Genomic DNA, 338,974 nt, shown 5'->3' with positions numbered 1-338,974 from the left:
GGCGGGGGCGGCGTCAGCGGCGCGGGCGCGACCTGCTCATTGGTGGGCGCCCACAGCTCGGCTTCGACCGAGGGCTGGTCGCTGTCGCGCGGGTTGCGCACGGTCCACAGCAGGGCGACGACCACCAGCAAGTGGGCCGCAGCCGCCACGGTCCAGGACTTGGTCCGTGACGGAGGTTTGGGAGGGGCAAGCTGATCGCGCTCTTGACGAGGAGACATGGGCACTCTTCTTATTGGCTGCCACCAGCCACTTGCAGGGCGACACGTTTGACACCGGCCTTCTGCAAGGTCGACATGGCATCGATCACCTTCTGGTAGGCCAGGTCCTTGTCCGCCACGATGAGCATGGCGCTGTCCTCAGGCGGGTTGTCCGCTTGCCAGGCCTTGGCCCGGTCGGCCAGGTCGCCCGCGGCCACGGCCTGCGTGACATTGCCGGTCTTGAGCTGGATCGAGCCGTCCTTGTCCAGCAGCACATGGGCAATGTTCTTGGTGGGCGGACGCTCGCTCTTGCCTGCCTTGGGCAGATTGATGGCGCCCGGCGTGAGCATGGGGGCGGTGACCATGAAGATGATCAGCAGCACCAGCATCACGTCGATGAAGGGCACCATGTTGATCTCGTTGACGGTGCGGCGGTTGCGTTTTCCGCGAGAGGCGACGGCCGGCATGGCTGTTTCCTTTGTATTTAGTGCGCAGCGTGCAGCGGCTGGGCACCCAGGTTGCGCTGCAAGATGTTGGAGAACTCTTCAATGAAGGTTTCTTGCTGGCTGGCGATGCGGTCAATGCCGCTGGAGAAGCGGTTGTAGGCAGTCACGGCGGGAATCGCCGCGAACAGGCCCATGGCCGTGGCCACCAGCGCTTCGGCGATGCCGGGCGCGACGGTGGCCAAGGTGATCTGCTCCATGCTGGCAAAGCCGGTGAAGGCGTGCATCACGCCCCAGACCGTGCCGAACAGACCGACATACGGGGAGACCGAGCCGATGGTGCCCAGCAGCGACAGGCCCGATTCGATCTCGTCCATCTCGCGCTGGAAGCTCGCACGCATCGCGCGGCGGGTGCCGTCGAGCAGGGTGTCGGGGTTGGTGATGTGGCGCTCGCGCAGTTTCTGGTACTCGCGCATGCCGCTGGCAAAGATGCGTTCCATCGGGCCGCAGGCTTTGACGTTGTGCATCGCGTTCTGGTAGAGCTCGTTGAGGCTGGAGCCGGACCAGAAGTCGCTCTCGAAGCTCTCATTCTTGTTCTTGATGGCTTTGAGCATGCCGACCTTGCGCAGGATCGTGGCCCAGCAGGCGACCGAGGCGGCCACCAGGATCAGCATCACGAGTTGCACCACCCAGCTGGCGTGCAAGACCAGGCTGGCAATGGACATTTCTTGGGAATTCATGAGATGGTTTGGATCAGGGATTGAGGAATTCTTGCCGGGCGCATGCTGAGGGCATCGACCCAGCCGATACGGATTGTGCCCTCACACAGCAGTTGAGGTGTATCTGTTGGTTGCTTCTGTTTTAAGAGCACGCGCTGCGCGATCTGCATCGAAGCGCGCCCCGCTTCTTGGAGCGCTGCCGTCACGATGAGTTCATCGTCCAGACGTGCAGGTTGTAAATATTTGATATGGGCTTCGCTGACCACAAACATGCCGCCCACCTGCTCGCGCAGGCGCTGCTGCTCCAGTCCCAGTGAGCGCAGCCATTCGGTGCGGCCCCGCTCCATGAACTTGAGGTAGTTCGCGTAGAACACGATGCCGCCGGCATCGGTGTCCTCCCAGTACATGCGGATCGGAAACTCAAAGGCCATGGCTATCGCCTTTCAAAGGGGCTTTATAGCGTGGCTGAAAGGTGGCGCTGCGCCGCACCCCTTGCGGGGCGACTGGCAGTGGGCAAGGCGCAGCGGTCTGCATCATCAGGCCAGCAGCTTGCGCAGCCGGGCAATGGCCTCTTGCAGCTGCTCCATCGAGTTGGCGGTCGAAAAGCGCACGAAGCGGCCGGTGTCATGGCTGCCAAAGTCGCGCCCCGGCGTGATGGCCAGGTGGGCCCGCTCCATCACCGCATAGGCAAAGTCCCAGGAGCCTTCCACGCCCAGCTTCTTGGCCGCCTGCGTGCAATCGGCCCAGGCGTAGAAAGCGCCATCGGGTGCGACCGGCACCGGCAGGCCCAGCGCTTCGAGCGCGGGGATGAAGTAATCGCGCCGGGCCTTGAACTCGGCGCGGCGGCGCTCGTACTCGGCAATGCTCTCGGGCGCAAAACAGGCCAGCGCTGCGTGTTGCGCAATCGTGCTGGCGCAGATGAACAGGTTCTGCGCCACGCGCTCGATCACCGGCACCAGGGCCTCGGGCACCACGGCCCAGCCCAGGCGCCAGCCGGTCATGTTGAAGTACTTGCTGAAGCTGTTGATCGAGATGATGTTGTCATCGATCGCGAGCGCAGTCTGGCCAAAGGCCTCGTCATAGGACAGGCCCAAGTAGATTTCGTCGATGATGGTCAGGCCGTCGCGGGCCTTGACCACCTCGTGGATGCGGCGCAGCTCCTGCGGCGCAATCGAGCTGCCCGTGGGGTTGGAGGGCGAGGCCAGCAGCACGCCACGGGTCTTGTCGCCCCAGGCGGCCTGCACCTTGTCGGCGCTCAGCTGAAAGCGCTCCTCGGCCGTCGTGGGCAGCAGCACCGCCTGGCCTTCTGCTGCGCTGACAAAGTGGCGGTTGCAGGGGTAGCTGGGGTCGGGCATCAGGATCTCGTCGCCGGCATCGATCAGCGACAGGCACACGAGCTGCAAGGCAGCCGATGCGCCGGCGGTGATGACGATGCGGCGCGCCGGCACATCGATGCCAAAGCGCTGCTTGTACCAGTCGGACAGCGCCTGGCGCAAGGGCTCGATGCCCAGCGCCGGGGTGTACTGCGTGCGGCCTTCGCCAATGGCGCGCTCGGCGGCCTGCTGCACCAGCTGCGGTGCGGTGAAGTCCGGCTCGCCGATGTTCAGGAAGATCATCGGCTCCGCGCTGCCCGCCACCTGGGCCGCCAGTGCCTGGGCGGCCTTGGCGACCTCCATCACATAAAACGGCTCAATGCGCTCGGCTCGGGTGGCGATTTTCATGGTCTTCAGCTTGGATCAGAGGGCTCCCACAGCGTTGGCGGCATATGGGCAAGCACGGAGTGTGCTATCAAAAGTATAACTGGCAGCGGCTAAGCCCTTAGAAAAACCGATGCCAGCGCGCAGGCATGGGCATCGGTGGTCAGGGCGATCAGGCCGCGTTGTTGCGGTCAGCAGTCACTTCGGCGGCGCGCAAGCTTGGGGCCAGCGCGTTGAGCACGGCGTTCACATACTTGTAGCCGTCGGTGCCGCCAAATTCCTTGGCCAGCTCGATACTTTCGTTGATGACCACGCGCCATGGCACATCCAGGCAGTGCTGGAATTCATAGACGCCAATCCACATGCAGGCATGCTCGATGGGCGAGATCTCTTCCATCTTGCGGTCCAGATGGGGCAGGATCTGCGCATTGAGCTGCTCGGCCGCCTCGATGCATCCGTGCAGCAGTGCGTCGTAGTGGGCAGCATCGGCCTTGTGAAAGCCCGCCAGATCGCGCGTGAACAGGTCGATCTCGGTGGCGCTGTTGCCGCTCAGGATGTACTGGTAGAGCGCCTGCAGCGCGAACTCACGCGAGCGGCTGCGGGTGGACTTGGAGGCGGCCTTGCGCGCGCCGGTGGAGGTCAGACCCTTGCGGGCCTGGCGCGGAGGGCGCTGGCTGGAGGAAGAGTCGCTCTGGTCGTTTTCGTTCATAGTGTTTTCAGCAGATTGGCCATCTCGACAGCGACGATGGCGGCATCGCGCCCCTTGTCGATCTGGCGGGCGATGGCCTGGGCTTCGTTTTCAGTGGTGAGGATGGCGTTGGCCACGGGGATCTGGAAATCCAGGCCGATGCGGGTGACGCCAGCGCCCGATTCGTTGGCCACCAGTTCAAAGTGGTAGGTTTCGCCGCGGATGATGCAGCCCAGCGCAATCAGCGCGTCGAATTCTTCGGATTCGGCCATGGCCTGCAGTGCCACGGGCACTTCGAGTGCGCCGGGCACTTTGACATGGCGGATGTTCTCGGCTTGCACGCCCATGGCGTCCAGCTCCTGCAGGCAGGCCTGGGCCAGGCTGTCGGTGATGCTTTCGTTGAACCGGGCCTGCACAATGCCGATGGCAAGCGCGCTGCCATCCAGGTTGATGGCACTGCCTTTTTCTGCTCCAAACATGCTGCTTATTCCTTGTTGATGTGTCCGGTGATCTCAAGCCCGTAGCCGGCCATGCTGGGCAGGCGGCGGGGCGCGCCCAGCAGGCGCATCTTCTGCACGCCACAGTCGCGCAGGATCTGGGCACCGATGCCATAGGTGCGCAGGTCCATGCGGCCGCGCTCGGGCGCTTGCGCAGCGCGTGCCTTGCCGTCGAACTGGCGGATCAGCTGGGAGGCGCTTTCATTGCAGTTGAGCAGCACGGCCACGCCGCAGTTTTGCTGCTGCAAATAGGCCAGGCTCGCGTCCAGGGTCCAGCTGTGCATCGCGCGGCCGCTCTCGAGCAGGTCCATCACCGACAGCGGCTCGTGCACGCGCACGGGTACATCGCTGACCGTCTGCACGCTGCCCTTGACCAGGGCCATGTGCACCGCGTGGCTGGCATGGTCCTGGTAGAGGTGGGCGGTGAATTCGCCATGCGCCGTCTGCAGCGGGCGGCTGCTGATGCGCTCGACCAGCGATTCGTGGCGGCTGCGGTATTCGATCAGGTCGGCAATAGTGCCGATCTTGATGCCGTGCTCGGCGCAGAACAGCTGCAGATCGGGCAGGCGGGCCATGGTACCGTCGTCCTTCATCACTTCGCAGATGACGGAAGAGGGCGAGCAGCCCGCCAGGCGCGCCAGGTCGCAACCGGCTTCGGTGTGACCCGCGCGCATCAGCACGCCGCCATCCACCGCCTGCAGCGGGAAGATATGGCCGGGCTGCACCAGGTCGCTGGCCTGGGCATTGGCGGCCACCGCGGCCTGCACGGTGCGGGCGCGGTCTGCGGCAGAGATGCCGGTGGTCACGCCTTCGGCCGCCTCGATCGAGACGGTGAAAGCGGTGGACAGCGGGGCGCCATTGTTGGCGGTCATCTGGCGCAGCTGCAGGCGCTCGCAGCGCTCGCGGGTCAGGGTCAGGCAGATGAGGCCCCGGCCCCACTTGGCCATGAAGTTGATGGCTTCCGGTGTGACATGGTCGGAGGCCAGCACCAGATCACCTTCGTTCTCGCGGTCGGCTTCATCGACCAGAACGACCATGCGGCCAGCGCGCATCTCGGCAACAATGTCCTCCACCGCAGAGATCGGCGCAGGGGTCAGGGGGCTGCTCATGGAATGCCTTTAAAGAACTTGTGTCGTGTCTGCGCGCAGATCTGCGGCGCGTGAGACAGTAAAAACCCCAATTTTAGACCAGCTGCTCCCCGGCTGGGCGGCTTTGGCGCTTCTGGGGACTGGCGCAGCGGGTCAATACTCGCCACGCATCAGCACCACATTGCCATCCGGATAGGCCACGCAGGGCAGGATGCAGCCCGCTTCCTTGTCCTCGGCGCTGAGCCCGGGCCATTCGATCTCGTAGTGCACACTGCCCGATTTCAATCGACCCACACAGGTGCGGCAGGTGCCATTGCGGCAGGAGCTGGGCCAGTCCACACCGCCTTCTTCCAGCGACTGCAGCAGCGGCGTGTCTGCCCAGGCATCGACCTGGATATCTTCGTTGTCGATCTGGGCGTTGTAGAGCTCGGGGGTGATGGGCATGGGGTGTGGATCCTAAAGGCCATATCAAAACCATAGCTGCCCAGCTAAGTGTGGTAAGCACTGATGCTGGATAGCAAGGATGAGGCCAGTTTTGCTGAAATTGCGGGCAATGTAACACGCGGCTAATAAAAACATGGGCTTAGCGGGTTAAATGGCCCGCGATGCGCAGTTATCCACATGGTTGTTCAGCCATTTTCGGGATAACCCTAGCGCACCGCTGGCCGCTGGCCTGCATTGTCGCCCCCGCGTCTGTCGCCCAAGCGGCGCGCAAAGCAAATGTGAACACGTACAGTGCGAATGCATCCGGGGCTGCAAGCCTCTTCCAACATTGGGCGGCACAAGCGCCCGCATGGTGTAAAGGTGCGAACGTATGGGTTTGGATTTCAGCGACAAGGTAGCAATTGTGACGGGGGCCGGCGGCGGGCTGGGGCGTGAACATGCGTTGGCGCTGGCACGGCGCGGGGCCAAGGTGCTGGTCAATGACCCGGGCGGCGCTGTGGACGGGCAGGGCAACTCGTCAGCGGCCGAGAAGGTGGTGCGCGAGATCGAGGCGCTGGGCGGCGTTGCCATGGCCAGCCATGCCTCGGTGACCGACTGGCCGGCGGTGCAGGCCATGGTGGCCCAGGTGGTCGAGCGCTGGGGCCAGGTCGATGTGCTGGTCAACAATGCCGGTACCTTGCGCGACAAGAGCTTTGCCAAGATGGAGATGGACGACTTCCGCGCCGTGCTGGAAGTGCATCTGATGGGCAGCGTGCACTGCTGCAAGGCCGTGTGGCCCTTTATGCAGGCGGCCCACTACGGCCGCATTCTGGTGACGACCTCGTCATCGGGCCTGTTTGGCAACTTTGGCCAGAGCAACTATGCCGCCGCCAAGATGGCGCTGGTGGGCCTGATGCAGACCCTGGCGCTGGAAGGGGCCAAGTACAACATCCATGTGAATGCGCTCGCCCCGACGGCCGCCACGCGCATGACCGATGGCCTGCTGGCGCCCGAGATGCTGCGCGCACTGCGGCCCGAGCTGGTGAGCCCGGCCATGCTGGCGCTGGTGCACGAGAGCGCGCCGACGCGGGCCATCGTCTGCGCCGGGGCCGGCAGCTTCGAGGCTGCGCACATCACAATGACGCGCGGGCTGCACCTGAGTGCTGACAGCGTACCGGTGGACGAGATGGATGCCCACCTGGCCCAGCAATGGGCCGAGCTGACCGACCGCCGGGGCGATATCGTGCCGGACAACGGTTTTGTGCAGGGCGACCTGGAAATCCGCAAGGCGCAGCAAAAGCTGCACTAAGGCGCCGGCCCGCGTTGGGTGGTTGGTCTGATCCCCCGGTGCCCCGGGGCCGGGCTTTGCAGTACAGAAAACAACAGCGCGGGCGATCGCTACACGTTCTTACCAAGGTGTGCTGCGGCTATCGGGCTAAATCCCGAAGCCCGGTCAGGCTGAGCGTGCAATACTCTGCCAGTCGCCGGGCAACCTGCTATCGTGCAGCCCGGCTTAGACAAGAACAACGCAGATGAACCATATCCAAGAACGCATTGATGCCATTGGCACCCAGCGCCTGCTGGGCATTGGGCGAGGCATCGAGAAAGAAGGCCTGCGCGTGAACGACGAGGGTGCGCTGGCCTTGACGCCGCATCCGGCCGCTTTGGGCTCGGCGCTGACGCACAGCAGTATCACGACCGATTTCAGCGAGTCGCAGATCGAGATCATCACCGGCGTGCACCAGGGCGTGCAGGCCTGCCTCGATGAACTTTCCGAGGTGCACCAGTACGTCTACCAGGTCCTGCAGGCCAATGACGAGCGGCTGTGGATCTCGAGCATGCCTTGCTCGCTGCCTTCGGACGAGACCATTCCGCTGGGGCGCTATGGCACCTCGCACATTGGCCGCTCCAAAAGCATCTACCGCATGGGCCTGGGCCACCGCTATGGCCGGCGCATGCAGACCATCTCGGGCATCCACTACAACTGGTCGATGCCAGGGGTGAGCAGCGAGGCCTATTTTGGTCTGATCCGCAATTTCCGCCGCGAAGCCTTCTTGCTGCTTTATCTCTTTGGCGCATCGCCCGTGCTCTGTCCTTGCTTTGTGCAGGGCCGCCCGCACCAGCTGCAGCCGCTGGGTGATGGCCAGGGCGCCCTGCACCTGCCCCACGCAACCTCGCTGCGCATGGGGCGCCTGGGCTACCAAAGCGATGCCCAGGCCTCGATCAGCGTCAGCTACAACGACCTCAAGGGCTATGCCGATTCGCTCTATGGCGCCTTGACCCAGCCGTATCCAGCCTATGAAAAAGTGGGTGTGATCAACCCGGGCGGCGAGTACAACCAGCTGGGCACGAGCCTGCTGCAGATCGAAAACGAGTTCTACGGCACCATCCGCCCCAAGCGCACGGTGCAGCGTGGCGAGCGCCCGCTGCATGCGCTGCGCGAGCGCGGCGTCGAGTATGTTGAAGTGCGCTTGATGGACATCAATCCGTTTGACAGCATGGGCATCTCGGCCCCGACGATGCGCTTGCTCGATGTCTTCTTGCTGCACTGCCTGCTGAGCGACAGCCCGCCCGATTCGCCCGCTGAAATCGCCGAGATGAAGCACAACCAGCACATGGTGGCCGAGCGCGGCCGCGAGCCGGGCCTGACCCTGCAGCGCCAGGGCCAGGAAGTGCTGCTGACCGACTGGGCCCAAGAGGTGCTGCAAGCCTGCCAGCCCATTGCGGCGGCGCTGGACCAGGCCCATGGCACGCAGGACTACAGCCAGGCGCTCCAGCAATCCCAGCATCTGCTGGCCCACCCGGAGCAAACTCCATCGGCCCAGGTGCTGGCGGCGGTCAGCGGGCAGTTTGGCACCTCGTTCAAGGCCTTTGGCGCCGCCCAGTCGCAATGGGCCCGCGAGCAGACCCTCGCCCGCCCCTGGAGCGATGCGCTGACGGCCAAGTACCAGCAGCGTGCGGCCGAGTCGATCAAGGCGCAAAAGGACATGGAAGCGGCGGACACGGTGCCGTTCGAAGAATGGCGCCAGTGCTATATGTCTCCCGAACACCTGGTCGTGTCTTGATAGACCTCGTGCCCTAGAGCCCGCTGCTGCGGGCTTTTTTGTTGCTGGCACGCCGCAGCGGTCGGGGGCAGAATGCAAGCGTTTGCAAGAAGCTTTGCGCTTCTGTTTTGATAGCTGTCCACGTTGGCTATCATTTGTCCGACATCTTTGGGTGTTGATTTCTCGTATTGTTCTGCCATGGCGCACTTCTCTTCCGACCGCAGCTGGCGCACGTTCAAGCGTGGCCTGCTCAACCACTATGTGCTCAACGGGCTGGAAGTGGCGCTGGGCCTCTTTCTCGTAACCACGCTGGTGCAGCTGATCTGGGGCACGCAGCATGCGGCGGCGGCCTCGGTCGGGGTCATCGTCACCATCGTGGTCGACAACCCTGCGCCGCGCCGGGGCAAGTTCTGGCGCATGCTGCCTGCCCCCTTGCTGGGGGCGCCGCTGTTTTTCATGGTGCAGCTGATGCACCAGCACCTGGTGCTGCTGGGCCTGGTGGCCGTGTTGTCCACTTTTCTGGGCTTTTTGTGGATGGCCTGGGGCAAGCGCGGCGCGCCCATTGCCATTGCGGTGGTGCTGGCCATGGTGCTGGGCATGTCGGTGCCCAAGCCGGCCGAGGGGCAGCTGCTGGCCGCAGCGGCCGAATCGACGATGTTCTTCAGCATTGGCGCGGGCATGTTCCTGGTGTATGCGGTCATCGCCAACACCTTGCTCAATTTCCGCTACCGCGTGCAGTTCATCGCCGATACCGTGCTGTCGCTCGCTGCCCTCATGCTGGAGCAGGCGCGCATGGTGCTGCCCGAGGCGGCCCGCCATGTCGGGCTGGAAGGGGAGTCGGTCGATGGCGAGGCCTATGGCGACAACCTGGCCGACCGCAATTTTGGCAAATTCTCGCGTTCAGGCCAGCCCCAGCAGCACATGGGCCAGCTGATGGCCCGGCACGCAGCCTTTGCCGACCAGCTGCAGGCGGCCCGCGACATTGTGCTGGAGAGCCCGCGCACGCCGCGCCGCCAACGCCTGGCCGGCATGCTGATGCAGATGCTGGAGATCCGCGACCACCTGCTCGCCTGCGAGCTGGACCTGGAGCATTTGCGCAAGTCTCCCGAGCAGGCGCCGATGCTGCTGGCCCAGCAGGCCATGCTGCGTGCCCTGGCGATGGAGGTGGTGCACCTGGCCGACAGCCTGCTGCTGGGCCGCAAGCCCCGCGCGATGAGCAATCTTGACGCCTTGCTGCGCCCCATGCAGATGGCCAGCAAGCTGCCCGCGCAGCGGCTCGAAGAATCGCTGCCTGACCACTACGACGCCGATGTCTCGCCCCAGGCACTGTCACGCGAGCTGAGCGAGCGCATTGTGCGCATCCATGAAGAGGTCAACCGCTTGATCGGCCTGGGCCGCGACGAGGTCGAGCCCGATCTGGCCGTGGTGCGCGCGAGCTGGCAGATGTTTGTCAGCCCGACGGCCTGGTCCTGGACGCCATTCAAGGGCCTGATGAGCTGGGATGCGCCTCCGCTGCGCCATGCGATCCGCGCGGCGCTGGCCATTGCGGTGGGCTACCTGGTGGTGCAGGTCCTTCCCTGGAATGCCCATGCCTACTGGGTGCTGCTGACGATTGTGGTGGTGCTGCGCGGCAGCCTGGCGCAGACCCTGGAGCGGCGCACGGTGCGGGTGCTGGGCACCTTGCTGGGCTGCGTGGCGGCGCTGGCCATCTTGTCGGCGCATCTGTCGCCGCTGGGTTTGATTCTGTGCCTGACGCTGGCCCAGGGCGTCGCGCACGGCTTTGCGCTGCGCCGCTACCTGTTCACCGCGATGGGCGCGACGGTGTTGGGCCTGGTGCAGGCGCATATGCTGCATGCCGGGGGCAGCACCACCTTCCATATGTTCGAGCGCGTGGTCGATACCTTGATCGGCACCGGCATTGCCTGGGCCTTTGCCTATGTGCTCCCGTCCTGGGAGCGCTCGCAGCTGCCGGCGCTGGTGCAGCGGGTGCTCAAGGCCCAGGCCGCGCATGCCAGCACGTCGCTGGCGGTGGACCAATTGCAGGCCGTGGACAACGCCCCCGAGCTGGCCTGGCGCCTGGCGCGGCGCGAAGCCTATGACAGCCTGTCCGCGCTGATCCAGGCCGTTGACCGCTCACTGAAAGAGCCGCGTGCCGTGCAGCCGCCGCTGCAGGCGCTCGAGCTGTTCCAGGCCCATTGCTACCAGCTGCTGGGCCAGATGTCTTCGGTCAAGATCATGCTGATGATGCGCCGGGGCCAGACGCCGTCGCCGTTTGCGGTGCAGCAGCTCCAGGACACCGCTGCCACCATCGATGCCTGCCTGCTGCAGGCGCCGCCGTTGCCGGCTGCTGGCGATGCCGAGGCCCAGCGCCCCGCCAAGATGCCCGCTCCCGAGCGCGTGCCCGGCCCGGAAGACCGCGACCAGCTCATTCCCTGGCTGATGCGGCGCCTAGCCACGGCACGCATTCTGGCCGGCCAGCTGCAGCAGGATGCCGTGCAGATCCGCCAGTTGCTGGCGCGCGAGGAGACCTTGCCGCCGGTGCAAGCAGAACCGGTTCAGGCGCAGTCCACTTGAGCGTGAAAAAAGATGGAGGGGTTAGGACTGCAGCGCCTCGAGTGCGCATTCCTGCCAGTACATTGCCGCGGCAAAAAAACCTTCCCAGACGCAGCCATTGCAGCCCCGGCCGCAGCAGGTGGTGGGCGCGGCTGGGGGCTCGCGCAGGCTGATCTGGCGGGCGCTGGCGCTGGCCTGCAGCGCGGCAAAGCACTGGCGCGCCTCGCGCAGGCTGGCCAGCGGCTGGAGGCGGAGGACGGCAGGGTTCACTGCTCGGGCCGGGGTGGCACGGCCTTGCGGCGCAGGCCAAAGCGCAGCACAAAAGCCGCGCCCAGTACCAGGGAAAACCAACCCACTGCCGGGGCCTTGGCAAAAACTCCCTGCACAATATCGCCCTGAGCGACATAGGGCGAGACCACAATCACCAGCCCTATCAAGACCAAGATGATGCCTTTGATGAGCAGGTCCTGATCGGATTTGCGCTGCGCATCCCACTGGCGTTGAGATAAAGAAGACATGGCAGCATTATCCGGCACAGCGCGCCTGCGTGCGTATCGCCTGCCTGCCATTCCCCCCGAAAGCAAGAGTATGAGTATCCAATGGTTCCCCGGGCATATGCACCTGACGCGCAAGCTGATTGCCGAGCGCATCAAAGACATCGATGTGGTCATCGAGGTGCTCGATGCACGCATGCCTGGATCGAGTGCCAACCCGGCGCTGACGGAGCTGACCGGCCACAAGCCCACGCTCAAGATCATCAACAAGCAGGACATGGCCGATGCCAGCCGCACGGCGCTGTGGGTGGCCTGGTATGAGGCCCAGCACGAGACCAAGGCCCTGCCGCTCGATGCCAGCGAGCCGGCCCCGGCCAAGCGCCTGGTGGAGGCATGCCGCCAGTTGGCACCCGGGCGCGGCGGTCTGGCCAAGCCCATGCGGGTGCTGATCTGCGGCGTGCCCAATGTGGGCAAGTCCACCCTGATCAACAGCATGAGCGGCAAAGGCCAGGCCAAGGCCGGCGACGAGGCCGGTGTGACCAAGGACGAGCAGCGCATTGTGCTGGCCGATGATTTCTACCTCTGGGACACACCCGGCATGCTCTGGCCCAAGATCATCGTGCCCGAGTCGGGCTACAACCTGGCGGCCTGCGGATCGGTGGGGCGCAATGCCTATGACGACGAGCTGGTGGCGCTGGAGCTGCTGCTGTACCTGCAAAAGCACTACCCGCGCCAGCTGGACGAGCGCTACAAGCTGGGGCTCGAAGATGCGGACATCGCTGCGCTGAGCGATGACGAGCTGCTGACCTTGATTGGCAAGAAGCGCGGCGCAGTGATGGGCGGCGGGCGCATCAACATGCAAAAGGCCGCTGAGCTGCTGATCACCGACTTTCGCACCCAGATGCTGGGCCGCATCACCGTCGAGACGCCGGCAGAGTTTGAGCAATGGCGGGCGGCTGGCGAGGCGGCCGAGGCCTTGCAGCAAGCCAAGAAGGCAGAACACGCCAAACACCGCAAGGCAGGGCGCAAGCGCTACTGATCTGCGCGGCAGGCTCGCGCTGGCTGGGGCGCTGCTGGCAGGTTGCTGCCTTTTATGCGCACAAAGCCGCTCAAAAGCGGCCAAAGCCAGCGGTTGCTGTGGGCTTTTATGCAACAAGCGGTATATGGTCCTTGCATTCTTGAGAAATAACCGCTATAGTTCACCCTTCGTCTTCTTATCGCTGCAGCAACGAATGACCTTCTGCAGCGCACCATTGGGAGTTTTTGCTATGTCCTGTTTCATGTTCAACCCTCTCCACTGAACACGGTTTCTGCCCCGGCTAAACCATGTTCATATGGTTTAGCCTTGGCCCAGATCGCCGCCTGCACCACTGCAGCCGGGATCGACAAAAGCCCTGGCTACTTCGCCGGGGCTTTTTGTTTTGGGGTTTTGCTGCGCCCGCCGTCAGGCCATAGGCGCGCCAGGCCCCTGAGGAACCGCACAGATGAGTGCAAAAACGGTTTCCCGTGCCTTTGAAGAGGGCCGGGTCAAGGCTTTGCGCCGCATGAAACAACCTATTGCGTTGCTGATCGTGGCCGATGCCACTCCTTTCAACCCTGTTGCCAAAGCCATGGCCCAGCGGCGTCTGTCCGGCGCTGCGGGCAAGCACATTCGCAGCCAAGGCGCCCAGCGCCGTGCCGACCGGATGGCCTTGCAACAGATGACCCGCAAAGCCGACCATGGGGATTGAGCGGCTGCGCTGGATGAAAAGACAGCACAACATGAAAGAAATGAAAACCTCCCCGGAGCTATTGCTTCGCGTACAGATGCATGAGCGTCAGCAAAACCTGCAGGCCATTGCGGCCCAGCTGAAAACCGAATTGATCGGTATTGATGACGTGATTGACCGTGTGATGGGCGCCGTGCGCGCCTGGTACGTGATGCCCCAGCTCATTACCCGCCCTGTGATTGTGTGCCTGTGGGGATTGACAGGCACGGGCAAGACCCAGCTGACGCGCCGCCTGGCGCAGCTGCTGGGTTTTTATGATCGCTTTGTCGAAGTCCAGATGGACGGCTTCAGCCAAAACGGTGAGAGCTATGGCGCATCGACCATCTCCGGCACGCTCGAGAGTGCGGGGCTGGTGGAAGGCGCGCCCGGCATCCTGGTGCTCGATGAGTTCCAGCGTTACCGCACCGTGAGCAGCCGGGGCGATGACAGCAAGGTCGAGCGCTACCAGGATGTCTGGGCCTTGTTGTCGGATGGCAAGCTGCCGCCCGCTTTGTCGGAGCTGCACAGCATCGAGCGCAAGCTGGCGGATGCGCTCTATGACGCCGAGCGGGCCGAAGAAGACGACGCGCAGGAGCGGCGCAAAAAGCAGCAGATGCGCTACAAGATCGATGCCTGGGACGCGCAGGCGCTCAAGCGCAGCTTGAAGCTCGATGCGCCCTTGCTGGACATCATGCAGTGGAGCAATGACTACATTCACCAGCTGCTGGTCCAGTTTCGCAGCTCCCAGCAATCCTGGGAGACCGATTACAGCCGGCTGCTGGTCTTTGTCTGTGGCAATCTCGACGAGATGTACACGGAGACGGCCAGCCGCGTCGAGGACTGCGACACCGATGCCGACATTTTCCACCGGCTCACAAGCCGCCTGTCGCTGATCGATGTCAAGCGCGCCTTGGCCGAGCGCTTCAAGCCCGAGCAGATTGCCCGGCTGGGCAACCAGCATGTGATCTACCCGTCGTTCAGCCGCTCGGCCTACGAGCAGCTGATTGCGACGACGGTGCAGCACTATGTGCAGGGGCTTGAAGCCAATTGCGGTCTGCGCTTTGTCATCGGCAGCGATGTGCTCGCGCAGATCTACCAGAACGCGGTGTTCCCCACTCAGGGCACGCGGCCGCTGTTCTCGTCGGTGCACACGATCTTGTCGAGTGCGTTGGTCGATGCAGCGCTGTGGGCGCTGGAGCAGGGCGCGCAGGCCGGCCAGCCATTGCAGGTGCAGATGGCCGCTGGCGCGGCGCAGCTGCAGGTGCAACTGCCACTGCCAGGTGCGCCAGAGGTGCTGCAGCAGTGCTTTGCGGTGCCGCTGGATCTGAACAAGGTCAAGCAGCGCACCAGCGCGGATTTTCGCGCGCTGCTGGCGGTGCATGAGGCCGGGCACGGCCTGGTCTATGCGCTGCTGTTTGGCCGCACGCCGCAGGAGCTCAAGATCAATATTGCGACTTTCGAAGGCGGCTACAACAGCTTTACCGAGCTGCAGGCGACATCGCGGCGCAATATGCTGGACATGGTCTGCGTGGGCCTGGCCGGCCGCGCGGCCGAGCGCCATGTGTTTGGCCAGGAAGCCTGTACCACCGGCGCCGAGCAGGATATCCGGCAGGCCACGGCGGATGCGGCGCGCTACCTGCGCCACCTGGGTTTTGGTGCGCGCCTGTCGCGCACCGATGTGGCCCAGGAGCCTGGCGACAACACCAATACCGAGGTGGGGCCCAGCAATGCCGGTATCGAAGCCTTGCTGCAAGCGCAGATGCTGCGGGCGCAGGACCTGCTGGTGCAGCACAACGCCTTGCTGATGGCGATGACCGCCTTGCTGCTGCGCGAGGGCCTGATCAGCCCGGCCGCAATGGCGCAGCTGTGTGCCGAGCATGGCCAGGTGGTGCAGGCCAGTGCGGCGCAGATCCCGGATGCGGCTGAACAAAAATGGGTGCTGGAGCCCTATGCCGACATGCTGGCCAAGCACGACCAGCGCCCGCGCATGGCCTGAGTGCGCGAGCTGTTCCGCTACTTTTTACGCCGCCTGTTGCAAAACAGGCGGCGTTTTTTATGGGAGCTTTTATGTGCGCTTATTGGGCCTTGGCGGGCGTGCTTGCAGGCACTGCGCTGCTGGCAGCGGCTGCAGCCTCTGCGCCCTTGCCGGTCAGCTGCCGCACCGTAAAGCCCTGCTTTTGCAGCAATTGCAGCAGGTTGTTGTCGCCCACCATGTGCAGCAGGCCCACGGCGATGAAAAGCTGCGGTTGGGCCGCCATCATGGCCGGCAGCCGCTCGGCCATGCGCTGGTTGCGCGTATCGAGCAGGGCCGCTTGCATGCCCACATCGCCCAGGCATTGGCAGGTCTGCATCAGCTGCTCCAGCGCAGCCAGGTCACCGCTTTCCCAATACTCGGCCAACTTCTGGGCGACCTGGCGGTTCTTGCCGCTGTCGATGTCGTCGAGCGCCTTGCGGATGTCGTCGGGTGTGGCCAGCTGCGCGGGCACACCATCGCCACCCAGGCCCATGGCCAGCAGCTGCTCCTGCGCCGTCTCGATGGCCTGCACCGGTTTGCCCACCGCATGGGCCATGGCCGCCAGGTTCAGGTCGATGCCGTAGGCCGGGTGGTAGCCGCTGCGTGCCATGTCCTGCATACCGAGCGCGATCAGGCGGGCCAGGGTGGCGGCATTGGTTTGCCAGGTGCTCTGGTCCACACAGGATTCAAAGGCCATGCGACCCATGCGTGTCTGCAGCTCGGGGTTTTGGCGCATGACCAGCTTTTGCCGGTCATTGTCTTCGCGCATCGCCTGGGTCAAGGCCTGCAAGGTGGCGGGGTCCACCGGGTCGAGCTCCAGCGCAATGGCGGGGGCAGCGCGCAGCGCCTGCGCGGTGCGCGGGCCTGGAAAGATCCAGGGCAGCTGGCCCACATGGATGCTGCCCCAGAGATAGGCGACCGTATCGCCTTTGCGCAGTTGCCACAGCACGCCCCGGTCCGGATGCGGCTTGCGCGATTCCGCCTGGTAGACCGCCGGATCTTTGACGGCTGGGGCCGGGCAGGAGGGGTTATCCGCTGGTGCCAGCTGCGGTGCTGGCGCGGCTGCAGGCGTGCGTGCCTGGGCCGCATGGCCGCCAGCGAGCAAGGCCAGGCCCAGCAGCAGCTGTGGCAGCAGGCGCAGGCCGCGTGCGGGGTGGTGGGGGAGAAGCGAGAGGGGTGCTGAATGCTGCAAAACGGGCTCCAGATCATGGCCGCAAGGCTTGCGGTGATGCGAGCCCTTGCGGCGATTAACGCTTAGCGCTGTGCCTGGGTCGCAAACCAGCGGCGTGCCAGGCGATCCCAGAACTTGGCGCCCAGGGCGATATTGTTGTCGTTGAAATCATAGCCCGGGTTGTGCAAGCCAACGCCGGGCTGGCCATCGGAGCCGTTGCCGATCCAGCCATAGGCACCGGGTACTTCTTCGAGCATGAAGCCAAAGTCCTCGGCTGTCATCGCCGGCAGCACATCGGTGTGGGCGTTGGTGTTGCCAACCATCTCGCGCATCACCTCGCCCATGAACAGCGCCTCCTTGCGGTGGTTGGTCGTGTTGGGGTAACCGGGCTTGATGATCACTTCGGCGCTGGCAAAATGCGCCTCGGCGATGTGGCCGGAGACCCGGTGCAGGCCGTCGATCAGGAACTGCTGCGAGGCCAGCGTCAGGTTGCGGCAGGTGCCGTAGATACGGGCCTCATCCGGGATGATGTTCTCCACCGTGCCCGACTCGATCTTGCCCACGGTCAGCACCGCAGCATCCAAGGGATCAGTGCCGCGCGAGACCAGGGTCTGCAACTGGCCGACGATGGAGCAGGCCACCGGGATCGGGTCCACTGTCGTATGGGGCAGTGCCGCATGGCCGCCCCGGCCACGCACCACAATCTCAAAGCGCAGCGCAGCTGCCATGATGGGCCCCACGCGCACCCCCATCTGGCCCTGCGGCAGCGCGGGCCAGTTGTGCAATGCAAACACGGCCTGGCAGGGGAACTGGGTAAACAGCCCGTCCTGCATCATCGCGCGCGCGCCTGCGCCGCCTTCTTCACCGGGTTGAAAGATCAGGTGCACCGTGCCATCGAAATCACGCCGGCCAGCGAGCAGCTCAGCGGCCCCCATCACCATCGTCGTGTGGCCGTCGTGGCCGCAGGCATGCATGCGGCCCGGGTACTGGCTGATGTGGCCAAACTGGTTGGTTTCCTGCACCGGCAGCGCATCCATGTCGGCGCGGATACCGATGGCAGGCCCGGGGTTGGCGGCATCGCGCCCCTGGCCGTAAATGCTGGCCACAATGCCGGTGGTGCCCAGGCCCCGCACCATGGGGATGCCCAGCGCCGTCAGATAGGCCGCGATCTTGTCGGCGGTGCGGTTTTCTTCGTACTTCAGCTCCGGGTGCATGTGCAGATCGCGGCGAAATGCAGTGAGCTGGTTGATGTTGGGGGCGTTGTCTTGGTCGAGGTACATGGTTTCTCTCTCGTGTCGGTGCAGGCGGCCACTGACCGCCATGCCGGAACTGCAAGCCTACCATTGTCCTCCTGTCTGCCCGGAGTGTCTGCGCGACAGTGTCTGGCGGGAAGCTCTGGGCGGGAAGCTTCGGGCCGCCCCTTTATGCCGCGTCGGTGGCAGAGGCCACGGCGCCCGGATGCGACAATCTGCGGTCCGCCAGCAGGGCCGCCACATTGAGCAGGGCCAGCACCGTGCCAGCGATGCAGGCACCCGTCCAGCCGCCGTGGTGCCAGGCCCAGGCGCCGATGGCCGAGCCAGCCGATGCGCCGATAAAGTAGCCCGTCATATAGCAGGCGTTGATGCGCGAGCGCGCCTCGGGTGCCAGGCGGTAGATGACGTTCTGGTTGCAGATGTGGGTGCCTTGCAGCGCCAGCTCGATCACCAGCATGCCGATGATGAACAGGAACACCGAGTGCTGGCTGTACCACAGCAGCGCCCAGTTGACGACCAGCAGCAGCACGGAGAAGGCGGTGGTCGGGCGCTCCAGGCCCTTGTCGACCAGGCGACCCGCGGCATTGGCCATCAAGGCGCCGGCTACACCCGACAGGCCAATGAGGCCGATCGACGAATCGCTCAGGCCGTGCTCGGGGCCGCCGAGCATCAGGGCCATCGTCGAGAACAGCACGCTGACCGATGCAAAGGCCAGGCCCCCCAGCAAGGTGCGGGTGCGCAGGCGGGGCTGGGTGCGTATCAAGGTGGCCATGCTGCCCAGCACCTGGCCATAAGGCAGGCGTGGGCCGCTGTGTGCCACCTTGGGCAGCACCCGGTAGAGGGCCAGCGCCACCAGCACCATCGCGATGCCGCCCGCCTTGTAGACCAGGCTCCATCCGCCCACGGCCGACAGGAGTCCGGCGACTGTGCGCGAGAGCAAAATGCCGGTGAGCAGGCCGCTCATCACCAGGCCGACGGCGCGGCCACTTGACTCACGCGGGGCCAGGCTGGCGGCCATCGGCACCAGCACCTGGGCCGCGACCGAGAAGAGACCCGTCACCAAGGTGCCCAGCACCAAGGCTGTGAACGGTGAGGGCATCAGGCCAGCAAAGCCGCTGACCAGCAGGCCGATCGCCGCGAGCAGCATCAGGCCCACGGTCAGTTTGCGGCGCTCGAGCATATCGCCCAGCGGCACCAGAAACAGCAGGCCAATCGCATACGACACCTGCGCGCAGGTGACCAGAATGCCGGCCGTGCTCTCGCTCACCTGCAGCGCATGGGCGATGGAGTTGAGCAGCGGTTGGTTGAAGTAATTGGCGCCGGCGCAGAGGCCGCAGGCTGTGGCCATCAGCAGCAAGACGGCAGGGCTGAGCGTTGCAGCAGGCGCTGCCGAGGAGGGGGCGGCGGCAGAGGTTGTTGTTTGTTTATTTTTCACGGGGCGAGTGTGCGCGCATCCGAAAAACAATGTGCACCCTTGGTCTTGGCGCAGCTGCTAGGCTTGCCGCGACCAGGCCGGGTTGCGCAGCAGCGCCTGCCATTGCTGCAGGCTGGGGTGCGATTGCGGCACGGACATGCCCGCTGTGGGTTCTGTGTGCCGGAACTGCAGCCCACTTTCAATATGCAAGGGTGCCTGCGTATAGGGGTGCTGCAGCGACAGCGACCAGGCATGCAGCCACAGCCGCTGCAGGCCCAGACGCTCGGCCCACCAACGGTTCAATGGGCCCTTGCCATGCGTGGCATCGCCAATGATGGGGTGGGCGATGTGCTTGAGGTGGCGGCGGATCTGGTGGCGGCGCCCGGTGTGGGGTGTCGCCTGGACCAAGGACAGCCGCGTGCCGGCAAAGCGGCTGTCATAGGCCTCGGCGTGTTCCAGCGTCGCCAGGCGCGCAAAGCGGGTCCGGGCCGGCTGGGCGGGCGCGTCCTCAGGCGCATCATCGGGGCGCAGCGCGTGGTCGACCTCCGCTTGCGGCGGCGCCCAGCCGCGCACCATCGCCAGGTAGCGCTTGTCGATCTGGTGGTTCTCAAACTGGCTGCGCGTGCGGCTGGCGGCCTCGGCATGCAGCGCCAGCAGCAGCACACCGCAGGTGCCCTTGTCGAGCCGGTGCAGCGGAAAGACATGCTGGCCGATCTGGTCGCGCAAGGTCTGCACGATAAAGCGCGTCTCGCCTGCATCCAGGCCTGTGCGGTGCACCAGCCAGCCGGCGGGTTTGTAGATAGCCACCAGGTGCTCGTCGCGCCACAGCAGGGGCAGGGGGCAGCCCTGGGCGTGGGCATGCGCAGCAGCGGGGTCGATGGCGAAAGACATGGGTGGGCGGGCTGGTGAAACAATGTTGCAGGCGTGATCAGCTATGGATTTTATAGTGGCCGTGCCTCAAGACCTCTTGGACCACAGCCCAAACAACAGCATGCCTGCCAGCATCGCCGCGCTGAAGATCGCCGCCGAGCCCATGCCCGCCGCCGTGCCCAGCAGTGCCGGGCCTGGGCAGTAGCCGGCCAGGCCCCAGCCGATGCCAAATAGCGCCGAGCCGATCAGCAGCGGTGCATCAGCCGCTTGGCGTGCAGGCAGCTGCATGGGCTCGCCCAGCAGGCTGCGGTTGCGCCGGCGCGCCAGCGCAAAACCGGGCAGACCCAGCGCTATCGCGCCGCCCATCACCAGCGCCAGCGACGGGTCCCAGGGGCCTGCCAGATCGAGAAAAGCCAGCACCTTCTGCGGATCGGCCATGCCGGACACCAGCAGGCCCAGGCCAAAGACCAGGCCTGCAAGGGCTGCTATCAGGATAGTCATCGTTCTCTCCTTACAACACGTGGCGCAGCACAAACACGGTTGCAAAACCGCTGGCCATAAAGACCAGGGTGGCCACCAGGGAGCGCAGCGACAGGTGCGAGAGCCCGCAGACCCCATGTCCACTGGTGCAGCCAGAACCCAGGCGCGTGCCTATGCCCACAAGCAGGCCGGCCAGCACCAACAGCGGCCAGGCTGCAGGGCTGCTGGCCGCTGGCAAGGGCGCAAACCACTGGTAAATCCATGGGGCTGCCAGCAAGCCAGCCACAAAGGTCAGCCGCCAGGCGCCGGGTTGTGGGCGTGGCGGCAGCAGTGCGGCCACGATGCCGCTGATGCCCGCAATACGGCCATTGAACAGCACCAGTAGCACGGCAGCCAGACCAATCAAGGCACCGCCTGCGAGGGCGGCCAGGGGCGTAAAGGCAGACAGATCGAGCGACATGGGCGACTTCCTTGACGTGAACGATGCGGTGGGGTTTCAGGCTGCCGGGCAGTACTGGGCGTACAGCGTCTGCAACAGCGCCAGCAGGCGCGCATCGGCCACCTGGTAGAAGATGTTCTTGCCCTCGCGCCGGGTGCTGACCGCGTTTTCGCGCCGCAACACGGCGAGCTGCTGCGACAAGGTGGGCTGCGCAATGCCCAGCTGCGCCTCCATATCGCTGACGCAGCATTCGCCTTGGCTCAGGAGGCAGAGCAGCAGCAAGCGGTCCTCATTGCCCAGCAGCTTGAGGGCAGAGACGGCATGGTGCGCTGCCTCGCGCATGGCGTCGGGCGAAGGGGAGGCCTTGGTTTTTGCAGACATGGGAAGAAGGCTTGGACGCAGCAGGCTTGCCGAAAAGGAGGATTTTTATTATATTAAAAGATATATTGTTTTGTGTGAATGTGTTTTGACCATGCGCTCTGCCCCTTCTTTTGGCGTTCAGGCATTTTTTGACGAGGTGACCGGCACCGTCAGCTATGTGCTGCACGATGTGGCCAGCCGCGAGGCGGCAGTCATCGACCCGGTCTGGGACTTTGATGCCAAGAGCGGCCGCACCAGTACCGCATCGGCCCAGCGCATAGCTGATTACCTGGATGCCGAGCAGCTGACGCTGCGCTGGGTGCTGGAGACCCATGCCCATGCAGACCACCTGTCTGCGGCCCAGTGGCTGCGCAGGCAGATGCCCGCAGGCGCGGTGCGCATTGCCGCGCCGGTGGTGATTGGCCAGCAGATCACGCAGGTACAAAAAGTGTTTGGCGGCATCTACGGCATGGAGGGCTGCATCGCACCGCAAGGCGCAGACTTTGACTGCCTGCTGCGCGATGGCGATGTGCTGGCGCTGGGGGCCACTCGCATCCGCGCGCTGGGTGTGCCCGGCCACACGCCGGCGGACCTGGCCTATGCGGTGGAAGAGGGCGGTGCTGCGGCAGGCGCAGTGGCCGCCATTTTTGTCGGCGACACCTTGTTCATGCCCGATGTGGGCACAGCGCGCTGTGATTTCCCTGGCGGCGATGCCCATGCGCTCTACCGCTCGATTGGCCGGCTACTGGCGCACCCGCCAGAGACGCTGCTCTATGTCTGTCACGATTACCCGCCAGCCGGCCGCGCTGCCGCTTGGTGCAGCACGGTGGCCGAGCAGCGTGCGCACAATATCCATGTGCACGAGGGTGTGGACGAGGCCGCTTTTGTCGCGATGCGCGAGGCGCGCGATGCAACGCTGGCGATGCCGCAGCTGATGCTGCCCTCGGTGCAGGTCAATATCCGCGCCGGGCGCCTGCCCGATGCCGATGCGCAGGGCCGGCGTTTTCTCAAGCTGCCAGTCGATGCGCTCTGAGGGAGCGTTGAGGTTTGGTCTTAGAGCCGGTAACACGACCCAGCGAACCGAAGGTTTGCGGTTGAGACTAGGCGTCAAGCCGCAGGCAGTACAGGCGTACGACAAGGCTTGGCGCGGCCGGCGAGGCTACGACGTATCAAGGGTTGTGTTGGCGGCTCTTAGCGGCCCGCAGACTGGTGCTGCGCGTCTTCGAAGCGGTTCACTTTCCACAGGCTGGGGAAGAGCCGCGTCCACAGCCCCACCACCAGGAGCGAGCACAGGCCGCCCGCCACCGCTGCGGGAACTGCGCCCAGCAGGGCAGCGCTGCTGCCAGCGCGGAATTCACCCAGCTCATTGGACGAGCCGATAAACAGCATGTTGACGGCATTGACGCGGCCGCGCATGTTGTCGGGCGTGGCAAATTGCAGCAGCGATCCGCGTACATAGACGCTGACCATGTCGGCCGCGCCAGCGACGGCCAGCGCCAGGCAGGACAGCCACAGCCAGTGCGACAGCGAGAACACCAGGTTGGCAATGCCAAACACGGCCACGGCCAGCATCATGCGCCGGCCCACCTGGGTGCCAAAGGGGCGGCTGCTGAGGTAGAGGCCGGCGCAGACTTCGCCCATCGCCATGGCGCTGCGCAGCAGGCCCAGGCCTTCGGGCCCGGTGTGCAGCACCTCATGGGCGTAGATGGGCAGCAGCGCCACCACGCCGCCCAGCAGCACGGCAAACAGATCGAGCGAGATGGTGCCCAGCACCATGGGGCGGCCAAAGATAAAGCGGATGCCCGCGCCAAAGCGCTGCCAGATCGTGTCGCGCGCGGCGCCTGGCTCGGCAGCGGCCTTGGGCGCCGCATACAGCACCTGGACGCGCAGCAGTAGCGCGGTGCCAATTGCAAAGGCCAGCATGCAGACCGCATAGGTCCACACGGCCCCGCCAGCGGCGTACAAAAAGCCGCCCAGCATCGGCGCGCCAATGGCCGAGCAGCGCATTACCACGCTGTTGGTGGCAATGGCCTTGGGCAGCAGCGCCATCGGCACCAGCTGCGGCAGCAGGCTTTGCAGCGATGGGCCCGAGAAGGCGCGCGTGGCGCCATACAGCACCAGCACCGCATAGATGCCTGCGACCCCGGCATGGCCATGGCCCGACAGCCACAGCAGCAGCGCGCTGCAGACACTGCCCAGCGCCCAGCTGGTGGCCAGCACCTTCTTGCGTGGCAGCCGGTCGATCAGCTCGCCGGCAGGCAGCAGCAGCAGGAGCATCGGGATGAACTGCGCCAGGCCGACAAAGGCCAGCGCCATGGGGTTGCGCGTCAAGTCATAGACCTGCCAGGCGACGACCACGGCCTGGATCTGGGTGGCACCCACGGCAAAGACGCGCGCGATCAGAAAAACGAGAAAGCCGCTGTGCTGGTCGCGCAGCAGCGGCGGAGGGGCGGAGTGGGTGGTCGCTGGCATGGGGTGGGGCGCAGCCTGCGCTGGTGCAGCTGCTGCAACCGCAATATGGTTGTAGGTGTTTGTGGCGCCATTCTGCCATGCCTGCTCAACTCTTATATAAGAGTTGGGCTTATCCATGCGGCAAGCAGGGCATGCCCAAAAGCGGGGCATGTGCGCAACGGCGCTGCGATGCGCGCATTGCGCCAATGCGGGCTGCAAAAACCAAACCCCCTGTCACCGCTGTGGGGCGACTGGGGGTTGGTGATGTGGATGTAGCTTGAGGCCTCTAACTGGCAATAGCTGCGAGCTGCCAGACCTCAATGTCAGCTGAGTAAGCGGGCGCTGTCAGCAGCACCGCCGGGGCCATCAAGGGGCCTTGGCGGTCTCGACCGTCAAGTCCAGTACATAGGCGTAGCGCGACGCGTCCGCTGGCGGATTGGCAATGGTGTAGCGCTTCACGCGCAGCACATTGCTGTAGCCGGGTTCGTGCTGGTAGCCTTCGATATTGCCGTAGAAATGCTGCCAGTCGCCGGCCACGGTCTTGCGGCCGTTGCTGTCATAGCGCAGCTCACGCACCTGCAGGCATTGCACGCCCTTGGCCACGCCGTGGCTGCAAGGCTTGGTCTGGGGGGCCACTTCATAGAACATGGTCTCCCCGGCGCTGCCGTACTTGGTGGCGTTGGTGGGCACCGACTTCAGCAGCCAGCGGCTGCCATCGTTGAACTGCAAGGTCAGGCGCGGGGCGTTGCTGTCCTGCGTGATGCGCAGGCTCTCGGCGCGCGTGATCTGTGCGCTCACTGCCTGCTCGAGCTGCATCAGTGGGGGATCACACGCCATCATCGTGCCAATCGGGTTGGTGATGCTGATCTTGTCGCCATCGAGCTGGTAGCCCGCGCCCATCACATTGCAGAGGTTGCCGATGCTCACGCGGTGTGCTGTCTTGGCATCGCCGCTGAAGCCCAGGCGCAGCACCTTCTTGGGGGCCAGTGCGGTGAAGGCGGGCAGCGGACGGCCGGACTGGTCTTCGGCGCGCTCCAGGTCCCAGTGGTAGGACTGCAAGGTCTTGTCGGTGGCAGATACGTTCATGGCGGGTGCGGTGCTGCCTGCAGCTGGTGCTGCAGGGGTGGACGATGGGGTGCTGCTGCAGGCGGCCAAGGCCATCGCAGCGGCTGCGCTGAGGCTCATCAGTTTCCAACGTTGCATATGAAGTTTTTCCTTGTTCGAGGCAGCGCACAGGCGCGCGCTGCGGTGGGTGAAAGCAAACTTAGCTTGCCATCCTAGGGGCTGCCGGCCGGCGCTGGTGTAGGCCAAGCTTGGTGCTTGGCAGCCCGCTCCATGGCCGCTGCCGCAGCAGCGTTTGCCTAAAACTTAGGCGCATGAAAATTGTTGAAGCAAGTCAAAGGCTTGCCATCTTGTCCAGAGCCTTGTCCACATGCTGACCCACAGATATCTGGGATAACCACAGGCGCGCTATCAGGCGGTGAGGAAGAGGGCCGGGTCGACCATGCTGCGGTTGAGCATCACGCCCCAATGCAGGTGCGGGCCTGTGACCCGGCCGGTCGCGCCGACCTTGCCGATCACTTCGCCAGCGCGCACGCTCTGGCCCACCGTGACCTGGGTCGCGCTCAGGTGGCAGTACATCGTCAGAAAGCCGCCACCATGGTCCATCCAGATGGTGTGGCCGTTGAAGAAGTAGTCACCCACATCGATGATCTTGCCATCGACCGGTGCCTTGACGGGCGTGCCGGTGGCTGCGGCGATGTCCATGCCGCTGTGCGGATTGCGCGACTGGCCATTGAAGACGCGGCGCAACCCGAAGGAGCTCGAGCGCCGGCCGGGCACCGGCACGGGCAGCTGCATCTGCGCGGGCAGCGGCGTGCTGAAGGTGGCCATCACTGTTTGTTGGTGGTCACGTTCGCGTTCATAGCGGGCATTGTCGGCGGCAGACAGATCGACCGTCTTGGGGGCGACCTTGAGGCGCTGCTCGCTGTACTTCTTGTCGCGCACCGTGTAGGGGATACTGCGTGGGCCGCTGGCCGTATGCAGCCGGATCTCTGCGGCGCCGGTGGGGGCCGACAGCGGTATGCCGACCAGCGCTGTCCATTCGATGGCGTCACCCAGCACCAGCAGCGGTATATCGCCCGCAAAGGCGTGGGGCCGCTCGGCCGCCGGGCCCAGCGACAGGCGCGCTACGCCACCGGGAACGCGCGCGTCAGCGGGCCAGCCATCGGTGGCCGCTGCCTGCGCGCCGTGCAGCCAGGGCAGCAGCAAAAGGCCGCTGCCAGCTTGCAGCAAAAGGCGGCGCTGCAGGCCTGGGGAGTCGGTTGGGCGGGCAGGGTCTGGCATGGGCATGGGGTTGGTCAGGAAGGTTGAATGTGCTTTTAAAAGCATAGCGCGTTGTGCTTTTCCATCCTGGGTAAATGCCGCGCATAATATGCAAAATTTGGTAAACCAGTGCAGCGCTGCTGGTGCTGGGGAACGCGGCTGGTAGCATGCCTCTTTGCCCCCTGTGCCGGGCGTGCTATACAGGCGTTGGCTGACATGCTGCGCCGGCCATATCCATTACAGTGGTGCGGCTGGGCCTGCATCTCTGTCATCCAGGTCATCATGTTGTTTCGGGAGTTCGTTTCGTTCATGTTGGGCAAGCATTCAGATCTATTTTTACTGGCTGCATCCACCCGCTGCACACCGCATCGCTCATGGGCGGGTTGGTCCTTGGTGGCGGCCTTGGCGCTGTCTGTATCGGGTTGCGGCAGCCTGGACCGCGAGGCCGACAGCCACCGCTACAACGTTGTGGCCCATGAGACCTTTGGATCGTCTGCCACCTATTCACGCCTGTTTGATGCGCCGCCGGAGCGCGCTTGCGAGGCCGCACGCCGCGCGCTGTTGAGCCAGGGTTATCTGATCAACGTCTCCAAGGGCAAAGAGGTCGAAGGCCAAAAGAGCTTCCAGCCAGCGACGGACAACCACCAGATCATCACCATCCGCGTGGTCTGCGCTGCCGACAGCAAGGACGGCAAGGTGACCCTGGGCTTTGTGTCCGCACTCAAGGACACCTACAACCTCAAGAAGAGCAGCAACTCGGCCAGTGTCGGTGTGGGCGCTTTGGGCTCGCTGTCGCTGCCGTTTTCTGCCGGCAATGATTCCATGGTCAAGGTGGGCAGCGAGACGGTGAGCTCGGCCACCTTCTACGACAGTTTCTTTGACCTGATCAAGTCCTACCTGCGCCAGGACGATGAACTGCGCCAGCAAAGCCTGACCGGCGACGAAGAGTTCGTCGAGTAAAGCGGCGCCGCAGCTTGCCGCTGCATGTTGGCCACCTGCAAAAAAGCCCGCCATCGGGCAGATGGCGGGCTTGGTTTTTGGGGGAGGGGCCCAGGCCCCGGTTCAAGGCATCGCGGACAACAGACCCATCATCCCGTTCTGGTCCAGTGGCTTGCCATTGGCTTGCAGCTTGCCGTCAGCCCATTGCAGCTGAGACGTCATGCGGTCGCTGTTTTCGACCAGCAAGCCGGCCTGCACCAGACCGCTTAGGCGGGCATTGACATCTTCTTGCACGACGCTGGCGAGTTGCTTTTCATCAAGCTCGGCGTCCTCGTTCTCCAGCAGGTAGGTCTCGCGCACCTTGCCGGCATACAGGGACTGCAGCACGGGCTTGGGCATGTCCAGGCGCAGCATGGCCTTGAAGTCCATCATTGGGTTCAGGGGCTTGCTGGAGTCACCCTGGTAGGCCAGCGAGGCCGCCACCTCGGCCGTGCCTTCGGCGGTGCGCCAGCTGATGCGCTTGACTTCCAGCTCGGGCTTGCGCGCCAGCAGCTGCTGCATGCCCTGCATCAGCAGCATCTGCATGGCCTGCGGATCGCCCTGGATCTTCTGCGACTCTTTGGTGAACTGGTTCAGCCAGCCCGCGTCCAGGTTGTGCAGACCCAGGTCGACGGCGATGTCGTCGATCTTGTGGTCCTTTTGTACAAAGGATTTGACCGAGGTATTGATGGTGGTGTTGACCACCTCGGCTGCCAGCTGCGTGTCGGCCACCATCTTCAGCCCCGCCAGCTCTGCCGGGGCATCGCCGTTCTTGGGCGTGACCTTGAGGCTGGCCAGGTCCCACTGGAGGCTGCCCACCATGAACTCCTGGCCCGTGGGCTGGTGCATGTCAAAGCGCATGATGTTGCCGCTCATCAGCATCTCGGAGGCCTGGCCGTCGTCTTCTTCGCCGGGCTTGCTTTGCACCAGCAGGCTGGGCATCGATGCATCGCCCTTGATGCGGCTGAAATCGGAGGACATCTCGAAGTCTGACTTGAAGCCGCCAAAGGCGAGCTTGTCCGCACCAAATTCGCCATTGAATGCCGGCGATGTCACCTCGTTCTGGGTGTTCTTGGACCAGCCCACCTTGCTCTTCCAGACCAGAGGCGCCTTGTCCTTGAAGGCCACCACCCACTCGGGCGGGGCATCGGGATTGATGGCAAAGGTGGAGACGATTTCTGCCAGGTGCGCAATCGGCAGCGGGCCGTGGCTGATGGCGTGCTGGGCGGTGAACTGCAGCTTTTCTTCACCGGTGTCCACCGTCCACAGCGTTTGCGCGGTCGACGAGAAAATGCCCTTCTGGTAGTCCTGCACCTGCACCAGCAGCGGCGGCTTGCTCCACTCCTTGGCGGCGGTCGCAAAACCTTGCTCGATGTTGTTGCCGACCAGGTAGCCTGTGGTGGCGCCGCCTGCGGCCAGCACGGCCACGGCTGCGGCAATGCCGATGCCTAGTTTTTTCATGTGTTTTCCCCTCTGTGGTTTGAAACCGGATGGACGCAGCTTGTGGTGTGCTTGGATGCTGCGCCTTGCGTGGAGCCCGCATTGTAGAGGGCGGGCTGCAAAATCAGCAATGCGGTGCCCAGGCGCTATGTGACCAGGTGTAGCGGCGCGCAGATATTAAACGAGCCGCAAGCGGCCCGTGTGTTGGCAAGCAGAGGGGCGCTTACTGGCCCATGACAATGCCTTCGCGGCGCGGATCGGCGCCACCAAACCACCAGGATTTGCCATGCGCCTCGCCGCGCGAGATCGCCTGCAGGCCGCTGGTGAGGTTTTGCTCCTTGACCTCGGCGCCACGCGCCTGCAAGGACTGCACGGTGGCAGCGGGGAAGCGCTTTTCCTCCAGCACCGTGGGGCCATTGAGGCTGCCAAAGTTGGGCAGGTTGATGGCCTGCTGCGGCATCAGGCCCCAGTTGAGCATGCCGTACAAGGTCTTGGTGGTGTAGTGGATGATCCAGGCGCCGCCGGGGCTGCCGGCACTGATCACGAGGCGGTCCGTGGCCTTGTCGAACACCAGGGTGGGCGCCATCGACGAGCGCGGCCGCTTGCCGGGCTCGACCCGGTTGGCGATGGGCTGGCCCTGCGCATCACGCGGCGCCAGGCTGAAATCGGTCAGCTCGTTGTTGAGCAGGAAGCCGCCGGCCAGCCCGCGACCGGTGTTGACCATCTGGCGCGAGCCGAACTGGTCTTCGATCGTCGTGGTCATCGCAATCGCATTGCCGTAGCGGTCCACGATGCTGATGTGGCTGGTGCCGTATTCCTGCTGGTAGGGCTGGCTGGCGTAGGCCATCTGCACGCTGCCTGGCCGCCCGGGTTGGGCTTGCTGCATGCTGCGCGCGCCGATCAGGCGGGCGCGCTGGGCCAGGTAGTCGGGCCGCAGCATGCTTGACCAATCCCCTGCCGGCGCCCCGACAAAGGCCGGGTCGGCCACATACTGGTTGCGGTCGGCAAAGGCCAGGCGCGAGGCCTCGGCATAAAGGTGCAGCCAGTCGGCGCTGGGCAGGCCGTCGGCGCCCAGGCCCATTTGCCCCGCCGGAGTGTTGGCCAGGATGCCCAGGATTTGCGCCACCGCAATGCCGCCCGAGCTGGGTGGTGGAAAGCCGCAGAGCCGGTAGCTGCGGGTCGACGCCGGTTGGCTGGCGGGGGCGCCCGCAGCGCTGGGCGAATAATCGCTGCACAACGCCTGGCGCTTGAGCGGCTGGTAGGCGGCCAGATCGGCCAGGCTGAGCTTGCCGGGGTTGCTGGCATGGCCCTGTACCTTGCGCACGATGGCCTCGGCCACCGGGCCTTCGAGCAGGGCCTTGGAGCCGTGCTGGGCAATGCCCTGCAACACGGCGGCGTAATCGGGGTTCTTCAGCAGATGGCCAACGGGCCAGGGCTTGCCATTGGCATCGAGAAAGTAGCCGCTGGCAACCGGATCCTGGCCCAGAAATTTCTCCTGCGCAGTCAGGGCGTTCAAACGCGCACTGACCTTGAAGCCATCGGTGGCCAGGCGAATGGCCGGCTCGAACAAGCTGGCCCAGGGCAGTTTGCCGTGCTCCTTGTGCGCCATCTCCAGCATGCGGATGGCGCCGGGCACGCCCACCGAGCGTCCGCCCACCACCGCATCATGGAAGGCCATGGGCTTGCCGTCACGCATGAACAGGTTCTCGTCAGCGGCCATCGGCGCGACCTCGCGGCCGTCATAGGCCTCGACCTGGCTGCCTTGGGCATGCAACAAAAAGGCGCCGCCACCGATGCCGCTTGATTGCGGCTCGACCAGGCCCAGCACCAGTTGCACGGCAATGGCCGCATCGATGGCCGAGCCGCCCGCTTGCAGCACCTGGTAGCCGGCATCGGTGGCCAAGGGGTTGGCAGCGGCTACCGCGTATTGCTCGGTGGCCCAGCCGGGCTTGTCGGTCCAGCCGGAGCTGCCTTCGGGCTGGTCAGACGCAGCGGGGGGGTGGTATTGCAGCTTGGGCTGGCTGCTGCAGGCGGCCAGCAAGGCAGCCGTGGCGACGGCTGCCAGAGACAGCGACCAGCGGCTGGCCGTGGCGCGGGAAGGCGGCAGATGCGGGTGGCGGGTGTGGGACCCCGGGGACAGTCGTGGCATGGCGATCTCCTGGTTGTGGCGGCAATGTCTGGCATGCTAACCGCTTTGCCGCGACAGGCGTAGCGGACAGCACCGCTAGAGGGGCCACAGAGCGTTGCTGAATGTAGGCTGCCCAGGGCTAAGGGATCGGCGGCAAGATCAGGCCAGGATCAGGCCCATTGCGGCCCGGCGACCTGGTCCTCCACCACAAAGCGGGCCAAGGTGTGGGCGGCACTGTCCGCATACTGCGGCTGGTTGACCACGCGCAGCTGGGTGGTCCAAAGCTTGGGGGTGATGTCGCACAGCCCATAGCCGCGTTCATCGCAGCGGGCGAGCAGCACATGGGGATTGCGGGCCACGATGGCGTCGACCCGGGCCTGGGTGGTGCCCGAGTGCGAGCTGATCGAGGTGCCGCAGAATTCGCTGGCTAGCACCCGTTCGGGGCTGGCGCCCTCCAGGTACTGGATGCGGCAGACATAGTTCTGGTGGATGTCGCCGCCCAGCAGCACGGTGTTGCGCAGCTGCGCCTCAGCCATCGCGCGCAGCAGCCGCTGGCGTGCGGCGGGGTAGCCATCCCAGGTGTCGGCACTGCTGCGGCCGTTGGGAAAGTGGCGAGGCGCAAACAGCGTTTGCTGGCAGATGATGCTCCAGCGCCGGCTCTCAGGATTGGCCGCGCTGTTGCCTGCCAGCTGGGCGGCCAACCAGCGCTCTTGGCTCCAGCCCAGAAAGCTGCGGCTGTTGCGCGCCAGATCGGCGCAGTCTGCGGCCTTGACGGAGGCTGGGCTTTTGCCGGTCACTGCACGGCAGGCCTGGGCATCTCGGTACTGGCGCGCATCGAGCACCCACATCGCGGCCAAGGCGCCCCAGCTTTGCTGGTGGTACAGCGGCGTGTGGGCCGGGGGCAGGGCCAGCCCGGCCTGTTTGCAGGCGACCGAGGCGCGCAGCGGCATGTTCTCGTAAAACGCCTGGTAGGCCGCCATGCGCTTGGCAATAAAGGCCTGGACTTTGCCCACGCCATCGTCGCCGACATAGTTGTCTTCAACCTCATGGTCGTCCCAGGTCACCAGCCAGGGGCAGTGCGCATGCATGGCCTGCAGGTCCGGGTCGCTCTTGTGCAGCGCATAGCGGTCGCGATAGTCCTGCAGCGTAACGGCATGGGCGAGCGGCTGCAGGCGCGCGAGCTGGCTGCGCTGTTGCTTGGCAGCGGATGCGGGCGAGGCATATTCGTAGATGTAGTCGCCCAGAAAGACGACCAGGTCGGGATCGTCCTCACGCGCATGGTGCCAGGCCGCGTAGTAGCCATGCTCCCAGCGCTGGCAGGAGGCATAGACCAGGCGCAACCGGGCCACCGCAGCACCCGCGGCGGGCGCGGTGCGGGTGCGGCCTGTCGCGCTGGTCTGGCCCTGGCAGTGAAAGCGGTAGTGGTACCAGCGGTCGGCCTCCAGGCCCTGGGCCAGCACATGCACGCTGTGGCCGCCGTCTGGGCTGGCCAAGGCCTCGCCCTGGCGCAGAATCTGGCGGAACTGCGCATCCTGGGCCAGCTCCCAGTGCACCGCCACCGGGCGCAGCAAGGGCGCGCTGGCGCTGGGCAGCAGCCGTGTCCACAGCACCACGCTGCTGGCATCGGGCTCTCCACTGGCAACGCCCAGGCCAAACAGCTGCTCCGATACCGGCCAGGGGGCCATGGCCAGCGGGGTGTTGCTATCTGCCCGCGCGATGGCCGGCAACTGGGCGGCCAGGCCCAAGGCACCCAGGCCTTGCAGCCATTGGCGTCGGTTGAGGAGCTGGGCCAGGTCTTGATCCAAATCTTGGTTCTGGCGGCCGGGTAGGACTTGCTGCGGCATAGGTCGACGGTGTAATAGCGCAGCATAGCGCTGGCGCCGATCCGCAGCAGGTTGCACAGGTACCTCGGTGACATCAGTGCAGCGTGGGGAATGGCGGGCATAAAAAACGCTCCTTAAGGAGCGTTCGTTGGTTTGGCTTCTAACTGCCTGGGGCAGATGGGCCATCCGGGTGGTTCAGCCGGCGCTTTATTCGTCGTTGTTCTTGGGGCTGGCGGTCGAGGTCAGGATATTGCTGGGGTCGTCCACCGATTCGCGCAAGGCCTTGCCTGGCTTGAAGTGGGTGACGCGCTTGGCGGGCACCTGCACGGCTTCGCCGCTGCGTGGGTTGCGGCCCAGGCGGGGTTGGCGGTGGGTGATGGTGAAGCTGCCAAAGCCACGGATCTCGATGCGTTGTCCGCGTACCAGCGAGTCTTCGATGGCCTCCAGAATCGTTTTGACGGCCTGCTCCGCATCCCGCTGCGTCAGCTGGTGGAATCGAGCGGCAAGCTCTTCAATCAGATCGGATCGGGTCATACGAATGTGGAATCTTCGTGAATCAAATAGTCAAAGCGTTGGTGGGCGCACTGGGCGCCCACCTTGTCTGCAAGCTACCGACTATACCAAGACGGGCAAGGCATGGGCCGGCAGCGGAGCCGTCAATTACTTGTCGGCGTCCAGCTTGGCGCGCAGCAGTGCGCCCAGGCTGGTGGTACCAGCATTTTCCTTGGACGATTGCTGCGACAGCGACGCCATGGTTTCTTGCTGCTCAGCGTGGTCCTTCTGCTTGATGGACAGGGAGATGCTGCGGCTCTTGCGATCCACATTGGTCACCACGGCGGTAACTTCATCACCTTCCTTGAGCACCGAACGTGCGTCTTCCACGCGGTCCACCGAGATTTCGGAAGCACGCAGGTAGCCGACGATGTCGTCGCCCAGGTCGATTTCAGCGCCCTTGGCGTCCACGGTCTTGACCTTGCCGGTCACGATCTGGCCCTTGTCGTTCACGGTAGCGAACGTGGTGAATGCATCGCTGTCGAGCTGCTTGATGCCCAACGAGATACGCTCACGGTCCACGTCCACGGCCAGCACGATGGCTTCCACTTCCTGGCCCTTCTTGTAGTTACGAACCGCGGCTTCGCCGGTTTCGTTCCACGACAGGTCAGACAGGTGAACCAGACCGTCGATGCCCGAGGCCAGGCCCACGAACACGCCGAAGTCTGTGATCGACTTGATCGGGCCCTTGACGCGGTCACCGCGCTTGGTGTTTTGCGCGAATTCCTGCCATGGGTTGGCCTTGCACTGCTTCATGCCCAGGGAGATACGACGCTTGTCTTCGTCGATTTCCAGAACCATGACTTCGACTTCGTCGCCCAGGGTCACGAGCTTGGAAGGCGCAACGTTCTTGTTGGTCCAGTCCATTTCGGACACGTGCACCAGACCTTCGATGCCTGGTTCCAGTTCCACGAACGCGCCGTAGTCGGCAATGTTGGTGACCTTGCCGAACAGACGGGTGCTCGATGGATAACGGCGCGACACGCCCATCCATGGATCGTCGCCCATTTGCTTCAGACCCAGCGAGACACGGTTCTTTTCGGTGTCGAACTTCAGGATCTTGGCGGTGATTTCCTGGCCAGCGGTCACCACTTCGGATGGGTGACGCACGCGGCGCCATGCCATGTCGGTGATGTGCAGCAGGCCGTCGATACCGCCCAGGTCCACGAACGCACCGTATTCGGTGATGTTCTTGACCACGCCTTGAACGATGGAGCCTTCCTTGAGGGTTTCCATCAGCTTGGCGCGCTCTTCGCCCATCGAGGCTTCCACCACAGCGCGGCGGCTCAGCACCACGTTGTTGCGCTTGCGATCGAGCTTGATGACCTTGAATTCCAGGGTCTTGTTTTCGTAAGGGGTCAGGTCCTTGATCGGACGGGTGTCGATCAGCGAGCCTGGCAGGAAGGCACGGATGCCGTTGACCAGAACGGTCAGGCCGCCCTTGACCTTGCCGGAGGTGGTACCGGTCACGAATTCGCCCGATTCCAGCGCCTTTTCCAGGGCCAGCCAGGAAGCCAGACGCTTGGCGGTGTCGCGCGACAGAATGGTGTCGCCGTAGCCGTTTTCGATGGAACCGATGGCCACGGACACGAAGTCACCCACTTGGACTTCGATTTCGCCCTGGTCGTTCTTGAATTCGTCGATTGGCACATAGGCTTCGGACTTCAGGCCGGCGTTCACCACCACGAAGTTGTGCTCAACGCGCACGACTTCAGCAGTGATCACTTCGCCAGGACGCATTTCGGTGCGTGTCAACGACTCTTCAAAAAGGGCGGCAAAAGATTCAGACATGTATTTCCTTAGACACGGGCAGGTTTCCGGCAGCACTATTGCTGACGTTTTTATGGCTGGCCGTGCAGGTTGTGTGGTTGTGACACCACGGGGTTCAAAGTTAAACAACCCGGCAACCCATGGCGGTTAGATCCACCAGTAGAAGGTTGCAGGGGCGGGTAACACCGCCGCCAAAGGCAGGAGAAAGGGCGCGCTGGGCGCCTCAGGCCGGCTCTTTGCCAAACGGCTGTCGCTTTTCCCACCAGGACAGCACCTGAGCGACCGCGTTGTCCACGCTCATCTCGGAGTTGTCCAGCAAGAATGCATCCTGCGCTGCATGCAAGGGGGCGGTGGCGCGGTTCATGTCGCGCGTGTCCCGCGCCTCAAGGTCAGCACGAAGGTCGGCTATTGTAGCCGGTATTCCTTTTTCAATCAACTGTTTATGGCGGCGCTCGGCGCGCTTGGCGGCGCTGGCCGTCAGATAGACCTTCAAAGGGGCGAGCGGGAAAATCACCGTGCCCATGTCGCGCCCGTCGGCCACCAGGCCCGGCAGCTGGCGAAAATCATGCTGGGCCTGCACCAGCGCCTGGCGCACGGCGGGCAGCGCTGAGACCAAGGAGGCGTTGGTGCCCGCTTCTTCGCTGCGGATGGCCAGGCTGATGTCCTCGCCATCGAGGCGCACGCGCTGGTCGGCGCCAAACTGGATGTCCATCTGCGAAATCAACGCGGCAATCTGGCTGGCATGCTCGGCATCGATCGGGATGCCAGCGCGGGTGGCGGCCAGGCCGGTGATGCGGTAGAGCGCGCCTGAGTCGAGCAGGTGGTAGCCCAGCTGCTCGGCCACGGCCGAGGCCACGGTGCCCTTGCCCGAGGCGCTGGGCCCGTCGATGCAGATCACCGGGATCGAGCCGGGCACCGCGCGCACGGCCGAGAACATGGCCTCGAAGTAGCCGGGGAAGGTCTTGGCCACACACTTGGGGTCTTCAATACGCACCGGCAGGCCGGCGGGGTTGAAGGCGGCCAGCGAGAAGCACATCGCTACGCGGTGGTCGTCATAGGTGTGGATGCTGGCGGGCTTCCAGGCCTCGCGGTTCGCGGGCGGGGTGATGGTCAGGTAGTCCGCGCCTTCCACCACGACAGCGCCGAGCTTGCGTAGCTCGATGGCCATCGCCGCCAGGCGGTCGGTTTCCTTGACACGCCAGCTGGCGATATTGCGCAAGGTGGTGGTGCCATTGGCGTAGAGCGCCATCGCAGCCAAGGTCATGGCTGCGTCGGGGATATGGTTGCAGTCCATGTCGATGGCCTGCAGCGGCCAGGCGCCCCGGCGGATCTCCAGCCAGTTGGGGCCGCTGGTGATGGCCGCACCCATCGCGCGGGCGGCATCGACAAAGCGGATATCGCCCTGGATGGACTGCGCGCCCACGCCCATCACCTTGACGACGCGGTCCACGCTGGAGGTGCCGCCCTGCGCATTGGGCCGGCTGCCCTTGCTGGCGGCAATGGCGCCCAGCGCGATGAAGTAGCTGGCCGATGAGGCATCGGCCTCGACATGGATCTCGTGCGGCGACTGGTAGCGGCTGCCGGCCAGCACGGTAAAGCGCTGCCACTGATCGTTCTTGATCTGGATGCCAAAGCGTTTGAGCAGCTCCAGCGTGATGTGGATATAGGGCTTGGAGATCAGCTCGCCAGCGACTTCGATGATGATGTCCTGGCGCGTGGCCACCAAGGGCAGCGCCATCAGCAGCGCGGTCAGGAACTGGCTGGAGACATCGCCGCGCACCGTGATGGGCGTGTTCAGCTGCAGCTGCGCGGCCGTCACGGGCTGGATGCGCAGTGGCGGAAAGCCCTCGTTGCCCAGGTAGTCGATCTGGCAGCCCAGCTGGCGCAGCGCATCGACCAGGTCGCCGATGGGGCGTTCGTGCATGCGCGGCACGCCGCTCATCTCGAACTGGCCGCCGAGCAAAGCCAGCGCAGCGGTCAGCGGCCGCATGGCCGTGCCGGCATTGCCCAGGAACAGCGCGGTGCTGCGGGCGGCCAGCGCGGGCGCCAACTGGCCGGCGATGCCGGTGATGTGGTAGCTGTTGAGGTGGGCCGGATCGGTGCTGCGCACCACGGCGCAGCCCAGTTGCTCGAGCGCGCGCAGCATCACCTGGGTATCGTCGGAGTCGAGCAGGTCATGGATGGTGGTGGTGCCCGCGCTCAACGCGGCCAGCAGCAGCACGCGGTTGGAGATGCTCTTGGAGCCGGGCAGCTGCACTTCACCATGGGCGCTTTGCAAGGCGGGGATATCGAGAAATGCAGTGGAGAACATGGCGGGCTCTGCTGTGGGGTAGTTGCGCCAGGCCTGCTGCGCAGGCGGCGCGGTGGTCGCAAACGAAGGTGGCGCTGCCCGGTATCAGGCAGCGCCACTGGCTATTATCGGTCCACCGGCTGGGCCAGTGCCTGCGCTGGGCCGATCAAGCGGTGGTTTTGTGCTTGGACAGCGACTCTGGCGTGTAGAGCTTGCCCTGCTTCCACTGCGCGCGGGTGCTGCTGGCCTCGCGCAGCAGATGCTCGAGCGCGGGCTGGTCGTCGCTCAGCAACGCGGCCTCGTAGCTGCCCAGTATGTGCTGCAGCGACTGGATCTGCTTGAGGATCTCGCTGCGGTTGGCCAGGAAGATATCGCGCCACATCTGCGGCTCGGCGGCGGCGATGCGGGTGAAATCACGAAAGCCGGGGCCGGCGAGCGACAGCATGCGGTGCGCGCCGTCTTGCGACAGCAGCGAGTTCATATAGGCCATGGCCACCAAGTGTGGTGCGTGGCTGCTGGCGGCCAGCGCGGCATCGTGCTGCTCGGGCGCCATGCTGGTCACATGGGTGCCAATGGCCTTCCAGATGGCCTCGGCCTGGCGCAGCTGGGCGACCTTGGTCAGCTCAGTCGGGGTAAGCACCACCTGGGCATCGCGGTAGAGGTTGACGTCGGCATGGTCCACACCAAAGACTTCCTTGCCGGTGATCGGGTGGGCCGGCACAAAGCAGCCAAAGCGGTCGCGCAGCGCACGGCGCGCGGCAGCCACCACATCCATCTTGGTCGAGCCCACATCCATCACCAGGGTGTCGGGGTTGATCAGGTGCTTGATGTTGGCCAGGGTCGACTCGGTCGAAGCGACCGGGATGGCCAGCAGCACCAGATCGGCGCCCGAGACGGCCTGCAGGGCCGAGCTGGCTTCCTCGTCGATGACGCCCATCTGGCGCGCGCGGCTGGTGGTGGATGGCGACTTGCTGTAGCCGACAATGCGTTTGACCAGCCCCGCCCGTTTGGCTGCAAGGGCAAATGAGCCGCCCATCAGCCCGCAGCCGATCAGCGCCATATGTTCAAACTTTTTCACCGATTCAACTCCCGACAGGGTAGGCGCCGAGCACCTTGTAGAACGCACACAGCGCGCGCAGCTCATCCAGCGCCTTGGCCACATGGGGCTGCGACGGGTGGCCGTCCAGATCAATATAGAAATAGTATTCCCACTGGCCGGTGCGGGCCGGGCGGGATTCGAAGCGCGTCATCGACACGCCATGCTTGCTCAGCGGCATCAGCAGCTCATGCACGGCACCGGGCCGGTTGGGCACCGAGACGACCAGGCTGGTGCAGTCCTTGCCACTGGGCTCGGGCGTGGCCAGCGTGTGGGGCAGGCAGATGATGGCAAAGCGCGTGCGGTTGTAGGCATCGTCCTGGATGGCGTGGCTGATGATGTGCAGGCCGTACTGCTGGGCCGCACGCTCGCCGGCGATGCCGGCCATGTTCGGGTGTAGCGCGGCCAGGCGCGCGCCTTCGGCATTGCTCTCGACCGGGCGGCGCTCGGCATGGGGCAGGTGCTTGGACAGCCAGCCCTGGCACTGGGCCAGCGCCTGGGGATGCGCGGCCACGACCTCGATGCCTTCGAGCGAGTTGGTCGTGCGCATCAGGTTGTGGCGGATCAGCAGGCTCACTTCGCCCACCACGTGGCAGGGCGTGTGCAGGAACATGTCCAGCGAACGCGTGACCACGCCTTCGTTCGAGTTCTCCACGCCGACCACGCCAAACTGGGCACTGCCCGCAGCAGTGGAGTGGAAAACCTCTTCAAAACTGTTGCAGTACTTGATGTCGGCAGCGCCGCCAAAGTACTGGATGGCTGCCTCTTCGCAGAAGGTGCCGGCCGGGCCCAGGATGGCGACGCGCTGGGGCGATTCCAGCGCCAGGCAGGCGGACATGATCTCGCGCCAGATGGCCGAGACATGGGCGGCCTTCAAGGGGCCAGGGTTGGCGTTTTCGATCTTCTGGATGACCTGGGCGACCCGGTCCGGGCGGAAGAAGGGCGTGCCTTCGCGTTTTTTCAGCTCGCCCACCCGTTCGGCAACCAGGGCGCGCTGGTTCAGCAAGGTCAGCAGCTGCGTGTCGAGATTGTCAATCTGGACACGCAGTGCGGCGAGTTCGGGGGACGCTTGGGGTGAAGTGCTCATGGTGGCCTGGGTGTGCGATGCGGGCAGCTCCCGGGGAGGCTGCCAACCAGTAAGAATAACGTAAGAGTGTTTCCCGGGCAAAACCGGGGCGTTGCTGATCAGCCCTGTTTTTCAAAACTTTGCATATAGTCCACCAGCGCCTGCACGCCTGCCAGTGGCATGGCGTTGTAGATGCTGGCACGCATGCCGCCCACCGACTTGTGGCCCTTGAGCTGCAGCAGACCGCGCGCCTTGGCGCCATCCAGAAATGCCTGGTTGCGCGATTCGTCCTTGAGGAAGAAGGGCACATTCATGCGCGAGCGGCAGTCGCGCGCCACGCGGTTCTCATAGAGCTGCGAGCCATCGATGGCCTGGTAGAGCAGCTCGGCCTTGGCGCTGTTGCGTGCTTCGAGCGCGGCAACGCCGCTGGCAGCGCCTTCTTGCTGGCGCAAGATCCATTCAAAGGTCAGCCCGGCGATGTAGATGCCCCAGGTGGGGGGCGTGTTGTACATCGACTGGTTGTCGGCGACCAGGCGGTAGTTGAAAGCGCTGGGGCACATAGCCATCGCGTGGCCGAGCAGGTCCTCGCGCACGACGACCAGGGTCAGGCCGGCGGGGCCCAGGTTCTTTTGTGCGCCGCCAAAGGCCAGGCCCACGCGGCTCCAGTCCACGCTGCGCGATGCCACATGCGACGAGAAATCGATCACCAGCGGCGCCTGGCAGCCCAGGCTAGCCAGATCGGGCAGCTGCTGGAACTCCACGCCATTGATGGTCTCGTTGCTGCAGATATGCACATAGCGCGCATCGCTGCGCAGCTTCCAACTGGCGGGATCGGGGATATGGGTAAAGCCCTGGGCTTCGTCGGTGGCGGCGACTGCGGCGTTGCAGAACTTGGCCGCTTCCTTGGTCGACTTCTGGCTCCAGCTGCCGGTGACGACAAAATCGACGGCGCCGCCTTGCGACAGGTTGAGCGGCACGATGGCGTTCTCGGCCAGGCCACCGCCTTGCATGAACAGGATGTGGAAGTTCTGCGGCACGGCCAGCAGCTGGCGGAAATCGGCTTCGGCCTTCTCGCAGATCGAGATGAACTCCTTGCCGCGGTGGCTCATCTCCATCACGCTCATGCCGCTGCCGCGCCAGTCCAGCATCTCGCTGGCTGCTTGCTGCAGCACGTCTTCAGGGATGGCGGCCGGACCGGCCGAGAAGTTATAGGGGCGTTGCATGGAAGGCCTTGTTGGCTCGCACAGCGAGCGGTGATAGCTATGAAAAAGAGAGCATAAGAGTGCAGGAAAAAGCCATGTCGCAACATGGCTTTTTCTGTGCAGGCTTAGGAGCCGTCTGCCGGGCTTGGGGCGTCGTCGCCGTCTGCCGCCTCGGCGCCATCGGCCGCATCGGCGAGCTCGTCTGCCTGCGCATCGTTCTCGACAATGCGCTGCAGGCCGCTCAGCTTGGCGCCTGCATCCAGGCTGATCAAGGTCACGCCCTGTGTGGCGCGGCCCATCTCGCGGATCTCGGCCACCCGGGTGCGCACCAGCACGCCGGTGTCGGTGATCAGCATGATCTGGTCATCCGGGCTCACCAGGGTGGCGGCCACGACCTTGCCGTTGCGCTCCGACTGCTGGATCGCGATCATGCCCTTGGTGCCACGGCCGTGGCGGGTGTACTCGACGATCGAGGTACGCTTGCCGTAGCCGTTTTCGGTGGCGGTCAGCACGCTGTGCAGCGTCTCGCGTGGCAGCTCGCCCAGCGCCGCAATGGCGGCCAGGTCGGCCGCTTCCAGCGCGGCGCGGGCCTCGTCGATCTGCTTGCGCACCGCGTCAATATCAGCCGCCGGTGCCTGGGCGTCCTGCAGCTCCTTGTCGCGGATCTGCAGGTTGTCCAGCGCGTCCTTGGCCTTGCGCGCTTCGACTTCGGCCGGGTGCTGCTCGGCCACCAACATGGCGATCAGGTTCTGGCTGTCGTCGATGTTCATGCCGCGCACGCCGCGCGCATTGCGGCCCATGGGGCGCACATCGTTTTCATCGAAGCGCACGGCCTTGCCGCCATCGCTGAACAGCATCACATCGTGGCGGCCTTCGGTCAGTGCCGCGCCAATCAGCACGTCGCCATCGTCCAGGCCCACGGCGATGATGCCGGCCTTGCGCGGGTTGCTGAATTCGTCCAGCGAGGTCTTCTTGACGGTGCCCATGCGGGTGGCCATGAAGACGTAGTGATCGGCCGGGAAGCTGCGGTATTCGCCGGTGAGCGGCAGCACCACGTTGATCTTCTCATCGTCCTGCAGCGGGAACATGTTGACGATGGGGCGGCCACGCGAGCCGCGCGAGCCGGCAGGCACTTCCCAGACCTTGAGCCAGTACAGGCGGCCCCGGTTGGAGAAGCACAGCAGGTAGTCGTGCGTGTTCGCAATGAAGAGCTGGTCGATCCAGTCGTCTTCCTTGGTGGCTGTCGCCTGCTTGCCGCGCCCGCCGCGCTTTTGAGAGCGGTATTCGCTCAGCGGCTGGCTCTTGATATAGCCGGTGTGCGACAGGGTCACCACCATGTCGGTCGGGGTGATCAGGTCTTCGGTGGACAGGTCCTGCGCGCTGTACTCGACCTGGCTGCGGCGTGCGCCCAGCTTGGTCTGGCCGAACTCGGTCTTCAGGGCCACCAGCTCTTCGCCGATGATGGTCGAGACGCGCTCGGGCTTGGCCAGGATGTCCAGCAGGTCTTCGATGACTGCCATGATGTCCTTGTACTCGGCAACGATCTTGTCCTGTTCCAGGCCGGTCAGGCGCTGCAGACGCATCTGCAGGATTTCCTGTGCTTGCGTTTCGGACAGGCGGTAGAGGCCGTCCTGCTGCATGCCGAATTCCACTTCCAGACCTTCGGGGCGGTAGTCGTCGGCATTGATGACGCCGCCATCGGTGCGCGTGCGGGTGAGCATCTCGCGCACCAGCTTGCTGTCCCAGCTCTTGGCCATCAGCTCGGCCTTGGCCACCGGCGGGGTGGGGGCGTTGCGGATGATGGCGATGAAGTCATCGATGTTGGCCAGCGCCACGGCCAGGCCTTCGAGCACATGGCCGCGGTCGCGTGCCTTGCGCAGCTCATACACGGTGCGGCGCGTGACTACTTCGCGGCGGTGCTCCAGGAAGACCTTGATCAGGTCCTTCAGGTTGCACAGCTTGGGCTGGCCATTGATCAGGGCCACCATGTTCATGCCAAAGGTGTCCTGCAACTGGGTCTGCTTGTACAGGTTGTTGAGCACCACCTCGGGCACTTCGCCGCGCTTGAGCTCGATCACCAGGCGCATGCCGGACTTGTCCGATTCATCCTGGATGTGGCTGATGCCTTCGATCTTCTTCTCGTGCACCAGCTCGGCCATGCGCTCCTGCAAGGTCTTCTTGTTGACCTGATAGGGCAGCTCGTCGACGATGATCGACTGGCGCTGGCCCTTGTCGATGTCTTCGAAGTGCACCCTGGCGCGCATCACCACCTTGCCGCGGCCGGTGCGGTAGCCTTCCTTGACGCCATTGATGCCGTAGATGATGCCGGCGGTGGGGAAATCGGGCGCAGGCACGATCTCCATCAGGTCATCGACCGTCGCGTCGGGATGGTGCAGCAGGTGCAGGCAGGCATCCACCACTTCATTCAAGTTGTGCGGAGGAATATTGGTGGCCATACCCACCGCAATACCGGCCGATCCATTGATCAGCAGATTGGGAACGCGCGCGGGCAGCACCAGCGGCTCGCTTTCGGAGCCGTCGTAGTTGGGGCCGAAGTCCACGGTTTCCTTGTCGATATCGGCCAGCATTTCGTGGGCGATCTTGGACAGGCGGATTTCGGTATAACGCATGGCCGCAGCACTGTCGCCGTCCACCGAGCCGAAGTTGCCCTGGCCATCGACCAGCATATGGCGCAGGGAAAAATCCTGGGCCATGCGCACGATAGTGTCGTAGACGGCGCTGTCACCGTGCGGGTGGTACTTACCAATCACGTCACCCACGATACGCGCACTCTTCTTATAAGGGCGGTTCCAATCATTGTTCAGCTCATGCATCGCATACAGAACCCGGCGGTGCACCGGTTTCATGCCGTCGCGGGCATCTGGGAGGGCGCGGCCGACGATCACGCTCATCGCGTAATCGAGGTAGCTGCGGCGCATTTCCTCTTCCAGGCTGATCGGCAATGTTTCTTTAGCAAACTGGGTCATAGTGCTGGCATAGGTGGCGAAGTACAAGAGGCATTTTAGGCGCAAGCTGATGTTGCATGTGGGCAACATTCTAGGCCCAATGCGCTTTTGTCTTACCGTTGGCGCTACAGATAACTATGGCGATCCGGTACGCCTATGGCACAATAAGTAAGAACGTTTTTGGTGATGGTCACTGACGACGTCTTGATTCGCAGCGCGGCTGCGGCTTTTTCCCCAAGAGGAGAACCATGAAGAAACTGAACAAAGTGGCGATGTTGTTTGCCTCTGCAGCGCTTGCAACCGCCGCTGGAGCACAAATTAAGGCTGCTGATGGCGGCAAAGTAGTTGACAACTGGCAAAACGGCAGCGGTGAGTTGGTCTGGAAGAACGGTACCAACGAACTGTGCTGGCGCGATGCTAACTGGACCCCTGCTACCGCTGCTGAAGGCTGCGACGGTGCCCTGGTGAAGGCTGCTGAAACGCCTGCTCCAGCACCTGCTGCTGCTCCAGCTACCCCAGCACCCGCTCCAGTGGCTCCTCCAGTGGCCCAGACCCAAAAGGTCACCTACGCTGCTGACGCATTCTTCGACTTCGACAAGTCGGTGCTGAAGCCAGAAGGCAAGGCTAAGCTGGACGATGTGGCTTCCAAGGTGAAGAACATCAACCTGGAAGTGATCATCGCTGTGGGTCACACCGACTCCATCGGCTCCGATGCTTACAACCAAAAGCTGTCCGTGCGTCGCGCTGAAGCTGTGAAGGCTTACCTGGTGTCCAAGGGCATCGACAAGAGCCGCGTGTACACCGAAGGCAAGGGCGAAAAGCAACCAGTGGCAGACAACAAGACTGCAGCTGGCCGCGCCAAGAACCGTCGCGTGGAAATCGAAGTGGTGGGCACCCAGAAGTAATTCTTCTGCCCCCGCGCAAAAAAGCCCCATTCGTGGGGCTTTTTTTATGCCTGAATGCGCCTGCAGATGGTGGACAATCAGGCCATGAACCAGACTGTGAATGCCGATCCGGCCGAATTGGCCAAGTTTTCCGAGCTCGCCATGCACTGGTGGGATCCGGACAGTGACTTCAAACCCTTGCACCAGATCAATCCACTGCGATTGGACTGGATCAATGCCCTCAGTCCCTTGAATGGCCAGAAGGTGCTGGATGTGGGCTGCGGCGGTGGCATTTTGAGCGACTCAATGGCGCGCAAGGGCGCCACCGTGACCGGCATCGATCTGGCCACCAAGGCGCTGCGTGTGGCCCAGCTCCATGCGCTGGAGGCGCAAACCCCCAGTATCACCTACCAGGAAATCGCTGTCGAGACACTGGCACAGCTGCAGCCCCAGAGCTTTGATACCGTCACCTGCATGGAGATGCTCGAGCACGTGCCCGACCCCGCATCGGTGGTCCAGGCCTGCCATGACCTGGTCAAGCCCGGCGGCTGGGTGTTTTTCTCGACGATTAACCGCAATGCCAAGGCCTTTGCGCTGGCGATTGTGGGTGCGGAATATATCTTGCAGATGCTGCCCAAGGGCACGCATGAGTTTGCCAAGTTCATCCGTCCCTCGGAGCTGGCCCACTACTGCCGCAGCGCCGGCCTGGTGCATGCGCACAGCAAGGGCCTGCAGTTCAATCCCTTGACGCAGCGCTACTGGCTCAACGAAGACACCAGCGTCAACTACATGATCGCAACCCGAAAGCCCGGCTGATGCAAAGATCGATACGCGCCATTCTGTTCGACCTGGACGGAACCCTGATTGACAGCGCCCCGGATCTGGGCGCGGCTGCAGACCAGATGCGGGTGGCACGGGGCATGCCATCCTTGCCGATGGCCGATTACCGGCCGTATGCCGGATCGGGCGCGCGCGGCATGCTGCGCGTGGCCTTTGGCATGCAGCCCGAGGATGCCGAGTTCCCCACCATGCGCGAGGAGTTCTTCCAGAACTACGAGCGCCGCATGACGCAGGACACCACCGTGTTCGATGGCGTGTCCGATATGCTGGCCAGCATTGTGGCGCGCCAGCTGCACTGGGGCGTAGTGACCAACAAGTCCAAGCGCTTTACCGAGCCGTTGTCGCGCCAGATGGCCTTGTTCGCCAGCGCCGGTGCCGTCGTGAGTGGCGATACCACACCGCATGCCAAGCCCCACCCCGAGCCGCTCTTTGAAGCAGCACGCCGCATCGGCGTCGATCCGCAGGACTGCGTCTATGTGGGCGATGACGAGCGTGACATCATCGCCGGCAAGGCCGCTGGCATGCACACGGTCGCCGCTGTCTACGGCTACCTGGGTGAAAAGCAGTCGGTCGCGCACTGGGAAGCCGATGATGTCATCAATTCTCCACACGAGCTCTTGAAACGGCTGAATCTGGCCTAAAATAGATGCTATGGGGCTGTCCTGGTTTCGACGTGGGTTCGGGATCGGTGTGGTGCATGTCGAGCTTGAATGACGCTCGTAAATCTCCGTTCAAAAAACTAACTGCAAACGACGAACGTTTCGCACTCGCCGCTTAAATCCGGTGAGCCTTGCAACAGTATGTTGATGGGCTGGGCAAGGGGGTAGCAATACCTCCCGGCTGCAAGGGAATTTACATCAGCTGGCCGTCTACCGGGTACCTTGGTAGATGGCAAGATCTAAGGGTACTGGCTTGCAATGCAGCGTGTGTCTGCGCGGCTTTGCAGGCGAGATTCAAACCAGAACACTAAACATGTAGATCTGCTCGACGAAGGCTGACGGACGCGGGTTCAATTCCCGCCAGCTCCACCATACAGCACAACGCCACACAAGAGGAACGCCTCTGTGTGGCGTTATTTTTTGCCAATTCGATTGTCTGTGATTGTCCAGAAAATCACACCGAAATCACACCGAAATCACACCGAAATCACACGGGCCTACTGAACGGCTTTCAGGCTGGCCTTTGGCTTCTGGAAGTCTTCCCTGATGAACTTGCCATAGGTGCGGAAAACCATTTCCACATCCTCATGCCCCAGTTGCTGGGCGACGTACCAAGGGTTGCCTCCAGCGGTCAGCAGGGTCGAGGCGTAGGTGTGGCGGATTTGATACGGGTTGCGGTAGGGAATGCCAGACCGCTTCATGATCGGCAGCCAGGCATTCTTTCTCACCTGAGCATCGGTGGCCCATGGGTCCAGGGTCGCAGGGTTTAGCCAGACCCGAGATCCGCGCAGCTGGCTTATTGAGCGCTGAACACGCAGCGCCTCCATGGCCTCAGCATTCAAATCGACATCCCGAATACCTGCGGCGGTTTTCGGCGCTTTAATCACGCCGGCCACCTGGTTCTGAATAATCCGAGCTGTGGCTTTATCCCAATCTATATGCTCCCATTGCAGGGCTTGGAGTTCTCCAGGCCGCAGGCCGGTGTTAAACCAAAACTGGAATGTCGGTCTTTCATCCAGCCGGCAGGCGGCCAGGATGGCTACCCGCTCAGCATGAGTGAACGGGTTGATCACATAGTCACTTGCCCTGCTGGTCTGGCGAATGAGCTTCACCAGCGCGATGCGATCAAATGGGTTGGCATCTATCAACCCATCATTCAGTGCATCCTCCATGACTGACCGTAGGGGGATCAACATATTGCGGATCGCCTTGCTGGTGCAGTCCATTCCGCTGATCCAGTCGCGGAGTGCAGAGGGCGTGACCTCGGCCAGCTTGTGGCCGTGCCACTCTCTCATCCTCTCGCCGGTGATGCTCTTGGCGTAGCCCCGGAAGGTCGCCGGGGACATTTTCCCGTTGGCCACTTGCTTCTCGTAGAGTTCCAGCTGCTTTTGCAGCATTTCCTCCATTAGCGAGGATTCTCGGGTTGGCTTCTTGGCTTTGGGGCTTTCAGGGAAGTAGTCAGCATAAACGAAAGTCCCGTCTGCTACCTTGCGCTTAATCTCTGCCCGGAGGTTGCTGGCATATTGAATGCTGGCTTTATTTACCGGGCAGGCTGGAAGTAGCTCCCGGCACTGTTGAGCGTTCCAGATGAATGAGACTTGAATGCGTGGGCCGGAAACCAAATCCCGAATCAGCACGCCCGGCGGGGTAGCTGGTTTTTTATCCATTGATCAGCCTCTTTTATGTTCACGTAAAGACGGCGGGCGATAACTGCGCAGTGCGTTCCATCCAGCCACACACCATTGCGACGGCGGCAGTGCACAGCCATTGGCGTGACACCTGTGAGTTCTTCAAACTTCTCTGCCAGCACCCACTCAGGCGTCACTGTCGGCTCAGCTGGATTGGATGGTGTATCTTTATGTTTCACGATTCCTCCAGTAATTGGGCAAAAAAGAACCCCGCTCATTGGCGGGGCTCGGGTTCGTCTTGTTCGCGGAATCTGTCGCGCCTCTCTCGTAGGGCGCGGGCTCGTTTTGACAGGTTCATGTGCTTCCTTCAATCTTCCGGCGTCCTGGCTTGAACGCGCGGACGTGTGGCATGCCGACAAAGATGCTGCGGCCTACAGGTTTCCATGTGGTTGTGTCGTCGCTCAGATACTCGTCGTCCGGCCTGATGATGTCCACATCGGGGATAAGCATCCGATATGCTTGGTTGGGCAGCACCGCAGATCCAGCATCCATGCGGGTTTGCTCAGATTCAGGTCTGTTTTGAGCAGCGCCCTTGTGGGCCATGGCTGCTTGCCAGCCCGCCAGTGCGCTGGGGTCATCAAGTGCGCCCACCTCGTCCTCGTGGGTTCTCAGCCATGCGTAAAAAGCCTCACGGCTTGGGTCAGGGGTTGTCATTGGTGGCTCCTAAATCAGGAAATGCTTCGTTCAGGTGCGCGTTGATGTTGGCTAGCTCGTAGAGCGCCTCATCCAGCAGGGCGTTGATGTCTGCGCGATTCTTTGGCGCGACCATGGCGAACGGGTCGAACTTGGTCAGCACTTCGATGGTCATCCCTCACCTCCAGTGCCGCGAGCGCGGATGGCTTCTGCAATCTTGAACATGCCACTGGCCGGGGCTCCGCTCCAGTGATGACCTTCGCTTTCTGCAATGCGGGCACATTCTTCCCGCTCATACTCAGCTGCCATCTGCGAGATCTCGCTCACAAAGGAGATCAGCTCATCGTGCAAGAACTCTTTGTGTTGCGAACTGGTGCAGGTGGCATGCTTCCCGGCCAGGTAGATCACAGTGTCTCGGTCAATCATTGGTGGCTCCTTGTACGCGACTCATGATCCATTCCTGGATCACAGCATCTTTCTGTTCCTGGGTCAGCGGCTCCCGCTCAGGTGGGGGAGGGGCGGCTGAGAGCATGGCGGCCTTGGCAAGCTTCAGGCTGATAGCTATCTGCTCATGCTGTCCGGTCATTGGCACAAACGCTAGGCACATGAAGTCGTAAAGGTTCACAACTTCCACCGGCACCAGGCGCCACCCATCCGGCGCAGCCTGCCGCGCTGATAGCTGGGCCTCCGCCTTGAACTGTTTTGTCAACTCGAAGCCTGTAGCTGTTTTAAGCAACTCCAAACCACTTCGCTTGATTGTCAGAACGATTGCGGCATTCTCGGCCTCAAGCTCCGCGATGCGCAGCTCCATACCTCCTGCATTTGCACGAGCCAAGTCACCCTTAGCAGCGGCATCGTTTGCAAGCGCCAACTCGTTGCGCGCATCGGTGTTCAGCCGATTGGCCATGTCCAGGCGCTGGGTGAGGGCGGTGACTTGCTGCTCGGCTGCTGAGGCGCGGTTGGCCTGGGCGACTAGCTGGGCTTCTAGGCTGGCCAGCCGGTCATCGGCAGTGTTTTCCATCTTGCGGCCTGAGTAGTCGCCTTCCGCCAAGTCGCCGCGTTGCAGAGCCAGCTCAAGCAAGCGCTCAGTCTCCTGATAGCCCAGTCCTGTCTTTCGGGCGACGTAGGCGAGGCTTGCCTTTACGTTGGCATGGTGCACAACTTCAGAGTAGCGCTTTGCTTCGGCCAACCGCAGCGCTTCGGGCTGTGCTTCTGTCTTGTCGGTCATGGTGCTTCCTTGGGGGCTGGCTTGATAAGTTCGGCATAGATCTCGGGATGCACATACAGCGTATGGTCCAGGCGGATAATTCCAGGGGCCATATACGTTTCCCGTCTGACCGTCCATCGCCGCCTTCGCTTCGGAGTTGGGTGCATCCGAACTGCCCACTCTTCTTTCATCACAATGGCCATGGCGCTTTTCACAACGCGCAGGCCTGCAAAAGAGGAGTTCATCTCAATCCTCCTTCTTGGCCTGGGCTGCGTGATACATCCTCAGAGCTTTGCCGATGGTTGGCCAGCCGACCACATCGCGGTAAAGGCGCCAGGCCAGAAATTGCACTGCGTGTCCCAGCAGAACAACCAGAAGTAAAGCGCCAAGCAGCCAAATCAGCGCATTCGTGTAGAACATTGCGAGTTCGATCATTTGCTGTCCTTCTGTGGTTGGGCCTGGGCTGATGCATCACGCTTGGCTGCACGCTGCATGCGACGGCGCATTTCCCGATTCGGCTTCTCTGGAGCCCAAAATCCTCCAGCGGCCTCTATTTCACGGCTCTGCTTATGGGCGGCCATGCCTGCCACTAGGCCGGCAGTGTTGGAAATTGCTCTGCGCATCACTGTCCCTCCCTCTGTTGGGCCTGGGCCGATCTTTGCCCCGCGCGATGCGCAGATTGAAGGCCGTCCATCAGTTCCTTGTGTGTGAGCACATAGCAGCCGCCAGCCTGTTCGCACCTCGCAGCGACTGCGCCAGGTACGACGCGGCCAGTGAAGTGGTAAAACTGCTGCATGGTGATCGGCTGGCTGTATGCCGCGCCTGCGATAGCGATAAGGGCTAGAGTTCGCATCACTGGCCCGCCCTCTGGTGGGCGCGCTGGGCGGCCCGGTACGCCTTTAGCGCTTGCTTGTAACTGGCCTTCGCTTCCTTTTTGGTGCTGGCCCACTGACCTTCTACGTCACGCCAAGCGTTGTAGCCGTACCCAGACATACGGTACATGCGGTATTCCAGCGTGTTGCGTGGCCCATAGTCGCGATAGCCGCGAGTCTCGAACCTTGGCAGACGGCCTCCGCAAAGCCACTCTCCGAACGAAAAGCCTGAATCGGCATCGAGCCATTGGTGGTGCTGGCTTTGGATCTTGGGCGGCACTGGAGCTGGCAGCTGCTCAATCGCAAGTGCGCGACCCGCCTCAGAAGCCCGAAAAACGATGTCTTCGGGGTCGCAGAAAGCTGGCGTGCGTGTGCGGATCATCAGTCCCATGCTTTCAAGCGCCTCCAAATCCGGCATGTCAAAATGCCCGGGGCCAGCCACGAAGTGGTTGCGGTGTCCCTCGCGCTGCTCTGGTCTCATGCCGAGGGTGTGATGCAGCAATGCCACTTGCTGTGCAGTTGCTTGCGCCATCACGCCTCCTTTGCGGCATGGCCGCCTTCCTGGGCTGCAGCCAGCAAATCATCGTGCGATGGCCCGATCAGTTTTTCAGCGTCTCCGCCAAGGTAGGTGATGACTTGCCGCCAGGTGTTATCCAGGCTGCGGCGGTGAATGTTCACCAATGGGCGATTGCGCACCTCGTCATTCCAGCGCTGCACAGCCCAATCCAGCGCACCAGCGGGCTGGGCCTGGGGTGCTGTGCGGATCGAAACTGGCTCGACTTCATAGTCGTCGTCGTTTTCGTCTGGCACCTTGGTAACCCGGAACACTTCAGGCCATGAACGGATTGACGCCTGCAATTCAAATTCTTCGCCCAGCTTGCGGCCCTGTACAAAGTCGATATCGCTTGGCAAATCGCGCCAAGTATCGCCGTCATCGTCTGAGTAGCAATCTGCCACCGGCTCGGCCTGCACCTCTGCCTGGGCAATTGGCAAGTGAATGTACTGTCCGCGCCACACAATGCGGTCGCAGTGGTCTGGAACAGGTTGCACATAGGTGGATGCATGCACCACCGCTGCCTGGTCACCTGCCGAGGAATCCTCGGTTGCTGGAAGGGCTGGGGTGGCGGCGAGTGCGGCGCGCAATCCGTTACGGCACGCGTCACGCACGGTGTTGGTGTGCAGTCCTCCGATGTTCGAGCGGCCAAAGCGATCAGCCTCCTCGACAGAGCGGCGCTGCTCAGCAAGGTACGCATCTACCATCGCATCAGTGATTTCAGGCACAGCCACTGCTGCGGGCGCTGCCTGTGCTGCCACTGCCTGGGCCGCGTCGTTGATGGCATCGAGGATGATGTTACGCAGCTCATCAGGTGTGACCAGCATGGCCTCAGGCCAATCTGCTGGGCTGTCTCGGTCTGGGAGTTCTGCCACACGCTGACAGATTTGATCCGCCATGCATTCACCAAGGGCGACAAACGGTTCGCCGGCAGTCTTGAGGGGAGCGGAAGAGTTGTTTTCAGCCACGGGTGGCCTCCAATGTCAAAAGTTGGGTATGGATCCGGCGGCCTATCCAGCGCGCCACGGGAACGGCCCAGCTATTGCCCAGCGCTTTGTAGCGGGGGCCATCTGGGCATTGGTCGGCGGGTTTGCCGCGCCAGGGGATAGCGGTGTAGCCATCGGGAAAGCCTTGGAGGCGTTCGCACTCGACGGGGGTGAGGCGACGGACTTGGCTTGCGGTGCAGGCAATGAGTTGCTGATCGGCTTGATGCCCGGGGCTGTTTGTCTGGCCTGCTCCCCGGCTTGATCGGGCAACAAGAGTTCCAGCAATTCCCGGTGTGTAGACGGGGATCACATACTCATCTTTGGTGTCTCCTGACACCGCGCCATGGCTTGCCTTGCTGCCACCTCCGCTTCGGAGGGTGGGCATGATGTCCACATGGGGCACGCACACTGCTTGGCCCTGGGCCTGGTCGAGGGTGTGTGTTACCTCGACGGCAATGCCATGGCCGTTAGCGCTGGTCTGCGCGGTGCGGACTGCGTAAACCGCGTTCTCCTGTCCCTGGTTTCTGCCAAGGGTGTGCGCCATGTCGCGCAGCGTGTCCGGGTCTTGCGATCCGTGCACCACGAATGTTTCGGATTCAAAATCTTGTCTGCCAGAGGCGGTGCCAGAGGCGTTGAGCGCTGTGCTCACATCAAGCGGGCCAGAGGTGCGGTTTCCTCCGAAGCAAGCTACTACTGGGTCTTGGCCCCTGGTGTCGCCTATTCTTCCGACGCCTCGACCGCTGCCAGTAAGGCATGGTGCAACCGAGTGGGCAGTTTCTTCCCCCGCTTCTCTGCTCGGCGCAGAATCCCGGCGCATGCCGTCCCACTCAAAAAGAACCTGGGCGGGATCAAACCCTGGTCGAGCACTTGAGACAACAAACACACGGCGGCGTCGTTGGGCCACTCCGAAGTATTGGGCGTCCAGGGTCCGCCATGCGACTGCGCGCGTGGGTCCATAGACACAACCAGCGTTCGACCATTTGCCCCCTGGTGGCTGCAATGGGTCATCTTCTCCGGCAAGGCCAGCCAGAAAGCACCCGAATGCGTTGTCCTTGGTGTTGAGGACGCCGGGGACGTTTTCCCACTTGATGACACAGGCTGACTTTCCAGCACGGGATCGAGAAAGGTCAATTGCATTTGCGAGCTCCACAAATTTCAGCGTGAGATTGCCTCGGGCGTCGTCCAGCGAATTGCGCAAACCTGCCACGCTGAAAGCTTGGCAAGGTGTGCCGCCCGCCAGCACATCAGGCGCTGAGACTTCGCCGATAAGGACGCGGCGGGCAATGGTGGTCATGTCGCCCAGGTTGGGGACGGTGGGATAGTGGTGAGCCAGCGCGGCCGCAGGGAAAGGCTCAATCTCGGCCAGCCAGGCTGCGCGCCATCCCAACGGGTGCCACGCAACACTTGCCGCCTCGATGCCGCTGCAGACTGAGCCAAATTCGATGGTGTCCATGGCGTAGGAATAGAAGAGCCCGCCTCGATTGCTCAGGGCGGGCTGTGAATAGGGGACCACTGGGGGCAGTGGTTAGCCAGGAAGTTGGCCGGCGTCGAGCTTGTCCTTGATGGCGTCGGATTGCTTGTTGTACTCAAGCTGTCCCATCATGTCGGTCATTGCGTCGCGCAGCTCGCGGCGGGTGCACATCTTCTGCATCTGATTCGCCAAGGTCAGGGCGGTCATGACAACACCGTGCTGCTCATTTGTCATCGACCATGAGCCGGTGGCGTCTCCATGCGCTTTCACAGCCCTCATGACCAACCGAGCCGCCTGCAGAGAATTGGCCCCTTCGTTGCCTGGAGACCAAAAGTGGTTATCGCCGAGGATGATGGCGAAGTTGATGCGGCCCATGACTGAATGCCAGACATCGCGGTCAGCAGTCCCGTCCAGGAACTGGTTTGCTCCCTGGGTAGGGATCAGCATCATCCAGGTCTCTTCCTCTGCGCTGAAGCGCATGTTGACGGGCATCTGGATGTGCCCAGCACCACGGCGCGGAGGCTTGGCCCGCCTGGCAGCGCGGCGCTGCTCTCGGTTCATCATCACTTCCATGGCTATCTCCGGTATGCCAGCTCTTTGCCTTCGTAAGGCAGACCGCGCACTGTGGCATTGCAGATTGGCGCCTTTTCATGAGGAACACTGATGTGGCGCTGGATCTTGATTCCTGCCGGCATGACGATCTTGGCTTCGGCTGGCAGTGAGAACACCTCTCGTCGCAGCTTGACCTGCAACTGCTGATGGGCGCCTGGGGCACGCGGGAGGCGGGCCATGCGTTTGCTGGCCGTCTTGTCAGAGATACCCAGCTCCTTGGCTACCTGCTTTGCGGTGAAGCCCTTGGAGCGCATGGTGATAAGGCGCTGCTCCATCTCGGGAGTGAAGACTATTCGCTGTTTCTTCATAGAAAAACCGCCTCTTGGGCGGTCCTGGGTTAGATCACTGAATACAGACGGAGGCTGCGGCGCATAGGGTCGATGAATGGGATGCTGTCATCTTCCATGTCATCGAATCCACCGCCGCCCTGTCGTGGCGCTGGAGCTGGTCGCGGAGCCGGTGCAGCGCGCTGGCTGCCTTGGCTATCGCCGCCAGATTGCTTGCCGCCTTGCAGGGCAACGTCATTGACGCGAATGTCGTAGTACTTCTTTCCCTCGTACTCGCGCTCAGTCACATTCCCGGTCACTGTGACGCTATTGCCTTTGGTGAGGTACTGCGCGAGTTTCTCGCCGCGCTCACCCCACAGTTGGCAGTTCCACCAGATGGTGCCCTTGTCGCGTCCTTGGTCGTCTGCCACGCTGAACGATGCGACAGACTTGCCTCCGCTGGTGTGGCGGATTTCGGCATCTTTGCCGATTCGGCCTGCGATTGTGATTACGTTCATTTCGTCCTTTCGTCCCTCCGGCCTTCCCGGAGGGTGTTGGTTATGCCGCGTTCTTGTAGTTGCGGATCAGGTCGACTGTTCGATGCACCTCTTGGGAAAACTCCTCAATGGCGCGTTGAAGCTTCTCAATGAACGCTTCATCCCTTAGGATGCGTCGAACAATCAACCGTGCGTTCTCTGGGAAGTCGGGGTGGTAGCTGACAAAGTCCCACCATTGGCGACCCGTGACCCACATGCACCCCTGAATCTGGGCTGTGTAGGCTGAGGGCTCGCGGGTCAGCTCTAGGTACTCGGCGTGGGTCTTGGCCTTCGGACACTTGATTTCCACACCGCCGTCCTCGTCAATCAGGCCATCAGGCGAGACACCAGCGGGAAGGGTGTCGTGCAGGCAGAAGCCCACTTCCTCCACGAAGTTGCCTGTCAGGGCCTCGTACTCGGCGCGGGCGATGGGCTCGCGCTCAGTGCCGATCTCCATGTCCTGGCTGGTGTACGTCTCGGTCGCCTTCCCTGAGATGATTTCTAGTGCTAGCTGGGTGGCGTAGGCCTTTCTGGTCAGGCCCTTGCCCCCGGCCAGGACATCAGCAAATCGGCTGCCGGTGGCTTTGCCAAGCCGGGCCTCGTACCATTCAGGCGTTTTCTGTGCCGCTGTTATCGTCAGCATCGGTCACCTCCTTGGCTTGCACATCGGTCACCGTGCGCTCACGGTCCACTGACTCAGCAATCTTCTTGTACGCCGCGTGGTGCTTGGCTAAAAGCTTGCGCTCATCGGGCGTTGCTGTGGATTGCCAGTAGACCTTGTAGGCTTCAGTTCCAGCATTCGCCGCTTCTTCTGCCTGGTCCAGCAAATGCTGCGGGGCCTCCGGGGCCGGGGTAGTGGGCGCTGGCACTTCATTGATGCGCTCAGCCTCGTCCTGGTCATAGATGCCTGTGTAGCCAAAGGCCAGGCGGGCGCACTGGATCATCGCCTTGTGGCGCAGCATGCGCTTCGGATGTGATTGCCACGGGCCTTGGCCGGAACGCTTGCACTCGCTCAGCCACTCAGTGACCTTGATGGGGTGGGAGCGGTCCTTGCGGTAGATGATGCAAGTGCAGGATTCATCATCCTGCGCAAAGTCCATCCCATCAAACTGCGGGTTGCTATTGATGATCCGGCTCCAGCCGTCCACGCCGACCACTGGCACGATGCCGTTGTTTCGGTCCGGGAAGGCGTAGATTTCCTTGGTCCAGGGATTGAGGCCGTACTGGTTGGCTACCACCAAGAGGGCAGCCATCTGCGCGTCAGATACTTGGCCTTTAAAGGCTGTTGCCTTGAGGGTGGCTACCAGCTCTTGCGGGTCACCTTGAATGCTCAGCGCTTGCGCCAGGGTCTGGGCGTTGCTTACGACGATGTTGCTCATATGCCTCCTCAGCTAGCCACAGCGCCCAGGCAGAGCGCGAGCAAAAGAAAAGCCGCTACAAAGAGCGGCTTGGGGGCGTGGTGGATGTACTTGATGGGTGGCACTATTTCTTCTCCTGCAGCGCTTGTAGTCGCCGGTACTTAGTAAAGGTCTTGCGGATGTCGGTCTTTAGGGCCGGCACGTAGCGGATTTCCTTCTGGCCTCGCTCGGGGCACAGTGCTCGGGTTGGCATGGTCAGCATGGGGGTGATGGTCATAGCTGCAAAACCCTCACTTTCATTGGACTGCCGTCGTCTTGGGAGAGAACGAAGCTCCAGGCCTGCCAGTCGTCGGCGAACAGTCCTTCGTGCTTGGTGTCGTTGATGGAGATGGAGTAGCGCTTCATTTGGCCTCCCGGGCTTTGAGCATCTCATCTGCGGCTTGGTAAGCCTCACGAGCAATCACCTCGTATGGCGCCTCTGCGTAGGCCTTGCTTCCACAAAGGCCCTGCAGTGCTTTGCTGGCAAAGTAGTCACGCATGGTCATTCCGCCTTCTGCCAATGCTGGCTCGTATTCTTCGGCGCCGCATGGGTCAACTCGCACGCATCGCAATTCGACAACCTGGCCGAAAGCTGGGCCGCCTGTGTTGATTTCTTCCATCTCACACCTCCTTGTGTTTGGCGAGAGTGGAATCCAGGTCATCCCTGTAATAGTTGCGGCGCCTCATGAGCGTGTCGTGTGGCTCCGCATTGATGCCGTGATACTCGCGGTTGTCTAGGGCGTCTTGGGCTCTCAGGTAGACAGCGACCGCGGTTTGAAAATCGCGCACCGCCTCCAGAAGCTCCCGAGGGCTCAGGCCGCACTCAGCCATGACTGCTTGAGCTTCTTCATTCACGCGCAGGTATTCAGCGACGGCCTCATTTGCAAAGGCGGCGCTCACATTACCTTGTGCATCTCCGTATTGGAAGTACCCGTGCTTTTCGTTGAGTTGTTGCACCTGCGGTTTTCCCAGGTGTGGCGGCTTCTCACTCGTCATCTTCAATCCCCTCGATCTCGTTGCAAAGGCGCAGCAGGCGATCACCTGAGCAGCACCGGATGCGGTTTAGCGTTTCTCCGCCGTCGCGGGCTTCTTCAAGCAACTGGGCCAGTTGGTCGCGCACCTTGAAGAACTTGTCGACCAGCTCCATGTGCACTGCCATGGAAACGGGTGGATCGTCGTAGTCCGGCTCCATCGCATCCCAAGCGGCCTGCCCGCGAGCTAGGCGCCTCATGTTGGACAAGTCACTCATGGTTGCTCCAATAAAAAACCGCCCGAAGGCGGCAAATCCAGCGTGTTAGTGCTGGAGTGTGTTTGTGAATAGATTGGCCAGGGTTGGCTACATCTATGAATAGGGGATGGTGGTCGGGCTACTTTCGCTTCTCGTGATTGAGCGCAATCTCGATACCGGCTCGTCCGGGGTGTTGTCACTTCTTCCGGGCTGGGTTCTAGCCAGCCAGCTACGGTCATGCGGCCACCATCAAGAAAAAGAGCGGATCACGCAACTCGCGTACCGCCTGCAAGCAGGTCGTGTCGGGGGTCTGTCGGATGACCCTGGTCCGCGTTCCGTTACAGTTTTTCTCTACCGCGCTCTTTCTTGATGGCCCTCTTTCGAGGAGCACCCAAAGCATCAAATCATCTGAAATGATGCTCTTGGGGTGCTTATGTGGTTGCCTTGGCGGGGTCTGGATACTGGGCAAGTAGATCGTCCAGGGTTGGAGGCTCTTCGCCCCCATAGCAGCCTTGAAGCCCCCGCCACAACCTGGCGATTAGTTCTTCGTCCACCTCGGCGCAGGCAACGCAATCGAGTATTTCAACGAAAAGGTTGATGATTTGTTCATGACTAAGCTGTGCAGCGATGTCGTCTGCGGCCACTTTTGCATGGACTCTGACGTTAAGTATGGTTGGCTGATCCATCTTCATCCTTCCGCGCCTGTGCGCATATATTGAAAACGCCCTGAGTAGGGCGCTTGGGGGTTAGGACAAAATCTATGCCCCGTCCAGAAGGGCCTTCACGCGCGCCAACTCGTTTTTGCTGTGAACTGTTCCGCCGCTGTTGAGGTCCAGATAAAACTGCAGGAGATCGCGGCGGGTGTTGAATTCGTAAATGGCGATGTTGAACATGTTGCCCGTGCGCCGGGGATCGAATGACGTGCCATTCAGTAACGAGGCGGTGATTCCGCCGAAGACCTGCACCTCGTCACGCATGAACAATCGCATGGTGGTCAGGCGCTGCAGCCCGTCGATGCACTGCATGTGGCTCTGCTTGATATCGCCGCCTTTGGTGTGGTTGCTGATCCAGCCTGGGCAGTTGAACAAGATGCGTTTGGGGGCGCGGCCACGCAGAAACGATTCCATGTAGGCGGTGCGCTGCTCAGGTGTCCAGACGTGGCCGCGTTGAAAGTCGGGCTCCAACTCCAACTGACCGCCAGCAGATTCCAAGTCGTCGCTCCAGCACTTCAACATGGGGTCAACGCGTGACAACTCTTGGTCAACGGTGTAGGCGGCAGAGGGGATGGGGCGGATGATGTGGTACAGCTCGCGGTCCTTGTCGGAAAGGCTATTCCAGTATTCGTCCCTGAGATTGAACTTGTTCATAGTGGCATGTCCTGCACCTTTTAAAAAGCAAAAGGCGACTCGGTTGAAGCGCCTTGTGATTTCCCTCTGATGTCGCCCAGAGGGGAGCGCCGGCGGTTAGATACCGCGCCGCAGAAATGCATCGGGCTTCGTTCTTGCGATGGACTTGAGCACCTCATCAAGCTCCTTGCAGGTCAGCTTGTGCTTCGTCATTAACTCCTTGGCGCGCTCGTCAGATAGCTCGGCAATCAGGGCCAAAGCCTTGGTCTTTTTGGCGTCGAATTCAGCCTTCCGAGCGTCGAGTTCGTTGCGCTTCGCGATTGCTTGCTCACGCTTGTAGCGGTCAATCTGGTTGTCGATGTTCCCGCGCTTGGAGAGAGGAACATTCAGTACTCCGTGATCTAGCATTGCTACTCCTTAGAAAAACGAAACGCTCCCTATGGAGCGCTTTGGTTTTCTCCCCCGGCCTAACCGGGGTTGGCTGATCTATACCCGCCGAAGCGGTCCCAGCACTTGGCCTATTGCGGTAGCCAATCCTCCACCCTTCGCACTCGCCGGAACGTGGGCCGTCCTCGGGTCATAGCGGTTAGCTCCGCGCTGTCTAACACTGCACTTCACTATCGCTGCACGCTGCGCTCCACTGGAGCTAGACCTTCCTCTTGCATCGAGTCGGTTCAGGGGCCGGATCGCTACCCCTTCGGTCGTTTCGCGTTCGTTGCTGCGATGGGTGAATATTAGCGTTACGCAAAATGTCTGTCAATAGCGTAACGCGAAATTCCCGCAAAAGTGCAGCTTGTTTTGTTGATCGTGACTAGGATCTGCGTGCAGGCTGGTGTTACATAACACCTGAGGAGGAACGCTTCAGGGGCGCAAGATGTAACGAGTTATGATTGGCCGATCTATCCCAAGGAGGTCCCGTGTCAACTCGTTTCATCTCTATGCTCGCCGCAGTTGTTTTGGTTGTGGGTTGCAGCAAGCCCACAGACACAGTGATCCCAAGCGACATGAGCAAATGGGACGCGGAACTTGCCCCTGCTGCTAAAAAGCTACCGGAGGAAGATCGCAAACTTCTGACTGCCTTTGTGATGAGGGCCAAAGTAGGGCAGGCCTTCGGCAAAGGGGAGGGCATCCCGTTTGGAATGACGGTTGGCGAAGCAATTGCAGAACAGAAGAAGTGGGCTGAAGAACAGCGCCAGAAAGCGGCAGAGGAGCAGGCCCTTAAGGAGAGGCTTGCCAAGGAAGCGCTGGATGCGCAGAAGCGCATAAATGAGGCTGTGACGGTAGCTCTGCTGTCCAAAAAGCAATTGCTAAGTGACTACAGAGTTGGACGCTACCAAGAAGAGCAAGTCTTTGTGGTCGGAATAGAAAACAAGTCCGCCAAGAAAATCATTGGTGTTTCCGGCGAAATCGACTTCATTGATGTGTTCGATAAGACAGTTGCCTCCACTAACTTCGCAGCCAGCGAGTCGATAGCTCCAGGAGCTTCCATCAAGTGGACGGGTAGTCGGAAATACAACGAGTTCATCAGCGAACAACGCGCTATGTGGAACCTCGAAGAAGGAAAGTACACAACCAAATTCACACCTTGGGAAGTAATCTTCGAGGGGGGTGAAAAGCTGTCTGCACCTCGTTAAGAGCGTCAAGCTCACGCAACAAAAAACCGCCCTGAGGCGGTTGGTTGTCACCCTGTCACTAGTCACTGCTTGCGGCGTCTAGAGAAGCCTGCAATGCCAGCCAAGCCAATAATCGGCGTCAGAGCTAGCAGCCCGATGGCGCCTAAGCCTGGAACTGGGGTAGGTGCAGACGGCGCAATCGCTTGCGGAGTCAGCGTCACAGTGGCAATGGCGCAGACGGAAGCTGCGTTGCATGCTTGATACTGGAAGGTCGCAGGTGCTGTGAAGGCGCTTGTCGGAGTGAACTGAATCTGACCACCCGAGTAGGCGAGGGCGCCTGCCGCAGCATTTGAGAGCGTCAGCGCATATGAAGTGTCAAGCGTCACACCTGCTTCGTCATTTGGCAGAACGTCCAAAGAAGTAGGAGTACTGCGGGAGACGGTGAAGCTGTCGTCCGCGAGCACAGGAGGGCTCACATCTGCATCGTCGAAGCAAACTCGGATGAAAGTTCCGGCTCCTTGACTTGCGTGGTTTATGGTGAGAGACGTTGTGGTTTCCGGAGGCGAGTTCGTGAATCGGAAAGTACCTGATCCAAACCCTCTTGTGACAATCAAGTTGCCAGATACTTCCAGCGGATCCGGGGCGGTGGTACTGGTTGGCAACGGAGTCGGATTGAGGTCAGCAGCAACAGGTGTGTAAAGGCCCGAGCTAGTTGAAAACGATGTGTCATCACCAGGGTTATGTCCATTCATATCAATAGAAATGGACGAGGTACGAATTGGATGATCGAAACCGATGGTACATACAACACCTGAGGTGTTAGCCGTATTTGTTCCCAGACCAAACCCGTCCATTCCTTCGTAGGTAAACGGGTTAAAACCGGGTTCAGAACAACCCGCCGACTCAGTAACGGTGACGGCTCCGTACGTTCCTGCAGTCGTTATGCATTGGTTTGCAGCAATGGCGTGTGCAGCAGTAAGTGCTGCGGATAGGCCCACTAAGAAGCGCAAGCATTTCACTTTCATCATTGACTCCTTTTGGTTTCTTTGGATATCTTTGTTATTTTGCTCTATAGATACAACAATTAACAATATCTACCCGAAAGATTTGGCCAAGGTTAACCCTTAGAACATCTAGCAATGCCTTGCTCTACAAGCCCGCTTTTCGTCGCAGACCCTCTCGGTACAGTTGGCCACCGATCTCAGCCAGAGAGAACATCTCTTCTTCTGAGATGCTTCCCTCAATCTCGCCCATGAACTGAGCGAGGAGCATCATTGCTGTATCTGGGTCGCAAGGGATGCCCAGCTCGTCCATGCGCTCGGCCTGCTGGCGGAAGGTCTCGATGTAGGGGTCTACTGGTTTGGTCATGGCTGCCTCCTGTGCGGATGCTAACGCGCAGGCAAAAGAAAAGCCACCCGGAGGTGGCTTGGCGTCATTGCTACTCGGCAAACAAGTTGGCAATGATTAAAGGATAAGTTGGTCGAAACAGTAGTTGCACATACAATTTTGGAATAGATAGCGCGAGGGCTACTCCAAAGTCGTCAATTTGCCCCTTGTGCCATTTAGCTTCAAATTCAAGACGGCTGTGCTCAGGACACAGGCAAGCAAGTGTCATCCAAATAGCGCGAATGTCAGATACCTGTTGCTCTTCTCGACTCCCAACAGACTGTACCCAATCGATTAGTAGTTGCTCGAACTTGTCTTTAGTATCCGTCAGCTCTTCAGCTGAATCCAATAGATGCATCGCCTCTTTGACATTGACAAATCTTTCCCAGCAATCATTTAAACCCCTAGCTAGGACGATTACATTAAATCCGTGCTCCCTCACCAAACTATGTTCCGTATTGGCAGCACTTAAAAAATACCCTCGTACTATTTCAGTATCGAGGGTGGTTTTTACACAGCGCACCTTTTGATTGGTCAGCTCTTTAATCTTGTCGATTACAGAATTTCGCTTTACCTTAGGTGACAGCGTTTGACAATAATCATAAAGCTCTTTGAATTTCTCTTTTTGCATCGGAAACTGTTTGAGCTGTATTAGTATTCTGAATCTACCAGATCGAAGTCACCATTTTCGATTTGCGAGAGAGATTTATTAATCTGCTCTGCAAATAGCTCAGGGGAAGCATCCCTGTTAGTCCCAGGAAACAGCTTTAGATTAGTGACTCCAAGAGAGTCAATGTCAAAAAGACGGCCTTTCGCAATTTCAAGTTGTTGCATATCACACTCCAGCGGTTATTTTCTACTACCAAAAAAGACTAAAAGCGCAAAATGAATAGACTGCAATTTTTCATAGCTACCTCCAAAAGCAAAAAATGCACCTCTAAGGCGCAAAGAACGGGAGACAACAATGTCAAGATTGACACTATTTTTTTGGCAAACCTGCAATCATAGCAGATATTTTTAGCAAGTGGGCTCTTGCATCAACCACTTGTTTACTCTAGGGTAAACGCTTTTGCTACTAGTGTCAATAGCGTTTGGTGAATTTCATTTTATGTGATATGCACATGGGTGAAATTCTTAAAAATCTTTGTTTATCAATGGCTTGCGATGTTGTGTGTTGTCCTGCGATCACTGGATTGTTGTTCAGTTGAGACTCTGTAAACCATGCGGCTCGATGACCTCTACTCTCTTTGCTGACGGAGAGTGAATTAGATTGAGGGCGAGTTGTTCAATTCCCTGACTCCGCAGCTTGAGCCGTCCCGCGCCTAGATGACATTGTGAAAAAAACTCTTCCACTTAGAAGCTTACCTGATACGCTCTTATGAGCACGACCCAGTCAAGGTTCAGGCAGCGTCGTCCACTGCCGCCTGCTTCCTGACGCGCGGCAACTCATAGTGTTGGCCTGGAAAGAAAGCTCTCTCGATCTCCCTCAGCCTGTTCACACCGATGCCTGTGATCTTGAGTAGCTCTGCCGGCTCCACCGCCTTCAGCTGCTCAGGAGTGGTGATTCCAGCCCTCAGCAAGGCCATGACTGTGGAAGGGTCGAGGGCGCCATTAAGAGATGAGCCGCGGATGTGCCGCACTGGTGAATAGATCCGTGCCGGTGTGAACGACTTATCTGGGAAGAACGCTCTCTCAATCTGACGGAAGCGGTACATGCCCAGGCCCCACATCTTTACGAGTTGATGCGGATAGGCCATGCGCAGCGCTTCCACCGTATGAATCCCATTCCTTTCTAGAATACGCTTCACTCGGGGCTGAAGTACGTCGCCCAGGGGTGTTTCGGGTTGCGGCGTGTTTGTGTCTTCTTGCATATTGCACGCATCATAAATTTGAACGAGGCGTTATCCTAGCTCCTGGACCCAGCTTGTGCCGACTCCCTATCTTCCCTCTGCAGTTCCATGAGCGCGCGCCATAGAGCAGGGCGATACTTTGATTTCCCATCGATGGCATCGTTCTTCAGATCGTCGCGGAAGTGAGGCACGTAGTACTGACCAGGGAAAAGAAGGGCTTCGATCTTTCTGAATGTTCGGGGGCCTATATCGGGCATTTGCAGCAGTTCTTCCGGGTAGAGCCGTCGTACCTCTTTCATGGTCGTAATGCCGTTTCTTGCCAGGGCCCTCCAAAGTCTTGGGGGCAAAATTTCCTTCAGCAATGCGCTTTCTTGATCGTGTGTTTCGTCGGTCATCCAATTCATGAATAAGATCATACAAATCAGAACTGACGAACACTTACAAGCCCATGTTTTTAGTTGTTTGCGCGACAGAATTGGAAAGAAGATGTAACGGATGCCCATGAAAAAGCCCTCCGAAGAGGGCTCTTGATCAGTTCGACTTGCGTCGGCGCATGAGGCCCATGGATCCGGCTACAGCCCCAGAGAGCAGCAGCAGGCCGACACCACCTATAGTAGGGACTGTCTGAGGGGCAGTCGGTGGAGGAGGCGCTGTCACCGTAAAGTCTTGTGTTTGAGTGCTACTTGTACCGGTGAGTGTTGCGGTCACAGAGTACTGACCAGCAGGCAAACCTGCACCTTGAATACTGTAGGTATTGTCGGGATTCAGAGTAGCCTGAATGTTTTCGACGTACCCATTAGGACCAGTAACAACTAGGTCGACAGTGGTTGATGTGCCGGGGTTTGCAACTGATCCAGCGTACACAGGCTTGGTAAAGGCTGGCAATGTTCCGGGATTCGTCAAAGCCAAGCTTGAGGGTAGCTGGCCAGCAACCAGAAGTCCGTCAACCGCCAAACCGGATTGCTGACCATTATCAGACCAATTGACCACTCCGATTTCAAGTCGGTAGGATCCTGCCGCAGGAACATTGTATGTAGCTTCAACCCAGCCCGAGTAGCCACATCCTGCGTCGTAGCATGAACCCGTGCCGCCTCCAGCAGTCCCCAATGGAGACCAAGTCGGAGCGCCCGCAATGATCGGCACACTTGGCGGAGTGAGTGTTGCTTGGGGCGGAGGCATTCCGTTACCTGGCACTACCGATTCCACTGGATCTGTACGCGCTGTGAAAAGTAGCGCAACTTCATTACCAGATCCGTCTAGGAGCCTTGCCCAAGCGAAATCAGAAAAACCTGCCCCATCACTAGTGACATAGTTGAATTGAAAGCTAATGGGTGCACCGGCTGCAGGAACTGCAAAGAGTGGCGAAGTATATGTAGATCCGTTCTTGACTTCTGTGTTCGGTACGCCGGTGGGCAACTTGGTCAAGTCAAAATCATCAGGGCTAGAGCCATCGGCATTTATTTGAGTACTCACCCATGCGTAGCCAGTAGTACCTGCTACAGGAGCATCAGTGACTACACCGTCTGCCGTTGAAGTCCCACATCCAATCAGATTGCTGCATGTCCAGCCGGTGGTGTCGATTGCCCAAGATTGGACTGAGAAAACCAATCCGGCTGTAGCCAAAAGAGTCTTAACTTTCATTTTTTCTCCTGAGAGTTGAGCTCCAAATTGAAGCGAATGAACACACCCTTCAAAGTGGTGATTCAAGGCTTTGAACTGTTTGAAGGCAAGGCCCCTTGGACAGACCAGGCGACGAGGTTCACAATTTTCTATAAAGCAATAAATGTAAACGGATTGTTGCGAATTGTCTATCACTGAAACTAGTGACAGGGATATCCCGGAATCACAAACACAAAGCGGAAAAAAGCCCGCGTCTGCGGGCTACTGGGTGGACGGTGCCCTCGCTGGCATCACAGCGGGGGGCTAGCACTAGGCGTTAAGTTTTCTTGGCCTGGCCTTGAGCCGTTTGATGATTCTGTCAGTGCCGCCAAGCTTCAACACAAACACGCTCCAGTCTGGCTTGCCCAACTCCGCACGGAGAATCGACTCCTGGACCGGCGCTGGCTCCGCAGTTTCTTTGATGTTTCGGATAGCAATCAAAAACTTTAAAAAATCACCCCCATCGCTTGGCACCTGGCCGATTTCTGAGGCGCATGTTTGATTGGTCAAGACCAAATCCGGCAGTCCGATCCCAAGCTCCGCATTGGTTTTGGTCTCAGTGACCCATATGCCATGCATGATCGGATGCTCTGGAGGCTCCCCCTTTGCAAGGGGATGGAATACTCCATGGAGTAGCAGAAATTGAAGCGGCGTGCGCAGCTGCAGCGTAGCCGAGAACCGCCATCCTGCGACGATGTCTTGATTCGCGAGTCCTTGAGCAACGTAAGGGCGCATAGCCTGTGTTTCCAAATTTCAGCCTGGTGATGCAGAGGATCTTGTCAACCATCACTCCATGGCGATTTCTAGCTTGGTGGTGGCGCGCTCAGCTTTCTGCTTGGCTTCTGCGACACGCTGCAGGTAGACACGCTCAATGTCGCTATCCAAGGGCACAGAGGCATCAAAGGCAGAGGACCACTCCAGCCGCCACTCCACCAGTTCAGGCGGTGGTGTTTGCTTGCCATATGCGGCCTTTGCTTCGTCGTACGCCGCTTTTAGTTGAGCCTTGCCATCTTCCGCGCATTCCTGGGGCATCGGGCCTTCAAGCGGCAGCTTCGCGCGAATTCGCACGAAGATCGTCCGCACACGAATGGTGCAGGTCTCCAGCTGAATGGAGAGCATTTTGGACTTTTGCTGAATGGGCGCAAATTCGGGCTTAATTTCCGGTTCCGATTTCACCGCTTGAGCCTTTGCGGGCTTTTTGGTTTCAGCGTGGGCAACAGAACCCAGCATAGACAAAGCGACCATAGTGGCCAGTGCAATTTTCTTCATAACCCCTCGCGTTTAAATCTTAGAACTGTTCACTTCGCCAGACTGTCAGCACCTTCCCAATCACCTGGAAGTGCTGATTTTTGGCGGAGATGTCATAAGGTGGATAGTCTGGATTCTTGGAAATGATTCGATAGACGAATCCAGGGCCCTCGAATTCCGGAACCCGCTGAACAATTTTGATAAAGCCTTCGTCACCCACTCGGAAGAAGTAGATGCCTTCATGGTTGACCGTGCGCACACCGCGATCCACGAGAAGCGGATCCCCAGGATTGAACATCGGCCTCATGCTTGGGCCGAAGCCCGTGACGATGCAAAGATTCTTTAGAGAACTGTACGAAGGCACGTTCAAATGGAGCCAATCAGCGCTGACGTTCCAGCTGCGAATCACGCCAGGCTGATCCTCCAGAAGGAGGCGCCCATTGGTCCCCATCCCACCACCGGCATCAAACTCGGTGATCACCAGGTCTCCGTTCCCGGACGGGTCTTCATGCGGTGCAGGAGCGACAATTTGCAGTTCAGTACCGTCCGAATGATCTTGATCTAGCCACCCCATCGGCTTGCCAAAAGCCGCCTCGATACGTCGGGCGGTCTCCTTCCGCATTCCACGGGGCTTCCCGGTCTTTGAGTCCTTGGCGCCCACCCTGAGGTTGGTGAACTGTGCAGGGGACATCTCAAGTAACTTGGCTGCGGCGGACGCTCCGTTGGACTCTTCCTCAAGAGTCGTCAGGTTGTCTCGCCGGATTTGGTCAATATCACGCATTTTTTCATTTCATAGCAGAACGCTAAATGCGTCTATGCGCGTAACGCTATTGCTATTTGTTTTGCGTTACGCTAAACTGGTTCGCATGACGCTATCAGACTACATCAAGGAACAAGGACGGGGCGGGCTGACTGCGCTGGCTCGGAAGATCGGCGCGCATGCCCCAGATCTGTCCCGCTGGGCTGCCGGTGATCGTCCAGTGCCAGTTGAGCGCTGTGTCGCAATCGAGGCCGCCACTGGTGGCGCGGTTTCTCGCATTGACCTCAAACCTGTTGACTGGCAACAGATTTGGCCTGAGCTGAAGAACAAAAAGGAGGCTGCATGACCGCATCACGCCTCCCACTGCCGATGGCATACGCAGACCCTGCATTTGAGGCCTGCATCGCAGTGGCCCTGGGCACCCCCGAACTCATCACTGAATTCGACCGCCTCTATGGCGCAGACCTGATGAGCGGCAAGGCTGCCGAGGGCGATATGCGCGTTTTCGTGAACTTCGTCCACCGCTGCCTGTATCTGGCATTGCCCGACGAGTCGATCCATTCCATGCGCAGGGCGGCTATCGCTCTTGCTGCCTAACTGATTTCCAACCCCGTGTTTTTGTAGAGAGAGGAAGAACACACCATGTATGCAGACCCTGTCCATATTCGTTCCAAGCGCGTGAACCTGTCGCTGAACAGCACCGAGATGCGTGTTGTGGAAGCGATGGCTGAGCTGCACGGAGTACAGCCGTCCGTCTTCATCCGTGAATTGGCCATGGAGGCTTTGAAGCATTTGCATGGCTCCAAGTCTGCAACTGGTGCCGAGGAAAAGCGACACGCTTATGCGTAACCGTTCAGGAACTCCCCAGTGCAACCAACCCATGACACCACATTTGCAGGCAATGACCTCTCCGCACTAGAAGCCGAAGCAGTTGAACAGGGCGTCACTGTTGACGAGCTAGTAACCGAACTGATCTCAGCAGAGATCCAGCGCAGATACCTGATCCCCAAGCTTTCTGCCGCTCCCGTTGTGCCGTTCCCAAAGCGGCGCACCCTCCCAAACACTTTTGCGTAACGGATTCGGTATGAATGCCTTCACCAAGCGTAACGAATCCCTCGCGGCTAAGTGGGCCAAGCCCCGAATCCTCAAGACAGTAGACCGCAACCCTCGCTACCACGGCTACTACATCGAAAGCGGGGCTCAGGCCCAGGCATCAACCCTCAAGACCCAACGAATTCTGAAAGGAGCCCTGCGATGAACAACGCCCGAGCAAGCGACCCAATTACCAGCGTCATCGCAGGCGAGCGCGCAGCCCTGTTTGCTGGCAACCACTACGACCGCATCCTGGCCGCGCTGGACGATGAGAAGACCCTGACGGCCGGCGAGATGGCCCAAGCCACCGGCATGTCGGTAGAGCAGGTCTGCCGCCGTTTGCCTGAGCTGCAGGCACGCGGCCAGGTGCAAGTTGTGCAGTTTGAAGGCGAAGACCTGCTGCGCAATGGCTATCGCGTCTGGGAGGCTGTATGAGCCCCAAAGAGAAAACCCGCATCGGCGGCAACCGAGCGGGTTTGTTTAGCAAACCCCTGAAAGGAAATGCTTTGAACGAAATGTACCAGAAGCAAAACCGCAGCACAAGGCAGATTGCGGATCGGAAGACGGAATGACAGAAAGCCAATTCTCAGTAGTGCCGATGGAGGTGGTGATGGACAGGCGATTGACGCTTGAACAGACCCGCGTCCTGATTGCGCTCTTCTCATTCCGCAACAAGGTGACCAACACCGTGTGGCCATCCCGTGCATCCATTGCAGCTCGAACGGGCATGCACCCATCCAACATCAGCAGCGCAACGACAGCGTTGGTAGGCCTTGGCTGGGTCACGAAAGAGGGCGCTGGCGGCCACTCCAAGGCAACCCGCTACACCCTCAATGTGCCTGAGTTCTTTGAAGAGGAAAAAGTAGCCGATCAGGCAACGGTAGCCGAATCGGCAACGGTAGCCCAACAGGCTACTCAAACGGTAGCCGAACGGGCTACTACCCCCGTAGCCGATCAGGCTACACGCAAAGAACAATCCATTGAACAGTCCATTGAACAAACCAAGAAGACGCGCAAGCGCGCCTCGAACTTTGTTGTGCCGGACTGGATTGACCAGGCTCATTGGGATGCATGGCACTCCTGTGCCAAACGAAAAAACGCCACCGATGCGCAAAAGCAGATGGCCGTCGAAAAGCTGGCTCGCTGGAAGGCGGACGGCATCGATTACGCCCTGGCTTTGGAAAACGCAGCCATCGCTGGGTGGCAGGGTCTTTTCGAGCCGAAGACCGGCGGTAATGCCCTGATCCAGCCCGCCCGTCGTTCTACCGCTGGCAAGCCTGCCGAAAACTTTGATGCCAAGAACTACGGTTCTGGCGTGGAGACGATCTGATGCAAGCAATTCAATCTTTGATGAACCGTGTCGAGCGTGTGGCAACGAGCGCAAACCCTCTGAGTCCTGCTGCTCCAATTGAAACGCGGACATGCCCCACGCATGGCGACTATGAAGCCAAGCACATCATTCGCAGCATCTGGACTCGCTGCCCGACCTGCAAGCAAGAAGCAGAGGATTCAGAGCGCCGCCAGCGTGAAGAGGCTGCCGCTGCTTCTCGCCGCGCTAGCTGGATCGCCGCCTTGGGTCGGGCTGGCATTCCTGAGCGCTTCCACGACCGCACGCTGGAGAACTTCATTGCGGAGAACTCAGGCCAGCGCGAAGCATTGGACTTTGCGCTGAACTACACGGCGAATGTCGCGGAAACCTTGAAGTCTGGCCGGTGCGCTCTGTTCACCGGCAAGCCCGGCACTGGCAAAACCCATTTGGCCATCGGCATCGGCCGCAAGGTCATGCAACTCCCCAATGCTGATGTGCTGTTCATCACCGTGATGCGCGCCATCCGCTCAATCAAGGACACCTGGGCCAAGGGCAGCGAGCAGAGCGAATCACAGGCCATTGAGGCGCTGGTGGCTCCTGATCTGCTGATCCTTGATGAGGTAGGTGTCCAGTACGGCTCCGACTTCGAGAAAAACATGCTGTTCGACGTGCTGAACGACCGCTACGAGAAGCGCCGGCCGACCTTCTTCCTGTCCAACCTGACCAAGGATGAAGTCGCTGCATACCTGGGCGAGCGTGTGATGGATCGGCTGCGCGAAGACGGCGGGGCAGTGATCCCGTTCGCCTGGAACAGCTATCGCGGACGCAACAAGGAGGCCCAGTGACATGTGCAACCTGCAAACACTGGCAGCTAAAGGACTCGTCCGGCCAAACAACACCGATGGCAAAGCACCACATGGCGCCATGCGAGTTTGGCCCATCGTGGCGGTTCCTGCCACCACACCAAACATGCAACAGCCACCAGGCTGCACCGGTAAATGTGATCAAGGTCAGGGATGCCTGGCTCAACAGGAAGGGGTGAGGGGATGAAGCCAAAACTGATCAAGAGCAACGGCCTCTGGCACTGCGCCCTGGTGTCGGCACTGCGCGGCTTCGTGGGCCTGGGCTACACGCCGGCTGATGCGTACAAGGACTGGGAGCAGGGGGCTGGCCGTGACTGAGCCGATCGACCCACACGCAGCAGTTGACTACATGCTGAAAACAGCGCCGCGCTTCGCTAAGGCACGGGCCGAGCGACTGCACCTCGAAGAATTCCGCAAGTCCAAGAAAGCGCTGCTGATGAAGGATTCGGACGGCAAGACCGTCTCTGAGCGAGAGGCCGATGCCTACGCACACCCTGAGTACCAAGAAGTGCTGGACGGCTACAAGGTGGCCGTGGAGGCCGAAGAAACCCTGCGCTGGAAGCTTAAGGCAGCCGAGTTGCAGGTAGAAATCTGGCGCAGCCAAGAGGCCAGCAACCGGGCAGAGGGGAGAGCGGTGCGATGAGTGCATATCAGCGAAACAAAGGTCGGCGTGGCCAGCAAGAGCTAGCAAACCTGCTTCGGTCTCGTGATTGGAATGTGATCGAGGCCAACTCCGGCACTGCAGTGGAGGACTTCGTGGTCTTTGATGCCGATGGTAAGGCGTGGTCTGTGGAGGTGAAAAACACAGTCTGCATAACCGAGGCGCACCGCAAGCAAGCGATGGAGCAAGCCAAGAAGCGCAAGCTGCCTTGGATGCTGGCCAGCAAGATCACAGGCACGCCGTTTTGGCTGGTGCAGCGACAGGGCCACAAGGCAGCTGTGTGGGAGGCCGGATGCTCAACAAGTTAAACGCCAAAGAGCGCTCCTATATCGCCAGGGTCAAGGAGCTGCCTTGCTCGGTCTGCGATGCCGGAGGCCCAAGTGAGGCGCACCACGTAAAGCAACACAGCCAATACACATGCGTCGCGCTGTGTGAGGACTGCCACAGGGGCAGCTTCAACGGCTGGCACGGCCAGAAGCGCATGTGGTCGGTAATGAAGATGGATGAATTGGACGCTTTGAACATCACCATCAAGCGATTAATAGGCAACTGAAAGGTAGACCATGAGCATCACAGCAGAGCGTTACACAGCAGCAATGCATTCCAGCGACCTTTCGGACGAAGCCCACAAGATCGGCCAGGTGGACCTGATCAAGGCAAGCGGCATGAGCAAGGCCAGTGTGGCATCCCACTACCTGCGGATCATCACCAAGCCCAGCCGGTCGGACATCGAGCGCATGCACGCTGAGCTGGTTCACGAGGGCAAGGTCAAGAAGGTGGCATCGCCCCACGATTCCGCCACTGAGGCCATGGCATGGTTGATCGACCAGAAGTGCAAGCCCTGCAATGGAACCGGCCTCAAGGTAAAGGAAGCCAAGACCTACACCTGCTCCAAGTGCAAGGGAACCATGCTTGCCCGCGAGCCCAGCAGCAAGGATGCCCAGCTGCTGATAGACCACGTCATGGACTGCAAGCGGACACACAGCAACAACATGAATAAACTGTTGCGCCCAAGGTGAAATTCTGGTATTCTCGGCAGCGTTGAGAGGTTGTTTTATTCACCACGCTGGCAACGTTAGTTGTTGGCCCTCAACCATGAATCACTTGCCGGGCTGTTGTGGCTCGGCAAGGCCTTAGATGGCGGAGCGTTTCCGCTTCTAGGGCCATCACACATGCTGATTGAGAACCGAAGTGCTGCGAGAGCGAAAGCGACCACAAGCAATTCATACGTCATGCAGTCAGCTGGACGGTTGGGCTCCTGAATTGAACAGGCCTTTAGGGTGCTTTTGGTTTGGAGTAAGGGGTTCAAGCGGATGCAGGTGCAAGCCCTGACAACCAGTCCGAGGGGAAGGGCCTCGGCACCAACACCCAGCCTCGCCTAGTGCGGGGCTTTGCTTTTTTGCAAATACCTTTGGTTTCCAGCTGCAGCAAGCGCGGCCCGCACCCGAGCGGTATGAAGGTGCGGCATCTCCTACTGAGAGCTTCCCAGTGCTTGAAGAAGCGAACAGCAACCCCAGCCCATGAGGGTTGTCTGATGGGGTACGAATACCAAGGCCAGCCAAGTGCTGGCTTTTCTTTTGGAGCAAGCCATGAGCCTAAGACGAAAGATAGCCCTGTGGCTGTGCCCTGAGTTGGCTGGGCCTGTGGGCGAGCCCGCTTTGCCTTTCCCGCATGTTCAGGCAACTGTTGGGACTCAAGCCTGGGGCGAAAGCGTGAAGGCAATAGCTAGCCAGAGCATGGAGAACGCCATCCATGCAGGCGAGCGCATCATTCCCCCGGCCGACAACAAAGCCCTGATCCAGAGTCTCAAGGCAAGCCAGCATGCGCACGACGAAGTGTGGAAGGCTGAGGTCCTTGACCTGCTTCGGCTGCTGAATGCCACGCTCACCAGCGTCACAGAGGGCGGCAACGCCATGAGGGTGACCAACCTCAAATAACCAGTTACCGCAGGGCAGGCTCTCCGCACACGCGACCTACACACTTGGAGCCTAGCCTCTGCGACCCGATAGGAGATGTGATGCGAAATGTGGCAATGAGGCTGGGCATGAAGCCTCGATAAAGCTCATGCATCCACTAAGAGCGGCATCCCAAAAAGCTTGTACCTGAGAGAGTGGTTAGATCTTGTTGACAAACTGTTATTGACTGTACAAATAGTTTCATTCACCATCTCCGGATTGCATCATCAGGATGTAGTTCAATATTTTTTGTCCGGGGTCTCTGCTGGTTGTGCCTGCAGAATCCCTGAAAGGAGAAGTGCATGGTGCGCGAAATTTTTTCTTCACTCTTTCTGGCTTTCGGCCTTTGTGCTGCAGCTTCTTCTTCAGCTGCCTTGATCACTGGTACTTCTGCTTGGTCGGGAGACTTCGCGGAGTCGGCCATCTCGACCGATCTGAAATACGCAGATGGCAAACCCTATAGCGATCTTCCAGTTTTCATGATCTGTGTTGATGTGACGTTGTCATATCCAGAGGGAGCCGTCGGCTACACAACTGAGGCTGGTGGTAGTGCTTTGAAGGGTGGGTCTGGTGCAGCAGGTGTTGCCGCCATCAACTGGCTATTTGATCAGTATTACGCGACCTACTTCAAAAGTGGTTCAGATGCACAGAAGTGGGCATTTCAATATGCAGTCTGGGAGATCGGCAACGACTACAACGGCAGTGCCGGCAGCATCAGCGCGACGAGTGGTTTGTCTCATCCGTTTGACGATGGATACAAGAGCGCTGAACCGGAGTTTATTGCTGCCTATCAGGCTATGTACCAGGCAATGACAACGACGTTGCCTACATTGAGTGGCGCATATCGTTCGAAGACATACACGATCGATCTGTTTAATAGTGCAGACCCCACGTACCAGAGCATGGTGGCTTTAGTCGAAAAAGCTCCATCCTCCCCCGTGGTGACAACGCCGACTCCCGTTCCAAGCTTAGGTGTGGCTGGCATGGTTGGATTGACTGGGATGCTGTCATTGTTTGCAGTGGGCGGGCTATCCCGCAAACGCCAGTTAAAGAAGATGTCTTGAAACATCCAGGACAGAGCTAGCTTCTGAGATCGAACCGCCCTCGGGCGGTTTTCTTTTTATGGTGGGACTAATCTCCAATCTTCGTTAGGATGCCCTGCCGGCTGCTCGCGATGATCTTCTTGGCTTGCTCTGCTGAGACGACTTCATACGGCCAGCGAAATGACGTGTAGAGAAAATCCGGGCCGCCCTCGCGGTCTGTAATTTTCGCGTGAATGTGAAATAGCGTCCCAGCGGGCTGAGAGTCACGCATCTTTGAAGAGCACTCTACCTTCATGCCTGTGTCTACACCTTGACCTGGGAGCGGCCTAGCGCGGAGTGATTTAGAGGATTGCTCGCCAATGGCTTGGTAGGTTTCCACCACGAAAGAAGAGTAAGTCACTTGGATCCGAACTTGAAGAGATGAAAGGCCCGCCATGGCAACAAAACCGGCGCAAGGCAAGCCGGTTGCCAAGCAGGCAGGCGGACGACCTAGCAAATATAAGCCAGAGTATGCAGACCAAGCAAAGAAGCTCTGCATGCTCGGTATGACAGACAAGGAAATGGCCTCGTTCTTTGGCGTGGCCGAGAGCACATTCAACCTATGGAAGACCGCCCATCCCGAGTTTTCGGAGTCCCTAAAAGGCGGCAAGGACCTGGTCGATGCTGAGGTGGCGGCGAAGCTGTATCACCGAGCAATGGGGTATGAGCATGAGGATGTGCACGTCAGCAATTACCAGGGGGTGATCACAGTCACTCCATTGGTCAAGCACTACCCACCAGACACGACGGCTGCGATCTTCTGGTTGAAGAACCGCCAGCCTCAGAGGTGGCGCGACAAGCCAGACGAGGGCGGCGAGGGCGAGAACGCCCAGCCCGTGCCAGTCAAGATTCAAGTGACAGTAAAGGACGCAAGAAAGCATGCCGAGCCTGAACATTCCGCAGGCTCGGTTCCTGGAGCTGCCTCATAAATACCGCGCTTATGTCGCTGGGTTTGGCTCGGGTAAGACCTGGGCCGGCTGCGCGTCAACGTGCCGCAATGCCTGGGAGTGGCCAAAGGTCAACCAAGGCTATTTTGCGCCGACCTATCCGCAGATTCGGGACATCTTCTTCCCGACGATTGACGAAGTGGCATTTGACTGGGGCCTGAAAGCTGACATCAAAGAGGCGAACAAGGAAGTTCACCTGTTCAGTGGCTCGCAGTACCGGACGACCATCATCTGCCGGTCGATGGAGAAGCCTTCCAACATTGTGGGCTTCAAGATCGGCCATGCGCTGGTCGATGAGCTGGATGTGATGCAGGCGGTCAAGGCTGAGCAGGCCTGGAACAAGATCATTGCCCGAATGCGATACAAGGTGGACGGGCTGAAAAACGGCATCGATGTGACGACGACGCCTGAGGGCTTCAAGTTCGTATATCAGCGGTTCCACAAGCAGCCGCAAGAGCGTGCAGCACTGGGCAAGCTGTATGGGATGGTTCAGGCCAGCACGTTCGACAACGCCGCCAACCTTCCGGATGACTACATTCAGTCGCTCTATGAGAGCTACCCCAAGCAACTGATCGACGCGTATCTGCGGGGTCAGTTCACCAATTTGACGGCGGGCAGTGTCTACCCAGACTTTGACCGCCGGCTGAACCACTCCAATGCATCGCTCCAAGCGAGCGAGCCCGTCCTGATCGGGATGGACTTCAACCGCCTGGCGATGGCTGCGGTGGTCTATGTGCTGCGCGATGGCTGGCCTGTGGCGGTGGATGAGATAACGGATGGCCGCGATACGCCGTACATGGCGAAGCTCTTCAACGAGCGGTACAAGGCCAAGGGCCATGCGGTGCAGGTTTTCCCGGACGCCTCAGGGCAAAACGCGAGCAGCAAGAACGCGACCGAGTCGGACCTGAGCATCCTAAAGGCGCACGACCTGACGGTGAGGGTGAACTCAACCAATCCCGCTGTTGCGGACCGCGTGAATGCAGTGAATGCCCTGATCCTGAATGGAGAAGGCGAGCGGCGCTACCTGGTCAACACCGACCGGTGCCCGAAGCTGACCGATGCGCTGGAGCAGCAGGCCTACGACAAGAACGGTGTGCCGGACAAATCAAGCGGCGTGGATCACGTTATCGACGCGGCCGGGTATGTGATCGCCAACAAGTGGCCGATTGTGAAGCGCACCGCCAAGGTAGAGACATTCCGCTGGTGATCAGTACTAAGTCGGTTTAGCAAGACCGCTGGTTACGAGACGCTGGAACTCGGGTGGATACAGCAGCGGGACTCTGCCATCGTCCAAATGAATGCCAACCATATCTAGCACCTGCACACTGTAAGTGCCTGGGGGGATATCAAACTTCTCGTTGCTCGTGGTGGTGACGGTGCAACTTGTAAATGTGTAGCAGCTCATTTGACTGGCGAGTAGTGGTGATCCGCCAAATATAGAGCACTAAAAGGGCGGCCAAAAAAACATGACAGCTATCAACCAACAAAACGACACGGTCAAGCGGATGGCTGAAGCATGGGCGGTGATTGATCCTCTTATGGGGGGCACTCAGGCTATGCGGAAGGCGGGCAAGAAGTTGCTGCCGCAGCAGCCGCGTGAAGATGACGAAGATTATGAGTACCGTCTGAAAACGTCGACCTTGTTCCCTGCGTTTGGTCGCACAGTCGGCGTGATGACGGGCAAGCCTTTTGCGAAGGAACTGACTCTTGGTGAGGATGTTCCTCAGCGCATCAAAGACTTGTCCCAGGACATCGATGGCGAGGGCCGTAGCCTTCATGCATTTAGCGCGGACTTGATGAACGAAGCGGTGGCGTTTGGGTTTGGCGGCATTCTCGTTGACTACACCCGTACAGAGGGACAAGCGCGCACACAAGCAGATGAAAAGGCGCTCGGCGCTCGGCCGTATTGGGTGCACGTGAAGCATCACCAGCTTCTGGGCTGGAAAACCGGTGTGGTGGACGGGAAACCCGGATTGCTTCAGCTTCGAATTCTTGAAACCGCCGAGGTTGATGACGGCCCCTATGAGGTGAAGGTTGTAAACCGTGTCCGTGTTTTGACGCCAGGGCAATGGGAGATCTGGCAGGAGGGCTCGGGCGGATGGGCACTGCTAGAAAATGGCACAACGACTATCAGGCGCATTCCTTTTGTGCCGATCTATGGCATCCGCAAGGGCTTCATGTGGGGCACTCCGCCGCTACTGGACCTGGCGCACCTAAACGTCAAACACTGGCAACAACAGTCTGATCAAGACGACTCTGCCCGGTTTGCGCGCAAGCGGCTGCTGGTGTTTTCGGGCGTCACGGATGGCGAGCTATCCGAGCCAACTGCGGGCTCAGCTTATGCACTCAGATTTGCAGATAAGGATGCCAAAGCCGAAGTGATCCAAGGCTCTGCCGAGTCGGTGACCGTTGGACGCTCAGAGCTTGACTCGCTTGAATCGCAGATGGTCCAAACTGGGGCTGAACTCCTAACGGCAAAGCCTGGCCAGCGCACTGCGACTGAAGCTGCTAATGATGCCGAGGCAAACAAGAGTGACCTCCAGCGCATCGTTGAATCGTTTGAGGACTCATTAGACCAAGCCTTGCAGTTCACCGCTGAATGGCTCGGCCTCCCACAAGGGGGTCATGTGTCACTGTTCAAGGACTTCGCAGCCGGCTCACTGTCCGAGGCCACCGCTCAGCTCATCTTGAGCTTCCAGCAAGGTGGACTCATTACGAAGCGGCAGGCTCTGTTGGAGGCCCAACGCATTGGCGTTGTGTCGCCAAACTTGGATCCGGAGGCGGAGATTGCTGCGGTTGAGGCTGAAGGGCCAAGCCTGGGGAACATGAATGGCGACGGTGAATGAACTGATTCGCGATGAGATGATCCGGCATGCGACTGCGTTGGATGGATACTCTAACAACGTCGTTGCCAGGATCATGGCAATCCTGAACCGCTCTAATGCGCGGATGACCGCTGAGTTAGCGGAGATCCTTGCCAGCGTCGATGCGCCAACCCTTAAGGCTGAGCGCTTGTCTTCGATGCTTGCTAGCGTGCGATTGATGATCGCTGGCGGCAATGCTGAGATGGGTGAAAAGCTGTTGAACGAGTTAAAGGTGTTCGTTGACTACGAGACAGCCTATCTGAATCAGATGCTGCTCAGTTTCACGCCCGCATCGGTTCACATTGCATCGGTGTCGACGGCCGCTGTCTATTCAGCAGCCATGTCCCGGCCATTCCGAGGCCTGCTGCTCAAGGAAGTGTGGAAGGACCTGGCGGCCCAGCAGTTCAAATCGGTGCGCCAGGTCATCGCACAAGGCTACTTGGAGGGCAAGACGACAGACGCGATCATTAGCGAGCTGCGCGGCACCAAGGCAAAGGGCTTTACTGATGGGCTGCTAGAGAAGTCGCGGCGCGATGTTGAGGCGGTAGTAAGAACCGCCATTGCTCACACGGCCGGGAATGCTCACGACGCCTTCTACGCGAAGAACTCCGATGTGCTCAAGGGCTTGAAGTGGTCTGCGACCCTGGACCTGCGGACAACGCCGCAATGCCGGATCCGTGACGGGAAGCTGTACACGCCAGAGACGCACAAGCCGATAGGTCACGAGGTTCCCTGGGGGGCTGGGCCTGGTCGGCTGCACTGGCGCTGCCGGTCTGCTTCCATCCCAGTGGTGAAATCCAACAAGGAGTTAGGGATTGACCTGCCGGACCTGGAGCTGCGCAATAAAAGCAGGGCGAGTATGGACGGGCAGGTGCCACCAGATACAACCTATGGCGACTGGCTCAAGAAGCAGTCTGCTGCGCGCCAGAATGAGGTGCTAGGCCCAACCAGAGCGCAACTTATGCGTGACGGAAAGCTTGATCTGGCAGACATGTACTCTCACAAGGGCGTGTTTCTTACCTTGGACGAGCTTCGGCAACGGGACAAGCGGGCTTTTGAATTGGCTGGTCTTTGAGTAGACTTGGCCGGTGACCAAACTATCCATCGTTCCACCCCGAGAGCAGACACCGGCGGAGAAGCTGCAGCAAGTGATCAAAAACTTGCCTTTGCCTGACGGGGTGCTCCAGTGCAAGAAGTGCGGCGGGACAACCACGATGACAACCACTGTAGGCGCAAAGTTGGATGAGAAAGGCCACTACAAGCGTGGGACTGTTTGGCATGACCGCGTTTGCTACCAATGCCATATGCAGGGGGTCCACTCCTTCATGTTGCCTGACGAGCCGCGCATAGTGAAGGAGCGGAAGCCGAGAACGCCGAAACCGAAGGCAGTCCACGCGAAGTAACTGAGCTTATCAAGGCTCAGTTGAGGGTCAAGCCTTCTTCACGAACGCGGATTTGAGCTGCATGCTGCCGATGCCGTCTATGCGGCAGTCAATATCATGATCGCCTCCGATCAGTTTGATGTTGCGAACTTTGGTTCCAACCTTGACGACCTGCGAGGAGCCCTTGATTTTCAGGTCTTTGACGACTGTCACGGAGTCTCCGTCTTGCAACACATTGCCGACAGCGTCCTTAATAACAATAGCGGATTCTTCTGCTTCTTCATTGGCCTCGGATGACCACTCATGGGCGCAATCTGGGCAGATCAACAAAGCGCCATCAGCGTAGACAAACTCTGACTTGCATTTGGGGCAAGGCGGCAATGTGGACGACATAGTTACTCCCGGAAAAACTTGTAGTCCAGCATTCTAGTTGCGACCCATCTGGATCCTTTAGTCACCATTCGGACCAAATAGGTCGATCACTTTTATTCAGCCGCCATGGAGCAATCCAAGGCGGCATTTTCATGCCCAAAACAAGGAAGTGGAGTAGGGCGTCCAGCCGAGGAATCGGCAACCGTACTGAGGCTGGAAAGCCAAGGAAACAGCAAAAATGAAACTGAAACTGAACGATCAAGGCAATGTAGTTGTGCAAGACGGCAAGCCCGTTTATCTGCACGACGATGGCAAGGAGGTTGCATTCGATGCGCCGGCTGCAGTGAGCAAGATCACTTCACTAAACGCTGAGGCGAAAGCCCATCGCGAGGCCAAGGAGGCCGCGGAGGGCAAGCTGAAGGCGTTCGAGGGGATCGAGGACGGCGAGGCCGCGCGCAAAGCTCTGGAAACCATCAAGAACATTGATGAGGGCAAGCTGATGGCAGCAGGCAAGGTCGAAGAGATCAAGTCCGCCGCTCAGAAGGCTGCTCAGGAGCAGGTTGCAGCTGCAAGCAAGGCGCATGCCGAGGAATTGGCTCGCACCAAGCAATCGCTGGACAAGATCACAGGCGACCTCTACGCAGAAAAGATCGGCGGCAGTTTCAACCGTTCCAAGCTCATCTCTGAGCGCTTCGCAATTCCCGCTGACTTGGTGCAAGCCCGGTTTGGCCAAGCCTTCAAGGTTGAGGAAGGAAAGATCGTTGCCTACGACCAAGCCGGCAACAAGATCTTCAGCCGCTCTCGACCTGGGGAACTAGCCGAGTTTGACGAAGCGCTTGAGACCCTGGTGGACCAGTACCCATACAAGGAGCAAATCCTCAAGGGCACAGGTGCATCTGGGGGCGGAGCAGGTAGCAGTAACAACGCTGGCGGGCAAAACCAAGCAAAAGGTAATTTCGGCGGATCTCGCACAGAGCGGGCAGCTGCTATTGCCAACCGTTTCCCTGAACTCTCGAAAGGCTAACTATGTCTCTCTCCCAAATGCAGGTGTTTAACCAATACATCATGCCTGCCACCATCGAAACTCTCGCTCAGATGGTCCAGCAATTCAACCAGGCCAGTGCTGGTTCTATTCGCCTGACCACTGAAGGTTTCGATGGCGACTTTCTGCAAGAATCCTTCTTCGCAGCTATCCACAGTGCCCAGCGCCGTGTCGACCGCTATGCTTCCAACGGCAACGCTACGCCTACTGATCTGACCCAACTCAAGCACAGCTCGGTGAAGGTGGCTGGTGGCTTCGGTCCTATCCGCTTCGAGCCTTCGCAGCTGACCTGGCTCAACAAGCCAACAGCGGAGGGAATCGAGGTAGCCTCGCGCAACTTCGCTGAGGCACTGATGGCAGACCAGCTCAATACCGCCATCGCTGCTCTGGTAGCCGCGATCAGCAACAACACTGCGGTGAGGAACGATGTCTCTGCAACCGCTGGCATCAGCTATGTCGCGATCAACGAGGCCCATGGCAAGTTCGGTGATCACAGCGGCAACCTGGTCGCTCAGATCATGAACGGCGTCACCTATCACAAGCTGATTGGGGCCAACCTGACCAACACGCAGCAGCTGTTCCAGTCGCAGAACGTGCGCGTGGTGGACATCTTGGGCAAGGCGGTGGTGGTGACTGATGCTCCGGCACTTTCTGTTGCTGCTGCATCCCCGGCTCCCGCCAAACTGAACGTGCTCTCGCTAACCGAGGGTGCTGCGACGGTCTCCGATGGCGGCGACCTGATCTCGAACATCGAGACAAGCAACGGCAAGGAGCGCATCGAGACCACCATGCAGGTTGACTACACGTTTGGCCTGGGCCTCAAGGGCTACACCTGGGATGAGGTGAACGGCGGCAAATCGCCAAGCGATGTTGAGATCGGCACAGGTTCCAACTGGGTCAAGAACGCCACCAGCAACAAGCACACCGCTGGCGTTATCACCATCGGCGACGCAGCCAAGTAATTGAAGGGGGCTCCGGCCCCTTTCACTTTGGAGAAACCATGACCGAAAAGATCGCATACGAGAAACATCCCGTGTCGCCCGAGCGCAAGGCCGAGCTGCGCGCCCAGGGCTTCAAGATCATCGACGCGCAGTTCAAGCCTGCCCCGGCGCAGGAACAAGCCACCGAGGCTGAGGGCGAGCAATCCGCTGCAAAGAGTGGCCGAAAGCCTGCCCAGGCGCAGGAGTGACGAGTCGCTAGCTGTCCAATTCCACAGTCAGCTGCGGGAGATTTTCCCAGTAATACCTATTCTTGAATGCCAGCTCTTCGTTGAGATAGGCGAGTTCACTAAGCGAAACCTTGACTAACTTGGCGACGTTGACTCGGCTTTTTTCATCAAGTTCTGGCGCGTTGCTCAGGCCTTCGATAAGCAGGGTGAGATCTGAAAAAGTTTGCTCTCGCAAAGTTTTCCTGTCTCCATGGAGAAAATCATTGATGCTGTTAATTCTTGCTTCAATCGATTCTTTTGACCCTGCTGCATTTTTCAATTCTACGCAGCGGATACGGAGCGCTGCATGAATTGGGGTCGCTAAGTGCCCATATAGGGCGTGCGCTGTGTTGACGAGCCAAGGAGTCATTGCTGTGCGCATAGCATCTTGGCTACTTCCAGTCGCAGCCATCATTTCTTTTGTTCTTTGCACTTTATCGTACGCGCTCGCAACTCTGTACTGAACACCTCCTCCTGTAGGTTGGTTGCTTTCAGCAACATGAAACTCTATGAGACTGCTAGCAGTGGATGCCGCGAGACTCTTCATCTGAGCGAGGATCTTTTCCGCTTCATTAACCTTTTGATCTATTCGAGTCTTCGCTTCCACGCCAAGGCCCTTGAGCATCTCAAACTGATCAATCGTCGCACCGAACAGAAGCACCAGTCCTGCGCCTAGACCGGCTAATCCTGCGCTTGTATTCGCTTCGAACAACCAATAGCTTCCGAACGCGAGGGATGCCATGCCGGCTGCTGTTAGCGCTAGGCTGACAACGCCGCGATGGATTTTTGCAATGTCGCACATATTTTTCTCCTTACATCGGAGCTTACTTTATGCCGATGATTACCGCTCCTTTGGCAGGCTATGACAGCCTAGTGTCCTTGGCAGAAGCGAAGAGCTACATGGAGCGCATGGGCTACGACTGGCCGGCTGATGAAGACAAGCAAGAGATTGCTCTGCGGCGCGGCACGCAGTATGTCCTGACCATGTACAGCATCCGACCTGAGTTTCTGGACCCTGTTGCTGATGCCTTGAAACACGCCACATGTGAGGCCGCGCTACGGGCAGCCGATGGCTCTCTGTTCTCCGATGTGGACGCCCAGGCTGTCACCGAGGAATCGGTGGGGCCGATCACTACCAAGTACGCACAGCCCGCAAACGGCGGTCAGAAGCGCTTCGGCGTGATTGATGCCTTGATGCGCGGCATGACGACTGGTGGAGTGGGGCAGGTCAAGTTTGTGAGGGCTTAGATGGCAAAACCACCCAAAGTGAACTTTCGCAAGCACGATCCCTTGCAAGACTACTACTGCGATGGACAAGGTGGCTGGTATTCGGTAGCCAAGCTTCTGGATGACGCGAAGGAACTGCCCGTCTTTGACTGCCCGCTGGCAGCGCTGGAGCTTTCGCATGTGATCTGGCAAGGCGCTGATATGTTTGCCCTCGCGGTTCATGTCCGGCGTGCAATGGATGCAGACCTAGAAGTGCCGATCTTGCTCGACTGGAACGGATCAATCGCAGATGGGCGCCACCGTGTCCTGAAGGCGCTCGCCAGGGGTAAGCGCACCATCAAGGCCCGGCGGATGACCTGGAAGCCTGATCCATGCAAGCGAGAGGATCCAGCATGACCAAATTCGACTACTCCCGCCCAGCGGCTACTGCCAAGCGGCTATTGGATCGATTCGGCCAGGCGGGGGCAATCTCTCGCTCTATGCCTGGCGGCTATGACCCAGAAACAGGCCCGACTGCTCCGGTAGAGCTGCAGTCACCCTGCACGGTCGCGCTTCTGGAGTTCGACAACAGGCAAATCGACGGTGAGTTGGTCAAGATCGGCGACCGCCGTGCTTTGATCGCTCCAGATGCCACGTTTGAACCTGATGCAGGTGATGTGCTTACTGTCGGCGCTGAGGTGGTGCAAGTGGTCCGAAACAGGCCGCTGAAACCTGCCGGCGTCATCATCCTGCATGACTGCATAGTGAGGGACTCATGAGCTTCTCAGACCATTTGAAGCAGCTGTGCCTGCAAGCCGGCGAGAAATGCGAGGAGGTTGCCCGCAAGACCGCAATCGAGCTGCAGGCAAGCATGATTGAGAAGTCACCGGTCGGCAACCCAGATCTTTGGCAAGCCAATAAAGGTACTGTGTACATGCGAGAAACCCACAACCTTTGGGTAGAGGCAATCAACGCAGACGCGGGGAAGAGTGGCAAGCGAATACGCAAGATGGGGCAGAAAAATCTGAAAGCGACCTACAAGAACAAGGTCGGGCAGGACTATACAGGTGGGCGATTCAAGTCCAACTGGCAAGTCGGGCTGGGCTCAATGAATGAGTCCGTGGATAGCGAGCCGCGTAGCGATGCCTTGGGTAGATCTAAGGTGGTGCTTGAGGGGTTCAAGCCTGGTCAAACTATCTACCTCACCAACAACCTGCCGTATGCCAAGAAATTGGAGTACGGGCACTCTAAACAAGCGCCTGGTGGCATGGTGCGTCTAACCGTGCAAGACTTCGCCCAAGCAGTGAAGCGCGCAGTGGAATCTGTCAAATGACCCTCTCACAAATCAAAGCACTGCTGGAGTCCAAGCTGATCGCCATGCCTGGCGTGCTGCCTACGGCCTTCGAGAACGTGCCATTCAAGCCGCCAGATGGTCCATACCAAGCCTGCTATCACCTGGTTAATAGCCCGGTGGACCTAGGCATAGAGGGCACGCTGACGGAGGAGCGTGGCATCTTACAGATCACGCTGCGCTATCCAGAAGGGAAGGGCCGGCAGGTGACTGATGCCATGGCCGACCAGATCAAGCAGCACTTCAAGGCCGCCCAGATCATCCCGGGTCCGGGCTTTCGCATCGAACTGAACAAGACCCCATCGGTGTCCTCTGGAATGCCAGATGAGGGCCGCTGGACCGTTCCTGTGTCCATCTCCTGGGAGGCGTACCCGACATAGGGTGCGTCGCCAAAACCCAATGCCACCGAGAGGTGGTTTTTTTGTGCCCGATGAGGGCGAAACCTAGCCGCGAAGCATGTGCCGAGCGGCTTTTTTCATTTCTGAAAGGCTCAAAATGGCCCGTACTCCAACAGGTACTATTACCTCCGTCGCCACCGCGCTCTCCACCTCGAAAACGATCAGTGGCATCACCAATGCCGTAGAAGCTGTCGTCAGCTCCGTGGGCCATGGCTTTGCCAATGGCGACATCATCCTGATCCTCTCGTCCTGGGGTCGCCTGAACTTCCGTGCATTCCGCCTCAAAGGTGTGACTGCTGACAGCTACACACTGGAAGGTGGCAACACCACGAACACCGAGTTCTTTACCCCTGGTCAGGGCTCTGGTTCGGCTCGCAAGGTGAGCACCTGGGTGGATCTGGACCGCACCATGAACCACGCGACCAGCGGCGGCGATGCCAAGACCGTGAACGTGAAGTTCATCGAGTCGGACAACGAAATTGTGCTGAACGACGGCTTCAACGCCGTGCAGCGTACCTTCGACATGGATGCCGACATGATCGGCTCGCCTGCTTACGAAGCGCTGCGCATGCTGTCCGAGACCAACGCGGACACCGTGGTTCGCCAGCGTGCCAAGACCGGCGCTCTGTCGCTGATCCCTGCCAAGGTGTCGTTCAATGAAGAAGAAACCCTGACCGAAGGCCAAGCGGTCGTGGTCAAGGGCACCTTCAACGCTCAGAACAAGTCCACGCGCTACGCCGCGTAAACCAGGCATTCCGCCCACAACCATTGCACCGACGCAGCCGCTTCGCTCCTTCAGCGGGGCGGGCGGTTGCGCACGGGCTTAACTTCTCCCGCTGAAAGACAAGACTATGGCAAAGCAAAAAACTGTTCCCGTGACCAGCCTGAAGATGATGGCTGGCAAGTCGCCGACCTTCCCACTGACCGTGACCGTCAAGAACCTCGATGGCGACGAGTTCGATGTGGTGTTCACCGCCAAGGCTCAGAAAAAGAGCGAGTGGGCCGCTATCCGTGATGCACACCGCAAGACTGCAGACGGTGTCGAGCAGCCGGCCGAGAAGGCTGAATTCTCGTTCGAGGACTTGGTGAAGGACGGCATGCGGCAAGCGGCCGAGATCGTGGCCGGCGCCATTACGGGCTGGAACCTGGAAGATGAGTTCAGCGTTGACAGCCTGATCGTGCTGGAGGACCAGTGCGGCGGTTCGCTGGCCAAGGTGCTGGGTAAGTACGACGCAGCTCTGTTCACCGGCCAACTGGGAAACTAAAGCAGATAGCTCGATCCCTGTTTGAGCCTCCTGTCACTGAGGCAGAGGCTCAAGCTGCAGGGTTCGAGCTAGAGGACTACCCAGAGCCTGAGATCATCGAAGTCTGGCCCGACAACGAAGCCGCGCTAGACATCGCGATGATGATAGGAACCCGGTGGGTCTACCCGGCAATGGGTGGGGTGCCTCTGGGAGTGCGATGGGAGGCGATTTACCCACTGATGGACCGCAAGGCCACAGGAGAGGCCTGGGATGAGCTACATGAATACATGATGGTCATCGAGGCAGAGGCGCTGGCGACACTGCGTGAGTTCGCACCGAAGGCGACACAGAAATGACCTCATCAAACATGAATTCTCCCCGAGGGGGCTACATGCGGCACAATCAGGCCATCATGAGTGAAGTCCTATCACCTCCGGAAATCCGCAATGCCCAGCTATTGGCAGTTGCATCCATTGGCACTGATGGAGGTGGTAGTTCAGGCTTATCTTTAGAGCTTGAAACCGCACTCGCAGCGTTGAGGAGTGCTGAGGATAAGCAGGAGATTGAGCGCTTGGGGCAATATGCTCGCTATCTGCTTAGCGTGGAATTGCCGCGTTTTCATCGGGATTGGGTGTACTCGCTTGCTGATCTGAAAGACCTCTTGGCGGCCATCGACTTCTTGCAGGCAGGTCTGCAGGACTCCGTAAAGCCTTCTCTTACTGGGAACCCGGCAGTCCTAGAAATTGCGAGAGAGGTAAAGTCTGCAGCCACAAAGCTATTCGATTATTCTGAAGAAATGCGATGGGCTGTAATGAGCGCTCAGGCCGAAATGGAGATCGAAGCTGGCAAGTCTAGGAGCTTTGGTAGCCTCGATGCGGCTATTAACTTTCTGAAGAGGAAAGTTTAGCAATGGTTGTGCGTGGCGGGTTATCGGTGAAGATGTCAGAGCGGTTCATAAGGGACTTTGAGTCCTTGTCGCCAGACTTGAAGCTCTGCGCTATCGAATGCTTAGAGGATTTTGGGCGAGAGTTTTTGCCTAATGCACGCAGACCGCATTCCGTATCTCCCAAGGGTGTTAAACCTCCCATTTTCACTATGGACGTTACTCGCAACAAGTCTCATAAGCTGAGCTACTTGATCAAGGGGAATGTGGCTTTTCTACTTCGGCTGGATACTCATCGGTCAATTGACAGGGACCCCGGCTATGCCGACGCACGAAGTGCAGAGATAGCTGGTTAAGACAGCCGCCGCGCTTCATAGATCGTCAATACAACATAAACAGGCTCGCTTCGGCGGGCCTTTTTCATCGGCTCACGCATTTGCGTGGGTCTTTTTTATTGGGCACGCCATATGACCGATGTAGCAGCCGTAGGCATTGCCGTTGGAGGGCTACTTGGAGCTCCTTTTCAACCGTTTGGATGGCGGCACTCGTGCAATTTCGTTTCCGTCTTCATCTGAGATTGTGAAGCCATCCGCGAGTCCCTTCAGGAGCCCTGCCAAAGCGGACACCTCTTGAGCGTTCTTGGCAAGACTTGAAAAAACCTCTTGTATTTGCTGAGGGCTGAATGATCCATCTTCCGGTAGGGATGAGGACTGCTTCACAGCAGCGAGGGGCTGGAGTTCTGAGCGGAATGAATTCTCTAGTCTGGCCACCAGCTCCGCTGTCAATGTGCGCTTGTTGCCTACAGCCGCAGCTTCAAGACGCTCCTTGAGCTCAGCAGGGATTCGGAAGTTAAGTTGGGGGTCGGTACGTGCCATGAGTGAATTATTGCATCACGGTGCTTGTTAACTGGCTAGTACCGTGCTACATTAGCACCGTGCTATACGAAAGGAACCAAGGATGTCGCGCAAAGATGAGCAAACAAATGTCCGTATTCCGCTGGAGTTGAAAGAGTGGCTGAAGACGCAGGCACAAGCAGCTCGTCGCAGTGTTACGGCTGAGTTGGTGACCAGGCTTGAAGAGAGCAGAAAGGCTCAGGAGGGGCGCGGCCTCTCTGGGCAAGAGCTGCAGGTGAAGGGGGCATGACCCCAAAAAGGCGAAAGCCCCGGCGAGTAGTGATCGCAAGGGCTTTCTGGTGAATCAATCGATAGAACTCAAAGGATTCGGCATGAATGCTACCCCAAAAACCCTTAAGACGGCAATCCCTGGATTTTCAATTCCCGCCGGCGCTCGTGCGGTGATGGTGACAGACGAGTTTGATGGAACGTATTCGGTGAAGCCAGTAGAGCATGGCAAATCCGTCCTGAATGTTCAGACTGAACTCTTTGACCATCTGAGCGCGTTCCCAGTTAGCGACGAATTTCTGCAGGAAATCATGGACTATTGCGCTGGCCGCTTGGCGGCGCGTTCTGAAGCCAAGCGAACGGGGGGTACGGCCATCGCTCGCAGGCACGGCTTGTGGGAGGTAGCCCATGTTCAGATGTTCCAACCTGTGAAGAGCTAGGACATCGAAATGACCTCGAAGGCTATTTCATTGGGTGACACGCTCACCAATCGAGACGGCACCCTCTGCCGAGGTACTCAGCTCACCTTCAAGGCTCCTTATTGGATCTATGAGGATGGCGTCGCCGTGAAGAACTACGGCGATGACAAGGAGGCAGCATTCGCTCACTTTGACCGTCGCGTGAAAGATCGCTGGGGTGACCAGTGCCGATACGCGTGCTGCTAACAGGATGGAGAAGGTATGGAACAACTAAAAATCCGCATCACCGGCACTTCGCCATTGATGATGCATGCTGACACGCTGGCCAATCCTTTGAATCCAGCTACCAAGCTGCACAAAGAACTGACGGGGAAGCGAAAGAAAACTGAGGATGACCATCTAGCTATCGCGAAGAGCGAGTTCATCAGTGGCTGTTACTGGAGTCCTGACGCAGGCTTCTACGTCCCCGGTGCGAACCTCAATGCGACATTTCTCGGAGGCGCAAAGCTGCAGAAGTTGGGCGTTCATTGGAAGCGTGGCGCCTTGGTGCTGGAGAACCATGTGAAGCTCTTGCATGACGGGCCAGGAACTCCGGAGGCGCTGTGGGAAAGTCCCGGGAATGTGGATTGCAGAGGGGTGAAGGTAGGCAGTTCAAAGATCATGAGATATCGCCCTGTGTTCATGAGTTGGGCCGCTGAGCTGACCGTCGCGATCAATGTTGATGTGCTAGACATACAAGAAGCACGTAAGGCGATTGAAGATGGAGGCGCGCTCATCGGAACATGCGAGTACCGCCCGCGCTTTGGCCGCTTTGAGGTGCGCTATGTCTGAAGTCAAGATCAGTCCCTCTTGGAGGCAGGCAGTCCACGACTTCCTAGCTGAATTCAAGTACGGCGACATCGTCTCGCATAGCTGGTTGGTAGCTCGGTTCGGACTGCCTTTGCCAGATGAGCAGATGTCTGCAGTTGCATTCCAGGCAAGACAGTTCGAATGGCTGGCCAGCATCGAAGGGTTTAAAGCTGCACTGCTGCATGACCATCAAGTATTGCTGCAGTCGGTGCGAGGCGAAGGCTACCGCTGGTGCCCGCCCGCTGACCAAACGCACGCTACCTTGCGGGAATTTGAGCGTGATGCTGGAAGAGTATTCAGACAGGCTGGGTCCCGCCTAAAGAATGTTCGACATACAGAGCTGACCTACGACCAGCGTCGCGTCAACTTGGATGCTCAGGCAAAGCTTTCATTGCTACGGGGAACAGTCCGAAAACAGCTCCGCTAACGTAGCTGCAAGCCTATTGCAAAGTGGGCTTGCGGATGCGAAAGCATCGTTTCCCTCGGCGAGGTCTGGTGAGGCGCGCTCTGGCGAGCTGAGCTCAGGTATGACATGGTCAGGTAGGGTATGGGCTGTCAACAGCGGAAAGCACTTTTAGTAAAGAGTGTTTTTCGATGCGATCAGCATCACTTGGTGCGTCGAGCTATGGAATGGCAAGGCAAGGTGGGCCAAGGCTCGGTATGGGCCGAAAACGGCGGCAAGCGGCTTCACAAGAGGATGCTTGCCGAGGAGGTTGGCAAAAAATTGATCGAGCGTATACTGTATAAAAAAACAGTGTTTTGTGTGAAAATTAACACCGCTCACGCCAGATGTAACTCAAGATCTCAGGATTAGGGTAGGCTATGGATATCTTTGAACCAAGCAGCCTTCGCGGTCCAAGCGACAGGGCTAGTCGTTTTTATAGAGATGATCTGAGCATGAGCAGACTTCACATCCAGCGCGCGGTAGATAACATAAGCTCCCATACGACAACGGTTTTTACGCCAATCGTTGAGGTCGTAGTTAATGCCATTGAGGCGATAGAGGAAGCTAACGTTAGCGATGGGGTCATAAAAATATACCTTAAGCGGGAAGCTCAGAAAGAGCTGGATATAGAAGAAAATGAGTCCTCTGTCATTGACGTTTCAATTTCAGATAATGGCATAGGATTCAATCAAGTACATCGCGATTCATTCGACACTCTATATAGTGATCAGAAAGTAGAGCGTGGAGGTAAGGGCTTTGGCCGTCTAACCTGCTTAAGATATTTTTCAGATGTAAGCGTTGAAAGTACATACCAAGAAGACAATAGATTCATGACTCGTACTTTTGTTATGGGGAAGAGGCATGATTTTATTGAGCATGAAAATGTAATTGAAGCAGAAAAGTCGCAAACCGGAACCGTGGTATGCCTCAAAGGCGAAAAAGATAGAAGGTTGCCAAAAAAACTTCCGACAATCGCGAGAAATTTGGTGGGGCTACTTTTGCCTTACTTCACTACATCTGGCTATACGTGCCCCCGCATTGAATTGCTGGATTTAGACGGGGGAAGTCCTGTTGTACTAAATGACTATCTTGGAAGTGCTCAAGCTATTATTGAAGAAGTGCAATTGCCAGAGTCAACGTTCTCTATTGAAGGGAACTTTCAGACGTACGATTTTGTGGTCAGGGTTTTTCGCTTTTTTTCTCCTCAAAGTAAAATAAGCAAAATAAGTCTTGTGGCGCACAAGAGAGAAGTTACAGAGTCATCGCTGGCTAGTTATATTCCGGAATTTGCAGATGAATTTTACGATGCTGTTGATGGGGACTTGGCCAGAGGTAGGAACTATATTCTAAAGGCCTATGTTTTTGGTCGGTATTTGGATGAAAATGTTCAATTAGAGCGTGGTTCATTTTCTTTTAAAAAGGAAAATGATATAGTATTTGGTATCTCGCAGACTGATATCGAAAAGCACGCAGCCGAACTCACAAAAGCTGCAGTGGCAGATCAAGTCAGCACTCGTCAAACCAGAAAAGCTGAGAATTTGCGTTACTATGTAGAGTCACAGGCTCCTTGGTACAAGCAAATCCTTTCCTCGGTGGATATTAAATCATTGCAGCATGCAGCAACAGATGCTGAAATGGACACCTTTCTTCATAAAGCAAAATTTCAAGAAGAGCGGAAAATTCGAAACGAGGTTGCTCAGGTATTAAGTTCAGACGCGTCAAGTGATTTGATTGATCGAGCGAGTGATTTGGCATCCAAAGTTTCAGATAGTAGTAAAGATGAGCTGGTTCACTACGTTGCCTTGAGAAAACAAGTTCTCAAGTTATTTGAGCGTAGCTTGGAGTTAACAATAGAAGGGAAGTACCCGTCTGAAGAAGCCGTTCATAAAGTTATTTTCCCCGTTAAAACGGATGATGACTCTGTAGCTTACAAATCCCATAATTTATGGATTTTAGATGAAAGACTTACTTTTTCATCTTACTTGGCCTCGGAGCTACCCTTGAATGGAGGAAATACACAAAGGCCAGATATTGTGGCTTATGGAAGGCCAGTGGCATTTAGGGCTGAAAACGAAGCTAGCAATCCAGTCACAATATTCGAATTTAAGAAGCCAGGCAGAGATGACTTTTGTAATGTATCTGCAGCTGAAGATCCTATAGAGCAGATTGTTCGATATGTGAATGCCATTCGACGCGGAGATTATAAAACTCCATCGGGGAGAGATATATCAGTTGCGCAAGGGACGCCATATTATGGGTATGTGGTGTGTGATTTCACCTCAAAGGTTAAGACTTGGTTGCATGAAGTGAAAAATTTCAAGCCAATGCCTGATGGTCAAGGATTTTTTGGCTGGCGTGAGAATATTAATTTGTATATTGAAGTAATAAGCTGGGACAAATTATTGAAGGATGCAAATATGCGTAATCGCGTATTCTTTCATCAGTTGGGAATTGAGGGGGTATAACTAAATAGTGATGAAGATTCTGAAAACGAGGAGCGGCTTGAGTTGGTTGATAGCAGGGGTGTTGACGGCAACATGTGCGTTCAGTGCGCTTGCTCAGCAAAGTGTGACGTTCACATCACCCGACGACGCCTTCAAACTCAATAACACCGCAACTGGTACGGTCTCAAGGACCGGCCCGTTTCTCACAGTACGCCTTGATCAACATGTGATGTGGCATGGCGACAAGTACGTTGAGCCAACGGACGTTATTGGCTTCAAAGTTTCTGTGGCGGGACATAACGAGAAAGGGCGATGGGAGCCAGGTAGATCATCTGGGTTGGTTCCCAGTGCATACAGGATCCGACGCGGCGAGAGCAAGCAGTTGCCCCCTTCCACTTTTCTCATCCCCATCGATGGCCTCAGTTCGCTTAGCGATAAGTGGCTTGTCCTAACCATGGTGATCAAGCATGGCGCAGGCGAGGGTTTCACGTATGCGCACTCTGACAAGCTCAAGGTCGAAATGCTTCGCTAACCTTTGCTAACATGCACTCTTCATTCTGGAGGGCACATGGCAGATGTAAAGATACACGCTGGCGATTTTCCGACGGGTAGCGCAAAGCTCATGTTTTCAACGCTAACTTTCCCGTGGACGCCCGGCGACGGATTTCTTGGTAAGTCGATTCAACTGACAGAGTTAGCGGAGGTCGCGATGGCAAGCGAAGAGTCGGTGAAAAAGATAGGCGGCACTGTCGGTTGGGGTGTTGTGGGTGCGGCAGTGTTAGGCCCCGTGGGGCTGCTTGCTGGACTCCTTGCTGGGGGACGAGGTAAAGAGGTCACGTTTGTGGCCAAAACTCACGATGGGAAGAAATTTCTTGCGACCACAGACGCTAAAACCTTCACAAAACTGCAAGCCGCCGTTTTTTGAAACTGCCCACATGATGTTTTGAAGCAGCCATATCAGATGCTTCGCAGTTAAGACTTCTCGGTCAAACGGGAGGTCTTTTTTTATGAGCCCATGCTTTGCGTGGGCTTTTCTATTTGAGGCCCCAGCATGGAAGAAGTCACAGCAATTGGCGTGAAGATGGCGACGGACGACATCGAGCGCGGCATCAAAAAACTCGATGAGTTGTCCAAACAAGGGCCCAAGGTCGAGGAATCGATGGCGGGGATCTCTGCCGAGAGCAAGAGGGTCGCAAAGTCCCTGTCGGATATGGGATCAGGTGCGGGTGCAAGCGGCGGTTTGAGGAAGGCTGGAGAGGCTGCGAAGCAGACCGCCGAAAGCTTGAAGCAGGCCAGCAATGCCACGCGTGAAGCCGTTACAGATAGCGCGAGCCTCGCTAGAGCAATGAATGGTCTCACGGTTGCCGAAGAGAGTTTTCTCAAATCGCTACGCGATCAAGCGGCAGCAACGAAACTCACCCGGGGTGATTTTGCTGCCTACCAGGCAGCCCAGCAAGGCATGGGCATAGGCGCGCAGGAGACGGCTCGGGCCATTGGCAATCGCATTGACGCATTGAAGGCGGAGCAAAAGGAGCTAGCTCAAGCCTCCCGTGAGGCCGATAAGTACGCCAAGGACATGCTGCGCGCCTCGGCGTCCAACAGTGCAGCTGAGAAGTCGTTTCGAGCGCTGAACACTGCGGCGAACGCTGTTAGCGCAGCTCTGTCCATCATTGGAGTTGGCTTCGGCGCACGCGAGATCGTCACGCAGATCGATGGCTACACAAAATTCACTGCGCAACTGAAGCTGGCAACTAAGGGCGCGTCGGACTATTCCGCCGCCATGGCCTCTGTTCAGCGCATCTCTACCGATGCTCAACAAGGAATTGGTGAGCTGGGGACGCTGTATGCACGCATTGCGAATGGTACGGCGTCTCTGAATCTGAGCCAGCAGAAGCTGTCCGACATCACCGAGACGGTGGCGCTGTCCCTGAAGGTATCAGGTGCCACCGCCACTGAGGCATCGTCCGCAATGCTGCAGCTCTCGCAGGCGTTTGGGTCCGGTGTTCTGCGCGGAGAAGAGTTCAATTCGGTAAACGAGGCAGCTCCGCGTCTGATGAAAGCCTTGGCTGATGGCCTGGGCGTGCCCGTGGGCGCTCTGCGCAAAATGGCTGAGGCTGGGCAACTTACCTCTGCAGTCTTGGCTGAGTCGCTTCCAAAGGCGCTGGGCAAGCTGCGAGAAGAAGCAGAGTCTGTTCAGACCATCTCCGGCGCCTTCACCGTGCTGAAGAACAACATCATGCTGATGGTAGGCGCCCAAGCAAATGCAAGCGGCGCCACTAAGAGCTTCGCCAGTGGCGTCAACCTGCTGGCCAACAACCTGGATGTTCTCGCCACCGTGGGCGGTGCAGTTGCGCTTGTTCTCGGGGCACGGTTCACTGCATCCATTGCATCGACAGGCATCGCCTTCGCGGCCTCAACTGTGCAAGCGGCACGCTATCAGTTGGCCCTGGCCAGTATGGCTGGCGTGAGCACTACAGCAGCGACCGGCCTTGTCGCTATGGGTGGTGCAGCACGCGGCGCGTCGGCAGCAATGGCATTTCTGGGCGGACCTCTGGGATTGATCTTGACCGTCGCAGGCGCAGCCACTGCTGCTTTCTACACGTTTCGGGATAGCTCTGATAGCTTGATCAAGAGCATTGGTGGACTGAATCAGCCGCTCGATGAGTTGAAGAAGAAGCTTGATGGGTTGTCTGAGGAAAAGAAAATCTCGATCCGCATTGAGGTCCAGGATCAGCAGCAAGTAGCTATAAAAAGCGCACAGAAGGAGATGGACAACCTGCTCCATGCGGTGGCGGGAGTTGCTAGCATCCGAATGCCGTCTGATCAGTTTGATGCCTTGGTGCGCGACCTGCAAGAAGCTGGAAAAGCGGGGGGGAACCTCGCCCCTATTCTTCAAAGCGCGGCCACATCCGCACAGATCCCCCCTCACATTTTGAAGGGGTGGCTGGACATTGTTGCTCGCATGCGTGAATTCCAAGTGGTTGCACAGAATGCCGCGTCCTTGGGCCAGGCTGCTGCGAGCAGCACAGGAATTCCACTCCTTGCTGCTGAGAACAACTTGTTCCTGCAGCGCGCCAAAGCATCACTAGAGGCGTCGAAGGGCTACAAATCCCAGGCTGAGCGGATGGCCGAGGTCCGGGACGTGGCCAAGAAGCTCTCTGGTGATTTGAAGACGCTGCAGGGCGCCCAACTGGGCAACTCCAAGGAGGCAAAGGATCTGGAGGAGCGCATCAAGGGTGTCAATGAGCAGCTGGAATCCATGTCCAAGAAAGGCCGCGATACCTCTGGCGCAGCAGCGGTCAAGAAGGAGCAATCGGAATACGAGAAGCTAATTAGCTCTATTCAGCTGAAAATCGCCGAGAACGCGGAGGAGTTGAAATACGGGCACAAGCTGACCGAGGCAGAAAAGCTGCGTTTTCTGATTTCTGAGCAGGGAACCAAGAAGCTGACTGAGGGGCATAAGGCGCGAGCAGAGGCGCGCCTGAAAGAGCTAGAGGATGGCGAGAAACTGCTAAAGCAAAAGAAAGCCCAGGCCGAGGCAGAAGATGGGTATCGCAAGTTCCTGGATGGCATCTACAAGTCCGCTGAGGCTATTGGCAATATGACCGAGCAGCAGGATGCGGCAAACGCGTCCTTCGGCAAGTCGAAGGTCGCTATAGCGGAGATGGCAGCGGAACAAGCCAAGCTGGCATTTCTCAATGCCAAAGACATGGGCCCTTGGACACCCGAGCATATCGCTGCATTGAAGGCGCTGACTGATCAGCATGAGCAGTATGTGGAATCGCTGAGAAAAGGCGAGTACATAGCCGCCAACCGAAAGTACGACGATGGCATCCGCGCTGCTCGGGACGAGCTCCAAATCCAGCAGTACAGCATGTCGCTGCTGGGTGAGCAGGAGCTGAAGCGCAACAAGATGATCGCCGTGCGCAAGTCGGAGATCAAGTTGGCGCGAGAGCTGGCAGAAATCGAGAAGACCTACATGGGCCGGACCGACGAGACTTCGATCAAACAGCGCACTGACTTGGAGCGCAAGGCAAGAATCCAAGCTGAAGAAGAGCTGCAGGGTGAACTGGGGCAGATCCAGAACCAATATGTCAATGAGCAAGTGCAGAAGTACGACCAAATCTTCTCGCAGGGCTTCGCAGACATGCTCAACGGAAATGAAGGCAGCTGGAAGAGCTTCACCAAGAGCCTGACCACGACGTTCAAGACCCAAGTTGCGGACCAGATCTACCAGATGTTTGCGCGACCTATCGTTGTTCAGCTGGTTGGTTCGCTGCTCGGGATGACCGGCGGCGCTGGCGGCCTGTTGGGTAGCTTGCTTGGTGGTGGCTCAGGCGGCGGCGGTGGCGTTATGGGTCTGCTCAGCAATGGATCGAGCGCATACAGCCTTTACTCTGGCGAAGGGTTGCTGGGTCAAGGATCTCGCTACGTGGCCAACATGTTCGGCTTCGGTGGAGCTGCACCATGGCAGGCTGCCGGGGCTCAAGCCTCTGGCGCAGTGACCATGCCAGTGACCGGGGGCTTAGGTGGGGCGGCACCTGGAAGCACCAGCTTCATGGGTCTCAATGGCGGCTATGCCGCAGCTGGCGTCATGATGATCCCCCTGATAGCCGCCTACCTTGGCGGCATGTTCAAGGAGGAAAGGCAGGTTGGTGCTGGTATCACCGGCGAGCTGGGCGGCGACCTCTATGGCTACCAGCTGATGCGCGAAAGCGGCAGCCTTTTCGGCGGGCCGAAGTACCGTTACTTGGTGGCGGAGAAGGAGATCGAGAAGTCCAAGGCCGAGATCGAGCGCTTGAAGAAGGAGATTGCTGACAACCCCAATGACGCTCGCAACGGCTACCGTGAACGGCAGCTCCAGCAGCAGTACAGCCGCCTGGAGATGCTCTCGCAGTACGATGGCGCTATCGAGGCTTCCAAGGGCCCCATCAAGATCCTGCAGGATGCTTTTACGGCCATGCGTGAGGACACAGCAGCCCGGGCGGATAGCTTGAAGCTGGATGGTGACTCAATCCGCGCCATGAAAGTGACGTTGGGCCTGGATGAGATCCACCCGGACACGGGCGGCAAAGGGCTGGAGCTGACTGGACTGAGCCAAGAAGAGGCAGCAGCGAAGATCCAGGCTGCGTTGGCGCAAGCCAATGAGGAAATGGCTCGCTCTGTACTGGGAACCTGGCAGGAGCAGACCCGCGAAGTGACCCGCATGGTGTGGGACAACGTGGAATTGCCCTCTGATGGAGACACCCAGCAGTATGGCCGTGTGGGCCGCGAGGTCACTGAAACGGTGACTGAGCAGGTGTTCGTGATGAGTGAGTACGTGCGGGCAGGTGAAACTGCGGTACAGGCTCTCACTCGCCTGTCCGATTCGCTGTACAGCGTGAACACTGTCTTTGACATGCTGGGCGTAACGCTGATGGATGCCTCGCTGGCAGGCGCAGATATGGCCTCGGAAATCATCGACGCCTTCGGGGGGGCGGATAAGTTCTCGGCTGCGACAAGCAGCTACTACGACAAGTTCTACACCGACCAAGAGAAGGTAAAGAACCAGACGCGCTTGCTCAATGAGCAGCTCAAAAAGCTGGGGATCGAGACCATGCCCGCCAGCCGTGAGGCACTGCGGGAATACATCAACGGCATTGACCTGTCGAGCGAGGAGGGGCGCAAGCTCTACGCCAGCTTGCTGGGTCTTGTGGATGTGTTCGACCTCATCTACACCTCTGCCGAGAACATCGCCAGCCTCAAGCAGGACTTGAATGTGCAGCTGCTGCGCGCCCAAGGCAATGACGCGGAAGCGTTGCGCCTGGAGCGTGAAAAGCAGATCAAAGAGCTGGAGAAGTACAACGATCCAGAACTTGTGCGCATGCAGCGCGACGTTTGGGCGGCCGAGGACAAGACCAAGACGGATGAAGAAGCCAAGCGGGCTGCGGAAACTGCCAAAGACCTGGCGATGAAGAACCTGGAAGCCGCTGTCTCCCGTGAAAAGGAGTACTGGAACCAGTTCTCTGCTGACGCCAAGGACTCGCTGACCAAGGCTTCGAGCTACTTCGACCTGGTGACCAATGCGGCTAAATCGCTGCGGGATTCGGTCGAGGACAGTGCAAGCTGGACGGCTGCGGCTGGCATGGTGTACATCGAGCAGGCCCTGGACCGCGCCCGCAAGGGTGGGGGACTGTCGGACCTTGACGCCACCAAGTCGGCCATTGAAGCGGCTACCGGTGGTCTGGTCATGGACAACTACGCCACCCAGGCGGAGCTGGACTATGACAAGAAGGTGCTTGCGGGTCAGCTGGACGAGTTGGGCGGGTATGCGGAGCTGGCAAAGTCGGATGCCCAAAAGCAAATCGACTTGGCCAACGCGCAGATCAAGCGCCTGGACGACACGCTCACGTTCTGGAAGGAATACGGCGAGACGCAGGTAGATGCAACGCTCAGCGTTACCGACGCTGTCAACGCACTCTACAAGCTGCTGGACCCCAAGGAACAGGAGCGCATCCGCAAGGAAGAAGCGGCCAAGGCTGGTATTGGTGGTGGTTCTGCTCCCGGCTACACCCCCACGGGTGGTGGCAGTCTGGGCGGCACAGTCGCTGGATCGAACCGGGTCACGGTGGTTGGGCTCACGGCAGACGGTCGGGCCATCTTCAGCAATGGAGAGGTTGGCAAGTACGCAGCAGGTGAGTACGCCTACAACAGCACCGGGTCGATGGTCAGCAATGGCTATTCACTGGCTGAGTTCGAGCGCTTCAAGACCAGCGGGGAGTTTGAGTGGGACCCCGAGAAGAACCAGTGGCGTAAGCGGGCATCGTTTGCCATCGGCACGAACTACGTGCCGCGTGACATGACCGCGAACATCCACCAGGGCGAACGAATCATCCCTGCGGCTGACAACCGGGCGCTGATGGCTGCATTGAACACCCAGGGGGGTGGCAATGCTGAGTTGGTGCAGGAGGTCAAGGCTTTGCGCGCCGAGCTTCAAGCCATCAACCACAACACGGGTGATATCGCCATCTCCAACCGGCGCCTGGACGCGAACATCGAACAGGTGTCGGAAGGCGGCAACGGCCTGCGCACGGTCGCCATGAACTAAAGGGTTCCTTATGTACGTGTTAGTCCCCAAGCAGATTGGGGACAGCTCGATGCTGGCCGGGTCCATTCCCGCTGTCGATACGGCAGCCGGGGAGGTGGCCTGGACGGCAGGCGTAGCTGTCGCCGTCGGCAATGAACGGGTATACGGCCAACGCGTCTATCGATGCGCGGTCGTGCCGCCCAATCTCACCCTTCCACCAGACCAGGACACCAACAGTTGGCAGGATATCCGGCCCTCCAACCGGTGGGCACCCTTTGACTCCTATGTCCAGACGACCCAGGTCAACCGCAAGGGATCGCTGACCTATGTCCTAAAGGTGCCGTTCATCACCGGTTTGGCACTGCATGGTTTGACGGGCAAGCGCCTGCAGATCACGGTGACCGACGGCGTGGGCGGGCCAAACCTGATCACTCCGGTCGATACCGGGTTGAACCTACCTCGGGTGGGCTGGTGGAACTACTTCTTCGGAGAGCGGACGGCCATCAAGTCGTTCCGTATCGAGAGCATCCCCAGCAAGTCGTCCACCGTCATCACAGTGACCGTGACGGCTGACCCGACCCAACCGGTGGGGATTGGCTGGATGTCGATTGGCACCTGGACGGCTTTCGGCATGACCAGCGTGGGGATGCCCTCGGGCACCCAGTACGGGGCCAATGCCGAGATCCAGAACTACAGCTACCGCAAGGACTTCGATGACGGCACCTTCCGCGTTGTGCCTCGTGGTTCAGCGGTGAATCTTTCTTTGCCCGTAATCATCGATGCGGAAGACGCCAACCGGCTGTTCTCGCTCATTGAACGGCTCAAGGACACACCTGTCTCGGTCTACGCCAGCTCCATTGGCAAGTACCGCTATCTCGCAACGGTGGGCTTTATCAGCATCGGATGGCAGCCGCACACCACGGTCAGCACATCCATAACAGTGAATGTAAAGGGGGTTGTCTAATGCCAATCGTCGCAGTACCACCAATCCGGGACCTTGGCACCGTCCCGAACAACAACATGGACGAGGCCACGTTCAACGTGACCGCAGAAAACTTCACGACGCAGATGGCGCCGTGGGGTGGTGATGTGAAAGCGGTGGCTGAGTCGGCCAAGACCAACGCAGAGTATTCCAACCAGCGTGCAAACGACTCCAACACCTCCGCAGAGACAGCAGCCGCTCGCCTTGTCGATGTGCAAACGGCAGCAAATGGCGCCTTTGCTGCAGCGAATTACAAAGGGGAGTGGTCCACGCTCACCGGAGCGCTGAACGTGCCTGCCACGGTGACCCACCTAGGCCGCCTGTGGTATCTCAAGCTGAACCTGGCTAACGTGACAACGCAGGCCCCGGCCTTGGGGTCTACCTACTGGGGTGAGGTGAGCCGAAACGACTTCACGGTTTACGCATGTCCTGCAGGTACGACCATCGCGGCGGATCGCGGCATGTACCGCATGAGTTCTGCCAGCTCGGTGCTGCAACTACCGGCCAGTCCGTTCCATGGAATGGTGGTCGCTGCAGTGAACGTGTCTGGCACCTTGACTCCATACATCCAGCGCAACGGAAAGACCATCTGCGGGGATGCCGAAGACTACGTGATGAACGTGCTGAACTGGCAGATCGCACTGCAGTTCGATTCTGCGTCGAATGACTGGGTGCGTATCAACGGGGTCACGGCATACACCGCCGCCCAGCCGGCCATCGCCTCAGCCAACACTTGGACCGCCTCCCAGAACTTCACTGGTGGGCTGAACATGAACGGATCTCCCGTAGTGGAGAGCGGCAGTAATGCCAACGGGACTTACACCCGGTGGGCGGACGGGACTCAGGAATGCACCAAAGTCCTAACAACGTCGGCGGGATCGACAACGGCAAAGGGGGCTCTCTTCGCTGGACCGGTCACTGTTGGCGGGGCGTTTCTGGTTCCCTTTATCGCAACGCCTTCTGTGGCAGCGAGCGGGACTGATAGCGCGGGTGGCGGCTGGGTGGCCATGGATATCTTCCCTGATGCGGGTAATTGGGGCTCTTACAGTACGCGCAACACCTCAGCTGTTGGCGCCGCTGGGACGATTTATTTGACGGCAAGAGGAAGGTGGAAATAAATGTCAAATGCAGCACAACAAGCGCAAGCGCCGCTGTCCCTTGCGGTAACAGGGGGCGTGTGTGACCTATCCAAGCGGACTTACTTCCATGCAACTGTAGCCGGGGCCACAGCGTTCACTTTTACCAACCGGCCTGCCGACTGCATGCTGTTTGAGCTGGAGGTGAATCTGAGCGCTGGCACCATGTCCTGGCCGGCAAACGTCCGCTGGGTTGGCGGCCTGGCCCCGCAGAATCTGCAGACGGGCAAGATTCATATGTTCCAGTTCCGTCGGCCGCAGTCCACGGGTGCGGACCAGTGGCTGGGCTCCTACCTCCCAAACTACTGATATGGCGTACCGACCACCACTCATCAAAGGCCCGGTGTACATCACCATTGCGGCCAGCGTCAGGAGCCCTGATATCCAGGCTCTTGCTATTTCTGCGGGCTGGGTTGGCTACGAGCCGCTGTACTGCACAGTGAATGTGGGTGTGGACGTGGCTACCCTCACCGTGGCAAACATCCCGGATTACCTGCTCACTGTTGTCAATCGTGGTCGCATTGGCGGCATCTACAACAGCGGAACAGGCCTGGTGGCCACCGCCAAGTTCAACCTGGACAACGCCGGCGGCATAGTCTTCGGCGGCGGTGGCGAAGGCGGCACTGGGCAAACGGTGACTATCTTCCGAGGCACAGGCTATTCAGGCACCGGCAACGGGGGCTCTGGCGGGATTGGAGCGGGGTTCAATACTGCGAACCCTCCCGTGATGCTGAATGCATCCTCGGGAAATTCTGGCACGTCGCAAACCGTTGGTGGCCCAGCTATCGGCGGTTCTACCCAAGGCGTTGCATATGGCGGCACTGGCGGTTCTGGGGGCTCGATTGGCGTGCAAGGTGCAACAGGTAGCGACGGTAGTACAAGTGGCTCCTTTGAATCGCAGTATCGGACCGGGCCTGGTTCTGGCTCACTCGCAGGTTACGCCATCGACGGCATTGCGAACGTCAACATTCTGGCCGCAGGTTCGATACTCGGCCGAACCCGATAAGGAGGGTGCATGTACTTCGACAAAGAAACCCGAGAGTTCGGGCTGAGCCCAGCAGACATCATCGGCCGGCACGCGCACAACATGTCGTTTCCCGTGCCATTTGAGGCGCCGGAGCGCTACGTGCTCATCACGCCAGCTGATCCGCCAGAGTTTGATGCGTCCACCCATAAAGCGTTGCCAGTCGAGCCATTGGAGACAGAGGACGGCTACCTGCAGCAATGGGAAGTTGTGCCGCTCAGCGACGAGGAGCTGGCCCAGCTGGAGGGCGAGCGCTTGGCAGCCGAGCAGGCCGCCCGGGATGCTGCGCGCGTCACGGTAACTAAGCGCCAGGCCTTGCTTGCGCTGTTCGACATGAAGGGCATCAAGAACGAGGACATTGAGGCGCAGATCAACCTGATCCCCGATGAGTTCGACCGCTACCGGGCCTTGGTGGACTGGCAGGGCTCGGCGGCTATCGAGTCGGACAGCCCCACGGTGCTCAAGCTGGCAGCCAGCCTGAACCTGACTGAGGCTGATCTCTTTGAGCTGTTTGGCTACGCTGAGACCTTGTAACCCTCCGCCAACAACACACAACACAACCCGCTTCGGCGGGTTTTCTTATTTCTGAGGGAGTCTCTCGATGCAGAGCACAGACATCAGCATGCCGATCGCAAAGGCAACCAGTGCGGTGACGTTGGCCACGGCCGCGCAAGCCGATGTGGCAGATAAGATCGCCCAAGCGGCCACGGTTAATTCCAGCTTTGAGACTTGGTTCTGGGTGAACTCCATCCCGTGGGGAACCATCGCTTCTATCGTGGCGGCGCTCTACACGGTGCTGCTCATCTGTGAGTGGTTCTGGAAGAAGCTGTGGCGGCCGGCGTTTGAGCGCTGGGGCTGGATCAAGCCACGGCTGGGCCCGCGCATCATCACGCTGGACGAGTACCGTCAGATGACCGAAACGCAGAGGGCGGACCTGTCATGAGCAACAAACAACGGGTCGCAGTGGCGGCCCTTACTGTTTCAGCTGCGGCGATCCTGAGCTTGTTCGGCGCGGAGGGCTTCCGCTCTGCGCCCTACATCCCCACGCAGGGTGATGTGCCGACCATCGGCTATGGATCCACAGTCTACCAAGACGGCACCCGCGTGACTCTGGCAGACCCGCCCATCAGCAAGGAAAGGGCCCTGCAGATCGTGCGCGACCACAAGAGCAAGGACGAAGCCATGTTCCGGGCCAGCCTGCCAGGGGTGAAACTCACCCAGGGCGAATATGACCTGTACATGGACTTCACCTACCAGTTTGGCATCACCAACTGGCGGGCCAGCTCCATGCGCCGGCACCTGCTCAATGGTGAATACCTGCAGGCCTGCAACGCGCTGCCAGCCTGGCGGAAGCAAGCGGGCCGGGATTGCTCGCTGCCTCAGAACTGGGGGCCCAAGGGCTGCAAGGGTGTGTGGACCCGGCAGCTTGAAAGGCAAGCCAAATGCTTAGCAGAACAGGGGTAAACATGGTCTACACACATGCTGCTGCGCTCTTGCTTGGGATGGCCCTGGCCGCCATTGGCACCTGGAATGTGCAGGCCTGGCGTCTGGGGGCGCAGATTGAATCAATCCGTGCCGAGCACGCCAAAGACGAATCCACCAGATCGAATGCGGCGCTGGTGGAAAACACCAAAACCGCGATCAAGGAAAGCAAGCATGCCCAAGAGACGATCTACAACGCCGACCGCTTGGCGAACCTCAAGACTGGCATTGATGTGGATGTGCGCGCTGAGCTTGCCCGTGCTGAGCGCCTGCACCGTGACACCGACAGCCGAGCCGCCACTTATCGCGCGCAAGCCCAAGCCGACGCCGCTGCCCGCAGCGATCTTGCAGATAAAGCCGCAGCCCTCGACCGCCAGCTTGCACAAGGCCTCGGAGTGGTCGCAAGCCTCGGAGGCGACCTTAGGCGGCGAGACGCCGAAGTAGCCGCACTGTGCGACCAGGTGAACATCGAGCGCCGGCTGAGCGGTGACGACAGCGATCAGGCCTGCAGCCACAAATAGAAAAAGCCTTCCCGGCGCCACTACGGCACTGGGGAGGCTCTTTTTTCGTTTGTGCAGTGCTACCTACGGTTGCGGCTTGGCAGCGCCTGCAGCACAGCTTTGTTAACTTCTTGGGGGGTTAGGCTGGCCAAGGCATACACCGAGTGAGACGGCTCATCACCTTTGGGCGCAGCCAGCTTGTAGCGGCGATAGAGCACATACTCGCCAGCCTCAGCGTCAAACGCTTTCACCGTGTCCAGGTCTGCTACTCGCATGCTTTTGCCTGCGTGAGGGCCGCCAACAAAGGTGGCGTTGGTCAAGTTTGCATCGGCGTCTAAGGTCAGGTCGCCAACCTCAGCGCCTATGTCGCGCATCTTGGCGGCCACCTTGGCCAACTCATTCGGCGACAGAGCCAACCTCGCCGCCATGAAAAAGCACATGTGCAGGCCCAGGCTGCGCGGGTCAGCGCCGCCCGTGTACTTGCGCCACTGCTGGCCACCGGCCACACTGGCCAGCTCGGCCATCTGCTCGCCGGTCATCCCCAGCTGCTCTTTTAGCTTAGCCAAGTCATTTGTGGAGGGCGGGGTGTAGTCGATCATGAGCAACTTTCAGTGCTGAAATAGCAAAGGCCCTTGCGGGCCTTGGTTTAGGAGAGGAGGAGCTTTGCAATTGCTGCCCCGGCTCCCAGGGCTGTGGCGATTGCGATGGCTGGATACCAAGCTCTTTCGCGGATCATCTTGGCTGCTTCCGCATTCAGCTTCATCGTCTCTGCCATCAGCTTACCAATCTCGGCTTCGGTCTTGAGTACGTCCACTGTCTTTTCCATTTTGGTTCTTCCTTTCGGGTTGCCGGGCTGCGCGGTATGCGCTACCCATGTGCATTAATATAGCCCCTTTGGTGCTAATTGACAAGCACTTTCGGAAAATCTCTATACTGTTCTTTTATCCAGTGTAGAGGATGACCCCATGCAGATTGATCAGATTGCCATCGCGGTGCTGGGTGCAGCTGCCGCCTGGCTGTCGCAGGCCCGCTCTGAGAGCTTCAGGCGCTGGGCGTGTATCTTCGGAATGCTGGGCCAGCCGTTCTGGTTTTACGCCTCTTGGAAGGCCGAGCAATGGGGAATCTTTGCCGTCAGCGTGCTGTATGCGCTGGCCTGGATGAAGGGGCTGTGGATCCATTGGATTCGGCCTGCGGCCGGCACAGAGTCTGGCACGAGCCGCTAATTAATAGTCGTGATGGGAAGCCTCCAATGCATTTCGCTGGGGGGCAGTCAGGTGTAATCACCATGCATGCCTCTATAATTGACTGAAATGACGCAAAAGTAAAATTACAAATGAAAAATTCATCAAAGATAGATTTCGCGAATACATTGCGAGGTTTTGCAGCTTTGGCCGTCATCATCTCCCATTATTTTGGAGTTTTTTGGAGTAGTAGAGACGCGGTGGCAGATCTTACTAACTCGGCGATTTTGCCTTTGGAAGCTTACCCCGTGCCTGAATTTTTTAAATGGGTTCATCCCATCATTATTTTCAACTGGGGTGCATTCGGAGTTGCGCTGTTTTTTCTAATTAGTGGATTTGTAATTCCTTTCTCGCTGAAAAAATCTACTTGGTATGGTTTCGTGGGAGGGAGGATTTTCAGAATTCTCCCAACTTACTTTGTTGGCTTCACGGTTACCCTTACTGCCATATTCTTTTCATCTTGGTATTTTGGAAGAGAGTGGCCATTCCAGCTAAATGAGATAATTATTCATTACATTCCAGGCGTGCGCGATATTTTTTGGTCTCGATCCATAGATGGGATAATATGGACGCTTGAGATTGAAATGAAATTTTATTTCGTTTGCTTACTACTTATAGCTTTATTTAAGAGAAATTCTTGGTTGGTTTTTTTGGCGCCGTTAATACTTTTTGGTTTATCGATTGTGATAAATAATAGCCTTTTGGTTTGGAGTAGTAGTAATCCTCGCGCGTGGCAGTTGGGTATGAGCTACATGATGGCATCTCAATATTGTATATTCATGTTTGTCGGTGTTGTATTTAATTATCAGTTCTCAGGATTAATTGACTCCAATAAGGCCTTTTTGATCATTTCTGTAATTTTTTGTTTGTTTTGCATACATTGGTATATTGGTCCGTATAAAGATGGATTTGTTATTGCTTGGAGCTATGCATTTGCTTTGATAGCTTTTATTTTCGCATATAGCTTCCAAAGCTTTTTTAAATCAAATGCCTTTTTTGATTTTTTTGCAAATATTAGCTATCCGTTATATGTTGTGCATGGGGTTGCTGGATATGTGAGTTTGCGAATTTTGATTGATAAAGGGTTTGGTAATATTTATGCTCTTGTTATAGTTACGTTATCAATTATTTTTATTTCTTGGTTAATGCATCGATATATAGAGTTACCATCCCAACAGCTCAGTAAAAAAATCTCTAGACTGAAATTAAATTCTCTGAGGCTCGGCCGTGTTGACGAGAGTAAGCAGGAGAGTCCATCTCATCTACATCTCTAAAATTTACTCTGGGTGTTTCTCACACGAGACTCTTGCAGAGAATTAATTGCCTTAGTTGAGAGTCCCCAGGGTACTTTTCAGGGAACTAGATGGGGATTCGGGTCGCTTGCTGTCGCGTGCTCCAGAGTGCGGAAGCGACAGGATAAGACTCGGTTCCCCTGGATTTATGGTTCGAGTCCAATCGCGCCTACCAAATTTTCCCGTTCAATTTACTCCTCGATAAGATTTCTATGAAGTCGGCATGAGATGACAGAGGAACTGGGATAGAACTTGTATCTTTGGGCCAGGAGGCCCTAATGTGCAATCGATACCACAGCCCAGACGAAGGCTACATCCAGCAGTACTGGCGGCTGAACCCCAGGCAGCTGGGCCTGGGTGCCCGCGATGTGTTCCCGCGATCACCTGGGGGATTCATCCGGCGCGCCGTGGACGACCCGGGCTACAGCAAAGAGCTTGCCGTGGGGAGATGGGGCCTGATCCCTTGGTTCAGCAAGACGCCTGACATCAAGTACAGCACCAACAATGCCCGCGCCGAAGAGGTAGCGGACAAGGCCAGCTTCAAAGACCCGTGGAAGCGCGGCCAGCGTTGCATCATCCCAGCCACAACCTTTGACGAGCCGAACTGGGAGAGTGGGAAGAACGTTTGGTGGAGATTTGCCAGAGCCAACGGCGACCCGTGGGGCCTGGCGGGGCTGTGGAATACCTGGAAGGACCCGGCAACCGGCGAGCTGATCGAGAGTTACACAATGCTCACGCTCAACGCCGATGAGCACCCGCTGATGAACCGCATGCACAAGCCAGACCCGAAGCTCGCTGCTGACAAGCAGGACAAGCGAAGCGTGATCCCGATTGAGTTGGCCGATGTGGATCAGTGGCTGGAAGGCTCGATCAAGGACGCGCAGGCGCTGCTGAGGCTGGCACCGGTCGAAGTGTTCGCGGCCGGGCCAGCCTAAAACGGAATATCGGGGGCGAGGCTGTCGTACAGATCCTTGTCCACCGCAACCGTAACGGTGTGCAGCACCATAGTGCCCAGGACCGGCATGGCCTCTGGCCGATCCAGCTTAATGCCATCCCAGCGTTCGTGCTCTTTGGTCTCGGACCAATCATCCCCATCCTTGATGTGCCACCGCCAGTATCTTGATTGAAACATAGACACCTCCAAAAGACTGTATATTTATACAGTAACTGGAGCGAGCAATGGAAGCAGTCAGGAAATTTGAGCCGGAGGACCTGCCGGGCTGGTACAGGAGCGCTGTCAGTCCTGGCAGCCCCTCCGATCTGGAGGCGCGTCAACGGGTTGGCGTGGACCTGTACGTGCTGCAACTGCAGTTTTGCGGCGCGTACCTTTGCTCTCCTTTTCTGATCGGCAGGGCGCCAATACTGGGCATGGTCATCTCATCGACTACGCCATTCAACGGCAACCAAGCCGGGATTTACCGGCGTGCCGAGCCCATGAAGCTCATGACCTACCCGCTGGAGCAAGTCGAGGTTTGGAAGAAGCGAGAGGACGGAACCATGCTGCTGCGGGGGGAGCAGTGGGATGAGGGGGAGTTCAGCCGCTGGCCGCAGACTTGGATTTGCGGGCGCAATCCATCTGCAGTTGCTGCAGCACTTCGTGGGATGTCAGCCTGGCTGGATAGGGAGTACGCGAAGGTGAAGCAGCCTCCATATGCGAATGACCGGCCGAGGTAGGGCTACCGCTTTGACTTGCGCCAGTCCCAGGGCGGAACTGGGTTGGGCTCGCTCCACACCCCAAGCTCAGAGATACGGGCACTTTCCTCAATGGATTGCAGCCACTCATACCCCTTGCCGTACTTCACGTAGTACCAAGCCATGCCCGTTGCGACCTGGTGCTGGCCAGCATCGAGACCGCCGCAGCGCACATCAGCGATAGTACGGCCGTAGCGATCCTTGGACTTTGGGGTGATCTCAGCCTGCGCCTGGAAGCAAAGATCTGACAGGTTCTGCTTGGACTTCTGCCCAAACGGCTGGCGGCTCTCTGGCGCATCAATCCCGCCCAGGCGGATCTTGATCTGCTCATAAGCGCCCGGCGCGCCGCAGCGGGCAGTGAGGGTGTCGCCGTCGGAGATGCCGACGATCAGGCATATGGCTATAGCTGAGAGCATTAGGTATTGTGCTTTAGAGGTCGCGTGTCAATTCAATAGAGGTGGTTGCAAAATGAAACATATAAGGGGTGTAATGTTGCCGGTTAGGCACGGAGCAGCCGACAGAGCATCACTCTTGCTGAGCCCGGTGCGGAGGCGCTTAAATCACACCGAAATCACACCGATCTCTCGCAGACCGCATGGATGCTGGTACGGACGCGGGTTCAATTCCCGCCAGCTCCACCATACAAGCCAAAAAAAGCGCTCACTGATAATTCAGTGATCGCTTTTTCTTTTGGGTATCGGCATTGCGGCGAACACCGATGCTGCAGCAGAGGCTTGAGCCCCATGGCCGCGTTTCCATTCTCTGTCTGTTGGGCCTTCATCCAGGCCGGGACTGCCGGACAAATGCGCCTGGGGCTGCCTTGGTCAACGGATGATAAAAGTGCCAAAGTTTCCTCAGTATTCGTAGCGCCTCAAGCCCTCAATATCTTTCAACCGCACCGTACGGTAGCCCACTTCCAGCAAATCTTGCTTTTCCAGCTCCAGCAAGGCTTCATTGAAGCGCGCACGCGAGACCTGGCAAAAATCGGCCAGCTCGCTTTGGGTGATATTGAGCAGGCCGGCATCGGGGAAGGGAAAGTTCAGCGGCGTGATGAGGGAGCCCAGGCTTTGCGCGACCCGGCCGGTGACGCTCAGGCATTGCTTGGCGGTCAGCAGGCGCATCAATTGGTGGCTGCGCTCGGCCATCAGCTCCAGCAAAAACTGGCTGAACGTGGCAGATTGCTGGCGCAGCGCGTGGAAGGCGTGGGCAGGCAATGTCAGCATGGTCAGGTCATGCAAGGCGATGGCATCGCAGTCCATGGCCATGTGCGGGCGTAGCAAATAGGTTTCGCCAAACCAGCTGCCGGCGTAGCCGCACAAGGTGATGGAGCGGCCATCGGGCGTGGGCACGCAGATCTTGGCTGCGCCGCGCGTGACACCGGTCCAGCCCGTGGGGACGTCGCCCGCATTCCACAGGTACTGGCCCGCATGCACATGGCGTACCTGCAGATGGGCGTGCACCAGCTCTTGCGCCTGTGCTTCGCTCACCGTGTGTGCCCACATGCAGTGCTGCCACTGGCCGAGCACCTGGTCCTTGCTGAGAAATGCGGCCTTGGGTTTCATTTAAATGAGAATTGTTCTCAAGAGAAAAGACTTCCCATTCTCTTCCAATTAAGCTTTTCCGCTGTCGTTGTAAGAGAACAAAAGGCGTAGCTATGCAAAATCAGGGGCGGTCGGTCGCAGCTCAGCGGAACAAATGGGGTGGTGGATGGGCGATGGCGCCCATCAGTCTGGCCATCGCGGTATTGGCCAGCAGCGTGCAGGCGCAAACGGTGGCTGCGGCCGCAGAGTCTGATGGCGCCGAGGCAGACACCCCTTTGGCGGTGCAGCATGTGGTGGCATCGGCTGCGCCCAGCATACGCAGCGAGCTGGCGCAGACCACCCAGGTCATCGACAGCGAGCAATTGCGCCAGCAGGTGACGGCCGGCAAAAGTGTGGCCGAGGCCCTGGGGCAGCTGGTGCCGGGGATTGACCTGGGCGGTCAGTCGCGTAGCAATTTTGGCCAAAACCTGCGCGGCCGCACGATGCTGGTGATGGTCGATGGCGTCTCGCTCAACAGCTCGCGCGGCACGGCCCGGCAGCTCGATGCGATCGACCCGTTCAATATCGACCGCATCGAGGTGCTGTCAGGCGCCAGCGCCTTGTACGGGGGCGGTGCCACCGGCGGTATCGTCAACATCATCACCAAAAAAGGCAGCGCCGCTGGCCTGCAGCTGGGTAGTGAAGTGGGGGTCACTTCCGGCTTGCAGGGCTCGCGCGACCACCAGTACCGGTTGGCGCAATCCATTGCCGGCGGCAATGAGCAGGTGCAGGCGCGCCTGGGCATTGCGCTGCAAAACAATGGCAGTTTTTATGACGGCAAGGGCAATCCGGTGCGCACCGACATTGCCCAGACCGATGCCCAGAACACCAAGGGGGTGGATGTGCTGGGCAATGTGCAGATCAAGATCAGCCCCGAGCAAACCCTGGGCCTGACCGCGCAGTACTACCGCAACCGGTTTGATGGTTCCTCCTACCTGTATGGCGGCCCCAACCTGGCAGGCATCATGGGTGGCAAGCCGGAGCTCTTGGAGCAGCGCGGCGGCTTTGTCAGCGATGTGATGCCGCAGACCGAGCGGGCCATGTTCAATGCCGACTACCATGCCGCCAAGGTCTGGGGCGACCAGGACCTTTATCTGCAAGCCTTCTGGCGGCAGGAGAAGCTGGACTTTGCGCCTTTCCCCAGCTCCGTTGTGACCGCCTCCCACCAAAATACCGACACCTGGGGCCTGAAGGCCGCGCTGGCCAAGTCCTGGGGTGACCTGAGTGTGCGCTATGGCCTGGATTGGGACCGCGAGAGCTTTGATGGCAGTGCCACCGTGTTCGATACCGCGCAGGCGCTGGCCAGCGGCGGCATGGTCAACCGGCAAATCGGCAGCACCGGCCGCTACCCGGGCTACCGCGTCAATACCGCTGCGGCCTTTGCCCAGGCTGAGTGGAAGCTGAACCCGCAGTGGACTTTGAACGGCGGCCTGCGCTACCAAAGTACCGACTTGCAGGTGGACGATTTTGTGGGCTACACCCAGCAGCTCTACATGCTGCTGGGCCGTGGCACCTCGGCTGACGCGATCCCTGGCGGCAAGAACAGCTACAACGTGAGCCTGTTCAACCTGGGCGCCCGCTACCAGATCGATGCTGCGCGCAGCACCTGGCTCAACTACGCCGAAGGCTTTGAGTTGCCGGACCCGGGCAAGTACTATGGCCTGGGCAACTACCAGGCCAATGGCACGCATTGGCAACTGGTCAGCGGCATTGATCCGAAAAGCTCTCCGCTGCAAGGCATCAAGACGCGGCAGGTGGAATGGGGCTTCAAGCAGGCCAGCGGTGCCGTCAAGCTGCAGTCCGCGCTGTTCTACGCTTGGTCTGACCAGACCTTGCAGCTCAACAACGCTAACAACAATGTCACGATCAATGTGCTCGATGAAAAGCGGCGCAACTACGGCTGGGAAGGCAGCCTGGACGTTGCCGTCGCCAAGAACTGGGCGCTGGGTGGCAATGCGCTGTGGATCCGCTCGGAGACGCGGCAAAACGGCAGCTGGGCCAAGCAGTCCATCATGACGGCGAGCCCCTCCAAGCTGTCGACCTATGTGCAGTGGAGCCCGAACCCCTGGCAGCTGCGCCTGCAGGCCTCCCACATGTTCACGCTCAAGGATGACAGCGCCGGCAAGATCGATGGCTTCACGGTGCTGGACCTGATGGGTGGCGTCAAGCTGCCGGTGGGCCGCCTCAACGTCGGTATCCAGAACCTGCTGGACAAGCAGTACCTGACGACCTGGTCGCAGCGCGCGATGGCCTTGTACGGCGTGGGTGCGGTGTCGCCGCAAACCTTTGCGTTCTACGGCCGTGGGCGCACCTTCTCGCTGAACTACAGCGTTGAATACTGATGGCGGCAGGTGTGCATAACCCGGGGGTGCTTGTTAAAGGCGCGCAGCGCCCCCGGCAGTTCTGGGCAGTACTGGTAGCGCTATATATTGCGCAGGGCGTGCCGTCGTATCTGATGATCATGACGGTGCCTGCCGCACTGCGCGCTTCCGGCATGCCTTTGCAGCAGGTGGGTATGTTGTCCATCTTGATGCTGCCGCTGGTGCTGAAGTTTTTGTGGGCGCCCTGGGTGGACCGCTTGCGCCCACTGCGCTGGGGCCACCGCCGGGGCTGGATTGTCTGCACCCAGCTGGCGTCGGTGCTGGCGATTGGCGCACTGGCCTGGGTGGGGCCGCAGGCCTCCATCACCACCATTGTCTGCATCGGCATGTTTCTGGCGCTCAGCATCGCCACGCAGGATATCGCCACCGACGGCTATGCCACGCAGCAGCTGCGCAGCGATGAGCTGGGCCGGGGCAATGCGATCCAGGCCGCATCGGTGGCCGGTGGTGTGCTGCTGGGCGGCACCTTGGCCATGGCGCTGGTTGATCAGTGGGGGTGGCAAGCCACCATGCTATTGATGGGCGGACTGTCTTTGCTGCCCCTGCTGGCGCTGCCGTGGATGGACGAGGGCATGCCTGCTGCCGCCGACGAGGATGCGCAAGACGGCGCTGCCGCAGTGCCTGTGCGCCCCAGCATCAAGCAGTTCTTTGCGCGCCCCAGTGTCTGGGCGATTCTGGGCTTGGCCGCCGTTTATCGGCTCAGCGAAGGTATGCTGCGCTCCATGGAAAGCAGCTACCTGCTGCACAGCGGTCTGAGCTTGAGCGAAGCGGGGGTGATTGCCGGCAGTGGCGCTGCGCTGGCCGGCTTGCTGGGCAGTTGGCTGGCGGCCCAGTGGTTGCGGCAGCGCAGCCGCAGCCAGGTGCTGCTGGGCTTGAGTGCCTTGCGTGTGCTGGCCTTTGCGTTGTTCCTGGCGCATTCGCTGCACTGGCTGGGCGGCACCACATCGTTGGCAGTCCTCGCCGTGGGTTTGAGCGTGCATCGTTATATGGAGATGGTGGCGCTGTATGCGCTGTTCATGGCCTCGTCCAGCCGCCAGCAGCCGGGTACGGATTTTTCGATCTTTGTCTGCGCCGAGTTGCTGAGCTATATGCTGAGCGCGATGGCGGGCGGCTTCATTGCCAAGCACTTCGAGTTCTCTGGACTGTTTGCGATTGCGACGGCGATTGCGGTGGGCTGCTGGCTGGCCACCGCTGCGTTGCTGCGGCGCCATGCGCAAGTGGTTGCCGGTACCGGGAGACGCATATGACGGTGCCGCAGACGCTCGTACGCAAGGCCCATATCCATCTGCCGCAAGCCGGCGCGTTTGTGGACTGGCTGCTGCAGCATTGGCGCGATGAAGGCATAGACGTGAGCCAGCCCCAAGCGGGCACCTTGTTGCTGGCCTTGGCCGATGTGGGCACGGCCAGGCTGCAGCAAACCAGCGCCAGCGGCATCGATTGCCTGCTGCAACCGGTGGCGCCGCGCATGGGGGAATTGATGCAGCTGTCTTTGGCCGAGCACCTGGCCGAGTTCGCCGACCAGATGGACTGGGTGGAGGGCAGTTGGGAGCTGGTCTGGGAAGGTGATGCCCCGCTTGCCACCTCCAGGCTGCAAGTGATGCATGTCCTCAGCAACCAGGCGCTGTCGCCGCGCATGCGCCGCATCCGCCTGGCGGCGGGCGATATCAGCGCCTTTGCCGCCGGTGGCTTGCATGTGCGCATGCTCTTGCCCGAGCCCGGCCAGGCACCCGCTTGGCCGACTCTGGCCGATGGCAACCGCCTGCATTGGCCTGCTGGAAAGCCGGCATTGGCACGTCGCACCTACACGATCAGCGCGATGGATCCTGAAGCGGCGTGGCTCGAAGTCGATGCCTTGCTCCACCATGGCACGGGCCATGCCGATCCGCACATGGCCGGGCCTGGTGCCGTCTGGGCCGCCAGCGCCGAGCCGGGCTCCGAGGTGGGCGTGCTGAGCCCGGCCGGCGGCATGGTGCCGCAAGCACCGCATTGCGTGTTGGTGGCAGATGCTTGCGCCTTGCCCGCAGCGGCACGCATTGCGCAGGCGCGGCGAGCGTACCCGTCCACCACCGTGCTGCTGTGGGTCTCCGATGCCCAGGAGCAGGCCGCCTTGTCGCCGGCGTTTGCAGGCATGCACGTCACTTGGCTGCGTGGCGGCGTGCCCGGTGCGTCACAGCTGGAGATTGCGCAAGTGCTGCAATGGCTGGCGCAGCAGGATTGGCACCAGCACGATACGGTGCTGTGGGTTGCGGGCGGCCTGCCGTTGACGCAGGCAGTGCGCCGCAGTGTGGCGCGGCTACCGTCCTTGGTGCAGATCAAGTCGCTGGTGCATACCTATTGGCGTTGATGCGTGAAGGGAGACAGGCCCTTGTGGCATCCATCGCCTAAAAGCCAGCCTGTGCCTGCGCGCGCAGCGTTGCCCAACTGGCTCTGTGGCATTTGCATGAAAAGGCCTGTAAAGGCTGTGTAAACATGGCATAGTTGCGCTTGTCGCGCTGAGTGGCTTACGCCGATGGCGCTTACCAAAGCTGGCCCGTGGAATATCCCTAGGCCGGCTTTGCGCATGCTGAGCTGCAAATAAACAACCCATGCCAACGCATTTTGGCCGCACTATAAAAACCTATGAGATACAGCATCGGACATTACCTGGAGATAGCCGGCGGCGCAGAGGGGCGCAAGGATAATTTTCTGCTGATTCGGTTGGTGGCTGCAACGCTCGTCATCTACGGGCATGGCTTTGCGCTTGCGGCATTGGGCAGTGGCCAGCGCGACTTTTTTACCCAGTACATCGGCTACCGCTATTCGGGTGATGTTGCAGTGGCGGTATTTTTTCTGATCAGTGGCTTTCTGGTCGCGGGCAGCTTGGAGCGCAGCAAGTCCATCGTTCGGTTTGCACTCGCGCGCGCAATGCGCTTGTTCCCGGGGTTGTGGGTTTGCGTGCTGGTTTGTGCGCTGGTGATGGGCCCGTTGATTACCGTGCAATCGCAGGCCGATTACTGGTCATCTCCGCTGACGTGGACCTATGTGTGGTCCAACGCATCACTGGCAGAAATACAATGGCTGCTGCCTGGTGTTTTTGAGGGGAATCGCTATAGCCCCGCCGTCAATGGCTCTCTTTGGACTTTGCCGATTGAAGGCAGCATGTACCTCTATATGGGCGTGCTTGGGCTATTGGGTATTTTTTCCTGGCGCTGGCTGACCACGGCCTTGATAGCGGGCTTTGCCATCTGGACCTACCAGTCTGCGCAGCTCCAATCCGTGCCCTTGCAAGAGGCCGCCCGGCTGACCTTGTTCTTCGCCTGTGGCGCGCTGTTCTACATCCATAAAGCGCGCATACCCTTGCATATGTCCATCGTGGCAGTATTGACGGTGGTGGCATGGGCCTGTCGGCATACGGTGCACTATGAGCTGGCGTGTTCCGCCGCGCTTATGTATTTTGTTTTCTGGCTGGCCTATGTTCCACGCCTGCCATCCCCGCGCTGGTTGTTGGACATCTCCTATGGAACCTATTTGTATGGCTGGCCGATACAGCAGCTGATCGCCAAGTTTTATCCTGCTGCCACGCCGTTGCAGATGACAGCGATCGCCATACCCCTGACCTGGGTGGTGGCGTTGGTGTCTTGGAAGCTTGTCGAGGAGCCGGCATTGGCGCTGTTCAAGACATGGAGCAAGAAGGAGTTCTTGCTGGGATTCAGACGCAATTCAATCCCTGGCGTGTCTTGAATAGGGCTGGGCAATGCGCACCTAAAAGCCGCTGGAGGAGCTACACCTCTGAATGTGGACAACAGGTCAACCCATAGGGTGTTCTTCATGGCGAAATACCATGAATGCGCCACCCTTAGAACATGCAAGTCGGAGTTCTTGCAGCTTGGCAGGTTTGAGTGCAACGAGCAGCTGCAGCAAGGCTGCTCGAAGACATTCACGACTGTAGCCACCGTTTGAAGCACAAACTAAAAGGCCTGAGTCCTATTGAGTACCGAACTCAGGCCTTGAGCCTCCCACTTCCAACTCTCCAATGTCTTGGGGTAGTTCAACGGCAGTGGAGTGGTGTTTGCGTGTCCTGCGCTGTCGCTTATTCCACTTGCGCTGCCACGCTCTCGATCGCCAGGCGCAGTTGATCTGGGCTGACCGCTGGTGCATCCGCTGCATCACTGGACTCGGATTTCAGGAAAATCCCTGTGCCGGTGTCTGTGCGGTTTGCCAAACGGCGCATGGCGGCAATCGACGTAGCCTGGCCAAGGCTATTGAGCAAATTGCCTTCTCCGTCATTCACGCTATAGATGAATTGGTAGCCGCGCAGAACTTTACCTGCCGAGTTCACCTTGACACAGAGTACGGTTCCGGCGGCATTACCGGTGACTTGGTGTTCGCAGCCAAAGCTGCCATCTGAGCTGGCCATGAGGCCATTGCCATACTGAGTCGCTGGTTGCGCCTTTTCGAGCCTGAAAAAGTCTGCCGTTGGCGTCAGTGAATTGAGGGGACTGAACAGCCATATGCCTTTGAGGCCTTGGGGATCATTGCCGTAGGCAAAGTTAAAACGCGAAATCTCTTTCTCTGCCTCGCCAGGAAGCGTTATGTAGCCTTTGGTACCCGAGACAAAGCGCATCGACACAGTGCCTGCACTGCCATCTTCCTTGCCGGACAGCTCGCCGCTACCGAGATAACGACCGCCACGGTATTTGTTGAGGGGTGCTGCGTAATTGTCATTGGCCAAGGTGCCGCTGGTCATATAGAACGTAGCGTTACCACTGGCATCGTATGCATACATTTGCATGACCAAGGTATTGTCCTGCACATCAATCGCCAAGCCACGGCCTGGCTTGCCATTGACTTCGCTGGTCACAATCCAGGTGCCTGTCTGAGGCGCAAACGCCTGTGCCAAACCGGTGCCGAGCAAGGCGCCAACCAATGTAATTTTCTTGAAAATCATCATATCCCCGTTGTTAATCTTTACATTCTATCAACCTATCCTTACATATTGCTTGCCTGAATGTCAGGGACTGTCTTGAGGCACCCGTGGAGGCTTACTCGCAGGCTGGGCTGGGTAAAGGATCAGTGCAGAACGCTTGGTATCCGGGGAATAAGGGACGATCCTATATCAGGATGCGCAGCGGCGATACAGCAAGGCCCATGCAGCCAATAGCATGCTGAGTCCGGCCAGGCTCCATTGGTTCAGCGTCGGAACGCTGGTGGGTGCAGCAGGTGGAGCGATATAAGGTACCCCAACGAGCTGGCCACTGAAGAACGCGCGCAAGCCGGGGCCATTGGTGGAGCAGGCTGCATTGCCGCAGGTGGTGGACATGCCAAACGCCAGCTCGACGGTACCCGGTGTATTGGAGAGGGGTGCCGACGGTTCAATGTCGAGGTAGGTCACATTGGTCAAGTCGCTCTGGTTGCTGGAGGCGACAAAGATAAGCTCCGGCAGGGCGTTGATGCAGTGGGGCGTGACACATTTGCTGCGAAAGTCTGAGGCGCCTCCGACACTGCCTGCCGTGGTGCTCAGCTGCACGTTGCTGTAGGTGTCGCTGTCGGCGTCATAGACAAAAGAGCCGGTGGCCGTGCCGCCATCGTCAAAGGTCACGTCCTTCAAGGTCCACTGCAGCGGCGCGGCTTGGGCGGCGGCAGTGAACGCCAGAGAACTGAGCGCCAGCGCGGCGGATGCCAAAAGTTTGTTCATGGTGTCTCCCTCGGTGTAAAAGGAGACGAAATTAACAACATGTAACTTTAATAGCAATCCATATATTTGCTGGTTTTCAGAAAATTCTTTGTTTCGTTGTCTAAATCTCAGTTTATTGAGAAAAGGCCATTCGCTAGCTGTCATCCCTCCCCAAGCACCTCTGTGCTTGTGCTTGTGGAGTAGCAGGTGCCCCCTCCGAAAATAAATGGATATGCAGCTAATTGTTGTCATGATTCATTTGATAAATAAATCAAGCCGCCTGAAGGCGGCCTTGGATCGGCTCAGCCTGTACGGCGGCGCAGGCGCTGCCTGCCCAGCAGTGCAAGCAGCGCTCCCAGGCCGATGGTGGCCCAGGGCACCAGCGCTGGCACAGCCTGTGGCGTGAGGGGCGGTGGTGGTGGAGGGGGCGGCACGACCACCGCTTGCACGGTAAAGCTGCCCACGCTCGATTGAACGCCTGGCTGGTCGCTGAGGTGGGCAATGACCTCGTAGTGGCCGGGCGCCAGGCCAGCCGGCCAAGTCAGTGAATATGCGCCACCACTGCCGATGACGGTGGTGGTCTGGCTGGTGCTAAATGGTGCTAAATCCATCAGGGCCGGAGAGTTGCAAGGTGATGGTGGTGCCCGGAGGCAAGGGCGTGGATGCGCTGCCGCCTGGTGCCGCCGACGTTGCGATGCCGCTCAGGTCCTGCGTCTGCGCGGTGGTGATGCGCGGTGCCTGCACGGCCAGCGTCACGGCCAGGGTTTGCAGAATGCAGGCAGGCTCGGTGGCGCCGCCCACGACCCATATTGGATCTCTTCAGCCAGGAGCTCCTTGCAAAACACCTTGGTTTTGTCTAAACATCGACTTCGGGAGTTCTCCGTGACTGCGCCCTGCTGCGGAAGAAATTCTGTAGCGCCGCTTGCCATGAGGCGCACAAAAAAGGGAGCTAGGCTCCCTTTTGGACGCGGTGGTCTGGATGGCCGGTGCCTAGCCCTGGTGCCGCTTGCGTGCAAAGAGCGCGCCTTCAGCTGCCAGCAGCATGCCCATCAAAGCCAGTGCCCATGCGCTCAAAGTAGGCACACGCTTGGCATCGCCGACATCGATAGGCAGGTCGTCGTCGTTGACTTGCACGCTGGCCTGGCTGTCGGGCCCGAGCGTATAACCGGGCCCGGCCAACAGCTGCAACAACGCGCTGACGCTGCCATCGCCTATGACGGTATTGGGCGTTGCGGTGATCGTGCAGTTGCTCTGCGTCGCCCCTGCTGCGACGAGCACGGGAGAGGTGCAACTGCTGGTGTAGCGGCTGCTGCCGGGTGGCGGGCTGAGGCTGATGCTGCTACCGCCGGCGGGTGCGGGCTCGCTCAGATTGATGATGCAGGTAGAGACCTGGCCTGCAGCGTCCACCAAGCTGCTGGGTGTGCAGCTGAGGTTGACCACGGGCGTAATGGGGATGTCAACGTCGTCGTTGCGGATGCGGACCTCGGCCGCTGACGGGGTGCCCAGCACATAGTCATCTGTTGCGGCAGGTGTGGCCAACGCCAGCGCTGCGGTCACATCGCCATCACCGGGCGTGGTGTTGGGCGTGGCGGTGATCGAGCAACTGGCCGTTGTCTGCCCGGCTGCTACCACGATGGAGCTGCCGCAGCTGCTGGTGTAGCGTGGGTTGGCTGCTGGTGGGGTCAGGGCAATGGCCATGCCGCCCGCCGGCGCAGCCTGGTCCAAGGTGACTGTGCAGTTGGAGATATTGCCCGCCGCATCGACCAGCGCATCGGGGGTGCAGACCAGGGTCGCGGTCAGCTTGGGCAGGCAGGCGGCGGCATCGCCACTGGTGGCGCCAGCGGTGCTCTGGCTGGGTCCTACGGTGCCTGCAGGGATGCTCATGATGCGTGTGCCCAGGCCATAAAAGGCCAGCTTGTCAGTTGCATTGGGCAGCCGTGCTGCTGCACCATACGGGCTGTTGAACGGGGCTGGTGATACAGCTGCCAACGTCTCAACGGCACCGGAAGACAGGTTGAATCGGTAACTCACCGATGTTCCCGTGATCACATTCCCCGTCGTTGCGATGCCATAGGCCCATTGCCCGCTGGCGTCAATCGCAAAGTCGCCCGATTGCGCGCCGGGAATATTGCTGGCCAGGTTCAAGGTGCCCACATAGAGCGGCGGGGTCTGCGTCACATCGATCTTGAAGACGCGGTTGAGTGCGCCGCCGGTCTGGAAGTTCGCCAGGTACATGATGCCGGTGACCGGGTCAATATCGGCGGCGTTGAAATTGGGCCCCAGGCGCAGGTCAATCGCACCGCTGACCAAGGTGCTGGGATCGGTGGGGTCGGTCTGGTAGGTTCCCAGTCCGCTCACGATGCCCAGGTTGTCCACGCCATTGCGGCCATAGCGCAGCATCTCGTAATAACGAGTATGGCTGCGCCATCCACCGCCCGCTGCACTGCCCCAACCCGCTGCCGGGCTGGTATCCCAGTTGTTGTCCCCGTCGACGGCGCGCATCGTATAGATATAGCCATCCTTGCCCATGCCGCCGGCGACGGAGGCGCCCGCCGGCAATGGCGGATTGGGCGGCGTCAGTCCAATTTCGCGCGCGGACACGGTGGGCGCTGCGGCACCACTCCAGATGGGAGCAATGGCAACCGCGCCGGTGGCGGGGGCGGTCGCCAGATCCAGGATCGCCGTGGGCGGTGTTCCGGTGGCGGCCGGGCCGGTGTAGCGGGTCAGATAGAACGATTGCCCGCTGGCATCGCAGCGCGGAAGCGGAGCGCCCGATGCTGCCATGGCCACCGGGGCCAGAGAGGCCGCAGCTATTGTGACTAATCCTGTTTTGAGTATTTTTATTTTGTTATTTAACAACATGGACAATCTCCTTTTTCAAGGATTACATCGTAAACAGCCTTTCTGTGAATGCCAGTGGCGTATTGTCAATGAATGTTTAAACACCCTTGCTGGTGATTTTTATTAATATTAAAGTAATCTATTCTGATAGTTGTCTGGTAAATCTCTGAATAGAGTTTGTAGTATACCTATTGATTTGCAAGCCTGCGATGCTATGTTTTTTATGGCTTTAAATGTCAAATGCAATCTATAAATAATAAACATTTGTTCAAAACTATTGAATTTATTTGCAATTGTTTAAATTAGGAGCATCGTGCCCCGGAAAAATGCTTACCCTTGCATGAAAATAAACACTGAAAATCACTAGATGCTTACATGGTCATAAACCCTGGGCAGAAATGAAACGACCCGATGGACCAGGTCGGGTCCATCGGGTTGGAGGGTCCAGATCGGCTGAGTGGCGGGCTCAGGACTTGACCAGGGGACACTTGCCCTCGGACAGCGGCCGGAAGGCCTGGTCGCCCGGGATGGTGGCGATGATCTTGTAGTAGTCCCAGGGTGCCTTGGATTCCTCGGGCTTCTTGACCTGCACCAGGTACATGTCATGCACCATGCGGCCGTCCTCGCGGATCTTGCCGTCGTCGCTGAAAAAGTCCTTGATTGGCATCTTCTTCATCGCGGTCATCACTGCGGCGGTCTCGTCGGTGCCGGCCGCTTCGACTGCCTTGAGGTAGTGCATCACTGCCGAGTAGGTGCCGGCCTGGGCCATGGTCGGCATCTTGTTCATGACCTTGAAGTACTTTTGCGACCAGGCGCGGCTCTCGGGCGTGCGGTCCCAGTAGAAGGCGGTCGTCGCATACATGCCTTGGGCGGTCTTCAGGCCCAGCGCATGCACGTCCGAGATGAACATCAGCGCAGCGGCCACCTTTTGCTTGTCGGTGATGCCGAACTGGCGGGCGCTCTTGATGGAGTTGATGGTGTCGTTCACGCCATTGGCCAGCGCAATCACATCGGACTTGGAGGCCTGCGCCGTCAGCATGTAGGACGAGAAATCGGGCGCATTGAGCGGGTGCTTGACCGTGCCGATCACCTTGCCGCCGTTCTTGTCGACGGCGGCCGTGATGTCGTTCGACAGCGCCTGGCCAAAGGCATAGTCCACCGCCACGATGTACCAGCTCTTGGCGCCGCCTTCGGTTACCGCTTTGACGGTGCTGTTGGCCGTGGCATAGGTGTCGTAGGTGTAGTGCACGATGTTGGCCGCGCAGTTCTCGCCGGTGATCGAGCTCGAGCCCGCCTCGGTGTTGATCAGCACCTTGTTCTTTTCCTTGGCCACGGTGGCGACTGCGTTGTGCACGGCGGTGTTGCCCAGGCCGATGACCATGTCCACGTTCTCGCGGTCAAACCATTCGCGGGCGCGGGTGGCGCCAATGTCGGCCTTGTTCTGATGGTCCACCGACAGCAGCTCGATGGGCTTGCCCAGCACCGCGCCGCCAAAATCCTTGATCGCCATCGTGGCCGCCGCGACCGTGCCCTTGCCGCCAATATCGGCGTAGGCGCTGGAGGTATCGCTGATCACGCCAATGCGCACGGCGTTGTCGGATATGCCCTGCGCCCATGCGCCAGAGGCCAGGCCAACAGATGCAAGCAAGGTCGTCAAACAAGTGGTTCTGAACTTCATGGAAATGGTCTCCTGGTATTTTTATCGTTGGCCACGGCCAGGTGGGTTTGCCCCGCAGTCAAAGGGTTCAGGGCAAGGGGTTGGGCCTGGTGGGCACGGCGTAGCGGGTCGCACAAAGAGGGGGCAAAGGGGTTGGCGCAAAGCCAGGTGGGGCAGGGCGGAGGTGTCAGGTCATGCGGCGCTCCTTGGTGGGTGGTGTCTCGTTGGCATGCTGGCCCTGCAGCTCGGCCAGGATCATCGCCTTGAGCTTGAACTTCTCGATCTTTTGCGTCAGCGTGCGCGGGAACTGCTCGACCACGCGGATATGGCGCGGGCGCATGAACTTGGGCATCTTGCGCTCGCACCAGTCGTGCAGCGCCTGGCGGTCGATCAGCTGCTGCTCGCGCGCCACGACATAGACGACGACATCGTCCTCATCGCCCTCGTGCGCGGGGATCGCAAAGGCGGCCGTCATTTCGACGGCCGGGTACTGGTTGACCATGTCCTCGATATGGAAGGATGAGATGTTCTCGCCCCGCACCCGGATGCGGTCACCCATGCGGTCGACAAAGCTCAGGCTGCCATCGGCATGGCGCAGCGCCGAGTCGCCGGTGTGGAACCAGAGATTGCGAAAGGCCTTGGCGGTGGCCTGGGGCTTGCCCAGGTATTCGACCAGCAGGTAATAGGGAAGCTTGGACCGAAAAGCCAGCTGCCCGGCCACGCCCACGGCGCATTCACCATCGCGCTCGTCCAGCACCGCTGCCTCTACAAAGAGGCTCGGATGGCCCAGGTAGCCCTTGCCCACCTGGCCGGCCTGCGCCGGGCCCTGCAGCTCCAGGCCCAGGGCGGCCGCCTGCGCGCGGATGGCCTCGCGCGTCTGCCCGCGCCGGTAGGCGGGCGGGGATTCGCAGCTGGCGTCTGTCTCTTCGATGATGGTGAAGCAGGACATGCCCGACTCCGTCTGGCCAAAGCCGGCGGTCACAAAGTCAAAGCCAAAGCGGCGCGCAATCTCCGCATGGCGCTGGGGCAGTGGCTGCATGTAGACCTTGTTGAGGCTGTTGTGGTGGTCGGTGGCCGCTGGCGGCGCCTTGGCCAGCCAGGAGATCATCGTGTCCACCAGCACCGCGCTGGTGGCGCCACTGAGCGCAATGCGGCGCCAGAAGTCATTGGGGCTGAAGCGGTCCCAGCAGGCCAGGCCACTGCCGGCCCACACCGCCCGCACCACATTGAACACCGCGCCGCCCACGTGGTACATCGGCAGGTCGTTGTAGACCACGTCGTGGCCGTTGAGCATCTGGCGGAACAAATAGGTGTACTGGTTCATCCAGCGGTGGCTTTGCACCACGCCTTTCGATGGCCCGGTCGTGCCCGAGGTGTAGATGATGTTGCACAGGTCGTCATAGGCCAGGGCCACATCCGGTTTGGCAGCGGGCTGCAGCAGCGCGGCCCAGTCCGTCTCCAACTGCGGGCCGCGGTAGACCACGCCGACTGTCACCGCATCATGGCTGCCGGCGGGCGGCTCGTAGACCACCACATGGGCCAAGGGCGCGACCTGGCTGAGCTCTTCGCTAATGGCATTGAGGGCCGGCACCAGCGCGCGTTCGGCCAGCAGCATCACCGGCTGGGTGTCGCCAATCTGGTAGGCCAGCAGGCGCTCGGTCAGCCCAAAGTTGATCGGTGCAAAGATGGCGCCGGCCTTCCAGATGCCAAACATCGCCAAGGCACTGATGAGCTGGTTGCGCATGAACACCGACACCGGCATGCCCCGGCCGATGCCGGCAGCGGCCAGGTTGCCGGCGATGGCATCGGTGATGCGGTCAAACTCGGCATAGCTCAGGCGCACATCGTCTTCGCCATACAGGTAGAAGAGCTGCTCGCCCTTGGTACGCGCCCAGTGCGCCAGGCGCTCGGTGACCAGTTCGCCATCGCGCTGCAAGAGTTCCAAAAGCGCCTGGTTATCCAGCGCCGCAACGGGGTGGGCTTGCGCGTTCATGCGGCGCTCGCTTTCTGCGGGTCCTTCAACAGGCGCCGCAGCACCTTGCCGGTACCCGTCGTCGGCAGCGCCTCCCGAAACTCGATCTCGCGCGGTGCCTTGTAGACCGACATCTGCTCGCGGCACCAGTCGATCAGCTGCTGCGCGCTCACCGCCGGCGCGCCCTTGCGGGCAATCACCACCGCCTTGACAGCCTGGCCTTTGCTTGGGTCATCGATGCCGATCACTGCCACCTGCGCGACCGAGGGGTGCTTGATCATGATGGACTCGACCTCCTCGGGGAAGACGCTGTATCCCGAGACCTTGATCATTTCCTTGAAGCGGCCGGCAAAGGTCAGGTAGCCATCGCTGTCGATCTTGGCCATGTCGCCCGTGTGCACCCAACCGTCCTTCAAGGTGCTGGCCGTCGCCTCGGGCTTGTTCCAGTAGCCCTTGAAGTTGCCCGGGCTGCGCAACACCAGCTCACCGACCTGGCCGGCGGGCAGGTCCTGGCCGGTGCCTGCATCGATCACGCGGCATTCCACCCCTGCGATGGGAATGCCGTGCGCGCCCCATTTGATGGCATCGACGGGCATCGAGGTGTCCCAGGTGTGGGTTTCGGACATGCCATAGGTCACCTCGAACAGCTGGCAGTTGGGCGCAAAGCCTCGCCACTGCTCGGCCAGCGCCTGGTTGATGGTGATGCCAAAGCTGGTGCTGGGGTTGATGCGCAGCGCGCTGAGGTCGTAGCTATGCGCAGCCTCGACCTGCATCACCGCTGCATTCATGCTCGCCACGCTGTACCACCAGGTCACCCGGTAGCGCGCCAGCGCCTGCAGCACCTGCACGGGGTCAAAGCGGTACAGCAGCACGCAGCTGATGCCGGTGTAGAGCGTGACATTGAGGCCGATCAGCATGCCCGCAATGTGGTTCAGCGGCGCGACGGCCAGCATGGTGTCGTCATCGCGGATCGGGTTGTTGTCGGCCGCGGCATGCGCCTTGAACAGGGCGTTGCGGTAGCTCAGCATCGCGCCCTTGGGCAGGCCGGTCGTTCCCGAGGTATAGGTCATCAGCGCCACATCGTCCATGTCCAGCGGGCCCACATCGGGCGCGGGCAGGGGCTCGCGCAGGCAGTCCACAAAGTCGGTCGTGCCATCGACATGGCGCTTGGGCGTGTTGATCTCCGCGGGCACGTCGATCGTTGGCTGGGCCGGCAGCAGATCGGCGTAGTGGGTCAGGAACACATGTTCAATCGCCGTCTTGGGGCGCGCCGCCTGCACGATCTCGTAGAGCACATCGGCCGCGACGATCACCTTGGCGCCCAAGTCGGAGAGCTGGTACTCCAGCTCATGGCCCTTGAACAGCGGGCTGCAGGGCCCCACCACCGCGCCCAGCTTTTGGATGCCGACATGCGCAATCACATACTGCGGACAGTTCTGCATGAACAGGGCCACCCGGTCCCCCTTGACCACACCGCGCTGCTGCAGCTGGCGCGCAAAGGTGTCGCTCATCTGGTTCAGCTGCGCCCAGCTGATGGCGGCTCCGTACCAGATAAAGGCGGGCTTGTCGGGCTGGGTGCGCGCGTGCTGGCGCAGGTACTCATGCAAGGGCTTTTCTTGTTGCCGGTAAGCGATAGGGGCCATGGTGTCTCCTACGGTCCTGGTGTTTTTGGGGATCTCGGTCGCAGTGTTTGGGTGAGGCGGGGGCGGGTTGGCTACCAGGGCGATACACCCGATGCCGCCCGCCCCGGGCTGGCCGCTGGCAGGCTGGCGAGCATGCTGGCCAGCCAGTTGCGGGTCTGCGCCGGGTCGATCACATCGTCGATCTCGTTGTAGCTGGCGACATTCAGCGCCTTGCCCTGGGCATAGATCTCATCGGTCTTGGCCTGGAAATAGGCGGCCTTCTCGGCGGCGTCCTCCAGTGCTTCCAACTCGCGCCGGTAGGCCAGGCGTACCGAGCCTTCAATGCCCATGGGCCCCAGCTCGCCGGTGGGCCAGGCCACGGTGGCCACCGGCACAAACAGGTTGCCGCCCAGCATGGCCTGCGCGCCCAGCCCATAGGCCTTGCGCAGCACAATGGCCAGCACGGGTACCTTGATATGGCTGGCCGTCACAAAGATGCGGGCAAAGTGCCGCACGGCTGCAGCCTTCTCGCTCTCTGGCCCCACCATAAAGCCCGGCGTATCGCACAGCGACACGACCGGCAACCCGTAGTTGTCGCACAGCTCCAGAAAGCGCGATATTTTGTCTGCGCTGTTGGCATCGAGCGCGCCGCCCAGGTGGCTGCCATCGTTGGCCAGCACGCCCACGGCCTGGCCTTCCAGCCGGGCAAAGCCGGTGACGACGCTGCGGCCAAAGTGCTCGCGCAATTCCAGAAAACTGCCGCTGTCAAACAAGGTCTGCACCACCGCGCGGATGTCGTAGCCCTTGACCCGGTTCTCGGGCACCAGCGCGCGCAGCAGGCGCTGGTCGGCACATGCGCCTGGTGGCAGCTTGCCCTGCACAAAGCCCAGGTAGGTCTGGGCCAGCGTCACCGCCTCGGTCTCGTCGCGTGCCAGCAGGTCGATCACGCCGTTGCGGGTCTGCACGCTCACTGGCCCAACGTCATCGGCCGCCACCACGCCCAAGCCGCCGCCCTCGATCATCGCCGGCCCCGCCATGCCGATGCTGGCATCCTGCGTCGCGATGATCACATCGCAGCAGCCCAGCAGGGCGGCATTGCCGGCAAAGCAGCGGCCCGAGACCACGCCAATGGTGGGGACCTTGCCCGACAGCCGCGCCATGTGCGTGAAGGTCGTGAACTCCAGCCCCGACACGCCCACATAGTCGGTGTCGCCGGGCCTCCCGCCGCCGCCTTCGGCAAACAGCACAAAGGGCAGGCCCAGGCGTTCGCTGGTGTGCACGATGCGGTCCATCTTGCGGTGGGCCATAAAGCCCTGGGTGCCGGCAAACACCGTGTAGTCATAGGCCATCACCGCGCAGCGCGCCTGCTCGGGTCCAAACTGCTGGCCGTTGATACGGCCCAGGCCGGTGATGGTGCCGTCGGCGGGGCTGACGCGAATCAGCTCTTCCTCGCTGCGACGGCCGCGTTGCATGGCCAAGGTCAGGCCGCCGTATTCCACAAAGCTGCCGGCATCGAGCAATTGGTCGAGGTTCTCGCGTGCGGTGTTCTTGCCGTGGCGCCGGCGCTTGGCCACCGCTTCAGGGCGGGCCGCATCCATCAGGCCCTGCTGGCGCTGCAGCACCTTGGCCAGGTCGGGGCGTATCGCATCGAGGTCGGCCTGTTGCTGCTCTGCGGCCATCGCATTGGCCGATGCATCGGGCAGCACCCAGCCGAGCAGGGTGCCCGCCGCCACCACCTCGCCCAGCAGCGCCGCGCGCGCCACAAAGCGGCCGCCTTGGGCCAGGTACACGCTGTGCTCGAGCTTCATCGCCTCCAGCACTGCCACCGAGGCACCCCTGGCCTGCACGGTATCGGCATCCCGCTCTAGCGCAATCAGCCGCCCGCGCATCGCAGCGCGCACCGCATGGGCGCCTTCTGGCAAAGCGGGCTCGTCGTTGGTGCCGGTCTGCGCGGCGTTCTCGCTGGTGCGCTGCGGATCAGGCTGGCGCTGTGCTGCCAGCACCGTGGCAGCCGCATGCAACGCCGGGCCTTGGCGTTCCACATAGGTGGTATCGATCTCGCCGCGTAGCACCTGCGCATCGCGCAGCAGCGCACGCAGGTAGTCCAGGTTGGTCTCCAGGCCCTGGATATGGAACTCGGCCAGCGCCCGGTCGGCCTTGGCGCAGAGCACCTCAAACTGGCTGGGACCGCTGACGATCACCTTGGCGAGCAGGGAGTCATAGTTGCCCGAGGTCTCGTAGCCGGTATAGCCAAAGCTGTCCACGCGCACGCCCGGGCCGGTGGGCGGTTCAAAGCGCGCCAGGGTGCCGCCCGTGGGCAGGGCCTGGGCATCGGGCTGCATGCTTTCCATGTTCACACGCGCCTGCAGCGCAAACTGGCAGGGCAGCGGCCGTGCCTGGTCCAGGCCCAGGTCTTGCAGGCTGGCGCCATCGGCCAGCGCAAACTGCAGCGCCACCAGGTCCAGGCCGGTGATGGCCTCGGTGATGGTGTGCTCCACCTGCAGGCGCGGATTGCATTCGATAAAGATGTACTGGCCGCTGCGGCTGTCGACGAGGAACTCCACCGTGCCCAGGCCTTGGTAGTGCATCGCGGCGCCCAGGCGGCAGGCATGCTGCAGCAGCTGCGCGCGCACCGCGGCGCTGATGAAGGGGCTGGGTGCAATCTCCAGCAGCTTCTGGTGGCGGCGCTGTAAAGTGCAATCGCGCTCAAACAGGTGCTGCACCGCGCCGCTGCCGTCGCCCACGATCTGCACCTCGATATGGCGGGCGCCGCCGATGAGCTGCTCCACATAAAGATCGCTGCGGCCAAAGGCGCTGAGCGCTTCGGAGCTGCAGCGGTCAAAGGCTGCGCCCAGGTCTTCCACGGCCATCACCGCGCGCATGCCCCGCCCGCCGCCGCCTGCCAGCGCCTTGAGCATCACCGGCCCGCCCAGCTGCTGCATGAAGGCCTGGGCCTGCGCCAGGCTGGTGGCGCTGTGCGTGCCTTGCGCCACCGGCACCTGTTCGCGCTCTGCCAGCGCGCGCGCCTGGGCCTTGTCGCCAAAGGTCTCCAGCGCCTGGACCGAGGGGCCGATAAAGCGCAGGCCCGCTGCCCTGCAGGCTTGCGCAAAGGCCGCGTTCTCGCTCAAAAATCCATAGCCGGGGTGGATGGCATCGCAGCCTTCCTGGCGGGCAATCTCAATCAGATGCGCGCCATTCAAATAGGCGGCTGCGCCCTGGGCGCCCAATGCGCGGGCATGGTCGGCCGCGCGCCGGTGCAGGCTGGCTGCATCGTCGCTGGCATAGACTGCAACGCTTGCGATGCCCCGGTCTGCGGCCGTGCGCGCAATGCGCACCGCAATCTCCCCCCGGTTGGCGATCAATACCTTGTGCATGGAACTCCTTTGTCTCTTCAATCGCGGTGCACCGCGCAAGGGGCCCGCAGGCTGCGGGCCCGCGCGCTCAGATGGTCTGGCTGACAAACTTGCTGCTGAGGTAGAAGGCCAGCGCATCGGCGCCGCCTTCGCTGGCATAGCCCGAATCCTTGACGCCGCCAAACGGCTGCTCGGGGTAGCCCAGCGCGATCGAGTTGATGCCGACCAGGCCGCTTTCGATCTCGTTCTTGAACCACTCGCCGCGTGTAGCCGAGCCGGTGAACACATAGGCGGCCAGGCCCCAGGGCAGGCGGTTGGCCTCTTGCAGTGCCTGGGCATCGCTGTCAAAGCGGGCAAAGGCGGCAATCGGGCCAAAGGGCTCTTCGTTGAAGATGCGCGCATCCTGCGGCACATCGGCCAGCACGGTGGGCGCAAAAAAGTAGCCTTGGCCGTCCGGCGCCTTGCCGCCCGTCACCACACGGGCGCCCTTGGCCACCGCGTCATCCACCAGCGCCTGCATGGCAGCCACACGGCGCGGGTTGGCCAGCGGGCCCATGCGAGTGGCCTTGTCCAGGCCATTGCCCAGCACATAGCCCTCGGCAATGCGCTGAAAGCCGGCAATGGCCTCGTCATACAAGGGTGCCTGCACCAGAAAGCGCGACGGCGAGATGCAGGCCTGGCCGGCGTTCCAGAACTTCTGCACACCCAGGAGCTTCAGGCTGCGCGCCAGGTCGGCGTCGTCGCAAATGATGGCGGGCGCATGGCCGCCCAGCTCCATCGACACACGCTTCATCGCTGCGCCCGCTTGCGCGCTCAAGAGTTTGCCCACCGAGGTGGAGCCGGTGAACGAGATCTTGCGCACCACGGGTGAGGCAATCAGGTGCTCGGAGATATCACCGGGCACGCCATAGACCAGGCCCAGCACGCCTGCGGGCAGGCCGGCCTGCTCCGACACCTGGACAAAGCGGGCGAGGGCCACCGGCGTCTCTTCCGAGCCCTTGACGATGATCGAGCAGCCGGCAGCCAGCGCGGCGGCAATCTTGCGCACGGCCTGGTTGATCGGGAAGTTCCAGGGCGTGAACGCTGCCACCGGGCCCACCGGCTCATGCTGCACATACTGGCGCAGCTCGGGCGAGCGCGGCGGGATCATGCTGCCGTAGCAGCGGCGCGTCTCTTCGGCAAACCATTCCAGCACCTCGCTGGCGCCTGAGAGCTCGATGCGCGCCTCGGTCAGGCGCTTGCCTTGCTCGTGCACCAGCATCAGCGCCATTTCCTCGGCATGCTCGCGCACCAGCGCGGCGGCCTTGCGCAGATAGGTCGAGCGCTCCATCACCGAGGTTGTGCGCCAGGCGGCAAAGCCGGTCTGGGCGGCGGCCAGCGCGGCATCCAGGTCGGCGCGGCTGGCCTTGGCCACGCGGCCAATCGTGCTTTCATCAGCGGGGTTGGTGATGTCCAGCCATTCCTGGCTGCTGCTGTCGCGCCACTGGCCGTCGATCAGCAATTGGACTTGGTAGTTCATGCGGTGCTCCTGGTTCTTTCTGGCTTCAGCTTTGCAAAATGGCGCGGCCGGTGACCTTGCCGGCACGCAGCTCGTCCAGCACGGTCTGCACATCGCCCAGCGGGCGGCTGCTGAGCGGCAGGGACGGCAGTACCCCTTGCTGGGCCAGCGCCACCAACTCGCGCAGCTCGGCCAGCGATCCCACATAGGAGCCGCCGATGGAGATGGCGCGCATGGGGATCAGCGGCAGCTGGATGCTGGCGCTGCCGCCAAACAGGCCCACGATCAGGATCTTGCCGCCCTTGCCGACGACGGCATTGGCAAACTCGAACGTGCGCGTGGAGCCGACAAAATCGAGCACAGCCGACACGCCTTCGGCGCTGGAGCGCGCCAGGGTCTTGGCGGCATCCGCCTCGGCTGGGTCCACCACACGGCTGGCGCCGGCATCCAGCGCAGCCTGGCGCTTGGCCAGGTCGATATCGACAACGATGGGCCCCAGGCCATGCAAGGCCTTGGCCAGCGCCACGGCCGCCAGGCCCACGCCGCCCGCGCCGATGATGACCAGTGGTGCCTGCTCGGTCGCTGGTGCCACTTTTTTCAGGGCCGAGTAGGCCGTCAGTCCCGAGCAGGCCAAGGTGGCGGCAAAGGCGGCATCAATGCCGGCATGGTCGATCAGGTAGCGCGGATGGGGCACGCGCACATGGGTGCTAAAGCCCCCATCGCGCGTGGTGCCCAGGCTCTCGGGGCGGGCGCACATGTGTTCATCGCCCCGGGCGCACAGCGCGCACTGGCCGCAGCCAATCCAGGGGAAGACGATGACCGAGCGGCCCAGCGTGCCTTGGGCATCAGGCCCGTTGGCGGCCACGCTGCCGACGATTTCGTGGCCCAGGGTGCGCGGCGGCTTGAGCACTTTTTCCAGCCCGAAGTGGCGGCCATCGCCCAGGTCAAAAAAGCCCTCGGCCATGTGCAGATCGCTGTGGCAGACGCCGCAGGCGCTGATGCGCACCAGCACCTCGCTGCGCTGGAGCGGGGCAATGGTGCGGCGCGCCAGTTGCAGCGGTTGGCCAAAATCGACGACCTGGTAACTCAGCTGTTCGCCAGGGCTGGCGGTTGCGTTCGACATGCGCTTGTCTCCTGTATTCAAAGGGCTCGGTGGCTGCAGGCGCGGCGCGTCGGCAGGGGCCTGGCGCGAGCTCAGCGTTGGAAAAGTCCAAAGATACTGATCAGTATCGTTTGGTACTATTGGGGATTTCACGCATGGATGCTGCTTGGCATCTTGTGCAAAACCGCCCGCCTTTCCACTATGCTGGGGCCATGCGTACAGCGTGCCGGCGCGCGTCACCACCGCAGCCCCCACGCCCACCAGGAGATATTCAGCAGTGCAGCTTCAACCCACCGACACCAACGCAGGCGATGCCAAAAACCAGATCCAGGAATACAAGGACACCTTGATCATCAATGCCGCCGCCGAGCTGTTCTACAAACGCGGCTTCAAGAGCGCGACGCTCGACGAGATAGCGGCCTCGATCGGCGTGACCAAGCCCTTTATCTACAAGCGCTTCAAGTCCAAGCACGAGCTGCTCGAGCGCCTGTTTGACAAGGTGTTTGCTGGCCTTTACGAGGCGGTGAGCCAGTGCGAGCAATTGGAGGACAAGGACCCGGTGCGGCGCTTCGAGTTTTTTATCGACACCTACACGCGCCGCAAGATCGAACTGAGCACCTTCTCGGTCATCCTGCTCGAAGAGGAAAAAAGCCTGAGCCCGGAAAAAATCAGCGATATCCGCAGCAAGTACCACGGTTTTGATGCGCTGGTGACGCGGCTCATCGTCAACGGCGTGGAGGCCGGTGTTTTCCAGGTCGGCAACCCCAAGGTGACCGCCTTTGCGATCAGCGGCATGGTGCAGTGGACGCACCGCTGGTACCAGCCCAATGGCAAGCTGTCCATCGAGGCGCTGTGCCAGGAGATGACGCAGATGGCGCTGCGCCTGGTCGGCTGGACGGGGCAGTATGTGCTGCCGGTGCCGCCTATTGCGCAGCGCTGATCTACCCGCGCCACTGGCGCGCCAGGCAGCCGCCAATGTCCTGCGTAAAGACGGTCTTTACATTTGAATATAATTGAGATTCATTCTCAACTATTCACTGTGGCACCAGGGCGCGGACATCGCATGGCATCTCCCGGATACTCGGCTTCGCCCATCGAAGCGCTCTACAAGAACCACCATGCCTGGCTGCAGTCCTGGCTGCGGCGCCGTCTGGGCAATGCAGGCGATGCGGCAGACCTGGCCCATGACACCTTTTTGCGGCTGATGCTCTCGCCCCGCCACCTGGGCGCTGCTGACGAGCCGCGCGCCTTCCTGACCCATGTGGCCAAGGGCCTGGTCGTCGATCTGTGGCGCCGGCGCGAGATCGAGCGCGCCTACCTGGAGACCTTGCAGGCCTTGCCCGAGCCGCATGCGCCATCGCCCGAGACCCAGCTGCAGGTCATCGAAGCCTTGGTGCAGATCGACCGGCTGCTGGCAGGCCTGGCGCCCAAGACGCGCCAGGTTTTTTTGCTGGCGCAGCTCGAAGGCCTGAGCCTGCAGCAGATCTCCGACCAGGTCGCGATGCCGGTGATCACCGTGCGCCGCCATATCCACAAGGCCTTGCTGCTGTGCCTGGAGGCCGCGTGATGGCCGGTGTTGCCGCACAAAATACCTTGCTGAGCGAAGCGGCCGACTGGCTCATCGTGCTGCGCTACGAAACGCCCACGGCCAAGGAGCAGGCGCGTTTTGAGCAATGGCGCCGCCAAAGCCCCGCGCATGAGGCCGCCTGGCACAAGGCCGAAGCCATGCTGGGCATGTTTGCCCAAGTGCCAGCCGAGGTCTGCCAGCAAACCTTGCACGCCGTGCAACGGCCCGACCGGCGCAAAAGCCTGGCCTGGCTGGGTGGCTTGCTGGTGGCGGCCCCGGCCGGCTGGCTGGCCTGGCGCGAGCTGTCCTGGCGGGACTGGATGGCCGACCAGGCCACCGCCGTGGGGCAATCGCGCTCCATGCTGCTGCCCGATGGCTCCACCTTGACGCTCAACACCGCCAGCGCGGTGGCGATCCATTTCAACGCGAAGGAGCGCCTGGTGCGGCTGCTCGGAGGCGAGATTTTGGTGACCACGCAGGCCGACCCTTCGCCTAGCTACCGCCCCTTTGTCGTGGAGACACGGCAAGGCACCGTGCGGGCGCTGGGCACACGCTTTAGCGTGCGCCGTGTGGATGCGGGCACCAGCCGCGTGGCGGTCTTTAGCCACGCCGTCGCCATTACCAACCAGCAGGGCGCCACCCAAGTGCTGCAAGAAGGGCACACCGCCGATTTCAGCACCAGCCATATCGGCCCACAATCCGATGTGCAAGCCAGCGCCGCGCTGTGGGAGCAGGGCATGCTGCTGGCCAAGAATATGCCGTTGGCCGACGTCGTTGCCGAGATCGCCCGCTACCGTGCGGGACCGCTGCAGTGTGATCCTGCGGTTGCCCAGCTGCGGCTATCGGGCGCCTTGTCGCTCAAAGATACGGACGCCAGCCTGGCGCTGCTGGCGCAGTCGCTGCCGGTGCGGATCGAGCGGTTGGCGCATGGGGTGGTGAGGGTGGTGAGGCGTTAATCGGGGTGCTGGGTGCGCCATCCATCGCTTTGAATCGGCGCACCCACCAGGGCCGCCAAACGTCGGTATCGCTTATCTGCAACCGGCGATTTGTGCTGGTCTTTGTGTGCTTGCGAAGGCATCAGCGCTGTTTGATGGGGTCCTGAATCACCGGGTTTTGCAGCGGCTCATAACCATTGCCTTTACCGCTGAGCCAGCTCAGCTCGGTTTTCCCCGCCTGCCTTAAATAGGCCTGTGCTTCCAGGAAAAGTGGTGCGCCTGAATCCTTGGTCGTCAATGGTCGTGATCGACCGGCTTTTTCCGCGTTGAGAAAGTGCGCCCTATGGGGCTCATCGGTATAGCTGCGCGCAAAGAAACTTTCTTCGCCTTCAGAGAATTGGAAGATGTAATACTCATAATGGTATTCATGGAATCCAGCTTCGTCCGCATCGCTGGCATCCAGGTGATAAGTACAAATGACGTGCATCTGAAAATGATTCAATCCAGGGAGAAAAAGTGGCACACCAAACGCGTATTCCAAAGCTGGCATCCATTCTCGCAGTATCTGCACTGGGTCTGTCCCTATCTCCCAGCTGGGCAGCACGCAGTTTTACGCCACAGGCCGGCACCTGGGTCATCAGCGATGAAGTAGATGGCAAACCAGGCCGAGGTTTTGCCATTGATGTGCAGGGCAATACTTTCTTTATGCAGGTATTTGGCTACGAGAAAAATGGCGATGCTACTTTCTACGCTGCCACGGGACAGATGGAGGGCGACACCGTCACAGCCCCGCTGCTGCGCTACCAAGGAGGCCGCAGTTTTGGCAGCGAGCCGCGCGATGCGCAAGAAGACAAAAGCATTGGCGATGTGAAGCTCAGCTTTCGCAATGGCTTGCAGGGAACCATGCAGCTGCCTGGCGAACCAGCAAAGGACATCGAGCGCTTTATTTTTACCGCGCCAGATGCCGCCTATTACCAGACTGAGCAGTGGAAGACTTCTTCAAGGATGGCGCGTTGGTTTGGATTGAATGCGCAGGGCCAGGTCGAGAAAAGCTGGTTTGCGATGCTCAAGACCAGTCCCACCGAACCCATGCGTCTGACGCTATCCGATGGCCAAACGAGCGAGACGCTGGAGTGCAGCCTCACTACGCCAAGCGACAGCATCCGCTGCGTTGCTGCAAATGCTGCAGATGCTGGGCAAGCACCCGTGGTGAAAGAGGCGCAGTTCCGCCTCTTGGGCGCTCAAGTTGCTGGCGCCGTCAGCCTGCAAGCCGAAGGTGCTGCGCCATTGCAGTTATTGGGCATCAATACGCGCGCGGATTATCCATACAGCGGGGGTGTCATCGTCGGCTGCTGCGCCAATGGGCTTGAATCGTTTATGCCAGGCACTTTTGGCTATGCGCAGCGGCCTGCCTACCAGCCCAGCAATGGCACCTGGGTGATGGACGATGAGCTGACGGGCAAGCCTGGGCGTGGCGTGAGCCTGGATGTGCAGGGCGGAAAAATGGTCATGCAGGTATTTGCTTACCGGGCCGATGGACAGCCGACTTTCGCTATGGGGGTGGGCGACTTCGCACCCGATCCAGAATTGAGAGATGTCAGCAGCGCCCGATTTAGCTTGCAACAGTACCGGGGTGGCCGCAGCGTAGGCGGTGCCGCGTCCAGTGGCGAGCTGGTACGGGACGAAGGCGAGGTCATGGTACAGGTTTCCGGCCGCACGGGTGGGTATGGCATGCCGGCTGGCAGCTTGGCAGAGGCGATGGTGCAATTCCCGGGAGAGTCCGCCAAACGGATGCGCCGCTTGCCTCTGCAGCCCTGGCAGACACTGGAAGACCAGTTGTTTGGTGAGTGGTATTTTCCGGGCTTGTCGTATGCCGGAAGGCCTTTGACCGTCACCCTCAATCGCAGAGAGGGTGAGTTTGTGACCAATGACGATGGCTCCGTGCGGTGCCAGTTCAACACGCAGATGCTGCGAGGCGAATGCCAGTGGCCCACTGCCACGGGTACATCGGGTTCCTCGGGTCCGATCGAGCTGCAAGATGCGTTTGCCCTTTCCAACTCTTACGTCCGTCTGCGTGACCGCTATGGCAATCTACTGGGCCTGGGCCAGGTGCCGCTTAATTAGCGCCGTGCGGCTTCAAGAGACAAAAAGGCTGCGTCGTTGAAACCACCGAAACGCAAATTCCGCTGGTGGCGATAAACCATTCGTGAACATCTAAAAGGGCCGCGGCCGATGTCAGTAAACCTGGCATGGCCTGCTCCCGCGAGAGCAGGCCGCCCGCTGCAATTTCAAAGACGATGCCGCCTTTGAATTGCCCGCTGCACCAGTAGGCGCTGTGGTTGCCTTCATCGGTCTCCAGCAGCACTTCGTAATGTGGGATCGAAATGTGCAGAGCGACGGTGTTGTCCACCAGACTTTTCACGACGATTTCCAGCGATGCGGCGTGGCGACGGTTGTCAAAAACATCGGTCTCGCCAACTGGGAGTCGAATGTCCGGAAATACCTTTCGCGCTACCACCCTCATCGCAGATCCAAGCACTCGCTGAAATCGGCCATTCTACGGAGGCTCGGTATTGGCCTATGCGGCCGCCGCCCCAAACCGCACCACCGTGCGCCCACTCGTCGCCCCCTCCAGCTGCCGCGCCGCATGCGCCAGCAAGTCGCCCAGCTCGATAAAGCGAACATCGGGCTGCAGCGCGGCAAAGTCCGGCTTCCAGTCGCTCGCCAGCCTATCCCACAGCCTGCGCCGCTGCGGCCAGGGGGCGTTGGCGACGATGCCGAACATCTGCGCGCGGCGCATGATAAAGGGCAGCACGCTGCCATCAAAGCTGTTGCCCGAGGCATTGCCCACGCTGGCCAGCAGGCCGCCATCGGCCAGAGACCGCAGCATCCATGACAGCACTGGGCCGCCCACGTTGTCGATGCCGGCCGCGAACTGCGGCTTTTCGATGGGGCGCTTGGAATCCACCACCTGGCTGATGTCGATCACTTGGCTGGCGCCCAGCGCGCACAGCGCCGCTTCGTGGCTGAGGTTGCGGGTGAGCGCGGCGGTGCGGTAGCCGGCCCGGTGCAGCATATGGATGGCCAGCCGGCCCACGGCGCCGCCGGCGCCGGAGATGGCGACCAGGCCGCTGTCGGGCTGGAGGCCCAGCTCTTCAAAGCGCTCCAGCGCCATTGCGGCAGTAAAGCCGGGCACACCAAGGATGGCGACCTGCTCAGCGCTCAGGCCTGCGGGCAGCGCTTGCATGTGCTCGGCGGGCGCCTGCACCAGTTCGGCAAAGCCACCGTCCACATCCATGCCGCGCTGGAAACCATGGCTGAGCACCATGTCCCCGGGCCGGAACTGGTCGCTGCGCGATTCAAGCACTTCGCCCACCACCTCGATCCCCGCCACCCGAGGGAACTGCGTGATGATCCTGGCGGCCCCATGCAGCGACAAACAGTCCTTGTAGTTGACGCCCGCATAGTGGGCCTGGACCAGCACTTCGCCGGGCGCGAGTTCGCCGCGTTGCAGGGTCTCTATCTGGGAGTGGATGGCTTGGTCCGCGCTGCGCGTGACCATGGCCTGGTAGCGGTTCATGCAGTTCTCCTGAAGAGTCGCTAACACAACCCTTGATACGTCGTTGCCGAACCTTGTCGTACTACTGTACTGCCTGCGGCTCGACGCCTAGTCTCAATCGCAAACCTTCGGTTTGCTGGGTCGTGTTAGCGACTCTAATGAGGTATACGGTCAGACCACGCCTTGCGCGCGCAGCTGTGCCAGTTCATCGGCCGAGATGCCGAAGGCGGCATAGACCTCGGCGTTGTGCTCGCCCAGTGCCGGGCCGCTTCGGGGCACCGGCATGTCGCGGCCGATGATGCGCGGAACAATGCAGGGCGCAGGCAGGCTGCCATGGTCGGCATCGGCCAGGCGGATGATGGCCTCGCGCGCCTGAAAATGCGGGTCCGCCTCGATATCGGCGATGTCATAGACCTTGCTGAACGGAATCTCGCAGGCCTCCAGCTTCTGGCTGATCTGCACAAAGCCATGCTCGGCAAACCAGCCGCTGACGATGGCATCGAGCGCATGCACATGGGCCACGCGCTGGGGCAGGCTGCCAAAGCGCGGGTCGTCTGCCAGCTGGGGCTTGTCCATGGCCTTGCACAGCCGCAGCCAGACGGCCTGCGATGACGCCACCATCGAGAAGAACACGCCATCGGCACTGCGGTACATGTTGGACGGCGCCGTGTAGGTGGCCAGATTGCCTTCGCCGCGCCGGGCCAGGCCCAGCTGTTCATGCTCGACGGGCAGCGGGTCCAGAATGCGGAACAGCGCCTCGGTGGCTGACAGGTCCACCTCCACGCCCAGCGCCTCGGGGTCGGCACGCAGGCGGGCCATTTCTGCGGCGATCGAGAACGCGCAAAAGATGCCGGCGACCGAATCGCCGATCGGGTAGTTGCTGTGCATCGGCGCGCCACCTGCAGGGGCGGTCAGGTTGGTGAAGCCGCTCATCGCCTCAAACACCCGCGCAAAGCCGGCGCGGGCGCTGTAGGGCCCCGTCTGGCCAAAGCCGGTCAGGCGCACCACGATAAGGCGCGGATTGGCGCGGTGCAGGGTGGCAATGTCCAGGCCCCAGCGGTCCAGGCTGCCGGTGCGAAAGTTCTCCACCAGCACATCGAACTGCGCCAGCATGGCCAGCAGCAGCTCGCGCCCCTGCGGCTTGCGCACATCCAGCGTGATGCCGCGCTTGCCCCGGTTCGCCACCTTCCACCACAGCGGCGATCCATCCTTGATGGGCTGCATGTGGCGCAGCGCATCGTTGCCATCGGGCAGCTCGAGCTTGACGACATCGGCGCCATGGTCGGCGCACATCGTCGCGCCGCTGGGCGCAGCCAGCACCGTGGCCATGTCCAGGATGCGTACGCCGGCCAGTGAGCCTGGATTGGTCTCGGTCTTGTGGTGGGTCATGAAAACTCTTCGTGCAGTAAGCGCAATAGCCGCTTTGTCCCACAGCGGATGGGCAGCTGCAATAGCATGTTTCGCTTAGCGAAACACTCGGCTCAAACGATTGACCTGGAACGGCCGCAGCCCAATCATGACCACACGAACCACCGCCAAACCTGCCGTGCACACCATCCCTCTGCCCGGGCTTGTCAGCCCCCATGACCTCACGCAAGACCGCCAGTTCTCGATGAACCTGGCGCGCGGTCTGGAGGTGCTGCGCGCGTTCACGCCGGCCAGCCCGGTGCTGGGCAACCGGGAGATTGCCGACCGCACCGGCCTGCCCAAGCCCACCGTCTCACGGCTGACCTATACGCTCACCTTGCTGGGCTATCTGAGCCGAGATGGCCAGCTGCAAAAGTACCGGCTGGGCCCGGGCGTGCTGTCGCTGGGCCACCCGCTGCTGGCCAGCATGGCCGTGCGCCAGGCGGCCAAGCCGCTGATGGAGTCGCTGGCGCGCAGCACTGGCTGCACCGTCAACATGGGGGTGCGCGACCGCGATCAGGTGGTCTACATCGACTCGGTGCGGGCCGATTCCACCAACCAGCATCTGCCCGATATCGGCTCCACCCGCCCGCTGCTGTCCAGCGCCATCGGCCGGGCGCTGATCCTGGCCTGCCCGGCGGCCGAGCAGCGCGCCATCGTCAATTACCTCCGGGTCAAGGACCGTGCCGAGTACGAGGCCCAACTGCCCCACTGGCAGGCCGATGTAGTGCGCTTCCAAGAAGAGGGCTACTGCCATTCCAAGGGCGACTGGCGCAAGGAGATCCATGCGATTGCCGTGCCGGTGCGCACCCACCTGGGCGGCTTGCCCGTCGCGCTGAACTGCACCTTGTCCACCCACCGGGCGTCCAGGAACCTGCTTAGCCGCGAGGTGGCGCCGCTGCTGAAAGATGCCGTTTTTCAACTGGAGCTGGCGCTGGGTATGCGCTAGGGCGCTAACGCCCCAAGCCCTGCAGCCAGCGCCGGTTCCACCCCTCCCCAAGAAAGAAGCGTGATGATCCGAGACCCCCAGACGTTTGAAGCCATGCTGGCCGAGCTGCGTGTTTTTTTGCGCACCGAATGCCAGCCGATCGAGGAACAGGTCGATGCGCAGGACCTGATCCCCGAGCCGGTGGTGCAGCGCATGCGCGAGCTGGGCCTGTTTGGCCACAGCATCCCCGAGGCCTATGGCGGCGCTGGCCTGACGACCGAGGAATTGGCCCTGGTCAATATCGAGGTCTCGCAGGTAGCGACCACCTTCCGCGCGCGCTTTGGCGGCAATACCGGTATTGCATCGGAGTCGCTGGTGGTCGATGGCACCGAGGCGCAGAAGCGCCAGTACCTGCCGCTGCTGGCCAGCGGCGAAGTGACGGGCTGCTTTGCGCTGACCGAGCCCGAGGCCGGCTCGGATGCCACCGCACTGCGGACCACGGCCGTGCGCGATGGTGCGCATTTTGTGATCAGCGGGCGCAAGTGCTTTATCACCAACGCACCGATTGCCAACCTGTTCACCGTGTTTGCCCGGTCCGAGCCCGGCAGCAAGGGCGCCAACGGCATCAGCGCCTTTCTGATCGAGCGCGGCACGCCCGGGCTGTCCACACCACCTGCGATGCGCAAGATGGGCCAGCATGGCTCGCCCGTCGGTGAGGTGGTGCTGGACCAGGTGCGCGTGCATGAAAGCGCCATCGTTGGTGGTCTGGAGGGCAAGGGCTTTCGCACGGCGATGCGCGCGCTCAACAAGCAGCGCATCAACCTGGCCGGTCTCTGCGTGGGGCCGGCCATCCGCCTGGTGCAGGAGATGGCCCTGCAAGCGCAGCGCCGCCAGCAGTTTGGCCAGCCGATTGGCGAGTTCCAGCTGGTGCAGCAGTTGATTGCCGAGAGCAACACCGAGGTGCATGCCGCCCGCGCACTGGTGCTGGAGACCGCGCGCAAGCGCGACGATGGCCAGGACGTGACCATGGAAGCCTCCATGTGCAAGCTCTTTGCCTCCGAGACCTGCGGCCGTGTGGCCGACCGGGCCGTGCAGATCTTTGGCGGCAGCGGCTATGTGGCCGGCAATGTGGCCGAGCGCTTCTACCGCGATGTGCGCCTGTTCCGCCTCTATGAAGGCACGAGCCAGGTCCACATCACCAATATCGCCAAACGCACGATGGCGGCGCTGAACACCTAGCCGCCCATTACCGCGACGCGTATCGAGACAAGAACAAGCGCAGGCCAACAAAAGCGCAATCCACCCTTCTCAGGAGACAAAGCCATGCAGACCATCCCATCCCTCGCCCAAGCGGCACGCGCCTTGCTGGCGTGCAGTCTGGCCGCCACTGCGCTTGCGCAGGCGCAGCCCCAGGCGGAAGGCTATCCCACCAAGCCGGTCAAGGTCATCGTTCCGTTCTCGGCGGGTGGGGTGGTCGATTCGGTCGCGCGCATCATCAGCGACAAGCTCTCAACCCAGTACGGCAAGCCCTTTATCGTCGAGAACAAGACGGGCGCGGGCGGGTCGATTGGCACCGACTATGTCGCCAAATCAGCGCCTGATGGCTACACCCTGCTGGCGGTCAGCCCCAGCCATGCGGTGTCGCCCGCACTGCAAAAGAGCATCAGCTGGAGCCCCGTGCGCGACTTCAAGGCGATTGCTGGCTTTGGCTATGTGCCCAATATCATCGTCGTGCACCCCAGCCTGCCGGCCAAGACCATGGCCGAGTTCGTCGCGCTGGCCAAGAAGAGCGATCCGCCTTTGACCTATGCCACTGCCGGCCTCGGCACCTCCAACCACCTGTCGGGCGAGCTGCTGGCGCAAGAGGCCCAAATCTCGCTCGCGCATGTGCCCTACAAAGGCCAGTCGGAGGCCTTGAACGATTTGCTGTCCGGCAGGGTCAACATGATGCCGCTGACCTCGGCACTCGCGATCCCGCATGTCAAAAGCGGCAAGCTGCGCGCGCTGGCCGTCACCACCGCCAAGCGCTCCAGCGCTTCGCCCGATCTGCCGACTGTGGCCGAAGCGGCGCAACTGCCCCACTACAACGTGGGCACCTGGTTTGGCTTGGTGGCGCCGGCCAAGACGCCGGCGCCTGTGCGGCACAAGCTGTCGGCCGATATTGCGCAGATCCTCGCGCAGCCCGATGTCAAGACCAAGCTCGAATCGCTGGGCATGGAGCTGGCACCACAGAGCGCCGAGCAGTTCGATAGCTTTATCGCGCAGGAGAGCGAGAAGTGGGGCAACGTCATCAAGCAGGCCGGCATTGAGCCCAACTGAACATGCCGCAGTTTCAAACACCTCTTTGCCAGCGCCTGGGCATCCAGCATCCCATCTTTGGCTTCTCGCATGAGCCCGATGTCGTGGTCGCCATTGCCCAGGCCGGCGGCTTTCCCGTGCTGGGGCTGGCGCGTGATGCGCCGCAGGATATTCCGGCCATCGTGCGCGATGTGGAGCAGCGCCTGGCGGGCCTGCCCTATGGCATTGACCTGATGCTGCCCGCCCATGTGCCTGAGCAGGCCGATCCGCAAAGCCTGCAGGCGGCGCTGCCACCCGCGCATGTGGCCTTTGTCGCCGGGCTGCGCGAGCGCTTTGCAATCCAGCCGCCCAGCCAGCCCAGCTTTTTCACCGCCCATGCGCGCTCCGAAGCCCTGTTTCAGGCGCAGATCGATGCGGTGCTGAACTCTCAGGCTTGCGCGGTGGCAACGGCCATCGGCCTGCGTGCCGAGCTGATTGCCGAGGCCAAGCGCAGAGGCAAGCTCACGTTCTCGCTGATCGGATCGCTGCGCCATGCGCGCAAGGCGCTGGACATGGGCGTGGATGTGCTCGTCGCCCAGGGCTATGACGCGGGGGGCCACACCGGCACCGTGGGCACCATGTCGCTGCTGCCGCAGGTAGTGGAGCTGGCACAGAACACGCCCGTGCTGGCCGCTGGCGGCATCGCCACCGGTGCGCAGGTGCTGGGCAGCATCTGCAGCGGCGCGCAGGGCGCCTGGCTGGGCACCTTGTGGATGGCCGCGCAAGAGAACCACACGCCCGCTGCGTTGCTGGACCGGCTGATCGCCAGCAGCAGCGAAGACACCGTCATCTCGCGCGCCCACAGCGGCAAGCCTTGCCGCGTGGTGCGCAGTGCCTGGATCGATGCCTGGGACGAGGCCGATGCCCCCGCGCCGCTCGGAATGCCCCAGCAGCAGGCGCTGACCGGTGATGTGTTCGCCTCCATCCACGAGCACAACAATGCCCAGCTGATCTACGAAGCAGCCGGGCAGAGTGTGTTTGGCATCAAGGCGCCCACGACGGTCGCCGCGCAGATGACCCTGCTGGTGGCCGAGATGAACCAGGCCTGGGGGCGGGTGAGCGGGTTTGTGCAGTAGCTGAAAGTAGCTGACCCAGTCAGGGCGACCCGGTTGTTTGGACCGGGTTAGGTTGGTGCATAAGCCTGGCGTATCAAGCAGGCGTATCAAGCAGCAGCCAGCAGCTCCTTGGCCAGCTGGGTGCCCGCTGCCAGTGCCTTGAGCTTGCCCCAGGCCACATCGCGCGACATCGGTGCCAGGCCGCAGTTGGTGCAGGGGAAGAGGCGGTCTGCGGGCACAAACTCCAGCGCGCGGGCAATGGTGTCGGCCACTTCCTCGGGCGTCTCGATGGTGTCGCTCGCCACATCGATCACCCCCACCATGACATCCTTGCCGGCCAGCAGCTTCATCAGGTCAGGCGGCACATGGGAGTGGATGCACTCCAGGCTCACCTGGTCGATGCTGCTGCGCGCGAGCGCCGGGAACACCGTCTCGTACTGGCGCCATTCGTCGCCCAGCGTGCTCTTCCAGTCGGTATTGGCCTTGATGCCGTAGCCGTAGCAGATGTGCACGGCGGTGGTGCAGCTGAGGCCCTGCGCTGCGCGCTCGAGCGCCTGCACGCCCCAGTCCGCTGCGTCCTTCATGTAGACGTTAAAGGCCGGTTCATCGAACTGGATGATGTCCACGCCATCGGCCTGCAGGGCCAGCGCTTCCTGGTTCAGCAGCTCGGCAAAGGCCATGGCCATCTTTACCTTGTCGCCATAGAAGCGGTCCGCGACGGTGTCCACAATCGTCATCGGGCCGGGCAGGGTGAACTTGAGCTTTTTCTTCGTGTGGGCGCGCGTCAGCTGCGCTTCAAACGCATGCACACGGCCCTTGAGGCGCAGGGCGGCTACCACCTGCGGCACCATCGCGTCGTAGCGGTTGTCGCGGATGCCCATCTTCACCTTGTTGTCGAAGTCGATGCCTTCGACCTGCTCCAGAAAGCCATGCACAAAGTGCTGGCGCGCCTGCTCGCCGTCGCCCACGATGTCCAGACCGGCGTCCTCCTGGGCCTTGATCCACAGCAAGGTCGCATCGGCCTTGGCTTGGCGCAGTGCATCGCCTTCTGCCATCCACTGGGGCCAGAGCTTGTTGGTTTCGGCCAGCCAGGCGGGTTTGGGCAGACTGCCGGCAATGGAGGTTTCAAACATCAGAGATTTCCTTTTTCAAATATGGGGGGGCAGGTTGGCGTGCAAGGCATTGTGCGCACGCCGCTGCACAAGGGGGTTGCGTAGGTGACATGCGCGCAAGCAGCAATGCCAGTCTGGAAGTGGTCAAACGCTGGCCTGGGCCGCCCAGGCTTGCAGAACACCCTGGTAGGGCTTGATGAAATGCTCCTCGGCAAACCGGCCTTGTTGGATGGCCAGCTGGCTGCGCTCTTCGCGGTCGTAGACGATCTGCGTCAGCGAGTAATCCTCGTGCTTCAGGCTCGGCTGGTAACGCGCGCCGGCGGCGGCATTGGCGTTGTAGATCTCCGGGCGGTAGATCTTCTGGAAGGTCTCCATCGTGCTGATGGTGGCAATCAGCTCCAGGCTGCTGTAGTCGCCCAGCAGGTCGCCATCAAAGTAAAAGGCCAGCGGCGCAACGCTGTTGGCGGGCATGAAAAAGCGCACCTGCATCCCCATCTTGGCAAAGTACTGGTCGGTCGACGACAGCTCGTTTTGCTGGTACTCGATGCCCAGCACCGGGTGCTGGTTGCCGCTGCGCTGGTAGACCTTGCTGGTCGATGCGCTGATGCAGATCACCGGCGGCTTGCTGAAGTTGTCGCGGTAGGTGCTGGAGCCCGCAAAAGCCTTGAACAGCTTGCCATGCAGCTCACCAAAATGCGCCGGGGTGCTGAAGCCGGCCCGGTCCAGGTTGTGCGCCGGCAGCAGCACGCTGAAGTCGTAGTCGCGCACATAGGACGAGAAGTTGTTGCCCACAATGCCGGCCGTGCGCTGGCCCGTCTGCTTGTCCAGGATATGGGTCTGCAGCATCTCGATCAGCGGAAAGGTTTCCTGGCTGCGCTGCGCGCCCAGCTGCATTTCCACCGTGACGATGTCCAGCTCCACCGCATAGCGGTCAGCGCTGGGGTTGTCCCAATGGGCCAGCTCGTTGAAGCGGTTGTCGATCATCCGCAAGGTGTTGCGCAGGTTCTGCTGCCGGCTCTGGCCCCGGGCCAGATTGGCAAAGTTGGTGGTGATTCGCGTGCTGTCGGAGGGCTGGTAGTGTTCGTCAAAGCGCAGGCGCTGGATGGTGAAGCTGATGTCGCTGCTCATGGGGGTCCGATCATTGAATGCAGGGGACCTGAGCTGCCTTGGGCATAGCACGCTGCTCAGGTCGATGGGCCGGATGTTAGAGCGGGTTATTCATGAAGTAAAATGGTTTTATCTCATAAATCCATGAATGTGGTTCATTTGAATGTTGGAACGTATCCACCTCAGCATCGTCCAGCAGGTCGAAAAGCAAGGCTCGCTCACCGCCGCTGCCAGCGTGCTCCATCTCAGCCAATCGGCGCTGAGCCACAGCATGAAAAAGCTGGAGCACCAGCTGGGCACGGAGGTATGGCTGCGCGAAGGCCGCAGCCTGCGGCTGACGCAGGCCGGCCAGTACCTGCTGGCGGTGGCCAACCGCGTGCTGCCGCAGCTGGACCTGGCCGAAGAGCGCCTGGGCCAGTTTGCCCAGGGCGAGCGCGGCGCGCTGCGCATCGGCATGGAATGCCACCCCTGCTACCAGTGGCTGCTCAAGGTCGTCTCGCCCTACCTGGCCGCCTGGCCCGATGTGGAGGTGGATGTGAAGCAGAAATTCCAGTTCGGCGGTATCGGCGCGCTGTTTGGCTATGAGATCGACCTGCTGGTCACGCCCGACCCGCTGTTCAAACCCGGGCTGCAGTTTGAGCCGGTGTTTGACTACGAGCAGGTGCTGGTCGTGCCCCGGGGCCATGCGCTGGCATCTGCCGCCTATGTGAAGCCCCAGCAGCTCGCGCAAGAGGTGCTGATCAGCTACCCGGTCGATATCGAGCGGCTCGACATCTACAACCAGTTCCTGCTGCCCGCCGGCATCACGCCCCGGCGCCACAAGACCATCGAGACCACCGACATCATGGTGCAGATGGTCGCCAGCGGCCGGGGCGTGGCGGCGCTGCCGCGCTGGCTGGTGGAGGAGTACGCTGCCAAGATGGACGTGGTGCCCGTGCGGCTGGGCCCGCGCGGCATTGCCAAGCAGATCTTTCTGGGGGCGCGCGAATCGGATACGGCCATCGACTATGTGCGCGCCTTTATCGCGCTGGCGCGCCAGCCTGGTGCTGCCACACCGGCCGCCACACTCGTCACGACACCTCTCCTGGCTTAGTCCTGGCCTGCCGTTCGCGCAAAACGCACGCTGATGCGCAGGCCCGGGCCAAAGGGTGGCGTATAGCGCTGCTGGGCATCGGCCAGTTGCAGGTGGGCGCCCGTTGCGCGTGTCACCTCCTGCACAATCGCCAGCCCCAGGCCGGTGCCAGGCGTGTCGTTGGTCAGGCGGTAAAAACGCTCCAGCACCCGATCGCGGCTTTGCGCGGGTATGCCCGGGCCATTGTCTTGCACCCACAGCAGCAGGCTGTCGGCGCTGGCCTCCAGGCCCAAGGTCACCTGGCCTTGCGGCGGCGTGTAGCGGATCGCGTTGTCCACCAGGTTGGCAATCAGCTCGGGCAGCAGACGGCTGCTGGTGTACAGCGAAAACGCATGTGCATCGGCTGAGGGCTTGGCAGCATCTGCTGCTGCAGCAGCAGGCGCTTCGCTTTCCTCCCAGCCCAGGTCGATCTGCTTGAGGTCGGCCGCTGGCGCCAAGGCTTCCAGGCACTGCAGGCACAGTGCGCGCAGGTCCAGCCACTGCGGCGCTTGGGCGGCATGCGCGGCGCTGCCGGCCTCGGCCTGCGCCAGGGTCAGCAGCTGGTTGGCCACATTGAGCAACTGCTGGTTGCTGCGCTGCAGCCGCTGCAGCACAGCCAGGCGCTGCGCGACCGAGAGGGCGGCCAACTCGGCAGGGGTCTGGCCCAGCGCCTGCTCCAAGGTATGGGCCTGGATGGCCAGCGGCGTGCGCAGCTGGTGCGCCGCATCCGAGATGAACTGGCGCTGGCGCGCCACCTGGGCGCGGATGGTGCGGGCAAACTGGTTGACGGTATCGGTCAGCGGCCGCAGCTCCTGGTGGATCTGGCGCGAGTCGAGGTGAAAATCCAGATCCCGGGCCGGGCGCTCGGCCAGCTGGCGCGCCATGCGCAGCAGCGCGCGCAGCTCCAGGGTCAAGGCGGTGGCGCTCACCAGCACGGCCACGGCCAGTGCCCAGAGCAGGTATTCCATCGTCGGCCACCACAAGGTCTGCACCATGTTGTCGCGGCTGTGCGTGGTTTTGCCAACCAGGATGGTGATCTCGCGCGCGCCCGCCACGTCGTACATAGCCCGGCGCGTGATGACGGCGCGGATCGGCTGGCCTTGCCAGACGGCGTCATACCACTGGGCGTTGTCGCTGCCGCTCAGCTGCAGCTTTGGCGGCTGCGGAAAATTCTGCTGGCCCGCCAGCAACTGGCCTTGCGCATCCATCACGCTCAGGTAGATATGGTCGCGCGCGGGCGACATGAACAGGCTGAGCGCCGACGGCGGCACGCTGGCGTGCACATCGCCGTCTTCCCAGATCAGGCGGTCAGCCAGGATCTTGGCCGAGGACAGCAGGTCATGGTCCTGCACATAGTCGGCCGCATCCTCGGCATGCTCATGGGCAAACCAGCCGCACAGGCCCACCAGCACCGCCAGCGGCAGCAGCAGCCACAGGGCCAGGCGTGCGCGCAGGCTGTGCAGCATTCAGTCCCCGCCGGCCAGTTTTTGCTTGAGCAGGTAGCCCACGCCGCGCAAGGTCATGATGGTGGTGTCGCTGGCCTGCAGCTTCTTGCGCAGGCGGTGCACATACAGGTCCACCGCATCGGCACTGGCCTCTTCGTCCATGCCGTAGATCACATCCATCAGCCGCTGCTTGGGCAGGGCGCTGCCGTTTTGCAGCATCAGCGCTTCGAGCACGCTGCGCTCGCGCGGGGGCAGGGCCAGCTCTTCGCCCGCTACGCTGAACAGGCGCGTGCGCAAGTCCAGCTGCAGGTTGCCGCAGCGCACCTGGTTCTCGCGCCCGGGTATCTGGCGCCGCGCAATGGCCTGCATGCGCGCGAGCAACTCGCGCACCTCCACCGGTTTGACCAGGTAGTCATCTGCGCCAATTTCCAGGCACAGCACCTTCTGGTCGAGCGAATCGCTGGCCGTCAGCACAATCACCGGCAGGCTGTCCCCCCGCTCACGCAGGCGGCGCAGCAAGGCCTTGCCGCTCAGTTGGGGCAGGTTCAGGTCCAGCAGCAGCAAGTCGTAGTGCGATTGGCTCAGCAGCTGGTCAGCCGCATCGCCACGGTCCACATGGTCCACCACAAAAGCATGCTGGCGCAGCAGCTCGGCCAGGGACTGGGCCAGTTCCAGGTTGTCTTCGACCAGAAGGATCTTCATCGGAGGAGGTGGGACGCCGGGCGCCCGCAAATAGATCAGGGATAACCACTAAAAATGCTGCAGTGCAGCGAAAGCGCACTGAAAGGGTGCAGTTTCTAGACTCTGTTCCTATCCGGTGCATTATGCGGTCGCCCAGCTCGGGGAGCCACCACTGCAGATGCCAGGACCACAACTTCAAGGAGACACTGCATGACCAAGTTCCACGCTACCCGCCGCCATGCCCTGGCTGCCATCGCCGCAGCTGCTGTCTGCTGCATGGCCAGCACGGCTGCCCAGGCGGCAGACGACACCGTCACCATCATGGTGGGCGGTATCAACAAGATCATCTACCTGCCCGCCAAGCTGGCCGAGTCGCTGGGCTACTTCAAGGAAGAGGGCCTGAAGGTCGAGCTGCAATCGCAGCCCGCCGGCGTGGATGCAGAAAACCAGCTGATTGCCGGTGCCGTGCAAGGCGTGGTGGGTTTCTACGACCACACCATCGATCTGCAGGCCAAGGGCAAGGAGATCCAGGCCATTGCGGTGTTCTGCAAGGTGCCCGGTGAGGTCGAGCTGGTGTCCACCAAGGCAGCGGCAGGCGGCTTCAAGTCGATGGCCGATGCCAAGGGCAAGACCCTGGGCGTCACCGGCCTGGGCTCGTCCACCGAGTTCCTGACCCGCTACCTGGTCGACAAGCAGGGCGTGGCCAGCAAGGACTACTCGCTGCTGCCCGTGGGCGCAGGCAACTCCTTTATCGCCGGCATGAAGCAGGACCGCATCCAGGCGGGCATGACCACCGAGCCGACCGTCTCGCAAATGCTCAAGACGGGGGATGCCAAGGTGCTCGTCGACATGCGCAGCGAAGAGGGCACCCAGGCGGCGCTCGGCGGCCTCTACCCTGCCGCCAGCCTGTATGTGCGCAACGAATGGGCCGCCAGCCACAAGGACCAGGCGGCCAAGCTGGCGCGCGCCTTTGGCAAGACCATGCAGTACATCAGCAGCCACAGCGCCGAAGAGATTGCCGAGAAGATGCCCAAGGACTACTACGGCAACGACAAGGAGCTGTATGTGGCGGCGCTGAAGGCTTCGCTGCCGATGTACACCAAGGACGGCAAGATGCCCGAAGGCGGCCCCGAGACCGTGCTCAAGGTTTTGTCGGCCTACAAGCCCAATGTGAAGAGCGCGCACATTGACCTGGCCAAGACCTATTCCAACGCCTACTTGAGCGCCAAGTAAAAGCAGCGCAACCCGGCCAGCAGCGCGGCCAGGCCGTGCTGCCCGCAATTCACACCCACAGGGAAGACCACCATGTCCTATGCCACCCAGGCGGTTGCCAGCCAGGCGCCGTCCAGTTCTCTGCAGCCCAAAAATGCTGCAACCTCTGCACCCCCAGCCGATGCGGCCATTGAATTCGACAAGGTGTCGCTGCGCTTTATTGCGCCAGATGGCACAGCGACCCTCGCGCTGCGCAATTTTTCGATGTCGGTGGCCAGGGGCGAATTCATCGCCATCGTCGGCCCCACCGGCAGCGGCAAATCCACCACCTTGAACCTGATCACCAGCCTGCTGCAGCCGACAGTGGGTGAGGTGCGCGTGATGGGCAAGAAGGTAGAGCAGATCGATCCGCGCATCGGCTTTGTGTTCCAGGCCGATGCCGTCTTCCCCTGGAAATCGGTGCGCGACAACGTGGCCGCCGGCCCCATCTTTCGCGGCACGCCGCGTGCGCAGGCGCTCAAGCTCGCCGATGAGTGGATCCACCGCGTGGGCCTGGCCAACTTTGGCAACCACTACCCGCACCAGCTCTCGGGCGGCATGCGCAAGCGCGTGGCGCTGGCGCAGACCTTTATCAACCAGCCAGAAATCCTGCTGATGGACGAGCCCTTCTCGGCGCTGGACATGCAGACCCGCACCCTGATGCAGGACGAGCTGCTGCGCCTGTGGTCGGCGTCCGGCGGCTCGGTGGTGTTTGTGACCCATGATTTGGAGGAAGCCATTGCGCTGGCCGACCGCGTGTTTGTGCTGACAGCCCGCCCTGCCACCTTGAAGCGCGTCTACGAGATCGACCTGCCGCGCCCCCGCGTGATGAGCGAGGTGCGCTACGACCCGCAGTTCATCGACCTGTCCAAGCGCATCTGGGATGACCTGCGCGAAGAAGTCCATATCCAGTAAACCAAGGCAAGGAACACACCATGTCTGAACTCACCCTGAACCCCAACGCCGCGCGCAGTTCGGTACCCGCATCGGCCGCAGCAGACCACACCCCCGCTGCCGTAAGCGATGCTGCGCTCGCGCAGGAATCAGTCGCCGCGCAGGCGGCCATCAAGCGCCGCAAGGCCGTCATCATCGGCCTGCGCCTCTTGGTGCTGGTGCTGGTCCTCGGCGGCTGGGAAGTCTCGGCCCGTATGCAGTGGATCGACCCCTTCTTCTACTCGATGCCTTCGATGATCTGGAACCAGATTGTCGAATGGATGCGCGATGGCACATCGCAAGGCCCGCTGTGGCAGCAGGTGCTGGTCACCTTGGAAGAAACGGTCATCGGCTTTCTGATCGGCTCGATTGCCGGTGTGATCTGCGGCATTGTGCTGGGCCGCAACAAGCTGCTGTCCGATGTGTTCTCCCTCTACATCCAGATCGCCAACTCCATCCCCCGCGTGGTGCTGGGCTCGGTGTTCGTGATTGCGCTGGGCCTGGGCATGGCGTCCAAGGTGGCGCTGGCCGTCGTGATGGTCTTCTTTGTGGTGTTTGCCAATGCCTTCCAGGGCGTGCGTGAAGCCGACAAGTACATGATCGCCAATGCGCAGATTCTGGGTGCATCGCCGCGCCAGGTCACCCTGTCGGTGGTCATCCCATCGGCTATGTCCTGGATTCTGGCCAGCCTGCATGTGAGCTTTGGTTTTGCGCTGGTCGGCGCCGTGGTGGGCGAGTTCCTTGGCGCCAAGGAAGGCATCGGCCTGCTGATCTCCACCGCGCAGGGCGCGTTCAACGCCAGTGGCGTGTTCGCCGCAATGATCGTGCTGGCGGTGGTGGCCCTGGGCGCCGACTTCTTGCTGACCCGCCTGGAAAAACGCCTGCTCAAATGGCGCCCTGCTGCCTTCTGATGCCCTGACCTTTGATCCATACGCAAGCGAGCCCCGTGCCCGCTTGCCTGTCTCCTCGCCGGTGGACCAAGCGCTCTCTCGCTTACCGGCCTTCAGCCAGCTCCGCCAACCGAGCTGGCATTTTTTTGTCTGGGCGTGGATTCGTCAGCTTGCCTCAAACCTGCGCCATCCCCCCATCGACAAACAGCTCGGTGCCGGCGATGAACTTGGCCTGTGGCGAAGACAGGAACAGCACCGCATCCGCGATTTCATCGACTTCGCCGACGCGGCCGATCGGCACCTGGCTGGCCATATAGTCCAGCAGGCCTTGTTGCTGCGCGGCATCGTTGCCAGCCAGCTCGACCAGGCCAGGGGTGCGGATGGGGCCGGGGCTGACGACATTGACGCGGATGCCGCGCTCCTTCAGATCCAGGGTCCAGCTGCGGGCGAGATTGCGCACGGCGGCCTTGGAGGCGCTGTAGATGCTGAAGGCGGCGGTGCCGGTGGAGCCGACGACCGAGCCGGTCAGCACGACGGAGGCGCCATCGCGCAGCAGCGGCAAAGCCTTTTGCACGGTAAACACGAGGCCCTTCACATTCGTGCCAAAGGTGGCATCAAAGTGCTCCTCGGTGATGGCGCCCAGGGGCAGCATCGAGCCACCGCCGGCATTGGCGTAGAGCACATCGATTTGCGCATGGCTTTGCTGCACGGCGTCGTAGAGGCGGTCAATGTCGGCCAGTTGGGACATGTCGGCCCGCACACCGGTGGCGCGGGGGCCAATCGCCTGGACGGCCTTGTCCAGCTCTTGCTGGCGGCGGCCGGTGACAAACACATAGGCGCCTTCGCTGGCAAATTTCTTGGCGGTGGCCAGGCCAATACCGCTGGTGCCACCGGTGACTACGACGACCTTGTTGTCAAACTTGCGTTCCATTTTTCCTACTCATTGAGGTGTGCGCCGAACCGTTCGTCGCAGTGATGTAATGATGCAGGTGGAACAAAGTTTTCGGTAGACGGGTAAAGTGGATATCATTGTTCCAATATTGAGACAAAGCGGGGATAAGGCCCATGCGAGATATCAACGACTACGCGCTGTTTGCCGAGGTGGTGCTGCACAGCGGCTTTGCCGCAGCAGGCCGCGCGCTGGGCATGCCCAAGTCCACCTTGAGCCGGCGCATTGCGGCGTTGGAGTCGCGCTTGGGTGTGCGGCTGATCGAGCGCTCCACCCGGCGCTTTCGGGTGACCGAGGTGGGCCAGGCGTTTTACGAGCGCTGCCGCACCATCGTGCTTGATGTGCAGCAGGCCGATGCCGTCGTGTCCGATGCGCTGGGCGAACCCCATGGTGTCGTGCGCTGCAGCTGTCCCTTGGGGCTGATGGAAATCCTCTCGCCCACCCTGACCGATTTTTTGCAGACCTACCCCAAGGCACAGCTGCAGATGGTGGCCGCCGATCGGCCCGTCAACCTGATCGATGAGCGCATCGATGTGGCCATCCGCGTGCGCACCAGCTTGACGACCGATGCCGCCCTGGTGATGCGCACCCTGGGCCATTCAAGCCGCATTCTGGTGGCTGCGCCCAGCCTGGCCCAGCAGTGCAAAAAGGGCGATCTGCAGCTGCTGGCTGAGCTGCCCACCTTGGCCAGCACCGAGCAGACCGGCACCATCAGCTGGGAGTTCTGGGATGGCGATGGCCAGCCCAGTGCCATCAGCCACACGCCCCGCATGACTTGCGCCGATTTTGGCGCGCTGCGCTCAGCGGCCTTGGCCGGTTTGGGTATTGCGCTGTTGCCCGAGCACTTTTGCAGCAAGGAGCTCGAGCGCGGCAGCCTCGTCCATGTGTTTCCGCAATGGCGCACGGAGACCGGCATTGTGCATATCGTGTTCACCACCAGACGGGGCTTGCCGCCGGTGGTGCGGGCGTTTATCGAGCATTTGGCGGGGCGCTTCAAAGGCGAACTGGCCGATACCGCGACGGCCAACTAGCGGCGCTGCTGCGGCCCAGCCTTTCAGCGCTTTTGTGCAGAAGGCGCAAACTCCCCCAGCCGCGCGCGCAGCTGCTCAGCCAAATGCTCAACCAGCGTCGACACCCGCGCCGTGCCATGGTGCTTGCTCGGGTAGACCAGTGACAGCGGGCGAGGCGCGGGTGCGTGGCCTGGCAGGATGCGGACCAGCTCGCCGCGCGCAATCGCATCCATCACCTGGTAGTGCAGAAAACGGCCAAAGCCCTGGCCGGCGATGCAGCCGGCGATATTGCCGCCAACGGTATTGCAGCGCATGCGGCCCTTTATCTTGACGCGCTCGGGCCGGCCCTTGCTGACAAACTCCCAGAGGTTGGCATCGCCCACACCGCCAAACTCGATGCAGGGCAGCGCAGCCAGATCTTGCGGCTGCTGGGGCATGCCGCAGGCGGCGACCAGGGCGGGGCTGGCGGCGATCACCTGGTGGATGTCCACAACATGGCGCGCCACCAGGCTGGAATCGGGCAGCGGCGCAATGCGCACGGCCAGGTCCAGGCCTTCTTCCACCAGATTGACCACGCGGTCCAGCAGCAAGAGCTGCACCTCCACCTGCGGGTAGCGCTGCAGGTAGCTGGCCACCAGCGGGGCCACATGCAGCTCGCCAAATTTGACGGATGCCGTCAGGCTGATGCTGCCCGAGGGCTCGGCCTGCGCCCGGCTCATCGCCTGTTCTGAATCGGCAACTGCAGCGCGGATGGCCAGCGCATGCACGCGGTAGGCCCGGCCCTCATCGGTGATGGCCTGGCGCCGCGTGTTGCGGTTGAAAAGGCGCACGCCCAGGTGCTTCTCCAGCGCAGCCAGCGTGCGCACCACACTGGGCAGGGACAGCTCCAGCGCCTCGGCGGCACGGGTCAGGCTGCCTTGCTCGGCAATTGCCAGAAAGACATCAATGGCGTGGAGGCGGTCCATGGTGGGGGTAATTGCTGCAAAAAATGGAAGAATCAAATCAATTCTCTGGCATTTATCACGTTTGAGTAAATAGATAAATTTGCTTCCGAGACGGCAACTCCAGTTTTGTCACACGCCGTCCTCGAAAGGACTATTTATGAAAACCGTCATCGTTGTTTTTTCCGATCCCCAATCCGGCACGCAAGAAGCGCTGGGCCGTGTCGTGAACGCGCTGTTCCTGGCCTATGAGCTCAAGGAAAAGAACCGGGACTTTGACCTGGTGTTCCAAGGCACGGGCGTGCGCTGGCCTGCCGAGCTGGTCAAGCCAGAACACCCCGGCCATGCACTGTATGAAGCGGTGCTGGACCACATCGTTGCCTGCGGCGGCTGCGCCGATGTGTTTGGTGCGGGCGCAGGCCTGGCACCTACCGGTATCGAACTGGTGCGCGACAAGACCATCCCTGGCACCACGGGCGTGCTGGATCTGTCGCGCCACCTGGATGCAGGCCACACCTTGGTGACTTTTTAAGCCGCTTGACTGACAGCTGTTGCGACCCCGCCGCCACCAAGGAGCCCCTATGGACGACCACATCTTTCACCCTGGCGAACGCCTGGTGCAGGAGCGCACGGGCGAGCGCGGCACCGCGCTCATCAACAGCCGCAGCATCAGCCCCGGCATTCCGGCGGCAGCGCGCAACTTTGTCGGCCAGCAGCGCTGGTGCGTGCTGGGTGCTGCCGATGCGGCAGGCGCCATGTGGGCTTGCATGCTGAGTGGCGAGCCCGGCTTTGTGCAGGCCAGCGATGACCTGCGCAGCCTGCATGTGGCCAGCAGCGACCCGCAGGGCGTGCTGGCAAGCATGGCCCCGATAGCAGATCTGCAGCCCGCGCAATCCATAGCCGTGCTGCTGATCGAGCTGCAGACCCGCAGGCGCCTGCGCATCAATGGCCATGTCAGTCAGGTAACAGCGCAGGCATTGGCGCAGGCACTGGCGGTGGCGGTGGGCCAGGCCTTTCCGGTCTGCCCCCGCTATATCCAAAAGCGCGAGCTGCTGCCGCTGGAGGCAGAAGCGGCAGCCGAGCACCGCACCAGTACCGCTGTCACCTCGGGCACGCTGCTGGACGAGGCCACCTCGGCCTGGATCGCGGGCGCCGACACCTTGTTCATCGCCAGCCTGGGCCCCAGCGGCGAGGCCGATGTATCGCACCGGGGAGGCCGGCCCGGCTTTGTGCAACAACAGGGCCGGGTGCTGCGCATCCCCGATTTCAACGGCAACAGCATGTTCAACACCTTGGGCAATCTGGAGCTGGAGTCGCGCTGCGGCCTGGTCTTTCCAGATTTTGAAGGCGCGCGCCAGTTGCAGCTGACCGGCCATGCGCGCGCCCATTTTGGGGTCGATGCCGACATCGATCAGACAGGAGGAACCGGGCGCTGGATCGAGTTCCAGGTGGACAGCTGGCGCAGCACGCCGCTGAACCTGCCCCAGCGCTGGCGCCTGCTGGAAGCCTCGCCCTACAACCCTTGAGAATGCCCATGGAACCGCTGACAAGCATGGATTTGGTGGTCGCTGACAAGCAGGCCATCGCCACCGACATCGTGCGTCTGGTGCTGCGCCACGCCGCAGGCCAGATGCTGCCCGGCGCGGAACCCGGCGCGCATATCGCCCTGGATCTGGACGGCCGCGTGCGGCGCTACTCCTTGCTGCACACCGGCCCGGCACTGGACCACTACAGCATCGCCGTGCTGCGCACCGCGCAGAGCCAGGGCGGATCGCAGTTCATCCACGACCAGCTGGCCGTAGGGGACCCGGTGCGTGTGCTGGAGCTGGCCCATGAATTCGCGCTGCAGCCCGATGCACCGTACACGCTTTTGATCGGCGGCGGCATCGGCATCACGCCGTTGCTCAGCATGGCCGAGCATCTGCAGCAAGCAGGGCAGCGCTTTGCCTTGCACCAGATCGTGCACGACGCCACCCGGCAGTATCCGCTGGCACCCGGCCTGCCTGGCCAGACCCATATCGGCCGCAGCAGCCTGGACCTGCCCGGCTTGCTGGCCGCGCAAGTGCCCGGCAGCCAGGTCTATGTCTGCGGTCCTGCCGGTTTGGTGGGCGCCGTGCGCGCCGCTGCAGCGCAACTGGGCTGGGCGCCCGAGCGCATCCACAGCGAGAGCTTTGGTGCGGCTGCCGATGCCAGCGACGGTCCATTGCGGGTCACGCTGGTGCAGTCGGGCCAGCGCATCGATGTGGCGCCCGGCCAATCGCTGCTCGATGCCTTGCTGGCCGCAGGTGCCTGGACGGGCTATGAGTGCCGGCGCGGTGTCTGCGGCGCTTGTTTGACCGAGGTGGTCAGTGGCACCCCCATCCACCGCGACAGCATTGCGCCTGCCTTGCGCGGCCATGCGATGTGTACCTGTGTCTCCTGGGCAGAGGGGCCGGAGTTGGCGTTGAATCTCTAAGCACCTTCGGCAAAACTGCCTGCCGTGGTCTGAACACGGGCTCGGGAGATCCGCGTTCATTCCATGGGGCAAGGATTCTGCAGCGTATCCCTGGTGCAGCATGCGCAGGGGGCATCCATATTCTCTGCAAACTTGCTGGCGGTATTAATGCAGGCTAGGCCGATCAATGGCGCGCTGGTTCGGAGCGACCAATCGCCGGCACGGTTGTGATGGCGGTCACTTTGCGTGCGGAATTTTTAGTTGCTCGCCTATACTGATTCGATAATCAAATAGGAGAGAGAGTGCGCCTTCCCATCCGTATTCAAGCCTTACGCACGGCAGTGCTTGCAGCAGGCCTTGCTTTTTCCTATGTCTCCAGCTGGGCTGCGCGCGATTTCACGCCGCAAGCGGGTACCTGGATCATTAGTGAAGAGCTCGATGGCAAACCAGGGCGCGGCCTTGCCATTGATGTGCAGGGCAATACCCTTTTCATGCAGGTCTTTGGCTATGAGAAAAATGGTGATGCCACTTTCTACATGGCCACTGGCCAGATGGATGGCAATACCATCACTGCGCCGCTGAACCGCTACAGCGGTGGGCGCAGTTTTGGCAGTGCCGCAAGGGATGCCGTGGAGGATGGATCGCCCGGCAATGTCACTGTCAGCTTTGCCAATGGCCTGCAAGGCACGGTGCAGTTTCCCGGCGAGGAGGAGGTCGCCATACAGCGCTTTCATATGCAAAGTGCTGAATTTAAAGACCGCTATTGGGTCAAGAGACGGTCCCGCAAATTCATCGTTTCGGCGGTAGATGCCGATCGCCAGATGGCGTTTTTTGCGAATATGTCCCTGAGTGCTTCTGCCACCCCTGGTCGTGGAATGCTGATGACCTTGCGCGACATACCCGGTGATTTGCGGCAGCGAATGGATTGCGAGCGGCTGGACGGTCGGGATGTATACACCTGCAAACCCATCGATGGTGGACTCCCCACGGAGCAGGCAAATATACAGTCGCTGCGTCTGCATATTGCGGGCATCGATGTCTACGGCACGGTTGATATTCTGAGCAACGGCGTCAGTCAACAACTGCCGCTTCAGGGCATCACGGTGGCTGGTGGCGGAGAGGTGTCCATCACTGGCTGCGGCTCCTTTATCGACGCATATGTTGGCTATCCGCGCAACTGCAACCCGGTGACCAGCCCCAGCAGCGGAACCTGGGTGGTAGAGGAGGAGCTGCTTGGTAAACCGGGGCGGGGTTTTGCCATCGATGTGCAAAACGGTATGGTGCTGGCCCAGGTATTCAATTACCTGCCTGATGGTGCACCGACCTTCCATATGGGAAGCGGTCTGTACCAAGGCATCAATGCCAGTTTTCCGCTCAACCGATACGCCGGCGGCCGCGCTTTGGGCGGACCGGCAGCGAGCGGACATTTGGTGGATTCCGCAGGTGATCTGTCGATTCGCTTTTCTGAGAATGCGATACGACAAGGCTACGATGACAACCGGTTGGCGGGCATTGCCTCCATCCCCGGTGAGGCGCCCAAGCGCATTGTGCGCATGTCGCTGGAGCCGGATGCTGCAAGCTTGCAAGGCCTGCTGGGCCAGTGGTGGATCGGCTTCTACGGTCAAGGCCTTCCGGCATTCAAGCTGGTGAAACTGACGACCTTGGAGGGTGACTACCTGACCAGCGAAGACGGGCAGGTCGTGTGCAACCGTATCGACGCCGAGTTTCCGTCGCTGAGGTGCCTGTGGACTCGCGATGGGTGGCTGATGACCGGCTATTTGAGTAGCGAACCCAACAATCGCTTTGGTGGACAGCTCCAAGTCAAGGATCGCCACGGCCATGGAATGGGCTTGGGGAATGTTCCCTTGGATTGACACAAGCCAGCGCTGGCATTTGGCAAGCGCTGGCCTCTGCTTTGCCGTTTAAAAAGACAAGTTAGCGGCTAGCAGTTCAAATCATTGAAGCGCTTGCGTGCCTTGTACAGATCGACCTCGGCCTGGGCCAGGTCATGGGCTGCTGCTGCTTGCACAGACTTATTGAGCGCTGGCAGGCGGTTGTCCAGCCTTGCGCACTCCAGCTTGTCGGCGGGGCTGAGCTTGAAACGGCGCTGGTGCACCCGGTACTCATCGGCGTTCATCCCTGTCAGGGGCTGGATGGCTTCTGCAAAGGCAGCATTGTGTTCGGCACGCTGCACGTCCTGGCCTTTGCGGCTCTTGCCCGTCATCTTGTCCATGCCCTGGGTGGGAGTGGCGTCGATTTCCTGGGCACCTACACAGGGCGCATCCGAGTAGCTCACGCGGCCGGCCGTTTCGCAGCGGTAGACCGGCTTTTGCGCAAAGGCAGGCGCGGCGCAGCAGACCAGGGCCAGCAACAGCAGCGACTGCGTTAATTGGCAACGGCTTGCATGGCGAGGGGCGGACAACAAGCGCATGGAAAAACCTTCAAGCAGCCATCACGCCGCCGCAAGCGTGCCCCGGCAACCCGGGAAGGTCGAGCAGCCCCAAAAGGACTTGCCGGCATGGGCGCCCTGGCATGCGGTGCGCAGCTCCATCGCGGCGCTGCAGCGCGGGCAGCTGGGTTGGGCAGGGGCAGGGCTGGCTGCAACGGGGGCGGCAGCCGAGGCCGTCGCAACGTTGGTGCGCGCGGTTGATGCAGCCGAGGTGCCGCTGGCTTGCGTAGCCTTGGGGCCATTCACCAGCGATTGCCGCGCCCGCTGCACCATCGCCAACAGCTGGGGGCCATCGACCAAGGTGATATTGCGACCCCGTGCAAAGGCCTGGGCGTCGTTGCTGAAGCGGCCGGAGGTGACCACAAAGCCGCCCGTCGCGCCCCTGGCGGCCATCACGCCATAGAGTTCACGCACAGTGGCAACGCCCACACGCTGGGCCTTCCACTGCTTGCACTGCACGAGGAATTTTTCGCCGCCCTTGAGCAGCACCAGGTCCACGCCGCCATCGGGCCCGTTGCCGCCCAGCTCGATGATGCGAAAGCCCTGCAGCCGGTAGGCCTCGCCCACCAGAAGTTCAAACTCGCGCCAGCTGATGTCGCCCAGCACAGCCACATCCTGCGCCTGCACCACGCCTTTGACGAGGGCCTGGCGCTGCTTTCGGCGCCAGGCCGACATGGCAGCGGCCACCAAGCACATCAAGGGCAGCAGGTATTGGCCGATGGACGCCAGCCCAAAGATGAGCCCCTTCTGGACCACGGCTGCCATCATGTCGGCGGGGCGGCCTGCCAGGTCAGCCGTTGGCGGCACGACCGCCAGCCGGTGCAGGAACACATAGCTCGCTCCCGCCAGTGCCACACAGATCCACCAGGGGAGCAGCGCCAAGAGGTCCAGCATGTCTTCCAATCCACTGCTTTTCTTGCGTCTTGCCATGGTCTCCCCCTGTCCTGGTTTGCTGATGGATGCCTGTCTTTGTGCGGCTGGCTGATGGCGGCGCAGTGCTGCTGGAAGCGCCACGCACAGACCGTTTGCTGCTTTGTATTACAAAATCTATCTGCGTGATCTTACGCTTTGCTGACGGGCGTATTGGGGGCATCACCAGAGCGACAGGGGCGTTGCTGGGGTGTGCATGGCTGGCCACCACAGCCGCAGGTTCTGCAGCCACCGCTGCTTGTCTTGCGGCCACCGCTGCTTGTTTTGCAGCCCGCTGCAGCCGGATTTTGCCACCGCGAAAATTTTCCCCACTATTTTTCGCTTCAGGTGATCACTTTTTGGATCTCGTTCGGTGTACAGGGCAATGGCGCTATGCAGTGCCGCTCTTTTCTTTCCAGATCACCAGGACGACGAACCATGACTCTCTCTTCCCATCGCCGCAGCCGGCACCGCGAGCGCTTTGCCCTGGCTTTGCTGCATGGCGCCATCCGTGCCACCTTGGTTGGCGGCAGTGCCGCAGGCCTGGCGCTGGCAGCACCTTGGGCCCTGGCGGCAGAGCCGGCCGCCGGCGCCAAAAGCTATGCGATTGCAGCGGGCCCGCTGTCGGATGTGCTGGCGCAGTACGCGGCAACGGCAGGAGTGCAGCTGGTGTTTGAGCAGTCCACCTTGGCGGGGCTGCGCAGCGGTGGCTTGCAAGGCAGCTATGGCGAGGCGGAGGGCTTTGCCCAGCTGCTGCGCGGCAGCGGCTTTGAGGTGGTCAAGCAAGGGGGCGCCACCTATGTGCTGCGCAAGCTGCCGGCGGCCAACCCTGCGGCAGCGGGCAGTGCGGCTGGGGCATCGGACATGACCTTGAACACGGTCACCGTGACGGCCGCGGTCCAGCGCAGTGGCACCACCGAGGGCAGTGGCAGCTATGCGGCGGCGCATTCGAGCACCAGCTCCAAGCTGAACCTGAGCCAGCGCGAAACACCGCAGACCTTGACGGTCATCACCCGCCAGCAGATGGACGACGCCGGCATGACCTCGGTCGATGATGCGCTGCGCGCAGTGAGTGGCGTGTTTGCGGTCGATGGCGGCAGCATTGGCGCCAACTACTACAGCCGGGGCTTTAGCATGCAGGCCCAGGTCGATGGCATGGCCACGCCTTCGGGCATCGACAGCGGCAACCGCTCGCCCAAGTTCGACAGCGCCTTTGTCGACCGGGTCGAGGTGCTGCAAGGCGCGGCCGGCCTGATGGCCGGTGCTGGCAGCCCGGGCGGCACGGTCAACATGGTGCTCAAGCGCCCGACCGACACTTTCCAGGCCCAGGGCGAGGTGCAGCTGGGCTCCTGGAAAGAGCGGCGCCTGGTGGGCGATGTGTCGGGCCCGCTGATCGACTCGGGCGTGATCCGGGGCCGCCTGGTGGCCGTGGCCGATAACAGCGAGTCGTTTACCGACTATGTCTACCGCGACCGCTATGCGGGCTACGGCATTGTCGAGGCCGACCTGGGCCCCACGACCACCTTGAGCGCCAGCGTGCAGCTGCAAAAGGACACGAGCCGGGGCCATTTTGGCGTGCCGCTGGCGGCCGATGGCAGCGATGCCGGGCTGCCCCGCTCGTCCTTCTGGGGCGATGCCGACCACCGCTCGGTGCGCGACTACAACATCTACACCGTGGGCCTGGCCCAGCAGCTGGCCGGCGCCTGGAGCCTGAAGGCCAACTACGCCTGGCAAAAGACCAACAACGATATCGAGAACTTCAGCAGTCTCTCGGGCAACCTGAACCCTGTGACCGGCGATGGCCTCTTCATCGGCAGCCGCCAGCGCAACTACACCTCGGTGATGCACGCCAATGTGGTCGATGTCTATGCGACGGGGCCGTTTGATTTTCTGGGCCGCCGCCATGAGCTGACCTTGGGCGTCAACGGCACCAGCTACCGTGATGAGAATGCCGGCACCGGCTACTCGTCCACCACCCCAATCAATGTCTACACCTTTGATCCCGAAGGCCTGGGCCCCATCCCCGATGGCCTGCGCGCATCGACCAGCAAGACCAAGACCAGCAATATGGGTGTCTATGGCGTCGCGCGCTGGAGCCTGACCGACGCGCTCAAGCTGATCACCGGCACCCGCATCAGCAACTACGAGCGCAAGAACAGCTTGACCGGTGTTGTGGCGCCCAAGGAGAAGGGCGTGGTCACGCCCTATGCGGGGCTGGTGTATGACATCAACGCCCAGTACTCGGCCTATGCCAGCTACTCGGACATCTTCAACCCCCAGACCAACCGCAGCCAGGATGGCAATGTGCTCGACCCGGTGGTGGGCGCCAACTACGAAGTGGGTATCAAGGGCGAGCTGCTGAACAAGCGCCTCAATGTCTCGGCCGCCGTGTTCCGCCTGGCGCAGTCCAACCTGGCGGTGCTCGATTCCTCCGTGCCCAACAACCCCAGCAATGTCTGCGGCGGCGCCTGCTACACGGCAGCGGGCAAGGTCGTCAGCCAGGGCTTTGACCTGGGCGTAAACGGCCAGGTGAGCCGCGAGCTGAACCTGGCTGCGGGCTACACCTATACCAGTGCCGAGTATGTGGCCGGCCCGCAAAAGGACCAGCGCTTCCGCACCGAGCAGCCGCGCCACAGCATGCGCCTGGCCGCCAACTACCAGCTGCCGGGCACGCAGTGGTCGCTGGGTGGCAATGTGGCTGCCACCAACAAGGCCTATAAAAACGGCGGCTCGGGTGCCAATGCCTGGACCATCGAGCAGGGCGCGCTGGTGCTGGTGGGCCTGAACGCCAAATACCGTATTACCCCCAAGACCCAGCTGAACCTGGTCGTCAGCAACCTGACCGACCGCAGCTACCGCCACCTGTATGGCCGCGAGTACGCGCCGTTTGGCGAGCCGCGCAAGTTCAGTGCTAACCTGCGCCATGATTTCTAAGCCACCCATGCGCTTGTCCACCCTCTACCCAAGCGCCTGCGCGGCGCTGCTGGCCGGCTTGCTGGCCACGGCACCGCAGGCGGGGGCCCAAACCGCCCCGCAGGGCGCTGCAGACGATGCACCTGCTACGGCCACGCCCAGCACCGCAGCCACCCCCGCCAGCCCCTATGTGATGCCGGCCACCCAGGTCTGGGACATGGCATCGGACGGTGGCGAGATCTACCGCATCTTTGTCTCCGCACCCGACAAGGGCGAGCCCCCCAAGGGCGGATACCCGGTGCTCTATGTGCTCGATGGCAATGCCTACTTTGGCTCCTTCGCGCAGGCGCGCTGGGTGCAGGACTACCTGCCCGTGGGCAAGGCGATCATTGTGGGCGTCGGCTACCCGGGTGACAAGCCCTGGGATGTGCGCCGCATGGCCGACTACACGGCCCAGCTGCGCGAGCCGCAGTCGCCCGAGGTGCGGGCCTTTGCCAAGTACAAGAGCGGTGCGCGCGCGCCGTTTCTGGATTTTCTGACCGGCAAGCTGCGCGGCGAGATCGCCCAGCGCTACCCCGTCAACCTGGAGCGCCAGTCGCTGTTTGGCCATTCCTTTGGCGGGCTGTTTGCGCTTTACGCGCTGTACGAGCGCCCCCAGGCCTTTGAGGCGATTGTGGCCGCCAGCCCCTCGATGGAGTGGAACGGCCAGCATATTCTGGAGGAGGAGCGCGTGTTCCGCGACAAGGTGCAGGCCGGCAAGGTGGGCGCCACCAGCCGCCTGATGGTAGTCGTGGGCGACCGCGACGCCGATGGCGATCCGGAATCGGCCCGCATGCTGGCCGAGCGGCTGGAAGCGCTCTCCGGCTGGGGCCTGCGCGTGCGGCTGCAGCGCTACCCGAATGAGGTGCATGCCAGCGTGCCGGCGCAGGCGGCCAATGACACGCTGCGCTTTGCGTTTACGCTGCGCTAGGTACGCTCTGCCAAAGCTGTGCCTAATGGGATGGGCGCGGATCGGGATGAGACGCAAGGCGTCTTTTGCAGTCCATAGCAAGCTATGGACAAGAAAGACAACACAGCGGATCGCCCGAGACCGCGTTCAGACCCCTTGGTGAATTGGCATGCCTGGCGTGGCCATGCTGGTCGTCAAAATGCGGCCATAGGTCGAATCGGTGACAAACAGCTGCTTTCGCTCTGCGCCGCCAAAGGCCAGGTTGGTGGTGGAGCTGCCCTTGATGCCGCACAGCACCTGCACCGGCTCGGCCAGGTGGTTCAGCACCCAGACATAGCCCAAGCCCGGGTTGGCCACCAGCACATGGCCCTGGGCATCGACAGCCAGGCCATCGGGGCCGCTGGGCCCGTACGAGGTGAAGAACTGGCTCACCTTGGCGACGCTGCCATCGGGCAGCAGGGGCACGCGCCAGACGCAGTTGCCACGCGTCACTGCCAAATACAGCACGCGGCCATCGGGTGACAGCGCCACGCCATTGGGGCTGGGCACATTGCTGAGCAGCAGATCAAGCTGGCCATGGGGCCGCAGGCGGTAGAGGCGCCCGCTCGGGTCATGCAGGCCGCTTTGGCCCTGGTCGGTAAAGTACAGGTTGCCTTCCGCATCAAAAATCAGGTCGTTCACGCCCTTGAAGCTCTCGCTGTTGCGGCGCTCCAGGTAAGGGCTTACCGCGCCGCTGGCCGTATCCAGCTGCATCAGGCCGTTCTTGTAGTCGGTGACCAAGAGCTTGCCGGGGGCCAGAAACTTCAGGCCATTGGGCTCGCCGTCGTACTCTGCGACCAGGCTCCACTGGCCCTGCGCATCAATGCGGAAAATGCGGCCCCAGGGGATATCGCTGACATAGAGGTTACCGGCCTCGTCAAACACCGGGCCTTCCAAAAACGAATCTGTTATCGCGCCGCCCCGGTTGGCATCAGCCCAGGCGCTGCGCTCACGGCGGCGAAAGGACTCGGGCATGGCGCTGAAGGTGTCCAGGGTGCGGACTTCAGGGGATTGCAGCAAAAACATGGGGCGGCCTTTTTGGCATCAAAAACGGTAGGGGTGTGCAGGATCTTGCCAGGGTTTAGCAAGACCGAAAGCCATAAAGCTGGGCGGGGTTGTCCACCAGAATGCGGTCCATCACCGCATCGCTCACCGACCAGGCCTGCAGCAGATGGACCAGGTCGGTATCGTTGACGGTGCCCGGCCGCTCGGTGGTGTGCGGCCAGTCAGAGCCCCACACCAGACGCTCGGGCGCGGCCTGCACAAGCGCGCGGCCCAGCGGCACGGTATCGGCATAGCTGGGGCCATGCACCTGGGAGCGCATATAGGCGCCCGAGAGCTTGACCCAGCAATGGCCGCCATCAAGCAGACGGCGCAGCACGCCATAGGCCTTGGCCGATGCGCCTTCGGCCGGGTCCATGCGGCCCAGATGGTCGATCACCAAGGGCACCGGCAACTGCTGCAGCACTGGCTGCAGTGCGATGATCTGCGCGGGCTCGGCAAACACCTGGATATGCCAGCCAGCGCAGTCCGGGTGGCGTGCCAGCTTCTGCGCCAGGGTCTGCAGCATCTCGGGCGTGGTCGTGCCCCAGGACTGGGGCGAGACAAAGTTCACCCGCAGCCCGCACACGCGCCGCGCCGCCAGGCGCGCCAGCTCGGCATCGCTCACCGCCGCATCCACCACCGCCACGCCGCGCGCGCTGTCCCCCAGTTGGTCAAGCGCATCCAGGGTGCAGGCATTGTCGGTGCCGTAGGTCGATGGCGTGACCACCACCGTGCGCGAGGTGCCCAGGCGCTGCTGCAGCTGCCGGTAGGCTGCCACCGGCGCATGGGGTGGCGTGCGTGGCCAGTGTGCCGACGGCGCAAAGCGCGAGTCGAAGATATGCATATGGCTGTCGCAGGCCAGCGCAGGCAAGGTGCGCGTGGGCCGGTTCAGGCCGATCGAATGCGGCACGGGGGTGGAGAGATCAGGCAAGGTCATCGCAGTGTGGGCGTTTCAGGATGGCGGGGCTGGCCGCTGCAGCAGCGGCGGCCAGCGGGAAGGGATCAGTCCAGTTTGATATTGCCTTTTTTCACCACCTCGCCCCATTTGGCATCTTCCTTTTTCAGAAAGGCGCTGAACTCTGCCGGTGTCGAGCCCACGGGCTGCGCGCCCAGATCGGACAGGCGCTGCTGCACTTCAGGCTCCTTCAGCACCTCGGCAATCGCCTGGTGCAGTTGCTGGGAGATAGCGTCTGGCGTACCAGCGGGCAGCAGCACGCCATTCCATTCATAGGCTTCGTAGCCGGGGATGACGGTCTCGGCCACCGTGGGCACCTCCGGCAGGCGCGCCGAGCGCTGGGGCGACGAGACGGCCAGCGCACGCAGCTTGCCACCGCTCACCAGCGGGTAGGAGGCAGCCACGGTGGCGAACATGAAGTCCACCTGCCCGCCCATCACATCGGCAATCGCCGGGCCACCGCTCTTGTAGGGCACATGCACCATGTCCAGGCCCAGCTTCTGGCGGAACAGCTCGGCCGCCAGGCGCTGCACCGTGCCACTGCCGCCCGAGGCGAAGTTGATCTTGCCCGGTTCGGCCTTGGCCTTGGTGATCAGGTCGTTCACGTTTTTCAGCGGCGACTCGGCCTTGACCACCAGCGCATTGGGGGCCAGCAGCACCAGCGACAGCGGTTGCAGCGCATTGGCTGCATAGGGCATCTTGGCAAACAGATGCGGGTTGATCGAGTAGGGTGTCGCGTCGTAGAGCATGGTGTAGCCATCGGCCTTGGCCTTGGCCACAAAGCTTGCGCCAATGGTGCCGCTGGCGCCAGCCTTGTTCTCCACGATCACGCTGGTGCCCAGCTTGGCGCCCATGCGCGTGGCCAGCACACGGGCCACCGCATCGGCCGCGCCGCCCGGGGCGTAGGGCACGACGATGGTGATGGGGCGCTCGGGGAAGGCGGCATGCGCGATGCTGGCGGCCAGCGCGCAAGCGGCGATCAGGGGTTGGATAAAGCGGGGCATGGTGTCTCCTGAAGATAGGTATAGGTATGGGGTTGGATGCAGTGTCCGGATCAATCGGCTTTGAGATCCAGCTCGCGCGCAATCTGGGTATAGGTCATCACCTCGCGCGCCACCTGGCTGCCAAAGGCCGGGCCGCAGGTCGAGTCGGCGTCCAGCCCCAGGCTGTGCAGCTTGTCCACGGTAGCGGCGTTGCCGGCAAAGTCGCGGGCGGCTTTCTCCAGCTGCTGCGCAATTGCGGCGGGCAGGCCGGCGGGCGCCATCACGCCATACCAGGCATCGGCCGAGTACTTGCCGCCACCAGCCTCGGCAAAGGTGGGCACCTCGGGCAGCAGCGACGAGCGCTTGGGCGAGGCGACAGCCAGGGCTGTGAGCTTGCCGCTCTTGATCTGCGGCAGCACCGAGCCCAAGGTGGCGAACGAGCTGTCGAGCTGACCGCCCATCAGATCAGTGACCACCGGGGCCGCGCCTTTGTATGGCACATGGTTCAGCTGCAGGCCATTGGCGCGCGCAAACATCTCGGTCGCAAAGTGGCCGGAGCTGCCCATGCCGGCGGTGCCGGCCGTTGTGCGCCCGGGCTCCTTGCGGGCACGCGCCATGTAATCGGCCAGGCTCTTGACCGGCAGGCCCGGCTGCACCACCAGTACCGTGGGGCTGGTCGCGACCGTGCACAGCGGCTGGAAGGACTTGAGCGCATCAAACTTGACCCGGCCGCTGTAGAGGCCCGGAATCATCGTGTGGTTGGTGGCGGCAAACAGCAAGGTATAGCCATCGGCCGGTGCACTGGCCACCGCTTGCGCAGCCAGGATGGTGTTGGCGCCGGGCTTGTTGTCGACCACAAAAGGCTGGCCCAGGGTGCGGCCTGCGTAGTCGGCAAAGGCGCGTGCCACCACATCGGTGGGGCCGCCTGCGGCAAAGCCCACAATCAACCGCACCGGTTTGGCGGGGTAGGCGGGAGCCTGTGCAAAGCTGGCGCTGGCCGCCAGCGCTGCTGCTGCCACCAGCGTTTGCACGGCGAGTGCTGGCAGATTTTTCTTCTTGAACATGTGCTTGTCTCTTTCTCAATCCATGCGAATGCCGCTGGCGCGGATCACGCCGGCCCATTTGGCGGTTTCGGCCTGCACAAAGCTCGAGAAGGCCTGCGCGCTGGAGCCTACGCCTTGTACACCCAGTTCGGCAAAGCGTTTCTGCATCTCGGGGCTGGCCACGATGGCGCGGGTTTCGGCCTCCAGCCGCTGCAGCACGGGCTGCGGTGTGCCCGCCGGGGCAAAGAGGCCATTCCACTCGTTCACCTCAAAACCGGCCAGGCCCGATTCGGCCATCGTCGGCAGCTGCTCCCAGCCATCGCTGCGCTGGGCGGAGGTGATCGCCAGCGCGCGCAGCTTGCCGCCTTTGACAAAGGGGCCACTGGCCGTGGTGGCGCTGAACATCACATCCACCTGGCCGCCGATCAGATCGGTCAGCGCCGGCGCGCCACCGCGATAGGGGATATGCGTCATCTCCAGCTTGGCGCCTTGCTTGTACAGCTCCGCCGCCAGATGCTGCGCGCCGCCGTTGCCGGCCGAGGCATAGCTGAGCTTGCCCGGCGCGGCCTGCGCGGCACGGCTCAGGTCGGCCACCGTATGCAGTGCCGAGCTGGCGGGCACCACCAGCAGCAAGGGCACCTGGTTGATCAGCGAGATCGGCGCGAAATCCTTGGCCGGCTGGTAGGGCAGTTTGGCAAACAGGCTGGGGTTGACGGTAAAGGCCGTCGCATCGAGCAGCAGCGTATAGCCGTCGGGCGCAGCCTTGGCCACCGCCGCCGCGCCAATCGTGCCGCTGCCGCCGGGGCGGTTGTCTACGATCACTTGCTGGCCTAGCCGGCTGCCCAGCTGGGTGGCCAAAAGTCGCGCGGTGTTGTCGGCATTGCCGCCGGGCGGGTAGGGCACGACGAGCTTGATGGGCTTGTCGGGCCAGGGGCTTTGCGCCTGGGCGGGCAGCGCGCCTGCCATGCCTGCTGCCAAGGCGATGCTGCCCAGCGCTTGGGCCGCAAGCGCCATCGGCCAGCGGCGGTTAAAAACCTGCTTCATCTTTGTCTCCTGTCTTTCAGGCGTTCCTTAACGGGTCGCATGCTTGCAGCCTCTTAGTGTTTGCTGGGGCCGGGTGCATGCCCGGCCCGTTGTTAGGCAAGGGCAAGCAACGCTGGCTTGCCCGTGATCCAGCCAGTGCCTCAGGCCGTGGCTGGCGCCTTGGCCAGCACGGCCAGCAGGTTCTGGGCTGCGCCCACGCCCATGTTCACGTAGGCATCGCTGGTCACGCCGCCGATGTGGGGGCTGAGGACAAAGTGCGGCTCGCGCTGGAAGGGGTGGCCGGCGGCCATCGGCTCCACGGCAAAGCTGTCCAGGCCCGCAGCCATCACCTGGCGCGCGCGCACGGCATCGAGCAAGGCGGCCTCGTCGATCAACCCGCCGCGCGCGGTGTTGACAACGATGACGCCGCGCTTGCACTGCGCCAGGCTGCTGGCATTGAGCATGCCCCGGTTCTCTTCCGTCAGCGGGCAGTGCAGCGAGATCGCATCGGCCTCGCGCCAGAGGGTGTCCAGGTCCACGCTCTGCACATAGGCTGGCAGGTTCTTGGCAAAGGGGTCAAAGCCGATCACGCGCATGCCCAGCGCATCGGCCATCTTGGCAAAGCGCAGGCCGATGGCGCCCAGCCCTACCAGGCCAATGGTGCGGCCGCCCAGCTCCAGGCTCTTGTGCGTGGCCTTGTCCCAGTGGCCGGCATGCATGCGTGCATCGAGCGCCACGACGGACTTGGCGCAGGCCAGCAGCAGCGCCAAGGCCTGCTCGGCCACGGCCGCAGCATTGGCGCCCACGGCGGCCACGACCTCGATGCCACGTGCCTTGGCGGCCACCTTGTCGATGGTGTCGGTACCGCTGCCGTGCTTGGAGATGACCTTGAGCGACGGGGCCGCATCCATGACCGTTGCGCCGACCTTGCCGTAGCGCACGATGATGGCCACCGGGTCATATTGCCTCGCCAGCGCGACCAGGTCGTCTTCGGTCGGTGTCTTGCCGGCGTAGATGACTTCGTAGCCGCCAAGCAGGTTCAGTGCTTGCTGCGCCAGATCGGCGCCGGTGACGATGATGGCGGGTTTCACAGCGATTCTCCTTCCTGGAGCACGCCGGCCGCGCGCAGCGCAGCGGGCAGCCATTTCGATGCCGTGTCGCCACGGGCAATCGCGTCGATGCGGGCGGCTTCATCGGCCACTTTCTTGTCGGCCAGGGCTAGCATCGCAGGCGCCTTGGCGCACTCGATCACGACCACGCCATCGGCGTCGCCCACGACCAGGTCACCCGGGTTGACCGTGGTGCCGCCGGCCGAGATCGGGTGGTTGATGCGGCCGGGCACAAACTTGGTGGGGCCAGCGGGGTTGAAGCCGGCGCTGAACACGGGGAAGTCCAGCTCCAGGATTTCGAGCTTGTCGCGGATCGCGCCATCGACGATGACCCCTGCCAGGCCCCGCTTCTTGCAGGCGCTGAGCATCAAGGTGCCCATCAGCGCGGCCGTCTGGTCGCCCTTGCCATCGATCACCAGCACATCGCCGGGCTTGGCCAGCGCGATGGCGGCATGGATCATCAGGTTGTCGCCGGGGCGCACCTCGACCGTGAAGGCCGGGCCTGCGACCTGCATGTTTTGGTGGACGGGTGCCACCCGTGCATGCATGGTGCCGCGGCGGCCGGCCACGTCGGCCAGAATGGCGGCCTGGAAGCTGCTGGCCTTGGCAACGACGTCGGCGCTGACGCGCTCGATGTCACGGATGATGTCGGGAAGTTGGCTCATGGTGTTGGTCCGTTGGGAGGGATAAAAAAAATGGGGTGTCGGGAATGGCTGGCGCCTTATCGGCTTTGGTTACTCGGCCTTGATGTTTCCGTCTTTGATGACCTGGGCCCACTTGGCCGAATCGGCCTTTTGCAGCGCGCCCAGCTGCTGGGGTGTGCCACCCACCAGGCTGATGCCCAGCTTGTCGGCCAGTGCCACGACGGCGGGGTCTTTCAATGCCTGGTTGATGTCCTGGTTCAGGCGCTGCACAACGGCCTGGGGCGTCTTGGCCGGCGCAAACACGGCCTGCCATTGCTCGACGACAAAGTCCTTCATGCCCACTTCGCCCATCGTCGGCACATCAGGTAGCGCAGGCAGGCGCTTGGCAGAGGTAACGGCCAGCGCACGCAGCTTGCCGGCCTGCACATGGGGCAGTGCAGCGGCTACGGGCGCGAACATGAACTGCACCTGCTCGCCCAGGGTGTCCTGCAAGGCCGGGGTGTCGCCCTTGTAGGGGATGTGGATAAAGCGGGCGCCGGTCTGCTGCTGCAGCAGCTCGCCCTGCATCTGCAAGATGGTGCCGTTGCCGCCCGAGGCATAGGCCAGCTTGCCGGGCTGGGCCTTGCCGGCAGCGACCAGATCGGCCACCGTTTTGAAGGGCTGCTTGGCGCCCACGACCAGCATGTGCGGGATGGTGCCGAGGATGGCCACGGGCTCGAAGGCCGCAATGTGGTCATAGGGTAGCTTGCCCATCAGGTGCGGCGCAATCGCCTGCGGGCCGATCGAGGTGCCCAGTAAGGTGTAGCCATCGGGCGCGGCCTTGGCGACCCAGGCCGCACCGATGGTGCCGGTGGCGCCCGCCTTGTTTTCCACAATCACGTTGGTGCCCAGCGCCGTGCCAATGCGCTGCGCCACATTGCGGCCCAGCACATCGGTGCTGCCACCGGGCGGGTAGGGCACGACCCAGGTGATGACCTTGTCGGCAGGCCAGTCGCCTTGGGCCAACGCGGGCGTGGCGCCCAGGCTGGCCAGCAGCGCTGCGCCTGCAGCGGCAAGCAGGCCGCGGCGTGCGCGCTGTAGGAAGGGGGTAGTTGCTAGGAATGTGGTCATGTCAGTCTCCGAAGTGTTTTATGAATCGGCCAAGGGCCAAAGCCGTAGAGCGCGGCCGGGTTGTCGACCAGCACGCGCTGCAGGGTGCCGCTGCCTGCGCTGTGCTGCGCCCAGTCGGCCAGGCGGTCGATCTGGCGCGCGTCATCGGGCATGGCTTGCACACCGGCCGACGCGGTGGCATGGGGCCAGTCACTGCCCCATAGCACACGCTGGGGCGCTGCGCGCAGGTAGCTGGCGGCCAGCGCATCCAGCGCCGGGTCTTCCACGCTGTGCTGGTCGCTGACGATGTAGCCGCCCGACAGCTTGATCCAGGCCTGGCCGCGCTGCAGCAGCTCCAGCAGCAGACCGTGCGCAGCGCTGCCCGCCATGGCCGGCGCGATGCGGCCAAAGTGGTCAAACACTAACGGCACCGGCAGCTCGCGCAGCACGGCCGCCTGGCCCAGCAGCAGATCGGGCGCCATCAACAGCTGCAGGTGCCAGCCCAGCGGAGCAATGCGCTGGGCCAGCGGCCTGAGCGCCGCCACCGTGCCCGCCACGCCCAGCGACAGGTTGAGCCGCACGCCGCGCACGCCCAGGCGGTGCAGGCGCTGCAGCTGGGCATCGCTCTCCGTGCCGTCGATCACCGCCACACCCCGGGCCTGGCTGCCCAGCGCTGCCAGGCCTTCGAGCATGCAGCGGTTGTCCGTGCCATAGGTGGAGGGGGTGACCAGCACGGCACGCGTGGTGCCGATGCGCTGCTGCAGCGCGCGGTAGTCCTGCGCCGAGGCGTCGGGTGGCAGCAGCCTGGCGCCCGCTGCGCTGGGATAACGGCTGTCATACACATGGATATGGCAGTCGCAGGCGCCGCCGGGCAGCGGGGTGGAGGGTACGGCGGTACCTGCCGAGAAACGGACGGGCACAGCCAAGCTATCGCGGTGCATGGCGCGGGCTCTGGGTGAACGGGGTGGTGTTGGGGGAGGGGGGCTGGGCGCGGGCCGGTGTGCTTGCGGCCTTAGTTCAGGCTGGCGCCTGAGTCCTTGACGATCTTGGCCCAGCGGGGCACTTCGGCATGCATCAGCTTGCCAAAATCTTGCGCGCTGCCGCCCAGGATATCGCCGCCTTCGGAGCGCAGCTTCTCGACCACATCGGGCTCGGCCAGCGCGGCATTGATGGCCAGGTTGAGCTTTTGCACGATCGCATCTGGCGTGCCGGCCGGGGCCAGGATGCCAAACCAGGTAATGGCCTCAAAGTCCTTGCTGCCGGACTCGGCCATCGTTGGCGTGGAGGGCAACTCGCCCGAGCGCTGCTTGGAGGTCACCACCAGCGGCTGGAGCTTGTCATTGCGCACCTGGCCGATCAGGGAGGGGATCGATCCAACAAAGAGGTCGATCTGGCCGCCGGACAGGTCGGTGATCGCTTGCGCAATGCCTTTGTAGGGCACATGGCGCAGCTTGACGCCAGTGGCTTGCTCGATCTGGGTGACGGCCAGGTGGGCGACGGTGCCATTGCCGGCATAGCCCACGGTGACGGTATCGGGCTTGGCTTTCGCAGACTTCAAAACTTCGGCGATCGAGTGCAGCGGGGTGCCTGCGCCACTCACCATCAGGATTGGCGACGAGGAGACGAGCGCGACCGGGGTCAGGTTCTTGAGCGGGTCGTAGGGCAGCTTTTTGTACAGCGCCGGGTTGATGGCCAGGTTGCTGGTCTGGCCCATCACCAGTGTGTAGCCATCGGGCGCGGCCTTGGCGGCGGCGTCCACCCCCAGGTTGCCACCGGCGCCGGGGCGGTTGTCCACGACGATATTCCAGCCATTCTTCTCGGTAACCTTTTGCGCCACGGCGCGGGCAATCATGTCGGTGCCGCCGCCGGGCGGAAAGGGCACCAACAAACGGATGGGCTTGGCCGGGTAATTGCTTTGGGCGTAGGCGCCGGTGGCTGCTGCGGCGAGTACCGCTGTGCCCAGCGCCAGGCGGCACAGGCGCGCCGAGATCGAAATCGCTCGTGTCGTGATCGTCATACGTTGTCTCCGTATCGTTGTGTTGGTGTGGCCTTTTGGTCTGCTGCCAATCGGTGCGCTACTTTAAAAAAAAGTTTCAAGGGGTACAATGCCGTTTCAACCAATGAAACACATTGCACCATGGGCAACCCGTATCAGCGCAAACCCGCAGCCCGATCCAAGGCGAAACCCGGCCCCGTTGTCACGCAGCTGGTGGAGGACGACCTAGTCGGTGCCGAGGCCGTTGCAAATGCGGGGCAAGAGGAGGGCGCATCGTCGACCAGCACCGTCACTGCGGTGTTGCGTGCCATGCAATTGATCGATGCCTTTGCGTTGGGCGAATCGCATCTGCCGCTGGCCGAGCTGAGCCGGCGCTGCGGCCTGCACAAGACCACGGCGCTGCGCATTGCGCGCACCCTGGCGCAGTCGGGCTACCTGGTGCAGCGGGAAGATGGCGATTGGCGCCTGGGCCCGGCAGCGGGCTGGCTGGGCGCGCGTTACCAAGCCGGTTTTGATGTGCAAAACGTGCTGGAGCCGGCGCTGCGCGCGCTGACGGTGGCCAGCGGCGAGAGCGCCGCCTTTTATGTGCGCGAAGGCCATGTGCGCACCTGCCTGGTGCGGGTGGAAGGCCCGCAGGCCTTGCGCCACCATGCGCGCATGGGCGAGGGGCTGCCGCTGGACAAGGGCTCGCCAGGGCGGGTGATTCTGGCGTTTTCGGGCGAGCCGGGCGACTTGTACGAAGCCATCCGCCAGCGCGGTTTTCACTGGTCGATTGGCGAGCGCGAGCAGGGCGTGGCCACCATCTCCGCGCCGGTGTTTGGCAAGCACTGGCGGCTTCTGGGCTCCGTCTGCGTCTCCGGCCCCGCCTCGCGCCTGCCACAGCAAAAGCTCGAAGAGATGTCCACGACGGTCATCGCAGCTGCCAACCAGCTGTCCTATGCGTTGGCGGGCAATACGGGGCCGTCTGCGACCCTGGTGCGGGCCAGCCACTGGCACCCCTGAGTCCTGCGCGGATGTGGCTGCGGCGTCCCTCGCGCGGCACGTCGAACGGGGGACTGCTGCAGCGGCTTAGCGCACCATGCAAGGGCGCTTGTTGTCAAAGCGCCAGCCCGGAACCAGGTACTGCATGGCAATCGCATCATCGCGGGCACCCAGGCCGTGCTGCAGGTAGAGCTGGTGCGCGCGCTCGACGGCGTCCATGTCCAGCTCGATGCCCAGGCCGCCCTGTTGCGGCAGCTCGATATAGCCGCCCTTGATCTGCAGCGGCTGCTTGGTGAGGCCCTGGCCGTCTTGCCAGATCCAGTGCGTGTCGATGGCGGTGACCTTGCCGGGCGCGGCAGCGCCCACATGGGTGAACATGGCCAGCGACACATCGAAATGGTTGTTCGAGTGCGAGCCCCAGGTCAGGCCAAAGGCCTGGCAGAGCTGGGCCACGCGCACCGAGCCTGACAGCGTCCAGAAGTGCGGATCGGCCAGCGGAATATCGACCGATTGCAGCGACAGCGAATGCGCCATCTGGCGCCAGTCGGTGGCGACCATATTGGTGGCCGTGGGCAGTCCGGTCGCGCGGCGGAACTCGGCCATCACTTCACGGCCGGAGAAGCCCTCTTCTGCGCCGCAAGGGTCTTCGGCATAGGCGAGGATGCCGTGCAGATCGCGGGTGATGCGCACCGCATCCTTGAGCAACCAGCCGCCATTGGGGTCCAGGGTGATGCGGGCCTTCGGAAAGCGCTCATGCAATGCGCGGATGGCTTCGACCTCGTCCTCACCGCGCAGCACGCCACCCTTGAGCTTGAAATCCTCAAAGCCATAGCGCGCATAGGCGGCCTCGGCCAGGCGCACGATGGCCTGCGGGTCCATGGCTTTTTCATGGCGCAGGCGCTTCCAGTCATCGGCCTCGTCGGGAAAGCTTTGGTAGGGCAGGTCGGTCAGTTCGCGGTCGCCCACATAGAAGAGATAGCCCAGCATCTGCACCGAGGTGCGCTGCACGCCTTCGCCCAGCAGCGCAGCGACTGGCACGCCCAGGTGCTGGCCCAGCAGATCGAGCAGTGCCGATTCTGCTGCCGTCACCGCATGGATGGTGGTGCGCAGGTCAAAGGTCTGCAGCCCACGGCCTGCGCTGTCGCGGCCCGCAAAGTTGCTGCGCATCGCGTTGAGCATGGCGTTGTAGTTGCCCACCGGCTGGCCGAGGATCAGCTCGCGCGCGTCTTCCAGGGTATTGCGAATGCTCTCGCCACCCGGCACCTCGCCCACCCCTGTGCGGCCTGCGCTGTCGGTCAGGATCAGCAGGTTGCGGGTGAAGAACGGCGCATGGGCGCCGCTCAGGTTGAGCAGCATGCTGTCATGCCCGGCCACGGGCACCACGCGGTAGCCGGTGATGCGGGGGGTGGAAGAGGGCGACGCGGATGTGGTGGCTTGCATGGTGGGCTAAGGGTCAATGTTGGAGGTTGTGCAGCGGGCGTGTTGGGCTCGGGGGGCTGTTGCTTTGAGCCGCTAACACGGCCCAGCAAACCGCAGGTTTGCGGTTGAGACGAGGCGCCAAGTCGCAGACAGTACGGTAGTACGGCAAGGCTTGGCGCGGCCGGCCAGGCAACGACGTATCAAGGGTTGTGTTAGTGGCTCTTATTGTGCGGTGATGTTGCCGGTGGTGATGACCTGCTTCCAACGCGCAAACTCCTTGCGCTGGAACTCGGTAAAGGCCTCGGGGCTGTTGCCGACAATCTCCAGCCCCATGTCGGTGAACTGCTTGCTCACAGCTGGGTCGTGCAGCGCTTTGACAATGCCGTCGTGCAGCTTGGTTCGGACATCGGCGGGCAGGTTCTTCGGTGCGGCAAAGGCTTGCCAGGCATAGACGTCCATGCCATCGATGCCGGCTTCTGCCATCGTCGGCACATCGGGCAGCACGGCAGAGCGCTTGTTGCCCGTGACCGCAATGGCCTTGAGCTTGCCCGACTTGATATGGGGGAAGACGCTGTTGACGTTCTGGAAGGACATGTCCACCTGGCTGCCCAGCAGATCAGCGGTGGCCGGCGCGCCGCCCTTGTAGGGCACATGCAGGCCCTTGGTGCCCGTCTTCTGCCAGAACAGCTCGGCAGTCAGGTGGTCCGACGATCCCGCGCCCGAGGTCGCAAAGCTGACCGTATCGGGCTTGGCCTTGAGCATGGCGATGACATCCTGCACGTTGTTGACCTTGGGGGCGAGGCTGGGGTTGACCACCAGCACATTGGCCGTTTGTACCGCCACGGTGATGTAGCTGAAATCGCGCGTCGGGTCATAGGGCAGGCCCTTGATCAGATGGGGTGCCACCACGAGCGGTGCCAAGGACGAGACCAGCAAGGTATAGCCATCGGCCGGGGCGCGCGCCACCTGGGCGGCGCCAATGCTGCCCGTCGCGCCGGCCTTGTTTTCCACCACCACCGACTGGCCCCACTGCTGGCCCAGGTTGTTGCCAATCGCACGCGCCACCGTGTCGGTCGCGCCGCCCGCGGGGAAGGGCACGATGATGGTGACTGGCTTGTCCGGCCAGGCCCAGGCACTGGGGCTGGCGGCCAAGGCCGCAGCGCTGGCGCAGACGAGGGCCGCTATTTTTTTCCATCCTGGTTTTGGGGTGGTGCTCATGTTTGTCTCCTGCTTTTAAGGCGTTGCTGAAATCTGGCTGAGCGATGTGTCGCTTCGAATGGTTAACGTTAACATTTGAATTTGTCGTATTGTTAACGTTAACTTTGGCTGAGAAATCGGTAATTACCCGATATTGTCAGTGCGGAAGGGCTGGGAGTTTTGCGGGGGTGGCTGTTTAGCCGCTGCTGCGCTGGGTGATGGAAAAGCCTATATCGACACGCTGCGCATCGACTGCCTGGTCCAGGGTGCGGGCCACAATCATGTCGGCCGCCAGCTGGCCAATGCGGGTGCCATCCAGCCGCACGGTGGTGAGGGGTGGGGCGGTGTCCTTGGCAAACTCCTGGTCGCCCAGGCCGACAACGGCCAACTGCTGCGGCACCTGCAAGCCCTGGTGCTGCGCCTCGACCAAGGCACCCAATGCCAAGGTATCGGAGCTGCAGAAAACGGCGGTGACCTCGGGCCGCTGGGCCAGGATCTCGGCCAGACCGCGCCGCCCACCACCCAGGGTGCTGGGCGCCGGCGTGTAGGCCACCGTCACCTCGGGCAGGCCTGCCGCCTGCGCCGCCTGCGCATAGGCCGCCACGCGCACCCGGGCCCGCGCATCGTCGCCGCTGACCATGCCCAGCTGCCGGTGCCCCTTGGCGATGAAATGCGCCGCTACCGCCTGGCCAATCGCGCTGTGCGAAAAGCCCACCAGCATGTCGATCGCCGTGTCCGTCAGATCCCAGGTCTCCACCACCGGAATGCGCGAGGCCTGCAACAGCGCCCGGCCTTCTTCGGAGGCGGCCATGCCGATCATCACAATGCCATCGGGCCGGCGCTGGATGATGGCGCGGATCAGGTCCGCTTCCTGCGCGGCGTCATAACCGGTGCGGCCAATCATCAGCTGGTAGCCGTGCTGGTTGAGCGCATGGTCGAGCGACTGGATCAGCTCCTGGAACACGGGCCCCACCAAGGTCGGCAGCAAGGCCGCCACCAGCCGCGCCCGCGACAGCCGCAACCCGCTGGCCAGCGCATTGGGTACATAGCGCATGCTGGCGATGGCATCGCGCACGCGCTGCAAGGTTTTGGGGTTGAGCCGCTCAGGGTGGTTGATCGCCCGCGACACCGTCATCGCAGACACGCCCGCAGCGCGGGCTACATCTTGGATCTTGGACGGTCGGTCAGTGGGTTGCACGGGCAGGGATGATGGCGGCTGAAAGTGCCGCTATCGTAGTCCATGCTGGTGCTGCGGGGCGGTGCAGTGGGATTGGGATGGTATTTGAGCCAGCTTTGGCGGGCGGTAGTCGCCCCCTGCCAACCATACGCACTCAGAGGTTTAATGGCCGAGGATCCATTCACTTGCACTCCAGGATCTACCTATGAAGACTGCCACCATCCCATCCATCTGCGTCGAGCCCGCTTTCATGGACGAGGTGGCGCGTGCCTTGGCGCAGAACGAAAGCCTGGCGTCTTTTGTCGAGACCGCTGTCCGCCGCGAGATCCAGCAGCGGCAAGCACAGGCGGGATTGCTGCAGCGGGGATTGGCCGCCACGCGGCACAACAGTGCTGCTCCTGGCATCCCTGCACAGGTCGTGATTGCCCGCCTGGAGGCCAAGCTGGCCGCAGCCAGGCAGCGCAAATGAACCTCTCAATGTCAGACAGCTGGATCTCAACCCACCCGCCTTACCTCCAGCGCTGATACTGGCGCACGCGCAGGCCACAGCGCGACCAGCACCAGCAGCACCGCCACCAGCAGATAAGGCGCGCCCGGGTGCAGGTCATAGACCAGGGTGCCCACCAGGGGCCCCAGGATCATGCCCAGGCCATGGGCTGCGGCAACGGTACCGGCAGTGGCGCCTTGCTCATGCGCGCCCACGGCATTGGCGGCCAGTGCCATGACGGAGGGGAAGACCCAGCCCATGCCGGCGGCGCCTAAAAGGTAGCCGGCCCACAGCGCCCAGGGCGTGCTGGCCAGCAGCAGCGACGCAAAGCCCAGCGCAGACAGGGCGCAGCCGGCGCGGATCAGGCGCTGCGGGGTCCAGCCCAGTTTGCGCACGGCCAGCTGGGCGAGGATCAGGCCCACACCGACAACGGCCAGCGCTATGCCGGCGGCGCGGGCAGCGGCGCTGGCGTCCAGCTGCAGCCGGTCCAGCGCAAAAAAACCCACAACGACCTGGGCAATGGTCACGCTGAACATCGCGCAAAAGGCCACGGCCATCGGGCGGCGCAGGCGCGGGTCGCTGATCTTGAGGGGGCCGGTGGGCGGGTTGGCGTGCTGCTCGCTGCGCGGCAGCCAGCGCCACAGTACCAACAAGGCCAGGGCGGGCAGCACGGCGGTGATCAGCAGCGGCAGCTCCAGGCTGTGCGCGACCAACAGGCCGGTGACGCCGGGGCCCGCCACCATGCCGATGCCGCTGGCGGCGCCCAAGGTGGCCATGGCCGCCGCACGCTGCGGGCCGGGCACATGGTCGGCCACTAGCGCTGCACCGGTGGCGGGCACGGCGGCATAAAAGCCCCCGGCCATGCCGCGCAGCAGCACCAGCCCGGCAAAGGCCAGCCACACGGGCGGCTGGCTGCGCAAGGCAAACACGATAAAGCTGCACAGCAATGCATAGCAGACCACAAAGCCGCCCAGGCCCCGCAGCAGGATGGGGCGCCGGCCCCAGCGGTCACTGGCCGCCCCCCAGCGCCGTGCCAGCAGTACCCAGGCCAGGCCCCCCACGGTCACCGCCATGCCGGCCTGCCAGGGCGCCAGCCCCAGCAGCCTGGCGATGGGGCCGATCAGCGCCACAAAGGACATCATCGACAAGGTGCAGACAAAGTTCTCGAACATCAGCGGCCGCATGCTGAAGCTGCGCACGGGCGCCGTGGACGGGGCCGCATCGGATGGGCGGGCGGGGCTCGCCGAGGTAGACGGGACGGGCATCAGACTCCTTCAATAACATGGTCTTTAAATGATAATCAATCTCATTTAATGATAAACTCGGTTCCTGTGATTTGCCCCTCTTGTGATGAACGTCATCCCGCCATGCGCGCCGTTTGCGGCGCTGCCAACGCCCTGGCGTTGTGGGGGCCAACGGGCAGCGGTGCCGCGTGCTTCTGCTGCTTTTCTTCCCTCCTTCGGGTGCAGCTGTCTGCATCTGCCTGACCATCCACCAACCCGCCATGAGCGCCACCATGACCACTTTGCATGCCGCGACCAGCGCCCGCCGTACCTTGCAACTCCGCCGCCCAGCTGTGCCACAGCCGCAGGACGCAGCCGATACGCCCGCTGCCTGCGAGGCCGAGTCCCATGCTGGCGAGCCACTCACCATTGCGCTGCAGCCCCGGCCGCTGAACGATGCCAACCTGCAGGTGCGCAGCGTGGACAGCGCCAGCCTGCTGGCCGGCCACAAGACCGTGCAGATCGCCCATAACGGCTCCGTCTACACCTTGCAGGCCACCAAGCTGGGCAAGCTGATCCTGACGAAGTAAAGCGCTCCACACCGCTGATAAAACACAGCCCGCTGGCATGCAATGGCCAGCGGGCTGTGGTGTTTGTGGGCTCTGGCAATGGCCAGAGCCTTTGTGGTGATCAGAACGACACGGTGGCCGACAAGCGGTAGGTGCGCGGCGCGCCCGGCATCACAAAGCCATCGTTGAACATGCCGATCCAGTAGTTCTTGTTGGTCAGGTTCTCCACGCTGGCGTTAAAGCGCACAGGCGTCGATCCGAACTTGGTGGCGTAGCGGGCCATCGCGTCAATGCGGTTCCAGGATGGCACCTTCAGGCGGTTGCCCGAGTCCGCCCATTGCGAGCCGGTATGGAACAGGCGCCCGCCCACCGACAGGCCTTGCACGGGGGTGTCCCAATCGAGGCCAATGCGGGTGCGCAGCTTGGGCACGCCATAGTTCTCCAGCCCGGTGTTGGTCTGCTTGGATTGGATGTACTCCACACCGCCCAGCAGCGCCGCGCTCTCGCTCAGCTTGCCAAACGCGCTCCACTCCAGCCCGCGCAGGCGCTGCTCGCCATCGAGCACCTGGAAGTTCGCGCTGTTGGTGACGATGGAGGGCTTCTTGATCTGGAAGGCGCTGATGGTGTGCGTGGTCTGACCGGCCTGCAGTTTCACACCCACTTCGCCTTGCTTGGTCTGCATCGGCGCGAGCGTGTCGCCCTGGTTGGCAAAGCCGGTGCCCACGGTGCGGCCGGGCTCCAGGCCTTCGGTGTAGTTGGCAAACAGCGCGATGTTCTCACCCCAGGGGCGTAGCACGCCGGCAACCATTGGCGAGGTGCGGCTTTCGCTGTAGTTGGAGGCCACGCCATTGACCAGCGGCGTCTTCACCGTCTGGTGGCGCAGGCCCAGGGTCAGCAACAGCTTTTCATCCCAAAAGCCCATGGTGTTGGCAATCGCCACCGAGCGGAATTCGTTCTCCGTCGTGTAGTCCTTGAAGGTGGGTGCTGCGGGGAAGGCGGGCTCCGTCGGCCGGTACATATTGGTCGTGTAGCAGTAGTTGCAGGCCGTGTTGACCGTGCCTTCCTTGTGCTTGAGGATGTTGAACGACAGCTGCAGGCGGTGCTGCACGCTGCCGGTGTCGAACTTGCCGATGACGCCCGCCTCGGCCGTGCGGCGCTCGGACTTGGTGTGCACGTTGTAGATCGCGCCGCGCGTGGTGCCGTCTGCGCCGGTCACAATGGCGCGCGTGCCAAACAGCAGGCCCTGGCCTTCGGCCTCCGACCCGCCCGCTGCCACATAGCCCTGCCAGTTTTTGCTGAAGTCAAACTCGGCCCGGGCCAGCAAGCCGCTGTTGTCGTACTTGCCATGCGTACCCTTGAACAGGTTCACATCCCCATCTGGCGGTGAGAGCAGGGTGCCCACACCGGGGATGGCTGCGCTGCCCAAAAAGCTGAACATGCCGGGGCTGCCGCCATCGATCTTGTTGACGCTGTTGTACAGATCCAGGTAGAGGCGGAAGTTGTCGCCCAGGTAATCGAGGCCCAGCGCGCCCACATTGCGCTTTTGCTTTTCGTCCTCGGCGCCCATATCGCCCGATCCATAGACGCCATTGAAGCGCAGGCCCAGGCGCTGCTCGGGCCCAAAGCGCTTGCCCACGTCGGCATGCAGCTGGTAGTACGAGTCCGACACATAGGTGGCGGTCAGGTCGGCAATCGGCTGGGCCAGCGCGCGCTTGGTCACCATATTGACCGAGCCGGCCACGCTGGCGAGCGGCGGCATGCCCGAGAGCAGCACATTGGGGCCGCGCATCACCTCGACCCGCTCGAACATCTCGATCGGCACCGAGTTGGCCGGCGCAATGCCGTAGAGGCCATTGGTCGCTATGTCCATCGCCGTCACATCGAGCCCGCGCAGGTTGAAGTTCTGCAGCAAATGGCCCTTGTTGGTGGTAAAGACCACCGCCGCATCGTTTTCCAGCACATCCTGCAGCGACAGCGCCGACCAGTCCTCGGCCAGCTCGCGTGTGTAGGCATTGACGTGCACGGGCGCCTCCATGATCGAGGTCGCCCCCAGAATGCCCAGCCGTGCCCCCTTGGCTGCCTTGCGCCCGGGCGCGAGCGCAGGGAGGTCTTCACGCTCATAGCGGTCGCGCACGGTGACCTGGGGCAGGTTGACGGGTGCGCTGGCCTCTGTGCTGGCGCCCGCCTCCTGCGCGGGTGCTGCTGATTGCGCTGGCTGGGCCTGCTGGGCCGATGCCCCAGCGCTGGCGGCAGCGGCCATCAAGGCCAGGACGATCAGGTTAGGTTGGTGTCTGAGTTGGGTTGTATGTGACATGAGAATGACGTTGCTATGACTTTAATGAACAAGAATCATTCTCAATCGTATTCATCAGATGTCATGTTTGCAACTTTTTGTTGTATTTATGGGATCACCCGCCGCTGAATTTGGTGCGAGCCCTGCGTCTGGAGACTCAGGTTCCGCTGTAAGCACGGGGCGAGGAAAGGTCCATATACTGATATGAATATCAGGAGATAAATTTGAATAAAGCCATGGGTATCCGTTCTACCGTTGTTGCTAGCGTGCTGGCGCTCGCAAGCAGCATGGGTTGGGCTGCTCGCAGTTTTACCCCCCAGGCCGGCACCTGGGCCATTACCGAAGAATTGGATGGAAAACCGGGCCGGGGCCTGGCGATTGATGTGCAAGGCAATACCTTCTTTATGCAGGTATTTGGCTATGAGACGAATGGCGACGCCACTTTCTACACGGCTACCGGGCAGATGGATGGCGACACCGTTACTGCACCGCTGATGCAGTACCAAGGGGGGCGCAGCTTTGGCAGTGATGCAAGGGATGCGCAAGAACTGGGATCGTCAGGCAATGTGACAGTCAGTTTTAGCAATGGGCTGCAGGGAACGGTGCAGTTTCCAGGGGAGCCCGCACGGGCGATTCAGCGCTTTGAGATGCGAAGCGAGGACTACCTATCCCGCTATTGGGAAAAGGGAAAGACACGTTATTTTCAGAGCACGATGCTGGATGCCAGCCAGAATCCACAGTGGTTTGCAGGCATCAGTGTGGGCAAGCTGACTCAGGATAAGCAGTGGAAAGTCTGGGTTTCCGAGCTCAGAGACTATCCCGGGCAAACGCTCGATTGCACGCAGGTGACCGGCAAGGATGAATACCTCTGCACAAGTACTGAGACGCAGGCCCCATATGATCCGCATCCCTTTGTTCAATCAATGAGATTGCGCATTGCCAATGTGGATTTGGTGGGTGTGGCGGAGGTGATCAGTCAGGGCGTAAAGCAGACCTATTCTCTCAACGGGGCTGCAGTCGGGGGGGATGATCGCGGGGGTATTGCAGCCTGCCCGGGCTGGCAGGATATATATGTTGGAGATATCTCCGGCTGCAGCGCAAAGCAGACCCCCAGCAGCGGCACCTGGCTGGTTCGGGACGAAGTGACGTTTAAGCCTGGGCGCGGTATTGCTATTGATGTTCAAAACGGGATGGCGCTTGCCCAGGTGTTCAACTACCTGCCCAACGGCGACGCCACTTTCCATATGGGAAGCGGTGAATTCCAGGGGAGAGAAACAAGCTTTGGCCTGAACCGATACCGGGGTGGCCGCCCATTGGGTGGGCCATCGGCCAGTGCCGAATTGGCGCAGGCCGTTGGCGATCTCACGCTGGATTTTGTGGTTCTGGAACCGACTGCTCAGTCGTCATCTCGGATTGAGGGCGGTATAGCGTTTCCAGACGAGGTGCGCAAGCCAATGTTGCGCATGGCCATGGAGCCAGGTGTACTGGATGCGCGAAGTCTGTTGGGTCAATGGTGGCTGCGATTCGACGCAGAAAGCGGCAAACAGCGGGTGAATGAAGCAATCACCTTGTCGCGTGTAGAAGGAAAGTACACCCTCAGTGCAGATGGGGCAGTGCGCTGCTGGCGGTCTAACCCACAGTTTCTCCCCCAAGGCGTTTGCGTGTGGAACCGTGACGGCAAGGTCTACCGCGCGTCATTGTTCCAGCAAGCAGGCAATCGAGGGTCTTATGCGCTGCAGGTCCGCGACCGCCATGGCAACCTGATGGGGCTGGGGGACGTTCCCTTGGAGTAATGCCTGCGATGAGGGGCTGGGCAACCAGCCCCTTGCAGCAGATGCCGGGCGCTCATCAAGACCTTATGTGCGCTTCTTCCGCGTATCCGGCAAGAACGCGGTCGCCAGCCCCAGCAGCGGCAGGAACGAGGTCAGGCCATACACCCAGACGATGCCATGCACATCGGCCAGCTCTCCCAGGCCCGCGGCACCGACGCCGCCGATGCCGAACATCAATCCAAACATCAAACCCGAGACTAGGCCCACGCGGCCGGGCACGGCCTCTTGCGCATACACCACCAGTGCGGCAAAGGCGGACGACATCACCAGGCCGATGGCGATGGCGAGCACGGCGGTCCACACCAGGCCCACATAGGGCAGAGCCAGCGCAAACGGCGCCACGCCCAAAAACGAGATCCAGATAACGGCCTTGCGGCCGATGCGGTCACCGACCGGGCCGCCGGCAAAGGTGCCCGCTGCCACAGCGGCCAGGAACATGAAGAGAAACAGCTGGCTGCTTTGCACGCTCAGGTTAAAGCGCTCGATCAGGTAGAAGGTGAAGTAGTTCGTGAACGATGCGATATAGACAAACTTGGCGAACATCAAAATGCAGATCACCATGACGGCGCGGATGACGCCCGCGCGGTTGAGGCCTTCACCCGCATGGTTCTTGGCCAGGCTCTGGGCCTTGGCGCTGCCGTTGTGGCGCACCCAGATGGTCAGGCGGTACAGCACAAAGATGGCGACCAGGGCGACCACCATGAACCAGGCCACCGCTGGCTGGCCATGGGGGATGACGATGGCCGCCGTCAGCAGCGGCCCAATGGCAGAGCCAGTATTGCCGCCCACCTGGAAGCTGGACTGCGCCGTGCCAAAGCGGCCGCCCGATGCCAGGCGCGCAATGCGCGAGGCCTCGGGATGGAAGGTGGCCGAGCCCACGCCCACCACGGCGGCGGCCACCAGCAGCATCTCGTAGCTCTGCGCGGTGGCCAACAGGCCAATGCCGATCAAGGTCATGCCCATGCCGGAGGGCAGCAGGTAGGGCTTGGGGTGCTTGTCGGTGTACATGCCAATCCATGGCTGCAACAGCGATGCGGTGACCTGGTAGACCAGCGCAATCACGCCAATCTGCCCAAAGCTGAGCGAAAAGCTCGCCTTGAGCATCGGAAAGATCGACGGCAGCATCGCCTGGATCATGTCGTTGAGCAGGTGGGCGAGCGCGGCGCCGCCCACAATCGGCAATAAAAAGCCGTGCTGCTGAGTATCTGCAGGTGCTGCAGCCAGTGCAGGCGAGGGGTTGAGGGTGGCGGTATCAGCGGTCATGGCGTCGGGCGGGCAAACCTGGGCAGGCAAAAAAATCAGGCAAGCGGCAAGCCTACGGGAAGATGCGCTGGCGCAATCGCGCAAGCAGGACAAGAAATATCGAATTTGTGCCAGTTGAGCGAATGACAGTCATTCGCGGGCAGGGTAGATGCGTGGCCGGCCGCCGCTTATGATGGCCATTCACTTCAACGCAAGGACGGCCCCCATGACACAGATTGCCCATCTTCGTGACGCGATAGCCGCGAGCCAGCTTTTGAACGACGTGCAAGCCGACGACGGCTTTGTGGTGGGCAGCGTGCGGTTCCATGCCGCAGGGGCCGATATCCATGTCAATGTCGACCCGGAGCTGGCCGACAACCCGGACATGGATGTCGATGCCCTTATCGCCAATACCCAGCGCTTTTTGGCGATGCCAGCCGATCAGTGGACGGCGCTGGTCCACGACATTGCGCTGGAGGTAGAAGAAGCCGTTGAAGACGATGAGGTGCAAGAGCCCACCGATCTGCGCAATGACCTGCGCCTGCATTCGGTGGCCGTTTTTGCCGATGCCGTGCTGCTGTCATTTGTCGCACCCAAGCAGTTTCCGCAGTGCTGGGTGCGGGCCCAGCTGTGCGAGGAGCTGCTGCTGGAAGACATCTCCATTGACGAGAACGATGGTGTGGAGACCATCGAATTCAAGTCGCTCGATGATCTGCTGGACAACCTGAGCGCCAACAACGACAAGTAGCGCACCAGCGCACTGCAGCCCTCGTCCCAGGGCTGCGTGTGGGTTGCGCATCGCGCATCAGGCGGCCGAAGGCGCCGGCCCAAAATATTGCGGCACCCGCTGGACCAGTTCCTCGGCCGCTTCCCAGAACTGCTCGTCCAGTTCTTCAATCTGCTCAGACAAGTCACCGGCCACTGCGCGGTACACATCATCAATGGTGTTGACCTCGTCCGACTGGGCAATGGGGCCCACCAGGCGCCAGAACGCGGTGACTACCGCGAGCGTGGCGCTGGCCCGGATCTGGGCAAGCGCAGCCAGGGCCGCATCCATCTCGGCCATGCCCCAGTTGCCCAGAAACTGCAGCAGGCCGCCGTTGTAGCCATCGGCCACCAGGCGCCACAAGGCCACCAGCGCCCGGCTGCGGTGATTGAGCTGGTCCGCCTTCCAGTCCAAGGCCTTTAGCTCGGCCAACGCCGCTTCAAACAGCGCATCCTGCTCCAGTGTCCAGACATTGAGTGCGCCGTCAGCCGAGGTCTGACCGGCGCTGGGCCAGTTGACGCCGCGCCCGTCCGCGGTAGCCACCCATTGCGATCGCTCTTGCGCGTTCATCGCAAGCACCTTGGGCCCCACCCAGGACAGCGGAGCGGCCAGCTGGCGGCCGTCATCGAGCAGCAGCAAAACGCGCTTTTCTTCAAAGATGACGTCGGTGATCGGAGATCCGACGACGGCATGCCCGTCGTGCTTCATGCATGGCCTTTCCGGGGCGCAAACCTGCCCCCAACAGCGGATGAGTTTAAGGGAGATCCCGTTTCGGCGAGGGTGCTGCCCGCGCCTTATCTTGAGCGCCCTCCTACCCGTAAAGGCCCAACTGTAAACAACATGTAAACCTGGTGGTTTCAAATCATTGTTGCGTAACAGGTAAATCAAATTTTGATATTTGTTTTAATCCAAACTTCTTTGCTTAATGCAGAAATGAATATCATTTTTCATTTATATATTTCATTATTACAAGTCGCTGATTGTAATTTTTAAAAGAGAATGTTTGGAGTGTCTCTCGTACTATATTTGCCGTAAATTTCTGCATCCACGCCACCTTGCTTGCCGCCCACCCTTGCTGCCATTGGCGCAGGTGCGCGCTGCTGGCTGGGCTGGCCACGCCAGGCCGCTTTCAAGATCCCCGTGCATTTGCAAGCGCAGAAAAATCCACGGAAACCTGGCGTCCGATATGGAAAGGGATTTGTGCGCAATATATGATTAATAGTGAGATTAAAGTCCCACATGTAATGATCGTCGATCGCGATCTACAGCAACTTCGTCTTCTGGTCACCGCACTGCGCAGCCGCTCTTACACCGTCAGCGTCATTGAGAATGAGAGCCAGGTCTACACCCGCATTCTTTTAAAGCCTCCTGATCTGGTATTGATGGATGTGCGCTTGCCCGATCGCAGTAATATCAAGGTGGCCAGATTGCTTCAAGAGAATGCATCCACCCGCTATATACCCATCCTATTTATCTCTGCGCTGTCTGATAAAGAAGACCGGCTGCTTGGGCTTCGTGCTGGGGCTGTCGACTATATATTGAAGCCCTATTATGTGGATGAGGTGCTGGAGAGGGTTCGCATTCACATTGCGCTGGCGCGTAAAAGAGCCGGATGGGAGCAGCATACAGCGGATGCGGTGAGGGCATGGAATATACCTTCGGGAATCCTGTCGGCCAATATGAGCATCAAGCAGGTAGCGACCGAATTCATAATCCATCACCTCAGTGACTCGACGCTAAAAGGCGGTGATGTGGCTGCCAGCCTGGGTTTGTCCACCCACCGCCTAAATATGGTATTTGAGGCCACCGTGGGCATGACGGTCTTTGAATATATTCGCAAAGAGCGGATGTCCAGGGCCGCAATGATGCTGGAGACCGGCTCACTGGGGGTCGCGGACATTGCGACCGAAGTCGGCTATGCCAACTCCGGCAACTTTTCCACCGAGTTCAAGAAGTTCTGGAAAAGGTCGCCCAAGCAGTACCGCATGGCATTCCAGGCGCAGGGGGCACCGGTGCCAAGCCAGCCGTCAGAAGATAAACCGGAGTAGCAACCGGGGTGCCGCACGTCTTGACGTTCAAGTGCTCAATCTGCGGATGAATCGCGAGATAAACCTATGCGGATCACCGCACTCCACCGAGCCCCTCTTCGCCGCGTGACTCCGCATACGAAAGTCTGGACAAGCACTACCGACACGACCAAAAAAATGCCAGTCAGCATGTCACTGACTGGCACCGGTTTGAAGGCCGATCAGCGATCAGGCACTGTGCTTGCGTGCACGCCCCATGCCGAGCATGGCCAGGCCTGTGGCAAGTACCAGCAGTGCCCAGGTGGACAGCGACGGAACCGCAGTGGGCACGGGGACCGCGCGAATCGTGATCTCGTGGCTCAGCTTGCTGTCAACGCCCGAAGCGCTGACGGCAGACGATCCCACTTCCGTTGGCTTGCCCTCGACCACACAGGTGACCACAGCCCCTTCTGGGATGGTGGAGGGCGATGTCCAGCCGGTGGCAGCCGGGGCAGCGGGCGTGACGATGGTGCAAGCGCCAGGCCCTTGGGTGATGCCGGCAGGCATGCCGGAGACGGCGCAGTTGGCCCCCGCCTGGTCTGCACTGCCCCGGTTGCTGCAGCTGTAGCTGCCTTGGTAGGGAGTGCCGACCGTTCCCGTCGACGGCAATCCGCTCAGATCGACCACGACATCCGCAGCGCCCACGACGGTGATGTCCTGGGTCGCCGTGTTGTTGCTCAGGTCGCGGTCTCCCGTCGTGCCGGTGGTGCCCGTCGTTGTCGTCGTTTTCTTCACATTGGCGGGTGTGCCGCCCACCTCACAAGTGACGACCGCGCCTTGCGCGATGAGGTTCCCTGCGGTCCAGGCTGCGCTGTCGGGGCTTACCGTGCAAGCCTGGATGCTGAGCCCATCTGGCAGCGGGCCGGTGGTGCAAGCCGTCGCAGACAATGCATCGGCATCGCCCAGGTTGCTGCAGCGCAATTGCCCTTGGTAAGGCACGCCGACCGTCGCGGTGGCCGGCAGTCCGGACAGGTCGATGGCCAGATCGGGTGCCGTGACCGTCATCGTGACCTCAGCCGTTGCGCACTTGGTCTGGTTGGGCGCTGGCAAGCAAACGTCGTAGCTAAAGGTATCGACGCCCACGAAACCAATGGCAGGCGTGTAAATAAACTTCCCAGGATTTGCCGGATCGGCCGCAATCGTTCCGCCGTTGGCCGACGTGGTCTGCGCGGTGACCGAGCTGCCCTCCGGCACATGGGGATCGTTGTCCGTCAGATCCAATGAGCCCGAGGGCGTGTTGATCCGCGTAGTACCCGAATCGTTGACCGTAGCCGGCGGATCCTCAAAAGTATTGGTGATCTTGGTGGGCACCCAGGTTTGGGGCAACTCCGTTTCTGCAGGCAGTCCTGGCAGCTTCTCTTCGCGCACTGCGATGTTGTCCAGCTCAAAGCCGGCACCCCAAAAGCGTATCTTCTTGATGGTGGTGGAGCCGAAAGCGGTAGTGTCCTTGAGCACATAGTTCAGATACACATAGGGCTCAGCGTTGTTCCCCTCGATAAAGGGATTGCCGTTGTATTGCGCTCTGCTGTAGGTGATGTTCTGGTCCAAGGCCTTCATCGTGAGGTTGGAGGGCGAATTCAAAAACGCCATCAGATCGTCGGTGGTCATCGCCGTCAGCACGTTGTCGTTCTCATCGAGCAACTCCACGTTGTTGCCGTTGGAGCCTGCGGACCACCAGAAGCCGACATAGCGCGCAGGGTTGGTCAAGGTCACCGTGACGCCTACCGGTGTGCCGGTTGTCCCTGCATTGAGAAAGTTGGAACCACCACTGCCCATTACCGTGCCGGTGCCTGCGCCGCCATACACATTGGCAGCGGCCACATTGGTATTGCCGCCGGCGCCCACCTGGTACGTTCCGATAGCCCAGTTGCCGGATGTTTTAGTGCCCAGGGTCTCGCCGTTGAATGTTTCGATGGTGTACGACTGCTTGTAAGCGTCGGACCAAGGCAGAGCGCCTTCGGGCACCGCTGCGTTGAGAGCCGCATTGCGGACGGGTTCAGAGATATAAAGCGTCAGCTCACTGGCCTGGGCATTCCAGGCGCTCATTCCAGCCAGGCAGGCAAGGGCCAAAGCCGCAGAAGTTTTTGTCATAGACCTTGTGAATAATTTAGAAAACAAAATCTTCGATATGAATCGCCTTTGTCTTTTTTCGGGACGATTCATTTCCCTCGCACATCAAAAGGCGAGTCGCGGTGGTTCGGGCTTTAGATCCGTGGATACGCCCAGCTGGCAGAGAGCAGGGGGCGGTTGAGGAGATCCATGGCCTGGGTTGGGCTTGCCGTCAGCGGACGCTGCTGTGCAGCGCGAGGGAGATTCGAAGCGATGGATTGTAGAACAAAAGGAACATTTACTGACAAAATTTACAATTGGGCGAAATGCTGCAGAAGGTGCTGCCCAGCGGCCATCTGCCTTGCGCCACGGTTGCGCAGGGCGCAAACGCCGCCCACCGCAGGCCCCATCAACTGGGCGCCGATGCCTGGGGATTGCCTTGCATCCACACCACAAAGGCCCCCAAGCGCGCATCGAACCCTGCCGCAGATGCGTTGGGCGCTTAGAACAGGTTCTTTGGCCTGCTGCACAAAGAAATGGGCTTGGCTGGCCATATCTGGAAAGCGCTCCGAGAAATACCGCGCATAGTCATCCAGCGACCGGGGCTAGTACCCGCCTGGACTGCCCATAGCCACGGGGCAGTCCATAGATAGGCTGATTTCGGCTACCTGGCCAAGGGCAGTCCAAGCAAAAGGCCCATGCAGGCCATGAAGCAGTGGCATCCAACGCATCCTGAACGGTTCAATAGGCGGCCCTATGAGCGTCCGGGATGCACCAGCTAGCACGAATAGGTGGGCCGATGGCATTGCATTCCTGAGGCAGGCGAATGGCAAAAAGGCGCGCGTTTCAGCCATCCGTACACCGGCAAGAGATCAAAACTCGTCACCGCTTGATACGCATACCACGCTAACAAGGGATGACGTTCTATCTATGACCTAAGCGTGCGAGCAGGGAAGTTGCAAATTCAGCTAACTGAAGCCAGATGGCAGTTATGTTTTGAGAGTATCTATCGCGATTTTTGGCTAGTTCGTGGTGTTAGTAAATGCTGGAATCAGTAAATCTTCAATTCTAAAGTCGCTCTTAATTATTACCAGATGTAGCTGATCTTGCGCGTATATGCCCACTGCGACTCAGTATGCATCAGGGCAATGAGAATTTGTGCAACAGCATAAATTTATCTCAGAATTCATTTGAGTCGATCACCTGATTAATTGTTTACAAATCCATATTGAGAATTCAATGTCGGTATTTAAGTTTTTAATCGACTAATACTCATAGTTAATAATTATTGAGTGTTTGACGTTGGTTAAAAATAGGTTTAAATTTTTGGTCAGAGGGTTGATAAAAAACCATAAAAGTTCTCGCCAGAATGTACGTCAAACAACCCATTGGGCTTGGGGCGCCACCACTTGCAGCCGTTGCGCACATGAGCAAAGGATGTGGTACGCAATGCTTAAAGTAACTGCGGATAGATAAAAAAGAGATTTGATGGCTGGAAAATGATATCGCCATAGCGTGTTTGCATTGATAGTGGCATACGCCCACATCGGCTTTTCTCAAGAAGTCATGCTTGATTTGTTCGAAGATCCCAGATCTGTATCTCAGTCGTGATTATATTGATAAAAACGGCAGTCGAAATATTGATCCATTTAATGGATTTCTGCAATGCCAATACGGGGAGCTCCATCGTCCCAGAAATGATGGTTTTGATCTTCAGGTGAGAAGGACTGCCGACGGTTCTTCTATTGAGTCGCTGAAACCTGCAGCCTGCGACTAATCATCAGGTGCGGGCATCGGGTGGAGTATTTATTTCGATCGCGTTTTAAAAAAGAACAAGCCGTTAGTTAAACACACATACACAGGCAGTGGCAGATAATCCCATTTTGGCACTGGCTGGCGGTAGTCAACAATACTTTGTATTTGCTGGCAGCTCTTAGCCTTTCGTGTTGATGAACCAGCAGTGTAGAGACGACCGTATAAATAGCTGCGGGTTGAAAGTATTTTCTCCTGATGGCGGCCACTGGAGCTCTCATTGTGCACCTGGCAGCCGCAACACCTATGAGGGCTGCCAAAAGGGAAGCCGCAGTCAGCCGATATTCAGGCTGCAAGCGCGTGTGTCGTGAGGTTATCTGTGCAAGTCGGCTGGGGCTCAGGTGTTGCACTTCAAATTTGAGGTGGCGAGGATAAATGCCTATGAATTCATATGATTACTTTATTTAAAAATGCCATCTTCCATCAGGAGTATTTCTTTGTGCTTTAGCAGGCGTTCTATAGGCTGCGCTAAATGAGCTTTATATTTTTTGAAAATATGAGAGGATTAAATGATGAAAAATCACATTAAATTTATTATCTCGCCTCTTTTTATGTCGATTGGCTGTATTTGTAATCTTCCCGCTGTGGCCGCACCAGGCGTGCCAGCCGATCCGTTAGTGGTATGGAGCGAGGATTTTCAAAATTTACCAACCCCGACTCTAACGTCGGATGTCACTGATTTGCTTGGCTATACAGGCTTGAATCCTGTCAACCAAGCTTACACGGCTGACCCGCCTTGGACAAGTCCGTCGAAAATGTGCAATGGAATTTTGGCTGCATACAATCAAAATCCTAACTCAACAGTAGGAATAGCTGCCTGTACAGGTCACAAAGGCAGTTGGAACTTCTCACAGCAGCTGAGTCAAGCACTAGGGATTTTGAGAGGCCAAGACATAAATACAACTTCTCGCAACAATTATGCAGTAACTGCATTTACGACTGGAGATCCCGGTTCTGACTTAATAATTCTCAGAACAGAAGGTAATATCCCCTTGGTTGCGAGTAAACGATTTCTATTGACTTCAATAGATGCGGCTGCACTCAACTGTCAATCAGGGCGTCCATTATTGCGCTTTTCATTTGTTGATCAGGATGGTATAGAGGAGAATATTTCACCTGATGCTGTGGATGTCTGTGCTAATGGTTCTAGAGTGCCAGTGAGTGCACTAGAAAGTAATCTTGCCGGTACTGCAGTCGCCGGAATTTTAAATTCTCCCGCAGCATTTAAATTTGCTGGAAGATCAGTTGGATATATTATTCGTAATGCCCAGGGGTCTGGAAATGGCAATGATTTCGCATTCGATAATCCAAAAATTTTGGATGCCACTCCTCAACTTGACAATGCATTCGATCCGCCGTTGGTAGCGATGGGTAATTCGACCAATATAGTCTTCACGATCACGAATACCAGTGATTTGCTGGCAAAGGAAGGTTGGGGTTTCACGGATACACTCTCCCCGGGTCTCACTGTTTCAGGAGTTCCGATCACTACCTGCCCCACAGCTTCGACAGATGTTTTAGCGCCAATAGGAGCTAATTCCATCTCGATTACCAGCAGCTTGTCTAATGGGATGGCATCATGCACAATAACAGTGCCCGTGATGGCCTCTACTGCTGGCATTTATCAGAATAACGAGAATAATATTAGCCTGCACGAATTTATTAACCCCCCACTTCCAAATACATCGAATCATCTAGAAGTCACGCCCGCTGCCGACATGCAAGCAAGTTCTTCGCTGCCTGCGAATGTCATTGCTGGGCAAACAGTTGCTGGCACCATTGCTTGCCTGAATGCAGGACCCAGTGCAGCGGACTCTGCAACATGTGATATTTCTGGGCTTCCAGCGGGTGCAACGACGAGCTGTACACCCGCCGTCCCCACGGCGAAGCCACTCACTGTATCCGGCGCGATCTCTTGCGACGTGAGCTTTGTAGCTCCTGCTACGGGCTCTATAACAGCAACGATCACTGCGGGCAGCGCAACTGCAGATCCACTTACCTCAAATAATGCAGTCTCCTATAACGCAGTGATCACGCCCGCTGCCGATATGCAGGCAAGTTCTTTGCTGCCTGCTAATGTCACTGCCGGGCAAACAGTTACTGGCACCATTGCTTGCCTGAATGCCGGACCCAGTGCAGCGGACTCTGCAACATGTGATATTTCTGGGCTTCCAGCAGGTGCAACGACGAGCTGTACACCCGTCGTCCCCACGGCGACGCCACTCACCGCATCCAGCGCGATCTCTTGCGACGTGAGCTTTGTAGCTCCTGCTACGGGCTCTATGACAGCAACGATCACTGCGGGCAGTGCAACTGCAGATCCACTTCCTGCCAACAATGCAGTCTCCTATAACGCAGTGATCACGCCCGCTGCCGATATGCAGGCAAGTTCTTTGCTGCCTGCGAATGTCACTGCTGGGCAAACAGTTGCTGGCACCATTGCTTGCCTGAATGCAGGACCCAGTGCAGCGGACTCTGCAACATGTGGAATTTCCGGACTTCCAGCAGGTGCAACGACGAGCTGTACACCCGCCGTCCCCACTGCGACGCCACTCACTGTATCCGGCGCAATCTCTTGCGACGTGAGCTTTGTAGCTCCTGCTACGGGCTCTATGACAGCAACGATCACTGCGGGTAGCGCAACTGCAGATCCACTTACCTCAAATAATGCAGTCTCCTATAACGCAGTGATCACGCCCGCTGCCGACATGCAGGCAAGTTCTTCGCTGCCTGCGAATGTCACTGCTGGGCAAACAGTTGCTGGCATCATGACTTGCCTGAATGCAGGACCCAGTGCAGCTGACTCTGCAACATGTGGAATTTCTGGACTTCCAGCGGGTGCAACGACTAGCTGTACACCAACCGTCCCCACTGCTACTCCACTACCTGCATCCAGCGCGATCTCTTGCAACGTGAGCTTTGTAGCTCCTGCTACGGGCTCTATGACAGCAACGATCACTGCAGGCAGCGCAACTCCAGATCCGGAATCAGCAAATAATGCCATTTCTTATGAGGCTTCAATTAATACACAACCTATTATAAAACGCGTGCCTGCATTGAATCATTGGATGATTTTTACACTTCCGTTCATCCTTGGTGTAGCTATTTTGGTTGGATTCAGGAAAAAAATGAAGTGTTGAATACTAAGTCTAAGCATATTGTCGCGCTAGGGAAACTCTGCAAGCTTCCAGTCGGCAAGTGAGGTGGTACATTGCCGTGGGCAAAGGCCTGCGTAAGAAGCTCGATGTAAGCACCCCGCTGGTATTGTTGAAAGAGAAATACGAGCAAACCAAACCCAGCATGTGAGCCAAAGTGGGGTACCCGTTCCGTGTGATCAAGCAGCAGTTTGGATTCAACAAGCTGCGCTACCCGGTCATCGCCAAGAACGACAACAAGCTGCAGACGATGTTGGCGCTGGCCAATCTGTGGTTGGTGCGAAGGAAGTTGAAGGGGGTGCCGGCATGGGTGCGCCTGCAGGTGCTCCACACGGGTTAAAAGCCGTCAATGCGGTTTGAAATCTGGCGACAAAGCTGCGTCATGGCAGGCAAATCGGCATCGAGCTGACAGGCCGATCTGAATGCCGTGGTTTTGCAGACCTTCCCCAGCGGTGGATCTGCTGATCCCATGGCTTGTCAGCCGCGCCCAGCAAGCATGGCCTCAGTCACCGCCTATCAGCTCGCAAACTCGGCGCTCCACTGGGCGAGCTGGCGCGCGGTAATGCCGACGCCGCCGCAGAGAATGACCACCACGGACTGGGCTTGCTGCAGCAGGGGCGACGCGCTGTGCAGCGCCGCCACCGATGCGCCGCAGGCGGGCTCGACCAGCATGCGGTGCTCCAGCAGCACCTCTTCGCAGGCGGCTACGGCGGCAGCATCTGGTACGACCACGCTCTCGATGCGGTGCTCCCGGGTCAGCGCCAATGCGCGGTCGCAGACCTGGCGTGCGCCAAGCGAGGTGGCAATGGAGGTGATGCCGGGCAGCAAGGTGGGCGCGCCGGCTTCCATCGCCTTGGCCAATGACTCAGCGCCTGCTGTCTCGGCGGCAAGGACTGGCACGGCGCCCCAGCCATTGCGCTGCAGTCCCTCCACCACACCGCATAGCAGTCCGCCGCCGCCCACCGAACAGATCACCAGGTCCGGGCGCTCGCCTTGCCGTGCCAGCTCGTCGATCATCGTAGCGTGGCCGGTCCAGAGAAAGGGGTCATCAAAGGGGTGCAAAAAGGCATCGCTGGCCGTCATCAGCTGCTGGGCATGGGCATGGGCCTCCATCCACGATGCGCCGTGCACGATGACCTCGGCCCCTTCGGAGCGGATCAGGTCCTGGGCGCGCTGCGATGTGGAGGCAGGTACCACCACGGTCACCGGGGTCTGCAGCATGCGGCCGGCATAGGCCACGGCATACCCGGCATTGCCGCCCGATGAGGATATGAAGCGCTTGGCACCGCGCGATCGGTAGATCTCACAGGCGTGGCCGATGCCACGCGTCTTGAACGAGCCGCTGGGCTGCAAGGTCTCCAGTTTCAGGCGCACGTCTTTGCCTGTGCGCAACGACAGTGCCCGCGATGCGATAACGGGGGTTTCAATATGGATGGCCATAGTGTATTTCCTTGTGTTCTGAACGGTGCCGCCTGGCTGCCTGCCGATGAAGGTGAGCCACGCGGCCGCTGCAACTCAGCTGTTGGTGGCCAGAACTTTGCAGTCGTGCCGATCCGCGAACCGGCGATAGGCGATAACGGGCAAAGCCGCCCACAACGGCCTGGGCGCAGGCTGGCCATGGAGATGCTGGTACGCGGCGTGCAGCGGGCAAGTCATGCCACCAGGCCGCAATGGCCCAGTAGCAGGCCCTCAGTGTAGGGCGCAATCAGCGCACGCTGACCAAAAGTCCCGGAGCTTGGGCGACAAGGCGGTGATGCGGCGACCTGGTGAAAAAAGGCAGCAGGCCGCACTGCTGGCTCGGGAGGGTGGGCGCGCCACACCAGGCTGCGCTGCCGCTGGCGCCTTGCCGCTACTGCGCAGACGATGTACCCGCGCTGCATACGCGCCCACAAAAGCCAACGCCACCCGAAGGTGGCGTGCAGAGGCGGCTGTGACGCGCGAAGGACAGGCGATCAGCTGATCAGACCATTCTTTAACGCGTAGTAGGTCAGATCGCTGTTGGAGTTCAGGGTCATCTTCTCCATCAAGCGGGTGCGATAGGTACTCACGGTCTTGACGCTCAGCGACAGCTGCTCGGCCACATTGCTCGCGGTCTCGCCCTGGGCGAGTTTGAGGAAGACCTGGAACTCGCGCTCGGACAGGTGCTCATGCGGCGGGGCATCGTCCTTGCGGCCCAGCTGCTGGGCCAGCAGATTGGCAACCATCGGGGTCAGGTAGCGCTTGCCCAGCGAGATGGTGCGAATCGCCTCAACAATCTCACTCGGGTCGCACTCCTTGTTCAGGTAGCCGTTGACCCCTTGGCGGATCAGGTTGATCGCATAGTGCTCAGCCGGGTAGCCGCTCAGGATCAGGATGCCCATGTCGGGCTCCTTGGCGCGCAGCATGGTCAGCGCGTCGATACCGCTTTGGCCGGGCATGGACAGATCCATCACCAGCACGTCCACGGATTCATTGCGCACCAGGTCAATGGCTTCACGGCCATTGGATGCTTCTCCCACGACGCGGATATCTACGAAATCCGCGAGAAATTGCTTCAGGCCGGAGCGAACGATGGCGTGGTCATCGACAAGTCCTACGTTGATCATTGGTCTTCCTTGGTAGCGGCAGCGCAGCTTTGGCTGACTGGCTCGCGGTCTTTTTTGAAACTGCGCAACCGGATCGGATAACCACAGGTGACAGCACAAGCGGCCGTGATTATCAAAAAATGCAGATAATAACTATATTATTCACTGCGAGAATATCCAGAGCCGTATCGCTAAATTATAAATTTGATACCGGGTATTGACCTGCCTCAATGGTCGGGTAAATACCTTTTTCAAAAACCTCAATGGCTAGAGCCTTAGTTTAACCATGGTTTGCAAACGCGTTGTGGGTGCGTGCAAACGGACGCTGTCAGTGTAGGACTACAAGTACTGAGACCGATTTTTCAGGGCCTTGTTCTAGCATGGAAATTTTGCTGATTCAGCCAATGTGGTATATTGCAGCGGCATTAAAAGAAAATGTCCTACAAGGATAAATTCCTTGGTTCAAAACACCGTCTGCAATAGTTTTATTGCAATAATCTTTTGTTATTGGATTTGCAATGAAAATAGTCTATATCGAAGACAATGAGGAACTGCGCGAGACGATCGGCTGCCTCATGGAAGGGCCGGGCCGCAGCATCACCTGTTGCGCCAATGCGGAAGAAGCGCTGCAGCTCGACGCGCAGGCGCCGTTTGACCTGGTGGTGACCGATGTCAGCCTGCCCGGCCAATCGGGCACTGAGCTGGCCCAGTCGTTGCTCAAGCAAGCGCCGCTGCGCTGGATCGTGCTGTGCACCGGCTACGACCTGGGCCACTACCCCGCGCAGTGGGGCCCGAACGTGCGCACCTTGCTCAAGCCTTTTGAGATTGAAGAGCTCGAAGCGCTGCTCGGTCAGATCGAGGCCCAGCGCCCCAATGCCATGCTGCAGTAAGCGCTGAACCCAGGCGCTGCAATGCCAAGAAGGACGGCTGTGCCGTCCTTCTGCTTTTGGGGGATGGACGCAGCAGGCCGCCACTTTGATCCATAAAACCTATAGCGTGCGGCCGGTCCGTGGGCCTTCACAGCACCGCCTGGCGGTTCGGCGCCAGTGGCTGGCGCGGCAGCCGGATCTCAAAGCGGGTCTGGCCTTCGGCCGATTGCACGTGGATGGCGCCACCATGCGCCTGGGCAATCTGCTGGGCAATGTAGAGCCCCAGGCCCAGTCCTTCGCTTTGTCCGGGTTGGCGCTCGCCACCCCGAAACGGCTTGAACAGATCGGGCAGCAAAGCCGCGGGAATGCTTCCCCCGTTCTCGATCACCAGCAATACCTCTGCGGGCTGGCTGCCATCCAGGCGCACGCGGATCGGCGCATCAGCCGCGCCGTGCTTTAAGGCATTGCCCAGAATATTGCTCACCACCTGGGCCAAGCGCTCGCTGTCCCAGCGGCCCTGGGTGTCGCCCTGGGCCTGGTAGTGCAACTGGCGCTCTGCGCTGCACTGGCGCGCATCTTCCACCGCGGCCTCGCACAGGCGGGCCAGGTCCATGTCGGCCAGGCTCAGGCGCAGGCCGCCGGCCTGGCGGATGCGCGTCACATCGAGCAAATCGTCCACCATGCGGGCCATGCGCTGGCTGTTGCCCAGCAGGCGCTCGGCCAGCTCTTCGTTCTTGCTCGCATCGGCCTGGCGCTTGAGCAGGCTCGCCGTCATCTTGATGGTCTGCAAGGGGTTGCGCAGGTCGTGGCTCAGCACCGCCATGAACATCTCGTTGACGCGCAGCGCCTCGGTGCGCTCTTGCAATTGCTGGGCCAGCTCCTGCTTGCGGCGGTGCAGCTCAAAGAAGATGTTCACCTTGGCGCTGAGCATGTCCGGGTCGATGGGCTTGTACAGGAAATCCACCGCGCCGCTCTCATAGCCCTGGAACTGCCAGTTCTGCTCGTGCGTGCCCGCGGTCATGAAGATCAGCGGAATATGGCGCGTGCGCTCGCTGCCCCGGATCAGCGCGGCCAGGTCAAAGCCGTTCATCTCCGGCATCTGCACATCCAAGAGGGCCAGCGCCACATCGTTGTGCTGCAGCAGCAGCTCAAGCGCCTCGCGCGCCGAATGGGCTTTGAGAAACTGCACACCCTCGCGCTGGAGCAGCGCTTCGAGGGCCACCAGGTTCTGCGGGATGTCATCAACAATCAGGCATTTGATGCCGTCTATGGTCTTCATGGCGCTACAAGTCAAAAGCTAGGGCCCATGGTGTGCGACTGCATCACCATCTGCTGGGCGGGTATTTTTAAACTAATCAATGCTGGGTTTCTTCTGGTATATCTTCTCAACCACCGCCACATCTTCAAATGCCGGCGCCTGGTTGGAAAATCGCAGCGATTCTTTCATACCCAAACCCAAAAAGCCGCGATGGCATAATGACTGCCGGAAAAGATCCAGCGCGCGGTTTTGCAAGTCGGTATCAAAGTAAATCAGTACATTGCGGCACGATATCAAATGCATCTCGGCAAATACGCTGTCGGTCGCCAGGCTGTGGTCGGCAAATACCACGTTCTTGCGCAGCTCTTTGTCCAGCACGATATGGCCGTAATGCGCGGTGTAATAATCGGCGAGCGATCGTTTGCCACCGGATTTCAAATAATTGGCGGAGAACGACTCGGCCCGCTCAATGCCAAAAATGCCTTGTTCGGCCACACGCAGCGCCTGCGAGTTGATGTCGGTCGCATAGATCAGGCTGCGCTCGAGCAGGCCTTCTTCGTGCAGCAAGATGGCCAGCGAGTACACCTCTTCGCCGGTGCTGCAGCCGGCCACCCAGATCTTGAGCGAGGGGTAGGTGCGCAACAGCGGCACCACCTCGCGGCGCAGCGCCGCAAAATAGGCTGGGTCGCGGAACATATCGCTGACCTGTACCGTCAGGTACCCCAACAGCGCGGTAAACGCCGAGGGGTCATGCATGATCCGGTCCTGTAACTGCGACAGGGTTTTGCAGCCAAAGGCGGCGAGTGCCGCCTCCAGCCCGCGTTTGATCGATCCCTGCGCATAACCGCGAAAATCATAGTGGTAACGGTAATAAATACCGTCGAGCAGCAAGCGCTGCTCAATCTCGGCAATCTCGGCCTTTTTGCGTAACGGCATGGGGCTTTATTTGGGCATCCAGACGCGCACCAGAGACAGCAGTTTCTCCACGTCCAGTGGTTTGGCGATGTAATCGTTGGCACCGGCGGCCAGGCATTTTTCCTGGTCGTCCTTCATGGCCTTGGCGGTCAGCGCAATGATGGGCAGGCGCCTCAAATGCGCGCGGCTGCGAATCTCGCGCATGGCGGTATAGCCATCCATCTCGGGCATCATGATGTCCATCAAGACCAGGTCCACCGCACTGTCCTCGCGGTCCAGCACCTCGAGCGCCTCGCGGCCATTGCGGGCAATGTCCACGGCAATGCCGGTGGGCTCCAGAATGCTGGTCAGCGCAAACACATTGCGCACATCGTCCTCCACCACCAGCACCTTGCGCCCTTCCAGCGCGGCCTCGCGGCTGCGGGCCTGGGCCAGCATCTGCTGGTGCTCGGGCGACAGGCGAGACTCCACCTGGTGCAGGAACAAGGTGACCTCATCGAGCAGGCGCTCGGGCGAGCGCGCATCCTTGATGATGATCGAGTGCGAGAAGCGGCGCAGCTGCAACTCTTCATCGCGCGACAGCGCCCGGCCCGTGTAGACGATCACCGGCGGGAAGGACACGCCGTCCTGCTCGGACATGCGCTCGAGCAGCGCAAACCCGCTCATGTCGGGCAGGTTCAGGTCCATGATCATGCAGTCATAGGTGCCCTGGGCCAGGTACTCCAGCGCCTGGGTGGCGGTGGCGGCGCAGACCACATCGACCTCGCTGTTGCCCAGCAGGCTGTGCACGCTGTCGCGCTGGCGCTCGTCGTCTTCGACCAGCAGCACGCGGTGAATGTTCTGGGTGAACTTGGCCTCCAGCCGCTTCAAGGCCTGGGCCAGCTCCTCGCGCTGCACCGGCTTCAACGCGTAGCCCAGCGCGCCGCGCACCAGCGCCTCTTGCGAGTAATCGGCCACCGAGACGATGTGCACCGGAATATGGCGCGTGCTGGGGTTGCGCTTGAGCTGGTCCAATACGCCCAGACCGGAGAAGTCGGGCAGGTTGATGTCCAGCACAATCGCGTTGGGCAAAAACTGCAGCGCTGCGGCCAGGCCATCGGACGCATTGCGCGCCACCTGGCAGCTAAAGCCCATCTCGCGCGCCAGCTCTTGCAGAATGTCGGCAAAGCGCGGGTCGTCCTCCACCACCAGCAGATGGCGGCCCTGGATGATGGTGGGCAGGGCCAGCTCGGCCGCCGTAGCAGAGGCAGCCGTTGTTGCGCTGGGGGCGACAACGGCCGTGGCGGCATTGGCCGTGGCGACGGCCGTGTTGGACGGCATTGGCGCCATGGCGCGGGGCGCAGCAGCCGGTGCGATCGTCTTGACCGGTGCGCTCAGCGGCGGCTGCACAGCGCGCAGCGCATCGGCAGCCTTGGGCGGCACTGGCACCTCGGCGGCGGGCGCAGCCGCTGCCACCAGCGGCATATGAAAGCTGAACACGCTGCCTTGCCCCGGCGTGCTTTGCACGGTCACCTGGCCGCCCAGCAGCTGCGCCAGGTCACGGGCAATTGACAGACCCAGGCCCGTGCCGCCGTACTTGCGGTGGGTGCTGCCATCGGCCTGCTGGAATGCCTCAAAAATCAGCTGCTGCTGGTGCTCGGGGATGCCGATGCCCGTGTCCTGCACCGCAAAGCTCAAGGTGCCCGGCTGGCTTTGCGACAGCTGCAGGCTCACGCTGCCCCGGTCGGTGAACTTGATCGCGTTGGACAGCAGGTTTTTCAGAATCTGGCCCAGGCGCAGGCTGTCGGTCTGCGCATAGGCAGGCACACCCGGGGCAATATGGCAGCTCAGCGCCAGCCCCTTTTGCTGGGCCAGCGGACGCAGCGGCTCGATGAGCGACTGCATCGCGGTGCCCAGGTTCACGGGCTCGAGCACCACATTGGCCTGGCCAGCTTCAATCTTGGCCAGGTCCAGAATATCGTTGATCAGCGCCAGCAAATCATTGCCGGCCGCATAGATGGTCTGTGCGTACTTGACTTGCTCGCCGGTCAGGTTGCCCAGCTTGTTGTCGCCCAGCAGTTTGGCCAGGATCAGGGTCGAGTTCAGCGGCGTGCGCAGCTCATGGCTCATATTGGCCAAAAACTCGCTCTTGTACTGGCTGGCCACTTCGAGCTCGCGCGCCTTGTCGGTCAGCGCATCCTTGGCGCGCAGCAGCTGCTCGCGCTGGTGCTCGAGCTTTTGCGTCTGCTCTTCCAGGTATACATTGGTCTGCTCGAGCTCTGACTGCTGCTGCTCCATCTGCGCCTGCGAGCGCTGCAGCGCCTGGCTTTGCTGCTCCAGCTCCTCGTTGCTGGCGCGCATCTCCTCTTGCTGCACCAGCAGCTCTTCGGCCTGCTGGCGGGTTTCTTCCAGCAGGTTCTCCAGGCGCGAGCGGTCGATGGCCGAGCGCACTGCCACCGCCAGGATGGACGATGCGCCTGCCAGCAGGTCCAGCTCCGCCTGTTGCACTGGGCGGGCAAAGCCCAGCTCGATCAAGGCATGGACCTTGCCATTCTCCACCGCAGGGGCCAGCACCAGTTCCAAAGGCTGCGACTGGCCCAGGCTCGAGGTGATCTTGAGGTGGCTCTGGTCCAGACCCCCCACCTTCAGCAGTTTGCCGCTGCGCAGCACCTGGCCTGCCAGGCCTTCGCCGGCCAGCAAGTGGGCCTGCAGTACATCGGGGGGCAGCGCGTAGCCGCCAAACAGCTGGTAGCGGTCGTCCATGCCGTGGCGGGCATAGCCAGCGCCCACGCGTGCGCCCAGGTAGCTGGCCAAAAACTCCAGCGCGCGTGCGCCCACTTCTTCGAGCCGGTGGTCGCCTTGCAGGCTCTGGTTCAGGCCTGCCAGGCCATCGGCCACCCAGGCCTGGCGCGCCTTGGTGCGGAACTCCCGCATCGACACCGCAGCGGACGCCAGCACCAGCAGCAGCATCACCACCGATCCACCCCAGGAGATGTAGGTGGAGGTGATGGCCGCCTGCTCCCAGGCGCGGCGGCGCAGATCGAGCTCGTTGTTCTGCAGCAGGTACAGGCTGCTGACCTCGTTGTTGAGGCTGTCCATCACCAGCTTGCCCTTGTCGGTGCGCACCATCGCCAGCGCCTCATCGCCCCGGCCCGCCTGCTTGAGCTCGATCGTGGTCTCCAGCTCGGCCAGCTTTTGGTGGGCCAGCGCATCAATGGCCTGCACCCGTTCCTGGCGCAGCGGCGCGCTGTTATTGCTGGCCGCCAGGCCCTTGAGCTGCGCCTCCAGCGCATCTTGCGCGCGCTGGTAGGGCTGCAGGTAGGCCGGGTCGCCGGTCAGCAAAAAGCCGCGCTGCCCCGTTTCCGCATCCTTGAGCGACGCCGAGAATTCATTGAGCTGGCGCATCGCCGCTGTCATGCGGTCAATGCTGGTGACAGCCCGGGCGCGCACATCGGCTGAGTAGACATTGACGATGGCGATAACCAGCGCAGCGATGGCTGCAGCGGCAAACCCCAGCAGCCTGGGCAGCGGCAGAGGGAACAGGCTGCGCGGCTGTGAGGAAGGAGATTGGGGCATGGAGGGGGCAGAGGTGGGGTGCGGCAACTGGCGCAAAAATCAGCCACAAATTGTACTTGTACCTTTGTTAACAAATCTGTAGGCATGTTCCTACGGGCCGGCCTGGCTGGCCGTGGCACGCCAGATCCATTTTCGTCCACCCTGGGCGGCCTCGCGCAAACCCCGAGGCTCACAGGTGTTACCGGTCGTTTGTGCAGCGCCGGGCGCAAAAAAAGGGCCCGCACAAGGCGGGCCCAAGGGTCGTCTTCCTGAGAAGCGCTTTTCCTCCCTCCAGAGGAATGCTGATCATAAATTAAAGGTATTAAAAAACTGGTGTGATAGCTATGTATTATGTAAGTTTTTTGTAAGTCTTGGCCGGGGGCGCGCTGGGTGGCTGCTTCGTACGGGCTCGCCTTATGCCTGGCGGCGTTCCTCTGCCTCCATGCTTTTCAATCGGCCCCAGCCGGCAACCAAAAGGCCGGCAGCCACCCGGCGGGGTTGGCTGCCGGCCTATTGAGAGATTGACTGCGCGCCGCTGCCCGGGATGCCAGGGGGCACGCAGAATGTGCCCCTGGGGTGGGTCGCGCTCAGCGGCGGTGATCCCGTGGGTTGCGCACCGTGGGCTGTGGCCTGCAGCGAGGGCCTTGCAGCGCCATCAGCCTAGCCACGCTTTCCTGCCTCTATATAGAGAGGGCCGCCTAACGCCCCACCCATGGCCATTGCGCCCAGGCTGGCAGTTCGGGCATGCGCAGGGCTCCCTCGGGCCAGTCGCTGTCCTTGTCGCTGCCCATGTCGCGGTCAGTGCCTTGATGGGCTATCGCTGTCACTGCCATGCGCACCACCGGTGTCACCGTGCCGTCCTTGCTCCAATTGGTGCCGCCATCGAGGGTTCGCAGATAGCCAGTGGCTGCGCCCGAGAAGCCGCCCCCAAAGCGATAGGCGTTGGCGGGTCCTCGGTTGTCATACAGCTCCAGCGGGCAACCGTCCTTGCTGGCAAGCACCAACGCGTATTTTTTAAACGCCTGAAGCGGGGTGCGGGCAACGCTGCCCAGCTGCACCGCCGTGTAGGTGTTGAGGCGCGCGTCATTGGGCGCGAAGACGGCAACATCGATGGTCGTGCTGGCCAGCGCCGCACCCTGGGGCAGCTCCGTGCTGTCATCGAGCTGGTAGAGCCGCAATACCGCCGCCATGGTCTGCGTGCCCCAGGCCCAAGACACTGCACGTGGATGGGCGCGTGCTGGCATACATCTTTTAAAGCCCATTGTTGTGGTCACGACCGATGACGATGCCGCCACAGCAGATGGCCAGCGGTCACGCTCCGACCTGGGCCACCAGTGTTGCAAGGGGTGTGGCATCCACTCCGGTCGCTGCATGCCCAGCGAAAGTTCGCTGATCTGTGTCGCTACCGCCCCGGTATGGAATGCCGGGCCCATCCATTGCTGGGTATCGACGGTATGGCCTTGTTGGCGGCTGAGGGCCGTGCTGTCCATCACCACCACGGGCAGCGTCACATTCTGGGCGCTGGCAGGCGCCCCGCAGAATGCGGCGCCTAGCACGCCGGCGGCTGCGCCAGCGCAACAGGTTTTGAGGTGTTTTTTCATGCTGTTTTTAGGTGGAACCGCAGCGCCTGCCAAGCCGATGGTCACAAGGCCATGCAGGCGGGTAGGCTGCGTAGGGCGTAGCTCTGGCAATGGATATGGCGAGGGCAGCCTGTATGGCACCGTCGGGCAGCAGTCGCCTTGCCGGTCGGCAGCGCACCATGTGGCGCCTCATGCGCGGCGGCGGCATCTGTGCAGCGCTGGCAGGCTGCGGCCATCTACTGCCCATCAGCCAGCACCAAGCACTGCCGGGCAAAAAGCGCCTGGTGCCATCCGCCGGTTGCTCAGTGGGCTTGGGCAAAAGCCGTTGGCCGCCACCGCTTACACGCACTGCGCGCCAGCCGCCAGAGCCCTGCGCCAGCAGGGCAGCGCCACCTCATGGGCGGGTGCTGCGTCAATATGGAAAGGGCTGCTTTGCGCCTGTGCCATGCCGGGCAGCCGGCCGCTAGCGCGCAAGATGTGGGCGAGGGAGGGAGGTATTGCTTTTGCATAGTGGTTATTAATTATATGTTTGAGAAAAGCTATTTGTAAAGCGAGGTAAATGGCTGAGCCAACACAGCACCAGCGTCCCCGCTCCCGCCCCCGTACCCAACGGTTGGCTGCTGCCAGCGCCCGCTGTGTCCTGCGCCGTTTACAGTGTTCTGCGGTGGCGGCGCAGGCCCACAGCCGCCATCAGCGTGGCCATCACGGCCATGCCCAGCGCGCCCAGCGTGGGCACTGGCGTAGGCGCTGTGGTTGGCTTGGGGGTCTGGTCAGGGTCGGGGCCGGCTGTTTCCGCCTGCTGGTCCGACTGCAAATACCAGTGCTTGCCCACCTTGGCCAGCGTGTAGCGCCATCCACCTGCCTCCATATAACCAGGTGCGGGCAGGCTGAACGTGCCGTTGGAGGCACCATCGACCTGCACCACCAAAATGCCGTTAACGGTGGTTTGTGCACCAGTGCCGCTCAGGTTGGTGATGTTCAGCGTGGTATTACCGATCGTATCGCCTTGCACCACCAGCTTTGGGGTGGCCGAGCGGCTGTCACCCAGCGCCGTATTCTGCGCCACACTGCTGCGATTGCCGCTGTAGTTCTGGGCCACCGTCAGCACGCTGCTGCTGCCGCCTGCCGCCAGGGTGACCACCCCGCCGCTGTCCAGGCTCAGGACCGTGGGGCTGTAGGTGCTGGCGTCGAGCGTGTCGCCTGCGGCCACCACAAAATCGGAACTGGGGCTCAGGCCGGTGTCAGCGCCCGCACGTAGCGTGCCCGCGTTGATGCTGGTGATCCCAAAGTAGCTATTGTTGCCTGGCAGCGTTGTGGTGCCGGAACCATTGACATTGACCAACCCGACACTGTCCATGGCGGGCGAGAGTTGGTAATTGCCAGAGGCGTCTGTGTGGTTCAGGTTCAACACACTCAGATTTTGCTCAATAAATATTATTCTTTGAGCGATGATTGCCCCCGGGTTGGCCAACCTTCAATATTGAGCACAGGAGAGCAAACAATGCCAGGTGCGGACTCCACCAAAAAGACGGCGTCGCTTGCCTCTTTTGCCGTACCTTCATTGACGGTGACCGAAGCAGGGTTTTGCTGCGGCCCATTTCCGATGGAGATACTGTTACCTGAAAGCCATTTGGAACCCGTGCCACTCAGCGACAACTCGCCCGCGTCCAGGATCGCGCTTTGTTTGCAATTAATCAAACCTCCATTGCTAATCCGAATGGTCGAGACACCAACCCTATCAAAAAAACAGCTTTGGCCTCTCAAGGTTGAATGAGCACCATCGACTTCCACCAGCGCACTGGAGCCTTGGCGTTGCGAAGATTGCACCAAACTGTTGGTGGAGACGGTGCCGCCGTTGCGCATCTGAAGAGTCGCTGATCCGGCATATCCCACCATCAGAACATCTATCTGGCCGATGAGAGCGTCCATGAAGAGTTGGGCCATCCACCACCACGGTGCCCGTGCTTCCAGCTTGTTGGCCGATTGCACCGCTTTGGGTTGACAACTGTCCGCCATTTTGGATTGTCAGTGTCCCCGAGCCGCTATTGTCCACGAAGACCGTCTGAGCGCTGTAGCTGGCGCCCATATTGCCGATGGGGGTGGAGTTGCCGGTAAATTCGTTGCTCTACGCCTGGGCCAGGCCGGCGAACATGCAGGACGCGAGCAGCGCATATCTACAAGGAGGAGGTATTGCTTATTCATGATGGACTTTAAATTTTTACGTTGTAAGAAGCTATCAAGTAGCTCATCTACAAGGCACTGCCAGGGCGGTGCCGTGGTGGGCGCTAAGGCTGTCCCGCACTAACTACCCTGTCGCAATCCTTGTCGGTGCCGGGCCGGCTGCGCAGCCATGCTGTCGCTACGCCTTTTTGCGCGTGCGGCGCAGGCCGATGACACCTATCGCAGACACCAGGGACACCAGGCCCAGGGCGCCCAGATCGTGCACCGGTGCTGGCTCTGCGACATCGGCCGCTGCCACAACCCCCTTTAAAACCTGGGTGGCAGATCTGGGTGTCCCACGGCTGTCGCTGACCGTTACCAGCGTGCTGTAAGCCCCCGCGTTCGTTGGCATGCCACTGAGGACACCATCAGGCGACAGTTGCAATCCCATGGGCAGGGGCTGGCCCACATCCATGGCTGTCCATACGTATGGCGGCAGTCCGCCCGATGCCAGCAGTTGCAGATGGAAGGCATCACCCACCCGCAAATGGCCAAAACTCTGGTTGGTTATCGCCAATGCAGCAATCGGTGTCACCTCGACGGTGGGCGATGCAGCGCCGACGCCGATCTCATTCCTGGCTGTTGCGGTGCAGCGATAGGTTGTGCCATTGAACAAACCTGTCACGATAAGGGGGCTGGTGCTGCCGGTATTTTCCAAGGTGGCACCGCCGTCGAGGGGGGCGCAGGCCACCGTGTAGTCTTCAATGGGTCTGCCGCCATCCTGGCGCGGTGGGCTTATCGCGAAGCTTGCTTGCCCGTCGCCCGCTGTTGGCGTGATGCCCGGTGCAGCAGGGGCCAGTGCGCCATATACCCAGGTGGGGGGCACACTCACCTGCTGGCGTGTTCGAAATTGAAAATCGGGATACCCATAGTGGACGTTAAGCAAGGCTCTGGTAGGAAAGGTATCCGGTGTGCAGTTGTTGCAGACGCGCGTGTCCTGGTAATACAGCTTTGGGTTTATCTGAGTCGATACGCCGTAGTAGTGCCTGTCTCCGGCGCCCTGGAAAATGTTCAACTGGTATTGGACTCCCTGGCTGAGCCACAGGGGATGCGACAGGTCCTGGTAAGAATAGGTCGCGGCAGGCCCATTGATCTGCATTTGCGCAAGCTTGCTTTGGCTGCTGACGTCAAACAATGTGACATAGCGCGTGGTGCCATTGGGTTCGCGTTTGCCGAGGCTGACTAGCAAAATGTCTTCTTTGGGTGTAAAGCGAAATCCCACTTGAGAGCCGACCCCTCCCCCTGCTGTGCCACTGGCCACCTGCAGCGTGGCTGAGTTGTTGACGGGGCTGTCATAGTCAAAAACATCGACGAGCGAGCTGGTATCAACCGCTGCTGGGTTGCCGCTGAACTGGTAGACCAGGCTTTGCGCAGACGCTGCCAGGGAAGCGAGTCTGACCCAGACCACCGTGTTCGGCGTGCCTGCGCCGCTTTCCACCCAATGCGCCAAGGGGTTGCCGCCTGCTGCATCAGTAGCAAAACGAAGGTCGGCGGCGCCTGGAGCCATGGCGCTGGTGTCGATTACCATCCTGAGCTGGTAGCCAGACAACGCGGTGCCGCTGTGCTCCGTTACTACGATGGACTGGGCTTGGCTCCAGCCTGTTGGCTGTGCATGGACTTGCGCAGCACCTAGCCCAAGGACCGACAACCAGAGCAAGATACCGCCAAGCCTAGCTGTCGCGTGCACCGTTGGTCGACGGTGTACGACTTCAACGTGCCATGCTGGACTGTGCTGCGGGAAGGAGCTAATGAAGTGGAGTACCCGTTGCACGTTCCAACGTGAGATCTTGCGCAACATCAATACGCTCCTTTTGTACTATCTTCTGATGTAGTAAACGCACCGTGATCCGGGTATCGTAAGTGGCCGCCCACATTTCTTTGTTTCGCAGCACGAGCGATAAATGGTGATTTCATTAAATGAGTAATAAAGATCATTGTTTTAGGAAATACAGGAGGATCGTGGTGACTGTTCGCTGCGCTTGAGCACATTCCTGCCCCCACCTGCCGCATCGGATACGGCCTTCAGCACGCCATGTCTTATCAGCAGTTCACCAAGCACGCTTTGGAAGTCCCGCGTTTAACCGTCGGGCGTTGATCGTTGTGGTCGATGTTGTGACTGCTTGCACGTAAGGCAGTAGCTTGTCCCAGAGTGCTGTGCGTCTGCAGCGGTGTGCGATACGAGTTCAGTTTTATCGGCATGCCTGGGTACGTAGAGGTGCCCAGAGGCGCCAGTTAACGGTAGAAACAAAGGCGGTGCAGGTGCTGAGGGCCTGGAGCGAATGTGAGGCTTTACCCACTGGCCGAGCTACAGCGCGTGCCGGTGCAGCACCACGCATGGCGGTGGCGTGCCCAAGTGGTGGTGCCAGGCTTGGTAAATTAATGCTGTTAAACCTTTTTGCGGCTGCGACGCAGGCCCAGCAACCCCAGTGCGGATGCCAGGGATACCAAGCCCAGGATGCCCAGGGAGGGCACGGGGGTGGGCGCGGCGGGGGGGAGCACAGGATCCACGATCACCGGAGGTACGGATTCCGGCACAACGGTCAGGCGAAAGCCGGGAGTGACCAATCCGAGCTTCTCCCAGGTGCTGCCGCCGTCGGGGGTGTGCAGATAGCCGTCGGCTGCAATCGAAAAACCTCCGGCAAAGGTATAGCTGGTGTCGCTCAGGCCGTTGTAGTCCGACAGGGCCAGGGTGCCGCCGGAGGTGTTGGAGACGATCAGCGCATATTTCTTGTGAGGCTGCAGCAGCGTGCCCGCGATGCTGCCCAACTGGGCTGCGGTGTAGGTATTGGGGTTGAGGTTGGCATCATCATTGGGGACGACCACTGGCAGGCTGGCAGTGCCCAATGCTGCGCCTGTGGGCAGTTCAGTCGTGTCGTCCAGCAGGTACAACTGCACGATGGCTTGCACGGAAGGGTCGCCATTGGACAGCCCCAGCGTGATTTCTGAGATATACACGGGCTCCGCCCCGGTGGTAAAGGCCGGGCCACGCCACTCGGTGGCGCTGACGTCGTACGTGGAGTAGTAATCCCATCCGGTGCTGTCGACCACCACGATGGGGGTGGGGGAGGTTTGTGCCGAGGCCAGGGGACTCCAGGCAGCGGTGCAGGCCAACAAGGCGATAGCGGCGAGTTGTCGGCGAGGGAGGAGAGGCATTTTCATATTTCTACTCTTCAGTGAATGGGTGGGTTGCTTTCTTGCATTCAAAGGTGGTATGCAATAAAGCACGTTCCAATAGCATAAAACAAATATAAATTTGTGATTCATAACAAATGTCTAAATAGACATCAGTGGCCACAGGTGTGGCGGAGGGCTTTAGCCTCTCAATGCGAATGAGATGTATGAATGGTGATGACCTCCTAACAGGGCGTTGGCATGCGCCTTCTGAGAGTTCACAGAATGTGTGCAAGAAATGTATGCAAGATTGATCTAACACATAGCCTAGCACAGTCAATTCATATGAACTATAAAAACTAACCTATCAATAGGTTTTTGCCATATCATTGGGGCTGCCTGGCCCAGGGCTTATAGCTGCCAGCAATGGCGTTATTGCGGAGGCGTTTTGCACTGCAGCAGCGCACATGCAGCGCCGCTGCGCATAGGGGCGCTGCCAGAGGGGCCAACTGGGCGTGGCTGCACGGCGAGCGGCCGTGAAAAATGGTCATGCCGCGCGACTAAGCCCGCATCTGTGTGAGCCTCTCTATGTCATTGTTATGACAAAAGAAAAGGCATGTAAAAGCGGGAACGCTGGCTGGCAGTCGCATGGGTGAGACAGGGTGGCGCATGTCTGCAGCCGCTGCAGCGGCTTGGCACTGCCCCTGTCGGGTGGGGGGACGGAGCCAAGGCTATCGCCGTGCAGGGCCGATGCCAATTGCCTTGTGCCGGGCTGCACAGACGGCGCCGATGGTGGCGGTGGGCCATCACCCCATCTGTTGTCCATCTCTAGCCGAATGAACCGTTGCCCCGGCTGATCCCGTGGCGCGGTCGCGCCCCGCGCCCTGTCCATTGCGGCAAATAAGGGGCAGCGCCGGCCGGGCGCCGCCCCGGGTGCCGATTTAGACGGCGGACTTGCGGCTGCGGCGCAGGCCCACCCAGCCCACCACGGAGACCAGCGAGACCAGGCCCACGGCGCCCAGCGTGGGCACCGGGGTGGGGGCAGCCGGGGGCACCACAATCGGGTCGTCGACGGGCACCACGGTCAGTTTGATCGCAGGGGTGACCTGGTTGTTCTGGGTCCAGGTGGTCCCGCTGTCCAGCGTCTCCACATAGCCCGCAGCTGATGTCGAAAAACCGCCCGCATACGTATAAGCATTGCTAGGCCCGTCGTTATCGGACAAACCGACATAGCCGCCGGACGGGCTTGACAAAATCAAGGCGTATTTTTTGCCTGCCAGCAGCGTGGTGCTGGGGATGCTGCCCAACTGTGCCGCGGTATAGGTGTTGGCGTTGAGGTTGGCGCCGTCATTGGGCGTCACGATGGGCAACGTGGCGGTGGCCAGCGCGGCGCCGGTGGGCAATTCGCTGCTTTCATCGAGCTGGAATAGGCGCAGTTGGGCTGTGGTTGTCGGGTCCCCACTCGACAAACCGAAGGTGATCTCCGTGATCCGGGTTGGAACCGCACCGGTGGTAAAGGTCGGGCCACGCCATTCGTTCGCGCCCACGGTGTAGGCCGAGTAGAAATCAAAGCCTGTGCTGTCGATGACCACCACCGGTGGCTGGCTCTGTGCGGATGCCAACGGCCCCCAGGATGCGGCATAGGCCAAGAGCCCGATGGCTGCATAGCGGCGTAAAACATGGCGGCGGATCGTTGGCATGGAGCTTCCTTTGTAAAAAGTTAAAAAACTATCCGAGGACGAAAACAGCTTTGCTATTGCAATGCGCAGGGGGCACTAAACGCGTTGGTTATTGAATGGATGCGTTGACATTAATTAATGATTAATGACCAATGTAATTTTCAATGCCAATTCTGTGAAAAAAGAAATTAATGAATGTTTGCAATTCCATAGCGATGTTTGGTTTTTCGTTTATGAGGCGTGCGCTGATCAGCCGCGGAGTTTGAACGCTGCAGCTGGCTCGGACTTGCCGGATTGGCGCTCGCAGCAAGCCACCCAGGCCTAGGCGCTGGGTCAAGCAACAGCGCACCCCGCGCAGCTATCGGCATGGATTGAGGGGCATGCCGCCCGCCGATGTTTGGCGGTGGTTGGCGGGCGAGTGGGTGCGTGCGTTAACGCCCAATTGGCAATGCTGCCAATGGCTGGCGCAACCCGTGCACAGCCACGCCCGGCCGTTGCAGTCAGGCGACAGCAGCAGGTGTTAGCAGTGACCCGCCAAGCCGCAGGGGTTTAGGTGCTGCGCACTAGCAGCGTCATTCGTGACGGACGTCAGCCCGGCGCATCCAGGCAGCCCATAAGTGCTCTGGGCCAGTGCTGTGCATTACGGTGCGGTGGGCGCGTTGCACTGCCAATTGCCGCCCATGCTTTGGCAGCGGATGCCATTGGGTCCCACCAGGTGCTGGGGGCCTGAGCGGGTGAGAAAGTGGCCCTGGTTGTCAGTACAGCCGCTGGCATTGCAGCTGATGATAAAGACCGGCTGCTGGGGGGCAGATGGCGTTGTTTCCGCACTGGCGGGCGGAGAGGAGAGCGGGCGCCGGGGCTTTTGGTCTCCATCGGGGCGCTCATCAGAATCACTGTCACGGTCGCTGCTGCTGCCGATGTCGCTGGCACGGACATTGGCGGTGGGTTTAGATGTATTGGCGGTGGCGGTCGCTGGTGGGTGCTCGCTGCGTGCGGCCTGGGGCACGGCTACCGCAGTGCCCGCCGCTGCCCATGCCGGTGCCAGGCCCAGCAGCACCATTGCCAAAGTCATCGAACCACGCATTCTGTTTTCCTCTATCCCAACGTAGGGCCCATCTTTTGCTACCGACAAGCCCCGCGACTCAGCGCTGACCTGCTTTCTGTCCTTTGTCCGACGCGCGCGCGCCAGGCCAATGGATAGATTGTGAGCTATGAACCCACCTGACCCCAAACCTACCAAGCCCACCAATCCCAACACCCGCGCTGGGCGATTCGCCAACAAGCGTTTTGCCATCATCGGCGGGATTGTTTTGGTGTTTCTGCTGATCGCGATCTTTGTGCCCCATTGACGGCACGACCGCACCCCTACACCTTGAACCGGGCAGCCCATAGGGCTGCCCGTGTTGTTTGCGGCGTTTGGGGCGGGGCACGCAGCGGTGGTGCTCATATATAGGCGCATCTCGATCTGTGCCGGTTTGAGGGCGCGGCCGATTTGCAGCGCTGCCTGCTGCGTTGGCAATGTTGACCGATGGGAGGGCGTGCGCGATACCTTCCCTCTGCGCTTGGCCGCCTTGGATGAGGCGTGTTGGCACGCGGCGTGGGTGCAGGCCCTGCAGACTAGGGTGAGCGTGAGGACCAAGACGATGGCGACAAGGATTCGCAGCTGCGATGGAGCACGGCGCGACGCCGCAGCTTACTGCCGTTTTACGATGGGGATGTGGTAGATGTTGCCATCGTAGGAGCTGGCCAGAAATTGGGCGTTGTCGCTGTCAAAGCACAGCGATGAGATGCCCGCAGAGGTTGGGCGCACGGAGGGCTGCCATTGCCCTGTAGCAGGGTCATAGACGGCCACGTAGCCATGGTAGGAGCCCGTGGCAATCCATTGGCCATCAGGGCTGGCGGCAACACATTTGATGGAATGCCGGTGAGGGCTGTCCAAGTCGGTGGATGCAAAATTCTCCCAGATACGCAGCTTGCGATCCCGGCTGACGCTGACAAAGCGCTCGTTGGGCAAGGCGGCGCAACCGTTGGCAATCCGGCTGTGGGCATCGCGTTTGGTGAACAGCTCGCGCAAGGTCGCAATCGACCACCAGGCGGCGCTGCCATCTGCGCATACGGAAAACAGCATATGGCTGGAGGCGGCGATCGATTTGACGGCGTTGTCATGCAGCTGCAGCGTTGCGACATGGTGTACAGCCCCATCTTGCGCAAGGGCAAACACCAGGCCTTCACCCGTGTAGCTGCCAATGACCATATGGTCAATGCCGTTGCGCAGGAATGCAGCGCCGCAGTTCAAGGGTGATCGGTGTTGGTAAAGGGGCTCGCCCGTCGTGGCATCGAACAGCGTCCCTGTTTGGCCGCCAGTACATATCTTGTTGCCGATGGGAGTGAGGAAGTTGCACAGGCTGCGCAGGTCACGGAGGGCTTGGCCATTGGTTTTGAGAATTCCGGCGTCCCCTATCGATACCACGCCAGAGAAGTGGTGCAGGGCTGCGTTGATGCCGTCTGTGGCGCAGACCTTGTCGAGATTCCATTCGCCTGTTGGGATATGGAAGACCGCATAGGAGGAGCCAAAGGTGGCAAACACCAAGGTGTTCTCGTCTAAGAAGGCGCAGGACCTTGGCCATACCTCCGGTGGAATGGTGGATTGCGCGATGGGTGTGAGGGCGCTGGATGCCACCTTCCAGACACGCAGCAGCCGGTCGTAGCTCAAGCTCACCAGCAATTGCTCGCTGTCCTGGTAAACCAATCGCTTGATGCCAGCCTGGTGCGCAGCTGTTGCCTGGCGATGGCCGCCGTCGATGGTCAAAATCATGCCGGCATCATTGCCAGCATAGACGGTGCCATTGTTGGCGATGGCAATGGTGTCGGTCTCTACGCCGCCGAGGTCGATGTCCTGGAGCAGGTCCCCTGTTGCCAATGACCATTGTTTGAGCGTGCCGTCGTCGCTGGACGATAGCAGCGTCTGGCCGTTGGCGGACCAGGCGATAGAGATCACATCGGCCCTATGGCCTTTGAAGCATTGCCTGAGACAGCCTTTGAAGTCGTATACCCTGACGTGGTGGTCACGTGAGGCAGTGGCAATAAGCGCCTCGGCCGGGTGGAACTGGGCCATTTCTACATCGTCCCCATGGTCGGACAGCACGGAGATGAGCTTCATGCTGGGCACGGACCACAACCTGGCCGTGTGGTCGCTGGAGGCACTGATTAAATAGTTTCCGTCGCTGCTGAAGGACAGCTGGTTGGCCAAGTGGTCATGCCAGGTACGGGCCAGTGCGATTTTTTGGTGGGCATCCCACAAGATCACCTGGTTGTCGTATCCGGCGCTTGCAATGTAGCGACCGCCATGGGTGGCAACGCCGCTGATGGGCGATAGATGGGCAATCATGGGATTTCCTTCTGGACGGGCGGGACGTCTATTAAATGGCGTGAATGTTTGACCTTGGTTTCTAGGTAGTGGCGATTATCGGCATCGACAAACACCCCGGTAGGGATGCGTGACTCCACGGTAATGCCGGCCATGGTGAGCTGTTTTTGTTTGTCGGGGTTATTGCTGAGCAAGCGGATGGTTTGAATGCCCAGCGCTTCGAGCATGTCAGCGGCGACCTGGTAACTGCGCTCGTCGTCTTTATGGCCCAAGGCCCGATTGGCGGCATAGGTATCCAAGCCTTGATCTTGTAATAGGTAGGCTTCGAGTTTTCGATAAAGGCCAATGCCTCGGCCTTCTTGGCGTAAATACAAGAGCAGGCCACCTTCCCTATGCAGGTGTTGCAGTGCTTCCTGGAGCTGGGGGCCGCAGTCGCAGCGTGCGGAGGCCAGCGCGTCGCCCGTGATGCACTCTGAATGCAGGCGCACCAGCGGCGCTTTGGTGTCTGAGCCCTCAAACCGTACCGCGAAGTGCTCGCCGTGATCGCTCAGGTTGCCAAAGCTGATGATTTCGGACCTGGCCTTGTGTCCATTTCCCAGAATGATGGGCACCCGCACAATGCTGCGAACCCGGGGGTTGGCTAAGGCATTTTCTCTGTCTTTTGAAGCGCCGTTTATGCACTGATCTGAGTCCATGGTGAATCCCCGTTGGCATCGTATTTGTATACAAGATTAAAGTGAATTTTTAACCGCCGAGGAAGAAAGATACTACGTGCTTATGCCGTAGTCACGGCTTCAGTTGTTTCTGCGGAGAGACAATATTGATAATTTGCTTTTTATTTTATTTTTAAATTATTTAATTGAAGTTATTAATGTTTTTAATTTTATGCGATAAGGCCAAATCTGCGAGTGACGGGTTTTCGTTGATTACTGGAAATTTTGAAGTATCTAGCGGGTTATAGGGTTCTGGCGGATATATTGGGGAGATTTTTGGGCTTGGTGGTGTTACATCCCCAGGCTGGGTTGTTTGCAGGCGTTGCTGCAATGGCTGGCGCTAACGCTGGGGCCGCGATGCATGCCGGCGCCACCCGCCGCCTGGTCCACCGCAGGCAGGGCGACGCGTGGCGGTTGTGGCGCAGCCTTGCCCATGCGGTGCGGCAGCTGCTCACCCATCCAAGACGGCGTGCAGGAGCTTCTGAGGTGGGCGAGCCCACGTGCGCAGGGGCTTACGGGAGGAGATACGCCCCGCAGAAATGGGCGCTTTTTCCAGTCCTGCACAACCGGTGCGGCCCGTCCTACGGCTATCGGACGGCGATGACTACCCGGCTGGACCGCGCCGCTGTTTAGCATTGAATCCAAGGCCGAGACATCACGGAAGCGCTCTTACCGGCACCCCGCATCGGCCCCTTTGCAATCCCGCTTTCCAACACAGGAGAACCCTATGAATACGATCAACACAGCATCGAGCGTGATCTCTTCGGACAAGGTGCAAGGCACCAAGGTGTACAACCCCAATGGCGACAAGCTGGGCTCGGTGGAAAGCCTGCTGCTGGACAAGCTCACGGGCAAGGTCCGCTACGCGGTGATGGAATTTGGCGGCTTTCTGGGCATGGGCACCGACGTGTACCCGCTCCCTTGGGAAACGCTGAAGTACGACACGGGCCTGGGCGGCTATGTCGTGTCGCTCACCAAGGAGCAGCTGGAAGGCGCGCCGCGCTATGCGCGTGAGACGACGCAGGACTATAACGATGAGTACGGCCGAAAGGTCAACGAATACTACGGCGTCCCTTGGATCTAACGTGGCGGGGCTAATACAGGCCCTGATACTTCGTTGCGCAACCTTGCCGTACTTTTGCAGTACTGTCTGCGGTTGCGCGCCTCGTCGGGGACGCCTCGTCTCAGAACCTGTCTTAGCCCCTTGAATGGGTCGGCTGTTGATTTAAGCCTCCAAGAAAGCAGTCCGCTGGTTCAGCGGGCTGCTTTTTTAATGGCTAATCGTTGGGGTTGTTCTATCAGCACTTCGAATGCATATGCGCATGGTTGGTGACGCCTGATTCGGGGCTGTCTTAGTCTCATTTTCGGTTTGCTGGTGCGTGTTACCGGCTCATCGACCTCGTGCTGTATCCAGCGTCCGGTTTATTTTTTCCGCTTACAGAACCACAGGCAGCCTCACAGTGAATGTGGTGCCGGAATCTGAACAAGATAGCACTGTCAGGCTTCCATGGTGGGCTGCGACGATCTGCTTGCAGATGCTCAGGCCCAGCCCCATGCTGGTAGCGGCAGACTTGGGGCCCTGGAAGTAGGGATCGAACATCTGGGCCATCACGTCGTCCGGCACCAGAGGTCCTTGGTTGTTGACCAGAATGACGATGTCTTTTCCTTCCACGCTGCCTGTGATCCGTATCGGCAAGTCCGGTGCACCGTAGGCAACAGCGTTTCCTAGCAGGTTGGACAGGAGCTGCTGAATGCGTGGGGTGTCGACACGTACCGCCACTGGTAGCTGAAGCGATGCAATGATGTCATGGCGGGGATGCGCTTCTACGAACTCATTGATCACTGTTTGCAAAGCCGCCGAGAGGCTTTCCGTGGGTTCAGTGGCAATGGATATTTCGTGGCCAGCGCGGCCTTTGGCGTAATCGACCAGATCATCTATGAGCTTGCTCATGCGGCGAGCGCTGGTAGCGATGCGCTCTCCGAGCTTCGCCGCTTTGGGCTCGTCGCCCCGTGAGAGCATCTTCGCCCCCATCGTGATCGCCTGCAAAGGGTTGCGTAGATCGTGGGCGACAACCGCCAGGAACACCTCGCGGGCGTTGCCCGTCTCTTTAAAGCTCTGAATCTCGTTGCTCAGCTGCTGGGATATCAGCTGGTCTTGAAGAAGCTTGCCGAGAATACCGGCGCACGCGGTAAAAATCGCTCGGTTTTTCTCGCTCGTGATGGGCCTGGGCTCTGCGTCCAAGGCAAACAAATTGCCGAAATAGCTGCCATCTGTGAGCAGAATCGGTTCGCTGATGTAGGCGCGAAATCCGTAGAGCTTGGGCGTTCTATGGTCGCGAAAAACAGGGTGGTCCAGGGCATCATCAAATGCAATCCCGAGCTGGGATTGCATGACGTCCTTGCACAGGGTGCTGTCCACATCCAGTTCATCACCGGCCTTCATGCCGAGCCCCATGTCGTCCACCACAGCGCATGCACGCCACATGTTGGAGCGAACCCAGGCCATGCCGACCAGACCCATGCCAGTCTGGGCTTTCACGATTTCAAGAATGTAGTGTGCGGCCCTGGAATTCGTCGCAGTGAGGACGCTCTGGTCGATGTCAGCTGGGGTGTTGATGGCGTCTCTCCTGCCTGTGCGCGGCAGTATAGCAAAAGGCCTGGGCCCGCGAGAGCCCGATATCGAATGACCGCAATGGGGTGAATTCACTGTCGCGAGCTGCCATCGCAGCCATGGCGGCTCCTCTGTTCAGGTCTTGGCGATCTTTTCAAGGGCCTGGCAATGTTGCGATGCACTGCGCTCACTGATGCTGCCGATGCCATCGGTCTTCCAGGGCGCCAATTTGCCAGATCCATGACACGAAGGAAGGGGTAGCGCAGATGTTCTCAGACCCCCTCGACAAAGCAGCCCGCTGGTTATCCAGCAGGCTTTGTGGTTGTGCGCTTAGAAATCGTACTTGGCGGTCAGCGTGAACTTGCGCGGCGCGCCGTAGTAGATCTGGCTGCCGGCAAAGTCGAAGTAGGTTTTGTCGAACAGGTTGTTGATGTTGAGCTGCAGCGACAGCTGGCGCGAGATGTCGTAGCTGGCCATCAGGCTGGCGACGGTGATGGAGCCCTGGTCGCGGCGTGCCTCCACGTCCGTCGAAGTGGTGGTGGTGGCGTAGGTGGCGTCGCGCCAGGTCAGGCCCCCGCCGACCTTGAGGGCGCTCCAGTTGCCCGGCAGGCGGTAGCTGGTGTAGAGGTGTGCCATGTTGTTGGGGCGCTGCGACTGCAGGCGCGCGTCATCGGCCGCGCGGGCATCGGCCCGGGCAAAGCCGGCGATCAGCTGCCAGCCCCGGGCCAGCTCGCCGGAGACCTCGGCCTCAAAGCCCTTGCTGGTGACACCTTTCTCGCCCCGGTAGGCGGGGTTGCCGGTGCCGCCAATCATGTTGTCGCCGTCTTGCACGGCAACATTGTCCTGGGCGATGCGGAACACGGCCAGGGACGCATTAACCTTGCCATCGAGAAACGCGGCCTTGATGCCGGCCTCGTAGGCTTTGCCAGTCACAGGGTCCAGGTAGCGGCCCTGCGTGTCCTGGTAGTTTTGCGCCTGGAAGATATCGGTATAGCTGGCGTAGACGGTGTAGGTAGCGTTCAGGTCATACAGCAACCCAGCGTAGGGCGTGAAGACCTTGTGCTTGCGCGTTTCCGTCAGGCTCTGGCTTTCCCAGCGGGATTCGCGCCCGCCTACGATGAGCTTGAGGTCATCGGCCAGCGACAGGCGCAGCGCGCCATAGACCGCGGTCTGGCGCGTGCGGTCATCGCCCAGCGGGCGGAAGGCGCCCCATACCGGCTCGGGGTAGGAGCCATCCCAGTCAAAGATATTGCCCACGGGGGTGGCGGTGTAGGCATGGTTGCCGTAGGCGTAGTTGGACTGGCTGCCGGTCAAGCCCAGCACCGCCTCATGCTTGCGGCCGAGCAGATCAAAAGGCCCGGTGGCCTGCAGGCTGCCGCTGTTTTGCGCAAAGCTCTGGCGCGAGTAATTGGGGTAGGGGCCCAGGCCCAGGCCGGTGTTCCTGTCGGGCTCGCTCAGCAGGTAAAAGAGCTTGGAGGTGTAGTCGGCATCGAGGCGGCTGGCGTTGGCCTTGATGGACCAGCCATTGTCAAAGCGGTGCTCGAGCCCGGCGTAGGTGGTGCGGCTGGTAGTGTTCCACTCGGTCCAATCGGCGCCAATGCTGAACGAGCGCGGCCAGTGCGTGGCGCTGCCATCCTGGTAGACCATGGGCAGGCCGCCCCAGGTGACGCCGGTGGGGCGCTTGGCCTGGTGCTCCAGGCCGATCCAGGCGGTGGTGTTAGGCGTCAAATCGGCCTCGGCGGTGGCGAGCAACGCGCGGTTGCGCGTGTGGTAGCGGTCCAGGTGCGAGTCGCGCTCATCGGCCATTGCGGCCACACGGGCGCGGATGCGGCCGTCGTCGGTCAGCGGCGTGCTCAGGTCCAGGGTGGCGCGGCGCTCGTTCCAGGAGCCCAGGCTGGCGCTGGCCGAGCCAGTGAAGGTCTTGCTGCTGGCGCGTTTGCGCACCAGGTTGACGGAAGCACCGGGGTTGCCAGCGCCGGTCATCAGGCCCGTTGCTCCACGCACCACCTCGATGCGGTCGTACAGAAGCGGGTCGAGCATCGAGGCGCCAAAAAAATCATTGGCGACATAGGTGGGCACGCCGTCGTACTGGTAGTTGTCGATGTAGAAGCCCCGGGCGTCCAAATCGGTGCGGTCGCTGTCCGAGCTGATCGCCGAGATGCCGGTGATATGGCGCGCGGCCTCGCCAATGCTGGTGATGCCCTGGTCCTCGATCTGCTGGCGCGTGAGCACGCTGACCGATTGCGGCGTCTCGCGCGGCGACAGCTGCAGGCCGGTGGCGGCTGCCGTGCTGCGGATGGTGTAGCTGCCGGTGCCTTCGGTGGTGGCACTGCGCTCGGCTTGGGCGGTCACGCGCAGCTCCGGCAAGGTGATGCTGGGCGCGACTTGTGCAGCGGCAGCCGGAGCTGCGGCAGCCGCTGCTGCGGTGGGTGCCACACGGCGCACCACATAGCTGCCACTGGCATCGCGCTGGGCCTGCAGCGGCAAGCCCGCCAGCAGGCTGCCCAGCGCCTGGCCCACATCGGCGGCGCGCTGCACGCCGGGGCTGCGCAGGCCGGCAACGGTATCGGGCGCGAACGAGATCAAGGTGCCCGATTCCTGCCCCAGGCGGTTGAGCGCCGCAGCCAGCGGGCCGGCGGGGATGGAGTAGCTGCGCGCTGCGGGGGGGCTGGCCGGCTGCTGCGCCTGCGCATGCGCAGAGCTGGGTGCCAGCGCGGCAAGGCTGGTGCAGGCGGCCAGGCCCAGGCACAGCAGATGGGCGCAAAGCGCGGTGCCACGGGGCGTGGCGGGGGCAGAGAAGCGAGTGCGGTACATGCGAATAGGTCCCGAGTTTGACAAGCTGGTGGCAGCGCGCCGCCATGGTTTATGCGGCGCTTGTGCAGGGCTTGACACGCGGGCTGGGCCAATTGGCCACCTTTTTTTGGAATGCGTTGCGGGGGGGCCTGGCAGATCAGCTTTTATCCACCGTGACCCACCAGCGCGTGCGGGTGGTAATGCGCAGCGGCAAGCTGCGGCTGAGCGCGGCCAACACGCGGTCCGTATCCAGCAGCGGGTAGCTGCCCGATATGCGCAGCGCGGCGGCCTCTTGGGTGCAGTGCAAGCGGCCGGGGCGGTAGCGGGCCAGCTCGGCGATAAAGTCGCCCAGGCGCATATCGTTGGCCACCAGCATGCCCTGGGTCCAGGCCAGGTCGGCAGCGGTGGCGGCGGCCTCGCGCCGCAATTGGTGGGCGGCGATGCGGCCTTGCTCGCCTGCAGCCAGGCGCAGGGTCTGGCTCGTATCGTTGCGCAATTGCAGCTCTACCTGGCCTTCTTGCACCTGCACCAGCGTGTCGTCCGCGTACTGGCGCACGCTAAAGCGCGTGCCAATGGCACGGGCCCAGCCCTGGCTGCTGCGCACACGCAAGGGGCGGGCCTGGCCGGTCGCAGGGTCGGGGCTGGGGTCGGCAGCGCTCTCGATCTGGATCTCCCCGGCGCGCAGCACAATCAGCCGCTCGCTGCTGCTGTAGCGCAAGTCCACGGCCGTAGCGGTATTGAGCAGCAGTCGCGTGCCATCGGCCAAAACCGTGCGCTGCTGCTCACCGGTGGCGGTTGAAAGATCGGCGCTGGCGCTGAGCCAGGCCTGTTCACCCAGCGGGCTGTGGCCCAGGGCCAGCAGGCCGCCGGCACCGGCGCCCAGCATCACCGCCAGGCGCACCGCGTGGCGGCGCGACAGCGCGGGGGAGGCGAGGGTCTGCACTGCCACTGCCGTGGGCACGCCACGCAACTGGCCATCGATCTGCGCCATGCGCTGCCAGGCCTGGGCATGGAGCGGGTCGGCATCGAGCCAGCTTTGCCACTGCTGGCGCTTGCGGCGGGCAGCGGCGCTGTCGCCGGGCTCCAGATCGAGCAGCCAGCGCACGGCGGCTTGGGCAACGGCGGGGGGGATGGCAGCGGGCAGCGCGCCTGGCATGGCCTGCGCGCCTAGCGGCAGGCCGCTGGGCAGGGGATCGGGCGCGGCCATCTCAGGGCTGGTCCGCAAAATAGCAGCGCTCGGCCGCTGCGGCCAGGTGGCGGCGCACGCTGGTGCGCGATATGCCCAGCTGCTGGGCAATCTCTTCTTGTGTCAGGTCCTCCAGCCGCCACAGCAAAAAGGCCTTGCGGGCGACCACGGGCAGGCCGCCGAGCAGGCGGTCAATGGCGACCAGGGTCTCGAGCACCATCAGCTGTGCGTCGGGCGGCGGGGCCACCGGCTCGGGCAGCAGCGCAAGCGCATCGAGGTAGGCGCGCTCGATCTGGCGGCGGCGCAGGTGGTTGGACAGCAGGCGCTGCGCAATGGTGGTGAGGTAGGCGCGCGGCTCCAGCAGTGCCTGGAGTTGCGGGCGCTGGGTGCCCAGCACCCGCACAAAGGTGTTTTGCGCTAGATCGGCCGCATCCCAGGCGCAGCCGAGCTTGCGCCGCAGCCGGGCGACCAGCCAGCTGTGGTGCGCCTCGTACAGGGCATGCACCGGGTCGACAGAGGGTGAGGGCGGAATGCCGGGGCCTGGGTGCATGGTGTGGGAAGTGAGGCGATGAGAATGGTTCTTATTATATGTAAACAGTAGTCAAATATGGATAATGCGATTCATTCGCGTTATTGCATTGCGCCATTGCTGCACCATCGCTGCGATCCCTGTCTGGCCGCTGCCGTGCTGGCGCTGGTGGGCGGCGGTTGGCTGGGCTGGTCGCACTGGCGCAGCCAGCCGCTGTTTAGCGAGCACTACGCCACCGTGCGTGGCCAAGCGCTGCAGGTGCGGCTGCCCGATGGCTCGCAGATGCTGCTCGACGCCGCATCGCAGGCGCAGGTGCAACTGTTCCGGGGCCGGCGCGAAGTGCGCTTGCTCGAGGGCCAGGCGCTGTTCCATGCCAGTGCCGATGCGCAGCGCCCGTTTGAGGTGCGGGCGGGGCACACGCTGGTAACGGTGCTGGGCACGCGGTTTTCGGTACGCCATACCCGCGCCGTGTGCGACCCGGCCGTCGCTTCGATGCGCATGGGCGGCAGCTTTAAGCTGCGCGAGGCGACCAGCTTTGCCCAGGCGCTGCCGCTGCTGCTGCCGGTGCGGCTCAAGACCGAGGGCGGGGTGACGGAGATTGTGAAGGCGCGTTGAGGTGGGAGCGCAGGGCTAGCTTGCAAGGCCATGGGCTGGTTCCGCGGCAACAGAACAAGCGGTACCGTGGTTTTCTCAAGCATGGCCAACATGCGATCGGCACCGCCCCCCAAGGCGCCTCACTTCAGTTCGACCGTGCGGGCGTCCGGTGGGCCGCCACCCGGTGGGCCGCCACCCGGTGGACCCCCACCCGATGGACCGCCACCTGGCGGGCTTCCCCCATCGCATGTTGGCGATCCAGGTCGCAGGCGCTGCCAACCATTGTCTCGGCCTTCCCGCGCGGCATGCAGCGCGCGCGAAGCGTTGAAAAATTCGCCATAGGTGACGGCAAGGTGCGCTGCGCAGACATGGAAAAAGCCCACCGAGGTGGGCTTTGAGCGCGATCTACATCGCAGCTGGGGTTGCTGCAACCGTGGTCACTTGGGCTGGGTGTTGGGTTGCTTGCTGTCCTGCTGCTTCTGGCCAGGATTTTGTTGTTCCTGCTGACCAGGTTTTTTCTGGTCTTGGCCCGGTTGCTTCTGGCCCGAGTTGGGTTGTTGCTGAGACATGGTGATTCCTTCAATCAAATGGTTGACAAGGTGCTTCTGTCGCTAGCGGGAGCGCCTCTCGTTTTCAGTGTTTTGACGATGCATTGCACTGGTCATCAGTGTGTGTGGTCCAGTTCTCTCCAGACGTAGGACGGTGAGGCTCTTACATCGTGATTTGTACACGCCACATCTGTCACAACAAAAGGGGGGTGAGCGATGTTATTTCCTGCGGCGTGCTGTTTAAGGCCATTAAAAGGAGTAGCTTGTTTACAGGCGACTCAACCTGAATTGCCCTTATGAGACCGGAGGTCTATATGTTTTCACTTGTCCGTCACCAGCGAAACATGGAATTTTGGCGTGATATGCGCAACTTCTTTCTGTTGCCGCAGGACCCATTTTCCTCGTTGTCGGTGGAAGTAAAAAGCCCACAAAAACAGCAGCCAAAAGACGAGCGCGCTCGGAGCAAAAAACGCAAGTAGGCCTGCTTGTCGTTTCAGAAATCGCCATTGAGGCGGTTTTGATGTCCGAGCAATCGGCGAGCACCCTGGCGAAAACGGGGTAAATCAAAGCACCGCTAGTCGGTGCTTTGTTTTTTGCGGCAATCCCCGCCCCGGCGGGCGGGGGCACTGCCGGCAAAGACCTGAGCTGTGTCGCAGATACCGGGACGGCCCCTTCGCTTCAAACGTAAGTGTTTGCTGTTTGCGGTTTAAGGTCTTTAAAAGCGGTAGTGTGGCAATAGGCGATCCATCCTGATTAGCCACCATAGACCGGAGGTCTATATGTCTTTTATAGATAAAACCATTTTCAATATACGCGCAAGAACGCAAGTGCCTGTAGCCGACGTAGATAGCCGTGATGTCTCTGATGACGACTACATTTTCCACCAGCCCTTTCGCACCATGGCTGAGCCGCCAGAGCCATTGACCAAAAAAATCTATATCACCAAAGTCGTGCGCCTTTTGCAGCAGGCGGCTGTCAATAAGCCAGCGGCCTGATCACTGAAGGAGATCACTATGTTTGTATTTCCACTGTGGGTTAAGGGGCCATTTTGGTCCAGCTTGAAAAGCTGGGCTTTTCCATGGATACCCATTCCGCTGCCGATCGAGAAAGCAGAAACGCCTCTGCATGCGCAAAATATGCAAGAGCAGGAGCAAGAACAAAAAATTAACCGAGATGCTTAAGCTTTCAGAAATGGTGTTCGCGAGCCATGAATGGCAAGCCATTTGAACCTCACCCCATAGGTTGGCCCGCTCTGGCTTGATGGGGTGCTTCTTTTGCGCGAAGTATGACTTTTAGCATCGCTTGCATACATCAAAAGCCGTTGAAGGCGGGGCCAGAATGCATCCACGGTGCTGCCTGACCTACTGCTCGCTTCGGCCAATCCGCCTGCCCGCCAGCCTGCGCAGCCACACACTCCTGGGCTTTGAGCGTGCATACCGTGCGCATATCTGCAAGGTCGATGAGAACCTGCAGACCTCAAGGCGCTGCCGCCCCACAAAAAATAATCCAAATTTTTTCCCGAGCGACCTGAGGGTTCTGCCCACCCGTGCGACTCCATGGGTAGTGCTGGCTATTTCCAGGCAGTTGGAGACCTTGTTTATGCGGCAGTCGCGCAGTGTTTTTGCACCCCGGGCCTTGGCCCTGTCTTTGTTCGTGGCGGGGGCCATTCCCGCTGGGGCGCAGGCCCAGGCCGATGCCCCGGCCCAGGTGGCCATTGCCGCCCAGCCTTTGGGGCAGGCGCTCCATACCTTGGCCCAGCAAACGGGGCTGCAGCTGTTGTATGCCCCGGCCGTGGTGGCGGGCAAGCAGGGGCCGGCGGTATCGGGCAGCATGGCGCCGCGCCAGGCGCTGGCGCAATTGCTGGCAGGCAGTGGCTTGGTGGTGGTGCCCCAGGGGCGGGCCCTGGTGATCAAACCGGCCGAGGCGGCCGTGCCGCAGAGCGGGGCCGAGACCACGTTGGCGCCGGTGACAGTGCAGGCCGATGCGCTGCGCGAGAGCGCCTCGGGCCCCGTGGGCGGTTTGGTGGCGCGGCGCAGTGCGACGGCCACCAAGACCGATACGCCGCAGTCGGAGACGCCCATGTCGGTGACGGTGGTGCCGCGCGAGCAGATCGTGGCCCAGGGCGCTGATTCGCTGGACCAGGCGCTGGAGTACTCGGCGGGCATCATGCCGCTGCAGGGCGGGGCGATGCGCCATATCGGCACGGGCTTTACCGTGCGCGGCTTCAATGTGACCGGGGCGGCGCCGCTGTACCTGAACGGCGCGCGCTTTCCCATCAACTCGCTGAGCGGGGCGGTGGAGCCCTATGCCTATGAGCGGGTGGAGGTGCTCAAGGGCCCGGCCTCGATCCTCTATGGGCAGGCAGCGCCGGGCGGCGTCTTCAACCTGGTGAGCAAGCGCCCCACCGATGCGCCGCTGCGCGAGGTGGAGCTGGAGCTGGGCAGCTGGAACAAGAAGCAGATCGCGGCCGATGTGAGCGACCAACTGACCGAGGACGGGCGCATGCGCTACCGTCTGACCGCGCTGGCGCGCGATGCGGACGGCATGATCGACGAGATGCGCAATGACCGCCTGTCGCTGCCGGGCCTGAGCCTGGGCGCCGGTGTGCGCCATGTCGGCTGGCAAGAGATAGACCGCATGCGCATGCCCACCTACACCTTGCTGGATGCTGCTGTGCGCTACCAGTACCAGCAGTGGCAGTTGGCGTTGAATGTGAAGAACCTGGCCAACAAGACCTACCTGTCGGCCTGCACCGGCGTCTGCCTGTACGGCGATGCGCGCAATGTGACGTTGACGGCGCGGGTGAATTGGTAAATGGGAGGAGGGCAGCGGCGCGGGCATGGCGCTGCTGCAGCTGCCGACTGCTGTAGCCCCAGCCCAAAGACAAAAGGCGTGGACCCGAGGGTACCACGCCTTTTTTATCGCTGCCACCGCCCATCTGCTGCGGCATCTGCTTCAGTACACATCGCGCCGGTACCGCCCCTCGTCGATCAAGGCGTTCAGCCCTTCTTCGCCGAGCAGCTCGGTCAGCGCGTCATCCACACCGGTGGCCATGCCGTCATAGCTGCCGCAGACGTAGATGACGGCGCCCCGGGCCAGCCAGGCCTGGAGCGGCTCGGCGGCGGCACGCAAAGCATCTTGCACATAGCGGTGCGGGCCTTGGCCGGGGGCCAGGTTGCTGGCATCGCGGGCGTCGCGCGAGTAGGCGTAGTCGGCGCGTGCGATCTGGCCATGGGCCTGCCAGACGCAGACCTCGTCTTCGGCATAGGAGTCGTGCGCGCGGCGGCGTTCACCAAAGATCAGCCAGTTGTCAAACTGGCCCTGGGCGATGCGCTGGCGCAGATGGCCGCGCAGGCCGGCGTAACCCGAACCATTGCCCATAAAGATGGCGGGCCGCGCATCACCGACCAGCGGCGCAAAGCCGGGGTTGTCGACCAGGCGCAGTGCAATGCTGCTGCCCAGCGCCGCATGTGCGGTGAGCCAGCCCGAGGCCAAGCCCAGCTGCGGAGCGGCGCCTGGCTGCTCGCGCAGCGTTTGGCGTACATAGAGGCGGATGCGGCCATCGGCGGGCAACGAGGCCAGCGAGTAGCTGCGCGGGGCGAGCGGGTGGAGCTGGTCGGCCACGGCCTGGGCCGATGTGGCGGGGGCCGAGAGCGTGGGCAGCTCGCAGGCGCTCAGTGCATCGCGCAAGCTGCTGGCGCTGCCGCGCCACTGCACGGCGGCGCTGCCATCGAGCTGATGCGCCTGCAGCCAGGCATCGACCTGGGCGGGCGCCTGCTGGGCCTTGACCTCGACCAGGCCACCGGCCTGCCACTGCAGCGCTTGCTCAGGCGCAAAGCCCAGCTCCACCTGGTAGAGCGGCTGGCCGCTGCTGCCGGGGTTGAGGTGGTGGCGGCTGAGCAACTGAGCGGGTGCAAAGACGGCGTCGGGTGCGTCGGAATCGGCCACGCTGGCAGCGGTGTTGACTGCCACAGTGGCGGGTTCCGCGTTCACGCCCCAGTGCGCAGCCAGTGCCTGCAGCCAGGCTTGCCATGCGGCGTCGTCCTCGGCATCCATGGTGATGGGGGCAAACACGGGCTGGGCCCCCAGGCGCTCGAGCTGCGCGGCCAGCGCCAGGCCAAAGCCGCAGAACTGGCCGTACTGGCGGTCACCCAGCGCCAGCATGCCAAAGCGCTGGTGGGCCAGCGGCGTGCCTTGCGTTTGCTGCAACAGGCGCGCCAGGCGGCGGGCGCTGTCGGGCGGCTGGCCTTCGCCAAAGGTGCTGGCCACCCACAGCAGCTGCCTATGCGGCTGCAGCTGGACCATATCCAGGCTGGCGGCGGGCAGCAGCTGTGCGGCCAGGCCCGCGCTGCGCAGGCGCGCGACGGTGCGCACCGCCAGCTGCTGGGCATGGCCGGCCTGGCTGGCGTAGACCACGGCCATGCTGGCGCCGGTGTTGGCGCCCCTAGTTGGTCCTGCCTGCGGGCCATCGCCCGCCAGCAGCGCGCGCTGGGCCTTGGCGGCGGCGCGGGAGCTGCGGCGCCGTTCCAGATAGAGCAGCCAGCCGGTAATCGCAAACAGCGGCATCATCAGTGCCGCGACGGTGACGATGATGCGGCCCGTCAGCCCAAAATAGGTGCCGGTGTGCAGCGGGTAGATGGCAGCCAGCGCGCGGCGGCCGGCGGGCAGATCGGCAAAGCGGTCGTCGCGCTGCACGCTGCCATCGAGGCTCAGGCTGAGCTGGTTGCGCGCGCGGTCATGCGGGGCGCCGGCGCCCCACCAGCTGAACTGCACAGGCTGGTCGGCGCGCTGGGGCAGGCGCATTTGCGCAAACTGCCAGCCGCTGGCCAGCTGTGTAAAGCTTTGCCAGGCGGGCTCAAGGCTAGCGGGCTCGATCTGCAGCGGCGGCGCCTTGCGGGCGGCTTCTTGCGCGGCCGATTGCTCGGCCCGGGCGGCTGCGCGGGAGGGCGCGCCCATCCAGCGGTCCACGGGCGCGCGCACCGCATCAAAGGCCCAGTACATGCCGGTCAGGGTCAGCATCACATAGACGACCAGCACCCAGGTGCCAGCCACCGAGTGCAGGCCCCACAAAAACGGCCGGCCCTTGCGCCGCACATTGAAGGTGAGCCAGCTGCGCCAGGACAGCGGCTTGGCTGGCCAGCGCAGGTACAAGCCCGAGAGCGACAGCAGCAGCAGGCACAGCGAGAGGCTGCCCGTTATCGGCTTGCCATCGTCGCGCGGCAGCAGCAGCCAGCGGTGCAGGCGCTCGTTCCATTCAAAGAACTCGCGGCCGCTTTGCGCTGGCAGCTGGGCGCCGGTGTAGGGGTGGAGGTAGACGCTCTGGCCCCGGCGCTCACCTTTTTCGGGCGCAAAGGCCAACTGGGCGCTGCGCCCGGGCTCGGCATACAAGGTGATGCGGTCGATACGGCGCTGCTCACCGCTGGCCCGCACTGCCGCCAGCAACTGGGGCGGTGTCAGCGCCGGGCTTGGCTGCACCGGCACGCTGGCGGTCCCCGGGTTGGCCCAGTCCAGCACCTCGTCCTGGAAGGAATAGGTGGCGCCGGTGAGGCCAATGACGATCAGCACGGTGCCCGCAGTAATGCCGATCAGCCAATGGATCTGGAACCAGATATTTTTAAAACTCCACATGCTTGTCTTTGTTGTCTTTTGATACTGTCGGACTGCTCAAGCTTAAAAATCCACGACCGCGCGCAGCACGGCCTGGCGGCGCTCACCCAGCGACACATAGACGGGGCTGCCCGAGGAGCTGACATAGTTCTTGTCGAACAGGTTCTTGATGTTGAGCTGCAGCTTGACCATGCGGCCGCTCCAGGGGCGCTCCCAGCTGACAAAGCTGTCGGCGACGGTGTAGCCGGCGTTATTGAAGCTGTTGGCGGCATCACCCGCGCGGCGGCCCACATGGCGCAGGCCGGCGCCGACACGCCAGCGGTCACTGCTGCTGGCTGCAAAATCATAGGCGGCAAAGAGCGAGGCGGTGTGGCGCGCCACATTGGCCAGGCGGTTGTCCTGGTATTGCGGGTCGTCGGTCACCGCGGCATCGGTGTAGGCATAGGTGCCAATCAGCTGCCACTGCTTGCCCAGGCGGCCAGCGGCATCGAGCTCCAGGCCGCGCGAGCGGGCACCGCCCACGGCGCGGGCATAGCTTTGGCCGTCGATGGTCTCGTTCACCACCACATTGCGCTTGCGGATGTCGTAGAGCGCAGCGGTGGCGGTGATGCCGGCCGGCGACTCCCACTTGGTGCCCAGCTCCCAGGCCTTGGCGGTCTCGGGTGGCAGGGTGCCGATGACGCTGCCAATGCTGCTTTGCGGCTTGAAGGATTCGCTGTAGCTGCCGTAGATGGACCATTCGGTACTGGGCTGCCAGACCAGGCCAGCGCGCGGCACGAACTTGCTGCCATCCGATTCGCTGCCCACCACAAAGGGCCGGCCCTTGCCCGCGATCTGGTCGTAGTGCTGCCAGCGCCCGGCCAGCTGCAGCAGCCACTGGGGCGAGAGGCGGATCGAATCCTGCGCAAACAGCGCCTGCTGGCGGATCTTGTCGCTCTGGGCGCTTTGCGCCTCGTCGATCGTGGTGGCATTGGGCAGGTTGCCGTAAACCGGGTCGTAGACATTGAAGCCGCCGCTGTTGCTGCCCCGAATGATGTCGCGGCGGAAGATATTGCTGTCTTCGGCGTCGAACCCGGCCAGGATCTCATGCGTCATGCCGCCCGCCTGCAGCTTGCCTTCCAGGTTGATCTGGCCGACATGCTGCTGGCTCAATGCCCCGCGCGTGCCATCGGGCCGGCGCGTGAGGATGCCGGTTGTGGGGTTGAGCGACACCGGCCGGGCCTGGTAGTCGTCATAGCGGTTGCGGTTGTAGCTGTAGGCGGCGTTGAGCTTCAACTGGCTATTGAGGCTGTGCTGGGCCTGCACGGTGAAAAAATCCGAATCGCCCAAGGTGCGGTTGTAGGCCTCGTCCAGGCGCTCGCGGCGGTCGATGGTCACAGGCCGGCCGGTGCGGCTGTCGATCACGGTGCCCCGGTCAAAGGGCTGCTCGTAGTCGGTGTGCTCGTAGGACATGCGCACATAGGTGTCGCGCCCATACCAGGCCAGCGACGGGGCGATGACGGTCTGGCGGTTCTTGCCAAAGTTGCGCCAGTAGTCGACATCGCTGGTATCGGCGATGAAGCGGTAGGCCAGGCCCTGCTCGCCGATGGGGCCTGTCAGATCGAGCGAGGCACCGCCGCCGCCATAGCTCGACAGCGAGGCGCCCACCTGGCCGGCAAAGCTGAGCTGGGGCTTCTTGGTGACCATATTGATCACGCCGCCCGGGTCCATTGTGCCGTAGAGCACCGAGCTGGGGCCCTTGAGCACCTCGACCCGCTCGGTCGTGAAGGTGAGGTTGCGCGCCAGCACGGTGCGGATGCCATCGCGCAGGATGGAGCCATCGCGGTTGAAGCCAAAGCCGCGCTTGATCACCGCATCCTGCGTGCCGCCCAGGGTATTGGCCTGGGTGATGCCGCTGACGTTGTAGAGCGCCTCGTCGATGGAGCGCACCTGCTGGTCCTGCAGCACCTGGGCGGGCACCACGGCAATGGCCTGGGGCACATCGCGCAGCGCGGCATCGCTGCGGGTGGCGGTGGTGGCGCGCTTGGGCTGGTAGCCCACTTCCTGCGCTTTTTCTTGCACGATGACCTGGGGCAGCACGGCTTCAGCGGCCGGAGCGGTGGTGGCGCTGGTGGCGCTGGTGGCCGTATCCGACGCGGTTTGTGCCACGGCGGGCCAGGCGGCAATCGCCAGCGCGATGCTGCTCAGGCAGGTCAGCGGGTGGAAGGGGGCGGAGCGGGCGGTGGTGCGAGAAGGGGTCATCAGAGGGTCACAAAACAGGCGAAGCCATCGGCAAAAAAGACCCGCATCAGGTGTTGCGGGTCTTGTGTTACGAAGGCGGGTAATAGGTGGATCAGAACGCGTAGCGGCCCTGGACGTAGAAGGTGCGCGGCGCGCCCACCATGCGGCCGGGGTTGCCGTCGACATTGCGCGTGTAGTAGCGGTGGTCGGCGATATTGTTCACGCCGACCATGATTTCGCTGCCCTTGTACTGCGGCACCTTCCAGCTGACCTGGGCGTTCCACAGGCGAAAGCCCGGGATGCGGCCCACATTGGCATTGGCCGATTCGGCCTCGGTGTTGGCCAGGTCCGAGTACTGCTTGCTCTGGTGCGTGCTCGACAGGTTAAAGCCCCAGGCATTGCGCTCATAGCGCACACCCACGGTGTCGGTGTTGCGCGCGTAGAAAGGCACATCGAGCCCGGCGGTGGTGCCGGATTTCTGGATCGCCTTGGTGTAGGTGTAGTTGCCATACACCGTGGTGCCTGCCAGAGCGCTGGCCTTGTCAAAGCTGTACTCCAGCGCCAGCTCCAGGCCCTGGTGCTTGGTGGCACCAATATTGGCAAAGGTGACGGGCACGACGCCGGGCGTCTGCAGAATCTGGTTGTCAAAGCGCAGGTCAAACACCGTGGCCTCGGCGCGCCACTGCTTGTCTTGCCAGCGGGCACCGAGCTCCTTGGTCTTGGCCACTTCGGGGCGCAGTGGGTTGGCCGCCGTTTGCGAGTTCAGCTGGATGTTCTGCACCGGGCCGAACGAGGTGGTGTAGTTGGCAAACAGCGTGAGGGCCGGGTTGACCAGGTAGGACACGCTGACCGAGGGCAGCCACTTGTTGTTGCGCGTGTCAAAGCTTTGGCCGCTGCTCCGGTCATCGCGCTCGGATTGGATGTGCTCAAAGCGCACGCCGGGGGTGATGCGCCAGGCGCCGATGGCGATGCGGTCGTCGATATAACCGGCATGGGCATCGGTGGCATTGTCGAACGAGGTGGTGGCGCCCATCACGTTGGTGGACAGGTTCAGCAGGCTGCTGTTGTCGTCACCGCGCTCGCGGATGTAGCGGTAGCCCACGGTCACATCGTGGGTGCTGCTGCCCAGCGCAAAACGCTGGGTGTAGCGCGGCTCGATGCCCAGGGTCTGGTAGTTGCGCGGCTGGTAGTTGATCTGGGTCTGCGCGGCATTGATCAGGCGGCTCGAGCGCGCGCTGTCGTTGTAGTAGGCGCGGATCTCGAACTCCTGCGTGTCCGAGATGGTGTTGATATAGCCCAGGTCCAGGCCCTTGCGCTCGCCGTCCCAGCTATCGGTGGGGCGGGTGTTCTGGAAGGGGTTGGCGTTGTACTGGGCGACCGTGAGGCCCCCGGGCGTGTTGGAGCGCACATCGTAGTATGACAGCTTGCCGTAGACCTCGGAGCTGCCCGACAGCGCGTAGCGGAACTTCAGCGCCACGTCGTTCAAACGCTCATCGCTGTCCTTGCGCCATTCGGAGCCCGTCATGCCCGAGTACAGCAGCGCCCAGCCCAGGCCGTTGTCCAGCTGCGAGCCCAGGAAAGTGCTGTAGAGCGTGTTGTTCTCTCCGCCCTTGCCAAAGCCGTTGTAGCGCAGGGTCACGTCGCCGGTGATGTCCTTGCTGGTGGGGATGGCGCGGGTGTTGAAGTTGATGATGCCGCCGACGTTTTGCGGGCCGTAGCGCACCGCGCCGCCGCTGCGCACCACATCGATGGATTCGATATTGGCCAGGCTCACCGGCGCAAACGACAGCTGGGGCTGGCCGTAGGGCGCCACGGCCAGCGGCACGCCATCGAGCAGCACGGTCGAGCGCGGCGAGTAGCGGCCGGTCAGACCGCGCACCCCGATATTGAGCGACACCGCGCTGCCGGCGGTGCCGGAGTTGTCGCTGCTTTGCACGCCGGGGATGCGGCGCATCACATCGCCAATGCTCGACGCACCGCTGTTCTCGATCACGTCCTTGTCGACGATGGTGCGAGCCCCGGCAAAGGTCTTGAGCTGGTTTTGCAGGCCGCTGCCCAGCAGATCGCCCGAGACCTGGATGGTCTCCAGGGTGCTCTCTGCGACCGGCTCGTCATCGGCAGCAGGCGCGGCCGCCGCCTGGGCCAGCGCGCTGGCCGCTGGTGCCAGGCTGATCAGGACGGCTGCTGTGATCTGGCTCAGGGCCGGGCGGGGGCCCGATGGCTTGCGCGAAGTGCGGGTGGATGCGGACATGGTGAAGGCAGCAAAAAACGAGGCGGGCACAGCACAACGGCGCCAGTCAGGGGCGCCGCAGCGTGGTTGGCCAGGGGATGAGTGTTAGGAATGAGAATGAATTGTATTTAAAAGCGTGGCGGCTCCTGCAGCTATCGCAGCGCCTGCGGCCTAAAAAGCGGTGATCCAGTGTGAATACCTACTTGTGGGGTGTGTATGTATGTTGCTTTGGGGCAACTACGCGGGGCATCTCCCTACTCGTAGCAGGGTGCCGGGCAGCGCTGGGATGGGGAAACCGCACTGCATCAAACTTGCGTTTAAGCCCGCCATCAGATGGCGGCGGCAGCTGGCTTATGCGGGCATCCAATCGGCCTGCCAGCGCGCTGCCAGGCGCTGGCTCAGTTGCAAGGGCAGGCCGACCCGGTCAAAACCGACGACGGTGATCTGCTCGGCGCAGCGGGGGCGCTCGGGCAGTTGCGCAAAGCGGCCATCGGTCAGCAGCCAGACACAGGCATGCACGGGGCCCTGGCGGCGGGCGCGCTGCAGCAGGCGCTCGAGCAAGGCAATGGCGCTGGCCAAAGGGCTGCCGCCGCCGCCGCCAATGGGCCGGATCCAGCCCTCGTTCCAGGCCTGGGCCTTGGCCTCTGCCTGGATCACATAGGCGCTGTCGCCGCTAAAGCCCAGCACGCAGAGCCGGTCGCGCTGGCGGTAGGCCTGGTCGGCCAAGGCCTGCAGGTAGCCCTTGGCTCGGGCGAGTTGCTGGCTGCGCAGCATGGAGGCCGAGGTATCAAGCAGCACGCAGTGCATGAGCTGCGCGCCGGCGGGCTGCTTGCGGTAGCGCAGGTGCGGGCGCGCCAAGGGGGCCTGGCCTTTGGCGGCCAGGCTGCGGGGCCAGTCAATGCGCTGGCTGGCCGTTGCCAGCAGGCGCCCGGCACGCTGCGTGCTCTGCGCGCGCCCCAGCTTGGCCTTGCCGGCCAGGCTGGGGCGCGTCAGGCTTTTTTTGCGGTAAAGGGCCGCAGGGCCTTGACGGGCTCGATACCGGTATGGCGCGGCGCGGCCATGCCGCCCCAGCCATCGGGCTGGTTGCGCTCGGCGTTGGGGCTGCTGCTGGCGGTGTCGGCATGGCCGTTTTGGGGCTTGGTCTGTGCCTGGTTTGGCTGTTGCCGCTGCGGTTGTTGATGTAGGTCTTGTTGATCGTTGGCCTGGCCACTGGGCGATGGTGGCTGCGCGGCATCGGCATTGCGGCGGTGGGCCAGCGCCAGCTCGGCCACGGCCTGCACATCGGCCAGGCTGACCTCGGCATGGCCCGCCAGCGCGGCCTGGGCGCGCGCGGCGCGCAGCATCACCAGGTCGGCGCGCACGCCTTCGGCGCCCGATTGCTGGCACAGCTGCGCCACGGCATCCAAGATGGCCTCGGGCCAGGGCACCTGGGCCAGGTGCTCGCGCGCGGCGGCAATCTGTTGGCGCAGCTGGGCTTGGGCCTGTTCATAGCGGGCGCAGAACTGGGCCGGGTCCGCATCAAAGGCCATGCGGGCGCGCACAATGCGCTTGCGCGTGTCCACATCAGGCACATTGGGCAGGCGCACAAACAGGCCAAAGCGGTCGAGCAGCTGCGGGCGCAGCTGGCCTTCTTCGGGGTTCATCGTGCCGATCAGTGCAATGCGCGCGGCATGCTGGTGCGAGACGCCATCGCGCTCGATGCGGTTGGTGCCGCTGGCGCTGACATCGAGCAGCAAGTCCACCAAGCCATCGGGCAACAGGTTGACCTCGTCCACATACAGGATGCCCTGGTGCGCCTGGGCTAGCAGGCCGGGGCGGAACTGCACCGCAGAGGACTGCAGCGCAGCTTCCAGATCGAGCGCGCCTTGCAGTTGCTCCTCGGTGGTGCCCAGCGGCAGATTGACAAAATGGCCGCTGGGCAGCAGCGCAGCCAGCGCGCGGGCACTGGTGGATTTAGCGGTGCCGCGCGGGCCTTCCACCAGCACGCCGCCCAGCTGCGGATCGACGGCCAAGAGCAGCAAAGCCTGCTGCAGCGCAGCCTGGCCCTCAATGGCGCTAAACGGAAAATGCAGATCGGTGGCGGTGCTCATCGCATCTCCAGCAGGTGTTCGGTCTCGAGCAAATGGGTCTCCAGCAATTGGGGGTAGTCGCCAGGCGCTTGCCACAGGCCGCGCTGTATGGCTTCGAGCAGGCGCTCACACATGCCGTGGAAGGCCTGCGGATTGTGCTGCTGCATAAAGGCACGCGTGGTGGCATCGGCGACAAAGGCATCGGTCACGCGGGCGTATTGGTCGTCGCGCACCACACGGGCCGTGGCATCAAAGGCAAAGAGGTAGTCCACCGTCGCGGCAATCTCGAACGCGCCCTTGTAGCCATGGCGCTGCACGCCCTCGATCCACTTGGGGTTGGTGGCGCGCGCGCGCACCACGCGGCTGATCTCTTCTTGCAGGCTGCGCATGCGCGGCGAATCAGGGTTGCTGTGGTCGCCAAAGTACAGGGCCGGTTGCTGGCCGCTGTAGTGGCGCACGGCAGCGGCCATGCCGCCCTGGAACTGGTAGTAGTCGCCCGAGTCGAGCACATCGTGCTCGCGGTTGTCCTGGTTGTGCAGCACCAGCTGCATCTCTGAGAGGCGCCGCACAAAGGTCTCGGGCACCTGGCTGCCATCGTCGTGCTGGCCGTAGGCATAGGCGCCCCAGTTGCGGTAGGCCGTTGCCAGGTCTTCGTCGCTTTGCCACTGGCCGCTGTCGATCAGGCCCTGCAGGCCAGCGCCGTAGCTGCCGGGCTTGGCGCCAAACACGCGCAGGCCCGCTTGGTGGCGCGCCTCCTTGGCGTCCAGCCCTTGCTGCAGCAGCAGCGCGGCCTCGGCCAGCACGCGGGCGCGGATCGGGTTTTGCGCAGCGTCTTCGTCTTCCAAGGCCGCCACTTTTTGCACGGCGGCATCAAACAAACGGATCACATTGCTGAACGCATCCCGGAAAAAGCCCGAGACGCGCAAGGTCACATCGACCCGGGGCCGCCCCAGCACATGCAGCGGCAGCACCTCAAAATCGCTGACGCGCCAGCTGCCATCGGCCCAGGTGGGGCGCACGCCCATCAGCGCAAAGGCCTGCGAGATATCGTCGCCACCAGTGCGCATCGTCGCCGTGCCCCACACAGACAGGCCAATGGTGACTGGGTACTCGCCATGCTCTTGCGTGTAGCGCTCGACCAGCAACTGGGCAGATTTGAATCCCATGCCCCAGCTGGTTTGCGTGGGGATGGCGCGCGTATCGACCGAGAAGAAATTGCGGCCGGTGGGCAGCACATCGGGCCGGCCGCGCGTGGGCGCGCCGCTCGGGCCCGCTGGCACAAAGCGGCCCGCCAGGCCGCGCAGCAGCTGCAGCAGCTCTTGCGGGCCACAGGCGGCCAGGCGCGGTCGCAGATCCTGCTGCACGCGGGCCAGCACGGTCTGGGTGTGGCCGGCCGCCAGGTCGGCCAGCGCTTGCGGTAGGGTAGCGCCGGGTACCAGGATTTGCAAGGCCAGCAGCTCCAGCCGCTCGCGCGTGTCGCCGTGGTGGCGCCAGGGCTGCTCGTGCAGATCTTGCAGCAATGCGGGGCGCGGGCCGGTCCAGGGCTCGGCCCAGTCGGCATCGAGTGGGTCAAAGTCCAGGCCCAGATCACGGGCGATGGCGCGCACCAGGCTTTGGTTGGCGCCCTTGCCACCACCGACGGGGTGGCGCGCCAAGGCGAGCAGGGTGTCCATCTCCAGCCGGCCGGCGGGCGAGACGCCGAAGATATGCAGGCCGTCGCGGATCTGGCTTTCCTTGAGCTCACACAGGTAGGCATCGGTGCGGTTGAGCAGCTGCTGCTCTTCCTCGTCGCTGGCGGGGGCCTGCAGGCCCAGGTCCTGGTGCAGGTCGTGCTGCACGATGTGGGCAAGGATCTGCTGGCGCAGGATTTGCGCGCGCTTGTGGTCCAGGGTGGCGGCCTCGTAGTACTCGTCCACCATGCGCTCCAGATCGCGCGTGGGCCCATAGCTCTCGGCGCGGGTGAGCGGGGGCATCAGGTGGTCAATGATCACGGCCTGGGCGCGGCGCTTGGCCTGCGTGCCTTCGCCGGGGTCATTGACGATAAAGGGGTAGAGGTGGGGCAGGGGGCCCAGCACCAGATCGGGCCAGCAGTTGGCCGACAGCGCGACGCTCTTGCCGGGCAGCCATTCGAGGTTGCCGTGCTTGCCCACATGCACCATCGCATCGGCCTGCCACTGGCTGCGCAGCCAGTGGTAGAAGGCTAGGTAGTAGTGCGGCGGCACGAGATCCGGGTCATGGTAGGCGGCCAGTGCATCGAGCTGGTAGCCGCGTGCCGGCTGCACGCCGACAAAGATCTGGCCCAGGCGCAGCCCTGCCACCATAAAGCGGCCGTCGCGCAGCATCGGGTCTTGTGCGGGCGCGCCCCAGCGCGCGGTGATGGCCTGCTGGTTTTCGGCGGGCAGGCTGTCAAAGTACTGCAGGTAGTCGGCCAGGCTCAGGCTTTGCCAAGCGGCGCGTGTGGCCCAGGAGTCGGGCGCATTGGTGATGCCTTGCTGCAAAAGATCCATCAGCGCCTGGCTGTCTGCGGGCATGGCATCGACGGCATAGCCGTCTGCCGCCAGCGCGCGCAGGATCTCGATGACCGACGCTGGTGTATCGAGCCCCACGCCATTGCCGATGCGGCCTTCGCTGCTGGGGTAGTTGGCCAGCACCAGCGCCAGGCGCTTGTCGGCATTGGGCTTGCGGCGCAGCCGGCACCAGCGCTGGGCGAGTTCGACCACAAAGCCCATGCGCTCGGGGTGGGCCTGGTACTGCACCACATCGGACTGGGTCAGATCGCTGCGGTGTGACAGGCCCTTGAAGCTGATCGCCCGCGTGATGATGCGGCCATCGACCTCAGGCATCGCCACATGCATCGCAATATCGCGCGGCTGCAGGCCGTGGGTGCTGTCCAGCCAGGTCTGCTCGTTGCTACCCGACAGGATCAGCTGTAGCACGGGGATGTCGCCGGCCAGTGCATGGTCGCCGGGCGTATCGAGCGAGGCCTGCGAGAACGCGGTGGTGTTGAGGATCAGGGCCACGTCTTCGCTGGCGCACAGTGCCTGCAAGGCCGCCAGGCACCCGGCGTCCTTGAGCGACTGCAAGGCCAGCGGCAGCGGGTTCATGCCCTTGGCGAGCAGGGCCTGGCACAGGTCGGCAAACACCTGGGTGTTGCCCGACTGCAGATGCGCTTTGTAGAACAGCAGCATGACCACCGGCGCGCCGGGCTGCCACTGCAGCGGGCCGGGTTGCTGCCAGGTGGCGACCGTAGCCTCGTCGCTCGCTGGGTGGTAGACGGCCACCGCCGGCAAGGGGCGCGGGGGCAGCGCCGCATGCGGGCCGTCCAAGAGGCCGTGCCAGACAAAGCGGAACAGCTCGCGCGCATTGGCCAGGCCGCCTTCGCGCAGGTAGCGCCACAAGCTGCGGCAGTCTTGCTGCGCCACCGTGCTTTTTTGCAGCAGGTTCAGGTCTTCACTGCTGTCGCCCGAGAACATGGCCAGCGCAATCTTGTGGGCACGGCACAGCGACATGACGCGCTCGGTGCCATAGGGCCAGTAGCTCTCGCCGCCCAGGTGGTCGATGATGATGACTTTGGCATGCTGCAGCACCTCATCGGCATACAGATCGACCGATGCGGGCTGGCGCAGGTACATCAGATTGGCCAGCCGGACGCTGGGCAGTTGCTCGCCATCCATGCCGGCCCGCAGCTGCTCATAGGCTTGCGCCAGCAGGGCCAAGGTGGTGTCTGCGGCGCTCAGGATCACGATGTCGGCCGGGCTTTGGCCCAGGCTGGAGACAAAGGCCTCGTCGTCGACAAAACCACCGGGCTGGACCGCGAGCAAATGCATCAGAGCGCTCCGACTGGGCTGGCAGCGAGCTGGGCGCGGATGGCGGCCTCGTCCAGGTCATGCCCGATAAAGACCAGGTGGCTGCCGCGCTTTTCATCGGCGCGCCATGGGCGGTCAAAGTAGCTGTCAAAGCGCTTGCCCACGCCATGCACCACCAGGCGCATCGGCTTGCCGGGCAGGGCCACAAAGCCCTTGATGCGGTAGACGGTTTGCTGCGCGACTACCTCGGCCAGCTGGGCCAGCAGCGCTTCGCGTTCCACCTCGCCCAGTTGCACGACGACCGAGTCGAAATCGTCATGGTCGTGCTCGTCATGCACATGGCCGGCTTCGTGCTCGTGGTGGCCCTTGCGCGATTCGATGCTCTCTTCAGACGCGCTGGACAGGCCCAGCACCACATCCAGGTCGATGCGGCCATGGTCGGCAGCGACGATCTTGACGGCGGGTGGAATGTCTTCGCGCACCAGGGCCTCGACGGCCGCGCGGTCGGCGGCGCTGGCCTGGTCAAGCTTGCTCAGCACCACCAGGTCGGCGGAGATGAGCTGGTCTTCAAACAGCTCATGCAGCGGCGACTCGTGGTCGAGGTTGGGGTCCTGCTTGCGCTGCAGATCGACGGCGGCGGGGTTGGCGGCAAACTGGCCGGCCGCAGCGGCGGGCACATCGACCACGGTGATCACCGCATCGACCGTACAGGCGTTCTTGATCTCGGGCCAGTTGAAGGCCTGCACCAGGGGCTTGGGCAGGGCCAGGCCGCTGGTCTCGATAAGGATATGGTCGATATCGTCCCGGCGCTCGATGAGCTTGCGCATCACGGGGTAGAACTCTTCCTGCACGGTGCAGCACATGCAGCCATTGGCCAGTTCATAGAGCTGGCCGGCCTGCTCGCCGTTCTCGTCATCGCAGCCAATGCCGCAGCCGCGCAGGATCTCGCCATCGATGCCCAGCTCGCCAAACTCATTGACGATCACCGCAATGCGGCGGCCGTTGGCGTTGGACAGGATATGGCGCAGCAAGGTGGTCTTGCCGCTGCCCAGAAAGCCGGTGACGATGGTGGCTGGAATCTTCTGGCTGGTGCGCATGGGGGATGTCTCCAAATAAAAAGGGGAGGGCTGCCGGGCAAGCCTGCGGCGGGGCCGGTGGGCGCAGTGCGCGGGGCAGTCTGAAACAAAAAGGGGGGAGGCGGGGCGGGGGCAGGGGCCGGCGCTGGACGAGTGCTGGCCGCCTAGCGGCCGCATCCCGCCAACGGCCAGGCCAGGCCTGTGCGCCACAGCGCAGGGTGCAAGGGCAGCGCCAAGCGGCGGCTGGGGGCAGGTGTCTGCATGGGAACTCCAGGAAAAGCGCGTCCTAGGCAAACCAGCGGGCTTGATGCCGGTGAGAGCTGGTTCGGGGGTGGCTTGGCACAAAGGTCTGACTTGGCAGCGCAAGGCGCGGGGCGAGCCCGGGGCCTGCGGCAGCGATACAGTGGCGCGACCGTGCCGGATTGTCACCGGCTTCTTTGCGAACAAGTGCGGGCCATTCTACTGCGTCCGCGGGCTTGGCTGGGGGCGCCGGCATGGTGGGTGGCATGGCTTCTCGCTGATCTGGGACACCGATTGGCGCGAGTCTTCAGCAAGCCCTTGTTGATGGCTATCAAAGAGGCTTGTCCTGTTGCAAAGCCTGCCAGCGCAGTCTGCGATGATGCGTTGGCACCGCTGCCCGCCCTTTGCAGGGGCCTTGTTTGTCCACCATTGAGCTGTTCGCCCATGTCCACACGTCTGCACGCCGTCCAATCCGATATCACCCAACTCCATGTGGGAGCGATCGTGAACGCCGCCAACTCGTTGCTGCTGGGCGGTGGTGGTGTGGATGGTGCCATCCACCGTGCAGCAGGCCCGGACCTGGTACATGAATGCAGGCTGTTGGGTGGTTGCAAAACAGGGGATGCCAAGCTGACCCAGGCCTACCGGCTGCATGCGGACTACATCATCCACACCGTGGGGCCCGTGTGGCGAGGCGGGAACAAGGGCGAGCCGGAGCTGCTGGCTGCTTGCTACCGGCGCTGTATGGCGCTGGCTGAGGAGAAGTCGGTGGCATCCATCGCTTTTCCCAGCATCAGCACGGGCATCTTTGGCTATCCCATGGCGTTGGCTGTGCAGTTGGCAGTGCGCACGGTTCGAGAGAGCTTGTCTGCACACACCCCCATTGAAGAGGTGGTCTTCTGCTGCTTTTCCCAAGCGGATCTGCTTGCGTATGAAGCGGTCTTGAACGCACCCACGGCCTGATTCATGGGCCAGCCGGCTCTATCTGCTCGATACCCCGTGACCCAACCTCGCTACCGGCTGCCAGGGCTCCATGGGCTTTTCGGGCGCGTTGCTGGCAAACACTAATTTTTTCGGTGCTTTATTTCAATATTTCAAGTATCATTGAAATATGAATGAAGACCATGTCATCAAATCCCTGGCCGCACTGGCCCACCAGGTCCGCTTGCAGGTGTTTCGTGCGCTGGTGGTGGCCGGGGCTGACGGGCTCACGCCCTCGGTGTTGGCGGAGGCGCTGGGCGTTGCGGCCACGGCGCTGTCTTTTCACCTCAAGGAGCTGGTCCATGCGGGCCTGGTCACGCAGGAGCGCGTGAGCCGCAACCTGGTCTACCGCGCAGACTTTGCGCGCATGGATGGCGTTCTGCGCTATTTGACCGAGAACTGCTGCGCGGGCGCCCGCTGCGAGGTGACCGCTCCCCAGTGCTGCCCTGCCAGCGACAAAGGCTGCTGACGATGACCACCCATGTTTTGGTGCTGTGCACCCACAATTCGGCCCGCAGCGTGCTGGCCGAGGCCATGTTCAACCACTGGGCGCAGACACTGGGCATCGATGCCAAAGCCTTCAGCGCCGGCGCTGCACCCAGTGGCCGTGTCCACCCGCAGGCGCTGGCGGCGTTGCGTGCTGCAGGCGTGGACACATCGGCGCTGTCGAGCAAGAGCATGGACCGGTTTGCGCAGCCCGGCGTGCCAGAGATGCGCGTGGTCATCACCGTTTGCGACAGCGCCGCTGCCCAGCCTTGTCCCTTGTGGCCGGGCGCGCCGGTGCGTGCCCATTGGAGCTACCCGGACCCTTCCGAGGCTCCCAGCGTGGAGCAAGCCCAGCGTTTTGAGCTCACCCGCCAGGCGCTGGCCTACCGCATGCTGCAGCTGTTGCAATTGCCGTTTGACAAGCTCGGCAACCAGGCGCTGCAAGCGGCAGTGCAACGGATTGCGGAGTCTTGAACATGCCCGTGACTGAGACCAAGCCGGTGATCGGTGGGTTTGAGCGCTACCTCACGCTCTGGGTGCTGCTGTGCATCTGCGCTGGCGTGGGCCTGGGTTATGCCGTGCCGGGCCTGACCGAGGCCGTGGCTGCGATGGAGGTGGCCAAGGTGAACCTGCCGGTGGGCGTGCTCATCTGGGTGATGGTCATACCCATGCTGCTCAAGATTGACTTTTCTGCGCTGTCGCAGCTGCGCCGCCATGCTCGTGGCATAGGGGTGACCTTGTTCATCAACTGGGGCCTCAAGCCGTTTTCGATGGCCTTGCTGGCCTGGCTGTTTTTGCGCCATGTGTTTGTGCAGTGGCTCGATCCTGCGCAGATCGACAGCTATGTCGCCGGTTTGATTTTGCTCGCCGCAGCGCCGTGCACGGCGATGGTCTTTGTCTGGAGCCAGCTGTGCAAGGGGGACCCGTACTTCACGCTGTCGCAGGTGGCCTTGAATGACGCCATCATGCTGGTGGCCTTTGCGCCGATCGTGGCCTTGCTGCTGGGCATCTCCTCGATCACGGTGCCCTGGGACACCTTGCTGGTCTCGGTCGTGCTCTACATCCTGGTGCCGGTGGCGCTGGCCCAGATGCTGCGCAAATACCTGCTCAGGCGCGGCAGCCAGGCACTGGCCCGGGCGGCCGAGTTGATGGGGCCGGTGTCCATCCTGGCCTTGCTCGCCACGCTGGTGCTGCTGTTTGCGTTCCAGGGCCAGTCGATCCTGGCGCAGCCCTTGGTGATTGCGCTCTTGGCCGTGCCAATCCTGGTGCAGGTGGTGCTCAATGCCGGGCTGGCGTACTGGCTCAACAAGCGGCTGGGGGTGGCCCATTGCGTGGCCGGGCCCTCGGCGCTGATTGGCGCCAGCAACTTCTTTGAACTGGCCGTCGCCACCGCGATCAGCCTGTTTGGCCTGAACTCGGGCGCAGCACTGGCCACCGTGGTCGGTGTGCTGATCGAGGTGCCGGTGATGCTGGCCGTCGTGGCCGTTGTCAACCGATCCAAGCGCTGGTATGAAAATGCCCTGCCAGCTGCATCCACCCAAGGACGCTGATGTCTGCTGATGCCATCTCCGGCCCTATCGACGCCCGCAGCTTCCAGGCCCCTGGCCTGCAGCAGCTGCAGCCTCGCCAGCTGTCTGCCCATGCTCCCCGCATCCTGATGCTGTATGGCTCGCTGCGTGAGCGCTCCTACAGCCGGCTCCTGACCCAGGAGGCAGCCCGGCTGCTGGAAGGCATGGGGGCCGAGGTCCGTATCTACGACCCCGACGGCTTGCCGCAGCCCGATACCGTGCCGGAAGACCACCCCAAGGTGGCGGAGCTGCGCGCGCTGGTGCGGTGGTGCGAAGGCATGGTCTGGACGTCACCGGAGCGCCACGGCGCGATGACCGGCATCATGAAGACCCAGGTGGACTGGATACCGCTGTCCGAAGGCGCTGTGCGGCCCACGCAAGGAAAGACGCTGGCGGTTATGCAGGTGAGCGGCGGCTCGCAGTCCTTCAATGCCGTGAACCAGCTGCGCATTCTGGGCCGCTGGATGCGCCTGTTGACCATTCCCAACCAAAGCTCGGTCGCCAAGGCCTACCAGGAGTTTGATGACGAGGGGCGCATGAAGCCATCGCCTTTTTATGACCGTGTGGTGGATGTGATGGAGGAGCTGCTGAAGTTCACCCTGCTGACCAGGGATATCGCGCCCTATCTGGTGGACCGCTACAGCGAGCGCAAGGAGGAGCGCGCAAAGATGCATGCCCAGACCTTGGCGAGACTGTGAGCGCTGCGCGGGATACGAAAGGGGCGACACAGTCCAGAGGGCCCAGATGGCCCAGAGGGGAAGGCCGCCGGCGGCAGGCGATTTGCTAGCATGGCGCAACTTGCCCCAGACCCATGACCAAAAATCGCTACCGCCTGCTCGTTATCGCCACCGTCCTCCTGTTAGTGCTGTCCATCCGCATGGATTTCAGGACCGAGCTGCTGTCCTCGCAGCATCCGCTGCGGTTTCCCATCGCGCTGGAGGGGGAGATGGTCGTGCTGCTGTGCTTGATCATCCTGGGCTGGAGCGCCGGTTTTTATGGCTGCATGCGCTTTCGCCCCTGGGCGCCCGCGCTCAACCTGGTCACCACCGCCTGCGGCCTGCTGTTTATCGTCGGCAACAACTGGCTCTCCGTCGAATCGTCCTGGGCCCAGGTGCTGGACTTTCTGGCCAATGCCTCGGGTGGTTTGACCTTGATGCTGCCTTACTTCAACGACCAGGTCCGAAAGATGTTTTGGCCGGAGCCGGATTAAGGTCCGGCCCTCCGCAGAGCACTGCCCGCGCATCAGCGCTGCAGGGGCTGGCCAAACCAGCGCTGGATAGCGGTTGCGACTGGCGCTTGCGATGCCTTACCGTCACCCACCCAGGCGACGATGCCATCCGGGCGGACCAGTAGCGATTGCAAGCCAAGTTCATCCGCCGTGCTGCGGGCGATATAGCGGAGGTGCCCCTGCCACCCTGCCGACAAGTCACGCAACGGCGCGGCGCAGCCAAAGTCCAGCAATAAGCCCTGGCCGGTCTGCAGATGGCCAGCGAGGGTCGAGCCATCGGCCAGCGCAAAGTCGGGCGCGCTGCGACCGACCAAGGGGTGGGGGGGCCCGCCAGGCCGGCGCGCATGCTGCAGCCAATGGGGGCGCAATGCGGTGGGCGCGCCACCATGTAGGGGTGCGGTGACGGCCTCCAGCAAGCCCCGGCGCCGCAGCGCCTCCAGCGAGGGGATAGTGAGGCCGCGAATGCCAAAGGGCGCTTGCTTGAGCGGGGAGTGCGGGTCGCCGGCTTGCTCGAGCACCAGCACAGAGCACTGGGCCAGCCGCAGCTCGCAGCTGAGCAGCAGGCCGACGGAGCCTGCACCAACAATGATGACGTCGTAAGGGGAGATCGTAGGCATGGACATGTCCTCTCTCGTTTGACCGTTCGGCCGGAGTGATTCTTTGTCTTGAGAACCCCTGGGACGAACCGATGGCCGCATGCAGATGCGGTGCAAGTTCGTCGTGGGGACCCATGCGCGGGCAGAGTCAGCGCTTCCGTGTGGAAGGACCTGGGATTACCAAACCAAGTCTGCCTTTTTCGACGGGCCGACTATAGCGCTGGCGGTGCAGAGGCGATTTACTGAGGGCGCCGGCCCAGCTGATGGATCCGTTTAACAGCAAGCTTTCCCGCCCGAGCAACCTGTGGATGTGCATGCGCTGCGGCCAGCTGGGCCATGGTTAGCAGTGCTTGGTCAGGGCGCTTTTGGATGGCCATCGCGACGGCCTCACCGAGAAAGAAGTCGTCATCGGCCACCAGTCTGTGCAACAGGTCCTTGTCTTCCAGGCTGAGCGAAGGAATGAGTGCGACAACGACATCGTTCCATTCCTGATCATCCAGCAGCCTGTGTATGCATGCACCCAAGGCATCCTGGTCCTGTGCAATAGGGGATAGCGCGGGATGCAGATCGGAGACTTCCTGGTCGCTGGCTTGCGCCTGTTGCAGCGCCACCAAAAAGCTTGTTGCCGAATCGAAAACGGCGCGCGTATCGCCATCGTGGCTGAGGAAAAGCACGCAGCCTGCGAGCGGCGAGCGGGTGGCCAGAAGGTGGTGGTCGCTGGTGTTCGCATCATCGAGCACATAGCAGCCCAGCTGTTGGACCAGCGGGTGGTAGGCGAATTGCTCGGTGTGTTCCAGCACTTCACGGGGTGCAAGCAGCTGTGGATGGAGCGCGAGAAAGGGCGCAGCGGCCTCGACGTAGTGCTCAAGCAGATCGCGCTCTTCTTCTGCTGCGGGCATGGCAGGATCCTTGGGTAAAGCGGTCGTCAAACCACGGCAGCCGTGAACGCATCGGGCCGCCGCGCCAGCAGCGCCGACAAGCGCTGCAGCCCCGCCTGCAAGCGCCCCCGGTCCTTGATGCTGCCCAGCGAGATGCGGATGGCATTGACCTGGGCAGTGTCTGCCGCGCCGCTGGCAAAGGCCTCTGCCGGGGTGACGGCGATGCCTTCGCGCTGGGCGGCTTGCGCGAGTTGGGCGGGGCTCCAATACCCTGGCAGTTCCAACCAGACATGCAGGCCATCGCCCGCGCCGCTGTAGCGGCCGGCCAGCAGATCGCGCGCCATGCGGTGGCGCAGGCGGGCCTCCTTGCGCACGCCCTCCATCAGCCCATAGGCCGAGCCGCCCAAAATCCATTGCGTGGCCAGTGCTGCAGACAGTGGCGAGACCATCAGCGCAAAGGAGCGCAGGGCAGTCTGGAAGCGCTCGCGCAAGGCAGGATCGCGCGCCCGCACAAAGGCCACGCGCAGGCCGGGCGTCAGGCATTTGGACAGGGTGGAGATATAGAGCACCTGCTCGGGCGCCAGGCTGGCCAGCGGCGGCGGTGGTGTCTCGGCCAGCAGCCAGTAGGGGTCATCCTCGACGATGCGGACATGGTTGCGCTGGGCAATGCGCACGAGCGCCTGGCGCCGTTCCAGCGGCATCGTGGTGGCGGTCGGGTTCTGCAGGGTGGGGTTGAGGTAGAGCAGTGCCGGCTGGTGCTGGCGGCAGGCCTGCTCCAGGTCGTCGGGCAGCATGCCATGCGGGTCGCTGGGCACGGCGATGATCTGCCGGCCCAACTGCGTGGCCGCAGTGCGCAGGCCGGGGTAGCCCATCGGCTCGGCCAGGATCACGTCGCCCGGTTCCGTCAGCGCCAGGATGGAGGCGGCAATTGCTGCCTGCGCGCCCGGGCAGACAACGAGCTGCTCGGCATCGACCGGCCCCAACATGGGCTTGAGCCACTGGGCGCCGGCTTGGCGGTCCACATCGCTGCCGCCACCCAGATGGTAGGTCATCAGCAGCGCAGAATCCGCCCCCATCAGCACCTGCGACAGGCCTTGCTTGAGCAGATCGTCAAAATCCAGACCCGCCGGCGGCGGCGGCGTGTTCATGCCCAGGTCGAGCACCGCGGTCAGCGCCACCTTGGGCGCTGCCACATAGGTGCCCCGCGCGCCGCGCCCTTCGAGCAGGTGACGGCGCCGGGCCTCGTCGTAGGCACGGGTGACGGTCGTCAGGTCCACGTCCAGCAAGGCCGCCAGATGGCGCTGCGGCGGCAGGCGATCGCCGGGCTGTAGCAGGCCGTCTGCCACGGCCGCTTGCAAGGCATCGGCAATCTGCAAAAAACGCGGCCCGCCCCACGCGGTCAGTCGCGGCAACCAGGGGAGGGCGTTGTCTTCTTGCATGCTTGTATCTGGAGATGTATGGATGGGCCGAGGGGGCCTCTGCAAAACGCACTGCCTTGGTCTGGACGCCCACTCGGGCGATCCACTCCTTGCCATTGGGCGACGGTTTTGCAGACGGCCCCTGGGACAATTTGTCCGCATGTATGGAAATTGCTTTTGCGTACTATGCACCAGAACGCAGAGCGGCCCATGCTGGTATGGCAATCGCTGGCGTTGCGGCCTCATGCCTTGCTGGGGCTCGGACAGTGCCAAGTCATTGGCTGGAAATTTGCAAAATGATCGATTGGATCCCCGTAGTCTTTGTCATCTTCAAGCTGAGCATGTTCAGCACCTGCATGTTCTTTGCCATCAAATGGCATTACGACCAGGGCAAAAAAGGCGGCAACCCCCGCGCCGTGCTGCGCGCAGGCGGCAAGGTGGCGGCGATTTTTTTGGCGGCGCTGTTGCTGCTGGGGCTGCTGACCTTCACCTTGGTCAGGACGATGGGCTTGGATTTGACGTTCTCTTGATGGGTCGCCATCCGTCCAGTCCCGCCGATCGCTGGGTCGGGGCTGGGCACCGCATGCTTAGAACAGGTTCTTAGGCGGCGCCGCTAGTTTTGCTGGCTGGCGGCCAAGGCTCGGCAGCGCTGAGCTGTTTCAGTACCGCATGCAGCGCATCGATGAATTGCTGGCCCGTTGCCGGGCATGGCTGCCGCGCAGACGTTATCGTCCAGATGTTGGAATACACCTCCGTTGTCAAAGGCCTGACGACGATGTCATCGCGGGGAATATGCCGGATACAGGAGGCATCCACAATGGCAGCGCCCAAGCCCGTCTGAACGCAACTGAGGGCAATGGCCGGCGAGCGCACCTGGATGCTCGCCGAGCTGGCATCCATCGCCAGCGCTGAGGCGCATAGGCGTCCCAGCGGGGTGTCCGGCGGGTATCCGATCCATGCGGTGTCGCACAACGCAAGCGGATCCACCATGGCCCGGTCCGCCAGCGGGTGTTGCGGGGGCAGTACGCACAGCAGGCGCTGGCGGCCCAGCAAGCGTGATTTCAAGCCCGGGTGGTTCGACTCCACCAAAGAAACGCCCACATCGGCTTGACCCGACAGCAGGTACTCTGGCAACTCGTCATAGGTCGCCGTGCGAAAGTCGACACGCAATTGCGGGCTGTAGCGCATCAGTTGCTGCAGTGCCTGCGGAATCAAGGTGTTGGCAAACGTGGCACTGCAGGCCAGGTGCAAGGTGTCCACGCCCGCATGGCCGATGCGCTGGGCCAGGCTGTTGAGCCGGTCCAGGCCTCGGTACACGTCGCGCGCCTCTTCGTGCAGGCGCTGGGCTTCGGGCGTGGGCTGCAGCCTTCTGCCCAGCCGCTCAAACAACAAATAGCCCAGGCGGGCTTCGCAGTGCGCCAGTGCCCGGCTCAGTGCCGGCTGCGATACATGCAGGGCCAAGGCCGCGCCGCTGATGGTGCCGGTGGTCATGATGGCATGGAACACCTCCAGCTGCCGCATGTTCAGTGCGCGGGGGTGAATGGCGTGGCTGCTGGTTTCAGGCAATTGGCTTGGCATGTGGTGTTAACCCCTGGTCGATATAACTTTGTTTGTGAATGCACCGACATTTTTCAATTTGGGTGAGTTCGGCTTGTCCTTTACGCTGCAAGCAATATTCAGACCCATGAAAGAGTCAAGCCATGAACCGCCGTCTTCTGAACCGTTTTGCCCTCCTGTTGCCCCTTGTCATGCTGGCCGCGCAGTCGGATCCGGCTGCTGCCCAGGGCAACGCCAACCAGCCGATCAGCTTTGTCGTGCCCTCTGCGGCCGGCGGATCCCCTGACGTGCTCAGCCGCATCATTACCAACCAATGGTCGCTGAACGCCCATCGTCCGGTGATTGTAGAAAACAAGCCCGGAGCGGCAGGCAATATCGGTGTGGTGCAGGTGATCAGGGGCAATGAGCTCACCGTGGGCTATGGAAATATCAACACCCTGGCGGTCAACCGCGCGCTGTTCTCCACGCTGCCTTACGACGTGGACAAGGACCTGGTTCCGGTGTCGCACCTGTTCAACCTCTACAACGTGCTGATCGTTCCGGTGGCATCGAGCGTCCAATCCGTGCAGGACTTGCTGGCCCAAGCGCGCAAGAACCCCGGCAAGCTGTCCTATGGGGCTTCGGGCGTCGGCACCACCGGCCATATGAGTGGGGAGCTGCTCAACCATCTGGAAAAGCTCGATACCGTTTTCGTTCCCTACCAGGGCGGGCCGGCCGCGTTGCAGGACCTGATGGGCGGGCGCTTGGACTATATGTTCATCAACAGCTCCGAAGCGGTGCCGCTTATCAAGTCGGGCAAGGTGCGTGCGCTGGCCGTGACCCAGCTGGGCAAGCGGATCGAGCAGCTGCCCACTGTTCCGACGATGGACGAGGCGGGCGTCAAGGGCTATGAGATCGTCTCGTGGGGGGGCGTGGTGGGCAATCGCAAGATGACGCCTGAGCAGGCCAAGGCACTGGCCGCCGATCTGGACAAGGTGTTGAAGATGCCTAACGTGCGCGAAAGTCTTCAAGGCCTGGGCGCCCAGCCGGTGGGCGGCACGCCGGAGGATTTCAAGCAATTGATTGCCCGTGAGACGAAAAAATGGACCGAGATCATCCAGTCCAGCAAGATCGCGAAGCTCAACTGATCGGCCCCGGAAAGAGAAGACGAAAGTGCTGATATTCAAGAATGCGATGCTGATCGACGGCTCTGGCGGGCAGGCTTACAGCGGCGATGTGGCGGTGGAGGGCGAGCGGATTGCCCAGGTGGGCGCGGTGCAGGCGCAGGCCGGTGATACCGTCATCGACCTGCAGGGCCTGGCCCTTGCACCGGGCTTTATCGATTCGCACACCCACGATGATGGCTACCTGCTGGTGCACCGCGATATGGTGCCCAAAGTCTCCCAGGGTATAACCACGGTGGTTACCGGCAACTGCGGCATCAGTCTGGCGCCGCTGGTGCCGCAAAACCTGCCGCAGCCCCTGGACCTGCTGGGGCCGCCCGAGTTGTTTCGCTTTGGGCGCTTTGGCGAGTGGCTGCAAGCCTTGCAGACGCAGCCAGCGGCGGTCAATGTCATCCCGCTGGTGGGCCATACCACCTTGCGCGTCAAGGTGATGGCGGACCACCAGCGTGAAGCCACCGATGACGAGTGCGCGCAGATGCGGGATTTGCTGACCGAAGCGCTGGACGAAGGGGCCTTCGGCATCTCGACCGGCACCTTCTACCCGCCTGCACGCCATGCCACAACCTGGGAACTGCTCGAAGTCTGCAGGCCACTGCGCGGCCGCCAGGCCGTGTATGCCACCCATCTGCGGGATGAGGCCGATGACATTGTCCCAGCGATGCAAGAGGCATTGGCCGTGGGGCGCGACGCAGACTGCCGGGTGGTTTTCTCCCACCACAAGCTCGCTGGCGAGCGCAACCATGGCCGCTCGGAAGAGACGCTGGCGCTGATCCGGGAGGCCAGTAGCAAGCAGCCCGTTTGTGTGGACTGCCACCCTTATCCCGCCACGTCCACGATGCTGCGGCTCGACCGGGTTCGCCTGGCAAGCCGCACCATGATCACCTGGTCCAGCGCTTGCCCAGAAGCCAAAGGACGGGATTTTGCCGACCTGCAGCAGCAATGGGGCCTGGACGATGAAGCGCTGCTGGCGCGCCTGTCACCGGCCGGCGCCATTTACTTCTTGATGGATCAGCACGATGTGGACCGCATCTTTGCGTTTCCTTTGACGATGGTGGGGTCCGATGGCCTGCCTTTTGATCCACACCCCCATCCACGCCAGTGGGGCACCTTCACACGCGTGCTGCGGCGCATGGTGCGCGAATGCGGCTTGCTGTCGCTGGAAGAGGGCATCCACCGGATGACGGGGCTGGCTGCGCAGCAGTATGGGCTGGAGCAGCGTGGGCGTTTGGAGCCCGGCTGCTTTGCCGACCTGGTGGTGTTTGACCCCCAACGGGTTTCGGACAAGGCCACGTTTGAGGAGCCAGTGCAGGCCAGCGAGGGAATCGAACAAGTCTGGGTCAATGGGCAGCAGGTGTGGGATGGCCACCAGCCTACCGGCGCGCGGCCAGGACAAGTGCTGCGCCGGGCAGAGCCCGAGCAGACAACGCAAAAGGAGTGCGGGAAATGACAACACGAAAACTTGGTTTGGCCGTGGCCCAGATGGGGCCTGTTCATTTATCGGATAGCCGGGGCTCGGTGGTTCGGCGCTTGGTGGCCATGCTGCGCGAGGCCAAGGCCCGGGGCGCCGAGATGGTCGTTTTTCCGGAGTTGGCACTGACGACGTTCTTCCCGCGCTATTGGATGGAAGAAGCGCAAGCACAAGCGCGGTTCTTCGAAGCACAGATGCCCAATGCCGATGTGCAGCCTCTGTTTGATGCCGCGCGTGAGCTGGGCGTGGGCTTCTACCTGGGCTATGCCGAACTGGCCGAAGACGGGCGACCCTACAACACCGCCGTACTGGTCAACTCCAGGGGAGAAATTGCGGGCAAGTACCGCAAGATCCACCTGCCCGGCCATGTGGAACATAAGCCAGAAGCTCCGTTCCAGCATCTGGAGAAGAAGTACTTCGATGTCGGCAACCTGGGGTTCAGGGTGTTCGATTCAGGCGCTGTCAAATACGGCATGTGCCTGTGCAACGACCGCCGCTGGCCGGAAACCTACCGCGTGATGGCCTTGCAAAGTGCCGAGGTGGTCATGCTGGGCTACAACACGCCGTCGCTCAATATCCATTGGAATGAGCCGGTGCATCTGCGCACGACCACCCACCTGATCTCATTGCAGGCCAATGCCTACCAAAATGGAATCTGGGTGGCGGCAGCGGCGAAATGCGGTTCCGAAGATGGCCACCACATGATTGGCAGCTCCGTCATTGTTGCGCCCACCGGAGAGATCGTGGCGCGCACGCTGACCGAGGACGATGAGGTCATCTGCGTCAGCGCCGATCTGTCGCTGGGTGAACATTTCCGCCAGCATGTCTTCAATTTCGCCAAGCACCGCAGGCCTGAGCACTACCGCTTGATTGTGGACCGGGTGGGCGCGGGCGATCCGCTGCCCTGAAGGGATCTCACATGTTGCGGATGCCTGGATTGGTGGACTGCACCAAGCCAGGCTGCGCTTTCCCAGGACCCAGCTGCCCCTGCCCATAAGCCCGAGGAATATGCGTCATGAGCGAATGGCTGAAACCGCCATCGACCACCAGATCCGCGCCATGGACATAGCTGGCCCGGGGGCTGGCGAGGAAGACCACCGCCTGGGCGAGTTCTTCGCTCTGGCCGATGCGGCGCAGGGGGACGACCTGCTCGCGGCGGGCGCGGTCGTCCGGGTTGCGGTAGAAGCGCTCGCTCAGCGGGGTCACAAACAGGCCGGGGCTGACGGTGTTGCAGCGGATGCCTGCGGGGCCCCATTCCAGGCACATCTGGTTAGTCAGCATGCGGATGGCGGCCTTGCTCATGCTGTAGCCGCCGCTCAGCGGTTGGGCGTTCTGGGCCGAGATCGAAGCGATATTGACAATGGCGCGCGGCAGGCTGGCGTCGGAATGGCGGTAGAAGGCCTGGCCCATGCGCAGGTAGCCGCCCAGGTTGATCTGCAGTTGGCGCTCCCAGATGCCAGGGTCCAGCTCGGCCAGCGGCGCGGCGCTGGTGATGGCGGCGTTGTTGACCAGCACGCTGGGCCCGGCGCCCCAGTGCTGTTGCAGTGTTTGAAACGCAGCCTCTACCGCAGCGGGTGATGAGACATCGGCGCTCAGCGGCAGCAGACGCTGGCCATCGGGATGGGTGGCGGCGAGCTGCGCCAGCGCATCGCTGTCGTGGTCGAGCACCGCCACGCGGCAGCCGCTCGCCAGCAGTGCTTGCACAATGCCGGCGCCCAGTCCCTTGGCGCCGCCGGTGACGACGCAGATGCGTTGGTCCAATTGCAGCCAGTCCATGCTTGAAGCCCTTTTCTGGTCTGCGATCAGGCCGCCAAGGGCACCAGCTTGTGCGTGCTGGCATTGAAGTTCACCACGGGGCTGGCGCTGTTGCAGGAGGACTTGCGGATCTTGCCGACCACCAGCTTGTGCGTGCCCAGGGTGTGGGTGCAGACAATGTCGCATTCCATGCTGGCCAGCGCGTCGCTCAGCACGGGCAGCTGGTGTTCGCTGCTGTGCCAGCGGCCTTCCTTGAAGCGGGCCTCGCCTTGGGGCTGACTCAGAAAGCTGGCGATGATCTGGCTGTGTTCCTCACCCAGCACATTGGCGACAAACTTGCCCGTTTGCAGCAAGGTATCACCCATCGACGAGGCGCTGTGGGCAAAAAAGCCGACCATCGGGGGCTCGGCCGAGATGGAGGTGAGGCTGGAGACGATCATGCCGGCGACGTCCTTGCCCTGGCCGGTGGTCACGGCGCTGATGCCGGCGGGCAGGGCGCGCATCGCGGCCTTGAAGTCGGCCACCGAGACGACCTGGTCTTCCGCGGCCAAGGTGATATGGGCACGCACCTGGCCTTGGGTATTGACCCAGCCGTGCTGCTGCGCATAGGCCAGCATGGCGGCAAAGCCCGTGTCCCATTCGCTGTCTGCGGCCTGGCAGGCCAGAAAGCGCAGCACCTGGGGAAACAGCCAGACATGGCTGTCGCCGTCGCGCGTGCCAATACGGGTCAGGGCCTGCGCGAGCTGGGGCTCGGGCTGGGGCTCGATCAGCACGTCGAGTGCCCGAAAATTGTGGGCATCCATCAGGCTGATGGAGCCGCAGTTGCTGAGGTGAACGCGCATGGCCCTGTCTCCTTTACGCCAGCGCTACGGCCTGGCCCACTTCTTTTTTCACGGCGGGAATGATCTTGTCGCCCCACAGCTCGATCTGCTTGAGCATGGTCTTCTGGTCGAAATCGCCCAGCTGGGTTTGCAGCGCAATGTGCTTGGGCTTGAGGATGCTGATCTCTTCGAGCAGCTTGTCGATCACTTCGTTGACCGAGCCGACGGGCAGGTTCTTGCGCAGCTGCTCGAAGGTCGGGTCGGTCTCGGTCGGCACTTCTTTGACCATGTAGCCGTCTTCGGACTGAGCGCGGCGGAACTTGAGGCTCTCGGAGATGCGGCGCTGAAAGCGGGCGCAGTCCAGGTAGGCATTGATTTCGGATTCGTTGTCCGAGGCATAGCCGCAGCGCAGAAAGCCGAACTTCACATCACTGTCCAGGTCCTTGCCTTCGGCCGAGGCAATGTTTTCCAGCTTGGTGCGTAGGCCGGCAATCGCTTCGTTGCCGTTGAGCAGCGCGGTGACAAACAGGTTGTGGCCTTCGCGCACGCCACGGCCCAGGGTAACGGGGTTGCCCGAGGTGACCCAGAGCGGGGGCATCGGGTCTTGCACGCAGCGCACAGCGATGGAGCTGGGGGGGATATTCAGGAATTCGCCCTGGTATTCGAATATTTTCTGGGTCAGGGCCTTGGGAATAATGTCGAGAAACTCATTGAAGATCGCGCCGGAATTGGCGATCTCGACGCCAAAGCGTTCAAACTCAAACTGCTGGTAGCCCGAGCCCACGCCCAGCTCGAGTCGCCCATTGGACACGGTGTCGACAAAGCCGACCTCGGCCAGGAAGCGGGCGGGGTGGTACAGTGGCAAAATGCACACCGCCGTGCCCAGGCGAATGGTTTTGGTTTTGGCCGCGGCATGGGCCACGGTCATTAATGGCGATGGCGACAGCGAGTAATTGTTGAAATGGTGTTCGGCATACCAGGCGGTATTGAAACCCGCTTGCTCTGCCACCACGGTTTGTTCGATGGAGTTGTTGATAACGTCCTGAGAGCGCTGGTGGTAGCCGCGCTGCTGCGCCAGAATGAATACGCCAAATTCCATGATGTCTCCTTGATGATGGGCAATATGGAATCATTCTAGGGGTGGGGTCAGGAGATCTGTATGCGTGAAAATCGAGATTCAGTACTGCGCAAACTGGAGGAATCATGGACCGTCTGAGAGCGATGGAGCTGTTCCTGTCGGTGTCGCAGACCCGCAGTTTTTCAGAGACGGCGCGGCTGTTTGGCATCTCGGCTACCGCCGTGTCGAGAATGATCACCGAGTTTGAAGACGGGCTGCAGGTCAAGCTGCTGCTGCGCTCCACGCGCCAGGTGTCGCTGACCGAATCAGGTCAGGAGTATGCGGCCCAGTTGGAGGGCATTCTCTGGACCATCAACCAGGCGCACACCAGCATCACCGCCATCAGCTCTGCCCCGCAGGGGCGCCTGCGCGTGCACGCACGCACCATGTTCGGCCAGCGCGTGCTGCCCGGCCTCATCGCGCGCTTTCGCCAGGCCCACCCCGAGATACTGGTGGAGCTGCTGCTGTCCGAGACCAAGGTGGACCTGGTCAAGAACAATATCGATATTGATTTCCGAATATCGCCGCCGGTGGAAGCGGGCGTCAAGCGGCGCATGCTATTTCACAGTCAGCGTTATTTGGTGGCGTCACCCGCTTATGCCGAGAAAATGCCTGCTATCCATCAACCCGCTGATTTATTGCAGGCCCAATGTCTGGCCTATTATTTGCCAGGCAAAGACCATATCTGGCATTTCAAGAATGATGCAGGGGTTGAAGATATTCGATTTTCTCCGCGTCATTTGACCAACAATGGCATTGCTTTATTGGAGTTGGCAAAATTGGGCGAGGGTATTGCGCTGCTCGATGATTACACGGTTTACCCCGATCTGGCGGCGGGCAATCTGGTGCGGCTGTTGCCAGATTATGTGGTGAGCAATACCACGTTCGAAGAAGGCATGTTTGCGACGATTGTCGATTCGGCGATTATCCCCGCCAAGGTCAAGCTATTTCTGGATTTTGTCGCCAGCCAGGTGGCGGGGGAGGCGCAGCGCTTTGCGCTGCCCAAGTGACTAGTCGGTAATAAGGATGCGCGCCTTGGGCTTGGCCAGCCCCCGGTAGCCCAGGCCGGTGATGCGCACAATGGCACCATCGAGCGGGCCGCTGGCGCGCAGGCGGCCGCTGTCCGAGATGCTGGTCACATACAAGTCTGCCAGATCCGGCCCGCCAAAGCAGAGCGCACTGGGGTGGGCCATGGGCAGGCGGATCAACTGGCTCAGCGCCCCTTGGGCATCGTAGCGGGCGAGCTGGCCGGTGCGTACCAAGGCGGTCCAGAGGCCTCCCTCGCTGTCCCAGCAGCAGCCGTCGGGCGCAGATTGTTGGGGCTGGGTGCTGACGAACAGCTGCTGGTCCTGCGCCTGGCCGCTGCTGATATCAAAGGAATAAATGCTTTGCGGGGCGCTGTCGGCAATAAAGAGGCGGCCGCTTCTGGGGTGGATCAGCGGGCCATTGGCGGTTGTAAGGGCCGGGCCTATGCGCTGCAACTGCCCATCCCGCTCCAACACATAGATGCCGCCCCTGGGTGCTTCGCCTGCTTCCAGGTGCAGGTGCATGCTGCCGACCAGAAAGCGGCCATCGGGCAGCGCGCAGCCATCGTTCAAGCGCAGATGGGGCAGGTGCTCATCCAGCTCGGCGAGGGTCTGCAACTGGCGGCCGGCAGGGTCATACAGGCCCAGCGCCTCCTTCATTGCGATGACGATCCTGCCGTCCGCATTCAGCGCGAATGAGCCCGTGGGCGCTGGCAGCAGGTGCTGCTCCGTTTGGCCACTGGCCGGGTCGATGCGCAGCAGCAGGCCGCGCCGGCAGTCCATGGCCCAGAGCTGGCCGGTGCTGGCATCCCAGTGGGGGCATTCACCCAGGGCCAGGCGTTGCGGGATCAGGGGCTGGATATGCATGGGGGGCTTGAGGTTGGGGCTCCTGAGGTGGAGCCGAGCTGCACGTAGGTTGCTGTCCATCATAGGGTTGCCCCAGGGCGCCACTACCCCGGGGAACGCAGAACAGATTCAACCAATCGGGGGGAAATCATTTGCAGGGTTCCTTCCTAGAATCAAACACAGATTCGAAACAGGCGCTCGCCATGAGCGGCCAAGATCCAAGGAGACAACATGCAAGTGATAGCGCCTATTGCGCAGGCTGCGCGCTGCGCCGCCATCCACCCCCTGGCCACCGCGGTAGCAATCCACACCCGGGGAGGCCGCCATGTCTGAGCCCTCCGTTTTGCTGGAAGTCGCCGATGGCGTGGCCCTGGTCACGCTCAACCGCCCACCGGTAAATGCCCTCAACCGGGCGATGCGGCGCGAGCTGGTGGCGATTTTTGATGCGATCTCCGAACGCGACGATGTGCGCTGCGCGGTGCTGACGGGTTCCGGCTCGGTGTTCTGCGCCGGCGCCGATCTGAAGGACCGGCCCAATGCCGAGGTGGCCGGTGACTTTCTGGAGCACAACCGCGTCACCCGCGAAACCGGCAATGCGATCAAGGAATGCGCCAAGCCGGTGATTGCGGCGGTGAACGGCACGGCTCTGGGCGCAGGCATGGGCCTGGCTGCGGCCTGCGACATTCTCTATGCCTCGTCGAACGCGAGCTTTGGCATGCCCGAGATCAATGTGGGCCTGGCGGGCGGGGCCTCGATGCTCAAGACCTTGCTGGGACGCTCGACGATGCGCCGCATGTTTTTTACCGGCCAGCGCCTGACGGCCCAGGAGATGCTGCAGCGCAATGTGGTCGAAGAAGTGCTGGCGCCCGAAGCGCTGCTGCCCAAGGCCATGGAGATGGCGCGCGAGATTGCGTCCAAGGCACCGCTGGCGGTGATCTATGCCAAACGCGCCGCCAATATGGTGGACCTGATGCCCCAGCGCGATGCCTACCGTTTTGAGCAGGAGTTCACGATGGCGCTGGCCAAGACCGAAGACGCCAAGGAAGCGCGCATGGCCTTCCTGGAAAAGCGCGCCCCCGTTTTCAAAGGACGCTGAGCATGCTGCAGACAACCCGCCTGCAGCCCGGTGCAGGTCTTGATCCGTTTTTCAATGCACGCGCGATCGCCATCATTGGTGCCTCTGACGACCCCACCAAGATTGGTGGGCGGCCGCTGCATCTGCTCCAAAAGCATGGTTATGCCGGCGCGGTGTTCCCCATCAACCCCAAGGGCGGCAGCATCCAGTCGCTGCCCGCTTACACCAGCGTGCGCGATGTGCCGCAGGTGCCCGAGCTGGCCATCATCGCGGTGCCGGCAGCGATGGCGCCCGCTGCGCTGCGCGACTGCGCAGACAAGGGCGTGCAGGCGGCGATTGTGCTGTCGTCCGGATTCATAGAAGCGGGAGAGGAGGGCGCAGCGCTGCAGCAGCAGCTGAGCCAGATTGCGCGGGAGCGCCAGATCCGCGTGCTGGGGCCCAACTGCCTGGGCGCGGTGGGCATCGAGGCGCGGGTGATTGGCTCGTTCTCGGTGGCGCTGGAAGACAAGCTGCCGGCCGCCGGCCAGGTGGGCATCGTCTCGCAGTCGGGCAACCTGGGCAGCTTCACGATGCAATCGGTGGTGCGCCGGGGCTTGGGCATCAGCCGCTTCATGGCGACCGGCAACGAGGCCGATGTGGACATTGCCGACGGCATTGCCGCGCTGGCCGGCGACCGCCAGACCCGCATCATCCTGTGCTGCATGGAAACCTGCCGTGATGGCAGCAAGCTGCTGCAGGCGCTGGACGCGGCGCGCGCCGCCGGCAAGGTGGTGGTGGTGCTCAAGATTGGCGCGACCGAGCAAGGCCAGGCGGCCGCCGCCTCGCACACCGGCGCGCTGACGGGGTCTAACGCCGTGATCGAAGCGGCGCTGACCCGCGCGGGGGCGCTGACGGTGCAGTCGATCGAAGACATGGTGGAGCTGACGGCCGCGCTGTCGGTGCTGCCCCAGGCGCTGCTGCCGCGCAACCGGGGTGTGACCCTGGTGGCAGCATCGGGCGGCTTTGGCGTGATGATGGCCGATGCGATGGTGCAGGCCGGCCTGGACCTGCCCGAGCTGTCGGATGCGACGCGTGCCCGTATCCAGGAAGCGGTGCCGGTGGCCGGCACCCGCAACCCGGTCGATGCGACGGCGCAGATGTCCAGCCGGCCCGATATCTTGTACAAGCTGCTGACGGCCTTGCTGGAAGACGCATCGCGCAGCACCCTGGTGCTGCTGCTGTCGTTGTCCTTGCACAACCCGCGTTTGAGCGGCGTGTACCAGGAGGCACTGGCGCAGATCCGGCGCGACTACCCCGAGCGCCTGATCGTGCTGATTGGCCAGGGCCCGGCCGAGGTGACCGAGCGCATTGCCAACGCGGGCATTGCGATCTTCCCGACCATTGATGCGGCAGCCCGTGGCCTGGCAGGACTGGTGCGCCTGGGCCAGACGCTGGGCCAGCCGCCAGCTGCGCCCGCTGCCGCGCAGCACTGGGAGGCGCTGGATGCCCAGGTCTTCCGCAACGAGTTCCATGCCAAGGCCTTTTTGGCGCGGGCCGGTGTGCCGGTGACGCAGGAGCAGGTGGTGCAGTCCGCCGATGCGGCGGTGGCAGCGGCTGAGCAGATCGGTTTTCCGGTGGTGTTCAAGATCGTCTCGCCCGACATTGCCCACAAGACCGAGGTCGGCGGCGTGGAGCTCAACATCCGCAGCGCCGCGCAGGCCCGCACGGCCTATGCACAGCTGCTGGCCCGGGTCGCAGAGCGCGCAGCGCAGGCGCAGATCGATGGCGTGCTGGTCGCCCCGATGGTGGGCGGCGGTGTGGAGATGATCACCGGCGTTTCACACGACGCGGCCTTTGGCCCGGTGGTGATGGTGGGCATGGGCGGCATCTATGCCGAGGTGCTCAAGGACGTGGCGGTGCAGGTGGCGCCGGTGACGCAGGCCGAGGCGCTGCAGATGATTGCGTCGCTCAAGCTCTACCCGCTGCTGCAAGGGGTGCGCGGCCAGCCCGCTGCCGATGTGCAGGCCATGGCCGCCACGGTGGCGCGCCTGTCGGAGCTGGCGCTGGCCTATGCCAGCGAGATCGCCGAGATCGACCTGAACCCGGTGCTGGTCCAGCCTGCCGGCGAGGGCGTGATTGCGGTCGATGCGCTGATGGTGGCGGCCCCGCCGCAGGCCTGATGCGCAGCGCCATGCAGACTTTGATCGGAACTATGCGATGAAACAGGAAGAGAATTTCGCCCGCCCCGATGCCGCATCGGGCCCGGGTGCCTACCGGCAATATGCGCGTGACTGGCTGCACAGCCATTTGCCCGCCCACATGCGCGCCGACAGCGTGGACTACCGCACGCCCAGCCTGGACGAGTGCCGCGATTGGGAAGCGCGCATGTACCAGGCGGGCCTGGCCGGCATGACCTGGCCGACCGCGTACGGCGGCCATGGCCTGAGCCTGCGCGAGCACCTGGCGGTGAACAAGGAAGTGGGCGCGCTGGCCATGCCCGAGAGCGTCAGCTCAATTGGTAAGGAGCTGGCCGGCCCCATCATCATGGCCGTGGGCACCGAGGCGCAAAAGCAGGCCTTTCTGCCCGCCATTTTGGAGATGCGCGAGTACTGGTGCCAGGGCTTTTCCGAGCCCGAGGCCGGGTCGGACCTCGCGCGGCTGCGCACCAAGGCCACGCCCGATGGCGATGACTGGCTCATCCAGGGCCAGAAGATCTGGACCAGCGGCGCGGCCAAGGCCCATTACTGCCTGCTGCTGACCCGCACCGGTACGGTGGCCGACAAGCACCGGGGCCTGCTGATGTTTGCGGTACCGATGGACACGCCCGGCATCCGCGTGGTGCCGATCCGCTCCATCGACAACAAGCAGTCGTTTGCCGAGGTGTTTTTTGACCAGGTGCGCGTGCCCGATTCGGCCCGCCTGGGCGCTGCCGATGAAGGCTGGAGTGCGGCGATTCGGGTGCTGTCGATCGAGCGCGCCACCAACCGCATGTACCGCGCCTGGCGCTTTGCGTGCGAGCTGCGCCAGCTGGTGCGGGCCTACCAGTCCGAGCCCGCGCTGCGCGCTCGCTTGCAAGAGCCCGGCCTGCGCCAGGCCATCGGCCAGGTGGCGAGCCAGATTGACGGGCTCAAGGGCCTGGTCGAGCGCAGTGTGGAGCAGCTGCAGGCCGGTGAGCCCATTGGTGCGCGCGGCTCGCTCACCAAGCTGTACTGGTCTGAATGCCACCAGGCCTTTGCGTCGCTGGCGCTGGCGATGGTGGCCGATATCCACCCTGGCCACAGCGCGCTGGCGCAGCGCGCCAAGGCCCATTTCACGCAGGCCTATCTGTTCTCGCGCGCCGAGAGCATCTACGCCGGAACCACCGAAGTGCAGCTGGATGTCATTGCCCAGCGCATTCAACAGCTGACCAAGGACTAAAGGGATGACGATGCAAACTGAAGAGCTGCACCCCGAGGAGTTTGGGCAGGCGGCGCAGGCGGTCATCGCGGCGCTGCAAGGGCAAGGCCCGGCCGAGGCGGCCACCGCCATGGCCGATGCCGGCCTGTTTGGCATCTGCGCCGATGAAGCGCAGGGCGGCCTGGGCCTGCCGCTGGCATTTGCGATGCCGGTGGTGCGGGTGGCAGGGCAGATGCAACTGTCCTACCCCCTGCCCGAGCAGATTGCCGCCAGCAAGGCGCTGCAAGGCACGGATGTGGGCGGCGAGCTGCTGCGCGGCGAGAAATCGCTGTGCGTGGTGATGGCCGCGCAGGCCGCTGGCGATTGGAGTGGGGTGGCGCGCAATGGCCTGCAGGCCGACTATGCGCTGGTGCAGACCGATGCCGGTTTTGCGCTCTACGACAAGGCGCACTTGCGCTGCCAGGCCGAAGAAATGCTGGACCCGGAGGTGCCCCAGCTGTGGGTATCGGCCGCCGGTGCCACGCCGCTCTTGAGCCTGGACGCGCAGCAGTCGCAGGATTTTTGCGCCGATACCAAGCTGCTCTGGGCCGAGTATCTGAACGGGCTTTGCGCCGGCGCGCTGGAGCGCACTGCTGATTACCTGCAGGCGCGCGTGCAGTTTGGCCGGCCGCTGTCGGCCAAGCAGGCGGTGCGCCACCACCTGGCGCGCATGCGCCTGCTGCTGGAGGCATCGAGCGCCCAGGCCTGGCGCGCGCTGCGCCCCGATGAGTGGGGCAATCCCCGCCAGGCGGACAGCGCCTTGGCCGCTGCACTGAGCCAGGGCGCCTGGGTGCTGGAAAAGGCCATCCACCTGCATGGCGGCATGGGCTTTACCTGGGAGCTGGGGCTGCACCGCAGCCTGCGTGAGCTCAAGAAGCTCGACGCCTGCCTGGGGGCGGGGGCTGTGATGCGCGCCGTGGGCGCTGACTTTATCGACCGTTGTGAGGTGACGCAATGACAGGCGCAATAGCAAGAGATATGGAAGGCCGCGTGGCCCTGGTCACCGGCGCAGGTGCCGGCATTGGCCGCGCCACAGCGCTGCAACTGGCCGCGCGCGGCGCCGTGGTGGCGGTCAATGACCTGAAGGAGGCGCTGGTCGAAGAGACGGTGGCTGCCATCACCGCCCAGGGCGGCCAGGCCTTTGGCGTGGTGAAGAACGTGGCCACGCGCGAAGAGATGACCGCCGCCGTGGACGAGGCCTATGCCCGCCACCAGCGGCTCGATATTTTGGTCAACAACGCCGCCTGGGTGCGCTACCAATCGGTGAGCGAGATCATGCCCGAGACGGTGGACCGCATGCTGGACATCGGCTTCAAGGCGGTGCTCTGGGGCATCCAGGCCGCCGCTGCCCGCATGGATGCCGAGCGCGGTGGCAGCATCATCAATGTGGCCTCGGTCGCGGCGCTGCGCTCGGCCGGCAGCTCGATGGTGTATTCGGGCATCAAGGCTGGTGTGCTGGGTATTACCCGAGCTGCGGCGGCGGAGCTGGGCGAGCGCTATATCCGCGTCAATGCGGTCTGCCCGTCTGCCGTACCGACCGAGGGCACCCAGCGCAACCGCAATGCCGAGCGCGATGCCGGCCGCGTGGCCAAGACACCGATGGGGCGCCTGGGCACGGTGGACGATATTGCCGGCACCATCTGCTTTTTGGCCAGCGATGCCTCGCAGTTCACCACCGCGCAGGCGCTGGTGGTGGATGGCGGCATTACCTTCACCAACATCTGAAGCCTATGCCCGCTGTCTTGATCACTGGTGCTGCCTCCGGCATTGGCCGCGCTGCCGCGCTGCAGTTTGCGCAGCAGGGCTGGGACTGCCTGCTGGCCGACATCAGCCCCGCGATTGCCGAGCTGCCCCAGCAGTGCCTGGCGCAAGGCGCGGCCAGTGCGCAGGCCTTTGCGCTGGATCTGACCGATGCGCAGGCGCTGGTCCAGCTGGGCCGCCAACTGGCTGCGCTGCCAGCACTCGATGCGCTGGTCAACAACGCCGGTATCTCGGACAGCAGCGGCCGGCCGCTGGCCGAGCAGGCGCCCGCGCAGTGGCAGCGCCTGCTACGGCTGAACCTGCAGGCACCGCAGGCCTTGTTCGAGACCTGTCTGCCCCGTTTGAAGGCCGATGCGCGCCTTGTCAATGTGTCCTCCGGCGCGGGGCACAAGGCCATTCCCTGGCGCGGGCTCTACAGCCCCAGCAAGGCCGGTCTGATCGCCTGGTCGCAAAGCCTGGCGCGGCGCTACCCGCAGCTGAGCGTGACCACCTTGTGCCCCGGCTTTGTGCGCACCGAGCTGGTGCAGGGCCTGATGGATGCCGGGCGCCTGGCGTTGGCCGATGCTGTTGCCAAGATCCCGCTGGGCCGCTTGGCCGAGCCCGAAGAAATGGCCGCAGCGCTGGTGTTTTTGGCGCAGCCCCAGGCCCGGGTGCTGTCGGGCCAGGTCCTGTCGGTCGATGGCGGATCGGGCATTTACGGCGGCAGCAGCCGCTGCGCGCTGAGCACCGCCGTGCCCGCACCGTTGCAGACCCCGCTGCATCTGCAGCTGCAAGCGGGCAGCGATGCCGCAGGTGATAGCGCCTGTGATGGCGCCTGGTTGCAAGCGCTGCAGGCAGCGGACGGCGAGCAGGTAGCGGCAACGGCCGCGCCTTGCCAAGGCCTGGTCAGCACCCAGGCGCTGGCCCCTGCTGGTGGTGATCTTGTGGAAGCCGTGCTGAGCGCCGCCCAGCAGTTTGCAGCCACCCATGCGCGCGATGCCAGCCTGGTGCTCTTGCTGCCCGCGACTGCCCCCGAAGGCGTGCCCGCCTGGCAGCACCAGACGGCACTGGCTGCCGCACGCATGCTGGTGGCAACCCTGGCCTGTGAATGGGCCACACAAGGCTTGCGCATCAATGCACTGCTGCTGTCGCCCCAGCAGGCCCGTGGCCCAGCGGTGGCGCAGCTGCTGCCGCTGGTCCGTTTTCTGGCCGGGGCACAGGCGCAGTTTGTCACCGGACAGTGCCCCAATATCTCGGGCTCCGAGGAGAGCGCCCATGGCTGAACTGGACACCGCCGCCGTCGAGGCGCTGTACCGCCAGGAGCGCGGCTACTGGCGGCCCTGGAATGCCCAGCTGCTGGCGCGCCGCCCGGCGTTTTTGCAGGCCTATGCCCACTATGCCGGCTACCCGGCGCGCAGCGGGGCCTTAAGCGAGCGCATGGTGGAACTGGTCTATGTGGCACTCGACGCATCGGCCAGCCATTTGTTTGCCAGCGGCCTGAAGCTGCACATGCAAAAGGCGCTGGCCTGCGGCGCCAGTGATGACGACCTGCTCGATGTGCTGACCTTGGTTTGCCTGCAAGGCGCAGGCGCGACAGCGGCAGCGCTAGGGGAGGTGACCCAGGTGTATGGTCTGCCACCCAAGGCGGAGGCCACGGTGGACGGCCAGCAGCCAGACCTGTGGGCGCGGCTGCAGGCCATCGACCCGGCCTACTTTGGCCATCTGCAGGCGCTAGCCAGCACGGCCGAAAGCGGCAAGGGCCTGAGCGCCGGCGAGCGCTGCCTGATCACGGTTGCGCTGCATGCCTGCTTTACAGCGATGCAGCCCGAGGCCTTGCGCGCAGCCTTGCAGCAGGCCCAGGGCCTGGGCGTGGCGCGCGAAGCGGTGGTGCAGGTCATCCAGATGGGCGCGCACCTGGCGGTGCATGGCACGGCGCTGGGCATCACGGTGCTGGCTGAGCTCGACGCCGCATGACATCGAACGACAAGGAGACAAACATGAACCAGCTGCGTACCGAACGCCGCACCCTGCTGATGGCGGCCATGGCCGCCGCACTGCCTGCAGCCCTTCCTCTGGCACGGGCAGCCACGCCCTGGCCCAGCAAGCCGGTGCGCCTGGTGGTGACCAGCTCGCCCGGATCGGGCGGCGATGTGTTTGCCCGCTTGCTGGCGCCCGGCCTGCAGGCAGCGCTGGGCCAGCCCTTCTATGTGGAAAACAAGGTGGGCGCCAACGGCATCATCGCCAATGACTTTGTCGTCAAAAGCAGCGATGCGCACACGGTGCTGTTTGCGCCGTCATCAGCCATCGTGATCAACCCCTTTATCCAGCCCAAGCTGCCCTATGACACGCAACGCGATCTGCTGCCCGTCGGCCAGATCGGGCTGTCCGGTATTTTTCTGGTCGCCAACCCGGAGACCGGCATTGCATCCTTGCCCGATCTGGTGCGCTATGCCAAGGCCAACCCGGGCAAGCTGTCCTGCGGCTCCTGGGGCAATGGCTCGTCGGGCCATCTGGCGCTGGAGGGCCTCAAGGCCCATTACGGCATCGACATCCACCATGTGCCCTACAAGGCGCTGTCCACCGAGCTGTCCGACATCATCGGCAACAACATTGCCATGGGCTTTATGGATATCGCGTCACCCGTGCCGCATATCCGCAACGGCAAGCTGCTGGCAGTCGGCGTGACGGGCACGCAGCGCGCGCCGGCCACACCGCAGGTGCCCACCTTTACCGAGCAGGGCTTCAAGTTTGATGCCGACGGCTGGTATGGCGTGTTTTTGCCCGCCGGCAGCTCCAACCCCCAGATGGTGGAGCGCCTGAACCACGCCCTGGCGCAGGTGGCGCAAAGCGCCGATATCCGCAAAAAGTTTGAAGACCAGAACATGGCCCTGCCTGCCGTCAAACCGGCGGCAGAGTTTGCCCGCTCCATCCAGTCCGATATGAAGATCTGGGGTGGGCTGGCCAAGCTGGCCGATCTGAAGATGTCGTAACGAGCGCGCTGGCGGCTGCACCGGGCGCTACAAGCCCGGGCCGCTGCTCACAGCAAACCCAAGAACCAGGTGGTCGCCGCAAGGCCGGCCACCGGCAATCCACAGGAGACAAAAATGACCGATTCATGCGCAAGCTTCAACCGCCGGCAGATGCTGCTGGGCCTGCTGGCCGCAGCGGGCACCGGCACGGCCTGGGCCAATACGGCCTGGCCCAACAAGGCGATCCGGATGATCGTGCCGGGGCCAGCGGGCTCGGGCGGCGACATCTTTGCGCGCCTGCTGCTGCCTCCGCTGCAGTCGACGCTCAAGGAAAGCCTCTATGTCGAGAACAAGGCCGGTGCCAACGGCATCATCGGCAATGACCATGTGGCTAAGGCCCAGGCCGATGGCTATACCTTGCTGTTCTCGCCGTCGTCGTCGATTGCGATCAACCCCATCATCCAGCCCAAGATGCCCTATGACGCGATGCGCGACCTGGCACCGGTGGCGCAGGTGGGGGCTGCGGGCATTTTGCTGGTGGCCAACCCAGCCACTGGCCTCAAGACGCTGGCCGACATGGTGCAGTACGCCAAGGCCAACCCGGGCCGCCTGGCCTATGGTTCCTGGGGCAGCGGCTCGACGGGCCACCTGGTGATGGAGGGCATCAAGGCCCACTACGGCCTGGACATGCCCCATGTGCCCTACAAGGGCACTGCCGTGGAGCTGGGCGATCTGCTGGCCAACACGATTGGCGTGGGCTTTATGGACATTGCCTCGCCCATTCCCCATATCCGCAGCGGCAAGCTGCGTGCGCTGGGCGCCACCGGATCGGCGCGCGGCCCGGCGCTACAGGATGTGCCCACACTGACCGAGCAGGGCTACAGCTTTGATGCCGATGGCTGGTACGGCGTGTTTGCGCCCGCCAAGACGGACCCCAAGATCATCGACCGCATCAATGCCGATCTGGGCCAGGTGCTGGGCAGCGCCGAGATGAAGGCCAAGTTTGCCGAGCAGAACATGCTGATCCCTGCGCACAAGTCGGCCGCCGAGTTCAGCCAGGTCGTCAAGAACGACATGGCGCTGTGGCAGCAGCTGGCCAAGGTGGCCAAGCTCAAGGTCGATTGAGCGACGCCCCGGGGCAGGCAGCGGGGCTGAAGGCTCTTCAGCCCTGCCCCGGGACCCTCTGTGCCGTATTGGCACAGCCAACTCTTGCGATGGTATGGCGATTGCCCGGCAGACAGGCTGGGCAAGGGATCCTCTGCAAGACCCTCGCTAAGCGGGATGGGCGCGGATCGGGATGAGGCGCAAGGCGTCTTTCGCAGTCAATAGCCGTAGCTATTGACAAGGAAGACAACGCAGCGAACCGCCCGAGCCCGCATTCAGACCACGGCAGGGAGTCTTGCAGAGTATCCCTAAGGAGGTCTTATGTCGATCAGGATTTTTTGGCGCGCTACCGCGCTGGGGCTGGGCCTGGCTTGCTGCGCGGCCACTGCACCGGCCGCTGAGGTTCAGGCCGCTTTCCCCAACAAGCGCGTGACCATCGTGGTGCCTTATTCTGCCGGCGGGCTGACCGATACGCTGGCCCGGTCGCTGGCGGCGAAGCTGGCGACGCTCTGGGGCCGGCCGGTGGTGGTGGAGAACCGCGATGGCGCAGGCACCATCATCGGCACGAGCGCCGTGGCCCGTACGCCAGCCGATGGCTACACGCTGCTGTTCACCAGCTATGCCTACACCTCCAACCCGGTGCTGCGCCGGCAGCTGTCCTATGGGCCCGACGCTTTCCGGCCTGTGGGCCTGCTGGGCTCCAGCCACAATGTGCTGCTGGTCACCAACCGCTTGCGTGGCCAGTCGCTGCAAAACCTGATCGACCGCGCCAAGGCCGAGCCGGGCAGCTTCAAGCTGGCCTCGTCCGGACCAGGGTCGAGCCCGCACCTGGCGGCCGAGCTGTTTGCGACCAAGGCGGGCATCCGCTTTACCCATGTACCCTACAAGGGCCAGGGGCCGTCGATGACCGATCTGATGGCGGGCGTCGTCGATGGCATGTTTGACGGCATGTCGTCGTACGCGCTGGTCAAGTCGGGCAAGGTGGCAGCCGTGGCCATCGCTGCCGAGCAGCGCCACCCCGGCGCGCCCGAGATCCCGACCTTCAAGGAGCTGGGCATGGATTTTGTCAGTGGCAGCTGGTTTGGCATGCTGGCGCCGGCTGCAACGCCCGATGCGGTGGTGCGGCAGATCAATGCCGACCTGCACCGCGCCCTTGAAGACCCTGCCGTGCGCGCCCAGATTGCCAAGACCGGCTTGCTGGTGTCGCTGTCCACGCCCGAGGCCTTTGGCCAGTTTCTGCAGGCCGAAACCCGCAAGCTGCAGGCGCTCCTCCAGAGCGGCGTGCGCATTGATCTGGATTGAGCCGGGGCGGGTGGGGGGCCTGCCGCATAATGGGCTTTTTGCCACCTGTCTGGATTGCCCATGCCCTACGCCCGCCATACCCTCGCTGCCGGATTGCTCGCGGCAGCGTCTTTGCTGAGCGCACCGGCCTGGGCCATCAACAAATGCGTCGATGCCCAGGGCCGCACCAGCTTTCAGGATGAGCCCTGCGCAGCCGGGCAGAAGGCCGAGGCGATCACCGTGACGCCCTCCAGCCAGGGCATCAACCCGCGCGAGCATGACCGCCCGGTGACCAGCCGTCCAACGGATAACCCACCGCCGTCCGTACCAGCAGCTGCACCCGCCGATGCGCCAGAACCCCGCCCGGCCGATTGCCCCGACCCGGAGCGCATGAAGAGCATGCAGATCGAGGCCGAATCGATTGCGCTGCCGCTGCCGATCCGCAAGCAAAAGCGGGCGTCGTTTGAAGCGCTGAAAGAGCGGTGCGGCGGCTAAAGACCCCCTCTCAGCAAAACGCCCGCGATTGCGGGCGTTTTTGTTTACACGGCCATCGGCGCCGTCAACGGCGCATGGTGCTGGTAGCCTTCCAGCCAGAAGTCCGAAGGCTCCACCTTCTCCAGCCACTCCGGCTCGTATTGGCCGGTCACCGCATAGTCGGGGATGCGGTCCGACAGCACCAGCTGGGGCGACTCAAAGGGCTCGCGCTTGAGCTGCTCTTGCAGCATGTCCAGGTGGTTCTCGTAGATGTGGGCATCACCGATGAAATAGGTAAACCAGCGCGGGGTGTAGCCACTCAGGCGCCCTATCAGGTGCAGCAGCGCGGCGCCTTCGGTGAGATTGAAGGGGGTGCCCAGGCCCACATCATTGCTGCGGATGTACAGGCACAGCGAGATCTCCCGCTTGCTCTGGTCAACCAGGAACTGGTAGAGCAGGTGGCAGGGCGGCAGGGCCATTTCTTCGAGCTGGGCCCAGTTCCAGCCGTGGAAGAGAATGCGGCGGCTGCCCGGGTCGGTCATGATGGTGTCTAGGCACTGGCGCAGCTGGTCGATGGCCTTGTAGAGCACGATCTGGCGCTTGCCGTCTTCGGCCACTTCGCCGATCTGGGTGTAGCCCTTGGCCAGCGCGTCGGCCACCTGGGCGGCGCCTTGGGGCTGGGCCTGGTCGATCAGCTTGTAGGCCGGCCATTGGCGCCATTGCACGCCGTAGACGGGGCCCAGGTCGTCGGCCTCCAGGCGGTAGGGGTTGGCCAGCCAGGCCTGGTTTTCATTGGCGTTCTGGTCCCAGACCTTGCAGCCCAACGCGCGGAAATCGGCAGCGCTGCGCGCCGCACGCAGAAAACCCACCATCTCGCCGATGGCCGATTTGAAGGCCAGCTTCTTCGTGGTGACAGCCGGAAAGCCTTGCTGCAGATCAAACTTGAGCATGGCGCCGGGCATGCTGAGCGTGCGGATGCCTGTGCGGTTGGACTGCCAGGAGCCTTGGTCCAGAATGCTCTGGACGAGTTGGAGGTATTGCTTCATGTTCTTCTGGCCTGATCGAGAGTGGGGCCTGGCCGCCCCTGGAGCGCCGAGGCGCTGCCTGGCCCGGTGCGATATGGGCGCACTGCGAGGGCGGGGCTGGGGGCAAGGCCCAAAGGGCCTACTGTACGATGCCTGCGTTTTTTGCGTAGGCCGTAAGGATAAGCCCACGTGGGTGATGGCGGCGGCCGCCCTTGCGGCCCAAAAATTGGTGTAGGGTGTCGGCTTTGGCGCCCGGGCCCACCGGGGCCGGCGGTGCATGGCCGTGGCAAGCACAGGTGGGCAGCGGGACATCGACAGTTTGCCTGGCGCAGGAGAGGGCGCGGCAAACGCACCAAGGACACCTGACTATGTGGATGATGACGAAAAAATGGGGCCTAGCCCTGGGCGCTGCTGCGGCGCTGGCACTGGCGGGTTGCCAGACCACGCCCGCTGGCGGCAACCCCAGCGGCCAGCAGGCCTGGAACCAGCTGCAGGCCCAGGTGGGCCAGTACCCGCAGGATGCCGCTTTCTTGCAGCAAGGCGTGATGGCTGCGCGCATGCAGCACCTGCTGGGCGAGCACCGCGCCGCCTTCATGCAGAACCTGCAGGTGAGCGGGCCGCTGAGCAAACAGGGCTCCGTTTACTACATCACCGGCAACCGCCAGCACGATGGTGGCCACAATGCCGCCGCCGTGGCGCTGGATGCCAAGAGCAACACCATGCGCATCTGGTGGCTGCAGGACGGCCAGCCGCGTGTGGTGCAGGACCCGGGCGCAGCGTTTTCCTGGCCCAAGGATGTGAACCAGATGATCAGCAACGCGGTGGGCACGCCGGCGTCGTGATGCTTCCATAAACAAAACAGGGCGGCACCTCTGCGAGGGCCGCCCTGTTTTGTTTTGGCGCTGGGTTTTAGGAGCTGCTAACACGACCCAGCAAACCGAAGGTTTGCGGTTGAGACGAGGCGTCAAGCTGCAGGCAGTACAGTAGTACGACAAGGCTTGGCGCGGCCGGCGAGGCAACGACGTATCAAGGGTTGTGCTAGTGGCTCTAAGCGCGTGTGATCATGGCATGCGGGTTCATAATGTTCTGCGGGTCCAGCGCAGCCTTCACCGCCCGCATCATCGACAGGGCCACCGGCGACTGGTACTGCGGCAAGGTGTCTACCTTGAGCGTGCCAATGCCGTGCTCGGCCGAGATGGAGCCGCCAAAGGCGGCCACTGCGTCATAGACGATGTGGTTGACCTCGTGCTCGCGCTCGTCGAGAAATTGCTTGGCGTCTCCGCCCTCGGGTGCCTGCACATTGAAGTGCAGATTGCCGTCGCCCAGGTGGCCGAAATTGACCAGGCGCATGCCCGGCACCTTGTCGTTCAGCACCTGGGTGGCATGCTCGACAAACTCCGGGATGCGCGAGATGGGCACGGAGATGTCGTGCTTGATGTTGAGGCCTTCCTCGACCTGGGCGAGCGGAATGCTCTCGCGGATATGCCAGAGGTTGTGGGCCTGGCCCAGGTTCTCGGCGACCACGGCATCGAGCACGATCTCTTGCTCGAATGCCGCTTCCATCAAGGCTTCAAAGCGGCTGCGGGCATGCTCTTCCGATTCGCTGTCGGAGTTCTCCAACACCACGGCATAGGGGAAGGCGGGGTTGTCGATAAAGGGCACGCGCAGCTGGGGCATGTGCTTGTCGACCAGGGTGAGCGCAAAGCGGTTCATCACCTCAAAGCCGGTCATACCCGCGCCCAGGTACTGGTGCGCCAGCGCCAGCAGGCGCACGGCAGCATCGAACGACGGCAGCGCCGCCCAGGCGGTGAGCTGGCTCGCGGGCAAGGGGTAGATCTTCATCGTCGCTGCCGTGATCACGCCCAGGGTGCCTTCGCTGCCGATGAAGAGGTTGCGCAGGTCGTAGCCGGTGTTGTCCTTGCGCAGGCCCTTGAGGCCGTTCCAGATCTCGCCCTGGGCGTTGACCACTTCGAGGCCCAGGCACAGCTCGCGCGTATTGCCATAGCGCACCACCTGGGTGCCGCCGGCATTGGTGCCCAGGTTGCCGCCAATGGTGCAGCTGCCTTCGGCGGCCAGCGACAGCGGGAACAGATAGCCCTGGCTCTCGCAGCGCTCCTGCAGGGTCTGCAGGATGCAGCCGGCCTCGACGGTGACGGTCAGGTTGTCCTTGTCGATCGCGCGGATCGCCTGCATGCGCCCCAGGTTCAGCACCACCTGCTGGCCCGAGGTATCAGGCGTGGAGCCCACGACCAGGCCGGTGTTGCCGCCCTGGGGCACGATGGAGGTGCCGTTGGCCGCGCAGGCCTTGACGACGGCGGCCACTTGCTCTGTCGTGGCGGGGCGCACCACCGCCAGCGCCTTGCCGTGGACGCGGCGGCGCCAGTCCTGCTCATAGGCCGTCAGGTCGCCCTCGGTAAGCACATGGGCATCGCCCACAATCTGGCGCAAGCTCGCAATCAGGTCGGTCATCGGAAGTCTCAGCAAATAAAAAGAAATCGGTTCTAGGAAGCGGCTGCGGGCGGGGCGGCCGGGGATGCGGCGCGCAGGCGGCCCCGGATATGCAGCACGCAGGCGGCAAACAGCAGCAGGCAAAGTGCGATCTCGGCCAGCGCGCACCAGCGGCTGGGCGGCGCATCACCCCAGGCGCGCACCACGCCCTCAATAAAATACAGCCACACCAGAAGGCTCAGCCAGCGGTAGGTATACATGCGGCGCTTGAGCAGGCCGGCGAGCGGAATGCACAGCGGCAAGGCCTTGAGCACCAGCCAGGAGCCGCCCGGCCGCAGCGGGGCCAGCCACAGCTCCCAGGCCAGGCACAACAGCACCAGGCCCAGCAGGGACGCCACGGCCAGCCAGCGCGAAAACTGCGCCGCTGCCCTGGCCGGGGCAGGCGTTACCAAATCAGGCAGATTTGCGGCGGGTTCAGGGGTCGATGCAGGCATGGAAATGGCATCATATCGGTATGTACGTCAGTGATGAGAAAAACGCAGCATCTTTGCAGGTGCAACCGCGCCAGGGATGGGCTTTGTGGTGGCAGCAATTTGCTGCGTTTCCCTGGCGCAATACCGTCAATACCTTGCGCACGCGCTTTGGCGAGGACCGCCTGGGCCTGACGGCCAGCAGCCTGACCTTTACCACCATGCTGGCACTGGTGCCTTTCTTCACGGTGGCGTTGGCGCTGCTCACCGCTTTCCCGATGTTTGCCACGGTCGAGGCGCAACTGCAGCGCTGGCTGATCGAGAGCCTGATCCCCAGCACCATCGCCAGCCAGGTGCTGGGCTACATCACGCAGTTTGCCTCCAAGGCCAGCCGCCTGGGCCTGGCGGGCCTGAGCTTTTTGCTGGTGACGGCGCTGGCGCTGATATTGACGATGGACCGCACGCTCAACAACATCTGGCGCGTGCGCCAGCTGCGGCCACTGGGCCAGCGGGTGCTGATCTACTGGGCGGCCATGTCGCTGGGCCCGCTGGTGCTGGCCTCCAGCCTGGTGCTGACCTCGTCGGTGGTGGCCGCTTCGCGCAGCGCGATGGGCGAGCTGCCCTACCTCATTCGCCTGGCCTTTGATTCGCTGGAGTTTGTGCTGCTGGCATCGGGTGTGACCGCCATGTACCGCTATGTGCCCAACACCCATGTGCGCTGGCGCGATGCACTGGCCGGCGGGCTGTTTGTGGCCGTGGGCATCGAGGTGGCCAAGAAGGTGCTGACCCTGTACCTCGTGCATGTGCCGACCTATTCCACCATCTACGGCACCTTTGCCACCTTGCCGATCTTGCTGATCTGGATCTATGTGGCCTGGGTGATTGTGCTGCTGGGTGCCGTGGTGGCCGCCTACCTGCCCAGCCTGCTGGCCGGCGTGGCGCGGCTGCCGCTGGCGCAGAGCTGGGATTTTCAGCTGGCGCTCGAATGCCTACGCGCGCTCAACCTGATGCGCTACCAGCCCGAGAAGGGCCTCTACCTGCACCAGCTTGCCACCCGAATGCAGGTGGAGGATGTGCAGCTGCACCGCGCGCTGGATGTGCTGTGCCAGCTCGACTGGGTGGGCGCCGTCGTCGATGTGGATGAGCGCCGGACCAGCACGGGAGCCACCGAGAGCCAGCATGACATGCGCTATGTGCTGCTGATCGAGCCCGCGCAGACCCTGGCTGCGCCGCTGGTCAGTGCACTGATGCTGGACCGCAACGAGGCCACCGAGCCCTTGTGGTGGCACAGCGGTCTCGACCAGATCGCGCTCATTGCACTGCTGGAGCGCCGCCAGTGGCTGCCGGAGGAGGTGCCTGCGCAAGAGGTGGAAGCAGTAGCGCAGGAGTTGGAGCCTGTGCTGGGTGATGAGACCCAAGCCCTGCAGCCCAAGGCTTGAGGGCAGTTTGATCGCTGAGAGGGGCTGCCCATCAGCGGCCTACCTGATGGCGATGCGCAGAGATCGCTGAAGCGGCTCAGTGGGCGGCGAAGCTTGCCTCATTGAAGGCCAGGCGCTGGCGCGCCAGCGCCACCATGTCGGCGGGGTAGCTGCTGTAGGCGGTCAGAGGGCTGTCATCCAGCTCGTACAGCACCACCAGGGCGGCGACTTCCCAGGCCCAGCGCGGGTGGTGCTCGCCCATGCCAATGAGCCGGCCAATGGCGGCCAGCGCAGGGTGCAGCTGGCTGCTGTAGTTCTCGTCCAGATAGGCTTGCAAGGGCTCGGTGCCCAGCTCGGACTGCTCGAAGAAGGCGCTCAGATCGGCATAGGGTTTGGGACAGAAGACCTGGGCGGAGGCTTCGTCCTTTTCACAGGCGACGGCGCTCAGGTAGTCGAGCAGGCAGTCACAGCGGTTGCCCAATAGACGCTCGACAATGCCGGGAATCAGCTCCTGGCGCTCGAGCAATACCGGCAGCGCCAGCAGTTGCACGGCAGCCGGGTAGCTGTTGGAGGCAGGGTTGATTGGTTGGCGCGCTTGCGCCGGTGCTGCGGCATCGCTGCGCATGAAGACCGCATACTCATTGCACCAGTGCAGCACATGCTCGAACAGGCTTTCCATCGCGCGAGGCGGCAGCCCCCGGCTGTAGGCCAGATCCAACAGCGCCAGCGATTGCAGCGCCGCGCGGCACCAGCCAGCCCGGGCAGCGCGTTGGCTGTCGGCGTCCAGATCCTGCACATCCAGACCATAGTAGCCATGGCTGGAGAATTCATGCAGGCTTGACAACTGGTCCGCCCAGGTCTCTGCCCATCGCTCCAGGTCCATGTCCACGCGTGGCCGCAGCAGATGCCAGGGTTGCGCCTGGCAGTGTTGCAGCAAACAGGGAAGGGCCTTGTATTGCATAAGTCGTATGTATCGGGTCTGCAGCTTTTCGGATGCAGCTGTCTGGGCCTCCATCGGCCTGGCAGATAGGCTAACGCATTTGATGCCCGCATTGCGGCATTTTTTGCGGTGGCTTACGCCTTCTTACGCCAGATACATACTTGATATTCTGCTATAAAAACAAAAGCAATATCGCAATTGCAAAGCTGATAGCGGGACGGATCGCTGCGGCAGGCCCTCAGGCGGGAAGCTGCGGCGCTGCGGCCTGTGCCTGCAGAAAATGGTGGATCGCAAACAGGGTCGCGTCGGGTGACTCGGTCATCTGGTTGTGGCCGCTGGGCACCATCTGGACCTGCACTTGCTTGCCAGCGGCTTTGGCGGCGTCCACCAGGCTGCGCGCGGCGCGGGCAGGCGTCATCTGGTCTTGCTCGCCCAGCACAAACAACACCGGGCAGGCGAGGGCGGCCATCGCAGCCTGGCCATTGCGGTAGCTATCGCAGGCCACAAAGCCGGTGTGCAGCAGGTTGGTGTCGCCGTTGCTGGCCTGCACGCGGCGGGCCAGCGCCATGCCGGCACCAAATACCCAGCTGCCCGCGCCTGAGGGTGGGGCCAGGGTTGCGCGCGAGAAGGTCTGCACCATGGCAATCGCCTGGTCGGTAGCGCTGAGCGCTTGCTCCAGCAGGGCGGGGGCGACCTTCATCGGGTCGGCCGTGCCGACCAGCACCAGGTGGCTGATACGCGCGCCCAGGCGTGCGGCCGCTTCCATCGCTATCAGGCTGCCCCAGCTGTGGCCGATAAGGGCCGCCTGCTGCAGGCCTGCGGCATCGAGCAGCTGCGCGATGGTCTCGGCCGCTTCTTCCACCGTGCGCGGCGCGGCGCCGGCACTTTTGCAGTGGCCGGGCAGATCGATGGCCAGCACGTTCCAGCCATGGTTGGCCAGGTAGCGGCTTTGCAGCGCCCAGACGCTGTGGTCGCACAGCACGCCGTGGATAAAGATGGCAGTGGGCTGGTTCGCATCCAGCGCCTTGCCGCCGGTGTAGGCATACAGGTCGGCACCTTGTACTTGGATTTGCATGTCTGTGCTCCGATGGTGTGGCTGAGGCTAGATGTCGGCAATCAGGCGTTTGCCCAGGCTCACGGTCTGGTCGTTGGCATAGCCCAGGCTTTCGTAGAAGGCGATCACCGCCTCGTTGCCGGCGCGCACCTGCAAGTTGAGCTTGGGGCAGCCCAGCGCCGTGAGCTCGGCTTCGGCCCGCTGCATCAGCTGGCGCGCATGGCCCTGGCGCTGGTGCCGGGGGTGCACGGCCAGGTAGTTGATCCAGCCGCGGTGGCCGTCGTAGCCGACCATGATGCTGGCGATCACCGCGCCTTGTTCATCGACACCGACCCAGAACAACTCGGGCGAGACGCTCTGCTTGCGCGCAATGTCCTTGTGCGGGTCGTTCCAGGGGCGGGTCAGGCCGCAGTCGTTCCACAGCTGAACGACGGCAGGCGCATCTTGCAGTGCAAAGACACGGATTTCCATCATGCGGCCTTCTCTGCGGACTTGAGCGCGCGCTTCAAGTCATCGATCAGGTCGTCGGCGTCTTCTAGGCCGATGGACAGGCGGATCGTGCCCTGGCTGATGCCCGCTTGCGCCAAGGCGTCGTCGTGCATGCGGAAATGCGTGGTGCTGGCCGGGTGGATGACCAGCGAGCGGCAGTCGCCGACATTGGCCAGGTGGCTGAAGACCTTGAGCGTCTCGATGAACTTCTTGCCCTGGTTGCGGTTGCCGGCAATGTCAAAGCTGAACACAGAACCCGCGCCGCGCGGCAGCAGCTTTTGCGCCAGCGCGTAGGAGCTGTGGCTCTCCAGCATCGGGTGGCCCACGCGGCTGACCATCGGGTGGCTGGCGAGGAACTGCACCACTTTTTCGGTGTTGCGCATATGGCGCTCCATGCGCAGCGGCAAGGTCTCGATGCCTTGCAAGATCAGCCAGGCGCTGTGCGGGCTCATGCAGGCGCCAAAGTCGCGCAGGCCTTCGCGCCGCGCGCGCAGCAAGAAGGCGCCGGTGGTCGATTCCTCGCTGAACACCATGTTGTGAAAGCCGTCATAGGGCTCGGTCAGCTCGGGGAAGCGGCCCGACTTTTCCCAGTCAAAACTGCCGCCGTCGACCACGATGCCGCCAATGACGGTGCCGTGGCCGGAGAGAAACTTGGTGGCCGAGTGGTAGACGATGTCGGCGCCATGCGCAAAGGGCTTGATGAGCCAGGGCGAGGTCAAGGTGGAGTCGACCAGCAAGGGCACGCCGGCCTCATGGGCGATGGCCGAGACGGTGGGGATGTCCAGCACATCGAGGCCGGGGTTGCCGACGGTCTCGCCAAAAAACAGCTTGGTGTTGGGCCGCACCGCAGCGCGCCAGCCGTCGATATCGCCGGGTTGGACAAAGGTGGTCTCGATGCCAAAGCGGGCCAGGGTGTAGTGCAGCAGGTTCTGGCTGCCGCCATAGAGCGCGGTGCTGGCAACGATATGGCTGCCCGCGCCCATCAAGGTGGCAACCGACAGGTGCAGCGCGGCCTGGCCGCTGGCCACCGCGATCGCGCCCACACCGCCTTCAAGTGCCGAGACGCGCTGCTCCAGCACCGCATTGGTGGGGTTGCTGATGCGGCTGTAGACATGGCCGGGCCGCTCCAGATTGAAGAGGCTGGCTGCGTGGTCGCTCGACTCGAAGACGAAGGAGGTGGTCAGGTGGATGGGGACGGCGCGAGCCCCGGTGGCCGGGTCCGGCTGGGCGCCAGCGTGCAGACTCAGGGTGTCAAAGCCGGGGTCGGTGTAACCGGGCATGGCGTATCTCCGCGATGTTGTCGTTCTGGACGGGCATTGTCGGCTATATTTAGCAGACCTGGGCGGGCAGGCCTGTCGCCGATGCGTGTGCACGCAGGTGGGCCCCGCCAGCATCGGAGAACGGTACAAGGAGACACCCATGAAAGTCAGCGATATCCTCCGCCTCAAAGGCAACACTCTCTACACGGCCAGCGTCAACGACCCTCTGGGCGACGCGATCCAGACCATGGCGGAGAAGGACATTGGCTCGCTGGTGGTGATGGAGCACGGCGATGTGGTGGGCATGTTGACGTTCCGAGAGGTGATCGTCGCCATCGTCAACAATGGCGGCACTGCAGGCAATATCCTTGTGCGCAGCGTGATGGACGATGCGCCGCTTACCTGCACGATGGAAACCGACATGGACGAGGTGCGCCGCATGATGCTCGACCGCCATGCCCGCTACATGCCGGTGATGGACAAGAAGATGCTGATGGGCGTGATCAGCTTCTACGACGTGGCCAAGGCCGTCGTCGACAGCCAGAATTTCGAGAACAAGATGCTCAAGGCCTATATCCGCGATTGGCCGGTGGAAGGCGAGACAGATTCTTGATGGTGGGACCGGCGCAGCTTGGCGGCTGAGCCGGCGACTTCCACAACCGCTACTGCAGCGGCCCGCGAGGCCGCTTTTTTGCGCCTTTGCTTTGGAACAGATGCTGGGTATTGGTCAGAAACGGATGATGCGCCCGGGGATGCGGCCGACCGTGTTATCGGTGGAGGCTGGGTTCTCAGCCTGAGCATCTGTTTGCGCTGGCAGGCCCACATACTGGGCGCGGGGGCGGATCAATTGGCCGCTGTCGCGCTGCTCCAGCGCATGGGCCAGCCAGCCTGCCGTGCGGCCCAGTGCAAACAGCACAAAGGCAGCGCCCGCGGGCAGCCCCAGGCCGCGCTGGATGGCGACCAGCGCATAGTCCAGGCTGGGGTGCAGGCCGGTTTGGCGGTGCACTGTTGCCAGCAAGGCATTGCGGTGCGCATCGGCCGGCAGCAGGCTGATGAGGCGCTGGCTGCGCGGGTCGCCTGCCGGGTAGAGCGGGTGGCCAAAGCCTGCGCAGTAATGCGGGCTGCCATGGGTGCGGGTGTCGGCCAGCAGCTGGGTGAGCGATGGGTGCAGTGCATCGCCAGCCCGTGGCGCCGCATGCCAGTCGTCCCAGTGCTGGTCGATCACCGCCGTCATCCCCCCGTGCAGTGGGCCGGTCAGCGCGGCGAGACCTGCGCCCAGACTGGCATGCAGGCTGGCGCCGGTTGATGCGACCACCCGGGCTGCAAAGCTGGAGGCATTGAGCTCATGGTCGGCGCACAGCACCAGCGCCTGGCGCAGGGTGCTTTCGCCGGCGGCATCCACACGCCAGAGCGCAGCGAGCTGCTGGTGGACCAGCCGTTCGGCCTGGGGCGGCGCAGCACCAGGAGGTGGCGGCAGCCCCGTCAGCACCCACAGCATCTGCTGGAGCAGCGGCCGGGCCCAGCCGGGGCTGGCCAGCGTGGGCTCGCTGGTGGGCAGGCTGTGCCAGGCGCTGAGCGCCTGGTCGGGTGACCGGGGTTGTGGCACGGGCGATGCTGCGGACGCCTTGGTCGGGGCCATGCGGGCGCTGCTGGACTGCGCCGCGATGGGCTGGCCCAGCAGCAGCGCGGCGGTGTCTTCCAGGCTGGCGTGCTGCGCCCATTGCAGGGCATCGCGCCCCCGGTAGTACAGCTGGCCTTGGGCCACCTGGGTGATGGCCGAGCGCAGCACGGGTGTGCCCCAGTCGAGGGTGGAGCGGGCGAGCTGCGCGGGGTTGCGCACGGTGTGCCGCTGGCGCGCGAGGCGCTGCACATCGATGCGGGCATAGACATGGCCGCGCAGGCCCGGTTGGCGGTGCGCCTGTAGCAGGCCCCGGCTGACATAGGCGTAGAGGCTGGCGCGCTGCACACCCAGCATCGCGGCGGCCTGCTGGCTGCTGAGCCAGGGGCTGTCGTCTTCTGAAGGTGGGGTGGGAGAGGGACGTGAAGCAACCATGGGCCATGCTACTGCAAGGCGAGTTGAATGGTATGTGTATCGGCCCAATCAAGATTGACCCCGGGGTGCGGCAGGTATGCAATGGCGGCCATGTGCCAACCAGGAGAACGTCTTGCCAACCACTAACAACCACAGCCCCACCAGCCACCACCTGGCGCAGCAACCGCTGCATGCGGCCATACAGGCCAGCGTGCACATGCTCCGGCAGCAAGCGGGCCTGCCAGCGCAGGCTTTGGAGCAGGGCGCTTTGGCGCTCAGCGGCGATGGCGCTGCCTACCCCTCGAGTTTTTGCCTGGATGTGGCAGCGCCTGCGGCCGTGGCGGCCAGCGGCCTGGCCAGTGCCTTGTTGTACCAGCGCCGCCAGCAGCGGGCCATGCCCCAGGTCCAGGTGGATGTGGGCCATGTGCTGGCCGAGTGCAGTGGCTATTTCACCTTGGACGGCGAGCAGCCCAACCTGTGGGCGCCCATCTCGGGCCTCTATGCCTGCGGCGCCGATGTGGGCGAGCCGGGCTGGCTGCGCATCCATGCCAATTTTGACCACCACCGCGATGGCGTGTTGCGGCTCCTGGGCCTGCCCACGGGCGCTGCCACCACGCGGCAGCAGGTGGCGGACGCGCTCCAAGGCTGGACGGCGCAGGCAGCGGAGGAGCGCGCCGCAGCGCTGGGCCTCGTGGTGGCAGCTGCGCGCAGCCCTGAGGCCTGGCAGGCCCATCCCCAAAGTGCGGCGGTGGCCGCGCAGCCCTTGCTGTCGATCACGCAGCTGGACAGCGACCAGCCCGCCGCGCCCCGCGATGGGCCCGCGCCTGCCCAGCACCGGCCGCTTGCTGGCCTGCGCGTGCTGGACCTGACCCGCATTCTGGCGGGGCCCGTGGCAGCCCGCAGCCTGGCGGCGCAAGGGGCCGATGTGCTGATGCTCAATGGGCCGGGTCTGCCCAATATCGAGGCCATTGCCGATATGAGCCGGGGCAAGCGCTCGGCCTTGCTGGATCTGAAAACCCCGGCAGGCCAGCAAAAGATGGCCGCGTTGCTGGATCAGGCCCATGTGCTGCTGCAAGGCTACCGGCCGGGCGCGCTGGATGCGCTGGGGCTGGATCCGCAGTCTGCCGCCCGGCAGCGGCCGGGCATCGTCTATGCCAGCCTGTCAGCCTATGGCCGCAGCGGCCCCTGGGCCGACCGGCGCGGCTTTGATTCGCTGGTGCAGACCGTCTGCGGCATCAACTGGGCCGAAGGCCAGGCGTTTGGCAGCGCGGGGCTGCGGGCGCTGCCGCTGCAGATTCTCGATTACAGCGCGGGCTTTTTGCTGGCCTTTGGCATCCAGGCTGCGCTCTACCGCCAGGCAAAGCAGGGCGGCAGCTGGCATGTGCAGGTGTCGCTGGCGCGCGTCGCACAGTGGTTGCAGTCCATGGGCCAGCGGCCGGTAGCCGCTGCGGCGGCTACGGCACCCAGCGGCGCGCCGCCCGACGCCTATCTGGAAGAGATGGACACTGGCTTTGGCCGCCTGCGTGCGGTGCGCCACAGTGCGGTGCTGCAGGGCCTGCCAGGCGGCTGGCCCCATGCCGGCCAGCCGCCTGGCGGTGACCCGCCCCGCTGGTGAGCCCTGTGGGGCTGCGTGGGGCACCGGCATCAGTGATAATGGCGGGCTATGAGCGGCAATACCTTCGGCACCTTATTTACTGTTACCAACTTTGGCGAATCCCATGGCCCCGCGATTGGCTGCGTGATTGACGGCTGCCCACCGGGCATGGCGTTGAGCGAGGCAGATATCCAGCAGGACCTGGACCGCCGCCGCCCCGGCACCAGCAAGTTTGTCACCCAGCGCAATGAGCCCGACAGCGTGGAGATCCTCTCGGGCGTCTACGAGGGCAAGACGACGGGCACGCCGATTGCGCTGCTGATCCGCAATACCGACCAGCGCAGCAAGGACTACTCCAATATTGCGCAGAGCTTTCGCCCCGGCCATGCCGACTATGCCTACTGGCACAAGTACGGCATCCGCGACCCGCGTGGTGGTGGCCGCTCCTCGGCCCGCCTGACCGCGCCCACCGTGGCCGCTGGCGCCGTGGCCAAAAAGTGGCTCAAAGAGAAGTTCGGTACCGAGTTCCGCGCCTGCATGCTGCAGGTGGGCGAGGTGGCCCTGCCTTTTGAGGACTGGTCGCATGTGCCTAACAACCCGTTTTTTGCGCCGGTGGCCGATGTGACCCGCTATGAAGACTATATGGATGCGCTGCGCAAGGCGGGCGACTCCTGCGGCGCGCTGATCCGCGTGCAGGCCAGCGGCGTGCCGGTGGGCCTGGGCGAGCCGCTGTATGACAAGCTCGACGCCGACATCGCCTACGCGATGATGGGCCTCAACGCCGTCAAGGCGGTCGAGATTGGTGCCGGTTTTGACAGCGTGGCCCAGCGCGGCACTACGCATGGCGACTCGCTCAGCCCCCAGGGCTTTCGCAGCAACAATGCCGGCGGCATTCTGGGCGGCATCAGCACCGGCCAGGACATCGAGATCCGCATCGCCATCAAGCCCACCAGCTCGATCATCAGCCCGCGCGAGTCCATCGATACCGAGGGCAAGAGTACCGAGGTCATCACCAAGGGCCGGCATGACCCCTGCGTGGGCATCCGCGCCGCACCGATTGCCGAGGCCTTGCTGGCCATGGTGCTGATGGACCATGCGCTGCGCCACCGCGCCCAGAACAGCGATGTGGTGCAGGCGGTGGGGCCGATTGCCGCCGAGGCGCCGCAAGACTGACAAGGCGCAGCCCGGGCCGGCTCCGTGGCTGGTCTCCAAAGAAAAATGCGAACCCAGGGTTCGCATTTTTTTGTGCCTCAGTCCTTTTTACGGGCGCTGTCTTTCCTGGGCTCGGGCGGCGGGGTCGTTACCTCGTCGACGATGGACTTGAACTGGTCAATGTCCTCGAAGCTTCGGTAGACGCTGGCATAGCGGATGTAGGCCACCTTGTCGAGCTTTTGCAGCTCGGCCATGACCAGCTCGCCGATCAAATGCGTCTGTACCTCACGCGCACCCAAGGTGCGCAGCTTGTCCTCGACATGCTCGAGCGCCAGGTCCACCTTGTCGATGGGGACCGGGCGCTTGCGCAGCGCCAGGCTGAACGAGCCGCGCAGCTTGCTGCGGTCGTAGTCGATGCGCCGGCCGTCCTTTTTGACGATGACCGGCAGGCTGACCTCAGGCCGCTCATAGGTGGTAAAGCGCTTTTCGCAGTTGCCGCACTGGCGCCTGCGCCGTACAAAGCCGCCGTCTTCTGCAACACGGGTCTCCACCACCTGGGTATCGGGATGGCTGCAGAAGGGGCATTTCATAGGCGCGGGCGCAGGTCAGATCAGCGGTAGACGGGGAAGCGTGCGGTCAGGGCGTTGACCTTGGCGCGCACGGCAGCGATGTTGGCCTCGTCCCGTGGGTTGTCCAGCACGTCGGCGATCAGGTTGGCCGTGAGGCGCGCTTCTTCGTCCTTGAAACCACGGGTGGTCATCGCGGGCGTACCGATACGGATACCGCTGGTGACCATCGGCTTTTCCGGGTCGTTGGGGATGGAGTTCTTGTTGATCGTCATGTGGGCAGCGCCCAGCACGGCTTCGGCTTCCTTGCCGGTGATGCCCTTGGCGCGCAGGTCCACCAGCATCACGTGGCTTTGGGTGCCGCCAGAGATGATGCGCAGGCCGCGCTCGGTCAGGGTCTCGGCCACGATGCGGGCGTTGGTCTTGACCTGCTGGGCATACTGCTTGAACTCAGGCGTCAGCGCCTCCTTGAAGGCCACGGCCTTGGCTGCGATCACGTGCATCAGCGGGCCGCCTTGCAGGCCGGGGAACACGGCCGAGTTGATGGCCTTCTCGTGCTCAGCCTTCATCAGGATGACGCCACCGCGCGGGCCGCGCAGGCTCTTGTGGGTGGTGGTGGTCACCACGTCGGCGTGGGGCACGGGGTTGGGGTATTCGCCAGCGGCGATCAGACCGGCATAGTGGGCCATGTCCACCATGAAGATCGCGCCCACATCCTTGGCCACCTTGGCAAAGCGGGCAAAGTCGATTTCCAGCGAGTAAGCGGATGCGCCAGCGATGATCAGCTTGGGCTTGGTCTCGTGCGCCTTCTTTTCCATGGCGTCGTAGTCCAGCTCTTCCTTTTCGTTCAGGCCGTAGGAGACGACGTTGAACCACTTGCCGGAGATGTTCAGTGGCATGCCATGGGTCAGGTGACCGCCTTCGGCCAGGCTCATGCCCATGATGGTGTCGCCGGGCTTGAGGAAAGCCAGGAAAACCGCTTCATTGGCCGATGCGCCGCAATGGGGTTGCACATTGGCAGCATCTGCGCCAAACAGTTGCTTGACGCGGTCGATGGCCAGCTGCTCGGCGATATCGACAAATTCGCAGCCGCCGTAGTAGCGCTTGCCGGGGTAGCCTTCGGCGTACTTGTTGGTCAGCTGGGTGCCTTGGGCCCACATCACGGCAGGGGAGGCATAGTTTTCGCTGGCGATCAGCTCGATGTGCTGCTCTTGGCGCTGGTTTTCGGCCTGGATGGCCGCAAAGAGTTCTGCGTCGGTCTGTTCGACAAGGATGTTACGTTGGTACATGGCGGTCGTTGGAGTCAGAAGTGAGCCCTGCCTGCCAACAGTGAGGTTGGCGAAAACAGGGGCTGCCCAGGCGCACGGCTAACACGTGGCGGGTGCGGGGGGCGATGCGCTCGCCCTGGCACTGCACGGTACGCTCCCCGGTGGTTGCTGCAGGCCGGGCCTGCATTCCACGTCAACAATCCGGTCATACAGATGTCTATCGCCAGTCGCGTACCCGGCTAGTGTAGCCGAGGCTGCACAGGCCTGGGGCAATGGGTTTATCGCCACGTCTGGATAAAAACCGGTTCAGGGAAGCTGTGCCAAGGCCAGAAAAAACAAAAGCACCCCGCAGGGTGCTTGTGCTAACAGGGCGACGAGCCGGAGGGGCAGATCAGGAACCCATGGCCACGGCGGTGGCCTCGGCCTTGGCCGCTGCTGGCAGCGCGGCTTGCTTGTCAGCCAGGGCCACGGTTTCAGAAGCGTTGCCTGCAGCTGCGCTGTTGCTGGCGGCCTTGGCCTTGTCGGCCACGGTACCGGCTGCGGCGGGCGTATCCGCCTGGGCCGACAGTGAAGGCTTGGCAGCGGGGGCCACCGGTGCCTTGGGCGTGTTGCTGCGGCCTTCGGCCACTTGCTTGATGCGGAAGTGCTCGGCCATCACCTTGGCGGCGTAGCCCCCGTCGGTCGGCAGGTTGGCTGCGCCCACATAGTATTTGAGGCCGCCTTCGAGCGAGCCGGCGCGCTCGATGCACTCCTGCAGCACCTTGACGCCCACGCGCAGATTGGTCACCGGGTCAAAGGCTGCAAAGTGGCCGCCGAAGTGCTCGTACTTGTCGGTGTGAATCTTGGTCATCACCTGCATCAGGCCTTGCGCACCCACCGAGCTTTGGGCAAAGGGGTTGAAGCTTGACTCCACGGCCATGATCGCCAGGATCAAGGTGGGATCCAGCTTGGTTTCCTTGCCCACGAGGTAGGCTTCGGAGACGAGCACGGCCAGTGGCTCAGGCGCCACGCGGTATTTCTTGGCCAGCCAATAGGCCACATTGGCCTGGTTGCGGGGCAATTGCTGGGGGTTGCTGGCGGTGGCACGGTCCACGGCCGCCACCATGGCGGCATCGTCGCCATTGGATGCGTCCGCATCGGCACCTGCCAGGTCAACGGCTGGCGCATGCGTGCGGGCCTGCAGCCAGCTGCGCAATTGCGCCTCGCCGGCGTGGCGCAGGTCATCACGCGACACCAGGGTGAGGGCGCAAAACGCCACTACCAGACCGATCAAAGCAAAACTGTTGTGTGCCATGGTCATCAGACCACAGCTGATGGTGGCGCTCAATGAGCGCGCACCGGCATCCACTTGCGCGGGAGCCGTCATAGGGATTTTTCCTTTCTAAGTCCTGCCACCTCCAACAAAGAGCCCGGCGGATAGTGCACCGGGCTGGGGTCTGGCAGGGTGGAGCCACACTGTCCTGTGCGGTCTCCGGCAGGCTGTCTGCGTTGCAGACGGCCCTTGTCGTTTCAAGCACGCTCTTGCGTGTCAGGGGCTACGATCAAAACACCGTGAGGGGTGTTGACTAAAAAATCAGCAATCAATGCAATGGGCTGAATTCTAGAAGCTTGCTTAATACTCAGTCAACACTATTGAATTGAAAAATGAGAAAAAAAAGTAATAAAAAAACGTGTATAGCGGTTCACCGCAGGGCCGTATCCGGGCTGGGGCGGCAGCCATCCCTGCACCTAGGATGGCAGGCAGAAAAAGCACCGGATCGGGGGCCTGTTGGGGACCCCGTTTTATGGGTTCAATAGCTTATATTTAATCTTTTAAATACATTGATTGATATAAAGGATGCAGCAAAAAGTCAATCTTTATCAAATGCTGCGCGGCTGTTGTGCTCTGTTTTTGGTGTAGCGAGTCGCTCCATTTGCGTTTTTTCAGCCTAGGAGGGAGCCCGGGTGCCGCCTGCCAATAGCTGCAAGGAACCGTTGCGGGCCGCGCAAAACACTGGCCTGATTTGGGCGGGCAGGTCTTGGTCATCATGCGGTCATCTGCGCACGCACAAATTTCACATCAAAAGGCCAAAAAACTGTATAAAAACCAGGATAAAACAGCCAATAACCCATGGCTACATCAGGTTTTTGGCATTTATACCTGGGTGAAAAATAGATGGACGCAAAAAAGCAGGGCCTGGCGTGTGTTTTTACGGCTCCGCGCTGCGGTTTGGCATGCCGCAGTGTGAAAAGCACGGCGGTGTTCAGGGCGGGCGGACGGGCGGATGCCCGATCCGGCTGTTGGATCCGTGCATCGCGGCAGCGCCCCCTGCTGCTCTCGACCCTGGCCGTGGTGCTACCACAGGGCGCGCCGCCATAGAAACTGCGTCTGTCCTCTATATATATAGAGAGGCACACCGTTTCCTGGGGCAGTCTGCAAGACTTGAACGATTGTGAACGAGCTACCGATGCCGCTTTTGTGTGCTAAGCCAGCGCCGCTACAGCGGCTTATTTGTGCACAATGGATCTTGGGCCTGCCATGGCTGCCATGGGGTGGGCCGTACTGACTCAGAGTGAGGATCATCGCCGTGAGCGAAACGCAAGAAACAAACAAGAAAAAGGTCGTCGCGATGCGCTGGTTGCGCCGGCTGGGATGGTGCCTGCTGGCGCTGCTGCTGCTGTGGGCGCTGTCGTGGCTGCTGCTGCCCTGGCTGCTGCGCACCCAGGGCGAGAAGCTGGGCACGGAAAAACTTGGGCGGGCGGTGCATATCGGGGCGGTGGAGTTCAAGCCCTGGTCGCTGGAGCTGACCGTGCGCGACCTGCAGATCGCCGGGCCCCAGGCGGACAGCGCGGCAATGCTGGCGGTCGAGCGCATCTATGTGGATGCCGATATCCAGTCGGTGTTCAGGCTCGCACCGGTGCTCGATGCCATCCAGGTGGACAAGCCGGTGCTGCGCATCGCGCAGACCGCCCCCGGAAAATTTGATTTTGACGACATACTGCAAAAGCTGCGCAGCCCTGAGCCCAAAGCCGATGACGGCAAGACGGCGCACTTTGCGCTCTACAACATCGAGCTCAAAGACGGGCAGGTGGCCTTGCGCGATGACACGGTGGGCCAGACCCATGAACTCCAGGGTCTGCAGCTGGGCATTCCCTTTCTGAGCAACCTCGAATCCAAGCGCGAGATCAAGGTGCTGCCCCAGCTGGCCTTTGTGCTCAATGGCAGCCAGTTTGCCAGCCATGCCGAGGCCACGCCTTTTGCCGATGACCGCAAGGCCGAGGCCAAGTTTGCGATCAAGGACCTCGACCTCCAGCCCTATCTGGCCTATATCCCCGCGTCCTTGCCCGTCAAGCTGGTGGCCGGCGTGCTCAATGCCGACCTGGCTCTGGCCTTTGAACAACGTGAAAAGACACAGGTGCGCCTGAGCGGCGAGGTGCATGCCAGCGCTGTGCAGCTGCACGACGCGGCCAACGGCGAATTGCTGGGCTGGGAGCGGCTCGATGTGCAACTGGCCGATGTGCAGCCCTTGCTGGGGCAGGTGCATATCGCCCAGCTGGCGCTCGATGGCGCGCAGCTGTCGCTCAAGCGGGGCAAGAATGGCCAGCTGAGCCTGCTCGATGCCCAGGGCCAGGCACTGCCGCGCCGGGCTGAGGATGCCCCGCAGGCCGCCAAGTCCACAGAAACCGCTGCCGCCGCAGACAAGGCAGAGCCTGCAGCCACCGTGGCCAGTGCAGATGGTGCAAGCCCCGAAGCGAAGGACGACAAGGCTGACAAGGCCGACAACGCGGACTCTCAGGCAGTCGCTGCAGAAGCTGGCGCATCCGCAGGCAAAGCCAGTAGCGGCCAACCTGCCTGGTCGGTGCGGGTCGATGCGCTCAAGCTCAGACGTCTCAAGGGAGTCTGGGTCGATGAAAGCGTGCCACTGCCCGCGCGCGTGCAGCTCGATGACTTCAGCATGGAGGCGCAGCAGATTGCCTGGCCCTTCAAGCAGCCTTTCAGTTTTGAGGGTTCGTCGGGGCTCTCGGGTGCGCAGGGCGTGCCGTCTACCGGCCGCCTGGTGTTCTCGGGCAAGGCGACCGACCAGATGGCCGAGGTGGATGTGACCACCACGGGCCTGCCGCTGCAGTTGGGTGCTTCTTATTTGACCGGCGTGATTGAGCCGGGCCTGCTGGGCACGATAGACAGCGAGATGCACCTGAGCCGCCTGGGCACGGCGCTGAAGCTGACGCTGGCGCAGATGCGCGTATCGGACGTGGCGCTGCAGTGCAACAGCAAGGCCAACTGCGCGCCGCCCCATGGCCCGGCCATCGGCCTCAAGGGCAAGAACAACCTGCTGGAGCTGCGCCAGCTGCTGGTCAAGGATGCCGTGCTGGACACCGAAGCCCAGCAGGTCAAGCTCGGCTCGGTGCAACTGGTTGAGCCGGTGCTGGGCCTCTCGCGCGCCAAGGACGGCCGCATGATGTTTGAAGACTGGCTCGTGGCATCGCAGGCCCGCCAGAGCGAGGCCAAGGCGCCCGCAAAGCCTGCTACTTCTAGCAAGGCCGCAGCCAGCAAACCCTGGGATGTGCAGCTGGATGTGATCGCGATCAAGGGCGCCCAGCTCGCCTTCCAGGATGAATCGACCGCACGCAAGGTCGCCTTTCGCCTGACCGGCTGGGATCTGGAGCTGCGCGACTATGCGCCGCTGGCGGCCAAGGCCAAGCCCTCGCCGCTCAAGCTCTCGGGCCGGATCGGCAGCGGCCGCGCCGAGCCCGGCCGCATCGCCTATGACGGCAGCCTGGGCCTGGCGCCAGTGTCGGCCGTGGGGCGTCTGAATGTGAGCCAGCTGCCCGTTCACGCCTTTGAGCCCTATGCGGCGGCTCTGCTGCCGGTGCGCCTCGTGCGCGCGGATGCCAACTTCCGGGGCACGGTGGACTTCAGCCAATCGGACAAGGGGCCGGTGCTGCATATCAAGGGCGATGCTGGGCTGGATGATGTGCGCGTGCGCCCCCTGGTGGCCGCCGCAGCGCCGGCCAGCGGTGATGATGCCAGTGATGACGATGGCAATGGCGCCAGCGAGACCGGCCGCAAAGCGGCTGCACCTGTTGCCAACCGGGGTACAGGTACCTTGGGCATTGGGTTGATGGGGGCGGGCGATGACCTGCTGAACTGGAAGCTGCTGAGCCTGCGCGCCCTGGCCGTGGACATGGTGCCGGGCCAGCGCATGAAGGTGCAGGTCGGCGAGACGGCCTTGACCGACTTTTATGCGCGCCTCGTGGTGCAGGAGAACGGCAAGCTCAATCTGCAGGACCTGGGCGGCAGCAGTGCTGCGGGCGCTGGCAATGCGGCGGCGCCATCCGAAGGCGTGGTGGTCGAGGCCTCGGGCGGCGCGGCAGTCAGCCCACCGGCCTCGCCTGCCAGCCCCGAGCCAGCCACCGGCCCGATTATCGACATGGGGCCGATCACGCTGGCCGGCGGTACCGTCAAGTTCAGCGACCAGTTTGTGCGGCCCAACTACTCGGCCGACCTGTCCGAGCTGGCCGGGCGCATGGGCGCGTTTTCGTCCGAGCCGACGGCCGGCCAGTTGCAGCTGGCCGAGCTGGAGCTGCGCGGCAAGGCAGAAGGCACCGCGTCGCTGGAGATCACCGGCAAGCTCAACCCGCTGGTCAAGCCGCTGGCGCTCAATATCCATGGCAAGGTGCGCGATCTGGAGCTGTCTCCGCTGACGCCCTACAGCATCAAGTACGCCGGCCATGGCATCGAGCGCGGCAAGATGAGCGTGGACGTGCAGTACGACGTGACGCCCGAGGGCATGCTGACGGCCAGCAACAAGCTGGTGCTCAACCAGTTGACCTTTGGCGATGCGGTGCAGGGCGCGCCAGCGAGCCTGCCGGTCAAGCTGGCTGTGGCCTTGCTGGCCGACCGCAATGGCGTGATCGACCTGGACCTGCCCATCAGCGGCTCGCTCAATGATCCGCAGTTCCGCCTGGCGCCGATCATCTTCAAGGTGATTGGCAACCTGATCATGAAGGCGGTGACCTCGCCCTTTGCGCTGCTCTCGGGCGCCTTTGGTGGCGGCAGCGAAGCCAGCCATGTGCCCTTTGCCCCCGGCAGTGCGGTGCTGGATGCGGACAGCAAGCAAAGCCTGGATAAGGTGGCCAAGGCGCTGGAAGACCGCCCGGCGCTGCAGCTGACCGTTGCCGGCCAGGCCGATCTGGAGCGCGAGAAGGACGGCTGGCGCAAGGCCCGCATCGATGACCTGGTGCTGGCGCAAAAGCGCCGCAGCGCTGTGCGCGCCGGTGGCAAGCCTGAAGACGTGCAGGCCGTGAGCGCTGCCGAGTACCCCGCCTTGCTCAAGGAGGTGTACAAACGTGCCGATATCCAGAAGCCGCGCAACCTGGTGGGCATGGCCAGCGACATCCCGGTGGCCGAGATGGAAACCCTGCTGCTGACCAGCATCAGCGTGCCCGACAATGCGATGCGCGAGCTGGCGCTGGCCCGGGGCGTGACGGTGCGTGACTACCTGGCCAGCAAGGGCGTCAAGTTGGAGCGCCTCTTCCTGGGCAATGCCAAGACCGAGGGCTTTGGTGAGGACAAGGACTGGACGCCGCATGCCGAGCTCAGTCTGGCGCCGCGCTGAGCGCTGACACACCATTGAACAAGGGCTGGGCCGCAGGGCGCCAGCCCTTTGTTTTTGGCCATGCTGCGGCCGAATTACCTGATAGCGATGCCCGTGTGCTTGGAGTCCTTGCCAAACCGGGTCAAAATAGCACCCTGGATGCAGGCCAGGCAGTTTCGCAGAGACTCCCTTGGGCCGGCTTCCCTCTTTTTTATGTGCCAATGGCTGCATTGCGCTGCATTGCGCTGCGATGCAGGCCGTATTTACGACTGAACTGACTCCATGTTCCCCTTTATCTCGCGCAACAAGACGCCCGAAACCCCTGAGCCCGCACCCGCACCCGCCAAGGCGGCCGCTGCCCCCCATCCCCTCGATGGCGTCACCGGTGGTGCTTTCTCGGCTGCCACCTCGGGCGAGCGTGCAGCCAAGGTGCGCGAATGGCTGGCGACCAACCCGGGTGCCGAGCAGCTGCAGGAAGTGTTCAAGGAGCTGTCTGCCCGCGACAAGGGCGCTGCCAAGGCTATCCGTGAGCGCATGGAAGAGATGCGCCGCGCCAAGGGCCAGGAGGCCATCGCCGCGGAATGGGCCGAGAAGGCCGAGAAGCTGCTGGGCGCCTCCAAGCTGAACATTGCCGATGCCCTGGCCTGGCAGCGTGACGCCGCCAAGGCTGGCGCGCCGCTGTCGCGCGAGCCGCTGGCCGCGCTCAAGATCCAGCTGGCCGACCGCATCAAGACGATTGAAGACCTGCAGCACCGCGTGCAGGTGCAGCGCGAGGCCGCCGTGCTGCTGGCCCAGCGCGTCGAAGTGCTCTCCACCAAGTCCTACAAGGATGCCCAGGCTGCCCAGGCGGCACTGGCCACCGATGTGCAGCACTGGCAGGACCAAGCTGCCGTGCTCGAAGGCGATGCCAGCTGGGGCAGCGTCGAAGCGCGCTACCCGAGCATGCTCGACGCCTCCAAGTCGCAGCTGCTGCTGGTCTGGGATGCGTTCCAGTCCGCCCTCAAGCAAACCCTGGCTGCCGCTGAAGATGCGCAAGCGCCGCTGCCCACGGTGCCGGTCTGGGCCGACGAGATCCGCGCCGGGCGCGGCCTGCCCACCGAAGTGGAGCAAGCTGCCGCCCGTGCCGCTGCTGCCAAGCCCGCTGCCGACCCGCAGGAAGCCAAACGCGCCAAGCATGCGGTGCAAGAAGCGCTGAAAGCCTTGCAGGCCCATACGGCCGAAGGCCATGGCAAGGGCGCATCCAGCGCGGCGCAGCAGCTGCGCGCTGCCCTCAAGCAGCACGGCAAGCTGATCGACCAGGACCTGGAATCGCAGGTCAACACCGCGCTGATCGCCGCCGGTGAACTCGAAGGCTGGCAGCGCTGGAGCGCCGACAAGGTGCGCGAGGAGCTGCTGGCCAAGGCCCAGGGCTTGCTCGCCCGCCCCGAAGGCCAGGAGCTGGGCGGCCGCAAGCTGCAAGAGGCGCTGCGCCAGCTGCGCGAGGACTGGAAGAAGGCCGACCAAAGCGGCCCCACCAACCATGCGCTGTGGAAGAAGTTTGATGAGGCCTGCAACGCTGCTTACAAGCATGTCGAGGTCTGGCTGTCCAAGGTGCGCGAAGAGGGCGCCAAGCACCGCGCCGAGCGCGAGGCCCTGATTGCCGAGCTCAAGGGCTGGGTCGAGGCGCACAAGCCATCGACCGATTGGAAGCGCATTCAGCGCGACCTGTTCCAGTTTGGTGACCGCTGGCGCGCCAGTGGCCATGTGGGCGAAAAGGCCTATGCCGAGCTGCAAGAGGCCTGGAAGACCGCGCTGCACGAGGCCTCTGCGCCTTTGCATGCAGCCCAGAAGCAGAGCATTGCGCGCCGCGAAGCCATGGTGGCCCAGGCCGTGGAGCTGGCCGCTGCGCCCAACCTGAACATTGACGCCGTGCGTGAGCTGCAGCGCCAGTGGCAGACCGAAGCCCAGTCCGTGCCGATGGACCGCCGCCATGAGCAAAAGCTCTGGGATGCGTTCCGCAAGCCACTCGATGAAGCCTTTGCCCGCAAGACCCAGCAGCGCGAACGTGTGCAGCACCAGCTGAGCGCCCGCGACCAGGCCGTGCTCGACGCCTCCAAGGCGCTCGAAGCGGCCAACCACAGCGGCGATGCCGCCCAGATCCAGGCCGCGCTCGATGTTTTGCAGCAAGCGCTGCAGGCCCAGCAAGCCCCAGTGGCTGCCGAGCCTGTTGCCGCTGCACCAAAGGCAGCGGCGCCAGAAGCGGTTGCAGCGGATGCGGCTGCTGTAGATGCGGCAGCACCAGTGGATGCGGAGCAGCCCGCAGAACCTGCAGCCCAGGAGGGTGCCGATGCAGAGGCCGCTGCTGCTCCGGCACCAGCGCCAACACCTGTGGCCCCCAAGCCCGTGATTGCCCAGCGCAGCGGCGATGACCGCCCCGGTATGCGCCGTGATGCGCCCGCAGCCGCTGGCCGCCCCGGCAAGCCTGGTGGCGATCGCCGTGACAGCCGCGATGGCCGCGACAGCCGTGGCCCGCGCAGCGACCGTGGCCAGGAGCGCCGTGGTGGAGATGACCGCTTTGGCCGGGGTGAGCGCATGGACCGCGCGCCGCGCGAAGACCGGGGCCCTCGTCTGGGCGATGCCGCCTTCCGCGCCCAACGCGATGCGGTGGAGCATGCCCAGGCTGCGCTGCGCAAGCTCGCCACCCAGGCCCATGGCCAGGCGCTGACGCAGATGATGGATGCATGGAGCAAGCGCGATGCCGCGCTGCTGCCCCAGGCCCAGGATCTGGGACGCCTTGCCAGCGGCTCGCGCAACAGCTGGAGCCAGGCCATTGCCGCGCCTGCCGCCGGGGATGGCCGCGAAGCCATGCTGCGCCTGGAGATGGCAGCGGAAGTGCCCACCCCTGCCGAGCACATCAATGCCCGCCGTGCACTGCAATTGCAGCTGCTGACGCGCCGCAATGATCCTTCGCCGCAAGAGACCTGGCAGCAGGATGTTGCCAAGGTACTGGCCACCAGCAGCGACGAGGCCTCGGCCCGCCGCCTGCAAAATGCCTTGAAGGCTTTGCTGAAGAAGTAAGCCTTCTACAGCGCCGCCCTCACAACGCCCTGTTCTTGAACGCCAGGGCGTTTTTTATGGGCCTGGTGCTGGGCTTACTTGGTGGAGAGGGGAGTGAAGGGCGGGTCCTGTGGTGGCTGCGGGCTGGCAGCTTGCGTGCAAGCAGACAACAAAAAAGCCATTGCACATGGGTGCAATGGCTTGATGTTTGGTGCCCAGGAGAGGACTCGAACCTCCACGATGTTACTCGCTAGTACCTGAAACTAGTGCGTCTACCAATTCCGCCACCTGGGCTTTCAGGATGGAGCAATTATAGGAGGGTGTTGGTGGCGGTTTTAGAAAAACTGCAAAATTTTTCTCAAAAAAGATAGCGTGAGACTGCGGGTGGCTGTGCGCTGCCGCAAAGCATGCCCGGCCCAAAGCAAAAAAGCTGCTGCACATCGTGTGTGCAGCAGCTTTTGCTGTTTGGTGCCCAGGAGAGGACTCGAACCTCCACGGAGTTACCCGCTAGTACCTGAAACTAGTGCGTCTACCAATTCCGCCACCTGGGCTTTCAGGGAAGCCGCAATTATAGGGGTGATTTTTGACCGCTTCGGGGCAAATTCGGAAAATTTTTCAGAGCGCCGGGTGGGGGTGCCATTTCGCTCAGCGGCTGCCCCAGTTCCAAGGTGCTGCGAGCGGTTGCAGTGGCTGGTGCCGGCCAGGTTTGGCAAGTGATGCAAGCTGGCATGGCGCCCAAGAGAATACGGCATCACTGTACAGAGGAGTGTGGCGAGGGGGGGTCTGCCACCTCTGCAGCTGATGGTGTGGTGCCTGCCGAGCGCAGGCTATATCGGGAGCGCAAAGATGCGGTTTGCGCCGTCGATGCGCATCGCAGACAAAGAAAAAGCCGCTGCACGAAAGTGCAACGGCTTATGTCTGGTGCCCAGGAGAGGACTCGAACCTCCACGATGTTACTCGCTAGTACCTGAAACTAGTGCGTCTACCAATTCCGCCACCTGGGCTGATGATGCAGGGCAGTGCCCCTTATCGACTTTCCTAAAAAACCACTGTTGAACCAGCCCGTTAAGACTGATTTTTCACCGTTTTCACAAAACAAGTTGTACTTGTCGTTAAACTTGGTGCCCAGGAGAGGACTCGAACCTCCACGGAGTTACCCGCTAGTACCTGAAACTAGTGCGTCTACCAATTCCGCCACCTGGGCATTTCAGGAAAGAATCAGATTGTATATCAAAAAAACGGCTTCCAAAACAGGAGCAGATAATTTGTCAGAAGAAATTGAAGGTGTAGTCCAAGGCCACCGTGAAGGCCACGGCTTTGTGATCCGGGATGACAACGAAAGCGACATCTACATTCCGGCCAATGAAATGCGCGCCGTACTGCACCGTGATCGGGTCCGCGCCCGCATCGTGCGCACCGACCGCCGCGGCCGCCCCGAGGGCCGCATTGTTGAAATCATCGAGCGCTCCGCGCAGCCCATCATTGGCCGGCTGCTGCAGGAAAGCGGCGTCTGGCTGGTAGCGCCCGAGGACAAGCGCTATGGCCAGGATGTGCTGATCCCCAATGGGGCGATTGGCGCGGCCAAGACCGGCCAGGTTGTCGTGGTGGAGTTGACCGAGCCCCCAGCCTTGTTTGGCCAGCCGGTGGGCCGCGTTGTCGAGGTGCTGGGCGAGATCGACGACCCCGGCATGGAAATCGAGATTGCGGTGCGCAAATATGGCGTGCCCCATGAGTTCTCGGACGAGTGCCTGGCGCTGGCCAAGAAGCTGCCGGACAAGGTGCGCCTGGCCGACCGCAAGGCCCGCATCGACCTCACCGATATCCCGCTGGTCACCATCGATGGTGAAGATGCGCGTGATTTTGACGATGCGGTGTACTGCGAGCCCGCCAAGATTGGCCGCACCAAGGGCTGGCGCCTGCTGGTGGCGATTGCCGATGTGAGCCACTATGTGCAGAACGGCAATGCCATCGACGTTGATGCCTACGACCGTGCCACCAGCGTCTACTTTCCGCGCCGCGTGATCCCCATGTTGCCGGAGAAGCTCTCCAACGGCCTGTGTTCGCTCAATCCCAACGTGGACCGGCTGTGCATGGTGGCCGATATGCTGGTCACCGCCGATGGTGAGCTGCAGGCCTACCAGTTCTACCCTGCGGTGATGCACAGCCATGCGCGCTTTACCTATACCGAGGTGGCGGCCATTCTGGCCAACACCCGGGGCCAGGAAGCGATCAAGCGCAAGGAGCGTGTGGCTGACCTGCTCAACCTGCACGATGTGTACAAGGCTTTGCTGTCGGCGCGTGGCCGTCGCGGCGCGGTGGATTTCGAGACCACAGAGACGCAGATCATCTGTGACGAGAATGGCCGCATCGAGAAAATCGTGCCCCGCACCCGCACCGAGGCCCACCGCCTGATTGAAGAGGCGATGCTGGCAGCCAATGTCTGCGCGGCAGATTTCATCCAGCAAAGCGGCCAGCCCGGGCTCTTCCGGGTGCACGAAGGCCCCACGCCCGAGAAGCAGGACATCCTGCGCGGCTACCTCAAGGCCATGGGGGTGGGCTTGTCGATCAGCGACGACCCGAGTCCGGCTGAGTTCCAGGCCATTGCCCAGGCCACCAAGGACCGGCCCGATGCCCAGCAGATCCACACCATGCTGCTGCGCTCGATGCAGCAGGCGATCTACACGCCGATCAACAGCGGCCACTTTGGCCTGGGCTACGAGGCGTATACCCACTTCACCAGCCCGATCCGCCGTTACCCTGATTTGCTGGTGCACCGCGTTATCAAGGCCGCCCTGCTGGGCAAGCGCTACCAGCTGCCGCTGCTGCCCACGCCGGGAGAGGCCGAGGCCAAGCTGGCCAAGCGCCTGGCTAGCCGGGTGGCTGCACCCAAGCAAAAGCTGCAGGCCGAGCGTGTGCAACGCGTATCGCGCGAAGTGCAGGCCTGGGAAGCGGCGGGCCTGCATTGCAGTGCCAATGAGCGCCGTGCCGATGAGGCCAGCCGCGATGTCGAAGCCTGGCTCAAGTGCAAGTACATGCGCGAGCACCTGGGCGAGGAGTACAGCGGCATGGTCTCGGCCGTCACCTCGTTTGGCCTGTTCGTGACCTTGGACCAGCTCTATGTCGAAGGCCTGATCCACATCACCGAGCTGGGGGGTGATTACTTCCGCTTTGACGAGATGCGCCAGGAGCTGCGCGGCGAGCGCACCGGCATCCGCTACACGATTGGCACCCGCCTGCAGATCCAGGTCAGCCGCGTGGATCTGGATGCGCGCAAGATCGACTTCCGCCTGGTGCGCGAGGGTGAGGATGCAGCCCGCGCACCGGCCTCCAACGGCCGTGCGGCCAAGGTGGCGTCGTCGCCGTCCAGCCGCCAGCGCGAGGGGCGCGATGAGGCCTATGACGCCCAGCGCGCCAGCCTCAAGCGCAAGGCCAAGGGTGCTGCGCATGCTGCCGGCAAGCCGCGTGGCAATGACCGGGGCGCCGGCGCGAGCAAACAACCGGGACAGAAGACACCGCGCAAACGCCGCTGATCGGCTGTGAATTCACTATGATCGAAGCTAGGCCATCCCCGGGATGGCCTGGCTTTTTTCGTTCACAGAGCTGAGAACTATCGAAGGAGTACGGATGACCGAGAAGACGCGCAAGATTGCAGTGGTGACCGGTGCGGGCACCGGGATTGGCCGCGCAGCGGCGCTGGCCTTGATGAAGGACGGCTGGTCGGTGGTGCTGGCCGGCCGCCGCGCGCAGCCTTTGCAGGAAGTGGCCAGCCATGTGGCAGACGCCGGCCAGGCCCTGGTGGTGCCCACCGATGTGGCCGACCCGGTGGCGGTCAAGGCCTTGTTCGATGCGGCCGTGGCCCAGTTTGGCCGCGTGGACATGCTGTTCAACAACGCCGGGCGCGGCGCGCCTGCGGTGCCGATCGATGAGCTGCCGGTCGAGACCTGGCAGGATGTTGTCAATGTCAACCTCAACGGCATGTTCTATTGCTTGCAGCAGGCTTTTCGCGTGATGCGCCAGCAGTCGCCGATGGGCGGGCGCATCATCAACAACGGCTCCATCTCGGCCCATGCGCCCCGGCCCATGTCGATTGCCTATACCGCCACCAAGCATGCGGTGATGGGCCTGACCAAGACCGCCGCGCTCGATGGCCGCAAGTGGAACATCGCTGTCGGCCAGATCGATGTGGGCAATGCCGGCACCGAGCTGGCGATGCGCATGACCCAGGGCGTCATGCAGGCGCATGGCGAGATTGCGCCCGAGCCACTGATGGATGTGGATGTTGTGGGCCAGTCGGTGCTCTATATGGCCAATCTGCCGCTGGAATGCAATGTGCTGTTCCACACGGTGATGGCCACCAAGATGCCGTTTGTGGGGCGCGGCTAAGTCCGAGTCTGGTTGTCAGCCTGGCCGTTGCAGGCTGCGCGCCAGGCGCGATGCCGTCAGCATGCGTGCCGGCGGCCAGATATCGGCCGCATGGCCATGCAGCCAGACGGCATCGAGCAGCGGCTGCCAGGCCTCCGCCCAGCTGCTGCCGGGCGGCAACGCTGCCAGGTGCGCGCCGATGCAGCCCGCCAGCACATCGCCGGTGCCGCCAATCGACAGGCGGGCATTGCCGCTGTGGTTGATGGCATAGCGCCCATCTGGCGCGGCAATGACCGAGCCGCTGCCCTTGAGCACTACCAGGCACTGCCATTGCTGCGCCGCCTGGCGCGCGGCGCCTATGCGGTCGCGCTGGATCTGCGCAGTGCTGCTGCCCAAGAGGCGCGCCAGCTCCAGTGGGTGGGGGGTGAGCACCGTGGGCCCAGTCGCACTGGCTTGGGCTGCCCGCTGCAGCAGCGCTGTTTGTACAGCGGCTTGGGCGGCGATGGCGTTGAGCGCATCGGCATCGAGCACCAGGCTGCCTGCATGCGGCAAGGCCTGAGGAATCACATCGCTGACCAGGCTGCCACCGCCGCAACCACAGACCAGGCTGCCGCGCAGTGCGCGCATGGCCTCCAGCGATCGGAGCATGATGTCGGCCGCGATGCCGCCAGGCCTGGGCGATGTGCAGCTGCTGCCCAGCAGATGTAGCATGACCCGGCCGGCCCCGGCATGCAGCGCCGCGCTGGCGGCCAGCATGGCGGCGCCTTCCATGCCCTGGCCATCGTGGCTGGCGCTTTGGCCGCCGATGACACCGACATCGCCAAACAGGCCTTTGTGGCTGTTGTGGGTGGGCAGAGGGTTTTGGGCGCGGATGACCAACTGGCCGGTGCCTGAGGAGGTATCCATATCGGCGGCAGGAATCCGGTCACAGCGCCAGACCGGGTTGTGGGCCGACAGCGGTGCCAGCCAGACCTCGCCGGCCCAGTCGCGCCCCTGCAGGGTAAAAAGCCCGGGCTTGAGGGCCAGCATGCTGAGCGTGAAGCGGCGGCCTCTGGGGGCTTGTGGCACCAGGGGTTCTAGCCATGGCAGCCAGGCGCCGGTATCGGCCAGCAGGCCCGAGGGCGTGTCGATGCACAGCACATCGCGATCGGTTTCCAGCAGCTGCTGCAGCCAGGCCAGCGCGGGGCCTTCGGTGGGGGCGCTGCGGCCGGCGCTCAGGCCAATGCCCCAGACTGCATCGATGGCCAGGTCGAAATGGGCGGGCGGTTGCGCGCTGATCGCCAGGCCTGCGGCCTGGGCGCGTTGCAGCGCATGGGCGGCATCGGCGGGCAGGGCCTTGCCGGCGCTGGGCTGCAGGCTGATATGCACGGTCTTGCCGGCGGCTCGCAGATGGATGGCGGCTTCGAGGCCATCGCCGCCGTTGTTGCCGGCGCCGCAGGCCACCCAGATATGCCGGGCATGCGGCGCAATCGCCAGGGCCAGGCGGGCTGTGGCTTCGCCAGCGCGGGCCATCAGGCGGTAGTGGGGCAGCGTGGCCGCCAGCGATTGCTCGCGCGCGCGAACCTGGTCGCTGGAGAGCAGGGCGGGATAGGGCAGAGTGGCAGAAGCGGGCATGGCACCATCGTAGCGCAGGCCCTGGCCTGGGTGGCTGGTACAGCTGGTTAGCGCAGGCGGTGAAGATCCAGCGCTTCGGGGGCGGTGCTGGTGCTCTGGCCCATGACCAGCTGGCGCACATGGTGGGCGCAGCCCATCGACAGCCCCCAGCCATAGCCGCCGTGGGCGGTGTTGAGCCAGACGCCCGGGATGCCGGAGGCGCCCACCACCGGCAGGCCATCGGGCACCGTCAGGCGCGCGCCGCGCCACATCTGCAGGATCGATTGGCTCGGCTGGATGCAGCCGGGGAACCACTCGAGCAGCACGCTGATCAGGGCGTGGCGGGCGTCATCGCTGCGCTCGGGGCTGTCGGCGTAGCCCAGCTCGGCGCCGCCGCTGATGCGCAGGCGCGAGCCCTGGCGCGTCAGGATCATGTTGTTTTCCAGATCGATGATTGCGCGGCGCGGGGCCAGCGACTCTTCGCTGATCTGGATGCTCGCGCTATAGCTATAGATAGGCGCGCTGGGCAGCTGCACATGGTGCGGGCGCAGCAGCTGGTTGGTGTGGGCGCCGGCGCAGAGCACCACCGCATCGAAATCCTGCGTGCCGGCGGTCAGCTGCACGCGCACGCCCTGGCCTGCACTCTGGATGCCGCTGACGGGCTGCTGGGTATGGAGCTGCAGGCCATGCGCTTGCAGCGCCTGCAGCAGCCCCTGTGAAAACAAGCGCCCATTGCCCGACCAAGCTTCCGGCAGGTGCAGGGCGCCGGCGATCTGGATCTCGGTGGCCAGGCCCGGCTCGATGGCGCGGGTTTGGGCTTCGTCGCAGCGCTGGTAGTCAATATGCGCGGCCGACAGGCGCCGGGTCAGTTCATACAGCGCAGCGGCGCTGGGCTCCTTGCGCAGCGGCAGCAGCAGGCCCTGGCTGAACTGGCCGTTGATCTCCAGCATTTCCTGCACATGCTGCATGCGCTGCATGGCCAGCAGCTCCAGCGACTGCAGCGCAGGCAGGGTTTCGCGGTCGCGCAGCTTTTTGGCAATGCCTTGCTGGCGGCGCGCCCAGCGGCGGGGAGAGGAGAGCACGCTGCCCTGGACCTGCAGCTCGGCAAACGCCGGGCGCGACATGCCCAGCTGCAAGGCTTGCTGGAAGGCGGTGGCACCCCAGGGATTGATCGCGCAAGGCCACATCAGCCCTGAGGGGGCAAAGCTGGCCTCCTCGCCAGCTGCGCGGTGCTGCTCGAAGATACTGACCTCGTTGCCGGCCTCCATCAGCTCGAAGGCCGTTGCTATACCTGCAATGCCTGCTCCAACGATCGCAATCTTCATAACAACAAAAACAGGGGGCCGTTCATAGGATGGGGCGCGGCCGGTGCAAGCATTTGCAAAAGCCGTGCGTTCGAGTGCCAGATTGTGCCTAGTTTTTTGCGCTTGCCGTGGTAAGGCGCGCCACTGTGGTTCAAAAAACGCAAGCAATCGTCAAGGTGGGGGTTGGTGCAACTTCTTCGCGACCCATGCCGGACTATGTTAGAATCCTAGGGTTTTGCCGAGTGTGGCTTGCCGCATCGGTTCAAAACGAAATCGCAAACCTGCCTACCTAAGGTGTTGCGGCATGCGGTGCACAGGCACGGCTGCCGTGATAGTGGGGCAGAATTTTAGACCTAACCTTCGGAGAAGATATATGTCCGTTACGATGCGCGAGATGCTGGAAGCCGGCGTCCACTTTGGCCACCAAACCCGTTTCTGGAACCCCAAGATGGGCCAGTACATTTTCGGTAGCCGCAACAAGATTCACATCATCAACCTGGAAAAGACCCTGCCTCTGTTCCAGGACGCACAAAAGTTCATCAAGCAGCTGTCGGCCAACCGTGGCACCATCTTGATGGTGGGCACCAAGCGCCAAGCGCGCGAAATCCTGGCCACCGAAGCACAACGTGCTGGCGTGCCTTACGTCGACCAACGCTGGTTGGGTGGCATGCTGACCAACTTCAAGACCGTCAAGACCTCGATCAAGCGTCTGAAGGACATGAAGGCCCAGCAAGAAGCAGGTCTGGAATCGATGAGCAAGAAAGAGCAACTGATGTTTGCTCGTGAGCTGGAAAAGCTGGAAAAGGACATCGGCGGCATTCAAGACATGAACGCACTGCCAGATGCCATTTTCGTGATCGATGTGGGCTACCACAAGATTGCCATCGCTGAAGCCAAGAAGCTGGGCATTCCTCTGATCGGCGTGGTTGACACCAACCACAACCCAGAAGGTATCGACTACGTGATCCCTGGTAACGATGACTCGGCCAAGGCTGTGGAGCTGTATGCTCGCGGTATCGCCGACGCGATCCTGGAAGGCCGTGCCAACGCCGTGAACGACGTGGTCAAGGCTGCTGCCGGCGAAGAAGGCGACGAGTTTGTGGAAGTGGAAAACACCGCTGCTTAATCCACAGGGCTGCCCATTGGGCCGCGAATGAAAAGCGGGGCTCCAGATTAGCCCCGTTTTTTTTACCTACGTTTCCACAATCACCCCAACTGAACTGAATACGGAGAGAGAAAAATGGCAATTACCGCAAGCATGGTGGCAGAACTGCGCGCAAAGACCGACGCGCCCATGATGGAATGCAAGAAGGCTCTGACCGAGGCTGATGGCGACATGGCCAAGGCCGAAGAGCTGCTGCGCGTCAAGCTGGGCACCAAGGCCGGCAAGGCAGCATCGCGTATTGCCGCTGAAGGCGTGATCGCCGCTGTGGTTGAAGGCAACAACGGCGCGATCATCGAAGTCAACAGCGAAACCGACTTCGTCTCCAAGAACGACAGCTTCATCGCCCTGGCCAATGCAGCGGCCAAGCTGGTCTCCGAAAAGAACCCTGCCGACGTGGCGGCCCTGAGCGCACTGGCTTACGAGCAAGACGGCTTTGGCCCCACCCTGGAAGACGTGCGCAAGGGCCTGGTCGGCAAGATCGGCGAGAACATGTCGTTCCGCCGCTTCAAGCGCTTCGAAGGCAGCAACCTGGCGCTGTACCTGCACGGCACCCGCATCGGTGTGGTGGTCGAGTTCGAAGGCGACGCGCAAGCGGCCAAGGACGTGGCCATGCACGTGGCTGCGATGAAGCCCGTGGCGCTGACCAGCGCTGACGTGCCTGCCGAGCTGATCGAGAAGGAACGCACCGTCGCTGCCGCCAAGGCGGAAGAGTCGGGCAAGCCCGCTGACATCGCCGCCAAGATGGTGGACGGCGCTGTGCAGAAGTACCTCAAGGAAGTCTCGCTGTTCAACCAGGTCTTCGTGAAGGCCGCTGACGGCAAGCAAACCGTCGAGCAAATGCTCAAGGCCGCCAACACCTCGATCAAGAGCTTCACGCTCTACGTGGTGGGTGAGGGCATTGAGAAGAAGGTGGATGACTTCGCTGCCGAGGTCGCCGCGCAGGTTGCGGCCGCCAAGGGCCAGTAATCATCCTGACAAAGGGGCTACGGCCCCTTTGTTTCACCTATCGTTTTTTCACCCATCCCCCACACCTGGAGCTCTCCACCATGTCCCAAAGCCCTGCCCACAAGCGCATTCTTCTCAAACTCTCCGGTGAAGCTCTGATGGGGGATGATGCTTTTGGCATCAACCGCGCAACCATTGTGCGGATGGTCGAGGAGATTGCCGAGGTGACTCGGCTGGGCGTTCAGGTCGCTGTCGTGATCGGTGGCGGCAATATCTTCCGCGGCGTGGCCGGCGGCTCGGTCGGCATGGACCGTGCCACTGCCGATTACATGGGCATGCTCGCGACGGTGATGAATGCACTGGCGCTGGCCGATGCGATGGACAAGCAGGGCCTGACAGCCCGCGTGATGTCGGCCATCGGCATCGAGCAGGTGGTCGAGCCCTATGTGCGCCCCAAGGCGCTGCAGTACCTTGAAGAGGGCAAGGTTGTGGTGTTTGCCGCAGGCACGGGCAACCCCTTCTTCACCACCGATACCGCAGCGGCGCTGCGCGGTGCTGAAATTGGCGCAGAATTGGTGCTCAAGGCCACCAAGGTCGACGGTGTCTACACGGCCGATCCGATGAAGGATCCCAATGCCACGCTCTACACCAAGCTGAGTTTTGATGAGGCGATGAGCCGCAACCTGGGCATCATGGATGCGACGGCCTTCGCCCTGTGCCGTGATCAGAAACTGCCCATCCGTGTATTCTCCATCGTCAAGAGTGGCGCGCTCAAGCGCGTGGTGATGGGTGAAGATGAGGGCACGCTGGTCTACGCCTGATGGGCGGCTGGCGTGTGCAAGTGCAGAATGTGGTAGTTAGGAGTTGACAATGACAGTCGCTGAAATCAAGAAGAATCTCGAAGGCAAGATGGACCAATCGATTGCCGCGTTCAAAAACAACCTGACCAAGATCCGCACCGGCCGCGCCAATCCCGCGCTGCTGGACACCATCCAGGTTGACTACTACGGCTCGATGATGCCGCTGTCGCAAGTGGCTAACGTGGCCTTGATAGACAGCCGCACCATCAGCGTGACGCCTTGGGAAAAGGCCATGGCGGCCAAGGTCGAAAAGGCCATCCGCGAAAGCGACCTGGGCCTGAACCCCGCCTCGATGGGCGACCTGATCCGCGTGCCGATGCCGCCGATGAGCGAAGAGCGCCGCAAGGAAATGACCAAGCTGGTCAAGGCCGAAGGCGAGAACGCCAAGATCGCCATCCGCAACCTGCGCCGCGATGCCAACGAAGGCGTCAAGAAGCTGGTCAAGGACAAGGAAGCGTCGGAAGACGACCAAAAGCGCTCGGAAGCCGAGGTGCAGAAGATCACCGACAAGCACATCCAGCTGATCGACCAGTTGGTGGTCGAGAAAGAAAAAGACATCATGGCGGTCTGATCCAGGTCTGGATCTGTTTTTCCGCGCATGACTGCTGCTGCAATACCGCACCACATTGCCATCGTGATGGATGGCAATGGCCGGTGGGCCAAACGCCGTTTTCTGCCACGCCTGGCAGGCCACAAGCAAGGGGTGGACTCGCTGCGCCGCTGCGCCAAGGCCTGTGCCGAGCGCGGCGTCAAGGTGCTCACCGTGTTTGCCTTTTCTTCCGAGAACTGGAACCGGCCAACCGACGAGGTCGATGGCCTGATGAACCTGCTGGCCGGCGCACTGGCCAAGGAGGTGCCATCGCTGGCCCGTGATGGCATCCGTTTGTTCTTTGTCGGTGACCGCGCTTCCTTGTCTGCCAAGGTGCAGGCGGGCCTGGCGCAAGCCGAGCAGGCTACGGCCCACAACGACCGCATGGTGCTCAATGTCTGCTTTAACTATGGCGGCCGCTGGGATATTGCTCAGGCGGCGGCCAAGCTGGCCGCTGCGGGCCAGGCCATCAACGAAGTGGCCCTCAACGATGCCATGGCGCTGGCCCATGTGCCGGACCCCGATCTGCTGATCCGAACCGGTGGCGAGATGCGCATCAGCAATTTTCTGCTGTGGCAATCGGCCTATTCGGAGCTGTATTTCAGTGACAAGTGGTGGCCTGATTTTGACGAGCAGGCTCTGGACGAGGCGATGGCCGAATTCCAGCGGCGCGAGCGCCGCTTTGGCAAGACGTCCGAGCAACTGGTCCAGTCCCCCTCGTAGTGCACCTGCCCGCTGATGCCTGCTACTGTAGGCATCAGTTTTGTTTTTTCAGGAGATCCATTTGCTCAAACAACGCATCATCACGGCCATTGTTCTCCTGCTGATTCTGGTGCCCGCCATCGCTGCGGCCAATCCGGTTCCCTTTGCTGCGTTGATGCTGTTGGCCGTGGTCGCCGCGGCCTGGGAGTGGGGGCGCCTCAATGGCCTGCAAGGCATGGCCGCGTACGGCCTGGGGGCTGTCGCGTTGCTGCTGTGCGGCGCTGCCTGGGCCATGGGCTGGACGCAGGCGGCGCTGCCCACTGTGTGGCTGGTGGCTGGTGCCGCCTGGGTGCTGCTGGCCGCCTTCTTGCTCAAGGGTGGCGTGCCTGGCTGGGCGCCCATTCCGCGTGCGCTGCGCCTGGTCGTGGGTGTGCTGGCGCTGTGGGTGGCCTGGCTGGCCATTGCACAGGCCAAGTGGATGGGTGTGAATTTTCTGCTGTCGGTCTTTGCCCTGGTGTGGATGGCCGACATTGGCGCTTATTTTGCAGGCCGCCAGTTCGGTCTGCGTTTTACCAAGAACAAGCTCGCGCCGGCCATCAGCCCGGGCAAAAGCTGGGAAGGCGTATGGGGCGGCGCGCTGGGCGTGCTGCTGATGGCCTTGGTGTGGAGCTGGGCAGATCGCCATTTTGGCGCGCAGGTGCCTAGCTTCTACAGCCGGCTCTGGGATTTTTCGCCCTGGCTGATGGTGCTGTCCTGCGTGTTTCTGGCTGGCATGAGCGTGGCCGGTGACCTGGTAGAGTCCCTCGTCAAGCGCAGCGCCGGCATGAAGGACAGCAGCCATCTGCTGCCCGGCCATGGTGGCGTGCTCGACCGCATCGATGCCATCTTGCCGACCGTGCCGCTTGCGCTGATGCTGCTGCAATTTTTGGATAAGTGAACCTCGCGATGACCATGCAAGTTACCGTGCTCGGATCGACGGGCTCGATTGGAACCAACACGCTCGATGTGGTGGCGCGCCACCCCGACCTCTACCGCGTTTTTGCGCTGAGCGCGCATTCGCGCGTGGACCTGATGCTCGCGCAGTGCCTGCAGTTCCAGCCGCGCTACGCGGTGATGACCAGTGCCACCGCCGCCACCGCTTTGCGCGAAGGCCTGCAAGCGGCAGGCAGCCGGGTCGAAGTGCTCGAAGGCGAGGCGGCGCTGGAGATGGTGGCTTCCCACAGCGATGTACATGCGGTGATGGCGGCCATTGTGGGCGCCGCTGGCCTGCGCCCGGCGATGGCTGCGGCCAAGGCCGGCAAGCGCTTGATGCTGGCCAACAAGGAAGCGCTGGTCGTCGGTGGCCAGCTCTTTATGGATGCGGTCGCTGACGGCGGCGCGACCTTGCTGCCGATCGACAGCGAGCATTCGGCCATCTTCCAGTGCCTGCCCGAAGACCCCGCGGTCTGGCCCCAGCGCGTGGACCACATCATCCTCACGGCCTCGGGCGGGCCCTTCCGCACCCGTGAGCCAGCGAGCTTGCGCGATGTGACGCCGCAGCAGGCCGGCAACCATCCCAACTTTGCGATGGGCCGCAAGATCTCGATCGACTCGGCCACGATGATGAACAAGGCGCTGGAGGTGATCGAGGCGCGCTGGCTGTTCAACCTGCAGCCCGAGCAGATCAAGGTGGTGATCCATCCGCAGCAGATCGTGCATTCGATGGTGCAGTTGCGCGATGCCTCGGTGCTGGCCCAGCTGGGCACGCCCGATATGCGCGTGCCGATTGCCTGTGGCCTGGCCTGGCCCGAGCGCGTGGCCAGTGGCGCCGCGCCACTGGATTTCGCCAAGCTCTCGGCACTGACCTTTGAAGAGGCCGATGCAACACGCTTTCCCGGCCTGCACCTGTCCTGGCAGGCGCTGCGTGCGCCCCATGGCACGAGCACGGTGCTCAATGCCGCCAACGAAGTGGCCGTCGCCGCTTTTCTGGATGGCCGCATGCGCTTTGACCAGATCTACCAGGTCAATGCGCAGGCGCTCGAAGGCGTGCAGCCGCAGGCGCCCGACAGCATCGATGCGCTGCTGGCGCTCGATGCCGAGGTGCGCGCCTACGCCCAAGGCCTTATTTCGGAGCTGGCCGTTTGACAGGGCTATTGTCCGGCTCAGTAGAATCGCGTTTTTCATAGCAAGGGCTTGAGCAATGTTGACCGTTGTTGCATTTGTCGTTGCGCTGGCCGTTTTGATCGCCGTGCACGAATATGGCCACTACCGCGTGGCCGTGGCTTGCGGCGTGAAAGTGCTGCGTTTCTCGCTGGGGTTCGGCCGCCCCCTGTTGCGCTGGAAGAAAAAAGGCGCAGACACCGAATTCGTCATCAGCGCCATTCCGCTGGGCGGCTATGTGCGCATGCTCGATGAGCGCGAGGCGCCGGTCGCCGCGCATGAGCGCCATCTGGCCTTCAATGTGCAGCCGCTGCGCGCGCGCGCCGCCATCGTCGCCGCCGGGCCGCTGGCCAACCTGCTGCTGGCCGTGCTGCTCTATGCCTGCGTGAACTGGGTGGGCGTGCGCGAGCCCGCCGCCATTGTTGGCACGCCGCCGGCTGCCAGCTTGCTCGCGCAGGCAGGCCTGCAAGGCGGTGAAGAAATTGTGTCCATGGGTTTCCCCGATGCGGAACCTGAAGCGGTGCGCTCGCTCGACGACCTGCGCTGGTTTGTGGCGCAGGCCGCGCTGGGTGGCAAGGATGTGGTGCTGAGCGCCCGCCCCGGTGCCGGCGCGGCAGAGCGCAGCTACCGCTTGCCGCTGTCCACCATCGATGCCCGCGAGGCCGATGCCAAGCTGGTCGACAAAATTGGTTTGACCCACGCCTGGACTGATGCCATGCTCGGCGACTTTGAGGCGGGCAGTGCCGCAGCCCAGTCGGCGCTGCGCAAGGGCGACAAGGTGCTGTCCATCGATGGCCAGCGCGTGGGCGATGGCGGCGAGCTGCGCCGCATGATCCGCGCATCGGGCGAGCAGGGCGTGCCTGCTCTGCAGGACTGGCTGGTGTCGCGCAACGGCGCGCAGCTGCATGTGCCGGTGCAGCTCGCGCAAAGCGAGGACAAGGGCAGCAAGATCGGGCGCCTGGGCGCGTTCATCGGCGCGCCGCCTGCGATGGTGGATGTGCGCTATGGCCCCTGGGAAGGCCTTGCCCGGGGTGCGCAAAAGACCTGGGAAGTCTCGGCGCTGACGGTCAAGATGATGGCCAAGATGGTTATCGGCCAAGCCTCGCTGCAGAACATCAGCGGGCCGCTGACGATTGCCGAATACGCGGGCAAATCTGCCGAGGTCGGCCTCACCCAATACCTGGCCTTTTTGGCCCTGATCAGCGTCAGTCTGGGCGTGCTCAATCTGCTGCCGCTACCGGTGCTCGATGGCGGTCACCTGATGTATTATCTTTGGGAGGCTGTCACTGGCAAGCCACCCACCCTGCAATGGATGGAGCGCTTGCAAAAAGGCGGTATAGCCGTTTTGCTGCTCATGATGTGCATTGCGTTCTTTAACGATTTGTCTCGGCTCTTGGGCTGACTTTCTTGCCCCTGCTGCATAATGAGCGGCTCTGGTTGCTATCACAAATGACATATTCCATCCCTTCTTCGCTTCTTCGCAAGACCACGGCTGCAGCTGCGTTGATGCTGCTTGCCAAGCTGTCGTGGGCTTTGGACCCATTCACTATCCAAGACATTCGTGTGGAAGGCCTGCAGCGCGTAGAGCCGGGCACCATCTTTGCGTCCATGCCTTTGCATGTGGGCGATGACTACAACGACGAAAAGGGATCGGCAGCCATTCGCTCCTTGTTCGCGCTGGGCCTGTTCAAGGACGTGCGCCTGGAAGCCAATGGCAATGTGCTGGTTGTGGTGGTGGAAGAGCGCCCCACGATCGCCAACGTCGACTTCCTGGGCACCAAGGAGTTCGACAAGGACGCGATGAAAAAGGCCATGCGGGATGTGGGCCTGACCGAAGGCCGTCCTTACGACAAGGCCCTGACCGACCGCGCCGAGCAAGAGCTCAAGCGCCAGTACATCAACAAGAGCCTGTATGCCGCCGAAGTGGTGACCACGGTCACGCCTATCGAACGCAACCGCGTGAACCTGACCTTCACCGTGACCGAAGGGGATGCGGCCAAGATCAAGGAAATCCACATCAGCGGAAACAAGGACTTCAAGGAATCGACCTTGACCGACCTGTTCGACCAGGACACCGGCGGCTGGCTCAGCTGGTACACCAAGAGCGACCGCTACTCCAGCTCCAAGTTCAATGCCGACCTGGAGACGCTCAAGTCCTACTACCTCTCGCGTGGCTACCTGGAGTTCCGCATCGAGTCTACCGAAGTGTCGATCTCGCCGGACAAGGAGCGCATCTCGATCAATCTGCAGATCCATGAAGGCCCCAAGTACGTGGTCTCGGGCGTCAAGCTCGAAGGCAATTACCTGGAGCGCGATGACGAGTTCAAGTCGCTGATCTCGATCAAGCCCGGTGAGCCCTACAACGCCGACCGCGTGACCGAAACCACCAAGCGCTTTACCGACCACTTCGGCAGCTTTGGCTACGCGTTCTCCCGCGTGGAAGCGGTGCCCGAGATCGACCGCGAGAACAACCGCGTCGAGCTGGTGCTCAAGGCCGAACCCTCGCGCCGTGCCTATGTGCGCCGCGTGAACGTGGCCGGCAACAACCGCACACGTGATGAGGTGGTGCGCCGCGAAGTGCGCCAGTACGAAGCGTCCTGGTATGACTCGGACAAGATCAAGCTCTCGCGCGACCGCGTGGACCGCCTGGGCTTCTTCAACGATGTCGCGATCGACACGCAAGAGGTGCCCGGCGCGCCCGACCAGGTTGACGTCAACGTCACCGTGCAGGAAAAGCCCACCGGCTCGCTGCAGCTGGGTGCCGGTTACTCCAGCGCTGAAAAGGTCTCGCTGACCTTTGGTATCAAGCAGGAAAACGTCTTTGGCTCGGGCAACTACCTGGGTATCGATGTCAACACCAGCAAGTACCACCGTACCTTGGTGGTGAGCACCACCGACCCGTACTTCACGCCGGACGGTATCTCGCGTACCTATGACATGTACTACCGCACCGACCGTCCGTATGACGAGCAGGGCGGCAACTACCAGATCGTGACCACCGGTGCCAGCGTGCGCTTTGGCATTCCATTCAGCGAGCTCGACACCATCTATGTCGGCGGTGGTCTGGAAAACACCCGCATCAAGCTGGGCACCAACATGCCTGCGGCCTACCTGGACTACGCCACCCGCTACGGCGACACCAGCCTGAACTTCCCGCTGACGCTGGGTTGGTCGCGCGACAGCCGAGACAGCGCATTGGCGCCCAATTCGGGCCGCTTCCAGAAGCTGAACTCAGAATGGTCGCTGTTTGGTGATGCCCGCTATCTGAAGGGTAACTACCAGATTCAGCAGTACCTGCCTTTGAACAAGCGCTACACCATTGCGCTGAACGGCGAGGCTGGCTGGGGCAAGGGTATGGGCGGCAAGGTCTTCCCCGTGTTCAAGAACTACTTCTCCGGTGGTCTGGGCTCGGTGCGCGGCTTTGAGCAAAATACCCTGGGTCCCCGTGATGTGACCGGCGCCACGCTGGGTGGTGCCAAGAAGGTCACGTTGAATGCCGAGTTCATCGGCCCCATGCCCGGCACCGGCAATGACCGCACCTTCCGCTGGTTTGCGTTTGTGGACGCGGGCAATGTCTGGGGTGATGGACAGGATTTGAAACTGAATGAAATGCGTGCGTCTGCAGGTATCGGGTTGAGCTGGATTTCCCCACTGGGACCGCTGCGTTTGGCTTATGCTCAGCCATTTCGCAAATTCACAGGCGATAAAATCCAGAAATTGCAATTCCAAATCGGAACATCTTTCTAATGAAAACCGTATCTCGTTCTTTCCCATTGCTGGTATTGGCAGCAGCGCTGTCTTTTGGCGCTGCAGCGCAGGCCCAAGAGTTCAAGGCAGGTTTCGTCAATACAGATCGCATCTTCCGCGAAGCCAACGCCGCCAAGGCTGCGCAAACCAAGCTGGAGGCCGAGTTCTCCAAGCGTGAAAAGGACCTGCTGGACCAGGGCAATGCCTTGAAGACCGCTGGCGAGAAGTTCGAGCGCGACGCGCCGACGCTGTCCGAGAGCCAGCGCGTGACGCGCCAGCGCCAGCTGGTGGACCAGGACCGTGAATTCCAGCGCAAGCGCCGTGAATTCCAGGAAGACCTCAGCGCCCGCAAGAGCGAAGAGCTGTCCCAGGTGCTCGAGCGCGCCAACAAGGTCGTCAAGCAAGTGGCCGAGCAGGAAAAATACGATGTGGTGCTGCAAGAAGCGGTCTACATCAACCCCAAGTTCGACATCACCGAAAAGGTTCTGAAGGCACTGAACGCTTCTGCCCCTGCCAAGTAAGACAGAGGTACGCGTGAGCCTGCAGCTAGTTCAGATCATGGAGGCCCTGGGAGGGACGCTTGAGCAAGGGGATCCAGCGATGGAGATCCAGGCCATCGCCTCGCTCGAAGATGCCGGCCCGCAGGACTTCAGTTTTCTCAGCAACCCCAAGCTGCAAGCCCAGATGCTGGCCTCCAAGGCCGGCTGCATCGCCGTCAGTGCGCAGATGCAGGAGCAGGCCCGCCAGCGTGGCGGCGCCTACCTGGTGGTGGACAACCCCTATCTCTACTTTGCGCGGCTGACGCAGCTGTGGCGCAAGCACCATGCGATACGTCCGGTGCCCGCCGGTATCCATCCCTCTGCGGTGGTGGAAGAGGGTGCCATCGTGCACCCTTCTGCGTCCATTGGGCCGCTGTGCCATGTCGCCAGCGGTGCCGTCATCGGTGCCGATTCGGTGCTGACCTCACGGGTGACCGTCGGGGCCGACTGCGTGCTGGGCGAGCGTGTGCTGGTGCAGCCCGGTGCGGTCATCGGCGGCGACGGCTTTGGCTTTGCCAATGAGGGCGGGCGCTGGATCAAGATTGAGCAATTGGGTGGTGTGCAGATCGGCGATGATGTCGAGATCGGCTCCAACAGCTGCATCGATCGCGGAGCGCTGCGCGACACCCTCATTGCCAATGGCGTGAAGATCGACAACCAGGTGCAGATCGGCCATAACGTCGAGATTGGTGAGCATTCGGCCATGGCCGGCTGCGTCGGCATCGCCGGAAGCGCCAAAATCGGACGCCATTGCACGATCGGAGGCGCTGGAATGATTCTGGGCCACCTGGAAATCGCCGACAATGTACATATTTCGGCGGCCACCGTGGTCAGTCGCTCGATCAGGCAGCCGGGTCAGTACACCGGCTTCTTCCCCATCGACGACAATGGCAGCTGGGAAAAGAACGCCGCTACCCTAAAACATCTCCATGCGTTGAGGGACCGAATCAAGGCCTTGGAGCAAACTCAGAAAAACGGCTAAGCCGAGTTCACAATGATGGATATTCAAGCAATTCTCAAGCAGCTGCCTCACCGCTACCCCTTCTTGCTGGTGGATCGCGTGCAAGAGCTTGAGCGCAACACCCGCATCAAGGCGATCAAGAACGTCACCTTCAACGAGCCGTTCTTTACCGGTCACTTCCCGGGCCGCCCTGTGATGCCTGGTGTGCTGATCCTGGAAGCCTTGGCGCAGGCCGCGGGCCTGCTGGCCTTTGATGCCATGGGCCAGGTGCCCGATGAAAACAATATCTACTACTTCGTCGGTATCGACTCGGCGCGCTTCAAGCGCCCGGTGGTGCCGGGAGACCAGCTGGTGCTGGAGATCACCATTGACCGCGTGCGCGGCGGTATCTGGAAGTTCAATGCCGTGGCGAGCGTGGAAGGCGAAGTCGCTGCAGAAGCACAGCTGATGTGCACCATGCGCCACGTGGAATAACGGTAGATGACGGCGGTCAGTCCCATCCACCCTTCGGCGATCGTTGACCCTGCGGCCCAGTTGCACCCCACGGTGTCAGTTGGGCCGTACGCAGTTATTGGCCCCCAGGTTTGCATTGGCGCCCACACCCAGGTGGGTGCGCACTGTGTGATCGAGGGCATCACCACGATCGGTGAATCCAATGTGATCCATTCGCATGCTGCGCTGGGCGGCGTGCCGCAAGACAAGAAATACGCGGGTGAGCCGACCCGGCTGGAGATCGGTGACCGCAACACCATTCGCGAGTTCTGCACCTTCAACACCGGCACCGCCCAGGATGGCGGCGTGACCCGTGTCGGCGACGACAACTGGATCATGGCCTATGTGCATATTGCCCATGACTGCCAGGTCGGCAACCAGACCATCTTGGCCAACAATGCCACCTTGGCGGGCCATGTGCATGTGGCCGACTGGGCCATCATCGGCGGTCTGTCGGGCGTGCACCAGTTCACCAAGGTGGGCGCCCATGTGATGGCCGGGTTTGCCAGCCATATCAGCCAGGATGTCCCCCCGTTCTGCATGGTCGAAGGCCACCCGCTGGCGGTGCGTGGTCTCAACCTGGAAGGCCTGCGCCGGCGCGGTTTCAGCGCCGAGCGCCTGGCGGTCATCAAGCAGGCCTACCGGCTGCTGTACCGCAGCGGCCTGACCTTGCAGGCGGCCGTTGAAGCGCTGGACAACCTGCAGGGCAGCTGTGAGGCAGAAGCCCAGGCCGATGTGCAGCTGATGCTCGACTTTCTGCAGCAATCCAAGCGCGGCATTGTGCGCTGATGGCTGCGCCTGCCGTCATGGATCCACAGCAAGAGATGTTCTTGGCCATGGTGGCCGGCGAGACCTCGGGCGACCTGCTGGCCGGCTTGGTACTGCAGGGGCTGGCTGAGGATTTTCCCGGCCTGCGCTCTGCCGGTATTGGCGGGCCGCGCATGGCCCAGGCTGGGTTTGAGGCCTGGTGGCCCAGCGAGCGCCTGGCCGTGCATGGCTACAGCGCCGAGCTGGTACGGCGCATCTGGGGTATTTTGCGCATCCGCAAGCAACTGGTGCAGCGTTTGACGGCGCAGCCGCCCCGGCTATTCGTCGGTGTCGATGCGCCCGATTTCAACCTCGGTGTCGAAGAGCGCCTGCGCGCCCAGGGCATCAAGACCGTGCATTTTGTCTGCCCCTCGATCTGGGCCTGGCGCCCTGAGCGGGTCGAGAAGATCCGCCGCTCGGCCGACCATGTGCTGTGCATTTTCCCGTTTGAGCCAGCGTTGCTCGCCCAGCACGGCATTGCTGGCACCTATGTGGGCCATCCGCTGGCCAATGTGATCCCGCTGCAACCCAACCGTGCAGCGGCACGCCAGCAGCTGGGCTTGCCGCTGGAGGGTGAAGTGCTGGCCGTACTGCCGGGCAGCCGCGCCTCGGAAGTGAGCTACATCGCCAAGCCATTTTTTCTGGCCGCCGCGCGCCTTTTGCAGGCGCGACCTTCGCTTACAATCGTCGTCCCTGCCGTTCCGGCTTTGCGCGCACGCATTGATGCGCTGGCTGCTGAATGCGGGATATTGGAGCGCATCCGAGTGCTGGGTGGCCAGTCGCACCTGGCGCTGGAGGCCTGTGACTGCACCTTGATCGCCAGCGGTACCGCCACCTTGGAGGCGGCGCTGTTCAAGCGGCCCATGGTCATCAGCTACCACATGCATGCCATCAGCTGGCGCTTGATGCGCCGCAAGCAGCTGCAGCCCTGGGTGGGCCTGCCCAATATCCTGTGTCAAGACTTTGTCGTGCCCGAGCTTTTGCAAGAGGCGGCGACGCCCGAGGCCTTGGCCGAGGCAGTGGCGCAATGGTTGGACGCGCCACGCCTTGATCCAGCACGCCTGGCCCAGTTGGAGCAGCGTTTTCATGACCTGCACCTGGAACTGCGCAGGGATACCCCAAAGCTTGCTGCCGATGCCATCCAAAAAATTCTCTCTGCCTGACCAGGCCTCCTTGCCTTGGCATCCGCCGGGCTTGGTTGCGGGTGTGGATGAGGCAGGTCGGGGACCCTTGGCGGGTCCGGTGGTGGCGGCAGCGGTCATTCTGGATGAGCGCTCGCCCATTGCCGGGCTGGCCGATTCCAAGAAGCTCACGGCGCGCGCACGCGAGCGCCTCTACGACGAGATCTGCGGCAAGGCGCTGTGCTGCTCGATTGCGCAGGCCTCCGTTGAAGAAGTCGATGGCCTCAATATCCTGCAAGCCACGATGCTGGCCATGCAGCGCGCGGTCAACGGCCTGCGTCTCAAGCCCGTGCGCGTGCTGGTCGATGGCAACCGCATTCCGCGCCTGGAGGTGCCTGCCGAGGCCATCGTCAAAGGCGATGCGCTGGTGCAAGCCATCTCGGCGGCATCGATTCTGGCCAAGGTGCACCGGGACCGCTGGTGCCAGGATATCGACCGGCTCTACCCGCAGTACGGCTTTGCCGCGCACAAGGGCTACGGCACCGCGGTGCACCTGGCGGCGCTGCAGAGCTTTGGCGCCTGCCCGGAGCACCGGCGCTCGTTCTCTCCGGTGGCCCAGGCGCTGGCCTTGGTCAAGACGGGCGCCTAAATCTCCGCCCTCGCTGTTTGCAGGCGCCAAGCCTGCGCAAAGGAATCATCTGTGTCCCCTGCTGCGCATCCTCCCGTTTTTATCCAGTCGCGTGACAATGCCTTGGTCAAGGATTTGCGCCGTTTGATGGAAGAGGGCGCGGCCTACCGCAAGCAGGGGCGCTACTGGATCGAGGGCGACCACCTCTGCCGCGCAGCGCTGACGCGTGGCGTCAAGCCGGCAGTGGCCGTGTTCTCCGAGAAATTCTGGCAGTCGCCCGAGAACGTCTATGCGCATGCGGCCGCCCGCAATATCGTCATCGACACGGCCTTGTTGGCCAGCCTCAGCCCACTGCCGTCGCCTGCGCCTTTTGGCTTTTTGATGGACTTGCCGCTGCAGCAGGCGGGCATCCAGCCCGGTGTGGCCGCCGTGGTGCTTGACCGTGTGCAGGATGCCGGCAATGTGGGCTCCATCTTGCGCAGTGCTTCGGCCTTTGGTTTTGGCCAGGTGATTGCGCTCAAGGGATCGGCTGCGCTGTGGAGTGGCAAGGTGCTGCGCGCCGGCATGGGCGCGCATTTTGCGCTGCACCTGGTCGAGAATGCATCGCAGGACGATGTGCTGGCCTTGCAGCAGCCGCTGCTGGTCACCAGCTCGCACCAAGGAGATTGGCTGCACCGCGCCGCCTTGCCCTGGCCTTGCAGCTGGGTCATGGGGCATGAGGGGCAGGGTGTGTCTGAGGCCTTGCAGGCGGCGGCCCAGCAGCACATCCGCATCACCCAACCCGGGGGTGAGGAATCACTGAACGTGGGCGCGGCCGCGGCCATTTGCCTGCATGCCAGCGCGGCGGCACGTGCAGATTGATGCGGCGATAGGGTGGTGCTGAGGCGCAGGTAATTTAGTGATAACGAGTATGCGCTCTGCGTATTTTCGCTGTTCTTTCTACGCTCTGTGTTGGTGTGCTGCTGCGCAGAGTGTGTAATTTTTAGCGATTTGACCCTCAAATCATCCCCTGCCTCCACTCAGATTGCAGCTTGCACGCTACAATGGGTGGCTTTCAAGTAATCACGTCGCCCGGCTGCACTCAAAGCAATCTCTCATAAGCACAGTCTTCGCGGTGATCCTACGGGACACCACAGACTCCGGGCGACCCGTAACCATCCGGAGAACCCAGTGTTTTTGTCTCAACAGAGCGCGTTTCCTCCCGCCATCCTGGCGCTCGCAGACGGCACGGTCTTTATTGGCAACTCAATCGGTGCGCAAGGCACCACGACCGGCGAAGTGGTGTTCAACACCGCGATGACCGGTTACCAGGAAATCCTCACCGACCCCAGCTATTGCCAGCAGATCGTGACACTCACGTATCCGCACATCGGCAACTACGGGATCAATGCGGAAGATATTGAGTCCGACAAAGTCTTTGCTGCTGGCCTGATCATCAAGAATCTGCCCCTGCTGGCCAGCAATTTCCGAAGCACGGAAACCTTGTCGGAATACCTGGTCCGCTGCAAGACGGTCTCCATCGCCAACATCGATACCCGCAAGCTCACGCGCCTGCTGCGCGACAAGGGTGCGCAAAACGGCGCCATCGTTGGCCTGGCCGCTGGCGAGCAGGTCTCGCAAGCGCGCATCGACGAAGCCATCGCCGCCGCCCAGGCTGCGCCCAGCATGAAGGGTCTGGACCTGGCCAAGGTGGTCAGCGTCTCGCAGTCCTACGAATGGGTGCAGACCGAATGGCAACTGGCGCGCGCCGATGGCACGCCCGGCTACGGCAAGCTGCAGGACCATGCCTTCCACGTGGTCGCCTTTGACTACGGCGTCAAGAAGAACATCCTGCGCATGCTCGCCGAGCGCGGTTGCCGCGTGACGGTGGTGCCAGCGCAGACGCCTGCGGCCGAAGTGCTCAAGTACCAGCCCGATGGCGTGTTCCTGTCCAACGGCCCTGGCGACCCGGAGCCCTGCGACTACGCGATCGAGGCTGCGCGCACCATCATGGACAGTGGCGTGCCGACCTTTGGCATCTGCCTGGGCCACCAGATCATGGCGCTGGCCTGCGGTGCCAAGACTTTCAAGATGCAAAACAGCCACCACGGTGCCAACCATCCGGTCAAGGATCTGGACTCGGGCCGTGTCTGCATCACCAGCCAGAACCATGGCTTTGCCGTGGACCTGGAGACGCTGCCGGCCAACACCCGTGCCACGCATGTGAGCCTGTTCGATGGCACCTTGCAAGGCATGGAGCGCACCGACCGCCCGGCCTTCTGCTTCCAGGGCCACCCCGAAGCTTCGCCAGGCCCGCATGACGTGTCGTACCTGTTCGACCGTTTTGTGAACCTGATGCGCGAGCACAAGAAGGCCTGATGCCAGGCGCCTGTTGCCCGCGCCCGAACCTGCGCACGATGAACCCAAGGAATATGCTGCCGTGAAACTGTTTTCTTTTCCTGTCGCCACCTTAGAGAAAGCGATCAGCAAGCGCATCATGACCTTGCCTGCCGAGCACAAGGAATGGTTTATGGCGCGCTGGCAGCAAAAGCCCTACAAGAAATCGTTCCTCGACAACAAGGCCTTGCCGCTGGTGACCATCGTGTCCAAGTGCAAGACCATGACGGACGAGGAATTCGACCAGGTGATGGCCGAGTGGGACGCCAAGTTCTACGAAGCCGAGGCGCAGGTTCTGCGCCCCATGGTGCAAGGGGATGGTCTGCTGCAGCTGATGCAAAAGAGCCTGCCCGAGGCCCGTGTCCTGGCCATTTTGAACAAATTAGATACCGACCGCGTATAAACCCAGCGCTGGGCGGCTGCCCACCAGGACAGCCAGCCAGCGCGCGCGACTGCAAGGCGAGCCTCATGTCTAAACGCACCGATCTCAAAAGCATTCTCATCATTGGCGCTGGCCCGATCATCATCGGCCAGGCCTGCGAATTCGACTACTCCGGCGTGCAAGCCTGCAAGGCGCTGCGCGAGGAGGGCTACAAGGTCATCCTGATCAACAGCAACCCTGCGACGATCATGACCGACCCGGCCACAGCCGATGTCACCTATATCGAGCCCATCACCTGGCAGACGGTCGAGAAGATCATCGCCAAGGAGCGCCCCGACGCCATCCTGCCGACCATGGGTGGCCAGACCGCGCTGAACTGCGCGCTGGACCTGTGGAAGAACGGCGTGCTCGACAAGTACAAGGTCGAGCTGATCGGCGCCAAGCCCGAGGCCATCGACAAGGCCGAAGACCGTCTCAAGTTCAAGGACGCGATGACCAAGATCGGGCTGGGTTCGGCCCGCTCGGGCATTGCGCACAGCATGGAAGAGGCCTGGGACGTGCAGCGCCAGGTGGGCTTCCCCACCGTGATCCGCCCCAGCTTCACCTTGGGCGGCACCGGCGGCGGCATTGCCTACAACCCCGAAGAGTTCGAAGTCATCTGCAAGCGCGGTCTGGAGGCGTCGCCCACCAACGAGCTGCTGATCGAAGAGTCGCTGTTGGGTTGGAAAGAGTACGAGATGGAAGTGGTGCGCGACACCGCCGACAACTGCATCATCGTCTGCTCAATCGAGAACTTGGACCCGATGGGCGTGCACACCGGTGACTCGATCACCGTGGCCCCTGCCCAGACCCTGACCGACAAGGAATACCAGATCCTGCGCAATGCCTCGCTGGCCGTGCTGCGCGAGATCGGTGTGGACACCGGTGGCTCCAATGTGCAGTTCTCGATCAACCCCAAGGACGGCCGCATGGTCGTCATCGAGATGAACCCCCGTGTCTCGCGTTCGTCGGCACTGGCCTCCAAGGCTACGGGTTTCCCGATTGCCAAGATCGCGGCCAAGCTGGCCGTGGGCTTCACCTTGGATGAGCTCAAGAACGACATCACCGGCGGCAAGACCCCCGCGTCGTTCGAGCCGACCATCGACTACGTGGTCACCAAGATCCCGCGTTTTGCCTTCGAGAAATTCCCGACGGCCGACAACCGCCTGACCACGCAGATGAAGTCCGTGGGTGAAGTGATGGCCATGGGCCGCACCTTCCAGGAGTCCTTCCAGAAAGCGCTGCGCGGCCTGGAAGTGGGCGTGGACGGCATGAACGAAAAGACCCAGGACCGCGAGATCCTGGAAAAGGAGCTGGGCGAGCCCGGTCCCGACCGTATCTGGTATGTGGGCGATGCCTTTGCCGCCGGCTGGTCGCTCGATGAAGTGCACAACATCACCAAGATCGACAAGTGGTTCCTGGTGCAGATCGAAGAGATCGTCAAGCTCGAGCTGGCACTGGACAAGCACACCGAAGCACAGGGCGACGACAAGGCGCTGGCCGCACTGTCGGCCGATGATCTGCGCAGCCTCAAGCAAAAGGGCTTCTCCGACCGCCGTCTGGCCAAGCTGCTGCACACCAGCGACAAGGCCGTGCGCGAAGCGCGCCATGCGCTGAATGTGCGCCCCGTGTTCAAGCGGGTGGACACCTGCGCGGCCGAGTTCTCGACCAACACGGCCTATATGTACTCGACCTACGACGAAGAGTGCGAAGCCCAGCCCAGCGACAAGAAAAAGATCATGGTGCTCGGTGGCGGCCCCAACCGCATCGGTCAGGGCATCGAGTTCGACTACTGCTGCGTGCACGCGGCGCTCGCGATGCGCGAAGATGGTTATGAAACCATCATGGTCAACTGCAACCCCGAGACCGTCTCGACCGACTACGACACCTCGGACCGCCTCTACTTCGAGCCCGTGACCCTGGAAGACGTGCTGGAGATCGTGGCCGTTGAAAAGCCCGTGGGCGTGATCGTGCAGTACGGCGGCCAGACGCCGCTGAAGCTGGCCCTGGCGCTGGAAGAGGCCGGTGTGCCCATCGTCGGCACCACGCCGGACATGATCGACGCGGCCGAAGACCGCGAGCGTTTCCAGCAGATGCTGCAGACGCTGAACCTGCGCCAACCGCCCAACGCCACCGCGCGTACCGAGGCGCAGGCGATGGAACACGCCCGCGAACTGGGCTACCCGCTGGTGGTGCGTCCCAGCTATGTGCTGGGCGGCCGCGCGATGGAGATCGTGCACGAAGAGCGTGACCTGGAGCGCTACATGCGTGAAGCGGTCAAGGTCTCCAACGACTCGCCCGTGCTGCTGGACCACTTCCTGTCCAACGCCATCGAGTGCGATGTGGACTGCGTGCGTGACCGCACCGGCAAGGTGTTCATCGGCGGCGTGATGGAGCACATCGAGCAAGCGGGCGTGCATTCCGGTGACTCGGCCTGCTCGCTGCCGCCTTACTACCTGAGCAAGGCGACGGTCGATGAGATCAAGCGCCAGACCGCGGCCATGGCCGAAGGCCTGAACGTGGTGGGCCTGATGAATGTGCAGTTCGCGATCCAGGAGCGCGACGGCAAGGACATCATCTATGTGCTGGAAGTGAATCCTCGCGCTTCGCGTACCGTGCCTTTTGTCTCCAAGGCCACCGGCATCCAGCTGGCCAAGGTGGCCGCACGCTGCATGGTAGGCGACACGCTCGAAGAGCAGGGCATCATCCAGGAAGTGACGCCACCGTACTTCAGCGTCAAGGAAGCCGTGTTCCCGTTTGTCAAGTTCCCCGGTGTGGACACCATCCTCGGCCCCGAGATGAAGTCCACCGGTGAGGTGATGGGCGTGGGCAAGACCTTTGGCGAAGCCTATGTCAAGAGCCAGCTGGGTGCAGGCACCAAGCTGCCCCGCTCGGGCAAGGTGTTCCTGACCGTGAAGAATGCCGACAAGCCACGCGCCGTGCAGATTGCCAAGGAGCTGGCGAGCATGGGCTTCCAGCTCTGCGCCACCCGTGGCACTGCGGCTGCGATTGCCGATGCCGGTATCGAGGTGCAAACGGTCAACAAGGTGACCGAGGGCCGCCCCCACATCGTGGACATGATCAAGAACAATGAAATTGCGATGGTCATCAACACTGTGGAAGAGCGCCGCAACGCCATTGCCGACTCGCGTGCGATCCGTACCAGCGCTTTGCTCGCCCGCGTGACCACCTTCACGACCATCTTTGGTGCCGAGGCCGCTGTCGAAGGCCTGCGCAACATGGATGACCTGGAGGTGTACTCGGTGCAGGAGCTGCACGCCAGCTTGCAGCACTGATCGCATCGCCGTTGGCCGATTTTTGTTGCAAGGCTCAAAAATCGGCATAATAGAGACTGCCTCGCAACCGCCGCGCTCCCCAGCGCGGCGGTTTGCTTTTGAACCCCCGCCGCATAGCAGGCGGATGATGTCTATCAGATGCCAGCCACAGCGCTGGCATCGCGACTGTTTGTGGAGACCGAGATGGCCACTATCCCCATTACCAAGCGCGGTGCAGAAAAGCTCAAAGAAGAGCTGCAACGCCTCAAGACCGTGGATCGTCCCGGCGTCATCGCGGCCATTGCGGAAGCTCGCTCGCATGGCGATCTGAGCGAAAACGCCGAATACGATGCGGCCAAAGACCGCCAAGGCTTTATCGAAGGCCGTATCCAGGAAGTGGAGGCCAAGCTGTCGGCCGCCCAGATCATCGACCCCTCGCAGCTCGATGCGGGCGGCAAGGTGGTGTTTGGCGCGACCGTGGACCTGGCCGATGAGGACAGCGGCGATCCGGTGACCTACCAGATCGTCGGCGAGGACGAGGCCGACCTCAAGCAAGGCCTGATCAATGTGTCCAGCCCCATTGCCCGCGCGCTGATCGGCAAGGAAGAGGGCGACACCGCCGTCGTGCAGGCCCCCGGTGGCGAGCGCCGCTACGAAGTCGTGGCCGTGCGCTACCTCTAAAGCCATCGGCCACTGCGCACCGAGCCCGCGATGAAGCACCGCCTGCCCGTTTTCGCAGCCGCCCTGTGGTGGGGCAGCCTGTCGGCCATTGGCTTCATGGCCGTGCCCATGCTGTTTGCCAACCTGCCACAGGCATCGATGGCGGGCTTTATGGCTGCCAAGCTGTTTGCAGCGCAGACCTGGGTGTCGCTGGCCTGCGGCCTGGTGCTGCTGGTGCTGGCCAAGGACAAGGCCAGCAACACCATCGAGCCCTGGGCGCGTGCGGCACTGGGCTTTGTGCTGGCCGGCATGCTGATGGCGCTGGTCGTGCAGTACGGCATCTCGCCCAAGATCGTGCAGCGCGAGAACCTCAAGTTCTGGCACGGCCTGGGCACCTTGCTGTATGCGCTGCAGTGGCTGTGCGCGGCCCTCGTGCTGTGGCGGGCATCCGCACCCGCATCGCGGCCTTGATCTGGCCCAAGGCAATCGCCCGCCGCCGCGCTACACTGGGCGGGCCATGCAATCTCCCATCGTTTCCATCGACGCCAATGACTGGCGCAACACACCGGGCCGTCCGGAATGGACGGCCGCCGTTGAATCGGGCAAGGTGCTGTATTTCCCCCAACTCGCGTTTGCGCTCTCCGAGCAGGAAAAGACGCTGCTGCGCCCCGATGTGCGCGACCCCAAGTCGCGCAACATCAGCCTGAATGTGGATGGCAGCATCAAGGGCGTGGCCGGTGATGCCGCAACGCAGGCCGCGGTGGCGGCCATGGTCACGCGTTTTCGCGCGCAGGCCACCGCGCTGATTGCCGGTCTGTTCCCCGACTACATGCCGCTGGTGCGCATGGCGCCAACGAGCTACCGGCCCTCGCAGGTCGAGACCCGTGCCCAGTCCTGGCGTGCCGACGACAAGCGCATGCATGTCGACGCCTTTCCCTCGCGGCCCAACTACGGCGAGCGCATCCTGCGCGTGTTCAGCAATGTCAATCCTGATGGCCAGCCCCGGGTCTGGCGCGTGGGTGAGCCTTTCGAGGATGTGGCGCGCAAGTTTTTGCCACGCGCCAAGCCTTATGTGCCTTGGCAGGCCAAGGTCTTGGCGATGCTGCATGTGACCAAGTCGCTTCGCAGCGAGTATGACCACCTGATGCTGCAGCTGCACGATGGCATGAAGGGCGACATGGACTACCAGCGCAATGCGCCGCAGGAGACCGTGCCTTTTGCCGCCGGCTCCAGCTGGGTCTGCTTTTCGGACCAGGCGGTGCATGCGGTGATGTCGGGCCAGTACATGCTGGAGCAGACCTTCTTCCTGCCCCCGGGCAAGGAATACAACCCCGATGCAAGCCCGCTGGCGATCTTGACGCGCATGCAAGGCCATGCGCTGGTGGCGGCTGACCAGCGCTAAATCTGCTGCCCCAAAGCCCGCTGCGGGCCACAAAAAAGGCGTTGATCGCAGGGATCAACGCCTTTGGCTTTTGATGCGCAGGCTCGCCTAGCCCCAGGCCTTTTCAATCCAGCGGGCCGGCTGGATATGGTGGAAGCGCTTGTTGCGCAGGCCTTGCAGCGCGTCGGGCGGGTTGACCTCGCCGTGAAAGATGACGATGCGCGCATCAGCGGGCGGCACCGGCTCCTTCCAGTAGTTGCTCGGCCAGGTGGGGATGCAGTAGTACTTGAAGCTCGGGCACCAGGCAGCCGGCCAGTAATCGAGCTTGCCCTGCTGGTGCAGAAAGTGTGACAGGTACTCCTGCTCGTTGCGGTACTGGGCGCGCAGCTGCTCGGTGTTGGCACGGAAGTTGGCCAGCACATCGGCGTGGGCGCCCAAGGTAAAGCGGTAGACCGAGGAGTTGCCGACAATGCGCTCACCAAAGCGCCAAAAACGCGGGTAGTCATGGATGATGCGAAATTCACCCGGCAGGGTGAAGAACTCATCGATGCTGCCGACGATCACCACATCCAGGTCCAGGAACAGCGCCTGGCCTTGCAGACCATACAGGTCCTGCTCGAAGGTGGTGAGCTTTTTCCAGGCGCCATCCCGCTGGCCGGGGGCCAGATGGATGTTCAGGTCTGGAATCGGGTGGCATTCCACTTCGCTGCGAATCCCTTGCGTGTCATCGGTCAGGCAGACAAAGCGAAAATCGCCACTCAGATGGCGGCGAACCATGGCGTACAGCCGATTGACATAGTCGGGGCCATATTTGGTACCCCATTTCATGCAAAGGATGTGGCGATCGGTCACACTAGCTGCCCTGCTGCTTTTTGATCGACTTTTGCTTGGGCTTGGCGCGCTTGACCTGGCCGCCGGCCGTCAGGCGCTGGTTACCCAGGATGCGGATCTGCTTGACTTCGGGCTTTTGCCAGACGTTCTTGCTGAACTTGAGCACCTTGACTTCGCGCGGGCCGGCCTTGCGGTCTTCGTCGAGTTGCTTTTCCTTCTCGGGCATCGGGCGCCACAGGACCAGCAGCTTGCCGATGTGCTGGATAGGCGCTGCATTGAGCGAGTCGGTCAGCTTCAGGAAGATGGCCTCGCGGTTGGCGCGGTCATCGGAGAAAACACGGATTTTGATCAGGCCATGGGCATTCAGGGCCAGGTCGACCTCTTTTTCGACGGCTTCGGTCAAGCCGTCACCGCCAATCAGAACCACGGGGTCGAGGTGGTGGGCTTCGGCGCGGTGCTCGCGACGTTGGGCGGGAGTGAGTTGTATTTGGGGCATAGCCCGTATTATCGGGGCTCCGGGGAGAAAACATGAAAGTAAGTACTAAAACCAAGAAGGTCAACAAGACTTGGCTCAATCAGCACATCAACGACCCCTATGTGCGGGCCGCGCAAAAAGACGGCTACCGCGCCCGCGCGGTCTACAAGCTCAAGGAAATCGATGAGCATTTCAAGCTGATCCGGCCGGGCGATGTGGTGGTCGATCTGGGCTCCACGCCTGGCGCCTGGAGCCAGTATGTGCGCCGCCGCCTCTCGCCCGATGGCGCGGCGGTGGGCGAGCTCAACGGCGCAATCATCGGCCTGGACATGCTGCCGATGGAGCCCATCGAGGGCGTGGACTTCATCCTGGGCGATTTTCGCGAGCAGGAGGTGCTGGACCAGCTGGAGCAGACGCTGGCCAAGCGCCGCGTTGATGTGGTGATCTCGGACATGGCGCCCAACCTCTCAGGGGTGGAGAACGTGGATGCTGCCCGTATCGCGCATCTGATCGAGCTGGCGGTGGACTTCACCTGCCAGCACATGAAGCCCGAGGGCACCTTGGTGGTCAAGCTGTTCCATGGCAGTGGTTACTCGCAGCTGGTGGACTTGTTCAAGCAGACCTTCCAGGTGGTCAAGCCCTACAAACCCAAGGCTTCGCGCGATAAATCGTCCGAGACCTATTTGGTTGGTATTCGCCTCAAACCCGAAGCGCAGCGTTGAGCACCCCTTGCCAATGCCTGCTTTGCCTGGCGCATGCTCCAAGCTTGCTGAAACACTGAGACAATGGCCTTTACTGAGCAATCCTGCGTGCCACCAAGGGGAAAGCGCAAGCATTGGCCCTTGAAAGTCCTAAAATAGTGCATATCTGACATAACAGATTCTGTGTCTTTCCCGATTTCCTACTACTGGAGCCCCCTTGAACAATCAGTGGTTTTCTAAGATCGCCGTATGGCTTGTCATTGCCATGGTGCTGTTCACCGTGTTCAAGCAATTGGACAACCGTGCAGGCGCCAGCGCGAACAAGATCCCGTATTCCGAGTTTTTGCAAGACGTCCGCAATGGCCGCATCAAGACTGCGACCTTACAGGAAAGCCCTGCCGGCACGGTGATCACGGCGACCACAGGTGACGATCGCAAGCTCCAGACCACCGCGACCTACATGGACCGTGGCCTGATTGGCGACCTGATCAACAACAACGTCAAGTTTGACGTGAAGGAGCGCGAAGAAGGCTCGCTGCTGATGAGCCTGCTGATCAGCTGGGGCCCGATGCTGCTGCTGATCGGCGTCTGGGTCTACTTCATGCGCCAGATGCAAGGCGGCGGCAAGGGCGGTGCGTTCAGCTTTGGCAAGTCCAAGGCGCGCATGCTCGACGAAAACAACAACAGCGTCACTTTTGCCGATGTGGCCGGTTGCGACGAGGCCAAGGAAGAAGTCAAGGAAGTTGTCGACTTCCTCAAAGACCCCAACAAGTTCCAAAAGCTCGGCGGCCGCATTCCCCGTGGTCTGCTGCTGGTCGGCCCTCCCGGTACCGGTAAGACCTTGCTGGCCAAGTCCATTGCTGGCGAAGCCAAGGTGCCGTTCTTCTCGATCTCGGGCTCCGACTTCGTCGAAATGTTTGTCGGCGTGGGCGCGGCCCGCGTGCGCGACATGTTCGAGAACGCCAAGAAGAATGCGCCTTGCATCATCTTCATCGACGAAATCGATGCCGTCGGCCGCCAGCGTGGCGCCGGCATGGGCGGTGGCAATGACGAGCGCGAGCAGACCCTGAACCAGATGCTGGTCGAGATGGATGGTTTCGAGACCAATATGGGCGTGATCGTGGTGGCTGCCACCAACCGCCCCGACATTCTCGATGCCGCCTTGCTGCGCCCTGGCCGTTTTGACCGCCAGGTCTACGTGACCCTGCCCGATGTGCGTGGCCGCGAGCAGATCCTGAATGTGCACATGCGCAAGATCCCGGTGGGCCAGGATGTGAACCCCAACATCATCGCCCGTGGCACGCCCGGCATGTCCGGTGCCGATCTGGCCAACCTCTGCAACGAAGCTGCGTTGATGGCCGCGCGCCGCAATGCGCGCACCGTGGAGATGCAGGACTTCGAAAAGGCCAAGGACAAGATCTTCATGGGCCCCGAGCGCAAGTCTGCGGTGATGGACCCCGAAGAGCTGAAGAACACCGCCTACCATGAAGCCGGCCACGCGCTGATCGGCAAGCTGCTGCCCAAGTGCGACCCGGTGCACAAGGTCACCATCGTGCCGCGCGGCCGCGCGCTGGGTGTGACCTTCACGCTGCCCGAGAAGGACCGCTACGGTTACGACAAGGAATGGGCATTGAGCCGTATCGCCATGCTGTTTGGCGGCCGGATTGCCGAAGAAGTGTTCATGAACCAGATGACGACTGGCGCATCGGACGACTTCAACAAGGCGACCCAGCTGGCGCGCGACATGGTGACCCGCTACGGCATGACCGATGCGCTGGGCCCGATGGTCTATGCCGAGCAGGAAGGCGAGCCTTTCCTGGGCCGCTCGATGAGCAAGCCCAGCAACATCAGCGAAGAGACCATGCAGAAGGTGGACGCCGAGGTTCGCCGCATCATCGATGAGCAGTATGGTCTGGCACGCCGCCTGATCGAAGAGCACAGCGACAAGATGCATGCGATGGCCAAGGCCATGCTGGAGTGGGAAACCATCGATTCCGAGCAGCTGGACGACATCATGGCGGGCAAGGCACCGCGCCCGCCCAAGGACTGGACGCCACGCAACCCACCGTCGAGCAGCAATGACGGCGGCGCAGGCGGCAGCCCCACCGTGGTGACGGAGCCGGCACACAATCCGGTCTGATCACGATAGACCCTGGCGAAAAGCGCTCTGCCCGAGCGCTTTTCTTATTTTTAAAGGACACCTCTGATGCGCCACTGGCAAACCACCCGCTTTCGTATTGACCTGACCGCGCCGCAAGTGATGGGCATCGTCAACGTCACGCCGGACTCGTTCTCGGACGGAGGCAGCCACGAAGGCGTCTCGGCCGCGATGATCCATGCGGAAAAGCTGCTGGCCGATGGCGCGCATATCCTGGACATTGGCGGTGAGTCCACCCGCCCGGGCAGCCCTGCGGTGCCGCTGGACGAAGAGCTGCGCCGGGTGCTGCCGGTGGTCAAGGCGGCCGAGGCCTTGCAGGTGCCGATCTCGGTCGATACCTACAAGCCCGAGGTGATGCAGGCGGTGCTGGATCTGGGCGCGGACATCATCAACGACATCTGGGCGCTGCGCCAGCCCGGCGCGCAGGCCGTGGTGGCGGCCCACCCGCAATGCGGCGTCTGCCTGATGCACATGCATGCCGATCCGCAGACCATGCACCAAGAGCACATGGCCGCCCAGAGCGATGTGGCGGCCGAGGTGCTGGACTTTTTGCAGGCCCATACCCGCAGCCTTGAGGCGCTGGGTGTGCAGGCCGAGCGCATTGTCTGGGATGCGGGCACCGGCTTTGGCAAAAGCCCGGGCCAGAACTTTGCGCTGCTGCAGCAGCAGCCCCGGCTGGCGGCAGCTGGCTACCCGATGCTGGCGGGCTGGTCGCGCAAGGGATCGCTGGGCAAGGTCACAGGGCGGGTGGTGGCCGAGCGCATGCCCGCCAGCATTGCGGCGGCCCTGCTGTCGGTAGAGCATGGCGCTGCCATTGTGCGCGTGCACGATGTGCGCGAGACCTGCGATGCGCTGGCCGTGCTGCAGGCGATGCGCGCCCCGCAATCTTTGGATACGCAGGGCTGACGCGGTTTGCGCCTGGCATCGTTGGTCAGGCGCTACACTGCTATTGCGCCATAAACCACCGATGGCGCCTTTTCACTTTCTCTCAGGCCCCCAACAAGCAAGAACACTATGGCACGACAGTATTTTGGAACCGATGGCATCCGTGGCACGGTAGGCAAGCCACCGATCACCCCTGACTTTGTGCTTCGCCTGGGCCATGCCGTGGGCCGGGTGCTGCGCCGTGAGCAGGAGCGCCCGACGGTGCTGATCGGCAAGGACACGCGCATCTCGGGTTATATGCTCGAAAGCGCACTGGAGTCGGGCCTCAATTCGGCCGGTGTCGATGTGGTGCTGCTGGGCCCCTTGCCGACCCCTGGCGTGGCCTACCTCACACGCGCCCAGCGCGCCAGTCTGGGCGTGGTCATCAGCGCCAGCCACAACCCTTTTGACGACAACGGCATCAAGTTCTTCAGCGCCGAGGGCGCCAAGCTGCCCGACAGCTGGGAAGAGTCGGTGGAAGCGGCGTTGATGGAGGGCTTTGACTGGGTGCCGTCCGCAGCACTGGGCAAGGCCCGCCGCCTCGACGATGCCGCAGGCCGCTATATCGAATTTTGCAAGAGCACCTTTGACCACCGGCTGACCTTGCGCGGACTCAAGATCGTGGTCGATGCGGCCCACGGCGCGGCCTACCATATTGCGCCCAAGGTCTTCCATGAGCTGGGCGCCGAGGTCATCACCATTGGCTGCAATCCCGACGGCCTCAACATCAACCAGGATGTGGGGGCTACCCACCCCGATGCGCTGGTGCGCTCGGTGCGCTCCAACGGCGCCGATCTGGGCGTGGCGCTCGATGGTGATGCCGATCGGCTGCAGCTGGTCGATGCCAAGGGACGGCTCTACAACGGCGATGAGCTGCTCTACCTGATGGCCATGGACCGGCTGCGCCGGGGCAAGAAGCTGCCCGGCGTCGTGGGCACCTTGATGACCAACCTGGCTGTTGAGGCGGCCTTGCAAAAGCAGGGCGTGGAGCTGGTGCGCGCCAAGGTCGGTGACCGCTATGTGCTCGAAGAGCTGCAGCGCCGCAATTGGGTGCTGGGCGGTGAGGGCTCGGGCCACCTGCTGGCGCTGGACAAGCACACCACGGGTGACGGCCTGGTGAGTGCCCTGCAGGTGCTGCAGGCCTGCGTGAGCCGCAACCAGAGCGTGGCCGAGCAGCTCGACGGCGTGGATCTGTGCCCCCAGGTGCTGCTCAATGTGCGCCTGCAGCCCGGGCAGGACTGGCGCAACAACCACCAGCTGTTTGAGTTGGAGCGCAGCATCACCGACGACTTTGCCGGCCAGGGCCGGGTGCTGATCCGGCCCAGCGGCACCGAGCCGCTGCTGCGCGTGATGGTCGAGGCCTTTGATGCGGCCCAGGCCAGCCGCTGCGCCGAGCAGCTGGCCGAAGTGGCCCGCCAATCCTGACGAGCGGCTGCGTGCGCGCAGCCCATTGAGGGTGCTGTGGTAGGCACACAGCGTCATGCAACTGTCATGTTTTGCACATGGCACTGTCATCTGCGCGCAGGACACTGAAGGCGCTCTGTATCAGCCCGTCGAGCAGCCGGGGCCGCACGGCGGTCTGGCACCATGCAAGGGCGGCAGGGCGCCACAGGAGCTCTGCCATGCACAACAAACACAGCTTTTTCAGCGCATCCGAGACCGCCATTGTCACGCCCTCGGCGCCGAAACCGCAGGCCAGCCTGCCTGCAACCGCCGCGGCGGCCAACCCGCTGGACATCGAGGTCTCCTGGGCCTGCCACCTCGACGAGGTGCGCGAAGCCCAGCGTCTGCGCCACCAGATTTTTGCCGGCGAGATGGGCGCGCAGCTGCAAACCAGCCTGGAAGGCCATGATGTCGACGGCTTTGATGACTACTGCGAGCACCTGCTGGTGCGCCAGGGCCAGAGCAAGCAGGTGATCGGCACCTACCGCCTGCTGACCCCCGCGCAGGCCCTGCGCGCCGGCCGCACCTATTCTGACGGAGAGTTTGACCTGAGCGCCATTGATGCATTGCGCCCGCGCATGGTGGAACTCGGCCGCAGCTGCGTGCATCCGGACTACCGCCAGGGCGGGGTGATCATGGCGCTTTGGGGCGCGCTGGCCAGCTTCATGCTGCGTAACAAGCTCGATGTGATGATGGGCTGCGCGAGCATCCCCATGTGGCACAACGGCATTGTCAGTGGCGATGCCGCTGCCAGCATCTGGCGCCAGCTGCTAGCCAAGGGCCAGATCTCCCAGGAATACAGCGTCGTGCCGCACCTGCCGCTGCCGCTGGGGCAACTCAATGACCAGGTCGATGTAGAGCCGCCTGCGCTCATCAAGGGCTATCTGCGGGTCGGCACCGAGGTGATCGGCGCGCCGGCCTGGGATCCGGACTTCAACACCGCTGATCTGCCGATGCTGATGCAGCTCGACCGCCTGCCTGCGCGCTACCGCAAGCACTTTCTGGGTTGATGGCGCAAGCCGCTTGCTAGCGCTGCGCATCCCCTTCTGAAGGATGCCGGACGCAAGTGACGGTTCACCTCTCGGATCCATTCCAAGGCGGCAACGTAGGCATACAGAATGGATGCATATAGGCCTAGTGGAAAGTCCTCATAATCAAAACACTGCTTGTGCTGCAAGCAGTGTTTTTTGCTATCCAAAGGACCTATGGTGAGCTCTCTCTCGCAATCCCCACAACCGCCGATTACCTTGCTGGTGTTCAACCCCATGGCCGAGCCGCTGCTCGACCAGATCCGCGCGCATGCTGACGTGGTGTATGCACCCACCCCCGAGCTGCGCGCCAGCGCGGTGGCCTCGCACGGCGCCCAGGCACAGGCCGTGTTGACCATTGGCTCGATTGGCCTCACGGCCGAGGAAATCGCCCAGATGCCGCAGCTGCGCCTGGCCTGCACCTTGGGTGCCGGCTATGAAGGCTTGGCGCTCGATGCACTGCGCGCACGCGGCATTGTGCTGGCGACCGGGGCGGGCACCAACGACACCAGCGTGGCCGACCACAGCTTTGGCCTGATTCTGGCGTCGATGCGCAACTTCCGCACCCTGGACCAGCAGGCCCGCGCCGGTGTCGACCGCTACAGCCTGGCCCATCCGCCCAGCGTGTCGGGCAAGAAGCTGGGCATTCTGGGCCTGGGCCATATCGGCCTGAAGATTGCCAGGCGTGCTGAAGGCTTTGACATGCCGGTGGGCTACCACAACCGCCAGCCCAAGGCAGGGGTGGGCCACCGCTATTTCGATTCGCTGCATGCGCTGGCCAGCTGGGCCGACATCCTGGTCTGCGCCACGCCGGGCGGACCGGGCACCAAGCACCTGGTCAATGCAGAGATTCTGCAGGCGCTGGGCCCCCAGGGTTACCTGATCAATATCGCGCGGGGCTCGGTGGTCGATACGCTGGCGCTGGCGGCCGCCTTGAAGGACGGCACCATTGCCGGTGCCGGCATTGATGTCTATGAGAGTGAGCCGCATCGCCCCGAGCCGCTGATCGACCTGCCCAACATCCTCATCACGCCCCATGTGGCGGGCTGGTCGCCAGAGGCCACCCAGGCGAGCCTGACGCAGTTCATCGGCAACCTGACGGGTGTGTTCTCGGGCAAGGGCGCCGTCGCGCCCGTGAATCTGGGCGCTTAAGGCTCGGCAGAAAAAACACCCATGCGGTCACCGGCCTGGGTGTGCCGCGCCTTATTTGGCGGTGATGCCCAGCGCCTGCTTGAACTGGAAGGGGTAGGGCGTCTTCTGCCAGGCCAGCACCTCCTCGCCCAGCAGGTAGGCCGATTGCGGAAACTGCTCGGCCCAGCCGGGGGCTACCTTGAGCGACCACTTTTCGGTCTTGTCGCGCAGGCAGATCTGGTCGAGCGCCGGGTCGCGGCGCGCATGGCACAGCAGGGTCGCGAGGCGCAGGCACAGCAGCTCCAGCGCAAAATCGCGGTCCTGCAAGAAGGCATCGACCTTGCGCAGCTTGCCTCTCTGCGCCAGCACCAGGGCTGCCAGGTGGGACAGCTCGGTTTGCGTAAAGCCGGGCACATCGCTGTGGCCCAGCACATAGGCGCCGTGGTGGTGGTGGTCGGTGTGGGAGATGAGGCAGCCGATCTCATGGAGCTGGCTGGCCCAGTCGAGCATCGGCGACTGCAGCTCGGCCGGCGCGGTCGAACCCGCATAGCGGCGTGCCTGCTCGTACAAGGTGGCGGCAGTGCGCTGCACGCGGCCCGCTTGGGTGCGATCGACCTGGTAGCGCTCCTTGAGCGCGGCGATAGTGCGGTGGCGGATATCGCTGAACTCCTCGTGCTGCACCATGTCGCGCAGCAGGCCCTGGCGCAGCGCGCCGCTGGCAATGCGCAGCTCCCCGATCTGCAGCAGATCAAACACCGCGCAAAGCACGGTCACGCCGCCGCCAATCACCGCCCGGCGCTCTTCCTTGAGGCCTTCGAGCCGCAGCTCGCTGGCATTGCCGGCGGCCAGCAATTGGTCGCAGAGCCAGTGCAGTTGCTCGCGCGTGACCACGTCGGGCTGGCCGCCGTGCAGCGCCAGCACATCGGCAATCGCGTTGGCCGTGCCCGAGGTGCCAT

323 protein-coding genes, 4 tRNA genes, 1 other RNA gene, 2 pseudogenes and 1 riboswitch (1 of these 331 only partly in view) are annotated in these 338,974 nt (G+C 62.1%); of the genes and pseudogenes, 162 read left to right on the top strand and 168 right to left on the bottom strand.

From position 1 onward, the window contains the following. From DCO45_RS22530 to DCO45_RS03115, 9 genes and pseudogenes are all read right to left on the bottom strand, one after another. Positions 1–218, bottom strand: a pseudogene (locus tag DCO45_RS22530) (protein TolA); the annotation flags it as partial. 11 nt (positions 219–229) lie between these two features. Further along, positions 230–664, bottom strand: coding sequence for an ExbD/TolR family protein (locus DCO45_RS03150; RefSeq protein ID WP_021027304.1), 435 nt, complete (start codon positions 662–664; stop codon positions 230–232). Between the two features lie 17 nt (positions 665–681). Then, positions 682–1,380 (bottom strand): protein TolQ, encoded by a 699-nt coding sequence (gene tolQ, locus DCO45_RS03145; protein WP_021027305.1) that lies wholly within the window; start codon positions 1,378–1,380, stop codon positions 682–684. Further along, positions 1,377–1,790, bottom strand: coding sequence for a tol-pal system-associated acyl-CoA thioesterase (ybgC, locus tag DCO45_RS03140; protein ID WP_116924447.1), 414 nt, complete (start codon positions 1,788–1,790; stop codon positions 1,377–1,379). The genes tolQ and ybgC overlap by 4 nt, the downstream gene beginning before the upstream one ends. 105 nt (positions 1,791–1,895) lie before the next feature. Then, positions 1,896–3,080: a pyridoxal phosphate-dependent aminotransferase gene (locus DCO45_RS03135; protein ID WP_116924446.1), complete on the bottom strand. Its 1,185-nt coding sequence runs from the start codon at positions 3,078–3,080 to the stop codon at positions 1,896–1,898. A 148-nt stretch (positions 3,081–3,228) separates the two neighbouring features. After that, a complete protein-coding gene (gene nusB, locus DCO45_RS03130; protein ID WP_116924445.1) occupies positions 3,229–3,765 on the bottom strand; it encodes a transcription antitermination factor NusB in 537 nt (178 codons plus the stop codon). Continuing rightward, a complete protein-coding gene (gene ribH, locus DCO45_RS03125; protein WP_116924444.1) occupies positions 3,762–4,223 on the bottom strand; it encodes a 6,7-dimethyl-8-ribityllumazine synthase in 462 nt (153 codons plus the stop codon). Before ribH ends, nusB begins: the two co-directional genes overlap by 4 nt. Before the next feature lie 5 nt (positions 4,224–4,228). Beyond that, entirely contained in the window at positions 4,229–5,350 is a 1,122-nt protein-coding gene (ribBA, locus tag DCO45_RS03120; protein ID WP_116924443.1) for a bifunctional 3,4-dihydroxy-2-butanone-4-phosphate synthase/GTP cyclohydrolase II, read from the bottom strand. A gap of 132 nt (positions 5,351–5,482) precedes the next feature. Further along, complete coding sequence (locus DCO45_RS03115; RefSeq protein WP_116924442.1) at positions 5,483–5,773, bottom strand: 2Fe-2S iron-sulfur cluster binding domain-containing protein; 291 nt, start codon at positions 5,771–5,773, stop codon at positions 5,483–5,485. Between the two features lie 370 nt (positions 5,774–6,143). On the opposite strand from DCO45_RS03115, the gene DCO45_RS03110 reads away from it, so the two are divergent. The 3 genes from DCO45_RS03110 to DCO45_RS03100 all read left to right on the top strand — a co-directional run bounded on the left by DCO45_RS03110 (position 6,144) and on the right by DCO45_RS03100 (position 11,370). Further along, positions 6,144–7,061 carry an SDR family NAD(P)-dependent oxidoreductase gene (locus DCO45_RS03110; RefSeq protein WP_116924441.1) on the top strand — a complete coding sequence of 306 codons (918 nt, stop codon included), beginning with the start codon at positions 6,144–6,146 and terminating at the stop codon, positions 7,059–7,061. A gap of 223 nt (positions 7,062–7,284) precedes the next feature. After that, a complete protein-coding gene (gene gshA / locus DCO45_RS03105; protein ID WP_116924440.1) occupies positions 7,285–8,817 on the top strand; it encodes a glutamate--cysteine ligase in 1,533 nt (510 codons plus the stop codon). A 177-nt stretch (positions 8,818–8,994) separates the two neighbouring features. Beyond that, on the top strand, positions 8,995–11,370 hold the full coding sequence (locus DCO45_RS03100; protein ID WP_116924439.1) for an FUSC family protein: 2,376 nt from the start codon (positions 8,995–8,997) through the stop codon (positions 11,368–11,370). 21 nt (positions 11,371–11,391) lie between these two features. Here the strand turns inward: DCO45_RS03100 and DCO45_RS03095 are convergent, their stop codons facing one another. Next, a complete protein-coding gene (locus tag DCO45_RS03095; RefSeq protein ID WP_116924438.1) occupies positions 11,392–11,619 on the bottom strand; it encodes an oxidoreductase-like domain-containing protein in 228 nt (75 codons plus the stop codon). Next, entirely contained in the window at positions 11,616–11,867 is a 252-nt protein-coding gene (locus tag DCO45_RS03090) for a hypothetical protein (protein WP_021027316.1), read from the bottom strand. Before DCO45_RS03090 ends, DCO45_RS03095 begins: the two co-directional genes overlap by 4 nt. 70 nt (positions 11,868–11,937) lie before the next feature. Here DCO45_RS03090 and ylqF point away from each other — a divergent pair, with 70 nt between their 5' ends. The 3 genes from ylqF to DCO45_RS03075 all read left to right on the top strand — a co-directional run bounded on the left by ylqF (position 11,938) and on the right by DCO45_RS03075 (position 15,587). Then, entirely contained in the window at positions 11,938–12,882 is a 945-nt protein-coding gene (gene ylqF, locus DCO45_RS03085) for a ribosome biogenesis GTPase YlqF (RefSeq protein ID WP_116924437.1), read from the top strand. Between the two features lie 505 nt (positions 12,883–13,387). Beyond that, positions 13,388–13,573 (top strand): hypothetical protein, encoded by a 186-nt coding sequence (locus tag DCO45_RS03080; RefSeq protein WP_243419218.1) that lies wholly within the window; start codon positions 13,388–13,390, stop codon positions 13,571–13,573. A gap of 40 nt (positions 13,574–13,613) precedes the next feature. Then, the gene (locus DCO45_RS03075) at positions 13,614–15,587 is read left to right on the top strand and encodes an AAA family ATPase (protein WP_116924500.1); all 1,974 of its coding nucleotides are present in this window, start codon (positions 13,614–13,616) and stop codon (positions 15,585–15,587) included. Between the two features lie 79 nt (positions 15,588–15,666). Here DCO45_RS03075 and DCO45_RS03070 read toward each other — a convergent pair whose 3' ends face one another. The 7 genes from DCO45_RS03070 to DCO45_RS03040 form a co-directional block, all read right to left on the bottom strand. Then, positions 15,667–16,797, bottom strand: coding sequence for a TraB/GumN family protein (locus DCO45_RS03070; protein ID WP_165841111.1), 1,131 nt, complete (start codon positions 16,795–16,797; stop codon positions 15,667–15,669). Positions 16,798–16,859: 62 nt separating this feature from the next. Beyond that, positions 16,860–18,056: a M20 aminoacylase family protein gene (locus tag DCO45_RS03065; protein ID WP_116924435.1), complete on the bottom strand. Its 1,197-nt coding sequence runs from the start codon at positions 18,054–18,056 to the stop codon at positions 16,860–16,862. 142 nt (positions 18,057–18,198) lie between these two features. After that, the gene (locus DCO45_RS03060) at positions 18,199–19,377 is read right to left on the bottom strand and encodes an MFS transporter (RefSeq protein WP_116924499.1); all 1,179 of its coding nucleotides are present in this window, start codon (positions 19,375–19,377) and stop codon (positions 18,199–18,201) included. A gap of 144 nt (positions 19,378–19,521) precedes the next feature. Continuing rightward, complete coding sequence (locus tag DCO45_RS03055; RefSeq protein WP_116924434.1) at positions 19,522–20,334, bottom strand: pseudouridine synthase; 813 nt, start codon at positions 20,332–20,334, stop codon at positions 19,522–19,524. 66 nt (positions 20,335–20,400) lie between these two features. Beyond that, positions 20,401–20,814, bottom strand: coding sequence for a DUF6691 family protein (locus DCO45_RS03050; protein ID WP_116924433.1), 414 nt, complete (start codon positions 20,812–20,814; stop codon positions 20,401–20,403). A gap of 10 nt (positions 20,815–20,824) precedes the next feature. Next, positions 20,825–21,253: a YeeE/YedE thiosulfate transporter family protein gene (locus DCO45_RS03045; RefSeq protein WP_116924432.1), complete on the bottom strand. Its 429-nt coding sequence runs from the start codon at positions 21,251–21,253 to the stop codon at positions 20,825–20,827. A gap of 36 nt (positions 21,254–21,289) precedes the next feature. After that, entirely contained in the window at positions 21,290–21,613 is a 324-nt protein-coding gene (locus tag DCO45_RS03040; RefSeq protein WP_116924431.1) for a metalloregulator ArsR/SmtB family transcription factor, read from the bottom strand. A 91-nt stretch (positions 21,614–21,704) separates the two neighbouring features. Here DCO45_RS03040 and DCO45_RS03035 point away from each other — a divergent pair, with 91 nt between their 5' ends. Further along, entirely contained in the window at positions 21,705–22,625 is a 921-nt protein-coding gene (locus tag DCO45_RS03035; protein WP_116924498.1) for an MBL fold metallo-hydrolase, read from the top strand. A gap of 158 nt (positions 22,626–22,783) precedes the next feature. Here the strand turns inward: DCO45_RS03035 and DCO45_RS03030 are convergent, their stop codons facing one another. The 3 genes from DCO45_RS03030 to DCO45_RS03020 form a co-directional block, all read right to left on the bottom strand. Further along, positions 22,784–24,064: an MFS transporter gene (locus tag DCO45_RS03030; protein ID WP_116924430.1), complete on the bottom strand. Its 1,281-nt coding sequence runs from the start codon at positions 24,062–24,064 to the stop codon at positions 22,784–22,786. A gap of 345 nt (positions 24,065–24,409) precedes the next feature. Continuing rightward, positions 24,410–25,246, bottom strand: coding sequence for an META and DUF4377 domain-containing protein (locus DCO45_RS03025; protein ID WP_116924429.1), 837 nt, complete (start codon positions 25,244–25,246; stop codon positions 24,410–24,412). A gap of 270 nt (positions 25,247–25,516) precedes the next feature. After that, entirely contained in the window at positions 25,517–26,395 is an 879-nt protein-coding gene (locus DCO45_RS03020) for a M23 family metallopeptidase (RefSeq protein ID WP_116924428.1), read from the bottom strand. A 375-nt stretch (positions 26,396–26,770) separates the two neighbouring features. Here DCO45_RS03020 and DCO45_RS03015 point away from each other — a divergent pair, with 375 nt between their 5' ends. Continuing rightward, on the top strand, positions 26,771–27,328 hold the full coding sequence (locus DCO45_RS03015) for a DUF2242 domain-containing protein (protein WP_312986736.1): 558 nt from the start codon (positions 26,771–26,773) through the stop codon (positions 27,326–27,328). A gap of 102 nt (positions 27,329–27,430) precedes the next feature. Here DCO45_RS03015 and DCO45_RS03010 read toward each other — a convergent pair whose 3' ends face one another. The 10 genes from DCO45_RS03010 to gyrA form a co-directional block, all read right to left on the bottom strand. Next, on the bottom strand, positions 27,431–28,807 hold the full coding sequence (locus tag DCO45_RS03010) for a YdgA family protein (protein WP_116924426.1): 1,377 nt from the start codon (positions 28,805–28,807) through the stop codon (positions 27,431–27,433). Positions 28,808–29,009: 202 nt separating this feature from the next. Continuing rightward, positions 29,010–30,935: a gamma-glutamyltransferase family protein gene (locus DCO45_RS03005; protein ID WP_116924425.1), complete on the bottom strand. Its 1,926-nt coding sequence runs from the start codon at positions 30,933–30,935 to the stop codon at positions 29,010–29,012. Between the two features lie 149 nt (positions 30,936–31,084). Further along, positions 31,085–32,719: an alkaline phosphatase D family protein gene (locus tag DCO45_RS03000; RefSeq protein WP_243419217.1), complete on the bottom strand. Its 1,635-nt coding sequence runs from the start codon at positions 32,717–32,719 to the stop codon at positions 31,085–31,087. Between the two features lie 225 nt (positions 32,720–32,944). After that, positions 32,945–33,271, bottom strand: coding sequence for an integration host factor subunit beta (locus DCO45_RS02995; protein ID WP_021027333.1), 327 nt, complete (start codon positions 33,269–33,271; stop codon positions 32,945–32,947). A gap of 126 nt (positions 33,272–33,397) precedes the next feature. After that, entirely contained in the window at positions 33,398–35,080 is a 1,683-nt protein-coding gene (rpsA, locus tag DCO45_RS02990; RefSeq protein ID WP_116924423.1) for a 30S ribosomal protein S1, read from the bottom strand. A 202-nt stretch (positions 35,081–35,282) separates the two neighbouring features. Then, a complete protein-coding gene (locus DCO45_RS02985; RefSeq protein ID WP_116924422.1) occupies positions 35,283–37,370 on the bottom strand; it encodes a bifunctional 3-phosphoshikimate 1-carboxyvinyltransferase/cytidylate kinase in 2,088 nt (695 codons plus the stop codon). Between the two features lie 145 nt (positions 37,371–37,515). Next, a complete protein-coding gene (locus DCO45_RS02980; RefSeq protein WP_243419225.1) occupies positions 37,516–38,409 on the bottom strand; it encodes a prephenate dehydrogenase in 894 nt (297 codons plus the stop codon). A gap of 22 nt (positions 38,410–38,431) precedes the next feature. Continuing rightward, positions 38,432–39,532, bottom strand: coding sequence for a prephenate dehydratase (gene pheA / locus DCO45_RS02975; RefSeq protein ID WP_021027337.1), 1,101 nt, complete (start codon positions 39,530–39,532; stop codon positions 38,432–38,434). A gap of 98 nt (positions 39,533–39,630) precedes the next feature. Then, positions 39,631–40,734, bottom strand: coding sequence for a 3-phosphoserine/phosphohydroxythreonine transaminase (serC, locus tag DCO45_RS02970; RefSeq protein WP_116924420.1), 1,104 nt, complete (start codon positions 40,732–40,734; stop codon positions 39,631–39,633). A gap of 104 nt (positions 40,735–40,838) precedes the next feature. Further along, complete coding sequence (gyrA, locus tag DCO45_RS02965; RefSeq protein WP_116924497.1) at positions 40,839–43,700, bottom strand: DNA gyrase subunit A; 2,862 nt, start codon at positions 43,698–43,700, stop codon at positions 40,839–40,841. Between the two features lie 227 nt (positions 43,701–43,927). Between gyrA and ompA the strand changes: the two genes are divergently transcribed. The 4 genes from ompA (at position 43,928) to ssrA (ending at position 46,434) form a co-directional block, all read left to right on the top strand. Further along, the gene (gene ompA / locus DCO45_RS02960; RefSeq protein ID WP_116924419.1) at positions 43,928–44,584 is read left to right on the top strand and encodes an outer membrane protein OmpA; all 657 of its coding nucleotides are present in this window, start codon (positions 43,928–43,930) and stop codon (positions 44,582–44,584) included. Positions 44,585–44,668: 84 nt separating this feature from the next. Then, a complete protein-coding gene (gene ubiG / locus DCO45_RS02955) occupies positions 44,669–45,379 on the top strand; it encodes a bifunctional 2-polyprenyl-6-hydroxyphenol methylase/3-demethylubiquinol 3-O-methyltransferase UbiG (RefSeq protein ID WP_116924496.1) in 711 nt (236 codons plus the stop codon). Further along, positions 45,379–46,044 (top strand): HAD-IA family hydrolase, encoded by a 666-nt coding sequence (locus tag DCO45_RS02950; RefSeq protein WP_021027342.1) that lies wholly within the window; start codon positions 45,379–45,381, stop codon positions 46,042–46,044. The genes ubiG and DCO45_RS02950 overlap by 1 nt, the downstream gene beginning before the upstream one ends. A gap of 12 nt (positions 46,045–46,056) precedes the next feature. After that, positions 46,057–46,434, top strand: a transfer-messenger RNA (tmRNA) gene (gene ssrA, locus DCO45_RS02945). Between the two features lie 125 nt (positions 46,435–46,559). Here the strand turns inward: ssrA and DCO45_RS02940 are convergent. The 24 genes and pseudogenes from DCO45_RS02940 to DCO45_RS02840 all read right to left on the bottom strand — a co-directional run bounded on the left by DCO45_RS02940 (position 46,560) and on the right by DCO45_RS02840 (position 59,265). Next, a complete protein-coding gene (locus tag DCO45_RS02940) occupies positions 46,560–47,729 on the bottom strand; it encodes a site-specific integrase (protein WP_116924418.1) in 1,170 nt (389 codons plus the stop codon). Then, positions 47,693–47,929, bottom strand: coding sequence for an excisionase family protein (locus DCO45_RS02935; RefSeq protein WP_232539392.1), 237 nt, complete (start codon positions 47,927–47,929; stop codon positions 47,693–47,695). The genes DCO45_RS02940 and DCO45_RS02935 overlap by 37 nt, the downstream gene beginning before the upstream one ends. A gap of 115 nt (positions 47,930–48,044) precedes the next feature. Then, positions 48,045–48,404, bottom strand: a complete 360-nt coding sequence (locus DCO45_RS02930; RefSeq protein ID WP_116924416.1) for a hypothetical protein — start codon at positions 48,402–48,404, stop codon at positions 48,045–48,047. After that, a complete protein-coding gene (locus DCO45_RS22875; RefSeq protein WP_165841110.1) occupies positions 48,391–48,558 on the bottom strand; it encodes a hypothetical protein in 168 nt (55 codons plus the stop codon). The genes DCO45_RS02930 and DCO45_RS22875 overlap by 14 nt, the downstream gene beginning before the upstream one ends. Then, positions 48,555–48,809, bottom strand: a complete 255-nt coding sequence (locus DCO45_RS02925) for a hypothetical protein (RefSeq protein ID WP_133248044.1) — start codon at positions 48,807–48,809, stop codon at positions 48,555–48,557. The genes DCO45_RS22875 and DCO45_RS02925 overlap by 4 nt, the downstream gene beginning before the upstream one ends. Next, entirely contained in the window at positions 48,802–49,611 is an 810-nt protein-coding gene (locus DCO45_RS02920; protein WP_116924414.1) for a hypothetical protein, read from the bottom strand. Before DCO45_RS02920 ends, DCO45_RS02925 begins: the two co-directional genes overlap by 8 nt. Then, on the bottom strand, positions 49,608–49,835 hold the full coding sequence (locus DCO45_RS22525) for a hypothetical protein (RefSeq protein WP_133248042.1): 228 nt from the start codon (positions 49,833–49,835) through the stop codon (positions 49,608–49,610). The genes DCO45_RS02920 and DCO45_RS22525 overlap by 4 nt, the downstream gene beginning before the upstream one ends. Position 49,836: 1 nt before the next feature. Further along, entirely contained in the window at positions 49,837–50,025 is a 189-nt protein-coding gene (locus DCO45_RS02915) for a hypothetical protein (RefSeq protein ID WP_116924413.1), read from the bottom strand. A 417-nt stretch (positions 50,026–50,442) separates the two neighbouring features. Beyond that, positions 50,443–50,994, bottom strand: a complete 552-nt coding sequence (locus tag DCO45_RS02905) for a hypothetical protein (RefSeq protein ID WP_116924411.1) — start codon at positions 50,992–50,994, stop codon at positions 50,443–50,445. Further along, on the bottom strand, positions 50,994–51,983 hold the full coding sequence (locus DCO45_RS02900; protein WP_133248040.1) for a hypothetical protein: 990 nt from the start codon (positions 51,981–51,983) through the stop codon (positions 50,994–50,996). The genes DCO45_RS02905 and DCO45_RS02900 overlap by 1 nt, the downstream gene beginning before the upstream one ends. Further along, complete coding sequence (locus DCO45_RS02895; protein WP_116924409.1) at positions 51,976–53,454, bottom strand: DNA cytosine methyltransferase; 1,479 nt, start codon at positions 53,452–53,454, stop codon at positions 51,976–51,978. The genes DCO45_RS02900 and DCO45_RS02895 overlap by 8 nt, the downstream gene beginning before the upstream one ends. A 72-nt stretch (positions 53,455–53,526) precedes the next feature. Continuing rightward, the gene (locus DCO45_RS02890) at positions 53,527–54,045 is read right to left on the bottom strand and encodes a hypothetical protein (protein WP_116924408.1); all 519 of its coding nucleotides are present in this window, start codon (positions 54,043–54,045) and stop codon (positions 53,527–53,529) included. A 2-nt stretch (positions 54,046–54,047) separates the two neighbouring features. Further along, positions 54,048–54,392: a hypothetical protein gene (locus tag DCO45_RS02885; protein WP_116924407.1), complete on the bottom strand. Its 345-nt coding sequence runs from the start codon at positions 54,390–54,392 to the stop codon at positions 54,048–54,050. 29 nt (positions 54,393–54,421) lie between these two features. Further along, positions 54,422–54,868: a single-stranded DNA-binding protein gene (locus DCO45_RS02880; RefSeq protein WP_116924406.1), complete on the bottom strand. Its 447-nt coding sequence runs from the start codon at positions 54,866–54,868 to the stop codon at positions 54,422–54,424. 40 nt (positions 54,869–54,908) lie between these two features. Next, complete coding sequence (locus tag DCO45_RS02875; protein WP_116924405.1) at positions 54,909–55,529, bottom strand: lambda exonuclease family protein; 621 nt, start codon at positions 55,527–55,529, stop codon at positions 54,909–54,911. Between the two features lie 226 nt (positions 55,530–55,755). Then, positions 55,756–56,265, bottom strand: a pseudogene (gene bet, locus DCO45_RS02870) (phage recombination protein Bet); the annotation flags it as partial. Between the two features lie 103 nt (positions 56,266–56,368). Continuing rightward, a complete protein-coding gene (locus tag DCO45_RS23330) occupies positions 56,369–56,497 on the bottom strand; it encodes a hypothetical protein (protein WP_279324797.1) in 129 nt (42 codons plus the stop codon). A 20-nt stretch (positions 56,498–56,517) separates the two neighbouring features. Beyond that, positions 56,518–56,649 (bottom strand): hypothetical protein, encoded by a 132-nt coding sequence (locus DCO45_RS23325; protein WP_279324796.1) that lies wholly within the window; start codon positions 56,647–56,649, stop codon positions 56,518–56,520. Next, complete coding sequence (locus DCO45_RS02865) at positions 56,646–56,903, bottom strand: hypothetical protein (protein ID WP_116924403.1); 258 nt, start codon at positions 56,901–56,903, stop codon at positions 56,646–56,648. The genes DCO45_RS23325 and DCO45_RS02865 overlap by 4 nt, the downstream gene beginning before the upstream one ends. Before the next feature lies 1 nt (position 56,904). Continuing rightward, on the bottom strand, positions 56,905–57,279 hold the full coding sequence (locus DCO45_RS02860; protein WP_116924402.1) for a hypothetical protein: 375 nt from the start codon (positions 57,277–57,279) through the stop codon (positions 56,905–56,907). Next, positions 57,269–57,532: a hypothetical protein gene (locus tag DCO45_RS02855; protein ID WP_116924401.1), complete on the bottom strand. Its 264-nt coding sequence runs from the start codon at positions 57,530–57,532 to the stop codon at positions 57,269–57,271. The genes DCO45_RS02860 and DCO45_RS02855 overlap by 11 nt, the downstream gene beginning before the upstream one ends. Before the next feature lie 410 nt (positions 57,533–57,942). Continuing rightward, the gene (locus DCO45_RS02850) at positions 57,943–58,197 is read right to left on the bottom strand and encodes a hypothetical protein (protein ID WP_133248038.1); all 255 of its coding nucleotides are present in this window, start codon (positions 58,195–58,197) and stop codon (positions 57,943–57,945) included. A 72-nt stretch (positions 58,198–58,269) separates the two neighbouring features. Beyond that, entirely contained in the window at positions 58,270–58,878 is a 609-nt protein-coding gene (locus tag DCO45_RS02845; protein ID WP_116924399.1) for a DUF262 domain-containing protein, read from the bottom strand. A 96-nt stretch (positions 58,879–58,974) separates the two neighbouring features. Then, positions 58,975–59,265, bottom strand: a complete 291-nt coding sequence (locus tag DCO45_RS02840) for a hypothetical protein (protein ID WP_116924398.1) — start codon at positions 59,263–59,265, stop codon at positions 58,975–58,977. Positions 59,266–59,774: 509 nt separating this feature from the next. Here DCO45_RS02840 and DCO45_RS02835 point away from each other — a divergent pair. After that, positions 59,775–60,491, top strand: coding sequence for a hypothetical protein (locus DCO45_RS02835; protein WP_133248037.1), 717 nt, complete (start codon positions 59,775–59,777; stop codon positions 60,489–60,491). 62 nt (positions 60,492–60,553) lie between these two features. On the opposite strand, the gene DCO45_RS22520 is transcribed toward DCO45_RS02835, so the two are convergent. The 10 genes from DCO45_RS22520 to DCO45_RS02805 all read right to left on the bottom strand — a co-directional run bounded on the left by DCO45_RS22520 (position 60,554) and on the right by DCO45_RS02805 (position 67,394). Further along, complete coding sequence (locus DCO45_RS22520; protein WP_133248035.1) at positions 60,554–61,495, bottom strand: Ig-like domain-containing protein; 942 nt, start codon at positions 61,493–61,495, stop codon at positions 60,554–60,556. A 124-nt stretch (positions 61,496–61,619) separates the two neighbouring features. After that, the gene (locus DCO45_RS02830) at positions 61,620–61,838 is read right to left on the bottom strand and encodes a hypothetical protein (RefSeq protein WP_116924396.1); all 219 of its coding nucleotides are present in this window, start codon (positions 61,836–61,838) and stop codon (positions 61,620–61,622) included. Between the two features lie 70 nt (positions 61,839–61,908). Beyond that, positions 61,909–62,487, bottom strand: coding sequence for a hypothetical protein (locus DCO45_RS22515; RefSeq protein WP_133248033.1), 579 nt, complete (start codon positions 62,485–62,487; stop codon positions 61,909–61,911). Between the two features lie 20 nt (positions 62,488–62,507). Beyond that, positions 62,508–62,690, bottom strand: a complete 183-nt coding sequence (locus tag DCO45_RS22510) for a hypothetical protein (protein ID WP_133248031.1) — start codon at positions 62,688–62,690, stop codon at positions 62,508–62,510. Between the two features lie 566 nt (positions 62,691–63,256). Next, a complete protein-coding gene (locus tag DCO45_RS02825; protein WP_116924395.1) occupies positions 63,257–63,727 on the bottom strand; it encodes a helix-hairpin-helix domain-containing protein in 471 nt (156 codons plus the stop codon). Between the two features lie 35 nt (positions 63,728–63,762). Then, positions 63,763–64,110 carry a helix-hairpin-helix domain-containing protein gene (locus DCO45_RS02820; protein WP_165841109.1) on the bottom strand — a complete coding sequence of 116 codons (348 nt, stop codon included), beginning with the start codon at positions 64,108–64,110 and terminating at the stop codon, positions 63,763–63,765. A gap of 127 nt (positions 64,111–64,237) precedes the next feature. After that, a complete protein-coding gene (locus DCO45_RS22505) occupies positions 64,238–65,347 on the bottom strand; it encodes an NF038132 family protein (RefSeq protein WP_133248027.1) in 1,110 nt (369 codons plus the stop codon). 288 nt (positions 65,348–65,635) lie between these two features. Continuing rightward, positions 65,636–66,100 carry a hypothetical protein gene (locus DCO45_RS02815; RefSeq protein ID WP_116924393.1) on the bottom strand — a complete coding sequence of 155 codons (465 nt, stop codon included), beginning with the start codon at positions 66,098–66,100 and terminating at the stop codon, positions 65,636–65,638. Between the two features lie 51 nt (positions 66,101–66,151). Then, positions 66,152–66,634: a hypothetical protein gene (locus tag DCO45_RS02810; protein ID WP_116924392.1), complete on the bottom strand. Its 483-nt coding sequence runs from the start codon at positions 66,632–66,634 to the stop codon at positions 66,152–66,154. Between the two features lie 19 nt (positions 66,635–66,653). Beyond that, a complete protein-coding gene (locus DCO45_RS02805) occupies positions 66,654–67,394 on the bottom strand; it encodes a S24 family peptidase (protein ID WP_116924391.1) in 741 nt (246 codons plus the stop codon). A gap of 34 nt (positions 67,395–67,428) precedes the next feature. On the opposite strand from DCO45_RS02805, the gene DCO45_RS02800 reads away from it, so the two are divergent. The 20 genes from DCO45_RS02800 (at position 67,429) to DCO45_RS02720 (ending at position 79,221) form a co-directional block, all read left to right on the top strand. Then, positions 67,429–67,719 carry a YdaS family helix-turn-helix protein gene (locus tag DCO45_RS02800; protein ID WP_243419216.1) on the top strand — a complete coding sequence of 97 codons (291 nt, stop codon included), beginning with the start codon at positions 67,429–67,431 and terminating at the stop codon, positions 67,717–67,719. Continuing rightward, positions 67,716–67,970, top strand: a complete 255-nt coding sequence (locus tag DCO45_RS02795) for a hypothetical protein (protein ID WP_116924390.1) — start codon at positions 67,716–67,718, stop codon at positions 67,968–67,970. The genes DCO45_RS02800 and DCO45_RS02795 overlap by 4 nt, the downstream gene beginning before the upstream one ends. 45 nt (positions 67,971–68,015) lie before the next feature. Beyond that, entirely contained in the window at positions 68,016–68,222 is a 207-nt protein-coding gene (locus tag DCO45_RS02790; RefSeq protein WP_116924389.1) for a hypothetical protein, read from the top strand. An 18-nt stretch (positions 68,223–68,240) separates the two neighbouring features. Next, a complete protein-coding gene (locus DCO45_RS22500) occupies positions 68,241–68,447 on the top strand; it encodes a hypothetical protein (RefSeq protein WP_133248025.1) in 207 nt (68 codons plus the stop codon). Positions 68,448–68,457: 10 nt separating this feature from the next. Next, entirely contained in the window at positions 68,458–68,631 is a 174-nt protein-coding gene (locus tag DCO45_RS22870; RefSeq protein WP_165841108.1) for a hypothetical protein, read from the top strand. Further along, the gene (locus DCO45_RS02785; protein ID WP_116924388.1) at positions 68,628–68,900 is read left to right on the top strand and encodes a hypothetical protein; all 273 of its coding nucleotides are present in this window, start codon (positions 68,628–68,630) and stop codon (positions 68,898–68,900) included. Before DCO45_RS22870 ends, DCO45_RS02785 begins: the two co-directional genes overlap by 4 nt. Continuing rightward, a complete protein-coding gene (locus DCO45_RS22865; RefSeq protein ID WP_165841107.1) occupies positions 68,897–69,037 on the top strand; it encodes a hypothetical protein in 141 nt (46 codons plus the stop codon). Before DCO45_RS02785 ends, DCO45_RS22865 begins: the two co-directional genes overlap by 4 nt. After that, positions 69,034–69,795 (top strand): helix-turn-helix domain-containing protein, encoded by a 762-nt coding sequence (locus DCO45_RS02780; RefSeq protein ID WP_116924387.1) that lies wholly within the window; start codon positions 69,034–69,036, stop codon positions 69,793–69,795. The genes DCO45_RS22865 and DCO45_RS02780 overlap by 4 nt, the downstream gene beginning before the upstream one ends. Beyond that, positions 69,795–70,619, top strand: coding sequence for an ATP-binding protein (locus DCO45_RS02775; RefSeq protein WP_116924386.1), 825 nt, complete (start codon positions 69,795–69,797; stop codon positions 70,617–70,619). Before DCO45_RS02780 ends, DCO45_RS02775 begins: the two co-directional genes overlap by 1 nt. Before the next feature lie 201 nt (positions 70,620–70,820). Continuing rightward, positions 70,821–70,955, top strand: coding sequence for a hypothetical protein (locus DCO45_RS23320; protein WP_279324795.1), 135 nt, complete (start codon positions 70,821–70,823; stop codon positions 70,953–70,955). After that, complete coding sequence (locus DCO45_RS02770; RefSeq protein ID WP_243419215.1) at positions 70,948–71,280, top strand: hypothetical protein; 333 nt, start codon at positions 70,948–70,950, stop codon at positions 71,278–71,280. The genes DCO45_RS23320 and DCO45_RS02770 overlap by 8 nt, the downstream gene beginning before the upstream one ends. A gap of 74 nt (positions 71,281–71,354) precedes the next feature. Then, positions 71,355–71,606 (top strand): hypothetical protein, encoded by a 252-nt coding sequence (locus DCO45_RS02765; RefSeq protein WP_116924385.1) that lies wholly within the window; start codon positions 71,355–71,357, stop codon positions 71,604–71,606. Next, on the top strand, positions 71,591–71,851 hold the full coding sequence (locus DCO45_RS02760; protein ID WP_116924384.1) for a hypothetical protein: 261 nt from the start codon (positions 71,591–71,593) through the stop codon (positions 71,849–71,851). The genes DCO45_RS02765 and DCO45_RS02760 overlap by 16 nt, the downstream gene beginning before the upstream one ends. Positions 71,852–71,861: 10 nt before the next feature. Then, positions 71,862–72,317 carry a zinc finger-like domain-containing protein gene (locus tag DCO45_RS02755; protein ID WP_133248021.1) on the top strand — a complete coding sequence of 152 codons (456 nt, stop codon included), beginning with the start codon at positions 71,862–71,864 and terminating at the stop codon, positions 72,315–72,317. A gap of 570 nt (positions 72,318–72,887) precedes the next feature. Further along, positions 72,888–73,235, top strand: a complete 348-nt coding sequence (locus DCO45_RS02750; protein WP_133248020.1) for a hypothetical protein — start codon at positions 72,888–72,890, stop codon at positions 73,233–73,235. Positions 73,236–73,555: 320 nt separating this feature from the next. Further along, on the top strand, positions 73,556–74,317 hold the full coding sequence (locus tag DCO45_RS02745) for a hypothetical protein (RefSeq protein WP_133248018.1): 762 nt from the start codon (positions 73,556–73,558) through the stop codon (positions 74,315–74,317). 413 nt (positions 74,318–74,730) lie between these two features. Then, positions 74,731–75,264, top strand: coding sequence for a hypothetical protein (locus DCO45_RS02735; RefSeq protein WP_116924379.1), 534 nt, complete (start codon positions 74,731–74,733; stop codon positions 75,262–75,264). After that, positions 75,215–76,489, top strand: coding sequence for a terminase family protein (locus DCO45_RS02730; protein ID WP_116924378.1), 1,275 nt, complete (start codon positions 75,215–75,217; stop codon positions 76,487–76,489). The genes DCO45_RS02735 and DCO45_RS02730 overlap by 50 nt, the downstream gene beginning before the upstream one ends. A gap of 259 nt (positions 76,490–76,748) precedes the next feature. Further along, the gene (locus DCO45_RS02725; protein WP_243419214.1) at positions 76,749–78,128 is read left to right on the top strand and encodes a DUF4055 domain-containing protein; all 1,380 of its coding nucleotides are present in this window, start codon (positions 76,749–76,751) and stop codon (positions 78,126–78,128) included. Further along, a complete protein-coding gene (locus tag DCO45_RS02720; RefSeq protein ID WP_116924377.1) occupies positions 78,112–79,221 on the top strand; it encodes a minor capsid protein in 1,110 nt (369 codons plus the stop codon). The genes DCO45_RS02725 and DCO45_RS02720 overlap by 17 nt, the downstream gene beginning before the upstream one ends. A 355-nt stretch (positions 79,222–79,576) precedes the next feature. Here the strand turns inward: DCO45_RS02720 and DCO45_RS02710 are convergent, their stop codons facing one another. After that, entirely contained in the window at positions 79,577–79,921 is a 345-nt protein-coding gene (locus tag DCO45_RS02710) for a zinc ribbon domain-containing protein YjdM (protein WP_116924375.1), read from the bottom strand. 217 nt (positions 79,922–80,138) lie between these two features. Between DCO45_RS02710 and DCO45_RS02705 the strand changes: the two genes are divergently transcribed. Genes DCO45_RS02705 through DCO45_RS02695 form a run of 3 tightly spaced genes read left to right on the top strand, consistent with a single transcriptional unit; the run spans position 80,139 to position 82,131 of the window. Then, the gene (locus tag DCO45_RS02705) at positions 80,139–80,924 is read left to right on the top strand and encodes a DUF6651 domain-containing protein (RefSeq protein ID WP_116924374.1); all 786 of its coding nucleotides are present in this window, start codon (positions 80,139–80,141) and stop codon (positions 80,922–80,924) included. A 2-nt stretch (positions 80,925–80,926) separates the two neighbouring features. Further along, entirely contained in the window at positions 80,927–81,904 is a 978-nt protein-coding gene (locus DCO45_RS02700) for a major capsid protein (protein ID WP_116924373.1), read from the top strand. Between the two features lie 38 nt (positions 81,905–81,942). Beyond that, positions 81,943–82,131: a hypothetical protein gene (locus tag DCO45_RS02695; protein WP_116924372.1), complete on the top strand. Its 189-nt coding sequence runs from the start codon at positions 81,943–81,945 to the stop codon at positions 82,129–82,131. A 7-nt stretch (positions 82,132–82,138) separates the two neighbouring features. Here DCO45_RS02695 and DCO45_RS22495 read toward each other — a convergent pair whose 3' ends face one another. Further along, the gene (locus DCO45_RS22495; RefSeq protein WP_133248016.1) at positions 82,139–82,951 is read right to left on the bottom strand and encodes a hypothetical protein; all 813 of its coding nucleotides are present in this window, start codon (positions 82,949–82,951) and stop codon (positions 82,139–82,141) included. 29 nt (positions 82,952–82,980) lie between these two features. Between DCO45_RS22495 and DCO45_RS02685 the strand changes: the two genes are divergently transcribed. The 9 genes from DCO45_RS02685 (at position 82,981) to DCO45_RS02645 (ending at position 87,255) form a co-directional block, all read left to right on the top strand. After that, complete coding sequence (locus DCO45_RS02685; RefSeq protein ID WP_116924370.1) at positions 82,981–83,397, top strand: DnaT-like ssDNA-binding protein; 417 nt, start codon at positions 82,981–82,983, stop codon at positions 83,395–83,397. Beyond that, positions 83,398–83,772 carry a hypothetical protein gene (locus DCO45_RS02680; protein WP_116924369.1) on the top strand — a complete coding sequence of 125 codons (375 nt, stop codon included), beginning with the start codon at positions 83,398–83,400 and terminating at the stop codon, positions 83,770–83,772. Then, positions 83,769–84,134 (top strand): hypothetical protein, encoded by a 366-nt coding sequence (locus DCO45_RS02675; protein ID WP_116924368.1) that lies wholly within the window; start codon positions 83,769–83,771, stop codon positions 84,132–84,134. Before DCO45_RS02680 ends, DCO45_RS02675 begins: the two co-directional genes overlap by 4 nt. After that, positions 84,131–84,688 carry a hypothetical protein gene (locus DCO45_RS02670; protein WP_116924367.1) on the top strand — a complete coding sequence of 186 codons (558 nt, stop codon included), beginning with the start codon at positions 84,131–84,133 and terminating at the stop codon, positions 84,686–84,688. Before DCO45_RS02675 ends, DCO45_RS02670 begins: the two co-directional genes overlap by 4 nt. Further along, complete coding sequence (locus tag DCO45_RS02665) at positions 84,685–85,086, top strand: phage tail terminator-like protein (protein ID WP_116924366.1); 402 nt, start codon at positions 84,685–84,687, stop codon at positions 85,084–85,086. Before DCO45_RS02670 ends, DCO45_RS02665 begins: the two co-directional genes overlap by 4 nt. A 115-nt stretch (positions 85,087–85,201) precedes the next feature. Further along, positions 85,202–85,849: a phage tail tube protein gene (locus tag DCO45_RS02660; protein WP_116924365.1), complete on the top strand. Its 648-nt coding sequence runs from the start codon at positions 85,202–85,204 to the stop codon at positions 85,847–85,849. Between the two features lie 106 nt (positions 85,850–85,955). Further along, entirely contained in the window at positions 85,956–86,369 is a 414-nt protein-coding gene (locus DCO45_RS02655; protein ID WP_116924364.1) for a phage tail assembly chaperone, read from the top strand. 5 nt (positions 86,370–86,374) lie between these two features. Next, a complete protein-coding gene (locus tag DCO45_RS02650) occupies positions 86,375–86,704 on the top strand; it encodes a DUF1799 domain-containing protein (RefSeq protein WP_347707638.1) in 330 nt (109 codons plus the stop codon). Between the two features lie 56 nt (positions 86,705–86,760). Beyond that, complete coding sequence (locus tag DCO45_RS02645; protein ID WP_133248013.1) at positions 86,761–87,255, top strand: hypothetical protein; 495 nt, start codon at positions 86,761–86,763, stop codon at positions 87,253–87,255. Between the two features lie 482 nt (positions 87,256–87,737). Here DCO45_RS02645 and DCO45_RS02640 read toward each other — a convergent pair whose 3' ends face one another. Beyond that, a complete protein-coding gene (locus tag DCO45_RS02640) occupies positions 87,738–88,106 on the bottom strand; it encodes an Arc family DNA-binding protein (protein WP_116924361.1) in 369 nt (122 codons plus the stop codon). An 82-nt stretch (positions 88,107–88,188) separates the two neighbouring features. Here DCO45_RS02640 and DCO45_RS02635 point away from each other — a divergent pair, with 82 nt between their 5' ends. The 16 genes from DCO45_RS02635 (at position 88,189) to DCO45_RS02560 (ending at position 104,720) form a co-directional block, all read left to right on the top strand. Beyond that, on the top strand, positions 88,189–88,374 hold the full coding sequence (locus tag DCO45_RS02635) for an Arc family DNA-binding protein (protein WP_116924360.1): 186 nt from the start codon (positions 88,189–88,191) through the stop codon (positions 88,372–88,374). 82 nt (positions 88,375–88,456) lie between these two features. Then, positions 88,457–88,792 (top strand): hypothetical protein, encoded by a 336-nt coding sequence (locus tag DCO45_RS02630; protein ID WP_133248011.1) that lies wholly within the window; start codon positions 88,457–88,459, stop codon positions 88,790–88,792. A 9-nt stretch (positions 88,793–88,801) separates the two neighbouring features. Beyond that, the gene (locus tag DCO45_RS02625; protein WP_116924358.1) at positions 88,802–89,017 is read left to right on the top strand and encodes a hypothetical protein; all 216 of its coding nucleotides are present in this window, start codon (positions 88,802–88,804) and stop codon (positions 89,015–89,017) included. 15 nt (positions 89,018–89,032) lie between these two features. Next, positions 89,033–89,602 carry a hypothetical protein gene (locus tag DCO45_RS02620; protein ID WP_116924357.1) on the top strand — a complete coding sequence of 190 codons (570 nt, stop codon included), beginning with the start codon at positions 89,033–89,035 and terminating at the stop codon, positions 89,600–89,602. Continuing rightward, positions 89,595–90,047: a hypothetical protein gene (locus tag DCO45_RS02615; RefSeq protein ID WP_116924356.1), complete on the top strand. Its 453-nt coding sequence runs from the start codon at positions 89,595–89,597 to the stop codon at positions 90,045–90,047. The genes DCO45_RS02620 and DCO45_RS02615 overlap by 8 nt, the downstream gene beginning before the upstream one ends. A 395-nt stretch (positions 90,048–90,442) precedes the next feature. Beyond that, positions 90,443–92,530 (top strand): ATP-binding protein, encoded by a 2,088-nt coding sequence (locus DCO45_RS02610; RefSeq protein ID WP_207788038.1) that lies wholly within the window; start codon positions 90,443–90,445, stop codon positions 92,528–92,530. 10 nt (positions 92,531–92,540) lie between these two features. After that, on the top strand, positions 92,541–93,041 hold the full coding sequence (locus tag DCO45_RS02605; protein ID WP_133248008.1) for a hypothetical protein: 501 nt from the start codon (positions 92,541–92,543) through the stop codon (positions 93,039–93,041). 36 nt (positions 93,042–93,077) lie between these two features. Then, positions 93,078–93,434: a hypothetical protein gene (locus DCO45_RS02600; protein WP_116924353.1), complete on the top strand. Its 357-nt coding sequence runs from the start codon at positions 93,078–93,080 to the stop codon at positions 93,432–93,434. Between the two features lie 126 nt (positions 93,435–93,560). After that, the gene (locus tag DCO45_RS02595; RefSeq protein ID WP_116924352.1) at positions 93,561–99,596 is read left to right on the top strand and encodes a tape measure protein; all 6,036 of its coding nucleotides are present in this window, start codon (positions 93,561–93,563) and stop codon (positions 99,594–99,596) included. 10 nt (positions 99,597–99,606) lie between these two features. Then, positions 99,607–100,539: a hypothetical protein gene (locus DCO45_RS02590; RefSeq protein ID WP_116924351.1), complete on the top strand. Its 933-nt coding sequence runs from the start codon at positions 99,607–99,609 to the stop codon at positions 100,537–100,539. A 56-nt stretch (positions 100,540–100,595) separates the two neighbouring features. Then, entirely contained in the window at positions 100,596–101,675 is a 1,080-nt protein-coding gene (locus tag DCO45_RS02585; RefSeq protein WP_165841106.1) for a hypothetical protein, read from the top strand. Between the two features lie 361 nt (positions 101,676–102,036). Further along, positions 102,037–102,699: a hypothetical protein gene (locus DCO45_RS22490; RefSeq protein ID WP_133248007.1), complete on the top strand. Its 663-nt coding sequence runs from the start codon at positions 102,037–102,039 to the stop codon at positions 102,697–102,699. Between the two features lie 9 nt (positions 102,700–102,708). Further along, positions 102,709–103,251 carry a hypothetical protein gene (locus tag DCO45_RS02575; RefSeq protein WP_116924348.1) on the top strand — a complete coding sequence of 181 codons (543 nt, stop codon included), beginning with the start codon at positions 102,709–102,711 and terminating at the stop codon, positions 103,249–103,251. A gap of 67 nt (positions 103,252–103,318) precedes the next feature. Continuing rightward, on the top strand, positions 103,319–103,660 hold the full coding sequence (locus DCO45_RS02570) for a hypothetical protein (RefSeq protein ID WP_116924347.1): 342 nt from the start codon (positions 103,319–103,321) through the stop codon (positions 103,658–103,660). Beyond that, the gene (locus DCO45_RS02565; protein WP_116924346.1) at positions 103,657–104,181 is read left to right on the top strand and encodes a glycoside hydrolase family protein; all 525 of its coding nucleotides are present in this window, start codon (positions 103,657–103,659) and stop codon (positions 104,179–104,181) included. Before DCO45_RS02570 ends, DCO45_RS02565 begins: the two co-directional genes overlap by 4 nt. A gap of 2 nt (positions 104,182–104,183) precedes the next feature. Further along, on the top strand, positions 104,184–104,720 hold the full coding sequence (locus DCO45_RS02560; protein ID WP_133248004.1) for a hypothetical protein: 537 nt from the start codon (positions 104,184–104,186) through the stop codon (positions 104,718–104,720). A 59-nt stretch (positions 104,721–104,779) separates the two neighbouring features. On the opposite strand, the gene DCO45_RS23390 is transcribed toward DCO45_RS02560, so the two are convergent. Together DCO45_RS23390 and DCO45_RS02550 are read right to left on the bottom strand one after the other, a co-directional pair. Continuing rightward, positions 104,780–105,298 carry a hypothetical protein gene (locus DCO45_RS23390; protein ID WP_347707637.1) on the bottom strand — a complete coding sequence of 173 codons (519 nt, stop codon included), beginning with the start codon at positions 105,296–105,298 and terminating at the stop codon, positions 104,780–104,782. Positions 105,299–105,345: 47 nt separating this feature from the next. Further along, entirely contained in the window at positions 105,346–105,525 is a 180-nt protein-coding gene (locus DCO45_RS02550; RefSeq protein ID WP_116924344.1) for a hypothetical protein, read from the bottom strand. Between the two features lie 139 nt (positions 105,526–105,664). On the opposite strand from DCO45_RS02550, the gene DCO45_RS02545 reads away from it, so the two are divergent. From DCO45_RS02545 to DCO45_RS02535, 3 genes are all read left to right on the top strand, one after another. After that, positions 105,665–105,922: a hypothetical protein gene (locus tag DCO45_RS02545; RefSeq protein WP_116924343.1), complete on the top strand. Its 258-nt coding sequence runs from the start codon at positions 105,665–105,667 to the stop codon at positions 105,920–105,922. Between the two features lie 110 nt (positions 105,923–106,032). After that, positions 106,033–107,214 (top strand): acyltransferase, encoded by a 1,182-nt coding sequence (locus DCO45_RS02540; RefSeq protein WP_116924342.1) that lies wholly within the window; start codon positions 106,033–106,035, stop codon positions 107,212–107,214. A 296-nt stretch (positions 107,215–107,510) separates the two neighbouring features. Then, the gene (locus DCO45_RS02535; protein ID WP_116924492.1) at positions 107,511–108,167 is read left to right on the top strand and encodes an SOS response-associated peptidase family protein; all 657 of its coding nucleotides are present in this window, start codon (positions 107,511–107,513) and stop codon (positions 108,165–108,167) included. On the opposite strand, the gene DCO45_RS22860 is transcribed toward DCO45_RS02535, so the two are convergent. Then, positions 108,164–108,364 (bottom strand): hypothetical protein, encoded by a 201-nt coding sequence (locus DCO45_RS22860; protein ID WP_165841105.1) that lies wholly within the window; start codon positions 108,362–108,364, stop codon positions 108,164–108,166. The genes DCO45_RS02535 and DCO45_RS22860 overlap by 4 nt on opposite strands. Before the next feature lie 47 nt (positions 108,365–108,411). Here DCO45_RS22860 and DCO45_RS02525 point away from each other — a divergent pair, with 47 nt between their 5' ends. After that, positions 108,412–108,906, top strand: coding sequence for a hypothetical protein (locus DCO45_RS02525; protein ID WP_116924340.1), 495 nt, complete (start codon positions 108,412–108,414; stop codon positions 108,904–108,906). Between the two features lie 2 nt (positions 108,907–108,908). Here the strand turns inward: DCO45_RS02525 and DCO45_RS02520 are convergent, their stop codons facing one another. Together DCO45_RS02520 and DCO45_RS02515 are read right to left on the bottom strand one after the other, a co-directional pair. Beyond that, on the bottom strand, positions 108,909–109,340 hold the full coding sequence (locus tag DCO45_RS02520) for a thermonuclease family protein (protein WP_116924339.1): 432 nt from the start codon (positions 109,338–109,340) through the stop codon (positions 108,909–108,911). 438 nt (positions 109,341–109,778) lie between these two features. Continuing rightward, positions 109,779–110,486, bottom strand: coding sequence for a Crp/Fnr family transcriptional regulator (locus tag DCO45_RS02515; RefSeq protein ID WP_116924338.1), 708 nt, complete (start codon positions 110,484–110,486; stop codon positions 109,779–109,781). Between the two features lie 152 nt (positions 110,487–110,638). On the opposite strand from DCO45_RS02515, the gene DCO45_RS02510 reads away from it, so the two are divergent. The 4 genes from DCO45_RS02510 (at position 110,639) to DCO45_RS02495 (ending at position 116,605) form a co-directional block, all read left to right on the top strand. After that, complete coding sequence (locus DCO45_RS02510) at positions 110,639–112,846, top strand: TonB-dependent receptor (protein ID WP_165841104.1); 2,208 nt, start codon at positions 110,639–110,641, stop codon at positions 112,844–112,846. After that, positions 112,846–114,132: an MFS transporter gene (locus DCO45_RS02505; RefSeq protein WP_116924336.1), complete on the top strand. Its 1,287-nt coding sequence runs from the start codon at positions 112,846–112,848 to the stop codon at positions 114,130–114,132. The genes DCO45_RS02510 and DCO45_RS02505 overlap by 1 nt, the downstream gene beginning before the upstream one ends. Next, a complete protein-coding gene (locus DCO45_RS02500) occupies positions 114,129–115,229 on the top strand; it encodes a siderophore-interacting protein (protein WP_116924335.1) in 1,101 nt (366 codons plus the stop codon). Before DCO45_RS02505 ends, DCO45_RS02500 begins: the two co-directional genes overlap by 4 nt. A 275-nt stretch (positions 115,230–115,504) precedes the next feature. Continuing rightward, entirely contained in the window at positions 115,505–116,605 is a 1,101-nt protein-coding gene (locus tag DCO45_RS02495) for an acyltransferase (protein ID WP_116924334.1), read from the top strand. A gap of 349 nt (positions 116,606–116,954) precedes the next feature. Here the strand turns inward: DCO45_RS02495 and DCO45_RS02490 are convergent, their stop codons facing one another. From DCO45_RS02490 to DCO45_RS02440, 11 genes are all read right to left on the bottom strand, one after another. Then, positions 116,955–117,815, bottom strand: coding sequence for a hypothetical protein (locus DCO45_RS02490; RefSeq protein WP_243419213.1), 861 nt, complete (start codon positions 117,813–117,815; stop codon positions 116,955–116,957). 165 nt (positions 117,816–117,980) lie between these two features. Continuing rightward, a complete protein-coding gene (locus DCO45_RS02485) occupies positions 117,981–118,559 on the bottom strand; it encodes an IPTL-CTERM sorting domain-containing protein (protein ID WP_165841102.1) in 579 nt (192 codons plus the stop codon). Positions 118,560–118,840: 281 nt separating this feature from the next. After that, complete coding sequence (locus DCO45_RS02480; protein ID WP_116924332.1) at positions 118,841–119,149, bottom strand: hypothetical protein; 309 nt, start codon at positions 119,147–119,149, stop codon at positions 118,841–118,843. Further along, positions 119,130–119,339 (bottom strand): hypothetical protein, encoded by a 210-nt coding sequence (locus tag DCO45_RS02475; protein WP_116924331.1) that lies wholly within the window; start codon positions 119,337–119,339, stop codon positions 119,130–119,132. Before DCO45_RS02475 ends, DCO45_RS02480 begins: the two co-directional genes overlap by 20 nt. 189 nt (positions 119,340–119,528) lie before the next feature. Beyond that, positions 119,529–121,322, bottom strand: a complete 1,794-nt coding sequence (locus tag DCO45_RS02470) for a hypothetical protein (protein WP_116924330.1) — start codon at positions 121,320–121,322, stop codon at positions 119,529–119,531. 523 nt (positions 121,323–121,845) lie between these two features. Beyond that, positions 121,846–123,057 carry an ABC transporter substrate-binding protein gene (locus DCO45_RS02465; RefSeq protein WP_116924329.1) on the bottom strand — a complete coding sequence of 404 codons (1,212 nt, stop codon included), beginning with the start codon at positions 123,055–123,057 and terminating at the stop codon, positions 121,846–121,848. A 166-nt stretch (positions 123,058–123,223) separates the two neighbouring features. Further along, positions 123,224–125,029, bottom strand: coding sequence for an AMP-binding protein (locus DCO45_RS02460; protein ID WP_116924328.1), 1,806 nt, complete (start codon positions 125,027–125,029; stop codon positions 123,224–123,226). Continuing rightward, positions 125,026–126,651 (bottom strand): AMP-binding protein, encoded by a 1,626-nt coding sequence (locus tag DCO45_RS02455; RefSeq protein ID WP_116924327.1) that lies wholly within the window; start codon positions 126,649–126,651, stop codon positions 125,026–125,028. Before DCO45_RS02455 ends, DCO45_RS02460 begins: the two co-directional genes overlap by 4 nt. Positions 126,652–126,722: 71 nt before the next feature. Continuing rightward, positions 126,723–130,004 (bottom strand): carboxyl transferase domain-containing protein, encoded by a 3,282-nt coding sequence (locus DCO45_RS02450; RefSeq protein WP_116924326.1) that lies wholly within the window; start codon positions 130,002–130,004, stop codon positions 126,723–126,725. A 67-nt stretch (positions 130,005–130,071) separates the two neighbouring features. Further along, on the bottom strand, positions 130,072–131,502 hold the full coding sequence (locus DCO45_RS02445) for an NAD-dependent succinate-semialdehyde dehydrogenase (RefSeq protein WP_116924325.1): 1,431 nt from the start codon (positions 131,500–131,502) through the stop codon (positions 130,072–130,074). A gap of 25 nt (positions 131,503–131,527) precedes the next feature. Beyond that, complete coding sequence (locus tag DCO45_RS02440; protein ID WP_116924324.1) at positions 131,528–132,604, bottom strand: alcohol dehydrogenase; 1,077 nt, start codon at positions 132,602–132,604, stop codon at positions 131,528–131,530. A 256-nt stretch (positions 132,605–132,860) separates the two neighbouring features. Between DCO45_RS02440 and DCO45_RS02435 the strand changes: the two genes are divergently transcribed. The 3 genes from DCO45_RS02435 to DCO45_RS02425 all read left to right on the top strand — a co-directional run bounded on the left by DCO45_RS02435 (position 132,861) and on the right by DCO45_RS02425 (position 135,106). Continuing rightward, positions 132,861–133,523, top strand: coding sequence for a TetR/AcrR family transcriptional regulator (locus DCO45_RS02435; protein ID WP_165841101.1), 663 nt, complete (start codon positions 132,861–132,863; stop codon positions 133,521–133,523). A 123-nt stretch (positions 133,524–133,646) separates the two neighbouring features. Further along, positions 133,647–134,150, top strand: coding sequence for a sigma-70 family RNA polymerase sigma factor (locus DCO45_RS02430; protein WP_116924322.1), 504 nt, complete (start codon positions 133,647–133,649; stop codon positions 134,148–134,150). Further along, the gene (locus DCO45_RS02425; RefSeq protein WP_116924321.1) at positions 134,150–135,106 is read left to right on the top strand and encodes a FecR family protein; all 957 of its coding nucleotides are present in this window, start codon (positions 134,150–134,152) and stop codon (positions 135,104–135,106) included. The genes DCO45_RS02430 and DCO45_RS02425 overlap by 1 nt, the downstream gene beginning before the upstream one ends. Positions 135,107–135,227: 121 nt before the next feature. On the opposite strand, the gene DCO45_RS02420 is transcribed toward DCO45_RS02425, so the two are convergent. Beyond that, the gene (locus DCO45_RS02420; protein ID WP_207788037.1) at positions 135,228–135,626 is read right to left on the bottom strand and encodes a hypothetical protein; all 399 of its coding nucleotides are present in this window, start codon (positions 135,624–135,626) and stop codon (positions 135,228–135,230) included. Here DCO45_RS02420 and DCO45_RS02415 point away from each other — a divergent pair. Further along, entirely contained in the window at positions 135,602–137,209 is a 1,608-nt protein-coding gene (locus DCO45_RS02415) for a hypothetical protein (protein ID WP_116924319.1), read from the top strand. The genes DCO45_RS02420 and DCO45_RS02415 overlap by 25 nt on opposite strands. Here the strand turns inward: DCO45_RS02415 and DCO45_RS02410 are convergent. The 3 genes from DCO45_RS02410 to DCO45_RS02400 all read right to left on the bottom strand — a co-directional run bounded on the left by DCO45_RS02410 (position 137,202) and on the right by DCO45_RS02400 (position 140,033). Further along, positions 137,202–137,609 (bottom strand): hypothetical protein, encoded by a 408-nt coding sequence (locus DCO45_RS02410; RefSeq protein ID WP_116924318.1) that lies wholly within the window; start codon positions 137,607–137,609, stop codon positions 137,202–137,204. The genes DCO45_RS02415 and DCO45_RS02410 overlap by 8 nt on opposite strands. 54 nt (positions 137,610–137,663) lie before the next feature. Beyond that, positions 137,664–138,665 carry a YhdH/YhfP family quinone oxidoreductase gene (locus tag DCO45_RS02405; protein ID WP_116924317.1) on the bottom strand — a complete coding sequence of 334 codons (1,002 nt, stop codon included), beginning with the start codon at positions 138,663–138,665 and terminating at the stop codon, positions 137,664–137,666. A 150-nt stretch (positions 138,666–138,815) separates the two neighbouring features. After that, on the bottom strand, positions 138,816–140,033 hold the full coding sequence (locus DCO45_RS02400) for a CoA transferase (protein WP_116924316.1): 1,218 nt from the start codon (positions 140,031–140,033) through the stop codon (positions 138,816–138,818). Positions 140,034–140,160: 127 nt separating this feature from the next. On the opposite strand from DCO45_RS02400, the gene DCO45_RS02395 reads away from it, so the two are divergent. The 4 genes from DCO45_RS02395 to DCO45_RS02380 all read left to right on the top strand — a co-directional run bounded on the left by DCO45_RS02395 (position 140,161) and on the right by DCO45_RS02380 (position 144,392). Beyond that, complete coding sequence (locus DCO45_RS02395; RefSeq protein ID WP_243419212.1) at positions 140,161–141,000, top strand: IclR family transcriptional regulator; 840 nt, start codon at positions 140,161–140,163, stop codon at positions 140,998–141,000. Positions 141,001–141,063: 63 nt separating this feature from the next. After that, positions 141,064–142,218, top strand: coding sequence for an acyl-CoA dehydrogenase family protein (locus DCO45_RS02390; RefSeq protein WP_116924315.1), 1,155 nt, complete (start codon positions 141,064–141,066; stop codon positions 142,216–142,218). Between the two features lie 84 nt (positions 142,219–142,302). Next, positions 142,303–143,298 (top strand): tripartite tricarboxylate transporter substrate binding protein, encoded by a 996-nt coding sequence (locus tag DCO45_RS02385; protein WP_116924314.1) that lies wholly within the window; start codon positions 142,303–142,305, stop codon positions 143,296–143,298. A 2-nt stretch (positions 143,299–143,300) separates the two neighbouring features. Beyond that, positions 143,301–144,392, top strand: coding sequence for a nitronate monooxygenase (locus tag DCO45_RS02380; protein ID WP_116924313.1), 1,092 nt, complete (start codon positions 143,301–143,303; stop codon positions 144,390–144,392). An 86-nt stretch (positions 144,393–144,478) separates the two neighbouring features. On the opposite strand, the gene DCO45_RS02375 is transcribed toward DCO45_RS02380, so the two are convergent. Together DCO45_RS02375 and DCO45_RS02370 are read right to left on the bottom strand one after the other, a co-directional pair. Further along, entirely contained in the window at positions 144,479–145,504 is a 1,026-nt protein-coding gene (locus tag DCO45_RS02375) for a methionine synthase (protein ID WP_116924312.1), read from the bottom strand. A gap of 123 nt (positions 145,505–145,627) precedes the next feature. Next, complete coding sequence (locus DCO45_RS02370) at positions 145,628–146,611, bottom strand: DUF1852 domain-containing protein (RefSeq protein ID WP_116924311.1); 984 nt, start codon at positions 146,609–146,611, stop codon at positions 145,628–145,630. Between the two features lie 142 nt (positions 146,612–146,753). On the opposite strand from DCO45_RS02370, the gene DCO45_RS02365 reads away from it, so the two are divergent. Further along, positions 146,754–147,683: a LysR family transcriptional regulator gene (locus DCO45_RS02365; RefSeq protein ID WP_116924310.1), complete on the top strand. Its 930-nt coding sequence runs from the start codon at positions 146,754–146,756 to the stop codon at positions 147,681–147,683. Here DCO45_RS02365 and DCO45_RS02360 read toward each other — a convergent pair. Next, the gene (locus tag DCO45_RS02360) at positions 147,680–149,167 is read right to left on the bottom strand and encodes a sensor histidine kinase (protein WP_116924309.1); all 1,488 of its coding nucleotides are present in this window, start codon (positions 149,165–149,167) and stop codon (positions 147,680–147,682) included. The genes DCO45_RS02365 and DCO45_RS02360 overlap by 4 nt on opposite strands. Beyond that, entirely contained in the window at positions 149,168–149,848 is a 681-nt protein-coding gene (locus DCO45_RS02355; protein WP_116924308.1) for a response regulator transcription factor, read from the bottom strand. It abuts the gene before it with no gap. 255 nt (positions 149,849–150,103) lie between these two features. On the opposite strand from DCO45_RS02355, the gene DCO45_RS02350 reads away from it, so the two are divergent. The 3 genes from DCO45_RS02350 to DCO45_RS02340 all read left to right on the top strand — a co-directional run bounded on the left by DCO45_RS02350 (position 150,104) and on the right by DCO45_RS02340 (position 152,922). Continuing rightward, a complete protein-coding gene (locus DCO45_RS02350; RefSeq protein ID WP_116924489.1) occupies positions 150,104–151,060 on the top strand; it encodes an ABC transporter substrate-binding protein in 957 nt (318 codons plus the stop codon). A 72-nt stretch (positions 151,061–151,132) separates the two neighbouring features. Next, positions 151,133–151,993, top strand: a complete 861-nt coding sequence (locus tag DCO45_RS02345) for an ABC transporter ATP-binding protein (protein ID WP_116924307.1) — start codon at positions 151,133–151,135, stop codon at positions 151,991–151,993. A 20-nt stretch (positions 151,994–152,013) separates the two neighbouring features. Then, entirely contained in the window at positions 152,014–152,922 is a 909-nt protein-coding gene (locus tag DCO45_RS02340; RefSeq protein ID WP_116924306.1) for an ABC transporter permease, read from the top strand. Positions 152,923–153,076: 154 nt separating this feature from the next. Here DCO45_RS02340 and DCO45_RS02335 read toward each other — a convergent pair whose 3' ends face one another. After that, on the bottom strand, positions 153,077–153,832 hold the full coding sequence (locus DCO45_RS02335) for an SDR family oxidoreductase (protein ID WP_021026374.1): 756 nt from the start codon (positions 153,830–153,832) through the stop codon (positions 153,077–153,079). Between the two features lie 134 nt (positions 153,833–153,966). Here DCO45_RS02335 and DCO45_RS02330 point away from each other — a divergent pair, with 134 nt between their 5' ends. Continuing rightward, positions 153,967–154,881, top strand: coding sequence for a LysR family transcriptional regulator (locus DCO45_RS02330; RefSeq protein WP_116924305.1), 915 nt, complete (start codon positions 153,967–153,969; stop codon positions 154,879–154,881). A 23-nt stretch (positions 154,882–154,904) separates the two neighbouring features. Here the strand turns inward: DCO45_RS02330 and DCO45_RS02325 are convergent, their stop codons facing one another. Next, a complete protein-coding gene (locus DCO45_RS02325) occupies positions 154,905–155,825 on the bottom strand; it encodes a LysR family transcriptional regulator (RefSeq protein WP_116924304.1) in 921 nt (306 codons plus the stop codon). Positions 155,826–155,961: 136 nt separating this feature from the next. Here DCO45_RS02325 and DCO45_RS02320 point away from each other — a divergent pair, with 136 nt between their 5' ends. The 4 genes from DCO45_RS02320 (at position 155,962) to DCO45_RS02305 (ending at position 160,109) form a co-directional block, all read left to right on the top strand. Beyond that, positions 155,962–156,333, top strand: coding sequence for a DsrE family protein (locus tag DCO45_RS02320; protein ID WP_116924303.1), 372 nt, complete (start codon positions 155,962–155,964; stop codon positions 156,331–156,333). A gap of 49 nt (positions 156,334–156,382) precedes the next feature. Then, on the top strand, positions 156,383–157,327 hold the full coding sequence (locus DCO45_RS02315; protein ID WP_116924302.1) for a pyridoxamine 5'-phosphate oxidase family protein: 945 nt from the start codon (positions 156,383–156,385) through the stop codon (positions 157,325–157,327). 8 nt (positions 157,328–157,335) lie between these two features. Then, positions 157,336–158,256 (top strand): PDR/VanB family oxidoreductase, encoded by a 921-nt coding sequence (locus DCO45_RS02310; protein WP_133248003.1) that lies wholly within the window; start codon positions 157,336–157,338, stop codon positions 158,254–158,256. A 281-nt stretch (positions 158,257–158,537) separates the two neighbouring features. Continuing rightward, positions 158,538–160,109, top strand: coding sequence for a hypothetical protein (locus DCO45_RS02305; RefSeq protein ID WP_133248001.1), 1,572 nt, complete (start codon positions 158,538–158,540; stop codon positions 160,107–160,109). 68 nt (positions 160,110–160,177) lie between these two features. On the opposite strand, the gene DCO45_RS02300 is transcribed toward DCO45_RS02305, so the two are convergent. Together DCO45_RS02300 and DCO45_RS02295 are read right to left on the bottom strand one after the other, a co-directional pair. Further along, on the bottom strand, positions 160,178–160,666 hold the full coding sequence (locus tag DCO45_RS02300) for a DUF4124 domain-containing protein (RefSeq protein ID WP_116924299.1): 489 nt from the start codon (positions 160,664–160,666) through the stop codon (positions 160,178–160,180). A 21-nt stretch (positions 160,667–160,687) separates the two neighbouring features. Beyond that, positions 160,688–161,614 carry a restriction endonuclease gene (locus DCO45_RS02295; RefSeq protein ID WP_116924298.1) on the bottom strand — a complete coding sequence of 309 codons (927 nt, stop codon included), beginning with the start codon at positions 161,612–161,614 and terminating at the stop codon, positions 160,688–160,690. 417 nt (positions 161,615–162,031) lie between these two features. Between DCO45_RS02295 and DCO45_RS02290 the strand changes: the two genes are divergently transcribed. Further along, complete coding sequence (locus DCO45_RS02290) at positions 162,032–164,527, top strand: TonB-dependent receptor (RefSeq protein ID WP_165841100.1); 2,496 nt, start codon at positions 162,032–162,034, stop codon at positions 164,525–164,527. A gap of 7 nt (positions 164,528–164,534) precedes the next feature. After that, positions 164,535–165,476: an alpha/beta hydrolase-fold protein gene (locus DCO45_RS02285; protein ID WP_165841099.1), complete on the top strand. Its 942-nt coding sequence runs from the start codon at positions 164,535–164,537 to the stop codon at positions 165,474–165,476. 126 nt (positions 165,477–165,602) lie between these two features. Here DCO45_RS02285 and DCO45_RS02280 read toward each other — a convergent pair whose 3' ends face one another. The 10 genes from DCO45_RS02280 to DCO45_RS02235 form a co-directional block, all read right to left on the bottom strand. Continuing rightward, the gene (locus tag DCO45_RS02280; RefSeq protein WP_116924295.1) at positions 165,603–166,520 is read right to left on the bottom strand and encodes an SMP-30/gluconolactonase/LRE family protein; all 918 of its coding nucleotides are present in this window, start codon (positions 166,518–166,520) and stop codon (positions 165,603–165,605) included. Positions 166,521–166,575: 55 nt separating this feature from the next. Beyond that, positions 166,576–167,475, bottom strand: a complete 900-nt coding sequence (locus DCO45_RS02275) for an amidohydrolase family protein (protein ID WP_116924294.1) — start codon at positions 167,473–167,475, stop codon at positions 166,576–166,578. A gap of 65 nt (positions 167,476–167,540) precedes the next feature. Beyond that, the gene (locus DCO45_RS02270; RefSeq protein WP_116924293.1) at positions 167,541–168,497 is read right to left on the bottom strand and encodes a tripartite tricarboxylate transporter substrate binding protein; all 957 of its coding nucleotides are present in this window, start codon (positions 168,495–168,497) and stop codon (positions 167,541–167,543) included. Between the two features lie 50 nt (positions 168,498–168,547). Then, positions 168,548–169,540, bottom strand: a complete 993-nt coding sequence (locus DCO45_RS02265) for a tripartite tricarboxylate transporter substrate binding protein (protein WP_116924292.1) — start codon at positions 169,538–169,540, stop codon at positions 168,548–168,550. 15 nt (positions 169,541–169,555) lie between these two features. Next, positions 169,556–170,563 carry a tripartite tricarboxylate transporter substrate binding protein gene (locus DCO45_RS02260; protein ID WP_116924291.1) on the bottom strand — a complete coding sequence of 336 codons (1,008 nt, stop codon included), beginning with the start codon at positions 170,561–170,563 and terminating at the stop codon, positions 169,556–169,558. A 140-nt stretch (positions 170,564–170,703) separates the two neighbouring features. After that, a complete protein-coding gene (locus tag DCO45_RS02255) occupies positions 170,704–171,633 on the bottom strand; it encodes an NAD(P)-dependent oxidoreductase (protein ID WP_116924290.1) in 930 nt (309 codons plus the stop codon). After that, positions 171,630–172,316, bottom strand: coding sequence for an RraA family protein (locus tag DCO45_RS02250; RefSeq protein ID WP_116924289.1), 687 nt, complete (start codon positions 172,314–172,316; stop codon positions 171,630–171,632). The genes DCO45_RS02255 and DCO45_RS02250 overlap by 4 nt, the downstream gene beginning before the upstream one ends. Before the next feature lie 69 nt (positions 172,317–172,385). Then, complete coding sequence (locus DCO45_RS02245; protein WP_116924288.1) at positions 172,386–173,405, bottom strand: tripartite tricarboxylate transporter substrate binding protein; 1,020 nt, start codon at positions 173,403–173,405, stop codon at positions 172,386–172,388. Next, positions 173,402–174,325, bottom strand: coding sequence for an amidohydrolase family protein (locus DCO45_RS02240; RefSeq protein ID WP_116924287.1), 924 nt, complete (start codon positions 174,323–174,325; stop codon positions 173,402–173,404). Before DCO45_RS02240 ends, DCO45_RS02245 begins: the two co-directional genes overlap by 4 nt. Before the next feature lie 71 nt (positions 174,326–174,396). Beyond that, positions 174,397–175,401 (bottom strand): tripartite tricarboxylate transporter substrate binding protein, encoded by a 1,005-nt coding sequence (locus tag DCO45_RS02235; RefSeq protein ID WP_116924286.1) that lies wholly within the window; start codon positions 175,399–175,401, stop codon positions 174,397–174,399. Between the two features lie 120 nt (positions 175,402–175,521). On the opposite strand from DCO45_RS02235, the gene DCO45_RS02230 reads away from it, so the two are divergent. After that, a complete protein-coding gene (locus DCO45_RS02230) occupies positions 175,522–176,382 on the top strand; it encodes an IclR family transcriptional regulator (protein ID WP_260719781.1) in 861 nt (286 codons plus the stop codon). Between the two features lie 66 nt (positions 176,383–176,448). On the opposite strand, the gene gudD is transcribed toward DCO45_RS02230, so the two are convergent. The 3 genes from gudD to DCO45_RS02215 all read right to left on the bottom strand — a co-directional run bounded on the left by gudD (position 176,449) and on the right by DCO45_RS02215 (position 180,175). Continuing rightward, positions 176,449–177,801 (bottom strand): glucarate dehydratase, encoded by a 1,353-nt coding sequence (gene gudD, locus DCO45_RS02225; protein ID WP_116924285.1) that lies wholly within the window; start codon positions 177,799–177,801, stop codon positions 176,449–176,451. A gap of 201 nt (positions 177,802–178,002) precedes the next feature. Continuing rightward, positions 178,003–178,998 carry a tripartite tricarboxylate transporter substrate binding protein gene (locus DCO45_RS02220; protein WP_116924284.1) on the bottom strand — a complete coding sequence of 332 codons (996 nt, stop codon included), beginning with the start codon at positions 178,996–178,998 and terminating at the stop codon, positions 178,003–178,005. 175 nt (positions 178,999–179,173) lie between these two features. Next, on the bottom strand, positions 179,174–180,175 hold the full coding sequence (locus DCO45_RS02215) for a LacI family DNA-binding transcriptional regulator (protein WP_243419211.1): 1,002 nt from the start codon (positions 180,173–180,175) through the stop codon (positions 179,174–179,176). A gap of 184 nt (positions 180,176–180,359) precedes the next feature. On the opposite strand from DCO45_RS02215, the gene DCO45_RS02210 reads away from it, so the two are divergent. Continuing rightward, positions 180,360–180,623 (top strand): YlcI/YnfO family protein, encoded by a 264-nt coding sequence (locus tag DCO45_RS02210; RefSeq protein WP_116924282.1) that lies wholly within the window; start codon positions 180,360–180,362, stop codon positions 180,621–180,623. A 26-nt stretch (positions 180,624–180,649) separates the two neighbouring features. On the opposite strand, the gene DCO45_RS02205 is transcribed toward DCO45_RS02210, so the two are convergent. Beyond that, entirely contained in the window at positions 180,650–181,906 is a 1,257-nt protein-coding gene (locus DCO45_RS02205) for an MFS transporter (RefSeq protein ID WP_207788036.1), read from the bottom strand. A gap of 251 nt (positions 181,907–182,157) precedes the next feature. On the opposite strand from DCO45_RS02205, the gene DCO45_RS23135 reads away from it, so the two are divergent. Further along, positions 182,158–182,454 (top strand): hemin uptake protein HemP, encoded by a 297-nt coding sequence (locus tag DCO45_RS23135; RefSeq protein ID WP_232539382.1) that lies wholly within the window; start codon positions 182,158–182,160, stop codon positions 182,452–182,454. Positions 182,455–182,554: 100 nt separating this feature from the next. Here DCO45_RS23135 and DCO45_RS02195 read toward each other — a convergent pair whose 3' ends face one another. Further along, positions 182,555–184,747 (bottom strand): TonB-dependent siderophore receptor, encoded by a 2,193-nt coding sequence (locus DCO45_RS02195; RefSeq protein WP_116924281.1) that lies wholly within the window; start codon positions 184,745–184,747, stop codon positions 182,555–182,557. Positions 184,748–184,950: 203 nt separating this feature from the next. Between DCO45_RS02195 and DCO45_RS02190 the strand changes: the two genes are divergently transcribed. After that, positions 184,951–186,519, top strand: coding sequence for a hypothetical protein (locus tag DCO45_RS02190; RefSeq protein WP_133247997.1), 1,569 nt, complete (start codon positions 184,951–184,953; stop codon positions 186,517–186,519). A 63-nt stretch (positions 186,520–186,582) separates the two neighbouring features. Here DCO45_RS02190 and DCO45_RS02185 read toward each other — a convergent pair whose 3' ends face one another. Next, the gene (locus DCO45_RS02185) at positions 186,583–187,821 is read right to left on the bottom strand and encodes an MFS transporter (protein ID WP_116924279.1); all 1,239 of its coding nucleotides are present in this window, start codon (positions 187,819–187,821) and stop codon (positions 186,583–186,585) included. Positions 187,822–188,026: 205 nt separating this feature from the next. Here DCO45_RS02185 and DCO45_RS02180 point away from each other — a divergent pair, with 205 nt between their 5' ends. Next, on the top strand, positions 188,027–188,548 hold the full coding sequence (locus DCO45_RS02180; protein WP_116924278.1) for a cytochrome C5: 522 nt from the start codon (positions 188,027–188,029) through the stop codon (positions 188,546–188,548). Positions 188,549–188,605: 57 nt separating this feature from the next. On the opposite strand, the gene DCO45_RS02175 is transcribed toward DCO45_RS02180, so the two are convergent. Further along, positions 188,606–189,274, bottom strand: coding sequence for a DUF4375 domain-containing protein (locus DCO45_RS02175; RefSeq protein WP_116924277.1), 669 nt, complete (start codon positions 189,272–189,274; stop codon positions 188,606–188,608). 347 nt (positions 189,275–189,621) lie between these two features. Here DCO45_RS02175 and DCO45_RS02170 point away from each other — a divergent pair, with 347 nt between their 5' ends. After that, positions 189,622–190,614: a helix-turn-helix domain-containing protein gene (locus DCO45_RS02170; RefSeq protein ID WP_133247995.1), complete on the top strand. Its 993-nt coding sequence runs from the start codon at positions 189,622–189,624 to the stop codon at positions 190,612–190,614. Between the two features lie 207 nt (positions 190,615–190,821). On the opposite strand, the gene DCO45_RS02165 is transcribed toward DCO45_RS02170, so the two are convergent. Further along, positions 190,822–192,678: an Ig-like domain-containing protein gene (locus DCO45_RS02165; RefSeq protein WP_116924275.1), complete on the bottom strand. Its 1,857-nt coding sequence runs from the start codon at positions 192,676–192,678 to the stop codon at positions 190,822–190,824. Between the two features lie 2,327 nt (positions 192,679–195,005). Between DCO45_RS02165 and DCO45_RS22485 the strand changes: the two genes are divergently transcribed. Both DCO45_RS22485 and DCO45_RS22480 read left to right on the top strand, forming a co-directional pair. After that, a complete protein-coding gene (locus tag DCO45_RS22485; RefSeq protein WP_133247993.1) occupies positions 195,006–197,633 on the top strand; it encodes a hypothetical protein in 2,628 nt (875 codons plus the stop codon). A 172-nt stretch (positions 197,634–197,805) separates the two neighbouring features. After that, positions 197,806–197,988, top strand: coding sequence for a hypothetical protein (locus DCO45_RS22480; RefSeq protein WP_133247991.1), 183 nt, complete (start codon positions 197,806–197,808; stop codon positions 197,986–197,988). A 176-nt stretch (positions 197,989–198,164) separates the two neighbouring features. Here the strand turns inward: DCO45_RS22480 and DCO45_RS02155 are convergent, their stop codons facing one another. Beyond that, entirely contained in the window at positions 198,165–199,088 is a 924-nt protein-coding gene (locus DCO45_RS02155; protein ID WP_116924273.1) for a pyridoxal-phosphate dependent enzyme, read from the bottom strand. A 512-nt stretch (positions 199,089–199,600) separates the two neighbouring features. Next, positions 199,601–200,233 carry a response regulator transcription factor gene (locus DCO45_RS02150; protein ID WP_116924272.1) on the bottom strand — a complete coding sequence of 211 codons (633 nt, stop codon included), beginning with the start codon at positions 200,231–200,233 and terminating at the stop codon, positions 199,601–199,603. 497 nt (positions 200,234–200,730) lie between these two features. Between DCO45_RS02150 and DCO45_RS02145 the strand changes: the two genes are divergently transcribed. After that, a complete protein-coding gene (locus DCO45_RS02145) occupies positions 200,731–201,102 on the top strand; it encodes a response regulator (RefSeq protein WP_116924271.1) in 372 nt (123 codons plus the stop codon). A gap of 127 nt (positions 201,103–201,229) precedes the next feature. On the opposite strand, the gene DCO45_RS02140 is transcribed toward DCO45_RS02145, so the two are convergent. The 10 genes from DCO45_RS02140 to DCO45_RS02100 all read right to left on the bottom strand — a co-directional run bounded on the left by DCO45_RS02140 (position 201,230) and on the right by DCO45_RS02100 (position 216,450). Continuing rightward, entirely contained in the window at positions 201,230–202,360 is a 1,131-nt protein-coding gene (locus DCO45_RS02140) for a hybrid sensor histidine kinase/response regulator (protein ID WP_116924270.1), read from the bottom strand. Positions 202,361–202,432: 72 nt separating this feature from the next. Next, entirely contained in the window at positions 202,433–203,275 is an 843-nt protein-coding gene (locus DCO45_RS02135; RefSeq protein ID WP_116924269.1) for a CheR family methyltransferase, read from the bottom strand. Between the two features lie 6 nt (positions 203,276–203,281). Further along, positions 203,282–206,809, bottom strand: coding sequence for a response regulator (locus tag DCO45_RS02130; protein ID WP_116924268.1), 3,528 nt, complete (start codon positions 206,807–206,809; stop codon positions 203,282–203,284). A gap of 677 nt (positions 206,810–207,486) precedes the next feature. Next, the gene (locus DCO45_RS22855) at positions 207,487–208,005 is read right to left on the bottom strand and encodes a hypothetical protein (protein WP_116924267.1); all 519 of its coding nucleotides are present in this window, start codon (positions 208,003–208,005) and stop codon (positions 207,487–207,489) included. Between the two features lie 1,012 nt (positions 208,006–209,017). After that, entirely contained in the window at positions 209,018–209,725 is a 708-nt protein-coding gene (locus DCO45_RS02120) for an IPTL-CTERM sorting domain-containing protein (protein ID WP_165841112.1), read from the bottom strand. A gap of 77 nt (positions 209,726–209,802) precedes the next feature. Next, positions 209,803–210,297 carry a hypothetical protein gene (locus tag DCO45_RS22470; RefSeq protein WP_133247987.1) on the bottom strand — a complete coding sequence of 165 codons (495 nt, stop codon included), beginning with the start codon at positions 210,295–210,297 and terminating at the stop codon, positions 209,803–209,805. A 430-nt stretch (positions 210,298–210,727) separates the two neighbouring features. After that, positions 210,728–212,116, bottom strand: coding sequence for a DUF2341 domain-containing protein (locus tag DCO45_RS02115; protein ID WP_165841098.1), 1,389 nt, complete (start codon positions 212,114–212,116; stop codon positions 210,728–210,730). Positions 212,117–212,973: 857 nt separating this feature from the next. Further along, complete coding sequence (locus tag DCO45_RS02110) at positions 212,974–213,747, bottom strand: IPTL-CTERM sorting domain-containing protein (RefSeq protein WP_165841097.1); 774 nt, start codon at positions 213,745–213,747, stop codon at positions 212,974–212,976. An 893-nt stretch (positions 213,748–214,640) separates the two neighbouring features. Next, positions 214,641–215,399 carry a hypothetical protein gene (locus tag DCO45_RS02105; RefSeq protein WP_133247985.1) on the bottom strand — a complete coding sequence of 253 codons (759 nt, stop codon included), beginning with the start codon at positions 215,397–215,399 and terminating at the stop codon, positions 214,641–214,643. Positions 215,400–216,018: 619 nt separating this feature from the next. Beyond that, positions 216,019–216,450, bottom strand: coding sequence for a hypothetical protein (locus tag DCO45_RS02100; RefSeq protein ID WP_133247983.1), 432 nt, complete (start codon positions 216,448–216,450; stop codon positions 216,019–216,021). 139 nt (positions 216,451–216,589) lie between these two features. On the opposite strand from DCO45_RS02100, the gene DCO45_RS22850 reads away from it, so the two are divergent. Continuing rightward, positions 216,590–216,727 (top strand): hypothetical protein, encoded by a 138-nt coding sequence (locus tag DCO45_RS22850; RefSeq protein ID WP_165841096.1) that lies wholly within the window; start codon positions 216,590–216,592, stop codon positions 216,725–216,727. 344 nt (positions 216,728–217,071) lie between these two features. Here DCO45_RS22850 and DCO45_RS02095 read toward each other — a convergent pair whose 3' ends face one another. Together DCO45_RS02095 and ribA are read right to left on the bottom strand one after the other, a co-directional pair. Then, entirely contained in the window at positions 217,072–218,766 is a 1,695-nt protein-coding gene (locus DCO45_RS02095) for a WD40 repeat domain-containing protein (protein WP_116924261.1), read from the bottom strand. Continuing rightward, entirely contained in the window at positions 218,763–219,314 is a 552-nt protein-coding gene (gene ribA / locus DCO45_RS02090) for a GTP cyclohydrolase II (RefSeq protein WP_243419222.1), read from the bottom strand. The genes DCO45_RS02095 and ribA overlap by 4 nt, the downstream gene beginning before the upstream one ends. 871 nt (positions 219,315–220,185) lie before the next feature. On the opposite strand from ribA, the gene DCO45_RS02085 reads away from it, so the two are divergent. Next, positions 220,186–220,542 carry a PRC-barrel domain-containing protein gene (locus DCO45_RS02085; RefSeq protein WP_021028025.1) on the top strand — a complete coding sequence of 119 codons (357 nt, stop codon included), beginning with the start codon at positions 220,186–220,188 and terminating at the stop codon, positions 220,540–220,542. Positions 220,543–220,893: 351 nt separating this feature from the next. Here the strand turns inward: DCO45_RS02085 and DCO45_RS02080 are convergent, their stop codons facing one another. From DCO45_RS02080 to DCO45_RS02065, 4 genes are all read right to left on the bottom strand, one after another. Further along, positions 220,894–221,997, bottom strand: coding sequence for a HAMP domain-containing sensor histidine kinase (locus DCO45_RS02080; protein ID WP_133247981.1), 1,104 nt, complete (start codon positions 221,995–221,997; stop codon positions 220,894–220,896). Positions 221,998–222,399: 402 nt separating this feature from the next. Then, on the bottom strand, positions 222,400–224,883 hold the full coding sequence (locus tag DCO45_RS02075) for a TonB-dependent receptor (protein ID WP_116924258.1): 2,484 nt from the start codon (positions 224,881–224,883) through the stop codon (positions 222,400–222,402). Positions 224,884–225,019: 136 nt separating this feature from the next. After that, entirely contained in the window at positions 225,020–226,069 is a 1,050-nt protein-coding gene (locus DCO45_RS02070; RefSeq protein WP_116924257.1) for a FecR domain-containing protein, read from the bottom strand. Position 226,070: 1 nt separating this feature from the next. After that, positions 226,071–226,598 carry a sigma-70 family RNA polymerase sigma factor gene (locus tag DCO45_RS02065; RefSeq protein WP_116924256.1) on the bottom strand — a complete coding sequence of 176 codons (528 nt, stop codon included), beginning with the start codon at positions 226,596–226,598 and terminating at the stop codon, positions 226,071–226,073. A 57-nt stretch (positions 226,599–226,655) separates the two neighbouring features. On the opposite strand from DCO45_RS02065, the gene DCO45_RS02060 reads away from it, so the two are divergent. Continuing rightward, a complete protein-coding gene (locus DCO45_RS02060) occupies positions 226,656–227,192 on the top strand; it encodes a FecR domain-containing protein (RefSeq protein WP_116924255.1) in 537 nt (178 codons plus the stop codon). Between the two features lie 416 nt (positions 227,193–227,608). On the opposite strand, the gene DCO45_RS23315 is transcribed toward DCO45_RS02060, so the two are convergent. Beyond that, on the bottom strand, positions 227,609–227,740 hold the full coding sequence (locus tag DCO45_RS23315) for a hypothetical protein (protein ID WP_260719762.1): 132 nt from the start codon (positions 227,738–227,740) through the stop codon (positions 227,609–227,611). A gap of 758 nt (positions 227,741–228,498) precedes the next feature. Between DCO45_RS23315 and DCO45_RS02050 the strand changes: the two genes are divergently transcribed. The 3 genes from DCO45_RS02050 to DCO45_RS02045 all read left to right on the top strand — a co-directional run bounded on the left by DCO45_RS02050 (position 228,499) and on the right by DCO45_RS02045 (position 230,533). Next, the gene (locus DCO45_RS02050; RefSeq protein WP_116924254.1) at positions 228,499–228,714 is read left to right on the top strand and encodes a hypothetical protein; all 216 of its coding nucleotides are present in this window, start codon (positions 228,499–228,501) and stop codon (positions 228,712–228,714) included. An 18-nt stretch (positions 228,715–228,732) separates the two neighbouring features. Beyond that, a complete protein-coding gene (locus tag DCO45_RS22845; protein ID WP_165841095.1) occupies positions 228,733–228,900 on the top strand; it encodes a hypothetical protein in 168 nt (55 codons plus the stop codon). A gap of 454 nt (positions 228,901–229,354) precedes the next feature. Beyond that, positions 229,355–230,533 carry a TonB-dependent siderophore receptor gene (locus DCO45_RS02045; protein WP_279324794.1) on the top strand — a complete coding sequence of 393 codons (1,179 nt, stop codon included), beginning with the start codon at positions 229,355–229,357 and terminating at the stop codon, positions 230,531–230,533. A gap of 141 nt (positions 230,534–230,674) precedes the next feature. Here DCO45_RS02045 and DCO45_RS02040 read toward each other — a convergent pair whose 3' ends face one another. The 7 genes from DCO45_RS02040 to cobW form a co-directional block, all read right to left on the bottom strand. Next, on the bottom strand, positions 230,675–233,347 hold the full coding sequence (locus tag DCO45_RS02040; RefSeq protein ID WP_116924252.1) for a sulfite reductase flavoprotein subunit alpha: 2,673 nt from the start codon (positions 233,345–233,347) through the stop codon (positions 230,675–230,677). Between the two features lie 42 nt (positions 233,348–233,389). Further along, positions 233,390–235,567 (bottom strand): TonB-dependent siderophore receptor, encoded by a 2,178-nt coding sequence (locus DCO45_RS02035; protein WP_116924251.1) that lies wholly within the window; start codon positions 235,565–235,567, stop codon positions 233,390–233,392. A 91-nt stretch (positions 235,568–235,658) separates the two neighbouring features. Next, positions 235,659–237,797, bottom strand: coding sequence for a TonB-dependent siderophore receptor (locus DCO45_RS02030; RefSeq protein WP_116924486.1), 2,139 nt, complete (start codon positions 237,795–237,797; stop codon positions 235,659–235,661). A gap of 330 nt (positions 237,798–238,127) precedes the next feature. Then, entirely contained in the window at positions 238,128–238,634 is a 507-nt protein-coding gene (locus DCO45_RS02025; protein WP_116924250.1) for a VWA domain-containing protein, read from the bottom strand. Positions 238,635–238,765: 131 nt separating this feature from the next. Next, complete coding sequence (locus DCO45_RS02020) at positions 238,766–239,866, bottom strand: AAA family ATPase (RefSeq protein WP_116924249.1); 1,101 nt, start codon at positions 239,864–239,866, stop codon at positions 238,766–238,768. Then, positions 239,863–243,672: a cobaltochelatase subunit CobN gene (cobN, locus tag DCO45_RS02015; RefSeq protein ID WP_116924248.1), complete on the bottom strand. Its 3,810-nt coding sequence runs from the start codon at positions 243,670–243,672 to the stop codon at positions 239,863–239,865. Before cobN ends, DCO45_RS02020 begins: the two co-directional genes overlap by 4 nt. Continuing rightward, positions 243,672–244,748 (bottom strand): cobalamin biosynthesis protein CobW, encoded by a 1,077-nt coding sequence (gene cobW, locus DCO45_RS02010; protein ID WP_116924247.1) that lies wholly within the window; start codon positions 244,746–244,748, stop codon positions 243,672–243,674. The genes cobN and cobW overlap by 1 nt, the downstream gene beginning before the upstream one ends. 663 nt (positions 244,749–245,411) lie before the next feature. Here cobW and DCO45_RS02005 point away from each other — a divergent pair. From DCO45_RS02005 to DCO45_RS01980, 6 genes are all read left to right on the top strand, one after another. Continuing rightward, positions 245,412–245,930, top strand: a complete 519-nt coding sequence (locus DCO45_RS02005) for an O-acetyl-ADP-ribose deacetylase (protein ID WP_116924246.1) — start codon at positions 245,412–245,414, stop codon at positions 245,928–245,930. A 148-nt stretch (positions 245,931–246,078) separates the two neighbouring features. After that, positions 246,079–246,417 carry a helix-turn-helix domain-containing protein gene (locus DCO45_RS02000; RefSeq protein WP_116924245.1) on the top strand — a complete coding sequence of 113 codons (339 nt, stop codon included), beginning with the start codon at positions 246,079–246,081 and terminating at the stop codon, positions 246,415–246,417. 2 nt (positions 246,418–246,419) lie between these two features. Continuing rightward, positions 246,420–246,908, top strand: a complete 489-nt coding sequence (locus tag DCO45_RS01995) for an arsenate reductase ArsC (protein ID WP_116924244.1) — start codon at positions 246,420–246,422, stop codon at positions 246,906–246,908. A gap of 2 nt (positions 246,909–246,910) precedes the next feature. Continuing rightward, positions 246,911–247,984, top strand: coding sequence for an ACR3 family arsenite efflux transporter (gene arsB, locus DCO45_RS01990; protein ID WP_116924243.1), 1,074 nt, complete (start codon positions 246,911–246,913; stop codon positions 247,982–247,984). Then, a complete protein-coding gene (arsH, locus tag DCO45_RS01985; RefSeq protein ID WP_116924242.1) occupies positions 247,984–248,700 on the top strand; it encodes an arsenical resistance protein ArsH in 717 nt (238 codons plus the stop codon). Before arsB ends, arsH begins: the two co-directional genes overlap by 1 nt. A gap of 113 nt (positions 248,701–248,813) precedes the next feature. After that, positions 248,814–249,212 carry a hypothetical protein gene (locus DCO45_RS01980; protein ID WP_116924241.1) on the top strand — a complete coding sequence of 133 codons (399 nt, stop codon included), beginning with the start codon at positions 248,814–248,816 and terminating at the stop codon, positions 249,210–249,212. Positions 249,213–249,244: 32 nt separating this feature from the next. On the opposite strand, the gene DCO45_RS23115 is transcribed toward DCO45_RS01980, so the two are convergent. The 3 genes from DCO45_RS23115 to DCO45_RS01960 form a co-directional block, all read right to left on the bottom strand. Beyond that, entirely contained in the window at positions 249,245–249,847 is a 603-nt protein-coding gene (locus DCO45_RS23115) for an FAD-dependent monooxygenase (protein ID WP_207788035.1), read from the bottom strand. Between the two features lie 218 nt (positions 249,848–250,065). After that, positions 250,066–250,725 carry a hypothetical protein gene (locus tag DCO45_RS22465; RefSeq protein WP_133247977.1) on the bottom strand — a complete coding sequence of 220 codons (660 nt, stop codon included), beginning with the start codon at positions 250,723–250,725 and terminating at the stop codon, positions 250,066–250,068. Positions 250,726–250,751: 26 nt separating this feature from the next. Continuing rightward, a complete protein-coding gene (locus DCO45_RS01960) occupies positions 250,752–252,143 on the bottom strand; it encodes a PLP-dependent aminotransferase family protein (RefSeq protein ID WP_116924238.1) in 1,392 nt (463 codons plus the stop codon). Between the two features lie 275 nt (positions 252,144–252,418). Here DCO45_RS01960 and DCO45_RS01955 point away from each other — a divergent pair, with 275 nt between their 5' ends. Then, positions 252,419–252,652 carry a hypothetical protein gene (locus tag DCO45_RS01955; protein WP_116924237.1) on the top strand — a complete coding sequence of 78 codons (234 nt, stop codon included), beginning with the start codon at positions 252,419–252,421 and terminating at the stop codon, positions 252,650–252,652. 70 nt (positions 252,653–252,722) lie between these two features. Here the strand turns inward: DCO45_RS01955 and DCO45_RS01950 are convergent, their stop codons facing one another. Next, complete coding sequence (locus DCO45_RS01950; RefSeq protein WP_116924236.1) at positions 252,723–253,700, bottom strand: LysR substrate-binding domain-containing protein; 978 nt, start codon at positions 253,698–253,700, stop codon at positions 252,723–252,725. Positions 253,701–253,822: 122 nt separating this feature from the next. Here DCO45_RS01950 and DCO45_RS01945 point away from each other — a divergent pair, with 122 nt between their 5' ends. The 3 genes from DCO45_RS01945 to DCO45_RS01935 are packed head-to-tail and all read left to right on the top strand — an operon-like array spanning position 253,823 to position 257,218. Then, on the top strand, positions 253,823–254,806 hold the full coding sequence (locus DCO45_RS01945) for a tripartite tricarboxylate transporter substrate binding protein (protein WP_116924235.1): 984 nt from the start codon (positions 253,823–253,825) through the stop codon (positions 254,804–254,806). A gap of 46 nt (positions 254,807–254,852) precedes the next feature. Then, positions 254,853–256,289, top strand: a complete 1,437-nt coding sequence (locus tag DCO45_RS01940; RefSeq protein WP_116924234.1) for a D-aminoacylase — start codon at positions 254,853–254,855, stop codon at positions 256,287–256,289. Further along, positions 256,286–257,218, top strand: coding sequence for an N-carbamoyl-D-amino-acid hydrolase (locus tag DCO45_RS01935; protein WP_116924233.1), 933 nt, complete (start codon positions 256,286–256,288; stop codon positions 257,216–257,218). The genes DCO45_RS01940 and DCO45_RS01935 overlap by 4 nt, the downstream gene beginning before the upstream one ends. 7 nt (positions 257,219–257,225) lie before the next feature. Here the strand turns inward: DCO45_RS01935 and DCO45_RS01930 are convergent, their stop codons facing one another. The 3 genes from DCO45_RS01930 to DCO45_RS01920 are packed head-to-tail and all read right to left on the bottom strand — an operon-like array spanning position 257,226 to position 259,985. Beyond that, positions 257,226–258,086: an SDR family oxidoreductase gene (locus DCO45_RS01930; RefSeq protein ID WP_116924232.1), complete on the bottom strand. Its 861-nt coding sequence runs from the start codon at positions 258,084–258,086 to the stop codon at positions 257,226–257,228. A gap of 26 nt (positions 258,087–258,112) precedes the next feature. Beyond that, the gene (locus DCO45_RS01925; RefSeq protein ID WP_116924231.1) at positions 258,113–258,907 is read right to left on the bottom strand and encodes a flavin reductase family protein; all 795 of its coding nucleotides are present in this window, start codon (positions 258,905–258,907) and stop codon (positions 258,113–258,115) included. A gap of 13 nt (positions 258,908–258,920) precedes the next feature. Further along, the gene (locus DCO45_RS01920; protein WP_116924230.1) at positions 258,921–259,985 is read right to left on the bottom strand and encodes an LLM class flavin-dependent oxidoreductase; all 1,065 of its coding nucleotides are present in this window, start codon (positions 259,983–259,985) and stop codon (positions 258,921–258,923) included. A gap of 122 nt (positions 259,986–260,107) precedes the next feature. Here DCO45_RS01920 and DCO45_RS01915 point away from each other — a divergent pair, with 122 nt between their 5' ends. Further along, positions 260,108–261,013, top strand: coding sequence for a LysR family transcriptional regulator (locus DCO45_RS01915; protein ID WP_232539377.1), 906 nt, complete (start codon positions 260,108–260,110; stop codon positions 261,011–261,013). On the opposite strand, the gene DCO45_RS01910 is transcribed toward DCO45_RS01915, so the two are convergent. Then, entirely contained in the window at positions 261,014–261,895 is an 882-nt protein-coding gene (locus DCO45_RS01910; RefSeq protein WP_116924228.1) for an SMP-30/gluconolactonase/LRE family protein, read from the bottom strand. A gap of 304 nt (positions 261,896–262,199) precedes the next feature. On the opposite strand from DCO45_RS01910, the gene DCO45_RS01905 reads away from it, so the two are divergent. The 11 genes from DCO45_RS01905 to DCO45_RS01855 all read left to right on the top strand — a co-directional run bounded on the left by DCO45_RS01905 (position 262,200) and on the right by DCO45_RS01855 (position 273,952). Continuing rightward, positions 262,200–262,970, top strand: coding sequence for an enoyl-CoA hydratase/isomerase family protein (locus DCO45_RS01905; protein WP_116924227.1), 771 nt, complete (start codon positions 262,200–262,202; stop codon positions 262,968–262,970). 2 nt (positions 262,971–262,972) lie between these two features. Beyond that, positions 262,973–265,108: an acetate--CoA ligase family protein gene (locus DCO45_RS01900; RefSeq protein ID WP_116924226.1), complete on the top strand. Its 2,136-nt coding sequence runs from the start codon at positions 262,973–262,975 to the stop codon at positions 265,106–265,108. A gap of 37 nt (positions 265,109–265,145) precedes the next feature. Continuing rightward, positions 265,146–266,345, top strand: coding sequence for an acyl-CoA dehydrogenase family protein (locus tag DCO45_RS01895; protein ID WP_116924225.1), 1,200 nt, complete (start codon positions 265,146–265,148; stop codon positions 266,343–266,345). 4 nt (positions 266,346–266,349) lie between these two features. After that, on the top strand, positions 266,350–267,321 hold the full coding sequence (locus tag DCO45_RS01890) for an acyl-CoA dehydrogenase family protein (RefSeq protein ID WP_243419210.1): 972 nt from the start codon (positions 266,350–266,352) through the stop codon (positions 267,319–267,321). Next, positions 267,318–268,088 carry a glucose 1-dehydrogenase gene (locus DCO45_RS01885; protein ID WP_232539375.1) on the top strand — a complete coding sequence of 257 codons (771 nt, stop codon included), beginning with the start codon at positions 267,318–267,320 and terminating at the stop codon, positions 268,086–268,088. The genes DCO45_RS01890 and DCO45_RS01885 overlap by 4 nt, the downstream gene beginning before the upstream one ends. A gap of 5 nt (positions 268,089–268,093) precedes the next feature. Then, positions 268,094–269,386 (top strand): SDR family oxidoreductase, encoded by a 1,293-nt coding sequence (locus DCO45_RS01880; RefSeq protein WP_116924223.1) that lies wholly within the window; start codon positions 268,094–268,096, stop codon positions 269,384–269,386. Further along, positions 269,379–270,077 (top strand): carboxymuconolactone decarboxylase family protein, encoded by a 699-nt coding sequence (locus tag DCO45_RS01875; protein ID WP_116924222.1) that lies wholly within the window; start codon positions 269,379–269,381, stop codon positions 270,075–270,077. The genes DCO45_RS01880 and DCO45_RS01875 overlap by 8 nt, the downstream gene beginning before the upstream one ends. A 23-nt stretch (positions 270,078–270,100) precedes the next feature. Continuing rightward, a complete protein-coding gene (locus tag DCO45_RS01870) occupies positions 270,101–271,093 on the top strand; it encodes a tripartite tricarboxylate transporter substrate-binding protein (protein ID WP_116924484.1) in 993 nt (330 codons plus the stop codon). A 114-nt stretch (positions 271,094–271,207) separates the two neighbouring features. Further along, complete coding sequence (locus tag DCO45_RS01865) at positions 271,208–272,197, top strand: tripartite tricarboxylate transporter substrate binding protein (protein ID WP_116924221.1); 990 nt, start codon at positions 271,208–271,210, stop codon at positions 272,195–272,197. 300 nt (positions 272,198–272,497) lie between these two features. After that, positions 272,498–273,478: a tripartite tricarboxylate transporter substrate binding protein gene (locus DCO45_RS01860; RefSeq protein WP_116924220.1), complete on the top strand. Its 981-nt coding sequence runs from the start codon at positions 272,498–272,500 to the stop codon at positions 273,476–273,478. 60 nt (positions 273,479–273,538) lie between these two features. Then, positions 273,539–273,952: a DUF4124 domain-containing protein gene (locus tag DCO45_RS01855; protein WP_116924219.1), complete on the top strand. Its 414-nt coding sequence runs from the start codon at positions 273,539–273,541 to the stop codon at positions 273,950–273,952. A gap of 44 nt (positions 273,953–273,996) precedes the next feature. Here DCO45_RS01855 and DCO45_RS01850 read toward each other — a convergent pair whose 3' ends face one another. Next, the gene (locus DCO45_RS01850; protein ID WP_116924218.1) at positions 273,997–274,977 is read right to left on the bottom strand and encodes a thymidylate synthase; all 981 of its coding nucleotides are present in this window, start codon (positions 274,975–274,977) and stop codon (positions 273,997–273,999) included. 347 nt (positions 274,978–275,324) lie between these two features. Between DCO45_RS01850 and DCO45_RS01845 the strand changes: the two genes are divergently transcribed. Further along, entirely contained in the window at positions 275,325–275,798 is a 474-nt protein-coding gene (locus DCO45_RS01845) for a hypothetical protein (RefSeq protein WP_116924217.1), read from the top strand. Between the two features lie 205 nt (positions 275,799–276,003). Here DCO45_RS01845 and DCO45_RS01840 read toward each other — a convergent pair whose 3' ends face one another. Then, the gene (locus DCO45_RS01840; protein ID WP_116924216.1) at positions 276,004–277,425 is read right to left on the bottom strand and encodes an FAD-binding oxidoreductase; all 1,422 of its coding nucleotides are present in this window, start codon (positions 277,423–277,425) and stop codon (positions 276,004–276,006) included. 32 nt (positions 277,426–277,457) lie between these two features. Continuing rightward, positions 277,458–277,898 carry a DUF2069 domain-containing protein gene (locus DCO45_RS01835; protein WP_116924483.1) on the bottom strand — a complete coding sequence of 147 codons (441 nt, stop codon included), beginning with the start codon at positions 277,896–277,898 and terminating at the stop codon, positions 277,458–277,460. Between the two features lie 83 nt (positions 277,899–277,981). Here DCO45_RS01835 and DCO45_RS01830 point away from each other — a divergent pair, with 83 nt between their 5' ends. Continuing rightward, positions 277,982–279,313, top strand: coding sequence for a YhjD/YihY/BrkB family envelope integrity protein (locus DCO45_RS01830; RefSeq protein ID WP_243419209.1), 1,332 nt, complete (start codon positions 277,982–277,984; stop codon positions 279,311–279,313). Between the two features lie 76 nt (positions 279,314–279,389). Here the strand turns inward: DCO45_RS01830 and DCO45_RS01825 are convergent, their stop codons facing one another. The 4 genes from DCO45_RS01825 to DCO45_RS01810 all read right to left on the bottom strand — a co-directional run bounded on the left by DCO45_RS01825 (position 279,390) and on the right by DCO45_RS01810 (position 283,055). Next, positions 279,390–280,253 (bottom strand): PoNe immunity protein domain-containing protein, encoded by an 864-nt coding sequence (locus DCO45_RS01825; RefSeq protein WP_165841094.1) that lies wholly within the window; start codon positions 280,251–280,253, stop codon positions 279,390–279,392. A gap of 217 nt (positions 280,254–280,470) precedes the next feature. Then, complete coding sequence (locus DCO45_RS01820) at positions 280,471–281,307, bottom strand: alpha/beta hydrolase (RefSeq protein ID WP_116924213.1); 837 nt, start codon at positions 281,305–281,307, stop codon at positions 280,471–280,473. Between the two features lie 27 nt (positions 281,308–281,334). Further along, complete coding sequence (locus DCO45_RS01815; RefSeq protein ID WP_116924212.1) at positions 281,335–281,757, bottom strand: GNAT family acetyltransferase; 423 nt, start codon at positions 281,755–281,757, stop codon at positions 281,335–281,337. Continuing rightward, positions 281,757–283,055: an O-acetylhomoserine aminocarboxypropyltransferase gene (locus DCO45_RS01810; protein WP_116924211.1), complete on the bottom strand. Its 1,299-nt coding sequence runs from the start codon at positions 283,053–283,055 to the stop codon at positions 281,757–281,759. The genes DCO45_RS01815 and DCO45_RS01810 overlap by 1 nt, the downstream gene beginning before the upstream one ends. Positions 283,056–283,194: 139 nt before the next feature. Here DCO45_RS01810 and DCO45_RS01805 point away from each other — a divergent pair, with 139 nt between their 5' ends. Next, the gene (locus DCO45_RS01805; RefSeq protein ID WP_021028721.1) at positions 283,195–283,647 is read left to right on the top strand and encodes a CBS domain-containing protein; all 453 of its coding nucleotides are present in this window, start codon (positions 283,195–283,197) and stop codon (positions 283,645–283,647) included. A 114-nt stretch (positions 283,648–283,761) separates the two neighbouring features. Here DCO45_RS01805 and DCO45_RS01800 read toward each other — a convergent pair whose 3' ends face one another. Further along, complete coding sequence (locus tag DCO45_RS01800) at positions 283,762–285,087, bottom strand: citrate synthase family protein (RefSeq protein WP_116924210.1); 1,326 nt, start codon at positions 285,085–285,087, stop codon at positions 283,762–283,764. 112 nt (positions 285,088–285,199) lie between these two features. Here DCO45_RS01800 and DCO45_RS01795 point away from each other — a divergent pair, with 112 nt between their 5' ends. Both DCO45_RS01795 and aroC read left to right on the top strand, forming a co-directional pair. Next, a complete protein-coding gene (locus DCO45_RS01795; RefSeq protein ID WP_243419208.1) occupies positions 285,200–286,681 on the top strand; it encodes a CoA transferase in 1,482 nt (493 codons plus the stop codon). A 48-nt stretch (positions 286,682–286,729) separates the two neighbouring features. Then, positions 286,730–287,833 (top strand): chorismate synthase, encoded by a 1,104-nt coding sequence (aroC, locus tag DCO45_RS01790; protein WP_116924209.1) that lies wholly within the window; start codon positions 286,730–286,732, stop codon positions 287,831–287,833. 77 nt (positions 287,834–287,910) lie between these two features. Here aroC and nrdR read toward each other — a convergent pair whose 3' ends face one another. From nrdR to DCO45_RS01775, 3 genes are all read right to left on the bottom strand, one after another. Then, entirely contained in the window at positions 287,911–288,402 is a 492-nt protein-coding gene (gene nrdR, locus DCO45_RS01785; RefSeq protein ID WP_116924208.1) for a transcriptional regulator NrdR, read from the bottom strand. A 20-nt stretch (positions 288,403–288,422) separates the two neighbouring features. Further along, positions 288,423–289,667, bottom strand: a complete 1,245-nt coding sequence (glyA, locus tag DCO45_RS01780) for a serine hydroxymethyltransferase (RefSeq protein ID WP_021028725.1) — start codon at positions 289,665–289,667, stop codon at positions 288,423–288,425. A gap of 57 nt (positions 289,668–289,724) precedes the next feature. Further along, a riboswitch (ZMP/ZTP riboswitch) is annotated at positions 289,725–289,887 on the bottom strand. Between the two features lie 150 nt (positions 289,888–290,037). Further along, positions 290,038–291,012 (bottom strand): lytic transglycosylase domain-containing protein, encoded by a 975-nt coding sequence (locus tag DCO45_RS01775; RefSeq protein WP_116924207.1) that lies wholly within the window; start codon positions 291,010–291,012, stop codon positions 290,038–290,040. A 1,201-nt stretch (positions 291,013–292,213) separates the two neighbouring features. Between DCO45_RS01775 and DCO45_RS01770 the strand changes: the two genes are divergently transcribed. Further along, positions 292,214–296,245, top strand: a complete 4,032-nt coding sequence (locus DCO45_RS01770) for a DUF748 domain-containing protein (RefSeq protein ID WP_133247975.1) — start codon at positions 292,214–292,216, stop codon at positions 296,243–296,245. 261 nt (positions 296,246–296,506) lie between these two features. Then, positions 296,507–299,281 carry a DUF349 domain-containing protein gene (locus DCO45_RS01765; protein WP_116924205.1) on the top strand — a complete coding sequence of 925 codons (2,775 nt, stop codon included), beginning with the start codon at positions 296,507–296,509 and terminating at the stop codon, positions 299,279–299,281. A gap of 188 nt (positions 299,282–299,469) precedes the next feature. Here the strand turns inward: DCO45_RS01765 and DCO45_RS01760 are convergent. The 4 genes from DCO45_RS01760 to DCO45_RS01745 all read right to left on the bottom strand — a co-directional run bounded on the left by DCO45_RS01760 (position 299,470) and on the right by DCO45_RS01745 (position 300,464). Then, positions 299,470–299,554: transfer RNA gene (locus DCO45_RS01760), tRNA-Leu, on the bottom strand. A gap of 172 nt (positions 299,555–299,726) precedes the next feature. Continuing rightward, positions 299,727–299,811: transfer RNA gene (locus DCO45_RS01755), tRNA-Leu, on the bottom strand. A gap of 368 nt (positions 299,812–300,179) precedes the next feature. Then, positions 300,180–300,264, bottom strand: a tRNA-Leu gene (locus DCO45_RS01750). 115 nt (positions 300,265–300,379) lie between these two features. Continuing rightward, a tRNA-Leu gene (locus DCO45_RS01745) sits at positions 300,380–300,464 on the bottom strand. A gap of 19 nt (positions 300,465–300,483) precedes the next feature. Between DCO45_RS01745 and rnr the strand changes: the two genes are divergently transcribed. Together rnr and DCO45_RS01735 are read left to right on the top strand one after the other, a co-directional pair. Then, positions 300,484–302,790 carry a ribonuclease R gene (rnr, locus tag DCO45_RS01740; protein ID WP_116924204.1) on the top strand — a complete coding sequence of 769 codons (2,307 nt, stop codon included), beginning with the start codon at positions 300,484–300,486 and terminating at the stop codon, positions 302,788–302,790. Positions 302,791–302,884: 94 nt separating this feature from the next. After that, positions 302,885–303,643: an SDR family oxidoreductase gene (locus DCO45_RS01735; RefSeq protein WP_116924203.1), complete on the top strand. Its 759-nt coding sequence runs from the start codon at positions 302,885–302,887 to the stop codon at positions 303,641–303,643. A 15-nt stretch (positions 303,644–303,658) separates the two neighbouring features. Here the strand turns inward: DCO45_RS01735 and DCO45_RS01730 are convergent, their stop codons facing one another. Beyond that, positions 303,659–305,236 (bottom strand): NAD(P)H-hydrate dehydratase, encoded by a 1,578-nt coding sequence (locus DCO45_RS01730; RefSeq protein WP_116924202.1) that lies wholly within the window; start codon positions 305,234–305,236, stop codon positions 303,659–303,661. Positions 305,237–305,283: 47 nt separating this feature from the next. Then, positions 305,284–306,540 (bottom strand): FAD-dependent oxidoreductase, encoded by a 1,257-nt coding sequence (locus tag DCO45_RS01725; RefSeq protein WP_116924201.1) that lies wholly within the window; start codon positions 306,538–306,540, stop codon positions 305,284–305,286. Positions 306,541–306,892: 352 nt separating this feature from the next. Here DCO45_RS01725 and rpsB point away from each other — a divergent pair, with 352 nt between their 5' ends. From rpsB to DCO45_RS01615, 22 genes are all read left to right on the top strand, one after another. After that, entirely contained in the window at positions 306,893–307,645 is a 753-nt protein-coding gene (rpsB, locus tag DCO45_RS01720; RefSeq protein ID WP_116924200.1) for a 30S ribosomal protein S2, read from the top strand. A gap of 114 nt (positions 307,646–307,759) precedes the next feature. Further along, positions 307,760–308,650, top strand: a complete 891-nt coding sequence (tsf, locus tag DCO45_RS01715; RefSeq protein WP_021026556.1) for a translation elongation factor Ts — start codon at positions 307,760–307,762, stop codon at positions 308,648–308,650. An 80-nt stretch (positions 308,651–308,730) separates the two neighbouring features. Then, positions 308,731–309,450, top strand: coding sequence for a UMP kinase (gene pyrH, locus DCO45_RS01710; protein WP_116924199.1), 720 nt, complete (start codon positions 308,731–308,733; stop codon positions 309,448–309,450). A 49-nt stretch (positions 309,451–309,499) separates the two neighbouring features. Next, the gene (frr, locus tag DCO45_RS01705) at positions 309,500–310,060 is read left to right on the top strand and encodes a ribosome recycling factor (protein WP_021026558.1); all 561 of its coding nucleotides are present in this window, start codon (positions 309,500–309,502) and stop codon (positions 310,058–310,060) included. Positions 310,061–310,087: 27 nt separating this feature from the next. Continuing rightward, positions 310,088–310,801 (top strand): polyprenyl diphosphate synthase, encoded by a 714-nt coding sequence (gene uppS / locus DCO45_RS01700; RefSeq protein ID WP_116924198.1) that lies wholly within the window; start codon positions 310,088–310,090, stop codon positions 310,799–310,801. A 61-nt stretch (positions 310,802–310,862) separates the two neighbouring features. After that, the gene (locus tag DCO45_RS01695; RefSeq protein WP_116924481.1) at positions 310,863–311,717 is read left to right on the top strand and encodes a phosphatidate cytidylyltransferase; all 855 of its coding nucleotides are present in this window, start codon (positions 310,863–310,865) and stop codon (positions 311,715–311,717) included. A gap of 8 nt (positions 311,718–311,725) precedes the next feature. Beyond that, entirely contained in the window at positions 311,726–312,904 is a 1,179-nt protein-coding gene (ispC, locus tag DCO45_RS01690) for a 1-deoxy-D-xylulose-5-phosphate reductoisomerase (protein ID WP_116924197.1), read from the top strand. A gap of 55 nt (positions 312,905–312,959) precedes the next feature. Continuing rightward, entirely contained in the window at positions 312,960–314,321 is a 1,362-nt protein-coding gene (gene rseP / locus DCO45_RS01685) for an RIP metalloprotease RseP (protein WP_116924196.1), read from the top strand. Between the two features lie 47 nt (positions 314,322–314,368). Further along, positions 314,369–316,666, top strand: coding sequence for an outer membrane protein assembly factor BamA (gene bamA / locus DCO45_RS01680; protein ID WP_116924195.1), 2,298 nt, complete (start codon positions 314,369–314,371; stop codon positions 316,664–316,666). Then, complete coding sequence (locus DCO45_RS01675) at positions 316,666–317,187, top strand: OmpH family outer membrane protein (protein ID WP_021026564.1); 522 nt, start codon at positions 316,666–316,668, stop codon at positions 317,185–317,187. The genes bamA and DCO45_RS01675 overlap by 1 nt, the downstream gene beginning before the upstream one ends. Positions 317,188–317,200: 13 nt before the next feature. Further along, the gene (gene lpxD, locus DCO45_RS01670) at positions 317,201–318,187 is read left to right on the top strand and encodes a UDP-3-O-(3-hydroxymyristoyl)glucosamine N-acyltransferase (protein ID WP_116924194.1); all 987 of its coding nucleotides are present in this window, start codon (positions 317,201–317,203) and stop codon (positions 318,185–318,187) included. Between the two features lie 12 nt (positions 318,188–318,199). Beyond that, entirely contained in the window at positions 318,200–318,640 is a 441-nt protein-coding gene (gene fabZ, locus DCO45_RS01665) for a 3-hydroxyacyl-ACP dehydratase FabZ (RefSeq protein WP_021026566.1), read from the top strand. A gap of 6 nt (positions 318,641–318,646) precedes the next feature. Further along, the gene (gene lpxA, locus DCO45_RS01660; RefSeq protein WP_116924193.1) at positions 318,647–319,447 is read left to right on the top strand and encodes an acyl-ACP--UDP-N-acetylglucosamine O-acyltransferase; all 801 of its coding nucleotides are present in this window, start codon (positions 318,647–318,649) and stop codon (positions 319,445–319,447) included. Positions 319,448–319,464: 17 nt separating this feature from the next. Next, positions 319,465–320,628, top strand: coding sequence for a lipid-A-disaccharide synthase (lpxB, locus tag DCO45_RS01655; protein ID WP_243419207.1), 1,164 nt, complete (start codon positions 319,465–319,467; stop codon positions 320,626–320,628). After that, positions 320,600–321,235, top strand: coding sequence for a ribonuclease HII (gene rnhB / locus DCO45_RS01650; protein WP_116924192.1), 636 nt, complete (start codon positions 320,600–320,602; stop codon positions 321,233–321,235). Before lpxB ends, rnhB begins: the two co-directional genes overlap by 29 nt. Positions 321,236–321,286: 51 nt before the next feature. Further along, positions 321,287–322,075: an RNA methyltransferase gene (locus DCO45_RS01645; RefSeq protein ID WP_243419206.1), complete on the top strand. Its 789-nt coding sequence runs from the start codon at positions 321,287–321,289 to the stop codon at positions 322,073–322,075. Between the two features lie 309 nt (positions 322,076–322,384). Then, entirely contained in the window at positions 322,385–323,572 is a 1,188-nt protein-coding gene (gene carA, locus DCO45_RS01640; RefSeq protein WP_165841093.1) for a glutamine-hydrolyzing carbamoyl-phosphate synthase small subunit, read from the top strand. Between the two features lie 61 nt (positions 323,573–323,633). Next, complete coding sequence (locus tag DCO45_RS01635) at positions 323,634–323,993, top strand: hypothetical protein (protein ID WP_027010823.1); 360 nt, start codon at positions 323,634–323,636, stop codon at positions 323,991–323,993. A 65-nt stretch (positions 323,994–324,058) separates the two neighbouring features. Beyond that, on the top strand, positions 324,059–327,307 hold the full coding sequence (gene carB / locus DCO45_RS01630; RefSeq protein ID WP_116924191.1) for a carbamoyl-phosphate synthase large subunit: 3,249 nt from the start codon (positions 324,059–324,061) through the stop codon (positions 327,305–327,307). Between the two features lie 183 nt (positions 327,308–327,490). Further along, on the top strand, positions 327,491–327,967 hold the full coding sequence (gene greA, locus DCO45_RS01625; RefSeq protein ID WP_027010824.1) for a transcription elongation factor GreA: 477 nt from the start codon (positions 327,491–327,493) through the stop codon (positions 327,965–327,967). 30 nt (positions 327,968–327,997) lie between these two features. Next, positions 327,998–328,417 (top strand): DUF4149 domain-containing protein, encoded by a 420-nt coding sequence (locus DCO45_RS01620; protein ID WP_116924190.1) that lies wholly within the window; start codon positions 327,998–328,000, stop codon positions 328,415–328,417. Positions 328,418–328,463: 46 nt separating this feature from the next. After that, a complete protein-coding gene (locus tag DCO45_RS01615; RefSeq protein WP_116924189.1) occupies positions 328,464–329,348 on the top strand; it encodes a Kdo hydroxylase family protein in 885 nt (294 codons plus the stop codon). A gap of 87 nt (positions 329,349–329,435) precedes the next feature. Here the strand turns inward: DCO45_RS01615 and DCO45_RS01610 are convergent, their stop codons facing one another. Next, positions 329,436–330,155: a hypothetical protein gene (locus DCO45_RS01610; protein ID WP_021026577.1), complete on the bottom strand. Its 720-nt coding sequence runs from the start codon at positions 330,153–330,155 to the stop codon at positions 329,436–329,438. A 25-nt stretch (positions 330,156–330,180) separates the two neighbouring features. After that, the gene (locus tag DCO45_RS01605; RefSeq protein WP_021026578.1) at positions 330,181–330,654 is read right to left on the bottom strand and encodes a YhbY family RNA-binding protein; all 474 of its coding nucleotides are present in this window, start codon (positions 330,652–330,654) and stop codon (positions 330,181–330,183) included. 32 nt (positions 330,655–330,686) lie between these two features. Between DCO45_RS01605 and DCO45_RS01600 the strand changes: the two genes are divergently transcribed. The 6 genes from DCO45_RS01600 to DCO45_RS01575 all read left to right on the top strand — a co-directional run bounded on the left by DCO45_RS01600 (position 330,687) and on the right by DCO45_RS01575 (position 338,039). Then, positions 330,687–331,355 (top strand): RlmE family RNA methyltransferase, encoded by a 669-nt coding sequence (locus DCO45_RS01600; RefSeq protein ID WP_116924188.1) that lies wholly within the window; start codon positions 330,687–330,689, stop codon positions 331,353–331,355. A 196-nt stretch (positions 331,356–331,551) separates the two neighbouring features. Continuing rightward, positions 331,552–333,474, top strand: a complete 1,923-nt coding sequence (ftsH, locus tag DCO45_RS01595) for an ATP-dependent zinc metalloprotease FtsH (protein ID WP_116924187.1) — start codon at positions 331,552–331,554, stop codon at positions 333,472–333,474. 63 nt (positions 333,475–333,537) lie between these two features. Continuing rightward, positions 333,538–334,398 carry a dihydropteroate synthase gene (gene folP / locus DCO45_RS01590; protein WP_116924186.1) on the top strand — a complete coding sequence of 287 codons (861 nt, stop codon included), beginning with the start codon at positions 333,538–333,540 and terminating at the stop codon, positions 334,396–334,398. A 108-nt stretch (positions 334,399–334,506) separates the two neighbouring features. Next, positions 334,507–335,841, top strand: coding sequence for a phosphoglucosamine mutase (gene glmM, locus DCO45_RS01585; RefSeq protein ID WP_116924185.1), 1,335 nt, complete (start codon positions 334,507–334,509; stop codon positions 335,839–335,841). Positions 335,842–336,038: 197 nt separating this feature from the next. Continuing rightward, positions 336,039–336,869 (top strand): GNAT family N-acyltransferase, encoded by an 831-nt coding sequence (locus DCO45_RS01580; protein ID WP_116924184.1) that lies wholly within the window; start codon positions 336,039–336,041, stop codon positions 336,867–336,869. Positions 336,870–337,064: 195 nt separating this feature from the next. Next, positions 337,065–338,039 (top strand): 2-hydroxyacid dehydrogenase, encoded by a 975-nt coding sequence (locus DCO45_RS01575; protein WP_116924183.1) that lies wholly within the window; start codon positions 337,065–337,067, stop codon positions 338,037–338,039. Positions 338,040–338,090: 51 nt separating this feature from the next. On the opposite strand, the gene DCO45_RS01570 is transcribed toward DCO45_RS01575, so the two are convergent. Continuing rightward, positions 338,091–338,974: the 3' portion of a Ppx/GppA phosphatase family protein gene (locus DCO45_RS01570; RefSeq protein ID WP_313900087.1), read on the bottom strand. It continues 637 nt past the right edge of the window; 884 of the gene's 1,521 nt are visible here — the last part of the coding sequence; its start codon lies off the right edge, out of view — the gene reads right to left on this strand; the stop codon is at positions 338,091–338,093.

This window comes from Comamonas sp. JNW (genome assembly GCF_003105075.1).
Taxonomy (GTDB): Bacteria; Pseudomonadota; Gammaproteobacteria; order Burkholderiales; family Burkholderiaceae_C; genus Comamonas; species Comamonas squillarum.
Note: the sequence above shows the minus strand (reverse complement) of the source record. Positions and strands in the feature narration are given on the sequence as shown.

What these genes read in the sequence shown, in the direction of transcription:
- DCO45_RS02060 (WP_116924255.1), top strand. Translation starts at nt 226,656, where the DNA reads ATGGATAATGCGATTCATTCGCGTTATTGCATTGCGCCATTGCTGCAC.
- DCO45_RS02675 (WP_116924368.1), top strand. Translation starts at nt 83,769, where the DNA reads ATGACCAAATTCGACTACTCCCGCCCAGCGGCTACTGCCAAGCGGCTA.
- DCO45_RS02430 (WP_116924322.1), top strand. Translation starts at nt 133,647, where the DNA reads ATGGCATCTCCCGGATACTCGGCTTCGCCCATCGAAGCGCTCTACAAG.
- DCO45_RS02195 (WP_116924281.1), bottom strand. Translation starts at nt 184,747, where the DNA reads ATGTCACATACAACCCAACTCAGACACCAACCTAACCTGATCGTCCTG.
- DCO45_RS02480 (WP_116924332.1), bottom strand. Translation starts at nt 119,149, where the DNA reads ATGGATTTAGCACCATTTAGCACCAGCCAGACCACCACCGTCATCGGC.
- DCO45_RS03040 (WP_116924431.1), bottom strand. Translation starts at nt 21,613, where the DNA reads ATGTCTGCAAAAACCAAGGCCTCCCCTTCGCCCGACGCCATGCGCGAG.
- DCO45_RS02810 (WP_116924392.1), bottom strand. Translation starts at nt 66,634, where the DNA reads ATGAAGAAAATTGCACTGGCCACTATGGTCGCTTTGTCTATGCTGGGT.
- DCO45_RS02345 (WP_116924307.1), top strand. Translation starts at nt 151,133, where the DNA reads ATGTCCTATGCCACCCAGGCGGTTGCCAGCCAGGCGCCGTCCAGTTCT.
- DCO45_RS01930 (WP_116924232.1), bottom strand. Translation starts at nt 258,086, where the DNA reads ATGGACTGGCTGCAATTGGACCAACGCATCTGCGTCGTCACCGGCGGC.
- DCO45_RS01805 (WP_021028721.1), top strand. Translation starts at nt 283,195, where the DNA reads ATGAAAGTCAGCGATATCCTCCGCCTCAAAGGCAACACTCTCTACACG.
- DCO45_RS02510 (WP_165841104.1), top strand. Translation starts at nt 110,639, where the DNA reads ATGGCGCCCATCAGTCTGGCCATCGCGGTATTGGCCAGCAGCGTGCAG.
- ybgC (WP_116924447.1), bottom strand. Translation starts at nt 1,790, where the DNA reads ATGGCCTTTGAGTTTCCGATCCGCATGTACTGGGAGGACACCGATGCC.
- DCO45_RS02065 (WP_116924256.1), bottom strand. Translation starts at nt 226,598, where the DNA reads ATGCACCCAGGCCCCGGCATTCCGCCCTCACCCTCTGTCGACCCGGTG.
- DCO45_RS03075 (WP_116924500.1), top strand. Translation starts at nt 13,614, where the DNA reads ATGAAAACCTCCCCGGAGCTATTGCTTCGCGTACAGATGCATGAGCGT.
- fabZ (WP_021026566.1), top strand. Translation starts at nt 318,200, where the DNA reads ATGATGGATATTCAAGCAATTCTCAAGCAGCTGCCTCACCGCTACCCC.
- DCO45_RS22515 (WP_133248033.1), bottom strand. Translation starts at nt 62,487, where the DNA reads ATGCAAAAAGAGAAATTCAAAGAGCTTTATGATTATTGTCAAACGCTG.
- DCO45_RS01900 (WP_116924226.1), top strand. Translation starts at nt 262,973, where the DNA reads ATGCTGCAGACAACCCGCCTGCAGCCCGGTGCAGGTCTTGATCCGTTT.
- DCO45_RS23325 (WP_279324796.1), bottom strand. Translation starts at nt 56,649, where the DNA reads ATGAAGCGCTACTCCATCTCCATCAACGACACCAAGCACGAAGGACTG.
- DCO45_RS02540 (WP_116924342.1), top strand. Translation starts at nt 106,033, where the DNA reads ATGAAAAATTCATCAAAGATAGATTTCGCGAATACATTGCGAGGTTTT.
- DCO45_RS22865 (WP_165841107.1), top strand. Translation starts at nt 68,897, where the DNA reads ATGAGCCCCAAAGAGAAAACCCGCATCGGCGGCAACCGAGCGGGTTTG.
- DCO45_RS01955 (WP_116924237.1), top strand. Translation starts at nt 252,419, where the DNA reads ATGATCGATTGGATCCCCGTAGTCTTTGTCATCTTCAAGCTGAGCATG.
- DCO45_RS02000 (WP_116924245.1), top strand. Translation starts at nt 246,079, where the DNA reads ATGAATGAAGACCATGTCATCAAATCCCTGGCCGCACTGGCCCACCAG.
- DCO45_RS03110 (WP_116924441.1), top strand. Translation starts at nt 6,144, where the DNA reads ATGGGTTTGGATTTCAGCGACAAGGTAGCAATTGTGACGGGGGCCGGC.
- DCO45_RS01735 (WP_116924203.1), top strand. Translation starts at nt 302,885, where the DNA reads ATGACCGAGAAGACGCGCAAGATTGCAGTGGTGACCGGTGCGGGCACC.
- DCO45_RS03060 (WP_116924499.1), bottom strand. Translation starts at nt 19,377, where the DNA reads ATGGCCACAGCCTGCGGCCTCTGCGCCGGCGCCAATTACTTCAACCAA.
- DCO45_RS02270 (WP_116924293.1), bottom strand. Translation starts at nt 168,497, where the DNA reads ATGCCCCGCTTTATCCAACCCCTGATCGCCGCTTGCGCGCTGGCCGCC.
- DCO45_RS23135 (WP_232539382.1), top strand. Translation starts at nt 182,158, where the DNA reads ATGACCACTTTGCATGCCGCGACCAGCGCCCGCCGTACCTTGCAACTC.
- ispC (WP_116924197.1), top strand. Translation starts at nt 311,726, where the DNA reads ATGACCATGCAAGTTACCGTGCTCGGATCGACGGGCTCGATTGGAACC.
- DCO45_RS02385 (WP_116924314.1), top strand. Translation starts at nt 142,303, where the DNA reads ATGCAGACCATCCCATCCCTCGCCCAAGCGGCACGCGCCTTGCTGGCG.
- DCO45_RS02185 (WP_116924279.1), bottom strand. Translation starts at nt 187,821, where the DNA reads ATGACCGCTGATACCGCCACCCTCAACCCCTCGCCTGCACTGGCTGCA.
- DCO45_RS02840 (WP_116924398.1), bottom strand. Translation starts at nt 59,265, where the DNA reads ATGCTAGATCACGGAGTACTGAATGTTCCTCTCTCCAAGCGCGGGAAC.
- DCO45_RS02885 (WP_116924407.1), bottom strand. Translation starts at nt 54,392, where the DNA reads ATGAAGAAACAGCGAATAGTCTTCACTCCCGAGATGGAGCAGCGCCTT.
- DCO45_RS02785 (WP_116924388.1), top strand. Translation starts at nt 68,628, where the DNA reads ATGAACAACGCCCGAGCAAGCGACCCAATTACCAGCGTCATCGCAGGC.
- DCO45_RS02320 (WP_116924303.1), top strand. Translation starts at nt 155,962, where the DNA reads ATGAAAACCGTCATCGTTGTTTTTTCCGATCCCCAATCCGGCACGCAA.
- DCO45_RS02330 (WP_116924305.1), top strand. Translation starts at nt 153,967, where the DNA reads ATGCGAGATATCAACGACTACGCGCTGTTTGCCGAGGTGGTGCTGCAC.
- lpxB (WP_243419207.1), top strand. Translation starts at nt 319,465, where the DNA reads ATGGATCCACAGCAAGAGATGTTCTTGGCCATGGTGGCCGGCGAGACC.
- DCO45_RS03005 (WP_116924425.1), bottom strand. Translation starts at nt 30,935, where the DNA reads ATGCCACGACTGTCCCCGGGGTCCCACACCCGCCACCCGCATCTGCCG.
- DCO45_RS01730 (WP_116924202.1), bottom strand. Translation starts at nt 305,236, where the DNA reads ATGCCCGCTTCTGCCACTCTGCCCTATCCCGCCCTGCTCTCCAGCGAC.
- DCO45_RS02755 (WP_133248021.1), top strand. Translation starts at nt 71,862, where the DNA reads ATGAGCATCACAGCAGAGCGTTACACAGCAGCAATGCATTCCAGCGAC.
- DCO45_RS01600 (WP_116924188.1), top strand. Translation starts at nt 330,687, where the DNA reads ATGAAAGTAAGTACTAAAACCAAGAAGGTCAACAAGACTTGGCTCAAT.
- DCO45_RS02280 (WP_116924295.1), bottom strand. Translation starts at nt 166,520, where the DNA reads ATGTTTTTGCTGCAATCCCCTGAAGTCCGCACCCTGGACACCTTCAGC.
- DCO45_RS02095 (WP_116924261.1), bottom strand. Translation starts at nt 218,766, where the DNA reads ATGATTGCCCATCTATCGCCCATCAGCGGCGTTGCCACCCATGGCGGT.
- DCO45_RS02350 (WP_116924489.1), top strand. Translation starts at nt 150,104, where the DNA reads ATGGCCAGCACGGCTGCCCAGGCGGCAGACGACACCGTCACCATCATG.
- bamA (WP_116924195.1), top strand. Translation starts at nt 314,369, where the DNA reads ATGACATATTCCATCCCTTCTTCGCTTCTTCGCAAGACCACGGCTGCA.
- DCO45_RS22510 (WP_133248031.1), bottom strand. Translation starts at nt 62,690, where the DNA reads ATGCAACAACTTGAAATTGCGAAAGGCCGTCTTTTTGACATTGACTCT.
- DCO45_RS02855 (WP_116924401.1), bottom strand. Translation starts at nt 57,532, where the DNA reads ATGAGTGACTTGTCCAACATGAGGCGCCTAGCTCGCGGGCAGGCCGCT.
- nrdR (WP_116924208.1), bottom strand. Translation starts at nt 288,402, where the DNA reads ATGAAATGCCCCTTCTGCAGCCATCCCGATACCCAGGTGGTGGAGACC.
- DCO45_RS02865 (WP_116924403.1), bottom strand. Translation starts at nt 56,903, where the DNA reads ATGGAAGAAATCAACACAGGCGGCCCAGCTTTCGGCCAGGTTGTCGAA.
- DCO45_RS02120 (WP_165841112.1), bottom strand. Translation starts at nt 209,725, where the DNA reads ATGGACAGTGTCGGGTTGGTCAATGTCAATGGTTCCGGCACCACAACG.
- DCO45_RS02585 (WP_165841106.1), top strand. Translation starts at nt 100,596, where the DNA reads ATGGACGAGGCCACGTTCAACGTGACCGCAGAAAACTTCACGACGCAG.
- DCO45_RS02685 (WP_116924370.1), top strand. Translation starts at nt 82,981, where the DNA reads ATGCCGATGATTACCGCTCCTTTGGCAGGCTATGACAGCCTAGTGTCC.
- DCO45_RS02845 (WP_116924399.1), bottom strand. Translation starts at nt 58,878, where the DNA reads ATGAACAAGTTCAATCTCAGGGACGAATACTGGAATAGCCTTTCCGAC.
- DCO45_RS02725 (WP_243419214.1), top strand. Translation starts at nt 76,749, where the DNA reads ATGACAGCTATCAACCAACAAAACGACACGGTCAAGCGGATGGCTGAA.
- DCO45_RS02895 (WP_116924409.1), bottom strand. Translation starts at nt 53,454, where the DNA reads ATGGACACCATCGAATTTGGCTCAGTCTGCAGCGGCATCGAGGCGGCA.
- DCO45_RS01605 (WP_021026578.1), bottom strand. Translation starts at nt 330,654, where the DNA reads ATGCCCCAAATACAACTCACTCCCGCCCAACGTCGCGAGCACCGCGCC.
- DCO45_RS02700 (WP_116924373.1), top strand. Translation starts at nt 80,927, where the DNA reads ATGTCTCTCTCCCAAATGCAGGTGTTTAACCAATACATCATGCCTGCC.
- DCO45_RS02115 (WP_165841098.1), bottom strand. Translation starts at nt 212,116, where the DNA reads ATGGTAATCGACACCAGCGCCATGGCTCCAGGCGCCGCCGACCTTCGT.
- DCO45_RS01940 (WP_116924234.1), top strand. Translation starts at nt 254,853, where the DNA reads ATGCTGATCGACGGCTCTGGCGGGCAGGCTTACAGCGGCGATGTGGCG.
- DCO45_RS02250 (WP_116924289.1), bottom strand. Translation starts at nt 172,316, where the DNA reads ATGAGCCAACTTCCCGACATCATCCGTGACATCGAGCGCGTCAGCGCC.
- DCO45_RS02240 (WP_116924287.1), bottom strand. Translation starts at nt 174,325, where the DNA reads ATGCACCGCGATAGCTTGGCTGTGCCCGTCCGTTTCTCGGCAGGTACC.
- greA (WP_027010824.1), top strand. Translation starts at nt 327,491, where the DNA reads ATGGCCACTATCCCCATTACCAAGCGCGGTGCAGAAAAGCTCAAAGAA.
- DCO45_RS02365 (WP_116924310.1), top strand. Translation starts at nt 146,754, where the DNA reads ATGTTGGAACGTATCCACCTCAGCATCGTCCAGCAGGTCGAAAAGCAA.
- DCO45_RS01580 (WP_116924184.1), top strand. Translation starts at nt 336,039, where the DNA reads ATGCACAACAAACACAGCTTTTTCAGCGCATCCGAGACCGCCATTGTC.
- DCO45_RS23390 (WP_347707637.1), bottom strand. Translation starts at nt 105,298, where the DNA reads ATGATCGACTACACCCCGCCCTCCACAAATGACTTGGCTAAGCTAAAA.
- DCO45_RS01845 (WP_116924217.1), top strand. Translation starts at nt 275,325, where the DNA reads ATGTGGATGATGACGAAAAAATGGGGCCTAGCCCTGGGCGCTGCTGCG.
- DCO45_RS02905 (WP_116924411.1), bottom strand. Translation starts at nt 50,994, where the DNA reads ATGGCGCAAGCAACTGCACAGCAAGTGGCATTGCTGCATCACACCCTC.
- DCO45_RS02235 (WP_116924286.1), bottom strand. Translation starts at nt 175,401, where the DNA reads ATGACGATCACGACACGAGCGATTTCGATCTCGGCGCGCCTGTGCCGC.
- DCO45_RS02610 (WP_207788038.1), top strand. Translation starts at nt 90,443, where the DNA reads ATGGATATCTTTGAACCAAGCAGCCTTCGCGGTCCAAGCGACAGGGCT.
- rpsA (WP_116924423.1), bottom strand. Translation starts at nt 35,080, where the DNA reads ATGTCTGAATCTTTTGCCGCCCTTTTTGAAGAGTCGTTGACACGCACC.
- DCO45_RS03100 (WP_116924439.1), top strand. Translation starts at nt 8,995, where the DNA reads ATGGCGCACTTCTCTTCCGACCGCAGCTGGCGCACGTTCAAGCGTGGC.
- DCO45_RS02730 (WP_116924378.1), top strand. Translation starts at nt 75,215, where the DNA reads ATGCCGAGCCTGAACATTCCGCAGGCTCGGTTCCTGGAGCTGCCTCAT.
- DCO45_RS02665 (WP_116924366.1), top strand. Translation starts at nt 84,685, where the DNA reads ATGACCCTCTCACAAATCAAAGCACTGCTGGAGTCCAAGCTGATCGCC.
- DCO45_RS01850 (WP_116924218.1), bottom strand. Translation starts at nt 274,977, where the DNA reads ATGAAGCAATACCTCCAACTCGTCCAGAGCATTCTGGACCAAGGCTCC.
- DCO45_RS01725 (WP_116924201.1), bottom strand. Translation starts at nt 306,540, where the DNA reads ATGAAGATTGCGATCGTTGGAGCAGGCATTGCAGGTATAGCAACGGCC.
- DCO45_RS01995 (WP_116924244.1), top strand. Translation starts at nt 246,420, where the DNA reads ATGACCACCCATGTTTTGGTGCTGTGCACCCACAATTCGGCCCGCAGC.
- DCO45_RS02100 (WP_133247983.1), bottom strand. Translation starts at nt 216,450, where the DNA reads ATGACTTTGGCAATGGTGCTGCTGGGCCTGGCACCGGCATGGGCAGCG.
- DCO45_RS22850 (WP_165841096.1), top strand. Translation starts at nt 216,590, where the DNA reads ATGAACCCACCTGACCCCAAACCTACCAAGCCCACCAATCCCAACACC.
- DCO45_RS02265 (WP_116924292.1), bottom strand. Translation starts at nt 169,540, where the DNA reads ATGTTCAAGAAGAAAAATCTGCCAGCACTCGCCGTGCAAACGCTGGTG.
- DCO45_RS03010 (WP_116924426.1), bottom strand. Translation starts at nt 28,807, where the DNA reads ATGAAAAAACTAGGCATCGGCATTGCCGCAGCCGTGGCCGTGCTGGCC.
- DCO45_RS01765 (WP_116924205.1), top strand. Translation starts at nt 296,507, where the DNA reads ATGTTCCCCTTTATCTCGCGCAACAAGACGCCCGAAACCCCTGAGCCC.
- gshA (WP_116924440.1), top strand. Translation starts at nt 7,285, where the DNA reads ATGAACCATATCCAAGAACGCATTGATGCCATTGGCACCCAGCGCCTG.
- DCO45_RS02705 (WP_116924374.1), top strand. Translation starts at nt 80,139, where the DNA reads ATGAAACTGAAACTGAACGATCAAGGCAATGTAGTTGTGCAAGACGGC.
- DCO45_RS02525 (WP_116924340.1), top strand. Translation starts at nt 108,412, where the DNA reads ATGGAAGCAGTCAGGAAATTTGAGCCGGAGGACCTGCCGGGCTGGTAC.
- DCO45_RS03135 (WP_116924446.1), bottom strand. Translation starts at nt 3,080, where the DNA reads ATGAAAATCGCCACCCGAGCCGAGCGCATTGAGCCGTTTTATGTGATG.
- DCO45_RS23115 (WP_207788035.1), bottom strand. Translation starts at nt 249,847, where the DNA reads ATGCCTACGATCTCCCCTTACGACGTCATCATTGTTGGTGCAGGCTCC.
- DCO45_RS02295 (WP_116924298.1), bottom strand. Translation starts at nt 161,614, where the DNA reads ATGGCAAGACGCAAGAAAAGCAGTGGATTGGAAGACATGCTGGACCTC.
- DCO45_RS02640 (WP_116924361.1), bottom strand. Translation starts at nt 88,106, where the DNA reads ATGGCACGTACCGACCCCCAACTTAACTTCCGAATCCCTGCTGAGCTC.
- rseP (WP_116924196.1), top strand. Translation starts at nt 312,960, where the DNA reads ATGTTGACCGTTGTTGCATTTGTCGTTGCGCTGGCCGTTTTGATCGCC.
- DCO45_RS02375 (WP_116924312.1), bottom strand. Translation starts at nt 145,504, where the DNA reads ATGTTTGAAACCTCCATTGCCGGCAGTCTGCCCAAACCCGCCTGGCTG.
- DCO45_RS02315 (WP_116924302.1), top strand. Translation starts at nt 156,383, where the DNA reads ATGGACGACCACATCTTTCACCCTGGCGAACGCCTGGTGCAGGAGCGC.
- DCO45_RS02005 (WP_116924246.1), top strand. Translation starts at nt 245,412, where the DNA reads ATGTCCACACGTCTGCACGCCGTCCAATCCGATATCACCCAACTCCAT.
- DCO45_RS01800 (WP_116924210.1), bottom strand. Translation starts at nt 285,087, where the DNA reads ATGGTTGCTTCACGTCCCTCTCCCACCCCACCTTCAGAAGACGACAGC.
- DCO45_RS02310 (WP_133248003.1), top strand. Translation starts at nt 157,336, where the DNA reads ATGGAACCGCTGACAAGCATGGATTTGGTGGTCGCTGACAAGCAGGCC.
- DCO45_RS01810 (WP_116924211.1), bottom strand. Translation starts at nt 283,055, where the DNA reads ATGCCCGGTTACACCGACCCCGGCTTTGACACCCTGAGTCTGCACGCT.
- arsH (WP_116924242.1), top strand. Translation starts at nt 247,984, where the DNA reads ATGTCTGCTGATGCCATCTCCGGCCCTATCGACGCCCGCAGCTTCCAG.
- DCO45_RS02400 (WP_116924316.1), bottom strand. Translation starts at nt 140,033, where the DNA reads ATGACCCACCACAAGACCGAGACCAATCCAGGCTCACTGGCCGGCGTA.
- DCO45_RS02565 (WP_116924346.1), top strand. Translation starts at nt 103,657, where the DNA reads ATGAGCAACAAACAACGGGTCGCAGTGGCGGCCCTTACTGTTTCAGCT.
- DCO45_RS22465 (WP_133247977.1), bottom strand. Translation starts at nt 250,725, where the DNA reads ATGCCCGCAGCAGAAGAAGAGCGCGATCTGCTTGAGCACTACGTCGAG.
- DCO45_RS02150 (WP_116924272.1), bottom strand. Translation starts at nt 200,233, where the DNA reads ATGATCAACGTAGGACTTGTCGATGACCACGCCATCGTTCGCTCCGGC.
- DCO45_RS01820 (WP_116924213.1), bottom strand. Translation starts at nt 281,307, where the DNA reads ATGCAAATCCAAGTACAAGGTGCCGACCTGTATGCCTACACCGGCGGC.
- nusB (WP_116924445.1), bottom strand. Translation starts at nt 3,765, where the DNA reads ATGAACGAAAACGACCAGAGCGACTCTTCCTCCAGCCAGCGCCCTCCG.
- DCO45_RS01915 (WP_232539377.1), top strand. Translation starts at nt 260,108, where the DNA reads ATGGAGCTGTTCCTGTCGGTGTCGCAGACCCGCAGTTTTTCAGAGACG.
- DCO45_RS02735 (WP_116924379.1), top strand. Translation starts at nt 74,731, where the DNA reads ATGGCAACAAAACCGGCGCAAGGCAAGCCGGTTGCCAAGCAGGCAGGC.
- DCO45_RS02405 (WP_116924317.1), bottom strand. Translation starts at nt 138,665, where the DNA reads ATGAACCGCTACCAGGCCATGGTCACGCGCAGCGCGGACCAAGCCATC.
- DCO45_RS01675 (WP_021026564.1), top strand. Translation starts at nt 316,666, where the DNA reads ATGAAAACCGTATCTCGTTCTTTCCCATTGCTGGTATTGGCAGCAGCG.
- DCO45_RS02440 (WP_116924324.1), bottom strand. Translation starts at nt 132,604, where the DNA reads ATGTCGAACGCAACCGCCAGCCCTGGCGAACAGCTGAGTTACCAGGTC.
- DCO45_RS02545 (WP_116924343.1), top strand. Translation starts at nt 105,665, where the DNA reads ATGCAGATTGATCAGATTGCCATCGCGGTGCTGGGTGCAGCTGCCGCC.
- DCO45_RS03065 (WP_116924435.1), bottom strand. Translation starts at nt 18,056, where the DNA reads ATGTACCTCGACCAAGACAACGCCCCCAACATCAACCAGCTCACTGCA.
- DCO45_RS01835 (WP_116924483.1), bottom strand. Translation starts at nt 277,898, where the DNA reads ATGCCTGCATCGACCCCTGAACCCGCCGCAAATCTGCCTGATTTGGTA.
- DCO45_RS02140 (WP_116924270.1), bottom strand. Translation starts at nt 202,360, where the DNA reads ATGAAGACCATAGACGGCATCAAATGCCTGATTGTTGATGACATCCCG.
- ubiG (WP_116924496.1), top strand. Translation starts at nt 44,669, where the DNA reads ATGAACCAGACTGTGAATGCCGATCCGGCCGAATTGGCCAAGTTTTCC.
- glyA (WP_021028725.1), bottom strand. Translation starts at nt 289,667, where the DNA reads ATGTACCAACGTAACATCCTTGTCGAACAGACCGACGCAGAACTCTTT.
- DCO45_RS02425 (WP_116924321.1), top strand. Translation starts at nt 134,150, where the DNA reads ATGGCCGGTGTTGCCGCACAAAATACCTTGCTGAGCGAAGCGGCCGAC.
- DCO45_RS02560 (WP_133248004.1), top strand. Translation starts at nt 104,184, where the DNA reads ATGGTCTACACACATGCTGCTGCGCTCTTGCTTGGGATGGCCCTGGCC.
- DCO45_RS02260 (WP_116924291.1), bottom strand. Translation starts at nt 170,563, where the DNA reads ATGAAGCAGGTTTTTAACCGCCGCTGGCCGATGGCGCTTGCGGCCCAA.
- DCO45_RS02505 (WP_116924336.1), top strand. Translation starts at nt 112,846, where the DNA reads ATGGCGGCAGGTGTGCATAACCCGGGGGTGCTTGTTAAAGGCGCGCAG.
- DCO45_RS03055 (WP_116924434.1), bottom strand. Translation starts at nt 20,334, where the DNA reads ATGTCTTTCGCCATCGACCCCGCTGCTGCGCATGCCCACGCCCAGGGC.
- DCO45_RS02795 (WP_116924390.1), top strand. Translation starts at nt 67,716, where the DNA reads ATGACCGCATCACGCCTCCCACTGCCGATGGCATACGCAGACCCTGCA.
- DCO45_RS02890 (WP_116924408.1), bottom strand. Translation starts at nt 54,045, where the DNA reads ATGGAAGTGATGATGAACCGAGAGCAGCGCCGCGCTGCCAGGCGGGCC.
- DCO45_RS02630 (WP_133248011.1), top strand. Translation starts at nt 88,457, where the DNA reads ATGAATGCTACCCCAAAAACCCTTAAGACGGCAATCCCTGGATTTTCA.
- cobN (WP_116924248.1), bottom strand. Translation starts at nt 243,672, where the DNA reads ATGCATTTGCTCGCGGTCCAGCCCGGTGGTTTTGTCGACGACGAGGCC.
- DCO45_RS01620 (WP_116924190.1), top strand. Translation starts at nt 327,998, where the DNA reads ATGAAGCACCGCCTGCCCGTTTTCGCAGCCGCCCTGTGGTGGGGCAGC.
- DCO45_RS02535 (WP_116924492.1), top strand. Translation starts at nt 107,511, where the DNA reads ATGTGCAATCGATACCACAGCCCAGACGAAGGCTACATCCAGCAGTAC.
- DCO45_RS02395 (WP_243419212.1), top strand. Translation starts at nt 140,161, where the DNA reads ATGACCACACGAACCACCGCCAAACCTGCCGTGCACACCATCCCTCTG.
- glmM (WP_116924185.1), top strand. Translation starts at nt 334,507, where the DNA reads ATGGCACGACAGTATTTTGGAACCGATGGCATCCGTGGCACGGTAGGC.
- uppS (WP_116924198.1), top strand. Translation starts at nt 310,088, where the DNA reads ATGACTGCTGCTGCAATACCGCACCACATTGCCATCGTGATGGATGGC.
- DCO45_RS01890 (WP_243419210.1), top strand. Translation starts at nt 266,350, where the DNA reads ATGACGATGCAAACTGAAGAGCTGCACCCCGAGGAGTTTGGGCAGGCG.
- DCO45_RS02830 (WP_116924396.1), bottom strand. Translation starts at nt 61,838, where the DNA reads ATGACCAAACCAGTAGACCCCTACATCGAGACCTTCCGCCAGCAGGCC.
- DCO45_RS02710 (WP_116924375.1), bottom strand. Translation starts at nt 79,921, where the DNA reads ATGTCGTCCACATTGCCGCCTTGCCCCAAATGCAAGTCAGAGTTTGTC.
- DCO45_RS23320 (WP_279324795.1), top strand. Translation starts at nt 70,821, where the DNA reads ATGAAGCCAAAACTGATCAAGAGCAACGGCCTCTGGCACTGCGCCCTG.
- DCO45_RS02520 (WP_116924339.1), bottom strand. Translation starts at nt 109,340, where the DNA reads ATGCTCTCAGCTATAGCCATATGCCTGATCGTCGGCATCTCCGACGGC.
- DCO45_RS02925 (WP_133248044.1), bottom strand. Translation starts at nt 48,809, where the DNA reads ATGATTGACCGAGACACTGTGATCTACCTGGCCGGGAAGCATGCCACC.
- DCO45_RS02950 (WP_021027342.1), top strand. Translation starts at nt 45,379, where the DNA reads ATGCAAAGATCGATACGCGCCATTCTGTTCGACCTGGACGGAACCCTG.
- DCO45_RS02470 (WP_116924330.1), bottom strand. Translation starts at nt 121,322, where the DNA reads ATGGCAGCATCGGGCGCTCCGCTTCCGCGCTGCGATGCCAGCGGGCAA.
- DCO45_RS03035 (WP_116924498.1), top strand. Translation starts at nt 21,705, where the DNA reads ATGCGCTCTGCCCCTTCTTTTGGCGTTCAGGCATTTTTTGACGAGGTG.
- DCO45_RS02210 (WP_116924282.1), top strand. Translation starts at nt 180,360, where the DNA reads ATGAAGACTGCCACCATCCCATCCATCTGCGTCGAGCCCGCTTTCATG.
- tsf (WP_021026556.1), top strand. Translation starts at nt 307,760, where the DNA reads ATGGCAATTACCGCAAGCATGGTGGCAGAACTGCGCGCAAAGACCGAC.
- DCO45_RS02655 (WP_116924364.1), top strand. Translation starts at nt 85,956, where the DNA reads ATGGCAAAGCAAAAAACTGTTCCCGTGACCAGCCTGAAGATGATGGCT.
- DCO45_RS02165 (WP_116924275.1), bottom strand. Translation starts at nt 192,678, where the DNA reads ATGAGCGCCTGGAATGCCCAGGCCAGTGAGCTGACGCTTTATATCTCT.
- DCO45_RS01925 (WP_116924231.1), bottom strand. Translation starts at nt 258,907, where the DNA reads ATGCGCGTTCACCTCAGCAACTGCGGCTCCATCAGCCTGATGGATGCC.
- DCO45_RS03115 (WP_116924442.1), bottom strand. Translation starts at nt 5,773, where the DNA reads ATGCCCATCACCCCCGAGCTCTACAACGCCCAGATCGACAACGAAGAT.
- DCO45_RS02645 (WP_133248013.1), top strand. Translation starts at nt 86,761, where the DNA reads ATGAGTGAAGTCCTATCACCTCCGGAAATCCGCAATGCCCAGCTATTG.
- DCO45_RS02750 (WP_133248020.1), top strand. Translation starts at nt 72,888, where the DNA reads ATGAGCCTAAGACGAAAGATAGCCCTGTGGCTGTGCCCTGAGTTGGCT.
- DCO45_RS02275 (WP_116924294.1), bottom strand. Translation starts at nt 167,475, where the DNA reads ATGACCTTGCCTGATCTCTCCACCCCCGTGCCGCATTCGATCGGCCTG.
- DCO45_RS01905 (WP_116924227.1), top strand. Translation starts at nt 262,200, where the DNA reads ATGTCTGAGCCCTCCGTTTTGCTGGAAGTCGCCGATGGCGTGGCCCTG.
- DCO45_RS02390 (WP_116924315.1), top strand. Translation starts at nt 141,064, where the DNA reads ATGATCCGAGACCCCCAGACGTTTGAAGCCATGCTGGCCGAGCTGCGT.
- DCO45_RS01875 (WP_116924222.1), top strand. Translation starts at nt 269,379, where the DNA reads ATGGCTGAACTGGACACCGCCGCCGTCGAGGCGCTGTACCGCCAGGAG.
- DCO45_RS01860 (WP_116924220.1), top strand. Translation starts at nt 272,498, where the DNA reads ATGTCGATCAGGATTTTTTGGCGCGCTACCGCGCTGGGGCTGGGCCTG.
- DCO45_RS22495 (WP_133248016.1), bottom strand. Translation starts at nt 82,951, where the DNA reads ATGTGCGACATTGCAAAAATCCATCGCGGCGTTGTCAGCCTAGCGCTA.
- rpsB (WP_116924200.1), top strand. Translation starts at nt 306,893, where the DNA reads ATGTCCGTTACGATGCGCGAGATGCTGGAAGCCGGCGTCCACTTTGGC.
- DCO45_RS02220 (WP_116924284.1), bottom strand. Translation starts at nt 178,998, where the DNA reads ATGAGCACCACCCCAAAACCAGGATGGAAAAAAATAGCGGCCCTCGTC.
- DCO45_RS02335 (WP_021026374.1), bottom strand. Translation starts at nt 153,832, where the DNA reads ATGGAACGCAAGTTTGACAACAAGGTCGTCGTAGTCACCGGTGGCACC.
- DCO45_RS02490 (WP_243419213.1), bottom strand. Translation starts at nt 117,815, where the DNA reads ATGATGATTTTCAAGAAAATTACATTGGTTGGCGCCTTGCTCGGCACC.
- DCO45_RS02035 (WP_116924251.1), bottom strand. Translation starts at nt 235,567, where the DNA reads ATGACCCCTTCTCGCACCACCGCCCGCTCCGCCCCCTTCCACCCGCTG.
- DCO45_RS02875 (WP_116924405.1), bottom strand. Translation starts at nt 55,529, where the DNA reads ATGCTGACGATAACAGCGGCACAGAAAACGCCTGAATGGTACGAGGCC.
- DCO45_RS02245 (WP_116924288.1), bottom strand. Translation starts at nt 173,405, where the DNA reads ATGACCACATTCCTAGCAACTACCCCCTTCCTACAGCGCGCACGCCGC.
- DCO45_RS01615 (WP_116924189.1), top strand. Translation starts at nt 328,464, where the DNA reads ATGCAATCTCCCATCGTTTCCATCGACGCCAATGACTGGCGCAACACA.
- cobW (WP_116924247.1), bottom strand. Translation starts at nt 244,748, where the DNA reads ATGCGCACCAGCCAGAAGATTCCAGCCACCATCGTCACCGGCTTTCTG.
- DCO45_RS01980 (WP_116924241.1), top strand. Translation starts at nt 248,814, where the DNA reads ATGACCAAAAATCGCTACCGCCTGCTCGTTATCGCCACCGTCCTCCTG.
- DCO45_RS23330 (WP_279324797.1), bottom strand. Translation starts at nt 56,497, where the DNA reads ATGCCAACCCGAGCACTGTGCCCCGAGCGAGGCCAGAAGGAAATCCGC.
- DCO45_RS03050 (WP_116924433.1), bottom strand. Translation starts at nt 20,814, where the DNA reads ATGACTATCCTGATAGCAGCCCTTGCAGGCCTGGTCTTTGGCCTGGGC.
- DCO45_RS02985 (WP_116924422.1), bottom strand. Translation starts at nt 37,370, where the DNA reads ATGTTCTCCACTGCATTTCTCGATATCCCCGCCTTGCAAAGCGCCCAT.
- DCO45_RS01575 (WP_116924183.1), top strand. Translation starts at nt 337,065, where the DNA reads ATGGTGAGCTCTCTCTCGCAATCCCCACAACCGCCGATTACCTTGCTG.
- DCO45_RS02915 (WP_116924413.1), bottom strand. Translation starts at nt 50,025, where the DNA reads ATGATCGAACTCGCAATGTTCTACACGAATGCGCTGATTTGGCTGCTT.
- DCO45_RS02680 (WP_116924369.1), top strand. Translation starts at nt 83,398, where the DNA reads ATGGCAAAACCACCCAAAGTGAACTTTCGCAAGCACGATCCCTTGCAA.
- DCO45_RS02340 (WP_116924306.1), top strand. Translation starts at nt 152,014, where the DNA reads ATGTCTGAACTCACCCTGAACCCCAACGCCGCGCGCAGTTCGGTACCC.
- DCO45_RS02605 (WP_133248008.1), top strand. Translation starts at nt 92,541, where the DNA reads ATGAAGATTCTGAAAACGAGGAGCGGCTTGAGTTGGTTGATAGCAGGG.
- DCO45_RS02660 (WP_116924365.1), top strand. Translation starts at nt 85,202, where the DNA reads ATGGCCCGTACTCCAACAGGTACTATTACCTCCGTCGCCACCGCGCTC.
- DCO45_RS02600 (WP_116924353.1), top strand. Translation starts at nt 93,078, where the DNA reads ATGGCAGATGTAAAGATACACGCTGGCGATTTTCCGACGGGTAGCGCA.
- DCO45_RS02635 (WP_116924360.1), top strand. Translation starts at nt 88,189, where the DNA reads ATGTCGCGCAAAGATGAGCAAACAAATGTCCGTATTCCGCTGGAGTTG.
- gudD (WP_116924285.1), bottom strand. Translation starts at nt 177,801, where the DNA reads ATGCAAGCCACCACATCCGCGTCGCCCTCTTCCACCCCCCGCATCACC.
- DCO45_RS02620 (WP_116924357.1), top strand. Translation starts at nt 89,033, where the DNA reads ATGGAACAACTAAAAATCCGCATCACCGGCACTTCGCCATTGATGATG.
- DCO45_RS02550 (WP_116924344.1), bottom strand. Translation starts at nt 105,525, where the DNA reads ATGGAAAAGACAGTGGACGTACTCAAGACCGAAGCCGAGATTGGTAAG.
- aroC (WP_116924209.1), top strand. Translation starts at nt 286,730, where the DNA reads ATGAGCGGCAATACCTTCGGCACCTTATTTACTGTTACCAACTTTGGC.
- DCO45_RS02085 (WP_021028025.1), top strand. Translation starts at nt 220,186, where the DNA reads ATGAATACGATCAACACAGCATCGAGCGTGATCTCTTCGGACAAGGTG.
- pyrH (WP_116924199.1), top strand. Translation starts at nt 308,731, where the DNA reads ATGTCCCAAAGCCCTGCCCACAAGCGCATTCTTCTCAAACTCTCCGGT.
- ompA (WP_116924419.1), top strand. Translation starts at nt 43,928, where the DNA reads ATGAAGAAACTGAACAAAGTGGCGATGTTGTTTGCCTCTGCAGCGCTT.
- DCO45_RS02145 (WP_116924271.1), top strand. Translation starts at nt 200,731, where the DNA reads ATGAAAATAGTCTATATCGAAGACAATGAGGAACTGCGCGAGACGATC.
- DCO45_RS02355 (WP_116924308.1), bottom strand. Translation starts at nt 149,848, where the DNA reads ATGAAGATCCTTCTGGTCGAAGACAACCTGGAACTGGCCCAGTCCCTG.
- arsB (WP_116924243.1), top strand. Translation starts at nt 246,911, where the DNA reads ATGCCCGTGACTGAGACCAAGCCGGTGATCGGTGGGTTTGAGCGCTAC.
- DCO45_RS01775 (WP_116924207.1), bottom strand. Translation starts at nt 291,012, where the DNA reads ATGACGGCTCCCGCGCAAGTGGATGCCGGTGCGCGCTCATTGAGCGCC.
- DCO45_RS02760 (WP_116924384.1), top strand. Translation starts at nt 71,591, where the DNA reads ATGCTCAACAAGTTAAACGCCAAAGAGCGCTCCTATATCGCCAGGGTC.
- DCO45_RS02380 (WP_116924313.1), top strand. Translation starts at nt 143,301, where the DNA reads ATGCCGCAGTTTCAAACACCTCTTTGCCAGCGCCTGGGCATCCAGCAT.
- DCO45_RS02780 (WP_116924387.1), top strand. Translation starts at nt 69,034, where the DNA reads ATGACAGAAAGCCAATTCTCAGTAGTGCCGATGGAGGTGGTGATGGAC.
- DCO45_RS22860 (WP_165841105.1), bottom strand. Translation starts at nt 108,364, where the DNA reads ATGTTTCAATCAAGATACTGGCGGTGGCACATCAAGGATGGGGATGAT.
- DCO45_RS02820 (WP_165841109.1), bottom strand. Translation starts at nt 64,110, where the DNA reads ATGAATTGGATGACCGACGAAACACACGATCAAGAAAGCGCATTGCTG.
- DCO45_RS02075 (WP_116924258.1), bottom strand. Translation starts at nt 224,883, where the DNA reads ATGTACCGCACTCGCTTCTCTGCCCCCGCCACGCCCCGTGGCACCGCG.
- DCO45_RS02880 (WP_116924406.1), bottom strand. Translation starts at nt 54,868, where the DNA reads ATGAACGTAATCACAATCGCAGGCCGAATCGGCAAAGATGCCGAAATC.
- DCO45_RS02290 (WP_165841100.1), top strand. Translation starts at nt 162,032, where the DNA reads ATGACTCTCTCTTCCCATCGCCGCAGCCGGCACCGCGAGCGCTTTGCC.
- DCO45_RS02445 (WP_116924325.1), bottom strand. Translation starts at nt 131,502, where the DNA reads ATGAACTACCAAGTCCAATTGCTGATCGACGGCCAGTGGCGCGACAGC.
- DCO45_RS02995 (WP_021027333.1), bottom strand. Translation starts at nt 33,271, where the DNA reads ATGACCCGATCCGATCTGATTGAAGAGCTTGCCGCTCGATTCCACCAG.
- DCO45_RS02940 (WP_116924418.1), bottom strand. Translation starts at nt 47,729, where the DNA reads ATGGATAAAAAACCAGCTACCCCGCCGGGCGTGCTGATTCGGGATTTG.
- DCO45_RS03025 (WP_116924429.1), bottom strand. Translation starts at nt 25,246, where the DNA reads ATGCAACGTTGGAAACTGATGAGCCTCAGCGCAGCCGCTGCGATGGCC.
- DCO45_RS02860 (WP_116924402.1), bottom strand. Translation starts at nt 57,279, where the DNA reads ATGACGAGTGAGAAGCCGCCACACCTGGGAAAACCGCAGGTGCAACAA.
- frr (WP_021026558.1), top strand. Translation starts at nt 309,500, where the DNA reads ATGACAGTCGCTGAAATCAAGAAGAATCTCGAAGGCAAGATGGACCAA.
- DCO45_RS23315 (WP_260719762.1), bottom strand. Translation starts at nt 227,740, where the DNA reads ATGTCTCAGCAACAACCCAACTCGGGCCAGAAGCAACCGGGCCAAGAC.
- DCO45_RS02720 (WP_116924377.1), top strand. Translation starts at nt 78,112, where the DNA reads ATGGCGACGGTGAATGAACTGATTCGCGATGAGATGATCCGGCATGCG.
- DCO45_RS02460 (WP_116924328.1), bottom strand. Translation starts at nt 125,029, where the DNA reads ATGAACGCGCAAGCCCACCCCGTTGCGGCGCTGGATAACCAGGCGCTT.
- DCO45_RS02805 (WP_116924391.1), bottom strand. Translation starts at nt 67,394, where the DNA reads ATGCGTGATATTGACCAAATCCGGCGAGACAACCTGACGACTCTTGAG.
- DCO45_RS02325 (WP_116924304.1), bottom strand. Translation starts at nt 155,825, where the DNA reads ATGGACCGCCTCCACGCCATTGATGTCTTTCTGGCAATTGCCGAGCAA.
- DCO45_RS02625 (WP_116924358.1), top strand. Translation starts at nt 88,802, where the DNA reads ATGACCTCGAAGGCTATTTCATTGGGTGACACGCTCACCAATCGAGAC.
- DCO45_RS01945 (WP_116924235.1), top strand. Translation starts at nt 253,823, where the DNA reads ATGAACCGCCGTCTTCTGAACCGTTTTGCCCTCCTGTTGCCCCTTGTC.
- DCO45_RS02695 (WP_116924372.1), top strand. Translation starts at nt 81,943, where the DNA reads ATGACCGAAAAGATCGCATACGAGAAACATCCCGTGTCGCCCGAGCGC.
- DCO45_RS02370 (WP_116924311.1), bottom strand. Translation starts at nt 146,611, where the DNA reads ATGAGCAGCGACATCAGCTTCACCATCCAGCGCCTGCGCTTTGACGAA.
- tolQ (WP_021027305.1), bottom strand. Translation starts at nt 1,380, where the DNA reads ATGAATTCCCAAGAAATGTCCATTGCCAGCCTGGTCTTGCACGCCAGC.
- DCO45_RS02450 (WP_116924326.1), bottom strand. Translation starts at nt 130,004, where the DNA reads ATGCACAAGGTATTGATCGCCAACCGGGGGGAGATTGCGGTGCGCATT.
- DCO45_RS03080 (WP_243419218.1), top strand. Translation starts at nt 13,388, where the DNA reads ATGAAACAACCTATTGCGTTGCTGATCGTGGCCGATGCCACTCCTTTC.
- DCO45_RS22520 (WP_133248035.1), bottom strand. Translation starts at nt 61,495, where the DNA reads ATGAAAGTGAAATGCTTGCGCTTCTTAGTGGGCCTATCCGCAGCACTT.
- DCO45_RS01870 (WP_116924484.1), top strand. Translation starts at nt 270,101, where the DNA reads ATGAACCAGCTGCGTACCGAACGCCGCACCCTGCTGATGGCGGCCATG.
- DCO45_RS02175 (WP_116924277.1), bottom strand. Translation starts at nt 189,274, where the DNA reads ATGAAGCACGACGGGCATGCCGTCGTCGGATCTCCGATCACCGACGTC.
- DCO45_RS02790 (WP_116924389.1), top strand. Translation starts at nt 68,016, where the DNA reads ATGTATGCAGACCCTGTCCATATTCGTTCCAAGCGCGTGAACCTGTCG.
- DCO45_RS02515 (WP_116924338.1), bottom strand. Translation starts at nt 110,486, where the DNA reads ATGAAACCCAAGGCCGCATTTCTCAGCAAGGACCAGGTGCTCGGCCAG.
- DCO45_RS01840 (WP_116924216.1), bottom strand. Translation starts at nt 277,425, where the DNA reads ATGACCGACCTGATTGCGAGCTTGCGCCAGATTGTGGGCGATGCCCAT.
- DCO45_RS01960 (WP_116924238.1), bottom strand. Translation starts at nt 252,143, where the DNA reads ATGCAAGAAGACAACGCCCTCCCCTGGTTGCCGCGACTGACCGCGTGG.
- DCO45_RS01855 (WP_116924219.1), top strand. Translation starts at nt 273,539, where the DNA reads ATGCCCTACGCCCGCCATACCCTCGCTGCCGGATTGCTCGCGGCAGCG.
- DCO45_RS02670 (WP_116924367.1), top strand. Translation starts at nt 84,131, where the DNA reads ATGAGCTTCTCAGACCATTTGAAGCAGCTGTGCCTGCAAGCCGGCGAG.
- DCO45_RS03090 (WP_021027316.1), bottom strand. Translation starts at nt 11,867, where the DNA reads ATGTCTTCTTTATCTCAACGCCAGTGGGATGCGCAGCGCAAATCCGAT.
- DCO45_RS02410 (WP_116924318.1), bottom strand. Translation starts at nt 137,609, where the DNA reads ATGAGGGTGGTAGCGCGAAAGGTATTTCCGGACATTCGACTCCCAGTT.
- DCO45_RS02130 (WP_116924268.1), bottom strand. Translation starts at nt 206,809, where the DNA reads ATGCCCCAATCTCCTTCCTCACAGCCGCGCAGCCTGTTCCCTCTGCCG.
- ylqF (WP_116924437.1), top strand. Translation starts at nt 11,938, where the DNA reads ATGAGTATCCAATGGTTCCCCGGGCATATGCACCTGACGCGCAAGCTG.
- DCO45_RS02595 (WP_116924352.1), top strand. Translation starts at nt 93,561, where the DNA reads ATGGAAGAAGTCACAGCAATTGGCGTGAAGATGGCGACGGACGACATC.
- DCO45_RS02485 (WP_165841102.1), bottom strand. Translation starts at nt 118,559, where the DNA reads ATGAACAAACTTTTGGCATCCGCCGCGCTGGCGCTCAGTTCTCTGGCG.
- DCO45_RS01610 (WP_021026577.1), bottom strand. Translation starts at nt 330,155, where the DNA reads ATGAAATGGGGTACCAAATATGGCCCCGACTATGTCAATCGGCTGTAC.
- DCO45_RS02815 (WP_116924393.1), bottom strand. Translation starts at nt 66,100, where the DNA reads ATGCGCCCTTACGTTGCTCAAGGACTCGCGAATCAAGACATCGTCGCA.
- DCO45_RS02180 (WP_116924278.1), top strand. Translation starts at nt 188,027, where the DNA reads ATGACACAGATTGCCCATCTTCGTGACGCGATAGCCGCGAGCCAGCTT.
- DCO45_RS02825 (WP_116924395.1), bottom strand. Translation starts at nt 63,727, where the DNA reads ATGCAAGAAGACACAAACACGCCGCAACCCGAAACACCCCTGGGCGAC.
- DCO45_RS01865 (WP_116924221.1), top strand. Translation starts at nt 271,208, where the DNA reads ATGACCGATTCATGCGCAAGCTTCAACCGCCGGCAGATGCTGCTGGGC.
- DCO45_RS02155 (WP_116924273.1), bottom strand. Translation starts at nt 199,088, where the DNA reads ATGGCCATCCATATTGAAACCCCCGTTATCGCATCGCGGGCACTGTCG.
- DCO45_RS02360 (WP_116924309.1), bottom strand. Translation starts at nt 149,167, where the DNA reads ATGCTGCACAGCCTGCGCGCACGCCTGGCCCTGTGGCTGCTGCTGCCG.
- DCO45_RS01885 (WP_232539375.1), top strand. Translation starts at nt 267,318, where the DNA reads ATGACAGGCGCAATAGCAAGAGATATGGAAGGCCGCGTGGCCCTGGTC.
- carB (WP_116924191.1), top strand. Translation starts at nt 324,059, where the DNA reads ATGTCTAAACGCACCGATCTCAAAAGCATTCTCATCATTGGCGCTGGC.
- DCO45_RS01935 (WP_116924233.1), top strand. Translation starts at nt 256,286, where the DNA reads ATGACAACACGAAAACTTGGTTTGGCCGTGGCCCAGATGGGGCCTGTT.
- DCO45_RS02590 (WP_116924351.1), top strand. Translation starts at nt 99,607, where the DNA reads ATGTACGTGTTAGTCCCCAAGCAGATTGGGGACAGCTCGATGCTGGCC.
- DCO45_RS02285 (WP_165841099.1), top strand. Translation starts at nt 164,535, where the DNA reads ATGCGCTTGTCCACCCTCTACCCAAGCGCCTGCGCGGCGCTGCTGGCC.
- DCO45_RS22875 (WP_165841110.1), bottom strand. Translation starts at nt 48,558, where the DNA reads ATGACCATCGAAGTGCTGACCAAGTTCGACCCGTTCGCCATGGTCGCG.
- DCO45_RS03150 (WP_021027304.1), bottom strand. Translation starts at nt 664, where the DNA reads ATGCCGGCCGTCGCCTCTCGCGGAAAACGCAACCGCCGCACCGTCAAC.
- DCO45_RS02040 (WP_116924252.1), bottom strand. Translation starts at nt 233,347, where the DNA reads ATGTGGAGTTTTAAAAATATCTGGTTCCAGATCCATTGGCTGATCGGC.
- DCO45_RS02980 (WP_243419225.1), bottom strand. Translation starts at nt 38,409, where the DNA reads ATGGCGCTGATCGGCTGCGGGCTGATGGGCGGCTCATTTGCCCTTGCA.
- DCO45_RS02850 (WP_133248038.1), bottom strand. Translation starts at nt 58,197, where the DNA reads ATGGATCAGCCAACCATACTTAACGTCAGAGTCCATGCAAAAGTGGCC.
- DCO45_RS02920 (WP_116924414.1), bottom strand. Translation starts at nt 49,611, where the DNA reads ATGACCGACAAGACAGAAGCACAGCCCGAAGCGCTGCGGTTGGCCGAA.
- DCO45_RS01825 (WP_165841094.1), bottom strand. Translation starts at nt 280,253, where the DNA reads ATGCAATACAAGGCCCTTCCCTGTTTGCTGCAACACTGCCAGGCGCAA.
- serC (WP_116924420.1), bottom strand. Translation starts at nt 40,734, where the DNA reads ATGCAACGCCCCTATAACTTCTCGGCCGGTCCGGCCGCCATCCCTGAA.
- DCO45_RS22505 (WP_133248027.1), bottom strand. Translation starts at nt 65,347, where the DNA reads ATGAAAGTTAAGACTCTTTTGGCTACAGCCGGATTGGTTTTCTCAGTC.
- DCO45_RS03030 (WP_116924430.1), bottom strand. Translation starts at nt 24,064, where the DNA reads ATGCCAGCGACCACCCACTCCGCCCCTCCGCCGCTGCTGCGCGACCAG.
- DCO45_RS01910 (WP_116924228.1), bottom strand. Translation starts at nt 261,895, where the DNA reads ATGCATATCCAGCCCCTGATCCCGCAACGCCTGGCCCTGGGTGAATGC.
- DCO45_RS02615 (WP_116924356.1), top strand. Translation starts at nt 89,595, where the DNA reads ATGTCTGAAGTCAAGATCAGTCCCTCTTGGAGGCAGGCAGTCCACGAC.
- DCO45_RS02205 (WP_207788036.1), bottom strand. Translation starts at nt 181,906, where the DNA reads ATGCCCGTCCCGTCTACCTCGGCGAGCCCCGCCCGCCCATCCGATGCG.
- DCO45_RS02135 (WP_116924269.1), bottom strand. Translation starts at nt 203,275, where the DNA reads ATGCCGTTACGCAAAAAGGCCGAGATTGCCGAGATTGAGCAGCGCTTG.
- DCO45_RS02030 (WP_116924486.1), bottom strand. Translation starts at nt 237,797, where the DNA reads ATGTCCGCATCCACCCGCACTTCGCGCAAGCCATCGGGCCCCCGCCCG.
- rnhB (WP_116924192.1), top strand. Translation starts at nt 320,600, where the DNA reads ATGCCATCCAAAAAATTCTCTCTGCCTGACCAGGCCTCCTTGCCTTGG.
- DCO45_RS22470 (WP_133247987.1), bottom strand. Translation starts at nt 210,297, where the DNA reads ATGGACGCTCTCATCGGCCAGATAGATGTTCTGATGGTGGGATATGCC.
- DCO45_RS02500 (WP_116924335.1), top strand. Translation starts at nt 114,129, where the DNA reads ATGACGGTGCCGCAGACGCTCGTACGCAAGGCCCATATCCATCTGCCG.
- DCO45_RS02800 (WP_243419216.1), top strand. Translation starts at nt 67,429, where the DNA reads ATGCGCGTAACGCTATTGCTATTTGTTTTGCGTTACGCTAAACTGGTT.
- DCO45_RS03020 (WP_116924428.1), bottom strand. Translation starts at nt 26,395, where the DNA reads ATGCCCATGCCAGACCCTGCCCGCCCAACCGACTCCCCAGGCCTGCAG.
- lpxA (WP_116924193.1), top strand. Translation starts at nt 318,647, where the DNA reads ATGACGGCGGTCAGTCCCATCCACCCTTCGGCGATCGTTGACCCTGCG.
- DCO45_RS22525 (WP_133248042.1), bottom strand. Translation starts at nt 49,835, where the DNA reads ATGAACTCCTCTTTTGCAGGCCTGCGCGTTGTGAAAAGCGCCATGGCC.
- DCO45_RS02105 (WP_133247985.1), bottom strand. Translation starts at nt 215,399, where the DNA reads ATGCCAACGATCCGCCGCCATGTTTTACGCCGCTATGCAGCCATCGGG.
- DCO45_RS02455 (WP_116924327.1), bottom strand. Translation starts at nt 126,651, where the DNA reads ATGGCCCCTATCGCTTACCGGCAACAAGAAAAGCCCTTGCATGAGTAC.
- DCO45_RS01880 (WP_116924223.1), top strand. Translation starts at nt 268,094, where the DNA reads ATGCCCGCTGTCTTGATCACTGGTGCTGCCTCCGGCATTGGCCGCGCT.
- DCO45_RS02110 (WP_165841097.1), bottom strand. Translation starts at nt 213,747, where the DNA reads ATGAAAATGCCTCTCCTCCCTCGCCGACAACTCGCCGCTATCGCCTTG.
- DCO45_RS22845 (WP_165841095.1), top strand. Translation starts at nt 228,733, where the DNA reads ATGTTTGTATTTCCACTGTGGGTTAAGGGGCCATTTTGGTCCAGCTTG.
- DCO45_RS02300 (WP_116924299.1), bottom strand. Translation starts at nt 160,666, where the DNA reads ATGCGCTTGTTGTCCGCCCCTCGCCATGCAAGCCGTTGCCAATTAACG.
- DCO45_RS02020 (WP_116924249.1), bottom strand. Translation starts at nt 239,866, where the DNA reads ATGAGCACCGCCACCGATCTGCATTTTCCGTTTAGCGCCATTGAGGGC.
- DCO45_RS01895 (WP_116924225.1), top strand. Translation starts at nt 265,146, where the DNA reads ATGAAACAGGAAGAGAATTTCGCCCGCCCCGATGCCGCATCGGGCCCG.
- DCO45_RS02050 (WP_116924254.1), top strand. Translation starts at nt 228,499, where the DNA reads ATGTCTTTTATAGATAAAACCATTTTCAATATACGCGCAAGAACGCAA.
- DCO45_RS02495 (WP_116924334.1), top strand. Translation starts at nt 115,505, where the DNA reads ATGAGATACAGCATCGGACATTACCTGGAGATAGCCGGCGGCGCAGAG.
- DCO45_RS22485 (WP_133247993.1), top strand. Translation starts at nt 195,006, where the DNA reads ATGAAAAATCACATTAAATTTATTATCTCGCCTCTTTTTATGTCGATT.
- ribH (WP_116924444.1), bottom strand. Translation starts at nt 4,223, where the DNA reads ATGTTTGGAGCAGAAAAAGGCAGTGCCATCAACCTGGATGGCAGCGCG.
- DCO45_RS01920 (WP_116924230.1), bottom strand. Translation starts at nt 259,985, where the DNA reads ATGGAATTTGGCGTATTCATTCTGGCGCAGCAGCGCGGCTACCACCAG.
- DCO45_RS02465 (WP_116924329.1), bottom strand. Translation starts at nt 123,057, where the DNA reads ATGAAGTTCAGAACCACTTGTTTGACGACCTTGCTTGCATCTGTTGGC.
- ribBA (WP_116924443.1), bottom strand. Translation starts at nt 5,350, where the DNA reads ATGAGCAGCCCCCTGACCCCTGCGCCGATCTCTGCGGTGGAGGACATT.
- DCO45_RS02230 (WP_260719781.1), top strand. Translation starts at nt 175,522, where the DNA reads ATGGGCAACCCGTATCAGCGCAAACCCGCAGCCCGATCCAAGGCGAAA.
- DCO45_RS22870 (WP_165841108.1), top strand. Translation starts at nt 68,458, where the DNA reads ATGAATGCCTTCACCAAGCGTAACGAATCCCTCGCGGCTAAGTGGGCC.
- gyrA (WP_116924497.1), bottom strand. Translation starts at nt 43,700, where the DNA reads ATGACCCAGTTTGCTAAAGAAACATTGCCGATCAGCCTGGAAGAGGAA.
- DCO45_RS02070 (WP_116924257.1), bottom strand. Translation starts at nt 226,069, where the DNA reads ATGGCCGCGCCCGATCCCCTGCCCAGCGGCCTGCCGCTAGGCGCGCAG.
- DCO45_RS02775 (WP_116924386.1), top strand. Translation starts at nt 69,795, where the DNA reads ATGCAAGCAATTCAATCTTTGATGAACCGTGTCGAGCGTGTGGCAACG.
- pheA (WP_021027337.1), bottom strand. Translation starts at nt 39,532, where the DNA reads ATGAGCACTTCACCCCAAGCGTCCCCCGAACTCGCCGCACTGCGTGTC.
- DCO45_RS02745 (WP_133248018.1), top strand. Translation starts at nt 73,556, where the DNA reads ATGGTGCGCGAAATTTTTTCTTCACTCTTTCTGGCTTTCGGCCTTTGT.
- DCO45_RS02570 (WP_116924347.1), top strand. Translation starts at nt 103,319, where the DNA reads ATGCAGAGCACAGACATCAGCATGCCGATCGCAAAGGCAACCAGTGCG.
- DCO45_RS01815 (WP_116924212.1), bottom strand. Translation starts at nt 281,757, where the DNA reads ATGGAAATCCGTGTCTTTGCACTGCAAGATGCGCCTGCCGTCGTTCAG.
- DCO45_RS02930 (WP_116924416.1), bottom strand. Translation starts at nt 48,404, where the DNA reads ATGACAACCCCTGACCCAAGCCGTGAGGCTTTTTACGCATGGCTGAGA.
- DCO45_RS01950 (WP_116924236.1), bottom strand. Translation starts at nt 253,700, where the DNA reads ATGCCAAGCCAATTGCCTGAAACCAGCAGCCACGCCATTCACCCCCGC.
- DCO45_RS03045 (WP_116924432.1), bottom strand. Translation starts at nt 21,253, where the DNA reads ATGTCGCTCGATCTGTCTGCCTTTACGCCCCTGGCCGCCCTCGCAGGC.
- DCO45_RS02575 (WP_116924348.1), top strand. Translation starts at nt 102,709, where the DNA reads ATGTACTTCGACAAAGAAACCCGAGAGTTCGGGCTGAGCCCAGCAGAC.